418 protein-coding genes, 5 tRNA genes and 9 pseudogenes (1 of these 432 running past the window's edge) are annotated in these 424,058 nt (G+C 66.5%); 259 read left to right on the top strand and 173 right to left on the bottom strand.

The genetic code is table 11. From position 1 onward, the window contains the following. Positions 1-435 (bottom strand): DUF222 domain-containing protein (locus tag ACLBYA_RS04855; protein ID WP_447708211.1); only part of this gene is annotated, 435 nt, incomplete at its 3' end. A gap of 257 nt (positions 436-692) precedes the next feature. Beyond that, complete coding sequence (locus ACLBYA_RS04850) at positions 693-1,286, bottom strand: hypothetical protein (RefSeq protein WP_447708210.1); 594 nt, start codon at positions 1,284-1,286, stop codon at positions 693-695. A gap of 132 nt (positions 1,287-1,418) precedes the next feature. Here ACLBYA_RS04850 and ACLBYA_RS04845 point away from each other — a divergent pair, with 132 nt between their 5' ends. Genes ACLBYA_RS04845 through ACLBYA_RS04810 form a run of 8 tightly spaced genes read left to right on the top strand, consistent with a single transcriptional unit; the run spans position 1,419 to position 7,054 of the window. Beyond that, the gene (locus tag ACLBYA_RS04845) at positions 1,419-2,345 is read left to right on the top strand and encodes a metal ABC transporter substrate-binding protein (protein WP_447708209.1); all 927 of its coding nucleotides are present in this window, start codon (positions 1,419-1,421) and stop codon (positions 2,343-2,345) included. After that, positions 2,342-3,088, top strand: a complete 747-nt coding sequence (locus ACLBYA_RS04840) for a metal ABC transporter ATP-binding protein (protein WP_447708208.1) — start codon at positions 2,342-2,344, stop codon at positions 3,086-3,088. The genes ACLBYA_RS04845 and ACLBYA_RS04840 overlap by 4 nt, the downstream gene beginning before the upstream one ends. Continuing rightward, complete coding sequence (locus ACLBYA_RS04835; protein WP_447708207.1) at positions 3,085-4,017, top strand: metal ABC transporter permease; 933 nt, start codon at positions 3,085-3,087, stop codon at positions 4,015-4,017. The genes ACLBYA_RS04840 and ACLBYA_RS04835 overlap by 4 nt, the downstream gene beginning before the upstream one ends. Then, positions 4,014-4,916: a metal ABC transporter permease gene (locus ACLBYA_RS04830; RefSeq protein ID WP_447708206.1), complete on the top strand. Its 903-nt coding sequence runs from the start codon at positions 4,014-4,016 to the stop codon at positions 4,914-4,916. Before ACLBYA_RS04835 ends, ACLBYA_RS04830 begins: the two co-directional genes overlap by 4 nt. A gap of 11 nt (positions 4,917-4,927) precedes the next feature. After that, complete coding sequence (locus tag ACLBYA_RS04825; RefSeq protein WP_447708205.1) at positions 4,928-5,788, top strand: oxygenase MpaB family protein; 861 nt, start codon at positions 4,928-4,930, stop codon at positions 5,786-5,788. Continuing rightward, positions 5,775-6,365 (top strand): TetR/AcrR family transcriptional regulator, encoded by a 591-nt coding sequence (locus ACLBYA_RS04820; protein ID WP_447708204.1) that lies wholly within the window; start codon positions 5,775-5,777, stop codon positions 6,363-6,365. Before ACLBYA_RS04825 ends, ACLBYA_RS04820 begins: the two co-directional genes overlap by 14 nt. A gap of 38 nt (positions 6,366-6,403) precedes the next feature. After that, complete coding sequence (locus ACLBYA_RS04815; protein WP_447708203.1) at positions 6,404-6,565, top strand: hypothetical protein; 162 nt, start codon at positions 6,404-6,406, stop codon at positions 6,563-6,565. Between the two features lie 9 nt (positions 6,566-6,574). After that, a complete protein-coding gene (locus ACLBYA_RS04810; RefSeq protein WP_447708202.1) occupies positions 6,575-7,054 on the top strand; it encodes a pyridoxamine 5'-phosphate oxidase family protein in 480 nt (159 codons plus the stop codon). Here the strand turns inward: ACLBYA_RS04810 and ACLBYA_RS04805 are convergent. Both ACLBYA_RS04805 and ACLBYA_RS04800 read right to left on the bottom strand, forming a co-directional pair. Beyond that, positions 7,038-7,421 (bottom strand): nitroreductase family deazaflavin-dependent oxidoreductase, encoded by a 384-nt coding sequence (locus ACLBYA_RS04805; RefSeq protein WP_447708201.1) that lies wholly within the window; start codon positions 7,419-7,421, stop codon positions 7,038-7,040. The two genes, ACLBYA_RS04810 and ACLBYA_RS04805, sit on opposite strands and share 17 nt — an antisense overlap. Positions 7,422-7,430: 9 nt before the next feature. Further along, positions 7,431-14,966 (bottom strand): aminotransferase class III-fold pyridoxal phosphate-dependent enzyme, encoded by a 7,536-nt coding sequence (locus ACLBYA_RS04800; protein ID WP_447708200.1) that lies wholly within the window; start codon positions 14,964-14,966, stop codon positions 7,431-7,433. A gap of 219 nt (positions 14,967-15,185) precedes the next feature. Here ACLBYA_RS04800 and hemL point away from each other — a divergent pair, with 219 nt between their 5' ends. Genes hemL through ACLBYA_RS04765 form a run of 7 tightly spaced genes read left to right on the top strand, consistent with a single transcriptional unit; the run spans position 15,186 to position 22,059 of the window. Next, entirely contained in the window at positions 15,186-16,496 is a 1,311-nt protein-coding gene (gene hemL / locus ACLBYA_RS04795; protein ID WP_447708199.1) for a glutamate-1-semialdehyde 2,1-aminomutase, read from the top strand. Between the two features lie 26 nt (positions 16,497-16,522). Then, the gene (locus ACLBYA_RS04790; protein ID WP_447708238.1) at positions 16,523-17,110 is read left to right on the top strand and encodes a histidine phosphatase family protein; all 588 of its coding nucleotides are present in this window, start codon (positions 16,523-16,525) and stop codon (positions 17,108-17,110) included. Further along, positions 17,110-17,691 (top strand): TlpA disulfide reductase family protein, encoded by a 582-nt coding sequence (locus tag ACLBYA_RS04785; protein WP_447708198.1) that lies wholly within the window; start codon positions 17,110-17,112, stop codon positions 17,689-17,691. Before ACLBYA_RS04790 ends, ACLBYA_RS04785 begins: the two co-directional genes overlap by 1 nt. Continuing rightward, entirely contained in the window at positions 17,688-18,419 is a 732-nt protein-coding gene (locus tag ACLBYA_RS04780; protein WP_447708197.1) for a cytochrome c biogenesis CcdA family protein, read from the top strand. The genes ACLBYA_RS04785 and ACLBYA_RS04780 overlap by 4 nt, the downstream gene beginning before the upstream one ends. Further along, a complete protein-coding gene (gene resB, locus ACLBYA_RS04775; protein WP_447708196.1) occupies positions 18,416-19,978 on the top strand; it encodes a cytochrome c biogenesis protein ResB in 1,563 nt (520 codons plus the stop codon). The genes ACLBYA_RS04780 and resB overlap by 4 nt, the downstream gene beginning before the upstream one ends. Continuing rightward, a complete protein-coding gene (ccsB, locus tag ACLBYA_RS04770; RefSeq protein WP_447708195.1) occupies positions 19,975-20,964 on the top strand; it encodes a c-type cytochrome biogenesis protein CcsB in 990 nt (329 codons plus the stop codon). Before resB ends, ccsB begins: the two co-directional genes overlap by 4 nt. Positions 20,965-20,967: 3 nt before the next feature. Continuing rightward, complete coding sequence (locus ACLBYA_RS04765; protein WP_447708194.1) at positions 20,968-22,059, top strand: nucleotide-binding protein; 1,092 nt, start codon at positions 20,968-20,970, stop codon at positions 22,057-22,059. Between the two features lie 10 nt (positions 22,060-22,069). Here the strand turns inward: ACLBYA_RS04765 and ACLBYA_RS04760 are convergent, their stop codons facing one another. Beyond that, positions 22,070-22,228 carry a hypothetical protein gene (locus tag ACLBYA_RS04760; protein WP_447708193.1) on the bottom strand — a complete coding sequence of 53 codons (159 nt, stop codon included), beginning with the start codon at positions 22,226-22,228 and terminating at the stop codon, positions 22,070-22,072. 50 nt (positions 22,229-22,278) lie between these two features. On the opposite strand from ACLBYA_RS04760, the gene ACLBYA_RS04755 reads away from it, so the two are divergent. Further along, entirely contained in the window at positions 22,279-22,578 is a 300-nt protein-coding gene (locus tag ACLBYA_RS04755) for a DUF4229 domain-containing protein (protein ID WP_447708192.1), read from the top strand. Here ACLBYA_RS04755 and ACLBYA_RS04750 read toward each other — a convergent pair. Then, entirely contained in the window at positions 22,575-23,768 is a 1,194-nt protein-coding gene (locus ACLBYA_RS04750) for an MFS transporter (protein WP_447708191.1), read from the bottom strand. The genes ACLBYA_RS04755 and ACLBYA_RS04750 overlap by 4 nt on opposite strands. A gap of 108 nt (positions 23,769-23,876) precedes the next feature. Between ACLBYA_RS04750 and ACLBYA_RS04745 the strand changes: the two genes are divergently transcribed. Continuing rightward, complete coding sequence (locus ACLBYA_RS04745; protein WP_447708190.1) at positions 23,877-26,132, top strand: DPP IV N-terminal domain-containing protein; 2,256 nt, start codon at positions 23,877-23,879, stop codon at positions 26,130-26,132. Here ACLBYA_RS04745 and ACLBYA_RS04740 read toward each other — a convergent pair. Next, positions 26,121-26,861 (bottom strand): helix-turn-helix domain-containing protein, encoded by a 741-nt coding sequence (locus tag ACLBYA_RS04740; protein WP_447708189.1) that lies wholly within the window; start codon positions 26,859-26,861, stop codon positions 26,121-26,123. The two genes, ACLBYA_RS04745 and ACLBYA_RS04740, sit on opposite strands and share 12 nt — an antisense overlap. 69 nt (positions 26,862-26,930) lie before the next feature. On the opposite strand from ACLBYA_RS04740, the gene ACLBYA_RS04735 reads away from it, so the two are divergent. Together ACLBYA_RS04735 and ACLBYA_RS04730 are read left to right on the top strand one after the other, a co-directional pair. Next, a complete protein-coding gene (locus tag ACLBYA_RS04735) occupies positions 26,931-28,808 on the top strand; it encodes a S9 family peptidase (RefSeq protein ID WP_447708188.1) in 1,878 nt (625 codons plus the stop codon). Then, positions 28,805-29,464: a DUF3159 domain-containing protein gene (locus ACLBYA_RS04730; RefSeq protein ID WP_447708187.1), complete on the top strand. Its 660-nt coding sequence runs from the start codon at positions 28,805-28,807 to the stop codon at positions 29,462-29,464. Before ACLBYA_RS04735 ends, ACLBYA_RS04730 begins: the two co-directional genes overlap by 4 nt. Positions 29,465-29,468: 4 nt before the next feature. On the opposite strand, the gene ACLBYA_RS04725 is transcribed toward ACLBYA_RS04730, so the two are convergent. Further along, positions 29,469-30,338, bottom strand: coding sequence for a 1,4-dihydroxy-2-naphthoate polyprenyltransferase (locus ACLBYA_RS04725; RefSeq protein WP_447708186.1), 870 nt, complete (start codon positions 30,336-30,338; stop codon positions 29,469-29,471). Between the two features lie 110 nt (positions 30,339-30,448). On the opposite strand from ACLBYA_RS04725, the gene ACLBYA_RS04720 reads away from it, so the two are divergent. The 8 genes from ACLBYA_RS04720 (at position 30,449) to ACLBYA_RS04685 (ending at position 36,038) form a co-directional block, all read left to right on the top strand. Beyond that, positions 30,449-30,670, top strand: coding sequence for a hypothetical protein (locus ACLBYA_RS04720; protein WP_447708185.1), 222 nt, complete (start codon positions 30,449-30,451; stop codon positions 30,668-30,670). Then, positions 30,667-31,443 carry an S-methyl-5'-thioadenosine phosphorylase gene (locus ACLBYA_RS04715; RefSeq protein WP_447708184.1) on the top strand — a complete coding sequence of 259 codons (777 nt, stop codon included), beginning with the start codon at positions 30,667-30,669 and terminating at the stop codon, positions 31,441-31,443. The genes ACLBYA_RS04720 and ACLBYA_RS04715 overlap by 4 nt, the downstream gene beginning before the upstream one ends. Next, a complete protein-coding gene (locus ACLBYA_RS04710) occupies positions 31,440-32,471 on the top strand; it encodes an NAD-dependent epimerase/dehydratase family protein (protein ID WP_447708183.1) in 1,032 nt (343 codons plus the stop codon). Before ACLBYA_RS04715 ends, ACLBYA_RS04710 begins: the two co-directional genes overlap by 4 nt. Positions 32,472-32,536: 65 nt before the next feature. Continuing rightward, complete coding sequence (locus tag ACLBYA_RS04705; protein WP_447708182.1) at positions 32,537-33,199, top strand: glycosyltransferase family 2 protein; 663 nt, start codon at positions 32,537-32,539, stop codon at positions 33,197-33,199. After that, on the top strand, positions 33,199-33,861 hold the full coding sequence (locus tag ACLBYA_RS04700) for a TIGR04282 family arsenosugar biosynthesis glycosyltransferase (RefSeq protein ID WP_447708181.1): 663 nt from the start codon (positions 33,199-33,201) through the stop codon (positions 33,859-33,861). Before ACLBYA_RS04705 ends, ACLBYA_RS04700 begins: the two co-directional genes overlap by 1 nt. Before the next feature lies 1 nt (position 33,862). After that, positions 33,863-34,489, top strand: a complete 627-nt coding sequence (locus tag ACLBYA_RS04695; protein WP_447708180.1) for a methyltransferase domain-containing protein — start codon at positions 33,863-33,865, stop codon at positions 34,487-34,489. 5 nt (positions 34,490-34,494) lie between these two features. Then, positions 34,495-35,586 carry a molybdopterin-dependent oxidoreductase gene (locus ACLBYA_RS04690; protein ID WP_447708237.1) on the top strand — a complete coding sequence of 364 codons (1,092 nt, stop codon included), beginning with the start codon at positions 34,495-34,497 and terminating at the stop codon, positions 35,584-35,586. Further along, on the top strand, positions 35,583-36,038 hold the full coding sequence (locus ACLBYA_RS04685; protein WP_447708179.1) for a hypothetical protein: 456 nt from the start codon (positions 35,583-35,585) through the stop codon (positions 36,036-36,038). Before ACLBYA_RS04690 ends, ACLBYA_RS04685 begins: the two co-directional genes overlap by 4 nt. Here the strand turns inward: ACLBYA_RS04685 and ACLBYA_RS04680 are convergent. Continuing rightward, on the bottom strand, positions 35,964-37,319 hold the full coding sequence (locus tag ACLBYA_RS04680; RefSeq protein WP_447708178.1) for a hypothetical protein: 1,356 nt from the start codon (positions 37,317-37,319) through the stop codon (positions 35,964-35,966). The two genes, ACLBYA_RS04685 and ACLBYA_RS04680, sit on opposite strands and share 75 nt — an antisense overlap. A gap of 72 nt (positions 37,320-37,391) precedes the next feature. On the opposite strand from ACLBYA_RS04680, the gene ACLBYA_RS04675 reads away from it, so the two are divergent. Next, on the top strand, positions 37,392-38,519 hold the full coding sequence (locus ACLBYA_RS04675) for a nitronate monooxygenase (protein WP_447708177.1): 1,128 nt from the start codon (positions 37,392-37,394) through the stop codon (positions 38,517-38,519). A 10-nt stretch (positions 38,520-38,529) separates the two neighbouring features. Beyond that, positions 38,530-39,369 carry an adenylate/guanylate cyclase domain-containing protein gene (locus tag ACLBYA_RS04670; protein ID WP_447708176.1) on the top strand — a complete coding sequence of 280 codons (840 nt, stop codon included), beginning with the start codon at positions 38,530-38,532 and terminating at the stop codon, positions 39,367-39,369. On the opposite strand, the gene ACLBYA_RS04665 is transcribed toward ACLBYA_RS04670, so the two are convergent. Further along, positions 39,296-40,000: a cutinase family protein gene (locus ACLBYA_RS04665; RefSeq protein WP_447708175.1), complete on the bottom strand. Its 705-nt coding sequence runs from the start codon at positions 39,998-40,000 to the stop codon at positions 39,296-39,298. The two genes, ACLBYA_RS04670 and ACLBYA_RS04665, sit on opposite strands and share 74 nt — an antisense overlap. Before the next feature lie 205 nt (positions 40,001-40,205). Between ACLBYA_RS04665 and ACLBYA_RS04660 the strand changes: the two genes are divergently transcribed. The 4 genes and pseudogenes from ACLBYA_RS04660 to ACLBYA_RS04645 all read left to right on the top strand — a co-directional run. After that, positions 40,206-40,865, top strand: a complete 660-nt coding sequence (locus ACLBYA_RS04660) for an AzlC family ABC transporter permease (protein ID WP_447708174.1) — start codon at positions 40,206-40,208, stop codon at positions 40,863-40,865. Next, entirely contained in the window at positions 40,855-41,178 is a 324-nt protein-coding gene (locus tag ACLBYA_RS04655; protein WP_447708173.1) for a branched-chain amino acid transporter permease, read from the top strand. Before ACLBYA_RS04660 ends, ACLBYA_RS04655 begins: the two co-directional genes overlap by 11 nt. Before the next feature lie 14 nt (positions 41,179-41,192). Continuing rightward, the gene (locus ACLBYA_RS04650; RefSeq protein ID WP_447708240.1) at positions 41,193-41,354 is read left to right on the top strand and encodes a hypothetical protein; all 162 of its coding nucleotides are present in this window, start codon (positions 41,193-41,195) and stop codon (positions 41,352-41,354) included. Beyond that, positions 41,282-41,638: pseudogene (locus ACLBYA_RS04645) on the top strand (GNAT family N-acetyltransferase); the annotation flags it as partial. The gene ACLBYA_RS04650 and the pseudogene ACLBYA_RS04645, both read left to right, overlap by 73 nt. Here ACLBYA_RS04645 and ACLBYA_RS04640 read toward each other — a convergent pair. The 3 genes from ACLBYA_RS04640 to ACLBYA_RS04630 are packed head-to-tail and all read right to left on the bottom strand — an operon-like array spanning position 41,632 to position 43,707. Then, the gene (locus tag ACLBYA_RS04640; protein ID WP_447708236.1) at positions 41,632-42,258 is read right to left on the bottom strand and encodes a pyridoxamine 5'-phosphate oxidase family protein; all 627 of its coding nucleotides are present in this window, start codon (positions 42,256-42,258) and stop codon (positions 41,632-41,634) included. The pseudogene ACLBYA_RS04645 and the gene ACLBYA_RS04640 overlap by 7 nt on opposite strands. After that, positions 42,236-43,402, bottom strand: a complete 1,167-nt coding sequence (gene menE, locus ACLBYA_RS04635) for an o-succinylbenzoate--CoA ligase (protein WP_447708235.1) — start codon at positions 43,400-43,402, stop codon at positions 42,236-42,238. The genes ACLBYA_RS04640 and menE overlap by 23 nt, the downstream gene beginning before the upstream one ends. Then, positions 43,390-43,707, bottom strand: coding sequence for a DUF3349 domain-containing protein (locus tag ACLBYA_RS04630; protein WP_447708234.1), 318 nt, complete (start codon positions 43,705-43,707; stop codon positions 43,390-43,392). The genes menE and ACLBYA_RS04630 overlap by 13 nt, the downstream gene beginning before the upstream one ends. A 185-nt stretch (positions 43,708-43,892) precedes the next feature. On the opposite strand from ACLBYA_RS04630, the gene ACLBYA_RS04625 reads away from it, so the two are divergent. From ACLBYA_RS04625 to ACLBYA_RS04615, 3 genes are read left to right on the top strand one after another with little or no spacing between them, the layout of a single operon-like run. Further along, positions 43,893-45,131, top strand: a complete 1,239-nt coding sequence (locus ACLBYA_RS04625) for an anion permease (protein ID WP_447708172.1) — start codon at positions 43,893-43,895, stop codon at positions 45,129-45,131. 27 nt (positions 45,132-45,158) lie between these two features. Then, positions 45,159-45,437 carry a hypothetical protein gene (locus tag ACLBYA_RS04620; protein ID WP_447708171.1) on the top strand — a complete coding sequence of 93 codons (279 nt, stop codon included), beginning with the start codon at positions 45,159-45,161 and terminating at the stop codon, positions 45,435-45,437. Between the two features lie 11 nt (positions 45,438-45,448). Further along, the gene (locus tag ACLBYA_RS04615; RefSeq protein WP_447708170.1) at positions 45,449-45,757 is read left to right on the top strand and encodes a DUF3349 domain-containing protein; all 309 of its coding nucleotides are present in this window, start codon (positions 45,449-45,451) and stop codon (positions 45,755-45,757) included. On the opposite strand, the gene ACLBYA_RS04610 is transcribed toward ACLBYA_RS04615, so the two are convergent. Further along, a complete protein-coding gene (locus ACLBYA_RS04610) occupies positions 45,666-46,292 on the bottom strand; it encodes a TetR/AcrR family transcriptional regulator (RefSeq protein WP_447708169.1) in 627 nt (208 codons plus the stop codon). The two genes, ACLBYA_RS04615 and ACLBYA_RS04610, sit on opposite strands and share 92 nt — an antisense overlap. Positions 46,293-46,464: 172 nt before the next feature. On the opposite strand from ACLBYA_RS04610, the gene ACLBYA_RS04605 reads away from it, so the two are divergent. From ACLBYA_RS04605 to ACLBYA_RS04590, 4 genes are read left to right on the top strand one after another with little or no spacing between them, the layout of a single operon-like run. After that, complete coding sequence (locus ACLBYA_RS04605) at positions 46,465-46,893, top strand: MmpS family transport accessory protein (RefSeq protein WP_447708168.1); 429 nt, start codon at positions 46,465-46,467, stop codon at positions 46,891-46,893. Next, the gene (locus tag ACLBYA_RS04600; RefSeq protein ID WP_447708167.1) at positions 46,890-49,781 is read left to right on the top strand and encodes an MMPL/RND family transporter; all 2,892 of its coding nucleotides are present in this window, start codon (positions 46,890-46,892) and stop codon (positions 49,779-49,781) included. The genes ACLBYA_RS04605 and ACLBYA_RS04600 overlap by 4 nt, the downstream gene beginning before the upstream one ends. Beyond that, a complete protein-coding gene (locus ACLBYA_RS04595) occupies positions 49,781-50,143 on the top strand; it encodes a DUF732 domain-containing protein (protein WP_447708166.1) in 363 nt (120 codons plus the stop codon). The genes ACLBYA_RS04600 and ACLBYA_RS04595 overlap by 1 nt, the downstream gene beginning before the upstream one ends. A 10-nt stretch (positions 50,144-50,153) precedes the next feature. Further along, entirely contained in the window at positions 50,154-50,606 is a 453-nt protein-coding gene (locus tag ACLBYA_RS04590; protein WP_447708165.1) for a DUF5078 domain-containing protein, read from the top strand. An 84-nt stretch (positions 50,607-50,690) separates the two neighbouring features. Here ACLBYA_RS04590 and ACLBYA_RS04585 read toward each other — a convergent pair whose 3' ends face one another. Genes ACLBYA_RS04585 through ACLBYA_RS04575 form a run of 3 tightly spaced genes read right to left on the bottom strand, consistent with a single transcriptional unit; the run spans position 50,691 to position 53,021 of the window. Further along, positions 50,691-51,263 carry a TetR/AcrR family transcriptional regulator gene (locus ACLBYA_RS04585; RefSeq protein WP_447708164.1) on the bottom strand — a complete coding sequence of 191 codons (573 nt, stop codon included), beginning with the start codon at positions 51,261-51,263 and terminating at the stop codon, positions 50,691-50,693. Further along, the gene (locus tag ACLBYA_RS04580) at positions 51,263-51,634 is read right to left on the bottom strand and encodes a VOC family protein (RefSeq protein ID WP_447708163.1); all 372 of its coding nucleotides are present in this window, start codon (positions 51,632-51,634) and stop codon (positions 51,263-51,265) included. The genes ACLBYA_RS04585 and ACLBYA_RS04580 overlap by 1 nt, the downstream gene beginning before the upstream one ends. A 13-nt stretch (positions 51,635-51,647) precedes the next feature. Continuing rightward, the gene (locus ACLBYA_RS04575; protein WP_447708162.1) at positions 51,648-53,021 is read right to left on the bottom strand and encodes a PucR family transcriptional regulator; all 1,374 of its coding nucleotides are present in this window, start codon (positions 53,019-53,021) and stop codon (positions 51,648-51,650) included. A gap of 141 nt (positions 53,022-53,162) precedes the next feature. Here ACLBYA_RS04575 and ACLBYA_RS04570 point away from each other — a divergent pair, with 141 nt between their 5' ends. Genes ACLBYA_RS04570 through ACLBYA_RS04550 form a run of 5 tightly spaced genes read left to right on the top strand, consistent with a single transcriptional unit; the run spans position 53,163 to position 57,912 of the window. Further along, positions 53,163-54,608, top strand: a complete 1,446-nt coding sequence (locus ACLBYA_RS04570; RefSeq protein ID WP_447708161.1) for an APC family permease — start codon at positions 53,163-53,165, stop codon at positions 54,606-54,608. Further along, positions 54,605-55,306 carry an SDR family NAD(P)-dependent oxidoreductase gene (locus ACLBYA_RS04565; RefSeq protein ID WP_447708160.1) on the top strand — a complete coding sequence of 234 codons (702 nt, stop codon included), beginning with the start codon at positions 54,605-54,607 and terminating at the stop codon, positions 55,304-55,306. The genes ACLBYA_RS04570 and ACLBYA_RS04565 overlap by 4 nt, the downstream gene beginning before the upstream one ends. Then, on the top strand, positions 55,303-56,052 hold the full coding sequence (locus tag ACLBYA_RS04560) for an SDR family NAD(P)-dependent oxidoreductase (protein ID WP_447708159.1): 750 nt from the start codon (positions 55,303-55,305) through the stop codon (positions 56,050-56,052). Before ACLBYA_RS04565 ends, ACLBYA_RS04560 begins: the two co-directional genes overlap by 4 nt. Before the next feature lie 14 nt (positions 56,053-56,066). Then, on the top strand, positions 56,067-57,047 hold the full coding sequence (gene speB, locus ACLBYA_RS04555) for an agmatinase (protein WP_447708158.1): 981 nt from the start codon (positions 56,067-56,069) through the stop codon (positions 57,045-57,047). After that, positions 57,040-57,912, top strand: a complete 873-nt coding sequence (locus ACLBYA_RS04550) for a polysaccharide deacetylase family protein (protein ID WP_447708157.1) — start codon at positions 57,040-57,042, stop codon at positions 57,910-57,912. Before speB ends, ACLBYA_RS04550 begins: the two co-directional genes overlap by 8 nt. Here ACLBYA_RS04550 and ACLBYA_RS04545 read toward each other — a convergent pair whose 3' ends face one another. From ACLBYA_RS04545 to ACLBYA_RS04535, 3 genes are all read right to left on the bottom strand, one after another. Beyond that, a complete protein-coding gene (locus tag ACLBYA_RS04545) occupies positions 57,913-60,000 on the bottom strand; it encodes an FUSC family protein (RefSeq protein WP_447708156.1) in 2,088 nt (695 codons plus the stop codon). Between the two features lie 8 nt (positions 60,001-60,008). Next, positions 60,009-60,878, bottom strand: a complete 870-nt coding sequence (locus ACLBYA_RS04540; RefSeq protein ID WP_447708155.1) for an SDR family oxidoreductase — start codon at positions 60,876-60,878, stop codon at positions 60,009-60,011. Between the two features lie 88 nt (positions 60,879-60,966). Beyond that, positions 60,967-61,869 (bottom strand): 1,4-dihydroxy-2-naphthoyl-CoA synthase, encoded by a 903-nt coding sequence (locus ACLBYA_RS04535; RefSeq protein WP_447708154.1) that lies wholly within the window; start codon positions 61,867-61,869, stop codon positions 60,967-60,969. A gap of 102 nt (positions 61,870-61,971) precedes the next feature. Here ACLBYA_RS04535 and ACLBYA_RS04530 point away from each other — a divergent pair, with 102 nt between their 5' ends. Continuing rightward, a complete protein-coding gene (locus tag ACLBYA_RS04530) occupies positions 61,972-62,247 on the top strand; it encodes a hypothetical protein (RefSeq protein WP_447708153.1) in 276 nt (91 codons plus the stop codon). A 1-nt stretch (position 62,248) separates the two neighbouring features. Here ACLBYA_RS04530 and ACLBYA_RS04525 read toward each other — a convergent pair whose 3' ends face one another. The 7 genes from ACLBYA_RS04525 to ACLBYA_RS04495 form a co-directional block, all read right to left on the bottom strand. Then, positions 62,249-62,698, bottom strand: a complete 450-nt coding sequence (locus tag ACLBYA_RS04525; RefSeq protein ID WP_447708152.1) for a nitroreductase family deazaflavin-dependent oxidoreductase — start codon at positions 62,696-62,698, stop codon at positions 62,249-62,251. A gap of 9 nt (positions 62,699-62,707) precedes the next feature. After that, a complete protein-coding gene (locus ACLBYA_RS04520; protein WP_447708151.1) occupies positions 62,708-63,385 on the bottom strand; it encodes an HAD family hydrolase in 678 nt (225 codons plus the stop codon). Between the two features lie 10 nt (positions 63,386-63,395). Further along, a complete protein-coding gene (locus tag ACLBYA_RS04515; protein ID WP_447708150.1) occupies positions 63,396-64,634 on the bottom strand; it encodes a GNAT family N-acetyltransferase in 1,239 nt (412 codons plus the stop codon). 10 nt (positions 64,635-64,644) lie between these two features. Further along, entirely contained in the window at positions 64,645-65,844 is a 1,200-nt protein-coding gene (locus tag ACLBYA_RS04510; protein ID WP_447708233.1) for an RNA polymerase sigma factor, read from the bottom strand. Between the two features lie 63 nt (positions 65,845-65,907). Further along, positions 65,908-66,135 (bottom strand): hypothetical protein, encoded by a 228-nt coding sequence (locus ACLBYA_RS04505; protein ID WP_447708149.1) that lies wholly within the window; start codon positions 66,133-66,135, stop codon positions 65,908-65,910. A gap of 85 nt (positions 66,136-66,220) precedes the next feature. Next, on the bottom strand, positions 66,221-67,822 hold the full coding sequence (fadD8, locus tag ACLBYA_RS04500) for a fatty-acid--CoA ligase FadD8 (RefSeq protein ID WP_447708148.1): 1,602 nt from the start codon (positions 67,820-67,822) through the stop codon (positions 66,221-66,223). Positions 67,823-67,923: 101 nt separating this feature from the next. Continuing rightward, entirely contained in the window at positions 67,924-68,382 is a 459-nt protein-coding gene (locus tag ACLBYA_RS04495; RefSeq protein WP_447708147.1) for a YciI family protein, read from the bottom strand. Positions 68,383-68,513: 131 nt separating this feature from the next. Here ACLBYA_RS04495 and ACLBYA_RS04490 point away from each other — a divergent pair, with 131 nt between their 5' ends. The 3 genes from ACLBYA_RS04490 to ACLBYA_RS04480 are packed head-to-tail and all read left to right on the top strand — an operon-like array spanning position 68,514 to position 72,665. After that, a complete protein-coding gene (locus tag ACLBYA_RS04490) occupies positions 68,514-70,127 on the top strand; it encodes an amidohydrolase (protein WP_447708146.1) in 1,614 nt (537 codons plus the stop codon). Positions 70,128-70,156: 29 nt separating this feature from the next. Then, the gene (locus ACLBYA_RS04485; protein ID WP_447708145.1) at positions 70,157-71,719 is read left to right on the top strand and encodes a long-chain-fatty-acid--CoA ligase; all 1,563 of its coding nucleotides are present in this window, start codon (positions 70,157-70,159) and stop codon (positions 71,717-71,719) included. 1 nt (position 71,720) lies between these two features. Further along, positions 71,721-72,665 carry an o-succinylbenzoate synthase gene (locus ACLBYA_RS04480; protein WP_447708232.1) on the top strand — a complete coding sequence of 315 codons (945 nt, stop codon included), beginning with the start codon at positions 71,721-71,723 and terminating at the stop codon, positions 72,663-72,665. 107 nt (positions 72,666-72,772) lie between these two features. On the opposite strand, the gene ACLBYA_RS04475 is transcribed toward ACLBYA_RS04480, so the two are convergent. Next, the gene (locus tag ACLBYA_RS04475) at positions 72,773-73,108 is read right to left on the bottom strand and encodes a type II toxin-antitoxin system HicB family antitoxin (RefSeq protein ID WP_447708144.1); all 336 of its coding nucleotides are present in this window, start codon (positions 73,106-73,108) and stop codon (positions 72,773-72,775) included. A 90-nt stretch (positions 73,109-73,198) separates the two neighbouring features. Between ACLBYA_RS04475 and ACLBYA_RS04470 the strand changes: the two genes are divergently transcribed. Genes ACLBYA_RS04470 through ACLBYA_RS04450 form a run of 5 tightly spaced genes read left to right on the top strand, consistent with a single transcriptional unit; the run spans position 73,199 to position 77,914 of the window. Beyond that, positions 73,199-74,164: a GlxA family transcriptional regulator gene (locus ACLBYA_RS04470; protein WP_447708143.1), complete on the top strand. Its 966-nt coding sequence runs from the start codon at positions 73,199-73,201 to the stop codon at positions 74,162-74,164. A gap of 12 nt (positions 74,165-74,176) precedes the next feature. After that, positions 74,177-74,887, top strand: coding sequence for a DJ-1/PfpI family protein (locus tag ACLBYA_RS04465; RefSeq protein WP_447708142.1), 711 nt, complete (start codon positions 74,177-74,179; stop codon positions 74,885-74,887). 10 nt (positions 74,888-74,897) lie between these two features. Next, positions 74,898-75,716, top strand: coding sequence for an alpha/beta fold hydrolase (locus ACLBYA_RS04460; protein ID WP_447708141.1), 819 nt, complete (start codon positions 74,898-74,900; stop codon positions 75,714-75,716). Positions 75,717-75,725: 9 nt separating this feature from the next. Beyond that, positions 75,726-77,354 carry a 2-succinyl-5-enolpyruvyl-6-hydroxy-3-cyclohexene-1-carboxylic-acid synthase gene (gene menD, locus ACLBYA_RS04455; protein WP_447708140.1) on the top strand — a complete coding sequence of 543 codons (1,629 nt, stop codon included), beginning with the start codon at positions 75,726-75,728 and terminating at the stop codon, positions 77,352-77,354. 47 nt (positions 77,355-77,401) lie between these two features. Continuing rightward, positions 77,402-77,914 carry a DUF3592 domain-containing protein gene (locus ACLBYA_RS04450; RefSeq protein ID WP_447708231.1) on the top strand — a complete coding sequence of 171 codons (513 nt, stop codon included), beginning with the start codon at positions 77,402-77,404 and terminating at the stop codon, positions 77,912-77,914. On the opposite strand, the gene ACLBYA_RS04445 is transcribed toward ACLBYA_RS04450, so the two are convergent. Beyond that, positions 77,872-78,531 carry a DsbA family protein gene (locus tag ACLBYA_RS04445; protein ID WP_447708230.1) on the bottom strand — a complete coding sequence of 220 codons (660 nt, stop codon included), beginning with the start codon at positions 78,529-78,531 and terminating at the stop codon, positions 77,872-77,874. The two genes, ACLBYA_RS04450 and ACLBYA_RS04445, sit on opposite strands and share 43 nt — an antisense overlap. A gap of 96 nt (positions 78,532-78,627) precedes the next feature. Between ACLBYA_RS04445 and ACLBYA_RS04440 the strand changes: the two genes are divergently transcribed. Next, entirely contained in the window at positions 78,628-79,770 is a 1,143-nt protein-coding gene (locus tag ACLBYA_RS04440) for a glycosyltransferase family 4 protein (protein WP_447708139.1), read from the top strand. Between the two features lie 34 nt (positions 79,771-79,804). Here the strand turns inward: ACLBYA_RS04440 and ACLBYA_RS04435 are convergent, their stop codons facing one another. After that, entirely contained in the window at positions 79,805-80,629 is an 825-nt protein-coding gene (locus tag ACLBYA_RS04435) for an SDR family oxidoreductase (protein ID WP_447708138.1), read from the bottom strand. Between the two features lie 94 nt (positions 80,630-80,723). Between ACLBYA_RS04435 and ACLBYA_RS04430 the strand changes: the two genes are divergently transcribed. Next, positions 80,724-81,410, top strand: coding sequence for a demethylmenaquinone methyltransferase (locus ACLBYA_RS04430; RefSeq protein ID WP_447708137.1), 687 nt, complete (start codon positions 80,724-80,726; stop codon positions 81,408-81,410). Between the two features lie 83 nt (positions 81,411-81,493). After that, positions 81,494-82,429: a CobW family GTP-binding protein gene (locus ACLBYA_RS04425; protein ID WP_447708136.1), complete on the top strand. Its 936-nt coding sequence runs from the start codon at positions 81,494-81,496 to the stop codon at positions 82,427-82,429. Here the strand turns inward: ACLBYA_RS04425 and ACLBYA_RS04420 are convergent, their stop codons facing one another. Beyond that, positions 82,430-83,416, bottom strand: a complete 987-nt coding sequence (locus ACLBYA_RS04420) for a hypothetical protein (RefSeq protein WP_447708135.1) — start codon at positions 83,414-83,416, stop codon at positions 82,430-82,432. Further along, positions 83,413-84,999 (bottom strand): C39 family peptidase, encoded by a 1,587-nt coding sequence (locus ACLBYA_RS04415; protein ID WP_447708229.1) that lies wholly within the window; start codon positions 84,997-84,999, stop codon positions 83,413-83,415. Before ACLBYA_RS04415 ends, ACLBYA_RS04420 begins: the two co-directional genes overlap by 4 nt. Positions 85,000-85,210: 211 nt before the next feature. Here ACLBYA_RS04415 and ACLBYA_RS04410 point away from each other — a divergent pair, with 211 nt between their 5' ends. The 5 genes from ACLBYA_RS04410 to ACLBYA_RS04390 all read left to right on the top strand — a co-directional run bounded on the left by ACLBYA_RS04410 (position 85,211) and on the right by ACLBYA_RS04390 (position 89,841). Beyond that, entirely contained in the window at positions 85,211-86,317 is a 1,107-nt protein-coding gene (locus ACLBYA_RS04410; protein ID WP_447708134.1) for a DUF2235 domain-containing protein, read from the top strand. Continuing rightward, a complete protein-coding gene (locus tag ACLBYA_RS04405; protein WP_447708133.1) occupies positions 86,314-88,056 on the top strand; it encodes a hypothetical protein in 1,743 nt (580 codons plus the stop codon). Before ACLBYA_RS04410 ends, ACLBYA_RS04405 begins: the two co-directional genes overlap by 4 nt. Then, positions 88,053-89,378 carry a hypothetical protein gene (locus tag ACLBYA_RS04400; protein ID WP_447708132.1) on the top strand — a complete coding sequence of 442 codons (1,326 nt, stop codon included), beginning with the start codon at positions 88,053-88,055 and terminating at the stop codon, positions 89,376-89,378. The genes ACLBYA_RS04405 and ACLBYA_RS04400 overlap by 4 nt, the downstream gene beginning before the upstream one ends. A gap of 77 nt (positions 89,379-89,455) precedes the next feature. Further along, positions 89,456-89,620, top strand: coding sequence for a hypothetical protein (locus ACLBYA_RS04395; RefSeq protein ID WP_447708131.1), 165 nt, complete (start codon positions 89,456-89,458; stop codon positions 89,618-89,620). Next, positions 89,617-89,841 (top strand): hypothetical protein, encoded by a 225-nt coding sequence (locus ACLBYA_RS04390; protein WP_447708130.1) that lies wholly within the window; start codon positions 89,617-89,619, stop codon positions 89,839-89,841. The genes ACLBYA_RS04395 and ACLBYA_RS04390 overlap by 4 nt, the downstream gene beginning before the upstream one ends. An 18-nt stretch (positions 89,842-89,859) precedes the next feature. On the opposite strand, the gene ACLBYA_RS04385 is transcribed toward ACLBYA_RS04390, so the two are convergent. Continuing rightward, on the bottom strand, positions 89,860-90,384 hold the full coding sequence (locus tag ACLBYA_RS04385; protein WP_447708129.1) for a helix-turn-helix domain-containing protein: 525 nt from the start codon (positions 90,382-90,384) through the stop codon (positions 89,860-89,862). A gap of 81 nt (positions 90,385-90,465) precedes the next feature. Here ACLBYA_RS04385 and ACLBYA_RS04380 point away from each other — a divergent pair, with 81 nt between their 5' ends. Both ACLBYA_RS04380 and ACLBYA_RS04375 read left to right on the top strand, forming a co-directional pair. Next, positions 90,466-91,251: an aldolase gene (locus ACLBYA_RS04380; RefSeq protein WP_447708128.1), complete on the top strand. Its 786-nt coding sequence runs from the start codon at positions 90,466-90,468 to the stop codon at positions 91,249-91,251. A gap of 11 nt (positions 91,252-91,262) precedes the next feature. After that, positions 91,263-92,141 carry a dihydrodipicolinate synthase family protein gene (locus tag ACLBYA_RS04375; RefSeq protein WP_447708127.1) on the top strand — a complete coding sequence of 293 codons (879 nt, stop codon included), beginning with the start codon at positions 91,263-91,265 and terminating at the stop codon, positions 92,139-92,141. A 22-nt stretch (positions 92,142-92,163) separates the two neighbouring features. Here ACLBYA_RS04375 and ACLBYA_RS04370 read toward each other — a convergent pair whose 3' ends face one another. After that, positions 92,164-92,751: a TetR/AcrR family transcriptional regulator gene (locus ACLBYA_RS04370; RefSeq protein ID WP_447708126.1), complete on the bottom strand. Its 588-nt coding sequence runs from the start codon at positions 92,749-92,751 to the stop codon at positions 92,164-92,166. A gap of 74 nt (positions 92,752-92,825) precedes the next feature. Between ACLBYA_RS04370 and ACLBYA_RS04365 the strand changes: the two genes are divergently transcribed. Beyond that, complete coding sequence (locus ACLBYA_RS04365) at positions 92,826-93,842, top strand: zinc-dependent alcohol dehydrogenase (RefSeq protein ID WP_447708125.1); 1,017 nt, start codon at positions 92,826-92,828, stop codon at positions 93,840-93,842. Between the two features lie 32 nt (positions 93,843-93,874). Here ACLBYA_RS04365 and ACLBYA_RS04360 read toward each other — a convergent pair whose 3' ends face one another. Genes ACLBYA_RS04360 through ACLBYA_RS04305 form a run of 12 tightly spaced genes read right to left on the bottom strand, consistent with a single transcriptional unit; the run spans position 93,875 to position 105,477 of the window. Further along, positions 93,875-94,606: a FadR/GntR family transcriptional regulator gene (locus ACLBYA_RS04360; protein WP_447708124.1), complete on the bottom strand. Its 732-nt coding sequence runs from the start codon at positions 94,604-94,606 to the stop codon at positions 93,875-93,877. Continuing rightward, on the bottom strand, positions 94,607-94,924 hold the full coding sequence (locus tag ACLBYA_RS04355; RefSeq protein ID WP_447708123.1) for a putative quinol monooxygenase: 318 nt from the start codon (positions 94,922-94,924) through the stop codon (positions 94,607-94,609). A 3-nt stretch (positions 94,925-94,927) separates the two neighbouring features. Further along, positions 94,928-95,986, bottom strand: a complete 1,059-nt coding sequence (locus ACLBYA_RS04350; RefSeq protein WP_447708122.1) for an Ldh family oxidoreductase — start codon at positions 95,984-95,986, stop codon at positions 94,928-94,930. Then, positions 95,983-96,603, bottom strand: coding sequence for a 3-oxo-tetronate 4-phosphate decarboxylase (gene otnC, locus ACLBYA_RS04345; RefSeq protein WP_447708121.1), 621 nt, complete (start codon positions 96,601-96,603; stop codon positions 95,983-95,985). The genes ACLBYA_RS04350 and otnC overlap by 4 nt, the downstream gene beginning before the upstream one ends. Next, on the bottom strand, positions 96,600-97,850 hold the full coding sequence (otnK, locus tag ACLBYA_RS04340) for a 3-oxo-tetronate kinase (protein ID WP_447708120.1): 1,251 nt from the start codon (positions 97,848-97,850) through the stop codon (positions 96,600-96,602). Before otnK ends, otnC begins: the two co-directional genes overlap by 4 nt. Further along, on the bottom strand, positions 97,847-98,506 hold the full coding sequence (locus ACLBYA_RS04335) for a hypothetical protein (RefSeq protein WP_447708119.1): 660 nt from the start codon (positions 98,504-98,506) through the stop codon (positions 97,847-97,849). Before ACLBYA_RS04335 ends, otnK begins: the two co-directional genes overlap by 4 nt. After that, complete coding sequence (locus ACLBYA_RS04330) at positions 98,503-99,579, bottom strand: isocitrate/isopropylmalate dehydrogenase family protein (protein WP_447708118.1); 1,077 nt, start codon at positions 99,577-99,579, stop codon at positions 98,503-98,505. Before ACLBYA_RS04330 ends, ACLBYA_RS04335 begins: the two co-directional genes overlap by 4 nt. Before the next feature lie 11 nt (positions 99,580-99,590). After that, the gene (locus ACLBYA_RS04325) at positions 99,591-100,013 is read right to left on the bottom strand and encodes a cupin domain-containing protein (protein ID WP_447708117.1); all 423 of its coding nucleotides are present in this window, start codon (positions 100,011-100,013) and stop codon (positions 99,591-99,593) included. Positions 100,014-100,023: 10 nt separating this feature from the next. Next, a complete protein-coding gene (locus ACLBYA_RS04320) occupies positions 100,024-101,442 on the bottom strand; it encodes an NAD-dependent succinate-semialdehyde dehydrogenase (RefSeq protein WP_447708116.1) in 1,419 nt (472 codons plus the stop codon). Beyond that, positions 101,439-102,539 (bottom strand): ABC transporter ATP-binding protein, encoded by a 1,101-nt coding sequence (locus ACLBYA_RS04315; protein ID WP_447708115.1) that lies wholly within the window; start codon positions 102,537-102,539, stop codon positions 101,439-101,441. The genes ACLBYA_RS04320 and ACLBYA_RS04315 overlap by 4 nt, the downstream gene beginning before the upstream one ends. Beyond that, a complete protein-coding gene (locus ACLBYA_RS04310; RefSeq protein ID WP_447708114.1) occupies positions 102,532-104,310 on the bottom strand; it encodes an ABC transporter permease in 1,779 nt (592 codons plus the stop codon). The genes ACLBYA_RS04315 and ACLBYA_RS04310 overlap by 8 nt, the downstream gene beginning before the upstream one ends. A gap of 21 nt (positions 104,311-104,331) precedes the next feature. Next, positions 104,332-105,477: an ABC transporter substrate-binding protein gene (locus ACLBYA_RS04305; protein WP_447708113.1), complete on the bottom strand. Its 1,146-nt coding sequence runs from the start codon at positions 105,475-105,477 to the stop codon at positions 104,332-104,334. Positions 105,478-105,750: 273 nt separating this feature from the next. Between ACLBYA_RS04305 and ACLBYA_RS04300 the strand changes: the two genes are divergently transcribed. From ACLBYA_RS04300 to ppnP, 4 genes are read left to right on the top strand one after another with little or no spacing between them, the layout of a single operon-like run. Then, entirely contained in the window at positions 105,751-106,677 is a 927-nt protein-coding gene (locus ACLBYA_RS04300) for an FCD domain-containing protein (protein ID WP_447708112.1), read from the top strand. 42 nt (positions 106,678-106,719) lie between these two features. Further along, on the top strand, positions 106,720-109,344 hold the full coding sequence (acnA, locus tag ACLBYA_RS04295; protein ID WP_447708111.1) for an aconitate hydratase AcnA: 2,625 nt from the start codon (positions 106,720-106,722) through the stop codon (positions 109,342-109,344). Further along, positions 109,341-110,105 (top strand): fumarylacetoacetate hydrolase family protein, encoded by a 765-nt coding sequence (locus ACLBYA_RS04290; protein WP_447708110.1) that lies wholly within the window; start codon positions 109,341-109,343, stop codon positions 110,103-110,105. The genes acnA and ACLBYA_RS04290 overlap by 4 nt, the downstream gene beginning before the upstream one ends. A 14-nt stretch (positions 110,106-110,119) precedes the next feature. Then, positions 110,120-110,401: a pyrimidine/purine nucleoside phosphorylase gene (gene ppnP / locus ACLBYA_RS04285; RefSeq protein WP_447708109.1), complete on the top strand. Its 282-nt coding sequence runs from the start codon at positions 110,120-110,122 to the stop codon at positions 110,399-110,401. Here the strand turns inward: ppnP and ACLBYA_RS04280 are convergent. Beyond that, the gene (locus ACLBYA_RS04280) at positions 110,398-111,297 is read right to left on the bottom strand and encodes an oxygenase MpaB family protein (protein WP_447708108.1); all 900 of its coding nucleotides are present in this window, start codon (positions 111,295-111,297) and stop codon (positions 110,398-110,400) included. The genes ppnP and ACLBYA_RS04280 overlap by 4 nt on opposite strands. 207 nt (positions 111,298-111,504) lie before the next feature. Here ACLBYA_RS04280 and ACLBYA_RS04275 point away from each other — a divergent pair, with 207 nt between their 5' ends. After that, positions 111,505-112,722: a TetR/AcrR family transcriptional regulator gene (locus tag ACLBYA_RS04275; protein WP_447708107.1), complete on the top strand. Its 1,218-nt coding sequence runs from the start codon at positions 111,505-111,507 to the stop codon at positions 112,720-112,722. On the opposite strand, the gene menJ is transcribed toward ACLBYA_RS04275, so the two are convergent. After that, on the bottom strand, positions 112,715-113,935 hold the full coding sequence (gene menJ / locus ACLBYA_RS04270) for a menaquinone reductase (protein WP_447708106.1): 1,221 nt from the start codon (positions 113,933-113,935) through the stop codon (positions 112,715-112,717). The two genes, ACLBYA_RS04275 and menJ, sit on opposite strands and share 8 nt — an antisense overlap. 20 nt (positions 113,936-113,955) lie before the next feature. Here menJ and grcC1 point away from each other — a divergent pair, with 20 nt between their 5' ends. After that, positions 113,956-114,963, top strand: a complete 1,008-nt coding sequence (grcC1, locus tag ACLBYA_RS04265) for a nonaprenyl/(2E,6E)-farnesyl/geranylgeranyl diphosphat synthase (protein WP_447708105.1) — start codon at positions 113,956-113,958, stop codon at positions 114,961-114,963. A 65-nt stretch (positions 114,964-115,028) separates the two neighbouring features. Then, positions 115,029-115,895: a zinc metalloprotease HtpX gene (htpX, locus tag ACLBYA_RS04260; RefSeq protein WP_447708104.1), complete on the top strand. Its 867-nt coding sequence runs from the start codon at positions 115,029-115,031 to the stop codon at positions 115,893-115,895. A 37-nt stretch (positions 115,896-115,932) separates the two neighbouring features. Here the strand turns inward: htpX and ACLBYA_RS04255 are convergent, their stop codons facing one another. Further along, positions 115,933-116,793 (bottom strand): type IV toxin-antitoxin system AbiEi family antitoxin domain-containing protein, encoded by an 861-nt coding sequence (locus ACLBYA_RS04255; RefSeq protein ID WP_447708103.1) that lies wholly within the window; start codon positions 116,791-116,793, stop codon positions 115,933-115,935. A gap of 117 nt (positions 116,794-116,910) precedes the next feature. On the opposite strand from ACLBYA_RS04255, the gene ACLBYA_RS04250 reads away from it, so the two are divergent. Next, entirely contained in the window at positions 116,911-117,447 is a 537-nt protein-coding gene (locus tag ACLBYA_RS04250; protein WP_447708102.1) for a hypothetical protein, read from the top strand. Between the two features lie 36 nt (positions 117,448-117,483). Here the strand turns inward: ACLBYA_RS04250 and ACLBYA_RS04245 are convergent, their stop codons facing one another. Next, positions 117,484-118,509, bottom strand: a complete 1,026-nt coding sequence (locus ACLBYA_RS04245) for an NAD(P)H-dependent glycerol-3-phosphate dehydrogenase (RefSeq protein WP_447708101.1) — start codon at positions 118,507-118,509, stop codon at positions 117,484-117,486. A gap of 281 nt (positions 118,510-118,790) precedes the next feature. Here ACLBYA_RS04245 and ACLBYA_RS04240 point away from each other — a divergent pair, with 281 nt between their 5' ends. Genes ACLBYA_RS04240 through ACLBYA_RS04195 form a run of 10 tightly spaced genes read left to right on the top strand, consistent with a single transcriptional unit; the run spans position 118,791 to position 129,056 of the window. Continuing rightward, positions 118,791-119,669, top strand: a complete 879-nt coding sequence (locus ACLBYA_RS04240) for an MlaE family ABC transporter permease (protein WP_447708100.1) — start codon at positions 118,791-118,793, stop codon at positions 119,667-119,669. 2 nt (positions 119,670-119,671) lie between these two features. Next, positions 119,672-120,529 carry an MlaE family ABC transporter permease gene (locus tag ACLBYA_RS04235; protein WP_447708099.1) on the top strand — a complete coding sequence of 286 codons (858 nt, stop codon included), beginning with the start codon at positions 119,672-119,674 and terminating at the stop codon, positions 120,527-120,529. After that, the gene (locus ACLBYA_RS04230; RefSeq protein ID WP_447708098.1) at positions 120,530-122,101 is read left to right on the top strand and encodes an MCE family protein; all 1,572 of its coding nucleotides are present in this window, start codon (positions 120,530-120,532) and stop codon (positions 122,099-122,101) included. Then, positions 122,101-123,156 (top strand): MlaD family protein, encoded by a 1,056-nt coding sequence (locus ACLBYA_RS04225; RefSeq protein ID WP_447708228.1) that lies wholly within the window; start codon positions 122,101-122,103, stop codon positions 123,154-123,156. The genes ACLBYA_RS04230 and ACLBYA_RS04225 overlap by 1 nt, the downstream gene beginning before the upstream one ends. Continuing rightward, the gene (locus tag ACLBYA_RS04220) at positions 123,149-124,168 is read left to right on the top strand and encodes an MCE family protein (protein WP_447708097.1); all 1,020 of its coding nucleotides are present in this window, start codon (positions 123,149-123,151) and stop codon (positions 124,166-124,168) included. Before ACLBYA_RS04225 ends, ACLBYA_RS04220 begins: the two co-directional genes overlap by 8 nt. Then, positions 124,165-125,277, top strand: a complete 1,113-nt coding sequence (locus ACLBYA_RS04215) for an MCE family protein (RefSeq protein WP_447708096.1) — start codon at positions 124,165-124,167, stop codon at positions 125,275-125,277. Before ACLBYA_RS04220 ends, ACLBYA_RS04215 begins: the two co-directional genes overlap by 4 nt. Beyond that, complete coding sequence (locus ACLBYA_RS04210) at positions 125,277-126,440, top strand: MlaD family protein (RefSeq protein ID WP_447708095.1); 1,164 nt, start codon at positions 125,277-125,279, stop codon at positions 126,438-126,440. Before ACLBYA_RS04215 ends, ACLBYA_RS04210 begins: the two co-directional genes overlap by 1 nt. Continuing rightward, a complete protein-coding gene (locus ACLBYA_RS04205; RefSeq protein WP_447708094.1) occupies positions 126,437-127,687 on the top strand; it encodes an MlaD family protein in 1,251 nt (416 codons plus the stop codon). The genes ACLBYA_RS04210 and ACLBYA_RS04205 overlap by 4 nt, the downstream gene beginning before the upstream one ends. Continuing rightward, positions 127,684-128,289: an Mce protein gene (locus ACLBYA_RS04200; RefSeq protein ID WP_447708093.1), complete on the top strand. Its 606-nt coding sequence runs from the start codon at positions 127,684-127,686 to the stop codon at positions 128,287-128,289. The genes ACLBYA_RS04205 and ACLBYA_RS04200 overlap by 4 nt, the downstream gene beginning before the upstream one ends. Before the next feature lie 5 nt (positions 128,290-128,294). After that, entirely contained in the window at positions 128,295-129,056 is a 762-nt protein-coding gene (locus tag ACLBYA_RS04195; RefSeq protein WP_447708092.1) for a DUF3298 domain-containing protein, read from the top strand. A gap of 149 nt (positions 129,057-129,205) precedes the next feature. Here ACLBYA_RS04195 and ACLBYA_RS04190 read toward each other — a convergent pair whose 3' ends face one another. Further along, the gene (locus ACLBYA_RS04190; RefSeq protein ID WP_447708091.1) at positions 129,206-129,697 is read right to left on the bottom strand and encodes a YajQ family cyclic di-GMP-binding protein; all 492 of its coding nucleotides are present in this window, start codon (positions 129,695-129,697) and stop codon (positions 129,206-129,208) included. 76 nt (positions 129,698-129,773) lie between these two features. Here ACLBYA_RS04190 and ACLBYA_RS04185 point away from each other — a divergent pair. Both ACLBYA_RS04185 and ACLBYA_RS04180 read left to right on the top strand, forming a co-directional pair. After that, positions 129,774-129,856, top strand: a tRNA-Tyr gene (locus ACLBYA_RS04185). Between the two features lie 764 nt (positions 129,857-130,620). Next, entirely contained in the window at positions 130,621-132,090 is a 1,470-nt protein-coding gene (locus ACLBYA_RS04180; RefSeq protein WP_447708090.1) for a PE-PPE domain-containing protein, read from the top strand. A 51-nt stretch (positions 132,091-132,141) separates the two neighbouring features. On the opposite strand, the gene ACLBYA_RS04175 is transcribed toward ACLBYA_RS04180, so the two are convergent. The 5 genes from ACLBYA_RS04175 to ACLBYA_RS04155 form a co-directional block, all read right to left on the bottom strand. Beyond that, the gene (locus ACLBYA_RS04175) at positions 132,142-132,906 is read right to left on the bottom strand and encodes a cutinase family protein (protein ID WP_447708089.1); all 765 of its coding nucleotides are present in this window, start codon (positions 132,904-132,906) and stop codon (positions 132,142-132,144) included. Positions 132,907-133,076: 170 nt separating this feature from the next. Beyond that, positions 133,077-135,044 carry an acyltransferase family protein gene (locus tag ACLBYA_RS04170; protein WP_447708088.1) on the bottom strand — a complete coding sequence of 656 codons (1,968 nt, stop codon included), beginning with the start codon at positions 135,042-135,044 and terminating at the stop codon, positions 133,077-133,079. A gap of 88 nt (positions 135,045-135,132) precedes the next feature. Then, complete coding sequence (locus ACLBYA_RS04165) at positions 135,133-136,212, bottom strand: GGDEF domain-containing protein (protein WP_447708087.1); 1,080 nt, start codon at positions 136,210-136,212, stop codon at positions 135,133-135,135. A gap of 26 nt (positions 136,213-136,238) precedes the next feature. After that, complete coding sequence (locus tag ACLBYA_RS04160) at positions 136,239-136,712, bottom strand: TspO/MBR family protein (protein ID WP_447708086.1); 474 nt, start codon at positions 136,710-136,712, stop codon at positions 136,239-136,241. Between the two features lie 66 nt (positions 136,713-136,778). Next, a complete protein-coding gene (locus tag ACLBYA_RS04155; RefSeq protein WP_447708085.1) occupies positions 136,779-139,142 on the bottom strand; it encodes a lysylphosphatidylglycerol synthase transmembrane domain-containing protein in 2,364 nt (787 codons plus the stop codon). A 142-nt stretch (positions 139,143-139,284) separates the two neighbouring features. Between ACLBYA_RS04155 and ACLBYA_RS04150 the strand changes: the two genes are divergently transcribed. Both ACLBYA_RS04150 and stpK7 read left to right on the top strand, forming a co-directional pair. Continuing rightward, entirely contained in the window at positions 139,285-140,667 is a 1,383-nt protein-coding gene (locus ACLBYA_RS04150) for a DUF4407 domain-containing protein (protein WP_447708084.1), read from the top strand. Between the two features lie 86 nt (positions 140,668-140,753). Beyond that, positions 140,754-142,511 carry a serine/threonine protein kinase StpK7 gene (gene stpK7, locus ACLBYA_RS04145; protein ID WP_447708083.1) on the top strand — a complete coding sequence of 586 codons (1,758 nt, stop codon included), beginning with the start codon at positions 140,754-140,756 and terminating at the stop codon, positions 142,509-142,511. A gap of 60 nt (positions 142,512-142,571) precedes the next feature. Here the strand turns inward: stpK7 and ACLBYA_RS04140 are convergent, their stop codons facing one another. After that, positions 142,572-143,417 (bottom strand): NYN domain-containing protein, encoded by an 846-nt coding sequence (locus tag ACLBYA_RS04140; protein WP_447708082.1) that lies wholly within the window; start codon positions 143,415-143,417, stop codon positions 142,572-142,574. Between the two features lie 121 nt (positions 143,418-143,538). Here ACLBYA_RS04140 and ACLBYA_RS04135 point away from each other — a divergent pair, with 121 nt between their 5' ends. Both ACLBYA_RS04135 and ACLBYA_RS04130 read left to right on the top strand, forming a co-directional pair. Further along, positions 143,539-144,606, top strand: coding sequence for a fatty acid desaturase family protein (locus tag ACLBYA_RS04135; RefSeq protein WP_447708081.1), 1,068 nt, complete (start codon positions 143,539-143,541; stop codon positions 144,604-144,606). Positions 144,607-144,921: 315 nt separating this feature from the next. Next, the gene (locus ACLBYA_RS04130; RefSeq protein ID WP_447708080.1) at positions 144,922-145,071 is read left to right on the top strand and encodes a hypothetical protein; all 150 of its coding nucleotides are present in this window, start codon (positions 144,922-144,924) and stop codon (positions 145,069-145,071) included. On the opposite strand, the gene recD is transcribed toward ACLBYA_RS04130, so the two are convergent. Genes recD through recC form a run of 3 tightly spaced genes read right to left on the bottom strand, consistent with a single transcriptional unit; the run spans position 145,068 to position 153,068 of the window. Next, the gene (recD, locus tag ACLBYA_RS04125; protein ID WP_447708079.1) at positions 145,068-146,675 is read right to left on the bottom strand and encodes an exodeoxyribonuclease V subunit alpha; all 1,608 of its coding nucleotides are present in this window, start codon (positions 146,673-146,675) and stop codon (positions 145,068-145,070) included. The two genes, ACLBYA_RS04130 and recD, sit on opposite strands and share 4 nt — an antisense overlap. After that, positions 146,668-149,904 (bottom strand): UvrD-helicase domain-containing protein, encoded by a 3,237-nt coding sequence (locus tag ACLBYA_RS04120; RefSeq protein ID WP_447708078.1) that lies wholly within the window; start codon positions 149,902-149,904, stop codon positions 146,668-146,670. The genes recD and ACLBYA_RS04120 overlap by 8 nt, the downstream gene beginning before the upstream one ends. Continuing rightward, positions 149,901-153,068 (bottom strand): exodeoxyribonuclease V subunit gamma, encoded by a 3,168-nt coding sequence (gene recC, locus ACLBYA_RS04115; RefSeq protein ID WP_447708077.1) that lies wholly within the window; start codon positions 153,066-153,068, stop codon positions 149,901-149,903. Before recC ends, ACLBYA_RS04120 begins: the two co-directional genes overlap by 4 nt. Positions 153,069-153,236: 168 nt before the next feature. Between recC and ACLBYA_RS04110 the strand changes: the two genes are divergently transcribed. Continuing rightward, complete coding sequence (locus ACLBYA_RS04110; RefSeq protein WP_447708076.1) at positions 153,237-153,521, top strand: hypothetical protein; 285 nt, start codon at positions 153,237-153,239, stop codon at positions 153,519-153,521. Positions 153,522-153,599: 78 nt separating this feature from the next. Here the strand turns inward: ACLBYA_RS04110 and ACLBYA_RS04105 are convergent, their stop codons facing one another. The 5 genes from ACLBYA_RS04105 to ACLBYA_RS04085 all read right to left on the bottom strand — a co-directional run bounded on the left by ACLBYA_RS04105 (position 153,600) and on the right by ACLBYA_RS04085 (position 158,200). Beyond that, positions 153,600-154,313, bottom strand: coding sequence for a crotonase/enoyl-CoA hydratase family protein (locus tag ACLBYA_RS04105; protein WP_447708075.1), 714 nt, complete (start codon positions 154,311-154,313; stop codon positions 153,600-153,602). A gap of 11 nt (positions 154,314-154,324) precedes the next feature. Beyond that, positions 154,325-155,158 carry a hypothetical protein gene (locus tag ACLBYA_RS04100; RefSeq protein ID WP_447708074.1) on the bottom strand — a complete coding sequence of 278 codons (834 nt, stop codon included), beginning with the start codon at positions 155,156-155,158 and terminating at the stop codon, positions 154,325-154,327. A 69-nt stretch (positions 155,159-155,227) separates the two neighbouring features. Beyond that, complete coding sequence (locus ACLBYA_RS04095; protein WP_447708073.1) at positions 155,228-156,094, bottom strand: phospholipase effector Tle1 domain-containing protein; 867 nt, start codon at positions 156,092-156,094, stop codon at positions 155,228-155,230. Positions 156,095-156,287: 193 nt separating this feature from the next. After that, positions 156,288-157,379 (bottom strand): DUF4352 domain-containing protein, encoded by a 1,092-nt coding sequence (locus ACLBYA_RS04090; RefSeq protein WP_447708072.1) that lies wholly within the window; start codon positions 157,377-157,379, stop codon positions 156,288-156,290. A 101-nt stretch (positions 157,380-157,480) separates the two neighbouring features. Further along, positions 157,481-158,200 (bottom strand): MBL fold metallo-hydrolase, encoded by a 720-nt coding sequence (locus ACLBYA_RS04085; RefSeq protein ID WP_447708071.1) that lies wholly within the window; start codon positions 158,198-158,200, stop codon positions 157,481-157,483. A 129-nt stretch (positions 158,201-158,329) separates the two neighbouring features. Here ACLBYA_RS04085 and ACLBYA_RS04080 point away from each other — a divergent pair, with 129 nt between their 5' ends. The 15 genes from ACLBYA_RS04080 (at position 158,330) to ACLBYA_RS04010 (ending at position 168,464) form a co-directional block, all read left to right on the top strand. Beyond that, positions 158,330-158,779: an RrF2 family transcriptional regulator gene (locus tag ACLBYA_RS04080; protein ID WP_447708070.1), complete on the top strand. Its 450-nt coding sequence runs from the start codon at positions 158,330-158,332 to the stop codon at positions 158,777-158,779. Continuing rightward, a complete protein-coding gene (locus ACLBYA_RS04075; protein ID WP_447708069.1) occupies positions 158,776-159,912 on the top strand; it encodes a globin domain-containing protein in 1,137 nt (378 codons plus the stop codon). The genes ACLBYA_RS04080 and ACLBYA_RS04075 overlap by 4 nt, the downstream gene beginning before the upstream one ends. A 201-nt stretch (positions 159,913-160,113) precedes the next feature. Then, positions 160,114-160,956: a hypothetical protein gene (locus ACLBYA_RS04070; RefSeq protein ID WP_447708068.1), complete on the top strand. Its 843-nt coding sequence runs from the start codon at positions 160,114-160,116 to the stop codon at positions 160,954-160,956. Positions 160,957-161,187: 231 nt separating this feature from the next. Beyond that, positions 161,188-161,260 (top strand) — tRNA-Thr (locus ACLBYA_RS04065). A gap of 38 nt (positions 161,261-161,298) precedes the next feature. Further along, positions 161,299-161,372: transfer RNA gene (locus tag ACLBYA_RS04060), tRNA-Met, on the top strand. 29 nt (positions 161,373-161,401) lie between these two features. Beyond that, complete coding sequence (gene rpmG / locus ACLBYA_RS04055; RefSeq protein ID WP_023985310.1) at positions 161,402-161,569, top strand: 50S ribosomal protein L33; 168 nt, start codon at positions 161,402-161,404, stop codon at positions 161,567-161,569. 9 nt (positions 161,570-161,578) lie between these two features. Next, complete coding sequence (gene hadA, locus ACLBYA_RS04050; RefSeq protein WP_447708067.1) at positions 161,579-162,055, top strand: (3R)-hydroxyacyl-ACP dehydratase subunit HadA; 477 nt, start codon at positions 161,579-161,581, stop codon at positions 162,053-162,055. Further along, complete coding sequence (hadB, locus tag ACLBYA_RS04045) at positions 162,042-162,470, top strand: (3R)-hydroxyacyl-ACP dehydratase subunit HadB (RefSeq protein ID WP_447708066.1); 429 nt, start codon at positions 162,042-162,044, stop codon at positions 162,468-162,470. Before hadA ends, hadB begins: the two co-directional genes overlap by 14 nt. 3 nt (positions 162,471-162,473) lie before the next feature. Then, positions 162,474-162,986 (top strand): (3R)-hydroxyacyl-ACP dehydratase subunit HadC, encoded by a 513-nt coding sequence (gene hadC / locus ACLBYA_RS04040; protein WP_447708065.1) that lies wholly within the window; start codon positions 162,474-162,476, stop codon positions 162,984-162,986. A gap of 151 nt (positions 162,987-163,137) precedes the next feature. Continuing rightward, positions 163,138-163,210, top strand: a tRNA-Trp gene (locus tag ACLBYA_RS04035). 69 nt (positions 163,211-163,279) lie between these two features. Beyond that, positions 163,280-163,741, top strand: coding sequence for a preprotein translocase subunit SecE (gene secE / locus ACLBYA_RS04030; RefSeq protein ID WP_447708064.1), 462 nt, complete (start codon positions 163,280-163,282; stop codon positions 163,739-163,741). A gap of 29 nt (positions 163,742-163,770) precedes the next feature. Further along, positions 163,771-164,544 (top strand): transcription termination/antitermination protein NusG, encoded by a 774-nt coding sequence (gene nusG / locus ACLBYA_RS04025; RefSeq protein WP_447708063.1) that lies wholly within the window; start codon positions 163,771-163,773, stop codon positions 164,542-164,544. Positions 164,545-164,595: 51 nt separating this feature from the next. Continuing rightward, positions 164,596-165,024 carry a 50S ribosomal protein L11 gene (gene rplK, locus ACLBYA_RS04020; protein ID WP_447708062.1) on the top strand — a complete coding sequence of 143 codons (429 nt, stop codon included), beginning with the start codon at positions 164,596-164,598 and terminating at the stop codon, positions 165,022-165,024. 75 nt (positions 165,025-165,099) lie between these two features. Further along, positions 165,100-165,816 (top strand): 50S ribosomal protein L1, encoded by a 717-nt coding sequence (rplA, locus tag ACLBYA_RS04015; RefSeq protein ID WP_447708061.1) that lies wholly within the window; start codon positions 165,100-165,102, stop codon positions 165,814-165,816. 617 nt (positions 165,817-166,433) lie between these two features. After that, positions 166,434-168,464 carry a cellulase family glycosylhydrolase gene (locus tag ACLBYA_RS04010; RefSeq protein WP_447708060.1) on the top strand — a complete coding sequence of 677 codons (2,031 nt, stop codon included), beginning with the start codon at positions 166,434-166,436 and terminating at the stop codon, positions 168,462-168,464. Positions 168,465-168,694: 230 nt separating this feature from the next. On the opposite strand, the gene ACLBYA_RS04005 is transcribed toward ACLBYA_RS04010, so the two are convergent. The 3 genes from ACLBYA_RS04005 to ACLBYA_RS03995 all read right to left on the bottom strand — a co-directional run bounded on the left by ACLBYA_RS04005 (position 168,695) and on the right by ACLBYA_RS03995 (position 170,381). Then, positions 168,695-169,255 carry an endonuclease/exonuclease/phosphatase family protein gene (locus ACLBYA_RS04005; RefSeq protein ID WP_447708227.1) on the bottom strand — a complete coding sequence of 187 codons (561 nt, stop codon included), beginning with the start codon at positions 169,253-169,255 and terminating at the stop codon, positions 168,695-168,697. Positions 169,256-169,290: 35 nt separating this feature from the next. Further along, the gene (locus ACLBYA_RS04000) at positions 169,291-169,632 is read right to left on the bottom strand and encodes a hypothetical protein (RefSeq protein WP_447708059.1); all 342 of its coding nucleotides are present in this window, start codon (positions 169,630-169,632) and stop codon (positions 169,291-169,293) included. A gap of 83 nt (positions 169,633-169,715) precedes the next feature. Continuing rightward, positions 169,716-170,381 (bottom strand): arsenate reductase/protein-tyrosine-phosphatase family protein, encoded by a 666-nt coding sequence (locus ACLBYA_RS03995; RefSeq protein WP_447708226.1) that lies wholly within the window; start codon positions 170,379-170,381, stop codon positions 169,716-169,718. A gap of 47 nt (positions 170,382-170,428) precedes the next feature. Here ACLBYA_RS03995 and ACLBYA_RS03990 point away from each other — a divergent pair. Beyond that, positions 170,429-170,575: pseudogene (locus tag ACLBYA_RS03990) on the top strand (ATP-binding protein); the annotation flags it as partial. Between the two features lie 47 nt (positions 170,576-170,622). Here the strand turns inward: ACLBYA_RS03990 and ACLBYA_RS03985 are convergent. Beyond that, complete coding sequence (locus tag ACLBYA_RS03985; RefSeq protein WP_447708058.1) at positions 170,623-171,594, bottom strand: endonuclease/exonuclease/phosphatase family protein; 972 nt, start codon at positions 171,592-171,594, stop codon at positions 170,623-170,625. A gap of 47 nt (positions 171,595-171,641) precedes the next feature. Further along, the gene (locus ACLBYA_RS03980) at positions 171,642-172,151 is read right to left on the bottom strand and encodes an arsenate reductase/protein-tyrosine-phosphatase family protein (protein ID WP_447708057.1); all 510 of its coding nucleotides are present in this window, start codon (positions 172,149-172,151) and stop codon (positions 171,642-171,644) included. A 904-nt stretch (positions 172,152-173,055) separates the two neighbouring features. Between ACLBYA_RS03980 and ACLBYA_RS03975 the strand changes: the two genes are divergently transcribed. The 6 genes and pseudogenes from ACLBYA_RS03975 to ACLBYA_RS03950 all read left to right on the top strand — a co-directional run bounded on the left by ACLBYA_RS03975 (position 173,056) and on the right by ACLBYA_RS03950 (position 180,210). After that, positions 173,056-174,588 carry a sugar transferase gene (locus tag ACLBYA_RS03975; RefSeq protein WP_447708056.1) on the top strand — a complete coding sequence of 511 codons (1,533 nt, stop codon included), beginning with the start codon at positions 173,056-173,058 and terminating at the stop codon, positions 174,586-174,588. Between the two features lie 182 nt (positions 174,589-174,770). Beyond that, positions 174,771-176,045 (top strand): glycosyltransferase family 4 protein, encoded by a 1,275-nt coding sequence (locus tag ACLBYA_RS03970; protein WP_447708055.1) that lies wholly within the window; start codon positions 174,771-174,773, stop codon positions 176,043-176,045. 54 nt (positions 176,046-176,099) lie between these two features. Continuing rightward, entirely contained in the window at positions 176,100-176,759 is a 660-nt protein-coding gene (locus ACLBYA_RS03965) for a hypothetical protein (RefSeq protein WP_447708054.1), read from the top strand. Positions 176,760-176,920: 161 nt separating this feature from the next. Further along, positions 176,921-177,199, top strand: a pseudogene (locus tag ACLBYA_RS03960) (transposase); the annotation flags it as partial. Positions 177,200-177,279: 80 nt separating this feature from the next. Beyond that, a pseudogene (locus ACLBYA_RS03955) lies at positions 177,280-178,340 on the top strand (IS3 family transposase); the annotation flags it as partial. 76 nt (positions 178,341-178,416) lie between these two features. Next, complete coding sequence (locus ACLBYA_RS03950) at positions 178,417-180,210, top strand: IS481 family transposase (RefSeq protein WP_447708053.1); 1,794 nt, start codon at positions 178,417-178,419, stop codon at positions 180,208-180,210. 70 nt (positions 180,211-180,280) lie between these two features. On the opposite strand, the gene ACLBYA_RS03945 is transcribed toward ACLBYA_RS03950, so the two are convergent. From ACLBYA_RS03945 to ACLBYA_RS03930, 4 genes are all read right to left on the bottom strand, one after another. Further along, positions 180,281-180,502, bottom strand: a complete 222-nt coding sequence (locus tag ACLBYA_RS03945; protein WP_447708052.1) for a transposase — start codon at positions 180,500-180,502, stop codon at positions 180,281-180,283. Between the two features lie 118 nt (positions 180,503-180,620). Beyond that, positions 180,621-181,430, bottom strand: coding sequence for a hypothetical protein (locus ACLBYA_RS03940; protein WP_447708051.1), 810 nt, complete (start codon positions 181,428-181,430; stop codon positions 180,621-180,623). Between the two features lie 190 nt (positions 181,431-181,620). Further along, positions 181,621-182,562 (bottom strand): methyltransferase domain-containing protein, encoded by a 942-nt coding sequence (locus ACLBYA_RS03935; protein WP_447708050.1) that lies wholly within the window; start codon positions 182,560-182,562, stop codon positions 181,621-181,623. Then, a complete protein-coding gene (locus ACLBYA_RS03930; RefSeq protein ID WP_447708049.1) occupies positions 182,559-182,945 on the bottom strand; it encodes an acyltransferase in 387 nt (128 codons plus the stop codon). The genes ACLBYA_RS03935 and ACLBYA_RS03930 overlap by 4 nt, the downstream gene beginning before the upstream one ends. An 865-nt stretch (positions 182,946-183,810) precedes the next feature. Between ACLBYA_RS03930 and ACLBYA_RS03925 the strand changes: the two genes are divergently transcribed. Genes ACLBYA_RS03925 through ACLBYA_RS03915 form a run of 3 tightly spaced genes read left to right on the top strand, consistent with a single transcriptional unit; the run spans position 183,811 to position 187,516 of the window. Beyond that, positions 183,811-185,205 carry a hypothetical protein gene (locus ACLBYA_RS03925; RefSeq protein ID WP_447708048.1) on the top strand — a complete coding sequence of 465 codons (1,395 nt, stop codon included), beginning with the start codon at positions 183,811-183,813 and terminating at the stop codon, positions 185,203-185,205. Further along, positions 185,202-186,650: a hypothetical protein gene (locus ACLBYA_RS03920; protein ID WP_447708047.1), complete on the top strand. Its 1,449-nt coding sequence runs from the start codon at positions 185,202-185,204 to the stop codon at positions 186,648-186,650. The genes ACLBYA_RS03925 and ACLBYA_RS03920 overlap by 4 nt, the downstream gene beginning before the upstream one ends. A gap of 2 nt (positions 186,651-186,652) precedes the next feature. Continuing rightward, positions 186,653-187,516: a glycosyltransferase family 2 protein gene (locus tag ACLBYA_RS03915; protein ID WP_447708046.1), complete on the top strand. Its 864-nt coding sequence runs from the start codon at positions 186,653-186,655 to the stop codon at positions 187,514-187,516. A 55-nt stretch (positions 187,517-187,571) separates the two neighbouring features. On the opposite strand, the gene ACLBYA_RS03910 is transcribed toward ACLBYA_RS03915, so the two are convergent. The 3 genes from ACLBYA_RS03910 to ACLBYA_RS03900 form a co-directional block, all read right to left on the bottom strand. Next, positions 187,572-188,339 (bottom strand): class I SAM-dependent methyltransferase, encoded by a 768-nt coding sequence (locus ACLBYA_RS03910; RefSeq protein WP_447708045.1) that lies wholly within the window; start codon positions 188,337-188,339, stop codon positions 187,572-187,574. A 203-nt stretch (positions 188,340-188,542) separates the two neighbouring features. Beyond that, positions 188,543-190,288 (bottom strand): hypothetical protein, encoded by a 1,746-nt coding sequence (locus ACLBYA_RS03905; RefSeq protein WP_447708044.1) that lies wholly within the window; start codon positions 190,286-190,288, stop codon positions 188,543-188,545. Between the two features lie 284 nt (positions 190,289-190,572). Then, complete coding sequence (locus ACLBYA_RS03900; protein WP_447708043.1) at positions 190,573-191,115, bottom strand: putative colanic acid biosynthesis acetyltransferase; 543 nt, start codon at positions 191,113-191,115, stop codon at positions 190,573-190,575. A gap of 293 nt (positions 191,116-191,408) precedes the next feature. On the opposite strand from ACLBYA_RS03900, the gene ACLBYA_RS03895 reads away from it, so the two are divergent. Both ACLBYA_RS03895 and ACLBYA_RS03890 read left to right on the top strand, forming a co-directional pair. Then, on the top strand, positions 191,409-192,512 hold the full coding sequence (locus ACLBYA_RS03895) for a glycosyltransferase (RefSeq protein WP_447708042.1): 1,104 nt from the start codon (positions 191,409-191,411) through the stop codon (positions 192,510-192,512). Between the two features lie 211 nt (positions 192,513-192,723). Then, positions 192,724-193,836, top strand: a complete 1,113-nt coding sequence (locus ACLBYA_RS03890; RefSeq protein WP_447708041.1) for a glycosyltransferase — start codon at positions 192,724-192,726, stop codon at positions 193,834-193,836. A gap of 21 nt (positions 193,837-193,857) precedes the next feature. Here ACLBYA_RS03890 and ACLBYA_RS03885 read toward each other — a convergent pair whose 3' ends face one another. The 10 genes and pseudogenes from ACLBYA_RS03885 to ACLBYA_RS03840 form a co-directional block, all read right to left on the bottom strand. Then, positions 193,858-194,628 (bottom strand): SGNH/GDSL hydrolase family protein, encoded by a 771-nt coding sequence (locus ACLBYA_RS03885; protein WP_447708225.1) that lies wholly within the window; start codon positions 194,626-194,628, stop codon positions 193,858-193,860. A 61-nt stretch (positions 194,629-194,689) separates the two neighbouring features. Then, a complete protein-coding gene (locus tag ACLBYA_RS03880; protein WP_447708040.1) occupies positions 194,690-195,667 on the bottom strand; it encodes a GDP-L-fucose synthase family protein in 978 nt (325 codons plus the stop codon). After that, complete coding sequence (gmd, locus tag ACLBYA_RS03875) at positions 195,664-196,719, bottom strand: GDP-mannose 4,6-dehydratase (protein ID WP_447708039.1); 1,056 nt, start codon at positions 196,717-196,719, stop codon at positions 195,664-195,666. Before gmd ends, ACLBYA_RS03880 begins: the two co-directional genes overlap by 4 nt. A gap of 107 nt (positions 196,720-196,826) precedes the next feature. Further along, the gene (locus tag ACLBYA_RS03870; RefSeq protein WP_447708038.1) at positions 196,827-198,305 is read right to left on the bottom strand and encodes a polysaccharide biosynthesis tyrosine autokinase; all 1,479 of its coding nucleotides are present in this window, start codon (positions 198,303-198,305) and stop codon (positions 196,827-196,829) included. Positions 198,306-198,393: 88 nt separating this feature from the next. Then, positions 198,394-200,061 carry a DUF4012 domain-containing protein gene (locus ACLBYA_RS03865; RefSeq protein ID WP_447708224.1) on the bottom strand — a complete coding sequence of 556 codons (1,668 nt, stop codon included), beginning with the start codon at positions 200,059-200,061 and terminating at the stop codon, positions 198,394-198,396. Positions 200,062-200,325: 264 nt separating this feature from the next. Then, a complete protein-coding gene (locus ACLBYA_RS03860) occupies positions 200,326-200,694 on the bottom strand; it encodes a hypothetical protein (protein ID WP_447708037.1) in 369 nt (122 codons plus the stop codon). Positions 200,695-201,186: 492 nt separating this feature from the next. Next, entirely contained in the window at positions 201,187-202,137 is a 951-nt protein-coding gene (locus tag ACLBYA_RS03855; protein WP_447708036.1) for an endonuclease/exonuclease/phosphatase family protein, read from the bottom strand. A gap of 41 nt (positions 202,138-202,178) precedes the next feature. Beyond that, positions 202,179-203,063, bottom strand: a complete 885-nt coding sequence (locus ACLBYA_RS03850; protein ID WP_447708223.1) for a cyclopropane mycolic acid synthase family methyltransferase — start codon at positions 203,061-203,063, stop codon at positions 202,179-202,181. Between the two features lie 240 nt (positions 203,064-203,303). Then, positions 203,304-204,174 (bottom strand): annotated as a pseudogene (locus tag ACLBYA_RS03845) (cyclopropane mycolic acid synthase family methyltransferase). Positions 204,175-204,270: 96 nt separating this feature from the next. Continuing rightward, complete coding sequence (locus tag ACLBYA_RS03840) at positions 204,271-205,167, bottom strand: alpha/beta fold hydrolase (protein WP_447708035.1); 897 nt, start codon at positions 205,165-205,167, stop codon at positions 204,271-204,273. Positions 205,168-205,215: 48 nt separating this feature from the next. On the opposite strand from ACLBYA_RS03840, the gene ACLBYA_RS03835 reads away from it, so the two are divergent. Continuing rightward, positions 205,216-205,386, top strand: a complete 171-nt coding sequence (locus ACLBYA_RS03835; RefSeq protein WP_447708034.1) for a hypothetical protein — start codon at positions 205,216-205,218, stop codon at positions 205,384-205,386. A gap of 136 nt (positions 205,387-205,522) precedes the next feature. Here ACLBYA_RS03835 and ACLBYA_RS03830 read toward each other — a convergent pair whose 3' ends face one another. Next, positions 205,523-206,866, bottom strand: a complete 1,344-nt coding sequence (locus ACLBYA_RS03830; RefSeq protein ID WP_447708033.1) for an ABC1 kinase family protein — start codon at positions 206,864-206,866, stop codon at positions 205,523-205,525. Positions 206,867-206,911: 45 nt separating this feature from the next. After that, a complete protein-coding gene (locus tag ACLBYA_RS03825; protein ID WP_447708032.1) occupies positions 206,912-207,901 on the bottom strand; it encodes an oxygenase MpaB family protein in 990 nt (329 codons plus the stop codon). A 77-nt stretch (positions 207,902-207,978) separates the two neighbouring features. Between ACLBYA_RS03825 and ACLBYA_RS03820 the strand changes: the two genes are divergently transcribed. Next, the gene (locus ACLBYA_RS03820; protein WP_447708031.1) at positions 207,979-208,563 is read left to right on the top strand and encodes a TetR/AcrR family transcriptional regulator; all 585 of its coding nucleotides are present in this window, start codon (positions 207,979-207,981) and stop codon (positions 208,561-208,563) included. Positions 208,564-208,665: 102 nt separating this feature from the next. Here ACLBYA_RS03820 and ACLBYA_RS03815 read toward each other — a convergent pair whose 3' ends face one another. Together ACLBYA_RS03815 and ACLBYA_RS03810 are read right to left on the bottom strand one after the other, a co-directional pair. After that, a complete protein-coding gene (locus ACLBYA_RS03815) occupies positions 208,666-209,268 on the bottom strand; it encodes a DinB family protein (protein ID WP_447708030.1) in 603 nt (200 codons plus the stop codon). Position 209,269: 1 nt separating this feature from the next. Beyond that, positions 209,270-209,785 (bottom strand): DinB family protein, encoded by a 516-nt coding sequence (locus tag ACLBYA_RS03810; RefSeq protein WP_447708029.1) that lies wholly within the window; start codon positions 209,783-209,785, stop codon positions 209,270-209,272. Between the two features lie 62 nt (positions 209,786-209,847). On the opposite strand from ACLBYA_RS03810, the gene ACLBYA_RS03805 reads away from it, so the two are divergent. From ACLBYA_RS03805 to ACLBYA_RS03760, 10 genes are all read left to right on the top strand, one after another. Next, entirely contained in the window at positions 209,848-210,798 is a 951-nt protein-coding gene (locus tag ACLBYA_RS03805) for a helix-turn-helix transcriptional regulator (protein WP_447708028.1), read from the top strand. 102 nt (positions 210,799-210,900) lie between these two features. Beyond that, positions 210,901-215,004, top strand: a complete 4,104-nt coding sequence (locus ACLBYA_RS03800; RefSeq protein ID WP_447708027.1) for a glycoside hydrolase family 38 N-terminal domain-containing protein — start codon at positions 210,901-210,903, stop codon at positions 215,002-215,004. Next, the gene (locus ACLBYA_RS03795) at positions 215,001-215,567 is read left to right on the top strand and encodes a DUF7158 domain-containing protein (RefSeq protein ID WP_447708026.1); all 567 of its coding nucleotides are present in this window, start codon (positions 215,001-215,003) and stop codon (positions 215,565-215,567) included. Before ACLBYA_RS03800 ends, ACLBYA_RS03795 begins: the two co-directional genes overlap by 4 nt. Further along, complete coding sequence (locus ACLBYA_RS03790; protein ID WP_447708025.1) at positions 215,567-216,457, top strand: ROK family protein; 891 nt, start codon at positions 215,567-215,569, stop codon at positions 216,455-216,457. The genes ACLBYA_RS03795 and ACLBYA_RS03790 overlap by 1 nt, the downstream gene beginning before the upstream one ends. 488 nt (positions 216,458-216,945) lie before the next feature. Continuing rightward, a complete protein-coding gene (gene rplJ / locus ACLBYA_RS03785; protein ID WP_447708024.1) occupies positions 216,946-217,476 on the top strand; it encodes a 50S ribosomal protein L10 in 531 nt (176 codons plus the stop codon). Between the two features lie 36 nt (positions 217,477-217,512). Beyond that, on the top strand, positions 217,513-217,899 hold the full coding sequence (gene rplL / locus ACLBYA_RS03780) for a 50S ribosomal protein L7/L12 (protein WP_447708023.1): 387 nt from the start codon (positions 217,513-217,515) through the stop codon (positions 217,897-217,899). A gap of 170 nt (positions 217,900-218,069) precedes the next feature. Beyond that, a complete protein-coding gene (locus ACLBYA_RS03775; RefSeq protein ID WP_447708022.1) occupies positions 218,070-219,140 on the top strand; it encodes an ABC transporter ATP-binding protein in 1,071 nt (356 codons plus the stop codon). A gap of 148 nt (positions 219,141-219,288) precedes the next feature. Beyond that, a complete protein-coding gene (locus ACLBYA_RS03770) occupies positions 219,289-221,010 on the top strand; it encodes a hypothetical protein (RefSeq protein WP_447708021.1) in 1,722 nt (573 codons plus the stop codon). A 220-nt stretch (positions 221,011-221,230) separates the two neighbouring features. Then, on the top strand, positions 221,231-224,734 hold the full coding sequence (gene rpoB / locus ACLBYA_RS03765) for a DNA-directed RNA polymerase subunit beta (protein WP_447708222.1): 3,504 nt from the start codon (positions 221,231-221,233) through the stop codon (positions 224,732-224,734). A 39-nt stretch (positions 224,735-224,773) separates the two neighbouring features. Next, complete coding sequence (locus ACLBYA_RS03760) at positions 224,774-228,727, top strand: DNA-directed RNA polymerase subunit beta' (protein WP_447708020.1); 3,954 nt, start codon at positions 224,774-224,776, stop codon at positions 228,725-228,727. Positions 228,728-228,768: 41 nt separating this feature from the next. On the opposite strand, the gene ACLBYA_RS03755 is transcribed toward ACLBYA_RS03760, so the two are convergent. Next, positions 228,769-229,344, bottom strand: a complete 576-nt coding sequence (locus ACLBYA_RS03755; RefSeq protein ID WP_447708019.1) for a maleylpyruvate isomerase family mycothiol-dependent enzyme — start codon at positions 229,342-229,344, stop codon at positions 228,769-228,771. An 81-nt stretch (positions 229,345-229,425) separates the two neighbouring features. After that, positions 229,426-230,265 carry a hypothetical protein gene (locus tag ACLBYA_RS03750; RefSeq protein ID WP_447708018.1) on the bottom strand — a complete coding sequence of 280 codons (840 nt, stop codon included), beginning with the start codon at positions 230,263-230,265 and terminating at the stop codon, positions 229,426-229,428. Between the two features lie 156 nt (positions 230,266-230,421). On the opposite strand from ACLBYA_RS03750, the gene ACLBYA_RS03745 reads away from it, so the two are divergent. Genes ACLBYA_RS03745 through ACLBYA_RS03735 form a run of 3 tightly spaced genes read left to right on the top strand, consistent with a single transcriptional unit; the run spans position 230,422 to position 233,364 of the window. Continuing rightward, positions 230,422-231,396: a calcium/sodium antiporter gene (locus tag ACLBYA_RS03745; RefSeq protein WP_447708017.1), complete on the top strand. Its 975-nt coding sequence runs from the start codon at positions 230,422-230,424 to the stop codon at positions 231,394-231,396. Positions 231,397-231,456: 60 nt separating this feature from the next. Continuing rightward, positions 231,457-232,206 (top strand): deoxyribonuclease IV, encoded by a 750-nt coding sequence (locus ACLBYA_RS03740; protein ID WP_447708016.1) that lies wholly within the window; start codon positions 231,457-231,459, stop codon positions 232,204-232,206. Positions 232,207-232,266: 60 nt separating this feature from the next. Further along, positions 232,267-233,364, top strand: coding sequence for a phosphatase PAP2 family protein (locus tag ACLBYA_RS03735; RefSeq protein WP_447708015.1), 1,098 nt, complete (start codon positions 232,267-232,269; stop codon positions 233,362-233,364). Here the strand turns inward: ACLBYA_RS03735 and ACLBYA_RS03730 are convergent. The 3 genes from ACLBYA_RS03730 to ACLBYA_RS03720 form a co-directional block, all read right to left on the bottom strand. Beyond that, entirely contained in the window at positions 233,292-234,587 is a 1,296-nt protein-coding gene (locus tag ACLBYA_RS03730; protein WP_447708014.1) for a flavin monoamine oxidase family protein, read from the bottom strand. The genes ACLBYA_RS03735 and ACLBYA_RS03730 overlap by 73 nt on opposite strands. A gap of 76 nt (positions 234,588-234,663) precedes the next feature. After that, a complete protein-coding gene (locus ACLBYA_RS03725) occupies positions 234,664-235,260 on the bottom strand; it encodes a TetR/AcrR family transcriptional regulator (protein ID WP_447708013.1) in 597 nt (198 codons plus the stop codon). Between the two features lies 1 nt (position 235,261). Next, positions 235,262-235,612: a cupin domain-containing protein gene (locus ACLBYA_RS03720; RefSeq protein ID WP_447708012.1), complete on the bottom strand. Its 351-nt coding sequence runs from the start codon at positions 235,610-235,612 to the stop codon at positions 235,262-235,264. 48 nt (positions 235,613-235,660) lie between these two features. Here ACLBYA_RS03720 and ACLBYA_RS03715 point away from each other — a divergent pair, with 48 nt between their 5' ends. The 3 genes from ACLBYA_RS03715 (at position 235,661) to ACLBYA_RS03705 (ending at position 238,881) form a co-directional block, all read left to right on the top strand. Beyond that, positions 235,661-237,310, top strand: coding sequence for an acyl-CoA dehydrogenase family protein (locus ACLBYA_RS03715; protein WP_447708011.1), 1,650 nt, complete (start codon positions 235,661-235,663; stop codon positions 237,308-237,310). Between the two features lie 101 nt (positions 237,311-237,411). Further along, positions 237,412-238,122: a PaaX family transcriptional regulator C-terminal domain-containing protein gene (locus tag ACLBYA_RS03710; RefSeq protein ID WP_447708010.1), complete on the top strand. Its 711-nt coding sequence runs from the start codon at positions 237,412-237,414 to the stop codon at positions 238,120-238,122. After that, on the top strand, positions 238,123-238,881 hold the full coding sequence (locus ACLBYA_RS03705) for a crotonase/enoyl-CoA hydratase family protein (protein WP_447708009.1): 759 nt from the start codon (positions 238,123-238,125) through the stop codon (positions 238,879-238,881). 5 nt (positions 238,882-238,886) lie between these two features. Here the strand turns inward: ACLBYA_RS03705 and ACLBYA_RS03700 are convergent, their stop codons facing one another. The 3 genes from ACLBYA_RS03700 to ACLBYA_RS03690 are packed head-to-tail and all read right to left on the bottom strand — an operon-like array spanning position 238,887 to position 240,364. Continuing rightward, the gene (locus tag ACLBYA_RS03700; protein WP_447708008.1) at positions 238,887-239,285 is read right to left on the bottom strand and encodes a DUF3060 domain-containing protein; all 399 of its coding nucleotides are present in this window, start codon (positions 239,283-239,285) and stop codon (positions 238,887-238,889) included. A gap of 32 nt (positions 239,286-239,317) precedes the next feature. After that, positions 239,318-239,929: a M15 family metallopeptidase gene (locus ACLBYA_RS03695; RefSeq protein ID WP_447708007.1), complete on the bottom strand. Its 612-nt coding sequence runs from the start codon at positions 239,927-239,929 to the stop codon at positions 239,318-239,320. 57 nt (positions 239,930-239,986) lie between these two features. After that, positions 239,987-240,364 (bottom strand): DUF3060 domain-containing protein, encoded by a 378-nt coding sequence (locus ACLBYA_RS03690; protein ID WP_447708006.1) that lies wholly within the window; start codon positions 240,362-240,364, stop codon positions 239,987-239,989. 98 nt (positions 240,365-240,462) lie between these two features. Here ACLBYA_RS03690 and ACLBYA_RS03685 point away from each other — a divergent pair, with 98 nt between their 5' ends. From ACLBYA_RS03685 to tuf, 7 genes are all read left to right on the top strand, one after another. Further along, positions 240,463-240,996 carry a DUF3558 family protein gene (locus tag ACLBYA_RS03685; RefSeq protein ID WP_447708005.1) on the top strand — a complete coding sequence of 178 codons (534 nt, stop codon included), beginning with the start codon at positions 240,463-240,465 and terminating at the stop codon, positions 240,994-240,996. Between the two features lies 1 nt (position 240,997). Next, positions 240,998-241,519: a DUF3558 domain-containing protein gene (locus ACLBYA_RS03680; protein WP_447708004.1), complete on the top strand. Its 522-nt coding sequence runs from the start codon at positions 240,998-241,000 to the stop codon at positions 241,517-241,519. A 53-nt stretch (positions 241,520-241,572) separates the two neighbouring features. Then, entirely contained in the window at positions 241,573-242,139 is a 567-nt protein-coding gene (locus tag ACLBYA_RS03675) for a TetR/AcrR family transcriptional regulator (RefSeq protein ID WP_447708003.1), read from the top strand. 321 nt (positions 242,140-242,460) lie between these two features. Further along, entirely contained in the window at positions 242,461-242,835 is a 375-nt protein-coding gene (gene rpsL, locus ACLBYA_RS03670; RefSeq protein ID WP_003929602.1) for a 30S ribosomal protein S12, read from the top strand. Beyond that, the gene (rpsG, locus tag ACLBYA_RS03665; protein WP_057166992.1) at positions 242,835-243,305 is read left to right on the top strand and encodes a 30S ribosomal protein S7; all 471 of its coding nucleotides are present in this window, start codon (positions 242,835-242,837) and stop codon (positions 243,303-243,305) included. Before rpsL ends, rpsG begins: the two co-directional genes overlap by 1 nt. Positions 243,306-243,369: 64 nt before the next feature. After that, positions 243,370-245,472 (top strand): elongation factor G, encoded by a 2,103-nt coding sequence (gene fusA / locus ACLBYA_RS03660; protein WP_447708002.1) that lies wholly within the window; start codon positions 243,370-243,372, stop codon positions 245,470-245,472. Between the two features lie 169 nt (positions 245,473-245,641). Beyond that, a complete protein-coding gene (gene tuf / locus ACLBYA_RS03655) occupies positions 245,642-246,832 on the top strand; it encodes an elongation factor Tu (protein WP_447708001.1) in 1,191 nt (396 codons plus the stop codon). A gap of 91 nt (positions 246,833-246,923) precedes the next feature. On the opposite strand, the gene ACLBYA_RS03650 is transcribed toward tuf, so the two are convergent. Further along, positions 246,924-247,583 carry a LuxR C-terminal-related transcriptional regulator gene (locus ACLBYA_RS03650; protein ID WP_447708000.1) on the bottom strand — a complete coding sequence of 220 codons (660 nt, stop codon included), beginning with the start codon at positions 247,581-247,583 and terminating at the stop codon, positions 246,924-246,926. A 167-nt stretch (positions 247,584-247,750) separates the two neighbouring features. Beyond that, positions 247,751-249,991, bottom strand: coding sequence for a sensor histidine kinase (locus ACLBYA_RS03645; protein ID WP_447707999.1), 2,241 nt, complete (start codon positions 249,989-249,991; stop codon positions 247,751-247,753). 197 nt (positions 249,992-250,188) lie between these two features. Between ACLBYA_RS03645 and ACLBYA_RS03640 the strand changes: the two genes are divergently transcribed. Together ACLBYA_RS03640 and ACLBYA_RS03635 are read left to right on the top strand one after the other, a co-directional pair. After that, positions 250,189-251,007, top strand: a complete 819-nt coding sequence (locus tag ACLBYA_RS03640; protein WP_447707998.1) for an SHOCT domain-containing protein — start codon at positions 250,189-250,191, stop codon at positions 251,005-251,007. Positions 251,008-251,085: 78 nt separating this feature from the next. Beyond that, positions 251,086-251,940 (top strand): mycofactocin-coupled SDR family oxidoreductase, encoded by an 855-nt coding sequence (locus tag ACLBYA_RS03635; protein ID WP_447707997.1) that lies wholly within the window; start codon positions 251,086-251,088, stop codon positions 251,938-251,940. Here ACLBYA_RS03635 and rocD read toward each other — a convergent pair. Next, positions 251,937-253,154 carry an ornithine--oxo-acid transaminase gene (gene rocD, locus ACLBYA_RS03630; RefSeq protein ID WP_447707996.1) on the bottom strand — a complete coding sequence of 406 codons (1,218 nt, stop codon included), beginning with the start codon at positions 253,152-253,154 and terminating at the stop codon, positions 251,937-251,939. The two genes, ACLBYA_RS03635 and rocD, sit on opposite strands and share 4 nt — an antisense overlap. 61 nt (positions 253,155-253,215) lie before the next feature. After that, positions 253,216-254,064, bottom strand: coding sequence for a dimethylargininase (gene ddaH / locus ACLBYA_RS03625; RefSeq protein ID WP_447707995.1), 849 nt, complete (start codon positions 254,062-254,064; stop codon positions 253,216-253,218). 121 nt (positions 254,065-254,185) lie between these two features. Between ddaH and ACLBYA_RS03620 the strand changes: the two genes are divergently transcribed. Both ACLBYA_RS03620 and ACLBYA_RS03615 read left to right on the top strand, forming a co-directional pair. Then, positions 254,186-254,623 carry an Lrp/AsnC family transcriptional regulator gene (locus ACLBYA_RS03620; protein ID WP_447707994.1) on the top strand — a complete coding sequence of 146 codons (438 nt, stop codon included), beginning with the start codon at positions 254,186-254,188 and terminating at the stop codon, positions 254,621-254,623. 46 nt (positions 254,624-254,669) lie between these two features. Next, positions 254,670-255,848 (top strand): NAD(P)/FAD-dependent oxidoreductase, encoded by a 1,179-nt coding sequence (locus tag ACLBYA_RS03615; RefSeq protein ID WP_447707993.1) that lies wholly within the window; start codon positions 254,670-254,672, stop codon positions 255,846-255,848. Positions 255,849-255,899: 51 nt separating this feature from the next. Here the strand turns inward: ACLBYA_RS03615 and ACLBYA_RS03610 are convergent, their stop codons facing one another. The 3 genes from ACLBYA_RS03610 to mftR all read right to left on the bottom strand — a co-directional run bounded on the left by ACLBYA_RS03610 (position 255,900) and on the right by mftR (position 258,405). Then, positions 255,900-257,210, bottom strand: coding sequence for a VOC family protein (locus ACLBYA_RS03610; protein WP_447707992.1), 1,311 nt, complete (start codon positions 257,208-257,210; stop codon positions 255,900-255,902). Then, complete coding sequence (locus ACLBYA_RS03605; protein WP_447707991.1) at positions 257,207-257,731, bottom strand: RNA polymerase sigma factor; 525 nt, start codon at positions 257,729-257,731, stop codon at positions 257,207-257,209. Before ACLBYA_RS03605 ends, ACLBYA_RS03610 begins: the two co-directional genes overlap by 4 nt. A gap of 98 nt (positions 257,732-257,829) precedes the next feature. After that, positions 257,830-258,405 carry a mycofactocin system transcriptional regulator gene (mftR, locus tag ACLBYA_RS03600; RefSeq protein ID WP_447707990.1) on the bottom strand — a complete coding sequence of 192 codons (576 nt, stop codon included), beginning with the start codon at positions 258,403-258,405 and terminating at the stop codon, positions 257,830-257,832. A 103-nt stretch (positions 258,406-258,508) separates the two neighbouring features. Here mftR and mftA point away from each other — a divergent pair, with 103 nt between their 5' ends. The 7 genes from mftA (at position 258,509) to mftG (ending at position 264,982) form a co-directional block, all read left to right on the top strand. Beyond that, complete coding sequence (mftA, locus tag ACLBYA_RS03595; protein ID WP_447707989.1) at positions 258,509-258,604, top strand: mycofactocin precursor MftA; 96 nt, start codon at positions 258,509-258,511, stop codon at positions 258,602-258,604. Positions 258,605-258,606: 2 nt separating this feature from the next. Then, positions 258,607-258,906: a mycofactocin biosynthesis chaperone MftB gene (gene mftB / locus ACLBYA_RS03590; protein WP_447707988.1), complete on the top strand. Its 300-nt coding sequence runs from the start codon at positions 258,607-258,609 to the stop codon at positions 258,904-258,906. Next, positions 258,903-260,144, top strand: coding sequence for a mycofactocin radical SAM maturase (mftC, locus tag ACLBYA_RS03585; protein ID WP_447707987.1), 1,242 nt, complete (start codon positions 258,903-258,905; stop codon positions 260,142-260,144). Before mftB ends, mftC begins: the two co-directional genes overlap by 4 nt. A 6-nt stretch (positions 260,145-260,150) precedes the next feature. Further along, positions 260,151-261,335: a pre-mycofactocin synthase MftD gene (gene mftD, locus ACLBYA_RS03580; RefSeq protein WP_447707986.1), complete on the top strand. Its 1,185-nt coding sequence runs from the start codon at positions 260,151-260,153 to the stop codon at positions 261,333-261,335. A gap of 120 nt (positions 261,336-261,455) precedes the next feature. Further along, entirely contained in the window at positions 261,456-262,199 is a 744-nt protein-coding gene (gene mftE, locus ACLBYA_RS03575) for a mycofactocin biosynthesis peptidyl-dipeptidase MftE (RefSeq protein ID WP_447707985.1), read from the top strand. Further along, positions 262,196-263,608 (top strand): mycofactocin biosynthesis glycosyltransferase MftF, encoded by a 1,413-nt coding sequence (gene mftF / locus ACLBYA_RS03570; protein WP_447707984.1) that lies wholly within the window; start codon positions 262,196-262,198, stop codon positions 263,606-263,608. Before mftE ends, mftF begins: the two co-directional genes overlap by 4 nt. Before the next feature lie 6 nt (positions 263,609-263,614). Further along, a complete protein-coding gene (gene mftG / locus ACLBYA_RS03565) occupies positions 263,615-264,982 on the top strand; it encodes a mycofactocin dehydrogenase MftG (protein WP_447707983.1) in 1,368 nt (455 codons plus the stop codon). Positions 264,983-264,985: 3 nt separating this feature from the next. Here the strand turns inward: mftG and ACLBYA_RS03560 are convergent, their stop codons facing one another. Beyond that, positions 264,986-266,554 (bottom strand): MFS transporter, encoded by a 1,569-nt coding sequence (locus tag ACLBYA_RS03560; protein WP_447707982.1) that lies wholly within the window; start codon positions 266,552-266,554, stop codon positions 264,986-264,988. Positions 266,555-266,645: 91 nt separating this feature from the next. Here ACLBYA_RS03560 and ACLBYA_RS03555 point away from each other — a divergent pair, with 91 nt between their 5' ends. Beyond that, positions 266,646-267,284, top strand: a complete 639-nt coding sequence (locus tag ACLBYA_RS03555; protein ID WP_447707981.1) for a TetR/AcrR family transcriptional regulator — start codon at positions 266,646-266,648, stop codon at positions 267,282-267,284. On the opposite strand, the gene ACLBYA_RS03550 is transcribed toward ACLBYA_RS03555, so the two are convergent. Then, a complete protein-coding gene (locus tag ACLBYA_RS03550; RefSeq protein WP_447707980.1) occupies positions 267,250-268,515 on the bottom strand; it encodes a cytochrome P450 in 1,266 nt (421 codons plus the stop codon). The genes ACLBYA_RS03555 and ACLBYA_RS03550 overlap by 35 nt on opposite strands. A gap of 102 nt (positions 268,516-268,617) precedes the next feature. Here ACLBYA_RS03550 and ACLBYA_RS03545 point away from each other — a divergent pair, with 102 nt between their 5' ends. Together ACLBYA_RS03545 and ACLBYA_RS03540 are read left to right on the top strand one after the other, a co-directional pair. After that, entirely contained in the window at positions 268,618-270,201 is a 1,584-nt protein-coding gene (locus ACLBYA_RS03545; RefSeq protein WP_447707979.1) for a carboxylesterase/lipase family protein, read from the top strand. Between the two features lie 46 nt (positions 270,202-270,247). Beyond that, positions 270,248-270,337: pseudogene (locus ACLBYA_RS03540) on the top strand (DUF4440 domain-containing protein); the annotation flags it as partial. On the opposite strand, the gene ACLBYA_RS03535 reads toward ACLBYA_RS03540, so the two are convergent. Then, positions 270,328-270,807, bottom strand: a complete 480-nt coding sequence (locus ACLBYA_RS03535; RefSeq protein WP_447708221.1) for a hotdog fold domain-containing protein — start codon at positions 270,805-270,807, stop codon at positions 270,328-270,330. The pseudogene ACLBYA_RS03540 and the gene ACLBYA_RS03535 overlap by 10 nt on opposite strands. Positions 270,808-271,249: 442 nt before the next feature. Between ACLBYA_RS03535 and rpsJ the strand changes: the two genes are divergently transcribed. The 17 genes from rpsJ to ACLBYA_RS03450 all read left to right on the top strand — a co-directional run bounded on the left by rpsJ (position 271,250) and on the right by ACLBYA_RS03450 (position 285,145). Next, positions 271,250-271,555: a 30S ribosomal protein S10 gene (gene rpsJ, locus ACLBYA_RS03530; RefSeq protein ID WP_003883485.1), complete on the top strand. Its 306-nt coding sequence runs from the start codon at positions 271,250-271,252 to the stop codon at positions 271,553-271,555. 14 nt (positions 271,556-271,569) lie between these two features. Next, on the top strand, positions 271,570-272,223 hold the full coding sequence (gene rplC / locus ACLBYA_RS03525; protein WP_447707978.1) for a 50S ribosomal protein L3: 654 nt from the start codon (positions 271,570-271,572) through the stop codon (positions 272,221-272,223). After that, complete coding sequence (gene rplD / locus ACLBYA_RS03520) at positions 272,223-272,873, top strand: 50S ribosomal protein L4 (protein WP_447707977.1); 651 nt, start codon at positions 272,223-272,225, stop codon at positions 272,871-272,873. Before rplC ends, rplD begins: the two co-directional genes overlap by 1 nt. Next, the gene (gene rplW, locus ACLBYA_RS03515; protein WP_024453869.1) at positions 272,873-273,175 is read left to right on the top strand and encodes a 50S ribosomal protein L23; all 303 of its coding nucleotides are present in this window, start codon (positions 272,873-272,875) and stop codon (positions 273,173-273,175) included. Before rplD ends, rplW begins: the two co-directional genes overlap by 1 nt. A 25-nt stretch (positions 273,176-273,200) precedes the next feature. Continuing rightward, entirely contained in the window at positions 273,201-274,037 is an 837-nt protein-coding gene (rplB, locus tag ACLBYA_RS03510) for a 50S ribosomal protein L2 (RefSeq protein WP_335327573.1), read from the top strand. A gap of 12 nt (positions 274,038-274,049) precedes the next feature. After that, entirely contained in the window at positions 274,050-274,331 is a 282-nt protein-coding gene (gene rpsS / locus ACLBYA_RS03505; RefSeq protein WP_083055548.1) for a 30S ribosomal protein S19, read from the top strand. Then, on the top strand, positions 274,331-274,792 hold the full coding sequence (gene rplV, locus ACLBYA_RS03500) for a 50S ribosomal protein L22 (RefSeq protein WP_447707976.1): 462 nt from the start codon (positions 274,331-274,333) through the stop codon (positions 274,790-274,792). Before rpsS ends, rplV begins: the two co-directional genes overlap by 1 nt. Then, positions 274,792-275,613, top strand: coding sequence for a 30S ribosomal protein S3 (gene rpsC, locus ACLBYA_RS03495; protein ID WP_447707975.1), 822 nt, complete (start codon positions 274,792-274,794; stop codon positions 275,611-275,613). The genes rplV and rpsC overlap by 1 nt, the downstream gene beginning before the upstream one ends. A gap of 2 nt (positions 275,614-275,615) precedes the next feature. Continuing rightward, positions 275,616-276,032: a 50S ribosomal protein L16 gene (gene rplP / locus ACLBYA_RS03490; protein ID WP_447707974.1), complete on the top strand. Its 417-nt coding sequence runs from the start codon at positions 275,616-275,618 to the stop codon at positions 276,030-276,032. Further along, positions 276,032-276,265 carry a 50S ribosomal protein L29 gene (gene rpmC / locus ACLBYA_RS03485; RefSeq protein ID WP_023985334.1) on the top strand — a complete coding sequence of 78 codons (234 nt, stop codon included), beginning with the start codon at positions 276,032-276,034 and terminating at the stop codon, positions 276,263-276,265. The genes rplP and rpmC overlap by 1 nt, the downstream gene beginning before the upstream one ends. 2 nt (positions 276,266-276,267) lie before the next feature. After that, positions 276,268-276,564: a 30S ribosomal protein S17 gene (gene rpsQ, locus ACLBYA_RS03480; protein WP_019514053.1), complete on the top strand. Its 297-nt coding sequence runs from the start codon at positions 276,268-276,270 to the stop codon at positions 276,562-276,564. A 210-nt stretch (positions 276,565-276,774) separates the two neighbouring features. Next, on the top strand, positions 276,775-278,292 hold the full coding sequence (locus ACLBYA_RS03475) for a hypothetical protein (RefSeq protein WP_447707973.1): 1,518 nt from the start codon (positions 276,775-276,777) through the stop codon (positions 278,290-278,292). Between the two features lie 107 nt (positions 278,293-278,399). Further along, positions 278,400-280,349 (top strand): hypothetical protein, encoded by a 1,950-nt coding sequence (locus ACLBYA_RS03470; protein ID WP_447707972.1) that lies wholly within the window; start codon positions 278,400-278,402, stop codon positions 280,347-280,349. A 9-nt stretch (positions 280,350-280,358) separates the two neighbouring features. Next, the gene (locus tag ACLBYA_RS03465) at positions 280,359-281,852 is read left to right on the top strand and encodes a glycosyltransferase (RefSeq protein WP_447707971.1); all 1,494 of its coding nucleotides are present in this window, start codon (positions 280,359-280,361) and stop codon (positions 281,850-281,852) included. Continuing rightward, positions 281,849-283,513, top strand: a complete 1,665-nt coding sequence (locus tag ACLBYA_RS03460) for a phospholipid carrier-dependent glycosyltransferase (protein WP_447707970.1) — start codon at positions 281,849-281,851, stop codon at positions 283,511-283,513. The genes ACLBYA_RS03465 and ACLBYA_RS03460 overlap by 4 nt, the downstream gene beginning before the upstream one ends. Before the next feature lie 94 nt (positions 283,514-283,607). Next, positions 283,608-284,300: a hypothetical protein gene (locus ACLBYA_RS03455; protein ID WP_447707969.1), complete on the top strand. Its 693-nt coding sequence runs from the start codon at positions 283,608-283,610 to the stop codon at positions 284,298-284,300. 35 nt (positions 284,301-284,335) lie between these two features. Beyond that, positions 284,336-285,145 (top strand): formylglycine-generating enzyme family protein, encoded by an 810-nt coding sequence (locus ACLBYA_RS03450; RefSeq protein WP_447708220.1) that lies wholly within the window; start codon positions 284,336-284,338, stop codon positions 285,143-285,145. 2 nt (positions 285,146-285,147) lie between these two features. Here the strand turns inward: ACLBYA_RS03450 and ACLBYA_RS03445 are convergent, their stop codons facing one another. Both ACLBYA_RS03445 and ACLBYA_RS03440 read right to left on the bottom strand, forming a co-directional pair. Beyond that, on the bottom strand, positions 285,148-285,837 hold the full coding sequence (locus tag ACLBYA_RS03445) for a YoaK family protein (protein WP_447707968.1): 690 nt from the start codon (positions 285,835-285,837) through the stop codon (positions 285,148-285,150). Next, positions 285,837-287,372 (bottom strand): hypothetical protein, encoded by a 1,536-nt coding sequence (locus ACLBYA_RS03440; protein ID WP_447707967.1) that lies wholly within the window; start codon positions 287,370-287,372, stop codon positions 285,837-285,839. The genes ACLBYA_RS03445 and ACLBYA_RS03440 overlap by 1 nt, the downstream gene beginning before the upstream one ends. A 365-nt stretch (positions 287,373-287,737) precedes the next feature. Between ACLBYA_RS03440 and ACLBYA_RS03435 the strand changes: the two genes are divergently transcribed. Then, positions 287,738-289,126 carry an MFS transporter gene (locus ACLBYA_RS03435; protein WP_447707966.1) on the top strand — a complete coding sequence of 463 codons (1,389 nt, stop codon included), beginning with the start codon at positions 287,738-287,740 and terminating at the stop codon, positions 289,124-289,126. On the opposite strand, the gene ACLBYA_RS03430 is transcribed toward ACLBYA_RS03435, so the two are convergent. Beyond that, complete coding sequence (locus tag ACLBYA_RS03430; RefSeq protein ID WP_447707965.1) at positions 289,127-290,797, bottom strand: PucR family transcriptional regulator; 1,671 nt, start codon at positions 290,795-290,797, stop codon at positions 289,127-289,129. Positions 290,798-290,999: 202 nt separating this feature from the next. Here ACLBYA_RS03430 and ACLBYA_RS03425 point away from each other — a divergent pair, with 202 nt between their 5' ends. The 26 genes from ACLBYA_RS03425 (at position 291,000) to ACLBYA_RS03300 (ending at position 310,985) form a co-directional block, all read left to right on the top strand. Then, positions 291,000-291,452, top strand: a complete 453-nt coding sequence (locus ACLBYA_RS03425; RefSeq protein WP_447707964.1) for a GlcG/HbpS family heme-binding protein — start codon at positions 291,000-291,002, stop codon at positions 291,450-291,452. 162 nt (positions 291,453-291,614) lie between these two features. Next, a complete protein-coding gene (locus ACLBYA_RS03420; protein ID WP_447707963.1) occupies positions 291,615-292,334 on the top strand; it encodes a TenA family transcriptional regulator in 720 nt (239 codons plus the stop codon). A 63-nt stretch (positions 292,335-292,397) separates the two neighbouring features. Next, complete coding sequence (locus tag ACLBYA_RS03415; protein WP_447707962.1) at positions 292,398-292,733, top strand: Rieske (2Fe-2S) protein; 336 nt, start codon at positions 292,398-292,400, stop codon at positions 292,731-292,733. 61 nt (positions 292,734-292,794) lie between these two features. Next, positions 292,795-294,018: an NAD(P)/FAD-dependent oxidoreductase gene (locus ACLBYA_RS03410; RefSeq protein ID WP_447707961.1), complete on the top strand. Its 1,224-nt coding sequence runs from the start codon at positions 292,795-292,797 to the stop codon at positions 294,016-294,018. After that, the gene (locus ACLBYA_RS03405) at positions 294,015-295,466 is read left to right on the top strand and encodes an aldehyde dehydrogenase family protein (RefSeq protein WP_447707960.1); all 1,452 of its coding nucleotides are present in this window, start codon (positions 294,015-294,017) and stop codon (positions 295,464-295,466) included. The genes ACLBYA_RS03410 and ACLBYA_RS03405 overlap by 4 nt, the downstream gene beginning before the upstream one ends. A 1-nt stretch (position 295,467) precedes the next feature. Then, complete coding sequence (locus tag ACLBYA_RS03400; protein ID WP_447707959.1) at positions 295,468-295,851, top strand: Rieske (2Fe-2S) protein; 384 nt, start codon at positions 295,468-295,470, stop codon at positions 295,849-295,851. After that, a complete protein-coding gene (locus tag ACLBYA_RS03395) occupies positions 295,851-297,449 on the top strand; it encodes a gamma-glutamyltransferase family protein (RefSeq protein ID WP_447707958.1) in 1,599 nt (532 codons plus the stop codon). Before ACLBYA_RS03400 ends, ACLBYA_RS03395 begins: the two co-directional genes overlap by 1 nt. After that, on the top strand, positions 297,439-297,888 hold the full coding sequence (locus tag ACLBYA_RS03390; RefSeq protein ID WP_447707957.1) for a RidA family protein: 450 nt from the start codon (positions 297,439-297,441) through the stop codon (positions 297,886-297,888). The genes ACLBYA_RS03395 and ACLBYA_RS03390 overlap by 11 nt, the downstream gene beginning before the upstream one ends. Positions 297,889-298,077: 189 nt before the next feature. Further along, positions 298,078-298,446, top strand: a complete 369-nt coding sequence (rplN, locus tag ACLBYA_RS03385; protein ID WP_447707956.1) for a 50S ribosomal protein L14 — start codon at positions 298,078-298,080, stop codon at positions 298,444-298,446. After that, on the top strand, positions 298,447-298,764 hold the full coding sequence (rplX, locus tag ACLBYA_RS03380) for a 50S ribosomal protein L24 (protein ID WP_019511000.1): 318 nt from the start codon (positions 298,447-298,449) through the stop codon (positions 298,762-298,764). It begins immediately after the preceding gene. Between the two features lie 2 nt (positions 298,765-298,766). Beyond that, a complete protein-coding gene (rplE, locus tag ACLBYA_RS03375) occupies positions 298,767-299,333 on the top strand; it encodes a 50S ribosomal protein L5 (RefSeq protein ID WP_447707955.1) in 567 nt (188 codons plus the stop codon). Between the two features lie 3 nt (positions 299,334-299,336). Continuing rightward, on the top strand, positions 299,337-299,522 hold the full coding sequence (locus tag ACLBYA_RS03370) for a type Z 30S ribosomal protein S14 (RefSeq protein WP_019510998.1): 186 nt from the start codon (positions 299,337-299,339) through the stop codon (positions 299,520-299,522). Positions 299,523-299,596: 74 nt separating this feature from the next. After that, complete coding sequence (gene rpsH / locus ACLBYA_RS03365) at positions 299,597-299,995, top strand: 30S ribosomal protein S8 (RefSeq protein WP_447707954.1); 399 nt, start codon at positions 299,597-299,599, stop codon at positions 299,993-299,995. A 12-nt stretch (positions 299,996-300,007) separates the two neighbouring features. Then, a complete protein-coding gene (gene rplF, locus ACLBYA_RS03360) occupies positions 300,008-300,547 on the top strand; it encodes a 50S ribosomal protein L6 (RefSeq protein WP_447707953.1) in 540 nt (179 codons plus the stop codon). Positions 300,548-300,550: 3 nt separating this feature from the next. Further along, the gene (gene rplR, locus ACLBYA_RS03355) at positions 300,551-300,958 is read left to right on the top strand and encodes a 50S ribosomal protein L18 (RefSeq protein ID WP_447707952.1); all 408 of its coding nucleotides are present in this window, start codon (positions 300,551-300,553) and stop codon (positions 300,956-300,958) included. A gap of 25 nt (positions 300,959-300,983) precedes the next feature. After that, the gene (gene rpsE, locus ACLBYA_RS03350; protein WP_447707951.1) at positions 300,984-301,649 is read left to right on the top strand and encodes a 30S ribosomal protein S5; all 666 of its coding nucleotides are present in this window, start codon (positions 300,984-300,986) and stop codon (positions 301,647-301,649) included. Positions 301,650-301,651: 2 nt separating this feature from the next. Beyond that, entirely contained in the window at positions 301,652-301,864 is a 213-nt protein-coding gene (gene rpmD, locus ACLBYA_RS03345) for a 50S ribosomal protein L30 (RefSeq protein WP_447707950.1), read from the top strand. 4 nt (positions 301,865-301,868) lie between these two features. Continuing rightward, positions 301,869-302,312, top strand: a complete 444-nt coding sequence (gene rplO, locus ACLBYA_RS03340) for a 50S ribosomal protein L15 (protein WP_447707949.1) — start codon at positions 301,869-301,871, stop codon at positions 302,310-302,312. Positions 302,313-302,532: 220 nt separating this feature from the next. After that, positions 302,533-304,299: a signal peptide peptidase SppA gene (gene sppA / locus ACLBYA_RS03335; protein WP_447707948.1), complete on the top strand. Its 1,767-nt coding sequence runs from the start codon at positions 302,533-302,535 to the stop codon at positions 304,297-304,299. 23 nt (positions 304,300-304,322) lie between these two features. After that, complete coding sequence (locus ACLBYA_RS03330; RefSeq protein ID WP_447707947.1) at positions 304,323-304,961, top strand: helix-turn-helix transcriptional regulator; 639 nt, start codon at positions 304,323-304,325, stop codon at positions 304,959-304,961. 42 nt (positions 304,962-305,003) lie between these two features. Next, complete coding sequence (locus ACLBYA_RS03325) at positions 305,004-306,020, top strand: acyl-CoA dehydrogenase (protein WP_447707946.1); 1,017 nt, start codon at positions 305,004-305,006, stop codon at positions 306,018-306,020. After that, positions 306,013-307,356 (top strand): PIG-L family deacetylase, encoded by a 1,344-nt coding sequence (locus ACLBYA_RS03320; RefSeq protein WP_447707945.1) that lies wholly within the window; start codon positions 306,013-306,015, stop codon positions 307,354-307,356. Before ACLBYA_RS03325 ends, ACLBYA_RS03320 begins: the two co-directional genes overlap by 8 nt. Then, positions 307,353-308,060 (top strand): glycosyltransferase, encoded by a 708-nt coding sequence (locus ACLBYA_RS03315; protein ID WP_447707944.1) that lies wholly within the window; start codon positions 307,353-307,355, stop codon positions 308,058-308,060. Before ACLBYA_RS03320 ends, ACLBYA_RS03315 begins: the two co-directional genes overlap by 4 nt. After that, positions 308,060-309,121: a glycosyltransferase gene (locus ACLBYA_RS03310; protein ID WP_447707943.1), complete on the top strand. Its 1,062-nt coding sequence runs from the start codon at positions 308,060-308,062 to the stop codon at positions 309,119-309,121. Before ACLBYA_RS03315 ends, ACLBYA_RS03310 begins: the two co-directional genes overlap by 1 nt. A 33-nt stretch (positions 309,122-309,154) precedes the next feature. Further along, complete coding sequence (locus ACLBYA_RS03305; RefSeq protein WP_447707942.1) at positions 309,155-309,526, top strand: STAS domain-containing protein; 372 nt, start codon at positions 309,155-309,157, stop codon at positions 309,524-309,526. Positions 309,527-309,620: 94 nt separating this feature from the next. Beyond that, on the top strand, positions 309,621-310,985 hold the full coding sequence (locus tag ACLBYA_RS03300; RefSeq protein WP_447707941.1) for an MFS transporter: 1,365 nt from the start codon (positions 309,621-309,623) through the stop codon (positions 310,983-310,985). On the opposite strand, the gene ACLBYA_RS03295 is transcribed toward ACLBYA_RS03300, so the two are convergent. Genes ACLBYA_RS03295 through ACLBYA_RS03285 form a run of 3 tightly spaced genes read right to left on the bottom strand, consistent with a single transcriptional unit; the run spans position 310,966 to position 313,715 of the window. After that, positions 310,966-311,886: a class I SAM-dependent methyltransferase gene (locus ACLBYA_RS03295; RefSeq protein ID WP_447707940.1), complete on the bottom strand. Its 921-nt coding sequence runs from the start codon at positions 311,884-311,886 to the stop codon at positions 310,966-310,968. The genes ACLBYA_RS03300 and ACLBYA_RS03295 overlap by 20 nt on opposite strands. A 9-nt stretch (positions 311,887-311,895) precedes the next feature. Next, on the bottom strand, positions 311,896-312,789 hold the full coding sequence (locus ACLBYA_RS03290; RefSeq protein WP_447707939.1) for a class I SAM-dependent methyltransferase: 894 nt from the start codon (positions 312,787-312,789) through the stop codon (positions 311,896-311,898). A gap of 2 nt (positions 312,790-312,791) precedes the next feature. Beyond that, entirely contained in the window at positions 312,792-313,715 is a 924-nt protein-coding gene (locus ACLBYA_RS03285) for a class I SAM-dependent methyltransferase (protein WP_447707938.1), read from the bottom strand. Positions 313,716-313,993: 278 nt separating this feature from the next. On the opposite strand from ACLBYA_RS03285, the gene secY reads away from it, so the two are divergent. From secY to ACLBYA_RS03255, 6 genes are all read left to right on the top strand, one after another. After that, positions 313,994-315,322 carry a preprotein translocase subunit SecY gene (secY, locus tag ACLBYA_RS03280; protein ID WP_447707937.1) on the top strand — a complete coding sequence of 443 codons (1,329 nt, stop codon included), beginning with the start codon at positions 313,994-313,996 and terminating at the stop codon, positions 315,320-315,322. Then, a complete protein-coding gene (locus tag ACLBYA_RS03275) occupies positions 315,319-315,864 on the top strand; it encodes an adenylate kinase (protein WP_447707936.1) in 546 nt (181 codons plus the stop codon). The genes secY and ACLBYA_RS03275 overlap by 4 nt, the downstream gene beginning before the upstream one ends. Positions 315,865-315,871: 7 nt before the next feature. Beyond that, positions 315,872-316,672 (top strand): type I methionyl aminopeptidase, encoded by an 801-nt coding sequence (gene map / locus ACLBYA_RS03270; RefSeq protein ID WP_447707935.1) that lies wholly within the window; start codon positions 315,872-315,874, stop codon positions 316,670-316,672. A gap of 50 nt (positions 316,673-316,722) precedes the next feature. Next, positions 316,723-317,238 carry a sigma-70 family RNA polymerase sigma factor gene (locus ACLBYA_RS03265; RefSeq protein WP_447707934.1) on the top strand — a complete coding sequence of 172 codons (516 nt, stop codon included), beginning with the start codon at positions 316,723-316,725 and terminating at the stop codon, positions 317,236-317,238. Next, a complete protein-coding gene (locus tag ACLBYA_RS03260; protein WP_447707933.1) occupies positions 317,235-317,948 on the top strand; it encodes a zf-HC2 domain-containing protein in 714 nt (237 codons plus the stop codon). Before ACLBYA_RS03265 ends, ACLBYA_RS03260 begins: the two co-directional genes overlap by 4 nt. Before the next feature lie 119 nt (positions 317,949-318,067). After that, a complete protein-coding gene (locus ACLBYA_RS03255) occupies positions 318,068-318,571 on the top strand; it encodes a MarR family transcriptional regulator (RefSeq protein ID WP_447707932.1) in 504 nt (167 codons plus the stop codon). Here the strand turns inward: ACLBYA_RS03255 and ACLBYA_RS03250 are convergent. Then, entirely contained in the window at positions 318,521-319,801 is a 1,281-nt protein-coding gene (locus ACLBYA_RS03250) for a GAF domain-containing sensor histidine kinase (RefSeq protein WP_447707931.1), read from the bottom strand. The two genes, ACLBYA_RS03255 and ACLBYA_RS03250, sit on opposite strands and share 51 nt — an antisense overlap. Continuing rightward, positions 319,798-320,460 (bottom strand): response regulator, encoded by a 663-nt coding sequence (locus ACLBYA_RS03245; RefSeq protein ID WP_447707930.1) that lies wholly within the window; start codon positions 320,458-320,460, stop codon positions 319,798-319,800. Before ACLBYA_RS03245 ends, ACLBYA_RS03250 begins: the two co-directional genes overlap by 4 nt. Positions 320,461-320,565: 105 nt before the next feature. On the opposite strand from ACLBYA_RS03245, the gene ACLBYA_RS03240 reads away from it, so the two are divergent. Next, a complete protein-coding gene (locus ACLBYA_RS03240; protein WP_447707929.1) occupies positions 320,566-321,342 on the top strand; it encodes a haloacid dehalogenase in 777 nt (258 codons plus the stop codon). A 64-nt stretch (positions 321,343-321,406) separates the two neighbouring features. Here ACLBYA_RS03240 and mmsB read toward each other — a convergent pair whose 3' ends face one another. From mmsB to ACLBYA_RS03180, 12 genes are all read right to left on the bottom strand, one after another. After that, positions 321,407-322,294, bottom strand: coding sequence for a 3-hydroxyisobutyrate dehydrogenase (gene mmsB / locus ACLBYA_RS03235; RefSeq protein ID WP_447707928.1), 888 nt, complete (start codon positions 322,292-322,294; stop codon positions 321,407-321,409). A 16-nt stretch (positions 322,295-322,310) separates the two neighbouring features. Beyond that, positions 322,311-323,471, bottom strand: coding sequence for an acyl-CoA dehydrogenase family protein (locus ACLBYA_RS03230; protein ID WP_447707927.1), 1,161 nt, complete (start codon positions 323,469-323,471; stop codon positions 322,311-322,313). Between the two features lie 14 nt (positions 323,472-323,485). Next, the gene (locus tag ACLBYA_RS03225) at positions 323,486-325,006 is read right to left on the bottom strand and encodes a CoA-acylating methylmalonate-semialdehyde dehydrogenase (protein WP_447707926.1); all 1,521 of its coding nucleotides are present in this window, start codon (positions 325,004-325,006) and stop codon (positions 323,486-323,488) included. Positions 325,007-325,109: 103 nt separating this feature from the next. After that, a complete protein-coding gene (locus tag ACLBYA_RS03220) occupies positions 325,110-325,871 on the bottom strand; it encodes an enoyl-CoA hydratase/isomerase family protein (RefSeq protein WP_447707925.1) in 762 nt (253 codons plus the stop codon). Next, positions 325,868-326,932, bottom strand: coding sequence for an LLM class F420-dependent oxidoreductase (locus tag ACLBYA_RS03215; RefSeq protein WP_447707924.1), 1,065 nt, complete (start codon positions 326,930-326,932; stop codon positions 325,868-325,870). The genes ACLBYA_RS03220 and ACLBYA_RS03215 overlap by 4 nt, the downstream gene beginning before the upstream one ends. A gap of 17 nt (positions 326,933-326,949) precedes the next feature. Continuing rightward, the gene (locus tag ACLBYA_RS03210; protein WP_447707923.1) at positions 326,950-328,086 is read right to left on the bottom strand and encodes an acyl-CoA dehydrogenase family protein; all 1,137 of its coding nucleotides are present in this window, start codon (positions 328,084-328,086) and stop codon (positions 326,950-326,952) included. Positions 328,087-328,088: 2 nt separating this feature from the next. After that, positions 328,089-329,846, bottom strand: coding sequence for an acyclic terpene utilization AtuA family protein (locus ACLBYA_RS03205; RefSeq protein ID WP_447707922.1), 1,758 nt, complete (start codon positions 329,844-329,846; stop codon positions 328,089-328,091). After that, positions 329,843-330,637: a TIGR03084 family metal-binding protein gene (locus ACLBYA_RS03200; protein ID WP_447707921.1), complete on the bottom strand. Its 795-nt coding sequence runs from the start codon at positions 330,635-330,637 to the stop codon at positions 329,843-329,845. The genes ACLBYA_RS03205 and ACLBYA_RS03200 overlap by 4 nt, the downstream gene beginning before the upstream one ends. Further along, positions 330,637-331,395 (bottom strand): enoyl-CoA hydratase/isomerase family protein, encoded by a 759-nt coding sequence (locus ACLBYA_RS03195; protein WP_447707920.1) that lies wholly within the window; start codon positions 331,393-331,395, stop codon positions 330,637-330,639. Before ACLBYA_RS03195 ends, ACLBYA_RS03200 begins: the two co-directional genes overlap by 1 nt. After that, positions 331,392-333,410: an ATP-binding protein gene (locus tag ACLBYA_RS03190; protein ID WP_447707919.1), complete on the bottom strand. Its 2,019-nt coding sequence runs from the start codon at positions 333,408-333,410 to the stop codon at positions 331,392-331,394. The genes ACLBYA_RS03195 and ACLBYA_RS03190 overlap by 4 nt, the downstream gene beginning before the upstream one ends. Next, positions 333,407-335,005, bottom strand: coding sequence for an acyl-CoA carboxylase subunit beta (locus ACLBYA_RS03185; protein WP_447707918.1), 1,599 nt, complete (start codon positions 335,003-335,005; stop codon positions 333,407-333,409). Before ACLBYA_RS03185 ends, ACLBYA_RS03190 begins: the two co-directional genes overlap by 4 nt. 138 nt (positions 335,006-335,143) lie before the next feature. Next, entirely contained in the window at positions 335,144-336,076 is a 933-nt protein-coding gene (locus ACLBYA_RS03180) for an NAD(P)H-dependent flavin oxidoreductase (RefSeq protein ID WP_447707917.1), read from the bottom strand. Positions 336,077-336,307: 231 nt separating this feature from the next. Between ACLBYA_RS03180 and ACLBYA_RS03175 the strand changes: the two genes are divergently transcribed. From ACLBYA_RS03175 to ACLBYA_RS03165, 3 genes are all read left to right on the top strand, one after another. Then, positions 336,308-337,318 (top strand): LuxR C-terminal-related transcriptional regulator, encoded by a 1,011-nt coding sequence (locus ACLBYA_RS03175; RefSeq protein ID WP_447707916.1) that lies wholly within the window; start codon positions 336,308-336,310, stop codon positions 337,316-337,318. Continuing rightward, positions 337,315-338,484 carry a LuxR C-terminal-related transcriptional regulator gene (locus ACLBYA_RS03170; protein ID WP_447707915.1) on the top strand — a complete coding sequence of 390 codons (1,170 nt, stop codon included), beginning with the start codon at positions 337,315-337,317 and terminating at the stop codon, positions 338,482-338,484. The genes ACLBYA_RS03175 and ACLBYA_RS03170 overlap by 4 nt, the downstream gene beginning before the upstream one ends. A gap of 178 nt (positions 338,485-338,662) precedes the next feature. Then, positions 338,663-339,070: a limonene-1,2-epoxide hydrolase family protein gene (locus ACLBYA_RS03165; RefSeq protein WP_447707914.1), complete on the top strand. Its 408-nt coding sequence runs from the start codon at positions 338,663-338,665 to the stop codon at positions 339,068-339,070. A gap of 47 nt (positions 339,071-339,117) precedes the next feature. Here the strand turns inward: ACLBYA_RS03165 and ACLBYA_RS03160 are convergent, their stop codons facing one another. The 6 genes from ACLBYA_RS03160 to ACLBYA_RS03135 all read right to left on the bottom strand — a co-directional run bounded on the left by ACLBYA_RS03160 (position 339,118) and on the right by ACLBYA_RS03135 (position 344,253). Continuing rightward, the gene (locus ACLBYA_RS03160; protein ID WP_447707913.1) at positions 339,118-339,603 is read right to left on the bottom strand and encodes a flavin reductase family protein; all 486 of its coding nucleotides are present in this window, start codon (positions 339,601-339,603) and stop codon (positions 339,118-339,120) included. Further along, positions 339,600-340,046, bottom strand: coding sequence for a hypothetical protein (locus ACLBYA_RS03155; protein WP_447707912.1), 447 nt, complete (start codon positions 340,044-340,046; stop codon positions 339,600-339,602). The genes ACLBYA_RS03160 and ACLBYA_RS03155 overlap by 4 nt, the downstream gene beginning before the upstream one ends. A gap of 95 nt (positions 340,047-340,141) precedes the next feature. Next, a complete protein-coding gene (locus ACLBYA_RS03150; RefSeq protein ID WP_447707911.1) occupies positions 340,142-341,638 on the bottom strand; it encodes an aldehyde dehydrogenase family protein in 1,497 nt (498 codons plus the stop codon). 12 nt (positions 341,639-341,650) lie between these two features. After that, complete coding sequence (locus ACLBYA_RS03145) at positions 341,651-343,261, bottom strand: AMP-binding protein (protein WP_447707910.1); 1,611 nt, start codon at positions 343,259-343,261, stop codon at positions 341,651-341,653. 3 nt (positions 343,262-343,264) lie between these two features. Further along, positions 343,265-343,789, bottom strand: a complete 525-nt coding sequence (locus tag ACLBYA_RS03140; protein ID WP_447707909.1) for a ketosteroid isomerase-related protein — start codon at positions 343,787-343,789, stop codon at positions 343,265-343,267. 11 nt (positions 343,790-343,800) lie between these two features. Beyond that, complete coding sequence (locus ACLBYA_RS03135) at positions 343,801-344,253, bottom strand: ketosteroid isomerase-related protein (RefSeq protein ID WP_447707908.1); 453 nt, start codon at positions 344,251-344,253, stop codon at positions 343,801-343,803. Positions 344,254-344,513: 260 nt separating this feature from the next. Between ACLBYA_RS03135 and ACLBYA_RS03130 the strand changes: the two genes are divergently transcribed. After that, complete coding sequence (locus tag ACLBYA_RS03130; protein ID WP_447707907.1) at positions 344,514-345,755, top strand: acyl-CoA dehydrogenase family protein; 1,242 nt, start codon at positions 344,514-344,516, stop codon at positions 345,753-345,755. Here ACLBYA_RS03130 and ACLBYA_RS03125 read toward each other — a convergent pair. Beyond that, a complete protein-coding gene (locus ACLBYA_RS03125; RefSeq protein WP_447707906.1) occupies positions 345,716-346,789 on the bottom strand; it encodes a TIGR03617 family F420-dependent LLM class oxidoreductase in 1,074 nt (357 codons plus the stop codon). The genes ACLBYA_RS03130 and ACLBYA_RS03125 overlap by 40 nt on opposite strands. 155 nt (positions 346,790-346,944) lie before the next feature. Here ACLBYA_RS03125 and ACLBYA_RS03120 point away from each other — a divergent pair, with 155 nt between their 5' ends. Then, the gene (locus tag ACLBYA_RS03120) at positions 346,945-347,787 is read left to right on the top strand and encodes a hypothetical protein (RefSeq protein ID WP_447707905.1); all 843 of its coding nucleotides are present in this window, start codon (positions 346,945-346,947) and stop codon (positions 347,785-347,787) included. Between the two features lie 67 nt (positions 347,788-347,854). Here ACLBYA_RS03120 and ACLBYA_RS03115 read toward each other — a convergent pair whose 3' ends face one another. Beyond that, entirely contained in the window at positions 347,855-348,457 is a 603-nt protein-coding gene (locus tag ACLBYA_RS03115; protein WP_447707904.1) for a TetR/AcrR family transcriptional regulator, read from the bottom strand. A gap of 444 nt (positions 348,458-348,901) precedes the next feature. Here ACLBYA_RS03115 and ACLBYA_RS03110 point away from each other — a divergent pair, with 444 nt between their 5' ends. The 10 genes from ACLBYA_RS03110 (at position 348,902) to acs (ending at position 360,693) form a co-directional block, all read left to right on the top strand. Next, positions 348,902-349,672, top strand: coding sequence for an MlaE family ABC transporter permease (locus tag ACLBYA_RS03110; RefSeq protein WP_447707903.1), 771 nt, complete (start codon positions 348,902-348,904; stop codon positions 349,670-349,672). Positions 349,673-349,736: 64 nt separating this feature from the next. After that, on the top strand, positions 349,737-350,534 hold the full coding sequence (locus ACLBYA_RS03105; protein ID WP_447708219.1) for an ABC transporter permease: 798 nt from the start codon (positions 349,737-349,739) through the stop codon (positions 350,532-350,534). 3 nt (positions 350,535-350,537) lie between these two features. After that, positions 350,538-351,974 (top strand): MCE family protein, encoded by a 1,437-nt coding sequence (locus ACLBYA_RS03100; protein ID WP_447707902.1) that lies wholly within the window; start codon positions 350,538-350,540, stop codon positions 351,972-351,974. Positions 351,975-352,002: 28 nt separating this feature from the next. Beyond that, on the top strand, positions 352,003-353,031 hold the full coding sequence (locus ACLBYA_RS03095) for an MCE family protein (protein ID WP_447707901.1): 1,029 nt from the start codon (positions 352,003-352,005) through the stop codon (positions 353,029-353,031). After that, a complete protein-coding gene (locus ACLBYA_RS03090) occupies positions 353,028-354,344 on the top strand; it encodes an MCE family protein (protein WP_447708218.1) in 1,317 nt (438 codons plus the stop codon). The genes ACLBYA_RS03095 and ACLBYA_RS03090 overlap by 4 nt, the downstream gene beginning before the upstream one ends. Continuing rightward, positions 354,341-355,669, top strand: coding sequence for an MCE family protein (locus ACLBYA_RS03085; RefSeq protein WP_447707900.1), 1,329 nt, complete (start codon positions 354,341-354,343; stop codon positions 355,667-355,669). Before ACLBYA_RS03090 ends, ACLBYA_RS03085 begins: the two co-directional genes overlap by 4 nt. Then, positions 355,666-356,799, top strand: a complete 1,134-nt coding sequence (locus tag ACLBYA_RS03080) for an MCE family protein (RefSeq protein WP_447707899.1) — start codon at positions 355,666-355,668, stop codon at positions 356,797-356,799. The genes ACLBYA_RS03085 and ACLBYA_RS03080 overlap by 4 nt, the downstream gene beginning before the upstream one ends. Before the next feature lie 2 nt (positions 356,800-356,801). After that, positions 356,802-358,235 (top strand): MCE family protein, encoded by a 1,434-nt coding sequence (locus ACLBYA_RS03075; protein ID WP_447707898.1) that lies wholly within the window; start codon positions 356,802-356,804, stop codon positions 358,233-358,235. A gap of 21 nt (positions 358,236-358,256) precedes the next feature. Beyond that, positions 358,257-358,625, top strand: a complete 369-nt coding sequence (locus tag ACLBYA_RS03070) for a hypothetical protein (RefSeq protein WP_447707897.1) — start codon at positions 358,257-358,259, stop codon at positions 358,623-358,625. Between the two features lie 112 nt (positions 358,626-358,737). Further along, positions 358,738-360,693, top strand: coding sequence for an acetate--CoA ligase (gene acs / locus ACLBYA_RS03065; RefSeq protein ID WP_447707896.1), 1,956 nt, complete (start codon positions 358,738-358,740; stop codon positions 360,691-360,693). 72 nt (positions 360,694-360,765) lie between these two features. On the opposite strand, the gene ACLBYA_RS03060 is transcribed toward acs, so the two are convergent. Beyond that, on the bottom strand, positions 360,766-361,440 hold the full coding sequence (locus ACLBYA_RS03060) for a serine protease (RefSeq protein WP_447707895.1): 675 nt from the start codon (positions 361,438-361,440) through the stop codon (positions 360,766-360,768). Between the two features lie 106 nt (positions 361,441-361,546). Here ACLBYA_RS03060 and ACLBYA_RS03055 point away from each other — a divergent pair, with 106 nt between their 5' ends. Together ACLBYA_RS03055 and ACLBYA_RS03050 are read left to right on the top strand one after the other, a co-directional pair. Then, the gene (locus ACLBYA_RS03055) at positions 361,547-362,047 is read left to right on the top strand and encodes a phage holin family protein (RefSeq protein WP_447707894.1); all 501 of its coding nucleotides are present in this window, start codon (positions 361,547-361,549) and stop codon (positions 362,045-362,047) included. Between the two features lie 10 nt (positions 362,048-362,057). Beyond that, positions 362,058-362,990: an alpha/beta fold hydrolase gene (locus ACLBYA_RS03050; protein ID WP_447707893.1), complete on the top strand. Its 933-nt coding sequence runs from the start codon at positions 362,058-362,060 to the stop codon at positions 362,988-362,990. Here the strand turns inward: ACLBYA_RS03050 and marP are convergent. The 4 genes from marP to nth are packed head-to-tail and all read right to left on the bottom strand — an operon-like array spanning position 362,978 to position 366,252. After that, positions 362,978-364,168 (bottom strand): acid resistance serine protease MarP, encoded by a 1,191-nt coding sequence (marP, locus tag ACLBYA_RS03045; protein WP_447707892.1) that lies wholly within the window; start codon positions 364,166-364,168, stop codon positions 362,978-362,980. The genes ACLBYA_RS03050 and marP overlap by 13 nt on opposite strands. Further along, positions 364,165-364,929, bottom strand: coding sequence for an NUDIX hydrolase (locus ACLBYA_RS03040; RefSeq protein WP_447707891.1), 765 nt, complete (start codon positions 364,927-364,929; stop codon positions 364,165-364,167). The genes marP and ACLBYA_RS03040 overlap by 4 nt, the downstream gene beginning before the upstream one ends. Beyond that, positions 364,922-365,575, bottom strand: a complete 654-nt coding sequence (locus ACLBYA_RS03035; RefSeq protein WP_447707890.1) for a TlpA family protein disulfide reductase — start codon at positions 365,573-365,575, stop codon at positions 364,922-364,924. Before ACLBYA_RS03035 ends, ACLBYA_RS03040 begins: the two co-directional genes overlap by 8 nt. Next, complete coding sequence (nth, locus tag ACLBYA_RS03030) at positions 365,572-366,252, bottom strand: endonuclease III (RefSeq protein ID WP_447708217.1); 681 nt, start codon at positions 366,250-366,252, stop codon at positions 365,572-365,574. The genes ACLBYA_RS03035 and nth overlap by 4 nt, the downstream gene beginning before the upstream one ends. Positions 366,253-366,396: 144 nt before the next feature. On the opposite strand from nth, the pseudogene ACLBYA_RS03025 reads away from it, so the two are divergent. Further along, positions 366,397-366,478: pseudogene (locus ACLBYA_RS03025) on the top strand (hypothetical protein); the annotation flags it as partial. 273 nt (positions 366,479-366,751) lie between these two features. Then, entirely contained in the window at positions 366,752-367,426 is a 675-nt protein-coding gene (crp, locus tag ACLBYA_RS03020; RefSeq protein ID WP_019510750.1) for a cAMP-activated global transcriptional regulator CRP, read from the top strand. Positions 367,427-367,467: 41 nt separating this feature from the next. Here the strand turns inward: crp and ACLBYA_RS03015 are convergent, their stop codons facing one another. The 3 genes from ACLBYA_RS03015 to ACLBYA_RS03005 are packed head-to-tail and all read right to left on the bottom strand — an operon-like array spanning position 367,468 to position 368,882. Continuing rightward, positions 367,468-368,238 carry an MBL fold metallo-hydrolase gene (locus tag ACLBYA_RS03015; RefSeq protein ID WP_447707889.1) on the bottom strand — a complete coding sequence of 257 codons (771 nt, stop codon included), beginning with the start codon at positions 368,236-368,238 and terminating at the stop codon, positions 367,468-367,470. Positions 368,239-368,268: 30 nt separating this feature from the next. After that, positions 368,269-368,724 (bottom strand): RidA family protein, encoded by a 456-nt coding sequence (locus tag ACLBYA_RS03010; protein WP_447707888.1) that lies wholly within the window; start codon positions 368,722-368,724, stop codon positions 368,269-368,271. Next, entirely contained in the window at positions 368,721-368,882 is a 162-nt protein-coding gene (locus ACLBYA_RS03005; protein WP_447707887.1) for a hypothetical protein, read from the bottom strand. Before ACLBYA_RS03005 ends, ACLBYA_RS03010 begins: the two co-directional genes overlap by 4 nt. Positions 368,883-368,930: 48 nt before the next feature. Between ACLBYA_RS03005 and ACLBYA_RS03000 the strand changes: the two genes are divergently transcribed. Continuing rightward, positions 368,931-369,959 (top strand): ArsA-related P-loop ATPase, encoded by a 1,029-nt coding sequence (locus ACLBYA_RS03000; RefSeq protein WP_447707886.1) that lies wholly within the window; start codon positions 368,931-368,933, stop codon positions 369,957-369,959. A 2-nt stretch (positions 369,960-369,961) separates the two neighbouring features. Further along, positions 369,962-371,092 (top strand): ArsA family ATPase, encoded by a 1,131-nt coding sequence (locus ACLBYA_RS02995; RefSeq protein ID WP_447707885.1) that lies wholly within the window; start codon positions 369,962-369,964, stop codon positions 371,090-371,092. On the opposite strand, the gene ACLBYA_RS02990 is transcribed toward ACLBYA_RS02995, so the two are convergent. Next, positions 371,089-371,448, bottom strand: coding sequence for a WhiB family transcriptional regulator (locus ACLBYA_RS02990; protein ID WP_447707884.1), 360 nt, complete (start codon positions 371,446-371,448; stop codon positions 371,089-371,091). The two genes, ACLBYA_RS02995 and ACLBYA_RS02990, sit on opposite strands and share 4 nt — an antisense overlap. 221 nt (positions 371,449-371,669) lie before the next feature. Between ACLBYA_RS02990 and ponA2 the strand changes: the two genes are divergently transcribed. From ponA2 to ACLBYA_RS02905, 17 genes and pseudogenes are all read left to right on the top strand, one after another. Beyond that, positions 371,670-374,114, top strand: a complete 2,445-nt coding sequence (gene ponA2 / locus ACLBYA_RS02985) for a transglycosylase/D,D-transpeptidase PonA2 (protein ID WP_447707883.1) — start codon at positions 371,670-371,672, stop codon at positions 374,112-374,114. Between the two features lie 21 nt (positions 374,115-374,135). After that, positions 374,136-375,083 carry a metallophosphoesterase gene (locus ACLBYA_RS02980; RefSeq protein WP_447707882.1) on the top strand — a complete coding sequence of 316 codons (948 nt, stop codon included), beginning with the start codon at positions 374,136-374,138 and terminating at the stop codon, positions 375,081-375,083. Continuing rightward, positions 375,080-376,156: a PLP-dependent cysteine synthase family protein gene (locus ACLBYA_RS02975; protein WP_447707881.1), complete on the top strand. Its 1,077-nt coding sequence runs from the start codon at positions 375,080-375,082 to the stop codon at positions 376,154-376,156. Before ACLBYA_RS02980 ends, ACLBYA_RS02975 begins: the two co-directional genes overlap by 4 nt. Before the next feature lie 207 nt (positions 376,157-376,363). Next, positions 376,364-377,476, top strand: a complete 1,113-nt coding sequence (locus tag ACLBYA_RS02970; protein WP_447707880.1) for a sensor histidine kinase — start codon at positions 376,364-376,366, stop codon at positions 377,474-377,476. After that, a complete protein-coding gene (locus tag ACLBYA_RS02965) occupies positions 377,473-378,135 on the top strand; it encodes a response regulator transcription factor (RefSeq protein WP_447707879.1) in 663 nt (220 codons plus the stop codon). Before ACLBYA_RS02970 ends, ACLBYA_RS02965 begins: the two co-directional genes overlap by 4 nt. Before the next feature lie 91 nt (positions 378,136-378,226). Next, positions 378,227-378,490, top strand: coding sequence for a hypothetical protein (locus ACLBYA_RS02960; protein WP_447707878.1), 264 nt, complete (start codon positions 378,227-378,229; stop codon positions 378,488-378,490). A 62-nt stretch (positions 378,491-378,552) separates the two neighbouring features. Continuing rightward, positions 378,553-378,626 (top strand) — tRNA-Pro (locus ACLBYA_RS02955). A gap of 84 nt (positions 378,627-378,710) precedes the next feature. Next, positions 378,711-379,598, top strand: coding sequence for a serine/threonine-protein kinase (locus tag ACLBYA_RS02950; RefSeq protein ID WP_447707877.1), 888 nt, complete (start codon positions 378,711-378,713; stop codon positions 379,596-379,598). A gap of 102 nt (positions 379,599-379,700) precedes the next feature. Further along, positions 379,701-381,179, top strand: a complete 1,479-nt coding sequence (locus ACLBYA_RS02945) for an amino acid permease (protein WP_447707876.1) — start codon at positions 379,701-379,703, stop codon at positions 381,177-381,179. Between the two features lie 78 nt (positions 381,180-381,257). After that, complete coding sequence (locus ACLBYA_RS02940) at positions 381,258-382,733, top strand: aldehyde dehydrogenase family protein (RefSeq protein ID WP_447707875.1); 1,476 nt, start codon at positions 381,258-381,260, stop codon at positions 382,731-382,733. Between the two features lie 7 nt (positions 382,734-382,740). Further along, positions 382,741-383,385 (top strand): annotated as a pseudogene (locus tag ACLBYA_RS02935) (acyl-CoA thioesterase); the annotation flags it as partial. A 57-nt stretch (positions 383,386-383,442) separates the two neighbouring features. Further along, positions 383,443-383,649, top strand: coding sequence for a three-helix bundle dimerization domain-containing protein (locus tag ACLBYA_RS02930; RefSeq protein ID WP_447707874.1), 207 nt, complete (start codon positions 383,443-383,445; stop codon positions 383,647-383,649). Between the two features lie 22 nt (positions 383,650-383,671). Further along, positions 383,672-384,715: a hypothetical protein gene (locus ACLBYA_RS02925; RefSeq protein ID WP_447707873.1), complete on the top strand. Its 1,044-nt coding sequence runs from the start codon at positions 383,672-383,674 to the stop codon at positions 384,713-384,715. Positions 384,716-384,717: 2 nt separating this feature from the next. After that, positions 384,718-385,317, top strand: a complete 600-nt coding sequence (locus ACLBYA_RS02920) for a DUF4129 domain-containing protein (protein ID WP_447707872.1) — start codon at positions 384,718-384,720, stop codon at positions 385,315-385,317. Next, a complete protein-coding gene (locus tag ACLBYA_RS02915; protein WP_447707871.1) occupies positions 385,314-386,426 on the top strand; it encodes a DUF4350 domain-containing protein in 1,113 nt (370 codons plus the stop codon). Before ACLBYA_RS02920 ends, ACLBYA_RS02915 begins: the two co-directional genes overlap by 4 nt. Beyond that, positions 386,423-387,376, top strand: a complete 954-nt coding sequence (locus ACLBYA_RS02910; RefSeq protein ID WP_447707870.1) for an AAA family ATPase — start codon at positions 386,423-386,425, stop codon at positions 387,374-387,376. Before ACLBYA_RS02915 ends, ACLBYA_RS02910 begins: the two co-directional genes overlap by 4 nt. Continuing rightward, positions 387,376-388,698, top strand: a complete 1,323-nt coding sequence (locus ACLBYA_RS02905; RefSeq protein WP_447707869.1) for a DUF58 domain-containing protein — start codon at positions 387,376-387,378, stop codon at positions 388,696-388,698. The genes ACLBYA_RS02910 and ACLBYA_RS02905 overlap by 1 nt, the downstream gene beginning before the upstream one ends. Positions 388,699-388,701: 3 nt before the next feature. On the opposite strand, the gene ACLBYA_RS02900 is transcribed toward ACLBYA_RS02905, so the two are convergent. After that, on the bottom strand, positions 388,702-389,694 hold the full coding sequence (locus tag ACLBYA_RS02900; RefSeq protein ID WP_447707868.1) for a stage II sporulation protein M: 993 nt from the start codon (positions 389,692-389,694) through the stop codon (positions 388,702-388,704). A 28-nt stretch (positions 389,695-389,722) separates the two neighbouring features. Between ACLBYA_RS02900 and ACLBYA_RS02895 the strand changes: the two genes are divergently transcribed. Genes ACLBYA_RS02895 through lfrA form a run of 3 tightly spaced genes read left to right on the top strand, consistent with a single transcriptional unit; the run spans position 389,723 to position 392,735 of the window. Then, positions 389,723-390,550, top strand: coding sequence for an RDD family protein (locus ACLBYA_RS02895; protein ID WP_447707867.1), 828 nt, complete (start codon positions 389,723-389,725; stop codon positions 390,548-390,550). A 51-nt stretch (positions 390,551-390,601) separates the two neighbouring features. Further along, positions 390,602-391,171 (top strand): TetR/AcrR family transcriptional regulator, encoded by a 570-nt coding sequence (locus tag ACLBYA_RS02890; RefSeq protein ID WP_447707866.1) that lies wholly within the window; start codon positions 390,602-390,604, stop codon positions 391,169-391,171. 10 nt (positions 391,172-391,181) lie between these two features. Beyond that, positions 391,182-392,735: an efflux MFS transporter LfrA gene (lfrA, locus tag ACLBYA_RS02885; protein WP_447707865.1), complete on the top strand. Its 1,554-nt coding sequence runs from the start codon at positions 391,182-391,184 to the stop codon at positions 392,733-392,735. On the opposite strand, the gene ACLBYA_RS02880 is transcribed toward lfrA, so the two are convergent. Next, positions 392,683-393,129, bottom strand: coding sequence for an anthrone oxygenase family protein (locus ACLBYA_RS02880; RefSeq protein WP_447707864.1), 447 nt, complete (start codon positions 393,127-393,129; stop codon positions 392,683-392,685). The genes lfrA and ACLBYA_RS02880 overlap by 53 nt on opposite strands. Before the next feature lie 189 nt (positions 393,130-393,318). Here ACLBYA_RS02880 and ACLBYA_RS02875 point away from each other — a divergent pair, with 189 nt between their 5' ends. The 4 genes and pseudogenes from ACLBYA_RS02875 to ACLBYA_RS02860 all read left to right on the top strand — a co-directional run bounded on the left by ACLBYA_RS02875 (position 393,319) and on the right by ACLBYA_RS02860 (position 396,213). After that, entirely contained in the window at positions 393,319-393,585 is a 267-nt protein-coding gene (locus tag ACLBYA_RS02875; protein WP_447707863.1) for a hypothetical protein, read from the top strand. Positions 393,586-393,670: 85 nt separating this feature from the next. Continuing rightward, a pseudogene (locus ACLBYA_RS02870) lies at positions 393,671-394,723 on the top strand (integrase core domain-containing protein). A 279-nt stretch (positions 394,724-395,002) separates the two neighbouring features. Then, a complete protein-coding gene (locus ACLBYA_RS02865) occupies positions 395,003-395,599 on the top strand; it encodes a hypothetical protein (protein WP_447707862.1) in 597 nt (198 codons plus the stop codon). Positions 395,600-395,700: 101 nt separating this feature from the next. Next, positions 395,701-396,213: a hypothetical protein gene (locus ACLBYA_RS02860; protein ID WP_447707861.1), complete on the top strand. Its 513-nt coding sequence runs from the start codon at positions 395,701-395,703 to the stop codon at positions 396,211-396,213. A gap of 41 nt (positions 396,214-396,254) precedes the next feature. Here ACLBYA_RS02860 and ACLBYA_RS02855 read toward each other — a convergent pair whose 3' ends face one another. From ACLBYA_RS02855 to ACLBYA_RS02825, 7 genes are all read right to left on the bottom strand, one after another. Further along, a complete protein-coding gene (locus tag ACLBYA_RS02855; RefSeq protein ID WP_447707860.1) occupies positions 396,255-397,124 on the bottom strand; it encodes a DUF2510 domain-containing protein in 870 nt (289 codons plus the stop codon). A 176-nt stretch (positions 397,125-397,300) separates the two neighbouring features. Next, the gene (locus ACLBYA_RS02850) at positions 397,301-398,239 is read right to left on the bottom strand and encodes an ImmA/IrrE family metallo-endopeptidase (protein ID WP_447707859.1); all 939 of its coding nucleotides are present in this window, start codon (positions 398,237-398,239) and stop codon (positions 397,301-397,303) included. Further along, positions 398,240-398,587, bottom strand: coding sequence for a hypothetical protein (locus tag ACLBYA_RS02845; protein ID WP_447707858.1), 348 nt, complete (start codon positions 398,585-398,587; stop codon positions 398,240-398,242). It abuts the gene before it with no gap. Continuing rightward, entirely contained in the window at positions 398,580-398,816 is a 237-nt protein-coding gene (locus ACLBYA_RS02840; RefSeq protein WP_447708216.1) for a colicin E3/pyocin S6 family cytotoxin, read from the bottom strand. Before ACLBYA_RS02840 ends, ACLBYA_RS02845 begins: the two co-directional genes overlap by 8 nt. 149 nt (positions 398,817-398,965) lie before the next feature. Then, positions 398,966-399,232 carry a hypothetical protein gene (locus ACLBYA_RS02835; protein WP_447707857.1) on the bottom strand — a complete coding sequence of 89 codons (267 nt, stop codon included), beginning with the start codon at positions 399,230-399,232 and terminating at the stop codon, positions 398,966-398,968. A gap of 109 nt (positions 399,233-399,341) precedes the next feature. Beyond that, entirely contained in the window at positions 399,342-399,530 is a 189-nt protein-coding gene (locus tag ACLBYA_RS02830; protein ID WP_447708239.1) for a hypothetical protein, read from the bottom strand. Between the two features lie 211 nt (positions 399,531-399,741). Continuing rightward, positions 399,742-401,067, bottom strand: coding sequence for a carotenoid oxygenase family protein (locus ACLBYA_RS02825; RefSeq protein ID WP_447707856.1), 1,326 nt, complete (start codon positions 401,065-401,067; stop codon positions 399,742-399,744). A gap of 66 nt (positions 401,068-401,133) precedes the next feature. Between ACLBYA_RS02825 and ACLBYA_RS02820 the strand changes: the two genes are divergently transcribed. From ACLBYA_RS02820 to ACLBYA_RS02795, 6 genes are all read left to right on the top strand, one after another. After that, positions 401,134-401,667 carry a PadR family transcriptional regulator gene (locus tag ACLBYA_RS02820; protein WP_447707855.1) on the top strand — a complete coding sequence of 178 codons (534 nt, stop codon included), beginning with the start codon at positions 401,134-401,136 and terminating at the stop codon, positions 401,665-401,667. A 65-nt stretch (positions 401,668-401,732) separates the two neighbouring features. Continuing rightward, positions 401,733-402,389: a PadR family transcriptional regulator gene (locus ACLBYA_RS02815; RefSeq protein ID WP_447707854.1), complete on the top strand. Its 657-nt coding sequence runs from the start codon at positions 401,733-401,735 to the stop codon at positions 402,387-402,389. Positions 402,390-402,409: 20 nt separating this feature from the next. Further along, positions 402,410-403,087, top strand: a complete 678-nt coding sequence (locus tag ACLBYA_RS02810; RefSeq protein WP_447707853.1) for a hypothetical protein — start codon at positions 402,410-402,412, stop codon at positions 403,085-403,087. Positions 403,088-403,109: 22 nt separating this feature from the next. Then, a complete protein-coding gene (locus tag ACLBYA_RS02805) occupies positions 403,110-403,670 on the top strand; it encodes a methyltransferase type 11 (protein WP_447708215.1) in 561 nt (186 codons plus the stop codon). A 10-nt stretch (positions 403,671-403,680) separates the two neighbouring features. Then, complete coding sequence (locus ACLBYA_RS02800) at positions 403,681-405,174, top strand: glutamate--cysteine ligase (protein ID WP_447707852.1); 1,494 nt, start codon at positions 403,681-403,683, stop codon at positions 405,172-405,174. Between the two features lie 20 nt (positions 405,175-405,194). Continuing rightward, entirely contained in the window at positions 405,195-405,746 is a 552-nt protein-coding gene (locus tag ACLBYA_RS02795; protein ID WP_447707851.1) for a class I SAM-dependent methyltransferase, read from the top strand. On the opposite strand, the gene mftD (ACLBYA_RS02790) is transcribed toward ACLBYA_RS02795, so the two are convergent. Both mftD (ACLBYA_RS02790) and ACLBYA_RS02785 read right to left on the bottom strand, forming a co-directional pair. After that, positions 405,730-406,890 carry a pre-mycofactocin synthase MftD gene (mftD, locus tag ACLBYA_RS02790; RefSeq protein WP_447707850.1) on the bottom strand — a complete coding sequence of 387 codons (1,161 nt, stop codon included), beginning with the start codon at positions 406,888-406,890 and terminating at the stop codon, positions 405,730-405,732. The genes ACLBYA_RS02795 and mftD (ACLBYA_RS02790) overlap by 17 nt on opposite strands. Positions 406,891-406,901: 11 nt before the next feature. Then, positions 406,902-407,069, bottom strand: coding sequence for a hypothetical protein (locus ACLBYA_RS02785; protein ID WP_447707849.1), 168 nt, complete (start codon positions 407,067-407,069; stop codon positions 406,902-406,904). A gap of 137 nt (positions 407,070-407,206) precedes the next feature. Between ACLBYA_RS02785 and mftM the strand changes: the two genes are divergently transcribed. Beyond that, positions 407,207-408,082 (top strand): mycofactocin oligosaccharide methyltransferase MftM, encoded by an 876-nt coding sequence (mftM, locus tag ACLBYA_RS02780; RefSeq protein ID WP_447707848.1) that lies wholly within the window; start codon positions 407,207-407,209, stop codon positions 408,080-408,082. Here the strand turns inward: mftM and ACLBYA_RS02775 are convergent. The 16 genes from ACLBYA_RS02775 to treS all read right to left on the bottom strand — a co-directional run. Beyond that, positions 408,079-408,357, bottom strand: coding sequence for a sigma factor (locus ACLBYA_RS02775; RefSeq protein WP_447707847.1), 279 nt, complete (start codon positions 408,355-408,357; stop codon positions 408,079-408,081). The two genes, mftM and ACLBYA_RS02775, sit on opposite strands and share 4 nt — an antisense overlap. 1 nt (position 408,358) lies before the next feature. Further along, positions 408,359-409,006 carry a two-component system response regulator MnoR gene (mnoR, locus tag ACLBYA_RS02770; RefSeq protein WP_447707846.1) on the bottom strand — a complete coding sequence of 216 codons (648 nt, stop codon included), beginning with the start codon at positions 409,004-409,006 and terminating at the stop codon, positions 408,359-408,361. Further along, complete coding sequence (locus ACLBYA_RS02765) at positions 409,003-410,325, bottom strand: MadS family sensor histidine kinase (protein WP_447707845.1); 1,323 nt, start codon at positions 410,323-410,325, stop codon at positions 409,003-409,005. The genes mnoR and ACLBYA_RS02765 overlap by 4 nt, the downstream gene beginning before the upstream one ends. Positions 410,326-410,335: 10 nt before the next feature. After that, positions 410,336-411,532 carry an iron-containing alcohol dehydrogenase gene (locus ACLBYA_RS02760; protein ID WP_447707844.1) on the bottom strand — a complete coding sequence of 399 codons (1,197 nt, stop codon included), beginning with the start codon at positions 411,530-411,532 and terminating at the stop codon, positions 410,336-410,338. Between the two features lie 81 nt (positions 411,533-411,613). Beyond that, entirely contained in the window at positions 411,614-413,107 is a 1,494-nt protein-coding gene (madC, locus tag ACLBYA_RS02755) for a MadC family VWA domain-containing protein (RefSeq protein WP_447707843.1), read from the bottom strand. After that, positions 413,104-414,063 (bottom strand): AAA family ATPase, encoded by a 960-nt coding sequence (locus ACLBYA_RS02750; RefSeq protein WP_447707842.1) that lies wholly within the window; start codon positions 414,061-414,063, stop codon positions 413,104-413,106. Before ACLBYA_RS02750 ends, madC begins: the two co-directional genes overlap by 4 nt. A gap of 56 nt (positions 414,064-414,119) precedes the next feature. Then, positions 414,120-415,391: an NDMA-dependent methanol dehydrogenase gene (gene mdo / locus ACLBYA_RS02745; RefSeq protein WP_447707841.1), complete on the bottom strand. Its 1,272-nt coding sequence runs from the start codon at positions 415,389-415,391 to the stop codon at positions 414,120-414,122. Between the two features lie 138 nt (positions 415,392-415,529). Next, a complete protein-coding gene (egtE, locus tag ACLBYA_RS02740; protein ID WP_447707840.1) occupies positions 415,530-416,609 on the bottom strand; it encodes an ergothioneine biosynthesis PLP-dependent enzyme EgtE in 1,080 nt (359 codons plus the stop codon). Continuing rightward, complete coding sequence (gene egtD, locus ACLBYA_RS02735) at positions 416,606-417,544, bottom strand: L-histidine N(alpha)-methyltransferase (RefSeq protein WP_447707839.1); 939 nt, start codon at positions 417,542-417,544, stop codon at positions 416,606-416,608. Before egtD ends, egtE begins: the two co-directional genes overlap by 4 nt. Continuing rightward, complete coding sequence (gene egtC / locus ACLBYA_RS02730; protein ID WP_447707838.1) at positions 417,544-418,230, bottom strand: ergothioneine biosynthesis protein EgtC; 687 nt, start codon at positions 418,228-418,230, stop codon at positions 417,544-417,546. Before egtC ends, egtD begins: the two co-directional genes overlap by 1 nt. Beyond that, the gene (gene egtB / locus ACLBYA_RS02725; RefSeq protein ID WP_447707837.1) at positions 418,223-419,500 is read right to left on the bottom strand and encodes an ergothioneine biosynthesis protein EgtB; all 1,278 of its coding nucleotides are present in this window, start codon (positions 419,498-419,500) and stop codon (positions 418,223-418,225) included. Before egtB ends, egtC begins: the two co-directional genes overlap by 8 nt. Then, a complete protein-coding gene (gene egtA, locus ACLBYA_RS02720; RefSeq protein WP_447707836.1) occupies positions 419,497-420,747 on the bottom strand; it encodes an ergothioneine biosynthesis glutamate--cysteine ligase EgtA in 1,251 nt (416 codons plus the stop codon). Before egtA ends, egtB begins: the two co-directional genes overlap by 4 nt. 82 nt (positions 420,748-420,829) lie before the next feature. Continuing rightward, positions 420,830-421,468, bottom strand: a complete 639-nt coding sequence (locus ACLBYA_RS02715; RefSeq protein WP_447707835.1) for a sensor domain-containing protein — start codon at positions 421,466-421,468, stop codon at positions 420,830-420,832. A 35-nt stretch (positions 421,469-421,503) separates the two neighbouring features. Next, positions 421,504-422,022: a hypothetical protein gene (locus ACLBYA_RS02710; RefSeq protein WP_447707834.1), complete on the bottom strand. Its 519-nt coding sequence runs from the start codon at positions 422,020-422,022 to the stop codon at positions 421,504-421,506. A 79-nt stretch (positions 422,023-422,101) separates the two neighbouring features. Continuing rightward, entirely contained in the window at positions 422,102-422,494 is a 393-nt protein-coding gene (locus ACLBYA_RS02705; RefSeq protein WP_447707833.1) for a hypothetical protein, read from the bottom strand. A gap of 44 nt (positions 422,495-422,538) precedes the next feature. Further along, positions 422,539-424,058, bottom strand: the 3' portion of a protein-coding gene (treS, locus tag ACLBYA_RS02700; RefSeq protein ID WP_447707832.1) for a maltose alpha-D-glucosyltransferase. 739 nt of this gene lie beyond the right edge of the window; only the last 1,520 of its 2,259 coding nucleotides appear in the window; its start codon lies beyond the right edge, outside the window; the stop codon is at positions 422,539-422,541.

The raw sequence follows: 424,058 nt of genomic DNA, 5'->3' as shown, positions 1-424,058 counted from the left end.
CTCCGATAAGGCGCCGAACTGGTGGGCGTTCTCGGCGATCCCGGTATCAATCGAGGCTAGGGCGTCGGGGTCGGTGACCAGGTGGGTGCGCCAGGTGATCGCATTGATCACTTTCGCCGACACCGCACCGTCGGCGAAGACCGCCGCGGTCTGCGGTAGCCGTTCGCGCAGGGCGACCCCGATACGCATCTGGGTGCTCGCGGCCTGCGGCCCCAGGTTGCAGGCCGCCGAGACCTGCGCCTTGGCCAACGCCCACCCATCGATGAGCTTATGCGCCGAGGTGTCGTCCTCGTCATCGCAATGCCGGGCTGTGACCTCGGCGACCAGCGCCAAACGCCACGCCGCCTCACTCGATTCGGCACGGGTTGCGGTCTGCAACGCAGCGATCAGCGCCGCATCGGAGAGCTGACCCGGATCCCCACGATCTTCGAACATGTGTGCGATTATGCCAGGGGGGTGTGACATTGATTCTGATGACGCGGACCGGGGTGAGGATGGACCTGACCGTTTGCCGCTGGTGATGACTCACCGTCTGATTGACCCCCTGCGGGGTTGTCATCCACCGCACGAGAGGGCACCACGATCGTGACATCCCACGTCGATGCCCACCTCGACGCCATTCACCTGGACGCACTCACCGATACCGCTCACGGCCGGCAGGTCGTTGCCTCACCCGAAATGCGCGCGAGTGATCAGGACACGCGCAGGAAGGCGCCCGTCGGGTCGTAGTAGACGGTCTGGCGATCGCGCTCCGGGCCGTTGACGATGTACATCTCGACCACGCCGTTGATGTTGTCCCAGGCCACGGTCACGCCGCTGGCGTCCATCTCGGCCCGGTCGCCCTGGACCCGGTTGAAGGAGTCCTCCCAGGCGCTCACCATCGTCTCGGGATCGACCAGGTCGGCGCTGAACAGTGTGGCCAGCAGGGCGTCGTACTTCTCTGCGCCGCCGTAGTCGTAGGGGCGGACGTCGGTGCGGCCGTCGGGGTAGGCGACGTACTGGTTCAGTTCGGTCGGCTTGCCGGGGTCCAGAGCATCGACGCTGAGGTTGCCACTCGGCGAGATCGATATCGACTGCACCTGGATGTCGGCCAGCTGCGCACCGGCCAATTCTTCGAGGGTCGAATTGGCGTTCTCGACCGTCTCGATGGTCAGTGTGGTGGGTGCCGGTGCGGTTGATTCGGTGGCCGAGGGCGCCGCCTGAGGTTCGGTTGACTGGCTGCCACACCCGACGAGCAACCCGCCGGCCAACAATGCGCTTGCGAAGGTCTTCAGTGTCTTCTGCACAGAACCACACCTTAGATCCGTCGTTTTTGCGTTCGCAACTATGCGGTGTCCCAGAGTCGATGTAGTACGCTTTCCGAAAAGTTCGACAGCCCGAACTTTTATGTTCAATAATCCTGAGCCATGGAGTCGTCGATGCGGATGTGCAGACTCGCCGCCGCGTTGGTCGTCGGCCTGGTCCTGGCGGGATGCGCATCCATCGACCGGGACCACGGCGCCCTGACGGTCTACGCGACCACCGGATATCTCGCCGACGCGGTCGCCAACATCGCTCCCGAAGCCCGGGTCACCACGATGGTCGGCCCGGGTGGGGATCCGCACACCTATCAACCGTCGACGCGGGATATCGAGACCATCCTGAACGCCGATGTCGTGCTCTGGAACGGACTGCACCTGGAGGCGCAGATGATCGACCAGTTGGGCAGCCTCGGCGACCGTCAGCTCGCGGTGGGCGATCAACTGCCCGACGACATGCTGCTGGCCTGGCCCGAGACCGACGACGAGGGCAACCCGCTGCACGACCCGCACATCTGGAACAGCCCCGAAGCCTGGACGCGGGTCGTCGGCTACGTCGCCGACAAACTCGGCGAGATCGACCCGGACAATGCCGAGACCTACCGCAGAAACGCCGACAGTTATCGGACAAGGATCGAGGCGACCGCCGATGAGGCCGCCGCCTTGCTCGCGGCCGTACCGCAACCGCGCATCCTGATCACCGGTCACGACGCCTTCAACTATTTCGGCCACACCTATGACCTGACCGTTCGCGCAACGGATTTCGTGTCGACCGAGGCCGCGTTGAGTGCCGAGCAACTCTCCGATCTGGCCGACCTGATCGCCGCTCACCGGGTGCCGGTGATCTTCCAGGACAACCAGGCCAACCCGCAGGCGATCACCAGCTTGAAGGAGGCCGTCCGGGCCCGCGGCTGGAACGTCGAGGTCTCCGACAAGGAACTCTATGCCGACTCCCTCGGTGCCGATCCCGGTGTCGACACCTATCTGGGTGTGTTCACCCACAATGCCAGGGCCGTCGCCGACGCGTTGGCGGTGTCCCAGCGATGACCGACGAACTGGCCTGCCGCACAACAAACCTCAGTGTCGCCTACCGGCTCGATCCGGTACTGCGCGGGGTCGACTTCCGGGTGCCCACCGGGGTGGTGATGGGTGTCGTCGGGCCCAACGGTGCCGGCAAATCGACGTTGATGAAGGCGATGCTCGGACTGGTCAAACCGCTGACCGGGACGACGGAGTTCTTCGGCCGCCCGCTGAACCGGGTCCGTCGCCGAATCGGCTACATGCCGCAGTCCTCAAGTGTGGACTGGGATTTCCCGACGACCGTGCTCGACGTGGTCACGATGGGCACCTACGGCGGGCTCGGCTGGATCCGCCGGCCGGGCAGCAGCGAACGGCAACGTGCCCAGGCCGCATTGGAACAGACCGGCATGGCCGACCTGGCGGCCAGGCAGATCGGTGAGCTTTCCGGCGGTCAGCGGCAACGGGTGTTCCTGGCTCGCGCCCTGGTGCAGGCCCCCGATCTGTACTTCATGGACGAACCGTTCCAGGGTGTCGACGCCAAGAGCCAGCAGGCGATCGGCCACGTCCTGCGCTCGCTGCGTGGGCAGGGCAAGACCGTCGTCATCGTGCACCACGACCTGGCCACCGTCCGGGACTACTGCGATCACGTGACCCTGCTGAACCGGCGGATCGTCGCCAGCGGCCCGGTCGACGAGGCCTTCACACTCGCCAACGTCCGCACCGCCTACGAGGTGACCGCGGATGACGCCTTCGCGGAGTTCGCCCCGTGAGCCTGGTGGAGTTCCTCTCCAACCACACCTACCGCATGGTGTTCTTCGGAACCTCGGTGATCGGGCTGGTCGCGGGCGCGCTGGGCAGTTTTGCCTACCTGCGCAAACAGTCGCTGATCAGCGACGTGATCTCGCATGCGGCGCTACCCGGCACGCTGCTCGCGTTCCTCACGGCCACGGTGGTTTTCGGCGCCGACGGACGCAACATGCTCGGGCTCATCGTCGGCGCGGTCGTCATCGGCACGATCGCGGTGCTGTTCGCCAATGCCGTCGCCCGTACCTCCAAGATCCGGATCGACACCGCGATGGCGGTGTCACTCACGATCTTCTTCGGCACCGGCATGCTGCTGATGCGGGTCGTGACCAACAGTTCGTTGCCCGGCAAGGGTGGCATCCAGGACTATCTGTTCGGCAACGCCTCGGTGATCACCATGACCGACCTGACCACCAGCATCGCCGTCGGTGGGCTCGCACTAGTGTTGATGACGGTGTTCTGGAAGGAATTTGCGCTGCGCACATTCGATCCCGACCATTCCACGGTGCTCGGGTTCGGTGCGCGCGGTATCGACACCCTGATGTTCACCACCATCGTCATCGCCACGGTGATCGGGGTGAAGGCCGTCGGGTTGGTGCTCATGGTCGCGTTCGTCGTGACGCCGCCGGCGGCGGCCCGGCAGTGGACCCGCACGCTGCCCGGAATGGTCGGACTGTCGGCACTTTTCGGTGCGGTGGGCAGTGGGGTCGGCGCGTATCTGTCCATCATCGGCGGCAAGATTCCCACCGGGCCGCTGATCGTGCTGACCCTGTTCGCGATCTTTGTCATCTCGCTGCTCCTCTCGCCGCGGCGCAGCGTGATCACCCGGGTGATCGGCCGGACGCGGGCCCGGGCTGCGCTGAAGCGCGAACTCACGGCCGAAGGCGCACAATGAATTTTGTCCTCGGCACCACCCTGCTGGCGGTCGTGACGGCAGTGGCCTGCGCGCTGCCCGGCGCGTTTGTGGTGTTACGCCGCAACTCCATGCTGGTCGATGCCATCAGCCATGCCGTGCTGCCCGGGATCGTCGTCGGCTACTTCTTCACCCACGATCTCGACTCGCCGCTGCTGATCGTCGGGGCCGCCGTTGCCGGGGTGATCGTCGTGCTGGGCAGCGAATGGCTGACTCGCACCGGCCTGCTCACCGGCGACTCACCGCAGGGGCTGATCTTCCCGGCACTGTTCAGCGCCGGTGTCATCCTGGTGACGCTCAACTTTGCCAACGTGCACCTGGACACCCATGCCGTACTGGTCGGAGATCTGAACCTCGCTGCCTTCCAACAACTTTCTGTCAAAGGCACGTCGATCGGCCCGTCGTACCTGTACGTCATGCTGGCCGTGTTCGCCGTCAACATCGTGTTCCTGGCCGTCTGCTACCCCAAGCTCAAGGTGACGACGTTCGATCCGCAGTTCGCCGACAGCCTCGGCATCCGGTCGGCGGCGCTGAACACCGGCTTCATGTTCCTGGTCTCGGTGACCGTGACCGCCGCGTTCAACGCCGCCGGCGCCATCCTGGTCATCGCGCTGATGATCGTCCCGCCCGCCACCGCGTACCTGCTCAGCACCCGACTGTCGGTCATGCTGGCGCTCACCGCACTGTTCGCCGCCGGGGGAGCGGTGGCCGGATTCTGGATCGCCTACTACGCCGACGCCGCCACCAGTGCGGGGATGGCGGTGTTCTACGGGCTGACCTTCGTGGCGGTGTTGACCGGCACCGTCCTCGCCCGCAAGCGCAGGCACCGGGTGGGAGTGAGCCCCGACACACCCGATTGGAACAAAGTTCAAAATCTGTAACACTGTTCCGCATGACCGAATTGGCCGAGAACGCTCCTGAGGCGCTCGACGATGCCCTGCCGCTGGGGCCCGACTCGCTGGTGTGGAAGTACTTCGGGGACAACCGCATGTACCTCATCGGCCCCCGACCTGCGGTACTGCAGAACATGCTCGCCGAACTCGGCCAGGGCGTGCTGGATCACTCCACGTTCTTCTCCGATACCGCCGAACGCCTCAAGCGGACCATCCCGCCGATCTTCAAGACGGTCTACGGCTCCGGGCAGCAGAACGCCGGCACCCAGGTCCGCGACTTCCATCACCACGTCAAGGGCGATATGCCTGGTGGCGGGCGCTACCACGCGCTCGACCCGGAGACCTACTACTGGGCGCACGCCACCTTCGTCGAGCAGATCATCTACTTCGCCGACACCTTCGTGAAGCGGCTCACCGATGCCGAACGTGAGCAGATCTATCTGGAGTCCAAGACCTGGTACCGCCGCTACGGTGTCAGCGACCGGCCGATGCCCGCGACCTACGCCGAGTTCGAGCAGTACTGGGACCGGATGATGAATGAGGTTGCGGTACCGCACAAGTCGGCTCGATACGGCGTGGGTTATGTCACCAAGGGCTTCCCCTGCCCGAAGGGTGTCAACCCCACCGTGTGGACGATGATCGCGACAGTCTTCGACCCGGCGGCCGCCTTCATCACCGCAGGCGGTCTCCCGCCGCGCGCCCGCGACCTGCTCGGCATCCCGTGGACCGACAGGCAGGAGCGCAACTACCAGCGGTTCGCCGCGTTCTGGCGCACTCGGCCGGTCAACTGGGTCTGGGACCGGCTGCCGATGTCGGTGCGCTACAGCAAGTTCGCGCAAGCCGGCTATGCCAGGGGCTGACGCCGGAGAGGCAATTCTCGACGCTGCGCTCGTCGAGTTGGAGCGGCATGGCTTCCGCAAGGTCGCCCTCGACGACGTGGCGCGCCGGGCCGGGGTCAGCCGCACCACCATCTACCGGCGCTTCGCCAACCGTGACGAACTCGTCGGCGCGGTCATCGAGCGTGAAAATGTGGCCCTGTTCGCCGATATCGCGGCGGAGCTCAAACAGGCCAAACCGCAATCGAATTACTATGTCGAGGCGTTCACGCTGTCGATCCTGCGGTTCCGGCGCCACCGGGTGCTCAACCAGATGGTCCTCGACGACCCGGCGTTGGCGCAGGAACTGCTGCACCGCCATTACGGTGCGGCCGTCGAGCGGATGGCTACCGCGCTACGGGTGATCTTCCCGGACGGGTTCGCCGAGCGGATCGGCGCGCCCGCGGTCAACGACCTGGCCGACACCATCCTGCGCTACGCGGCCATGGTGCTGCTGTTACCGAGCGTGCAGCCGCTGCAGACTGCCGAGGACGTCCGGATATTCGCGACCAGGCACTTCCTGCCCAGCCTGCCCGCGGCGGTGCGCAAAGTCTCCGCCTGAGTGTTTGGTGGGTCACATATTCGGGCAGCCCGTGTCCCATGAGCAAAGACACCACCGACGACCAGATCACCGGCGACTATGACGAGCCCCGGCCCACCGCCGTCCTGCCCGGTAGCAACGGCACCGTGACCGGGACCGCGGTCAACGACTGGCTGGATGACGACGGAAATCCGATCTACGGCCAGGACAAGGCCAAATAGACTGGCGGGGTGACCGCACTCGAGCAGACCGCCCCCGCCTTCGTCGAGATGGCGCACTCCATCGTGTGGGCCTCGGTGGCCACCGTGGACGCTGACAGCAAGCCCCGCAGTCGGGTGCTGCACCCGATCTGGGAATGGGACGGCACCGATCTGTTGGGCTGGGTCGCAACCGTGCCGTCACCGGTCAAGAAGCAACATCTGGCCGTCCACCCGTATGTCTCGGTGAACTACTGGGCGCCCAACCATGACACCTGCGCCGCGGATTGCCTGGTGGAGTGGTACTTCGACAACGAGACCCGTACAGCGGTGTGGAACAAGTTCATCGACGCCCCCGAACCGTTGGGTTACAACCCGACCATAATCCCGGGCTGGGACTCACCGACCTCGCCGGCGTTCGCCGCACTGCGCCTGACGCCGTACCGGCTGCGTGTACAGCCCGGCGCCATCATGACCAAAGCCGAAGGGACAGTGCTCAGCTGGAGCGCGTGAGCAGTAGCGCCGACTGGACCGGCAGGACGCGCAACACGCGCCGCCACGGACCGCGCAGCACCGCCAGCGCCTCAGCGAGGGGGACCACCCGCGGGTTGTCCACCAGCAGGCTGCGACCGTCTATCACCACCCTGCCGGTGCCCGCCGCCTGCAGATTGCGCACCCAGTCGGTATCGGTGCCGTAGGGCAGCAACACCGCGACCCCGTCGGTGGTGGGGAAGGCCGTCACCGGTGTGCGGTACTCCTTACCGCTGCGCCGCCCGACATGGTCCACCGCCGACCACAGCGGCACATATCCGACCAGTGGTTCCACCACGGGATTGACGAATCTGCGGTTGAATTCGGCACGCCGGCGGGCTAGCAGCATGGCCAGATCCTATGGTGTGGCCGTCAGTTGCTCCATCGTTTCACTCGGGTCGGTGCACGCCTTGCTCAGCACCTCGACGAACGAGGTCAGGAACTCCGTGATCAGTTCCTCGCTGTACAGCGCGGTCCGGTAGCTGGCCTCCAGCATCATCGAACTGCCGTCGTCCACCACGTTGATGAACAGCTCGAAGGTCTCGGCCTGACGCACCAGCGTCTCGTACTCGACCGTCAGCCCGGTGTGCGCGATGTCGTCATCGCGGACGTCGATGTTGAACACCACGCTGACCAGTGGCGGACGGTTGCCGTCCCGGGGCAGTTCCAGGTTCTCCTGCAGCGTGCCGATGCTGACACCCTGATGGTCGTAGGCGTCCAGTAGGGCGCCACGGGTACCGGCCAGCACATCGGTGAACACATCGGCCCCGGTGACCTGCAACCGCAGCGGCAGCAGATTTACACAGTGTCCGACGAGCTTGCCCTGATCGTGGAAGGACTGCCCGGCCGCGGCCAACCCGATCACCAGATCGTCTTGGCCGGTGCGCTGTTGCAGCAGCCCGGCGAACCCGGTCAGCATGGTCGCGACCAGGCTGGCACCGTGCGCGCTGCCGACAGTGCGCAACCGGGACAGCAGGTCGCTGTCCAACGCCAGATCCACCCGGGCCGCGCTCAGGTCGTCATCGGCACCGGTCAGGTCCGGCGGCAGCTGCGGCGGTGCGGGGACCTCCGCCAGCTGCTTGAGCCAATAGTCCTGGTGCAGACGACCTTCCAGCGATCCCATGAAGTGCTGCTCGATCGCGCTGTAGTCGGCATACCGCGGCGCCGGCGCCAGCTCGACCGGCCTGCCCTCGACATGGGCCGAGTACAGCGTCGCGAGCTCGCTGAGCACCACCGCCCCCGACCAGCCGTCGCAGACGGCATGGTGGGCGACGAACAGCAGATGATGCTGATCGGCGGTGACCTTCACCAGCCTGAACCGCGCCAACGGTCCGTTGCGCAGGTCGAACTTGGCGCTCATCTCGTGGTCGCGCAGCTGTGTCAGCGTGGCGGCCCGCTGCTCGGTATCCAGACCCGACAGGTCATGTACCGGCAGATCCAGTGTCAGCGTCGGATCGATCAGCATCTGCCGCCCGTCCCGGGAGAACCGGGCCCGCAACGATTCGTGCCGATCCAACAGGGTCTGCAACGCACCCGACAGCGCCTCGCTGTCCAGCGGCCCGGCCAGGCTCAGGTCCAGGCCCTCGTTGTAGGCGACGCTGTTGTTGCCGACGAACCGTGCCGCCAGCCACACCTCGCGCTGAGATTCGGTGGACGGCAACGAGATCGTGCCGTCCTCGCCGACCGTCGCGCCGTACAGTTCGGCGGTCGGTGTGACGTCGTCAAGGAACCCGCCGGCCTTCATCTGTTCGATGGCGTAGGCGAATCCGTCGACGATGGCATCGAATTCGGCCTCGCCGTGCGCCGTCGTGATGTAGTTGGGCCGCCCGTCCCAGGCATTGATCCCGGCTTCGCGCAGGAAGTAGTAGAACAGTTCGCCGAATGCCAGCGTCTGCTTCCACTTCGGCTTCATCAGCGAGCCGAACCTGCCGATACGCATGGGCAGCCCGGTGGACTTGAACAGCGCGTGCAGGCGGTCGACCAGATCCTCGGCCGCCCGGCTGACCTGTTCCTGCAGACCGGGGTTGGCCTGCATGTGCTGCAACGTGGCAAGCACGACGGCCATGGTCAGCGGGTGCCGCACGAAGGTGCCGGCGAAGTAGGTGACACCGACCTCGGGCATCGAGTCGTCACCGTACTGCCAGGCACCGCCGTCGAGGGCATCCATGAATCGTGCCGAGCCGGCCAGGGCGCCCACGGGCATGCCGCCGCCGAAGATCTTGCCGTAGCAGGCAAGGTCGGGTTGCACACCCCACAGCCCCATCGCGCCGGCCCAGTGCACCCGGAACCCGCAGATGACCTCGTCCATGATGAGCGCGGTACCGCTCTCGTCGCAGATGCGGCGCACCTCGCGGATATAGTCGGCCGGCTGCAGGTCGGGGTTACCGGACTGGACGGGCTCGATGACGATGGCCGCCAACTCGTTTGCGCGTTTGCGCAGGATCTCCAGCGACTTCTCGCTGCCGTACTCCAGCATCAGGACGTTGGCCACGCTCTCGGCCGGAACGCCGGGTGTCGCCGGGATGGTCCGCCCGCTCGGGGTGCCGCGGACCAGTACCTCGTCGTTGATGCCGTGATAGTCACCATCGTGCTGCACGATCAGGTTGCGGCCGGTCACGGTGCGCGCCAGCCGGATCGCGGCGAGCACCGCCTCGGACCCGGTGTTGCAGAAGGTGACCCGGTCATGGCCGGTCATCTCGGTGAACAGCCGGGCCGACTCGCCGACGATGGGGCTCTGCGGGCCGATGATGATGTCGGTGTCGATCTGGCGGTGCACCGCGTCGACCACAAAATCGGGCCGGTGCCCGAAGAAGCTCGACCCATACCCGTTGGTCAGGTCGACGTAGGAATTGCCGTCGATATCGGTGAAGCGCGGGCCCTGGGAGCTGGCCGATACCAACGGATAGACAAGGTCCTTCCACAACGGGCGGAACCCGGAGACGGCGCGCGGATCGGCAAGGTAGCTGCGGTGCTCATCGGCATAGGCGCGGCTGGAGCCGGTCCGCTCGATGTACCGGGCGATGAGCGCATCGAGGGCCTGGCGCTGCTTCGGGGTCAGCTCCTCGTCGCCGGTTGTCTTGATTTTGGCGCCCTGTCGCAGCGTCATCGCGACCGGCTCATCGCTGCGTTCCGCGCTGAGCTGCTCGTCGAGGTGGGCAGCGAGGGTGGCTGCCGTCGAGAACTCCTCCAACAGCTGGCGGAATCTCAGCGAGGTGCCCATTCGGGCGTTCAGCGCGGAAGTGATCTGGGTGAGCAGCAGCGAGTCGAAGCCCAGTTCCAGGAAGCTGCCGTGCTCATCGCCCGGCTCGAATTCCACCCCGGCCACGTCGAGGAACAGTTCGCGCACCGCGTCGAGGGTCGATGCGGGCTCGGTGACCTCCTCGGCTTCCGGCGTTGTCGCGTCCGCGCCGCGGACGGCCGAGGACGCCACCGGAATGGCGGCTTCGCCCGGGTTGAGCCAGTGCCGGGTGCGGATGAAGGGATGGCCGGGCAGGCTGATCCGGGTGCGTGTTTCGCCGGCCGTGAAGCGGCGTTCGTCGAGTTCGATGCCGGCGACGAACAGTCGGGCGACGGCGGTACCGAGGTACTCGGCATCGTCGGCGTCGGTGACCGCGGCATGCGGAAGCGACGCGATCGCCACGGCACCGGTGATCTGCCGTGCGCTGGTCGTGAGGTTCTGTCCCGGGCCGCATTCCAGCAGCACCGCGCCTGGCGTCGTGACGAGGTGTTGCACCGCCGGGCCGAACCGGACCGCTTCGCGCAACTGCTGGGCCCAGTACTGTGGATTCTGCGCCTGCTCGGCCGTGATCGGCAGCCCGGTCACGCTGGAGTAGAACGGGATCGACGGCGCGTTGAGCGGGTACCGACCGACGGCGTGGGCGAACTGTGCCAGGACGGGGTCCATCATCGCCGAATGGAAGGCGTGGCTGGTGTGCAGCGGTGTCGTTCCGATGCCGTCGGCCTCCAGACGCGCGCGCGCCGCGTCGAGCGCATCGTGCGGACCCGAAAGTATGGTCACCTGCGGCGAATTGACCCCGGCCACCGAGACGCCGTCGCCGATATACGGCAGCACACCGTCCTCGGAGATCCGCGCGGCCAGCATGCCGCCGGAGGGCATGGACCCCATCAGGCGTCCACGTTCGGCGATGATGGCCAGCGCGTGATCCAGGCTGAAGACGCCGGACAGCGTCGCGGCGACGAGTTCGCCGACGCTGTGCCCGATCATCGTCTCCGGCGCCAGGCCCCAACTCATCCAGAGTTTCGCCGTCGCGTAGCTGACCGCGAAGATCGCCGGCTGCGCGAGGTGGGTGTTGCGCAGGGCCTCGGCCGCCGACTCGCTGTCGCCAGCGGGGTACAGCAGCTCCCGTAGGTCGACACCGATCTCGGCCAGGAGGATGTCGGCGCACTGGTTCACCGCACTGCGGAACACCGGTTCGGTGTCATACAGGCGACGCCCCATGCCGGGGTGCTGCGGGCCCTGTCCTGGGAAGGTGAACACCAGATGTGGATCGGCGATCGGGTTGCTGCCGGTGACGACGTGTGCGGGCGCGCGCAGACGTTCGGCGGCCTGCTCGGGTGTGCTCGCGATGACCGCGGCGCGGTGGTTGTGCCGGTTGCGGCCGACGGTGAGGGTATGTGCGACGTCGGCCAGTGACATCTCGGCGCGCAGCGCGTCGGCGAGCTCGTACTGTTGGATCGCCAACGCCGACTCGGTCTTGGCGGACAGGCGCAGCAGCTGCCATCCCCGCCGGGCCGGGGTGGAGGCCGGTGCCGGCCCCTGTTCGAAGATGGCGTGGAAGTTGGTGCCGCCGAAGCCGAATGAGGACAGCGCGCCCAGCCGCGGCCCGTCACTGGCCCACGACGTTCGCGCGGCGTTGACGACGAACGGGGTGTGCTCGAACTGGCACTCCGGGTTGGGGGTGTCACAGTGCAGGCTGGCCGGCCGTTCACCGTCACGCACCATCAGGGCGAGCTTGATCGCGCCGATGGCGGCGGCACCCGCATCGAGATGCCCGATATTGCTCTTCACACTGCCGATCGCGCAGTAGCCGACGTCGGGGGTGTCCTCACGCCAGGCCGCCGTGATGGCCGATACCTCGATCGGGTCGCCGACGGGGGTACCCGTTCCATGCGCTTCCAGGGTGCCGATATCGCGGGCGCTGACGCCGGCGCGGTCCAGGGCGGTCCGGATCACCGATCGCTGGCCGGGGACACCGGGTGCGGTGAAACTCGCCTTGGCCGCACCGTCATTGGACAGCGCGGTCCCGCGGATGACGGCGTGGATGGTGTGCCCGTCGGCGATCGCATCGTCGAGGCGGCGCAGCACCAGGCAGGCGCCACCGGCGGTCAGCACCATGCCGCTGGCGGCCGCGTCGAACGGGCGTATCCGGCCGTCGGCGCTGAGCGCCCCGCCGGGCACATGCTCGTGACCGTGCTGGTACTGCCAGGGCAGCGCGGCGCCGCCGGCGAGCGCGACGTCGCAGTCGTCATTGAGCAGTGCCTGGCAGGCCAGATGCAGTGCCACGCCGCTGGAGGAGCAGGCGGTCTGAACCGTCAGCGCGGGCCCGGTGAAGCCGAGCTTGTAGGCGATGCGCGTCGCGACGTAGTCCTTGTCGTTGCCGAGAAGGGTGTAGTCCAAGCCGAATTCGTGCGCCTGGTCGTGCGGAAGGACGTTGCGCGTGAGGTAACTGTTGGCGGCGACGCCGGCGTAGATACCGGCGCGCAGTCCGCCCGGTGCCGTGGCGATCGCGGCGTCGTCGAACGCCGCGACGGCCAGTTCCAGCAGCAGGCGCTGCTGCGGATCGATCCGCTCGGCCTCGAACGGCGTGTAGCCGAAGTACGCGTGGTCGAATGCGTCGGCGTGCTCGATCCAGCCGGAGATGGGCACATAGTCCGGGTGGCCCGCCACGGCGTCGGGGACACCGGCGGCGGCGAGTTCCTCCGGCGACAGGATCCGTAGCGAGTCGACACCGTCGAGCAGGTTCTGCCAGAAGGCCGCCACATTTGCGGCACCCGGTACCCGAGCGGACATGCCGACGATGGCCAGATGATCGGTGGTTCGCGCGGGCCGCGGCGCGGTCCGGGCGGCAGTGGTCGCCGGGGCCGGTGCGCTGCTGACGCCGGTCCAGTCCGCCACCTCGCCTGGGTGATTGGTCTGCAGGGTTCGGGCCAGTCCGCCGATGGTGGGTGCCTCGAACAGTCGCGACACGAAGACGGTGACGCCGAGCTCAGTACTCAGCCGCGCCACCAGACGCGTCGCCATCAGCGAACTGCCGCCCGCCTCGAAGAACGGGTCGTCGGCGCCGGAGCCGCTGAAGCCGAGAATCTGGTCCCAGATCTGCGCCACCTTGAGTTCGACCGGACCGGTCGGCGGCCGGTAGCCGACCGCCAGCGGTGGGCGCTGCATCGGCGGCTGCGGAAGGGCGAGGCGGTCGACCTTGCCGGTCGGGGTCGCCGGGAGTTCGGTCAGCTCCACCCAGATCGACGGGACCATGTACTCGGGCAGTTTCTCGGCGGCGAACTCGATCCAGGTCGGTTCGTGCCGGCGCACGACCGGATTCTCAGGGCCCGCCTGCGCGCTCGCCGAACGGTCTACCAAGTAGGCGACGAGTGTGGTCTCGCCCCCCACCGCGTGGGGGAGCACCGCAACTCCGACGATGGCCGGGTGCTGTTTCAGGGTGGCTTCCACCTCGTCGATCTCGACCCGGAAACCGCGCACCTTCACCTGGCGATCGGCACGGCCACAGAACTCGAGAACACCGTCGTTCCAGCGGACCAGGTCGCCCGTGCGGTAGGTGCGCACACCGTCGGCCGTGGTGCCGAAGCGTTCGGCGGTGCGTTCCGGCGCGCGGTGGTAGCCGTCGGCGACACAGGGCCCTTCGATGATCAGCTCGCCGATGTCGTCGCCCGCGTTGCCGTCCTGAGGCTCCAGCCGGATGGTCACCCCGGGCAGGGGCACTCCGATAGGCGGGGTGTCCGGCCAGGCCGCCGCCGGACCGGTGAGGTCGTGCACGGTGACGACGTGCGTCTCGCACGGGCCGTAGTGGTTGCCCAGGACCGCCTGCGGGTTCTGCGTGAAGAAGGTGCGCACCGCGGGTGTCACGTGCAGTTGCTCACCGGCGACGATGACCTCGCGCAGGTTCGGTGTCGCCACCGTCGTCACCTGGCAGAACGGGTCCAGCGCCGCAGTAGGCAGGAACAGCCGCTCGACGCCGCGCGCCACGACGAGCTCGGCGAGCCGGCTGAAATTCTGGCGGGTGTCCGCGTCCACGAGCACCAGCTCGCCGCCGGCGAGGAAGGTCGACAGAATCTCCTGGAACGCGACGTCGAAGTACAGCGGGGCGTACTGGCAGGTGACCCGGGGGCCCTGGCTTGCCTGCCAGGTCATCAGGTGAGCCAATCCGCGAAGCGGCATGGCCACGGCCTTGGGGGTGCCCGTCGATCCCGACGTGAACAACAGATAGGCCAGCTCGTCCCCGGAAAGCTCGGTGTCCGGTGCGGTGTCGGTGGACGCCGTCGCGATCGCGGCCAGGTCGATCTGCGCGAGGCCGGCCACCAGCTGCCGGCCGGTCTCCGTCGCGACCACGGCGAGCGCCGGTTGTGCAACCTCGCGCATCTGGCCCAGGCGCTGGGCCGGCAGATCGGTCCCGAACGGCATCGGCGTCGCGCCGATGCGCCACAAGGCCAGCACCAGGGTGATGGTTTCGCGGGTGCGGGTGTCCTCCACCGCCACCACATCGCCGGTGCGGATGTCCCGTGCCGACAGCAGCCCGGCCCACTGTCCCGACCGGTGCCACAGGTCTGCGTAGGAGGTCGCGACATCGCCCTGCCGGACGGCGATGGCCTCGCCGTGGGACTCGAATGCGTCAGCGAGCTGGTGCACGAGGATGGTCATCACACGTCTCCACGAGCATCTCGGGGCGACGTTTGGGTCGCAGATCGGGTGGTGGTTAGCTGGCAGGCCGTTGTCACTTTCCTAGTAAAGCAGATCGGCGACTATTTACCAGATAAAGTGCTATGTCTCACGCCATGCGACGGTTGCTGGAATGTGAACTGTGGATTCCCACTACACCCTGTAGTTGACGAGCTTGCTCCGACTGGGACACTGGTGGCCATGAGCAGCACCGTGTCGTCCGTGTCGGCGTCCGCTGCGTTGTTCGCCGACGCGTCCGCGGTGATCCCCGGTGGGGTCAACTCGCCGGTGCGTGCCTTCAGCGCCGTCGGCGGCACGCCGCGCTTCATCACCAAGGCCGGCGGCTACTGGCTGACCGACGCCGACGGCAACCGCTATATCGACCTGGTGTGCTCGTGGGGCCCGATGATCCTCGGCCACGCACACCCCGAGGTCGTGGCGGCCGTCCAGCGCGTCGCCGCCGACGGGCTGTCCTTCGGTGCCCCGACCCCGGCCGAGACCGAGCTGGCCCGCGAGATCATCGACCGGGTCGCCCCGGTGGAGCGCATCCGGTTCGTCAACTCGGGCACCGAGGCCACCATGAGCGCCATCCGGCTGGCCCGCGGCTTCACCGGCCGGCCCAAGATCGTCAAATTCTCCGGCTGCTATCACGGCCACAGTGATGCACTGCTGGCCGATGCCGGCTCCGGCGTCGCAACCCTGGGACTGCCGTCTTCGCCCGGTGTCACCGGCGCGGCCGCCGCCGACACCATCGTGCTGCCCTACAACGATGTTGCCGCCGTCGAGGATGTCTTCGCCGCCCATGGCGAGGACATCGCCTGTGTCATCACCGAGGCGTGCCCGGGCAATATGGGCACCGTCGCCCCGCAGCCGGGTTTCAATGCGGCACTGCGCCGTATCACCGCGGCCCATGAGGCGCTGCTCATCTCCGATGAGGTGATGACAGGCTTCCGGGTCAGCCGGTCGGGTTGGTACGGCCTCGATCCGGTGGACGCCGACATCTTCACCTTCGGCAAGGTGATGAGCGGTGGACTGCCCGCCGCCGCGTTCGGCGGTCGCGCCGAGGTCATGGAGCGCCTGGCCCCGCTCGGGCCGGTCTATCAGGCGGGCACGCTGTCCGGGAACCCGGTGGCGATGGCCGCCGGCCTGGCCACCCTGCGGGCCGCCGACGACACCGTCTACCGCACGCTGGACGCCAATGCCGATCGGCTCGGCGCGCTCATCACCGGCGCGCTCACCGAAGCGTCGGTGGCACACCATATTTCGCGCGCGGGCAACTTCCTCACGGTCTTCTTCGGTGAGCGCCAACCCGCGGATTTCGCCTCCGCGAAGGCCACCGAGACCTGGCGCTACCCTGCCTTCTTCCACGCCCTGCTCGACGCCGGCATCTACCCGCCGTGCAGTGCCTTCGAGACCTGGTTCGTCTCGACCGCGCTCGACGACACCGCGTTCGAGAAGATCGCCGACGCCCTGCCGCACGCGGCAGCAGCGGCCGCCGGTGCCAAACAGTGACACCGGTCAGGACCACCGTGCACGTCATGCGGCACGGTGAGGTGCACAACCCGGAAAAGGTGCTCTACGGCCGGTTGCCCGGCTACAACCTGTCCGACCGGGGCCGGCTGCAGGCCCAGGCCGCCGCGGACTGGCTGGCGTCCCGCGACATCAGCCATGTGGTGGCCTCGCCGCTGGAACGGGCCCAGCAGACCGCCGCGCCGATCGCCGCCGTGCACGGCCTGGACATCGATACCGACACCGATCTGATCGAGTCCTGGAACGATTTCGAGGGCAAGCGGGTGGCCCCGGGCGACGGCGCCCTGCGCGACCCGCGCAACTGGCCGCGGTTGCGTAACCCGAGCAAACCGTCCTGGGGTGAACCCTATGACGAGATCGCCCCGCGGATGATCGCCGCACTGCACCGCGCGCGCGTGAAAGCACAAGGGCACGAGGCTGTTTGCGTCAGCCACCAGTTGCCGGTCGAGACGCTGCGCCGGGCGATGACCGGTCGCCGGCTGGCCCACCTTCCGCTGCCGCACAGCCGGCTGTGCAATCTCTCGTCGATCACCTCGTTCACCTTCGACGACGACCGCCTGATCCGGTGGGGATATACGGAGCCCTGGGGAATCTAGTGAAGTGGTTTGCCGCACTCCTGGTGGCAGCGTCGTTGATCACGGGCTGTTCCACCGGTGATGACGCCGTTGCCCAGGGCGGCACCTTCGAATTCGTCGCCCCCGGCGGCAAGACTGACATCTTCTACGATCCACCCGAAACACGCGGCACCCCAGGAAAACTCGCCGGCCCGGATCTGATGGATCCGGAAAAGGCACTGGCGCTCTCGGATTTCGCGGGCAAGGTCGTGGTGATCAACATCTGGGGGCAGTGGTGCGGGCCGTGCCGCTCGGAGATGCCACACCTGCAGCAGGTGTACGACGCCACCCGTGATCTGGGTGTGCAGTTCCTCGGGATCGATGTGCGCGACAACAACCGCACCGCCGCAGTCGATTTCATCACCGACCGCAACATCACCTTCCCGTCGATCTATGACCCGTCGATGCGCACCATGATCGCGTTCGGCGGCAAGTACCCGACGACGGTCATCCCGTCCACGCTGGTGCTGGACCGCCGGCACCGGGTGGCGGCGGTGTTCCTGCGTGAGTTGCTGGCCGAAGATCTGCAGCCGGTCGTCGAGCGGTTGGCTGGCGAGAGTTGACCGACCTGATCACGACGGGCCCGCTGCTGTTGGCAGTCGGGCTGGCCGTGCTGGCCGGTCTCGTCTCATTCGCCTCGCCGTGTGTGGTGCCCTTGGTGCCGGGTTATCTGTCCTATCTGGCCGCCATCTCGGGCGGGCCGAGCCGGTGGCGGGTCGCCGGAGCGGCCGGTCTGTTCGTGGCCGGGTTCACCGTGGTGTTCCTGCTGGGCAGTGTGGCGGTGCTCGGCATGACCACCGCGCTGATCACCAATCAGGAACTGCTGCAACGCATCGGCGGTGTCGTCACCATCGCGATGGGGCTGGTGTTCATCGGACTCGTACCGGCCCTGCAGCGTGACACCCGGTTCGCACCGCGCCAGCTGTCCACCCTCGGTGGGGCACCGCTGCTGGGGGCGGTGTTCGCCTTGGGCTGGACCCCGTGCCTGGGCCCGACGCTGACCGCGGTCATCGCGGTGTCCTCGGCCACCGAGGGGTCGGCGGTCGCCCGCGGGATCACCCTGGTGATCGCCTACTGCCTGGGCCTGGGATTGCCGTTCATCCTGCTGGCCTTCGGGTCGGCGCGCGCGGTGCGCGGACTCGGCTGGCTGCGGGAGCACACCCGCGGTATCCAGGTCTTCGGCGGGGTGTTGATGATCGGCGTCGGGATCGCGCTGGTGACCGGATTGTGGGGCGATTTCGTGGCCTGGGTACGCGATGCCTTTGTCAGTGACGTGAGGCTGCCGATATGAGAGTTCTGCAGCCGGTCTGGGCGCTGATCCGTAACACCTGGCGCACGCTGACCTCGATGGGCACCGCACTGGTGCTGCTGTTCCTGCTCGCCATCGCCGCCATCCCGGGCGCGATGCTGCCGCAGCGCAGCCTGAACGCGGGCAAGGTCGACGAATACCTGGCCGAGCACCCGACCGTCGGTCCCTGGCTGGACCGGCTGCAGGCATTCGACGTCTTCTCCAGCTTCTGGTTCACCTCGATCTACGTGCTGCTGTTCATCTCGCTGGTGGGTTGCCTGACCCCGCGAATGGTCGAACACGTCAAGAGCCTGCGGGCGGTCCCGGTGCCCGCACCGCGCAACCTCGGCCGGCTGCCCAAACACCATGCGGCGCAGCTCGACGGGACCGTCGACCAGCTGTCCAGCACCGTCGACCAGCGCTTGAAGGGCTGGCGGCGCACCACCCGAAAAGCGGACGAGATCACTGAAATTTCAGCGGAGAAGGGCTATCTGCGCGAGTTCGGCAATATCGTCTTCCACTTCTCACTGCTGGGTCTGCTGGTCGCCATCGCCGCGGGCAAGCTGTTCGGCTACGAGGGCAATGTCATCGTGATCGCCAACGGTGGACCCGGATTCTGCTCGGCGTCCCCGGCCGCCTTCGACTCGTTCCGGGCCGGCAACACCGTCGACGGCACCTCGCTGTACCCGATCTGCGTGAAGGTCAACGACTTCGAGGCCGATTACCTGCCCAGCGGTCAGGCCGTCAGCTTCGCGGCCAATATCGAGTACCAGGACGGCGACGACCTGACCAACGATGTCTGGAACCAATACCACCTACGGGTCAATCATCCGCTGCGGGTCGGCGGTGACCGGATCTACCTGCAGGGCCACGGTTACGCCCCGACGTTCACGGTCACCTTCCCGGACGGTCAGACCCGCACCAACACCGTGCAGTTCCGGCCTGACGATCCGATGACCCTGCTGTCCTCGGGTGTGGTGCGCATCGACCCGCCGGCAGGCACCTACCCCGATCCCGACGAGCGCCGCAAACAGCAGATCGCGATCCAGGGTCTGTTCGCGCCCACCGAATTCCTGCACGGCACGCTGCTGTCGTCGAGCTTCCCGGCGCTGAACAAGCCGGCGGTCGCCGTCGACATCTACCGCGGCGACGCCGGCCTGGACACCGGGCGCCCGCAGTCGATCTTCGATCTGGACCCGCGGTTGATCGGACAGGGCCGGCTCAACAAGGAGGCCCGGGTCAACCTGACCGTCGGCCAGGAGACCCGGCTGGCCGACGGTACCACGGTGCGCTTCGACGGCGCGGTGCCGTTCATCAACATGCAGGTGTCCCACGATCCGGCACAGGTGTGGGTGCTGGTGTTCTCGATGACGATGATGGCCGGGTTGATCGTGTCCCTGGTCGTGCGGCGCCGCCGCGTCTGGGTTCGGATAACCCCCGCCGCGGCAGGTACCGTGAGCGTCGAGCTGGGGGGATTGGCCCGCACCGACAACTCCGGTTGGGGTGACGAGTTCGAGCGGCTGACCGACCGGCTGCTGGGTGACGAAGGAAAGAAACCGTGAACGGCAACACAGAGATCGATCTGGATCTGGCCCGGTACTCGGACTGGGCGTTCACCTCATCGGTGGTGGTGCTGACGTTCGCGCTGCTGCTGCTCGCGGTGGAGCTGGCCTACGCACGCAGCCGCAAGGTGGAGGCGCGCGAGCTGGTCGGGGCCGCCGGCGGGCCGGCCATCAACGTGGGCGCGACCAGTGACACCCCGGGCCGGGTCATCGAGGCACCGACGCGCACGGCCGACGAACGTATCGGCCGCACCGGCGTCGCACTGAGTTATGCCGGCATCGTCCTGTTGGCGGCGTGCATCGTGCTGCGTGGGTTGTCCACCGCGCGGGTGCCATGGGGCAACATGTACGAGTTCATCAATCTGACCTGCTTCTCCGGTCTGGTCGCCGCCGCGGTGGTGCTGCGCAAACCGCAGTACCGGGTGCTGTGGGTGTTCGTGCTGGCGCCGACGCTGATCCTGCTGACGGTGTCGGGCAAGTGGCTCTACACCCATGCCGCCCCGGTGATGCCGGCGCTGCAGTCGTACTGGCTGCCCATCCACGTCTCGGTCGTGAGCCTGGGGTCGGGGGTGTTCCTGGTCGCCGGTGTCGCCAGTCTGCTGTTCCTGCTCAAGATGTCGCGTTTCGCCGAACTCGACAACGGGCTCGGCCGGGTTGTCGAGAAGTTGCCCGACGCTCAGCTGCTCGACCGGATCGCCTACCGCACCACCATCTTCGCCTTCCCGGTCTTCGGGTTCGGCGTCATCTTCGGTGCCATCTGGGCCGAGGAGGCGTGGGGTCGCTACTGGGGCTGGGACCCCAAGGAGACGGTGTCGTTCATCGCCTGGGTGGTCTACGCGGCCTACCTGCACGCCCGCTCGACCGCGGGCTGGCGCGACAAGAAGGCGGCCTGGATCAACGTGGTCGGCTTCATCGCGATGGTGTTCAACCTGTTCTTCATCAACCTGGTGACCGTCGGACTGCACTCCTACGCCGGGGTGGGCTGAGCCGTGGCGGCGCTGGGCGAGCAACCGAGTTTTCGGGAGCAGGATCGTTTTCGGGATCCCGCCCAAGAATTGCCGCCCGAATGGACGGCGCCGACGCCGCCGCGCGGATTCCCGGCCCAGCCACAAGCTGCTCAGGATCTGCCTCCGCAGACCAGCCCGGTCCCGCTGCCGCCGCCGTACCTGGACCTGTCGACGGTCGCCCTGCTCGGTGCGCCCAAGCAGGCGCCCAGCAGCGGTTGGCGGCGCTGGCTGTACCTGAGCTCGTTCAAGCTCGTCAACCTCGGTGAGAGCCCGAAGGTCAACAGTCAGATATCGCTGTTGGAGGAGGCCTCCCGGCCGCTGCGCGGCTGCTACCGGATCGCGGTGCTCTCACTCAAGGGCGGTGTCGGCAAGACCACCATCACCGCGACGCTGGGTGCCACCTTCGCCGCCACCCGCGGTGATCGTGTCATCGCGGTCGACGCCAACCCCGACCGCGGCACGCTGAGCCAGAAGGTTCCGCTGGAGACGCCGGCGACAGTGCGTCACCTGCTGCGCGATGCCGAGGGTATCGCCAGTTACAGCGACGTCCGACGCTATACGTCGCAGGGCCCGAGCCGACTGGAAGTGCTGGCATCCGAATCGGATCCGGCCGTCTCGGAAGCGTTCAGCTCACAGGACTACGACCGGACCGTGGAACTACTCGAGCGGTATTACAGCCTGGTGCTGACCGACTGCGGGACCGGCATGCTGCATTCGGCCATGGCGTCGGTGTTGTCCCGCGCCGACGTCCTGATCGTCGTCAGTTCCGGTTCGGTGGACGGTGCGCGGTCGGCATCGGCGACGTTGGATTGGCTGGACGCGCACGGCCATCAGGATCTGGTGCGCAATGCGGTTGCAGTGGTCAACGCGGTGCGCCCACGATCGGGCAAGGTCGACCTACAGAAGGTCGTGGACCATTTCTCGCGCCGCTGCCGGGCGGTGCTGTCGGTGCCGTTCGACCCGCACTTGGAAGAGGGTGCCGAGATCAGTCTGGACCGCTTGCGGCCGCCCACCCGGGACGCGCTGTTGCGATTGGCCGCGGTGGTGGCCGCCGGTTTCCCCGCCTCGGCCTAGCTGGAAGAACCTAGCCGCGCGGGTTGTCGGGATTGATCCGGCGCAGGAAGTCGGGGTCGTCATCGGGCCCGATCACCCGGGGCCGGGGACGATTCGCGGATGCACGCACCAGGCGCCATGTCACTAGGGCAAGCCCGGCCACGATCAGAGCCAGGAGTAAGTACTGCAACGAAAACCTCCTTACTCCGAATATACGCGTCCCGTGGGTAGGCTCGGTCCGTGTCTGATTCTCGGCCGGGTACCCGGATGCTGCGTGACGTCGGTGCCTATCTGCTGGCGAGACTCGCGCTGGCGGGAGTATTGACCGTTCTGATCATGGGGGTCGGCCACCTCGTCGGTGTGGACGAGTTCCCGTTGGTGGTGGCGGTGCTGTTCGCCCTCGTGCTCGCTCTGCCGCTGGGTATCTGGTTGTTCGCACCGCTGCGTCGGCGCGCCACGGCGAGCATGGCGATGTTCGACGAGCAGCGCCGCCTTGACAAGGAGACGTTGCAGGCGCGGCTGCGCGGCGAGGACAGCTAGACACCGACCGGTCGGCGCGATACCGCTGCCGCGAGGACCACCACCGACAGCCACACGGCGAACAGAGCGAGCCCGGCCGCGACCGGCGAGCCCCACTGGGCCACCACACCCGCCAGTCCGACTCCGGTCGGCACGGCCACCTGCAGACAGGCGTTCTGCAAGCTCAGCACCCGGCCCCGGATTCCGTCCGGGATGCGTTGGGCCTGCAGCACACCCAGCACCGCTCCCAACACCGAGTTGCCGAGACCGAACAGTGCGGCGCCCGCGAACACCCAGCCCGGACCGACGAGTGTCGCGAGCAGCAGGAACCCCGCCGTCGTGCCGGTCAGCGCGCCGATCAGCCAGCGTCGCCGTGACATCCGCGCGCTGACGGCGGCGAAGACCGTGGTGCCGATCAGCATGCCGACGGCCAGCGCGGTCAGCACGAAACCCAGCAGATCGGGTCGGGACAACTCGCTGAAGTACAGCGGTAACACCAGGCCCTGCAGCCCGCCGAGCGCGACCGCCAGGCCCACCGTGAGGGTGACGGTGCTGATCAGGTATCGGCTGCCGCGCAGGGCGGCGGCGCCGGCGGTCAGTCGACCCAGCAGCGAATCATGATCGGCCCCATCATCTTCCGCAACGCCGAGGCGGCCAGGCAGGGTCGCGGTGACCAGTGCCGCCGCCGCGGACGTCGCCGCCGTCACGAAAAGCACCGTGCTGCCGTCGAACAACGTCAACAGCGTGCCCGCCGCGGCAGGCCCGATCACCAGCGCCGCGGACGTCATCGACTGGCGCAGACCGATCAGCCGTTCCAACGGCACCCCGGAATGACGGGCCACCGCAGGCACCATCACCTGCCGGGCCGTCATACCGGGGACGTCGCCGAACGACCCGAGGATGGCCAGCGCCACCAGCCAGCCGATGGTCAGTCCGGTCGTCAGGTCCACCAGCGGGATCGCCGCGACCGCGGCGGCCGACACCAGATCCGAGATGATCGAACAGGTGCGCCGGTTCACCCGGTCGATCAGCACTCCGGCGCACAGGCCGACCAGCAGCGCGGGGACCGCGGTCGCCGTCGACACCGCCCCGACGCTGAGCGGGCTGCCGGTGGTCTGCAGCACGATCAACGGCAGTGCCACGGCCAGGATTCCGTTGCCGAGGAAGCTCAGGAAGTGGGAACCCAGATAGGCGACGGCGATGAGCGGCATCACTCCACCAGACGCTGTGCCGCTGCGGCACGGTCAACCTGTTGGGGCGAGCGGAGCGACGGGATATGTCTTGACTGTGCCGCTACGTCCGGGTGTTGCATGGTGGGTGTGACGACACAGCTGACCGATTCCGATTACGCGCGCGCCGAGCAGCTGCTCGCCCCCTACCGGGCCCGCAAGGTGCCCGGCAGTTCGTTGGCGCCGCAGTGGTTCGCCGACGGCACCCGGTTCTGGTATCAGATCGGCACGCGTTACGTCGTGGTCGACCCCGCGGCGAAGACCCGCCGCCCGGCGTTTGATCACGACGGGCTGGCCGCCGCGCTGTCGCAGGCCGCCGGTCACGCGGTGACCGGTGCCGACCTGCCGATCGTGGGCGTGAAGATCCGCGTCGATGACACGGTGTTGTTCAGCGCATTCGGCACACGCTGGCGGTGGGCCGACGGCGTCTGCGTCGAATCCGACACCCCGGCAACGGTTCCGGGGGAGGTGCCGTCGCCGGATGAGCAGTGGATCGCCTTCCGCCAGGACGGCGATATCTGGGTCCGCTCCGCCGACGGCAAGCAGGAGTTCGCGCTCACCGAGGATGCCGAACCGGATTTCGGCTACGGCGGCTTGCCCGACACCACCGGTGCCAAGGCGCTGATGCGCATCCTCGGCCTGCCCGCCCCGTTCTTCTTCCACTGGTCGCCCGATTCCACCCGAATTCTGGTGCAGCGCATCGATCAGCGGGGGCTACCCGAACTCGTGCTGGTGGAATCGAGTCCGGCTGACGGTGGCCGGCCGGTGGAACACCGCACCCGCTACACCATGCCCGGCGAAGACGCCGTGGCGACGATGACCTGGAATGTGCTCGATATCGCCGAGCACACGATCGTCCGGCAGCAGAGTGAGCCGACGGTGATCATGCACAACGTCGCGCTCGTTTATGCCTGGTGGAAGGGTACGGCCGGGGCGAGCGAAGCGACGGGAAGAATGTACGTTTATTTCCTGCACCACTCCCGTGATGCCCGGACGCTGGAACTGCGTCGGCTGGACCCGTCGACCGGTGACGTGACCACCCTGATCAGCGAAAGCGGCGAGACCCGCGTCGACCCGACCGTCCTGCTCGGCGACCCACAGATGGTGCGGGTGCTCGATACCGGCGAGATCTTGTGGTGGTCCCAGCGCGACGGCTGGGGGCACCTGTACCTCTACTCGCCCGACGGTGAAAACGTCACCCAGATCACCAGCGGGCCGTGGCTGGTGCGCAGCCTGCTGTGGGTCGACGAAAACACCCGGCAGGTGTACTTCGTGGCGAATGGCCTGGTCGACGGTGATCCCTACATCCGGCAGATCTGCCGGATCGGGTTGGACGGCAACGGGTTCACCCGACTCACCGACGACGAACTGGACCACGATGCCGTCAGCCCACCCGAGGGTGGCTACCTGGTGGACCGGGCCTCGTCGCCGAGCCTGCCGCCGCGCTCGGCGGTGCTCGACGGGGACGGCGCGGTGCTGGTGGACCTCGAGACCCCGGACACCGAGGCGCTGCAGGCGCTGGGCTGGCAGCCGCCGGAACGTTTCCGCGCGACCGCCGCGGACGGTAAGACGCCCATCTACGGCCTGCTCTGGCGTCCGCACGGCCTCGACCCGGACCACAGATACCCGATCGTCGAACACACCTACCCGGGCCCGCAGATCTACCGTGCCGGCCCGATGTTCGACCCGCCACACCAGGGCGAGCCGGAGGCCTACGCCGCGCTCGGGTTCGCGGTGGTGGCCATCGACGGGCGCGGAACCGCCGGGCGCAGCAAGGTATTTCATGATCACTCCTACGGCGATCTCGGCAACGCCGGTGCGCTGGACGACCATATCGCCGCAATCCGCGAACTGGGCCACCGGTATCCGTGGCTGGACACCACCCGGGTCGGCATCACCGGACAGTCCGCCGGCGCGTTCGCCGCGGCGCGGGCGGTGTTGCGCTACCCCGAGTTCTACTCGGTGGCCGTGGCGACCTCGGGCAACCACGACAACAACGTCAACCTGGCGATGTGGGCCGAGCACTACCACGGCGATCTCGGCGCCGAGGACCGGGCGGCGATCTCGAACACGACATTGGCCGCCAACCTCACCGGCAAGCTGCTGCTCATCCACGGCGAACTCGATGACAACGCGCACCCGTACATGACGATGCGGCTGGCCGATGCACTCGTCAAGGCGGACAAGGATTTCGACCTGATCATGATCCCGGGTGCCGAACACGCCCTGCTCGGCGCCCAGCACTACTTTCTGCGGCGGACCTGGGATTATTTCGTGCGGCATCTGCACGGTAGCGAGCCGCCGGCCTACCGGCTGGCGCCGCTACCACTGCCCTCACTCGGCTGAGCGGCGCACGATCTCGCCGGCCCGGCGCAGTACATCGAGCTGCGCCGGGTTGTACAGGTCGGACATGGCCAGGTCGATCGCCCGGTCCGCGAACGGCTTCCCGCGCGGTGCGTCGGCACGCGAGGACCCCAGATCGGGATGGGCATCGCGCACCGACTTGATGTACGGCGCCAACCGGTCGGCGAGGTCACTGCGGGTGGCCTCGTCGGCGTCGGCGGGCAGATTGTCGAGTTCGGCGGCCGCGGGGTCCTCGGTGGTCTCGCGGATCATGTCGGCGTAGACCCGCATACCGCGCGGCCCGAGCACCCGGCTCATCACGACCACCAGGGAGCGGTCGGCCTCGGTCATGCTCGCCGCGGTGTCGGCCGACACGAAATCGGGCGGCAGATCGGTGGGTGCCGCCGTGTCCAGCAGCTCGCGGAGTTCGTCGCGGGCGCGCTGTAACCGGTTGATGGTCTCGGAGAGCTCGGTCTCCAGCGCACGCAGCGCCTGCTCCGGATGGTCGTCGGTATCGCCCATCGCCGCGATCTGGGGTAGCGAGAACCCCAGATCCACCAGGCGTTTGATGCGCACCAACCGGACCAGATGCGCGACGCCGTACTGCTTGTAGCCGTTGGATCGGCGTTCCGGCTCGTCGAGCAGGCCGACCTGGTGATAGTGCCGTACCGCCCGCAGGCTGGTACCGGCGAGTTCGGCGATTTCCCGGGTGCTCCACGCCACGGGTCTCATCTTGCCAACTTCGTCCTGCAGACACGGCGCACTTGACTGTGCCGTTACGTCCGAGTGTCCGATGTAGTCATGACCGCATCCGAGCCCATCTCCGTCGACGACTTGTTCGCCCCGCCCGTCCGGTCGCAGGCCACCATCTCCCCGGACGGCACCCGGATCGCCTACCTGGCACCGTGGCGGGACCGCCTCAACATCTGGATCCAGGAATTGGACACCGATGTCGACGGCGATGCCGAACCGCGGCGGGTGACCGCCGATGAGACCCGCAGCATCTACAACTACGGCTGGAGCGGCGACGGCCGCTGGCTGCTGTACCTGCAGGACAGCGGCGGGGACGAGCAGTGGCACGTCTTCCGGGTCGACCCAGGCGATCCGGACGCCGCGGCAGTGGACCTGACCCCGTTTCCCGGTGCCATGTCGGCCTACGAGCTGGTCGCCGATCCGGCCGTCGCGATCGTCTACTCCAACAAGCGCGACCCACTGAAGATGGATGTCTACGAGTTGGACATCGCCGCCGGCGAGCTGACGCTGCTGGCCGAGAATCCGGGCAAGATCAACGGGTGGCGCGCCAGCCGCAACGGCGAATTGTTCGCCACCGCACTGACATCCGACGGTGATGTCGAACTGTTGCAGTGGGAACCACGGGCCCAGACGCTGCGTTCGATCGTCACGTTCGACGGCCGGGACCACACCATGGGGCTCTTCCCGATCGCCGTCACCCCGGACGGCACCGGCATCTGGATCGGCTCCAACGACGGCACCGACCGGACCCGCATCGTGCGCGTCGACGCGGTGACCGGCGAGCAGACGCACGTCGACAGCCATCCGACCTACGATGTCGATGCGCGCGCGGCCATCTTCTCCACCGTCCCGTCGCCGCTGATCCTCGACCAACGCACCGGTGAACTGCTCGGTGTCCGGTATCTGTTCGAGCGACAGGTGATCCAGGCCGTGGACTCGCGATTCGCCGCCGTGCTGGCCAATCTGGAGAAGCTGTCCGAGGGTGATCTGGAGGCCATCAGCTCCGATGTCAGCGGCCGGTACTGGGTCGTCGACTTCACCCACGACCGCGAACCGGGACTGACGTATCTGTACGACCACCAGGCCGGGGAGAGCCGGTTGCTCTTCGGGTCGCACCCGCACCTGGATCCCGCCGTGCTGGCACCGACCGAACCGGTCACCATCCGGTCGCGCGACGGGCTGGATCTGCACGGCTACCTGAGCCTGCCGCGCGGTGTCGAACCGCGGAATCTACCGCTGGTGCTGGCGGTGCACGGCGGGCCGTGGACCCGGGACACCTGGGGATTCTCGCCGCCGATCCAGCTGCTCACCAGTCGCGGATATGCGGTGCTACAGGTCAACTTCCGTGGCTCGGCCGGTTTCGGTAAGGCCTTCACCAAGGCGGCGGTCGGCGAGTTCGCCGGCAAGATGCACGATGATCTGATCGACGGGGTCAACTGGGCCGTCGAGCGCGGCTACGCCGACCCGGACCGGGTCGCCATCTTCGGCGGCTCCTACGGCGGGTACGCCACGCTGGTGGGGGTGACGTTCACGCCGGACGTGTTCGCCGCGGCCATCGACTATGTCGGCATCTCGGACCTGAGCAATTTCATGCGCACATTGCCCGAGATCGCGCGACCGCACCTGGCCAACAACTGGCATCTGTTCGTCGGCAATCCCGAGGACCCGGACCAGTTGGCCGACATGCTGGCCCGCTCGCCGATCACCAAGGTCGACCAGATCCGCACACCGCTGCTGGTCATCCAGGGCGCCAACGATGTTCGGGTGGTGCAGGCCGAATCCGACAATCTGGTGGCCGCGCTGCGCGACCGCGGCGTCGAGGTCGAGTACATGGTCAAGGAGGACGAGGGGCACGGGTTCGTCAACCCCAACAACGTCAAGGACATGTTCCGCGCCGTGGAACGGTTCCTGGGGGAGCACCTGTGACCGATCAGCGGGAGCCGACACTGTTGGAGCGCATGGGCGGTGTATCCGGGCTGGTGTACGCCAGCATCCCGACGTTCGCGTACGTCATCGTCAACGCGATCGCGGATCTGACGGCGGCGGTGCTGGTCGCCATCGCGGTCAGCATCGGACTGATCGTGGTGCGACGGATGCGCGGCGAGCCGATCCAGCCGGCGGTCTCCGGGCTGCTCGGTGTCGCGCTGGCGGCGGGCATCGCCTACTTCACCGGGTCGGCGGACAACTACTTCCTGCCCGGGATCTGGATCAGCCTGATTGCGGCGTGCGCATTCGGCATCTCGGTACTGATGCGACGCCCGTTGGTCGGGGTGATCTGGAATCTGTTGCGTAACAGCGGTCCCGACCCGAACTGGCGCGCCAACAAGGCGGTGGTACGCGGATTCGACATTGCGACAGTGGGTTTCGTGGTGCTGTTCGCGGCCCGGTTCGTCGTGCAGCAGTGGCTCTACGACGGCGGCCACACCGGCTGGCTGGCCTTCGCGCGCATCGCGATGGGATATCCGCTGCTCGGGCTGGCGCTGCTGGGTGTGTTCTGGGCGGTGCGCCGGGCCAATCGGCTGAAGCCCGCGCCGCTGCCGCCCACCACGTTGGTGCGGCAGGAGGACGTCAAGAAGGCTTGACGCCCTATCCCAGGCCCAGCGCCAGCGCCACCGCGATCGACCAGACCAGCATGGTCAGGCCGGTGAACTGCAGCACCGGGATCAGCGCCGCACCGCCGAGCCCGCCGCGCACCGGGGCCACCGCCTTCAAAGCCAGTGGCAGTGCCAGCAGGCCGACCGCGCACCAGGGTGTGGCGAGCATCAGCACAAAGGTCAGCACGACGGCCAGCGCCACCAACGCCTGGAACAGCAGCCGGGTGCGGGCATCGCCCAGGCGGACGGCCAGCGTGATCTTGCCGGAGTCTGCATCGGTCGGGATGTCGCGCAGGTTGTTGGCCACCAGCACCGCCGAGGACAGCGACCCGATTCCGACCGCGAGCGCCAGGCCCACCCAGTCCACCCGCAGCGCCTGGGTGTACTGCGTGCCCAGCACCGCGACCAGGCCGAAGAACACGAATACCGCGACCTCGCCGAGACCGCGGTACCCGTACGGCTTCTTGCCGCCGGTGTACAGCCAGGCCCCTCCGATGCAGACCGCGCCGACGGCGACCAGCCACGGCGCGCTGACGGCGGCCAACACCAGCCCGGCCAGCGCGCCGATCAGCAGGCTGACGATCGCGGCGGTCAGCACCGCGCGCGGACTGGCGGCCTTCGAGCCGACCAGCCGCATCGGACCGCTGCGCACGTCATCGGTGCCGCGGATACCGTCGGAGTAGTCGTTGGCGTAGTTCACCCCGATGATCAGGGCCAGCGACACCGCGAGCGCCAGCAGCGCCTTCCACCAGACCGCGGAGCCCAACCAGGCCGCCGCGCCGGTGCCGGCGATGACGGGTGCCACGGCATTGGGCAGAGTGCGGGGACGGGCGCCGGAGATCCACTGCGCGAGACTGGCCACGCGGGCCATCGTTGCACGTCCTGGGGCGAGCGCAGCGACGGGGGATGGCCCTGAACAGCGGTGACGCGGCGCACCTTGTCACATCGTGACCTCGGCATGAGACTGATCGCATGACGGAGCGACTCAGCAAGAGTGAAATCGCCAAGGACGCCCTGCAGGAGGGCGTGGAATCAGTGGCCTCGACGGTGGGTGAGGTCGCGACGATCATCACCACCGCCGTCAAGGACGTCGCCAACGCCATCGGGGGCCTGGCCACCGATGCCTTCGCCATCGGGGATGCGGCCCGCCAAGCCGCCGAACGCGCCGAAATGGACGGTCAGCGCGACGCGTGATCGGCGTCATCGGCGGTAGCGGCTTCTATACATTTTTCGGAGACGACGCGCGGTCGGTCGGCCTGGACACCCCGTACGGTCCGCCGAGCGCGGCCATCACGGTGGGCACGGTGGCCGGGCACGAGGTGGCGTTCCTGCCGCGGCACGGACTGCACCACGAGTTCTCCCCGCACACGGTGCCTTACCGGGCGAACATGTGGGCACTGCGCTCGCTCGGGGTGCGGCGGATCTTCGCGCCGTGCGCGGTGGGCAGCCTGACCCCCGAACTGGGGCCGGGTGCCATGGTGGTCCCGGACCAGCTCGTCGACCGCACCAGCGGCCGGACCGACACGTACTTCGATTCGGGGGGTATCCACGTCGGCTTCGCCGACCCGTACTGCCCGGCGTTGCGCACCGCGGCGGTCGATCTGCCCGGGACGGTCGACGGCGGCGCCATGGTCGTGGTGCAGGGCCCGCGGTTCTCCACCCGCGCCGAGAGCCAGTGGTACGCCCGGCAGGGTTTCACGCTGATCAACATGACCGGCTATCCGGAGGCGGTACTCGCCCGCGAGCTCGAAATGTGTTATGCCGCAATTGCCCTGGTGACCGATCTGGACGCCGGTGTCGAGGCGGGGGCGGGAGTGCGGGCGGTCGACGTGTTCGCCGAGTTCGAGCGCAACATCGCCGGGTTCAAGCAACTTGTGCACGAGGCCATAGCAGCTGTCACTCCCGAACGCACCTGCACGCACTGCCTGGCCCATGACGGCGTGAACCTGCCGTTCGAACTTCCGTGAGGGTGCTGCTGACCGGCGCCGCCGGATTCATCGGCAGCCGGATCTGGGCGACGCTGACACAGGCCGGGCACGAGGTGGTGGCGGTGGACGCCATGCTGGATGCCGCGCACAGTGACGGTGCCACGCCGCCACCGGACTGTCGGCAGCTCGACATCCGCGACGGTGCCGCCGTGGCCGGTGTGCTCGAGGGGATCGACGTGGTCTGTCACCAGGCCGCGGTGGTGGGTGCCGGGGTGAACGCCGCCGACGCACCGTCCTACGGCAGCCACAACGACTACGGCACCACCGTGCTGCTGGCCGAGATGTTCGCCGCGGGGTGCTCGCGGCTGGTACTGGCCTCATCGATGGTGGTGTACGGGCAGGGCGGGTACGACTGTCCCGAGCACGGACAGGTCGACCCACTGCCGCGGTCGCGCGCCGACCTCGACGTCGGCGTGTTCGACCATCGCTGCCCGATCGGCGGTGAGCCGCTGCGCTGGCGGCTGGTGGATGAGGATGCCCCGCTGCGACCGCGCAGCCTGTACGCGGCCAGTAAGACCGCCCAGGAGCATTACACGGTGGCCTTCAACGACTCGGTGGGTGGCTCGGTCGTCGCGCTGCGCTATCACAACGTCTACGGCCCCGGCATGCCCCGCGACACACCGTATTCCGGCGTTGCCGCGATCTTCCGCTCCCAGTTGGAGGCCGGTGGGGTGCCGCAGGTGTTCGAGGATGGCGGGCAGATGCGCGATTTTGTGCACGTCGACGACATCGCCGCGGCCAACCTCGCGGCCGTCGAGTCCGACCTACAAGGGTTCCACCCGTTCAACGTGTGCTCGGGTCGGCCCGTCTCGATTATGGAGGTGGCCTCCGAACTGGCCACCGCCCGCGGCGCCGCCGCACCCGAGGTCACCGGGCGCTACCGCTCCGGCGATGTCCGCCATATCGTGGCCGACCCGGCCCGCGCGGCTGACGTGCTGGGCTTTCGGGCCGCGGTCGACCCGCGGGACGGTTTGCGGGAGTTCGCCTTCGCGCCGTTGCGTGACTGACGTTCCGGTGCCCCGCCCGAGTTTGCCCGTGGCGGCCGGGCGCATCGACGCCTAGCGTCGGTGCCATGGCCGGACCCGACGAACCCCTTGTCACCATGGTGCTGCCCTGCCTCAACGAGGCGCAGTCGTTGCCTGCTGTGTTGGCGGCCACACCGAGTGGGTATACGACGCTGGTGGTCGACAACAACAGCACAGATGGCACCGCGGAGGTGGCCCGCGCGCACGGTGCGACGGTGGTCACCGAGACCCGCCCCGGATACGGTTCGGCGGTGCACGCCGGGGTGGTCGCGGCGACGACGCCCATCGTTGCGGTCCTGGACGGGGATGGTTCGCTGAATCCTCAGGATCTGCCCGGTCTGGTCGCCGAACTCGATCGCGGCGCGGATATGGCGATCGGTCGCCGCCGCGCCACACCCGGACTGAGCTGGCCCTGGCATGCGCGCCTCGGCACGGCCGCGGTGTGCTGGCGGCTGCGGCAGCGCTACGGCCTGCCGGTGCACGATATCGCCCCCATGCGGGTGGTCCGCAGGGACGCGCTGCTGGGTCTTGGGGTCACCGACCGGCGCTCCGGGTATCCGCTGGAACTGCTGGTCCGGGCGGCGCAGGCGAACTGGAGGGTGACCGAAACAGATGTGCCCTACGGCCCGCGCACCGGCGGCAAGTCCAAGGTGAGCGGCTCGATGCGGGGCAGTGCCGTTGCCGCACTGGACTTCTGGCGGGCGATCTGATGTGGCCCGGCACGGTGTTGGTGGTGGCCAAGGCGCCGGTCCCCGGACTGGCCAAGACCCGGCTGGCTGCCGATCTGGGTGACCAGGTGGCCGCCGATATCGCCGCCGCCGCACTGTTGGACACCCTGGATGCGGTCGCCCGGACTCCGGTGCGGCGACGTGTGGTGGCCATGACCGGTGACCTGGCGCAGGCCTGCCGGTCCGATGAGATCGCCGACCGATTGGCCGATTTCACCGTGATTCCCCAGCGCGGTGACGGATTCGCCGAGCGCCTGGTGCACGCCCATCACGATGCCGGCGCCGACGGGTCGCCGGTGATACAGATCGGGATGGACACCCCGCAGGTCAGCCCGGAACTTCTCGGTGAATGTGCCCACGGACTGCAGCAGGCCGATGCCGTTCTCGGGATGGCAGCGGACGGGGGCTGGTGGGTACTGGGGGTACGCAATGCCGCGATGGCGGACTGCCTGCGTGACGTGCCGATGTCGCAGCCGGACACCGGCGCTGTAACGCTTGCGGCCCTTCGACACACTGGCATCAATGTGAGACTCGTATCCGAACTGACAGATGTGGACACGACAGCCGATATCGACGCTGTGCGGGCGGCCTGCCCGCCGACCGGTCGCTTCGCCGTGACCACCACCCGCCCGGTCGGGGCCTGAGATGCACGGTCAACTCTACGATCAGGCCCTCGACGGCGAACGATGTTGGATCCGACATGAGGACGGTGGGCTCAAGGCGCTGCCGGTGGACAGCTGGCTCGTCGACACGGCGGACCCGGTGTTCGACCGCGCCATCGTGGACCTGTGCTCCGGGCCCACCATCGATCTGGGCTGCGGCCCGGGACGGCTGCTGGTGGGTTTGGTGGAGCGGGGTCTGCCCGCACTCGGCGTCGACAAGTCCGCGGTGGCCGTCGAATTGGCGCGCAGCAGCGGGGCACCCGCGGTGTGCGGCGATCTGTTCGAACCTTTGCCCGGCAGCGGACGCTGGCAGACCGCGCTGCTGGCCGACGGCAACGTCGGGCTCGGCGGCGACCCATGGCGGGTGTTGCGGCGCGCCGGCGAACTGCTGCAGAGCGGCGGCGAATGCCTGGTCGAATTCGACACGGCGATAAGCGGAGTCGTATCGCAATGGGTGCGGTTGGAGTCCACCCTCAAGATCGGTCCGTGGTTCAAATGGGCATCGGTGGGGCTGGACTGCGCGGCGCGTATCGCCGCGGACGTCGGATTGACCCTGCGGACCGTGCACCCCATCGGTGATCGGGTGATCGCGAGCCTGGTGGTCCGGTGACCACACTGCGCGGCACCGCGGTGACCGCCAGAGTTGGTGTTGCACTGGGAATCGCCATCACCGTCTGCTTCCTCACCGGTCTGCTCAGTCACTTCATCCAGCATCCGCAGCCGTGGTTCTTCTGGCCCACCCGGCCGGTGTGGCTGTACCGGCTCACCCAAGGTCTGCACGTCGCCAGCGGTATCGCCGCGATACCGCTGGTGGTGGTGAAGCTGTGGTCGGTGTGGCCGAAACTGTTCGAACGGCCCGTCATCGGTGGGCCGGTGCGGATGCTGGAGCGCGCATCGATCCTGGTGTTGGTCGCGTCGATACTCTTCGAACTGACCACCGGACTGCTGAACATCGCGCAGTGGTACGCCTTCAAATTTTATTTCCCGACAGCACATTACGCGATGGCCTATGTCGCGGCGGGTGCCGTGCTGGTGCACCTCGGGGTGAAGCTGCCGGCGATCCGCCGGGCGCTCGGCGAACCTGCCGACGATATCGCCGCCGGAGGGATCACCGGGCCGAGTCGGCGGACCGTGTTGCGCGGCACCTGGCTGGCGGTCGCGGTGGCCACCGTGGCGACGGTGGGGCAGACGGTACCGCTGCTGCGGCGGGTCTCGGTGCTGGCACCGCGCACCGGCGAAGGCCCCCAGGGTGTTCCGGTGAACCGGAGTGCGGCCGCCGCGGGTGTTCTCAAGAGTGCGCGGGCTCCGGAGTACCGGCTCACGGTGGTCAACGGATCAACACAGCGTGCCTTCTCGATCGCCGAGTTGCAGGCGATGCCGCAGACCACCCACCGGCTGCCGATCGCCTGCGTCGAGGGTTGGAGCGCCGATGCCGAGTGGACCGGGATCGTGCTGGCCGATCTTCTCGCCGCAGTATCGGATTCGCCGGATACCGATGTGCGGATGATCTCCCTGGAGCCGGCGGGCCCGTACTCGCGGACGGTGCTGACCGCCCGCCACGCTCGCGATTCGGCGACGTTGATCGCGCTGCGCCTGAACGGTCAGACGCTCGATATCGATCACGGTTACCCGTGCCGGCTGATCGCCCCGAGCAGACCCGGTGTGCTGCAGACCAAATGGCTCTCGCGGATCGAGGTGGCGACGTGACCGCCGTCCGGATCCTGCTGGGGGTCCTCGGTGTCGTCATCGCCGGTTACGGTGTTGTCCTGCTCGTCGACTTCCCGCCGGTGATCATCGCCCGCATCCTGGTCTGGGCGGTCGTCGCGGCCGTCGTGCACGACCTGGTGTTCGCACCGCTGTGTGCGGCACTGGGTTTGGCCGGCCGACGGCTGATACCGGCGCGCTGGCAGTCGCCCGTGGCGGTGGCGGGCCTGTGCAGCGTGGTGCTGATCCTGCTGGCCATCCCCGTGTACAGCAGCCCGGGTCTTCGCCCGGACAACCCGACGGTGCTCGACCGCAACTACCCACTCGGGCTGGCGGTGGCGCTGGCGATCGTCTGGCTGTGTGTGCCGATCGCGCGGTTGCTACCAGTTCGTCAGGATCAGGTGGTTGATGGCCAGCGCGCCGATGACGTTGAGCGCCAACCACCATCGATGTGACCGTGCGGGCAGCAGCGCCGCCCCGGCCGCCAGCCACACCGTGAAGGGCAGCCAGATCCGTTCGGTCTCGGCCTTGCTCAGCATGCTCAGATCGGCTGCCACGATGGCCAGCAGCGCGCCGGCCACCACCACGTGGACACCCGCGCGTCGGCGCAGTGCGGCGATATCGAGAACACGGCCCAACCCGGCCACACCGGCCAACCCGATGGCACAGATCGTGGACGCGAAGTTGGCCCAGCCCCAGTACTGGAACGGCCGGTCGTTGGCGATGCCCTGCCAATAGCGTTCCTGCACCAGCACATAACCGTCGAACCACCAGAACCCGGCCGCGTAGAACACCGCCACCACCGCCAGCGCCCCGACTATGCCGGCAATCAGCACCCGGATCGCGGCGCGCCACTGCGTGGCGGTGATCAGCACCGCCACCGCGGGCACCGCCATCAGCCCCAGCCCGTAGTTCAGGAAGATGCCCCAGCCGAGCACCAACCCGGCCGCCACACCGAGCCAGATTTGTCGTCGAGCCGGACCGTGCAGCGCGAGTGCCAGCAGCGTGATGCCCCAGGCCGCGACCCCGGCGAAGTACCCGTCGGCTGAGACCGCGATCCAGATGGCGGTCGGGGCCACCGCCACGAACGGTGCGGCCGCCCGGGCGATCGACTCGTCGGCCACGGCGCGGAAGGTGATGACGATGGCGGCGGCGGCACTCGATCCGGCCAGCAGGCACAGCAACCCGGCCCACGCGCCACCGCCCAGGCCGATACGGTCCATCCATACGAAGGTCAACAACGCGCCCGGGGGATGCCCGGACACGTGGGTGATCCAGGAGTCCGGCTGGTAGTCCAGGATCCGGCCGGCGAACGTCCGCAGCGCCTCGGGAATGTCGGTGATGCTCGGCACCTGGCGCAGATACTCGTGGCGTGCGGTCAACCGTCCCGCGAAGCCGCGCTCCCAGCCGTCGATCATCGCCAGCGAGAACGCCCACAGCGCCGAGGTGCCCCAGGTCGCCCACACCAGCGCAGGCCAGCGTAACCGGGTCGCCAACGTGGGGCCCCACAGCACCGCGGCGGCGGCGATCAGGACGGCTGGGATCGTGCCCCACCCGACGTGGGCGTCCCACCATCCGAACAACGGCGCGGTCTGCGCGAAGTCGCGGATGCGTTCCGGTGTGCTGTTGATCAGCGGGGTGACGATGCCGAGGTTGAGGTGCGGGACCACGAAGGCCGCGACCAGCAACGTCATGCCGACGGTCAGCGCCACTGATTCCCGTCGGCCCATGCGCATGGCCTCCACACTATGGGTGGCCCGCTCGGGACCCGCTTCACAGAAAACTTGACAGGTGTTAATAATGGGCGGATGACTACCTCATCGGCGGCATTCTGCGCGCGTTATGGCATCGACTTCCCGCTGTTCGCGTTCAGCCACTGCCGCGATGTGGTGGCCGCGGTGACCAATGCCGGCGGGTTCGGCGTCCTCGGCGGTGCGGCGTACTCGCCCGAGCGACTCGACCAGGAACTCACCTGGATCGACGAGCACGTCAACGGCAAGCCGTATGGCATCGACATCATCGTGCCCGCCAAATTCGAGGGCAAGGGCGAGAAGCTGTCCGGTGACGACCTGGCCTCGCGCATCCCGGAGAGCTACCGGGAGTTCGTCAACAAGCTGCTCGCCGACCACGGGATCGAACCCGACACCAAGGTCCGCACCGGTAAGCCGGTGCTCTCCGGCGGCAACGGCGAGGAACTGCTCGAGGTCGCCATGAGCCACCCGATCAAGATGATGGCCAACGCCCTGGGCGTGCCGCCGGATTACATGATCGAGGCCGGGCGCGAGCGCGGGATCCCGGTCGCCGCACTGGTCGGCGCCAAGGAGCACGCCGTCAAGCAGGTGGCCGCCGGGGTGGACCTGATCGTCGCGCAGGGCACCGAGGCCGGCGGGCACTGCGGTGAGGTGTCCACCCTGGTCGTCGTGCCCGAGGTCATCGATGCCATCGACGATGCGGTGCCGGTGCTGGCCGCCGGCGGCATCGTCACCGGCCGACAGATGGCCGCCACTGTTGCGTTGGGTGCGGCCGGCGCGTGGACCGGTTCGGTGTGGCTGACGACGGAGGAGGCCGAGACCGAGCCGCACACCGTCACCAAGATGCTGGCCGCCGGCTCACGCGACACGGTGCGCTCGGCCGGGCGCACCGGAAAACCGTCGCGCCAGCTGCGGTCGGACTGGACCGATGCGTGGGCGCCCAATCCGGGTGGGCAGCAACCGCTTCCGTTGCCGCTGCAGAACATGCTCTCCGAACCGGTGCTGCGCCGCATCGACGCGCTCGCCGATCAGGGTCACGAGGGCGCGCGGGCGCTGTCGACCTATTTTGTCGGCCAGGGTGTCGGGCTGATGACCAAGGTCAAGCCCGCCCGCGATGTGGTGCTGGAGTTCATCGAGGACTACCTGGCCGCCACCGAACGGCTGAGCAACTCACTTCCTGACTGATAATGCAGGGGTGTCGGCCACCGAACTCGTCCTGCTGGGGATCGTCGGACTGCTGACCGCGGGGCTGATCACCTTCCTGGTGCTGTTCCTCGTGAGCCGTCGTCGGTTGGGCAGTGCGCGCCGTGAGCTCGCACGGATCCAGGCCGAGCAGGAGGACCGCCGGCGCCGGCGCCGGGTCGGGCTGGCCCCGCTGGCGATCAAGACGGTGTTCCAGACCGCCGACATGCTCATCAACAAGGGCTTGGGCGCCACCGTGCGCAACTCCATCGAGGATCTGGCCGGCTGGGCTCAGGTGGAGCGACCCGATCTGGCGCGGCTGACCGCCGACGGCCGCGTCGTCATCGTGTTCTCCGATATCGAGGGGTCCACCGAGGCCAACGAGACGATGGGGGACCGGGCCTGGGTGCGGCTGCTGGGCAGGCACAACAAGCTGGTCGAATCCCGCGTCGTGCGCCACGGCGGGCATGTGGTCAAGAACCAGGGTGACGGTTTCATGATCGCCTTCGCCGACCCGGAGAACGCGGTGCGCTGCAGTACCGAGGTGCAGTCCGCGCTGGGTGCCGACGAATCACGCTGGCAGGGAATCCGGGTGCGCATCGGGGTACACATGGGGACCTCGGTACGCCGCGGGGAGGATCTGTTCGGCCTGGACGTGGCGATGGCCGCCCGGGTGGCCGGTCAGGCCGACGGTGGCGAGATCCTGGTCAGCGCGCCGGTGGCCGCCGCGATCGAGGATCTCGACGATCTCGAGCTCGGCTCACCGCGGGAGGCCGAACTCAAGGGGTTGCGCGGGACGCACGTGTTGTATCCGGTGCATCCGCGGTTGGAGTTGCCGGCTTCGGCGCCTTGATCAACTTGGCTGTCCACTCCGCGCCCAGCTTCACCAGCCCGGATTCCTGATAGCGGACATGGGAGTCCCAGTCACGGCCCAGTGAGCACACCGGGTCGGCGGGCGCGCACAGATCGGCGGTGCGGGGTCCGAATGTCGTGCTCATCCGGGTCAGCGGATTGCCGAGGCGGGCCGACGGATTGCCGAACACGACCAGTGAGGTGATGTGCGGCACCACGGCGGCCGGCAGCGGGTTGGTGTAACCCAGTCCGGCGATCGGTGCGGTCGCGACGACGTCGACGACGGCGGCGCCCTGGGAGTATCCGCCCAGCACGATCTTGGTGTCCGGGCAGCGGGCCGCGGTGGCCTGCACCCGCTTGCTCATATCGTTGGCGCCGATGGCGGCCTTCATGAAATCCCAGGTGGCCGGGTACTTCACCGCGTAGGTGGTGATCGAGGTGTTCTTGAGCATGGGCTTGAGGGTGTCGACGAACGCCTTGCCGATCTTGCCGATGCCGGCGGGCTCGTCGGTGCCGCGGGCGAAGATGACCTCGACATCCGAGCATTCGGGCGCCGCGGCGGCGGTCGGCGCGGTCAGCAGGGTGAGAGCGATTGCCGAGGCGGCCAGCATGGCTGATCGTCGCGTGGGCATTCCTTCTCCTCGGCATCTGCGGGGCTGCAGGCTGAACCCCATCAGTACCCAATTATTCACGAAAATCACTCTATTAACATCCGTGACAGTTTCGATACCGCAACGACACGCCCAGATTGCGGTTATCGGGGCGGGGTTCGAGTGCGGGCCGCGACAACCGCAATCTCGCGACCGAGCGGCCCGCGGCGGCTGACACACTGACCGGATGTCTGTGCTGCGGCTGACCGCGCCCATCGGGCTGGCGTTCCTCCCGCTGGGCATGGCGCTGGGCTTTCTGGTGGTGCACGCCGGGCTGGCCTGGTGGTGGGCGCCGGTGTTCGCGGCCGTCATCTACGCCGGATCGCTGGAGTTCCTGATGGTCGGCCTCACCGCGGCCGGCGCACCGGTGGCCGCGGTGGCTTTGACGACCCTGATCGTCAACTCCCGGCACGTGTTCTATGCGCTGTCCTTCCCCCTGCACCGGGTGCGCGGGCGGCTCGGCCGCGCCTACAGCACCTACGTACTTTCCGATGAGGCCTTCGCCGTCGGTGTCAGCCCGGACGCCGCGTCCTGGACCTCGCGGCAGATCCTGGCCATGCAGTGCGGGCTGCACGCCACCTGGACCGTTTCGGCCGCCGCCGGTGGACTGCTCGGGGCCGCGCTGCCCATCGAGCGCCTCGCCGGTCTGGAATTCGCGCTCACCGCCCTGTTCATCGTGCTGGCCATCGAGGCCTACCGGCAGCATCCGGACCGGATCACTGCACTGCTTGCGGCGGCCTGCGCGGTCGGCGCCTGGCTGCTGGCACCGGGCCAACTGCTGCTGTGGGCGTTCGCGGCCTTCACCGCGCTACTGCTGATCCGGATGCGGGTGTCCGGTGCCCGATAACGGTCGTATCGCGCTGCTGGTCGGCGTCGCGGCCGCCGTCACCTGGGCGCTGCGGGTGCTGCCGTTCGCGGTGCTCGCGCCCATGCGGCACAGTGCTGTCGTCAAGTATCTGAGCCTGCATATGCCGCTGGGAGTGATGGTGATGCTGGCGCTCTACACCATCCGTGATGTTCCCGAAGCTGAAGGGCGACAACAACTCTGGCTAGTCATCGCGGTGCTGGTGACGTTGGGTCTGCAGGTCTGGCGCCGCCACGCGCTGCTGTCCATCTTTGCGGGCACCGTTGTTTATGTGGCGCTGATGTCGGCGTGGTGACAGAGTGTGCCGCCGTGAGCACCCTGTTCTGCGGTATCGAGCTGGCCCGACGTATCGAACACGCCGAGGCGGCCGATGCCGAACGCGGGGCGCCGACGGTGGTGGAACTGGGCAACCTGGCCGACCCGCAGATCCTATCGAGCGCGCGGAACACGATTTCGCCGATGCGGGGGTGAAACCCTATGTCGCGCTGCGGGGTAACCAGATCGCGGGCGGCGGCAGTATGCGGGTCGCCTCCGGTGTCGCGCAGCTGACCGGGGCGGCGACCGCGCCCGCGCACCGACGCCGCGGGGTGCAGACCGCGCTGCTGGAGACTCGGCTGCGCGACGCGGTGGCCACCGGTGCCGATATCGCCGTCGTCACGACCTCACCGGGATCAAAGTCCCAGCAGAACGTGCAGCTGCAGGGCTTTCACCTGCTCTACACCCGGGCGATCATGGTCCGCGACCCCGGTCAGTAGAGCTGCTTGCGGTAATTCTCCTCGCTGTAATAGGCCTCCAGCTCCTCCAGGGTCTCCTCGGCCTTGAACGACTTGGCAAGCTTCGCGGTGCTCGGCACCGAATCCGGGGTCCACGTCTCGGGCTTCCAGGCATCCGAACGCAGGAAGGCCTTGGAGCAGTGGAAGAACACCTCCTCGACGCTGACCTCCAGCGCCAGGATCGGCCGCTTGCCCTTCACCTCGAGGATGTCGAAATAGTCTGCGTCGGAGACGATTCGGGCCCGGCCGTTGACCCGGACCGTGTCACCGCGGCCCGGGATCACAAAGATGGTTCCCACCTGCGGATTCTGCAGCACGTTGAGGTACCCGTCGACACGTTTGTTGCCGGGACGCTCCGGGATGGCGATGGTGGTGTCGTCGATGATGTGGACGAAGCCCGGTGGGTCACCCTTGGGTGACACGTCGACGCGGCCGTCGGAGTCGGTGGTCGCCACGAAACACAGCGGCGAGTTGGCGATCCACAGCTGGTGGACGTCCGCGAGTCGCGCCGCCACCTTGTTGGCGACTGCAGGGTGGGGTTGCCCGACGATGGCGCGGAGTTCGTCGACCGTCGTCACTTCAGTTGCGCTCACCCTGTCCATCATGCACGCCGAACCGTTCGATCAGGGCGCGCCGATCCAGCTTCCCGATGCCTTTGCGCGGAAGCGCCGCCACGATGTGCACTTCCCGTGGGCCGGCGGTGGCCGCCAGTGTCGCGGCGACGTGCGCGCGCAACTCGGCCACGCTCGGGGCGTCGTGGCCCGGCGCGACGACGATCGCCGCGACGACCCGCTGGCCCAATCGCTGGTCGGGCACCCCGAACACGGCGCACTCGGCGACGGCCGGATGGGTGGCCAGCGCGTTCTCGACCAGCTGCGGCAACACGGTCAGTCCGCCGGTGCTGACGGCGTCGTCGACGCGGCCCAGGATGCTCAAGGTTCCCGAGTCGTCCAGCGCGCCAAGGTCATCGGTGCGGTACGAGCCCGGTTCGGCGAACGGGTCCGGCGATACCGGGTTGCGGTAACCGGCGGCCACCATCGGACCGCCGAGCACGACGCGGCCCTCGTCGAGGCGGACGGTCACCCCGTCCAGCGGTTTGCCGTCGTAGACGCAGCCGCCCGCGGTCTCGCTCATGCCGTAGGTACGGACCACCGGAACCCCTGCGGCGGCGGCCTTTTCCCGGATTGCGGCGGGTAGCGGGCCACCGCCGATCAGCACGGCATCCAGTCCGGCCAGTGCGGCGGTGGCGTGCGGGTCGGCCAGTGCCTTGTCCAGCTGGTTGGCCACCAGCGAGGTGTACCGGCGGCCGCTGCCCATCCTGGTAATGGCCGCAACCAGCTCGGGCGGTTCGAAACCGGCAGCCAGTGCGACCGGCGTGGTCCCGGCGACGATGCTGCGCACCAGCACCTGCAGACCGGCCACGTGATAGCCGGGTAACGCCAGCAGCCAGCTGCCCTCGCCGCCGAGTCGGCGATGGGTGGCGGTGGCGCTCGCGGTCAGCGCACGTGCGGAAAGCATTGCGCCCTTGGGGGTTCCGGTGGTGCCGGAGGTGGACACCACCACTGCGATCTCGTCGGCGATCGGCTCGCCGGCGCGCAGTGCGTCGAGGATCAGCTGTCGCTGTCGTGAATCCTCGGCGGGGACGGGCAGCAGCGCCGCCGCGCCACGTAGCGCGGCGTCAAGGTCCGGCAGGACAGCCAACGCCGCGGCGCCGGTGCCGACGGGTAGTGCGGTCAGGACGGCGATGTGGGGTCCTCCGGTTCGGGTTCGCGCGGATCGTCGAGTGGCCAGCCCGTGGCGGCCAGCCGGGCCCGCACCCGCTCGATGTCCTCGGCGCGCGGCAGTTCGGCGGTGATCTGAGTGATGAGTACGCCGATGTCGACATGATCGAACTCGCCACGATCCATCAGATCCTGCGCGACGGTCTTGACCTCGTCGTTGGTCAGCCGGCGGGTGAGCAGCGCCAGCAGCGGCACCTGATCGGGCCCGGGGACACCGTCGGGGTACCCCGCGGTGAGCCAGGCGGCGATCCGCGCCAGGAATCCGTTCACGTAGTCGAAGCCTGCCAGATGACCGGCGGGTCCGCCGCGGATGCCACCGTGGTCGAACGAGGCGCGGCGGACAGATGAACGTTTGGTGAACAAGCTTGCATGGATAGCTGAAGTCGCAGGTCGCGACCGCTCGGCAACTTGCCCGTAATTACCCGAAACGCTGAGAGATGTCTCAGGATTGGGGCATGAGCGCAGAGCTGATCATCCTGGTGCTGCTGATTGCCACAGCACTGGCATTCGACTTCACCAACGGGTTCCACGACACCGGGAACGCGATGGCGACCTCGATCGCGACCGGCGCGCTTAAGCCGAAGACCGCGGTGCTGTTGGCCGGTGTGCTGAACCTGGTCGGCGCCTTCCTGTCGGTGGAGGTCGCCGTGACCGTCACCACCTCCGTGCTCAAGGTGCAGGACTCCAAATCCGGGGCGCTGCTACCGGGTATCGATGCCTCGACCGGGTTGACCATCATCTTCGCCGGCCTGATCGGCGGCATCCTGTGGAACCTGCTCACCTGGTTGTTCGGCATCCCGTCGAGCTCGTCGCACGCCTTGTTCGGCGGCCTGATCGGGGCGGGCCTGGCCGCGCTGGGACTGGCCGGGGTGAACTGGTCCGGGGTCACCCAGAAGGTGCTGATTCCTGCGGTCGCCGCCCCGGTGATCGCCTGCCTGGTCGCCGCCTGCGGCACCTGGATGGTCTACGCCATCACCAAGCGGGTCGCCGAGAAGCGTCGCAAGGACGGCTTCCGCTGGGGCCAGATCGCGACGGCCTCGCTGGTCGCCCTGTCGCACGGCACCAACGATGCGCAGAAGACGATGGGTGTCATCGCGCTGGCGCTGATCACCACCGGGCACCTGACCGGGGACGTCAAGGAGCAGGGCCTGCCGTTCTGGATCATCTTCAGTTGCGCGGTGGCGATCGGCCTGGGCACCTACCTCGGTGGCTGGCGGGTCATCCGGACCTTGGGCAAGGGTCTGGTGGAGATCGATTCCCCGCAGGGCTTTGCGGCCGAAGCCTCCTCGGCCGCAATCATTCTGAGTTCCAGTGCCGCAGGTATGGCACTGTCCACCACACATGTGGCCACCGGCTCGATCCTGGGCAGCGGTGTCGGCAAGCCGGGTGCCGAGGTGCGTTGGGCGGTCGCCGGCCGGATGGCAGTGGCCTGGCTGATCACCCTGCCCGCCGCCGGGCTTGTCGGCGCGCTGTCGTACTGGCTCTCCGACGGTGTGAAGTCGGTGACCGGTTCGGCACTGGCCGGTGACGGCCTGATCTTCCTGATCCTGGTCGGCCTGTCCTTCTACATGTGGTGGCGTGCCCAGCAGCAGAAGGTCGACCACAACAATGTCAACGCCGATTGGGATTCCTCGACCAACTCGGTCGTCCCGGCCGAGATGCGCGACGCCACCTTGCCCACTGCTTCGGTTTGATCCCGGTACTAGTCAAAGGAATTGATGATGGTTTACCTGGAGAGCATCCTCAAGGTGCTGGGCATCGGACTGCTGCTCGGTGCGGGACTGCCCGCGGTGTTCGCGCTCGGCCTGGTCGCCTACTCGCGAGGTGCCGGTGGTGACGGTGAGACCGCGACCGCGCCCAACCCGGCGCTGAAGTACCTGGGGATCGCGATGTTCGTGTTCGTCGGCTGGGTCATCCTGACCGCGGTCATGTGGATCACCCGCGCCACGATCATCCACCACACCGGTATCGACCTGTTCCCCTTCCTCCCCAAGAAGTGAGCTGACGACTGATGACGGAAAGCAAGAGTGTCCTGGACAACGTGCTGGGCTGGCTGCATCAGGGCTATCCGGAGGGCGTGCCGCAGACCGACTACTTCGCGCTGCTGGCGCTGCTGAAGCGCTCGCTGTCCGAGGACGAGGTGATGGCTGCGGCGAAGGCCGTGCTGCGATCGAGCGACGGTGACAATCCGGTGACCGAGGCCGAGATCAGCGGTGCCATCGCAGCCATCATCGACAAAGAGCCGAATCCCGAAGAGCTGCATCAGGTTGCGGCCCGGCTGGCCTCGGTGGGCTGGCCGTTGGCGGCACCGGTTCGCTGACGCACTGCAGGAATCGCCGGCGCAGGATCTTCCGTAGATCCGCGTCGGCGATATCGCGTAATGCCGGAGCTGTGGTGCAGAAATACAGCCCGGTGACGGCTACCGACATCGACACCCGGGACGTGTCGTCGGGGTCGGGCCCCAGCAGCAGCGCATAGAACCGCTCCGTCAGCGCCGCCATTTCGGCATGTTCGGCGATCAACTGATCCACGACCGGGTCGCGGCGAAACAGGCAGGTGGCCCGCCGCTGCTGGATCGCCAGGTCGACCAGGCCGGTGACCGCGGCATCCCGGCGTGCCTGCGCCGGTAGCGGATCGACGCGCTCGACCAGCGCACTGATGCCATCGAAGAGTGGCCGCAACAACGCCAGGACGAGGTCGTCCTTGGAACGGAACTGGTAGTAGACCGCGCCCTTGGCGACCCCCATCCGATCGGCGATCATCTGCAGTGACGTGCCTTGCACGCCGTGTTCGGCGAATAATTCGACGGCCGCGCCGATGACCCGGTCGCGGGCCGTACAGCCGTGAGCTGCCATTCGGCCCCATTTCCTCAGTGTGCTGTGTGACTCACTCATGTATAAACATGTGATGGGCCACACTTAGCCGTTCGGCTTGTTTGAAGTAGACCAATTGTATAACTTAAGTGCGTCCGATGGGTGAGGGGTGTCATTGGGCGGTTCTTTGCACAGCGCTGCGGAAGGTCGGGAAATGCAACTGCTGAAGCGGGCCTGGTTGCCACTGGTGATCGTCGTGGTGGTGGGCATCGCGGGGTTCACTGTCGCCCGGGTGCGCGGGATCTTCGCTTCGGACCCACCGCTGGTGACGCCGGTCGAGTTCGCGAACGACCCGGACCCGTTCGATCCCAAAGTGGTGAAATACGAAATCTTTGGCCCGGAAGGGGCGGCAGTGGACGTGAACTATGTGGACCTGGAGGGGGAACCGCAACGCGTCGACGGCGCCATCCTGCCGTGGTCGATCACCCTGCAGACGACGGAAGCTTCCGCGTCGGCCAATATCGTCGCGCAGGGCAAGACGAGTTTCCTGGGCTGCCGGGTCGTCGTCGATGACGAGGTACGCGATGAGCGCACCGTCTCGGGTACCAATGTCCAGACCTTCTGCATCGTGAAGTCCGCATGAGCCGCCACGACGCCCCCACCGGGCCCATCGCGATCAGTCCGGCGCCGCACGAGACAGCGCATTTCGGCAAGATCGCCCGAGCCATTCGCACGCTGTCCGTACCCTTCATCCTGCTCTGGGTCGCCGTTGCGGTACTTCTGAACGTTTTGGTACCGCAGTTGGAAGCTGTCGGCGAGATGCGTTCGGTCTCGATGAGTCCGGACGAGGCGCCTGCGGTCATCGCCACCGAGTATGTCGGCCAGAAGTTCCAGGAGTACGAGTCCAACAGCGCGGTGATGATCGTGCTGGAGGGCCAGGACAAGCTCGGCGACGATTCACGGCGTTATTACTCCGAGCTGATCGCCAAACTCGAGGCCGATACCAAGCATGTCGAACACGTGCAGGACCTGTGGAGTGATCCGCTCACCGCGACAGGTGTGCAGAGCGGTGACGGCAAGGCCGTCTACGTCCAGGCGAACCTTTCGGGTAACCAGGGCGAGGCGCTCTCACTGGAGTCCATCGAGGCCGTCAAGAACATAGTCGAGAGCATCCCTGCGCCCGCGGGTGTCGAGGTGTTCGTCACGGGTTCTGCGGCGATGACGGCCGAGCAGACCGAGGCCAGCCACGGCAGCGTGCGGCTGATCGAGGCGCTGACCTTCGTCGTCATCATCACGATGTTGCTCATCATCTTCCGCTCCTTCATGACCATGGTGCTGATGATCGTGATGGTGGTCGTGAGCCTCCTCACCGTCCGAGGGGCGGTGGCCGCGCTCGGTTATTACGAGATCATCGGGCTCTCCACCTTTGCGACCGGCCTGCTGGTCACATTGGCGATCGCCATATCGGTCGATTACGCGATCTTCCTCATTGGCCGATATCAGGAGGCCATCAGCGCCGGTGAGAGCCGAGAACAGGCCTACTACACCATGTTCGGCGGTACCGCCCACGTGATCGTCGGCTCCGGCCTGACCATCGCCGGTGCGACGTTCTGCCTGAGCTTCACCCGGCTGCCTTACTTCCAGACCCTCGGCGTGCCCCTGGCCGTCGGAATGCTGGTGCTGATCGTGACGGCCATGACGTTCGGTCCCGCCATCATCACCGTCGGTGCACGTTTCCTGGATCCCAAGCGCGCCAACCGTGTTCGTGGGTGGCGCAAGGTGGGCGCCGCGGTGGTCCGATGGCCCGGTGCCATCCTGGTTACCTCCATCGCCGTCGCGCTGATCGGCCTGCTGGCATTGCCCGGCTACAAGACCAGCTATAACGACCGGCTGTACCTGCCGGACGACATCAGCTCCAACCAGGGCTACGCCGCGGCGGAACGGCATTTCTCGCCGGCCCGGCTCAACCCCGAGATCATGATGATCGAGAGTGACCGGGATCTGCGGAATCCGGCCGACTTCCTGGTGATCGAGAAGATCGCCAAGGCGATGTTCCAGGTCGACGGTATCGGTCGGGTGCAGACCATCACCCGGCCCGACGGTGCGCCGATGGAGAACACCACCATTCCGTACGCGATCAGCCAGAACAGCACCTTGCAGCGACTGAACGAGAAGTACAACCAGGACCGCACCGCCGATATGACAAAGCAGGTCGCGGAAATGCAGAAGACCATCGACAACATGGATCGGATGCAGAACATCACCGAGGAGATGGCCGACACCACGGCCAACATGGTCGCCTCGATGGATGTGACGATCGCCGACCTTGAGGTCATGCGCGACCAGATCGCGAACTTCGACGATTTCTTCCGGCCGTTCCGCAACTACCTGTACTGGGAACCGCACTGCTACAACATCCCGATCTGCTGGTCGCTCCGGTCGGTCTTCGATGTGCTTGACGGCATCGACATCATGACGACGAACATGAATGATCTCATGCCGCAGATGCACCGGCTCAACGAGTTGATGCCGCAGATGATCGCGATCATGCCGGAGATGAAGGCGACCATGGTGAGCATGCAGCAGATGATGCTCACCATGCAGCAGACCCAGGCAGGTATGCAGGAACAGCAGCGCATCATGAGTGAGACCTCGACCGAGATGGGCAAGGCCTTCAACGATGCGATGAACGACGACTCGTTCTATCTGCCCGCCGAGGCCTTCGACAACCCGGACTTCGCCAAGGGGTTGGAGCAGTTCCTCTCGCCCGACGGGCATGCGGTGCGCTTCATCATCAACCACGAGGGTGATCCGATGTCCGCTGACGGCATCGAGCGGATCGAACCGCTCAAGGCGGCGGCGAAGAACGCCATCAAGGGCACCCCGCTGGAGGGGTCGACGATCTACCTGGGTGGCACCGCGGCCACCTTCAAGGACATGGCCGACGGCACCAAGTACGACCTGCTGATCGCCGGGATCGCCGCGATCGGGCTGATTTTCCTGATCATGCTGATCCTGACCCGGGCGATCGTGGCCGCCGCCGTGATCGTCGGCACCGTGGTGCTCTCACTCGGTGCGTCATTCGGTGTGTCGGTGCTGTTGTGGCAGCACCTGCTGGGCATCGAGTTGCACTGGATGGTGTTGCCGATGGCGGTGATCATCTTGTTGGCCGTCGGCGCGGACTACAACCTGCTGGTGGTGTCGCGGCTCAAGGAGGAGATACACGCTGGATTGAACACCGGCATGATCCGCGCGATGGGCGGTAGTGGATCGACGGTCACCGCGGCCGGAATGGTCTTCGCCTTCACCATGATGGTCATGGCGGTCAGTGATCTGACCATCATGGGTCAGGTGGGTACCACGATCGGCCTGGGTCTGCTGTTCGACACCCTGGTGATCCGGTCGTTCATGACGCCCTCGATCGCAGCCCTGATGGGCAAGTGGTTCTGGTGGCCCCAGCATGTCCGGTTGCGGCCCAAGCCGCAGCCGTGGCCACCGATTCAACGTCGACCCCAGGATGCATTGGTGTGATGAAGATTTCAGAGTTCAACAAGATCTCAGCGGTCAAGTCGGTCCTGGCCGCCGGCGCGGTGGTGGTGGCCTTCGCGGCCGCCCCGGCGGCCCATGCCGACCGTGACGAGGCCTTCGCCGAGCAGTTGCACGGCTATGGCATCTACGGGCAGAAGGATTTCAACGCCTGGATCGCCAAGATCATGTGCAAGCGGTTGGACAATGGTCTCGACAAGGACGCCTTCGCCTCGGCGAAGTTCGTGCACGATCAGTTGAAGCTCAGATCGACCACCGAACAGGCCTGGCAGTTCGTCGGCGGGGCGATCCCGCTGTACTGCCCCCATCAGACGGTCGCGCTCCAGCAGGCCGCCGGACAACGCTAGAGGAGTGGACATGGGACGCAACAGCTTTCTGCGTACCGCGCTGGCAACCGCGATCGCCGCGACGACGCTGGCCTCGACCCCGGGCACCGCCGCCGCTGATGCCACCGACGAGTACCCGATCCCCAGCAACATGCTCAAGACCACCTGCACCGTCGACCAGTACATGGCCGCGGTGCGTGACACCAACCCGGTGTACTACGAGCGCTACATGACTGATTACAAGAACAAGTCGCCCGAGGTGCAGACCTGGGCGCGCGATCGGATCACCTGGTTCTTCTCGATGGATTACGCGGGCCGGCGGGCCTATTCGGAGGAGACCGCCACCAACGCGTTCTACGAGACGCTGGCCTGGAACTGGCCGAACTGGGCCAAGTTGTTCTTCAACAACAAGGGTGTCGTGGCACACGGCACCAAGGTGTGCGCCACCTATCCGCCGGTCGACCCGAGCGTCTGGACCTGGTAGTCGTTCCGTTCCCGCCCAACCGTACAAACGGGCCAGAAAGTGCGAGTGAATCCGGTCAGAACGTCGATCTCGGCGCCGGGGGATCTACTCGAAATGCGAACCGGTGCGCAGTAATTGCTGCGCGGCGGCCAGCAGCGTGCGGTGCAGTTCCTCGTCGCTGACATCCTCGAGGGTCTTGTCGGTGACGGCGGAGTAGATCCCATTGGTCACCATCGAGATGATCACCCGACCGGCAGGCCCGTGCCCGCCGCCGAGCAGCAGGTCGGTGAAACGGTCGACGGTGCCCGACAGGTCGGCCCGTGACTTGATCAGACTCTCCAGCACCGGATCACCGGTCAGCACCGCGGCCAGCCGGCGGTGGCGCACGCTGAACTCGACAAAACCGCTGATGGTGATCTCGCGGCGGGTGGTCGGGTCGGCGACGGCCTCGGCGATCGTCACCACCCGCGCCATATCGTCGAACATCGGTTGTGCCGCGGCCACCACGATGTCTTCCTTTGAATGGAACTGGTAATAGACCGAGGCCTTGCCCACGCCGATGCTGTCGGCAATCATCTGCAGCGTCGTGCCGCTGACACCGTGCTCACCGAACAGCGTCAGCGCGGCCTCCAACACCCGCGCCCGGGCGGTGCCGCGTCCCAGAACCGATTTGGCCATCAGTCTCGGGTATCCCGCCGCAAGGGGTGGGAATCAGGAACCTGGACGAAGATCAGCGTGACACCGTCGGGGTCGATCACATGCATCTCGTGCAGGCCCCAGGGTTCCTCGGTGGCGGCCCGGCCGATCGGCACGCCCCGGGCGGCCAACTCGGCCTGACAGGCATACACATCGCGCACCTGCAGCCAGAGTGACCCGCCGGCGGCCGGCTCGCCGTGACCGGCGAGTTCGATGAGCGACTGCCCCGCATAGAACACCGTGCCGCCACCGTATTCGCGGGCGATCGCCAAGCCGATCAGGTCGCGGTAGAACTCGACCGAGGCCGGGTAGTCGGCCGGCCGTATCAGCACCCGGCTGGCCAGGATCTCCATACGAATGTGTTTATCACGCGTTGCGGTCCGCGGCCCGCAGTCCGATCGTGAACGCGGCCTGATCGTCGAAATTCAACGGGTTCCGCCCGGTGATCTGGGCAATCCTGGCCAGCCGGTGCCGCACCGTGTTGGTGTGCAGGAACAACTCACGGGCGGTGTCGATCAGTGAACCGTTGGCGGCCAAAAACACTCGCAGCGTCCGGACGTGCTGCGTGCCACGGTCACGGTCGAGCGCCTCGAGCGGGTCGATCAGCTGGTTCTTGAACGGTGCCAGCCGGCTCGTCGGCAGGCCCTCCAGCAGGCTGCCGAAGGTGCTCAGCTGGTCCGGGCCGATGCTGCCGCCACGCTGGCGGGCCAGATCGAGGGCGATCCGGGCCTGGCTGATCGAGGCGCCGAGCTCGGTCAACGGTGCCGCCGCGGCGTGCCCGGACGGCAGCGACAGATCGGCGGCCATCTCGGCCATCCGGTCGCCGCCATCGCTCAACACCAGACAGACCTCGGGCGCGTCGGCGACCAGGGCGTCGGGTAACGCCATCGACAGCAGCGCCCCGGCCCCGGCCGGCCACGCCGAGCAGTCGACATCACCGCCGGCCAAGCCCGGCCAGTCCAGTAGCTGATTCAACGCATCGGGCAGCAGCATCCGCCGTTCCACCAGTGACAGCAGCTGCCCGACCCGTTCCCGCGCCAGCGCCGCCTCGATATCGCGCTCACCCTGGGATGCGGACAGGAAACGGGCGATGATCTCCAGCACCGCTGGTTCCGGTGGATCCCCGCGGCCCACCCACACCAGGGTCCCGACCCCGTCGACTGACATCGAGACCCCGTCGCGGGACTCGCCGTGCGGCTCCAGCAGGAAATAGCAGCCCAGAACTCCGCCGGCGCGATCCAACAACTGGCGTGCCGACTCGCGTCGCCGCTGCGAGGAGAGTAATTCGGGGACAAGGGCATTGGCGGCCCGCGCGGTGGCGACGGCGCCGCCGAACCGGAAGTCGGCGATATAGCGGCTGACGGTCGCGAACGGCACCGCCGGTGGCGCGATCAGCAGCGGCAGATCCGCGCGGGCGCACGCCTGTACGAGTGCCGGCGGTGCGGTGTCGTGCACATCGCCGATGCCGAAGCAGACGCCGGCCACCCCGGCCCGGTGCAGGGCCTCGATGAATGCCGCGCAGTCTTGCGGGGATTGCAGGCTGATCCCGACTGTGCACACCAGTTCTCCACCGCGCAGATATCGCGAAGGATCCCGCAGTTCGGTGGTGTGCGACCAGCTGATCGGCCGGTCCAGAGGGGTGGCGGCACCCTCATCGAGTTGGAGTCCGAGTCCGGACCGTTCCAGCAGGTCACGGAAGGTCGGGGCGGTGCCGTCCGCATCGTCGGTCGGCTCCCTCATGGGTCGATCGTAACGTCGTTGTCATCTCTTGGGGTATTGATGTTGTGCGATCCTCCAATGCCCGGATCTGCCGGTGGTGGGTTCGCAGCGTCTTCGCGGTGAACCATGGCGGTCGCGCCGGACGAGGGTGATAGTTCGTCCATGTCCGAACCTCAGGTACTGCGTCGCGAGTTCTCGCTCTGGTCGGCCTTCGCGTTCGCCTTCGCATTCATCTCGCCGATCGTGGCGTTGTACGGCATCTTCGGCTTGGCGTTGTCGGCCGCGGGCCCCAGCTTCTGGTGGGGATTCGGGCTGGTGTTCGCCGGCCAGTTCCTGGTGGCGCTGGTGTTCGCGATGCTGGTGTCGCGATGGCCGCTGGAAGGCTCCATCTATCAGTGGTCGCGCCGACTGCTGGGCACCACCTACGGCTGGTTCGCCGGCTGGGCCTATATGTGGACACTGGTCATCGCGATGGCGACGGTGGCGCTCGGCGCAGCCGGGTTCACCGCCAACATCTTCGGTGTCGAGGAACCATCGGGCACCACCCTGGCGCTCATCGCGCTGGTGATCCTGCTCGCCGGGACGGCGGTGAACCTCGCAGGCCGGCAGGCACTGAAGATCTTCATGATCGGCAGCATCATCGCCGAAGTCATCGGGTCGGTGGTGCTGGGCACCTGGCTGCTGCTGTTCCACCGGCAGAACTCGCTGTCGGTGCTGTTCTCCGGTGGCGGTCCCGATGTCGACATGTGGTCCTATATGAGCGGGCCGTTCCTGCTGGCGGTGGCCTTCATCGGCTGGTCCTTCGTCGGGTTCGAGAGTGCCGGGTCGATCGCCGAGGAGGTGCACGAGCCGCGTCGGTACCTGCCCAAGGCGGTGCTGTTCTCACTGGCCTTCATCTTCATCGTGGTGGCGTACTCCAGCCTGGCGATCATCCTGGCGATCCCCGACCTGGACGCCGTCGCCGAAGGTGCGGTAGGTGATCCTGTGTACGAAACACTCACCGTCGCTTTGGGTCACGGCATCGCGCGGCCGGTCGAGGTGATGTTCGTGATCGGCTTCCTGGCCAGCTTCCTGGCGCTGCAGACCTCGGCTTCGCGGGTCATCTGGGCCTATGCGCGCGACGGTGCGCTACCCGCCGCGAACGTGCTGTCGCAGCTGCGTGGACCGGCCCGGATCCCGGTGGTGGCGATCCTGGTCACCACGGTCGTCGGTGCAGCGCTGTTCTTGCTGAGCATCGTCGCCGGCGATATCTACTCGCTGATGGTCAACTTCACCGCGGGCGGTTTCTACCTGGCATTCCTGTTCCCGCTCCTCGGGTTCCTGGTGGTGTTGGTGCGTCGCGCCTGGACCCCGGCGACGTTCTCACTGGGTCGGGCCACGCTTCCCGTGGCGGTGGTCGCCGCAGTGTGGGCGGTGCTGCAGTTCCTCAATATCGCCTGGCCGCGTGTGGCTTTCGAGCAGCGATACCTGGACTGGTCGGTGTGGATCGGCATCGCCGTGCTGCTGGTGCTCGGCAGCGCGATCCTGGCCACGGTGCGGTCCCGTATCGTCGAGGCTTCGGTGATCGAGGAAGCGGAATCACGTGACGAACTCGCAGGGCGCCCATGACTGACGCCCGACCTGTCGCGGTCGTGACCGGTGCCGCCAGCGGTATCGGCGCGGCCGCGGCGGCCGCGCTGCGTCGACGGGGCTACCGCGTCGGTGCGCTGGATCTCTCCGGTGACGCCGACGCCGATGTCGCTGTGGCGGTGGATGTCTCCGATCACGTGGCGATGGCCGCCGCGGTCGCCGAGATCCGCGACCGGCTCGGTCCGGTAGCAGCATTGGTGACCTCGGCCGGCTGTTACGAGATGGCGCTCATCGGGCAGATCGATGCGGCAGCGTGGCAGCGGATGCTGCGGGTACACCTGGGCGGGTTGTTCAACGCCACACGGGCCTGCCTGCCCGACATGCTCGCCGCCGGATCCGGTGCAGTGGTCGCGGTGGCCAGCGAACTCGCCGTCGGCGGCGGCGATCAGGAAAGCCATTACGTGGCGGCCAAGGGCGCGATCATCGGCCTGGTGCGCAGCCTGGCCGCCGAGGTTGCCGGGGCCGGCGTGCGGGTCAACGCCGTCGCACCCGGGCCGACCGACACCCCGCTGCTCAGTGATGATTCACCCTGGCGGGCAGCGGAATACCTGGACACGTTGCCGCTGCGCCGGCTGGCCACCCCGACCGAGGTGGCGCGCTGCGTGGAATACCTGATCTGTGATGCCACCTTCAGCGTCGGCGATGTGGTGAACGTCAACTCGGGAGCGGTGATATGAGCAGGGTGGCCCTGGTGACCGGGGCGGCGCAGGGCATGGGTGCCGCCCACGCACGCCGGCTGGCCGCCGACGGGATGACAGTCGCGGTCAACGATATTCGTGCCGGTGCGGCCCTGGACGCACTGGCGGCCGAGGTCGGTGGGTTCGCCGTCCCCGGTGATGTGTCGGACCCGCAGAATTGTGTCCGGATCGCGGACACGGTGGCCGAGCGGGCAGGTCGGCTCGATGTGCTGGTGGCCAACCACGCCTATATGACGATGGCACTGCTGCTGGAGCATGAGGAATCCGACTGGTGGCGGGTGGTGGACACCAACCTCGGCGGCACCTTTCACCTGGTGCGAGCGGTGTTGCCGCACATGCGCGCTCGAGGCGAGGGCCGGATCGTGGTGATCGCCAGTGAATGGGGTGTCACCGGCTGGCCCGAGGCCACCGCCTACTCGGCCGCCAAGGCCGGGCTGATCGCACTGGTGAAGGGGCTGGGCCGGGAACTGGCCCCGGAGAACATCATCGTCAACGCCGTGGCACCGGGTGTCACCGACACACCGCAACTTCAGGTCGACGCCGACGCCGCCGGGGTCGACCTGGCGACCATGCACGGCCGCTACGCGGAGTCGATCCCGTTGGGCCGCATCGGCCGTGCCGACGAGATCGCCGCCGCGGTGGCCCTCTTGGCCGATTTCGAGGTGGCGGCCATCGTTGGGCAGGTGATCTCCTGCAACGGCGGATCCACCAGGAGCAGAGCATGACACAAGGAGCACCGTTGACAAGCCAGCCCGCCCAGCAGTACGTGCGCTCGGCATCCGGAAACGTCGGACAACTCAATGCGCAGCAGGTGCCGCGGTATGCAGGGTTGGCCACCTTCGCCCGATTGCCGCAGCTGCACGAGGTGGATCGTTATGACATCGCGGTGGTCGGGGTACCGTTCGACAGTGGTGTGACCTACCGGCCCGGAGCCCGCTTCGGGCCCGCCGCGATCCGCGAGGTGTCCCGACTGCTCAAGCCGTACAACCCGGCGCTGGACGTCAGCCCGTTCGCGCAGGCGCAGGTCGTCGATGCCGGCGATATCGCGGCCAACCCATTCGATATCGAGGCCGCGGTCGATCAGGTGCGCGAAGGCATTTCGGCCCTGCTGGGCACGCCGGCGCAGCGGGTGATGATCCTCGGCGGCGACCACACCATCGCATTGCCCGCGCTGCAGGCACTGAACCGGGTGCACGGCCCGGTCGCGCTGGTGCATTTCGACGCGCACCTGGATACCTGGGATACCTACTTCGGTGCGCCGTGCACACACGGCACTCCGTTCCGCCGGGCGGCCGAACAGGGGCTGCTGGTCAAGGATCACTCCGCACACGTCGGGATCCGGGGCTCGCTGTACGACCGGGCGGACCTGCTCGACGACGCCTCGCTGGGCTTCACCATCGTGCACTGTCGCGATATCGACCGCATCGGGATCGACGGTGTCATCCAACGGATCACCGACCGGGTGGGTGAGCACCCCGTGTATGTGTCGGTGGATATCGACGTGCTGGACCCGGCATTCGCGCCGGGCACCGGCACCCCCGAGATCGGCGGGATGACCAGTCGGGAACTGGTCGCGGTGTTGCGGGCCATGCGCGGGTTGAACATCGTCGGCGCCGATGTGGTCGAGGTGGCGCCCGCCTACGACAGTGGCGAGGTGACAGCGGTGGCCGCGGCGAACATCGGCTACGAGCTCATCACGTTGATGGCCGACCATGTCTGAATTCTCCCGGGGCGAGCGAAGCGACGGGAAATTCCACTGGCCGGTAGGAAAAGTCGCGGCGGCCGCCTTCACCTTCGACGTGGACGCCGAATCCGCGGTGTTGTGGGGCAACGAGGGGGTGGCCGCCCGGATGAGCGTGATGAGCCATCAAGCCTACGGTCCGCTGGTGGGTATCCCGCGAATCCTGGATCTGCTGGACCGCCACCAGATTCCGTCTACCTTCTTCGTGCCCGGGCACACCGCACATCGTTATCCCGCGGCGGTGCGCGCGATCGTGGCTGCCGGTCATGAGATCGCCCACCACGGCTATCTGCACGAGCAGCCCACCGCGTTGACCCTGGACGAGGAGATCGAGGCGATCGGCCGTGGCCTGGAGGCGCTCGCCGAGGTCGCCGGGGTGCGTCCGGTGGGTTACCGCGCACCGATGTGGGATCTGTCCTGGCACACACCGGAACTGCTGGCCGATCGTGGCTTTCTGTACGACTCCAGCCTGATGGACGCCGATCTCCCGTACGAGTTGGCGGTGGGAGAGCGCTCCCTGGTCGAGATCCCGATCCAGTGGGCGCTCGACGACTGGGAGCAGTACTGCTACCTGCCCGACATCTACAGCGGGGTGATCGAGAGTCCGCGCAAGGCCCGGGAACTGTGGCAGCTGGAGTTCGACGCGCTACGCGACATCGGTGCCTGCTGGGTGCTGACCAATCACCCGTTCCTGACCGGTCGGGCTTCGCGCGCAGCCGAACTCGGCGATCTGATACGTCATGTCGCCGAGCACACCGATGTGTGGACCACCAGCCTGGGTGCCATCGCCGAGCACGTCCGTTCACTCGGCCTGCCACCGCGCAGCATCACCCGGCCGAATTGATCAGCCACTGGGATAGAGCAATTCCAGCTCACCCAGATGCGCGGCCACCGTCAGCAGCGGTAGGGCGGCGGACACCGCCAATCCGGTGTCCCCGGCCTCGGCACGCAACGCGAGTACAAAATCGTCGCTGATCGGCGGTCCCGGCCGACCTTCCGCGCACACCCGATCGGCGTGCTCCTCGAGAAGGCGTCGAGCCTGGGCGTAGGAACCGAACGGGGGCGGCACCACATCGGCCACCAGCTCGGCCGCGGCCCGCAGTCGTATCGTCTGGTTGGCCGCCCGGACCATCGGGGCGCGCACATCGGTCTGCCCGCTGTTCTCCGAAAGATATTGCCGTAGCGCATCATCGAGCACCCGGCTGGCCTCCAGCGCGCTGCGGCTCAGGGAAAACACCTTGTCGTCGGTAGCCTCGGTCGATCCGCGGGTGACGCGGCGCACCGCCGCCGTCAGCAGGGCGGCCCCCTCGGCGCGGGCATGATCCACTGCACGGGCCACCGAGGCCGAGGCGCCGCGCGGCCACAGCAGCACCGACACCGTGACACCGACCAGTGCGCCGATGACGACGTCCTCGACCCGGATCAGCCCAACTGCCCAACCCGACGGCTGGATCAGGTTGAAGATGATCAGCACCATCATGGTGAACGCGGCCTGGCCGGCGATGAACGATGCCACCTCGGGGACAAACGCCGAGCCGAACGCCACCACCGGCAGCAGCACCCACATGACCGCCGGCTGGACACCGACCAGTTCGATCACGGCGACACCCAGCCCGAACCCCAGCACGGTGCCGGCCACCGCCCGCAACACCCGGGTCCCGGTGGTCAACGCGCTGCTGCGCAACACCGACAGCGCACCCAGCACCACCCAGAATCCGTGCTCGACCGGGAACAGATGGGTGACCGCTACGGCCAGCGCCAGGCCCAGTCCGGTGCGCAGGCTGTTGCGCAGCACCACCGCGCGGGTGGCCAGAAAGCCCTTGGTGATGGCCGCGACGGCGGTCGTCTCGGGCATCACCCAGTCCGCGGCACCGGTCTCGGGGAGTCTGCGTCCCAGCACCCGGGCCCACACCGGGCGGGCGTCGGCCAGCGCGGCATTGCGGATGATGCGCCCGGTGACCCCGACGGTCGCCGAGAACGTGCGCCGGCCCAGCAATGTCCGGCCCATCGTCACGGCGGTGGCATCGTCGGGCACACCCAGAATCAGTCCGATGTCTTCGCGATAGCTGCCCTGGGCCACTGCCCGCAGATCGGCCAGCGCCATGTTCAGATCGGCGCCGCGGGCGGCCCGCCGCCGCGGATCGGAGATGTTGAGCACCGCCGCGGAGTCCCGCAACACCGCGGTGATCGGCGGTTTCAGGCCGCCGAGCAGCGCGCCGGTCCGGTCGGTGATCCGATCGGACAGCCAGCCGAGGTCGTCGACGACCCGGACCAGGGCGCGGCTGCCTGCGGTCAGCGCGACCGGGCGGAAATCCGCGTTGACGAAGTTGTCCCACAACGCGTTCATGGCGCGGGTGACGTCCTTTTTGGACGCGGTCCCGTCCAGGCAGTCGGCCAACCTGCTGCACACCCGCGCGGCGTGCCGGCGCAGATCGTCGTGATGGCGCGGTGGCAGCAGGAACAGGGCCGCCGGCACGCAGACGGCCAGCGCTATCAGCCAGCCCTGCAGCCGTTCGTCGATCGGCCCGGGCGGGGTACAGGCCGGCAGCACAAATGTCAGCAGGGTGGCGCGTTGCCCGGCGGCCACCGTCTCGCTGAGCACCCCGGCGAACATCACCGTGACACCGAGGACGAACATCAGCCCGACGGACAGCCATCGGTAGGGCGCGACCAGGGTGCCGACACTGATCAACACCGCACCGTTGAGGCCCAGCCCGGCGTAGGCCAGCGCGCGGGCGGCCCGGTTGCCGGGGAAGTCGGTGATGATCAGCAGTGCCACCGACCCGAAGATGGCGAACATCGGGGCCTGGCTGCCGCCGGCGACCAGGAAGCTGACCGCCGCCGCGATCGGCAGCACGATGGCGGCCCTGGCGGCGCGCCGCAGCGCGTCGAACTCGGGGTCCCGCTGCCGGATCCGGTCCAGGGTCAGCATCTTCCGACTCAGGAGGATTCGACGACGCCGCGTTTCATGATGACTCCCAGCAGGCCGGGTGCGACGCTGTCGATTGCCTTGGCGGTCACCGCCATTCGCGGCGCGATCCGTACCGGCCGGGTGCGCGCCGCGGTCACCATCCAGTCCGCGGCCTCCTCGGCGGACAGCCCGGGCATCGCGACGAACGCCTTGGTCGGTTCGATCATCGGCGTCTTCACCAGCGGGTAGTACAGCGTCGTCGAGTGCACACCCTTGCCCGACCATTCCGTCTCGGCCACCCGGCTGATCGCCGTCAGCGCGGCCTTGGAGGCCTGATAGGCCCCGAACAGTGGCGAGGATTCGTTCATCACGCCCCAGGTGGACACGTTGATGACGTGTCCGTCGCCGCGCTCGACCATGCCCGGGACCAGCGCACGCATCAGCCGCAGCGGCGCGTAATAGTTCAGCGTCATGGTGCGTTCCAGATCGTGCCAGCGATCCAGCGAGTCGAGCAGCGGCCGGCGGATGGACCGGCCGGCGTTGTTGATCAGGATGTCGACACCGCCGTGGCTGTCGAGCACCTTGGCGCTCAGCGCGTCGACTGCATCGAGATCGGACAGGTCCGCGGTGATCGCCTCGGCCATCCCACCGTCGGCCCGGATGGTGTCGGTGACGGTGTCGAGCAGGTCGGACCGGCGGGCCACCACGATGACCGAGGCGCCGAGGCGGGCCAGTTTCACCGCCGACGCCTCGCCGATACCCGAGGAGGCCCCGGTGATCAGGATGCGTTTACCGCGCAGCTCGACCTCGGGGCCGCGACTCAGGTATTCGGTCAAGGGCGGACGCATGCTGGTCAGCAGCACCGCGTCCGAGATCCGGCGCAATGGGTTCTTGCTCACTGCGACAGTCTAGGGACTGCGATTTCGGTGGGGTTCCGTGCGCACACCGCAGTGCGCCCACCGCACGTATCCTCACCGAAATCACACGTCAGAAGTAGCGCGGGAAGCCGCTCCAGTCGGGATCGCGCTTCTCCAGGAAGGCATCCCGGCCCTCCACGGCCTCATCGGTCATGTACGCCAGACGTGTTGCCTCACCGGCGTACACCTGCTGGCCGACCAGCCCGTCGTCGATCAGGTTGAATCCGAACTTCAGCATCCGGATGGCCTGCGGGGACTTCCCGTTGATCTCGGCGGCCCACTGCAGGCCGACGTTCTCCAACTCGGCATGGTCGACGACCTCGTTGACCGCACCCATCTGATACATCGTCTCCGCGTCATAGGCGCGGCCCAGGAAGAAGATCTCGCGGGCGAACTTCTGCCCGGTCTGGCGGGCCAGGTAGGCACTGCCGAACCCGCCGTCGAAGCTGCCCACATCGGCATCGGTCTGCTTGAAGCGGGCATGTTCGCGGCTGGCCAGCGTCAGATCGCAGGTGACGTGCAGGCTGTGGCCACCGCCGGCGGCCCACCCATTGACCAGGCAGATGACCACCTTGGGCATGAATCGGATGAGGCGCTGCACCTCCAGGATGTGCAGTCTTCCGGCCCTTGCGGCGTCAACAGTGTCGCCGGTCTCTCCGCTTGCGTACTGGTAACCGGTGCGGCCACGGATGCGCTGATCCCCACCCGAGCAGAACGCCCAGCCGCCGTCCTTGGCCGACGGGCCGTTGCCGGTCAGCAGGATCACCCCGACATCGGGGGACATCCGGGCGTGATCGAGCACGCGGTACAGCTCGTCGACGGTATGCGGGCGGAACGCGTTTCGCACCTCGGGCCGGTCGAACGCGACCCGCACGGTCGGCCGCGGCACACCGTCCACCACGTGCCGGTGATAGGTGATATCGGTCAGCTCGAAGCCGGCGACCGGCTGCCAGAGCGCAGGGTCGAATGTCATTCCTCGACTGTATTCAGCTGGTTTCGCCGCGCCGGGTGCGGGGTACAAAGCGCGCGACGAAGTGCATGGGGCGCGATTGGGCGCCATGACAAGGAGGACACGATGAAGCGTTCGGCAGTGGCGGTACTGGCGGGTTGTGCGGTGGGCGCGATGCTGGTCGGCTGCTCACCGTCGGTCACGGGTGGCGACACCGCGTGCAAGGACTTCGTCGGAGCCGACGAGGCCACCCAGAACGAGGCTGTCGGCAAGATGCTGAAGGACGAGAAGGGTGCCGACGCGCAGCAGCTGGAGATCAGTGGCACCCGGCTGGCGGTGCAGACCTGGTGTCAGACGTTGGGTACCCCGGATTCCAAGATCAAGGAGGCCCCGCACCTGTAGATCAGGCGGGGTCGAAACGGAACACCGGGATGCGCCCGGCCAGGGCCTCGAATTCGTCGGGGTTCGGGCCGGTGACCAGGCCGGCGTTCTTGATGAAGCTCACTCCGGTCGGGACCAGCTCCGGGAACCGGCGTAACAGCGGGCGGGCCTCATCGGCGGGCATCTCCACCATCCGCACCGGTTGGGCGCGGCGGCCCTGATGCAGGGTTGCCGTGCCTGCCGCGCGCACATTGGCCACCCAGTCCGCACCGGGTAGCCCGCCCACGACATAGCGGGCGCCGTCGACGGTCATCGGGGTGATCGGGGTGGTGCGCGGTTTGCCTGATCTACGGCCGACGACGGTCAGCACCACCGGGCCCTTGTCGCCGCCGATACCGAGCCGCGACAGCCCGATGATCACCTTGTTGACGTACTTCAGCCACCACGGTGGCCGTACCCGCTTTTCAGCCATGTCCCGAGGTTAGACCGCAAGCCCGTGTGCCTTCAGGGCGGCGATCAGCCCGTCCGGGCGCTGCTCGGTGGGCAGCGGATCCACCAGGGCGAACGCACAACCCAACGCGCGCGCACCGCCATCGGCCTCCTCGCTGTCACCGACCATCAACGCCTCGCCCGGATCCACACCCAGCCGGGACAGTGCGGTCTCGAAGATGGCCGCATCCGGCTTGATGACACCGATCTCGAAGCTCAGCACGACCTCGTCGGCCACCGCGCCGGCCGCTACCAGGGCGGGGCGCAGGTCGAAGGCGATATTGGACACTACGGCCGTCTTGATACCCGCGGCGCGCAGACCGTCCAATACCGTCACTGCATCGGGATAGGGCGTCCACGACGCCGGGTCGATCAGCCGGTTGTACAGCTTCTCGGCGTGCGGGTCGGTCAGACCGGACTCACGCAGCACATGCCGGTAGGCCTCGCGGTGCAGCGCCGGTTCCAGATCACGATGCGCCCAGGCATGCCACTGCTCATCCGACATCCCCGGCGGGCGACCGGTCGGGGCCGTCATCCGACGCATCAGCTCTGCCTGCACATGGCCGTCGACCTCCTTCTCGTCGACCATGATGCCGTCGAACCAGCTGTCGTCCTCCTCGAGTCGGAACAATGTGCCGGAGTAGTCGAACAGCACTGCGCGAATGGTCATTGCGGCCTTTCTAGAAGTGGTCGGGGATGGCGGGGACGATGGGCCAGCTGAATGCGACGGCGGTCCGGTGCGCCGCGCCCGGGGTCAGCTCGGTGACCAGCCCCGCCGTCACCAGCTGCGCCAGGCTGGTCCCGCCCAGGTAGATCGCCCCCAGGTCGCGTGCCGAGATCGTGATATCGGCTGGGGCATCGGTTCTTTGGCACTCGGCGCCGTCGGTGTCACCGCGCAGCCGGTAGCTGCCGGTGTTCCAGTCGCAGAACTCGTCGGTGACCTCGAAAACCACATCGACGGGCGTGGCGTAGCTGCGTGCGGCGAGCGCACGGTCCACCTCGACCAGCCGCACGAAGATGCCATCGGTGACCTCGCATTCCAGTGCCCGGCCATCGGCCAGCAGGTGCCGCACCGGTTCGTCGACCGAGGCGCCGTCGAACTTGATGCTGCGGACCAGGTCGATATCGATCAGGAAGCGCCACAACCGGGCGTAGGCACGGGGATTGGTGGCGACGGCCTCCTCGACGTGGATCTCCCCGTTGGGCCCGGCGGCATTCCAGGACGATTTGGGTCGAAAGATCGCGAATCCACTTGCCGTACCGTCACTTTCGCGGTGCAGCGCGAAGCGGATACTGCCGCTGCACTTGCGGCGTTCGTCATTGTCCAGAATGTTGTAGTCCCACCAGCTGCGCGGCCGGTTCATCTGGCCGGGCAGTGTGCTGAACGAGGCGTCGTAGATCGCCGGGCCCTCGGCGAGCAGGGTGGCGGCGTCGATCTCGTCGACGGTGCCGTCGCCCAGGTTCACCTCGGGCCGGAAATCCAGGTCGCGCACCTGCCCGGACAACACGGCGTTCTGGCTGGCCATCCCGTAGCCGAAGCGGCCGTAGATGCGGGCCTCGGAGGCGAACAGCATGGCCACCGGTTCGGTGCCGCGGGCCCGGATGGTGTCGAGTTGGTGCCGCATCATCTGGGTCAGCAGACCGCGACGGCGATGGCCGGGGGCGACCGTCACCGCGGTGACGGCCGGCACGTCGACGACGGCACCGCCGGGCAGGGCGACCGTTTTGCGATAGTCACCGGCGGTGGCGACCCACCGGTTGCCGTCGTGGAATCCGAACAGTCGGTCCAGATCGGAGAACTTGCGGGCTGCGGTGATCTCGTCGTCTTGGCGGTCCTGCAGGAACACCGAGTAGAGCGCGGTGCTCCAGGCTTCGTAGTCGGCGTCGTCGCGTACGGCGCGCAGGATCAGGTCGGACACATACCCATGTCTACCCTGAGGCGGCATCCGGATGCGCGGCCTTTTTCAGCAGCACCTGCCGCTCCTGCTCATTGCCGGTCAGCGCCGCCGCGGCGGTGAACTCGGCGGCGGCCTCGGTGTGCCGGCCCAACCGGGACAGCAGTTCCCCGCGCACGCTGGGCCGCAGGTGCGATTCGGGTAGGCCGTCGATACCGTCCACGAGGGGCAGCGCCGCGGCCGGCCCGTCGGCCATCGCCACCGCGACGGCCCGGTTGAGCTCCACGACCGGTGACGGCGCGATCTGCAACAGCGCGTCGTACAGGGCGATGATGCGCCGCCAGTCGGTGTCGGCGGCGGTCGGGGCAACGGCGTGACACTCGGCCAGCGCGGCCTGCAGGGCATACGGTCCCCAGCCGCGTTGTGTCCTGGCCTGCGCACCCCGCTCCAGGGCGGCGACCCCGCGCCGGATCTGGGCGCGGTCCCAGCGGGTGCGGTCCTGATCCTCCAGCAGGACCGGGCGCCCGTCGGTGTCGGTGCGGGCGGCGAAGCGTGCGGACTGGAACTCCATCAGCGCCACCAGCGCGTGCACCTCGGATTCCTCCGGTGTCAACGCCGCCAGCACGCGGCCCAGCCGCAGCGCCTCGGTGCACAGCTCGTCGCGGATCCAGCGCTGCCCGGCCGAGGCCGAGTACCCCTCGTTGTAGATCAGGTAGATCACCGACAGCACGGCCGCGAGCCGGGGGCCGAACTCGGCCCGCTCGGGAACCTCGAAGGCCATGCCCGACAACGACTTCTTGGCCCGGGTGATGCGCGCGGCGACGGTCGCCTTCGAGGTCAGGAATGCCCGGGCGATCTCCTCGGTGCGCAGCCCGCCGACCACCCGCAGGGTCAGCGCGATCTGGGACTCGCGCGACAGCGTGGGGTGCGCGGCGATGAACACCAGGCGCAGCACGTCATCGTCGATGCGGTCGGGGTCCCACGGCTGGTCCAGGTGGTCGCCGAGATCGCGGGCCAGCACCGCGTATTTGGTGTCCAGGTTGTCCTGGCGGCGCCAGTGGTCGATGGCGCGGCGCTTGGCGACGGTGGTCAGCCAGGCGCCCGGGTTGCGCGGTACCCCGGATCGCGGCCACTGCGTCAGCGCCTCGAGCAGTGCCTCCTGCGCCAGATCCTCGGCCAGGCCGATGTCGCCGAAGGCGCGGGTGAGCGTCGCGACGATCTTGGCCGCTTCCATCCGCCAGACGGCGTCGACGGTGTCGCGCAGCTCGGAGTCCGGCACCGAATCACGCTAGCGCGGTCAGCTCTCGGGTTGCTCCTGCGCGTCGGCGCGGAAGAAGAACATGCTGGCCACGAAGCTGGTCAGCGACAGCAGACCCATGCCGAACGTCAGCCCGATCTGCTCAAGGCCGAAGGCGCCGATGGTGATCGCGAACCCGATGATGGCCAGGATGCTCAGGAACAGGGCGCCGGTGCTGAGAGCCTCGCCTGCGGGGGTGCGGGCGGCGACTGCGGTGCGGTCGTCCATCAGGGCGGGTCCTATCTCGGGATGCCTACGTTGTCAGCGCATCTGTACCCCGACGCGGGCCCGTTAAACCCTCGCGGCAGGGTAGTCAGCCCACCGAACGGCCGGCACCCGCCCAGAACTGCGCGCGCACAGCCTTCTTGTCCGGCTTTCCCAGCGCAGTGACCGGCACCGAGTCGACGACGATCACCTGCTTGGGCGACTGCACCGACCCCTTGCGCTCCTTGACCGCATCCTGGATCTCGGTGGTCATCACCGCGACCGCGGCCTCGTCGGTCGCGGCGTCGGGGCGCAGCACCACCACCGCGGTCACCGCCTCGCCCCACTTCTCGTCGGGGGTGCCGATCACGCACACCTGCGCCACCGAAGGATGTTCGGCCACAACGTCTTCCACTTCACGTGGGAACACGTTGAACCCGCCGGTGACGATCATGTCCTTGGTACGGTCGACGATGAAGTAGAAACCGTCCTCGTCCTCGCGGGCCAGGTCGCCGGTGTGCATCCAGCCGTCGCGGAAGGTGTCGGCGGTGGCCTCGGGCAGGTTCCAGTACCCGCCGGACAGCAGCGGTCCTGCCACGCAGATCTCACCGACCTCACCCTGGGGTACCGGTTGGCCGTCCTCGCCGAGCAGTGCCACCTTGGCGAACAGTGTCGGCCGCCCACAGGAGGTCAGCCGCTTCTCGTCGTGTTCCTTCTTGGACAGGTAGGTGATGACCATCGGTGCCTCGGACTGGCCGTAGTACTGCGCGAAGATCGGCCCGAACCGGCGGATGGCCTCGGCCAGGCGCACCGGGTTCATCGCCGAGGCGCCGTAGTAGACGGTCTCCAGCGAGGACAGGTCGCGGGTGCGGCTGTCCGGGTGATCCATCAGCGCGTAGATCATCGACGGCACCAGCATGGTGGCGGTGATCTTCTGCTCCTCGATGACGCGCAGCACCTCGGCCGGGTCGAACTTGGTCAGCACGATCAGCTCGCCGCCCTTGACGATGACGGGGGTGAAGAACGCCGCACCGGCGTGCGACAGCGGGGTGCACATCAGGAAGCGGGGATTCTCCGGCCACTCCCATTCGGCCAGCTGCACGGTGGTCATCGTGGTGATGGATCCGGTGGTGCCCATGACGCCCTTGGGCTTACCGGTGGTGCCCCCTGTGTAGGTGAGTCCACCGATATGGTCGGCCGGCAGATCCGCGGCGACCAGCGGCTTGGGCGGGTACTTGGCCGCCTCCGCGCTGAGGTCTGTGGCCACACCCGCCAAGGCCTCGGGAACCGGTCCGATGGTGAGCACCTGCCGCAGCGACGGCACCTTCTCCAGCAGGCCCAGCGCGCGCTCGACGAACATCGGGTTGGGGTCGATGATCAATGAGGTCACCTCGGCGTCGGACAGCACATAGGCGTGGTCGTCCAGAGAGCCGAGAGGGTGTAGTGCGGTGCGGCGGTAGCCCTGGGTCTGCCCGGCGCCGATGATCATCAGCACCTCGGGCCGGTTCAACGACAGCAGCCCGACCGCCGCGCCGGTGCCGGCGCCGAGCGCCTCGAAGGCCTGAATGTACTGGCTGATCCGGTCTGCGAGCTCGCCGCCGGTCAGCGTGGTGTCCCCGAGGAACAGCACGGGACGGTCCTTGTGCCGCTTCAGTGCGCCGACGGTGAGGTGGCCGGAGTGCAGGAAATGGCGGAGCTGCTCGTCACTCATACCTTCAGATTAGAACGTGTTACAGATTTTGTTTCAAGGTCGGGTGTCGGACTCGGCCCGCCGGGTGGCGCGGACCCATCCGGATCCGCGCCATCGGCTGATCAGCGTCCGGCGGCCACCCGCGCGGCCGCCGCCGCCTTCTCGGCCAGGTCGGCCTTCCACTGGATCTCCTTCTGGATCCACGGGTTGTCCGGGTCGAACTCCTCGGTCTCGCTGACCCGGCGCACCTCGAGCTTCACGCCCGGGCCCAGCGGGCACTTCAGCGCCCACTGCTTGGCCTCGGCCGGCGACGACGTCTCGATGATCCAGAACCCGTTGAACAGTTCCTTGGCCTCGGCGTACGGGCCGTCGGTCACCACCGGCGGATCAGCGGCGAAATCGACGACGAATCCCTCCTCGGGCTCGGTGAGACCTTCACCGGCGAGCATGACACCGGCCTTGATGAGCTCCTCGTTGTAGCGGCCCATCGACTCGATGATCTCGTCGAAGTCCATTCCCGCCATGGCGGCCTCGGCGGCGGCAGGATCGGCAACCCGCATGATCAGCATGTAGCGCGACATCGTGTTTCTCCTTCGGTCAGGGGCGCGTATTTCGTGCCCTCATGCTTACGTCGAACGGACGCTCATGAGAATCGACACCCGCCGAGATCTTTTTTCATCGAAAGTTCCGGGCCGGGCGATAACCTTGCGCCATGCCGGGACCCGCCGACCTTGTGATCACCGGAACCATCCTCACCGTCGATGACAGTCTTCCCACCGCACGCAACCTCGCGGTCGCCGACGGCCGGATCGTCGCCGTCGACCTGGCCGAGGCTGAATTGGGTGACTGGATCGGGCCGGACACCACGGTGCTGTCGGTGGGCGGCGGCTGTGTGCTGCCCGGTTTTGTTGAGGCGCATGGTCATCCGCTGATGGAGGCGATCGCACTGTCGGATCGGATGGTCGACATCCGGCCGGTGACGCTGCCACGTGCCGAGGACGTGGTGGCCGCGGTACACGCCGAGGTGGCGCGGCGCGGTGCCGACGGCGCCTACCTCAACGGCTGGGATCCGCTGCTGCAGACCGGGTTGCCGGAGCCGACGCTGCAATGGCTCGACAGCGTGGCCGATACCCCGCTGGTCATCCTGCACAACTCCGGGCACAAGGCGTTCTTCAACTCCGCGGCCGCCGCCGCCGTCGGGCTGAGCCGCGACACCCCCGATCCCAAGGGTGCAAAGTACGGCCGCGACGCGGACGGGAATCTCGACGGCACCGCCGAGGAATCCGCCGCGGTGTTCCCGCTGATCGGCGGTGCGGTGTCGGTGGGTGACTACCCGGCGATGCTGCTGGCCGAATGCGACAAGCTCAATCGCGCCGGCCTGACCACCTGCTCGGAGATGGCGTTCGATCCGATGTTCCGGCCGATGCTCACGGCCCTGCACGATCAATTGACCATCCGGCTGCGCACCTACGAGATGTCCACCGCCGCGCTGCATACCGACGCGCAACCGTTCGACGGTGACGATCTGGTGCGCCAGGTCGGCATCAAGATCTGGGTGGACGGGTCGCCGTGGATCGGCAACATCGACCTCACCTTCCCCTATCTGGACACCGACGCCACCCGCAGCATCGGGGTGGTGCCCGGCTCGTGCGGGCACGCCAACTACACGAAGGAACAGCTGGCCGAGATCGTCGGCACCTTCTACCCGCAAGGCTGGCAGATGGCCTGCCACGTGCAGGGCGACCACGGTGTGGACACCATCCTCGACGTCTACGAAGAGGCCCTTCGTGCCCACCCGCGCGACGATCACCGGCTACGCCTCGAGCATGTCGGCGCCATCACCGATGCGCAGCTGGCCCGCGCCCACGCGCTCGGGGTGACCTGCAGCCTGTTCGTCGACCAGCTGCACTACTGGGGTGACGTCATCGTCGACGGTCTGTTCGGTCCGCAACACGGGGAGCGCTGGATGCCCTGTGGGTCAGCCGCGGCCACCGGAATGCGCATCTCGCTGCACAACGATCCGCCGGTCACCCCGGAGGAGCCGTTGCGCAATATCAGCGTGGCCGCCACCCGGAAGGCGCCGAGCGGACGGGTGCTGGCACCGGAGCAGCGGCTGACGGTGGAACAGGCGATCCGCGCGCAGACCCTGGATGCCGCTTACCAGTTGTTCGCCGATGACCGGATCGGGTCCATCGAAATCGGCAAGTACGCCGATCTCGTTGTGCTGTCGGCCGATCCGCGGACTGTCGACCCCGATGCGGTCGCCGACCTGACCGTCACGCACACCTTCCTGGCGGGCCGCCAGGTTCATCCGAAACCCGCCTGAGTTGATAGGTGTCATGGCAGGCTGTGTCCATGTCTGAGCTGGCGGAGCCACAGTTTCTCGATGAGCGCGTCGCGCACTGGGCGTCGGTAAAACCCGATGACGAGGCCGTCACCTATCTGAGCCGCACCTGGACCTGGTCGCAGTTCGACGACCGGGTCCGCCGGGCGGCCGGTGCGCTGCGCGCACGCGGTGTCGGCCGCGGCGACGTGGTCGGCTTCCTGGACAAGAACCACGCCGCGTGTGTCGAGGTGACGCTGGCGGCGGCCTCGCTGGGGGCGGCGACCACGATCATCAACTTTCGGCTGGCCGCCGACGAGATCGACTATGTGGTCAACGATTCCGCCGCCAAGGTGCTGTTCGTCGGCACCGAGTTCCTGCCCACTGTGGCATCGATCCGGGACCGGTTGCCCGGCGTCACCGAGATCATCGAGGTCGAGCCCGAAGGTGATGACGAGTATGAAGCCGTCCTCGCCGCGGCCGATCCCGTGCATCGCTCACCGGATGCGCATACCGATGACACCGTGGTGGTGATGTACTCCTCGGGCACCACCGGCCGGCCCAAGGGCGTCACGATCAGCCACGCGAACCTGATCGCGCACACCGTCAATGCCTTCGACCAGTGGCCTTTTCAACCGGGTGACAAGAACCTGGTGTCGATGCCGCTGTTCCATGTCGGCGGCACGTCCTATATGCAGTTCGGACTGTTCTACGGCGCGCCGAGCTATATGACCCGTGATATCGAGGGTGGTGCGCTGGCGGCGGGCATCCTGGCCGGAGCCAACCGGACCTTCCTGGTGCCCGCGGTGCTGGCGTCCGTGCTGCAGATCGGGCCCGAAGCGGTCGAACTGTTCGGCGCGCTGAAGATCTTCTGCTACGGCGCGTCACCGATGCCGCTGCCACTGCTGCGGGAGGCGCTCAAGGCCTGGCCGGACACGGATTTTGTGCAGGTGTACGGGCTGACCGAGGTGTGCGGGGTGGTAACGCGGTTGGGTCCCGACGATCACCGCGGTGACGATCAGCAGCGACTGATCAGCGCGGGCACACCGATCAACGGTGTCGAGATCCGGATCGTCGACCCCGACTCGCTGCAGGATGTGCCGACTGGTAAGCAGGGCGAAATCTGGTTCCGTACAAAGCAGTTGATGAAGGGCTACCTGAACAAGCCGGAGGCCACCGCCGAGGCGATCACCGCCGACGGCTGGTTCCGCACGGGTGACATCGGCAGGCTCGATGACGGCGGCTACCTGTTTGTCGAGGACCGGATCAAGGACATGATCATCACCGGCGGTGAGAACGTGTACTCGATCGAGGTCGAACGGATTCTGGCCGAGCACCCGGCCGTCGTCGAGGTCGCGGTCTTCGGGGTGCCCGACGAGAAGTGGGGTGAGGCGGTCAAAGCCGTTGTGGCACTGCAGGATGACGGTGTCGGCGAGAGCGACCTGATCGCCTGGGCGCGTGAGCACCTGGCCGCCTACAAATGCCCGAAGTCCGTCGATGTCGTCGACGCGCTGCCGCGTAACCCGACCGGCAAGATCCTGAAGAAGGATCTGCGGCAACCACATTGGGAGGGTCGCGATCGCGCCACCATCTGAGCTGCCGGCCCTCGACGATCTGCTGGACCGGCTGCATGTCGTCGCGCTGCCGATGCGGGTGCGCTTCCGCGGTATCACCGTGCGGGAGGTGGCGCTGTTCGACGGCCCGGCCGGCTGGGGCGAGTTCGGGGCCTTCACCGAATACGGGGCGAGCGAGGCCGTGCACTGGCTGGCCGCCGCGGTCGAGTCGGCCTATCGCGCGGCTCCCGCGCCGCAGCGCACGCTGATCCCGGTCAACGCCACGGTGCCTGCCGTCGAACCGGCCCGGGTGCCCGAGGTGTTGGCCCGGTTCCCGGGCGCGCAGACCGCGAAGGTGAAGGTCGCCGAACCGGGGCAGACGTTGGCCGACGATGTCGCGCGCGTCGAGGCGGTGCGAGCGCTGGTGCCGACGGTGCGGGTGGATGCCAATGGCGGTTGGTCGGTGCCGGCCGCGGTCGAGGCGGCCGCTGCACTCGGTGAACTGGAGTACATCGAACAGCCATGCGCCACCGTCGAGGAACTCGCGGCGCTGCGTCGGCAGGTTTCGGTGCCGATCGCCGCCGACGAGTCGATCCGGAAGGCGGCCGACCCGTTCCGGGTGGTCGCGCTGGGGGCGGCCGATATCGCGGTGGTCAAGGTCGCGCCGCTCGGTGGGGTGGCGCCGTTGCTGGTCGTCGCGGCGCGGATCGGGATTCCGGTGGTGGTGTCGAGCGCGCTGGACACCGCGGTCGGCATGTCACGTGGGCTGCTGGCAGCCGGGTGTCTGCCGGAGTTGCCGCATGCCTGCGGGCTGGGGACCGGCGGGTTGTTCGTCGAGGACGTGGTGGACGCGACGCCCCCCGTCGATGGATGCCTTCCGGTGGGGCCGGTGGTGCCGGACCCGGATCGGTTGGTGTGTTTGGCGGCCCCGGCGGATCGCCGGCAGTGGTGGATCGAGCGGGTGCGGGAGTGCCACGCGCTGCTGTGATGCCGGCAGATTTTGGAGCGACAATGCCCCCGTAGAAGCGGTACTACCGGCGGTATTACTTCTGTAGGGGTATTGCGGCCAGAAATTCTGCGGCGGCGCGCACACTCTCAGAAATCCGCGACAGGGCGGTTCGTCAGCTTGTGCAGGACCCACTGATTCAACGACACCCCTTGCTCAACCGCCTCGACGGCCAGGCTGGCGTGCAATGACGTCGGCATCCGCACCATGAACTTCCCGCTGTACTGCCGGTCGGTCAGTGGCTCGGGCAGCGGCCAGTCGTCGGCCAGTGATGTTCTGACCTCCTCGATGACGGCGGATTCGGTGTTGGCGATCGCCTCGGCGGCCGTCGGCCCGCGTCGCCATATCGTGGGGAATTCCAGGCAGCGGCCGAGGTAGGAGTCGTCATCGGGGGACCACTCGGCACGATAGGTGTATTGCGGCATGCGCCCAGCATCGACACCACCACCGACATGTCCTGATCTGTGGGGTCCATGGCATAGACGCCATCATCAAATCCGGTCACGATGAAACCCGTGACGCGATCGGTGGTGATCCTCGGATTCGGCGGTGTGCAGGCGCTGGACATCGCCGGGCCGTTCGACGTGTTCACCGGCGCCAACCTGCAGCTGGTCGCGATGGGGTGTCCGGAGCGCTACGACATCGCGCTGGTGTCGCTCGACGGCGCGCCTGTCAGCACCATGACGGGCCTGGAATTTGTCGCGGTGCCCCTCCCTGATCCGACCACGGAGATCGACACGGTGATCATCCCGGGCGGTTTCGGCACCGAAGCGGTGCGCAAGGACGCCGCGACCGTCGAATGGATCCGCACGGTGGCCGCGACCGCCCGGCGGGTCGTCACAGTCTGCTCGGGCGCGTTCCTGGCCGCCGAGGCCGGTTTGCTCGACGGCTGCCGGGCCACCACCCACTGGGCGGCCGCCGGGCATCTGGCCGACCAGTACCCCGATGTGACGGTCGATCCCGAACCCATCTTCGTGCGCAGCTCCGAAAAGGTGTGGACCGCGGCCGGGGTCACCGCGGGCATCGACCTGGCCCTGCATCTCGTCGAGGAGGACCACGGCACCGAGATCGCGCAGACCGTCGCCCGCTGGTTGGTCCTCTACCTGCGCCGCCCCGGCGGGCAGACCCAGTTCGCCGCCCCGGTGTGGGCGCCGCGGGCCAAACGCGCACCCATCCGTGCGGTGCAGGAGTCCATTGAGACCGAACCCGGTGCGGCGCACAGCATCACCGAACTGGCGCGCCGCGCCGCGATGAGCCCGCGGCACTTCACCCGGGTGTTCACCGATGAGGTCGGCGAGGCACCCGGCAGCTACGTGGAACGTATCCGGACCGAGGCGGTCCGGCGTCAGCTCGAGGAGACCGACGACACCGTCTCCGTCATCGCCGCCCGGTGCGGCTTCGGCACCGCGGAAACCATGCGCCGCAACTTCGTTCGACGCGTCGGCATCTCGCCCGACCAATACCGCAAGACCTTCGTATAAAAGGAGAAGAGAATGCAGATCGCCATCGTGCTCTACCCCGGGTTCACTGCCCTGGACTTCATCGGACCCTACGAGTCACTGCGCTGGCTTCCCGATGCCGAGGTCCGCTTCGTCTGGCATCAGCCCGGACCCATCGCCGCGGACTCCGCAGTGCTGATGGTCGGGGCCACCCACTCCTTCGACGAGACACCCTCACCCGACGTCATCCTCATTCCGGGCGGTTTCAGCACCATGGAGCATGCCCGCGACACCGCGCTGCTGGACTGGGTGCGCCGGGCGAACCGCACTGCCACCTGGACCACCTCGGTGTGTTCGGGTTCACTCATCCTGGCCGCCGCCGGCGTGCTGGACGGTAAACGGGCCACCTCGCACTGGGCGGCCCTGCCGGTGCTCAAGACGTTCGGGGTGACCCCGGTCGGCGACGAGAGGGTGGTGCACCAGGGTGACGTGGTGACCGCCGCGGGCGTGTCGGCAGGTATCGATCTCGGGCTCTGGCTGGCCGGCCAGATCGCCGGTGACGCCAAGGCCAAGGCCATCCAGCTGTCCATGGAGTACGACCCGCAGCCGCCGTTCGATTCGGGGCACATGTCCAAGGCCTCGGCCGCCACCAAGGCGACTGCCACCGCGCTGATGGGCCGTGAGATGTTGAAACCCGCTGCGCTCAAGGCCAGCACCCAGCTGCTCTGGGACCAGGCGATCAAGCGGGTGCGCGCCCGCAAGTAACCTCGATCGGATGAACCTCGCGTATGTCGACAAAGGAGGCACCGGCGACCCGGTGTTGTTCATCGCGGGCCGCGGCGGCGCCGGCCGCACGTGGCATCTGCATCAGGTCCCGGCGTTCCAGCGGGCCGGTTACCGCGTCATCACCTTCGACAACCGTGGCGTGGGCGCCACCGAGAATGCCAGCGGATTCACCACCGAGCAGGTGGTGGCCGACACCGCCAGCCTGATCACCAAGGTGGTCGGCGGACCGGTCCGTGTCGTCGGGGTCTCGATGGGCTCGTTCATCGCGCAGGAGCTGATGGTGTCCCGTCCCGAGCTGGTCAGCCAGGCCGTGCTGATGGCCACCCGCGGCCGCCACGACAAGGCCCGCGACATCTTCAACAAGGCCGAACGCGACTTTCACGACGCCGGGGTCACCCTGCCACCCAGCTATGACGCCAAGATCCGGCTGATGGAGAACTTCTCCCCGAAGACCCTCAACGACGACCGTGCCGTGCAGGACTGGGCCGAGATGTTCACAATGTGGCCCACCAAGTACACACCGGGCCTGAAAAGTCAGCTCGCCGTCTCGCCCGAGGGCAACCGGCTACCCGCTTACCAGCACATCAAGAACCCGGTCCTGGTGATCGGGTTCGGTGACGATGTGCTGATGGCACCGCACCTGAGCCGCGAGGTCGCCGACACCATCCCGGGTGCCCGGTACCGGGAGATTCCCGACGCCGGCCACCTGGGCTTCATCGAGCACCCCGAGGTCGTCAACGAGGCCATCCTGGAGTTCTTCGCCGAGGTGCCGCAGGCAGGCAAGCGACTCCCGCTGGCCGGGCAATAGGCTGGCGGGGTGAACCCCTCGACGACCCAGGCCCGCATCGTCGTCGACGAGCTGATTCGCGGCGGCGTCCGCGATGTGGTCCTGTGCCCGGGGTCGCGGAACGCACCGTTGGCGTTCGCACTGCACGACGCCGACCGTGCCGACCGCATCCGGCTGCACGTCCGCATCGACGAGCGCACCGCCGGCTATCTGGCGATCGGGTTGGCGGTCTCGGGGCAGGCCCCGGTGCCGATCGCGATGACCTCGGGCACCGCCGTGGCCAACCTGGGCCCGGCGGTGGTCGAGGCCAACTACGCGCGCGTCCCGCTGATCGTGCTGAGCGCCAACCGGCCCTACGAGCTGCTGGGCACCGGCGCCAACCAGACCATGGAGCAGCTCGGCTACTTCGGTAACCAGGTGCGGGCGAGTATCAGCCTCGGGTTGGCCGAGGCCCATGCCGACATGGCCGCGCTGAACGCCCAGTGGCGCTCGGCGACCTGCCGGGTTCTGGTGGCCGCCAAGGGATCTCGCAGTGCCAATGCCGGGCCGGTGCAGTTCGACATCCCGCTGCGCGAGCCGTTGGTGCCCGACCGCGACGACCGTGCCGAGACCCCCGCCGGCCGGCCCGACGGCCGCTCCTGGACGCACACCCCGCCGGTCAGCTTCGACCAGCCGCTGGACATCGACCTGACCCCTGACACCGTCGTCATCGCCGGCCACGGCGCCGGCAGCCACCCGAATCTGGCCGGGCTGCCCACTGTCGCCGAGCCGACCGCCCCGGCCGCGCAGAACCCGCTGCACCCGCTGGCGCTGCCGATGCTGCGGCCCCAGCAGGTCATCATGCTGGGCCGGCCGACCCTGCACCGCACGGTGTCCAATCTGCTGGCCGACCCCTCGGTCCCGGTGTTCGCGCTGACCACCGGCCCCCGCTGGCCGGACGTGTCGGGTAACTCGCAGGCCACCGGCACCCGGGCAGTTACCGCAGGCACCCCCGACCCGTCCTGGCTGCAGCGCACCACCGACCTGAACACGCGCACCTGCGCCGCGGTGCGCGCCCAGCTCGACGCACATCCGCACACCACCGGCATGCATGTCGCGGCTGCGGTGGCCGACGGCCTGCGCGACGGTGATCAGCTGGTGCTCGGTGCCTCCAACCCGGTCCGCGATATCGCGCTGGTCGGTTTCAACCGGCCCGGTGTCAAGGTGCGCTCCAACCGCGGGGTGGCCGGGATCGACGGCACCCTGTCGACGGCCATCGGCGCGGCATTGGCACATGAGCGCTCTGGTGGCGCCACGGTCGCCCTGGTCGGCGATCTGACCTTCGTGCACGACAGCTCCGGTCTGCTGGTCGGACCCACCGAGCCGACACCGCGCAATCTGACCGTCGTGGTGTCCAACGACAACGGCGGTGGCATCTTCGAACTGCTGGAGCAGGGGGACCCGCGGTTCTCCGATGTCTCCTCGCGTATCTTCGGCACCCCGCACGATGTCGACATCGCCGCGCTGTGCCGGGCCTATCACGTGCCCACCCAGCAGGTCGAGGCCGAGTCGCTGGCCGATGTGCTGCAGAAACCGTTCGACGGGATGCGGGTGCTGGAGATCAAGGCCGACCGGTCCTCGCTGCGCGCACTGCACGCCGCCATCCGGGCGGCGCTCTAGTGAAGTGGCCGCCGGCGCTGATCAGGCTGTGGCACCGGCTGCCACGAATGTTCGGTGATGGCACCGAAACTCGGCAGCAGCGTGTCATCCGCAGGGTCCGGGTGGGCATTTTGTTGATGGCAGCGCTGGCGTCGTTCCAGTCGGTGCTGCTGGTGCTCGGCGCGTGGGAGAACGACCGGCGCATCGAGAGCGATATGGGGGTGGCCGCCGCCGAGGTGCTCGACGCCGGGCCACGCCGGTCGACCATCGAGTTCGTCACTCCCGACCGGGTGACCTACCGGCCCGAACTCGGTGTGCTGTATCCGTCCGAATTGGACACCGGGATGCGCATCTACGTCGAATACGACCGCAGCGACCCTGATTTGGTGCGGGTCCAGGACCGCAACGCCGCGCTGGCCATCATCCCGGCCGCGTCCATCGCGGTGCTGGGCTGGCTCATCGCCGGTGCCGCGCTGCTGGTCGTCGCCGTCGTCGCCCGCCGGATGGACGACGAGCGGCAGGGTCAGTCGGCCGGAGGTCAGGCTGACGACATCAACCTGTCGAGCCAGTCCTCGTCGTAGATGTCCAGCTTCTCGTCGTTGGTCAAGTCGTAAACCGTTGGTGTACCGGTGTTCACCGGATCGACCAGGTACAGCAGGTCGTAGTTCATCGCATCCATCTCGACGGCGTCCACCGCGCCCTCGCCGTCTTCGATGCGTTGGGCCACGTCGTCGGGTAACCCGGCGGCACGGGCTTTTTCGGCCATCTCCTCATCGCTGGGCCCGCGCCCGGACGGATCTTGGTCGGCCCACAATGCCTCGACGAACGACTGGAACGGCACCGCGGGGGTATCACCCTCGGAGGCGGCGACGAACAGGGCGTTGCTGACGCGTTCGGAGTAGTGGAAGTCGTCGGTCTCCAGGAACGTCATCGGCCGGTAGGTGACGGCCAGGTGTCCCATGCCGATGTGATGACGCAGGTCCTCGCCGAAATCGCGTTGCAGGTCCGCGCAGTGTGAGCATTGGGGTTCGGCGAAGATCTCGATGCGCACCGGGGCATCGGCGAACCCGGCGGTCAACCCGTAGCCATCGTCGCTGAGCTGCGTCATCGGCTTGTTCGGGTCGGATTGTGCGCTGCCCTCGATCTGCTTGGTGCAGCCGGTGACCAGCAGCGTCAAACCGGTGAGCACAGCCAACATTCGATGCACGCAGACCACCGTACCGCTGTCGTGGTGTTCGCATGACATACGCCCGCTGGCAACCGTTTGGACAACCGCCACTGAGACAGTCGTGGCGTGCGCGTTGCAATCGTTGCCGAAAGCTTCCTGCCGAACGTCAACGGCGTCACCAACTCGGTGCTCCGGGTGATCGAGTATCTCCGCCGCACCGGGCACGAGGTGCTGGTCATCGCCCCGGACACCCCGCGCGGTGAAGCTCCCGCCGATCGGGTGCACGACGGTGTCCGGGTACATCGGGTGCCGTCGCACATGTTCCCCAAGGTCACCTCGCTGCCGCTGGGTGTGCCGCGGCCCCGGATCGTCGGTGTGCTGCGCGGATTCGATCCCGACGTGGTGCATCTGGCCTCGCCGGCGCTGCTCGGCTGGGGCGGGGTGCACGCCGCCCGCCATCTCGGGGTGCCGACGGTCGCGGTGTTCCAGACCGATGTCGCCGGGTTCGCCGAGAGCTACGGTGTCGGCGTGCTGTCGCGGGCGTCGTGGGCCTGGACCCGCCGCCTGCACAGCAAGGCCGACCGCACCCTGGCGCCGTCGACGTCTGCGATGGAAAGTCTGGCAGCCCATGGTGTTCCGCGCCTGCACAAGTGGGGGCGCGGGGTGGACATCACCGGTTTCGTGCCGTCGGCACGGGATGAGTCGCTGCGGGCACGGTGGTCGCCGTCGGGCACGCCGGTGATCGGGTTCGTCGGCCGGTTGGCCCCGGAGAAGCACGTCGAACGGCTGGCGGTACTGGCCGCCCGCGATGACCTGCAGGTGGTCGTCGTCGGTGACGGAGTGGACCGCCGCAAGCTCGAATCACTGATGCCCACAGCGGTTTTCACCGGTGAACTGCGCGGCCCGGCGCTGGCCGCGGCCTACGCCAGCATGGATGTGTTCGTCCATCCCGGAGAACACGAGACCTTCTGCCAGACCGTGCAGGAGGCCATGGCCTCCGGTGTGCCGGTGATCGCACCGAACGCCGGTGGCCCGCGCGATACCGTCACACCGATGCACACCGGCCTGCTGCTCAACGTCGACGAGTTCACCGACCGGCTGTCCGGTTCGGTGGATCACCTGATCGCCGAACGCGCCCGCTACTCGGCCGCCGCCCGGCGCAGTGTGCTGACCCGCACCTGGCCGGCGGTCTGCGACCAGCTGCTGGGCCATTACGAGGCTGTCATGCAGTCGCGAGCGACCGTGTCTGCACGGCGACGCGCCGGGTAGCGTCGCAGTCTGCGGTCGCTCGCGGGTCGAAGAATTAGCCCTGGGCTTCGACCGCCACCGGCTGCCATTCCCGCCACGTCGCCAACCGCTGCGCGTAATCGGCCTCGGCCAGCTGCAGCGGGATCTCGCCGAAGAACACCCGCAGCGGCGGCTGCTCGGCGTCCACGATCTTGAGGACCGCGGCGGCCGACGCCTGCGGGTTGCCGGACTTGGCGGTGCGCTTGGCGCGCGCCTCGGCGGCCTGTTGATGCGCCTCGGCGTAATCGGGCAGCTGGGTGGCGTGCCGGGCCGACGACCCCGCCCAGTCGGTGTCGAAGCCACCCGGCTCGATCAGCGTCACGTGGATGTTGAAGCCCGCGACCTCCTGGGCCAGCGACTGGGAGAAACCTTCAAGCGCCCACTTCGACGCGTGGTAGATCCCGACGTTCTGGAACGCGGTGATCCCGCCGATCGAGGACACCTGGATGATGTGCCCGCTGCGCTGGGCGCGCAGGAACGGCAGCGCGGCCTGGGTGACCCACAGCGCGCCGAACACGTTGGTTTCGATCTGGTCGCGGGCGTCGGCCTCGGAGAGCTCCTCGATGAACCCGAACTGCCCGTACCCGGCGTTGTTGACGACGACGTCGAGGCGGCCGAAGTGCGCGTGGGCCGCCGCGACGGCGGCGAAGTCGGCCTCCCGGTCGGTGACGTCGAGCTGCAGCGGCAGCAGCGCCTCGCCGTACTTGGTGACCAGGTCATCCAGGGTCGCGGTGTCACGGGCGGTGGCGGCTACCTTGTCGCCCCGCTCCAGGGCGGCGTTCGTCCATTCCCGGCCGAAGCCGCGGGATGCGCCGGTGATGAACCAGATTTTCTCAGCCATATGACGTGCCTCTCGTGTGCTGTTCTGCAGGTACCAACGTCACCAGATGCGGCCCATTCCGGGAACCCCGAGACTCACAGGTAGTTTTAATCCGGTGAGCAGGGCGTCGCTGGATAAGGATCCGCATGAGGTGGCGTCGATGTTCGACGCTGTGGCTCGCCGCTACGACATCACCAACACGGTGATGTCGCTGGGCCAGGACCGGTTCTGGCGGCGAGAGACCCGCTCGGCGCTGGGCATCGGCCCGGGTGACAAGGTGTTGGACCTGGCCGCGGGGACGGCGGTGTCGACGGTTGAACTGGCCACCTCGGGGGCGTGGTGTGTGGCCGCGGACTTCTCGGTCGGCATGCTGGCCGCCGGGGCGTCGCGCGATGTCCCCAAGGTGGGCGCGGACGCCACCCGGCTGCCGTTCGCCGACGACTCCTTCGACGCGGTGACCATCAGCTTCGGGCTGCGCAATGTCGTCGACCATGTCGGCGGGTTGCGTGAGATGGCGCGGGTGACCCGCCCGGGCGGTCGGCTGGTGGTGTGTGAGTTCTCGACACCCACCAACAAGCTGTTCGCCACCGCGTACAAGGAGTACCTGATGCAGGCGCTGCCGCAGATGGCCCGCGCAGTGTCGAGCAATCCGGACGCGTACGTCTACCTGGCCGAGTCGATCCGGGCGTGGCCGACGCAGCCCGAACTTGCCGCGCAGATCACCGAGGCCGGCTGGGACGCCGTGCGCTGGCGCAACCTCACCGGGGGGATCGTCGCGCTGCATGCCGCCGTGAAGCCTTGAGTGAAGGCGATGGCGAGTGAGCATCGCAGCGAGGTACGAGCGAGGAGCGGAGCGAGCCGGAGCCGAGCTATGAGATTTGAGTTATGAGTACGCCCGTTCTGGCCATCGCCGGTTTCCTGGGGGCCGGTAAGACCACGCTGCTCAACCACCTGCTGCGCAACAGCCGCGGGGTGCGAATCGGGGCTCTGGTCAACGACTTCGGCGCGGTGAACATCGATGCCATGCTGGTGGCCGGACAGGTCGACGCCATGGCTTCGCTGTCCAACGGCTGCATCTGCTGCGCGGTGGACGCGTCGGAGGCCGCCGAGATGCTGGGCAAGCTGGCGTCGGTACGGCCGGCGCTGGACCTGATCGTGGTCGAGGCCAGCGGGGTCGCCGAACCGCCGGTGCTGGCGCGCACCATCGCCACCGCCGAGGACGACCGCTTCCACTACGCGGGGCTGGTGCTGGTGGTCGATGCGGTGCAACCGGCCGAGTTGGGTCACGGGGTGGCGGTGGCCGATCTGGTGGTGCTCAACAAGATCGGTGATGCCGACGGTGATGACGTGCTCGCCAACATCCGGGAGATCAACCCGCGGGTCCCGGTGCTGCCCACGGATTTCGCCCGGATCGACCCGGAGTTGTTGATCGACCCGCCCCGAGCCCGGAAGCCGCATGCACAGCTGTCCTTCGATGAACTGCTGCATGATCACCACGGCCACGAGCACCCCGAGTATCAGAGCGTCGAGTTCGGCTCCGAGGACACCGTGAACCCGCGCCGGTTCATCTCGTGGTTGCAGGATCGCCCCGAAGGGCTGTACCGGGTAAAGGGCTTCGTGGATTTCGGGGCCAATGGACGGTTCCTGGTCCAGCTGGTGGGCAGCTCGCTGCGGTTGACCCGTAAGCGGGGCCGCGGCACCGAGCTGGTCCTCATCGGCACTGGGATGGACGGCGCGGCGCTGACGGCCGCACTGCAGGACTGCACTCGTGAACCGGCCGACGAGAACGCGATGCTCGGGGTGCTCAAGTACGTGGTGTAGTCACGCGGCGGTGCGCGCCGCGACCCGGCCGCTCACCGCATTCACATGGCCCACCGCATGCGCCACGTGGTTGACACCGGGCACCGCGTCGGTGGTGTCGTAGCTGATATGCGGTCCGGTCCCGGCTGCGACGAATTGGAGCGCCAGCACCGCCGCCTCGATGGCGTCGAACACGTTGAGGCCTTGAGTATCCGCCTTCGGAAGGGCGGGAATCGTCGCGCTGCTGAGTAGCTGCCCGGCCAACAAGGCCGACGGCCCCAACGCGGCCAGACCGCCGAGCCCGGCAAGCGGTCCTCCGAGCTCGACGAGCAGTTGCACCACGCCGCGGGCGATGGCCTCGACCATCGGCACCGGTGTCGGCGCGAGGCCGATCTCGACGCCCATCGAGTAGAACGTGCGGATGATCCGGCCTGCCCCGTTGAGTGGTGTGGCGGTGTACAGGTCGATCCCGACAGCTCCGTTGGCCGGGCCGTTGGCCAGGTAACACCAGCGCGGGTCGGGGTTCTCGATGCGGTCGGGGCTGATGCCGGCGCCGCCGGGGTCGGCCGCACCGGCGCTGGTCGTCCCGGCCGGACGCATCGGATCGCCGAAGCTGAAACCGCCGATGAAATCGTCCGACCGGTGCGCCAACTGCCCGCCGGGAAGCAACTCCTGATAGACCTCGCCCGCGCATTGTGCGCCCTGGCTGTAGGCGCCCAGCCCGAAGGTCTGATCGGTGTGCAGATTGATCCAGTCGATCGCCCACTGCTTTCCCGTCGCGACGCTCTGGCGGTAGGACGGCGCCATCGGGTCGGGGCTGTCGACCGGACCGAACGACCACGGCGCCTGCACCGGCACCTCGAAGACCAGCTCGGGATCGGCGTTCTGCACCACCCACGAGCTGTACCCGGTGCCCGGTGGCGCCCAGGTTCCCGAAAAGGTCAACCAGGCGTGCCGAACTCGGCGGACGCCGCCGATGTCGGCCAGCACGTCACCGAAATCGGTCATCGCGAAGGACGTTTCGCGGGTGCCTTCTTCGCTGGTGCCTTGGCGGCCGGCCGCTTGCGTGGTGTGCGTGGGGCGTGGCCGTTGGTACGTGGCGTGACCGGCTCGAGGAACGCGCTCGTGGGCAGTTCGTTTGCCGTGCGCCACTGGATCGCGAACTCCATCAACTCGAGCAGGACGTCGCCGGAGTCGCGCACCACGCCGTCGGAAAACTCGTGGCGCCAGGCGATCTGCTCGTTGATCGGCACGATCTGCTCGAATGCGTCGGTATGCCCGGCGTGCTCGGTACCGTCGGGTTGCCGGCGGTTCCACGGGCCGCGATCCGGGTCGTTGACGATCTCGTTGAACTCGCGGGGGTGCCGTGAGAAGGCGAACCGCCACGTGAACGGCCAGCCGTTGGCCGCGGTGCCCGCGGTCACGTTCTTGATCTCCTGTGCATCGGCCATGGTGATATCTCCTGTCGAGGTCGTCAAAGTCGTTAGTGCAGTCCCTATTTCACGGCAGCGCTGCCAGCGCAGCTTGCGGTCCTCAAGGCCATTGAGGCCGCCGTTGATCCCTCGGGTAACCCGATCGATGTCGTTGGCATCGGCCAGCGAGTTGAGCTCGGGCCGGGCGACCGTCCAGTACCAGACCGCACCGAGGAAGCTGTATTCGTCTGTTGCCAGCTGTTCCGGTTCGTCGACGAAGAAGGACCGGGTGGGCACCAGGCCCTTGGCGTGCGCCCACTCCGACAGCTTGGTGTAGTTGTGCCGGCCGGTGACCTGGATCGGGCCGCGGCCCTTGTATCGCCGGCCGTCGCCGGGGTGGATGTTGCCCAGGTCGGTGCGTCCCTCGTAGCCGCTGCCGTCGGCGATCTCCTCCATGTATTTCAACCCACCGGATTCGTGTCCGATCTGGGCCAGCCACATGGCGATCCGGTCGGGTGTGGTGCATTGGGACTGCTGTAGCGCCTGACCGACGGCCGGTAGCAGTTCGCGATAACGATCGAAGGACACCGTGCCGCCCATCGCCCTCATCAGAGTCTCGGCGACCAGATCCTGCGGCGCCTGGGGAGCGGACGGATTGACGTCGACATCGGCGTAGCAGTAGCCCTTCGGCGGGATCAGCGTCGCGGCCTGCTCGAAGCTGATCCAGTAGTTGAAGGGCCGGAAGCCGCTGTCGGCGATCCACAGCGCACGTTGGCCAGGGGTGTCGTCGTACCCCATGCAGGCCACGTAGTGATATTTCGTCCCGCCCCGGTACTCCGGCGAAGCGCTCCCTTTCACACCACGCGGGTAGTTCGACGGCGGAGCCACCCAGTTCATCACCACGCCGAATCCGCTGTCGATCGAGTCCACGACGTCACGCCACAGCTTCTCTTTCTGGCCGGCGCTCGGTGGATCGTCGGGCATGTCGACCGACGTGTACCTGGCCTCGGCGATCTTCGTGTCCAGGACCCGCTCGATCAGTCCGATGAAGTCAGTTCCCGCTGTGGTGGTGCCCATTTCGCGCGCCAGATCGCGTTCAGTGGCGGTGACGCCGCGGGAGTTCAGGACGATCTGGGTGGATGCAGGCCCGCACCAGAACGGCGTCTCCTGAACGACGATGGTGCGCTCGTAGGCAAGATCTTCTCGGTCACCGCAACCCCCTGTGGCAGATTTCTGTCCGATTGCATCGAGTGTCGGCAACCCGGGCTACACCGGCTTGAGTAGCGCGGTACTCGATTTCGACGGGTACGCAAATTAAGTACCGTATTACTCGATTCGCCACGCGCACCGATTCCTACCGTGGCTCCATCGACTCGTCGAAGGAGCAGCGATGAAGAACATCGTGATCTGTCTGGATGGCACCTCCAATGAGGTCAAGGCGCAGGGCGTCACCAATATCTTCAAGATCGTCGAGTTGTTGGAACTGAGCGACCCGACTCGACAGCAGGTGTTCTACGACCCGGGCGTCGGCACGCTGCCCGCCGCCGGTGCTTGGAGCGCGGTCGGTCGAAAGCTCTCGGTGCTCGGTGGACTCGCACTGGGACATGGGATTCGGCAGAACATCGCCGAGGCCTACAGCTACCTGATGCGCACCTGGGAGCCCGGTGACGAGATCTACATCTTCGGCTTCAGTCGGGGCGCGTTCACCGCGCGGGCACTCTGCGGTCTGTTGAAGTCGGTGGGACTGTTGCGACCGGGGTCGGAGAATCTGGTGCCATATGCCATACGCGTGTATGCCCGCAACCCCGGCGATTCCGATCTGTCCGGCCCCGAGGGATGGCCGCGCATCAACCGCTTTGCCGATGCGCTGGCGCTACCGACTCCCGGCGAGACCGTCGCCTGCCCGGTCCACTATCTCGGGCTATTCGACACGGTGAAGGCCACCAGTTTCATCGGACCGGACTTCAAATGGCCGTGGACGCGGCAACTGGTGAATGCCCGAACCGTACGACATGCGGTCTCGATCGACGAGACGCGTCGGCCCTTCAAGCCATACCTACTCAAGTTCCCCCCTGTCGGACAACGATTTCCGGACATGGAAGAGGTGTGGTTCGCCGGCGTGCATTCCGATGTCGGAGGTGGTTTCCCCGACAACCCGCAGCTGGGTGACATCGCCATGCGCTGGGTGCTCGACGGTGCGGCCGCCGCCGGCCTGCGTATCCGCGAACAGGAATACGCGGCGCGGTTCACGATGTCCGAGAGCGATGCACACGCCGCGATCAGCCGGATGGAGTGGCGTGGCCGCCTGGCAGGCACGCCGCCCATCGGCCGGCGTCGCCGACTCCCACCCGGGGCGGTGGTGCACGGAAGCGTCGCGCTCCGCTGTGAGGCAGACCCTGACTATGGTTCGAATCTCCCCGCAGACGTGGTGTTCCTGGACCGCACCGACTGGGTTGGCGAACCGGGCGGTCCGTTCGCCGGGGTGATCTCATGGTGAGCCCGGACTTTTGCAGTGTCACCATCGTCGTGCAGGATCCGAACGTCGAACGAGACGGCAAGGTCTTGACCGCCGAGGTGCAGCTGCCCAGAGAGGACCTTGTCGACGGTCCGATGGGATCGGCGCTCTACGTGGTGGATTACGATGCCACGGCCCGCCGGATGTACCGGTCGGCCTCGGCGGAACACGGTCCGCCGCGCTGGCAGAAGCGTGACGACATACTGAACGATCCGGCATTTCATGCCTGGAACGTGTACGCAATCGTCACCAGAACTCTGCGGCGTTTCGAGTCCGCGCTGGGCCGGCGCGTGCGGTGGGGAATCCGCGGGCACCAGCTCAAGGTGGTGCCACATGCATTCGAGGATGCGAATGCGTTCTATTCTCCTGAGGCCGAGGCGCTGCTGTTCGGCTACATCCGTCGCGGGCCCAGCGCCGCGAACACCTACCTGTGCCTGTCCCACGATGTCGTGGCCCATGAGACGACACACGCGCTGCTGGACGGGTTACGCGGCAGCTTCATCTCGCCATCATCACCGGATCAGGCGGCGTTTCACGAGGCCTTCGCCGACATCGTCGCGCTGCTGTCGGTGTTCTCCTTGAAGGAGGCGGTCGAGTACCTTGTCGATCCGGACAACGACCGTGCCTTCATCGACAAATCGGTGTTCGATCCCAAGCGGCTCGCCGAGACGGATCTGTTCGGGCTCGGCGAGAATCTGAGCCACGTCAACGCCCTTCGTCGTTCGGTCGACATCGATCCGGACACCCGATTGCTGGATCGACCCGAGTTCCACGAGGTGCACCGGCGAGGTGAGGTGCTCGTCGGCGCCGTCATGCGCACGTTGTTGGTGTCTTGGGAAAGACGAATGGAGGAGCTGTTTCCCGGCAACGACACCCGGATTCCGCGCAAGATCCTGGTCGAGCAGGGCGCCGATATCGCCGATCTGCTGCTGACCATGACCGTCCGGGCCATCGACTACACACCGCCCATCCACGTCACCTTCGCCGATTTCCTGCGTGCGATGTTGACGGCCGACCGCGAGGTTCGTAATGACGACACCCGCTACCAGCTGCGGGCCACGCTGCGCGAGCAGATGGCCGCGTACGGCATCGTCGGTACTTCTCAGGACGACGACGGATGTTGGCTGCCGCCGGACACGGCAACTGATCTTGAACGTAGCGGGGTGCACTTCTCCGCGCTGCAGACCGATGACACCGAGATGTTCCGGCATGTCTGGAGCAACCGTGACAACCTGCATCTGAATCCGCAGGCGTTCACCAGGATCACCAGTGTGCGGCCGTGTGTCCGGAGCACCCCTGACGACGGGTTCCAGGTTCGCGAAACCGTCGTCGAGTGCACGCAGTACCTCAAGATCGCTGCCGGGGAACTGCCCGCCTACGGGTTGGCACCGTTGCCGAAGCTCGACCCCGACACCCAGATCGAGCTGCGTGGGGGCTCGACGTTGATCCTCGACGAGTACGGCGACCTCAAGTTCGAGATCTCCGACAAACTGCCCAGCCCGCTCGCAGTCGACCCGAGCCCGACGCCCGACCGACAACGGCGCATTCGGCGGTGGGATGCCCGGATCACCTACTTGTATCAGGCCAGAAGTCTCACCGATGGACCACGCAGCGTGCACGCGTTGGCGGCGAGACACCGTGACCGCAACGCTGCCGAAAGTCCGGCGGCCGCTGCCGCCGAACTGGTCCGGCGCGCACGAGGAGCTTTGGAGGAGTGGTGACGCACAACATCAAGAGGGCCGGAATCCGGGCGTACAACGTGGGCTTCGGCGACTGTGTGCTGCTGTGGATCGACTACGACGATGCCATGCGGCGTGCGATCCTGATCGACTTCGGATCCACCGAGCTGCCCGGCGATTCTCCCAAGGATCACATGGACCGCGTCGCCGAAGACATCCGCGATGTCGTACTGGGGCGCAGCGCCAATGACGACAAGTCGATCACGGGCGGGCTGCTGCAGATGGTGGTGGCCACCCATCGCCACGCCGACCACATCAGCGGATTCGGGCGTGAGACGGCGGGCCGGATCATCAGGGAGCTCATGCCGTGTCGCGTGGTGCAGCCCTGGACCGAGGATCCGAGGCTGCCCACCGATGCCAAGGCGCCGGTGACGCATCGGCAGTTGGTCGGCACCATGGGGGACATGCAGCTTTTTGCTGCCGGTATCACCGCGGCATCATCGAAGATGGATGCGTTGCATCGCTTTCCCGATGGGGTCGGTGCCCGTTTGCAGTTCCTCGGTGAGAAGAACATCTCCAACCGGAAGGCCGTCGACTGCCTGCAGACGATGGCCGGCGACGACCGTGGCCGGTATGTGAAATACGGCGACGAACTCACCGACGACGACTTGTTACCCGAGGTCACCATCAAGGTTCTCGGGCCGCCCACGTTGGACGTCGCGCCGTCGTTGGCGCGACAATCTCAGATCAACAGGGAGTTCTGGCATCTGGCGTCCAACTGGTCCCAGGCGGCTCAGGCCGGTGATGCTGCCTGCGAAGAGTTGCCGTCGCTGTTCGACACGACTGTCGACGGTGTGCCGCAGGCCGCGCGTTGGCTGACGCCGCGAATCGACCGTGCGCACGCCGACAACATGCTGTCCTTGCTGCGGACAATGGATTCCTCGCTGAACAACACCAGCGTCATCCTGCAGATACGGATCGGTGAGTCGTTGCTGGTGTTCCCCGGCGACGCCCAGATCGAGAATTGGAGCTGGGTGCTCTTCGACGTCGACCGCGTGGAGGCCGATCAGGTGCTCCATGATCTGGCGCATACCAACATCTACAAGGTCGGGCACCACGGCAGTCTGAATGCCACTCCGAAGACGTTGTGGGACAAATTCGTTCATCGCGGTATCGGGGATGCTGTCGAGAGCCGACGCCTGGTCACGCTCTTGTCGACGCTGGACGGCCGCCACGGCAGTCGAGAGGACAACACCGAGGTGCCCCGGCAATCGCTGGTGCGTGCGCTCAAGGCGGAGTCGAACCTGTTCAGCACCGAGTTGCACAAGACGCCATGGTGGACCGATATCGAGGTGCCTGTCTAGTCCGGCAGCGGTGCCGCGCCAAACGACTACGGATTCTCAAGGACGCCTCAGAGCTGCCCAGCTGCGAGCGTAGAGCCATGGACACAAATCTGAACATCACCGTCACCGGCCTGATCGGGCGGCAACTCGTACCACTGCTGACCGCCGTCGGTCATCATGTGGTCGCCGCGTCCCGCGCGACGGGCGTCGACCTGCTCAGTGGGGACGGACTGGCGGGGCGCTGGCGGGCGCCGACGCCGTGATCGACGTCGCCAACTCTGCCACCCCCGAGGACTCGGCGCAGGCATTCTTCGAGCAGGCCTCGTCGAACCTGGCCGCCGCCGTGCGTGCGGCGGGGGTGGGGCACTACATCGTCCTGTCCATCGTCGGCGCGGACGCGATGGCTCCGCACGCGGGGTACCTGCGCGGCAGGATCTCCCTGGCTTCAGCCGAGCTGTCGTTGACCGGGTTTCGGCTGGACTGAGGTAGCTCGCCGCGAAACCTATCGCCGACCCGGGGCGCTGTAGGCCACCACCACGACCTCGGCGGTGTCGTCGCCGATCTGCCGTAATTTGTGTGCAGCCGAGGCGTCGAAGTAGGCGCAGTCGCCGGTGTCGAGAGCCACGATCCGGCCGTCATGGTTCAACTCCACCGCGCCGCGGTGCACGAAGACGAATTCCTGACCCGGATGGGCCGGATGCGGGTGCGCGGCGAACTGCCGGCCCGGGCGTACCACGAATGGTGACATGGCCTTGCCCAGCATGCCTGCGGCGATGGCGTGGTGACGATCTGAGCCGTGGTCCGTGGCGCGTTCGACAGTCAGGGTCCCGGCTTCGGCGTCGTCGGAGAACAGCTGTGCCACGTCGACGTCGAGTGCGCGGGAGATCTTCAGCGCCGCAGCGATCGACGGAACACTCTGGCCGCGTTCCACCTTGGACAGGTAACTCTTGGTCAGTCCTGTCGACGCCGACACCTCGTCCAGCGTCATTCCGCGCTGCTGCCGTACCGCACGTAGCAAGCCACTCACGGAACTGAGGTTACCGCATTGACGATATGACACAAAGTGTCCTATGGTTGCCTCAGTGTCATCATGAGAGGAGAATCGAAGATGACCGGCACCCTGCAGGATTCCAAGGCTGACCTGATGCGCCGCGCGCAGGACGGCCTCGACCGTAATATTGCCGAGTCCGCCCTGACCGCCCGCGAGAAGGTGGCCCTCACCTGCCGCGCGCTTTTCGACGCCGGACACGACTCGGGTCTGGCCGGCCAGATCACCGCCCGCGCCGAACGGCCCGGCACCTACTACACCCAGCGCCTCGGTCTGGGGTTCGACGAGATCACCGCGGCCAATCTGCTCCTCGTCGACGAGGACCTGAACGTCCTCGACGGCGACGGTATGGCCAACCCCGCCAACCGCTTTCACTCCTGGATCTACCGCGCTCGTCCGGATGTGAACTGCATCGTGCACACCCACCCGTTCCACGTGGCCGCGCTGTCGATGCTCGAGGTGCCCCTGATGGTCTCGCAGATGGATATCGCGCCACTGTACGACGACTGCGCCTTCCTGCCCGATTGGCCCGGCGTGCCCGTGGGCAACGAGGAGGGCGAGATCATCTCGGCGGCACTCGGCGACAAGAAGGCGATCCTGCTCGCCCATCACGGCCATGTGACCGCCGGCGCCAGCATCGAAGAGGCTTGCTCGTTGGCCATGCTGATCGAACGCGGCGCGAAGCTCCAGTTGGCGGCCATGGCGGCGGGAACCATTGCACCGCTGCCTGATCGGCTTGCGCGGGAGGCGCACGACTGGACGCTGACCCCCAAACGCAGCCAGGCGAACTTTGCCTACTACGCCCGCAGGGCGCTTGCTGCCCACCCTGACACCCTCAGCCACTGAAAGGCAGACACATGAGCAAAATCGAAGGCATCATCGCCTACCCCATCACTCCGTTCACCGCCGGCGGCAGCGCCATCGACACGCCGAAGCTGGCCGGACTCGTCGAACATCTGGTCGCCACCGGGGCTCATGCCATCGCGCCACTCGGCAGCACCGGGGAATCGGCGTATCTCACCGAAGCCGAGTTCGACACGGTTGTCGACACGACCGTGAACGTCGTCGCCGGTCGTGTCCCGGTCATCGTCGGCGCGTCGGATCTCACCACCGCCAACACGATTCGCCGCGCCCAACATGCACAGCAGTCCGGCGCCGACGCCTTGATGATCCTGCCGGTGTCCTACTGGAAGCTCACCGATCGCGAGATCGCGCAGCATTACGCCAGTGTCGCCGCCGCTGTGGACTTGCCGATCATGGTCTACAACAACCCGGCCACCAGTGGCGTCGACATGAGTCCCGAACTGCTGGTGCAGATGTTCGCCGATATCGAGAATGTGCGGATGGTCAAGGAATCCACCGGCGACCTGGGTCGTATGCAGCGCATCAAGGCGCTCTCCGGTGGCGAGTTGCCGTTCTACAACGGCAGCAACCCATTGGTGCTCGACGCACTGACCGAAGGTGCCTCCGGCTGGTGCACCGCGGCACCGAACCTGCGGCCGCAACCGTGCCTGGACCTGTACGCGGCGGTACGAGCCGGTGAACTGGATCGCGCGCAGCAGATCTACGACGACCTCGCCCCGCTGCTGCGGTTCATCGTTGCCGGTGGTCTACCCACCACGGTGAAGGCCGGGTTGGATCTGCTCGGCACCGATGTCGGCGATCCGCGGGCTCCGCTGTTGCCGCTGGATGCAGATGGTCGCTCCGAGCTCAAGGCGATGCTGGCAGCGGTGTAGAGGTAGACGCTCTGAGGCGGTCTCAGCGGTCAGATCGCGGCAGCGCCTGTGAGACAAGCCGAGTCAATACTGCAGTGACTTCGTCGAGTGGATCGATGCTGCGCTGCGCGCGGCAAATCGCAACAGTGCCCTCGACTGCCGCGATCGCCAGGGTGGCCAACTGTTTGGCGGATTCCGGCTGCACCCCGGATTGGGTCAACGAGTCGACCAGCAGATCTGACCAGCGGGAGAAAGCGGCGGCCGCGGCGGTGCGCGGGGCGGAATGCTCGTGGGGCAGATCTTCCACCGAGACGGCGAGCACCGGGCATCCGGCATGAAAGTCGCTGTCGACAACCACCTTTCGCCACATCAACAGGAAGGCGCGCAGGCCTTCGACCGGTCCTGCCTCCAGTTCGTCGGCAAGTGCGCGGGCGGTGAGATCGTCAGCCCACTGCACCGCCGCGGTCGCGATGTCGTACTTCCCGCCGGGGAAGTAATGGTAGGTGGACCCGAGTGGCGCCTCGGTGTGCTTGGCGAGTTCGCGGACACTCGCAGCATTCAGCCCGCGCCGGCTGATCAGGTCGGCCGCTCCGGCGACCAGACGTTGGCGTCCTCGACGATCGGCGGCCATCACGACTCCTTGCTATAGCGATCGTTATAGCTTACTCTCGCCGTGTCTATAACGATCGTTATAAGGAGGTTGTCGTGAGAAGCCTGATGTTCGTCGAACCCGGCAGGTTGCGCTTCGACGATGTGGCCGACCCGGTCATCGTGGAACCCACCGACGCGCTGGTGTGCCCACTCGCCGCCACGACCTGCGACCTGGACCACCACGTCATCGCGGACAAGACCCCGTTCTCGGGCGTCGGGCCGTTCGCGCTCGGCCATGAATGTGTCGGCACCGTCGTCGCGGTCGGTTCCGCCTGCGCACAGGTCGCCGTCGGTGACATCGTCGGGGTGGCCTGGCATATCGCTTGCGGTACGTGTGTGCAGTGTCGACTTGGGCACCCCGCCCGCTGCCTCGAACTCGGTGAAGCACAGTACGGCCTGCCCATCAACGGCTTATGGGGTGGCACCTTCTCCGAACTGATCCGGGTGCCCTTTGCCGACTACAACCTTGCGTCCCTGCCGGCGGGCATCGATCCGGTGCATCTCGCCTCCATCGGTGACAACCTCGCTCTCGGTTGGGAATCCGTGATGCCGACGATCACGGGTATCGCCGATCCGCAGGTCGCCGTCTTCGGCGGCGCGGGTTCGATAGGGCTCTATTGCGTCGACGTCGCCGTGCACTGCGCCGGCGGGCGCACGGTGTACTACGACGACGATCCCGTTCGCATGGCGGTCGCGGAACGACTCGGCGCAGAGGTCGCCGATATCAATGGCAAGCGAGAGAAGAACTTCCACCTTGCGGTCGATGCCTCTGCCGATCCCGACCGGCTGCGTAAGGCGCTGACCTCGGTGATGCCCGAAGGCTACGTCAACAGCGTGGGCATCTATTTTGCCGATGTGGCGCTGCCGATGCTGCAGCTGTATCTGCGCGGTGTGCACTTCCACAACGGGAAGGGTCACGCGCGGCCGAACATGACGCCGGTGCTCGAGGCGGTGGCCGCCGGAGTGTTGCACCCAGAACTGGTCACCAGCGGGATCTACGCCTGGGACGAGTTGCCTGACGTGCTCACCTCGGAGCGCGCCGGGCACAAACCGATCTTCGTGCTGGACTGAACCTGGACAGCGGGCAACGGTGGCGCTGGATCTCAGGCCGGCGGCTGCTGATTGTGTGCGGCGATCGCCGCATTGAGTCGACAGGAGGCACCGTCCATGTGGGAACGCATGGCTTCGGTGGCACCGACGGCGTCCCGCGCGGCGATCGCATCGAAGATGGGAACGTGCTCCAGATAGGACGGCTCGCGTGATTCCGCGGCCTCCACCACGCTGCGGATCCACACGTTGAGCAGAGACGCGATGCTGGACAACATGTTCGACAGCACGCTGTTGCCGGTTGCCTCGGCGATGCTCAGGTGGAATGCCACATCCGCGTCGACGAACACGTCGTTGTCGGCGGCGTCGCGCATGCCGTCGAGGTGCGATCTGATGATGACCAGATCCGAGTCGCTGCGCCGCTCGGCGGCCAACCGGGCGGTCACCGGCTCGAGGTGCTGACGGGTCTCCACCAGGTCGCTGGTGCGCTGCTCGCCGACCAGCAGACCCCACTCGACCACTCGGGGGAGCAGGCTTGAGTCCGGCGCCCGCACATAGGTGCCGTCACCTTGCCGCACCTCCAGCAGGCCGAGCAAGCCCAGTGACTTCAGTGCCTCCCGGACGACGAAACGACCGACGCCGAAGGACTCGGCTAGCTGTCGCTCGGACGGCATCCGGGTGCCCGGGGTGATCTGTCCGGAGAAGACAGCGTCGAGCAGTGCCCGGGCCACCTCCGATGACGGCGGTTCCCGAGGAGCCTGCACAATCCGCGCAAATTGGTCGCCCACTCAACCACTGTAGCTGGTGCCGAGCCGGACCGGCCGCGCAAACGTGTTGTGGTGGCTGCCCTGGACCACGTATTTCGCGGCGGCCTCCTGCCACCTGGCGTAATGCGGTGCGCCACGATGCCCGATGCGGAAGGCGTCCTCGTCGGCATAGATCTCGTAGAGATAGAACCGGGTCGGGGTCTGGTCGTCCTGGTGTACATCGAAGGTCAGGCAGCCCGGCTCGTCCCGCAACGAGGCCGCGGCGTTGGTTGTGATCGCGTCGACGAACTCATCGATGGTTTCGGCGTGCACGTTGAGTGTGACGAACAGTGTGAACATGTTCTACCGCCCGTCCAGGCCGTTGACACCGGCGTCGGCGGCCAGATTGTTGATCTCGGCGATGGTGGCTTCGGGCAGCGTGATGTGTCCGTCGGCCCGCTCGACGGCGCGGTTCTCCAGCTCACCGGGCACCAGGATCTCCTGGCCAGGTGCGGCGGGGCAGTGCTTCACGGTCGCGATCAGATCCTCCATCCGGGTCCCGAACTCCGCGACCGGCATGATCGCGGCGATGTTGATCGCGATGACGAGGTGGCCACAGCCGCTGCGCCGGTCGGGTACATAGGGACCGACGATGTCGGTGGCCGACGAACTGCCCGTCAGCACCCCGGACAGCACGTCCATCATGAACGAGATCGCGTAGCCCTTGTGCCCTGCCATCGGCAGGATGACCCCGTCGATCGCCGCCTGCGGGTCGGTGGTCGGCAGCCCGGATGTGTCGATCGCCCAGCCCTCGGGTATCCGCGTGCCCTTTTCCTTTGCGGCGTATATCTTTCCGCGTGCAACACCGGTGTTGGCGATATCCAGCACGACGGTGCCGTGCTCACCGCCGGGTACCGCGATGGACCACGGGTTGGCACCGATCATCTTCTGGGTGCCGCCCCATGGCGCCATCGCCGGGCTGCCGTTGGTGGTCAGAATGCCGACGCAGCCGCGGTCGGCCAGCAGTCGGGTCCAGTAGGCGGCCGTCCCGAAGTGGTTGCTGTTGCGCACCGCCACGACGCCGACACCGAACTTCTGCGCCGACTCGGCTGCGATGTCGATTGCATGCTTGGTGACGACCTGGCCGATGCCCTCGCACCCGTCCAGCACGGTGACCGCACCGAAGGTGTTCAGATACCGGGTCTCGGTGACCGCCGTCATCGCGCCGGCACGCACCCGGGCGACATACCAGGGCAGACGTAACATCCCGTGTGACGGGTGGCCCCACATATCGGAGGTCACCAGCGATTCGGCGACCAGGACGGCATCGGCGTGAGGCACACCATGTGCGCCGAGAATCGCTGCGCCACAGGCAGCGACATCCTGGGCGGAAAACTGGCGGGCTTCGACCTGGACAGTCATCGGTACAACTCCTCTAGTCGTCGGACTTCGTCATCGGCGACCGGCGCTACGGCCTGGCCGCGTAACAGCAGGGACAGTTTGGCGGTCTCTTCGATCTCCTCCAGCGCATCGGCGGCCGCGGCCAGGTCGATGCCGGACACCACGGGGCCGTGATTGGCCAGCAGTATCGCATGATGGGTGGCGGCGGTGAGTTCGGCCAGTGCGCCCAGGGTTTCGTCGCCCGGCGCGTGGTACGGCAGCAGCGGTAGCCGGCCGACCCGCATGGCGTAATAGGCCGTCAACGGTGGCAACACATTCGTGGTGTCTGCGTTGTGCAGGCACGACACGGCCACCGAATAGGTGCTGTGGGTGTGTACTACAGCGCGCGCCGTCGGTCGGGCCCGATACACGGCCAGGTGTAGGAAGGCTTCCTTGGTCGGATTCGGACCCGAGAGACGGCGGCCGTCGAAGTCCAACCGGGACAGCTGATCACGCTTCAGTCTGTCCAGCGCAACCCCGGTCGGAGTCATCAGGACTGTTCCATCGCAGTCGACGGCGCTGAGATTTCCGGTGCGCCCGAAGGTCAAACCGCGCCGGAAGAAGGACGCGCCCAGATCCACGATGTCATCGGCTATCACGACAACACCTCACATGTGGCGGCGCGCACCAGCAGGTCCTCGCTGCCGAAGTTCCCGGATTTGAGTAGCAGTGAGACAGCGTGATCGCTTGTGCTGCACCACGGCACGCCGGGATCGGCCTCAGCGTCGACGACCACCGACCGGATGCCGAGCGCATCCACCACGGCGCCGGAGGTCTCACCGCCGGCGACGACGATGCGCCGCGCCCCGGCGTCGACGGCCGTCCTGGCCAGCACACCCATGGTGGACTCCAGCTCGTCGGCCACGATCGGATCGGCCGGGCCTCGATCATGCGACGGAGCCGACGAGTACATCAGTACCGGCTTGTCGCCGAGATGCTCGAGCAGCCACTCGCGTGCCGGGCCCAGCAGCTCGGTCGGGGACGCGACGGTGCGCGGATCGAGCCGGTACGAGTCGAACCGGTCTCTGGCATAGGCGACCTGGCCCAGAGTGGTCTGCGAGCAGCTGCCCGCGAACACCACCGTCGGCGCGTCGGGTGCGGACAGTTGCCGCGGGTCGGCGTGGTCGGCTGTGTGCTCGACGAGCACTTTGCCCAGTGCCCCGGCCAGGCCGGCACCGCCGGTGATGACGGGAGATCCTTCGATTGCCCGTGCGATGGTGTCGAGGTCACCTTCGTCCAGTGCATCCACCACTACGTAGCGGCTGTCGCTCTGCCGCGCCAGCGCCTCGGACACCGCTTCGGGTCCGAGCTGGATGTCCTGCCATCGCACCGCTCCGACGCGATGTGGGGTCTGGGCAGTCAGCAGGTTGACCACGCTGGACTCGGTCATCGGGGTCAGCGGATGGTGACGCATCGACGACTCCGAGAGCAGCTCGTCGTTGACGAAAAGCCGGCCTTGGTACACGGTCCGACCGTGCTCGGGGGTGGCCGGGCAGACGACGGCGGTACCGCTGTCGGCGGCGTCGATGAGGGCGTCGGCAACCGGCCCGATGTTCCCCGCCGGGGTCGAGTCGAAGGTGGAGCAGTACTTGAAATACACGGTCTGCACGCCGACCGAGCCGACCAGCCAGTGTCGGGCGGCCACTGACATCTTCACCGCGGCCTCCGCATCCAGGGCGCGGGTCTTCAGCGCGACGACGACGGCATCGCAGTCGGCGAGGACCTGATCGTCGGCAGGGGCGCCGAACAACAGCACGGTGCGCAGTCCCTGCCGCCGCAGGGCCGCTGCCACATCCGTGCCGCCGGTGTAATCGTCGGCGATGCAGCCGATCGTGGGCGTGCTCATGACCCGGCCAATCGTTGCGCCACCGCGCGGGCGGCGTACCGGGGCGGGCTGACGACGGCGGTCCCGGTCTTGGCCGCCAGTTCGTCGGTCACCGGGCTCAACGAATACTGCGCGATGCACAGTAGGTCGAAATCGCCGCCCGCGGAGTCGACTCCGGCGGCCAGCGCGGCCATCAGACGCACCTGATCACCGGCCGAGGCCGCCTCGGCGGCACCGGCGCAGAACACCGGCACCACCTCGACCGTGTCATTCAGCGCCTCGCGCAGCCGGGACGTGCTGTCGGCGGTGGCAGCCTGCAAGGACGCCAGTACGGCAACTCGGCGCGGCGCGCGGGCGGCGATCTCTGCCATCATGTCGGCATCCGAGCTGAAAACCGGCACCGTGAAGAGCCGTTCGGCCACGGGTTGGGTGTCTCCGTACATCGAGCACACCATGAGCACCGCCTCGGCACCGCCGTCCACAGCGTGTCTGACCAGGTTGAGCATCCGGTCCCGAAGCCGCGGGGTCATATCGCCGGCGGTATCGGCGTCGGAGCCGAGACGGTCGTCGACCAGGTTCCACACCCGCACGTCGGGAAGTTCGGTGCGCAGTGCCGCGGCGGTCGGTGCCATCGACGCGGTCGTGGTGTGCACGACCGCGATCAGGGGACCGCTCACTGTCCGGAGATGAACTGTGCCACAGCGGCGCCGAACTCCTTGGTGCCGGTGCTGCCGCCCATGTCCGGGGTCATCGTTCCGGCCTTGACGGTCGCCTCGACGGCGCCCTCGACCAGTTCGGCCGCCTTGAGCAGGGTGGCGTCGTCGTGCCGGGCGCCCAACCACTGCAGCAGCATCCCCGAGGACAGGATCATCGCGATCGGGTTGGCGATGTTGCGTCCGGCGATATCGGGTGCCGAACCGTGCGCGGCCTGCGCCATCGCCTTGTCCAGCGACGCGTTGATCGACGGGGCGATACCCAGCGACCCGGCCAGCTCGCCGGCCAGGTCGGACAGGATGTCGCCGAACATGTTCTCGGTGACGATGACATCGAACACGTTGGCGCGGCGAACAAGATGCACTGTCATGGCATCGATGTGGTAGTCGTCGACCTCGACGTCGGGGTAGTCGGCGGCAATCTCGCGGCACACGTCACGGAACAGACCGGTGGTCAGCCGCAAGACGTTGGCCTTGTGCACGATGGTCAGCTTGCGTCGGCGAGCCTGGGCGAGGTCGAAGGCGACCTTGGCGATCTTCTCCACGGCGGAGCGGGTGATGATGCCCATCGCGATCGCGGTGTTCTCGTCGGGCATGTACTCACCGGTGCCCGCGAAAGTGTTGCGATCGGCGTAGAAGCCCTGAGTGTTCTCCCGCACGATCACCAGATCCGTGCCCGGGACCACGGCTTTGGCGCCTTCGAAGGACTTGGCCGGCCGGATGTTTCCGAACAGTCCGAAGTGCTTGCGTAGCGTGCCACTCGGGTTCAGCTGCGATTTGAACGGTTCGGGGTAGGAGGCACTGTCGTGCGGCCCGAGCACCCAGGCGTCCATGCCGGCAAGTGCCTGCAGGGTTTCGTCCGGGGTGTGGCTGTTGTGCGTGTCGATCGCGGTGCGGCCGAGCGGCAACGTGACCCAGTCTGCCTTGGGGGCACCGGCCGCGGCCAAGGCGGCGTCGACGACCTCGACTGAGGCCGGCACGATCTCAGGCCCGATGCCGTCGCCCTCCAGCAGTCCCAGGCGCAATGTGTCGGTCATGACGTTTCCTTTCAGTTGACGGCGGTGCCGTGTTCTTGGTCGATGCGGGTGGTGACGCCGGTGGCTACGATGGTGCGGTCGGCGTCGATGGATGCGTAGGTCCAGAAGATGTGCAGTTCCTCGGTGTCGGAGGCATTCTGGAAGAAGTGCGGGATCCCGGCCGGGATGAATGAGGTATCGCCGGTGTTGACCGGATACAGCTCGCCGTCGATGTGCGCAACGGCGGAACCACGCAGGATCAGTACCGATTCATCACAGTTGTGGAAGTGCTCGGGAATGGCGGTGCCCGCGGCGAACATGGTGATGCCGTTGAGGAAATCCTTCGCGCCTACCCGCTGGCTGACCATCGGTATGGTGCGGGCGCCGCCTCCGCGTTCACGCGGCGTGATCTCGGACGGACGCAGTATCGAGGCCGCTCGGCGGGTGTTGGTCATTTTCTGGCTCCTACTCTGAGGCGGGCGCGTCGGCGGCGGGTTTGTCCATGGCCCACCAGGTGCGGACGTTGACGAATTCCCGGATACCCGGTGCGGCGAGTTCGCGACCGTAGCCACTGCGTTTGGTGCCACCGAACGGCATACGCGCATCTGAGGCCACGATCGCATTGATGAAGCAGGCACCGGAGGTGATGCGCCGCCCGACCGCCACGGCCGCGTCGACATCACCGCTCCACACACTGGCCCCCAGACCGAACGGGGTGTCATTGGCAACGGCGACGGCCTCGTCCGCATCGGCTACCACGATGATGGTCGCGACCGGACCGAAGACCTCTTCGCCGTACACCGACATTCCCGGCCGGACACCACCCAGAATCGTTGGTGGGTAGAAGAATCCGTTGCTCTCGGGGTCATAGGTACCGCCGGCCAGCAGGCTGGCGCCCTGGTCGACGGCCGTCTGCACCTGTGTGGCGACTCCGTCTCGCAGGTCGCGGCGAGCCATCGGGCCGATATCGGTGGCCACGTCCTCGGGATCGCCGACCCGCAGCTGCGCAGTTTCCGCCACCACCAGTGCGGTGAACTCCTCGGCGACCGACGCTTCGACGATGAACCGCTTGGGCGATATGCAACTCTGGCCGGCGTTGAGGAAGCGGCCCTTGACGGCCAGATGCGCCACTCGCGGCAGGTCCGCGTCGGCCAGCACGATGAACGGATCAGACCCGCCGAGCTCGAGTACCGACTTCTTGATCTCGCGTCCGGCAAGTGCTCCGACGGCGCTGCCGGCGCGCTCGCTGCCGGTGATCGTCACGGCGCCGATTCGCGGATCGCTGATCAGTTTCTCGGTGACGGCGGGGACGTCGGACTCGGCAACGACCAGCGCGGTGAACAGCCCATCGGGCAACCCGGCGTCCGACAGGATCTCCTGGCATGTCAGTGCCGCGCCGGTGGTGTTCGGTGAATGCTTCAGCAGCGCAGCATTTCCCGCCATCAATGCCGGCGCGGCGAACCGGAAAACCTGCCACAACGGGAAGTTCCAGGGCATCACGGCCAGCACGACACCGACGGGCTCATAGGACACCCAGGCGCGATCCGCGGAGGTCTGGTAGACCTCATCGGCCAGGTAGCCCGCGGCGTTGTCGGCGTAGTACTCCAGTCCCGTCGCGCATTTGTGCACCTCGGCGATCGCCTCGGCCAGCGGTTTGCCCATCTCGCGGGTGACCAGCAACGCCAGTTCGGTGCTGCGCTCTCGCAGCAGCCGGGCGGCGTGACGCAGGATCTCGGCACGTGCCCCGAAACCGACCTGTGCCCAGTCCTCCTGGGCCAGGTTCGCGGAGTCCACGACGTAGTCGATCTCGGTGTCGCTCATCACCGGGTAGGTGGAGAGCACGGTACCGGTCGACGGGTTGACGGTGGTGATCACATCGGTCATGCCGGCACGGCCTGCTTCTGCGGGTACAGGAAGATGTTCTCCGGGTCGATCACCAGGTCCACCTCGCCCTGATGCCCGGGCTTGAGGCAGTCGGCGTGCACCGTCGAGGTACCCACCGACAGCAGGTACTCGTACTTGGAGCCGACATACTGGACGCTGTCCACGCTGGCGCGGACCACGTTGAGGCCGTCGGCCGGTACGTGTCCGGCACCGGCGATGCTGACCCGCTCCGGGCGCACCGCGACCGACACCGCATCGCCGGAGTGCACATCCATCCGGCCGGTGGCGTGCACGATCTGCCCGGTGGCCTCCAGCTGTACCTTGGCGTCGTTGCCGCCGGCCTCGACGACCTTGCCGTCCAGGAAGTTGCAGTTGCCGACGAAGCTGGCGACCTCGCGTGCGGCGGGCTGTTCGTAAATCTCAGTGGGAGAGGCGATCTGGACCATCTCTCCCTTGGCCATCACCGCGATCCGGTCGCTCATGGCCAGGGCTTCCTCCTGGTCGTGGGTGACGTAGATGGTGGTGATGCCGACCTCGGACTGCAGCGCCTTGAGCCACGCGCGGGCCTGCTCGCGCAGCTTGGCGTCCAGATTGGACAGCGGCTCGTCGAGCAGCAGCAGCCGGGGCGAATAGACCAGTGCGCGGGCCAGAGCGACACGCTGCTGCTGGCCGCCGGACATCTCGTGCGGGTAGCGTCCGCGCAGGTGCAGCAGGTCGACCTTCTCCAGAGCGTCGTCGATGAGTTCGTTGCGCCGTGCCTTGGCCACCTTGCGCAGCTTGAGCGGCAGGTCCAGATTGTCGGCGATGGTCATGTGCGGCCACAGCGCGTAGGACTGGAACACCATGCCCAGGTTGCGGCTTTCCGGGAGTACGAACGTGTTGTCCTTGCCGCTGAAGAACACCGTGTCGTCGAGCTCGATGGTGCCCTCGTCCGGTGATTCCAGGCCGGCGATGCAGGCCAGCGTCGTGGACTTGCCGCAGCCGCTGGGGCCCAGCAGGGTGAAGAACTCCCCGTCGTGCACGTCGAAGTTGATATCGCGCAGGACCTGGTTTGCGTTGAACGTCTTGTTGACGTTCCTTACTCGTAGATTAGGCATTGGAGGTCGAACCTTTCAGGAGGCGGGTGGCGATCGAGACGAAGACGATGGTGATAAGGATCTGGATGGTGGCCAGGGCCGCAACGGATCCCGCGTTGCCCTCGGCCCACAGCTGCAGCGCGGTGGTGCCGATGACGTTGGTCTGGGAATTGGCCAGGAACACCGCCGGGGAGTACTCCTTGATCATCGTGACGAACACGAGGATGAAGGCACCCGCGAACGCGGGCAGGATCAGCTTGCCCAGCACCTTGGTGAAGGTGCGGAACCAGTCGGCGCCGGTGACCCGGGCGGCGTTGTCGAGCTCCTCGCCGATCTGCATGAGCAGCGGCGAGATGTTGCCGTAGGCGGTGGGCAGCGCCCGCAGACCGAACGCGATGACCAGGATCCAGATGGTGCCCGACAGCAGCCCGGACAGCCAGCCCGGTGAGTAGGCCAGCGCCCAGAAGAAGCCGATGCCGACGATCAGGCCGGGCATCGCCTGCGGTGCCAGGGCCAGGTACTCGACGAGCTTGTTGCCCTTCATCTTCGAACGCCGTGCCACCAGCACCGCGAGGATGGCCAGGACGCTGATCACCACTGCGCCCACGACGGCGATGACGATGCTGTTGACGATCGACATGTAGTACGACGTGTAGCTGAAGATCGGCCGGTAGTTCTCGAAGGTCATGGTCGAGAAGGGCGATTTCAGCGGGGTCAGGACCAGGGTGAAGGACCGGAAGACCAAGGCGCCCAGCGGAAGCAGTGCACCGACGATCAGGTACACGGCGATGAAGATCACCGAAACCCACTTGATCCAGCCGAGATCGAACTGGCGCGGCCGGGTCGCCTTGCCGCGCACCGAGACGAAGCGCTGCGAGTTCTTCAGCAGTTTGGACTGCATGGCCACCAGGCCGACGGTCACCAGCAGGATCAGCACCGATGCCGCGCCCAGCACGCCGTAGTCCGGATCGATCGACTGCAGTCCGTTGGTGTACAGGAAGGTGGAGAACACCGAGATATCGGCGGGCATACCGAACAGCAGTGGTACCGAGAGTGTTTCGATGGACATCGAGATGATCAGCACCGAGCTGTAGACGATCGGTGGGCGCAGCATGGGCACCACCACCGACCACAGGATGCGCAGCGGGCCGGCCCCGCAGACCCGCGCGGCGGACTCCAGTGAGTTGTCGGACTGATTGAGTGCGCCGACGCAGAAGGTGAAGGCGATGGGTGCCAGCGCGACCGCTTCGGTGAGCGCCATACCCGGGATCGAGTACAGGTTCCACGGCACGAAACCCAGCAGTTCGCGGGCCTGCACGCTGACGAAACCGCCGGGGCCGTACAGGATGATCCAGCCGAAGCCGAGCAGCAGCGAGGAGATGTAGAACGGCCATTTCATCGAACCGGCGATGAGCCGGCCCAGCGGCAGTTTGGTGCGGGTGACGACGATGGCCATCGGCACCGCGAACAACTGGGCCAGCAGCACGGTCAACCCGGCGAACAGGACGGTGTTGAGAATGACATCACCGAAGCCGGCCTCGGTGAACAGTCGCGAGTAGTTGTCCAGGGTGAGCAGGCCGCCGACCTCATAGAGTGGGCGGTCGACGATCGACTGGTAGATGGTCGGGACCACCGGGGCCAGCACGAACAACGCCAGGATGGCGAGCACGGCGTACTGGATCAGGGTGTCGCGGCCCATGTTCCGGAATCTGCGGTAGCGCGGGCTGCCGAGTTCGCCGGGGGTGGGCCGGACGAACGGCGACGAGATCTCAGGGGGTGTGGCAAGGCTCATGATGTGTGTGCTCTCTTCGGATCAGCCGGCTTGTAGGGATTGCCAGCGCTCGGAGAAGGCATCGATCTCCTCGTCGGTGGCCTTGGTGTACGGAACGAAGATCGTGTTCTCGATACCGACGGACTCCACGACCTCCGAGTAGGTGGCCACGCCGTCCTCGGCGCGCGAGACACCGTCGCGGTACGCGGTGAGACCGCCTTCAGAGACGGCACTCTGACCGGTCTCGGACATGACGAAGTCCAGGAAGAGTTTGGCGGTGGCCTCGTGCGGGGCGCCGTCGGCGATACCGATGCCGCGCCGTAGCAGCGGGGTGCCGTCGTCGGGGAACACGGCCTTGATCAGCCCGCCGGTGCGCACCTCGGCGGTGAGGGCGGGGGAGCCCATGAAGAAGCCGACGGTGTACTCACCGGAGGTGACCTTCTCGACCATGCCGCCGGTGGAGGTCTCGTTCTTGGAGAACGGCAGGATGGTGGCCAGCTCTGCCCACGCCACATCGGGGTTGTTCTCGACGAACGCGCGGGTGACGGTGAATCCGAAGGCTCCCTTGGGGTTTCGTACCGCGATCTGTCCGTTGTAGTCCTCGGGATGCTTGGTGACCTTGGCCGCCAGATCGGCGATGCCGGTCGGCGCCTCCTCTGCGGTCAGCAACGCGGTGTTGTAGACCATCGAGATCGGATCCACCGACAGTGTGTAGACATTCGGCATGGGCTGCGCGAAGTCCGGGAGATTCGGCAGTTCGGGCGAGGCGTAGTCGACCAATGTGCCGGGGCGGTCGGCGAAGTCGGCCCAGGCGTCGGCGGCGTTGCTCACCACGATATCGGCGGAGTCCTGGCCGATCGCCTGTTCGGAGAGCACCCGCTGGAACACCTCGTCGGAGTCCAGGTTGGTGGCATTGATGCTGCCGACCCACGGAAACTCCTCCTGGAAGGCGTCGATGATCGGCGCCCAGCTCTGCTGGTCGGTGTTCGAGTAGATCGTCAGCTCGCCGCCCTCGGCCTTGGACGCGTCGATCAGGGCCGAATAGTCCGCGGGGTAGTAGTCGGGCAGCTCGGGCTGGACGTCGGAATAGTCGCCGGCGGCCGCGCATGAGGTGAGCGCGAACGCCGCGACAGCAGCGACCAGCGCAGTGGCCGCTCGGGCGCGGTGACGCGGGGAAGTGATGGACACGATCTTCGATGACCTTCCTGCTGTGGGACCGCCGATGTGAACTGGCTCACGGTCGGGGTGTCGTTAGGAGTGTGCGCCCAAATTGGTCGCCCTGTCAACCGGTTGACCTTTTGGGGGCTAGTTATTTGTACTTATTCGACTAGAAATACAATATGGTCGCCATCACATTCAAAGTCAACAGCGGCTCCGAACACGGTGGTTTTGCCTTCACAACAAGGCCTGCGCCGCTTGTACGATCGGCGCTCGGAGTCCAAACCGGATCGTGGAGGTGTCATGGCTGCCAGTGGCAGTGCGGCGAGTGGGCTGCTCTCGACCAGGGTCTCGCCGACCGCGATGGCCACCCGCGTCGTCGACCTGATCCGTGCGAATGGGTTGGAGGTCGGCGCGCACCTCACCGAGCAGTGGGTCGCCGACGAGTTGAACATCTCCCGGACCCCGGCCCGTCGCGCGCTGGCGTATCTCACCGAGATCGGCTTGGTCGAACGAACGCCGCGACGTGGATTCCATCTGGTGATGCCGGCCGCGGAACTCGCCCGTGCCACGGTGCACACCGAAGATGATGCCGACGAGCAGCTGTATTTCCGGATCATCGACGACCATCTCGGCGGACGGTTCGTCGAGTCGTTCACGACCACCGATCTCTGCCAGCGATACGCGCTGACCAACCGTCAGGCCAGCCTGGTCCTGGCCCGGATGGAGTCCGAGGACCTGATCCGGCGGCGTGCCGCCCGAGGCTGGGAATTCGTCCGCACGCTGTCCACCAATGAGGCGCATGACCAGAGCTATCGATTCCGCTTGATCATCGAACCGGCGGGCATCCGCGAACCGACTTTCGCGATCGATACACAGGGTTTCGCGTTGCATCGCGAACAGCAGGAATCATTGGTGCGCGGTAACGCCGTCCTGCTCTCGCGCAGCGAACTGTTCAGGTACAACGCGACATTCCACGAGATGGTGGCGGAGTGCTCAGGTAACGCCTACCTTGCCGACGCCGTTCGCCGGATCAACCGCATGCGTCGCATGATCGAGTACAACCACCAGGCCGACCGCGCCCGCATCGTCTCGCAGGCACGCGAACATCTACAGCTGCTCGACCTGCTCGAACGCGGTGACAACGAGGCCGCTGCGGTGTTCATGTTCAACCACCTCGACGTGGTCCGTGAGATCAAGACCGGTATTCCACACGATCCGCACGGCTGATCGATTGTTGTACTTCTTGGCGAATTAGTACAAACTGGTGTCATGGACACCGCAGTCGCCCTCGGTTCGGCCGCAGAGCTGGTGGTCGGCGACCGCCGGTATCACTACTTCCCGCTCGACTCGATCCTGTCCCCGGACGAACTCGCCGCTACTCCATATGCGCTCCGGATCCTCATCGAGAACATCGCCAGGCGCTCGCCCGATGCATTACCGACTGTCCTGGCGCGGCTGCGCGGGGCCGTCGCGGCGTGTGAAGCGCCGTTGCTGCCCAACCGAATCATGTTGCACGACACCACGTGCCTGCCGGCGCTGGCGGACTTCGCCGGCATGCGTGATGTCGTGGCCGACCTCGGCGGCGACCCTGCGGCGCTGCAGCCCGCCATTCCGGTCGACCTGACCGTCGACCATTCGGTGATCGCCGAGCACTACGGTCGACCCGACGCGGTCGAGCTCAACCTGGCCATCGACTTCCGCCGCAACGGGGAGCGGTACCGGTTCGTCAAGTGGGCCGAGAACACCCTCGATCAGTTCGGGGTGATCCCGCCGGGGACCGGGATCATCCATCAGGTCAACATGGAATCGCTGGCCACCGCTGTGTGGGTGGACACCGCGACCGAACCCGCGACGCTGCACCCGGACACCCTGGTGGCCACCGACAGCCACACCCCGATGATCAACTCGATCGGAATCCTGGGCTGGGGCGTCGGCGGGCTACAGGGGCAGGCAGCGATGCTCGGCGAGCCCGTGACGATCGGCTATCCCAGCGTGGTCGGTGTGGAATTGACCGGCCGGCTGCGTCCCGGGGTCACCGGAACAGATCTGGCGCTGACGTTGACCCAGATGCTGCGCGCGCACGGGGTGATCGACAAGTTCGTCGAGTTCCACGGGCCCGGCGCCCGCGGACTGGGCTGGGCCGACCGTGCCGCGGTATCCAACATGGCACCGGAATACGGGGCCACCGTCGCGCTGTTCCCGTCCGACGAGGAGACCATGCGCTTCCTTGCCGCGACCGGGCGGACGGTCGAACACCGCGAACTCGTCCGAACCTACCTGCATGCGAATCATCTTTTCTGCGAGTCCGATTCGCCGACCCCGCGTTATGACGAGCAGCTGTTCCTGGATCTCGAGACCGTGCAGACCACGCTTGCCGGGCCCACCATGCCGCACCAGCGGGTGCCGCTGTCGGACGTTACCGAATCGTTCCGGGCCGTTGCCGGCGCCGTCGAGGCGGCGAACGGGGGCTTCGGTGAACCGGTGCCCGCCGGCGCGGTGGCCGTCGCGGCCATCACCAGCTGTACCAACACCGCTAACCCGGCACTGATGATCGCAGCCGGACTGATCGCCCGCAACGCCGCCCGGCGCGGGTTGACCGTCAAGCCGTGGGTCAAGACCACACTGTCACCAGGCTCCCGCGTTGTCACCGAATACCTCACCGCCGCAGGGCTGCTCGATGACCTGGCGAAGCTGGGTTTCACCACCGTCGGATATGGCTGCATGACCTGCATCGGCAATTCCGGACCATTGCACCCGGCCCTGGAGACATTGGTCGAACAGGGTTTCACACCCGCGGCGGTGCTGTCGGGTAACCGTAATTTCCCCGGCCGGGTGCATCCGCGCCTGCAATACGGCTATCTCGCCTCGCCACCACTGGTGGTCGCGTACGCGCTGGCCGGCAGTGTGCTGCACGACTTCGAGACCGAACCGGTCGGGCACGATCACGCCGGCGCCGCGGTGTACCTGGCTGACCTGTGGCCCACCGATGTCGAGACCGCGCAGTGCGCGGCGCAGTACCTGCGACCGGAGATGTTCGCCGAGAACACCGACGCCATCCGGCACGGCACACAGGCCTGGCGTGAACTCGATGGCCAACAGGAGCTGAGGTACCGCTGGGATCCGGCCAGCACCTACATTCGTCGCCCGTCCTACCTGGAGAACATCGGTCCGGTGGCGCCCGAGGTACCGTCGGTGCTCGCCACCAGGACGCTGCTGCGGCTGGGTGACAACGTCACCACCGACCACATCTCACCGGCCGGTGCCATCCCGCGGGACAGTGCCGCGGCCGAGTATCTGCACAACGGCGGGGTCCAACCTCGCGACTACAACCAATACTCCACTCGCAGAAGCAACTTCGAGGTGATGGTGCGCGGCGCGTTCACCAACGCCGACGTCCGAAACCGGCTGCTGCCGCCCGGAGTCGGTGGAAAAGGCGCGTGGGCCCACACCGCCGACCGTTCGCAGGTGCTGCCGGTCTACCAGGCCGCCGCCACCTACGGCGATACCCCGATGGTGATCGTCGCGGGAGACAACTACGGCGCCGGTTCCAGCCGGGACTGGGCTGCCAAGGCGCCCGCACTGCTCGGCGTGCGCGCCATCATCGCCGGATCCTACGAGCGCATTCATCGCAGCAACATCATCGGGATGGGCATCTACCCGTTGCAGTTCGACCCGGCTCGCCCCATTCCCGACCTCGACGGCACCGAGACGCTCAATCTGTGCGGTCTGGACCGCATCACGGTGGGGCTCAACGACATCGCGCTGAACATCGTCGGCGAGGACGGGACCGTGGTGTCGCGGCCGCTGCGGCTGCGGGTCGACACCGTCAACGAGATCGAGTACCTGCGCCACGGCGGGACACTGCCCTACGTCATCCGAAAGCTGTTGTCATGAGATACGGACGGGTGCGCGTCGAGGGCGCCGAACGATGGTGTGTTGTCGGCGCGGACACGGTGCAGGTGCTGGACGGCAGCCCGTTCGGCGAGCACGCCGTCGACCGGGAGTACGCCCGCACCGAGGTGAGGCTGCTGGCACCCGTGGCTCCCTCGAAGATCTTCTGCCTGGGTCGTAACTACGCCGCCCACCGCGCCGAGATGGGCTATACCCACGACGGCAGTCCGTCGGTGTTCATGAAGGGACCGACCACGATCATCGGGCCGGACGACAGCGTCGTGCTACCGCCGACGAGCCTCAGCACGCACGTCGAACACGAGGCGGAACTGGCCTTTGTGATCGGCCGGACCGCGCGCAATGTGCGCGCCGACGAGGCCGACGATCACATCTTCGGTTATACCTGCGCCAACGATGTCAGCGCGCGGGACCTGCAGCGCAGCGACCCGCAACTGACCCGCGGCAAGGGCTTCGACACGTTCTGCCCGGTCGGGCCGTGGATCGAGACCGATGTCGAGTCGATCGCCGGAATCAGACTGCGCTGCAGCGTCAATGGCGAGCTGCGTCAGGACGGATCGACAGCGGACATGACGTATGACATCCCCTTCATCGTCGAATACCTGTCGGGTTTCGCGACCCTGCTGCCGGGCGACCTCGTGCTCACCGGCTCACCGGGTGGCAGTGCCGCGCTGCGCGACGGGGATCGCGTCGACATCGAGATCGAGGGCATCGGGACGCTGACCCATGGCGTCACCGCCGGCTGAGTTAGTCTTCGCCCATGTTCAAAGTCAACGAGTACTTCGACGGTTCTGTCGCATCGATCGCATTCGCGACCGCCGAGGGGCCCGCGACCGTCGGCGTCATGGCGGTGGGGGAGTACGAGTTCGGCACCTCGCAGCTGGAGATCATGAACGTCGTCAGCGGAGCGCTGACGGTCCGGCTGCCCGGCGCAGGCGAATGGGAAACCTTCGCCGCCGGAACACAGTTCACGGTCCCGGCCGACAGCAAGTTCATGGTGCGCGCCGAGGTCGAGACCGCCTATCTCTGCGAATACCGCTAGATCAGGGCCTTCTTGTTGCGTACCCGGCGCCGCACATCACCCAGCAGGATGTGACTGCCGCCGTGCCGGATGAACCGCGGGATGAAGCGGTTCACGAATGCCACGAACACGAACAGGTTCTCGAACCGGCGTTGGTCGACATCCGACCAGGCCAGACCCATGGCATCGCGGAACACCGGCGCGAGTGACCCGATGGTGAGGAAGCGCAGCAGTGGGGCGAAGGTCACCCGCAGCGGCCAGTTGATCATCTTCAGGTCGATCAGCGCCGTCAGGTACTCGCGGATGTGATCGTCGATGACCACCTGCCCGCAGGCGGTGTTCCAGTACTCGCCGAATGCCACCCGGGTAGCCGGCCACTGGTCCGCGGTGACCTGCAGAGTCGTCCCGAGCGGTTGTGCGGACAGATAGAACTGCTCGGCCTGCTCGGGTGACATCGCGCCGTGCAGAAGCTGGTAGGTGTCCTCGAACCCGACGAACAGACAGGCCGCCACCCAGAGTTGCAGTTCCCGGTTGAAGGCGTTGTAGCGGACCGGGCTGCTCTCGGTGGACTGCACCTGCCGATGCGCCACGTCGACCGCGGCGCGATAGGCCGCACGGTCCTCGTCGCTGCCCAGGATGGCCACGGCCAGGTACTGCGTGGTGGTCCGGGCGCGCTTCCACGGATGCTCCATCAGGCTGCCTGATTTGACCCGGCTCTCGGCCACGCCGTAACCGACCTCGGGCCGGGCCAGTTGCATCACGACGTTGGCGGCCGCTCCGGCGAAAGACCAGAAGTCGACCGCGTCGCTGATGGCGACCTCGCCGTGATCCCAGCGCGAGGTGCGCTGCGTGATGGTGATCCGGGTGTCGGCATCCGTCAGCTGCGGCCCCGGCTCGGGCTCGTGGTGCACAGACATCGCAGACCTCCCCTGTCCCATCAGCAGCCTGGCACAGCGATTGACGCCGACGCAAGCCCCTATGTGAATGACAATTCCTTGATGGCTGTCAGGGCCGGGTGGTCTGAATCACTCGGCTGCAATCTGACTCGACAGGCATCGATGCTGCGCGTGAAGGGTCATTCGTCATCCTGCCGAGCCTCTGGCGAATGCGTTACCGTTGGGGACATGTCAACCGTCGGTCGCCCCGTGCCGCCCACCGTGCGGCGCCGCCCACGCGACCGTAAGGCCCAGATCGTCAAGGCGTCGGCGGACGCCTTCAGCGCGCTCGGTTATCACGCGGTCAGCATGGAGGACATCGCGTCCCGGGTCGGCATCTCCGCCGCGGCGCTGTACCGGCATTCGCCCGGCAAGTACGAACTGTTCCGCGACGCCGTCGTCGGTCTCGGGCAGCAGTTGGTCGACGGCACCGAGATCGCAGAACCCGAGGCCGATCCCGCGGCACTGCTCGACGACCTCGTCGACGCGCTCGTCGACACAGCCATCGCCAACCGCAGCTCCGGCGGGCTGTACCGATGGGAGGGCCGCTACCTCAATGCGCCCGATCAGGCGATCCTCAACGGCCAGATCGAACTGGTCAACCGTCGGTTGCAGCAGCCACTGACCCAGCTGCGTCCCCAGCTGACCTCGCGCGAGCGGTGGACGCTGTCCTCGGCGGCGCTCAGTGTGATCGGCAGCGTCACCGATCACCGGGCCGGGTTGCCGCTGAGCGATATGCGCACCCTGCTGGCCGGCCTGGCGCACGCCGTGCTGTGGGCCGAACTGCCCGCGCAGGTCGACGACGGCGAACCGAAGCCGTTGCTGCAGAGCGGATCCGGGGTCGGCGGCAAGTACGAGATCCTGCTGCACGAATCGCTGCTGCTGTTTCACCGCAAGGGATTTCGCGAAACCAGCATGGAAGACATCGCCGCCGCGGTCGGCATGCAACCGTCCGGTATCTACCGGTTCTTCCCGGGCAAGGCCGATATCCTGGCGGCCTCCTACCGGCGCAGCGCCGACCGGGTGTCCGGCGACATCTCCACGGTCCTTGCGGTGGAAGCGGATCCGGATCGGGCGCTGGCCAAACTGATCGATCTGTACGTCGACCGCTCGTTCCGCGACCCCGAACTGGCCTACGTGTACTACACCGAACGCGGCAATGTGCCCGAGGCCGACCGCATGGTGCTGCGCAACATCCAGCGCGCCACCGTCGACGAATGGGCCCGCCTGCTCTCGGAGGCGCGCCCCGAATTCAGCCACGCCCAAGCGAGATTCGCCGTGCATGCGGCCTTCGGTCTGGTGGTCGATCTGGGCCGGCTGGTGCACTACGAGAACACCGAGCACTCCCGCGCCTGCGTCCGGACGATGATGGCGCTGACGCTGCTGGGCCGCGAACCGGTCAGCTGAACGGCGTGCGCTCGTCGAGCCGGCGCGACACCCGGCCCGCCGAACGCCATGCCCGCGCGATCCAGTCCTCGTCCTCGTCGGTGACCAGGTTGCCCATCATCCGTACCGCCACCTGCATCAGGAAATGCGAACGCAGCGCCACCGGCCCCACCGCGGGCAGGAAGCGGGGCAGTGTCAGCAGCAGCGCCAGCCGTCGTGCCGCGGAGAATCCGCGGGCGTAATGCTCGGTGAGCACCGCAGGCCAGGCCGCCGACAGGTCCCCGGAGCCGAGCAGTTCGGCGGCCAGCCGACCGGTCTCCAGGCCGTAGTCGATGCCCTCGCCGTTGAGCGGGTTGACGCAGGCCGCGGCGTCGCCGATCAGCATCCAGTTCGGCCCTGCGACCCCGCTGACCGCGCCGCCCATCGGCAGCAGCGCGGACAGACCGGCCCGTGGTTCGCCCTCGAAGCCCCACTCGTCGCGGCGCAGGTCGGTGTAGTACGACATCAGCGGGCGCAGCGCCGCGTCGGCGGGACGCTTGGCCGTCGCCAGTGCGCCCACCCCGATGTTCACCTCGCCGTTGCCGAGCGGGAAGATCCAGCCGTAGCCGGGCAGCACGTCGCCCTCCGGTGACCGCAGTTCCAGGTGCGAGGTGATCCACGGCTCGTCGGCCCGCGGTGTCTTGATATAGCCGCGAATCGCGGTGCCGTACACGGTGTCGCGGTGCCAGGTGCGGCCCAATGTCCGGCCCAGCGTGGAGCGTGCCCCGTCGGCGACGATCAGCTCGCCGACGGTGATCTCGGAACCGTCGTCCAGGATCAGCTCCGACACCCGGCCCGACGAGTCATGGCGGACGTCAACGGCTTTCGTGCCGAGTAGCATTTTGGCGCCGTCATCGGCGGCGACCATCCGGATTCGGTCGTCGAGCTCGGTGCGTGGCACCGCGCTGCTGACGGCGGGGAAGGACGGACCCGGCCAGCGCACCTCGACATCGGCGCCGAACCCCGACATCCGCAGTCCGTGGTGGCTGATGCGACCGCCCAGCCAGTCGCCCAGACCCAGCCGGCGCAGCTCGGCGATGGCGCGCGGGGTCAGTCCGTCACCGCAGGCCTTGTCGCGGGGAAACTGCGCCGAATCGATCATCAGGACGTCGCGACCTGCCCGAACAGCCCAGGCGGCCGCCGATGCACCGGCGGGCCCGGCGCCTACAACAACCACATCTGCTGGACTCGGCACCCTCCCAGTATGTTGGAACGATGAGGACACCGGCGAGCGTGGTGGCGGGCGTGGATTTCGGGGATGCCGAGTTCGCGGCGCGGGTGCGTGACGGCGTGGAACGTGTCGAAGACCTGATGTCCACCGAATTGGGCAAGGCGGATGTGCTGATGGCCGAGGCCGTCCAGCATCTGTTCCAGGCCGGTGGCAAGCGGTTCCGGCCGCTGTTCACGGTGCTGTCGGGCTCGTTGGGGCCACGGCCCGAGGACCCCGAGGTCATCATCGCCGGGGCGGTCATCGAGCTGGTGCACCTGGCGACGCTCTACCACGATGATGTGATGGACGAGGCCCAGGTCCGCCGTGGCGCGGACAGCGCCAACGCGCGCTGGGGCAACAACATCGCGATCCTGGCCGGCGACTACCTGTTCGCCACCGCCTCCCGACTGGTGTCGCGGCTGGGACCCGACGCGGTGCGCGTGATTGCCGACACATTCGCCCAGCTGGTGACCGGTCAGATGCGCGAGACCCGCGGTGCGGCCGGGGGCACCGACGAGATCGAGCACTATCTGAAGGTGGTGTACGAGAAGACGGCCTGTCTGATCGAGGCCTCGGGCCGGTTCGGGGCGACGTTCTCCGGTGCCGACACCGAGCAGATCGAGCGGCTGTCCCGGCTCGGCGGCATCGTCGGGACGGTGTTCCAGATTTCTGACGACATCATCGACATCGACAGCGATCCCGACGAGTCGGGCAAGCTTCCCGGCACCGACCTGCGCGAAGGCGTGCACACCCTGCCGGTGCTGTACGCGCTGCGCGAGGCCGGCGAGGACTCCGACCGGCTGCGCGTGCTGCTGGCCAAGCCGCTGGAAGACGATGCCGAGGTCGCCGAGGCACTGACCCTGCTGCGTCGCTCACCGGGGATGGCCAAGGCCAAGGAGACGGTGCGCGAGTACGCGCTGCGGGCCCGCGACGAACTGGCCAACCTGCCCGACGGTCCCGGCCGCGCGGCGCTGGCCACCCTGGTGGATTACACGGTCAACCGGCACGGCTAGTGCGGAACCCGCGGGGGCCGGTCGAACGTTAGCCAAGCGAAGACTTCTGTTGAGGAGGACCGCTGATGACCTGGCATCCCCATGCCAACCGATTGAAGACGTTCGTGCTGCTGGTCGGCATGTCCGCGCTCATCGTCTTCATCGGCTCCCTGTTCCAGAGCCGCTCGATCCTGATGCTGGCGGTGCTGTTCGCCGTCGGCATGAACGCCTACGTCTACTTCAACAGCGACAAGATGGCGCTGCGGGCCATGCACGCCCAGCCGGTCAACGAGATGCAGGCCCCGGCGATGTACCGCATCGTCCGCGAGCTGGCGACCACCGCGCGCCAGCCCATGCCACGGCTCTACATCAGCGACACTGCTGCACCCAACGCATTCGCCACCGGCCGCAACCCGCGTAACGCCGCGGTGTGCTGCACCACCGGCATCCTGCAGATTCTCGACGAACGCGAGCTGCGTGCGGTGCTGGGCCACGAGCTGTCGCACGTCTACAACCGCGACATCCTGATCTCCTGTGTGGCCGGTGCGCTGGCGTCGGTGATCACCGCGTTGGCCAATGTCGCGATGTTCGCCGGGATGTTCGGCGGGAACCGTGAGGGCGGTGTGAATCCCTTTGCCATGCTGTTGGTTTCGCTGCTCGGCCCGATCGCTGCCACCGTCGTCAAGCTGGCGGTGTCGCGGTCGCGCGAGTACCAGGCCGACCAGTCCGGTGCCGAGCTGACCGGTGATCCGCTGGCACTGGCCAGTGCACTGCGCAAGATCGCGTACGGGGTGCAGGCGGCGCCGCTGCCGCCTGAGCCGCAGTTGGCCGATCAGGCGCACCTGATGATCGCCAACCCGTTCCGGGCGGGGGAGAAGATCGGCAAGCTGTTCTCCACCCACCCGCCGATCGAGGATCGGATCCGTCGCCTGGAGCAGATGGCCCGCGGCTAGTTGCGATTTCGGCGCGTTTTCGTACGCTGCGCGTACGTCAGCGCGCCGAAATCGCGGTGTGGATCACGGAGATGACGCGTTCGGGATACTCGACGAGGTCCAGCCAGGTGAACCGCAGTACCGTCCAGCCGTTGAGGACGAGATAGTTTTGCCGCCGGCGGTCGTTCGCGAACTTTTCCGGATCACTGTGAAAGGCCCAGCCGTCGACCTCGATGGCCACCGTGATGCCCCGAAAAGCGACGTCGACCTTGTACGGGCCGACCGGAAGGTTGGCCACCCATCCGGTGATGCCGTGCTCCTCGAGCAGCTTGATCAGCAGCCGTTCTGCCTCGGATTGTGCGCCGCTCTCGGCGGCCCGGAGCAAGCGTCGCGCTGCCGGTGACCCGTACCTGCCCTTGTTCCGCATATGTGCCTGCCACAGCTCGGGCAACGTGCCGTCGCCTTGAAGCGCGGTGTCCATGATCTTCGGGCCGCCGCCGCGGCGGGCAGCGGCTTCCACTGCCGTCAGGGCGAGCGTGGTGACGCGCACGCCGCGGGACTCGATGACATCCCGTGAGTCCAGATCGCGCCTGCGCACTCGGCATCCCGTTCGGCGGCGCCCGTGGCTGTTGCGCGGAATGGTGATCTCTATTTGAGCCGGTGCGAACCGGGTCAACCCGTGCCACCACGCGGCCGCCAGTCCACTTGCGGTCGCGTGCTCCCCGTAACCCCACACCGCAGCTCGGACCCGGGCCGCATCCGTGAAGGGCCGGTCATCGACGAAATAGACGCCTGGCGCACAACGCATCCAATGCCCCGACCGAGCTCGACGGCGCACTGAGGCCGAACTCAGGCCGATGCGCGCGGCCTGCCGGAGGGTGATGACGCCGTCGTGCCGCCGAAGGTGATCGTCCAACATGAAAGATTCGACGCAGCGCACCCGCGATCGGTTCCGTCCTCTGCGATTTCGGCGCGTGTACGTACGCTCACCGTACGAAAACGCGCCGAAATCGCGAGACGAGATAGGGTAATGCCCATGCGTACACGAGGTTTGCTGCTTGCGGTGGCGGCCGCTGTTGCCCTGGGTACCCCCGCGGTGGCCGCGGCCGAACCGCCGGCGCCGCCGCCCCCACCGCCACCGCCGAACATCGGCGGCTACGAGCCGGTGCGGCCCTCGGAGTTCGCGGTCAACGACGGCAGTCTGTACGCCTTCACCGCCGGCGCAGGAATCACCTGTGTCATGAGCCGCAACAACGGCAACTACGGCTGCAGCGGAGCGTTCCCGGGCGCGCCCGGCGGTGCCAACGTGGTATCCGGCGGACAGGTCGGTGCACCGGTCTTCGCCAATGCCGCCAACCCGATGTTCGTCGGCGACAAGCCCGCCCAGGCGCTGCCGGCCAACTCGCGCATCAGCTTCCAGCACGTCACCTGCGGCACCGACGGGGCGATGGTCACCTGCCAGAACTCGTTCGATCAGTCCGGCTTCGTGGTCAGCCCCGGCGGCAGCTGGATCGTCAACCCGAGCAACCCGCTGCTGGACCGGCCCGAGGGACGCAACCCGTATTTCAACTGAGCGCTCCGCGCTCGGCCTCGACTGTGCCGCCGGGGCTCAGAACCCCGACCCGTGCACCTCGTGGCCTGGGTTCTCGACCATCAGCCCGCGGTAGGCGTCCTCGACCGTGCGGCCGTGGTTGATCACCCCGTCGACCTCTCGGGCGATCGGCATGTTCAGTCCGTACTTCTCGGCGAACTCCATGATCACCGAGGCCGCCTTCACGCCCTCGGCGACCTGGTTCATGGCCGCGATGATCTCCTCGACGGTCTTGCCCGACCCGAGCTGTTCACCGACGTGCCGGTTGCGGCTGCGTTGTGAGGTGCAGGTGACGATCAGATCGCCCATGCCGGCCAGTCCGCCGAAGGTGTCGCGGTGCCCGCCCATCGCGACACCCAGCTTGGACATCTCGGATACCGCCCGGGCCATCACCATGGCGCGGGTGTTCTCGCCGATCCCCAGCGAGTAACCCATCCCGACGGCGATGGCGTAGACGTTCTTCAACGCCCCGGCCATCTCGACGCCGACGACGTCGTCGGTGGTGTAGGTGCGGAACCGTCGGGTCCGGAACAGCCCGGCCAGGTTCGACGCCAGATGCTGATCGGGCATGGCCAGCACCGCCGCGGCGGCATAACCCTCGGCCACCTCGCGGGCGATGTTGGGTCCGGCCAGGATGCCGGCCGGATGCCCGGGCAGAACCTCGTCGACGATCTGGCTCATCCGCATGTTGGTGCCCTGCTCGAGGCCCTTCACCAACGACACCACCGGCACCCACGGCCGCAGCTCGCGGGCCAGCTCGATCAGCACGCCGCGGAACCCGTGCGACGGCACGCCCATCACGATGACGTCGGCACACTGGGCCGCCTCGGAGAAATCGGTGGTAGCCGCCAATCCGTCGGGCAGCACGCACTCGTCGCCGAGATACCGCGAGTTGCGGTGGTTGTCGTTGATGTCCTTGGCGGTGTCCTCAGAACGCACCCACTGCAGGGTCGGCCCGCGCCGCGCACAGATCGAGGCGACGGTGGTTCCCCAGGACCCGCCGCCGAGGACGACGACGTTCGGTTCGCGTTGTGCAGGTGCCATCGGCTCAGCGTATTGCGGTGACGGTCCGCTCAGCAGGCAGTTGGGCAACTGTATCCGTCGCGGTCGCTGGCCCGGCGTAGCTAAGTTAATGCCGATGTGCAACTAGGCGACAGGATCCGTAGCCGACTGCGCTGGCCCATACGGCGCGCTTATCCCAGATTTGCTGAGAGTGCTACGCTGCTCGCGCGAAATATGTGAATGAAAATTCTCCGAAACGTTGACGACAAACGAGCGCCGGCTATACCGTGCCAACCACCGCGAGTGATCGGCCAGTAGGTGGCATGACGCGGTACCGGGAGGGATCGACTTTGGCTGAGCGCGTGTCCGGTTCGGGCAACGGCCTCGACGAGGTCGGGAACTGGGCCGACGGGTACGTCAAGCGCCATCCGATCGCATCGCTGCAGACGGTCGGAGACCAGTTCGTCCTCGGCGTCCGCACCATCCAGCATCTGTTCGTCGATCTGTTCACCGGGCAGTTCCAGTGGCAGCAGTTCATCCGGCAGGGCGCGTTCATGGCGGGCACCGCCGTGGTGCCGACCGTGCTGGTGGCGTTGCCCATCGGAGTGACGCTGTCCATCCAGTTCGCGCTGCTGGCCGGACAGGTCGGCGCCACCTCGTTGGCCGGTGCCGCCAGCGGGCTCGCGGTCATCCGGCAGGCGGCGTCCCTCACCGCGGCGATCCTGATGGCCGCCGCGGTGGGCTCGGCGATCACCGCCGATCTCGGCTCGCGCACCATGCGGGAGGAGACCGACGCCATGGAGGTCATGGGCGTCTCGGTGATCCGACGTCTGGTGGTGCCGCGCTTCGCCGCGGCGGTGATGATCGGTGTCGCGCTCACCGGTGTGGTCTGCTTCGTCGGCTTCCTGGCCAGCTTCCTGTTCAACGTCTACTTCCAGAATGGCGCGCCCGGCAGCTTCGTGGCGACGTTCGCGTCCTTCGCCACCACCGGCGACATGGTCGTCGCCCTGGTGAAGGCGGTCATCTTCGGCGCCATCGTCGCGGTGGTGTCCTGCCAGAAGGGGTTGTCCACCAAAGGCGGACCCACCGGCGTGGCGAACTCGGTGAACGCCGCCGTGGTCGAGTCGATCCTGTTGCTGATGATCGTCAACGTCGCGATCAGCCAGCTCTACATCATGATGTTCCCGCGGGTGGGGCTGTAGACGTGGCGGCGACGACGTTCGTCCCCAAGCTGCTGGCTCCGGGAGCGCAACTCGGGCATCGGCTTTCGGTGCCGTTGGCGCGGCTGGGGCACATGGTGGTGTTCTCCGTGCGCGCCGTCGCGGCCGTGCCGCTGGTATTGCGCCAGTACCGCAAGGAATTCGTCCGGCTGCTCTCCGACGTCACCTGGGGCAACGGGTCCCTGGTGGTCGGCGGTGGCACCGTCGGGGTGGCGATCGTGCTCGGTGTGACCGTCGGGGCCCTGGTCGGCATCGAGGGCTACAACTTCCTGGACCTGCTCGGCCTGGGCCCGGCCACCGGCATCATCTCCTCGCTGGTGAACACCCGCGAATTGGCGCCCATCGCACTGTCATTGGCGTTCGCCACCCAAGCCGGCTGCCGGTTCACCGCGCAACTCGGCGCCATGCGCATCGCCGAGGAGATCGACGCCCTCAACGCCATCGCCATCCGCCCCATCCCATACCTGGTTACCACCCGGCTGATGGCCGCGGTGGTTGCGACGGTGCCGCTGTACGTGGCCTGTCTGGCGGTCAGTTACCTGACGACGCAGATCGTGGTGATGCTGATCAGCGGCGGCTCCAATGGCTCCTATATGCACTATTTCGCGCTCATGCTGTCCGGGCAGGACATCATCTACTCGTTGGTCAAGGCCGTCATCTTCGTGCTGATCGCGTCGGCGGTGCAGTGCTACTACGGTTTCTACGCCTCGGGCGGCCCGGTCGGCGTCGGCGTCGCGGCCGGACATGCCATGCGGGCCGGCATCACCGTCGTGATCATCGTCAACATGCTGCTGACCATGGCGCTGTGGACCGTCGACTCCGGAGCGAGGTTCGGCGGCTAGATGGCACAGACCCTGGAGATCGACGGCACCGGACCCACCGATCGGCACTTGCTGTTCTACGGCATCGCGGTCGCACTGGTCGGTGCGCTGGTCGCCGGACTGCTGCTGATCAAATCGACCGGCCGACTGGACTCCTATGTGCGGGTGGTCGCTGCCCTGCAGAACGTCGGTGACGGACTGCCGCAACGGTCCGACGTCAAGTACCACGGACTGCTGGTCGGCATGGTCGAGGCGGTTACCCCGGCCACCCACGGGCGGCCCAACTTCGTCGATATCAACCTCGACCCCAGCTACGCCGGATCCATCCCGGCGACGGTCACCGCACGCGTGGTGCCCAGCAACGTCTTTGCGGTGTCCTCGGTGCAGCTGGTGGACAACGGGCCGGGTCCGGCCATCGCCGCCGGCGCCGAGATCGGTGAGGACACCGAGCTGCCGACGGTGCTGTTCCAGACCACCATCTCCAAACTGCGCGACATCCTGGCCGCCACCGGCCGCGGTCGTGAGGACACGACAGTCGGTGTGCTGGCCGCGGTGAACGCCGCCACCGAGAACCGGCGCGCCGAATTGCTGGGCAGTGGAGCACAACTCAACCGGCTGATCGACCAGCTCGACGCCATCGTTGCCACTGAACCGGACGGCACCACCGTCTCGGCCCTGATGGACGCCGCCCGCGGCCTGCAGCAGACCGCGCCGGAACTCGTCGACTCGCTGCACCAGGCCGTGCAGCCGATGCAGACGCTTGTCGAACAACGTTCCCAGCTCACCGCGTTGGTCAACGGCGGCATCCACACGGTGGGCACCACCCACACCGCACTGAACAACCACACCGACCGACTCGTCGGCATCACCTCCGATCTGACCCCGGTGCTCGGGCAGCTGGCCGACACCTCGCAGCACTGGGTGCCGGCCTTCGTCAAGCTGAATGAGCTGTCGGACAGGTTCTTCGAGCACGCCTGGATCGGCGACCACGATTTCGGCAATATGCGGATCAACCTGTCGTTCACGCCGAGCTACACCTACACCCGGGCCGACTGCCCCCAGTACGCCGGTCTCAAGGGTCCCAGCTGCTACACCGCGCCGCTGGTGCCGACCCGGCCCGAACTACCGGATGTGTTGCTGCCGCAGAACTATCAGCCGCCCGCCGATCTCGCCCCGCCCGCCGGGACCGTCGTCGGACCGAACGGCAACCTGGTCGCGGTCGGCCCGCCGCTGGTGAACCCGAATCCCAGCCTCGCCGACCCGAATCCGCCGCTGCCGCCCGGGATGCTGCCGTCGCCGCCGGTGCCGGGGACGGCGAACCCGGCGCTGATCCCGGTGCCACCGCCACCGGTGCTGCAGTCACCGCTGGCCCCGGTAGCGCCGCGCCCCGGTGCCGCGGAGGCCGCCCCGGCCTCGTTCGGCGCCCATGCTGGATCCGCCGCCTTCGGCGGCAATGTCGGACCGGTCGGCAGCGCGCAGGAGCGCGATGTACTCAGCGCGGCGGTCGGCCAACCTGCCAGTACCGCGACACAACTGCTGCTCGGCCCGGTGGCGCGCGGCACCACGATATCGGTGGCGGAGAGACCGGCGTGATCAAGTACCGCGGCGCATTGATCGGATTGTCACTGTTCATGGTGGTGGCGGTGACGCTGACCTGGCTGGTGTACGTCACACTGCGCCGTGATGTGGCCGGGCAGACGGTGCCCTACGCCGCGGTGTTCACCGATGTCTTCGGCCTGCGTGAGGGCGACGACGTCCGGATGGCGGGGGTACGGGTAGGGCGGGTCGAGAAGATCGAACTCGACGGCGCCAACGCCAAGGTGTCCTTCGTGGTGCAGGACGATCAGCAGGTGCTCGCCAACACGGTCGCCTCGGTGACCTACCAGAACATCGTCGGACAGCGGTATCTCGGTCTGTCACTGGGCAATATCGGCGGCACCGAGCGGTTGCCGGCGGGCAGTGTCATCCCGGTCGACCGCACCGACCCGTCCTTTGATGTCGGCACCCTGCTCAACGGGTACGAGCCGTTGTTCAGCGTGCTCAACCCGCGTGATGCCGACAACCTCACCAAGGGTGTCATCGCCTCCCTGCAGGGTGACGACGCCTCGATCGTCGCCCTGGTGGATCAGACTGCCCGCCTCACCGAGTCGTTCGCGGGTCAGGACTCCGAACTCGGCGCGGTCATCACCGACCTCAACACGGTGGCCACCAATCTGGCCCAGCACAACGGCGATCTGGACCACGTCATCGCCCAGACCCGCACCATGGTCAGCACCTTCGACGCGCGCCGGCCGGAGCTCGTCGAATCGATGGGCTCCATCTCCCGCGTGGTGCAGCAACTCTCCGGCATCGCCGACGATGTTTATCCGTCGGTGAATTCGTTGGTGACACGCCAGCCCGGCTTCGCCGAACACCTGGTGTCCATCGAGCCTCAGTTGGCGTTCGCTGGCGCGAATCTGCCGTTGCTGCTCAAGGGTTTTGCGCGGATCACCAATGAGGGCGCGTACGCGAACACCTACGCCTGTGACCTGAACGCGCTGGGATTCTTTCCCGGCCTCAACGATGTGACACCGATCATCGTGGACGCGGCGACCCCCGGAAACAAGGCGTCCTACAGCCCCCGATGCAGGAACATGGCCGATGGCTAGACAGAAGATCGAGAGTTACAGCCGGCTATGGCTCGGCGTCATGGCGGTGGCCGTGGTGTCGGTGCTGATCGGCGCGATGCTGCTGATCAAGGTCGCCGATATCGGCTACACCCAGTACACCGCCCGGTTCCTGCAGGCCGCCGCACTCAAGGAGGGCAACCCCGTCACGGTGGCCGGTATCCCGGTGGGTGAGGTCAAGAGCATGAAGCTCGCCGGCGACCACGTCGAGGTGAAGTTCAAGGTGCGCAACGATGTCGGCCTCGGTACGGACTCCCGGGCCACCATCAAGATCACCACAATCCTCGGGTCGCGCTACCTGGCCCTGCAGCCGGCAGGGGACGGGTCGTTGCCGGACAAGACCTTTGAGCTGTCGCACACCGAGGTGCCCTATGACCTGCAGGAAGCGCTGGCCGATGTCACCACCACCTACGAGCAGGTCGACTCGGACAAGTTCGCCCAGACGTTGAGTGTGCTCGGCAAGCAGATGGAGGGCCTGCCCGCGGTGGTGCCCCAGGCGTTGGCCAACACCCAGACGCTTGCCGACATCATCGCCGGCCGGCGCGATCAGCTCGGCACGCTGCTGCAGACCACCGAGACGGTGACCAACACGCTGCGCGCCCAACAGTCCACGGTCGGCAATCTGGTCGACCAGGGCAACGCGCTCGTGGGTGAGTTCGTGCTGCGCCGCGCCTCATTCCAGGCCATGCTTGCCGCGTTGACATCGCTGGTCGAGACGTTGAGCGGCGTCGTCATCGACGACCGCGCGGAGTTGGAGGAGACGCTCGTCAACGTCCGGCAGTTGTCGGACATGCTGGGCCAGCACGACGATCTGGTGCGCAGCATCCTGCAATCCGGTCCGGTCGCCCTGCGTGGGCTCGCCAACGCCACCGGCAACGGCAACGCCGCCGATATCAATGTCGCCAACGGTCTGCTGATCGATTCGTGGATGTGCGCCATCAGCGGCCGCGCCGAACAGTTCGGCATGATCCAGTACTTCCAGGACTGCAAATGACACGGACCAGGATGCTCGTCTTCGGTGCACTGGCGACCGCATTGGTGGTGCTGGCCGGTGCCATCGGCTGGTCGGTGGTGCGCGACCGGATCAACACCATCAACCTGATCGCGCAATTCGACAGCGCCGCCGGCCTTTATGTCGGCAACACCGTCGCGGTGCTAGGCATGCCGGTGGGGGAGGTCACCGCGATCAACCCGAAGGCCGGGTACGTCGAGGTCGAGTTCACCGTCGACAAGGACGTCGCGGTGCCCGCTGATGTCCAGGCGGTCACCGTGTCGAACTCGATCCTCACCGACCGGCAGATCGAACTCACCCCGCCCTACCGCGGCGGCGACACATTGCGCAACAACGCGACCATCGGATTGAACCGCACCAAGACCCCGGTCGAATTCGCCCGTGTGCTCGACGTGTTGGACAAGCTGTCGGCCTCGCTGCGTGGCGACGGTCAGGGCAACGGGCCGCTGGCCGATGTGGTGAACGCCAGCGCCGCGATCGCCGACGGTAACGGACAGCAAATGAAGGACGCTCTGGGTGCGTTGTCGGAAGCATTGCGGCTCAGCGCGAATCGCGGCGAGGTGACCGGTGGTCAACTCACCACCATCATCCGCAACCTGAGCTCGCTGATGCAGGCCGCCGCCGACAACGATGCGACACTGCGCGATTTCGGCTCCAATGTGCGTCAGCTCAGTCAGATCCTGGCCGACGAGAACTTCGGCAGCGGCACCACCGGCAAGAACATCAACGAGGTCCTCACCCAGGTGGGTGATGTGCTGGCCAAGCATCGCGACGATATCAAGGCGCTGGTCGCCAACGGGGATATCGCGATGACCACGCTCACCGAACACGAGCGCGACCTCGCCGAGTTCCTGGACCTCACCCCGATGACGCTGGACAACCTCTACAACATCGTCGACCGCAACAGCGGATCGGCGCGTGCGCACGTCCTGGTCGACAAGGTGCTGTTCGACACCCAGACGGTCAAGGAGATGTGCAACATGATGGGTCTGCGCCAATTAGGTTGCAGTACCGGCACACTGCAGGACTTCGGACCTGATTTCGGGCTGTCCTACATGCTCGACGGCATGACGGCGATGGGGCAGCGCTGATGGGGTTCCGGGTCAAGTGTGTGGCACCGCTGGTGCTGTCGGCCTGGCTGGCCACGGGCTGCGCCACCGAAGGGCTGGCCAGCCTGCCGCTGCCCGCGCCGGGCGGCAACGGGGACGGCTACACCATCACCGCGGTGTTCTCCAACGCGCTGAACCTGCCCGCCAACGCCAAGGTGAAACTGGCCGGCGCCGATATCGGCGAGATGGAATCCATGGAGGCCCACAACTACACCGCAGTCACCCGACTGCGGATCATGAACGGGGTGCGGTTGCCACAGGGCAGTACCGCCGAATTACGTTCCGCGACACCGCTGGGTGATGTGTTCGTGTCGATCCGGCCGGCCGCCGATACTGCATCGAGTACCTCGCTGCTGCGCGACGGCGACACCATCGGCATCGAATCCACCCAGGCCGCGGCCACCGTCGAATCGCTGTTGAGTTCGGCGGCGATCCTGGTCAACGGCGGTGCGGTGCGCAACTTCACCAATATCATCAACGGCCTGGGCAAGGCCACCGGCGATCAGGGTGAGGCGTTCGGCACGCTGATCGCCAAGACCAACCGGACCCTGGGCACCCTCAATGCGCGTTCGGAGCAGTTGTCGGAGGCGGTATCCGAAACCTCCCGGCTGGTCGGCTCGATCGCGGCCAAGAACGACGCGGTCGGGGAGTTGATGGCCGCCGCCGGACCGGCCACCGAGGCACTGGCCGAACACACCACCCAGATCGCCGATCTCGTCGTCCAGCTCGGCGACACCACCGATCAACTGCGCAAGTTCCCGTCGATCGCGGGCACCGATACCAGCGGCCGCAGCATCATCGCCGATATGGACACGGTGGCCGGCGCCTGGAACGACGTGGCGCTGCACCCGGATGCGACCCTTTACGCCCTCAACAAGATCATGCCGCCGTTCGTCAAATCGACGGCCAGCAACGCGATCTCGACGCGGGCAAGTATCGACCGCCTGGTGCTCGGCTCGATCCCCGATATCGGGTTCGCCGGCGATCCGGGCTTCCACGGGCCGAAGCGGTATGACTGGCACAAACTGGTCGGCAGCCTGCAGTACACCCTGCTGCGCCTGCAGGAGCGGGTGGTCGGGCGTGGACCCGCGGGGCCTCAGCTGCCGGTCATCCCGGCGCCGGCGCCGGGGGAGCCGCCACGATGATCAACCAGCTCGCCAACACCGCGGTGGCGGTCGTCAAGGCCGGGCACCGCAAGAAGGCCTGGCTGTCGGCGCTGGCCCTGGTCGGGGTGCTGGTGGTGGCCACCGCGTACCTGCTCGTCGGTGCGTTGCGGGTGCAGCCGTTCGCCTCGGAATACCGCGTCACCGTGGAACTTCCGGAATCCGCCGGCCTGCTACCCAACCAGGACGTCACCCTGCGCGGTGTACCGATCGGCCGCGTCGAACGCCTCGACATCACCACCGGCGGGGTCAACGCGATCGTCAACATAGACTCCCCGGTACCGATTCCGGCCTCGGCCGATGTCAAGGTGTCCGGGCTGTCACCGGCCGGCGAGCAGTACATCGACTTTGCCGCCGAGTCCGATGCCGGACCGTTCCTGCAGGACGGCAGTGTGGTCGCGCTGGGACATGCCACCGTGCCGGTGAGCCTGGCGCAGCTACTCGCCGATGCCGACGGTGCGCTGGCCCAGGTGGATGTCGGCAAGCTCGACACGATCCGCCGCGAGTTGAGCATGAGCGACGCCGGTCCCGGCAAGCTCAAGGACATCATCGACGGCGGGACGTTCCTGCTCTCGACGCTGGATTCGGTGCTGCCGGAAACGACGAGCCTGCTCCGCAGCAGCCGGGTGGTGCTGCAGATGGCGGCCGACAAGAGCGCGGGCATCGCGGTGGCGTCGGACAATCTGAGCGCGACTTTCGCGGGCGTGAGCGGCATGCAGGACGGGTTCCGCCGGTTCACCGATGAGGCTCCGGGCGCATTGAATTCGGTCGACAACCTGTTCACCGACAACTCCGACACCATGGTGCAACTGCTGGGTGATCTGACCACCACCTCGGAGCTGTTGTATCTGCGGGTGCCCGCGCTCAATGCACTGTTCCCGACGTATCGCACCTCGGTCCTCGATGCGCTGGGCAGCATCATGCACGACAACGGGCTGTGGGTCACCGGCGATATCTACCCGCGCTATTCGTGTGATTACGGCACGCCGCGTCGTCCGCCGTCGAACGCCGACTATCCCGAGCCATACATGTACACCTACTGCCGCGACGACCATCCCGGCCTGTTGGTCCGCGGCGCGAAGAACGCACCACGGCCGGCCGGTGACGACACCGCCGGGCCGCCCCCGGGAGCGGACCTGGGCCGCACCACCGATCCGACCCCCAAGGGCCGGTACACCATTCCGACGCCCTACGGCGGTCCGGTCCTGCCGATCGAGCCACCGCGATGAGCACAGCAGAGGAGAACACCGTGAGCACGTCCACCGACGTCGAGGAAGAACTGGTCGAATCCGACGAGACCACCGACGAGACCCCCGAAGCCGAGGTCGACACCGAGGCCGTCGAACCCGCACCACGTCGCCGGCGGCTCCTGGTCGGTGTTGTCGCGGTGGTACTGGTTGCGCTGCTGGGCCTTTCGGGATTCCTGGGATGGCAGCTGTGGCAGTCGCGACAGGTCGCCGCGGCCGGGCAGCAGGCCCGCGATGCGGCGGTGTCGTATGCGCAGGTGCTCACCAGCATCGACTCGAACAAGGTCGACGAGAACTTCGACCAGGTGCTGGCCGGGGCCACCGGCGAGTTCAAGGACATGTACTCCGAGTCCAGTATGCAGTTGCGGCAGTTGCTGATCGACAACAAGGCCTCCGCACACGGTGTCGTCATCGACTCCGCGGTCCAGTCGGCGACGAAGGACACGGTGGTGGTGCTGTTGTTCGTCGACCAGTCGGTGTCCAACGCTCAGGTGCCCGACCCGCGTATCGACCGCAGCCGCATCAAGATGACGATGCAGAAGGTCGACGGGCAGTGGCGTGCCGCCAAGGTCGAATTGCCCTGAGCATCATGAGATTCCTGATCGGCTTCCTGGCCGCTGGGCTGCTGACGGCTCCCGGCGCGGTGGCGTCACCGTCGTTCTGTGCCGAGCTGGGCGGTGCACAGGCCGGGCCGTACTGCCAGCTGTCGGTGCAGTCGGACCGTAAGGCGGTGCGGGATATCAAGGTTGCCGTCCCGGACCTGATCGACGACCCGGTGGCCGGCCCGGTGCTGCGCGACTACCTGCGCACACTGGTGGGGAACTGGGCGCGGGTGGGCCGCGGCATGGCGGCAGACAGCTACGGCGAGGCCAACTTCGAGGTGCTGCGACGCGGTGACGTGATGTCGGTGGTCTTCCGTGAGACGTATCACGCAGACGGACCGGACTTCAACAATGCCTACCGCACCTTCACCTTCGGTGGCGGTCGGCAGCTGCAGCTGGCCGATCTGGTCACCCCGGGTGTCAACCCGCTGACCGCGATCGAGCCGCTGGCCCGACCGTTCGTCGTGCAGGCGCTCGATGCCGCCCCGCCCGTGCATCAGCCCGGGTCCTATCCGTTCGTGGCCGACCGGTGGACACCGGACAAGGTGTACTCCGGTGGATACAAGGCCTGGGCGCTGAGCGGCGACGAGCTGATCCTGTACATGCCGGACTACCCGGTGAGCCATGACACCCCGGTGGACTTCACGCCCGGTGTCATGCAGTGGTCGATGGATGGTGGCACCGTGCAGGCGCGCATCCCGCTGGCGGCGTTGGCGCCGGTGCTGCGGCCGGAGTACGGCGGGGTCTAGCTGCGCGCCGGCTCTGTACGGCGAGTATCCGATGAGTGCCTATGACGAGACCGACGTGAGGGTCGCGGATTCCGGGCGGTATCGCTGGATCGGCAACCCTCACGTCGATCTCGGCGTAGCACTCTGTGGGTAGTGCCGGCCCGAGCTCGTCAGCGGTAGTTGACGAACTGCAGCGCCACCGGCAGGTCGGCGCCGCGCAACAGCGCCTGCACCGCCTGAAGGTCGTCACGCTTCTTCGAGCTGACCCGGATCTCCTCGCCCTGGATCTGCGCCTTGACGCCCTTGGGGCCTTTGTCGCGGATCAGCTTGGTGATCTTCTTGGCGTTCTCGCTGTCGATGCCCTGCTTGATGCTGCCGATGACCTTGTACGTCTTGCCGGACGGCTGGGCTTCGCCGGCTTCGAACGCCTTCATGGAGATGTCGCGGCGGATCAATTTTTCCTTGAAGACGTCGACGGCGGCCTTCACGCGCTCCTCGGTGGAGGACACCAAAATGATGCCTTCCTCACCCTGCCACTCGATGGTGGTGTCGGTGCCGCGGAAGTCGAATCGGGTGGTCAGCTCCTTGGCTGCCTGGTTGAGCGCGTTGTCGACCTCCTGGCGATCGGCCTTGCTCACGATGTCGAAGCTTGAATCCGCCACTGGACCCCTCCTCTTGCTACATGCGGTTTTCGTCTTCAGTACATCCTCTTGTACTCTGCTACTCGCACCAAATCCCGGCAGGTTGCCCGAGCGGCCAATGGGAGCGGACTGTAAATCCGTCGGCTAACGCCTACACAGGTTCGAATCCTGTACCTGCCACGCTGTTCAGGCCCCCTTTCGAGGGGGCCTGATGCGTTTGCGGACCTACCGCATTCGGCGCAGCGCCTCGGCGCGCAGGGCCTCCATGCGGTCGGTGAAGTCTAGGAGTGCGCCAGCATCGCTTTACCGAATTCGTTGAGCACTTGTTCGTCGGTCAGCGACCGCACGGAGTTCTCGGAATCCGTCTGATGATCGCCGGCCACACCGGTGGCTGTAGCCACCGACGGCAAACCGCAACTCTGGCAAATTCTGCCCACCCCGGCCCGCACCCTCGTCCGCCGTTCGGTTGAACCTTGAAGTCGTTGCGCAATCAAGCAGCTGACCGTAGCAAACCGCGGCGTAGCCCTTGGGTGCGATGCGGTGGCGCCGGTAACACCAGGCATCGCCTGTTCGCGGCCGGGAACGCCGATGGTCGGCCACTCACCCATAATTTGCTCCGGCGATAATTATGAATCGCTGCCATCGGCTGATGGCGGAGCTACGGGTTTGCTGAATGGTTTCAAGACAACTGCTGCGCACGGCCGGGTATCGGCCGGTAGCTGTCCACGGTACACCGACAGCGGCGCGTTATCCGGCTACCTCGCGACGCTCCGAGGCCGTGTCAAGCCCCGTTGATCTTGACGAGAAGTCAAGCCGCACATGACGTATGGTCACAAACGGTGTCGACGCCAGGTCGCATCTGTGGCGAAGAAATCTGAATCATCGCGCCGGCCGGGGGGCCTTCGGTTCGCTCCGCGTCCGGACGAGCCCGCAAAGGAGCCAACATGAGCGGACGTCACCGGGTAAAGAAGCGCAATCGGGTCGCCAAGGCCGTGGCGGTGCCTGCCGCCGCAGCCCTGCTGGCCGGCGGGATCGTCGATCATTCGATGCCGGCGCCCCAGGAACCCGCGGTCATCCACCAGCAGCAGCACCGGGTTATCTCCAACCGGGCCATCGAGCTGGCGGCCCTGGCCCTGTTCGCGGTTCCGGGTGCCGGTGTGCAGTTCCCGCCGGGCGCGCTGGCCGAGCAGGACAGCGGTGTCTGGCTGCGCATCGCGGACCTCACAGTGCTCAACGATCCCGACCGCTATCCGGGCACCGTCACCGCGGCCTCGGTCGACGCCGGTGCCACCTGGCTCACCGAACTGCTGTTGGCCCGTGACCCGTCCACCACCGTCAGCGCCATCAACACCGGTTCCTACGGTGGCCGCGTCGCCGCCGAGGCGCTCAACCGCCTTGCTGATACCGGCTACGACATGTCCAGCGTGTTCGGCGTCTTCTACGGTGACTCCAACACCCCGGGCACCGGCATCTTCTCCCGGTACGGGCCGGACGAGCCGACCTTCGGCTCCGATGTCCTCGGCGGCGCCATTGCGCTTCCGGACGGGACCTATCTGCGGATCAACCGCGAGTACGACCCGATCGCGTACTTCCCGAAGTACCTGCTGAACCCGATGAGCTGGATCCAGCTGGCGGCCGGCTTCATCTTCGAGCACTCGCGGTTGCAGGATTTCGACTTCGAGGATCCCGAGAACATCGTCACCGTCGACGGCAACGTCGTCACCGTGCGGGTCAACAGCCCGGTGATGCCGCTGCTGATGCCGCTCAAGGTGCTCGGCTTCCCGACTCGGATCATCGACGCGTTCCAGGCCATCCTGCAACCGATGGTCGAGAGCACCGGCATGTACGAGACGGGCAAGGTGGGCTTCCTGCCGTCGCCCCAGAAGATCTTCGAACAGCTGCAGGCCGTCGCAGCGGGCTTCGAGAAGGCGAGCCAGATCCTGGCCGGGACCTATGTCGCGCCCGAACCGCCGGAGCAGCCGGTCGTCACGCTGCCCGACACCACCACCGAGCTCATCGATGCGATGGAGGATCGCGACGAGCAGCTCAACGGTGTTCTCGCCGGCACACCGCGGTACGCCGCGTCGCGGCCGCAGCAGCGGATGCTGACGGTGAGCACCGAAGAGGACCGGGACGACGAGATCGTCGACGACAAGGGCGATTCCAAGAAGGACGCCATCGACGAGAAGAAGTCGGACGACGAAGAACTGAAGGACGAACTGGGCGCCGACGAAGCCGAGAAGGACGCGGACGACAAGTCCGCGGACGAAAAGGGTGACGCCGAGGAGTCCGACAAGACCGAACCGGCTGCCCCAAAGGACGATGAGCAGCAGGCCGCGGACACCAAGCCGGACAAGCCGGCGGACAACGACAAGTCCGCTGACAACAAGGACGTCGGCGGCGATACCGAATAGCCACACACAGATCGGGCCCCCTCGAATGAGGGGGCCCGACTCGTGCCGGTGTCAGCCGGCGTGTGCGGCGGCCTGGATGACGGGCGCGGCGGGGGCGGGGATACCCAGCCGGCTGGCCACGAAATCGGCTGCCTGGTCCGCCATTCCGTTGACCTTGTAGGAGCTGTGAGCCGAGCGGTCCAGACCGCCGGGGTAGCAGATCGGGTCACCGACGGCGCACAGCTGCAGGGTCTTACCGGCGTACAGGTCGCCGATGGCGATCGGGGGAGCGCTGCGGTCGGCCAGGTTCAGGAACCAGGGGCTTGGGGTGCCGAACAGGACCACGGCCGACACATGCGGGGCCACATCGGCGGGCATCGGGCCGGTCAGTCCGGCGGGCAGGACGAACCCGGCGGGCACGCTGCTGCTGGTGCTGTAACCGGCCACCGCGGCGCCCTGCGAGTAACCGCCCAGCACGATCTTGGTATCCGGGCACTGAGCCGCGATGGCCTGAATCCGGTTGGTGGCGTCGGCAATACCGTCGACGGCCCGGCCGAAGTCCAGCGACGCCGGGTAGTTCACCCCGTACACGCCTACCGGCTGGCCCACGCGTGCGTTCAGGGCGTTGACGAAGGTCTGCCCCGTCGCGCCGACCCCGGGACCCTCGAAGGTGCCGCGGGCGAACACCACTTCGACCGGCGCACAGGAATCGTCGGCGGCGTTGGCGGTGGCCGCCGACCCGGCAAACAGTCCCGCGGCGACCGCGAAGACCGCCATGGCGGCGAAGACTGCCGACCGGACCGCGTTTAATGCCCTGCTCTGTGGCGATGCGCTCATGAGATTTCCCCGTTCTGGAATCTGCTGTGCCATCGCTGTGAGTAGAGGTGGCAGTTACCTGCTACAAGCGGGCGCAGCGGGCAGGGATTCCGGTCGGGTGCAGTGATCCATCTCACTCACGGGGGTGGAATGGTGGGCGCCGAAATCGGGGTTCTAAAGGCCCCGAAAACTCACCACCAGCCGGTCGCCCCACCGATCTGCCGACCCAACTCGTCGGCCATGGTGCGCACATAACTCGCCGACAGGTGGTGCGCATCGTGGTAGATCAGCACGTTGCCCTCGGCGGCCCGACAGATGGTCGGCCGGCACACCGCATCGGACAGATCCAGTAGATAGAGCAGCGGATAGGCCGCGTCGTAGTCCAGGGTGGGGTTGCGATCGGCCAATGCCTCCGATCGCGGCACCCCGCAGGTGTCGGCATCGTCGCCGTCGGCCAGGCAGTCGACGGGGGAGAAGAACCGGCCGTCGCGCAGCATCCACGGGGTATCCCGGATGCCGAGCATGCCGATACCGTTGGCCGACAACTCATCCCAGACGCCCAGATAATAGTCGGGCACATAGTCGCCGTCACCGTCGAGGATCGGCCGGGTGGTGGTGAAGAAGACAAAATCCGGGCGGTCCTCGACGATTTGCGCCAGCGCATTGTCCGACCAGGTGCGGCACGACGGATACGGCGTGAACGGCCCGGCGATGATCGGCACCTCCGCCGTCGTCAGCGGGCAGCCCATCTTCATGTACGTCGTCACCTTGAACCCGTGCTGGCGACCGAGCGCATGCAGTGCGGTCAGCCAGTGCTCGGAATGCGAGCCGCCGGCCAACGCGATGGTGCGCGACGCGGTGGGATCTCCGTAGGTGCAGGAGACGACCTCTTCACCGCCGAAGTCGGCTAGGCAGTGGTCGACCGTCGAGGCCGGCACGTCATCGGAGGCCTCCAGGCCCGTCGGTCGCATCGGCAGCTTGGACACCCGCGGGTTCGCCAGGATCGCCAGCGCCCCCGGGTAGTCACGGATCGGCAGGGTGGCCAACTCGGTGCCGCTGTCGCGGACCTGCTCGACGTGCTCGCGCCAACCGGTCGCCGAGGTCGCCAACGCCAGCACCAGACCCGCCGTCACCGCGACGGTCAGCACCGGTGCCCACGTGCCCGACGGGATCCGCACCCAGCGCCACGTCAGCCACGCCAACCCGATCGATGCGCCCACGATCGCGGCGGCCTCGCCGACGCCGACGGTGTCGTCGTTGGTCTGCGCCAGCCAGAAGATCAGCAGCGGCCAGTGCCACAGATACACCGCATAGGCCGACCCGACCACGCCCGCGCTCGGTTCACCGGCCGGCCCGCTTGCCACCACCAGCACCGTCGCCAGCACCGGCACCAGGGCCCACGGTCCGGGGTACTCGGCGACCCCGTCCACCAGCACCCCGGACACCACGATCGCCGCAACCCCGACAACCACGGCCACCCGCCGCAGCCACACCGGCCACGTCCGGCGGCCGACGACAAACGCGGCGAGCACCCCGGCCAGCACCTCCCATGCGCGGGTCAGGCTGCTGTAGTACGCGACGGTCTGATCCTGCGAGTTCTGCATGAAGGCCCACACCGCCGAGGCCACCGCGACGGCCGCCAGCACCACTACCAATACCCCGCGGCGCCGGATCGACCAGGCCAGCAGGACCACCGCGAGCAACACCTGACCGGCCACCGACAGCGCCCAAAGCTGCTGCAGCGGGGTGACGGTCTGACCGGCCTGCACATAATCGGCGGCGGTCGTGGCCAGATGCCAGTTCTGATAGAAGCCGAGGCTGGGCAGCATCTGTTCGGCGAACGATTCCCACCGGGTCTGCGGCTGTACCAGGATCGTCAGCCCGGTCGCGACCGCCAGAAGCAACACCAGCGCCGGCGCCATCCGCCGCACCCAATGCCAGGCCTCGCCCCACACCGACCCTTCACAGCGAAGGATGCGGGCGCCGAAGAAGTAGCCGGCCAACACCAGCAGCACGTCGACACCGCCGGACACCCGGCCCAACCACAGATGGCCGATGACGACGAGGGTGACCGCGATGACGACCAAGGCGCCGAGATCGCGTCGGGTCTGGCGCCCGACGGGCGCAACGGGAACCGGGGTGAGCTGTGTCGTCTGCAAGGTCGGAAGTCCTGGCTTGTCGCCGAACCGACCTCGCCGGACGTGCGTGTTGCCGCACAGAGCATAACGGGGCGGGCAGTCCGACGCCTCAGCGTGCGATGGCCACCCGGTCGCCACCGTCACGCTTGGCGCTGTACATCGCGGTGTCGGCACTCTGCAGCAGCCGGTCGAACTCCTCGATACTGTGCACCGCCCCGCAGGCCGCGCCGATGCTGGCGGTCACCGCGGGCGGACCGACCGCGGCGACGGCCGCGATCAGGCGGTCACCGGCCTCGGCCGCGTCGTCGAGCGGCAGCAGGTCGACGACGACGAACTCCTCACCCCCGCTGCGCGCGGCGAACGCGGGACGCCGCAACGCAGCACGCACCCGGTTGGCGGTCTGCACCAGCACGTCATCGCCTGCGGCATGGCCGTGCAGGTCGTTGATGCTCTTGAACTTGTCCAGGTCGATGACGAACACACACATCGACTCGTGCTGGTTCGCGTGGATCATTCGCATGACCTGTTCGCGCAACCCGCGGCGGTTGGCCAGGTTGGTCAACGGGTCGACGAGCGCCTCCACCGAACTGTTGCGAATGAGCCAGAACCCGAATTGGGCGAACGGCAGGATGAACACCGTCACAAGAAACGACAGCACCGATTTGCTGATGGCCAGCGGCACGGCATCCGGATAGTCGGAGATCCCCAGCCGCACCGCCAAGCAGACAATGGCCACGATGGTGATCATCAGGTGCACCGCGGTCGCGCGGGCGCCGTGGAAGAACATGATGTAGATGCCGGTCACCGCGAACAGCGGTGTGGTGGTCAGCCCGACCAGTGGGTCGGCGCGGGCGAAGCCGATGACGGCGATCCCGATGTCGATCGCCAGGAAGATGCCGATCGACCGGCTCGGCGACGGCCACGGGAAGAAGAGCCAATAGATCGGCCACAGAAACGCCGCGACCGCCACCGAAAGCACCGCCGCACGGGACAGCGTCTCGGGTGGCGACAACTCGGTGAACAACACAGCCAGCAGCGCCAGTCCCATGCCGACACCCACGGTGGCGATCACCGCGCGCAGTGGCGTCATGAAACCCCGGGCCCGTAGGAAGTTCAGTACCCAGGAGTGGTCGACGTCGTCGTTCCACCACAGGCGGAACTGCTGCCAATAATGTGGCGCCGGGGCCATTCGCCCGACTTTAGAGCCGACCCACGTCAGCGCCGATTCAAAACCCAGATATGGGTGGACAGCGCGGTGGCAAACGCGCACCAGGCCGGATACAGCGCCAGCGGTGCGGCCTTCACACCACGCACCGCCGTTGCCCGCCGGGTCAGGTCGGCGCTGCTGACCGTGAGCGCGCCCGCCGCCAAAGCCGAGGCACCCAGCTTGCGCTGATTGAAGAACAACCACGACCAGCTGCCGTTGAGAATCAGGTTGATCACCAGCGACGTGATGTAGGTGCGGCGCACCTCGGGCGGGGAGTCATCGAGGGTCTGCGCCGAGACGGTGGCGATATCGGCGTACAGCGATGTCCACGCGATCGGGAAGGCCGCCGACGGTGGTTGGTAGGGCGGCTTGCGCAGTTTCGCGTACCAGTCGGATTCGACGGCGGGTTTGCTGGCCAGGCTGCCGCCCACCGCGGTCGCGGCGACGGCCAGTGCGGTCGGGGCAAGCGTGCGAATCTGCAAGGAACACTCCAGGCTCGAAATGAATCGGTACCTGCATGTACCCGCGGGCCATGGCTCACAAACTCGTCAGATCATGCCCTTGCGGGTCAGCCACCCCATGATTCGCCAGCCGACGAACACCGGCAGCCAGCAGGTCAGCACCCGGTACAGCAGCACCGAGGGCACCGCGATCGCGGCGGGCACCCCGAACGCGGCCAGGCCACCGATCAGCGCGGCCTCCACGGCACCGACACCGCCGGGCGTCGGCGCCGCCGAGGCCAGCGTGCCGCCGATCATCGTCACCACCGTCACCGTCACGAACGAGGTGTCGCCGCCGAAGGCCTCGATGCTGGCCCACAGCGCCAACGCCGACCCGAGCGTGGTGCCCGCCGCGCCGAGCACGATCAGCCCGAGCCGCTTCGGTTCCCGGGACAGCTCCCACAGATCGTTCTTGACCTCCTGCAGCCGCGGACGCACGGCGGTGGCCAGCCAACGCCGCAACTGCGGCACCACCAGGAACACCCCGACCAGACCCAGCGCCACACCGGCGACCAGATAGAGCACGGTCGCGCTCGGCACGAAATGCGACAGGTTGGCCGACGCCCCGGCGATGGTGGTGAACAGAATCAGCAAGATGATGTGCACCATCACCTGCACGCTCTGCTGCAGCGCGACGGCGGCGGTGGCGCGCATGGTGGACAACCCACCCTTCTGCAGCACCCGGGTGCTCAGCGCCAGACCACCCACACCGGCCGGGGTGGTGGTGGCGGCGAAGGTGTTGGCCACCTGCATCACCGCCAGGTGCCGGAACGCGACCAGCCCGTCGGCGCACGCCCACAGCGCGCCGGCCGCGCCCAGATACCGCAGCGCCGAGACCAACAACCCCAGCAGCGCCCACCACCAGTTGGCGTTGCCGAGCTCATCGAAGAACGCAGGCACCGTGCTGATGAACGGGTAGGCGACGTAGACCAACGCCACCCACAGCACCAACTGGATGACCTGGGTCCGGGTGAACCGGGTGATGGTCTCGGTGCGAATGCTGTCGGCCCCGGTCTGGATCATCACCTGATCGCGGGCTGCGGCGATGACGGCCTTCGGATCGTCGACCGAATCGCGGATCCGGGCCGGCACGGCGGTCTTGGTGAGCCGCCGCGATGCGGTGAGCACGGTGTCGCGACCGAAGGTGTCGATGGCGGCGGCCACGGCGGCTTCCGGGTCGTACATCGCCGAGGTGGTCACCAGCAGCTGGGCGATATCGGATTGCAGCTGGGCGTCGGTGGCCCCGTACTCGGCATTGGTGAATCCGCCGAACTGCACCCGCCCGTCGTGCACGGTGATCTCGCCGCAGCACAGGTCGCCGTGCGAGATCTGGCTCTGGTGCAGCTCGTGCAGCGCGGCCCACACCGCGCCGACGGGAGCGGCTGCCGCGCTGAGCGGCACCCCGCGGGCGGGCTTGCGGGCGTACAGCGTCCAGCCGCGGTCCAGCGCGCTGACCGAGACCGATGACACGTTCGACAGGCCGAGGGTGTCGACGGCGATCGCCATCAGCGCGCGGTGTTCGATGGTGCGTCGCATCGAGGCGTGCAGCGGTGCGGTCTCGTCGGCCCGCAGCCGCAGCTTGCGCCACAGCTGGCTCAGCGCGCCGCCGCTGCGCTGGTTGGGTCCGTACAACTCGACGACGGCGGTGCTGTCCGGGCCCGTCGCCGCGAGCACCAGCGGACCCTCGCCGGGCGGGCGGATGACGGCCAGCGCCGACACGATGAACCCGCGCCGGGTCAGCGCGCGCACCGCGCCGTCGAGCGGGACCTCCAGCGCCGGGGTGCCGACCACCCACACCACCAGGGCGCCGACGAACCACCCCACGGACAGACCGAGCAGCGACCGGGCCGGCACCACGGCACTGACCGCGAGGTGGATGGGGACGAACGCCAGCAGCAGCACCCACCAGTAACGGCGCAGCCGGCGCGACAACCACGGACCGGACACCGTCAGCACCGCGGCCAGTAGCGCGATCCAGCGGGGGTCGTCGAGGAACTGGGACAGCTGGGTGTCGAGCCGGTCGCGCAGGTCGAAATGCCACTGCGGGGCCGCGATACCACGGCCGGTGATGGACAGCGCGAGCACCGCGATCAACCCGGCCGCGCCGTAGGCGGCCAGCAGCATCCAGTGCCTGCCGATGACCAGCTGCACCAGGATGACGAACGGCAGCGCCAGGATCGCCACGCCGTAGGCCAGGTACACCAGATTGGACTGGGTCGGGGTGAGCACGCCGATGATCTCGGAGATCGACCGCTCCAGCGACACCCACTCGTTGCGGGTGATCAGCGAGCTGGTGATGACCACGGCCAGAAACGCCGCCGACAGCACCACCCGAAGGATCTCGTTGGTGCGTTTGGTCAGCGGTTGCAGCAGGCTGCCGGTGACGCTGATGTCCCGACCGTCGACTCGCACGGGGACCAACGTAACCGGGCCGGGCGGGGTTCCGTGTGAAGCGTGACGTTCGGCGCTATGGGAGAATCCCCGGTATCCGCGGCCGGCGTGAGTGATTCCGCCTGGCGCACACCACCGAGCGAGAGACTGTGGGGGCCTCTATATGCGTGGCGAACGACTGGGTGAACCGCTGATCGGGGCGGTGGCGGGGCTGGTGGCCGGCCTGGCACTGGCCGGGTCGACGGGCTGGCCATGGTTCGCCGTGCCGGCCGCCGCCGTGGCTGTCGGCGGGCTGTTCTGGGCCGTCGTGTGGGCGACTACACAGGGCACCAGCGGACTGGCCGGCCGGGTGGGTGTCGGCGTCGCGGCCGGGCTGCTGCTCGGTGAGCTCGCCGCACTGGTGGTGTTCAGCGGGCAAATCGATGATCAACTGACCGCGCAGGCCTCGCCGCGCACCGCACTGGCCGCCGCCGCACTGGATCAGGCCCGGGCGTCGCGGGCCGGTTTGGACGAGGCCGTCGCAGATGCCAACCGGCAGCGCGACGAGGCACTCGTGGTCGCCCGCTGCGAATTCAATCCGTCGCCGGACTGCCCGCAGGTCCGGATCACCGGGGTGCCCGGCACCGGGCCGGAGGCGCGCACCGCCAACGAATTCCTCGATGACGCGCAGCGCCGCCTCGACACCGCGATCGCCGAACGCGACAGCCGGGCGGCCGGTTTCGACACCGAGGTGGCCGTACGTGAACAGGTGCTGACCCAGTCCCGTGAAGACGCGTTGGCCGGTGGGCTGGGCGCGCGCTGGCAGGCGATGAACACCTACACCGTGGACCATCCCGGGTCCCTGGTGCTGCGGGTGCTGGTCGACGGCTTCTTCATCGCGCTGACACTGCTGCCGCTGGGCATGCGGCGCTGGCGCGGCGCGACGACGCAGGAGGCTCAGTCGGCGGCCGATACCGCGATCGCGGTGAAGCGCGCCGAGGTGCGGGCACAGGTCGACCAGATGTGGGCCGAGCAGGAGTTGAACAGCGCGCGGATGGCGATCGCCGCGCAGAACGAGATCGACGCCGAGCGGCAGCGCCGCCGGGTCGCCGAGGCGCTGGAGCACCAGCCCGAGGTGGTGGTGGCGCAGCGGGTCGAGTCGGCCGCGTTGCCTGCCGCACCGGAGACGTCCAAAGAGCTTGAACCGCATCGGGGTGCGGGCGTGCCGCTCATCCCCGATGTCACCAAGGCCGCGGTGCGGTTCATCCGGCCGTTCGTGCCGCCGGTCGTAGGCAGCGCCGTCGACGGGGTCGCTAGGGCTGTGACCAAGCCACTGCGACAGGTGTTCACCGAGACCGAGGAATTCCACTTCACCCTGAAACGCACCCACAAGGTGACCGTCGAAACCGAGGGTGGTCCCGAGTCACGCGCGGTGACGACGGAACGCGAGTGGGTCGATGTGTCCGGCCCGCGGATCGAGTCGCGGCGGGCCGAGGTGCATGAGGAATCCGACGGTTACCGGGAGCTTTCCGGCCCCGACGGGCCGCGTCAGCTGCCGCCCGGCTAACTGTCTTGTCATGACATTTTTGCCATCTGTGATGTAACTTCGATCGACACATCGACGCCCGGGGGCCAGCGCCGAGAGGAAAACAGGTGGACTCGACACCTTTCGGCCATTATCAGCTGCAGGAGCTGATCGGCCGGGGCGGTATGGGCGAGGTTTACCGGGCCTACGACACCAGGACCGACCGCGTGGTCGCGCTGAAGGTGCTGCCGCCGCAGCTGGCCCAGGACACGGTGTTCCAACAACGCTTCCGACGGGAATCGCAGGCCGCCGCGGGCGTGAGCGATCCGCACGTGGTGCCCATCCACGGGTTCGGTGAGATCGACGGCCGGCTGTACCTGGACATGCGGCTGATCGACGGTCGCACGCTGGGGGCATTGCTGTCCGACACCAGCAAACCGCTGGAACCGGAGTTCGCGGTGCGGATCGTCGAACAGATCTCCTCGGCGCTGGACGCCGCGCATCAGCAGGGGCTGATCCACCGGGACGTCAAACCGTCCAACATCCTGCTGACCAAGTCGAACTTCGCCTATCTGATCGATTTCGGGTTGGCCCGCACCGCAGGCGAATCCGGGATGACGACGGCGGGCAGCACCCTGGGCACGCTGGCCTACATGGCGCCCGAGCGGTTCGACGGCGGGTTCGCCGACGCCCGGGCCGACACCTATGCGCTGACCTGTGTCCTCTACGAATGCCTGACCGGGGCGCGGCCGTACCCGGCCGACAGCCTGGAACAGCAGATCGCCGGGCACATGGTCGCGCCGACGCCCAAACCGTCGGAGTCCAACCCGCGGCTGGCCGCCTTCGACGAGGTGATCGCCAAGGGGATGGCCAAGAAACCGGCCGCCCGCTATCAGTCCGGGGCCGAGTTGGCCGCCGCGGCGGCACGCGCATTGCGGGCGCCGGTGCGCGGCAGCGGGTCGGGACGGCACAACGCCCGACGCGCGGCGCCGGGTCCGCGTCGGCTCCCGCAGCGCGCGCTGGTGGTGGCCGGGGTGCTGGTGCTGATCGGCGCCGGTGCGGTCGGCGCCTGGAAATGGTGGGATTCGCGTTCGGTGGTGGAGTGGCCCGAGGGGGCGGTGCCGGCGATCGCGGCGGCGGTACCGGCGGAAGTGCGAGAAGCCGGGAAACTGGTCGTCGGCGTCAATGTGCCCTACGCGCCCAACGAGTTCACCAACTCCGACGGCGACATCGTCGGGTTCGACGTCGACCTGATGGATGCCCTGACCCGCACCATGGGCCTGACCGCGGAGTACCGCGAGCACGATTTCGACGCCATCATCCCGGCCGTGCGGGACGGCGGTCTGGATGTCGGGATGTCCTCGTTCACCGACACATTGGAGCGCCAGCAGCTCGTCGACTTCGTCACCTACTTCGAGGCGGGCACGCTGTGGGCGCAGCAGGGCGGGGCCGATATCGACCCGAGTGCGGCATGCGGACTGCGAGTCGGTGTGGCGCACAGCGTGTTACAGGAGACCGTCGAGTTGCCGGCCAAGAGCGACGAGTGTGTGGCCGCCGGGCTGGCGCCGATCGAGAAGGTGGTCTTCACCCGGCAGGACGATGTGACCGCGGCGCTGATCGCCGGTGAGATCGATGCGATGGCGGCCGATTCACCGGTCACCGGGTTCGCGATCAAGCTCAGCGGCGGGGCGCTGGTGCCCGCCGGTGAGGTGTTCGACTCCGCGCCCTACGGCTGGCCGGTGGCCAAGGGGTCACCGCTGGCACAGCCGCTGCTGGCGGCGTTGGAGCACCTCATCGAGTCCGGGGAGTACCGGACCATCGCCACCATGTGGGGCGTCGAGCGCGGGATGATCGCCGAGCCGGTGATCAACGGCGCCGACCGCTGACTTCCCCCCTTGCGATTTCGGCGCGTTCGCGTACGCCCAGCATACGAAAGCGCGCCGAAATCACGACTCGCGCAGGCGCACCATCCGGGTGGTCGAGCTCTCGTCCAACTCGACGACGTCGGTCCGCGACCGCAGGAAATCGCTGAAAGACCGGAAGCCCAACGATTTCTCGCTGAACGAGGGATCCATCCGCTTCATCTGCGCCTTGACCGCCGAGTTGTGCAGCCAGTCGACATCGTCGCGCTCCAGACCGATGTGCAGCGCCCGGGCGAGCAGCGCGGTCGCCGCGGCCTGTGGGTCGGGCTCGTCGGATTTCTTGGCGCGCCGGGTGGACTTGGCCGGCGGATCCGGTGGCTCGAAGACCGGAACGCCGGGCAGCGCGTCGTAGACGACGAAGTCGTCGCACGCAGATGCCAGTGCCCTGCTCGATGAGCCGGCCACCCCGATGCCGACGACATAGCGGCCCAGCCGTTTACAGCGCTGTGCCAACGCGATGTAGTCCGAATCGCCCGCCACGATCACCACATGGGTCAGATCGGGCAGGCGGAACATGTCTTCGACGGCATCCACGGCCAATCGGATGTCGGCGCCGTTCTTGCCGTACGCCGCGGCCGGGAACAGCTGGACCAGATCCACCGCCCGGCCCACCAGTTGCTGGCGGTACCCCGCGTTGACCTCTGCCGACCAGTCCGCGTACGCGCGGGTGAGGACAAGTGTGCCGAAGGACGACGCGAAGTCCAGGATCGCGCCGACGTCGACGGTGGCGCGATCGAGCAGCGCGGGATCCAGGCCTTTGGTCTTGTCACGCTGGAACGAGTTACGTCCGTTCACCTGGTCGTAGCGGGAGATGACGATGTTGTCGAAGTCCAGGTAGACCGCGACACGGGTGGCGGCGGTGTCCGTCATCACTTCAGTTTGTCCTATCGGGATTCGGCGTGGCACAGAAGTGCGGTGGGGCCTAGGCTGGTGACCGCACCACAGTGGTCCGGGGGCTTCCCGCCGCATACAGACGGACCGGGAACTTTGGGTGGCATTACGCGATATCGCGGCATACGCGAACCTGAGCGACGCTGACGTCGAAGCGATCGGCGCCGAACTCGACCGCATCCGCACCGAGGTGGAGGACAGCCTCGGAGCCGGGGATGCGGCCTACATTCGTCGCGCCATCGCCTTCCAGCGGGTGTTGGATGTGTCGGCCCGGCTGCTGATCGTGGGGACCCGGTCCCGGGCCGGTTGGTTCATCGGCACGTGTGCGCTGGCCTACGCGAAATCCGTGGAGAACATGGAGATCGGTCACAACGTCTCGCACGGCCAATGGGACTGGATGAACGATCCCGAGATCCATTCCACGACGTGGGAATGGGACATGGTGGCGCCGTCGGCGCAGTGGAGGTACTCGCACAACTACCGCCACCACGTCTTCAGCAATGTGCTCGGGGTGGACGACGATCTGGGCTTCGGTGTCCTGCGGGTCACCCGTGACCAACCGTGGAAACCCGAGCACCTGCTGCAGCCGCTGCGAAACCTGTTGCTGGCGGTCATCTTCGAGTGGGGGATCGCCCGGCACGGCTACCATTCGGACCGGGAGCGAGCCGAGAGTGCGGAGGCCGAGAGTGCCGTCACCCGGGTGATGCTGCGCAAGATCGCCAAACAGGTGGGCAAGGATTACGTCCTTCTGCCCGCGTTGAGCGGCCGGCGATGGCGCCGCACCCTGGGCGCGAACGCCGTCGCCAACCTGCTGCGCAACCTGTGGACCTACGTGGTGATCTTCTGCGGACATTTCCCCGACGGCGTGCAGCAGTTCGAACCGTCCGCCCTGGAAAACGAGACGCGGGCGCATTGGTACCTGCGGCAGATGCTGGGCGCGGCGAACTTCCGGGCCGGCCCGGTGCTGGCATTCTCCAGCGGCAACCTCTGCTATCAGATCGAGCACCACCTGTTCCCGGACCTGCCGAGTAATCGGTACGCGCAGATCAGTCGGCAGGTGCGCCAGCTGTGCGAGAAGTACGGGATCGCGTACACCACCGGGTCGCTGCCGGGTCAGTATCTGCAGACGCTGCGGACCAACTTCCGGCTCGCGCTGCCCGGCTCGTGATTTCGGCGCGTTCACGTACGGGTGGCGTACGCGAACGCGCCGAAATCGCAAAGGGACGTGTCCACCGATCGGACGAACCTGCAACCCCATCCGCTGGGGCCGGGCCCGCGGAATGGTCGTTCACATAAGCTCGAGCGAACCTTAGCTCGACTTACAAGGCCAGCTTGCGACCAGTGCTACGGCGGGCTAACAAAACTTCGGTTCCGTGTGCACAAACGCGCGTAAGCGAATGACGCCAAAACGATGCCACCGTGAGTGTGATTCAGCGCACCCGTTGCGCTACATTGTGATTGCAGTCATACGAAAGAGGTGGGCATGAGCGGGATTCTGCTGGGCGTAATCATGGTTTTGCTCGGTGCCGGCGCGGTTGGCGCCGTCGTGGCCGCCGCCATTCTCGGCTACGGCACGTTGGCCTTGTCCATCGGCATCGTCTCCAGCGCCGCGTTCGCGGCCAAGACCGTCTAGTTACGCAGGCGTCGACCCAGGCCGGTCGCTCGGACGGCCTGGCGGGATATCGCCGCGTGTACCTCGGCCTCCGAGCCCACCACCCGCACGCGGGACTTCGCCCGCGTCACCGCGGTGTAGAACAGCTCCCGCGTCAGCAGGCGCGAATCCTCGCCCGGTAGCAGCACGGTCACCTCATCGGCCTGGCTGCCCTGCGATTTGTGGATCGTCATCGCATGCATGGTCTCGACCTCGGCCAGTCGGCCAGGGACGAAGGTCTGTGCCCCGACCGCCACCCGCAACCCGTCCGGTGTCGCCACCGTCACCCCGGTATCGCCGTTGTACAGCTTGAGGCCATAGTCGTTGGCGGTCACCAGAATTGGCCGACCGGCATACCAGGTGGCCCACAGCGGGTCGCCGGTCGCCTCGGTCAGCCAACGCTGCACCTGACGATTCCAGTGCGTCACCCCGAACGGGCCGTGCCGGTGCGCACACAGCAGCCGATGCTCGTCCAAGGTCTGCAGTGCGGTGCCCTTGTCGCCGAGGACGCATGCCTGACGCAGTCGTAACGCCTGCGGTAGCAGCACATCTCGCAGGCCCGCGGTCGACGGCAGCCATTCGATATGGTGACCGCCGGCGGCCAGCACCGCCAACGCGGTATCGGCATCGCCGGTGCGCACCGCGGCCGCCAGCGTCCCGATCTCCGCACCGAACCGGTGTGATGTCGTCAACGACGCCACCCGGTCCGCGCCGAGCCCGTCGACCAGATCGGCGAGCACCGCCCCGGCCTCCACCGAGGCCAGCTGATCCGGATCGCCCACCAACAGCAGCCGGGTCTCCGGGCGCACCGCCTCCAGCAGCCGCGCCATCATCGTCAGCGACACCATCGACGTCTCGTCGACGACGATGACGTCATGAGGCAACCGGTTCCCGCGATGGTGCCGGAACCGCGACGACGTGTCCGGTCGGGAACCCAACAACCGGTGCAGGGTGGTCGCCTGCAGGCCCGTCAGCCGGGACCGGTCCTCGCCGCCGAGTTCGTTCACCTCGATCTGCACCGCCTCCTGCAGTCGGGCGGCGGCCTTTCCGGTCGGCGCGGCCAGCGCGATCCGGGGTGCCGGCCGGCCCGCCAGGGTCGCCTGCTCGGCCAGCAGCGCCAGCAGTCGGGCGACCGTCGTCGTCTTCCCGGTACCCGGCCCGCCGGTCAGCACCGTGAGCCCCTGCGTCAGCGCCATCTGCGCCGCGGCGCGCTGCTCGGCCCAGTCATCGGGGAACAGCCGCAACACATCCGGCGCCGCGCCGGGCGGTCGGGCGGACACCAGGGCCAGTACATCGGTGCAGACCTGCTCCTCTTCCAGCCAGTACCGGTCCAGGTAGAGCAGATCACCCAGCAGCCGCAATACCGGGGGCGCGCCAGTCAACGGGCTGGCGGCCACCGCGGCCAGCCACTCGTCGGCGACCAGGTCGACCTCGGCCGCCGCGGCCCGCAGGTCCACGCACACCGAGCCACCGCGCAGCGCCCGCACCGCGAGCTGCACAGCCAGCGTCACCTCCGGTGAGGCTTCCTGAGCCAGCGCCGTCAGACGTTGTGCCACATGGATATCGGCGGGTTCGAACTCAAGCATCAAGCACCCCCGACAGTGCGACCACCAGCGCCGCCGGCGGATTCCAGCTGAACACCCCCGCGGGATGCCCGTCCTGGGTCGGGGTGTCCGCGCCGCACATCCCGCGCACGAACAGATACAGCACCCCACCCAGGTGGACGTCCGGGTCGTAGCCCGGCAGCCGCCAGCTCAGATACCGGTGCAGCACAACGCTGTACAGCAGCGCTTGCAGCGGATAGTCCGAATGCAGCATCGCCTCGGCGAGCCGCTCCGGGCCGTAGTCGGCCGCGGTCAACGGTGCGTCCCCGGCCCCCAGCCAGTTCGTCTTGTAATCCACCACCAGGAACCGGCCGTCGACCCGCAGCACCGCGTCGATCGACCCGGACAGGTAACCGTGCAGGGGTTGGTTGGCCAGCGCGCCGGAGGACAACCGATCGACGTAGCCGGCCATCGGGTCGTCGGGCCGCAGATGCTCGGCCAGCAGCGCACCCAGGTCGGACAGCCGGGCGAACCCGCCGACGGTACCGTCACCGCCGGCCAACGGAAACTCGAAATCCAGCTCCCGCAACCGATCCGGCAGACCGATCCGGCGCAACGTCCACCCGGACGCCAACGGGCCCAGGTCGGTATCGTGCAGCGGTACCAGCGCGGCCGCCAACTCGTCGGCGGCCACCGTCACCGGCCACCGGGCGGCGTGCCGTTCGACATGCTCGCGCAGTTCGGCGGTCAGGTCCGAGGCAAACGGGTCGGCGGTCTCCAGCACCGCGTGCACCAACGAACCGAACGCAGCGCCGGTGGGCAGGTCGGCCATCGGCGAGGGCACGTCGGCGCCGGTGGCCGGTGCCACCAGTGGGATATCGGTCACCTCGTCGTCGAGTTCGACGATCTCGGGCTCGCTGGACACCGGGGCCTCCTCGGCGGCCCGCAACAGACCCGAGTAGGACGTGCGCCGCCAGGACAGGTCGATGGACCGCTGGAACCTTCGCACCGCGAGTTCACCTGTCGCCGATTCGATTTCGGGCGACAAGACGGATTCGACGATCGACTCCTCGAGCACCGGACCCCCGGCATCGGCCCAGGCCTGCAGCCGGGCGCGGGCATCGGCATCGGTGATCTTGGCCGGCGAACACACCGCGGGCACCTCGTCCTCGCCGGGCGCGCGTCCCCGCATCAACCGCGACAACCCACCGTTGGGTTCATCCCAGGACGGTGCCCACCAGGCCACCACCTGCGAGCAGGCCCGGGTCATCGCGACATAGGTCAGCCGGCTGTCGTTGGCCGCCGCCTCGGCCTTACCGGCCCGCAGCACCTCGGGCCCGGCACTGCCGACGTGCAGGCAGCGGATATCGTCCTTGTGGTAGAGCACCGGATTCGGGTCGGGCGCATAACGATTGAACGCGAACGGCAGGTACACCACCGGGTACTGCAGGCCCTTGGACACCCATACCGTCATGATCTGGACCGCGGCCGCGTCACTGTCGAGTCGACGGTTGCGCTCGGCGGACCCACCGTCCTCACCGGCCTGGGTGCGCAGCCAGTCCCGCAGGGCCGGCAGCCCGAAGCCCTCGCGGTGTGCGGTGTCCTGCAGCAGTTGGGTGATATGCGCCAGGTCGGTCATCAACCGCTCGCCGCCCTGCCAGGACAGCACCTCACGGCCCATGCCGGCCAGTTGAGCAGCCTCGAACACCGCCGCCACCCCGCGCTCGCGGGCGTGACCGGCCCAGCTGCGCAGCTCCTCGGCGATCCGGTCGGTCAGCGCATCTCCGCCCGCGGCAAGGGTTTCGGCGGTCTCCCGGAAGAACAGCGTCGCGGCCGCCGCGCGTACCAGCCCGGACCGGTGCGGCTGATCGAAGGCCTCCAGCAGACACAGCCAGTCCTCGGCGGCACGGGAGGCGAACACGTTGGAGTCGCCGGTGTACACCGCCGGAATTTCCGCCTCGGCCAGTGCGGCATCGCAGGCGCGGGCGTCGCGGTGGGTCTCGACGATGACGGCGATATCGCGGGCCTGCAGTGGCCGGCCGTCGAAGGTGGCGCCACTGGCCAACAGTCGACCGATATCGGCGGCCAGGTCGGCGCCGATATGGCCGCGCAACTTGTCCATGGAGATGGTGCGGGTGCCCTTGCCGGTGCGAGTCACCACCCGCAGCCGGAACGGGTCGTTGTGCGGAGCGCCCGCCAGCCGGTGGCCCGTGTGGTGGGCGTCGACATCGTGCACCACGATCTGCGGCCCGCCGAGCTGCGCACCACCGAGCACCACCTGCAGCCGGTCGACCAGGACGGCATCGCTGCGCCAGTTGGTGCCCAGGGTCTGCTTGTCGCCGGCGGTGGCCGCCGCGCGCAGATAGGTGTCGATATCGCCGCCGCGGAACCCGTAGATGGCCTGCTTCGGGTCGCCGATCAAGATGAGGGTGGACCGTCCCGCGAAGGCGCGCTCCAGTACCTGCCACTGCACCGGGTCGGTGTCCTGGAACTCGTCGACCATCACCACCGGCCAGCGCTGCGGCATCCGGACCCGCGCGGCCGAGTCGGGATCGGCCAGTGCTTCGGCCAGCCGGGTCAGCAGATCGTCGTAACCCAGAATGCCGTTGCGCCGCTTGCGGATCTCCAACTCCGCGAGGACATCTCGGGCGAAGCCGAGTTGGACGGCGTTCTCCGAATCCGGGTCCGGGTTGATCGGGCGCAGCTGTGCGGCGGGATTGCGAACCACCTGCTTGGCCAGCCGCTGCGCGTCGCGGTAGCCGAAGTTCGGTGCGTCGGTCTCGGCGCCGAACCGGGCCAGGTACAGGTCGTCGACGATCTCGGACACCAGCTCGTCGAGGTTCTCCACCAGGGTCAGCCCGCTGTCGCTGTCGCCGGCCACCCCGAGGGATTTCAGCACGATGCTGCAGAACTGGTGGGTGGTCGCGATGGTGGCGGCATCGAATCCGGCCAGCGCGTCGCGCAGCCGTTGGTTGCGTGCCCGCTGGTCGGCGCCGATCAGGTGGCGCAGCAGCTCGTTGGTGGCCTTGGCCGGGTCCTCGAACGCCGCGATCGCTTCGACGATCTGGCCGCGGACCCGTTCGCGCAGTTCCTGGCTCGCGGCCCGGCCGAAGGTGATGAGCAGCATCTGGTCCAGGCCGGCACGGTCTTCGGCGACCATCCGCGTCACCAGCCCGGCCAGAGCGAAAGTCTTCCCTGTGCCGGCACTGGCCTCCAACACGGTGGTGCTGGCCGGCGCGGGCAGCGGGCCGATCAGATCGAAGGTTTTCACGGCGCCGCCTCTTCGGCTTCCAGCAGCGGCAGCCACAGGCGTTGCGCGTAGTCGTCCAGACCGACCAGGGCATCCAGATCCGGGTCGCGGCCCCACACTCGCACGATCGCCGGGTCGTCACGATCGTTGCGCCATCGGTAGGTCACGCGCTGCTGCGGATCCTCACCGGCCTTGCGGGCCTCCGCCCAGGCATACGAGGTCTTGATCGGCAGCGGTAGTGGGCGGCGCCGGCCCTCGTCATACATCGAAACAAGGTCGTGCAGCAGCGCTTTGGCATCACTCGGGGCGCCGAGCCCCGATACCCGCGGGGTGGTGTGCCGTGGCGGGCGGCCGATGCAGACTGCGGACCAGCGGGTTCCGTGCGCGGCGGTGAGGGCAAGCAGCGGAATCCAGGAGGCCAGCAGATGCTGCCCGCCGAGCTTGGAATACGTGACGCTGACCAGTCGGCTGCCGAACACCGAGGACACCGTGCCGGTCAACCGCCGTCCCGCGCCGAGGTCGACGGCCACGTCGAAGGCTGCACCGTCGGTGCCGCGGTGGCGCAGCGCCTCGGCCGCCAGCAGCGCGGCCTGATCACGCAGCTCGTTGGCGCGCCGCCAGCCCAACTTGCCCGCAGGCAGTGTGCCGCGCCGCCATTCGGCCTGCTGTGCGTCCTGCGGTGTCATACCGCGCATGATGTCGCCGAGCATCCGTTCGCCGACGGTCCATTCCTGCAGCGCGTCGATCTCGACGGGCATGACATCGGAGACACCGTCGACATCCCAGGGCAGCGTGTAGTCGAGGGCGCGGAAGAAACCCTTCACCGGATTCTTGAAAAAGGCGATCAGATCGGCCAACGACACGTCGGCTGGTGGCTGCTCGGCCAGCGGCCCGGACACGAACAGCGGCTGGGCGGCCCGCGGGCCGGTCATCGCCTTCGCGGTGTCGAGCACCGTGCGGTCGAAGGTGAACGGGGTGTTCGGGACCAGCACGCCGGGCTGGACGTTCTGGATGTCGAAGGGCTGCAAGGGGTGACGGGTTATCGGGTCGTCGAGTCCGGTGGCGGCGGTGGCGCGCACGGTGTCCAGCAGCTCGGCGATGGGCACGGCCGGTGGCCGGGGCTGGCCGGTGTATTCGTTGGCCCCGGTGTAGGTGATGACCAGGGTCTGGGTGGCCGCACCGATCGCGTCGAGCAGCAGTTGACGGTCCTCGGAGCGGATATCGCGTTCCCCGGTGCGGGGTTCGCGGGCCAGGATGTCGTCGCCGTCGACGACACCCTGGCGGGGGAATACGCCGTCGTCGAGGCCGACCAGGCAGACCACCCGGTGCGGCACCGAGCGCATCGGCACCATGGTGCAGACCGTCAGGGTGCCCGTGCGGAAGTTGGCGCGGGTCGGGCGGCCGGCCAGCTGGCGTTCCAGTAGGGATCGGATATCGCTGAGCCGCAACACTGTTGAGCTATCGGACTGGTCCAGGATATCGGCGAAGACGCGCTGTACCTGGGCCGCCGGCCAGTCCTGTTCATCGCAGGCCAGCGCGTCGACGGAGGTTTCGAGGGTGTGCAGCCAGTCGGTCAGCGGGCGGGTGCCGCTCATGGCGTGCACCGCGGTGCTGAGTTGCTCGACGAATTCGGCGAACCGGCCGGCGAGTTCGACGCGGTTGCTGCTCACATCGTCCAGCGGCAGCGTGGTGCCCAGCCAGGCGTGTGAGTCGTCGGACATCGCCACACCGGCCAGGATCCGGTCGATCCCGAATCGCCAGGTGTTGTGCAGGAATTCGAGTCCGTAGGGCTTGCGGTGCTCCTGGTCGAAACCCCAGCGGATATTGGCCTCGCGCACCCACGCGGTGACGGCGTCCAGATCGTCGTCGGTGAACCCGAAGCGGGCGCGGACGGGCCCGGTGCCGGCCAGGTTGAGTACCTCGCTGGCGCCGGCGCGGCCGCCGGCCAGGGTGAGCAGTTGTTCGGCGACGGCGAGCAGCGGGTTGGTCTGCACCAGGGCGCGGTCGGCGAGGCGGACCCGCAGCCGGTGGGCGGGGTGGGCGTTGTGCACGACATCACCGAGGCCGAACCCGGCGCTGATCAGTGGGGCATAGGTCTCGATGTCCGGACACATCACCAGGATGTCGCGTGGTTCCAGCGTCGGGTCGTCGGCGAGCAGGCCGAGTAGCACCTCGCGTAGCACGTCGATCTGCCGGGCCGGGCCGTGACAGGCATGGACCTGCACCGAGCGGTCTTCTTTACGGTGCGTGCGGCCCTCGGGGCGGACGGCGTCGGCGGCGATGTCGGCCTGCAGCCAGCCCAGCATGGTGTCGGGATGGCTTGTGGTGGGCAGGTATTCGTCGGTGGCCGGGGTGGGCAGTGCGCGTTGCAGCTCGCGCAGGTCGCGGCCGAGGGTGGCGAGCAGTGGGTGATTGACGGCGCGGTGGTCGGTGTCGTCGCGCCGGGGCAGGGCGCCGTCACGGCCGGCGAGTGATCGCCACAGCGGGTCGCTGGGGTGGGGGAGCCACAGGTGCAGGTCGTGGTGGGTAGCGAGGGCCTCGAGGAGTTCGATCTCGGTGGCAGGTACCCGGGTATGCCCGAACAGCGAGATGCGCGGCGGCAGGTCCGAGGGTGAATCACGCAGCTGAGCAAGGGTTTCGGCGTGCCGGATGTGCGGTGGGTCGGCATCGATGCGCTCGGTGAGCCTGTCCCACAGCGGTTTCTGCCAGGCCAGATCATCAGGCAGGTCGGCCCAGTCGGTGAGCAGCTGTGGGCGTTGGCGGGCATAGGAGGCGTACAAGCCGGCGATGCGACGGGCCACGGCGTAGCGGCGGCCCTGGCGCAGCTCGTATTCCTCACCGTCGGTGAAGTGCCCGAGGTGGGTGGCCAGGGTGGCGCACCAGGGTTCGTCGAGGCTTTCGTCGATGACGGCGAGCAGCGGCCACACCATGGCGTCGGCGGCCCACGGGTTGGCGGTATCGGTGCCGGTGAGTTCGGCGATCAGCGAGTGCGGGTTGCGGAACTCGACGCCCGCGCAGACACCGAGCCGGTTGGACAGGCGCTGGCTGAGCCAGCGTTCGATGCCCTTGGCCGGGACGAGGACGAGTTCGGTGGCGAACGGGTCGGGCAGGGGCCGGCCCAGCAGGTTTGCCAGGCCGTCGGCGAGCGCATCGGTGCGCTCCGCGCGGTGGGTGTGCAGGGCCATCGGTGGCCAGCGTAACGGGCGGGGCTGACACGACGACATGACAATTCGAGAGACGGAGAACGAGTTGCCCGCGCGGGTCTACGCTGCGGGATGAGATCGGTGCGTGCCTTGGCACGATGACAGAGGGGGTTCGCCATGAAGAGGACGTTGGCAGTCGCTGGTGCCGCAGTGGTTGCGTTGTCGGTGGCGGGAATGCCGACGGCTGTGGCCGAGGGAAGCTGGACGATGCCGGATCTGTCGGGCATGAGCCTGCCCGAGGCACAGGCCGCGTACGACGCGGCGATCAAGGACACCGGCGGCCCATGGCTCGATGTCATCAATCAGTACGGACGGGGTTTCTCGGTGCGGGCCCCGAAGCTGTACGAGGTGTGCAAGCAGGCGCCCGACGCCGGCGATCCGATTGATCTGACGACGTACACGGCCGTGGCGGTGAACCGAAGCGGTGAGTGCTGAGCCTGTCGTCCCGCGAGCGACCGTGTTGGTACAGCGACACGCCGTCGCCACTGCCACTTTGCGGTCGCTCGCGGGCAACTAGCTCAGCGACATCTTGAATTCGGCTGCCAGACCGTCGATCCCGGCCTGAATGGCCTCGATGCCCGACGCACGCGCCTTCAGCTTGCTGGCCACATGCGCCTTCAGATGAAGCGTCGACGCATACTCGGCCGCCACCTCCTGAGCCCGGGCCAACACCGCGTCACGTTCGACGATCTCGTCCAACCAACCCGCCGCCACGGCCGCGTCACCGGAGAACACCGCGGCCACCGACACAGCACGGGAGAACGCCGGCGGCGTCAACCGCATCCGCATGATCTCCAGCGCCGCGACCGGCAGCGTCATCCCGATCGCCACCTCGTTGGCCTGGCAGCGTGAGCGCTCCGAACCCACCCGGTGATCACCGGTCAGCAGCAGGAACGACCCCATCGCGATCGCAGGCCCGGTCGCGGCGATCACCACCGGCGCCGGGAACCGCAGCACCCGGGTCGCCAGCTCGAATCCACCGCTGAGCATCGCGTGCCCGGCCGCCACGTCGCCGCCGGCGAACACGCTCAGGTCGAACCCGCCGCTGAGCACCCGCTCGTTGCCGGCCAACACCACGGCCTTGACGGTCCCGGCGGCGATATCGGTCTCGGCCTGGTCCAGCGCGGCCCCGATGGCGGCCTGCATCGCCGTTGACAGCGCGTTGACCTTGCCGTCGTCGAGGGTCACCGTCGCGACGGCATCGTGCACTGCGTAAGTGGCGGTCATAGCCGGCGATGTTACGGAGCGCGGTGCCGAATTCCGATGGCGGGGCTGGAGTGGTGCCGCCCGCTGGGCTGCTCCTCGGCGACCTGCTCGCCGATCCACGGGAAGTCCAACTTCGTCGTCTCATCGGACTGCCGGGTGCGCCAGCGGTCCTGCGTCTCGCGCACCGCGCGGTTCATCCGGTCGATCTCGGCGCGGAACACCTCCGGCCGGGTCTCCTTGGACGCATAGTGGAAGTAGGTCAGCACGCTGCGCAGCAGCTCCAGCTTCTGCTTCTCCCGCTTGGCCAGATCATGCGTGGTCATCAGCTCCAACCGTTGCACCGGCTGCAACGTCGCCCAGTCCAGCACCACCGCTGATTCGAACCGGCGCTTACCCGCGGTGTAGCGCACCGTCCCCTCGAACCGGGACTCGATCTGCCCGCCGAACTCCTCGCGGCTGATCGCCGAATCCCACACCGTTCGCCACTCTTGCCCGGGTGCGAGTTGGGTGAGTTCGCTGGGAAGTCGAAGTTCGGACACTTCGGGCAGTCGGTCGGGGTATCTGTCCTCGTACCGGCCGACGGTCAGCGGGGTACTGAACTCCAACGTCACGGCATGCGCCGCGGACTGCCCGAAGTTGCGCACCACCAGCTCGATGACATGCCAGTCCGACGGATGCGGTTCCATGAACACCACCACATGCGGCCGCAGCTCATCACTCTTGAGCTCACGATTCCGCTTCAGCGCCCGCGCGGTGAACAGCAGAGCGCACAGCCCGAGTGCCAGCCCGGCCCACGCCGCGATCGCCAACCACCCCGCCGACCCCAGGCCGGCCAGTTCGGCCCACCGATCCCTGAACCACTCCACGGCGACCCCATGTCATTGAACGAATAGAGACTTCGCCGATGATCGCACAAAGACAGGGCCGTGGCGTTGCTAGGACGCGGTGGCGAGCACCTTTGGCGGCGTCGCCGCGACAGGTTCGGAGGCCAACAACCGCTCACCGCGGTCGAGCCAATCCACGTCGGCCCATTCGACCAATGCCGGCAACCGCCGCCAGTACCGCGGATGCGAACGGACATGCAAAGCCACGCTGGCATGCACGACGGCATCACCGGGTAGCCGTCGCAATCCGACAGTCAACGCCGAACTCTCCCGCTCGACCTGTCCCGACCACGTGGTGTCGAGCCGCAGACCGGCCGTCGCGGCGCCGTCGAGCATCCATTCCAGTGTCAGCGCGCCGGTGAGGATGTCGCGGCGGTTCCCGCGGAACCACACCTCGTCGATGCCGGGGACGCGCTGCAGTGTCGGCCCGCCGTCGATCGCCACGGCATGACGTCCGGAGACGACCTCGATCGGCCCGGCGGCGCCGCGGATGCGGGCGCTGTCCCACAACCCCAGGAACCGCACCGGCACGGCGATGTCGTCGTCCTCCACCAGGCCGGCGGCCACCCCGGTGACATCACTCCAGTCCTGGGCGGTCCGGCAGGTGCGCGGCAACGCGTAGGTCGCCAGCATGTAGTCGCGCAGTTCACCGTCGAGCACACCGATGGTGCTCAGCAGCCGCGTCAACGCCTGTGCGCACGCGGCCCCGCTGCCCGCGCCGAAGACGTAGACCTCATCGCCGGGAGCCCAGTGCTCGACCAGAAAGGTATAGGCCGCGCTGACCGCGGCGCGGGCGTCCTCGGGCCGTCGACTCGTGTGCTGATGCCAACCGATCTGCCCGGTGGGGTCGACCCGACGGAACAACGCCGTGGCGTTGCTTTCGCCCGCATGGTCAAAGCACAGCACGATCTTCGTCACGGCAACCCCCCGGTATGCATCTGAATCGAAATCTAGCGAACTATTCTGCCAATCACACTTGGCGTAACCAAGGCGGAATCTCGCTTAGGCGACCCGGCTATCGACGAAATTCGGCGCTAGAAGGCTATCGTGCCACGGAATCGGTTGTCTGTCCGCCATGTGGCGTACACATGTCGGAAACCAAGCAACTCGATCAGGTCAGATTGATGGTGGCGCCCTGGCTACCGAGGTCGCCGAAGACCTGAATCGACTCCGGCGTGCTGCCCGCGGGCACGTCGAACGCGATGGTCACGTCGACCGGTTCGCCCGGGTACAGCACCGCCGAGATGCCCCCGAGGTAGAACGTGCCCTCGGTATCGGCGTTGAACGGTTGCCCGCCTGCGGTGAGTACCTGCTGGTCGGACAGGAAGGTGGCCGGTGAGTCGCCGTTGTTGACCAGGTTCAGCTTGACGACGACGAACTGGCCGGCCGCCGTCTTGGTCAGGAATTCGTTGTCCACGGCCGACACGGTCGGGGTGATCTCGACGCCGTTCTGGGTGATCGTGACGTCACCGTCGACGGCCGAGCCGGCGGCCGGCGCCGCAGTGCTGCCGGGGGCGGCGGAATCCGTTGTCGCGGCCGTCGGCTCACCGGCCTCACTGGTCTCGACGGTCACGCCTGTCCCGTCTGCGGTGGTGGCACCGGTGCCCGGGTCGGCGAACGCAAACGCCCACACCAGGACACCGATCAACACGGCCAGCAGAGCCCCGACCCCGATCAGGTAACCCTTGAGCGGGCTGCCGGCTGCCGGTGACTCGGCGACCGGGGGCGGAGGGGCGGCGAACGACGCCGGGGGCGGCGGCAGCGTCGGGACCACCGCGGTGGGCTGCTCGGGGGCGGTCGCCTCGGGAAGCTGCACGACGGCCGTCGGCTGTTCGGGCAGTTGCACGACGGTGGTGGTCTGCTCGGAGACATCAGGGGAGACATCAGGGGAGGCATCGGCCTCGGCGACCGGCTCCTGGGCTTCGACAACCTCGGCCACTGGTTCGTCGACGATCGGTTCCTCGGCTTCGATAACCTCGACGACCGGTTCCTCGACGACGGGCTCGGCCTTACCGGCGTCCTCCCAGGACGGCATGGCCATATCGTCCTCGGGCCAGGGTGGCAGTTCGATCGGCCAGGCCGAGGTCTCGGCTAGGTCATCTTCGGGGCCATGTGCCTGCCACTCGGAACCATCCCAATAGCGTTGACCGCCGGATCCCTCCGGATCCGGATACCAGCCGGCCGTGGTCGGCGGTGTCGTCATGCCGGGCTTCCTCCCTAAGCGCGCGCCGTCAGGCGCTGTGAGCTCGCACAATAGTCCAGCCAGCAATCCGGTGCGCGACTATCGCCGGCCGGGCGGTCATGTCAGCCGCCCATCAGCATTCGCCACTGATCCAGATTGCTGGCCCGATAGACATAGTTGGACTGCTTCACGACTTCCAGCGGCGCGCTCGGGTCGGCCGAATACCAGTGACCGGGGAACACCGTCGGATCACCGGGCAGCTTGGCCAACGACTGCAAGCTGCGGAACATGTCATCGACGTTGCCGCCCGGGAAATCGGTGCGGCCACAGCCCTCCAGGAACAGGGTGTCGCCGGCGACCAGGCGGCCGTCGAGCAGGAAGCACTGGCTGCCCGGCGTATGGCCCGGGGTATGCAGCAGCTCGATGTCGATATCGCCGACGCTGACGGTGTCGCCGTGCTGGTGGGTGGTCAGCTCGCTCATCGCGATTCCGGTGACGTTCGAAACCCATTCCGCTTCAAGGGCATTGACGTGCACCGGCACGTTCACCCGGTCCAGCAGCTCGGCCACCCCGGCGAGCGTGAAACCCATCATGGTGCCGCCGACATGGTCGGGATGGTGGTGGCTGACCAGCACACCGGACAGTCGCATCCCGTCGGCCTCCAGCGTGTCGACGAGGTCGCCGGCGGCATAGGCCGGATCGACCAGCACTGCGTCACCGGTCTCGCGATCGCCGATCAGGTAGGCGAAGTTGCGCATCTGCTGGGCGATCGGGTCGGCGGCCGCGAAATCGCGACCCGACAGCAGTTGGCGGAAGTACAGGCGATCTGCGTCAGTTGCCATGCGCAACACCTTATGGGTAAGCGCCTTACCGGCTGAAATCGCAGGTCCAAAAACCGCACGTCAACGTGTATTTAAGGCCACTGCCCGGATATCTGGTATTTGCGATGCAGGATTTGTAGCGTCGGCGTCATGCAACTCACCCGGTTCACCGACCTGGGGCTGCGCACGATGATGCTGCTGGCCGCGGGGGATGCCGCCGACCGCCGCATCACCACCCGCACGATCGCCGTCGGTGCCGACGCGTCCGAGCATCACGTCGCCAAGGCGGTCGCCCGACTGGTCGACCTCGGCATGGTCAACGCCCGACGTGGCCGGGTCGGCGGACTCTCGCTCACCGCCGAAGGCCGGACGGTGTCGCTGGGCTGGCTGGTGCGTCGGCTGGAGGGGGACGCCGAGGTCATCGACTGCGATGGCGGGGCGCGGCCCTGCCCGTTGATCGCCGGGTGCCGGTTGCGCCGCGTGCTGGCCGACGCCAAAGAGGCTTTCTACCGCGAACTCGACAACCACACCCTCGAAGACCTGACCGGCGGCGCCCTGCTCCCGGTCGTAGCACTGCCACTGGAGAGGACCGCCCCATGACCGTCATTGTCGCCCCTGATGAGCTGCTGCCCGCCGAGGCCGAGGTCATCTCGGCAACGCTGCCGCTGGTCGGAGCCAATATCGATGCGATCACCCGGTCCTTCTATACGCGACTGTTCGAGGCGCACCCGGCGCTGCTGCGCAATCTGTTCAACCGGGGCAATCAGGCCCAGGGTGCACAGCAGCGCGCGCTGGCCGCGTCGATTGCCACCTTCGCCGCACATCTGGTGAACCCGGACCTGCCGCATCCGGCCGAACTGCTGTCGCGGATCGGACACAAGCACACCTCGCTCGGGGTGACCGCGGACCTGTACCCGGTGGTGCACGAGCATCTGTTCGCCGCGATCGTCGAGGTGCTCGGTGCCGACACCGTCACCGCCGACGTCGCCCAGGCGTGGGACCGGGTCTACTGGATCATGGCCAACACGCTGATCGACATGGAGCAGGGCCTCTACGACGAGGCCGGGGTGGCCGCCGGTGACGTCTACCGGCGGGCCCGGGTGCTCGCGCGCGCCGACGATCCCTCCGGTGTGGTGCTGGTGACCGTCGGTTTGGATGTGGAATTCGAAGCGGGACAATATGTCTCGGTCGGCGTGACGCTGCCCGACGGGGCTCGCCAGCTGCGTCAGTACAGCCTGGTCAACAAACCCGGCAGCGGTGAGCTGACGTTCGCGGTCAAGCCGGCCGGTGAGGTGTCGGAGTGGATCCGCGACAACCTGCGCGCGGGGGATCTGATCGACGTCACGGTCCCGTTCGGTGATCTGCCGGTGCCCGTCGCCGGCGTCCCGCTGGTGCTCATCTCCGCCGGGATCGGCATCACCCCGATGATCGGCATCCTGGAGGCGCTGCCCTCGGATGCGCAGGTCACCGTTCTGCACGCCGACCGCAGCGAGCAGACCCACCCGCTGCGGGAACGTCAGCGTCAACTGGTCGACGGCCTGCCGAACGCTTCCCTGCAGGTTTGGTACGAGGACCTGATGTCGCTGGACGGGGTCGACCTGCCCGCGGACGCCGAGGTGTACCTGTGTGGCAACGACGGGTTCGTCCGCGCGGTGCGAGACCAGTTGGTGGCGCGCGGGGTGACCCGGGTGCACAGCGAGTTGTTCAGCCCGAATGACTGGCTGTTGTCGTAGTCGGATCTACGTGACGTCAGTCAAAGCGAGTCAGGCGGGGCTTTGGCGGAAGTGAGGTACGCCGCGGACGCCTGGATGCGTACGTGACATCAGTCAAAGCGAGCCTCCGGTTCGTGCGACTGAAGCCACGCATCCCTGAGTTATCCACAGGCCCCCGGACCGGGCGTTGGTTCTGTCGGTTGACAGTGCCAGCATCCGGTCATGGGGGTCTTTGTGGGCAGCGAGGCGTTGGCGGCGGGCGCGGTGACGCGCAGCACGCTGCGTACCCGATATCGACGGATGTGGCCCGACATCTACGGTCCACCGAACCCGGGAATCCGGGATCGGGCGCGCGGCGCGTACCTGTGGTCGAAGCGCCGCGGTGTCATCACTGGTGTCGCGGCCTCCGCGCTGCATGGCGCGAAGTGGGTCGACGACACCGTCCCGGTCGAGATGCTGTGGAGCAACACCCACCCGCCGAACGGGCTGATCGTGCGCAATGAGGCCTATGTGCCCGATGAGGTCATCGGCCGGGCGGGCATCGCGGTCACGACACCGGCGCGCACCATCTTCGATCTCGGCAGGCACCTTGAGCGTGACAAGGCAGTCGCCCGGATCGATGCGGTGCTGGCGAGTGGACGTGTCACGGTTGACGAGGTGCTGCCGTTGATCGTCCGGTATCCGCGAGCGCGCAATCTGGCCGAGCTGAAGGTCGCGCTGGCGTTGGCCGACGCAGGTGCGGAGTCGCCACAGGAGACACGGATACGGCTGCTGCTGACCGACGCGGGTATGCGCCCGGAAGCGACGCAGATCGTGGTGCGCGATGGCCGGCGACGCATCGTCGCGAAGGTCGACATGGGCTGGCGGGATCTCAAGATCGCCGTGCAGTACGACGGTGCGCACCACCAGGCTGACCGCGAGACCTACGTCCGTGACCAGGACGTCACTCGCAACCTGATGGCGCTGGGGTGGATCGTCATCCGGGTCATCGCCGAGGACTCCAGGGCCGACGTGGTCGGTCGCGTCGCCGCAGCATTGTGCAGCCGAGGGTGGCGAGCAGCCTGACATGAGTTCAGTCGAAACCGGCCGAACCGGGCTCTGGCGGAAGTGAGGTACGCCGCTGGCGTGGCCCGACGTACGTCAGTTCAGTCGAAACCGGCCGAGCCCGACTTCGGCTGAACTCGGGCGCCCCAACGGCCCTTAGACTCGGCCACATCGCCCAAAACCGGCCCCAGACCAGCCGTTTTGTCTCCAAGACCAGCGGGAATGTACCCTCTTTAAGGCCCTCGGGCCAACGCCCCCTTAGCTCAGTCGGCAGAGCGTTTCCATGGTAAGGAAAAGGTCAACGGTTCGATTCCGTTAGGGGGCTCGGTGGACGTCCGGGCGGATTCCGCCCGCGTCGATCGGGGCGGTGTAGCTCAGCTGGTTAGAGCGCACGACTCATAATCGTGAGGTCGGGAGATCGAGCCTCCCCACCGCTACAGACAAGACAGAACGAGGAGCGAGAGACGTGGCGTCGAGTACCGATGTCCGGCCGAAGATCACTTTGGCCTGCGAGGTGTGCAAGCACCGTAACTACATCACCAAGAAGAACCGCCGGAACGACCCGGATCGCCTGGAGATCAAGAAGTTCTGCCCGAACTGCGGTCACCACCAGCCCCACAAAGAGTCGCGTTAGCCCCTGGTTGTGACTCTGTCGGAGAAGCTCGTCGGGAGGCATTACCGCTATCCCGACGCCTACGAGGTAGGCCGCGAGAAGATCCGCGAACACGCCGTCGCCGTCAAGAACGACGACGCGTGCTTTCACGATGAGACTGTCGCCGCCGGGTTGGGCCACCAGAGCTTGCCGGCGCCGCTGACGTTCATCTGCATCTTCGGCTATACGGCCCAACTGGCCTTCTTCGACGACGCGAACATCGGCGTCAAGGACGCCCAGATCGTCCAGGTCGATCAGGCGCTCAAGTTCGTCAAGCCGATCTTCGCCGGCGACCGGTTGTACTGCGACGTCTACGTGGACAGCGTGCGCCAGGCGCACGGTACCGACATCATCGTCACCAAGAACATCATCACCAACGAACTTGGTGAGGTTGTGCAGGAGGCCTACACGACCCTCGCGGGTCGGTCGGGCGACGGAGAAGAGGGCTTTTCAAATGGCATTGCGTGAGTTCAGTTCGGTGAGCGTCGGGGACACCCTTCCCGAGAAGGTGATCCCGCTGACCCGTCAGGATCTGGTGAACTACGCGGGCGTGTCCGGTGACCTGAACCCGATCCACTGGGATGACGAGATCGCCAAGCAGGTCGGTCTGGACACCGCGATCGCGCACGGCATGCTGACCATGGGTCTGGGTGGCGGGTACGTCACCAGCTGGGTCGGCGATCCGGCCGCGGTCACCGAGTACAACGTGCGGTTCACCGCCGTGGTCCCGGTCCCCAACGACGGCGTCGGCGCCGAGATCGTCTTCACCGGCCGGGTGAAGTCCGTCGAGCCGGAGACCAAGTCCGTGACGATCGCGCTGGCGGCGACGACCGGCGGGAAGAAGATCTTCGGGCGCGCCATCGCGACCGCGAAGTTGGCCTGATCCGTGGCCCTCAAAGCAGACATCCAGGGGATGGTCTACAAGTACCCCGAGGTTTTCATCGTCGGCCGCGAGCAGGTCAAGATGTTCGCCAAGGCGGTCAAGTCCGAGCACCCGGCCTCATTGTTCGAGGAGGCCGCCGCCGAGCTCGGCCACGACAATCTGGTCGCCGGTCCGACGTTCGTGTCGATCCTCGCGAACCTGGTGCAGCAGGACTTCTTCCGCAATGTCGACGTCGGCATGGAGACCATGCAGATCATCCAGGTCGACCAGCGATTCGTGTATCACCAGCCGATCAAGGTCGGTGATCATCTGAACGCCGAGCTGGAGGTCATGTCGGTCGACAACCGGTTCAACGCCGACATCGTCGTGACGCGCAACATCCTGCACGACGAGAACGGCGCGGTGGTCATGGAGGCGTACACCACGCTGATGGGTCACGAGGGTGACAACTCGGTGTCGGTGAAGTACGACCGGGAATCCGGCCAGGTGATTCGGTCGGCGGCAGGCGCGGATTAGTTTTCGGGCGGAGCGCAGCGACAGGGGATTAGTAAGTAGCACTTGGGCCGTTGTACACTCGGTCCTCGGGGTTTTCCCACTACAGCGCGCTGTCCGTCGGTTCGGAAATCGGCCGATCGGAGAGCGCGCAACTGTGTGAGGCCCTGAACGAAGGGGCGTAGCTCAATTGGCAGAGCAGCGGTCTCCAAAACCGCAGGTTGCAGGTTCAAGTCCTGTCGCCCCTGCTCAACTGAATACTCGACAAGTGTGGACACTGGAAGGTGACCACACGTAATCCAGACGAAAGGCATGCGGTGAGCGACGACAAGCCGGCACTGGGGCCTTCAGCAGACGAAGGGCCCGAGGGCGGCGAGAAGGTCGGCCCGGCTGCCGCCGCAGCCCGCCCGCTGCGTCCCTCCGGAAAGCGGACGCGACGCTCGGCCGTGGGCGTCATCGACGAGGACGAGGACACCGCCGGTGACACGGCGGCCACGGATACCGACACCGCGGACGACGCCGACTCCGACGAGAAGGCGACCAAGCGCACCAAGGCGGTCAAGCCCGCCAAGGCCGAGGGCTCGCGGGTCAATCCGTTCGCCTTCGTCTGGAACTACCTGAAGCAGGTCGTCGCCGAACTGCGGAAGGTCATCTGGCCGAACCGTAAGCAGATGGTCACCTATACGACCGTGGTCCTGGTGTTCCTGGCGTTCATGGTGACGCTGATCGGATTGGCCGATCTCGGGCTCGTGAAGCTCGTGGGAATTATCTTCGGCTGACCCGGAAGTATGAGAGAGGACTGACAACCGTGACTAGCTTCGACGGCGACGATACGTTCGACGCCGATACGACCGAGGGTGAAGCCACCGTCGACGTGATCGACGAAACCGCCGCATCTCCGGAGGCCGATGAGGCTCCCGCGGCTGAGGCTCCCGAGGCCGAGGCTGTCGACGAGGACGTCGATCCGGCGACGGCGCTGAAGAAGGACCTGCGCACCCGCCCGGGCAACTGGTACGTCATCCACTCGTACGCCGGTTACGAGAACAAGGTGAAGGCCAACCTCGAGACCCGCGTACAGAACTTGGACGTCGGCGACTACATCTTCCAGGTCGAGGTGCCCACCGAAGAGGTCACCGAGATCAAGAACGGCCAGCGCAAGCAGGTCAACCGCAAGGTGCTGCCGGGCTACATCCTGGTCCGGATGGATCTGACCGACGAGTCGTGGAGCGCGGTGCGCAACACCCCGGGTGTCACCGGGTTCGTGGGTGCGACGTCCAAGCCGTCGCCGCTGACACTCGACGATGTGGTGAAGTTCCTGCTGCCGCCGGCCGCGGCCAAGAAGGCCACCGCCAAGACCACCGCCGCTGCGGCGGCGTCCAGCGAGGCGACGCTGGAACGTCCGGAGATCCTGGTCGACTTCGAGGTCGGCGAGTCGGTCACCGTCATGGACGGCCCGTTCGCGACGCTGCCCGCGTCGATCAGCGAGGTCAACGCCGAGCAGCAGAAGCTCAAGGTGTTGGTGTCGATCTTCGGTCGCGAGACGCCGGTCGAGCTGACGTTCACGCAGGTCGCCAAGATTTAGTTTTCGGGTCCGGATATCGGCCGGGCCCAAGAGAGAAGGAAAAACCAGAGCATGGCCCCGAAGAAGAAGGTCACCGGGCTCATCAAGCTCCAGATCCAGGCCGGGCAGGCCAACCCTGCCCCGCCCGTGGGTCCGGCGCTCGGTCAGCACGGCGTCAACATCATGGAATTCTGCAAGGCGTACAACGCCGCGACGGAGTCCCAGCGCGGCAACGTCATCCCGGTGGAGATCACGGTTTACGAAGACCGCAGCTTCACCTTCGCGCTGAAGACCCCGCCGGCCGCCAAGCTGCTGCTCAAGGCAGCGGGCATCCAGAAGGGTTCCGGCACCCCGCACACCACCAAGGTCGCGGAGATCAGCTGGGATCAGGTGCGTGAGATCGCCGAGACCAAGAAGGAAGATCTCAACGCCAACGACATCGACGCCGCGGCGAAGATCATCGCCGGCACCGCCCGCTCCATGGGCATCACGGTCAAGTAGTTCGACCAACCACAAGCAATTCGTGGGAGGGCCCGCTTCGGCCCGCCAACCACACACTCTGAACTGGAGACACCAATGAGCAAGAGCAGCAAGGCCTATCGCGAGGCCGCCGAAAAGGTGGACCGCGACAATCTCTACACCCCGTTGCAGGCCGCCCGCCTGGCCAAGGACACGTCGTCGAAGAAGCAGGATGCGACCGTTGAGGTGGCGATCCGGCTGGGCGTCGATCCGCGCAAGGCGGACCAGATGGTGCGTGGCACCGTCAACCTGCCGCACGGGACCGGTAAGACCGCGCGCGTCGCGGTGTTCGCCGTGGGTGAGAAGGCCGAGCAGGCTACCGCTGCCGGCGCCGATATCGTCGGCAGCGATGACCTGATCGAGAAGATCCAGGGCGGGTTCCTGGACTTCGACGCCGCCATCGCGACGCCCGATCAGATGGCCAAGGTCGGTCGGATCGCCCGCGTGCTGGGCCCGCGTGGCCTGATGCCCAACCCGAAGACCGGCACCGTCACCGCCGATGTGGCCAAGGCTGTGCAGGACATCAAGGGCGGCAAGATCAACTTCCGCGTCGACAAGCAGTCCAACCTGCACTTCGTCATCGGCAAGGCGTCCTTCGACGCCGAGAAGCTGGCCGAGAACTACGGTGCGGCGCTCGACGAGGTGCTGCGCGCCAAGCCGTCGTCGTCGAAGGGCCGGTACCTGAAGAAGGTCACCGTCTCGACCACCACCGGCCCGGGCATCCCGGTCGATCCGTCGGTCACCCGCAACTTCACCGCGGACGAGCAGGCGTAGTCCTGATCTGACCGTGTCACCGGAGGATCAGGTGTAGTCCTGACCTGAAGCAACCCGAAACCCCGCGCATCGTCGCGGGGTTTCGGCGTTTCCACGCAAGTTAGCCAAGAGGATTCTCAGGTGAGGGCGTACATAGGTCATGTTCCCTGTGCGAGCGACGTACCACATATTGTGCTGGCCTGGCGGTGGACCGGATATTCGCTGAATCTGCACCGGTGGTCCGGTGCGCGGGGCCGGTGGCTGTCCGCGATGCAGATGGTGTGCCACCGGGCTCGGCCGGCCGTATGCGCAAAGGTTTGCCGAATATCGGGGCCTCCACCAATTCAGTTCAATTGACAAACTCGTCAATAGTTTTCTGAGAATGCATGCGAATGCGGAATCATGCGCGCCTCTGCGAGTCGATAAACTTGGCCAGTGCAATTTGCTGAATAATTGTGTAGCTTCCAATCAGATGCAGGATAAATCGATGAACTAGCACGTCAAATGTGGGGATCATCATGGGTATCTCAGGTTTTCCGATGTCTGTACATGTCGCAATTAAGATTGCTGTGGCATTTATTGCTGCGGCTTTATTTGCTGCAATGGCGGTTCCTCGGACAATCCCTACAACGAGGCATGTGTCGTACGAAGTGGCGCACGTTGCGCAAATTCCGGAGGAACCGAACACCATCGGTATTGCCGATTCGGAGCTCTACCTGCAGGGCACCTTGGAGCAGATCAACGCGCGGCTGGATCTCATGGAGTCACTGGGCGTGACGAACGTGCGCATCATGGTGCCGTGGGCAGGTGTGCAACCCCTGCATCCGGACACTCCGTTCGGCCTGGGAGCGCCGCGGTGGGGTCAGTTGGACGCCGTGGTCAACGCCGCTGCCGAGCGCGGCATGGGCATCCTCGGGGTGCTCAACTCGACACCGATATGGGCGACCAACGGCACACCGATCAACGGGATGCCGGCCGATATCAACCGGTTCGCGAACTTCGCGAAGGCGGTCGCGTTGCGCTACGGCGACAAGATCTCGGCGTATGAGGTGTGGAACGAGCCCAACGCGGCGCAATACCTGAGCCCGCTGTCGCCGGAGGCGTACACCGAGATGCTCAAGGTCACCTACACCGCGCTGAAGGAGGCGCAAGCCCAAATCGGTTCAGAGATCACCGTTGTCGGCGGGGTGATCGGCGCTGGGTTGACGTGGGGTGACTACACCATGAACCCGGTTGATTTCGTGCGACGCATGTATGCGGCCGGTGCACACGGCTACTTCGATGCGATGTCTTTCCATCCGTACAACTACGAGTGGAAGTTCTCTCAGGGCGACAGTCTGCCGTGGCGTGAAGGCATGCCGTTGTATCAGCTGAACCGGATCCGCGAGATGATGGATGCCCATCTTGAGGATGGCCAGGAACAGCTCAAGATCTGGATCTCGGAGTACGGGGTGCCGACGAACCGTGTTTCGGAGGAAACGCAGGCGGCTTTCATCCGCGACCTCATCGAGTACTGGCAGACCGCCGAGGGTGCCGGACCGATTTTCATCTACACCAGCCAGGACCGGGTGGACCTTACGGGTAATGACGATGAGGCGCACCTGGGTATCTTCCGGCCGGATGGGTCGTTGAAACCGGCCGCCGAGGTCGTCAAGGAGCTGATCGAATACTTCTCCGATCCGACCAATCCAGGGCCCGGTCCGGGTCCGGGAACGCCGGCTTTCCCGTCGAATCCGATTGCGGCGCTGCTGCAGTCGTTGCAGCAGGCGGTGAGCAGCCTGCTCAACTTCGTGCCGACTCTGTTCAATGCGGTGGGAGTGTTGATCTCCAACCTGATCGGCGGGATCTTCGGCGGCAGTTCGCAGCCGGCATCGGCGCGGACCGTTCGGACCGCGGGGGCCGACCTTGCCGTACGAGCACTAGACGCCGATGGGGCCGAGGATGGGCGGGCCGCGGGCAATGATGACGGCACGGCTGCCACGGCGGATGCCGACGCCCAAGGCGGTGTCCGGTCGGTGACCACGGTTCGCAAGGCCGGTCAGGATGCCGCGGGCGAGGAAAGCGCCGACGAGGACGGTACGCAGGACGCCGTCGAGGACAGTGACGAGAAGGGCGCTGATCAAGTCTCCGAAGAGGATTCGGCCCACCAGGCCGATGGCGAGGGGGCCGAGGCGGAAGACGGTGCCGCCGGTGACACGGCCGAAGCGCCCGAGTCGACCGACGAATCATCGGAGGAATCGACTGACACGCAGTCGGAGTCGGCGACGGAGTCCACGGATGACAGCACGTCGAAGGAAGATGCGTCCACGGACGACACCTCCACGGAAGACGCCGCGTCAAAGGACTCCGACGAGGATGATCGCTCATCCGACGATGCCGACGGGGAGAAGACCGTGAAGTCGGACACCGCAGCAGACGAATCCGCGGAGGCCGACGAATCGGGGACCGGGAACTCGGGCAGTAGCGGTGTGCGCTCACCCAATGAGCAGAAGCGGGATGCGCCGCGCAGTGTGCGCAACGGTGCCGGCGCTGACTCCAAGGCTGACCGTCGGGCGGGCCTGCGAGGTGAGAAGCCCACTGCGGCAGCGGGTTCAGCCAGTTCGGGTGTGCGCGGCGAGGAGCGGCGCACCGAACGTAAGCAGGCAGTCGGGCACTCCGGAGCCCGGTGAGCGACGCGCCGCGTGCCATGGGGTCTCGGCGAACCCACAGGAACTGGGCCGCCCGAGCAACTACTATCTGGCCCGTGAGTGGCAGAACCTGTCGATGCGGGCATCAGCGCTCCGCGCACCAGCACTATCGCCCCGGAAGCGACTGTGCGCTGTGTGCGCCGGGGGAGTGTGAGCGCTTCCGGCAGAGCGGGTTCGTGGGCGCGGTGCTCGGCGTATTGCGCAGGTCACCCTCAGGGCGCTGACGGGTCCGTTGGGATCGCGATGGTGGCCACCAGTGCGCGATGGTCGCTGCCGGGGACGGTGACGGTGTGGATCGAGGTGGCCGTCGCATTGCGGGTCAGCACGTGGTCGATGGCGATCAACGACGGGATGAAGCGGTTGGGGGAGTAGCTCGGTGTGAAACCGACTCCGGTCTGGCGGGCGGCGTCCTGATAGCCGATGCGGAGCAGGTCGCGGAACTGACGCATGTCGATGGTGCTGTTGAAATCGCCGGCGATGATGACTGCGGCCGACCCGGCTTTCTGGGCGTAGTCGATGAACTCCGCCTTGGCCGCCGTGATGCTGGTCTCCCAGCCGTCGAAGGTGTTTCTGCCGCCGGCTATCGGGGACATCAGGTGGACGCTGGAGATCAACGGGTCATGTTGAAGCCCGGGGATGCGCACTCTGGCGGTCATGAAGTGGTTGCCGTATTTTGATGGCGGCAGCCGGGATAGTGGGTATCGGCTCCACAGTCCGATCCCGCCGGATTCGGGGCGCGGCACCAGTTCCGAGTAGGGGAAGGCCCGGTCGATGCCGGCCTGATCGAGCGCATTGGCCGCCTCGCTGGTCAGTTCGGAGACATCACGATATCGGCGCTGCTTTCTGCCAGTGCTGTGAGGAAAGCGGCATCCGCGTGGCCATGACGCAGATTCGATTCGAGCACGTGGAGCTCGAGGTGCGTGCCGATATCAGTGCCGGATCTGCCGCCCCAGGGGAGTTGCATGGCCAGCGAGACGGTCAGTACGACGGCAGTGAGAACGGCGAGTAGCGGGCGGCGGCCCAAGGCGAGTGTGATCAGCGCCAGCAGGAGCAGTGGTGCGACGTACGGTTGGCTGGCCGCGACCAGTAGCGCGGGCAGATTCGGCAGCGGAAGGGTCCGTACTACCAGCGCAACGGTGGCGTAAATCACCACGGCGCAGGCTATTGAGACAATCGCGGATACCGCGCGGGACCACGGCGGGCCGCGTCGACGGTCCCGGGTGCGCCGTGCCATCAGCCGCGGCAAAGGTCGATGATCGGCGGTAGCAGATCGGCGATCTGCCTGCCGACGGCGGCGAAAACCTCTGGGCTCTGGCCGATGGGATCGGCGATATCTATCGTCCGATCGGGCTCCAGATGGGGTCGCAGATTAGCGAGATCTGCAACCGTGTGCGCACCAAGGTCGGTGACCAACAGGGATGCTTCGATCAGTGTGAAGGTGCGATTCAGCCTGTGCGGGGCGAGATCGAGGCCCGCGTCCCGGTGCTCACGAGTCATGGTCAGGATCAGATCCGAATTAGACGCAATCTTCCCGGTCAGTTGCCTGGCAGCAAATTCCGCTGGGTTTCCGCCTAAGTCGCGTAGCACCTGCTCGGCATGTGGATGGACCGGATGCCCGATCACGGCACGAGTCCCGGCACTAGTCGCGATGAGGTCCGGGGCTCCCTGAGCGATGCTGTAAGTCGTGGACAGTCGCTCTGCGATGGGTGACCGGCAGATGTTTCCGGTGCACACGAAGAGGATGTGCAGGGTGTACTCGTTGACTCGGCTCAACTTTTGGAGCCTATTATCGGCGACTGACTGCCCCAACTCCCGAGCGATCTGCTTACCCGTCTCGTGCGCGATCCGCACCGCACCCTCACAGAATGCCCGGTCGTACTTCTTCCGTTTCTCTGGCATCTCAATCCCTATTGTTGATGCCTCCACGGTCTCGGGGGAAGGTCACAGAGACCGCCGGCCGGGCGCGCTCCATGCTGGCCACCCGCCGCAAAGCAGCCGGCTTCCCCACCGGCAAAACCTTCGAGGCGTAGGACCCGGGCGCGTCCTCGATCCCGCTGCCGACCCAGCAGGCGCTGCAAACCCTACGGGCAGTGCACCTGTCCGCCCATGGGCAGTTTCAGATGACCGTTGACACGGCCGGTCATCTTGCGGGCGGGTCGCGGGGAACCGCGACCGTGGCGAGCAACGCCCGGTGGTCGGTTCCCGGGATCCGCACGGTGCTGATGGCGGTCGCTCGCGCATTGCGGGTCAGCACATGGTCGATGGCCAGCACCGGCGGAATCCAACGATGCGGGGAGTAGGTGGGCAGGAATCCCGCACCGGTCTGCTCGACGGCATCCTGATAGCCGATGTCGAGTAAGTCCCGGAACTGGCGCATGTCGACGGTACTGTTGAAATCGCCGGCGACGATCACGGCGCCCGGGCCGGCCAGCCCGGTGTAGTCGACGAGTCCCTGGTGCGTGGCCTCGACGCTGTCATGCCAGCCGTCGAAGGTGTTCCCGCCGGCCGCGATCGGGGACATGAGGTGGACGCTGGCGACTACGGGGTCGTGGCGGACGCCGGGAACGCGGATCTGAGCCGCCACGTGCGCATTGCCATGGTTCGAATCATGCACAGACTCGAAGGGGAACCGGCTCCACAGGCCGATCCCGGCGGCACCCGGCATGGGGATCAGCGCCGCATACGGGAAGTCGTCGGCCAGGCCGGCCTGAAGCCGTTCGGCGGCAGCTGCCGTCAACTCGGACACTGTGATGACATCGGCGGAGCCGGTCGCGATGTCGACGAAGGCATCGGTACTGACCTGGCCGAGGCGCAGGTTGGACGACAGCACACGAATGCTGGTGTGCGGCTCGTTGGGCAGCTGTTGCCGACCGTAATACCAGGGCGCCTGCGCAGCGATCACCAGAATCAGAATAAGAGCCGCTGCGCACGTCAGCAGCCAGCGGCGGCCGATCAGCAGGACCATCAGCGCCGCCGCGGCGGGTATCACAACGTACGGAAAGCTGACCGCCACCACCAGCCCGAGAAGGTCGAATAGTGGCAGGGTGCGGACCGCCAGGGCGATCACGGTGTAAATGAGTGCTGCTTTGGCCAGCACGGTGAGCCAAGACACTGTCCGCGATCGTGCCGGGCCGCGCAGTTGGGACCGGGCCAACGGCCTCATCGAGGCCGGCAGAGTTCGAGCACAGGTGGCAGCAACGCGGCAATGTGCGCTCCGACGGCGTCGAAAACCTCGGGGCCGTGTCCGATGGGGTCGGCGATATCGAGCGTGGCGTCGGCACCGAGGTGTGGCCGTAAATTTGCGAGGTCGCCAATTTCACGGGCGCCCAACTGTCCTACCAATAGCGCTGCCTCCGACAACGTGAAGGTGCGGTTCAGCTTCTGGGGCGCGTGTTCCAAGACCGTGTCGCGATGCGCACGAGTCATGGTCAGCACAAGGTCGGCGGTCGCCGCGATCTTCGGGGTCAGCTGTCTGGCAGCAAAATTCGTCGCGTCGCCGCCAAGGGTCAGCAGAACACGCTCGGCTTCGGGGTGGATCGGATGGCCGATGACGGCGCGGGTGCCGGCACTTGATGTAGTCAGAGTCAGACCGGCGATGTGTTGGGTGGCCGCCCATGCGGCCGTGAGGCGTTCTGCGCTGGGTGACCGGCAGATGTTGCCGGTGCACACGAATAGCAGATGCAGCGTTTCGCTCCTTGTTCTGGCTGCCGGAACCTAGGGGCCTCGATAGCTATGGCAAACGGTGTCGGATTCAGTATCGGCGTTGAACTGATGGGGTCGCCACCCGGGAACGTGCGAGACGTTTGAGGCGTCGTGTGTAGCAAATGGTTGCTAAGCGATGTCGCGCGGACTGGTGGTGCAGCTACCGGCGGGTACAGCAACCCGCCGCCAACCGCTCGGATCCGTGGCGGGACCGGGTCCCGCTGTCTTGGCGAATCGAGATGATCTTGACAGTTCGCCACGACTGTCGATCGGTACTGGAAAAGTTTGCCGCAGATTGTCTCTATGAGTTAGCTATGAAGGCTCACTGCGGCGTTGACGGCTCGGCCGGGTTGCGCGGCGAACGACGAACTGCACCCGAGTTGCTTTCGTCAGCAACGATTCGAGTGGTTGTTCCATTCCGGCGCTCCAGATCTTTTTGTCCGTCAGTGATGGCAAGTCGCCCGTTCGGCGTACTTGAGCCAAAGTATCGGCCTAGCTGGGGTTTCAGACGGTCAGAGTAGTCGTCGCCGTCCAATTCGCGTGAATTCTGGGAAAAATCTGAGATCCAGCTGTAAATCAGGAGTCCTAGCCACTAACATCGCTGCTCAGGGTAATCCGCGCGCCGACTTGTGACCACAAGCCGCGACAGGGGCGGCCGGACGGGTTAATCTAGGCGCCAGTTCCGATCTGGCAAATGCGGAGCGAGTTACGTGGGGGGAAGTATGCAGATGGGGTTAGTGCGCAAGTGCTCATCTGGGGGTCGAAGCAGGGGAGCTTCGGTCGCCGGAACCGCAGTAACTGTGGCGCAGGTCACAGATTTGCCGACTGACGTGGTCGTAAATAATCTGTCGTGCATGACAGGCGGAAATCTGTGACAGTCACCGATCCCGTGCCGAGTGCCGCTGTGAGGTCGGCCGACAACGTCGAACGCGGCACTTCGAACCGCGCCGGTGCCGTTGAAGAGGTGGCTGAGCGGTTGGTGGGCGGGCCACTGCCGAATTCGCAGACGATCCAACGACGTGACACGCCTGCGCCGGCGACGTCGTCACGCACCCCCAGCACGTTCGCGATGCGCCGGCTTAGCCGGGTACGTGCCTGGATGGTCGTTCCCGCGGTTGACTTCCTGATGATGATGGCGCCGATGTTGTGGCGGCCTCCACAACCAACGACGATTTTCACGTTCGCCATTCTGGGAACGCTCTTGCTCAGTGGTGGCGCGCGGTACGTCGCGCCTCTGCATCAGAGCGTGATGGATGAGCTCCCGTCGATCATCACGCGACTGTTGGCTGCAGTAGCGGCAGTGTCGGCTATCGTCCTGTATCTGCACTCCAAGACGAATGTGCTGGTTTTCTTCGAAACCGCCTGCCAAGCCGTCGCTCTCGTGATCGTGGGGCGTCTGCTGACCAGTCGAATGGTGGCCTCGGCCCGTAAGCGCGGGATCGCCAAGCACCACACAGTGTTGATCGGCGGCGGCGTGACCGCAACCGAGCTGGCCAAAACCCTGAAAGAGCATCGCGAATACGGGCTTGTCCCAGTGGGGTTCGTCGATGACGCTCCGGGTGCCCCAGCCTCTCAGATACTGCCGCAGCTCGGCCGGCTCGCCGACCTGGACATGGCGCTGATCACCACCGGTGCTGACACGATCTTGGTCGCCGACGGCGACTTCGAAGAGCGTTCTCTGATCGATGTGGTGCGTACCGAGGTGGGTTTGACCGCGGAATTACTGGTCGTACCTCGCCTGCATCATTTCCATACGCTGACCGGGCAGGCCGATCACATCGGCTCGATTCCGATCATGCGGATTCGCAATCCCAATCTGCGGGGACCGGCGCGAATTATCAAACGGGTCTTCGACGTTGTCTCGTCGGGCGCGGCGCTGATTCTGTTGTCGCCGGTGCTTGCCGTAGCGGCATTAGCGGTGCGTCTGGAGGGCGGGCCTGGTGTCATTTTCCGCCAGGTGCGGGTGGGGCGTGACGGCAGGCCGTTCGAGGTGCTGAAGTTCCGGTCGATGAAGCCGGCGACCGAGAGTGAGTCGCAGACCCAGTGGAACGTCGCTGCCGACAATAGGGTTGGACCGGTGGGCAAGTTCCTGCGCAAGACCTCGATTGACGAACTGCCACAGCTGTGGAACATCTTCCGCGGCGATATGACGGTGGTGGGCCCGCGGCCGGAGCGGCCGCACTTTGTAGAGCAGTTCTCAACCCAGTTCGACCGGTACGCGCATCGGCACCGAGTTCAGGTGGGGCTCACGGGCTTTGCTCAGGTGAGCGGGCTCAAGGGAGATACGTCGATTGCCGATCGCTGCCGGTATGACAACTTCTATATCGAGAACTGGTCGTTGTGGCTCGATATCAAGATCATTATCCGGACTTTCCGTGCAGTGGTGTTGTATCGCGAAAAGTAGCCAGCCGATCGAATGCGTATATCTTCCCTGTTGTAGTGCTCGTCGTGTCCGATAGCCGCTACGGTGAGGTAGCTGAGTGGCTCGACCAGTTATCTCGTGGTGCAATGTATTTGCTGATTGGGCGATATGCCCGATGCGGGTTCGGTTCGGCCACATCATCAAGAAACTGGTAGTGACATCGGATGCCTGGACTTCAAATCTCGATTCTCAGCATGCACTACCCGCCTGAGGTCACCGGTAACGCCCCATACGTGGGGGCGTTGGCAGCTGGCCTTTGTGCTCTGGGCAAAACCGTCACGGCACATGTAGCGCATCCTCACTATCCTGAGTGGACGATCCGTGCTGGCTACGGGCAGTGGAGATGCCTCGAGAGTATCGACGGCGTTACGGTGCGTAGGTGTCGGCATTTCATCCCGAGACCTCCTCGCGGATTGCGAAGACTGCTCTCGGAGATCAGCTTTGGTCTGCGTTTGGCATTCGACAAGCTGGCTAGGGCAGAGGTCGTTGTTGCTGTCTCGCCTGCGCTGTTTGCCACTGCTGTAGCTGCGTTGCGATTGAGGGCTACCCCGCCGCGATCACGGCCAGGTCTCGTCGTGTGGATGCAGGATATTTATACACTTGGGATGTCGGAGACCAAAGAGGGGCGGGGCATTTCGTCACATGTAACGAAGTGTGTAGAGCGATTTGTGCTGCGTTCCGCCGACCGGGTCATAGTGATTCATCCGAGGTTTGAACAGTATATTGCCAGTCATCTCGGGGTGAGCCGTGAACGCATTGTGGTGATCCGGAACTGGACGCATCTCAAGCCGTCGCCGGAGATCTCGAAGCAAGCAGGGCGGAGCGCGTTGGGATGGGCGAATGATGTTGCGCTGGCGGTGCACACGGGCAATATGGGCGCAAAGCAAGGGCTTGAGAATGTTGTAGAGGCGGCGAGGCTGGCCGACCAACGCCAAGCTCGGATCCGGTTTGTGCTTGTTGGCGACGGCGGCGAGCGGGCGCGGCTTGAGACGCTCGCGCAAGGGATTGAACGAATCGAGTTCATAGATCCGCTTGAAGACAACGACTATCGGTTCGCGCTCGCAGCAGCAGATGTTCTGTTAGTCAATGAACTGCCGGGTGTGGCGAATATGGCAGTGCCAAGCAAACTCACGTCATACTTCCACGCTGGGCGACCTATAGTTGCCGCGACCGACCCGAGAGGCATTACAGCCAGCGAGATCGAGGTGGCTAAAGCTGGCGTAGTAGTGCCAGCGGGGGACTCGACGGCACTACTAGAAGCGGCGCTGAATCTGTCGCAGGACACTGAACGCGGTCTAGAGTGCGGCGCCGCAGGCAAAAAGTACTGCAGGGAGTCACTAGCTGCGGATGCTGCCATCTCCTCGTTTGAGCGGGTGATCGAGGAAGTCGCACATGCACGACTCGTGGTGACAAGTCGCTGGAACACGGCGCGGAACTGAGCTATGCGAAGCGGTGTAGTGGCTCAGGGCAGCGTGTATGACACAGTTACGAGCGTGAGAAGCCGTTTGGCTCTAGCTGTTGCACTGGTGGTTACCCTCGTAGCATGTAGTGCGGAACAGACTGAGTTGCCGTTCATCGATACATTCAACCGAACAAACACCGACCTTGGGCTTGGCGAAGGCTGGGACCTCCGTGGTCCTTACGAGGAGACGTTTCCTCTTCCGTCGGCGGCTGATGGGTTTATAAAGGGCGGCAGATATTCGTACGCAGGAAACAGCGTGGTCTATGCGGCGCGACAGTTCCAAGGCACCGTCCGAAGGATGGGTATTGAGGGGCGCTGGAGGTACGTCGGTGACGGGGCGGAAACTACAATGGCGATGGCCATTACACCGAATGAGCAGTTGATCACCGATATGGTTCACTTTACGGCGACTCGCGCTAGCTGGGACCTTACGCTACGGCGCGGCGGCGGAGAGTTCGAACCTGTTCTGAACGGGCGTTTTTCGCCCGCTTTGGAGCTTGGCCGTGAGTACCAGTTTGAGTTTGAAGCGAACAATGACTCTGTGACTGTACGAGTCCCGGGCTTGACGGTGTCGAAGGACGTTTCCACAAATGGCTTAACTGGCGATCGTGCCTTCTGGGAGCAGTACCCGAACAGCTCTCCCGCCGGCACAGTGTTCGATGCCGACTCTGTCTGGGCCGGCGGGCAATAGCGTCGGTGCGCTACTCGACCCTGACTTCAGCTACGAGCCTTCGACACAATTGATGCAGGCATGCACATCCGTGAGCGCGTGGGAGCGTGCAATCTGTAGGTTTATCGTGCCGGAGGCTGCTGCCCACGTCTTTAGGACACGCCTAGTACTGCGTAAAGCAAGTGCCGACACCGTTTCTTGCCGAGTTCCGTGCCGACGTCATCGCGCTGGCCCGCAAGGGTGAGGCGCCGCGGCGCCAGATCGCGAAGGACTTCGGCATCTCGGAGGCCTGCCTGCATCGCTGGCTCAAGATCGCCGACCGTGATGATGGCCGCGGCCAGCCCGCGTTACCGGCCAATGCTGACGACATGGCCGCGCAGCTACGCGAAGCACACAAACGGATCAAACTCCTCGAGCAAGAGGCCGAGGTGATGCGCCGCGCGGTCGGCTACCTGTCTCGGTGAGGTGAGCCCCCTGTAGTGGTCCAGTCGTTGTGGGACTCTGTTGCCCGAGTGTCCGGGCAGGAAGAATCACCAACGACATGGCATCGAACAAGCGCCGGCGGCATACGCCGGATCAGATCATCCGCAAGCTCACCGAGGGCAACAAGCTCCTCGCCTCGGGCCAGGAGCTGGCCGAGGTGTGCCGGCATCTGGAGATCGCCGAATCGACGTGGCATCGCTGGGTGGCCCAGTACGGCGGCATGAAGGCCAACGACGCCAAGCGGCTCAAGGAGCTCGAGGCCGAGAACGCGCGCCTGAAGAAGCTGGTGGCCAATCAGGCCCTCGACATCGACATGCTCAAGGAGATCGGGGCGGGAAACTTCTGACCCCGAACCGCAAACGCCGCGCAGCGACCATGCTGCGTGAGCGGTTCGGGGTGTCGCAGCGCCGCGCCTGCACGGTGGTCGGTCTGCACCGCTCCTGAGGCCATCACCGGTCACCACCGAGGAGGGCGAGCTGCGGGCCTGGCTGCGCCGGTTCTCGGTCGACCGGCCTCGCTGGGGGTGGCGCCGCGCTGCCAAGATGGCCCGCCGCGCGGGTTGGCAGGCCAACAACATGCGCATCCGCCGGCTCTGGCGCGAAGAGGGCCTGCGGGTCCCGCAGCGCCGCCGCAAGAAGCGGCTGACCGGCATCGGGGTGGCCGTGGGGGCGATGTCACCGATCCGTCCGAATGTCATCTGGGCGATGGACTTCCAGTTCGACACCACCGCCGACGGCCGCACCATCAAGATGCTCAACGTCATCGACGAATTCACCCGGGAAGCCCTGGCCATCGCAGTCGACCGATCCATCAACGCCGACGGTGTCGTCGCCGTGCTCGATCGGCTGGCCCTCATCCACGGGGCACCGCACTATGTGCGCTTCGATAACGGCCCCGAGTTCGTGGCATACGCCGTCAGAGATTGGTGTCGATTCCACAGTGCCGGTTCACTTTTCATCGATCCCGGCTCGCCGTGGCAGAACGCCTTCATCGAATCATTCAACGGCCGGCTCCGCGATGAACTACTCAACTCGTGGCGCTTCGATTCGCTGCTGGAGGCTAGGGTGATCATCGAGGACTGGGGCCGCGATTACAACGCTAACCGGCCCCATGACCTGTATGGGTTCAGGACATCTTTGACCGTTCGTCATCGGGACATCGTTGACGGGCAACCCGCGCCTGCCACGGTGTCGTCGTGGTCAATCCAAACGTTCCTGAGACTGATTCCGATGTTGCCGCGCGTGTCACGGTCGAGATCCGTCTGCGCGCTGTCACTGAAGTCAAAGACGGGGCGCCCGTTGGTGAGGTGGCCCAGCGGTTCGGCGTGACACGTCAGACTGTCGCGGCATGGCGTAAACGCTATGAGGCCGGCGGCCTGGACGGTTTGGCCGATCAGTCGCGTCGCCCGCATTGCAGCCTGGGCCGGATCTCTCCCGATGTTGAAGCGTTGATCTGCGAAATGCGCCGCCACCATCGACGCTGGGGAGCCCGGCGCATCGCCTACGAATTGACGCTGGAGATTGGCGAACAAGCCCCGTCGCGATCCACGACTCACCGCGTCCTGGTGCGCAATGGTTTGGTTAATGGCCAAGAGCAGCAACATAAACGAGTCTACAGACGGTGGGCACGCGAAGCACCGATGCACCTGTGGCAGCTCGACATCGTCGGCGGGGTGTTCCTAGTCAACGGGCGCGAGCACAAGATGCTCACCGCCATCGACGACCATTCACGCTTCGTCGTGGCTGCCACCGTTTTGCCGGTGCCGTCTGGTCCCGCGGTGTGCGATGCTTTCTTGGCCGCCATCGCCCGTTGGGGTGCACCGTTCGAGGTGCTCACCGACAACGGCAAGCAGTTCACCGGCAAGTTCACCAGGCCATTACCGGTCGAGGTCCTCTTCGAACGGATCTGCCGCGACAACGGCATCACCACCCGATTGACCAAACGCCACTCTCCCACGACCACCGGCAAGATCGAACGCTTCCACAAGACGCTGCGACGCGAACTTCTCGACGAGACAGGCGCATTCGAGTCGATCAAAGCCGCCCAGGCAGCCATCGACGAATGGGTCCACGCCTACAACACCGTGCGGCCCCACCAATCGCTGGACATGGCTACGCCAGCGAGTTTGTTCCGCAGCCGACTCGCCGATCCAGAACTTCACCCAGCCGTTGAGATCGGCCGCCCCGATGAGCCGGCGAGCCCCATTCGGCGGATAGCACCGCCGAACGTCGCCAGTGGGCCGCTGCCGATCGAAATGGAGGCACGGGTGCCACCGTCGGGCGTCGTGGTGATCGCGGGCCTGCAGCAGCTCTGGGTCGGAAAGAACTACGCCGGGCTAACGGTGACGCTGTGGATCCACCTAACCAGCATCCACATCCTGCTCGCCGACGAGGTCATCAAGACCGTCCCGTCGCGAGTAACCAACGCCGACCTGGAACGGCTGTCACTGCGCGGAGTTCGAGTCGGACGACCTGACCCCGCCGGGTCCACGCCACCCGACAGTCGCTCCAGTGGAGGATCGAGGGCGGTCGAAATCGAGCGCACCGCCGACCGTGACGGCATCGTTGTCGTCCGCGGTCGAGAGCTGGCGTTGGGCACCGGTGTCGCCGGAACTCGGGTGACGCTGCGATTCGACGTCGGCCTCATCCACGCCTCAGCGGGCAACATGCTACTTAAGACGCTCTCAAACCCGTTCTTTGTCAACGAGATGCGAGACATCAGAGGCGCCCGGCCGGCGACTACAGCGCTGCCCTCACCGCCACCAGCCGGCCCGCAGAGCGTCCAGCGGCGAGTCCCCAAAGACGGAGTCGTGATGGTCGCTGGACAGCGCCTTCGAGTGGGACGAACACACGCCGGCATGATCGTTACCGTCGTGGTCGAAGACCATCACTTTCGCGTCCTCGACGGCTTCAAAGAGCTGTCACTGCACGCGCGGACGTCGACCAAACCCATCCGCAACTTCAACGCTCACCGCCCCCGGAAGCGGTAACCATGTCCCGATGACGATCCGTTACCCATGTCCTGAGACCACACAGTCACCCACTCAGCCCACGGCGAACTCACCCCTGCCGAGTTTGCCCTACACTGGGCCACGACCCACCAACCGAAAGTCGCATAGCGACTGGACCACCAAACGGGTCCCCCTCAAGTTCCTGTTTTCGCCAGCCGTAGATGGTCTGGTCGCTGATATTCAGATCCGCTGCGATCTGCGCGATCGGATGGCCAGCGGCCACCAGGTCGAGCACCTTGCGACGGAACTCTTCGGGATAACGCTTGGGCACGGACACGGCTCCTTTGTGGACGTCGTGACCAGAAGTCAAGCAAACCGACTCCGTGCAACCCAGGGCACATCAGCGAGTCAACTGAACCCGGGGCAGTCCCTTCTTCGCCCTGCTGCGGCTAATTGTCGGTCGACACGGTCAGGGGCTGGCCCTCCACGGTCGCCCATACCGTGTCGACGTCAAGTACGTTGCCTGCTGGCGTGCCGTTTGGGTACTGCTCCCAGAAGGCGCGGTCTCCGACCAAGCCCGCAGTAGGCACATCCTTGCTTTCTTCTGTTCCAGGGACGCGCACAGTAATGCGTGCATCTGTTGCTTCGATTTCAAATCGATAGTCGCGATCGAGTTCAAGAATAGGGGTAAAGCGTCCGCCTAGCACGGGCTCGAATGAACCGGCACCACGACGGAGTGTGACCTTCCAACTTGATCGGTTCACCACAAAGTGCACCATATCTGCGACCACCAAGTCGTTGGCCGTGATGCCCATCGCAAGCGTGGTTTCGGTACCGGTCCCGACACTTCGCCACCGCGCTTCGGCACCGATGCTGCGGACGGGGCCGTCGAACTGCCTGACGGCGTATACCATGCTGCCGCCGGTATAGGTGAAGTTACCGTCTGCGATGTAACCGTCGGATGCGGCTGGCAGTGGGAAACTGTTGGCGTCTGGGTCTATTCGTGGATCGCGTCCGCGCATATCCCAACCTTCGCCGAGACCGTAGGTCGTATTAGGGCGATCGAAATAGTCGAAGAAGGTTGCCGCGATTGGCTCCGGAGGGAGAACGTCGTTCTGAGGGGTCGGTTCAACCGGCTGCTCCGTGTTCTGAAGCGTTGAAGTTGTGGGCGGTACATACTTCGACTCATAGGCGGGAGGCTCATGACTGCACGAAACGAGCACCATCGGCGCCATGAGGAGGGCCAAGCAGCGATTCATGGTTGTCACTGTGTCATAACGTGACTCTTGTTTGGCGCGAGCATCGGTGTTTTCAAGGCTTCCGCTGTAGAGATCCGTTCGCGGACAAGATACTTGCGCTCTAGCTTCGCTCGATCAGACCTAGATGCGCTAAGTGTGCAGCCGTGGGCACGCCGCTTACACCAGGCAAACATTCGTGCCATGCGTTGTCCTAGCGCTTCACAAATTTCATCGTGAGGCAGTCACGCTCACGTATGAATAGTTCGAGTACTCTAAGGATGCACATCAGGGCCAGCCTTGCAGGCTGGCTGTCTACGAGTCCGCGTCGTTTTTCGACACGAGTATCGCCGCGATAAAGCGCCGCTTTCAAGTTAAGCCGGAACCATGATTCAGGCGTGCTGCTCCACGAGTCTGTCGCTACCAATCCGAACTCATCCGCTAACTTGGTCAGAGAGTGCCGCGTGTAGTGCACTAGATGGAATGGAGCAAACCAGCCACTTACCCAACGTTCGCCGAAGATTCGTCGCCAACCGCTGGATGCATTGGGAAGCGCTAGGTACAGGGTGCCACCTGGCTTCAGAACCCGGCTGAGTTCCCGCATGAAGCGCCGGGGGGCTCGGAGATGCTCGAAGACCTGCATCAGGTACACGACATCGAATTCACCGTCAGGGAATGGGATCTCATCGAAACTATCGACACGGCGCATCTCTAAACCGGCCGCGGTGCACGCGGCGATCATGACTTCAGAGATCTCCGCGCCAACGATTTCGACGCCACGCGCGTGGAAGTACGATAGGTAGGTTCCCCCGCCACTCCCGTAGTCAAGAACCTTACCGCCGTCGGGAACGGTGACGAAGTCGCGGGGGTCGACGTCGCCGGACAGTTTATGAAACGCCCTGCGCAGAGCGGGCTTCGTGCTACCGATGCCCGTTTCTAGGACTACTTCGCTCTCGGTGGTGTAGGCGTCGTAATAGTCAGTGAGCTCCGCGTCCGTGGGCATTGGATCGAGGAACAGTGCGGAACATCTGTCGCAATGGACGATCTCCCATTTGCCCCGCAGGCCTTTTCGCCGGTCCGTAAGTATGGTCGTAGCGGCACCGGTGAACGCCAGCTCGCAAACTGGACATACACAGTTTCGCAGGGATGTGCTCACGGCCGTCGCCTCACTACGAGAGTTTGGTTGTCTTGGTGAACAATCGACCCTGGCGGAATATTACCCGTTACCACCGCTCCGGCACCGATCACCGAGCCTGTGCCGATTGTCGCTCCAGGCAGAATAACGGCATTTGCGCCCACCCACACATCGTCACCTATCACGACGGACTGTTCTTTCCAGGGCTGGTAGCGGATAGGGATATGGCGATCCGCGATGCCGTGATTGGCAGCTACCACGAACACCCCGGGGCCGAGGATTGTGTAGTGGCCAATCTTGATACTGGCGTCGTACCCAGCAATGAGGGCTGAGAATGTCGATACCTTTACGTGGTCGCCAAGCTCGATGTTGGAACCGTTGACTAGCCAGGTTGCGCGGTCCACTACACAACCACGACCGACCCGCATCTTCCGTCTAGGATCGGCGTGAAGCCGGTCCAAGTCGATCGAAAGGTGTATGAGGTTTGCGACGGTCCGGATAACTGTTGCGGGAAGCCTGACAGTGGCCTTCGCAAGCCGCCACCAGAAGAAGATCCTCTCGCGTCGGTGGAGGTCCGCCGCGACGACTGCGTCCGCCGAGCCAGAATCTACTCGCCAGCGGTCTAACCCGAGTTGGTCGAACCTCTGGCGTTGATGGAACGCCTTCGCAGCCGACCGAATCACACGGCGCTCCTGGATACGCCCACACGAGTTGATCGTGCGAACTCCGTGCGACTAGTCGAAGTTAGACGAGCGGTGGCACCGCGGAAACTGGCCAATCTAGACAACCCTCCCTGCTGGTGGTGGTCCGCCAGCATATCTCCACTTGAGGCTCTCGGTTTGGATGAGGATACGTCGCAATGCTCGCCCGGCAACCGATCTGCGTGAGGTCCGCTTGCTCAGCAACCTCCCTTCATGCGCGCCACTTCCCGGTCGTTCGTTTCGCGGCTTCTCGCACCGGTGCCGGCGCAGTGGACGCTTGATGCGCAGCAGTAGTTGGAGGCTGTCGCTAGAGTGCTACAGATCGGCCGTGCCAATGTGCATCTATCGGCTTCGGTGTGGATGATGCGGTGTGGTGCAGCAACGGAATGGAGGCATCCGCAGAGGTGGTTGACGTGACTAGCCGTATTGCTCCACGCGGATGTTGCCTGAGCGCGGGGCACGCTGCTTCGAAAGATCTCGCGTATCGCGCGTCGGCAACGTTGGCATCGGACTAGCGATGGCATTGCTTGCTGTTGTCGTGCTCGCGGTAGTGCTAGTTTTCGGATTCGTGAGTGCGCCGAAGGACCTACATAACCGACGGCCCATTTTCTCCTCCTACACCGTCGTACTCCTGTGCGTGGCCCTATATTTGCTGATGCCAGCGATACTTATCTTCGCAGCGGGCGAATACACTTGGGCCAGTAGATACTACTCAGACGGCGTATTTGCTAACACTGTGTGGCTGAGCGCCTTCGGTCTAGTAGCTTTTGTCTACGGAAATCTGCTTTTTAGAAATAGGCGATTGGTAAAGGCCTCAGGTGACTTTGTCGTCGAGGCGCGCGCTGACGATAATGTTCGACCGATCAACGGTCTACTGCTAACACTGCTCGGCCTGGGAATAGTACTTAAGATTGCGCTGATAATTTATTCGGGCGGTATGACCGAAGCGGTCCTTAGGCTGTCGGGCTTCGCCCGAGAATTTTCTGGGGTTGCAACACTCGATTCCGGTGCAATTCAGCTCCGAACAATTTCGGGAATTGCAGACGGGGCAGCTACATGGGGTGTAATCCAAGCAATCCGGGGTCGGCACCGCCAACGGCTATGGTTCGCGATTTTGTTCCTAACTCTGGGCTTGACGTACATAATGATCGGCAAGAGGTTGGTTTTCTTGCTTCCATTGCTCTGCCTTGCGGTAGCTGTCCACGCATACCGCCGGCCACTCACAACGAAGCTGCTGCCAGTAGTATTCGCTGTGGCAGTCGGTATCGGGTTCCTCTCATTGATAACGCGGATTTTCCTTCCGGCATCTGTAGCAGGTTACGGTATCAACCTAAATAACGTGGGGTACGCTGAAGGTTCGGTGTTCCAGTTCTATCTGTACTCTCTCGAATTCTCCTCGGTAGAAATGATTTCAGTAGCAATGCTGTCACGGGCCGAAATATTAAGTCTCTTCGGGGGCGCTTGGGACGCACTCATCACGACCAACATAGAGCCCTTTTTTTACTCAGTGCCGCGCGCAATCTGGCCTGGGAAACCAACCTTTTTTTACGACCTGTCGTACGGAATTAGTGCGGCCCTCGGGGACTCTTCTTTTGATGCACCCACGGTGGGATATGCGTCAACTCTGATCGGTACTGCCTACCTCCTGGGCGGCGTAATCGGCGTAGGCTTGGCGATGTTTGGATTGGGTGCGTTGACCGCGCGGATTGATACACAGTTGATGCGGCGGTGGTCGGGTGCCTCTGTCATCCTGTATGCGCTTGCGCTCGTGGTTGTTTTTAATCTCTTCCGGCAAGGCACTGTAGGCTGGACCTTTATTGTCACAATCGTCCAGCAGTACGGTGCTTTGGCAGCACTGTTGATTCTTTCATTAGCCTCAAGGCGCAAGAAGAGTCCAGTATCAAAGGATGGAACCGTAAATCAGCGGGACTCGACGTCATATTTTGACCAACGCGAACAATGAAAGATCCTCATAGTTACCAGCGTCGTACATCTGTTCTCGTAATCGCTTCGGCCATTACCACGGCATTAGCTCTGTTCGGCGTCTTTCGCTTCACCGCCGATATCCTCTCCGTCAGCTGGATCGGCGTGTGGTCGCTCATTCAGGGGCTCCTGCTCGTAGCACGCATTAGTGACTCAGGAGCTGGCGTAAACATTACTAGGGTCATTGCAGTTCGAGTCAAGAACAACGAACAAATCGACCTTCGAAACCTGTCGGTCGCGGCTCTTGTTGTCGCTAGCTTTCCATCAGTTGTTCTTGCGATAATTATCACGCCGATCATCGGGCTTTATGTAGCTTCTCGCTTCGGCGGCGAACTCGACCGTTCTGCGATCTGGACCCTTGTGTGGATTGCATTGCTGAATGCCATCTTTTCGGCGATCGCAAATATACTCCTCGCAATTTGTGAGGGTATGTTTGAACTAAATTACAAGAGTATTGTCACCATTTCGTCGAATTTATCTGGCCTTGTGGTAGCTGTTCCATTGATTTCATCGCTTGGCCCAGTCGGTATCGGCTGCGTGTACCTAGTAATGTCCCTTGTGCAGTTGGGGTTGTCCGCGTCGCGTGTAAGGCAACTATCGAGGTGCGAGCCCCTTTCTGACCGGTGTCGAATATTTGCTCACATTCGAGTGATCTGGGCCGAGAATCTGAATTTGTCGGCGATTGCGTTGATCCGACTGTCCTTCGAACCCGCAACCAAACTAATGCTCAGCTTTTTCGCTCCCTTAGTTCTAATTGCCCAATTTGAATTGGCGCTACGTGTTACGACTCAAACTCGAGTTATCATTCAGTCGGGACTGCAGCCTCTGCTTGCTGTGGGCGCACGTAATAAGGGTGATACGGATTCGGAGTTACTTGCCATTTTCGACCGCAATGATCGCCTGCTTATCCTATTAGCCCTGGGCGGCGTCTTTGCGCAAATATTTGCCGCCCCGTCTATTCAATGGTTGGGGCTTGGGTACTCTGGATCGACATTTGTCATACTCTTCTCGCTGCTGGCTGTAGGAAATGCGCTGAATATCGTCGGGCTATCTGGCTACTACTGGCAATTGACTGGTGGTCAGTTGATACGCCTACTAAGAATCCAAGGAGTGATGGCCGCTATCAATATAACGCTCGGCGCGATCGCGACTGGTCTAAACTTTGCTATTGGTGTTATCGCAGCATATGCCGCGGCATTTGCATTCGGCGGCATGGCGAGTAGAGCGTACCTACCCGCCGTAACTAAGTCTCGAATGCTCTTGGCTCCTCTAGTTTTTGTCAGCAGCGGTGCGATCGCAACTGCGCTTGTAGTTTATGTGCGGCCGGGCGGCCTTATTGGCATAGTGGGATATCTAGGTGCAGCGATGCTCTTCGGTGGACTTACCGTCTACCTCCTATATCGGACAAGTCGGAGGACTCGTTGAACGTGATGCGCATCGCAGTGTTGGTAACTGTATTTAACAGGGCAGACACGACCGTGGCAGGTCTCAACCGATTCGCAGAGTTAATTCGGCCAATTGCGTCTGAGTTCGAATTCAGGATCTTCATGGTTGACGATGGATCGACGGATGGCACGAGCGCCCGAGTGGCGAGTTTGCCTTTGGATATAGTTATCACTCAAGGATCAGGATCGTTGTTTTGGAATCGTGGTATGTCGCTCGCGTATCGCACCGCGCAGTCTTCCGATTACGATGCCGATGCCTACTTTCTTTTCAACGACGACATCATGTTGGGGGCTAATTTCACAGGGTTTCTTCGCGCATTTCGCGACCTCGATAACGGTATCCTTGTGGGCGCATTCCTCGATCCTGCAACTGCATCAGTGACCTATTCTGGATTTGTTTCTAAAGGACGCTTGCGTCCCTTCTCGTTTCATCGGCCAGCGATTGGCAAGGGATATAACCCAGTGGACACATTCAACGGAAATCTGGTTGCGATTCCAGCGACTGTTTTTGACGAGCTAGGCGGTCTCGATACCAGGTATACGCATGCACTTGGGGACATTGATCTCGGGCTGCGGGCGAAGCGTATCGGCGTCCAATCGTACGTTTACGGAGATCCGGTCGGTGAATGTGCAAAAGGCCGAACACTCGACGAGCGGATTAGGGCAGCGCAACTGGCCGATCGGTGGAAGTTGCTTTTTGGGTTCCCCAATGGTGTGGGTCCGTATATGCGTTTCGTCCGGGTGCACGGAGAGTCAATGATGTTACCCCTCTATCTGGTCCATACCGTGCTCCAGCGCTTAAGAAAGCTGTTTTGGCGACGAGTGGTTCAGAAGCGGGGGAGTTAGGAAAGCAAGTCTCTAGTAATTGCTTTTGGGTTCTACGTATAGCCAGCGGTAGGGCCTAGACGTTGTGGAAGTGGGCGCCTGTTGCGTTGTAGCGCTCATGAGTTCGATTGTTGCGTCCGGCCAGAAGAGTTTCGTGATACGTGAATTGGGCGCGCGCCGCTCTCGGCATAATGCGCAATGCGGTTTGCTTCACTGCCCACCGCGCCCTCGATTGCAGTCCGGACCTGTGGAACTGCGCGACGGCGGACGAGGGGTTGGTGGTGAACTGTTCGAGTACATGGAACTGGCAGGTCTGAATCAGCTGCCGGATGGTTGTGCGGTTGTACTTATTGATATGTCCGACCGGATTCCAGTCGTAGTCGTCGGGCAGCCCGCGGTTCAGTTCCAGTGGTACTTCGGCGATTAACAGAGGTGCGATGCGGTGAGCTTCCTTGACGAGCTCTCTGGGATGTTCCAGATGCTCGATTACGTGGGACATTAAGACGACATCCGCTGAGTCGTCACCGACCGGTACGGGTATGCTAGCGACCTCGAATTTGGTGTTCGGCAACGTTCGAGAAGATGCGATTTGGATGCCTGAAGTGGATATATCAAATCCGCGATATGAAGCGAAGAAATCAAGTTCATAGAGTCGGGCTGCAATCGCGCCGTCTCCGCAGCCGATCTCGACTACTTTGGGTTGCGGTTGCGGTTGCGGTTGCGAGCGCCAGGCCCGAACGATGTTGTCGGTCTTATCGATTGCCCCTAGGCGTCGCCACTCCGAATCGAGCCCGGGTGTGTAGAAATCCGTGTAGTGGCTCCTGAGATGATCGGATGCCGGCATGGATAGCTCCCAACGTGCTGGCTGACCAAGCTGTGGATCTAGTTGACCAGCTGTGGATTTAGCCAGATGCTACCAACTGGCTCAGTCGTGTAGGAGCGGTCTTCTCGACTTCTCCTGTTACGGGATTTTGAGCGAGACTAAGCAAACCCATGTGTCTGCAGCAATCGACCTCAAAGCAGCGACTAATGCGGTGAAACTGTCTGCTAGCGAAGGCTGATCGCTTGAGCGATGGGGCCAGCCACGCGCACAGTCGTGCCGTCGGGAGTCTCTATAAGTGCAAAATTTCCCAACAGCTGCGCGTCTCCCTCGATAAGAAACGGTCCTACGGTGACATGAAATGCAGCAGCACGGATGTGGTCGAAAGTCGGTTCCATAAGCAGGATGTTGGATTCACCGACAAGCTGGGCAACGCGTGATGCGGTGGTGATTGTGCAGTGGTCAAGATTGATAGACCCGGAGATCAAGCTGAAGCTGCGAATGAGTGAGTGGAGCGTTGAGTGCCTGCCTCCGCGAAAGGTGACAGCAGAGATGGCGCCTTTGTTGATACGAACACCGTAACCGTTCGCCGTGTATTCCCCGTTGCACTCGACAGCAGTGATTGACGAGATTTCACCGCCGTTGACGAAGAAGGTGCCATCAGACCCTGGATCTACCCATTGGCCTTCTTGCACAAGGAGATTCCCGACCATTCCCGAAGTGATCGCGAACAAGCTGCCGGCACCGTGGTGGCGAGGACGATTGACGGTCAGCTGCTCGACGACCGCAGAGTCGGCCGTTACAGAAATCGCTTGCTTTAGCTCTGTACCTGACCAGTCGCAATCGTCCAGCACTAGCTCTTTGATGGTGGCTCGGGACGTACCCCAGAGGCTCACCGATACGTTGCCGGCACTATTGGGCGAGTGTCGGATACGAGCAGTGATCTTCGACGCCGCTGGAGATACGAGGTAGAGGTCGGAGAACTGTGGGCCCGCTACGTCCACGTCGATTGATCCGAGGTCCAAGGTGCCGTACTGGCCACCGATGAGGGCATCGCCGTACCCGCCGTAGCCGTCGCCGACCCACACCGCATGATCGGTGACGTTCCCCTGTATTCCACCATGAACTGTCAGTCCATCGATCCGACGCCCGGCCCCTGCGAGTACCTTCAAAGCCTGCATAGCCCCTCGGGGCCGGAGCTCGCCGATCGATACATCCAGGATGTCGCCGCCCACATCTGCGTACTCGGCGTAATCCCCACATGTGAACGCGAGCATGTCGTCCTGCGTATTGCCCGCGACGTGGGGAATCGAGCCGCTGCTCGCCGGCCCGGTGATATGAACCCCATCGCTTGTCGTTTGGGCGTCGTGGAGCGCAAGCCGGAACCCACGAATATCACCTGCGGCGATCGCATATTTCCCTGGCCCTGTCGATGTGTATTTATCTATCTCGACATCGAGGTTGTCTACATGGCGAAACAAAAGCCCGTGCTTGTTATTTCCAGATCCGCCATTGCCGCCGCGGCTCCAAAGTCCGCCGTGTATTGATATGTTTTGATCACGGATGTAAGCGCGTCCAGTTCCATTAGTGACTGTGGCCGTCGCAGGCTCGCTGAGAATGATTTCCGCACTGCTCGGAACGGATAGAATTACTCCTGTAAGAGGCCCGTTGCCGTTCCCGCCTGCTCCGTCTACGACTAGTGTCCGCCCGATATCGGAGGGCGCGAAAACTGCCGACAAAGCCCTGATGGACGTGGACCCAGCGGTGGTAGCGAGGTCAATGATTGTTCTCTGTGGCGTGACTGCATTGGCATTCATTAAAATGTTGCAGTTCGAATTTTCTATCAAGGTGATTGTGGCATCGCGCGCATCGAGTACCCGGTTCGAAGGAACTATCAACGGCGCGTCGACCGTCACGTCGCCGGTGAGTCGATGTATGCCATTCGCGGTTGGCGCAGCAAGCCATGCATTCAACTGTGTGACGTTGGTTCTACGGTTAGCGATGAGGACCGCAGCAGCAGATCCTATTGCTGTGTGCGCAGCGAGGCCAAGCGCTGTTAGAGCGGGGAGCAGGTCACGTCGAGAGATGTGGGACGTCTGACTGTTCTTCCTACTCACCCTTGAACCGACTCCTGAATACATTGTCAATCTAGCCGGAGCGACGAGCTTTACTGGGTAGAAAAGCCCATCGGCGATCCGAAGGTGTAAGGGCAATGGTCCTTCTTAGCAGACTGAGGTGCCGCATGGGATGACTGTCGTTAGCGCTGTGCCGCGACGACAGTATGGCCTGGCTGTACCGACCGAGTGACCAACGTGGTGGCGCCGATCGTTGCACCGTCACCGATCTGGACGCCTCGCAGCACGGTCGCTCGTGCGGCCACCCACACCGAATCCCCAATCGTTATGGGTGCATTGTCGAACTCGAATGTAGGGCTTCGGCGATCGTGGCTGCCGGTGCACAGAAGTACATCTTGTGACACGCAAGTGTTCGAGCCAATGGTGACTTTTTCGAGGTTGAGGATCCACGTGCCTTCCCCTACCCACGTGTGATCGCCGATTTCGAGCTTCCACGGCCAGTGGATCTTTACATCGTGTCGAAGGAGCACGCCCCGTCCGATCTGGGCGCCGAAAAGTCGTAGAAGTGCTATCCGCAACCGGTTAGGCAACCACCAGTGCATGACGACGTTCCGGGATGCTATAAGCCACAGGACTTGAGTTGCGAAACCGCGCCCCTTGTCGTATCCCGAGCCTGAGAACTCGCGGAGGTTGAAGTGGTTCTGGCGTATCTCGGGAAGCTGCATGTGCTCTCAACTATCAACTAGATGTTTGCAGTGATCTTCACGGGGCGATCCCAAGATACCGGTTGGAGGGAGCCATGGCCACATCTGAAAGGTTGGCGGAGCTGGAGGACCTGGCAGTGCCACTCGGCTGTCCGTAGATCAGTGTTGCCATCACATCAGGACGGCTTCCGTTAACTATCTGCGGCGCAATGATACTGAACGAAGTAACCTGGCACCGGCCGAGTGTGCAGAAATGAGTGGCAAGTGACTTTAGACAACGCAGTGACAAGGGCGTATCGGTGAGACGACGCGGAGTGGCGATCGTCCAACAGTACGTGCCGACCTACCGATTGGCCTTCTTCGAAGGCTTGGTTGAGCGACTCGGTGATCGCGGGATCGATTGTTTTGTGGTGGCCGGCAGGCCCTTCGGTTCGCAGGCGGCACGCGGTGATGAGGCAGGTGGCGAGCCCTGGTTGAAATTGGCTGAACCCAAAAGGCTGAGGGTGGGGCATCGGACGATCTCGTTCTACGGAACATCAAAGCATTGGCGACATTGCGACGCCGTGATCTTTGAGCTTAGAGGAACCTCGATCGACCTGAATATGGATATCGCGAAGAAGAAGATTACCGGTCGCCGGCTGGGAGTGTGGGGCCACGTTAGACCGTATACGCAGCCCGGGCACCCACTCGACCTCGCCGCTGAACGCCATCAGATGTTTCATAGCGATCGGGTCTTCGCGTATACCCCTTCGGGTGCGGACTTCGCGGTTGCAGCTGGGGTCCATCCGTCGCTTGTGACCTGTGTGATGAACTCCGCTGATGTTTCCCGCCTCGTTGAGGGTATGCGAAACCTTCGTACCGATGAGGTTCGCGACTTTGAACGAAGTAACAATTTGTTGCGTGGCAAGGTATTCGGATACTTGGGCGGCATCGACGAATCGAAGAGGATCGATTTCTTGACACGTACGCTCGACGTCCTCTGGGAGCGCGATCGCGAGGTGAAGCTCGTCGTGGGCGGGAGTGGAGATCAGGCATCTTTGCTCTCTCCAGCCGCTGCGCGAGGCCAGGTTGTGATGCTGGGCTACGCAGGCCCCAAGGAGAAGGCATTGTTGGCTGCCAGCTGTGAAGGGCTGATCAACCCTGGTCGGATCGGACTAGTTGCGGTGGAATGCTTGGCAGTGGGGCTTCCCATTTTCACAACCAGTTGGCCATTTCATGCGCCGGAGTATGAGTACCTGAAGCAAGGAAAGGACGTATTCGTAGCTGAAGACTCTGTTGATGCTTTCGCGTCACTGGTTCTCGCTCGGCGGCGCCCTGCAGCCGAGGCGACTCACCGCCGGTATGAGGCTCACCAGTACCCTTCGCTCGACGAGATGATTGGTAACTTCGCAGACGGTGTGGAAGTGCTTGTCAAGTAACAGGACTGACCTACGCAGAAACCTTTGGAATAGCGGCGGGTGTGTAATGGCGACGGTTATTCGTCACCGGCAGGTAGTGGGACGTTGGACACAAGCCAGCTGCGAACCTGAACGTCAAGTCCGCGGAAGAAACCGATTGTCAGGCCTGTAGCTTAGTTGGTCCGCTCAGTGCCAACGTCACTGCAGCCTGTTTCGCGAAAGGCGATGCCCGATGAGGATTCTGTCTGTCGTCACTCTCGTCAGCCCGATGGGGGAGTACGGAGGCCCTCTACGAGTGGCCGTGAATCAGTGTGCAGCGTTACAAGAACGAGGACATGACGTTCAGTTGGCCGGAGCGTTTCGCGGGTATCGGCACGCGCCGACCTCGGTCGAGGGTGTTCCCGCGAGGCTGTTCCGAGCCGTGAATATCATCCCCTGGACAGGGTTTGCGGGCCTCTCATCGCCGTCGCTTTGGGCTTGGGTTGCTCGAACGGCCCACCAGTTCGATGTCGTTCACATTCATGCGGCACGTGATCTTGTCACTCTACCCACAGCGTGGTTGGTCGCTCAACGGGGTGTTCGTTATGTCGTTCAGGCGCACGGCATGATTGACGAGTCGGACCGTGCCTTAGCTATACCACTCGATGCGATCCTCACTAGGACGGTGCTGAGGCGGGCGCACCGAGTCCTGTACTTGACAGATGTTGAGCGTGGAGATCTCGCGAACGTCGCACGCCATGACTCCATCGAGTTGGCTGAACTACCCAATGGGGTGCCAGATTCGACATTGAAGCCTGACAACTCAGGAGAGGTCGAGGTGCTTTACTTAGCGCGACTGGCCAAACGGAAACGGCCGTTGGCAATTGTGCGGGCCGCGGAGTCGTTGTTCTCTGAGTTTCCTGATGCACGCTTCGCGATTGTCGGCCCTGACGAGGGCGAAGGCCGAGCGGTATCCCTCGCAGTTCAGTCAGCCCAGCGTAGGGGAGTTAGGGTCTCATGGGAAGGCGGCGTGGCCCCGGGAGATGCTGTTTGCCGCTTAGCCCGGTCCGCAATATATGTATTGCCGGCGGTCGACGAGCCGTATCCCATGTCTGTGCTCGAAGCGATGTCAATTGGTTTGCCGGTGATTATCACGGAATCTTGCGGTCTCGCTTCATTCGTGAACGAATCCGGAAGCGGCTTAGTAGTTGGGGCCGACGAGGAATCACTTGTGGAAGCGATCCGAACGTTGCTGGCCAATCCGACTCTGGCGAGTCAGCTCGGCGCTGCAGGCCGTGAAGCGGTAAGGGGTCGGCTCAGCATGAACTCGATCGCAGCGCGACTCGAGTCGGTTTATGCGGGTTAATCCGAACAGGCAGAAAGTTGACTAGGCGCTGAGCTGCGCCGCAATGAGCGGCCCAATCTTATTGGCTAAGTATTGGTTGCCAGCTTCATTGGGGTGAACGCCGTCCTCCTTCGTAAGATTGTCTTCGCTTAACCATCCCAGTTCAACGGGATCAACATATGTTCCACTCGCCGCTTCAGTCTCGTGCCTGAGTGTCTCGCTTACGCGCCCGATGGCGGCTGGCGGATCGCCAGGAAATATTGGTCCAATCACGAGAAGTTCTGCGGAAGGAGCGATCTCGCGTGCTCGTGCGAATGTGTCCCTAACCACCAGCTCCAGCACCGGTGGACTCGTATAGCGATCGTTTCGTCCTCCGATGAACACGATGAGCGCGTCGTTAGGAGACACCAACCTGTCGACCCGCTGTAGGTAGATAGTCTTCGCGGAGGCGCCGCAGTTGGTGTAGCCCGTCCCGCCTTCCGCACCAACTGTCGCTGTGATTTTGGGGCCGCGTCGGTCGAACTCTTGCCATATCAAGTCGGGGAATGGCACTGGGGGCGTGGACAGGTAGGAATCGCCAATTACGGTCACCCGCTGGGTTCCGGGCCTGGTTGCAGGAGCTGCCGGCAGGGTTGAGGGATCAGAGCATTCGGAATCCTGACCCTCTGTACCGTCCGTCGAATGTGTCGAAGTGGCAGGTGGCGTGTAGGTAGATGTGTAATTGTCCGGAGGGCGTTGGCAACCCGTCACAACTAGGGCGACAGCTGCGACGGTGGCCCAAAGTCTCACTGCGCGAAGTCGAGAAGAGTTCATGAGTGAGGGCTTGGGTTCATGCATGGCGAGCATTGCGCACGAGACCTCGATGACCTTAGTTTCACGCGTTCCGTAAGGAGTCGGCGTGCTTTCGATACCAGGCTAATGTCCGTTCGAGACCTTCTCGGAGGGTGATCTTTGACTTCCAACCTGCGTTCGTCAGCCTCGTCACGTCGAGAAGCTTCTGCGGTGTGCCGTCGGGCTTGGTTGTATCCCAGAGAGTTTCGCCGCTGAAGCCCACTACCGATGCGACGGCCTCAGCTATCTCTCGGATCGTCACGTCTGTGCCCGTTCCAACGTTGACTTGATCCGGTCCGTCGTAGTGTTCTAGAAGGTGCAAGCATGCATCAGCCATATCATCAGAGTGTAAGAACTCTCTCCGAGGCGACCCGGTTCCCCAGTTTGTAACCGATGGTGCATAATTCGCTACGGCTTCGTCGTAGCGACGGATTAGCGCGGGCAGGACGTGTGAGCCTGTTGGTGAAAAGTTGTCATTCGGACCGTACAGATTGGTCGGCATCGCTGATATCCAAGGGAGCCCGTACTGCCTTCTAATAGCCTGGACGTGGAGAATTCCAGCGATCTTCGCTATCGCATATGCGTCGTTCGTTGACTCCAAGTGACCCGTGAGCAGGTACTCTTCACGGATTGGCTGCTGAGCGAACTTTGGATAGATACATGACGATCCAAGGAACAACAGGCGTTCCACTTCGACTTCACGAGCAGCGTCTAGCACGTTTACCTGGATACGGATGTTTTCGCTGAGGAAGTCGACAGGGTAAGTGCTGTTTGCTAAGATGCCGCCGACCTTCGCTGCCGCGAGTACGACATAGCGTGGCCGAACTTCGTGGAAGAACTTGAACACCTGCTCGCGGCATGTTAGATCGAGCTCCGTCGAGGTCTTGCTAAGGATCCTTTCGAATCCCGCGCTCTGAAGACGCCGGACTATCGCGGAGCCGACCAATCCGCGGTGGCCGGCAACATAGAATCTCGACTCTCTATCGAGTTCGCTAGCGGAGTAACTGATTTGACCGTTCACGCTAGTCTCGTCCCGGTGACGTCTATGGTCCCCCAATCGGCCAGTCGGACTCGGTCGATCCAAGGCCTACCAGCGTGGGCAAGGGCCTCGATGTCAGCATCGACCATCAGCCGTGCTAACTGGCGACCGTCCACCGACGGCACCCAGTCTAACTTCGTGTTTGCACGAGTGGGGTCCCCAATTAGTGCGTCGACCTCTGTAGGGCGTAGGTAGCGGTCATCGAAGCGAACGTATTTATCCCAATCGAGATCGGCGTGTGCAAAGGCGATCTCGAGAAACTCTCGGACGGTGATCCCGATACCGGTCGCTAGTACGTAGTCGTCGGCATGGTCTGCTTGGAGCATCCGCCACATTCCTTCGACATACTCAGGCGCGTATCCCCAATCGCGGATGGCATCTAGGTTGCCCATGTACAAACAGTCTTGTACGCCAGCCTTGATTGCCGCTACTGCGCGAGTAATCTTCCTCGTGACAAACGTCTCACCGCGGCGTGGTGACTCGTGATTGAAAAGGATGCCGTTGACGGCGAAAAGCCCGTAGGCCTCTCGGTAATTCCTCGTGATCCAGTAGCTATACAGCTTTGCGGCCGCATACGGAGATCGTGGGTAGAAGGGGGTGTGTTCATTCTGTGGAGGAGGCGTAGCTCCGTACAACTCGGACGACGACGCCTGATAGAACCGGGTGTCTATGCCGGAAAGACGAACTGCTTCAAGCATCCTGATGGTGCCTGTACCAGTGGTATCCGCAGTGTGCTCTGGCTCGTCGAACGACACACGTACATGCGACTGTGCTGCGAGATTGTACACCTCGTCCGGATCTATCTGTGCAAGCAACGTCACCAACCGTGCGCCATCGCTGAGGTCTCCGTAGTGGAGGAAGAGCTTTGCGTCTGGGGAGTGAGGGTCGACGTATAGGTGGTCGATCCGCGAAGTGTTGAACGTTGATGCACGGCGGATTAGGCCGTGCACCTCGTAGCCCTTGCTCAGCAACAACTCTGCGAGGTAGGACCCATCTTGGCCGGTAATACCTGTGATGAGAGCGCGTTTGGTCATCGGTACCTTCAAGAGGTGGCAGCCACGCCGTCGTGCGGCAGTAGCATTGGTTATTGTCGGAGATTAGTCGTGAAGACGGCACTGCGCTATTTGGAGCAAGTTTAGTGTCAGTCCGCACTCCGCCGTCGTCGACTGCCGGACTGAACTACGCCGTCAGACGGATCGACGTTGCGAATAGCCTTCGGCCCATCTGCTTTGGGGGCATCACCAGAACCGCGCTGTTCGCCCTCGCCGCCGTAGTAACCGTATCCGTAGACGTAACTGTAAGAGGATATTCCTCGCGACGGCAACATTGTGAAAACAGAGCCTAGAAGGGGAGCGTCGACGTCCCTGAGATTGCCTACAGCGTGAGAAAGTTGGTCGCGTCTAGTTTGGCCGTATCTTGCCATTACCAGTACTCCATCGGCGCACGCGGCCAGAATCGCAGCATCGGTAACGGCGAGAAGCGGTGTCGTATCTACGATCACGTAGTCAAACTGCTCACGGAGTGCCGCGAGCAGGTGCTTAGCCGACTGCGATCCAAGCAACTCACTCGGATTGGGTGGTACAGCACCTGACGTCAGAACCGTTAAGCCCGGAAAACGTGTCTTCTGTAGCGCTTGGTCCAGAGTGGTTTGCCCGCTAAGGACCGTGCTTACGCCTACGGCTCCCACCAAACCTAGGTACTTGTGGAGCATGGGCCGCCGCAGGTCGCCGTCGACCAAGACTACATTTTGCTCGGCTTCGGCGAGGGCTAATGCGATATTGATGGCTGTGGTTGACTTGCCCTCGGTCGGCATCGAGCTTGTTACCACTATCACCCGCGGCGGGCTATCGACGGACAGGAACTGCAAGTTTGTCCGGAGTTTCCGGAACGCTTCAGAGATGCCGGAATTGTCGGTGTCGAATGAGATTGCTGGCTGCTTTCGGCGTTCCTTGTCCAAGGGGATGATCCCCACGATGCCGGCATGGGTAATCTCCTCGAGCTGCTCCCGGGTCTTCACCGTGTTGTCGAGGAGATCTCGGAGAACGGCGGCCCCGATTCCAAGCGCAATGCCTAAGAGTAGGCCGATCGCAATGTTCCTACCGGTCTGGGGAACTATGGGACGCTCTGGCATCGATGCACGTTGTTCGACGACGACACGAGCATCGGGTCTAGTGCCACCCTCTGGTGTCTCGAGTTCGCGAACAAGGTTTACGAATTCATCTGACAGCGCGTTGGCTATATCTCGTGCGCGTACTGGAGACTCATCGAGCACAGAGACGTTGATTAGGACTGTGTCGAGTTTGGCGCTTGCGCTGATCTTCTGCTGTAGCGTCTCAGCGCTCATATCGAGTTCGAGCTTGTCGACTGTCCGTTGCGCGAGCGTTCTTCCCTTGATGAGCTCGGCGTAGGACACCACGCGCTCTTGCGAGAAGCGGTTGCCTTGGTAGGTTTCGGACAATGACGAACCTGCCGACGTAGATACAAACAGCCGTGTAGACGCTTGGTAGAGCGGCGTAGTGATAAGGGAATAGACCGTTGCCGCCAACACCGCCACGATCGTCACCGTGCACACGGTTATCCACCGAGATCGGAGCATCTTCAAAATATCGTTGAGATTCAATGCTGCCCCTTCGCCGGTGGTGGCCGTCGATACTTCTGCTGAGTTTTCATTCGTGTTGTTGTCTATTGGGTTGTGCGCGTTCGGCGAATCACGAACACGCGGGAACCGATACTACGGGAGCCACTTTGTCGACCAACGGTTGAATCGGAACTTCGGGTGCGCCGCCGACAGTTGGTTCGGACAGCCTGAAGGTAAGCTCACCAGCCTTCCCCGGAGGGATTGCAACCTGCACCTCGAATGTAGGGTGACCTCTCTCTGCGCCGGTAAAGGCCTGTGTCCGTTGCCCGTTGGAGAGCGCGCTTTCCAACGTGGAATCCTGTGTCCCGATAAGGCGGACCGACGTAACCATGGTGCCTGGAGGCACGTCGATCGGTAGGTCGGGATTGAGTCCTCCGGCGCTAGCCACGTAGTCGGGCAGCGGCCCGGGCGGTGCCGAGTTCTTCAGCCGAATGGTGACGGTCGAGTTCCTGGTGTCGTTTTCGCATTCATCTGCCACGTACTCGATTTCGCGCTCCAGGTAGTAATCCATCTTGTTGCCACCCAGATTGTTGATCACCACTTCGGCATACGGTGCCGGTTCGTCGGGAATGATGTGTGCCAGTGGTGTCTGTTCCAACAACGCCTGCTCTGCCGGAGCCGCGCTCCACACGGATATCCGGCGCTCGCTGACCGCATGGCCGAGCGCCTCAAGCAATCCCCGGGGGGAGCCAGTGGTGGTGGTGACGCTCTTGACCACCTCGCTGGCAATTTCCTGTAGGTACTGCTTACGGGCCGAATGATCGGTGGGAAACCGTGCGTACACGGTGGATTCGGTCAGCTCGACCACATTGTCGGCAGTCACCTGCTCGCCATCGGGCATGGTGATCGGCCCCACCGCACCCAGGATGTCACTGAGGGCAAACGGATCCAGCGCGATCACGCCGTCCACATTCGTCCCGGTCTGTTGCGCCCACATAGACTTCCAGATCTGCGCGGCATATGGAAAGTGGGAGCTCAGGTTGCTGTTGCGGAAGTCGCCGAACGGGTTGGCATAGCCGTAATTCTGCTGAAACTCCGCACCCAAATCGATGGGGGTGAACGGCTTATCCAGCTCGGTGTTGGTACCGAGCGTATCGACGGTGGCGACACCGTTGTCGAACCGCAGCACCCCGAACCCGCCCAGCAGGCCGCCGGTGCCGCGCGCCTCGGCATTGGTCTGAAACGCCATGAAGTACGATCGCGGTCCGTCGGCACCCATCATCGGGGGGACCAGGCGCGCTGCCAGCGCCGTGTTCTCCAACAGTCCGGTGATCTCGGCGGTCTGCGCTTGAAGCTGGGTCCGCGCGTCGGCGAGCTGCGCGACGAATCTCGGTGTGACGATCGCCTGCGCGTCGCTGTTGAGCCGCGCTGCCGCCTCGGACAATTCCCGAAGCTTGGGTTCTTCGCTGCGCAGCAGCTGCACGTCGACGCGGCTGCCGGCGATCAGTCGGTCCGGTGCCAATGCAGCCCCGGCCGTCGCGGCGGGCTTGAGCACATCGGTGGCCAGTCCTAGTACTACCTGTGAGATCTGCTGTCCGGTCGCAAAAGGGCTGCCCAGCCACGGCAGTGCCGAGGCGATGCTCCACGGCAGTGAGTGGGTGGCGTCGTTGGCTTGCTGCGCGTGGTATTCGGTGTGATCGGCAAAACGTGATGCGTCGCCTGAGTTGCCTTGCAGGAGTGCGTCTTTGGCTTGTTGCGCGTTGGAGCGTGCCTGTTCGAGTTCTGAGCGGGCGTCCATACCGTTCTTGGCCAGCCACCCGATGAAAGTAGCGACCACCACGACGGCGAGCAGACCGCCAACGAGGATCGAGCGCCGATGCCGTCGCAGCGAGGCACCGAGTCGGTCGCCTACGCCGTCATCGTCGTCTCGTGCTGCGGAACGGTCGTCATCGTCCTTCGGAATGTTTCTCGGCACTCAGTGGCTTCCAGATAGGTTCGGCGCGGATCCGCCGAAGCGGGTCCGCGCCGAATACGTCAGGTTCGGAGCAACTAGCAGCAACTACTAGTTGCAGCCGCGGCCGACTGAGAACGTGGTGGTGCCGTACGGGCCGACCTTGACGGAGGCACCGAATACACAGGCCTCGAAGTTCAGGTTCTGGGTAAACCAGCTATAGGCCGGCTTCAAGAAACCCGGCACGAGGCTCAGCGGGGTGAAAGTGAACACCGGATTGGTCGGCGAGTTCGGGTTAGCCGGGCCGAACCACCAGAACTGGTTTTGGAAGATGTTGTTCGGCGACGATGCGGTGGCGCTCACGGCGGCCGAACTGAAGTCCAGGCACGGGTTGGCGGCGGTTCCGCAGTCGTCGTCGGCGTCCAGGGTGGAGCCAATTCCCACGGCGGGCAGCGGTGCCGGCGGGGCGGCCTGTGCCACCGTCACCGGTGAGAGCGTAGCTGCGGCAGCCAGGGCGGCGGATGCCACTCCCAAGCCGACCTTGCGGCGAATTCCTGACATGTGGTCCCCCTACGTATCGGCGTGAAGTTGCGCAAAGCTTCGCAGACTGTGTGGTGCCTGTCAACTTATCGCCGCAGTTCGCGGCATGTCTTGCGCCGTGTGTACCGGTCGCGCGACATGTTCACGCCGCCGTAACTCCCGGCGGTGAACATTCTGATTGCAAAGGCCCGCTAAGTGTTGATCGTGACCCCTGGTTTGCCAGATGTGAACAATCGATCCAACTTTGCTGAATCACTTTTTGTGCGGTGTGCGCATCGTAGGTAACTGCGACAACACGCGGATGCGGTGTTGACGGGCTCTGCCATGGGATTTGGCGTGCGTGAGGCTGTAAATAGTTATGCGTGAGCGCGCGAGCGGCTAAGGCCGCCGCCTTAGCGGACGGGAACCTGAGCGAGGGGCCCGGCCGCGAAGTTATTGACGTTGCTGTAAATGTTGTTGCGGGTGCAACGTAATCGTGGCGACCAACGCCTTATGGTCTGACCCCGGCAGTGGGATCGCCGAGACACTGCCGGCAGTCGCCGCTCGGGTCAGGATGTGGTCGACGGCGAGGAACGCCGGAACCGGACCCTCTCCGGGATATGTGCGCAGCAGCCCCGCGCCTGCCTGCTGTCCGGCGTCGCGATATCCATCACGTAACAGCATCCGGAACTCTCGGACATCCTGCGTGGCATTGAAGTCGCCTCCGACAATCACCGGGCAGTCGGCCGGCAACCGGCGCAGCGCCGCGGGCAGGCGGGTGATCTCGGAGCGCCAGGTGGCAAAGGCCGACCGCGGTGGCGGCATATGGGTGGACACTGCCAGAACCTCGGTGCCGTGCTCCGGCGATTGAATGCGCGCGGCCAGGAAGCCGCGGCTGAAACTGTCGTCGGCCTCGGAGGCGGTGATGGGGTAGCGGCTCCACAGTCCGACACCCGCGGCGCGGTCGCGGGGGCGCAGGGCGTAGTGCGGGAAATCCTGCCCCAGCGCCGCGGTCAGCGTTCGGGCCAGTTCCGGTGTCAGTTCCTGCACCGCCAGGACGTCTGCGTCAGCTCGGGCCAGCGCGGCCACCGCGTGTGGGTCGGCCCGGCCCAGATACAGATTGGCCGAGACGAATCGCAGCGTCGTACCGGTGGCCGCCGATCTGCTGCCGAGATAGCGGGGGAGACTCACGGCGAGCACCGCCACGGTCAGGCCCGCGGCCACCGACGCCAGCGTCCAGTGCCGCGATACGGCGAACCCCAGCATCGCCAACGGCGCGCCCGACATCACGTAGGGCGACAATGCCGCGGTGGCAACGACAGGCCGATCGACGGCAGGCAGAAAACGCGCGAGCAGCGCGCACACCGCCACCAACACCAGGAATAACCCCAGCAGCTTCAGCACCCGCCGCCACCCACTGAAAAGCTCTGCGGCTCAACGAATTATCAGGGCTTGGCGTACGTCACCAGGCTGACGTCGAGCGCCTCGTCGACGTAGTAGTACTGGCAACCGGTCAGATAGCGCATGTAGTCGTCGTAGTGCTCCTGCCCGGCCACAGCGATGGCCTGGTCCTTGTTGTGCTCCAGACGCGCGGCCCAGATGCCGAGTGTCTTGATGTAGTGATTACGCAGCGACAACACCTCGGGAACGGTGAAGCCGACTTTCTCGCCATGCTCCACCAGCATCTTGGTGCTGGGGATTCGGCCGCCAGGGAAGATCACCTCGGCCATGAACTTGGCGAACCGCGCCAGCTCGAAGGTCAGCTTCTTGCCACGCGCGCGCAGATCGTCGGGGTGGTAGCCGCAGCTGCTCTGGATCGTCATCCGGCCGCCGGCGGGCAGGCTGTCGAAGGCGGTCTTGAAGAAGGCGTCGAAGCGGTCGAACCCGAAATGCTCGATCGCCTCGATGGACACGATGGCATCGACCTTGCCGGAAAACTGCTCCCAGCCCTGCAGCCGGACGTCGAAGGTGCGCTCGGAGTCGATACTGCCGAGCAGCTGATTGCAGTAGGCCTGCTGGTTTCTGCTCAGCGTCAGGCCGATGACGTTGACGTCGTACTTCTCCATGGCGCGCTGCAGTGTCAGGCCCCAACCGCAGCCGACCTCCAGCACGGTCATGCCGGGCTTGAGATCCAGTCGGTCCAGGTGCTGGTCGACGTTGGCGATCTGCGCCTCGGACAGCGTCGCCTTGGGGCCGGTGAAGTAGGCGCAGCTGTACTTGCGCGTCGGGTCCTGGAAGATGCCGAAGAAGTCGTCGGACAGGTCGTAATGGGCCTGGATGTCCTCGAAGTGCGGTTCCATCTCCGCAGTGGTGGTCGACTTGTCCGACATTGTGGCCTTGCCCCTCTCGGTGGGCTGCGATCGCGCCGCCCACCACGTCTTGGTGCCCACTTGCGCTGGCACCCTACTCGCCACGCATCCGGTACTCCGGGAGCCTGCAGCGTGTCATCCAATACTGTGCGGATCGGCGCCGGCGGCGACGATCGTTTGTGGTGTCGACTCTATCGCCCTCCGGTCGCGTCACCGATCCGCCACCGGCGTCCGCGCCCGTTCGTGCGCGTCGTGGCTCCGTTACTTCGACATTGTGAACTGGTTTACGTCGATATAGCCGTCCCGGAAACCATTCGCGCAGCCGGTCAGATACTTCATATACCGCTCGTAGACCTCTACGGACTGGATCGCGACCGCCTCCTCGTGACGCGCTTCCAGCGCTTCGGCCCACAGGTCCAGCGTCCGCGCGTAGTGGAACCGCAGGGATTGGATGCGCGTCACCGCGAAACCGGCGGGGGTGGCGTGTTCTTCGACCTTCTCGATCGACGGCAGTCGTCCGCCGGGGAAGATCTCGGTGAGGATGAACTTGACGAAGCGCGCGACCTCAAAGGTCAGCGGGATACCCTCGGCGGTCAGCTGGTCGAACTTCTTGCCGCAGATGGTGTGCAGCAGCATCACACCGTCTGCCGGCAGCACCGAGTAGGCCATCTCGAAGAACGCGTCGTAGCGCTCGAACCCGAAATGCTCGAACGCGCCGATGGACACGATGCGGTCCACCGGCTCGTCGAACTCCTCCCAACCCTCGAGCAGGATGCGCTTGCTCCGCAGCGAGTCGGATCGGGCGAATTCGCCCTCCACGTAAGTCTTCTGGTTCTCGCTGAGCGTCAGCCCGATGACGTTGACGTCGTAGCGTTCCAAGGCGCGCTGCATCGTGGCGCCCCACCCGCACCCGATGTCGAGCAGCGTCATCCCCGGCTTGCAACCCCAGCTTGCCGAGCGACAGGTCGATCTTCGCGAGCTGTGCCTGCTCCAGCGTCATATCGTCGCGCTCGAAGTACGCGCAGCTGTAGGTCCTGGTCGGGTCCAGCCAGAGCGCGAAGAACTCGTCGGACAGGTCGTAATGCGCCTGTACATCGGAGAAGTGTGGTTTGAGCTTCTTGCGTCCGGTCATCTGTGCCCCTACGGCGCGACCTACTGCATGCCCGGGGTTCAATCGCGACCCGGCTTGTGCGGCGACTCTACGCCGCGAGCCTGGGAACGGCCCGACTCAGACCGAGAAATTCGTCTTGAGTTCGCCGATGATGTCATCCCACAGCGGTTCAGGCAGCTCATGACCCATGCCGTTGAACAGCACCAACCTTGCTCCGGGGATCGCCCGGGCGATGGCGCGGCCACCGGAGGGGCGCATCAGCTTGTCGGCCTTGCCGTGGATGACCACCGTCGGCGCGGTGATCTGCCGGTCATATGCGCGCAGGCTGCCGCTGCCGAGGATGGCGGCGAACTGCCTGCCGACCCCGGCTGGATAGTAGGAGCGGTCGTAGAACTCCGCCGCGTCGGCGCGCATCCGTTCCTCGGGCACCGGGTAGCCCGGGCTGCCGATGATCTTCGATACCCGTACACCGTTGGCGATGATGCCGTCGCGGGTGGTGTCGGCCGGTTTGGTCAGCAGTGCCAGCAACTGCTTGGGTGCCGGCGGCGGGAGCAGGGCCTGGTTGTTACTGGAGAAGATGACCCCGAGCGACCGGGTGCGGGCGGAATGCCGAGCGGCGAACACCTGCGCGATCATCCCGCCCATCGAACCGCCGACGATATGCGATTTGTCGATGCCCAGGTGGTCCAGCAGTGCGGCGGCATCGTCGGCCATGTCCTCGAGGGTGTAGCCGGCCGGGCTCTTGGCGCCGATGAACGAGCGCGCCATCCGGGTGGGCAGCGCCGCGCCGCTGCGGGTGTGCGGTAGCTTGGAGGACAATCCGACGTCGCGGTTGTCGAATCGGATGACGCGCAGCCCCTGGTCCACCAGCTTTTCGCAGAAACCCTTGCGCCACAGCAGAAGTTGAGCGCCCAGGCCCATGATCAGCAGCACCGGCGGATCGCCCGGGTTGCCCATGTCCTCGTAGACGATGTCCAACTCACCCGAACGTGCGGATCCGGTGCGGATCTCCATGTCTGACCTCCAGTTCACTGCCACTTCCTAGGTTATATATTCGCCTGCATGCCGGGCGATCTCACCGCTGTGCGCCTGCGGGCGCGTCAGTATCTCGAAGACCGGTTCGGCGCTGTCCGTGTCAATGCAGACGGCGACGTCTCGTTGCGGCAGGAATCCGACAAGGTTGTCTGCGATCTCCAATCTCACTTCGTCGGAACAGCTTTCAGTGCGGACTGAACGCCCGTCTACCTGACGTCAGCCAAGATGGCGATCCGCGAACTTGTCTGCACCGGGGGAGGGGATTATTGAAAATCCGCTACCTGGTGTGAGCCAGGTTGCACCTCAGCCCAACCAGACTGACTCCTGGTAGCTGCTAGGGATCCAGATCGGAGCTGTGTTCGCGGCTGACCTCGACCATGAAGTTCGCGAAGTAGCCCGTCAACTGTGGGTCGCTCATCATCTGCCAGTGCGGGGCCAGCAACTTCATGTAACGCTCGACATAGAGGAACTGCTTGCCGATCAGCACCAGCTCGCGCGGCAGCTTGACGTCATAGGCGTCGGCCAGGGTGGACAGCTGCTTACCGATTTCGGCGTAGCTCATGTCGCCCAGCGAGGACATGGTCAGCGGGGTGGCGAACTTCTCCAGGTCCTTGGCCGCCTGTGCCTCCGGTTTCACGGTGCCGACCGCTCCCATCAGCACCACGATCTTGCCCGCGGCCGCATGGTCCTTCTTGACCAGCAGCGCGTAGACCAACTCACGCAGCAGCCAGCGGGTCCGCGGATCGATGCGGCCCATGATGCCGAAATCGAAGAACACGATCTTGCCGGCGTCGTCGACGTACAGGTTGCCGGCGTGCAGGTCACCGTGGAACAGGCCGTGGCGCAGCCCGCCCTCGAACACACTGAACAGCAGCGCCTTGACCAGCTGTTCACCGTCGAATCCCTGTTTGCGGATGGCCGCGACATCGTCGATGCGGGTGCCCTGGATGCGTTCCATGGTGAGCACCCGCTCGCTGGTCAGGTCCCAGTAGACCTGCGCGACGCGGATGTTCTCGCCCAGCGGGGACGCGTGCATGTGCGCCACCCAGGCGTCCATGGACTGTGCCTCCAGCCGGAAGTCCAGTTCCTCGGCCAGGTTGTCGGCGAAATCGGCGACCACGTCCTGGGCGCTCAGGCGCTGGCCGAGCTTGGCGAACTCGACCAGCTTGGCGCCACGCTTGAGGATCTGCAGATCGGCGGCGACCCGGCGGCGGATGCCCGGGCGCTGGATCTTGACGACGACCTCCTCGCCGCTGTGCAGCGTCGCGTAATGCACCTGGGCGATCGAGGCCGACGCGAACGGTTTCTCGTCGAAGGACTTGAACAGGTTCTGTGGTTCGTCGCCCAGTTCTTCCTTGAACAGCTTGTGCACGGCCTGCGCGTCGGCGGGCGGCACCCGGTCCAGTAGCCCGCGGAACTCGCGGCTCAGGTGCTCGCCGAACGCGCCGGGGGAGGAGGCGATGATCTGCCCGAACTTCACGTACGTGGGGCCCAGGTCGGCGAAGGTCTGCGGGATCTGCCTGATGACCTTCTGCTGCAGCGAACCCTTGCCAAGCAGCTTGCCCGCCACGCGGGCGCCGGTGCGGCCGACCTGCCAGCCCGTGGCGCCGACGCGGGCGGCCTCCACCGGCAACGGCACCCGATCGAGTCGGGCTCCCTCTCGGTGTTGCGAACTCATCTGGTCAGTGTCTCAAAACCCGCGGTACCGCCAAAATGCGCTGCCTCACGCGAAGGCATGTTCGATTTCGTCGCGACTGAGCTCCGGATCGCTGCCGAGCACGTACTGGGGCTCGGTATGTGGTGATGTGGTGCCGTTCGCGGTGCGCTCCTGTGCCTGTTTGAACTCGATACCGGTCCCGGCTGCGGTGTGCAGGCCGTTGATGATCGACCAGACCACGGCGCGGCGGGCGGCGCGTTCGATCGGGTTCGGATCGGTATGGCCGATGAGCTGCTTGGCCCACTTGGGCATGGTGTCGCGGATGGCCCAGTCCACCGCGCTCTGGGGCATCGGCAGATTCGGGCCGGTGGCCATCGCGGCGCCGTGGGTCAGCGCGAGCCGGGGCAGATAGGAGTGCAGGCAGTCCAGCGTCTCTTGTTTGGTAGTCGGTAGGTCGGTGCCGCCGAGCGCATGGCCGACCCGGATGAACTCGCCGTAGTAGCGGTCGAGTTTCTTGCCGCGTAACGGATTCGGGTGATAGAGCTCGTGCGCGGTGGCCAGTCCCCACACCACGGTGGCGTAGTTCCAGCGCAGCCATTCGGGGTCGTCGGCGTCATAAGTGGCGCCGTCGGGGCGGGTGCCCTTGATGGTGTGGTGCATGGCGCGCACGGTCTTGGACACCCGCTCGGCGGTCTCGGTGTTGCCGTAGGCGGTGCCGATGAAAAACGCGATGGAATGGCCGAGTCGGGTCGCCGCACCCTTGGGGTCGATGACGGGTTTTGCGACACCCTGGTCGTCGCGCTGCACCAGGCGGGAATGGTGCATGCCCATCCAGTAGATGGACGGGTCCAGACGTTCGATGTACGCCGCGCACTGCAGGCCGAAGATCAGCGCCTCGGTATGTGAGTGCACGTGCCAGACCGCGCTGCCGGGGCCGAACCAGCCGGGATCACCCGCCGGGCCGGCGAACTCCAGGCCCTTGAAGTAGTGCTTGCGGATATCTCGGTCGAACTTGCGCTGCAGCATCTGCTCGAGCGCCTGGTGCGGCATGTCCACGGGCGCGCCCCTTTCTGGTCACGGCTGTAACCAGACTACATTTTGGATACGACCGTGACCAGATTTAGTCTTGTTCGATGACTCGGTGGGCGGGTGTCGCACTGACCGACCGGCGTGTGGAGCGTCGGGCGTTGTTGGTGGACGCCGCGTTCACACTGTTCGGTGCCGGCGGTGAGGCCGCGTTGTCGGTGCGCTCGGTGTGCCGCGAGTGCGGGCTGAACACCCGTTACTTCTACGAGAGCTTCGCCGGCGTCGGGGAACTGCTGGGTGCCCTGTTCGACCGAGTGGCCGGTGAGCTGGGGGAGTTCGTGGACGCGGCGCTGGTCGGTGCCGGTGACTCGGTCACCGCGCGGACGCGGGCCGGTGTCGCCGCGGTGCTCGGTTTCAGCTCGACGGACCCGCGCCGGGGTCGGGTGCTGTTCACCGATGCCCGTGCCAACCCGGTGCTGACGTCACGCAGGGCCGCGCTGCAGGATCAGCTGCTGGCCGCGGTGTTGGCCGAGGGGGCGCGGCTGCATCCGGGGTCGGATCCGGTGGCCACCCGGGTCGGTGCGGCGATGTACACCGGCGCGATGGCCGAGTTGGCCCAACAGTGGCTGTCCGGGGCGCTGGGCGAGGACCTGGACGTCGTCGTGGACTACGCGCTGGCCTTCTTCCGCTGACGCAGGCTTTCGTACCCCTTTTTGCGACCCCCCACTTTTGCGCGAAACTCGCGTACCCGAGGGCCCGGATCACCCCGGGTACGCGAGTTTCGGCAGACGTAATCAGGCGACCGGCTCCTTACCCCACGGGGTCAGCCACGGGGTCGGCTCCCAGTCCTCCAGCCCGGCCAGCAGTTCGTAGAGCGTCGCGCCGTCGATGCTCTCCCGGATGATGTCGCCCTGGCCGGCATGCCGGGCCAGTTCCTCGATCATGTGGAAGATCACCCAGCGCACCGACCACGCCCCGATATCCTTCGGGAACCACGGAACACCCGGCGGAACCGGCACGGCCGCACCGAGATCCGACTCCTCGATCAGCCGGATGGTCTCGGCGTTCTGCTCGTCGAAGGCCGCCAAGATATCGGCCAGCGTTTCGTCGGGACGCATCACGAACTCGTCCCCGTAATCGGCGGCCTGCTCCTCCATGGGCCGGGTGTCGCTCTCGGTCAGCTCCGGCGCCGCAGCCACCCGCTCCATCCAGCCGGCCTGGCACAGCGTGACGTGCTTGATCAGCCCGCCGATGGACAGTGTGCTCACCGACGGCGCGGACCGGGCCTGCTCATCGGTGAGCCCAAAGGCGATCGCCTTGAACGCGTACTGCTGGGCGGCGACGTACTCCTTGAGTCCGGCGCGTTCGTCGGCGATGGGAGGGGGCATTGCGGGCATGTCAGTTCTCCTTCATGTGGGTGTAGAGGTCTCGTATCAAAGAGATTTCGGCGCCATGGTGGATGACTTCGCGGTTGATGTGCAGTACCAGGACGGACATCGGGTGCTCGGCATACGGTCCCTCGGCGGGGCCGCACGGTCTGTCCAGATCCGCATCGGACAGACCGCGCACTCCGGCGGTCCAACGGTCCTTTTCCTCGTCGAGCTGCTTGAGCGCGGTCGCCGCGTCGGTGGCGTACGGCCAGGTCTCATAGGAGGCCGCCGGCCCACCGAAGTGCGAGTGGCTGCGCATAGCCAGCACGCCGATGATCACGTGCGCCAGCCGCCATGCGATCGTGGTGAACGGCTCGGGCTGCGGCGGGGGATAGCTGAAATCGACCCCGCCATCGGGATGGACCGTCCAGCAGTCAGGCACCGGCTGCCAGAAGTACTCGTCATCGGACAGTCCCTGTAGGCGCGGCCGCAGCTGGTGTTCCCAGTGGAAATCCAGCTGGTCGGCCAGGAGTTCGGTGTTCATGGCTGAAGCTTGACACCCATATAGGACAGTTTCGGTCCTATGAATTGGGCAAGATGGTGGACATGAGTACCGCACGGGTTCTGCAGCTGCTCGGCCTGCTGCAATCGCGCCGGGTGTGGACCTCCGAGGAGCTGGCCGAACGCCTCGAGGTCACGACCCGCAGTGTCCGCCGCGATGTGGACCGACTACGAGAGCTGGGCTATCCGGTGCACGCCAGCAAGGGCCACGGTGGCGGCTACCAGCTGGGTGCCGGGGCGGCGCTGCCACCGCTGCTGCTCGACCCCGATGAGGCCGTCGCGATGGCCGTCTGCCTGCGGCTGGCCGCCGGCGGCAGTGTGGCCGGGGTGGGGGAGTCGGCGCTGCGGGCGCTGTCCAAGCTCGACCAGGTGATGCCGGCACGGTTGCGGTCCCAGGTCGCCGCCGTCCACGACACGACGGTGACGCTGACCCCGACCAACCGCGACGTCCCGGTCGACCCCGAGGTGCTGATGACCCTGGCCCGCGCCTGTCGCGACCACGAACACGTCACCAGCGGATACACCGATATCCGCGGCAACGCCACCGCGCGCCGGTTGGAGCCGTATCAGCTGGTCACCACCGGCCGACGCTGGTACCTGCTGTGTTTCGACCGCGACAAACAGGATTGGCGCAGCCTGCGGCTGGACAGGATGTCGCAGGTGCGCGCTCAAGGCAGCACGTTTGTGCCTCGCCCGGCCCCGGACGCCGCTGAGTATGTGCAGCGTGCCATCACCAGTTCGCCGTACCGTTACGTGGCGCGGGTGCGTTACTTCGCCGCCAAGGAGGTTGTGGCGCAGACGTTCTCGTCGGCCTCGGTGCAGATCGAAGAGGACGGTCCGGGCGCCTGCATCATGACCACCGGCGCCGACGACGCACAGGTCATGGCGCTGTACCTGGCCATGCCGGGCTGTGACTTCGAGGTGCTGGAACCGGCCGAGGTGGCCGAGGCAGTGCGCACCGCGGCCGAGCGGCTGCAGCGCGCGGCCGCGCGCTGAGGCGGCGAAACCCGAGTACCCGGGGTGATTGCGCCGCCGCCGCGAACCCGGGTACGCGGGTTTCGGCGGACACTGGGGCAGGTGCGAACGTAGGGTGCCTCCATGCGCGTGACGGCAGCGGAGTCGACGGAGCTGTTCGTCGGGCCACCGGATGCCCCGTTGCAACTGGTCCGCGCCCACTACAAGGGATGCGCGGTGCCGACACCCGTGCGGGTGAGCGGATACGGCATCCACGGTGAGGCCGTCGCCCAGCCCGGCGAGGACTTCGTCGAGATCCCGGTGTACGTCGAGGACGGTGTGCCGGGCCAGCGCCGGGAGGCGCGCATCGGTGACACCACGTTCGGGTTCGTCGTCGCCGAACCCGGCTGGACGATGTACATGATCAGCCACTTCCACTACGACCCGGTGTGGTGGAACACCCAGGCCGCCTACACCAGCGTCTGGAGCGAGGATCCGCCCGGCGCCTGTCGGCAGACCAACGGATTCGACCTCGTCACCGCACACCTGGAGATGGCGCGCCGGGTGCCCGAGTATAAGTTCGTGCTCGCCGAGGTCGACTACTTGAAACCGTTCTGGGACACCCACCCCGAGGAGCGCGACGACCTGCGCAGGCTGATCGCACAGGGGCGCGTCGAGATCATGGGCGGCACCTACAACGAGCCCAACACCAACCTCACCAGCCCCGAGACCGCGATCCGGAACTTCGTGGCGGGCGTCGGCTTTCAACGAGACATCCTGGGCGGTGACCCCGCCACCGCATGGCAGCTCGACGTCTTCGGACACGACCCGCAATTCCCGGGTATGGCCGCCGACGCCGGGCTGACCTCGAGCTCGTGGGCGCGGGGCCCACATCACCAGTGGGGCCCGATGGCCGATCACGGGGACCCCGAACGCATGCAGTTCGCCAGCGAGTTCTCCTGGACCGCTCCGTCCGGACGCGGGCTGTTGACCCACTACATGCCGGCGCACTATGCCGGTGGCTGGTGGATGGACTCCGCGCCGACGCTCGCGCAGGCGCAGGCGCAGACCTATGAGCTGTTCGCCGGGCTCAAGAAGGTCGCATTGACCCGTAACGTGCTGCTGCCGGTGGGCACCGACTACACGCCGCCGAACAAGTGGGTCACCGAGATCCACCGCGACTGGAACGCCCGCTACACCTGGCCGCGGTTCGTCTGCGCACTGCCGCGCGAGTTCTTCGCCGCCGTGCGGGCCGAGCTCACCGCGGGAGGGCGCCGGGCATCGGTACAGACCCGGGACATGAACCCGATCTACACCGGCAAGGACGTCTCCTACATCGACACCAAACAGGCCAACCGGGCCGCCGAGAACGCGGTGCTGCAGGCCGAGCGGTTCGCGGTGTTCGCCGGCATCCTGGGTCGCGCCAGCTATCCGCAGGCCGCGCTGGCCAAGGCGTGGGTGCAGCTGGCCTACGGGGCCCACCACGACGCCATCACCGGATCGGAATCCGATCAGGTGTACCTGGACCTGCTGACCGGCTGGCGCGACGCCTGGGAGATCGGCCGGGGCACCCGCGACAATGCCCTGCGCCTGCTCAGCGGTGCCGTCGCCGCACCCGTCGTGGTGTGGAACCCGTTGGCGCACAGTCGTACCGATATCGTGACCGCGCACCTCGACGAGCAGTTCAGCGGGGTGGTGCGGGACCTGGACGGCAACAGCTTGCCGACGCTGATCGAGGATCACACCGTGACCTGGCTGGCCCGCGAGGTGGGCTCGTTGGGCTGGCAGGGCTACCGATGGGATGACAGTGGGCGCGGCTCCCGCTGGGAACCGCACGACGGGGTCAGCATCGGCTCCGACCGGTATGCGCTGACCGTCGACCCCGACCGGGGTGGTGCGGTGGTGTCACTGACCGCCGATGGCCGCGAGCTCATCGCCGACGGACGGGTCGGCAACGAACTCGCCGTCTACGACGAGTACCCGGCACACCCGAAAGCCGGTGAGGGCCCCTGGCATCTGCTGCCCCGCGGGCCGGTGACCTGCTCGTCGGAACATTCGGCGGCGGTACAGGTCTGGCGTTGCCCGCTGGGGGAGCGGGTGGTGGTCAGCGGGCATATCGACGATGTGCTGAGTTACACCCAGACCATCACCCTGTGGTATGGCGTGCCGCGGGTCGAATGTCGCACCGTCATCGATGAATTCACCGGCTCCGACAAACTGTTGCGGCTGCGCTGGCCGTGCCCGGTGCCCGGTGCCATGCCGGTCAGCGAGGTCGGCGACGCGGTGATCGGCCGGGGTTTCGGCCTGTTCCACGCCGGTGACACGGCCGTCGACTCCGCGCAGTACCCCTGCACCCTGGACAATCCGGCCTACGGCTGGTTCGGGCTGTCGTCCACCTTGCGGATCCGCATCGACGCCGGGGTGCGGGCGGTGTCGGTTGCCGAGGTGGTGACACCCGACGAGGACTTCGACGCCACCGACCTGATGGTCGCGCTGGTGCGCGCGGGTGTCACCGCAACCTGTAGCGCGGCCGCCCGGCCGCGCTACGGCGACCTGTCGGTGGACTCCAACCTGCCCGACGCGCGCATCGTGCTCGGCGGTCCCGACGAAAATGCCTTTACTGCAGAGGTTTTGGAGAGCTCGCCGGAACACCGAGCCGAGTTGGAGCGCCAGCTGGCAGGTACCGGCGCGGCCCGGGTATGGGTGCCTGCGACGGCGCCGCTGAGCCAGGAATGGGTGCCCGGTGCAGATCTGCGCGGCGCCCGCGCGCTGCCGGTGCTCATTGTCGTCGGCGGGTTCGCGGCCCTGGTCGAGGATCTCGCCGACGCCGAGGTCACCGTGCACCAGCAGGCGCCGGCCGGGTTGGAGATCTTCGAACCGGCGACGGTCGCGTTGCTCAACCGGGGGGTGCCCGGCTTCGCCGTCGAACCGGACGGCACGCTGCACACCTCGCTGATGCGGTCGTGCACCGGATGGCCCTCGGGCACCTGGATCGACCCACCGCGGCGCACCGCGCCCGACGGCTCGAACTTCGGTCTGCAGCACTGGACGCATATCTTCGACTATGCGTTGGTAGCCGGGCCGGGGGATTGGCGCGATTGCGAGATTCCGCTGTGCAGCAGTGAATTCGGACATCCTTTGCTGGCGATCGTCAACCGGCGGGCCGGTATGGACACCCTGCCCGGCCGCGGTGCGCTGCTCGACGTGGACGCCGCCGGGGTGCAACTCGGTGCATTGAAGGCCGCGGGCAATCCGATGGCCGCCGGCAGCGTCGCGGCCGTGGACCCCGCTGCGGTGGCGCTTCGTCTGGTCGAAACCCATGGCAGGCAAACGTCGTTCGTGGTCCGATCCGGCCTGTGCGCGGTGTCCGACGTGACCGACGCCGACCTGCTGGAGAACAGCACCGACGTCGCGGGTGACACTCTGCACGGCTACCAGATCGCGACCCTGCTGGCGCACCTGGACGCGGTGCAGATCCTGAACGCCGACAATGCCATGCTGGGTCCGGAAGCGGAAGTGGCGCAACCGGTCTACGCGCGGTACTGGCTGCACAACCGCGGGCCTGCCCCGCTGGGCGGGCTGCCCGCCGTCGCGCACCTGCACCCGCACCAGACGCGGGCCGAGCCCGGATCGGCGATGACGTTGCGGCTGACCGCCGCCAGTGACTGCACCGATGCCGCGCTGCGCGGCCGGGTGCGGCTGATCGCCCCAGCGGATTGGACGATCGACCCCGGCGAGGTGGCCTTCGTCCTGCCTCCGGGCGAGTACTTGGACGCCGACGTCAGCGTCGCCGTGCCCGCGACCGCTGCCCCGGGACTGTACCCGGTGCGGGTGGAACTCGCGTTGACCGGCGGCCGCGGGTTGCCGGCGTCCTGGCGGCAGGTGGTCGAGGACGTCTGCACCGTCACCGTGGGCGAACCCGCGGGCGTGCAACTGCTGCGCCTGATCGCCGGTCCGTCGGCGGTGCAGGTGCACCGCGGCCGGCATGGTCGGCTCAGTGTCACCGTCGGCACCGACGCGCACGCCGACCTGACCGTCGAGGCGCACCTGATCAGCCCGTGGGGGACCTGGGAGTGGCTGGGCCCTGCCGTCACCGGCGTCGATCTGCCGGCGGGCGGCATGGTGACGTTGAACTTCGACGTGACGCCGCCGCCGTGGTTGGCGCCCGGGCGTTGGTGGGCGCTGGTCCGGGTGGCCGCGGCCGGCCGGTTGGTCTACTCGCCGGCGGTATCGGTGGAGGTCACGTGATCGCGGCGCGGGTGGCCGGTGTCGCGATCTCGGTCGCCGCGGTCGACGAGCGGGAAAGAGTTCTGCGCGAAGGTAATTCGGCTGCCGCGCTGCCCAGGGCCGGTACCAGCGAGGGGCGTCAGCTGCGGCGCTGGCTGACCCAGCTGCTGGTGGCCGAAACCGTCGCCGCCCTGGAGCCCGCCGGCGATCGCATCGTGCCGACACTGGCCGAGGTGCTCCCGGACATGACCGCCCGGCTGGAGATCGGCAGCGTGGCCGCCGCCGTGCTGAGCACCCCGGCGGGGCGGGCCGCCTACGCGACGGTCACCGCGACTGTGGACGTCACCGACATCGAGATCGCCGACTACCACCGGCGCAACCCGGGCCGGTTCGCATCGCGACGCAACGATCGGCTGACCCTGGACGAGGCGTACTTGTCGATCGCCGAACATCTGCGGGCGGCGGCCCGGCGGCGGGCGTTCCGGCAGTGGCTCGACGCCCGGTGCGCCGAGCTCGTCGTCCTGGAACCCGGATACGAGCATCCCGGCGATCCCCGCCAACCCGACAACACCCACCGCCACTGATGACGGTCCTCGCACTCGATATCGGCGGCACCAAGATCGCCGCCGCGTTGGCCGATGGCGTGACCCTGACCCACCGGGCGCAGGTGCCGACACCGCAGACCTCGGCCGAGGATGCCTGGCAGGCGACGGCGCGGCTGATCACCGAGACCCTGGCCGCCGGCACCGCCGATGCGGTCGGTATCTCCTCGGCGGGCCCGGTGGATTTGGGTGCGGGCACCATCAGCCCGGTGAATATCGCGGTGTGGCGCGGGTTTCCGATCGTGGCGCGGGTCGCGGAACTGACCGGGCTGCCGGTGCGTCTCGGTGGGGACGGACTGTGTATGGCGGTCGCCGAGCACCGCTTCGGTGCGGGCCGCGGCGCGCAGTTCGTGCTCGGCATGGTGGTGTCGACCGGGATCGGCGGGGGGCTGGTGCTCGACGGTGCCCCGTACGACGGGCGCACCGGTAACGCGGGGCACGTCGGGCACACGGTGATCGAGCTCGACGGGCAGCACTGTCCGTGCGGGGGCCGTGGATGCGTGGAGACGGTGGCTTCCGGACCTTCGATGACGCGCTGGGCGCGCGAACAGGGTTGGGCCGGTGCGGATGCAAAGGAACTCGCGGTGGCGGCGGGTGCCGGCGATCCGGTCGCGGTCGCGGCATTGCGCCGTGGCACGACGGCGCTGGCGGCGATGATCGCGTCGACCGCGGCGGTCTGCGATCTCGATCTGGTGGTCATCGGCGGCGGCGTCGCGAAGGCAGGCCCGACGCTGTTCGATCCGTTGCGGGCGGCGCTGGCCGATTACGCGGGCTTGGCGTTCCTGGCCGACCTGCGGGTGGTGTCGGCCGAGTTGGGTTCCGACGCAGGCTTGGTGGGTGCGGGGGTGCTCGCTTCTGCCACGTGGACGTGAACGTGTCTCCCGGAAGCTGGCCTGCTCTTGGGAATGGGACATTGGCGCGGGCCGCGCTGCTGGGCCTGGTGTACCTCCTGCTCATCCCCGCGGCTGGGCATGTGTGACGTGAGTTCAGTCGGAGCCGCTGTAAAGCCGGTTCGGCGGAAGCCAGGTACGCCAAATGTGCACGGGACGTACACCAGTTCAGTCAAGACCAGCATCTGGCGGAGCCGACTGAACTGACGGCCGAATACTGGCGGAAGCCAACTCGTTTTGGCCGATCCGGGCCCGGCAGGCTATCCTTTTCCAGTTCCACCGAAGACCGTCGGTCACCGAGCAATCGGTTGAAGGTCCGGGATTTCCCGGCGGCCCACGCAGGAGGACGAGGTTACGACCTGCGGATTGAAAGTCCGTAGCTTGCGCGCCCCGACCTGTCTGCGTCGGGGCGTTTGTGATTTCTGGACCCTCATGCGGTGGACATCCCATCCACACACGAGGAGGCAAGCATGGCCAAAGCTGAAAAGGCCACCGCGGTCGCCGACATCGCCGAGAAGTTCAAGGAGGCGACGGCCACCGTCGTCACCGAGTATCGCGGCCTGAAGGTGTCCAACCTTGCCGAGCTGCGTAGGTCGCTGGGTTCTGACGTGACCTACACCGTCGCCAAGAACACCTTGGTGAAGCGTGCGGCAACCGAAGCCGGTATCGAGGGTCTGGACGACCTGTTCACCGGTCCGACCGCCATCGCTTTCATCAACGGCGAGCCTGTCGACGCCGCCAAGGCGATCAAGAAATTCGCCAAGGACAACAAGGCCCTGATCGTCAAGGGCGGCTACATGGACGGAAAGGCTCTTTCCGTCGATGAGGTCAACCGCATCGCCGATCTCGAGTCGCGCGAGGTCCTGCTGTCCAAGCTGGCCGGCGCCCTGAAGGCCAAGCAGTCCCAGGCCGCGGCGCTGTTCGTGGCGCCCGCGTCCCAGGTCGCCCGCCTGGCCGCAGCTCTGCAAGAGAAGAAGGCCGCCGAAGACTCGGCCGCCTGACCAAACCACCACCACCCATAGAGATAAGGAATCACCATGGCAAAGCTTTCCACCGACGAACTGCTCGACGCGTTCAAGGAAATGACCCTGCTGGAGCTCTCTGAGTTCGTGAAGCAGTTCGAGGAGACCTTCGACGTCACCGCCGCCGCTCCGGTCGCCGTTGCCGCCGCCGGTGCCGCTCCGGCCGCCGCCGAGGCCGCCGAGGAGCAGTCCGAGTTCGACGTCATCCTCGAGGGTGCCGGCGACAAGAAGATCGGCGTCATCAAGGTCGTCCGCGAGATCGTCTCCGGCCTGGGCCTGAAGGAAGCCAAGGATCTGGTTGACGGCGCTCCCAAGCCGCTGCTGGAGAAGGTCAACAAGGAGGCCGCCGACGACGCCAAGGCCAAGCTCGAGGCCGCCGGCGCCACGGTCACCGTCAAGTAGTTCACACGCACTTGTGGGCCGGGTCGATCTTCGACCCGGCCCACAGTCGTCTCTGGGGGTGCGCAGTGCTGCGGTTCGTCGTTGCTGAAAAACCAGGTAGGTTACAGTGACTCAAGCCACAGGCGCCGTCGCACGTGGCATGGGTGGGCTGCAACGCGGAAGGAACCTATATGGGCGTCCAAATCGACGTGACGAATCTGAGCAAATCGTTCGGGTCCTCGAAGATCTGGGAAGACGTCACGATGTCGATTCCCGCCGGTGAGGTCAGCGTTCTGCTGGGCCCCTCGGGTACGGGTAAGTCGGTGTTCTTGAAGTCGCTGATCGGTCTGCTGCGACCGGAGCGTGGCTCGATCGTGATCGATGGCACCAACATTCTGGAGTGCTCGGCCAAGGAGCTCTACGAGATCCGCACGCTGTTCGGTGTGCTGTTCCAGGATGGCGCGCTGTTCGGCTCGATGAACATCTACGACAACACCGCCTTCCCGCTGCGCGAGCACACCAAGAAGAGCGAATCCGAGATCCGCAACATCGTCATGGAGAAGCTCGAGCTGGTCGGTATGCCCAACGATGGGCACAAGTTCCCCGGTGAGATCTCCGGCGGTATGCGCAAGCGCGCCGGCCTGGCCCGGGCCCTGGTGCTGGACCCGCAGATCATCCTGTGTGACGAGCCGGACTCGGGTCTGGACCCGGTCCGTACCGCCTACCTGAGCCAGCTGCTGATCGACATCAACGCCCAGATCGACGCGACGGTGCTGATCGTGACGCACAACATCAACATCGCCCGCACGGTGCCCGACAACATCGGCATGTTGTTCCGCAAGCAGCTGGTGATGTTTGGTCCGCGTGAGGTGCTGCTGACCTCGGAGGAGCCGGTGGTCAAGCAGTTCCTCAACGGTCGGCGGATCGGTCCGATCGGTATGTCGGAGGAGAAGGACGAGGCCACCGCGGCCGCTGAGGCGGCGATGCTGGAGCAGGGCCAGCATGACGGCGGTGTCGAGGAGATCGAGGGCGTGCCCCCACAGCTGTCGGCGACCCCGGGTATGCCCGAGCGTAAGGGTGTGGCCCGTCGGCAGGCCCGGGTGCGCGAGATCCTGCACACGCTGCCCCCGGCCGCGCAGGAAGCCATCCGCGATGATCTGGAGGGTACGCACAAGTACGCGGTGCACGAGCCGGGTCACGTGTCCCGCCAGCACCACGAGGACGACGCACCCACGCAGTCGATCCCCGTCACCAAGGAGTAGGACTTCGGTACGAAAGAACCGCCCGGGCCTGTGCCCGGGCGGTTCTTCGTCGGTGCCGTTCGAAATGTCGGGCCGACATTGTGTTTGGCGCAATGTGACACATTGCGCACTTATGCGCGTTAGCGTTCCCGGCGGGGGGAGGTCGGGAATGGGCAATCTGTGGGTGCGGTGGGCCGGGCTGCTGACCGGTGGGGCAGGCATGGCGACGCTGGTGTTGGCCGTCGGGGTCGGGTTGGCGCACGCCGAACCTGGCGCGGATACCGGCACAGGCTCTTCGTCGACGAGTAGTGAAAGCGATTCCGACAGTTCGGAATCCGATACCAAGGACGGCAGCGGCGCTGGGTCCGACGATGACGGCCCGGACCCGACGGACGCACCCGGGGACGATGAGCCCTCGACCACGGAGCCGGATCATGAGCAGCCTGCCGCCGACCCGGAGGAGTCGGAGACGCCCGACATCGACCCGCCCGGCCTCGTCTCGGACAAGCCGGGCAGCAGTGCCAAGAAGCGGTCCGCTGACAAACCCGACACCGTCACCGAGAAGGTGGAGCCACGGGTGACCACGCCTGCGCAGGAGCCCGCGGCGGTGCAACGGACCGTAACCGAGCGTCCCGTTGCCCGCACGGCCGCACGGGTCGTCGGAGCAGCCACCGTGACCACCGTGACCGAGCCGTTGGCGCAGCCGGAACCGACGGCCGCGGTGGCCACAGCGGCGCGGCCGAACCTGATCAACCTCGTCGGGACGTTCTTCTTCAACATCTTCGACTCGGTGGTGAAGTTCTTCGAGGGACCGCCGATGGTGCCGCCCGGCCGGGCCGTACGGGTCGCGCGTACCCCGCTGGAACTCGATTGCGGGAACGGATACACTGTCGATGCGGATTGGTACTTCCCGACCGAGAGCACCCCCGACAAGATCATCTACTTCCAGCACGGCGCGTTCGGACGCGCGGGGTTGTACAACATCACCGCCTCCGACCTGGCCGTGCGCAACAACGCCATCGTCGTCGCGCCGTCGATCACGTCGAACTTTTTCGCCTGCGACGGATGCACCGTCGGGGCCGACCAGGGGCACGCGGCGGTGGCCGATCTGTTCATCGGGGACCGGGCGGCGCTGACCGCCAGTGCGCTCGCGGCCGGCTGGAGCGCGCCGTTGCCGCGGCGCTTCGTCATCGCCGGACACTCCGGGGGAGGTCAGCTGGCCGGCGGGGCGGCGGGCTATTACGCGGTCCGCGCGCCCGCCGACCGGGTGCACGACCTGGCCGGTGTGCTGTTGCTGGACGCCTCGGCGCTGGGCGGCGCGATCGAACGCGGTGTCGCACGGATCCCGGCCGATATCCCCGTTTATCACATCTCGGCTGCATCGGGTCCGCTGAACACCTTCGGTGACCTCAACCCGGTGCTGGCCCAGTTGCGGCCCGGGTTCGTCGGGGTGCAACTGATCGGTGGGACACATTCGGACGCCTGGCGTACCACCAACGGACTCGCCCAGTTCGTGGTGGGCGTCGCGACCGGGTTCGCCAAGCCGCGCAATGTCGACGCGGTGCAGACCCTGGCGCAGGCGTGGATCTCCGACTGGTTCGACGGCACCCACACCGAGGAGTCCTACGGGGATCGCGGCGGGATGATCGCGATCGGGGCGGCCAGGGCGTACGTGGCGCCGGGGCCGCCGCCGTCCGCGTTCGATCGGCTGATGCAGCGGCTGATGCGGGTGACCCTGGTCCTCGGCGAGTTCAACGGCAACTGCGCGGCCGATCCCGCCACCGAACCCTCGCAGATCAGAAACTCCACAGCCGACACGGCCCTATCTCTTGACGGACGAGGCCAAACGGGCCAGTCTGTTGGGCAGCAATGTATGTATGGGCCGAGATAGTTCCAGTTCGCCAGCCAGCGATGGGTCGTTCCTACATGCGGTGGTTGAGGAATACGCCGTCTTGCGCTATCGTTGGACGTTGCGCTGGCTGCATCCTGCCCACCCTTCACTGCACCTGACATCGTGACCTAGCCTGAGCCCTGCTCAGCGATCTAGACGCGTGCCATGGCTCCGGAGGTAATCCGGGCTCGAGAAGCCAGCCGAACCGATGCAGATATAGCTGGAAGGGTGCATCTTGGCAGTCTCGAGCCAGAGCAAGTCAGATTCCACTAATAGCTCCGTTCCGGGAGCGCCCAATCGAATTTCCTTCGCCAAGCTCCGTGAGCCTCTCGAGGTTCCGGGGCTGCTTGACGTTCAGACCGACTCATTCGAGTGGCTGGTCGGTTCGGACAAGTGGCGCACCAAGGCAGTCGACCGCGGCGATGTGAACCCGGTCGGCGGCCTTGAGGAAGTACTTGCCGAACTGTCCCCGATCGAGGACTTCTCCGGCTCGATGTCGCTGAGCTTCTCGGACCCGCGCTTCGACGAGGTCAAGGCCCCGGTCGACGAGTGCAAAGACAAGGACATGACGTACGCGGCCCCGCTGTTCGTCACGGCCGAGTTCATCAACAACAACACCGGTGAGATCAAGAGCCAGACGGTCTTCATGGGTGACTTCCCGATGATGACCGAGAAGGGCACCTTCATCATCAACGGCACCGAGCGTGTCGTGGTGTCGCAGTTGGTCCGTTCGCCGGGCGTGTACTTCGACTCGTCGATCGACAAGGCCACCGAGAAGGACCTGCACAGCGTCAAGGTCATCCCGGGCCGCGGTGCGTGGCTGGAGTTCGACGTCGACAAGCGCGACACCGTCGGTGTGCGTATCGACCGCAAGCGTCGCCAGCCGGTCACCGTGCTGCTGAAGGCACTCGGCTGGACCAACGAGCAGATCACCGAGCGGTTCGGCTTCTCCGAGATCATGATGAGCACGCTGGAGAAGGACAACACCGCCGGCACCGATGAGGCGCTGCTGGACATCTACCGCAAGCTGCGCCCGGGCGAGCCGCCGACCAAGGAGTCCGCGCAGACCCTGCTGGAGAACCTGTTCTTCAAGGACAAGCGCTACGACCTCGCTCGCGTGGGCCGTTACAAGGTCAACAAGAAGCTGGGTCTGAACGCCGGCGCGCCGATCACCAATTCGACGCTGACCGAAGAGGACGTCGTCGCCACCATCGAGTACCTGGTGCGGCTGCACCAGGGCGACAAGATGATGACCGCGCCCGGTGGTGTCGAGGTGCCCGTCGAGGTCGACGACATCGACCACTTCGGCAACCGTCGTCTGCGCACCGTCGGTGAGCTGATCCAGAACCAGATCCGGGTCGGCCTGTCGCGTATGGAGCGTGTCGTGCGTGAGCGCATGACCACCCAGGACGTCGAGGCGATCACCCCGCAGACCCTGATCAACATCCGTCCCGTCGTGGCGGCGATCAAGGAATTCTTCGGGACCAGCCAGCTGTCGCAGTTCATGGACCAGAACAACCCGCTGTCGGGTCTGACCCACAAGCGCCGCCTGTCGGCGCTGGGCCCCGGTGGTCTGTCCCGTGAGCGCGCCGGCCTCGAGGTTCGCGACGTGCACTCCAGCCACTACGGCCGGATGTGCCCGATCGAGACCCCGGAAGGCCCGAACATCGGCCTGATCGGTTCGCTGTCGGTGTACGCCCGGGTCAACCCGTTCGGCTTCATCGAGACCCCGTACCGCAAGGTTGTCGATGGTCAGGTCACCGACCAGATCGATTACCTGACCGCCGACGAGGAGGACCGCCACATCGTGGCGCAGGCCAACTCGCCGGTCGACGGCAGCGGCCGCTTCGTCGAAGAGAAGATCCTGGTCCGTCGTAAGGGCGGTGAGGTCGAGTTCGTCGCCGCCACCGACGTCGACTACATGGATGTCTCGCCGCGCCAGATGGTGTCCGTCGCGACGGCGATGATCCCGTTCCTGGAGCACGACGACGCCAACCGTGCCCTGATGGGTGCCAACATGCAGCGCCAGGCCGTTCCGCTGGTGCGCAGCGAGGCCCCGCTGGTCGGTACCGGTATGGAGCTGCGCGCCGCGATCGATGCCGGTGACGTGGTCGTCGCCGACAAGACCGGTGTCATCGAAGAGGTCTCGGCCGACTACATCACCGTGATGGCCGATGACGGCAGCCGCCAGACCTACCGGATGCGCAAGTTCGCCCGGTCCAACCACGGCACCTGCGCCAATCAGCGCCCGATCGTGGACACCGGACAGCGTGTCGAGGCCGGCCAGGTCCTCGCCGACGGCCCCTGCACCGAGAACGGTGAGATGGCCCTCGGTAAGAACCTGCTGGTCGCCATCATGCCGTGGGAAGGCCACAACTACGAGGACGCGATCATCCTCTCCAGCCGCCTGGTGGAAGAGGACGTGCTCACCTCGATTCACATCGAAGAGCACGAGATCGATGCCCGCGACACCAAGCTGGGCGCCGAGGAGATCACCCGGGACATCCCGAACGTCTCCGATGAGGTGCTGGCCGATCTCGACGAGCGCGGCATCATCCGCATCGGTGCGGAGGTCCGCGACGGCGACATCCTGGTCGGCAAGGTCACCCCGAAGGGCGAGACCGAGCTGACCCCCGAGGAGCGCCTGCTGCGCGCCATCTTCGGTGAGAAGGCCCGCGAGGTCCGCGATACGTCGCTCAAGGTGCCCCACGGTGAGTCCGGCAAGGTCATCGGCATCCGCGTGTTCAGCCGCGAGGATGACGACGAGCTGCCCGCCGGTGTCAACGAGCTGGTCCGGGTCTACGTGGCCCAGAAGCGCAAGATCTCCGACGGTGACAAGCTCGCCGGACGCCACGGCAACAAGGGCGTCATCGGCAAGATCCTGCCGATCGAGGACATGCCGTTCATGCCGGACGGCACCCCGGTGGACATCATCCTGAACACCCACGGTGTGCCCCGTCGTATGAACATCGGCCAGATCCTGGAAACCCACCTCGGGTGGGTCGCCAAGGCCGGCTGGCACATAGACGACAGCGCGGGTGTACCTCAATGGGCGGCCAACCTGCCCGAGGGCATGCAGTCCGCACCGCGCGACTCCATCGTCGCCACCCCGGTGTTCGACGGTGCGCAGGAGGGCGAGTTGTCGGGTCTGCTGGGCGCGACGCTGCCCAACCGTGACGGCGAGGTCATGGTCAACGCCGACGGTAAGGCCGAGCTGTTCGACGGCCGCAGTGGTGAACCGTTCCCGTACCCGGTGACGGTCGGCTACATGTACATCCTGAAGCTGCACCACCTGGTCGACGACAAGATCCACGCCCGTTCGACCGGTCCGTACTCGATGATCACCCAGCAGCCGCTCGGTGGTAAGGCGCAGTTCGGTGGTCAGCGATTCGGCGAGATGGAGTGCTGGGCCATGCAGGCCTACGGTGCGGCGTACACGCTGCAGGAGCTGCTCACCATCAAGTCCGACGACACGGTGGGTCGCGTCAAGGTGTACGAAGCCATCGTCAAGGGCGAGAACATCCCCGAACCCGGTATCCCGGAGTCGTTCAAGGTGCTTCTCAAGGAGCTGCAGTCGCTCTGCCTGAATGTCGAGGTGCTGTCTTCGGACGGCGCGGCGATCGAAATGCGTGACGGTGACGACGAGGACCTGGAGCGCGCTGCCGCGAACCTGGGAATCAACCTGTCCCGCAACGAATCCGCCTCTGTCGAAGATCTCGCCTAAGTAATTGGCTACAAATCCCGAAAGGGGAAAGGGAGTTACGTGCTAGACGTCAACTTCTTCGATGAACTCCGCATCGGTCTCGCGACCGCGGACGACATCCGCAACTGGTCCTTCGGCGAGGTCAAGAAGCCGGAGACCATCAACTACCGCACGCTCAAGCCGGAAAAGGACGGCCTGTTCTGCGAGAAGATCTTCGGACCGACTCGCGACTGGGAGTGCTACTGCGGCAAGTACAAGCGCGTGCGCTTCAAGGGCATCATCTGTGAGCGCTGCGGTGTCGAGGTGACCCGCGCCAAGGTGCGCCGGGAGCGGATGGGCCACATCGAGCTGGCCGCACCCGTCACGCACATCTGGTACTTCAAGGGCGTTCCGTCGCGCCTGGGCTACCTGCTGGACCTGGCTCCGAAGGATCTGGAAAAGATCATCTACTTCGCGGCCTACGTCATCGTGGCCGTCGACACCGAGATGCGGCACAACGAGCTGTCCACGCTCGAAGCCGAGATGGTCGTCGAGAAGAAGGCCGTCGAGGATCAGCGTGACGCCGACCTGGAGGCCCGGGCCCAGAAGCTCGAAGCCGATATGGCCGAGCTGGAGCGCGACGGCGCCAAGTCCGACGTGCGCCGCAAGGTGCGCGACGGTGGCGAGCGTGAGATGCGCCAGCTGCGTGACCGGGCCCAGCGTGAGCTGGACCGGCTCGACGAGATCTGGACCACCTTCACCAAGCTGGCCGTCAAGCAGCTCATCGTCGACGAGGTGCTCTACCGCGAGCTCGTCGACCGCTACGGCGAGTACTTCACCGGTGCCATGGGTGCCGAGTCGATCAAGAAGCTCATCGAGGTCTTCGACATCGACGCCGAGGCCGAGATCCTGCGCGACACCATCAAGAACGGCAAGGGCCAGAAGAAGCTGCGTGCGCTCAAGCGACTGAAGGTCGTCGCGGCGTTCCAGCAGAATCGGAACTCGCCGATGGGCATGGTCCTCGACGCCGTTCCGGTGATCCCGCCGGAGCTGCGCCCAATGGTTCAGCTCGACGGTGGCCGCTTCGCGACCTCCGACCTGAACGACCTGTACCGCCGCGTCATCAACCGCAACAACCGGCTCAAGCGACTGATCGATCTGGGTGCGCCCGAGATCATCGTCAACAACGAGAAGCGCATGCTTCAGGAGTCGGTCGACGCGCTGTTCGACAACGGCCGTCGTGGCCGGCCCGTCACCGGGCCGGGCAACCGTCCGCTCAAGTCGCTGTCCGATCTGCTCAAGGGCAAGCAGGGCCGGTTCCGTCAGAACCTGCTCGGTAAGCGCGTGGATTACTCCGGTCGCTCCGTTATTGTCGTGGGCCCGCAGCTCAAGCTGCACCAGTGCGGTCTGCCCAAGCTGATGGCTCTGGAGCTGTTCAAGCCGTTCGTGATGAAGCGTCTGGTCGACCTGAACCACGCGCAGAACATCAAGAGCGCCAAGCGCATGGTCGAGCGTCAGCGTCCCCAGGTGTGGGATGTCCTCGAAGAGGTCATCGCCGAGCACCCGGTGCTGCTGAACCGCGCACCGACCCTGCACCGCCTGGGTATCCAGGCCTTCGAGCCGCAGCTGGTCGAGGGCAAGGCCATCCAGCTGCACCCGCTGGTGTGTGAGGCGTTCAACGCCGACTTCGACGGTGACCAGATGGCCGTGCACCTTCCGCTGTCCGCGGAGGCGCAGGCCGAGGCACGCATCCTGATGCTGTCCTCGAACAACATCCTGTCGCCCGCGTCGGGTCGCCCGCTGGCCATGCCGCGTCTGGACATGGTGACCGGTCTGTACTTCCTGACCACCGAGATTGCCGGTGACACGGGCGAGTACACCGCGGCCGCCACGGACACCCCGGAGACGGGTGTGTACAGCAGCCCGGCCGAGGCCATCATGGCGATGGACCGCGGTGCGCTGTCCGTGCGCGCGAAGATCAAGGTGCGGCTGACCAATCGTCGGCCGTCCGCCGAGGTCGAGGCACAGCTGTTCCCCGAGGGCTGGAACCACGGGGACGCCTGGATCGCCGACACCACGCTGGGCCGGGTGCTGTTCAACGAGCTGCTGCCCAAGGGCTACCCGTTCGTGAACGCGCAGATGTTCAAGAAGGCCCAGGCCGCGATCATCAACGACCTGGCCGAGCGGTACCCGATGATCGTCGTCGCGCAGACCGTGGACAAGCTCAAGGACGCCGGCTTCCACTGGGCGACCCGTTCGGGTGTGACGGTCTCGATGGCCGACGTGCTCGTGCCGCCGCAGAAGCAGGACATCCTGGAGCGCTACGAGGGTGAAGCCGACGCGATCGAGAAGCAGTACCAGCGCGGCAAGCTCAACCACGACGAGCGCAACGGCGAGCTGGTGAAGATCTGGCAGCAGGCCACCGAAGAGGTCGGTAAGGCGCTGGAGGAGTACTACCCCGAGGACAACCCGATCATCACGATCGTGAAGTCCGGCGCGACGGGCAACCTGACCCAGACCCGCACCCTGGCGGGCATGAAGGGTCTGGTGACCAACCCGAAGGGTGAGTACATCCCGCGTCCGATCAAGTCCTCCTTCCGTGAGGGCCTGACCGTGCTGGAGTACTTCATCAACACCCACGGTGCCCGTAAGGGTCTGGCCGACACCGCGCTGCGTACCGCCGACTCGGGTTACCTGACCCGTCGTCTGGTGGACGTGTCGCAGGACGTCATCGTGCGTGAGACCGACTGTGAGACCGAACGCGGTATCAACGTCACCCTCGCCGAGAAGATGGAAGACGGCTCGCTGGTCCGCGATCAGCACATCGAGACGTCGACCTACGCCCGCACCCTGGCCACCGATGCGGTGGACAGCAACGGCAACGTCGTCGTCGCCCGCGGCCACGATCTCGGCGATCCCGCGATCGACGCGCTGCTGGCCGCCGGCATCACCGAGGTGAAGGTCCGCTCCGTGCTGACCTGCACCACCGGTACCGGCGTCTGCGCCATGTGCTACGGCCGCTCGATGGCCACCGGCAAACTCGTCGACATCGGCGAGGCCGTCGGTATCGTCGCCGCGCAGTCGATTGGTGAGCCCGGTACGCAGCTGACCATGCGTACCTTCCACCAGGGTGGTGTCACCGGTGGCGCCGACATCGTCGGTGGTCTGCCGCGTGTCCAGGAACTGTTCGAGGCCCGCGTGCCGAAGAACCGTGCCCCGATCGCCGATGTCACCGGCCGGGTGCAGCTGGAGGAGACCGACAAGTTCTACAAGATCACCATCGTTCCCGACGATGGTGGCGAGGAAGTCGTCTACGACAAGCTGACCCGTCGCCAGCGCCTGAAGGTGTTCAAGCACGACGACGGCTCCGAGCGTCTGCTCACCGACGGTGACCACGTCGAGGTCGGCCAGCAGCTGATGGAAGGTGCTGCCGATCCGCACGAGGTGCTGCGTGTGCAGGGCCCGCGCGAGGTGCAGATCCACCTGGTCAAGGAGGTCCAGGAGGTCTACCGCGCCCAGGGTGTGTCGATCCACGACAAGCACATCGAGGTCATCGTCCGGCAGATGCTGCGTCGCGTCACGATCATCGATTCGGGCTCGACGGAGTTCCTGCCCGGCTCGCTGACCGAGCGTGCCGAGTTCGAGTCGGAGAACCGTCGCGTCGTGGCCGAGGGCGGCGAGCCCGCGGCCGGACGTCCGGTGCTGATGGGTATCACCAAGGCGTCGCTGGCCACCGATTCGTGGCTGTCGGCGGCGTCGTTCCAGGAGACCACGCGCGTGCTGACCGATGCGGCGATCAACTGCCGCAGCGACAAGCTGCAGGGTCTGAAGGAGAACGTGATCATCGGCAAGCTGATCCCGGCCGGTACCGGTATCCCGCGTTACCGCGATATCCGGGTGCAGCCCACCGAAGAGGCCAGAGCAGCCGCTTATACGATCCCGTCCTACGAGGATCAGTACTACAGCCCGGACTTCGGTCAGAGCACCGGTGCCGCGGTCCCGCTGGACGACTACGGCTACAGCGACTACCGCTAGCTAGTCATGGAGAAGCCCCCAGGTTCGCCTGGGGGCTTCTTCTATGTCAGGGCGCGGCGACCTGATACGGCCATCAGTAATTCGATTGCGGTGGACTGTATTTCGCGGCCTCGACCGATGGTCAAGTCGCTATCGGTGGCGTGCAGCCTGAGACCGTCGACGAGTTCCTTGGCGCCGCCGAACTTCGTCGAGGTGCGGACCTGCTGTCGGATTGCCCGTTCGACGGCGTCGGCCGGATAGTCGCGGGTGAGGCCGAGCGGGCAGCGGATGTCCTCGCCGTGCACGATCTCCTCGACGATGCGGGTATCGATCGGGGCCAGCGGCGTCGTGGTCCGATGCGTCGCCCGCTTGAGCCGGGCCAGCGTCTGCGCCGGCGCGGCTTTGACGCGGGTGATGCCGCGCTCGTTCTGCCGGTCGAAGTCGAAGTCCGCCCGGACCATGTCCCTGGCGAAGCCGAGTCGGGTGGATTCGGCGACGTCGACCAGATGCGCGACGACATCGTGCACGGTCCAGCTTTGGCAAAGTGACGGTGTCTCCCATTGTTCTGGGCGCAGTTGTTCCAGGTCCTCGATCAGCGCCCGGCGTTCCGCGTGTACCAGCGGCCAGATGTCGTTCATGGGTGTTCTGACCCGCCCGGCCCGGCATTCTCATCGAGTGTGAATCGTCGTCGCTGCATCCGCCGTTCCGGCGCAGAGGATTCACACTCGACGGCGCCAGGCGTCGCCCAATCGGACCAGAACACTGTCCTCGGTGTCGGCCGCGGTGATTCGGATGATGGTCCAGCCGAGCTGCACCAGTTGCTCCAGTCGCCGGATATCGCGTTCGTAGGTCACTGGGTCGCTCTGATGATGTCTGCCTTGGTATTCCAGGCCGATCAAGCGGTCCGGCCACCCGACATCGATACAGGCGAACTCGTAGTTGAACTTGTCGCGAACCCAGATCTGGGTCTTCGGGCGAGGATAGCCGGCCTGTATCACGAGCAGTCGCAACCAGGTCTCGCGAGGGGATTCCGCGCCGGCGTCGACGAGGTCCAATGCTTTACGTGCCGTCGGGATGCCACGTCGACCCGGGTGTTCGGCGATCAACTTCTCAACCTCGACCATATCGAGTCTGGTCCTGTTGGCCAGAGCATCGATCGCGGCCACTGCACGATTCAGGGGATAGCGGCGGGCCAGGTCGAAAGCAGTGCGCGCGGGCGTACACACCCGCATTCCGCGGATCACGACGATCTCGTCATCCGCAATACAGTCCGCCCAGGTGTGAATGCCCCGCGGCGGCTTGCGGTTGGGATGGATCAACTCCGCAGGCTGCCGGGCCTCGACCCACTTGGCGCGGTGTAGCGCTGCCGCGGAGTTGCCCGCGATGACAGCGCGGCGCTTGGACCACAGCCATGCGGCCTCGGCCCGCAGTGCCGCGGTGAGCTCGACATCCCGGTGCAGATGCACGTTCGGGTAGATGGCGTGGTGTCGGGCACGCAACGCATATCCGGTGAGCTTCCCGGCGGCGACCGCTTCGCTGCCGATAAACGGTCTTCCCATGCGAGAAGTCTCAGGCCGCAGAGAGTGTGAGAACTCTGAGAGTTTCGGAATGTGGAGTGTGAAACCTCGTCGCTACATCCGCCATTCCGGCGCAGAGGATTCACACTCGACGAGGTTCGTTAGGGTGGTCGCGCTGACGACGTAGGAGACAACTGCATGTGGATCGACGCGGGCTGGTTCGTCATCGGCCTGGCCGCGCTGGTGTTCGGGGCCGAGATCATGGTCCGCGGCGGTGCCGAAGTCGCTGCGCGGCTCGGCATCAGCCCGATGATCATCGGGCTGACCGTGGTGTCGATCGGCACGAGTCTGCCCGAACTCGCGGTCGGTGTGGTGGCCGCCCAGGAGGGCAGCGGCGCGCTGGCCGTCGGCAACATCGCCGGCACGAACGTCGTGAACCTGCTGCTGATCCTGGGCCTGAGCGCGCTCATCCTGCCGTTGGCCATGACGACCCGGACCCTGCGCTTCGAGCTGCCGGTGATGGCGGGCGCAGCCGTGTTGATGCTGGTGCTCGCGCTGGACGGCACGCTGTCGCGGGTCGACGGCCTCATCCTGGTGAGCTGTGCGGTGGCCTACACCGTGGCACTGATCCGGATGACGCGACGGGAATCACATGCCGTGGTGGGGGAGTACGTCGAGGCCTACACACCCGACGAGGAACCCCGCGCCCGCCGCCCGCCGGCCGTGTACGTGCTGCTGATGCTCGCCGGTATCGCGATCGTGGTGGTCGGTGCCGAGTGGTTGGTCAACGGGGCCGTCGGGATGGCCCGCGCGTTCGGTGTCTCGGATGCGCTGATCGGGCTGACGGTCGTCGCCATCGGGACATCGGCGCCCGAGCTGGTGACGACGGTCGTCTCGACGCTGCGCGGTGACCGCGATATCGCGATCGGCAATCTGCTCGGCAGCAGCATCTACAACGTGCTGTTGATCCTTGGGGTCACCTGCATGGTCGCCGCCGACGGGCTGTCGATGCCGGCCAGCCTGGTGCGCATCGACATCCCGGTGATGGTCGCGGTCGCGCTGGCCTGTATCCCGATCTTCCTCACCGGCCGTCGCGTCAGCCGGGGTGAGGGCGCGGCGATGGTCGCGGCCTACCTCGGTTACCTGGCGTTCCTGCTCATCACCCAGTCCTGACCCGTGCCTGATCCCCGTCGCTTCGCTCGCCGCGTCGGACCCCGCGCCTAGACTGGCCGGGTGCTCATCGGATCGCATGTGAACCCCGACGACCCTCTGGCCGCGGCCGCCGCCGAGAACGCGGATGTGGTGCAGTTCTTCCTCGGCAACCCGCAGAGTTGGAAGAAGCCCGCCCCGCGGGAGGACGCCGACACGCTGAAGGCCTCGGCCGTCCCGCTGTACGTGCACGCCCCCTACCTGATCAACGTCGCCTCGGCGAACAACCGGGTGCGCATCCCGTCGCGCAAGATCCTGCAGGACACCTGCGACGCGGCCAGCCAGATCGGCGCCGCCGCCGTCATCGTGCACGGCGGGCACGCCGACGACAACGACATGGAGGCCGGGTTCGAGCGTTGGGTGAAGGCACTCGATGCGCTGAACACCGACATCCCGGTCTACCTGGAGAACACCGCGGGCGGCGATCATGCGATGGCCCGGCATTTCGACACCATCGCCCGGCTGTGGGATCACATCGGCGACAAGGGAATCGGCTTCTGCCTGGACACCTGCCACGCCTGGGCGGCCGGTGAGGCACTGATCGACGCGGTCGACCGGATCAAGGCCATCACCGGGCGCATCGACCTGGTGCACTGCAACGACTCCCGCGATGCCGCGGGCTCCGGTGCGGACCGGCATGCCAACTTCGGCACCGGCCAGATCGACCCCGACCTGCTGGTCGCGGTGGTCAAGGCCGCCGATGCGCCGGTGATCTGCGAGACCTCCGAGGACGGCCGCAAGGACGACATCGCGTTCCTGCGCGACAACGTCTGACGCCACACCGTGATCTCGGCAAACGGCGGGTGACACCCAGGTGAACTAGGCTCACCGCTCATGGCGACGATTGACGAGGAACAGTCGATCGCGCCCGACTACGTGGCCGGTCCCGGCCGGCGTGCGCAAAAGCTGCGCTACCTGCGCTACGCCGCGATCACCATCTGGGCGGCCGTCATCGTGTACCGCACCGTCACAGACGGTTTCGCCTTCAACCGCGAACTGGTGCTGGTCTACATCGCCACCGGGCTGATGGCGGCCAGCATCGGCCAGGGCCGCCGGATGTTCTATGTGCTGCGCGACTGGCTGCCGTTTGCGCTGCTGCTGATCGCCTACGACCTCAGCCGGGGGGCTGCCGACCTGGTCGGGCGGCCGACGCTGTGGCACTGGCAGGCCGATGCCGACCGCTGGTTGTTCTTCGGCACGATGCCGACGGTCTGGCTGCAGGAACGGCTGAAGTTGCCGGAGCCGCCGCTGTGGGAGGTGGCCATCAGCACGGTCTACATGTCGTTCTTCATCCTCCCGTATGTGATCGCCGGTGTGTTGTGGCTGCGCAATCGCGAGGAGTGGAAACACTTCGTCAAGCTGTTCGTCGGGCTGAACTTCGCCGGTCTGGTGATCTACGCGCTCGTTCCGGCGGCACCGCCGTGGGCGGCCGCCCGGTGCACCGCGGCCGACGTCGCCGGCGGGCCGTCGGGCCCGGCCTGCATGTTCGGTTCGGCCCGCGAGGTGCCCGACGGCGGGGTGCTCGGCGCCATGCAGACCAATCTGGAGGGCGCCAACGACTGGATCGAACGGATCGTCGCGCGCGGTTGGCGGGCACTGGACCTGCACACCGCGACGGCCCTGCTGGATCAGGGCCAGGCCAGCGTGAACCTGGTCGCGGCGATCCCGTCGCTGCATGCGGGGATGTCCGCCGCGCTGGCGGCGTTCCTGTGGAACCGACTGGGCAGCCGGTGGCGGCCGGTGCTGGTGGCCTATCCGCTGGTGATGGCGTTCACCCTGGTCTACACCGCCGAGCATTACGTCATCGACATCCTGCTCGGTTGGGCGCTGGCCGCGGCGGTGGTCTACGGGCTGCGTGTCTACGAGACCCGCAGGGCCGCGAGCACCTCGCGGGCCGCTCTGTTGCCGGACTCGATCGCACCGTCCAGATAACCGGGATGCCCGGTCGCCGTCTCGGATCCGGCCCAGTGCAGATGCCCGATGGGTGCGGACGGTAGCGGCAGGAATCCGTCGGTCGTGCCGGGGACCGGCAGCGCCATGTAGCCGCCGCCGACGTAGTCGTCGAGGTGCCACGACTTGTCATGCCAGTCAACGGGTTCGAGCACGTCGGCACCGAGGTGTGCGACGAGCGGCGCCAAGATGGTGCGGCGCCTGGCCTGCTCGTCGAGATCGTCCAGGGCCCGCGCGGCCTGCCCGCCCACCAGTACGCACAGGTGCCCGGGCCCGCCCGGGGCGGTGGTGTCGAAGACGGCGCGGCCCGGTGCGTCGAGGACGAGGAACTCACCACCGTGCCGCGGTCGCCAGAACGGCTGCTCGTACACCGCGATGGCCTTGTACACCGAACCCATGAAGGTGTTCTGCTGTAGGGCCTGACGTTGGGGAAGTGGCGGCTGATGGCTGATCGGCCGGGGCATCGGCGGTGCGGTGGTGACGATGACCTTGACGGCGCGCAGCGATTCGGTACCGGTCTGGACGGTGACGCCGTCGTCGTCGCGCAGGATGGCGTCGACCCGGGCGCCGGTGCGGACCCGGGGCCCGAGGTCGGCGGCGAGCCGGTCGATCAGGGTCCCGACACCCTCGACGATCAGGCTGTCCTGGGCGCCGCCCTTGGTGGCGAGCATGGTCTGCAGCCCGCCCTGGCTGCGAATCATCGCCGTCGCCAACTTGATCGAGACCTGGTCCGGGTCTGCGGTCCAGGAGATTGCGGCGACGAGGTCGAGCAGTCGGCGTGCGGTGGCGTTGGGCACCTTGCCGACCAGCCAGTCCAGCGTGACGTGGTTGAGCTTGCCCTTCGTGCCGATGCGGGTGAGCGCGCTCATGGCGGCCAGCGCGGTGAAGGCCAGCAGCATCGGCGGCGAGGCAACCTGCAGGCGACGGGGTCCGTCGATGATGGTCGGCAGGGCGCCGGTGTGCATCGGGTAGCGGGTCGCGCCGAGTTCGTCGACCAGGGCGGCTAGTCGGTGGTGGTCGTGGCCGATCCACTGCCCGCCGAGGTCGACGCGGGAGCCCAGGATGGTGGTCGCGCTCATCGCCCGGCCACCGATCCGGTCGGCGGCCTCCAGGACGAGGACGCCGACACCCGCGCGGTGCAGATCGCGGGCGGCGATGAGGCCGGACATCCCGGCTCCGATCACGATGACGTCGGCGTCGGGCATGCTCCTCCTGTGTTCCAGTCAGTCGTATGACTGACTTTGACGGTAGCGAAGGTGCGGCCTGGTTGGCAAGGCGATGTCAGACCTGCGCGAGGGTGATGGCCATCTCGGCCAAGGTGTCGAGATCGGCGCGGGCGCGGGTGTTGTCGGGATCGCAGGCGTATTGCATGGTCAGCCCGTCGACGCCCGCCAGGATGATCCGGGCCAGCCGGTCATACGGAACCGCGCTCACCTCACCGGCATTGGTGGCCGCCGTCTCGCACCACTGCGCGATCGCCTCGGCGTAGCGCTGGTTCTGCCACTTCGCCAGATGCTCCAGACCGGGCTGGCGCAGCGCGTAGTTCGTCAGCTCGAACTGCATCAGTTGCAGATTGATCTGCTCGGCGACCAGTTCGGACCAGAAGACCGTCAGGCCCTGCCGGATGGCGTGCGCCAGTCCGGAGTCGACGTCGACGCCCGCGGTCAGCACCGTGGCAATCTCCTCGATGACGTCCTCGATGACCGCGCGCAGCAGCAGTTCCTTGGACGGGAACACGTACTGCAAGGTGCCCAGCGGCACCTCGGCTTCGGCGGCGACGGCCCGCAGTGCGGTGGCCGCCACACCTTGGCGCGACATCACCCGGCGGGCCGCGGCCACGAACTGCTTGCTGCGTACGGACGCCTCGACGTAGGGCATCTCAGGTCAGATAGATCTTGCGCAGGGTCTCGGTGACCGTCCAGGTGGTTTGCGCGCCGGCGGCCAGGCGGCCGACGTCCCCCGCCTTGAGGTGCAACGTGGCCGAGCCGTCGGCGAATTCGACGGTCGCCGCGCCGGACAGCACGACGAAGACCTCGTCGGCCTCGACATCGGTCATGGTGCCCACCGACATCTCCCACACGCCGATCTCCAGTCCGCCGAACTCGGTCAGCGCCGAGGCCGCGGTGCTCGGATCGCCCGTGACGGACTGTTCGGCGGGCACCGGCTCGTGGGTGAGGTCGAGGTCGGTGGCGTGAACGACGGTGTTGGGGTGCACCGCACGAGTATGCATGGTGTTACGAATCTTGTGCAGCTGTCGAAAAACTGTAACAGTTGACGCATGGCCACTCATATCGTCACCAACCAGGTCCCGCCGCTGCGCGAGCACAACCCCGCCACCTCGCCGGTGCTGATGGAAGCGCTCGTCCGCGAGGGTGGCGGCTGGGGCGTCGATGAGGTCACCGAACTCGGTGCGCTCAGTGGATCGGACCGGGCGCAGCGCTGGGGCGAGCTGGCCGACCGGCACCGACCGGAACTGCACACCCACGACCGGTACGGCCACCGTGTCGACGAGGTCGAATACGATCCCGCCTACCACGAACTGATGAACGTGGCCGTCGGTCACGGGCTGCACGCCGCGCCGTGGGCCGATGACCGGCTCGGGTCCCATGTGGTGCGCGCGGCCAAGACATCGGTGTGGACACCCGAACCCGGACACATCTGTCCCATCTCGATGACGTACGCCGTGGTGCCCGCCCTGCGGTTCAACCCCGAACTGGCCGCCGTATACGAGCCGCTGCTGGCCAGTCGGGTGTACGACCCGGAGCTGTCGGTGCCGGCGGGCAAGGCCGGGATCACCGCGGGCATGTCGATGACCGAGAAGCAGGGCGGCTCCGATGTGCGGGCCGGTACCACCGAGGCCGTGCCCAACGCCGACGGCAGTTACACACTGACCGGGCACAAGTGGTTCACCTCGGCACCGATGAGTGATGTGTTCCTCGTCCTCGCCCAGGCTGCCGGCGGGGGCGAGCGAAGCGGCGGGGGTTCAGGTGGACTCAGCTGTTTCTTCCTGCCCCGGGTGTTGCCCGACGGCACCCGGAACCGGATGCACCTGCAGCGCCTGAAGGACAAGCTCGGCAATCACGCCAACGCCTCCAGCGAGGTCGAATACGACGCCGCCACCGCCTGGCTGGTCGGCGAAGAGGGCAAGGGCGTCAAGACCATCATCGAGATGGTCAACCTGACCCGGCTGGACTGCACGCTGGGCAGTGCCACCAGCATGCGCAGCGGCCTGACCCGCGCGGTGCACCATGCGCAGTATCGAAAGGCGTTCGGCGCGTATCTGATCGACCAACCGCTGATGCGCAATGTGATCGCCGACCTGGCGGTCGAGGCCGAGGCCGCCACCATGCTGGCGATGCGGATGGCCGGTGCCACCGATGCCGCGGTGCGGGGCGACGAACAGGCCTCGCTGTTGCGGCGGATCGGGCTGGCCGCAGCCAAGTACTGGGTGTGCAAACGCGCCACACCGCATGCCGCCGAGGCGATGGAGTGCCTGGGCGGCAACGGGTACGTCGAAGAGTCCGGCATGCCGCGGCTGTACCGGGAGGCCCCGCTGATGGGCATCTGGGAGGGGTCGGGCAACGTCAGCGTGCTGGATACCTTGCGCGCCATGGCAACCCGGCCGGAATGTGTCGAGGTGCTGTTCGAGGAACTGGCGCCGGCCTCCGAACCGCGGCTGGACGCCCACGTGGCGGCGCTGAAGACCTCGCTGGGGGATTTCGCCGACATCGAATACCGGGCCCGCAAGATCACCGAGGACATCGCGTTGGCGCTACAGGGTGCGCTGTTGGTGCGGCACGGTCACCCCGCCGTCGCCGAGGCTTTCCTGGCCAGCCGCCTCGGTGGGCAGTGGGGCGGCGCGTTCGGGACGCTGCCGACGGGGTTGGATCTGTCGCCGATCATCGAGCGCGCCCTGGTCAAGGGATGACCGTGCCTCCACCTTCTTCCCGCGAGCAGACGCAAATGGTCGCAAAAACCACCCATTTGGTGACCATTTGCGTCTGCTCGCCGGGATAAGGTGAGGCTGAGATGAGGCTGACGGCCCGGTCCGTGGTGCTCAGCGTCCTGCTGGGTGCGCACCCGGCGTGGGCGTCAGCAGCCGAATTGGTGACGCTGACATCCGATTTCGGCATCAGGGAGGCCACCCTGCGGGTCGCGCTGACCCGGATGGTCGGCACCGGCGACCTGGTGCGCTCCGCCGACGGCTACCGACTCTCGGACCGGCTGCTGGCGCGGCAGCGCCGTCAGGACGCCGCCATCGAACCGCGGGAACGACGCTGGGACGGGGAGTGGACGACACTGCTGATCACCAGCGTCGGCGCCGATGCCCGAACCCGGGCCGACCTGCGTAACACGTTGGTGCAGAACCGGTTCGGTGAACTGCGCGACGGGGTGTGGCTGCGTCCCGACAATCTCGAGGTGCAACTCGCCGACGATGTGCGGGACCGGATGCGGGTGCTGCGCAGCCGCGACGCCGACCCGGCGCAGCTGGCCGGTCAGCTCTGGGACCTACCGGGCTGGGCGCGGGACGGCCGGGCTCTGCTGGCCGAGATGGCCGAGGCCGCCGATGTCCCGGCACGGTTTGTGGTGGCGGCCGCGATCGTGCGGCATCTGCTGACCGACCCGGTGCTGCCGGCCGAACTGCTGCCGCGCAATTGGCCGGGGGAGCGGCTGCGGGTGGCCTACCGGGACTTCGCCGCCGAACTGGTCGCGCGGCGCGACAATCGAGTGGAGGCTTGAATGTCGGTTCGAGTGGAACGCAACGGCCCGGTGACAACCGTGATCATGAACCGGCCGCAGGCCCGTAATGCCGTCGACGGGACGACCGCCGCCGAGTTGTACGCGGCCTTCGAGGAGTTCGACGCCGACCCCGACACGTCCGTCGCGGTGCTCTGGGGTGACGGCGGAACCTTCTGTGCGGGAGCCGATCTCAAGGCGATGGGCACACCGGCGAGCAATCGGGTGCAGGCTCATGGCCCGGGCCCGATGGGTCCGACCCGGATGGTGCTGTCGAAGCCGGTGATCGCCGCGGTCAGCGGCCACGCCGTCGCGGGTGGACTGGAACTGGCGCTGTGGTGCGACCTGCGCGTCGTCGAGGCCGACGCGGTGTTCGGGGTGTTCTGCCGACGTTGGGGTGTGCCGTTGATCGACGGCGGCACGGTGCGGCTGCCCCGGCTGATCGGTCACAGCCGGGCGATGGACCTGATCCTCACCGGCCGGGCCGTCGACGCCGCCGAGGCAGCCCAGATCGGGCTGGCCAATCGTGTGGTGCCGACGGGTCAGGCCCGGGCCGCCGCCGAGGAACTGGCCGCCCAACTCGCCGCGCTGCCGCAGAACTGTCTGCGTGCCGACCGGATGTCGGCGTTGCGGCAGTGGGGGGAAAGCGAAGAGGCGGCAATCGCTTTCGAGTTCGGCAGCCTGGAGCGCTCGGCCGGTGAGCTACTGGCCGGGGCCAAACGGTTCGGCGACGGTGCGGGTCGGCACGGTGCCCAGGCCTGAAGCGGTCAGCCCTTGCTGACCTTGTTGCCGCTGCCGAGATCCTCGACCTTCGGGTCGCCCCCGGCATAGGTGACGGTGTTGTCCAGGCCGACGACGGTGATCTCGGTCTCGACGTTCTCCAGGGTGATCTTGTTGTCGGCGCCGCCGACGTTGACGGTGGAGCACGACCCCTTCACAGTCAGGGTGTTGTTGGACCCGCCGATGTTGAGCGCCTTGCCCTGCGCGCAGTCGATATCGGCGGTGGTGCCGACCGACCCGTAGTTGATGGTGTTGCCGATCTCGACCTGTGCACCCGATGTCCCGGCCGTCACGGTGGGTGCCTCACCGTCGGTGCCGGGGCCGCAGCCGGCCAGCGTGAGCGCGAGCAGTGCCGCGGCCGATATCCCGACGATCTGAGTGCGCATGCTTCCTCGATTCGTTGGCTGAGTGGTCCAGCCTAGACAACCGGCACGTTGATGATGGGCCGCGGCTGGTCAGCGCCGGGACCGTCGAAATGCCACCACTCCCCGGAGTACACCGACAGGCCGCCGGCGGCCATCGCCTCGCGCAGCACGGCGCGATTGTGTTGCGCCGCCGGGCTGACACCGTCGGTGGCATAGGCCCCGGCGTCGGGGGTGAAGGAGTCGAAATCGGTGCCCATATCCGACAACCCGGTCACGCCGTAGGTGGTGACGTCCACCGACCGGCCGGACTCGTGGCTCTTGGAGTAGTCCGCGGGCCGGGCCACCCAGGCCGGGTTGCTCACCACCTCGAACATCGCGACCTGCACATCATGCGGGCGGTAGCAGTCCCAGAACACCAACCGCAATCCCTGCGCGCGCAGCTGCGCGGCGGCCACGGCCAGCCCCTGCGCCAGCGACTGGTGGATCAGGCAGCGTGCGCCGGCGGGATACAGCGGCACCCCGGTGAAGTTGTTCGCGGTCGTATAGCGCAGATCGATCAGCGCGTCGGGCACCGCCGAGCGCACGTCGATGAATCCCACGGCACGCGCCGCCGCCGACACCGGAGCAGGTTCGGCGTCGGCCACCGTCATCACCTCGGGATTCATTGCGACACCGGCCAATCCGCCCAGCAGGGCGAACAGAGCAAGTATTCGGCGCACAGGTCAGGCGGGGGCCCAGTTGATGCGGTTGGTCATACCGAGCTCGCGGCCGCGGTCGATCAGCGCGGGTGCCCCGTTGTGATAGATCACCGTCTGGTCGAACCCGTACACCGTGATGTCGTTGATGACATTGTCGGCGATCACCACGTTCGACGAACCCTGCAGCGTGACCGCCCAGCAGGTGCCCTTGGCGTTGATGGTGTTGCCGGTGCCGTTGACCAGCAGGGTCGCGTTGTTGCAGTCCAGCGTCTGCACGACGCCCTGCCCGGTGATGTGGGTGTCGCCGTTCTTGGCCTGCGCGGGCGCCACGGCGACCAGCGACATGGCCACGGCGAGGACACCCGCCGTCGCGCACCGGCTTCGGACACTGAGGCTCGCCATGGCTCAACACAGTACGGTGCGGTCCGGCCGACGTGGCGGCTGTTGCGGATTTGCGGTCCGGTCGCCTGGACCGTCGGCGCTCGGTAGCGTATCCACCCATGTTCGGACGTGCCGTGTGCTCGACCGTCGCTGTGGCGGTCGCCGCGGCGACCGTGGTCGGCTGCACCCAGCACGTCTCCGGTACCGCCGCACCGGCGCGTACCACCGCCGCCGACGACGACCGCAGCTACGGGTACGTCGACAACCGCTGCGGCCTGCTCACCGACACCTCCGTGCAGCAGACGCTCGGCGCCGACGAGGTGGTGCGGCCCTACAGCGGTGCGGTCTGCCAGTACGTGCTCGTCCGGCAGCGCGACACCATCGACGTGACGTTCGTGTGGTTCGGCACCGGATCGCTGAGCCGCGAACGCGCCGTGGCCGTCGAGCGGGGCGCCGAGGTCCGCGATACCGAGGTCGAACGCCGGCAGGCATTCGTGGCGCGGCGCGACACCATCGGCAGCGGGTGCACTGCCGCGGCGGCCGCCGGTGGCGGGGTGCTGAGTTGGTGGGTGCAGGCCCGCGGCGACTTCGACACCGATCCCTGCCCCGATGCCGAGAAGTTGTTGTCGGCGACGCTGCGATCGGATCTGTGACATGCGGGCCGCTGTACTGATCACCGCCGTCGCCGCCGTGCTGACGGTGTCGGGGTGCGCGGGCGAGCGCACCGAGCAGGCTAGCGCCCCGGCGTCCGCGGGCACCGGGGCCGGGTTCGCGGGCAAGGACTGCAACGGCATCACCGACGCCGACGTCGCCCGGGTCGTCGGGTCCTCGGCGTTCACCGCAGCCGTCGTCAACGACATCGGCTGCTTCTGGCAGGAGAAATCCCTGATCGGCACGTTCGGCGCCGGGATGGGTATCTCGACTTGGTGGTACCGCGGCAGCGAGTTGGGTACCGAGCGGATTCTGGAGGAGCGGGCCGGGCGCACCGTCACCGAGTTGTCGGTGAACGACAACAAGGGGTTCAAGGCCTTCGACACCAATGCCTGCAGCATCTATGTGGCCAAGGGTGACGATGTCATCACCTGGTCGATCCAGACCATGAACCCGTCGACACTGCCGCCGCTGTGTTCGATCGTCGATCAACTGGCGGAGCTGAGTCAGGACCGGGTGAACTAGAGTCATTCGTCAACCCTCGCGACAGACGCATGGGAACACCGGAGGGGGAGCGAATGGCAGCGCGGGCGACCAAGCTGAGCCGCGACGCCATCGTCAACGCTGCGCTGGCCTTCCTGGACCGCGAGGGCTGGGATGCGCTGACCATCAATGCGCTGGCCACCCAACTCGGCACCAAGGGGCCCTCCCTGTACAACCATGTGCAGAGCCTGGAAGACCTACGCCGAACAGTGCGGATGCGGGTGATCCAGGACATCATCGGCATGCTCAACGCGGTCGGGGACGGACGCACCCGCGACGACGCGGTGGTCACCATGGCCAGCGCCTACCGCAGTTATGCCCATCACCATCCGGGCCGGTACTCGGCGTTCACCCGGATGCCGCTGGGTGGTGACGACCCCGAATACACCGCCGCCGCGCGCGAGGCGGCGGGCCCGGTGCTGGCCGCGTTGGCCTCCTACGGACTGGCCGGCGATAACGCGTTCTATGCGGCGCTGGAATTCTGGTCGGCGCTGCATGGTTTTGTCCTGTTGGAGATGACCGGGGTGATGGACGACCTGGACACCGATGCGATGTTCACCGACATGGTGTTGCGCCTCGCGGCGGGCATGGAGCGCCGGTAGTCTGCACACAGGCTCTTGGCGCCCGTACGGTCTGACCTGCACGAAGGCTGTTGTCGGCGGGTTTGGTTCGGCGCGCCCACCCCTGGTATTGTGGAGCCTCGTGCCTGGCTGTCAGGGGCGCATGCGACCGCTCTGCGGACCGTATCCCTGCAGGTCGGGCGAATTCGTGTGTCTTCGTGTGTTCCAGATGCATCGAGCGAGAGTTACGGTGCGCGGCGCGTGCGACACGCCCGAGTGCGGGGGACGCGAACGGGTGAAAACTGCAGTACAGAGAACTTCCAGAACGCTTTAGAACAAGAGAGCAACACAGAAAGCCGGTACATGCCAACCATCAACCAGCTGGTCCGTAAGGGCCGCCGCGACAAGATCGCCAAGGTCAAGACCGCGGCCCTCAAGGGCAGCCCGCAGCGCCGTGGCGTGTGCACCCGCGTGTACACGACCACCCCGAAGAAGCCGAACTCGGCACTTCGCAAGGTCGCTCGCGTTCGCCTGACCAGCGCGGTCGAGGTGACGGCCTACATCCCCGGTGAGGGCCACAACCTGCAGGAGCACTCGATGGTGCTGGTCCGCGGCGGTCGTGTGAAGGACCTCCCGGGTGTGCGCTACAAGATCATCCGCGGCTCGCTGGACACCCAGGGTGTCAAGAACCGCAAGCAAGCACGCAGCCGTTACGGCGCCAAGAAGGAGAAGAGCTGATGCCGCGCAAGGGCCCCGCGCCGAAGCGTCCGTTGGTCAACGACCCCGTCTACGGGTCGCAGCTGGTCACCCAGCTGGTCAACAAGGTGCTGTTGGACGGTAAGAAGTCGCTCGCCGAGCGCATCGTCTACGGTGCTCTCGAGCAGGCTCGGGACAAGACCGGCACCGATCCCGTCGTCACCCTCAAGCGCGCGCTGGACAACGTCAAGCCCGCCCTCGAGGTGCGCAGCCGCCGTGTCGGTGGCGCCACCTACCAGGTGCCCGTCGAGGTCCGCCCGGAGCGCTCGACCACGCTGGCGCTGCGCTGGCTGGTCAGCTTCTCCAAGGCTCGCCGGGAGAAGACGATGGTCGAGCGTCTCGCCAACGAGATCCTGGACGCCAGCAATGGCCTCGGCGCCGCAGTGAAGCGTCGCGAGGACACGCACAAGATGGCCGAAGCGAACCGGGCCTTCGCGCACTACCGCTGGTGATTTCCACCCTGCGGGGCAACACACCGGATAGCAATCGAGCAAGCGAAAGAGTGGGAATCTAGCCGTGGCACAGGACGTGCTGACCGACCTCACGAAGGTCCGCAACATCGGCATCATGGCGCACATCGACGCCGGCAAGACGACGACGACCGAGCGCATCCTCTTCTACACCGGTATCTCGTACAAGATCGGTGAGGTGCACGACGGCGCCGCCACGATGGACTGGATGGAGCAGGAGCAGGAGCGGGGTATCACCATCACCTCGGCTGCCACCACCTGCTTCTGGAACGACAACCAGATCAACATCATCGACACCCCCGGCCACGTCGACTTCACCGTCGAGGTGGAGCGTTCGCTGCGCGTGCTCGACGGTGCTGTTGCCGTGTTCGACGGCAAGGAAGGTGTCGAGCCGCAGTCCGAGCAGGTCTGGCGTCAGGCCGACAAGTACGACGTCCCGCGTATCTGCTTCGTCAACAAGATGGACAAGCTGGGCGCTGACTTCTACTTCTCCGTTCAGACGATGAAGGACCGCCTCGGCGCCAACGTCATCCCGATCCAGCTGCCGATCGGCTCCGAAGGTGACTTCGAGGGCGTCGTCGACCTGGTCGAGATGAAGGCCAAGGTGTGGCGCGGCGAGACCAAGCTCGGTGAGACCTACGAGACCATCGACATCCCGGCCGACCTGCAGGAAAAGGCCGAGGAATACCGCACCGCCATGATCGAGGCCGTCGCCGAGACCGACGACGACCTGATGGAGAAGTACCTGGGCGGCGAAGAGCTGACGATCGAGGAGATCAAGGGTGGGCTGCGCAAGCTGACCATCTCGTCGGCGGCCTACCCGGTGCTGTGCGGTTCGGCGTTCAAGAACAAGGGCGTGCAGCCCATGCTCGACGCCGTCATCGACTACCTGCCGAACCCGCTGGACGTCGCGGCCGCCGAAGGCCATGTCCCGAACAAGGAAGACGAGATCATCTCTCGTAAGCCTTCCGCGGACGAGCCGTTCTCGGGCCTGGCGTTCAAGGTTGCCACGCACCCGTTCTTCGGCAAGCTGACCTACGTCCGGGTGTACTCGGGCAAGGTCGACTCCGGTGCTCAGGTGATCAACTCGACCAAGGGCAAGAAGGAGCGGCTGGGCAAGCTGTTCCAGATGCACTCCAACAAGGAGAACCCGGTCGAGACGGCTTCCGCCGGTCACATCTACGCGGTCATCGGCCTCAAGGACACCACCACCGGTGACACCCTGAGCGATCCGAACAACCAGATCGTGCTGGAGTCGATGACCTTCCCGGATCCGGTCATCGAGGTCGCCATCGAGCCCAAGACCAAGAGCGACCAGGAGAAGCTGGGCACGGCCATCCAGAAGCTGGCCGAGGAAGATCCCACCTTCAAGGTGCACCTGGATCAGGACACCGGCCAGACCGTCATCGGCGGTATGGGCGAGCTGCACCTGGACATCCTGGTGGACCGCATGCGTCGCGAGTTCAAGGTCGAGGCCAACGTCGGCAAGCCGCAGGTGGCCTACCGCGAGACGATCAAGCGCGGCGTGCAGAACGTCGATTACACCCACAAGAAGCAGACGGGTGGCTCGGGCCAGTTCGCGAAGGTCATCATCAACCTCGAGCCGTTCATCGGCGAGGACGGGGCGACCTACGAATTCGAGAACAAGGTCACCGGTGGCCGCATCCCGCGCGAGTACATCCCGTCGGTGGATGCCGGTGCGCAGGACGCCATGCAGTACGGCGTGCTCGCCGGCTACCCGCTGGTGAACGTGAAGGTCACGCTGCTCGACGGCGCCTACCACGACGTCGACTCGTCGGAAATGGCCTTCAAGGTGGCCGGTTCCCAGGCATTCAAGAAGGCGGCCGGACAGGCGCAGCCGGTGATCCTGGAGCCGATCATGGCCGTCGAGGTCACCACGCCCGAGGATTACATGGGCGACGTGATCGGCGACCTGAACTCCCGCCGTGGTCAGATCCAGGCCATGGAGGAGCGCAGCGGTGCGCGCGTCGTCAAGGCGCAGGTGCCGCTGTCGGAGATGTTCGGCTATGTCGGCGACCTCCGGTCGAAGACCCAGGGCCGGGCCAACTACTCCATGGTGTTCGACTCGTACGCTGAAGTTCCGGCGAACGTGTCGAAGGAGATCATCGCGAAGGCAACCGGGGAGTGAGAATCGAGAGTTGCCGGCGTGCCGGCAAGGCTTGAGCTCGGAGCGATCCGGGTGCCGAGCAGACAGCCACGCGAAGGCGACGGGCGAATAGCTCTGCTGTTCTTGCAGCACAACTGAATACATCAAAACTGCTTTAGTAAGAGCACCAACAAGTCCAGGAGGACAAGAAGTGGCGAAGGCGAAGTTCGAGCGGACGAAGCCGCACGTCAACATCGGGACCATCGGTCACGTTGACCACGGCAAGACCACGTTGACTGCAGCAATCACCAAGGTTCTGCACGACAAGTACCCCGATTTGAACGAGTCGCGCGCATTCGACCAGATCGACAATGCGCCCGAAGAGCGTGCCCGTGGTATCACGATCAACATCTCCCACGTGGAGTACCAGACCGACAAGCGCCACTACGCCCACGTGGACGCCCCCGGTCACGCCGACTACATCAAGAACATGATCACCGGTGCGGCGCAGATGGACGGCGCCATCCTGGTGGTGGCCGCCACCGACGGCCCGATGCCGCAGACCCGCGAGCACGTGCTGCTGGGTCGCCAGGTCGGTGTTCCCTACATCCTGGTCGCACTGAACAAGTCCGACATGGTCGATGACGAAGAGCTCCTGGAGCTCGTCGAGCTCGAGGTCCGCGAACTGCTGGCCGCGCAGGACTTCGACGAGGATGCTCCGGTCATCCGCGTCTCGGCGCTCAAGGCGCTCGAGGGTGACCCGAAGTGGGTCAAGTCGGTCGAGGACCTCATGGAGGCCGTCGACGAGTCGATCCCGGATCCCGTTCGCGAGACCGACAAGCCGTTCCTGATGCCCGTCGAGGACGTCTTCACCATCACCGGTCGTGGCACCGTGGTGACCGGTCGCGTCGAGCGTGGCGTGATCAACGTCAACGAGGACGTCGAGATCGTCGGCATCCGCCCGACCACCACCAAGACCACCGTCACCGGTGTCGAGATGTTCCGCAAGCTGCTGGATCAGGGCCAGGCCGGCGACAACGTCGGTCTGCTGGTTCGTGGCATCAAGCGCGAAGACGTCGAGCGTGGCCAGGTCGTCGTGAAGCCGGGCACCACCACCCCGCACACCGAGTTCGACGGCAGCGTCTACATCCTGTCCAAGGACGAGGGTGGCCGCCACACGCCGTTCTTCAACAACTACCGTCCGCAGTTCTACTTCCGTACCACGGACGTGACGGGCGTTGTGACCCTGCCCGAGGGCACCGAGATGGTGATGCCCGGTGACAACACCGACATCTCCGTCAAGCTGATCCAGCCGGTCGCCATGGACGAGGGCCTGCGGTTCGCCATCCGTGAGGGTGGACGCACCGTCGGCGCCGGCCGCGTCACCAAGATCACCAAGTGATCTAGCGTTACCAAACAGAGCGGCGCTCACCCGAAAGGGTGAGCGCCGCTTCGCTTTTGGTGCTCGCGGTTTCGGCGGGCCTTCGCCGGACCTACAGATCCTCGATGCTCAGGATTCCGTCCTGCACGGCCCGGGCGATCAGCGCGGCCTTGGTCGGGGCCGGCCGACCGACGGCGGCGTACTTGGCCCGGGCCCGCTGCAGGTGGGTGCGCACCGTCGAGGGTTCGATGAACAACCGCTTGGCGACGAACTCCTTGTTCTCGGTCTGGAACCAGGCGATCAGCACCTCGCGCTCCCGGGTGCTCAGCCCGGGCCTGCCCACGGTGCGGTCGTTGAACAGCGCCTTGGCCATCCGCGGCCCGACATAGGGGGTGTTGGCCCGGGCGGCATAGATGGCGTCGAACAGGTGCTGCTTGTCCTCGCCCTTGGCCAGGAAGCAGGTGGCGCCGGCGTCCAGGCTGCTCAGGATGACCTCGTCGGTCGACATATGCGAGTAGACGATGACCCGGTGCCCGGCCTCGCAGACCTCGCGCAGCGTGTCGAATTCGGGCTGGAAGCGGTCGTACTGCAGATCGAACATGACCACTTCGATATCCCCGCCACCCTTGGGGTGATCGGCCAGGAACGCCTTGGGATGCGGATAGTCGGCGACCAGCTCGATCGGAGGGTTCTGGTCGGCAAACCACGCGCGGACACCGGCATGGATCACGTCGTGGTCGTCGATCAACACCACCGACACGGCGTCCGTCATGTTCCCCGCCCCGCGACTCACCGTCTTAATCATGCATTTCGCCTGAAAGTGAGTGAACCATCATCTGGTCATCGCCCCGTTCCAGTATTGAAGGACTGTACTACCCAGCCCCGATTCGTGTAGATCAACTAAGACTCAGGGCTAACTTAATTGTCGCTGTGGCAGATTTAGGCGATATCGGCACAATCATCCGCGGATACGTCCGCGGGGGACAGTCGGTGGTGAACGCTGACCCAGATGGTGTCCCCGATCTCGGTGACCTCGATACGCGGTGACTGCGCATCGCCGGGCTGCGACGCGATCCCACTGCCGCCGTCATCGCAGATGATGCTGGCGACGACCTCGCCGGGCACCACCGAGATGCCCAGCCGGGCGTTGTCGCGGGCGCCGGCCAGCGTCGTCTCGATGGGTTCGAGGAGTTGGCGGCGCACGTCGGGATCGAGCCGGGGCAGATCGTTGTCGGCGTTGAGCGACACCACGACACCGCGCAGGTCGGCATCCTCGATGGCCGACCGTAGCTCGGCGATCAGCGGGTGGCCGAAGGTCCGGGCCTGGAAGATGTAGAGCCGCAGCCGGCGCGATTCGATGCGGGCCCGCCACTGGATGTCGGCATCGATCGTGCCGGTGCTCAGCGTCTGCAACAACGGGAACACCCCGCGGATCAAGCGGGACGTGCGCCGCACATAGTCGTCGTGCAGCGCCTCGGAGATGCGGCGCTGGGCGTCCTTGGCCCACCGTTCCCGCACTTCCTCGGCGGCGGTCGAATTGGCCTCGCGCAGCAGCACCGGAAAGGCGAGCAGGAACATCTGTACGACTGTCACGCCCGCGGTGTACAACGCCAGGTTGTAGGCCGTTGCCATGGTCGGTTCCTGGACGAAGTTCATCACCGAGGTGCCAATCCAGAATCCGATGATCACCCCGGCCGCGGCCGGCAGCGACATCCGCAGCAGATACGGCAGCACACACAGCGTGGTCGCAAGCAGCGTCCACTGTGCGGGCCCGCCCCGCAGCTCCTCGGGCAGCAACTGGGCCTGGACGAACACCACACCGGCCATCACGATCAAGGCCGGCACCGTCAGATTCGGGCCGCGGCCCAGGATCCGCGGTATGCCGGCCACCACGACCAGGGCGGCGACCGCACCGAGACCGAACTGTGCGACCGCGTGGCCGGAGTTGGCCGCCGCGTACGGGACCGCAACCGTCAACTGCAGCAGCGCGAACAACACGATGCCCATGCCGAACCGGAACAGGATCCGCTCGGTCAGCTGGTCCACGTCGTCGTCGGACGGTCCCTCGGGTGTGGTGCGCAGCGGCTGCTGCCAGTTGATGGTCACGACGGTGCCCTTGCCGGGGGTGGACCGCACCGAGGCGGTGCCCTTGGCGCGACGCATGCGGCCCATGATCGATTCGGCGACACCGTGCCCGAGGGTGGTGTTCACCGGGTCGAAGCCGATGCCGTCATCGGTGACGGTGACCCGTTTGGGGGCGATGTCGATGACGATCGACTTGGCGCGGGCGTGCCGCTCGGCATTGTTCAAGGACTCCCGCACCACCGCCACCACGGCATTGGCCGTGCGGCCGTCGAGCACCAGCCGCGTCAACCCGGTGAGCTGGACCGGTGTCGGTACGTGGGCGATCTCGGCGGCGATCGCGGCGACGATGTCGAACGCCGCATCCGGGTCCGGTGCCGACGGCTCGCCGGACAACAGGGCCAGGTCCCGGCGGGCCTGTGCGGCAATACGTTCCGGTGAGATCTCGGCGCCCTCACCGACAAGGTGCAGGGTGGAGGCGGCGGTGTCGTGCACCAGGGCCATGTGCTCGAGTTCGTGGTCACGTACGGCGGCGGCGATGGCATCACGCAGTTCGGCGTCGTGGTTGTCGGCCCGGGTCTGATCGACGCGCCGCGCCACCTCCAGTGCGGTTGCGATGAGTGCGGTGGTGATCGGCCACTCGATGAGCAGCATGTAGTAGAGCATCGGCACGGAGGCGACCTGATCCCAGCCGACGACCTGCGCGCAGCCGATCGCATACGCGGCGGTGATGGCCACGGCCGCGGGCAGGCTGAACCTCGGCGGTTGCGCGACGGCCACGACGATCACCGCGGTGCCGGCGATGACCTGCGGCACCGAATTCGTATACAGCAGTTGAGGTTCCGTGACAAAAATCGGGACCGCGGCGGCCACCGCCAGGACGTAGCAGAGGTCCAGGATCTGGAACAGCGTCGCCCGGGACCGGGTCAGCAGCCGGTAGGCCGCCCAGCCGAACAACAGCAGCAGCGCGACGAATCCGAAATCGGTCTCCGGGGTGTTCGGCAGCAGAATCGCACTTCCGGCGGCGACGGCCGTGACACTGTTGAGCAGCACGACGGAGATGTCCTGAGCGCTGGTGATCACCTGCTGCTCGGACACATGAACCGCTGGGTTCTGGCCGCGCTCAAGCACAAGACAGTATGTACCAAACCGGCGGTGGCAATGTCAGTCACTTGGCGGACATTGCCACCGGACCCGGGGTGTCGGCGGCGTGTCGACTCGACACCCGTCCAGTGGGGCATCGACGGTCGGCAAAGGCCGTTATTCTGTGCCGGTCGAGGTGGGAGGCGTGACAGATGCTGTGGCGTTACGTAAAGGCGCAGGCCTGGGTGCTGCTGTGCGGCGGCCTGGTGGGCCCGATCTTTCTTGCTGTGTACTTCGCCACAGGTCAGAGCGATCTGATGAAGTGGATGTTCTGGGCGGGGCTGCTGATCACCGCCGTCGACGTGTTGGCGGCACTGGGCCTGACCAGTTACGGGGCGAATGCGCAGGCCAAGACCGCGGCGCTGGAGGCGCATGGGGTGTTGGGGCTGGCGCAGATCACCGGGATGGCCGAGACCAACACCCGGATCAACGATCGCCCGCTGGTGCGGCTCAACCTGCACATCTCCGGTCCGGGGTTCGCGCCGTTCGCCGCCGATGACCAGGTGATCGCCAGCGTCGACCGGTTGGCCATGCTGACCGCGCGCCGGCTCGTGGTGTTGGTCGATCCGGCCACCAGCAAGTTCCAGATCGACTGGAACCGCTCGGGCCTGATCAACGGCCTGATGCCCGCGACGTTCTCGATCGCCGAGGACAACCAGACCTACGATCTGTCCGGCCAGGTCGAGCCGCTGATGGAGATCCTGCAGATCCTCAAGGCGAACGGGATCGGCATGAACAGCATGATCGACCTGCGCAACAACCCGTCCGCGCGGGCTCAGGTGCAGGCCGTGGTGCGCCGGGCCGCCGCCGGGGCGACCCCGTCGGCCCCGGCCCCGGTTGTCGGGGTGCCGCCGGCGCCGACCGTCAACACCGCACAGCGGTTACAGGAACTGGAGACGCTGCGGGCAACCGGGGCCATCTCCGATGACGAGTACACAGCCAAGCGGCAGCAGATCATCGCCGAGTTGTGAGCGGGCGCGGTTTCTAGAACACGTTCCAGTTGGGCTGCTAGCCTGGCCCGGTGCGGGGGTTCGAGAAAGGAACCGGCCATGGCGGCGGCAGATAAACCACTTGATGGCCGGGTGGCCTTCGTGACGGGTGCGGCCCGCGGGCAGGGACGCGCGCATGCCGTCCGGCTCGCCGCCGACGGCGCCGATATCGTCGCCTCCGATATCTGTGCGCCGGTGTCGAGTTGGGTCACCTATCCGGCCGCCACCGCCGAGGATCTCGCCGAGACGGTGCGTGCCGTCGAGGCAACCGGACGCAAGGTGCTGGCACGCGCCGTCGACATCCGCGACCTGGACGCCCAGCAGCAACTGGTGGCCGATGGACAAGAGCAGTTCGGTCGCCTCGACATCGTGGTCGCCAATGCCGGCGTCCTCAGCTGGGGCCGGCTGTGGGAGCTCACCCCGGAGCAGTGGGACACCGTCATCGACGTCAACCTCAACGGCACCTGGCGGACGATCCGGGCCACCGTGCCCGCGATGATCGAGGCGGGCAACGGCGGATCGATCGTCATCGTCAGCTCCTCGGCCGGGGTGAAGGCCACCCCGGGCAACGGGCACTACGCCGCGTCCAAGCACGGGCTGACGGCATTGACCAACTCACTGGCCCTGGAGGTCGGCGAATTCGGCATCCGGGTGAACTCGATCCACCCGTACTCGATCGACACCCCGATGATCGAACCCGAGGCGATGGGCGCGTTGTTCGCCGAGCATCCCAGCTTCCTGCACAGCTTCGCCCCGATGCCGTATCACCGCGTCACCGATGGCAAGAGTGAGGGACTGGCCGCCTTCATGGCGCCCGAGGAGGTCGCCGATGTGGTGGCCTGGTTGGCCAGCGACGCGTCCTCGACGCTGTCCGGCAGTCAGATCGCCGTGGACCGCGGTGTGATGAAGTACTAGGCCCGGCCCGAGGTCAGGATCTCGGCGAATCGGTCCATCGCCCAGTCGATCTCGTCGGGTGTGATGACCAGCGGGGGAGCGAAGCGCAGGGTCTGGCCGTGGGTGTCCTTGACCAGTACGCCGCGCTGCGCCAGCCGCAGGCTGACCTGCTTGCCGGTGCCCAGGGCGGCATCGATGTCGACCCCGGCCCACAGTCCCTTTCCGCGGGTGGCGGTGATCCCCGGCAGCTCGCGCAATCGGGTGTGTAGGTGCGCGCCGAGTTCGGTTGCCCGGGACTGGAACTCACCGGTCGCCAGGATGCCGACGACGGTGGACCCGACGGCGGCGGCCAACGGATTGCCGCCGAACGTGGAGCCGTGCTCACCGGGGTGCAGCACGCCCAGGATGTCGCGGTCGGCGACGACGGCCGACAGCGGAATCACGCCGCCGCCCAACGCCTTGCCGAGCAGGTAGACATCGGGCACCACACCCCAGTGCTCACAGGCGAAGGTGCGGCCGGTGCGAGCCAGTCCGGACTGGATCTCGTCGGCGATCATCAGCACGCCGTTGTCGGTGCACAGTCGGCGGACCCGCGGCAGGAAATCGTCGGGCGGGACGATGATGCCGGCTTCGCCCTGGATGGGCTCCAGCAGGACCGCGACGGTGTTTTCGTCGATGGCGGCTGCGAGCGCGTCGGCGTCACCGAACGGGACGGCGCGAAAGCCCGGGGTGAACGGGCCGAACCCGCCGCGGGCGACCGGGTCGTCGGAGAAGCTGACGATGGTGGTGGTGCGCCCGTGGAAGTTGTTCTGCGCCACGATGATATTGGCCTGATCGGTCGGCACACCCTTGACATCGGTGCCCCATTTGCGGGCCACCTTGATGGCGCTCTCGACGGCCTCGGCGCCGCTGTTCATCGGCAGCACCATGTCCTTGCCGCACAGCTGCGCCAGGGCGGCACAGAACGGGCCGAGCCGGTCGGAGTGGAAGGCCCGGCTGACCAGCGTGACGGTATCGAGCTGGGCGTGCGCGGCGGCGATGATCGCCGGGTGGCGGTGCCCGAAGTTCACTGCCGAGTAGGCGGCCAGGCAATCCAGGTAGCGCCGGCCCTCGACGTCGGTGATCCAGGCGCCCTCCGCGGAGGCCGCCACCACCGGCAGCGGGGAGTAGTTGTGCGCGGCGTAGCGGTTGTCGAGCTCGATGGCCTCCTCGGTGAGGTGCGCCGTGGTGATCACGAGTGCTCCTCGCAAGCTCGGAGAACTCGTTCCGGGCTCATGGTTCGCTCGCTGCGCTCGCTCACGGATGCACTTCCAGCGTGCAGCATTTGACCGAACCGCCGCCCTTGAGCAGCTCGGACAGATCCACACCGATCGGGGAGAACCCGGCTGCGGCCAACTGATCGGCAAAGCCGGTGGCGGCCGCCGGCAGCACCACGTGGTGGCCGTCGGAGACCGCGTTGAGGCCCAGCACAAAGGCGTCCGCGGTGTTCACCGTGAGTGCGCTCGGGAAATGCTTGCGCAGCAGGGCAAGTGCGGTATCGCTGAACGCCGGTGGGTAGTAGGCGATGACGGGTTCCGGGCCGTCGGTGAGCACGGTCAGTGCGGTGTCGAGGTGGTAGAACCGCGGGTCGATCAGTTCCAGGCTGAGCACCGGCATGCCGGTGATCGCGGCGATCTCGTCATGCGCGCGGCGATCGGTGCGGAAGCCGAACCCGGCCAGCACCGTCGCGTCCGCAACCAGCAGGTCGCCCTGCCCCTCGTTGTGGTGGCGGGTGCGGTGGGGCCGCAGGCCGGCGGCGGACATCCAGGCGGCGTAGGCATCGGCCTCGGGGGCACGTTCGGGGAAGGTGAAGTTGGCGACGATGGCGTGGCCGCCGACGACCAGACCGCCGTTGGCGGCGTACACCATGTCGGGCAGGCCGACGACCGGGTCGACGAGTTCGACGGTGTGGCCCAGGTCGGTGTAGGTGCGGTGCAGGGTCTCCCACTGCGTGACCGCGCGATCGACGTCGACTTCGACGGTCGGATCCATCCACGGGTTGATGGCGTACTCGACCGCGAAATGGCTCGGCGCGGTCATCACGAATCGGCGGGTGCGGGACTTTCGCAGGGGTGTCGGGGCGGCGGTGAGATCGGAAACCGTCATGATCATGACGATATTCGCGCTGCTGAGCGCAATCAATCGCCGAGTATTGCGTCTTAGATATCGATTTGTTGTTTAGAGGACGTATTCTTGGCGATCTGTTGTGTAGAGGAGACGATTTTTCGTGGACGAGACCGACGAACGCATCCTGGCCGAGCTGACCGACCATGCCCGGGCCACCTTTGCCGAGATCGGCGAGCGGGTGAATCTGTCGGCTCCGGCGGTGAAACGCCGCGTGGACCGGATGTTGGAGCGCGGGGTCATCCGCGGGTTCACCGCGGTGGTCGACCGGCAGGCGCTGGGGTGGACCACCGAGGCCTATGTGCAGGTGTACTGCCACGGCACCATCGCGCCCAGCGAGCTGCGCCGGGCCTGGGTCGACATCCCGGAGGTGGTCAGCGCGGCCACCGTCACCGGGACCGCCGATGCGATCCTGCATGTCCTGGCCCGCGATATGCGGCATCTGGAGGATGCGTTGGAACGCATCCGGGCCAGTGCCGATATCGAGCGCAGCGAGAGCATCGTCGTGTTGTCCAACATCATCGAGCGCAGCCGCTCCTGACGGGGTGACAAGCCGAAGTGGCAGCAGGTGGTGTAAGAAGACCCACGTGACAAACAACGGTGGAATCGTCATTGTCGGTGGTGGGTTGGCGGCGGCTCGGACTGCCGAGCAGTTGCGCCGCGCGGAGTACTCCGGACCGATCACGATCGTCAGCGACGAGGAGCACCTGCCCTACGACCGGCCCCCGCTGTCCAAAGAGGTGCTGCGTAACGCCGACCACGATGTGGTGCTCAAACCGCAGGAGTTCTACGACGAGGGCAACATCACGCTGCGGCTGGGGTCCGGTGTGCAGTCGGTGGACACCGCGGCGCGGTCGGTGACGCTGGCCGATGGCTCGACGCTCGGATACGACGAGCTCGTCATCGCGACCGGTCTTGAGCCCAAACGCATCCCGTCGTTCCCCGATCTCGAGGGTATCCGGGTGTTGCGGTCACTGGGCGAGAGCGCCGAACTGCGTGCCCATGCCGCGACGGCCCGACGCGCGGTCATCATCGGCGCCGGTTTCATCGGCTGTGAGGTGGCCGCGAGCCTGCGTCAGCTCGGTGTCGACGTGGTGATCGTCGAGCCGCAGCCCACCCCGCTGGCCTCGGTGCTCGGTGAGCAGATCGGCGCGTTGGTCACCCGGTTGCACGAGGCCGAGGGTGTGCAGGTGCGCTGTGGGGTCGGCGTCGATTCGGTGGCCGGCGACGGCAAGGTCGAGAAGGTGGTGCTGTCCGACGGCACCGAGCTCGACGCCGACGTCGTGGTGGTCGGTATCGGTTCGCGGCCGGTCACCGGATTCCTGGACGGCAGCGGTGTCACGGTGGACAACGGTGTGGTGTGCGATTCGGTCGGGCGCACCAATGTCGAACATGTCTGGGCCATCGGTGATGTGGCGTCCTGGCGTACCGAGGCGGGGCATCAGGAACGGGTGGAGCACTGGAGCAATGTCGCCGAGCAGGCGCGAGTGCTGGTGCCGTCGATCCTCGGCCAGGAGCCCGGTGCCCCGGCGATCTCGGTGCCGTACTTCTGGAGCGATCAGTACGACGTCAAGATCCAGTGCCTGGGCGAGCCGGCTGCCGATGACACCGTGCATCTGGTCTCCGATGACGGCCGCAAGTTTCTGGCGTTCTATGAGCGTGACGGTGTGGTCACCGCGGTGGTCGGCGGCGGCATGCCGGCCAAGGTGATGAAGGCCCGCGGCAAGATTGCCGCGGGCGCTCCGATCACGGATCTGATTTCCTGACGATTCGGCGCGGAAACGTACGCTGGCCGTACGTTTCCGCGCCGAAATCGCTCAGAACTCGCCCAGGTAGAACCGGGCCCCCTGGTCGTCGGTGCACAGCGCGGACTTGCCGTAGGACTGCACCGAGGGCTCCTCGATGACGGTGCCGCCCGCCGCACGGACCCGGGCCACTGCGGCGTCGATGTCCGCGACGGTCCACATGGGCACCGTCGCGGGCGCGGAGCTACCGCCGGCCAGGCCGGCCATCGGTTGCGAATTCTGCACCGCCCAACCGTCTTCCACCCGGCCGGTCTCGAACGTCCAGAACAGGAACCGGCTGTAGAAGCTGCGGAACGCCGCCGAATCCCGGGTGTAGTAGGTGATGTAGGACAGTTCGCCCGGCCCGGTGCCGTTGAGTGCCGGCCGCGGTGTGCCCGGGGTGGGCCGGAAGACCGCGAAGTCGACACCGGAGGGGTCGACGGCGTCCAGCACCGTGCCGAAGTCGAACTCGGTCTCCTGCCCGGGTGTGCCGCCGCCCTCGATGATCGACTGCCGCGCCGCGGCCAGATCGTCGACGGCGTAGCAGCAGAACATGGTGTGTCGACCCGGCACCCCGTAGATGCCGGTCGGCAGTGCGGTATTGGTCACCTGGTTGGTGCGGCGGTCGAGGGTCCAGCCCAGTACCTGTGCGTAGAAGGCGGCGGCGCGCTCGACATCGTCGGTCCACACCGAGACGTAGCCGACGTCGCCGTGCTGGATCGGCACCGCCGCACCGGTGACCGGTCCGGACAGCATCCAGCGGTGCCCGAACGGATCGATGATGGCGGCCGTGCGTGCGCCGTAGTTCTCGTACGGTTCGCGCTGCACGGTGGCGCCGCCGTCCTTGGCCCGCGCGAGCACGGCGTCGGTATCGGCCACCGGCAACATCAGGCTGACCGAAACCTCCTGCGGTGCAGGCGCCTTGAGGCCGATCTCGGGATACTCGTCGGCGAGGTAGAGCATGCCGCCGCCGATCTCGAGCTCGGCGTGGCCGATGCGGCCGTCGTCCATGACGTACGGGTCGCCGACCTGGATCGCGCCCAGGGTCTCTACGTACCAGGCCAAGGCCGCACGGGCGTCGGCCACCGCGAGATAGGGCAACGCGGCCGGCCGGGGGACCGTCGACGCCGCGGCGGGCCGCGCAATGGATGTGGCGACGGGCGTCGGTGAATTCAGTTCTGCGATGGCGGTATCGGTGCCACTCATCTCGACTCCTTCGGTGTTGTCGGGCAGGGTGAGGGCCGATTCCAGACGGGCGCGCAGTCGGGCGGCGAACGCCGGATCGGGAGCCACCGGAAGCTCGTTCCCGCGCAGGACGGTCAACGGATCGCGATTGTTGTTCACGGGTTCCCTCCTTCCGGTGTGGGGTAGTGCGATCGGAACGCCCGCCGCGCCCGCACCAGCAGAGCCTCGGTGGCGCCCACGGTGCGGCCGATCAGCTCCGCACATTCGGGCACCGTGCAGTCGTCGAGATAGCGCAGCGCCAGCACGGTGCGGTGCTGCTCGGGCAGATGCGCCAGCACCGATTCGGCGACGATGCGGTCCAGTTCGGCGTCCCAATGGTCGGTCGGGTCGATCGGTTCGGGTAGTTCTGCCACCGGCACGCTGAACCTGTCATGCCTGCGGCGGTAGTGATCGGCGAGTTTGTGCCGGGCCACCCCGATCAGCCACGGCACCGTGATCGGCGGCGGTACAGCCTTGCGGGCGGCGTCCATGGCCGCCAGGAAGGTGTCCGACGTCAGATCCTCGGCGGTCGCCCGGTCCCCGCAGCGGCGGGTGAAGTACCCGTACACCACGGGTAACGCCTCGTCGTAGAGCTCCAGGAGCTCATGAGGCGCGTCGCGGATGCCCGATTCGACGCTCACACCCTTATCGTCGCCGTCCGGGCCTCAACTCCGACACCCCAATTTTCTTGCGATTTGTGGAGTCTTAGCCATAACCAGTCCGGGTAAGACTCCACAAATCACAGGGTGTGCAGGCCGGCGCCGACGACATCGAAGCTGTCGGCCAGGGCCTGTTCGAGTGAAATGGTCTCGTCGGCCAGCCATTGGCCGTAGGCGGTCAGGGCCACGCCCAGCAGCGTCCACGCGGTGGTCTGCGGTACCAGTCCGCCGGGCACCTCACCACGACGCCGCGCCACATACTCGGCCACGACGGCCCGCCAGCCGGCGTACATGGTCATCGAATGTGCTTGCAGCGCATCGGTTCCGAGGATCAGGTGCATCCGCTGGCGGTGGCGCTCCTCGTCGTCGAAGCGATTGAACGCCAGCAGGGCGGTGCGCAGGGCTGCCGCGATATCGCCACGTTGGTCACCCTCGGCGAGCAGTTCACGCATCAGGTTCAGGTGCGAGTCGAAATCGCCCCAGGGGATCGCGTTCTTGGACGGGTAGTACCGGAACAGCGTGCGCCGGGCGATGCCGGCGGCCTTGGCGACATCGTCGACGCTGACCTCGTCGAACCCGCGGGTGGTGAACAGGTCGAGTGCGACGTCGGTGATGTGGTCCTGGGTGGTGGACGGACGCCGGCCGACACGCGACATCAAATCACCCTTCCATTTGTGCACTCGATGCCATATTCTTGCGACCCAGGTCACAATTGTCGAGGACCTGCACCGAAGAAAAGCCCAGAAAGGTGTGTACCAAATGGACCAGAACCAGAACGTCGAAACCGAGACCCAGCTCGTCACCGAGTCGCTTGTCGAAGAGGTGTCGATCGACGGTATGTGCGGGGTTTACTGATCGTGAGCGCACCCACTGCTGATGCAGTGGCGTTCGACCCCGATCGCGGCTGGCGGCTGCACCACCAGGTGGCGGTGCGGCCGGAGCCGTTCGGGGCGCTGCTGTACCACTTCGGTACCCGCAAACTGTCTTTTCTGAAGAACCGGACGATCGTCGCGGTGGTCAATTCGTTGGATGACCATGCCGATATCCGATCCGCTTGTCGCGCCGCCGGTATCGCCGATGACGCGCAAGGCCCGTATCTACATGCGCTGAGTGTGTTGGTGAAGTCCCACATGCTCGTCGCCAAGGAGACTTCATGACCGTCCTTGATACCGCGCCAGCGCGGGGCGGGCTGCGCCCGCAGGTCGTCCCGATCAAATCCGAGCCCGTGAAGGTTCCCAAGCTCGTCGAGCAGTTCGAACACGGGTTGGACGCCCCGATCTGCCTGACCTGGGAGCTGACCTATGCCTGCAACCTGTCGTGTGTGCACTGCCTGTCCTCGTCGGGTAAGCGTGACCCGCGTGAGCTGAGCACCGAGCAGTGCAAGGCGATCATCGATGAGCTGGAACGTATGCAGGTGTTCTATGTGAACATCGGCGGCGGGGAACCGACTGTGCGGTCGGACTTCTGGGAGCTGGTGGATTACGCCACCGAGCACCATGTGGGGGTCAAGTTCTCCACCAACGGGGTGCGCATCAACGAAGAGGTGGCCGCCAAGCTGGCGGCTAGCGATTACGTGGATGTGCAGATCTCGCTGGACGGGGCGACCGCCGAGGTCAACGACGAGGTCCGCGGTCCGGGTTCGTTCGCGATGGCGATCCGCGCGCTGGAGAACCTCAAGAACGCCGGGTTCAAGGACGCCAAGATCTCGGTGGTGGTGACCCGCCACAATGTGGATCAGCTCGACGAGTTCAAGGCACTGGCCGACACCTACGGTGCGACGTTGCGGATCACCCGGCTGCGCCCGTCGGGTCGTGGTGCCGATGTGTGGGACGAGCTGCATCCGACCCCGACCCAGCAGGTGCAGCTCTATGACTGGTTGGTCGCGCGCGGCGAGAACGTGCTCACCGGTGACTCGTTCTTCCACCTGTCGGGGCTCGGTGAGCCGGGCGCGTTGGCGGGGTTGAACCTGTGCGGCGCGGGTCGGGTGGTGTGTCTGATCGACCCGATCGGTGATGTGTATGCCTGCCCGTTCGCCATCCACGACAAGTTCCTGGCCGGAAACATTCTGACCAGTAATGGTTTTCAAGACGTCTGGCAGAACTCGGCGCTGTTCAACGAGTTGCGCGAACCGCAGTCGGCCGGCGCGTGCGCCAGCTGCAACCATTTTGATGCCTGCCGCGGTGGTTGTATGGCCGCGAAGTTCTTCACCGGTCTGCCGATGGACGGGCCCGACCCCGAGTGCGTGCAGGGTTACGGCGAACCGGCGTTGGCCGCCGAACGGAACAAGCCCAAGTCCAGTCAGGACCATTCCCGCGCCGGCGGGAGAAAAGGTCCCGTCCCATTGAAGTTGTTGACTGTCCCGCCCAAGAAGTTCTGTAACGAAAGTCCTGTGTAGAAGATCATGGCTCGTGATACCTGGTTCGAAACCGTCGCCATCGCCCAGCAGCGTGCGAAGAAACGGCTACCCAAGTCCGCCTACTCCTCGCTGATCTCTGCCAGCGAGAAGGGGGTCTCGGTCTCTGACAATGTCGAGGCCTTCTCCGAGTTGGGTTTCGCCCCGCACGTCATCGGCGCGACCGAGAAGCGTGAGATGGCGACAACGGTGATGGGCCAGGACATCTCGATGCCGGTGGTGATCTCGCCGACCGGGGTGCAGGCCGTGGACCCCGACGGCGAGGTCGCGGTGGCCCGCGCGGCCGCGGCGCGCGGTACCGCGATGGGGTTGTCGTCGTTTGCGAGCAAACCCATGGAAGAGGTGACCGCGGTCAACGACAAGATCTTCTTCCAGATCTACTGGCTGGGTAGCCGCGACGACATCCTGGCCCGGATGGAGCGGGCTCGGGCGGCCGGCGCCAAGGGGTTGATCCTGACCACCGACTGGAGCTTCAGTCACGGCCGGGACTGGGGCAGCCCGAAGATCCCTGAGCAGATGGATCTCAAGACGATGATCAAGATGTCGCCCGAGGTCATCACCAAGCCGCGCTGGTTCTACAGCTTCGCCAAGCACCTGCGTCCGCCGGATCTGCGGGTGCCCAACCAGGGCCGTCCCGGTGAGCCCGGCCCGACCTTCTTCGAGGCGTACGGGCAGTGGATGGGTACTCCGCCGCCGACCTGGGAGGATGTCGCCTGGCTGCGCGAGCAGTGGGGTGGTCCGTTCCTTCTCAAGGGCATGGTCCGCGTCGATGATGCCAAACGTGCTGTTGATGCCGGGGTTTCGGCGATCACGGTGTCCAACCATGGCGGCAACAACCTGGATTCCACCCCGGCGGCGATCCGGTGCCTGCCGGCCATCGCCGATGCTGTCGGTGATCAGGTCGAGGTGTTGCTCGACGGCGGCATCCGGCGCGGCAGCGATGTCGTCAAGGCCGTGGCCCTCGGCGCGCGGGCCGTGCTGATCGGGCGGGCCTACCTATGGGGCCTGGCCGCCAACGGCCAGGCCGGTGTGGAGAACGTCCTGGACATCCTGTCCGGCGGGATCGACTCCGCACTGCGCGGGCTGGGCAAGTCCTCCATCCACGACCTCACCCCCGAAGACATCCTCATCCCGGACGGCTTCACCCGCACCCTCGGCGTGCCGCGGACCTGACACCCGCCGCCATGTTGGGGCGGGCGTTACTCACGTGACGGACGTGGCCCGGTGTCCGCCGACCGAGCGACACAGGCGAATTCATTTGGATCGCATGCGCCAACAATCGGCGCACACCAGGTGAATTCGGCCTACCATCGGCGGGTGGCTTTACCCGTCGAGCTCGGTGAACAGACGTCGAGCGGACCGCTCGGTAGCGCGCCCGACGAGACACCGACGCTGATCGTCCCGCTCGGGTCCATCGAGCAACACGGACCGCACCTGCCCTTGGATACCGATACCCGCATCGCCACCGCGGTCGCACGTCGGCTGGCCGCCGAACTCGGTGACGGCTGGCTGCTGGCGCCGGCACTGAGCTACGGAGCCAGCGGCGAACACGAGGGTTTCGCCGGGACGATCTCCATCGGTACGACCGTGCTACAGCTACTGCTGATCGAGTTCGGCCGCTCGGCGTGCAACTGGGCTGACCGGGTTGTCTTCGTCAACGGTCACGGTGGCAATGTCGAGGCATTGGCCGGAGCCGTCGCATTGTTGCGGACCGAAGGGCGCAACGTCGGGTGGTGCTCGTGCACGGTCGCCGGCGCGGACGCCCACGCGGGACATACCGAAACATCTGTATTGCTACATATTTCACCGGAGGCCGTCCGCTCCGGCGCCGTGGTTGCGGGTAACAGCGCACCGCTGCCCGAGCTTATGCCCGCGATGCGGGCCGGCGGGGTTGCCGCGGTCAGCGCGGTCGGTGTGCTGGGTGATGCGACCACGGCCACGGTGGCCGACGGGGCGCGGTACTTTGCCGCTATGGTCGACGGGTGCGCCCGCAAACTGCGGGCATGGACCCCGAACGGACAGGGGATGCTGACATGACCGGGCCGCGGCTCCCGGACGGATTCGCCGTCCAGGTCGACCGCCGAGTCAAGGTGCTCGGCGAGGGTTCGGCGTTGCTGGGTGGGTCGCCGACGCGGCTGCTGCGGCTGGCGCCGGTGGCCCAGACCTTGCTCGACGACGGCCGCCTGGAGGTCCACGATGCGGTGTCGGCGCAGCTGGCCCGCACCCTGCTCGATGCCACGGTGGCCCATCCGCGGCCCGCGACCGGCCCCTCGTATCACGATGTCACCGTGGTGATTCCGGTGCGTAACAATATCTTAGGGGTCAGCCGACTGGTCCGTTCGCTGCGCGATATGCAGGTGGTGGTGGTCGACGACGGATCGGCCGTCCCCGTCTCGGAGGTCGACTTCGACGGTGCGCACTGCGCGGTGCGGGTGGTGCGGCACGAGCGTAATCGCGGCCCGGCGGCCGCCCGCAACACCGGCCTGAAGGCCTGTGACACCGACTTCGTGGCGTTCCTGGACTCCGATGTGGTGCCGCGGCGGGGTTGGTTGGAGGCGTTGCTCGGGCATTTCTGCGATCCGGCCGTGGCGCTGGTGGCGCCGCGCATCGTGAGCCTGTGCGAACCGGACAACCTGGTCGCCCGCTACGAGGCCGTGCGGTCCTCCTTGGACCTCGGTATGCGGGAGGCGCCGGTGGTGCCGTTCGGGCCGGTGTCCTATGTGCCGAGCGCGGCCATCATCTGCCGGCGCAGCGCGCTGTTGGACGTCGGCGGGTTCGACGAGACGCTGAAGTCGGGTGAGGACGTCGACCTGTGCTGGCGGTTCGTCGAAGCCGGTGCCCGGTTGCGCTACGAACCGATCGCGCTGGTCGGCCACGACCACCGCACCCAGCTGCGGGAATGGTTTGCGCGCAAGGCCTTCTACGGCCAGTCCGCCGCGCCGCTGTCGGTCCGGCATCCCGGTAAGACGGCGCCGATGGTGGTGTCCCGGTGGATGCTGCTGCTCTGGACATTGGCGGCGACCGGGTCGAGTTTCGGCTACTTCGCCGCGGCCGTCATCGCGGTGCTGTTCGGACGTCGGGTGGCCAACTCGCTGGAGTCGGTGGACACCGAGCCTCGTGAGGTCGCCACCATGACCGCGCACGGACTGTGGGGTGCCGCCATGCAGGTGTCCTCGGCGATCTGTCGGCACTACTGGCCGGTGGCGCTGCTGGCCGGATTGCTGTTCCGCCGTTGCCGGCGGGTGGTGCTCGCGGCCGCCGTGCTCGACGGCCTGGTCGACTGGTCGACCAGGCACAACAGCATCCCGCGCGACACCCAGCGGGTCGGCCTGTTCAGCTACCTGCTGCTCAAGCGGCTCGACGATATCGCCTACGGGCTGGGGCTGTGGACCGGTGTGGTCCGGGAGCGGCACCTCGGCGCGCTGAAGCCGCAGATCCGTACCTGAGCCGGCGTGCGGATCGTCATCGTCGGCGCGGGCAGCGCTGGTTCGGTTCTGGCCGAGCGCCTTTCACGCGAGCCGGACCGGCATGTGACGGTCCTGGAGGCCGGTCCACCGGCGGCCGATGCTCGGTTACGTGACGCGCACCGGCTGCCGATCGGCGCCGACAGCCCGGTTGCGGCCCGCTTCCCGGCCACCCTGACCGACGACCCGCCGCGGCAGGTCAGCCTGGTCCGCGGCCAGGTGGTCGGCGGGTCCGGCGCCATCAACGGGGGCTACTTCTGCCGCGGCCGCGCCGCGGATTTCGACGGGTGGGCAGTGCCGGGTTGGACCTGGGACGATGTGCTGCCGCACTTCCGGGCGATCGAGACCGACCTGGATTTCGACGGGCCGTTACACGGCGGGACGGGTCCCATCCCGGTGCGCCGGACTGCTGAATTCAGCGCCGGGACACGGCAGTTCGTCGACTCGGTGCTGGCACACGGTTACGAGTGGATCGAGGACCTCAACGGGCCACCGGCCGATGAGGGTATCGGTGCCCTCCCGCTGAACGTCACCGACGGTGAGCGGGCCGGGCCCGGATCGCGGATGCTGACCCCGGCGTTGGGTCGGCCCAATCTCGAGCTGCGCACCGGCACCCGCGCGCGGTCCGTCCGATTCGCCGGCCGCCGGGCGACCGGTGTCGACGTGATCGGCCCGGACGGTGCCACGACGCTACCGGCCGACCGCATCGTGCTGTGCGCCGGAGCGATCGCCACCGCCCAACTTTTGATGGTGTCCGGCTGTGGCCCCGCCGATGTGCTGGACCGCGCCGGTATCCCGGTGCTGGCCGACCTACCGGTGGGAACAGCGTTCATCGACCACCCGGAATGGCTGCTGCCCACGGCGTGGCCGGCAACCGCAGGACGGACGCCGCTGGAGGCCGCACTATCGGTCGAAGACTGCGAAATACGGCTTTACACAAAGGGTTTTGCGGAGATGGTGGGAGAGGTGCCGTCGGATCCACCGCATCTCGGTGTCGCCCTGATGCGCCCCCGGGCGCGCGGTCGGCTGACGGTGATCTCGGCCGATCCCGGTGTCGCGCCGGTGATCGAGCATCACTACGACACGGTCGACGGGGATGTCGCGGCATTGCGTGCCGGCGCCGAGCTGGCCAGGGACATCGCCGGAATCAAAGCTAGCGAAGCGAACTGGTCCACCACCCAGCATCTGTGCGGCACCGCCCCGCTCGGAGCGGTGCTCGACCCGCAGTGCCGGGTGCTCGGTGTCGACGGGCTGTGGGTGGCCGACGGCTCGATCCTGCCGAACATCACCTCGCGCGGGCCACACGCCACCATCGCCATGATCGGCCACCGGGCGGCCGAATTTCTCAGTGCCTGAAGCCTATCGTCGCCGAAGCGGTCGTAGCTGCCGCCCGTCGCGACCCGGTGCCCACAGCCCGATGACGATGGCGCTCACCCCGACGATGATCGCAAGCCCCAGCAGCGATGTACTCATCGCCTCGACGAATGCCGCCCGGCTGACCTCGGCGAGTGCGGCGCCCTGCGGGCCGACGGTCGCGGCCACCTCGAGCGCCTGACCGAGTGAGCCGAGCGCGGCCGCCCGCGCCGGCTCCGGTAGCCCGGCCGGCAGCAGCGGAGCAAGGTGGTCGGTGTACTGGGCAGCCAGCAACGAGCCGGCCAGCGCGATGCCAAGGGCGGCGCCGACCTCGCGGGTGGTGTCGTTGACCGCCGAGGCGACCCCCTGATTGTCGTCGGGTGCGGTGTTCATGATCGCCGAAGTTGTTGGCGCGGTGAGTAGTCCGATACCGATGCTCATGACCAGCAGTGGCCACACCACTGCGCTGTAGCCGTCGTCGACGTTGATGCGACTCAGCAGCAGGAAGCCCACCGCGATCAACGCCAACCCGGTGAACACCACCAGGCGCAACCCGGCCCGCGGCAGGTACCAGAACGATGTCGCCGACAGCGCCAGCACCGGCCCCATCAGCGGGGTCAGCGCGAATGCCGTCCCGATCGGGCTGTAGCCGAGGATCAACTGCATGTGCTGCATGACGACGTAGAAGAAGCCGAACATGGCCAGGAAGAACACGGTGATGGCGGCCGCGCCGGTCGCAAACGTCGGATTCGCGAACAGTCGGACGTCCAGCAGCGGATGCGGCCGCCGCAGCTCGATGGCGCCGAAGGCCAGGCACAGCACGGCGCCCACCCCGATACAGCTGATGACAAGGGTGTCGGACCACCCGCGTGCGGGCGCCTCCAGGATGCCGAAGACCAGCACCGCCACGCCGCCGCCGATCACCACCGCACCGACCCAGTCCAGTGGTTTGGCGACGGCCTCCCGTGATGTCGCGATGGTCAGCGTCAGCACGAACAGCAGCACACCCGCGGCGGTGAATGCCCAGAAGATCGACTGCCAGGAGAAGAAGTGCAGCAGCCCGCCCGAGCCGAGCATGCCGACGATGGCCCCGCACCCCGCCGTTCCCGCCCAGATGCCGACGGCCTTGTTGCGCTGGTCTTTTGGGTACGCGGCGGTGAGCAGGGACAGCGTCGCGGGCATCACGAACGCGGCACCGGCACCCGCGGCTGCGCGCGCGACGATCAGGTGGATCGGGTCCGACCAGATGGCCGGTGCCACCGAGGCCAATGTGAACACCGCCAGTCCCAGCAGCAGTGCGCCACGTCGCCCGTAGCGATCGCCCAGTGCGCCGGCGGGCAGCAGCAGGCACGCCAGCGCCAGGGTGTAACTGTCGACGATCCAGGTGAGTTCGGCCTGGGTGGCCGAAGTGGCCTTGGCCAGATCGGGCAGGGCGGTGTTCAATGCGACCATCGACGAGATGACCAGCAACACGCCCAGGCACGCAATGAGCAGTGTCCAGACCCGCGCTCTGGCCGACAAAGCGGCCAGCGCCGGGTCGGTGGGTCGATCGGAGTCTGCGAGCGTGTCGACCATGGGGAGCCCTTCGACGTGCGCGTCATTTTCAAGACCATCAGTCTTGTTTCGAGGCTAACAGTCGTATTCTCGATGTGGAGGTGAGTTGGTCATGACGACGGGAACCGACCCCCGGCCGGCAAGATCGCGTGCCCGGTTATTGGAGGCGGCGACGGGACTACTGCGCACCGGCGGACCCAGTGCGGTCACCGTCGATGCCGTCATCCGGGCCTCCAAGGTGGCCCGCGCCACCCTTTACCGGCATTTCCCCAGCGGTAACGACCTACTGGCGGCGGCCTTTCACGCGTTGATCCCGCCGGCCCCGGCACCGCCCACCGACGGCACATTGCGGGAGCGGCTGGAGGCCGTCGTGGTGGCCCAGGGCGAACTGATCGCCGAGGCGCCGGTGACCGTCGCGGCGATGTCCTGGCTGTCGCTGGGTGCCGAGATGACGTCGTTGCCGTTCGAGGGGGAGAGCGTGCAGGTGCAGACGCTGCGCGAGCGGGTGGCCCAGCAGTACGCGGCACCGCTGGAGGAGGTGTTGTCCAGCCCGGAGTCCATCGCCGAACTCGGCGAGGTCGATCGGACGCTGGCCGCGGCCCTGCTGCTCGGGCCGATCGTGCTCGGAAAACTCAGCACCCTGCCCGATTTCGACTACCCGACGGTCGCGCGCGCCGCGGTGAACGGATTCCTGGCCACCTGTGCACGCGGCGAGATCAACGCACCGAGTACCGGATCGGTAGGTGCTTGAGTCCGCCGACGAACGTCGTCGCCGACAGTTCGGGTTCGCCGGCCAACTCGATCGACTCCAGACGCGGGATCAGCTCGGTGAACAGGCTGTTCATCTCCATCCGCGCCAGCGCGGCGCCCAGGCAGAAGTGCACGCCGTAACCGAACGCGACGTGCTTGTTGTTCTGCCTGCCGACGTCGAAGCGGAACGGCTCATCGAACACGTCCTCGTCGCGGTTGCCCGAAGCGTAAGCGAGGTAAACGGATTCACCCTCGGCGATGCGTACCCCGCGCACCTCGGTATCGGCGGTGGCGGTGCGCATGAACTCCTTGACCGGGGTGGTCCACCGGATCATCTCTTCCACCGCGGTACCCATCAGCGACGGGTCCTGTCGCAGCCGCTCCAACTGATCGGGGTTCTCGATCAGGGCCAGCAGCCCCCCGGAGATGGCGTCCTTGGTGGTGTCGTGGCCCGCGCTGGCGACGATCACGTAATAGGACGCGGTGTCGACATCGGAGAGCGGTTCGCCGTCGATGCGGCCGTTGGCGATCGCGGAGGCCAGATCCTCGGTCGGGTTGGCCCGGCGCGAGGCGGTCAACGTGGAGAAGTAGGCGAAGAAGTCCAGCAGTACCGCCAGTTGATCCTCCAGGGACCCGCCGTCACGCTTGTACTCGTCATCGTCACCGCCGAACATCTCCTGGGTGAGCATGTGCATACGCTCGTAGTCCTCCTCGGGCAGGCCGAGCAGCGACATGATGACGTAGAGCGGGAAGTGCACCGCGATCTCGGTGACAAAATCACACTCCGGGCCGATATCGCGCAGCTTGTCCACATACCGTTTGGCCAACTCGTCGACGCGGACCTTCAGATCGCGCATTGCCTTGGGGCGGAACCAATCTGAGCCGATGGCGCGGACCTTGCGATGGTGCGGGTCGTCCATGTGGATCAGGGTGCGCAGCCCCATCCCGGCTTCCAGTTGCTGTTTGGCCAGATCATCGGCGGCGGCGGTGGCCAGCAGTGGGCGCGGTTCGCTGATGAACAGGTTGTTCTCCCGTTCGATGGCCATGATGTCGGCGTGCTTGGTGATCGCCCAGAACGGGCGGTAGCGCCGTGACTCGACCCGGACGACCGGTTCGTGGGCACGCAGGTACGCCATTGCCTCGTGCAGTCGGGCGTCGTCGGCATAGGCCTTCGGCTCGACAAAAACTCCTGCGTACTCGCTGGCCCGGTCATCCTTGGTCGGAGTGCTCATCAAGTGGCTCCTTCGTTTTTGACGGGTGTCAAGTCATAGTCTAGGGGGCCACCGCGACCCGCACGCCAGGAATGCCGGAATCGTCGTCAGTACCCTCGGGGCGTGCTCTCCCCGCTGCGACTCGTCCGGATCGTGCTGGCGTCGTTGACCGTTGTGGCGGTCGTCGCCGGATGCACCCGCGGTGATTCGGGTGCCGCGGCGTCGCTGCCGCCCGACCCGTCGGTGGTGCAGACCGTCGACGGCCTGGTGCAGGGTGTCGCCACACTGGACAAGCGGAATTTCGCCGGCATTCCGTACGCCGCACCACCGGTGGGTCCGCTGCGATGGCAGCCGCCGCAACCGGTGACGCCCTGGACGGGGGTGCGCGATGCGACCAAGGTCGGCCCACGCTGCATTCAGGACGAGGGCACCGATCTGGAGATGGGCAGGCAGACCGACGAGGACTGCCTCACCCTGAACGTCTGGACGCCGCCGCCGTCGGACGAGAAACGCGCGGTGATGGTCTGGATTCACGGCGGTGCGTTCATCAACGGCAACGGCGGGATGTACGACTCGCGCTGGCTGGTCGACCGCGGCGACATCGTCGTCGTCACGCTCAACTACCGCCTCGGCGCCCTCGGCTTTCTCGCGGATCCGGCGCTCGGCCCGGCCGGTGAGGTCGGCAACTACGGGCTGCTGGATCAGCAGGCGGCGTTGCGCTGGGTGCACGACAACATCGCGGCATTCGGCGGAGATCCGGACAAGGTGACCATCGCGGGTGAGTCGGCCGGCGGGATGTCGGTGTGCGACCACATGGTCGCCCCCGGATCGGCCGGATTGTTCCGCGCCGCGATCATCCAGAGCGGGCCGTGCCAGGCGCAGCTGGCGCTACCGGACTCCGAGCGGATCAGCCAGGACTACGCCCGCGAAGTCGGCTGCGCCGACCGCGCCACGGCCGCTGCCTGTCTACGCGCGCTGCCGGACCACAAACTGCGAAAACCGGTGTGGTACGGCCGAATCGGTGAGGACACCCTCAGCGGCCCGGTGTACGGCACGCCCGTGCTGCCCGAGGATCCGATGGTGGCGTTTCGGGAGGGCCGGGCGGCCGACGTGCCCGTACTGATAGGAAGCAACCGCGACGAGTTCACGCTTTTTGTGGCATTGCAATATCTGCGCGGCGCCCGCAAGTACGAGCCGGCCGAGTATCCCGACCTGCTCGCCGATACCTTCGGGCCACAGGCCGCCGCCGTCGGCGCGCGGTATCCGCTGGACCGCTACCGCGGGAGCGCGCCGCTGGCGTACTCGGCGGCGGTCACCGACGGAGTGTTCGCCTGCGTGGCCGATCAGATGTCCGATGAACTGGCCAGGACCACCGACTTGTATGCCTACGAGTTCAACGATCCGCGACCGCCGACCCCCGAGCCGATGGCCACGCTGCCGTTTCCGGTCGGCGCCAGCCACTCGCTGGAATTGCGCTATCTGTTCGACGTGGGCGGCGCGCCACCGCTGAACCCGGCACAACAGCAACTGTCGAACCAGATGATCGACTACTGGACGCAGTTCGTGAAGACCGGATCGCCGGAGGGGGACTGGCCGCAGTTCGACGCCGGAAGGGTGATGTCGCTGCAGCCCGACGGCAGTCGGGTGACCGACGATTTCGCCGCGGTGCACCAGTGTGATTTCTGGGCAGGGCTGGAGGGTCGATAGTGGAGTTCGCGCAGGAGTGGGTGCAGGCCTGGAACCGCCACGACGTGGAGGGTCGAGTCTGGTGATCAACTACCGCAACGAGGTGCTGATCTTCGACGGTGACCTGGTCCGCGAAGGCCACGGCACCTATCTCTGAGCGGCCGGCGTCACCCAGGTGGTGATCTCGGCGTGCACCACCTCGGTACCGTCGCGGTCGGTGATGCTGACCGGCACCACGATCTCGGTGCCCTCGGTGATGGCCGCGAAGTCCGGCGGCGTGAACTCGGCGCGGGCGCGCAGCGATGTGGTGGCCTTGGCCAGGTAGGCCACCGTCATGCCCTTCGGGATCCAGCGGTGCGTGGTCGGCACGGTGGCCTCCATGGCCATCCCCATCGCCACCTCGGCGGCATTGCACGAGGCGATCGCGTGCACCGTGTGTAGGTGGTTGTAGACGTAGAACCACTTCGGGACGTCGACCTCGGCCAGGCCCGGTTCCATCCGGCGGATGTGGGGCAGGACCGAGGCGAAATACGGCACCCGCACCATTGCGGCTGCGGAGAACAGGCGGCTGCCCAGCGGTTTCGTCGACAGCTGCTGCCACGCGCGATAGGTGGGACTCGTCATGATCAGCTACCTTACTCGCCGGTAAGATAGCTTCGAGGAAGCCCACGGGGCGCGCGCAGACATAAAACTGTCGTAAACGGCCCGAAAGGTGCAGTTTTGCGTCTTCTCGGCGGTCGGCAGGCTGGTTGATCAGGGATTTGGCTGACGCCGCGATCTGAGGCATACTGTTCGGGTTGCCTTGAGCCGGGTTCGCCCGGGCGAGGCATCCGACCGGCGCCCTGGCGGGCGCACCCGGTCCCAAATCGATCGCGACAAATTTGGACGCGGACGATTATGCGCGAAGGCGACACGCCCGAGTGCGGGGGTCGGTGAACCAGAGACAGGTAAACAGCGGCGGCACAGCCAAACGTGTCGCACCGGGATGACCCGGGGCGGCGCGTGTGAACACGGAAGTGTTTCCACGTCACAGACGTGGGAGCCGATTAGTAGTGAAGGTAGGAGAAGCGTGGCGGGACAGAAGATCCGCATCAGGCTCAAGGCCTACGACCATGAGGCGATCGACGCCTCGGCGCGCAAGATCGTCGAGACTGTCACCCGTACGGGCGCCAGCGTGGTTGGCCCGGTGCCGCTGCCGACCGAAAAGAACGTGTACTGCGTCATTCGGTCTCCCCATAAGTACAAGGACTCGCGGGAGCATTTCGAGATGCGTACCCACAAGCGCCTTATCGACATCCTCGACCCGACGCCGAAGACCGTTGACGCCCTGATGCGCATCGATCTGCCGGCCAGCGTCGACGTCAACATCCAGTAGGAGACCCGAGAAAAATGGCTAGAAAAGGCATTTTGGGCACCAAGCTGGGCATGACGCAGGTGTTCGACGAGAACAACAAAGTCGTCCCCGTGACGGTCGTCAAGGCCGGCCCCAATGTGGTGACCCGCATCCGTACCCCCGAGCTCGACGGCTACAGCGCCGTGCAGCTCGCCTACGGCGAGATCAGCCCGCGCAAGGTGAACAAGCCGGTCACCGGTCAGTTCGCCGCCGCCGGTGTGAACCCGCGTCGCCACCTCGCCGAGCTGCGGCTCGACGATGCGGCCGCGGCCGCCGACTACGAGGTCGGCCAGGAGCTGACCGCCGAGATCTTCGCCGACGGCGCGTACGTCGACGTGACCGGCACCAGTAAGGGCAAGGGCTTCGCCGGCACCATGAAGCGGCACGGCTTCTCCGGCCAGGGTGCCGCGCACGGCGCCCAGGCGGTGCACCGTCGCCCCGGCTCGATCGGTGGCTGCGCCACCCCGGGCCGCGTCTTCAAGGGCACCCGCATGTCGGGCCGCATGGGTAGTGACCGTGTCACCACCCAGAACCTGAAAGTGCACAAGGTCGACGCCGAGAACGGCGTCCTGCTGATCAAGGGTGCCGTCCCCGGACGCAATGGTGGACTCGTCGTGGTCCGCACCGCGATCAAACGAGGTGAGAAGTAATGACTCTCAAGATTGACGTCCACACCCCGGACGGCAAGAAGGACGGCTCCGTCGAGCTGCCCGCCGCGCTCTTCGATGCGCCGGCCAATATCGCGCTGCTGCACCAGGTTGTGAACGCGCAGCTGGCCGCCAAGCGGCAGGGCACGCACTCGGCCAAGACGCGCGCCGAGGTGTCCGGTGGTGGCAAGAAGCCGTACCGCCAGAAGGGCACCGGCCGGGCTCGTCAGGGCTCGACCCGCGCGCCGCAGTTCACCGGTGGTGGCGCGGTGCACGCGCCCAAGCCGCGTGACTACAGCCAGCGCACTCCGAAGAAGATGATCGCCGCCGCCACCCGCGGGGCGCTCTCGGACCGGGCGCGCAACGATCGCATCCACGCGATCACCGAGCTGGTTGCCGGCCAGACCCCGTCGACCAAGTCGGCGAAGTCGTTCCTGGCCAGCCTCACCACCAACAAGCAGGTCCTGGTCGTCATCGGGCGTGCCGATGAGGTCAGCGCCAAGAGCGTGCGGAATCTGCCTGGCGTGCATGTCATCTCGCCGGACCAGCTGAACGCGTACGACGTGCTGCACGCCGATGACGTGGTGTTCTCGGTCGAGGCCCTGAACGCCTACATCAGCGCGAACACGAAGAAAGAGGAGGTGTCGGCCTGATGGCTACCGTGACTGATCCTCGCGACATCATCCTGGCCCCGGTCATCTCGGAGAAGTCCTACGGACTGATCGAGGACAACGTGTACACGTTTGTGGTGCACCCGGATTCGAACAAGACGCAGATCAAGATCGCCATCGAGAAGATCTTCTCCGTCAAGGTCGATTCGGTGAACACCGCCAACCGGCAGGGCAAGCGCAAGCGCACCCGCACCGGTTACGGCCAGCGCAAGAGCACCAAGCGCGCGATCGTGACCCTGGCGCCGGGCAGCAAGCCCATCGACCTCTTCGGAGCGCCGGCCTAGAGCCGGCAGGGAGATTTAGAGAATCATGGCAATTCGCAAGTACAAGCCGACGACCCCGGGTCGTCGCGGTTCGAGCGTCTCCGATTTCGCCGAGATCACTCGTTCGACTCCGGAGAAGTCGCTGATCCGTCCGCTGCACAGCACGGGTGGACGTAACGCGCACGGCCGCATCACCACTCGTCACAAGGGTGGCGGCCACAAGCGCGCCTACCGGTTGATCGACTTCCGTCGCCACGACAAGGACGGCGTCAACGCCAAGGTCGCGCACATCGAGTACGACCCCAACCGCACCGCGAACATCGCGCTGCTGCACTACTTGGACGGCGAGAAGCGCTACATCATCGCCCCCAAGGACCTGAAGCAGGGCGACGTCATCGAGCAGGGGCCGAACGCCGATATCAAGCCCGGCAACAACCTGCCGCTGCGCAACATCCCGGCCGGTACCGTCATCCACGCCGTGGAACTGCGGCCCGGTGGCGGCGCCAAGCTGGCCCGCTCCGCCGGTGTCAGCATCCAGTTGCTCGGTAAGGAAGGCACCTACGCCTCGCTGCGTATGCCGTCCGGTGAGATCCGTCGCGTCGACGTGCGCTGCCGCGCCACCGTCGGCGAGGTCGGCAACGCCGAGCAGGCCAACATCAACTGGGGTAAGGCCGGCCGTATGCGGTGGAAGGGCAAGCGCCCGACCGTCCGTGGTGTCGTGATGAACCCGGTCGACCACCCGCACGGCGGTGGTGAGGGTAAGACCTCCGGTGGCCGTCACCCGGTCAGCCCGTGGGGTAAGCCCGAGGGCCGCACTCGCAAGCCGAACAAGGCGAGCGACAAGCTCATCGTCCGTCGCCGGCGCACCGGCAAGAAGCGCTAGGAGTAAATAGCGATGCCACGCAGCCTCAAGAAGGGCCCGTTCGTCGACGACCATCTGCTCAAGAAGGTCGACGCGCAGAACGAGAAGAACAGCAAGCAGGTCATCAAGACCTGGTCGCGCCGGTCCACCATCCTCCCGGACTTCATCGGGCACACCTTCGCCGTCCACGACGGTCGCAAGCACGTGCCGGTGTTCGTGTCCGAGTCGATGGTCGGGCACAAGCTGGGCGAGTTCGCCCCCACCCGCACGTTCAAGGGTCACATCAAGGATGACCGGAAGGCGAAGCGCCGGTAATGACTACGACGATTGAATACCCGTCCGCGACGGCGGTTGCCCGCTTCGTGCGGACCTCGCCGACCAAGGTGCGCCGGGTCATCGACCTGGTGCGCGGCAAGTCCGTGGCCGAGGCGCTGGACATCCTGCGGTGGGCACCGCAGGAGGCCAGCGAGCCCGTCGCCAAGGTGATCGCCAGTGCTGCGGCCAACGCGCAGAACAACAACGGCCTGGACCCGTCGACGCTGGTGGTTGCGACCATCACCGCCGACGAGGGCCCGACCGCCAAGCGCATCCGTCCGCGCGCCCAGGGGCGTGCGTTCCGGATCCGCAAGCGCACCAGCCACATCACCGTGATCGTGGAGAGCCGTCCGCCCAAGCAGAGGAGTGGCGCGTCGGCTTCGACCGCGCGTACCCGTCGCGCACAGGGCAGTAAGGCTGCTGCTGCGAAGGCCACCGATTCGAAGGAGGGCTCGGAGTAGTGGGCCAGAAAATCAACCCGCACGGCTTCCGCCTCGGTATCACCACCGACTGGAAGTCCCGGTGGTACGCCGACAAGCAGTACGCGGACTACGTCAAGGAAGACGTCGCCATCCGCAAGCTGTTGGCCACGGGCCTCGAGCGCGCCGGCATCGCCGACGTCGAGATCGAGCGCACCCGTGACCGGGTCCGCGTCGACATCCACACCGCGCGTCCGGGCATCGTCATCGGTCGCCGTGGCACCGAGGCCGACCGCATCCGCACCGACCTGGAGAAGCTGACCGGCAAGCAGGTCCAGCTGAACATCCTTGAGGTCAAGCAGCCTGAGGCCGTTGCCCAGTTGGTCGCCCAGGGTGTCGCCGAGCAGCTGAGCAACCGTGTGGCCTTCCGCCGCGCGATGCGCAAGGCGATCCAGTCGGCCATGCGCCAGCCCAACGTCAAGGGCATCCGGGTGCAGTGCTCGGGCCGTCTCGGCGGCGCCGAGATGAGCCGTTCGGAGTTCTACCGCGAAGGTCGGGTGCCGCTGCACACGCTGCGTGCCGATATCGACTACGGCCTGTACGAGGCGAAGACCACCTTCGGCCGCATCGGCGTGAAGGTCTGGATCTACAAGGGCGACATCGTCGGTGGCAAGCGTGAGCTGTCCGCCGCCGCGCCGGCCGCCGACCGTCCGCGTCGTGAACGTCCGTCGGGCACCCGTCCGCGCCGCAGTGGTGCCTCGGGCACCACGGCAACGAGCACCGAAGCCGGCCGGGCCGCCACCGATGACACCGCGGGAACCCCGGCAGCAGCTGAGGCTCCCGCAGAGACTACGGAGAGCTAAACATGCTGATTCCCCGCAGGGTCAAGCACCGCAAGCAGCACCACCCCCAACAGCGCGGTATCGCCAGTGGCGGCACCTCGGTCAGCTTCGGCGACTGGGGCATCCAGGCTCTGGAGCACGCCTACATCACCAACCGGCAGATCGAGTCCGCTCGTATCGCCATCAACCGGCACATCAAGCGTGGCGGCAAGGTGTGGATCAACATCTTCCCGGACCGCCCGCTGACCAAGAAGCCCGCCGAGACCCGCATGGGTTCCGGTAAGGGTTCGCCGGAATGGTGGGTCGCCAACGTCAAGCCCGGTCGCGTGTTGTTCGAGATCAGCTTCCCGGACGAGAAGATCGCCCGGGAGGCGCTGACCCGCGCGATCCACAAGTTGCCGATCAAGGCACGCATTATCAGTCGAGAGGAGCAGTTCTGATGGCAGTGGGAGTTTCGCCTGGCGAACTGCGTGAGCTCACCGAAGAGGAGCTCACCACTCGGCTGCGCGAGTCGAAGGAAGAGCTGTTCAACCTGCGCTTCCAGATGGCCACCGGCCAGCTGACAAACAACCGTCGGCTGCGCGTGGTGCGCCAGGAAATCGCACGGGTCTACACCGTGCTGCGTGAACGTGAACTGGGTCTGGCCTCCGGACCCGTTGGTGAGGATTCGTAGAAATGGCAGACACAAAAGGCCCCAACCACACGCCGGCCACCGAGACGCCGCGTGGCCGTCGCAAGACCGCCATCGGCTATGTGGTCAGCGACAAGATGGAAAAGACCATCGTCGTGGAGTTGGAATCGCGTAAGAGCCACCCGCTCTACGGCAAGATCATCCGGACCACGAGCAAGGTCAAGGCCCACGACGAGAACGGTGACGCCGGCATCGGCGACCGCGTCTCGCTGATGGAGACCCGCCCGTTGTCGGCCACCAAGCGCTGGCGTCTGGTCGAGGTGCTCGAAAAGGCCAAGTAAGGTCGAAAAAGATAGCTGAGACCACGTTTCAGCAAATCGACCTGCGAACCCCCGGCCGCGAAAGCGGTTCCGGGGGTTCGTGCGTTTGATCACGTTTGCGTTTGCAAACTCAAGGATTGGCGTTTGCTCGACGCCTGCGTGCCCTACCATCGCCGTCATGCGGGTGGGGACAAAACGGGTGGTGGCCCGCGCGGTGGGGGTGATCCGGTGATGGCCACCGCAACCGAAACGGCCCCGCCCAAACCGTCGAAACCGGCTGCCGCGCTGGCCTGGTACCTGGAGATCAGCCCGGTCTACCGGGTGATCGTTCGCTGGCTGTTGATCGCCGGGTTGACTCTCTTCGCGTTCTGGGACAGCTTCGCCAGCCTGGTGAACACCACCCGGCAGGGTGGTATCGGCGGCTACGTCTGGACGGTGCCGATCGTGTCGGTCCTGGTGGCGGTGAGCGTGGCGCGGCGGAACCGCAACGAGTTGCCTATCCACGACCGCCAGACCGACATCATCGTCGGGATCATGGGCCTCGGGATGGCACTGCTGATCCAGGGTGCGCTGCTGGATCGTTACGCTCTGTACTTCCACGTTCTGCGACTCGACCTGTTGGCGTGCTGGCTCTTCTTGGTCAGTTGTTGTGTCGTGTTGTTCGGCCTCCGACCCGTCATTCGCTTCGCGTGGGTCTGGGCCGTTCTTTCGATGGTCTTCTCCCTGCCGTACTACCTCACCGTCGTGCTGCTGGGGGGAGGGAAGTTCGCCGCCGGCGCCGCCACGCTGCTGGTTGCCGCGCTTGGCACCGGTATCGCAGTGGGACGCAATGCACGTCGCGGGTTATCGGGCTTGCTCGGAGCCTGGGTGGTGGGCTTCGCCGTGCTTCTGACTGTCTGGTTGGTACTCCCGGACGCGCCCATATTGGTGTACCAACAGGTTCCAGCGATTGCGGCGGTCTGCTTGGTGGGTATGACCATGTATCTGAGGGATCGTCGCGGATCGCCGAAGCGATTGCTGGATCGTCGGATCGAACCACTTGCTGCCAAAGAGGTTTGGTGGGGAGTGCCGTTGGTGACGGTGTCTGCGATCGCGCTGTCGCTGTGCCCATTGCCTACTGAGACCACTACCGCACCCATCAGTCGGACCAGTCCCGGTGCGCTGGTGCAGGGCCTGCCGCTGGTGCCACCGGTCGGTTGGACCGTCATCGAGCAGCGCGAGTATCCACAGGTTCGTCGCCTATACGGGAACGACGCTGTGTTGGTGCGCCAGTACATGCTTGCTGAGTCCGGTGATCTGGACTGGGACAAGCTTTCACGGCCGCGTACCGTCGTCGTTGACAGCATCGTCAGTACGCGGCCGTTTTCGTTCGGAACCTATCCGTCGAGGATTCTGTACGGGCTGACCAGCGCGCGGCTCAGTGAAGCCAGGTACCTCGACCTGGATATGGGGGTACAGGGACTCTTACGATCAGTTGTCGACGACGAGCTGCTGGTCACCTGGAACTCGGTGCAATTCGCCTGGGGTGATTCGGATCTGGCGCAGCGCGTCACGGTGTTCGCCGTGGACAACCATGAGGCCACCGCGCCGTTCCCGACCCCGTCGACCAGTGTGGGTTCCAGTATCCGGACGCTCGTCACGTTGTTGTTCCGCGGCAACGCCGTTCTCGACGAGCGCACCCCGGTGTTCAAGGACCAGGAACTCCTTCGTACCTTCACTCGCGGCCTCGTCGCCGCCCAGTTCCGCTGATACGGCAGCATGTTCGTCGGATCCGATGAGGATGACAAGTTGAAAATTCACGTAACGATTTGGACGAAGGTGGTCGTCGGCGGACGGCGGCGCTTAGGCTCTGACAGGTGACCGCGCGCATATTTCCGCTGCTTGCCGCCGTGTTGGTCGTCGGGGGGACCGCGCTGCCCGGTGTCGCATCGGCCGAACCCGAAGCCGATACCTCCCTGGCGAATTCGCCATCTTTGAGCCTTCGTGCACTGGGCGGGGAATCCACAATCGCGCTCTACGGTGTCGAAGGCCTGCAGACAGTGTCCATTCCGGTGCAGCCAGGACTGCTGCCCACGGAATTGGACGCCACGGCATTGTTACCGGTCAACGCCCTCGGCGGCACCATCGAGGTGAGTCAGGACGACCGCATCATCTCGCGGGTTCCGCTGCCCGCGGACCAGACCAGATTCAGCATTCCGTTGGTCGGCGCCCGAGTCGTCGACAATGCCGTCACAGTTTTGCTGCGCAGCTACCTCTCGCTGCCCGACGGCTACTGCGTGTTCGATGCCACCAACCCGTTGCGGCTCACCGATACCGAGGTGCGCTACGCCGGACAGGAATTGGCGCCGAACACGATCGCGGACTTCCTGCCACCGGTGCTACGCAAGTTGACGGTGTTCGTGCCAGCGGATCCGTCACCGGCCGAGGCCGATGCGGCGGTGCGCCTGTCGACGGCAACGGTGGCCCGGTACGGCACCCAGCGCACCGAGGTCGACATCGTCTCCGACGACGGCGGCGCGGTGCCCGCTCCGCAGCCGCTGGAGCGTCAGATCATCGTGCGCGAGGGCGACGACCCGGGTCTGCGCCTGGAGGGGCCCAACAGCGTCCCCGCCCTGCGCATCTCGGGCCCGGCCGGCGACCTGAGCAATCAGGCCCGACTGCTGTCGAGCGATCTGTCCCGGCTGGCGGTGCAGTCGGCCGCCGTCGTCGGGCCGCTGTCGACATCGGCACAGTTACCCACCGATGTCACCAGCATCCGCCTGCTCGGGCAGCCCGGTGTGAACGCGACCGCGCTGGTGAACCCGCGGGTCACCATCCCGCTGGATCAGACCCGGTTCGGCCGGTCGGTGCAGGGGGTGCGCGTGCACCTACAGGGCTCCTACACGCCGCTGCCCGAGAACATCGGTGGCCAGGTGGTCATCAGCGTGGGCGGGGAGGTGCTCGATCGCTGGGCCGCGGAGCCGAGCGGCAGCATCGACCGCTGGGTCGACGTCCCGGACCGGCTGCTGGACCGGTACACCAATCTGGATGTGGCGGTGAACGCGGCGGGCAATACCGGCCGGTGCGGCGAGTTCCAGCCCATCACCTTGACCATCGACGGGGAGAGCCCGGTCCAGAGCACCCTGGCCGATCCGCCGGTGCCGCTGGGATTCCAGGCATTGCCGCAGGCGCTGATGCCGCGAATCGAGGTCGGGATCGGTGATCCGACCGCGGTGGCCTTCGACGACCTGCGCCGCGCGGTGCTGATCCTGACCGGCCTGCAACGGCTCAGCGGACGGCCGTTCGACACTGCGGTGGTGCCGACCGCCGACGCGATCGGCTCGACCAATCCCGCGATCGTGGTGAGCGCCGACGGCTGGAACGACGACCGCGTCCAACTGCCGGTCGACGTCGACGCCTCGGGTGTGATCACCGTCGAGAATGCTGATGGCACAGGGGCTTCCACCACATTGGCGCTCGACCCGATGATCGGGTTCGGATCGCTGCAGACGTTCTATGACGGTGGCCGCACGCTGCTGGTGGCCACCTCGACCAATTCGCCCGGTGAGTTGGACCGACTGCTGCTGTGGCTCGACGGTGATGTGGCGCGTTGGTCGGGCATGCGGGGTAACGCGCTGATCGCGGTGCCGGGGCGTGATGTCATCGCGCTGACGACACTGGAGGCGCAGGCGCCGGCCGCCTCAGCGACGGCCGATCGCAAGATCCTGTACCTGGCGATCAGCGGGGCGGCGCTGCTCGTGGCGCTGGTGGGCGCCGCGGTGTTGGTGCAGCGCACACGGCGATCCGAGCCGTCGGCGACCGGTTAAGCGTCGACCATGAGACTCCGGGCGATCTTCGATGCGCACACCGTCACCGAGGAGGATCGGCAGTACGCGCTGGACATGGCGATCAACGGCCTGCGCGACGATGACCCGAAGGCGTCGGCGTCGAAACCGTTGGTGGGCTGGCAGAAACCCGTGCTGCTCGGCCTGCTGGCCGTCGTCGTCGCACTCGCCATCTGGCGCCCCATGCAGACCGCGGTGCTGCTGATCGGGCTGTGCACGGCCGCGTATCTGCTGACGCTGGCCGACCGGGTGTTGATCTTCCGCCGCGGTCTGGCCTCGCGGCCGATCACCATTCCCGACGATGTGGCCCGCGCCATCCCCGATGACGAGCTGCCGCGCTACACCATCCTGGTGCCGGCCTACAACGAGCCCGAGGTGGTCGCCGACCTGATCGGCGCGATGGACGCCCTGGCGTACCCGCGCGACAAACTTCAGGTGCTGCTGCTGCTGGAGCAGGACGATCAGGTGACCATCGATGCTGCCGAGAAGTGCGGTGAATCCGACGTCATCACCATCCTGCTGGTGCCGCCGGCCGAACCGCGGACCAAACCGAAGGCGTGCAACTACGGTCTGCACTTCTCGACCGGCGATATCGTCACCATCTTCGATGCCGAAGATCTGCCCGAACCGCTGCAGCTGCGCCGCGTGGTCGCCGCCTTCCGCGACCTGCCCGACGATGTGGCGTGTGTGCAGGCGAAACTGGTGTACCACAACGGACATCAGAATCTGTTGACGGCGTGGTTCACCGCCGAGTACGGGCTGTGGTTCGGCTTCCTGCTGCCCGGCATGATGGTCAGCACCTCGCCGATTCCGTTGGGCGGCACGTCGAATCACCTGCGCCGTGACATGCTGGTGGACATCGGCGCCTGGGATCCGTTCAACGTCACCGAGGATGCCGACCTGGGTCTGCGGATCGCCGCGCACGGACTGCACACCGCCGTCATCGACTCCTACACGCTGGAGGAGGCCAACAGCGATCCGATCAACTGGGTGCGGCAGCGATCCCGTTGGTACAAGGGCTATCTGCAGACCTGGTTGGTGCACATCCGGCGACCGTTCAAGCTGTATCGCACGTTGGGGACCCGAAGCTTCGTGCGCTTCACCCTGGTGCTGGCGGGCACCCCGATCATCGCGGTGCTCAACCTGTTGTTCTGGTTCATCACCGTGCTGTGGTTCCTCGGACAGCCCGCGGTGGTGGGCAGCATCTTCCCGCCGATCATCTACTTCCCGGCGCTCATCGCGATGATCATCGGCAACTTCACCGTCATGTACATGAACATGATCGCGCTGCGTGAGGACGACCGTGCCGACCTGCTGCACGCGGCGTTGAGCGTGCCGCTGTTCTGGTTGATGATGAGCATCGCCGCCGCCAAGGGTTGCTATCAGATGATCCGGCAGCCCTCGTTCTGGGAGAAGACCTTCCACGGTCTGGCCGAGAAGCCCGACGAGAAGACCGCGCACGAACAGGCGGTCGGCGCGACGTGACCAACCGCAGGCTGAAGTTCGGCATCTTCTTCGTGACCCTGGCGGTCTACCTCGGGGTCGGCTACTGGTTGCAGGTCCGGCACGGCTTCCTCATGGGCGACACACTGTCGCGGGTGGCGGCCACCCAGGCCGTGCTGTTCAGTCGCGACCCGCACCTGGCCGCGATCGGCTTCATCTTCACCCCGGTGGCGGCGATGGTGCAGATCCCGGCGATCCTGGGCAGCGACATCTGGCCGGACCTGGCCGGGCGGGCGTTCTCGGGCACCCTGATGTCGAGCGCATTCATGGCCGGCGCCGCGGTCCAGATCTTCAGTATGGGTGCCGATCGTGGTCTGCCGCGGACGTATTCGCTGGCCATCACGGTGCTGTTCGCCTTCAACCCGATGATCGTGTTCTACGGCTCCAACGGGATGAGCGAGGCACCGTTCATCTTCTTCACGACCTGGGCCGTGCGCCGGCTCATCATGTGGATGGTCGACGACGACGTGCACCACCTGGTCACCGCGGGTGGTGTGGCGATGGGGTTGGCCTACCTGACCCGCTATGACGCCGCGGCGGCCGTGGCCGCCGCCGGTTTCGTGGTGTTCACCACCACCTGGCTGCGCGCCAGGAAGCCACCGCGGTTCCGGCGAGCCCTGATGGACATGCTGATCGTCAGCGGACCCGGCGCGGCGGCCTTCCTGGGATGGGCGGCGGCGGGTTGGTTGATCACCGGAGAAGCCTTCGCGCAGTTCACCTCCCAATACGGCAACACCGCCATCCTGGAGCAGTCCGGGCAGACCGCCCCCAACTTCGCCGACGGCGTGAGCTTCGCGGCGACCTGCGTCATGCTGCTGGCGCCGACCCTGCTGCCGCTCGCGCTGTGGGCGGTGATGCAGCGCTGGGGCCGGCCGAACTGGCAGCTGCTGATCGTGCCGATCACGCTGTTCGGTGCGGTGCTGGCATTCCAGGCCCTCAGCTATGCGCAGGGCTCGACCTTCCCGTTCCTGCGGTTCTTCATCATCGCCATCCCGATGGCGGCGACACTGGCACTGCTCGGCGTGCCCGACGGCGCGCTGGCCCGCGCGAAACGGCGCGGCCGCTACGCGCCGCCGGTCGTGGTGCCGGACCCGCGACGACGGTCGCCGGCGGGATACGTGGCCGTGGCGGCGACGCTGGCCATCGGTATCCCGGTGACGCTGATCGGGATGGGGCAACCGGATTACGCGCCACAGGAGTACGGCCTGGGCGCGGTGCTGCGGCCCGATCCCGACAACGTGACCGAACAGAAGGCGATCGAGCACCGTATCGCCCGCACGTTCAGCACCGAACGGCGGATCGCCGAGCATCTCGATTCCTTGAACCTGCCCGACAGCGCGGTGATCACCGACACCGTCTACGGGTTCGGTGTGCTGACCGCGACCAGTCGACCGAAGATGTTCGTGATCCCGTCCGACCCCGACTTCACCGAGCTGCTCAACGAGCCGGCGGCCCGGGGCATCAAATATCTGCTCGCGGTGCCGCCCATCGGCCGAGGCACCTCGGATGCGCTGAATCTGCGCTATCCGACGCTGTACGAGACCGGGGCCGAGGTGGCCACCTTGGAACTGGAGATCCCCAACGACGGCGACGGCCAACCGGATTGGCGACTGTACCGGGTCAACGAGCCGACGCAGAGCTGAATTCGGGTCGGCGTCCGGTGCGCCGGACTAAGGTGGTGGTCGACATCTCGGGTGTCCCGCACCGGGACCTCGCACAGGCATTCGCGAAGGATTGATGAGACAGCTTCGGGTGGTGTGTGCGGTGGCGGCGCTGTCCGCTGCCGTCCTGCTCGGTGGGTGTACGCGGGCCAGCGACGGGACGCCGACCGCCGATACCGTCGGCGCCGCCCCGGCGACCACCACCGGGTCGGCGGCGACGCCGGGCACCGGTATCGGGCATCCGGACTTCGGCATCGTCGAGACCAGCACGCCGGTCCCCACCGGGGAGGTCACCTGTTCGCCGGAGCAGCGCCCGGCGGTCGGCATGATGGCCCAGATCGCCGACAGTGTGGCACCGGTGCTGACCATTGCCGTCCCGCCGGGCTGGTCGATGCAGGGCGGCACGGGCGATATCGGCGCACAGTTGACCGGTCCGAACGGGATGACCGCGACGGTGACGATCGTGCCCACCAGCCTGGACCCGCAGCAGGCATTCGCAGAGTATGCCGAGGAACTGACCGGGGATGCCGCGGTCAGCTCGCTGAACGTGCTGCCGGCCCCGCTGTGCGGCTACAGCGGACAGAAGATGACCGGCGCCCGGTCCGACACCCCCGCCGACGCCGTCGAATTCGTCGACCGGGTGGCGCACATACCCACCGCAAGTCGCACCTACCTGGTGTCGGTGCACACCGCTGCACCCTCGCTCACCGGTGAATTCGATACGGCCGCACAACAATTGACCGGTGATTTCGAGGTCAGGATTCCGTGACAGAGCTCGTCGCACTGCCCGGCGGATCATTCGCGATGGGATCGGCACACTTCTACCCGGAGGAGGCACCGGTCCGCACTGTGCACGTCGCACCCTTCGCCATCGAACGCCATCCCGTCACCACCGCCCAGTTCGGGGCCTTCGTCGCCGAGACCGGGTACCGCACCGTCGCCGAACGTCCGATGGACCCGGCGTTGTATCCCGGTGTGGCACCGGCGGATCTGCAGCCCGGCGCCATGGTGTTCCGGCCCACCCCGGGACCGGTCAATCTGCATGACTGGCGGCAGTGGTGGGACTGGGCGCCCGGGGCGAACTGGCGACACCCGTTCGGCCCGGACCGGGACGAGGCCGCGCCCGACCATCCCGTTGTAACGGTCTGCTACGCCGACGCATCGGCATACGCGCAGTGGGCAGGGCGGCGCCTGCCATCCGAAGCGGAGTGGGAGTACGCGGCCCGCGCCGGCGCGGACACCACCTATCCGTGGGGCGAACAGGTGACACCGGATGGCGAGTTGATGGCCAACACCTGGCAGGGGCGGTTCCCCTACAGCAATGACGGCGCCGCCGGCTGGACGGGGACCTCACCGGTCGGGACCTTCCCGCCCAACGCCTTCGGGCTTTTCGACATGATCGGCAATGTCTGGGAGTGGACGTCGAGCGAGTTCACCGGGCGGGTGGCCAACCCGTGCTGCCTGCCGGCCGACGATCCCGGTGTCAGCCAGGCGCTCAAGGGCGGATCACATCTGTGCGCACCGGAGTACTGCCACCGGTACCGCCCGGCCGCGCGGTCCCCGCAGTCCCGCGACACCGCCACCACCCACATCGGGTTCCGCTGTGCGCAGTGACCTCACACGGCGACCAACTCGCGGCGTGGTGACAGCCAACGGTGGCCGGCCAGCGCCACCGCCGCGGTCAGCACCGTCGACAAGGCGAACGGCACCGCCACGTGCAGCCGCAGCAGCAGCGCACCGACCACCGCCCCGGCGAAAATCATGAAGATGGCGCCGAATCGGCGGTTCCACAGGATCCCGCCACCGCGCCGTGTCCAGGTCTCCCCGGCCAGCGAGGCCAGTGTCGAGGTCACCACGACGGTGGTCATATCGGCCACCGCCACCGCGCGGGCCACCATGGCCTGGGAGCCCATCACCGCGGCCGTCGTCGCCGCCATCACGATCTGCATGACCGAACCGGAGTGATCACCCACCGCCACGGCCAGCACCGTCAGGACGGCCAGCGTCACCGCACCCAGTGCCAGCAGCACGGTGACCCGGTGCCGCCACCCCTTCTCGCCGGTGCGCAGTACCAGACCCGCCACGAAGGCCGCCGCGGTGAACGCCGCCAGGGCGATGGCGGGTCCGAGCACCGGCAGGTCGTCCGCACCGGCCACGCCCATTCCCAGGATCACGATGTTGCCGGTCATGTTGCCGGTGAAAACCCGGTCCAGGGCCAGGAATCCGACGGCATCGACGACCCCGGTGACGAAGGTGAGCGTGATGGTCGCGGCCAGGGCGATGCGCGCGGTATCCGGTCTGGCCATCAGAAGACGAGGATGGCGAAGACCGTGGACAGCACCAGGCCCGACATCACCGGGACGAAACACTTGCGGGCCAGGGTGAGCACCGGGACGCGGGCGAACCCGGCGACGGCGATCAGCGAGGACCAGGCCACCAGCGTGCCGCCGCCGGACCAGATGTTGCCCATCTGGCCGATCGCGGCCAGGGTGGCCGGATCCATCCCGGCGGCGGGGCCCAGCGCGCCGGCCAGCGACCCGGTGAGCGGCAGCCCGCTGAAGCCCGAACCGTCAAGACCGGCAACGATTCCCACCAGCAGCACACCGAATCCCAGGACGAACGGGCTGGGGGTGACATGGGACATGGCGGAGCTGATCAGATCGAACAGGAAGGCCGGGCCGGTGGCGTCGGCGCCCATGCCGAGCACCCGTGCCGAGAAGTCGCCGCTGCCGATGAAGAAGAAGCCGGCGATCGGCAGCACGACACCCATGGCCTTGAACGCGAACACCAGCCCGTCGATGATGTGCCGTGACGAACTCTCCAGGAAATCCCGTTTGTCGTTGGTCAGGCAGGCGGCGAACAGCAGCAGCGCCGCGATACCGCCCACGATGCCGGCGGCGTCGCCACCCTGCAACGGCGGCACCATCTCGGTGAACTTGCCCAACAGCAGGTAGCCGATGAAGGCGAAGTACGCGGCGGGGACCAGGATCGCGAAGGTCTTGGCGGCCGCCGTCCGTGGCGGTTCGACGACCTCGACAGCATCGGTACGGGTCAGCGTCGCGGTGCCGCCGGGGCCGGTCGGAACCGGTTCGCGTGATGCGGTTGCGCCACCGGATTCCGGATCGGCCTCGGGCTTACCATCGGTGACACCGAGCTTGTCGGCCTTGTTCTCCCAGGCCAGCAGCAGATCCTGGGACGGCTTCTGCCAGGTGCGGCGCTGCATGACATAGGTGATCAGCAGTGCCACCACACCCACGATGAGCGAGAGCACCAGCGCCTTGTCGGCCACGCTGTCGGGGTCCACCCCCGCCGAGGTGGCGGAGATGCCCGGTGCGACCTTGATGATGTAGTCCGAGGACAGCGCCATGCCCTGACCGCAGATCGCGATCACCATGCCGACCGACAGCGGGCTCAGCCCGGCCCGGATGGCCACCGGGATCAGCACTGCGCCGACCAGCGGCACTGCGGGTGTGGGCCAGAAGAACAGCGAGATCACGTACGTCACGATCGCCAGCACGATGAAACTGCTTGTGCCGGCCCGCATCACCCGTCGGAACGGGGTCACCATCAGCCGGTCGGCGCCCATCTCACGCAGTGCCCCGAGCATGGCGGTGATCAGCGCGATGATCAGGAAGATGTTGAACAGCTCCTGGGCCGCCACCAGACTGGCATTGAAGATCGAGGCCAGCCCGGTCACGATGCTGCCCGAAAAGACCCATGCCGTAAGCAGAGTCGCGACCACCGACGGCACCAGGATGTTCTTGCGCAGCGCCATGGTGAGCAGGATGACGACGATCCCGGCGAGATAGATCCAATGGGCTGCGCTGAGTTGTATGTCCATCGAGAGTCTTTTCACTCACAACTGCTCATGGGCTGTGCAGTTTGATGGGGGGAATGCTCGACCCGTCACCCGGATGGGTCAACGCACAGAGTGCACAACGGTGTGCGCTTGGACCTGTGCAATGTGTTCCGACCTTGTCATCTTGGTGTCGCGGTGTTTCGACGGCGTAAAAATCGCCATCGTGGTGCGCGTTTCGATGCTGTGCGGCGATGATCGGGTGCCGCACGCAATGTGCACCTTATCCGCGTTGACCCGCATTCAGTGGGCACTTTGGCTCGACCGGGCGGTGCATCGCGGTGGCCGGAGGTGAGAGGCTGACAGCGCGGGATGCGCCCGACACCGATCGACCCAGGAACTTCGTTGCCATGACCGACACCGACAGCCGCACCCCCGCCGGACCGACGGTCCCCGACGGGGGAGGTACGCCGCTGGCGCTCGCCGCGCTGTTGTCCGGAACCCTGGTCGGCACGGTGAGCAACAACGTCGTCAACGTGCCGATGCCCGCCATCCTCGCCGATTTCGACGCGCCCCTGGGCAGTGGCGTCTTCGTGGTGGTCGGTTTCCTGCTCACCTTCACCGCGACGATGCCGCTGGTCGGCTGGATCGGGGACCGGTTCGGCCGGCGTCGGGTGTACTGCACGTCGATGGTGGCCACCGCGGTGTGCGCGATCGGCGCGGCGACCGCGCCGTCGCTGGAGTTGCTGATCGCCTGGCGCTGCCTGGGCGGTGCCGCCGCCTCCGCGCTGGGGCCGGCCGTGCTGGGCCTGTTGACCTGGCTGTTCTCCGGAAATCGACGAGGCAGGGCGGTCGGCCTGTGGGCGTCGGTGAACGGGATCGGGCAGGCCATCGGACCGACGATGGGTGGGTTCATCGCCGACGGCTGGGGTTGGCGGTGGGTGTTCGTGCCGTTGGTCCCGGTGGCGCTGGCCGGCCTGATCGGCACGCTGCTGCACATCCCTCGGCATCCCGGAACCCGGATGCGGTTCGACGCGGTCGGCGCCACCGCCCTGACCCTGGGCGCCGGTCTGTTGATCCTGGGGGTCGCGCTCATTCCGCAGCAGGGGCTCTCGGTGCCGGTGGCCGGCGCCGTGCTGCTCGCCGTGGCCATCCTGGTCTTCTTCGTCTGGCACTGCCTGCGGGTGCCCGAACCCTTCGTCGATGTGCGACTGGTGGCCGAGGCACGGTTCGTGCGCAGCACACTGGGCGCGTTCGCCTTCATGTTCAGCATGGGGGCGACCCTGCTCGCGGTGCCGCTGTACCTGGTGGGCACCGGCCGGACCGGGTCGCTGGCCGGCTCGGTGCTGCTGGCCATCCCGGCCTCCATGGTGATCCTGGGGCCACTGGTCGGGCGTTATCTGGACCGGTTCGGGGCGCGCCGGGTGCTGCGCGTCGGGCTGTCGTTGCTGATCGTCGGGCAGGCGCTGCTGGCCGCCGCGGTCGGCGCGCATCTGGTCGACCGGCCCTACGGGCTCAGCGCGCTGATCGCGATCCTGGTGTTGATCGGAGTCGGGACGGCGTTCGTACAGACACCCGCGACCACCGGGGCCACCCGGTCACCGGCCGGCGCGCAGGGCACCGGGCTCGGGTTGTTCAACCTGGTGCGGTTCGGCGGGTCGGCGATGGGTGCGGCGTGGGTCGCGATCGCGCTGGGATTCGGTGAGACGGTCGGCTTCACCCTGGCGTTCGCCATGGTCTCGGCGATCGCGGTGCTCGGCCTGTTGGGCTCGTTCCTGGGGCCCGATCCGACGAACTGATCAGCGGAAGCTGGATTCCCGGTCGACGGCGGCGTGGACCTCGGTGAGCATGTCGAGGCGGATCGCCAGCCATACGGTGAACTGATTGTCGGGCAGCCGGATGTCCAGACCGAGGGCCCGCGACACCCGGTCCAGCTTGGTCAGCATGGTGTTGCGGTGCACGTTCAGCGCCCGCGCAGTGGCGTTCACATTGCCACCGTTGGCCAGATAACCGGTGAGGAACTCGCGCAGGTCGGGACTGGCGCGCAACGGCCCGAGGATGTCGTGGACCAGGGCGCGGCTCTGCTCGGTCTCGGCGACCTCGGCCAACACCGTGAAACTGCGCAGATCCTGATACGACACCGCACCGGTGACACCGAGGCGGCGGGCGATGCCGAGCGCGATCCGGGCCTCGCGGTAGCTGACGGAGACGGCCTGGGCACCGGCCACCGGCCTGCTGTAGGACACCGCGATCGGGGCGCCACGACGGCTCGCCAGCTCGCACGCCATCGCCTCGGCGTAGTGCACCATCTCCTGCCTGCGGGCGCCGTCATCCTGGCCGTGCAGCGAGCGCACCACCACCAGGACGTCACCGAGGACCGTGACATAGGAGCGCACCGCCGGATTCGGGGCCACATTGGCGGCGTAGCGGGCCAGCCGCACCATGCTGGCAGCCGGATTGTCCACGCCCTGCGGAATCGCGCCGGGGGCGACGAAAACACCGAACTGCGAATCGATGTCGATATCGTGGTACTCGGCCCGCGCCCGCATATCGTGCTCGCTGGAGAAGTGACCGTGCACCAGCGCCTGGACAAAATCCCCGCGGGCGCGTTCCTCGGCCTCGTCGACGCTGTGTTGGCGCAGCATCTCTGATCCGATGATCGCGGTCGCCTGTTCGGTGACGATGATGTGCCGAGCCAGATCGTGCGCGCCGGGCTGCGATGCCGGCACCAGCACCACCACCCAGCCCTCGAACGCCTTGCCGAGCCGGATGGCCGTCGAGATGGCCGTCCAGGTGCTGCCGTGCGGATCGGTGAGCTGCTCGACGCGGGTGTCGTGGTGCGCCGACAGCCGCGCCGCCGTCGGCAGATCGACCGTCAACCGCGGCACCATATCGGCGATGAGCACCCCGGCGGCCTCGGCGGCCAGCCCGTTGTGGGCCACGATCTGCCCGCGGGCATCGAGGGCGACGGCGGGGTTACGGGCCAGGTTGGACACCTCGCGGATCAGCAGCGCCAGCCCGGCACCACGGTGGAACAGCCCGGCCAGCGAGGCGTGCACATGCGTTGCGTACCGCATGACGTGCACTTCCTGGCTGAGCGAGCGCTCGGCGAGCAACCGGTTCAGGGCGGTGAAACCGACCGGGAAGGCCATCTCCACGACCACCAGCCCGCCGGGTAACGCGGCGGGGAAGTCGGCGGGTACCGCGCCGTCGACCACCAGGGTGGTGGCGCCGCGCGCGGCCAGTGCGGCGAGTGCACCGGCACTGCCCAGCAGCGCCTCCGGGCGTGCGTAGACCGCGACACCGTCGAGCGCCTCGTGCCGCGACAGCACCTCGGAAAGCGGTAGCACCCAATGTAACTCGCGGTCGGTGTGGTCCTTGCCCGCGATGACGCGGGCACCGGACATCAGCGACTCGTCGAGCAATCCGGCGACGGTCATCCGGTCACCGTGCGGGTGCGTTGAATCCATGTCCCTCACCTGTCTGTCGTGCCGCAGATCTGCGGCACGAGTTCACGATCACACCGGCGACCGCCCTCACCCTATGTGCAGTTTGACCCTGATGTTGCCCTGTTTGCAGACATTGTGACCAAGGCGCCCGCGGATGCGCCCCGGTAGACATTCACCAGGCGCACCGCCAGTCATCGCCGATCAACCACAGGAGCCAGCAGCCATGCACCAGATCTACCGGATCACCCTCGACGACGCCCTGCCCCTGCTCGCCGCCGGCCGCGCGAAGGCCGAGGAGATCGGCGTCAAGCAGACCTTGTGCATCTGTGATGACGGCGGCAACGTGCTTGCCCTGCACCGACTTCCCGGTGCGCGGCTGACCGGTGTCGACATCTCGATCGCCAAGGCGTTCACCGCGGCCGGTCACGAGCGTGCCACCCATCTGTTCAACGAGGCGCCCGACGGGCCGGCCCTGCCTGGTAACGAGGCCTTCGGGATCAGCCACATGCTGCCCGGCAAGTTCGCGGTCTTCGTCGGCGGATTCCCGCTGGTGTTCAACGGCCAGATCGTCGGCGGGGTCGGTATCAGCGGTGGCAACGGTGCACAGGACAAGGCTGTCGGCGCCGCCATCCTGGCCGAGTTCGAAGCACTGACCGCGGCGGTCGCCGCGCGCTGACCTGCGCTGTGCACCTTGACCGGTCGCAACGTCAGATGCCGGTGATGTTGTCCCTGTCGCACACATAAACCCCTGGATAACGTCGTTGCTGCAGAGAGATATTCGCAGCGATGCGTCGTCCTGCAGCCCCCGAACAACCAAGGATCGAAAGGATCGACAACCATGACCGAACTGCTGGGCCGGGACGAGTTCCGTGCCGCACTCGAAGACGCCATCAAGGGCCGCGAGGCCAAGAACGCGTCGTTCTCCAAGGCGTGGGCCGAAGGTCAGCTGGAGCGCCACCACTTCGCCCGGTGGGCCGAGAACCACTTCCACTACGTGGGCCCGTTCGCCGACTACCTGGCCAACATCTACGCCAACACGCCGGACCAGTACACCGGCGCAAAGGATTTCACGCTGCAGAACATGTACGAGGAGGAGCTGGCCGACATCCGGCACACCGACCTGCTGATCAAGTTCGGCGAGGCCTGCGGGACCACCAAGGAGCGCATCGAGGACCCGAACAACATGAACGCCATCACCCGCGGCCTGCAGTCGTGGTGCTACGCGGTATCGCAGCGTGAGCACTTCGTGGTGGCCACCGCCGCGCTGGTGGTGGGGTTGGAGTCTCAGGTGCCCAGCATCTACACCAAGCAGATCGTGCCGCTGCGTGAGGTGTACAAGTTCACCGAGGACGAGATCGAGTTCTTCGATCTGCACATCACCTCCGACGTCGTGCACGGTGAGCGCGGCTACCAGATCGTGCTCGACCACGCCGATACCCCGCAGCTGCAGGAGCGCTGCCTGCAGATGGTGCGCTGGGGTGCCGAGATGCGCTTCTCCTACACCAAGGGCCTCTACGACACCTACGTCGCGCCCGAACTCGAGCCGGCCGGCGTCTGAGTGACTTCGGCGCGCTCACGTCCGCCGGGCGAGCGTGAGCGCGCCGAAATCGCAGGAAAGGGAATGCAGATGTGGATCGCGGTGGCCACCACCAAGGAGCTGGGCAGGCGGCGCAAGTTGCGCGTCGAGATCGACGGCCTCGCCATAGCGCTGTTCCAGACCGAGGGCCGGGTCTACGCCTTCGCCGATCTCTGTGTGCACCAGGACCGTTCACTGTTCAAGGGCACCCTGCTGCACGGCAAGGTGATCTGTCCCGGTCATCAGTGGCAGTTCGATCTGGAGACCGGCTATGAGGCCGACCAGGACCTGTGCCAACCCACCTACCCGGTGCGTGTCGATGACGACGGCACCGTCTATGTCTCGACCGCCGTACGGCAGCAGGAGGTCAGCGCGTCATGAGCGAAGCTTGCGAGCGAATCATTGGACACTCATGCGACATCCGAGCTTGCGAGGAAGTCGCATGACTCCCACCCACGTCCTGATCGGCGCGGGCCAGACCTCCGCGGTGGCCGCCCGCAATCTGCGCAGGCACGGGTTCGACGGCCGCATCGTGCTCGTCGGTGACGAACCGTACGCGCCGTATCAGCGCCCGCCGCTGTCCAAGGAGTTCCTCACCGGCGCCGAGGGAGAGGATTCGCTGTGGATCCTGCCCGAGAAGTGGCGCGAGGCCAATGATGTCGAACTGCTGACCGGGGTTAGCGTCACCCGCGTCGATACCGGCACGCGCACAGTCGAATTCGAGGGCCATAACCCGATCGTCGCCGACAACGTGCTGTTCGCCACCGGTGGCAGCCCGCGCCGGCTGACGGTCCCCGGCCCGCGCCCCGACCTGGTGCATTACCTGCGCACTCTCGACGATGCCAAACGCCTGGCAGCCGTTCTGCACCCCGGTGGCCGGCTGGCCATCATCGGCGCCGGCTTCGTCGGACTGGAATTGGCCGCCACCGCGTCGGCGACCGGTGTGGCCGTCACGGTGCTGGAGACCACGCCGGTGCCGCTGGCCCGCTCCATCGGTGCCGAGATGGGTGCGTTGGTCAGCCAGTGGCACCGCGCCAACGGAATCGACATCCGCACCGGCGCCGCGGTCACCGATGTGCGGACCACCGCCGACGCCGTGTTGATCGGCGACGAGCAGTTCGACGCGCTGGTGATCGGCATCGGCATCACCCCGAACACCGACGTGGCCACCGCTTCGGGGCTGGCGACCGATGACGGCATCCTCGTCGATGCCGCCGGTCGCACCGCCGTGCCGAACATCTACGCGGCAGGCGACGTCGCCCGCCGTTTCTCGGATCGGGCCGGGCGCCACATCCGGGTCGAGCATTTCGACAATGCCAGTCGGCAGGGTGTCGCAGTGGCCGGAGCGATGCTGGGCCGCAACGCAATCAACGACGACCCGCACTGGTTCTGGTCGGATCAGTTCGGTCGCAACATCCAGTGCCTGGGCACCGTGGCCGGCACCCCGGTGATCCGCGGCGACCGCGACGCACTGGATTTCACGGCGTTCTTCTTCGACGGTTCGACACTGTGCGGGGCATTCAGCATCGAACGCGGCGAGGACATCTCGGTGGCCCGTGAGCTGCTGGGCCGCGATGTCGACGCGCGGGTGCTCGGTGACGAGGACGTCGATCTGTGGGACCTGGCCTACGACGACATCGACGACAGCGAAGAGGTATCGGCATGATCGAAGGACACAACTTCATCGGCGGGCAGTGGGTGCCGGCATTGTCCGGAGCCACCTTCACCCGGGCCAATCCCGCCGACCCGACCGATGTCATCGGCACCTTCCCGGACTCGGACGCCGAGGACGTGCGCCGGGCCGTCGACGCACTGGAGCAGGCGGCGCCCGCCTGGGCGGCCACCGCACCCGAACGCCGGGCCGCCATCCTGGAAGCCGCTGCCGCACAGCTGGAATCGCGCAGCGCCGAGCTGATCGGTGAACTCGTCCGCGAAGAGGGCAAGACGCTGACCGAGGCCACCATGGAGGTCAGCCGCACCCCGATGAACCTGCGGTTCTATGCCGCCGAGGCCAACCGGTCCGGTGGGGTGACGCTGCCGGCGGCAGGGTCGACCCTGGTGTACACGCTGCGCGAACCCATCGGCATCGTCGGGGCGATCACCCCGTGGAACTTCCCGCTCAACATCCCGTCCCGCAAGCTGGGTCCCGCACTCGCGGTGGGCAATCCGGTGCTGTTCAAACCGTCCGAGATCACCCCGTTGATGGGGCAGCGCCTCGTCGAGGCGCTGCTGGCCGGTGGTCTGCCACCCGAGGTCATCGCCCTCGTACAGGGCGGAGGCGCGGCGGGTGCGGCGGTGGCCGCCGACGACCGGGTCGGCGCCGTCACCTTCACCGGGTCCACCCCGGTCGGCCGGTCGATCCACGCCCAGATCGGGCCGCACCGCCGGGTGCAGCTGGAAATGGGTGGTAAGAACCCGGTGCTGGTGGCACCGGACGCCGACCCGGAGGCGGCCGCCGCGCTGATCGCCAAGGGCGCGTTCGGGTTGTCCGGGCAGGCCTGCACCGGCACCAGTCGGGTGATCGTCACCGACACCAACCACGATGCGGTGGTCGAGGCGCTGGTGGCCCGCGCAGAGGCGATCAAGGTCGGCCCGGGCGGCGAGCCCGGTATCGACATGGGTGCGCTGGCCAGCGCCGCGCAGTACGACAAGTTCGCCGCGTATGTCGCGGCCGGCATCGCCGACGGCGCCATCCTGCGCTGTGGGGGAGAGGCCGTCACCCCGGGTGGACAACCCGGCGGATTCTTCGTCCGCCCCGCGGTGTTCACCGAGGCCACCGCCGGTATGCGCATCGTCGACGAGGAGGTCTTCGGTCCTCTGGTCGCGGTGCAGCGCGCCACCGATACCGACCATGCGATGGACCTGGCCAATGCCGGGGAGTTCGGGCTGTCGGCGGCCATCGTCACCAACGACCTGACCGTGGCCCAGCAGTTCTCCCGGCGCTCCCGGACCGGCCTGGTGAAGATCAACCAGCCCACCACCGGGATGGCGATGAATGCGCCGTTCGGCGGCTACAAGGCCTCATCGACCGCTACCTTCAAGGAACAGGCGGGTCCGTCGATGATGGAGTTCTACCTCAATGAGAAGACCGTCTACCTGAACCCGGGATTGTGAAATGACTGAGCAGATGCAGGAAACGACAACGGAATTCGTCCGGGTGGCCCGCTCGGGTCAGGTGCCCGAGGGGATCGTGCGGCGGTTCTACGCGGGTGAACACGAGTTCGCGGTCGCCCGGCTGCGCGGCAAGGCGTATGCCACCTCCAACTACTGCACGCACCTGGACTGCCTGCTGTCCTCGGGCAAGCTGCGCGACGACGGTATCGGATGCTCCTGCCACGGGAGCGCTTTCGACCTGGAGACCGGTGAGCCCATCAGCCCACCTGCCACCGAACCCATCAAGACCTTCCCGTGCCAGGAACGCGACGGCGAGATCTTCGTCGGCGTGGTACCCGGGGAGACGCCGGCCGGACCGACCCGCCGGGCCCGCCGGAGCAGCTGATGAACCCCGCCCGACGCCCACCCACGCTGTCGACCGGGGCCATGGTCAGTGCCAGCCATCCGGCCGTCAGCCTCGCCGGTGCGCGGGTGCTGGCCGACGGCGGCAACGCCATCGACGCCACCCTGGCGATGGCCGCGATGAGCTGGCTGACCCTGCCCGGGCAGTGCGGTATCGGCGGTGACGCCTTCGCCGTGGTCCGCGAACCAGACGGCCGGGTCTGGACCGTCAACGGCTCCGGTTTCGGTCCCGACGGCGGCACACCGGATTTCTATGCCGCATTGGGACTCTCGGCGCTGCCGATGGACGGCCCGCTCGCCGTCGCGGTGCCCGGCGCCCCCGCCGCGCTGGCCGTCCTGCACCGCGCGGGGGCCACCAGATCACTGCCCGCCCTGTGGGAACCCTCAGCCCGAGTCGCCGAGAACGGGCTGCCGGCCTCGGCGAAGACCGCCGAGGACGTCGCCACCGCGCTTGCCCCGATCACCGCGGATCCTGGGCTGGCGGCGGTCTACACCGAGGCCGGCGGCCCGGTGTGCATCGGAAACGCCTTGCGGCACCCACAATTGGCGGCCACCATTCGTGCGCTGGCCCACGATCCGGGGTCGTTCTACACCGGTGCGTTCGCCCACCGCGCCGTCGAGGCGCTGCGCGCCGGTGGCGCTCCGTTCAGCGGTGACGAGTGGTCCGCCGGTGCACAACTGGTCGCCGAGCCGGCACTGACCGGGCACTACACCGGTGCCTTGGTGCATCAGACCCCGCTGCCCACCCCCGGCTGGATGGTGCTGCAGCAGGCCGCACTGTGCGACGGGGTGGTGGGTTTCGACGGCTGGCTCTCCGCGGCCGCCATCGATCGACTGGCCCGCGCGGCGCGGCTGTCGTTTGCCGACCGATTTGCCTTGTGCGGCAGCGACAACACGGGTGCCGACTACGTGCTGACCGCCGAACGCCTGGTTTGTCAGCGTCGCGATCTCGATGAACGCACCGAGGCGCGCAGCCGGATCAGTGTCGGCGCGGGGGACACCACCTCGACCGTCGCCGTCGACGCCGACGGCCGCGCAGTCAGCTTCATCCACTCACTGGCCTTCACCTTCGGCGCCAAGTTCACCGTCCCCGGTACCGGGGTGGTGCTCAACAACCGGCTGGGCCGCGGTGCCTACCTGATCCCGGGACACCCCAACGAGGTCGCACCGCGTCGCAAACCGCTGCACACCCTCAACGCCTGGGTCGTCACCGATGAGCGCGGTGGGTTGCTGCACGTCGGCAACACCCCCGGCGGCGACGGACAGGTGCAGTGGAACATGCAGCTGCTCTCGCACGTCCTGGACCACGGCCTCGATCCGGCCGAAGCCGTCGCCGCGCCACGATTCACGGTCTTCCCGGGATCGGATGCCGATGTCATCGGCGCCCCTGACGAACTGCGGGTCGAGCCGGGGATTCCCGCGACGGTGCGTGACGAGCTCACCGCGATGGGGCACCGGGTTGTGGTGCAACCGCCGTGGGGGGCGGGCGGCAGCGCCCAGGTGATCTCGGTCGACGAGCGCGGCGTGCTCAGCGGGGCCGCCGACCCCCGCCAGGAGGGAATCGCGCTCGGTGTCGATTGAGCGCTCCGCGCAGGTGTCGCCCGACCGGAGCGCGCCCGCACCACAGGGCGACTATGTGCCGGCGGTGCTGCACAACGGACTGATCCACACCGCCGGGATGACGCCGCGTGCCGACGGGGTGCTGCTCTACAGCGGTGTCGTCGGCACCGACCTCACCATCGACGAGGCCCGCGCCGCGGCCGCTCGCGCCGCCACCAATGCGCTGGCCGCGGCGCGCTCGGTGCTCCCGCCGGGCGCCGGCCTGCGGGCGCTGAAGATGACCGTGTTCATCGCCTGCACCCCAGCATTCACCCAGCTCAGCGCCGTCGCCGACGGCGCGTCCGCGGTGCTGGCCGCCGAACTCGGCCCCGCCGCGCTCCCGGCGCGCAGTGCGATCGGGGTGGCCGCGTTACCCTCGGGAGCGCCCGTCGAGGTGGAACTGACCGCCGCCGTCAGCTGACCGGTCCGGGCTCGCTGAACAGCGATTTGGTGCATTGCACGTGCTCACCTAGTATGTAGGGGTTGCCTCGGGCAGACCTCGGCTGGTTTGTGCAGTTTTCATCTCAGCCCTGCGTGCCCTGAAGTGACAAAGACCGCGTACGTCCAGGTCGGTATCTGGCGTGCATACAAAACCAGGTCAGGAGATCGAGTGATTCAGCAGGAATCGCGGCTGAAGGTCGCCGACAACACGGGTGCCAAGGAGATCTTGTGCATCCGCGTTCTCGGTGGCTCGTCGCGGCGCTATGCCGGCATCGGCGACATCATCGTGGCGACCGTCAAGGACGCCATCCCGGGCGGCAACGTCAAGCGCGGCGATGTGGTCAAGGCCGTCATCGTGCGCACCGTCAAGGAACGCCGTCGCGCCGACGGCAGTTACATCAAGTTCGATGAGAACGCCGCGGTCATCATCAAGAACGACAACGACCCGCGTGGCACCCGCATCTTCGGCCCGGTCGGGCGCGAGCTGCGCGAGAAGAAGTTCATGAAGATCGTTTCGCTTGCCCCGGAGGTGTTGTAAATGAAGGTGCACAAGGGCGACACCGTGCTCGTCATCTCCGGTAAGGACAAGGGCGCCAAGGGCAAGGTCATCGAGGCCTACCCGACCCGCGAGAAGGTCCTCGTCGAGGGTGTCAACCGGATCAAGAAGCACACCGCGCAGTCGCAGAACGAGCGCGGCGCCTCTTCCGGCGGCATCGTCACGCAGGAAGCCCCGATCCACGTCTCGAACGTCATGGTCATCGATTCCGATGGCAACCCGACCCGCATCGGCTACCGCGTCGACGAGGAGTCCGGCAAGAAGGTTCGCGTCTCCAAGCGCAACGGCAAGGACATCTGAGAATGACCACAGTTGAGAACAAGGTGCAGCCGCGACTGAAGGCGCGCTACCGCGAGGAAATCAAGGACGCGCTCAACAGCGAGTTCAACTACGCCAACGTGATGCAGATCCCCGGCGTGGTCAAGGTCGTCGTGAACATGGGTGTCGGTGACGCCGCCCGCGACGCCAAGCTGATCAACGGTGCGGTCAACGACCTCGCCCTGATCACCGGCCAGAAGCCCGAGATCCGCAAGGCCCGCAAGTCCATCGCCCAGTTCAAGCTGCGCGAGGGTATGCCGATCGGCGCCCGGGTGACCCTGCGCGGCGACCGGATGTGGGAGTTCCTCGATCGTCTCGTCTCGATCGCCCTCCCGCGTATCCGCGACTTCCGCGGCCTGAGCCCCAAGCAGTTCGACGGCAGCGGCAACTACACCTTCGGGCTTGCCGAGCAGTCGGTGTTCCACGAGATCGACGTGGACTCCATCGACCGCCCGCGCGGCATGGACATCACCGTCGTCACCTCGGCGACGAACGACGACGAAGGCCGTGCGCTGCTGCGCGCTCTGGGCTTCCCGTTCAAGGAGAACTGAGCAATGGCAAAGAAGGCTCTGGTCAACAAGGCCAACAAGAAGCCGAAGTTCGCAGTGCGCGCTTACACCCGGTGCAACCGGTGCGGTCGCCCGCATGCCGTGTTCCGCAAGTTCGGCCTGTGCCGGATCTGCTTGCGCGAAATGGCGCACGCGGGCGAACTGCCCGGTGTGCAGAAGTCCAGCTGGTAACCAGCATTCATTACTGATTAACACGGCAGGCCACGAATCCGTGGAACCGCCGCGAGGAAGGTGAACCGGCTGTCATGACGATGACCGATCCCATCGCAGACTTCTTGACGCGTCTGCGTAACGCCAATTCGGCGTATCACGACGAGGTGACACTGCCCCACTCGAAGATCAAGGCGAACATCGCCGAGATCCTCAAGAGCGAGGGCTACATCTCCGATTACCGCACCGAGGATGCACGCGTGGGCAAGGCCCTCGTGGTGTCGCTCAAGTACGGCCCCAGCCGTGAGCGCAGCATCGCCGGCCTGCGTCGGGTCAGCAAGCCCGGTCTACGGGTCTACGCAAAATCCACCAATCTGCCGCGGGTGCTCGGCGGCCTGGGCGTGGCGATCATCTCCACGTCCTCGGGCCTGCTCACCGACCGCCAGGCAGCTCGATCGGGCGTGGGCGGCGAAGTCCTCGCGTACGTCTGGTAGGGGGACAACAACATGTCGCGTATTGGAAAGCAGCCGGTGGCAGTGCCCGCCGGTGTCGACGTCACCATCGACGGCCAGAACGTCTCGGTGAAGGGGCCCAAGGGCACCCTGACCCTGGACATCGCCGAGCCGATTCAGGTGTCGCGCAACGACGATGGCGCCATTGTGGTGGCCCGTCCGGACGACGAGCGGCGCAGCCGTTCGCTGCACGGCCTGTCGCGCACCCTGGTGGCTAATCTGGTCACCGGTGTCACCGAGGGCTACACCCGCAAGATGGAGATCTTCGGCGTCGGCTACCGCGTCGCACTCAAGGGTTCCAACCTGGAGTTCGCGCTGGGCTACAGCCACCCGGTCCTCATCGAGGCCCCCGAGGGCATCACGTTCGCGGTCGAGACACCCACCAAGTTCTCGATCACGGGTATCGACAAGCAGAAGGTCGGCCAGATCGCCGCGGTCATCCGCCGCCTGCGCCGCCCCGACCCGTACAAGGGCAAGGGCGTGCGTTACGAGGGTGAGCAGATCCGCCGCAAGGTCGGAAAGACAGGTAAGTAACCCATGGCTACCACGAAGACCGAAGCCGCCATCCGTAAGCCGGTGGGGCAGAACATCTCCGAGACCCGTCGGACCGCTCGCCTGCGTCGTCACGCGCGTCTGCGCAAGAAGGTCGAAGGCACTGCAGAGACCCCGCGTCTGATGGTCAACCGTTCGTCGCGGCACATCCACGTGCAGCTGATCGACGATCTCGCCGGCGTCACCGTCGCCGCGGCCTCGTCCATCGAGCCCGACGTGCGTGCCGTCGACGGTGACAAGAAGGCCCAGAGCGTGAAGGTCGGTCAGCTGATCGCCGAGCGCGCCAAGGCCGCCGGTATCGACACGATCGTCTTCGATCGTGGTGGGTACACCTACGGTGGCCGGATCGCCGCGCTGGCGGACGCCGCGCGCGAAGGCGGGCTGAAATTCTGATGACTGACAACGAGAGGACTGCATGATGGCCGACCAGGCTGGCGCCGGTTCGGCGCAGGACAATCGCGGTGGCCGCGGGGATCGTGGCGGCCGTGGCCGTGACGACCGTGGCGGCCGTGGCCGCGGCGACGACCGCGGTGAGAAGAGCAACCACATCGAGCGCGTCGTCACCATCAACCGCGTCTCCAAGGTGGTCAAGGGTGGCCGTCGCTTCAGCTTCACCGCCCTGGTCATCGTCGGCGACGGCAACGGCATGGTCGGCGTCGGCTACGGCAAGGCCAAGGAAGTTCCGGCCGCCATCGCCAAGGGTGTCGAAGAGGCTCGCAAGAACTTCTTCCGCGTGCCGCTGATCGGTAGCACCATCGTGCATCCGGTTCAGGGTGAGGCCGCGGCCGGTGTCGTGATGCTGCGCCCCGCCAGCCCGGGTACCGGCGTCATCGCCGGTGGTGCCTGCCGCGCCGTGCTCGAATGTGCGGGTGTGCACGATGTGCTCGCCAAGTCGCTGGGCAGTGACAACGCGATCAACGTGGTGCACGCCACCGTTGCCGCGCTCAAGATGATCCAGCGACCGGAAGAGGTTGCGGCCCGTCGTGGGCTCGCCCTCGAGGACGTGGCGCCGGCCGGCATGCTCAAGGCCCGGCGCGAGAGCGAAGCGCTGGCTGCTGCAGCCGCGCGTGAGGGATCGGCATAACCATGGCAGAAGTCAAGATCACCCAGGTGCGCGGAACCATCGGCGCACGCTGGAAGCAGCGCGAAAGCCTGCGGACCCTCGGGCTGCGGAAGATCCGCCAGTCCGTGGTTCGTGAGGACAACGCCCAGACGCGCGGTCTGATCAAGACCGTGCATCACCTGGTCACGGTTGAGTCGGTCGGCGATGAGCGTTCACGCGAAGAGCAGAAGGGCTAGGACGATGAGTGTTATCAAGCTTCACGATCTGAAGCCGGCTCCGGGCAGCAAGACCGCCAAGACCCGCGTCGGTCGCGGTGAGGGCTCCAAGGGCAAGACCGCCGGTCGCGGTACCAAGGGCACCAAGGCCCGCAAGAACGTCCCCGCGACGTTCGAGGGTGGCCAGATGCCGATCCACATGCGGCTGCCGAAGCTCAAGGGCTTCCGCAACCGCTTCCGGGTCGCCTATGAGGTGGTCAACGTCGGCGATATCGCCAAGGCGTTCCCCGAGGGTGGCACCATCGGTGTCGCCGAGCTGGTGGCCAAGGGCCTGGTTCGCAAGAACACCCTGGTGAAGGTGCTCGGCGACGGCAAGCTGTCCGTCAAGGTCGACGTCACCGCCAACAAGTTCAGCGGCTCCGCGCGGGAGGCCATCACGGCCGCCGGCGGTTCGGCCACCGAACTGTAGTTCTATCCGTCAGAAGGCCCCTGCTTCGGCAGGGGCCTTTTGCGTTGTGCGTGGGTTCAGCCGAAGCGGTTGGGTGCGGGTTTCGGCTGACGTGAGGTACGTCTGCCCGGTGCCGGAGCGTGCGTGGGTTCCGCCGAAACAGTCGAGTGGGCACGCCGACTGAAACCTCGTTCTCGTTCGGCGAAAACCCTGGGACCAGACCCGCCGGTAGGCTCGGAAGATGTTCGGATTGCTGCCCAACCTGCCCGGCCCGGATGACCTTCGCAACGTGTTCCGCAAGGTCGACACCGCCCGTCACAACGGCGTTCCGCGCGGCTGTGTGCTGGAACTCGATCTGCAGGTCGCCCCGCCGGAGTCGGTCGGATTCGATCCGTTGATGCTGATCAACCTCGGTGGTAAGCCGCTGACACTGCGCCAGGCCGTCGCGGCGATCCACCGGGCCGCCACCGACGACCGGGTGGCCGGCCTGATCGCGCGGGTTCAGTTGTCCGCCGCACCACCGGGACCGATCCAGGAACTGCGCGAGGCGATCACCGCATTCGGTACCGACAAGCCGACGCTGGCCTGGGCCGAGACCTATCCGGGCACCCTGTCCTACTACCTGGCCTCGGCGTTCCGCGAGGTGTGGATGCAGCCGTCGGGCACCGTCGGGTTGATCGGATTCGCCACCAGCGCACTGTTCCTGCGCGATGCGCTGGGCAAGGCCGGCATCGAGGCGCAGTTCGTCGCCCGCGGCGAATACAAGTCGGCAGCAAACCTTTTCACCCAGGACAGTTACACCGATGCGCACCGCGAGGCGGACAGCGCGATGATCGGCAGCCTGCACCGGCAGGTCCTGACGGCCGTCGCGCAGGCCCGCGGGTTGGAGCCGTCCGCGGTGGACGAGTTGGCCGACAAGGCGCCGCTGCTGCGTGACGACGCCGTCGCCGGTGGCCTGATCGACCGGATCGGATTCCGCGACGAGGCCTACGCCCGGATCAGCGAATTGGCCGGTGCCGCAGCACAAGCCGACAGTGAGGACGGCGCGCCGCGGCTGTACCTGTCCCGTTACGCGCGGGCAACCGCGGCCAAGCCGGCCCCGCCGATGCCAGGACGCACCAAACCGACGATCGCGGTGGTGACGCTGCACGGTCCGATCGTCAGCGGCCGCGGTGGGCCGCAGGTACTGCCGTTCGGTAACTCCAACGCCGGTGGCGACACCATCGCCGCCGCCCTGCGCGAGGCCGCCGCGGATGACGAGGTGTCCGCGATCGTGCTGCGGGTCGACAGCCCCGGTGGCTCGGTGACCGGGTCGGAGACCATCTGGCGGGAGGTGGTGCGCGCCCGCGAGGTCGGCAAGATCGTGGTGGCCTCGATGGGATCGGTCGCCGCCTCCGGCGGCTACTACGTGTCGATGGCGGCCGACGAGATCGTCGCCAACCCCGGCACCATCACCGGATCCATCGGTGTGGTGACCGGCAAACTGGTCTCCCGCGAGCTCAAGGACAAGCTCGGTATCGGCTCGGATGCGGTGCGCACCAACACCAATGCCGATGCGTGGTCGGCGAACGCGCCGTTCACCCCCGAGCAGCACGCCCAGGTCGAAGCCGAGGCCGACCTGTTCTACGCCGACTTCGTCGAGCGGGTTGCCCAGGGTCGCAACATGACTGTCGCCGATGTCGACGCAGTCGCCCGCGGCCGGGTGTGGACCGGTGCCGACGCCGCCGAGCGCGGTCTGGTGGACACCCTCGGCGGGCTGCGCACGGCCATCAACCGCGCCAAGGTGCGGGCCGGTCTGGACGTCGACGAGCAGGTGCGGGTGCGAAGCTATCCCGGCGGTTCGATGTTGGACATGTTGCGGCCCAAGCCGTCCTCGCAACCGGCGGCCGCGTCGCTGCCGCAGGCGATGGCCGCCCTGCTCGGGCAGTCGGTGGCCGGCGTGCTCGAGCAGACACACAAGTCGCTGACCGGGGCGCAGGCGATGTGGCTGGGAGAGTATCGGTTCTAAGGTAGGCCGACTAGGGTGACCCGGTGAGCAGCACGCCCGTGACCGTGGCCATCATCAACGATTACGAACTGATCGTGGCCGGCCTGGCTGTGCTGCTCAAACCCTATGCGGACCGGGTGCGCATCGTCGAACTCGATTCGCGTACCGAGGTGGCCAGCCCCGTGGACATAGCCATCTGGGACACGTTCGCCGCGGCACAGGGCGACCGGACCGATGTCAGCGACCTGGTGGGACACGCACACATCGGCCGTATCGTGGTGTACTCCTGGAATATCGACCAGCTGCTGATCGACCGGTCGATGGCCGGCGGGGTCAGTGGGTATCTCGCCAAATCGTTGCCGATCGATCGGGTGGTCGACTGTCTGGAGCGCATCCACGCCGGCGAGACGGTGGTCGAGCGTGGTGACGGCAGCATGACCATGCGGGTGCCCTGGCCTGGCCAGGATGCCGGCCTGTCGGCGCGCGAGGCCGAGGTGCTCGCCCTGATCACCCAGGGCCGGACCAACAACGAGATCGCCGAACGCTGTTACCTGTCCATCAACACCGTGAAGTCGATCGTGCGGTCGCTGTACCGCAAGCTGGGCGTGACCCGGCGCGCCCAGGCCGTCGCCTGGGGTATCGCGCACGACTTCGAACCCGAGGTGGCACGAATTCACCCTTAGGGGTGTAGTCGGGCGACTCGGGTTGCCCGTTGAATCGGATCAGTGCGCAATCTGATCGACGAACAACTCCGCGAACGCCTGCCGGTGCCGGCGGACGGGACCGTCGACGTCACCGGCGCGCTGGGCATCGCACGAGAGTTGACGGGCCGCAGGCCCGGTGCCGGACGCACCCTCGAATACCTCCAGGCGCTCGCGACTCTGGGGGTGGTGGATGCCGCGTTGGCCCGCGTCGTCGAACCGCACCTCGACGCACTGGCCATCCTCGATCAGGCCGGGCTCGGCGCCACCATCGCCGCGATCGGGGCCGACGAACATTCCACCTGGGGTGTGTACGCGGCCCATTCGGCCGATCACCACCTGCGGGCCGAACAGTGCTCCGACGGGTGGCGGCTCTCGGGTACCAAACCGTGGTGTTCGCTGGCCGATCGGCTGTCGCACGCGGTCATCATCGCCGAGGTGCCCGGTCGCGGCCAGCAGGCGTTCGCCGTCCGCCTCGACGACCGACATGTCCGGGTGCTGCCCACCGCATGGGTGTCACGGGGCCTGTCATGCATACCGAGCGGGCCGATCGCCGTGCACTCGCTGCCGGCGGTGCCGGTCGGCGACCCCGGCTGGTACGTCGCTCGGCCGGGATTCGGTTGGGGCGGAATCGGTGTCGCCGCAGTCTGGTATGGAATCGCGCTGGCATTCCGGGAGCGGATGCTGGCCCACGCGGGCTCCCGTGGCGCCGAACCGATCCTGCTGGCGCAACTGGGCACCATCGACGAGCACCAGTTCGCGGCAGAAACCACGCTGGAACACGCCGCCGCGGCCATCGACGCGGGCTGTCAGGATCCGCTGCTGCTCGCGCAGCGGGTCCGCGCGGTGGTGGCCAGGGCAGCCGAGATCACCATGCACACCACGAACTCCGCGCTCGGTCCCGGGCCGCTGGTGGCCGACGAGGATTACGCGCGACGCGTCGCCGACCTGACGGTGTACCTGCGCCAGCATCACGGGCAGCGGGATCTGGCGTTCCTGGGTCAGCTGGTGGCCGCGGTCCCCGGGCGCAGCCATGTCTGAGGCACGGACCTTCAGCCACCGCGATGACGGCACCCCGGAGCCGGTCTGGCTGCTCGACACCGGGTGGGACCAGGTCGCGCGGCTGGACCTGGACACCGTGCTGACCCGATATCCGCGGGTGGTGCTGCTCGCGCCGCACCCCGACGACGAAACACTGTCACTCGGTGCAACTCTGGCGGACCTGGCCACCCGGGGCGCCCAGGTGACCATCGTCTTCGCCACCCACGGATCGACTCCGCGGCGCCGGGAGGGGCAACGCGCCGCCGCGGTGCTCGGCGGGCACATCTCGACGGTGTGGTGGGATCTGCCCGACGGCTCGCTGGCCGGCGCGCAAGACGAAATGGTCGGCCGCCTGACCGACCTGATCGACGACCGTACCGTGCTGTTCGCGCCCGTCGAGTGTGACGGGCACACCGATCACGAGGCGGCGGCACGGGTAGCCGAGGCAGCGGCCCGCACCATGTCGGCACTTCTGTTGCTGTATCCGATCTGGTTGTGGCACTGGGCTACTCCCGCTGATATCGACTGGTCTCGAGTACGGCTGCTGGCGCCGACATTGTCCGGGTTGCACACCAAGACCACGGCCATCGAGTGCTACACCAGTCAACTCGCGGCCGGTGACGACGCCCCGATCCTGGGGCCCGGCGTGCTGCGCCGGGCACACCGCGTGTTCGAGACATTGCTGGTGCCGGCGTCACCAGATCTGGCGGCCCGCGCGTCAGGCATGGTGGCCTCGGATCGGCACCGTGCCGATATCGCCGGCCCCTTCGACGCCATGCTCGACAGCGAGGGCGAGGATCCCTGGCATCTCGACGATTTTGCCTATGAGCGCCGTCGGTTGGGATTGGTGCTCGCCTGTCTGGGCCGCGAGCGCTACCAGCGGGTTCTTGAGGTGGGGTGCGCCACCGGGCAACTCTCCGAGGAACTGACCGGCCGGGCCGACACCGTGGTCGCGCTCGACGCCAGCGCGCGTGCCCTGGCGGTCGCACGCAGCAGAACCGATGCCGTGCAATGGATCTGCGGCAGCGCGCCGGCCGACCTGCCCGACGGAGACTTCGACGTCGTCATCCTCTCCGAGGTCGGCTACTTCCTGGACGGTCCCGAGCTGACGGCGACGCTGCGCGCCGCGCGCCGGCACATCGCCGCGCGCGGCGAGATCGTGCTGGCGCACTGGCGCGGTGCCACCTCGGGCATCCCGCTGGACGGCGCCGCCGTGCATCGGCAGGCCGCCACGCAACTGGACCTACCGTTGCGCGCGCGGTACGAGGATGTCGACCTGGTCGTCGAGGTATGGGGCGAACCGGTCTCGGTGTACCGGGAGTACCGCGGCGCATGACAGTCACCATTCGTCATGTCGAGGTCGTAATCCCCGCACGTGACGAGGAAGAACACATCCATGCGTGCCTGGGCAGCCTGCGCGACAGCGCCGCGTTGCTGCGTACCGAGAACACGGGAGTCACCTGCGGTGTCACCGTGGTCTTGGACCGCTGCAGTGACAGCACCGGTGCCATCGCGGCCGCGGCTGGGGCGCATGTCGTGCATTGCGACGCCGGCAATGTCGGTTCGGCGCGCCGGGTGGGAACCGCGGATGCCATCAGACGGGCGCGGCTGGCCGGAGTCGAGGAGGCCGCCCTCTGGATCGCGAACACCGACGCCGACACCCGGGTGCCGGCGACCTGGTTGCATACCCAGCTCGCACTGGCCGACTCGGGAACCGATGCGGTGATCGGCACGGTGATCCCGGGTGATGTCACGCCGGAGGTGTACCGGTTATGGCTGCAGAACTACGAACTCACCGAGGGGCACCGCCACGTGCACGGTGCCAACCTCGGAGTCCGGGCCTCGGTATACGCCGGTGCGGGGGGCTTTTGCGAGTCCGAACTCGGCGAGGATGTCGATCTGGTGCAGCGGATCCGCGCGTTCTCGACACGGTGGATCGCCACCCACGAGACCAGTGTGCTCACCTCCGGTCGCACGGTCTCGCGGGTGGTGGGCGGCTTCGCCAGTCATCTGGCCGGACTGGGTGTCGAGGCGACCTGATGCGGATTGCCGTGATCGGGCCGTCGCGACATGCGGTCTCCCCGCCGTACGCCGGTGGACAGGAACGGTTCACCGCGGACCTGGTGCGTGGTCTGGGGCAGCGCGGCCACCACATCGAACTGTGGGCGCGTGCGGGCAGCGATTGTGTCGGTGCCGACGACCTGCACGTGATGGCCGAGACCCCGGAACTCTCCGAGGTCGCCTCGGGTGACCCGAACATGCCAGAACCTGCGTTTCTGGACGATCAGGTGGCCTATCTGGGCGTCGTACGGGATCTGTTGTGCCGCAGTGATATCGATGCGGTGCTCAACGAGAGTCTGCATCAGCTCCCGCTGGCGCTGAGTTCCGCGTTGCGGATACCGATGGTGACCACCTTGCACACACCGCCCTTCCCGTGGATGGAGATCGGTGCCTGGCTGGCGGACTCGGCGACCTATCTGGTCGCGGTCAGCGCCGCGCTGCGCAGGCAGTGGACCACGTTGGGATCGGTGCATGTGATCCACAACGGTGTCGATCCCGCCCGCTTCCCCGTGGGACCGGGTGGACCGGATCTGGCCTGGGTCGGCCGGCTCACGCCGGAGAAGGGCGCCGATATCGCCATCGCGGCAGCCACGTTCGCGCGGCGGCGGTTGCGGCTGGCCGGACCGATCGCCGATGCCGACTGGTTCGCCCACAGCATCCGTCCACGGCTGACGGCTGATATCGAGTATGTGGGGTCGCTACACGACGAGGAGTTGGCCGACCTCTACGGACAGAGCGCGGCGACGCTGGTGACACCGCGCTGGGAGGAACCGTTCTGCCTCGTCGCGGCCGAATCCCAGATGTGCGGGACACCGGTGCTCGGGCTGCGGCGCGGTGGCCTGGCCGAGGTCGTCTACCCGCCCGGGGGAGTGCTGGTGGCCCCCGGCGACGGTGAATCCCGGCGACTGGCCGCCGCGATGGACGAGGTGACCACGCAGGACCGCGCGGCCGTCGCGACAGCGGCCCGCGACCGACTGAGTTATGACGACACCGTCGACGGTTATGAGCAACTGCTTGCACTGGCCAGGCGGTCGAGATGAGAGAAGGTGGCACGCCGTGGTTGAGGAGACACCGTGATTGACGAGGCATCCGCGGGGCGGGTGAGATGTACGGTCGCCGAGCGACGGATCGGGGAGGTGACGGTGCTGGCGGTGGCCGGCACCGTCGACACCCTGACCGCGCCGGTACTCGAGGATGCGATCACCCGCACGGGCGGATCGCGCGCCCTGGTGGTCGACCTGACGGATGTGGATTTCTTGTCGTCGGTCGGAATGGGCGTGCTGGCGGCGGCGCACGCCGATCTGATGCCGTCCGTGCGATTCGCCGTCGTCGCCGACGGCCCGGCCACGAGTCGGCCGCTGACCCTGATCGGACTGACCGATCTGATCCGTGTTGTCCCAGCTCTCGCCGATGCGCTCCGGTTTGTCGCCGATGGGCATGTTTGAGTCAGTGGCACATCGGGCACGCCCCAAGGGGCGCGGCGACTGTGTCGTGCGCACTGCCGGGTAGGCAGTCCAGACACGGGAGCAACGAGAAGCAGTGAGCAGTACCGCAACAACCAGCACGTCTCCGGCGACGGTCCGAAGGGCTGTCGCAGCCTCGGCGATCGGCAATGCCACCGAATGGTTCGACTACGGCATCTACGCCTTCGGGGTCAGCTACATCTCGGTGGCGATCTTCCCCGGCGACACCCAGAGTGCGACGCTGCTGGCGTTGATGACGTTCGCGGTGTCCTTTCTGGTCCGCCCGCTGGGCGGGTTCGTGTGGGGGCCGCTGGGCGATCGGATCGGTCGTAAACAGGTGCTGGCACTGACCATTCTGCTGATGGCCGGGGCGACCCTCGGTGTCGGCTTGGTGCCATCCTATGCCGCGATCGGGATCTGGGCGCCGATCTTGTTGGTGGCGTTGCGGATGGTGCAGGGCTTCTCGACCGGCGGCGAATACGGTGGCGCGGCAACGTTCATGGCTGAGTACGCGCCGTCGCGGCGCCGCGGATTCTTCGGCAGCTATCTGGAATTCGGCACCCTGGCCGGTTTCTCGTTGGGTGCCATCCTGATGCTGACCTGCTCGCTGGTGCTCACCGACGATCAGATGCATTCCTGGGGTTGGCGATTGCCGTTCCTGGTGGCCGCTCCGCTGGGGCTGATCGGGGTCTATCTGCGCTCCCGCCTCGAGGAGACCCCGGTGTTTCAGGAGCTGCACGAATCCGACGACACCGAGGACACCACGTCCACCCAGTTCAAGACGCTGATCACCGACTACTGGCGGCCGATCCTGCGACTCGGCGGCCTGGTGGTCGCCCTGAACGTCGTCAACTACACGTTGTTGAGTTATATGCCAACGTATCTGGAGGGAACCATCGGGCTGGACTCCAGTCACGCCCTGGTGGTGCCGATCATCGGCATGCTCACCATGATGGTCTTCCTACCGTTCGCAGGTATGCTCTCCGACCGGTTCGGCCGCAAGCCGTTGTGGTGGTTCTCGGTGATCGGCCTGTTCGTTGCCGGGGTGCCGATGTTCATGCTGATGGGAACCGGAATAGCCGGTGCCATCATCGGTTTCGCAGTGCTGGGCCTGCTGTATGTGCCGCAGCTGGCCACCATCTCGGCGACCTTCCCGGCGATGTTCCCGACCCAGGTTCGGTTCGCCGGTTTTGCCATCGCCTACAACGTGTCGACATCGCTGTTCGGCGGCACGGCGCCGGCGGTGAACGAGTGGCTGATCGGGGCCACCGGCAGCAATCTGGTACCGGCCTTCTACATGATGGCGGCGTGTGTGGTCGGCGCGGTGGCGCTGATCGGCATGCCAGAGACGGCCAGGTGCCCCATCGGCGGCACCGAGACCCCCGGCACCCCGGAGGCGCCGGCACCGCTGGAGTACGAGGTCAGCGCAGCCGGCCGCTGATGTAGACGATCTCGCCGAGCACGTCGCGGTCACCGAAATCGGGTCTGTCCAGGCCGTACCGGGCGAACAGGTCTGATCGCGCCACCCCGGACATGTCCCAGCCCTTGGCGCCCAGATAGTCTGCGGCAGAAGTGCGTTCACCGTGATAGACCAGTGACGGCATGTCCATCTCCAACCCCAGCTTGCTGAACGTGTCCGCGGCGGCACGGGCCTTCTCCGGATCAAAATCCTTCATGCCTGGCACGAATTCGGTGGCCAGTGTGCTGCCCGGTGCGCTGAGGGCGTGGATGTTGTCGAACAACCGGTCCTGGGCGTCCTGGGGCAGATAGATCAACAGCCCCTCGGCGCACCACGCCGTCGGCTGATCGGTATCGAGACCGGCGGCATGCATCGCGGCGGGCCAGTCCTCGCGCAGGTCGATCGGCACCGTGCGGCGCTGCGCGGTCGGTGCCGCCCCGAGATCGGCCAGGGTACGGGTCTTGAACTCGATGACCTCGGGTTGGTCGACCTCGTAGACCACGGTGCCGTCGGCCCACGGCAGGCGGTAGGCGCGGGCGTCCAGACCGGCCGCCAGGATGACCGCCTGGCGTACCCCCTGCTCGCCTGCCGTCACGAAGTAGTCGTCGAAGAACTTTGTCCGCACCGCCATCTCGTCGATGTTCGACTTCACCTGGGCGGCACCCTCGGGTGCCAGCTTCTCGATGGCCGCGATGTCCATCGTGCCGTCGACCATCATGGTGAACGCCGGGATACCGACCGCCCGCACCAACGGTGCGGCGAACGGGTCGTCGAACAGTGGGTGCTCACCGGCGGTGGCGATGGCACGCCCGGCGGCCACCATGGTCGCTGTCGCCCCCACGCTGGAGGCCAGGTCCCAGCTGTCGCCGTCAACACGTGCCATGGCGGGTCCTCATTTCAGGTGTGCGGTGAGGTAGCCGGAGTCGCCGACCATCGCGGCCAATCGGTCGTCGGGCCGCTCGAAGCCGTTGGCGGCGTAGGCCTGTGCGTTGGGCAGCACCGTGGTCTGCCAGCCCGCCGCCGTCAGGTGATCGGCGGCCGGCGTGCGCGGACCGTTGTAGAACAGGGCATTCAGGTCGATATCGCTGCCGTACCGGCGGCCGCGTTCGGTCAGCTCCTTGGCCCAATCGCCGGTCAGCGCCCGGGTGTCCATATGTTCGGTTGCCAGTGCACTGCCGGGAGCGCTCAGCGTGGTGATGCTGTCCAGCAGCCGGTCCTGGGCCTCGGGCGGCAGATAGATCAGCAGGCCCTCGGCGATCCAGGCCGTCGGCTTGGCCGGATCGAAGCCCGCCGCCCGCAGCGCGGCAGGCCAGTCGTCGCGCAGGTCGATTCCCACCGTGCGTCGGTCCACGGTCAGTTCGGCACCGGCATCGGTGAGCACCCGGGTCTTGAACTCGATGACGGCGGGCTGGTCGATCTCGAACACCACGGTGGCGGCCGGCCAGTCGAGCCGGTAGGCGCGGGTGTCCAGCCCGGAGGCCAGGATGACGGCCTGCCGGACGTGGGATGCCGTCGTGAAGAAATCGTCGAAGAACCGCGTGCGCACCGCGATGTGCTCACGCATCTGGTCCATCCCGAACAGCGGGTCGGCCTGATCGCCGAGCCCGCCGTTGGCCACCTTCACGAAGTGGGGGAGCCCGACGGCCTCGACGAGCAGCGCGGCGTACGGATCGTCGATCAGCGGGTCGGGTCCACGGCTGGCCAGCGCGCGGGATGCGGCCACCGATGTCGCGGTGGCGCCGACACTGGACGCCAGATCCCAGGTGTCACCCTCGGTCCGTGCCATCGTCAGCCTTTCGGTTTGATCGCGGTGATGTACACAGGCTGACCGAATTGCAGGTCGTCGTCCAGGGCCGGCAGCCCGTAGCGCTCCAGCAGCCCGTTGGTGGGCACCCCGGAGGTCTCCCAGCCCAGCTCGATGAGGTGGGTGGTGGCATCGGTGCGGTCGCCGAGGTAGATGAGCTCGCTGAAGTCCAGATCGAACCCGTGATCGGCCCATTGATCGCGGACGGCCTGCATGCGCTCACGCGCTTCGTCCTGATCCAGGTCGGCCATGTTGGGGACGGCCTCGGCGGCCAACCGGCTGCCCGGAGCGCTGTTCTCGGTGATCACCTCGAGCAGGCGGTCCTGCGCCTCCGGCGGCAGGTAGCCGAACAGTCCCTCGGCGATCCAGGCTGTCGGCTTGGCCGGATCGAAGCCGGCCGCCCGCAGCGCGGCAACCCAGTCGTCACGCAGATCCACGGCCACCGTGCGGCGGTCGGCGGTCGGCGCGGCACCCAGGTCGGTCAGGGTCTGCGACTTGAACGCGATCACCTCGGGCTGGTCCACCTCGAACACCACGGTGCCGGCCGGCCAGGCCAGTCGGTAGGCGCGCGCGTCCAGGCCGGCGGCCAGGATGACGGCCTGCCGGACACCCGCGCCGGCGGCGTCGCTGTAGAAGTCGTCGAAGAACCGGGTGCGGGCCGCCATGCCGTTGGCGAAGCGCGCGATGTTCATCTGCGGGTCGTCGCCGAGTTCGGTCTCGGTGATCTCGCCGTCGACCAATTTGGTGAAGAAGTCCACGCCGACCGCACGAACCAGCGGTGCGGCGAACGGATCGTCGATCACCGGGTTGGGGGCTGCGCTGGCCATCGCCCGGGCCGCGGCCACCATCGTGGCGGTGGCGCCCACGCTGGACGCCAGGTCCCAGGTGTCTCCGTCGGTGCGTGCCATGAGCTCGACTCCCTTGCAAAATTAATTAGCTGATGTAACGAACAACTCCGACTGTACGCGCCGAATTTGAGGAGGCCCTGAGTGCTGCCCGGGTGGCCAGGTGCGGCCCGCCGATAAGGGCAGTGCTGGTGGCAGCTGTTACTCTCGTAGACTGTTTGACGCGCGACTCTGCAGGTTGTGAACCTGCTGGTAGGTGGCGCGAGACTTTAACCAGACGCTGGTAGGAACCAGCCCCATCGGCACGCCGCGTAAATGAAGCCGGCTGCGCAGGAGGAAGAGTGCTTTCGGCTTTCATCTCGTCGCTGCGGACTGCCGACCTTCGGAAGAAGATTCTCTTCACCCTCGGGTTGGTCGTGCTGTACCGCGTCGGCGCGGCCGTCCCGTCGCCCGGGGTCAACTATCCGAACGTCCAGCAGTGCATCGACCAGGTCAGCGGTGGTGATTCGGCGCAGATCTACTCGCTGATCAACCTGTTCTCCGGTGGCGCGCTGCTGCAGCTGTCGATCTTCGCCGTCGGCGTCATGCCGTACATCACGGCGAGCATCATCGTGCAGCTGCTGACCGTCGTCATCCCGCGTTTCGAGCAGCTCCGCAAGGAGGGGCAGGCGGGTCAGGCCAAGATGACGCAGTACACGCGTTATCTGTCGATCGCCCTCGCGATCCTGCAGGCCACCAGCATCGTGGCGATGGCTGCCAACGGCGCCCTGCTGCAGGGCTGCTCGCTGGAGATCATCGACGACTCGTCCATCTGGGGCCTGGTCGTCATCGTGCTGGTCATGACCGCCGGCGCCGCCCTGGTGATGTGGATGGGCGAGCTGGTCACCGAGCGCGGTATCGGCAACGGCATGTCGCTGCTGATCTTCGCCGGTATCGCCGCCCGCATCCCGTCCGAGGGCAAGATGATCCTGGACGCCCGCGGCGGCCTGGTCTTCACCTTCGTCTGCATCGGCGCCCTGGCCATTCTGGTCGGCGTGGTGTTCGTCGAGCAGGGTCAGCGCCGGATCCCCGTCCAGTACGCCAAGCGAATGGTGGGCCGACGCATGTATGGCGGCACGTCGACCTACCTGCCGCTGAAGGTCAACCAGGCGGGCGTGATCCCGGTGATCTTCGCCTCCTCGCTGATATACATCCCGCAGCTGATCACCCAGCTCATCGACAGCGGCCGCGCCAATCCGGGCACCGGGTGGTGGAGTTCGTTCGTCGCCAACCATCTGTCCAACCCGACCAGCATCACGCACATCGCCGTCTACTTCGGTCTGATCGTCTTCTTCACGTACTTCTACGTGTCGATCACGTTCAACCCCGAAGAGCGTGCCGATGAGATGAAGAAGTTCGGTGGGTTCATCCCCGGCATCCGCCCGGGTAAGCCGACCGCCGACTATCTCAAGTACGTGTTGAGCCGGATCACCCTGCCGGGCTCGATCTACCTCGGTGCAATCGCTGTCCTCCCGAATGTGTTCCTGCAGGCCGGCAGCGGTGGTGCCACCCTGCAGAACCTGCCGTTCGGTGGTGTCGCGGTGCTGATCATGATCGGCGTCGGCCTGGACACCGTGAAGCAGATCGAAAGCCAGTTGATGCAGCGCAACTATGAAGGGTTCCTCAAGTGAGAATTGTTTTGCTCGGACCGCCCGGCGCCGGTAAAGGAACCCAGGCGGAGAAGCTGGCCGCTCAGCTCGGCATCCCGCAGATCTCCACCGGGGACCTGTTCCGCCACAACATCAGCAACGGCACGCCGTTGGGCATCGAGGCCAAGAAGTACCTGGACGCCGGTGACCTGGTGCCCGCGACCCTGACCAATGCCCTGGTCGACGATCGCATCGACCACGACGACGCGGCCGCCGGATTCATCCTCGACGGCTTCCCGCGTTCGGTCGAACAGGCCGAGGCGCTCAAGGAGATGCTGGCCAAGCGCGGTCTGCAGCTCGACGCCGTCGTCGAGTTCCGGGTCCCCGAGGACGAACTGGTAGAGCGGCTCAAGGGCCGCGGCCGCGCCGACGACACCGAGGACGTCATCCGCAACCGCTTCAAGGTCTACCGCGACGAGACCGCGCCGCTGCTCGACTACTACGCCGACGAACTCAAGACCGTCGACGCCGTCGGCTCGCTGGACGAGGTGTTCGCCCGGGCGCTGGCCGCGCTCGGCAAGTAACGCCGCCATGATTTCGGTGCCTGGCCTGCGTCGTAAGGTCGTTCCGCAACGCAGTCCGGGTGAACTGGATGCGATGGCCGCCGCCGGCGCGCTGGTGGCCGCCGCGCTCCAGGCGGTCCGGCAGGCCGCCGCTCCCGGTGTCAGCACCGGCGATCTGGATCGGATCGCCGAATCCGTCATCCGGGACGGCGGTGGCGTCCCGTCGTTCCTGGGCTACCACGGCTTCCCGGCCACCGTCTGCGCCTCGGTCAACGACCGGGTGGTGCACGGTATCCCGTCGGACTCCGAGGTGCTGGCCGCCGGTGACCTGGTGTCCATCGACTGCGGTGCCATCCTCGACGACTGGCACGGCGACTCGGCCGTCACCTTCGGGGTGGGCGCCCTGATCGAGGCCGACGAGTTGCTCTCGGCCGCCACCCGGTTCTCCATGGAGGCGGGTATCGCGGCGATGGTGCCGGGCAACCGGCTGACCGATGTGAGCCACGCGATCGAGACCGGCACCCACGCCGCCGAGGCCCGCGACGACCGCAAGTACGGCATCGTCGCCGGTTACGGCGGGCACGCCATCGGCCGCGAGATGCACATGGACCCGTTCCTGCCGAACGAGGGCTCACCCGGCCGTGGCCCCTACCTGGAGGTCGGGTCGGTGCTGGCGATCGAACCGATGCTGACCCTGGGCACCACCAACACCAAGGTCCTCGACGACGACTGGACGGTCGTCACCACCGACGGATCCCGGGCAGCGCACTGGGAGCACACCGTCGCGGTGACCGCCGACGGTCCGCGCATTCTCACCTTGTTGGCCTAACGTCTGAACCGGGTCACCACCCACGTCGTATCACCAGACGGAGGTTGGGAGTGGACGATCCGGAGGCCGCGATGATGCGGGCACTGTACGACGAGCACGCGGGACCGCTGTGGCGTTATGCGCTGAGGTTGACCGGCGATGCTGCGCGTGCCGAGGACGTCGTACAGGAGACCCTGGTGCGCGCCTGGAACCATCCGGAGGTCCTGGCCGATCCGGACCGTTCCGTGCGCCCGTGGCTGTTCACCGTCGCGCGTAATCTCGTGATCGACGAGCGACGCAGTGCGCGTGCCCGCCATGAGACCGGCACCCCCGATCTGGAATTGGTCGCCGAGCGCGCCGGCCCGGATGAAGTGGACACCGCGTTGGACCGATTACTCATCAGCACCGCACTGGCCGAACTCTCCGAGGACCACCGCGCGGTGATTCGGCGGGCCTACTACCAGGGCTGGAGCACCGCCCAGATTGCCGCGGACCTCGGCATCGCCGAAGGCACCGTGAAATCGCGATTGCACTATGCGGTACGTGCACTGAGACTCAACCTGCAGGAGATGGGGGTGACCCGATGACCGATTTCCCGGCACCCCGCTCGGGCGCCCACGATCGGTACGCCACCTGGGACGCCAGCTATGTGTTGGGTGCGTTGTCCCCGGCCGAACGCCGCGAGTTCGAGACCCATCTGCAGGGCTGCGAGCACTGCAGGGCCGCGGTCGGTGAGCTGACCGGCATGCCCGCGCTGCTGGGCATGCTGGACCTGGCCGATCTGGACTCGATGGAGCGCGAACCGGAGCTTCCGCCCACACTGCGCGGTGACGTGCTCGCCCGGGTCCGGGTACGTCAGCGCCGTGGTCGCTGGCTGACCACCGCCGCTCTCGGATTGGCCGCCGCCCTGCTGGCCATCGGGCTGGTGGCGGTGATCCGACCGGAGATCCTTGGTCTGCAGCAGGATTCGCCACCGGCCGTGGCCATGCTGGAGATGGGCAAGGTCTCCGAGACGCCGATCAACGCCAGCATCGCACTCTCAAACTACAGCTGGGGCACCCGTATCGACATGGCGTGCAGCTATGGCGACTGGGGACGCCGCGACGCCCCGCCCCAGAATCTGGGCATGGTGGTGATCGGCCGGGACGGCAGCCGCACCCAGATCGCCACCTGGCTGGGACTTTCCGGTGCGACCGCACTGCCCAGCGGGAACACCCCGATGCGGCAGAGCGAAATCGCCTCCGTGCAACTGGTTTCGGCCGATGACGGAAAGGTGCTGCTGGAAAGGCAGTTGTAGCCATGCGGATTCCTCGCGAGCTGAGGGTACCTCCCGCTTGCGGGGGAACATGAAACTGCAATTCTTGGCTGGAAATTGACAGTTTTGCGTCTGCTCGCCGGGAGACGGTATGAAAAGGGATGCCCTCACACCCGGCCGACCATGACCCGATCGCGCTGGCCCGCGACAACTGGGAGCGGGCCGGCTGGGCCGATGTCGCCGGTGGCATGGTGGCCGTCACCTCGGTGATGCGCGCCCACCAAATCCTGCTGGCCCGGGTGGAGACCGCGCTACGGCCCTACGACCTGAGTTTCTCCCGATTCGAACTGCTGCGGCTGCTGGCCTTCACCCGGCACGGCGAGTTGCCCATCACCAAGGCCTCGGACCGCTTGCAGGTGCACGTCACCAGCGTCACGCACGCGATCCGCCGGTTGGAGAGCGACGGTCTGGTGGAACGTCTTCCGCATCCGACCGACGGCCGCACCACGTTGGTCCGGCTGACCGATCTGGGGCGCTCGACGGTCGAGGACGCCACCGAGACCCTGAACAAGGATGTGTTCGCCGATATCGGCATCACCGAGGAGCAGTCGCGCTCACTGGCCACCGCGATCGAGACGTTGCGCCGCCATTCCGGGGACTTCTGAGCGCTCGGCGGCATTCGGCAGCGGGATCGTCGCGGTGACCGTGGTCCCGGCACCGGGCCGCGACCGGATGTGCAGTCGGCCGCCGACGATCTCGGCGCGCTCGGCCATCGACAGCAGTCCGTAACCGCCCATGTCGTCACCGCCGAGCGGGTGTTCGAGGGTGTCGAAACCGATTCCGTCATCGGCGATTTCGAGACACGCCGTATCGTCGCGCAGGCTGAACGCCAATCGGGCCCGGCCGGCCCTGGCGTGTTTGACGACGTTCTGCAGACACTCCTGGGCGATCCGGTACAGCGCCAGCTCGATGTGATCGGGGAGGCGTTGGTCGGCGAGCTCCACCTCGAGTTCGAGCTGCGGGATGGACCGGGCCAGGCTGGCCAGCCCACCGGCCAGCCCGAGATCGTCGAGCACCGGTGGTCGCAGCCCGCCGATCGCCGCCCGGGCCTCGGCCAGTGTCAGGTCCACCAGTTCGCGGGCCTTGCCGAGCTGCTCACCGGCCAGTGCCGGGCTGTCGGCGACGGCGCGGCTGGCCGCATCCAGCCAGTAGGACAGGGTGACCAACCGCTGCGAGATGCCGTCGTGGATATCACCGGCCAGCCGCCGTCGTTCCAGTTCCTGGGCCTCGATGACCTGCTCGACGAAATTCTCGTGCGCCCGTTCGCGGGCCACCAGCTGGCGGTGCAGCCGGGCCTGGTGCAGCGCGCCTGCGATCAGTCGCCCGATCACCAGCAGCAGTTCGACATCGCGGGCGGTGAATTCGCGGCGTGCCACGGTGTGCACGTTCAGCACGCCGACCAGTCCACCGGGATCGGTCTGCATCGGCACCGACACCATCGAGGTGAAATCGGACCCGCGCAGCGATTCGAAGGGCAGGTAGCGCGGGTCGGATTCCTTGTCGTGCCCGATCACCACGGGTTCGCGGTTGCTGGCCACCCAGCCGGAGATGCCCTGGCCCAGGGGTAGCCGGATTTTGCCGACCTCGCTGTCGAACGGCGGGGTGGCACCGGTCAAGGTCAATGATCGTTCGGTGTCGTCGAGCACGTGCACGAAGCAGACGTCGGTCGCGGTGGCGTCGGTGATCATCTGGGCCGCGGCCGCGGCGAGCGGTTCGACACCCGGCCCGCGGGAGGTGGCCTCGATCAACCCGCGCAGCAGCGCCAGTTCCCGGTCGGCGGTCAGCACCGTGCGGCGGGTGGGAGCGGAGCGACTCGGGGAGATGTTGAGGTTCATTGATAGATGCCCTCGCGCAGGGCGGTGGCCACCGCGCCGGTGCGGTCGCTGACCCCGAGCTTGCGGTAGATGGAGCTCAGGTGGGTTTTGACGGTCTCGTCGCCGATCACCAGTTTGGTGGCAATACCACGGTTGGACAGCCCGCTGACCACATGCGACAAGATCTCGCTCTCGCGCTGGGTCAGCCCTTGCCTGGCACCGGGCCAGAACTCGTCGCGTTGCAGCCGGGCTGCCGTGTCCGCGGCGCGGGCCGCCATCCCCGGATCGATCGCGGTCTGGCCTTGGTGGGCCAGTTCCAGCTGGCGGACCAGCTCGTCGCTGCGGATGCTCTTGAGCAGGTACCCGGCCGCCCCGACCCGCAGCGCCTGGAACAGGTACTGCTCGTCCTCGTAGACCGACAGCATCACCACCCGGCGGTCCGGGTCGCGTTCGCGCAGGGCCAGGCACAGGTCGAGCCCGGACAGGCCCTGCATGCGGACATCACACAGCACGATGTCGGGATCGAGGTCGGCGACGACGTCGAGCGCGCGTTCGGCGCCCACGGCCTGGCCCACCACCTCGACCCGGTCGGTGAAGGCGGTGAGCATGACCTTGAGGCCTTCGATGACCATCTCGTGGTCATCGACCAGCACAAGGCGCATCGGGTCCGGCGGCGCCATGGGTCAACGATAGAGCCGCGAACGCCCGGGGACGTCGAACTTGGCCTCGGAGATCCCCCACCCGGGGGACGCGCCCGACATGTGATCTGCGCCACTGTAGCGGACATGCAAGGGGAGACATCCACGGGGACGTTCTGGTTTCGCCACACCGATCCGCTGCGGGCGGTGATCTTCGATCTCGACGCCATGGCCGACCTGCGGTTCGACGGCTATCGCGCGGTGTTCAACGCGGCATTTGCCGCCCTGAACCTGTCGCTGGAGTGGAGCGTGGAGCGGTACCGGCAGCTGCTGGCACTGCCCGACGAACGGCTCCGGGTCGCCGCGGAGCTGCGCAAACGCTGTGTCGGCACCGAGTGCGATGTGCTGGTCAACCTCCTGGTCGACGAGATCTGCGCGACCAAGGACATGATGTTCGACGAGATGATCCTGGACGCCGGACTGGCGCCGCGCGCCGGTCTGGGCGACCTGGTCACCGACTGTTTCGTCGCGCATGTCCCGGTCAGTGTGGTGACCGACGGGCGCCGCCGGTGGGCACAGCCGCTGGTGGCTCAGCTGGTCGGTGCGGGCCTGGTGGAGAACGTGGTGACCGCCGACGATATCGGTGTCCCGCCGCGCGGGACGGCGCTGTTCGGCCACGCGCTGGCCGAGTTGGGGGTTGCACCCCAGGACGCGCTCGCGGTCGTCGGCTCGGCCGCCGGGTTGCGGGACGCGAACGCAGCCGGGCTGGCGACCGTGTTCATCGACGGCGACGGTGCCGGGGGCCCGCGACCCGCGGTCGCGGTCCGCACGGACTACAGCGGCGCCGAGGACGCGCTGCGACTGGCCCGATGTCGGCGCCTGCACGAGCAGTGGTGGGCCGAGCACACCCCGAGCGCCGCGTGAGGACGCGATTTGCGCACATTCGGTAACGCTCACGGTTACCGAATGTGCGTAAATCGCGGGGTGATCAGCCGTTGCGCAGCGCCTCGATGACGGCGCTGAAGTCCAATGCGGCGTGCTCCTTGTTGAACTCCTCGTAGATCTGCGCGGCGTGGGTGCCCAGCGGGGCCGAAGACCCCGTCGAATCGACCGCGGCCATCGCCAGACCCAGATCCTTGTTCATCAGCGCGGTCGCGAAGCCCGGCTTGAACTCGTTGTTGGCCGGCGAGGTGGGCACCGGGCCGGGCACCGGGCAATTGACGCTGACCGACCAGCAGTTTCCGGTCGCCCCGGTGATCACGTCGAACAGCGACTGCTTGTCCAGGCCCAGCTTCTCGGCCAGCACGAAGGCCTCGCCGATGGCGATCTGCTGCACCGCGAGGACCATGTTGTTGCACACTTTGGCGGCCTGTCCGGCACCGGCGCTGCCACAGTGGATGACCTTGCCCGCCATCGGATCCAGCACCGGCTCGGCCTTCTCGAAGGCATCGTCCTCACCGCCGACCATGAACGCCAGGGTGCCGGCGGCAGCACCCTTGATGCCGCCGGACACCGGTGCGTCGAGCTGGGCGAACCCACCCTCGAGGGCCTGGCGGTGGATCTCGCGGGCATCGTCGACCGAGATCGTCGAGGTGTCGATGAACAGCGCACCGGCCTTGGCCGCGGGCAGCACCTCGGCATAACAGCTCTTGACAATGGCGCCGTTGGGCAGCGAGGTGATCACCACATCGGCCTCGGCGACCGCGGCCGCGCCGGTGTCGAAGGTCTTGACCCCCTTGGCCGCTGCGGCATCACGCAGGTCGGCGACCAGGTCGAAGCCGTGCACGGTGTACCCACCGGCCACCAGGTTGGCGGCCATCGGGCCACCCATGTTGCCCAGCCCCAGAAAAGCGACGGTGTTTGTCTCTGAGCTCATTCTCCTGCGACCTTCCTTATCCGGCGGCCCGCGCCCGGGCAGCTTCCGCCCGGCCGATGACCACTCGCATGATTTCGTTGGTGCCCTCCAGGATTCGGTGCACCCGCAGGTCCCGGACGATCTTCTCCAGCCCGTACTCCTTGAGATAGCCGTATCCGCCGTGCAACTGCAGTGCGGAGTCGGCGACATCGAAGCAGGAGTCGGTGACGTAGCGCTTGGCCATGGCGCACAGCTCGACCTTGTCCGGGGATCCGGCATCGAGGGCGGATGCGGCCCGCCACAACATGATCCGCGAGGTCTCCAGCGCGGTCGCCATATCGGCAAGGGTGAATCGGATGGTGGGCTCGTCGATGAGCGATCCACCGAACGCCACCCGGTCGCGCACGTAGCCGGCCGCCTTCTCGTGGGCGGTGCGAGCACCGCCGAGTGAACAGGCGGCGATGTTGATGCGGCCGCCGTTGAGCCCGTTCATGGCGATCCCGAACCCGGTGCCCGCGCCTTCGGGCCCACCGAGCAGTGCGTCCGCCGGTACCCGCACCTGCTCCAGGATGACCTGCGCGGTGGGCTGGGTGTTCCAGCCCATCTTGGCCTCGTTGGCGCCGAAACTCAGCCCCGGCGTGCCCTTTTCGACCAGGAACGCGGAGATACCCTTCGGGCCTTCTGCGCCGGTGCGCGCCATCACCAGGTAGACGTCGGAGACGCCGGCCCCGGAGATGAACTGTTTGACACCGTCGAGCACCCAGTCGTCGCCGTCACGAACCGCCTTGGTGCGCAACGCCGAGGCATCCGATCCGGCGCCCGGTTCGGTGAGGCAGTAGCTGGCGATGGCCTCCATGGAGGCCAACTTGGGCACCCAGGTCTTGCGCTGCTCCCGGTTGCCGTAGGTGTCGACCATCCAGGCGCACATGTTGTGGATCGAGATGAACGAGGCCAGTGCCGGGTCGGCGGCGGCCAGTTCCTCGAAGATGCGAACGGCATCGATGCGGCGCAGGCCACTGCCGCCGACATCCTCACCGCAGTAGATCGCCGCCATGCCCAATTCGGCGGCCTCGCGCAGCACCTCGGTGGGGAAGTGCTTGGTCTCATCCCATTCCAGGGCATGGGGCGCAAGGCGTTTGGCGGCGAACGCGGCAGCCGTTTCGGTGATGACGCGGTCGTCGTCAGTCATATCGAACATCGACATGGTCAGCGTTACTGCATCGTGGGGATGACGAACTCGGCGCCGTCCTTGATACCCGAGGGCCAGCGCTCGGTGACGGTCTTGACCTTGGTGTAGAACTGGATCGAGGCCGGTCCGTGCTGGTTGAGATCGCCGAAGCCGGAGCGCTTCCAGCCCCCGAAGGTGTGGTAGGCCACCGGAACCGGGATCGGCACATTGACGCCGACCATGCCGACCTGCACGCGGGAGACGAAGTCGCGGGCGGCGTCACCGTCGCGGGTGAAGATCGCGACACCGTTGCCGTACTCGTGCTTGGTGGGCAGGCTCAGCGCCTCTTCGTAGTCGTGTGCGCGGACGATGCACAGCACCGGGCCGAAGATCTCGTCGGTGTAGATGGACATGTCGGTGGTGACGTGATCGAACAGGGTGGGGCCGATGAAGTAGCCCTTCGACAGGTCCTGATCGTCGAAGGTCAGTTCATCGGTGGCACGCTCACGGCCGTCGACCACTATCTCGGCACCGGCGGCCACACCCTGGCCGATGTAGTCGCGCACCCGCTCCAGGGCGGCACCGGTGACCAGCGGGCCGTAGTCGGCCTTGGGGTCCAGGCTGTGGCCGACCCGGAGTTGCTTGACACGTTCGACCAGCTTGTTGCGCAGGCGATTTGCGGTCTCCTCGCCGACCGGCACCGCGACGCTGATCGCCATGCAGCGCTCGCCGGCACTGCCGTAACCGGCACCGATGAGCGCATCGACGGCCTGGTCGAGATCGGCGTCGGGCATGATGATCATGTGGTTCTTGGCGCCACCGAAGCATTGGCTGCGCTTGCCGTGCGCGGCCGCGGTCGAGTAGATGTACTGCGCGATATCCGAGGAACCGACGAAGCCGACGGCCTGGATGTCGGGGTGGGTGAGGATGGCGTCGACGGCCTCTTTGTCACCCTGGACGACCTGGAAGACGCCGGCGGGCAGCCCGGCCTCAAGGAACAGCTCGGCCAACCGGACCGGTACCGACGGGTCACGCTCGGAGGGCTTGAGGATGAAGGCGTTACCGCAGGCCAGCGCGGGGCCGGCCTTCCACAGCGGGATCATCGCCGGGAAGTTGAACGGGGTGATACCGGCGACCACGCCAAGCGGCTGGCGGATGGAGTAGACGTCGATACCGCCGCCGGCGCCCTCGGTGAACTCTCCCTTGAGTAGCTGCGGGATGCCGATGGCGAACTCGATGACCTCGACACCGCGCTGGATGTCGCCCTTGGCGTCGGGAACGGTCTTGCCGTGCTCGATCGAGAGCAGTTCGGCCAGTTCGTCCACGTTGTCGTTGACCAACTGGACGAACTTCATCATCACGCGTGCCCGACGCTGCGGGTTCCAGGCGGCCCATTCCTTCTGGGCCTGCACGGCCGAGGACACCGCGGTGTCGACATCGCTCTTGCTGGCCAGCAGAACCTGGGCCTGGACCTCGCCGGTGCTGGGGTTGAGCACGTCGGCGGTGCGGGTGGAGGCAAGGTCGCTGCGCTTGCCGTCGATGAAGTGCTGAATTTTCTTGGTCATGACATCCGTCCAAAGTGTGCGGGGCCCGGTGTGATCCGAGATACTTGGATATCCTAGTAAACCGGGATGCGGGGTGGCAAGGGTGTTGCGGCGCCGGTCCCGTTCAGCTGCGGGTTCGGGCGTCACCGGCGAACTCGGCCAGCGCGCGGGCATTGTCCGGGGAGCCGAGCAGTCGTCGCAGCCAGGCGTCCTCCAGTTCGAGCGCGGCACGGATGCCCGCTTGGCGCGGCGCGTTGAGTGTCTCCTTGACCGCCAGCAGGCTGGGCAGCGGTCGCGACGCCAGCAACTCGGCATGCTGCAGTGTCTCGGCCAGCAGCTCGTCCGGTTCGCAGATGCGCCATGCCAAGCCCATCGCGTGGGCCTCCTGCGCGCTGATCCACTCGGAGGACATCAACACCCACGCTGCATTCTGTCGACCGATCAATGCGGGGAGCTGATATGACGACGCGGCCTCAGGGGCCAGGCCGAGGGCGGTGAACGGGCATTTCAGTCGCGCGGTGCTGGACATGAAGACCAGGTCGGCAAACCCGAGGATGGTGGTGCCGATGCCCAAGCCGATGCCGTTCACCGCGCAGATGAGGGGTTTCGGGAAATCGGCCAGGGTGTTCATGAGTCCGTCGAAGCCGAACTCACCGGGTGCGAATCCTGCGCCCCTAGCCCGGTTCTGGAGCTCGAGCAGGTCGTTGCCGGCGCTGAACGCCCGGCCGGTGCCGGTCAGTACGACCACCGAGACGGTGTCGTCGGCGGCCGCCTCCTGCAGGGCAACCGTGGCCGCGTCGTAGAGGGCCTCGTTGAAGGCGTTAAGTGCCTCGGGGCGGTGTAGCGCCAGGGTGCGTACGCGGTGACCCTCGGTGATGTCGATCATGTCGTCGTTCCCAGTCTGCTGAGTTGGTGTATCTGTTCGGTACTGCGTGCGTTGAGCACCATGCTGGTGACGCCGGAGGCCTCCCATGCCGCGATCTGCTCGCGGATGTGGTCGAGATCGCCGACGATGGCGGAGTCGTCGACCAGCGCGTCCGGAATGCACTCGGCGGCAGCATCTTTACGCCCGGATCGGAACAACGCGGTGATCTCGTCGACCACCGGTCCGTACCCGGCGCGGCGGTACAGGTCGGCGTGAAAGCGGCGGTACAGGTCGGCGTGAAAGTTGGTGTCCTCGGCCCCCATGCCGCCGAGGTACAGCGCCAGTTTGGGTTTCATCGCCGTGAGTGCGGCGCTCCGGTTCTCGGTGACGACGATGTTGGCGGTCGCGCAGATCTCGAAGTCCGCGCGGGAGCGTCGTGCCCCGGGGCGCGCGAAACCCTCATCCAGCCAGGCGTTGTAGGTATCGGACATCCGGGGTGTGTAGAAGATCGGCAGCCAGCCGTCGCAGATCTCGGCGGCCAGCGCAACGTTCTTCGGTCCCTCGGCGCCCAGCATGATCGGAATATCGGCGCGCAGCGGGTGGGTGATCGAGTTGAGCGACTTACCCAATCCCGTTGTGCCCTCGATGTTCAGTGGCAGCGGGTAGTGCGGTCCGGGGCTGGTGACCGGTGCGTCGCGGGCCCAGACCTGGCGGACGATGTCGACGTATTCACGGGTGCGCGCCAGCGGTTTCGGGAAGCTCTGGCCGTACCAGCCCTCAACGACCTGCGGCCCGGACACACCCAGCCCCAGAATGTGCCGTCCGCCGCTGAGATGATCGAGGGTCAACGAGGCCATCGCGGCGGCCGTGGGGCTGCGTGCCGACAGTTGTGCCACCGATGTGCCCAGCCGTATCCGTGTGGTGCGGCTACCCCACCAGGCCAGTGGGGTGAATGCGTCCGAACCCCAGGCCTCGGCGGTGAACACCGCATCGAAGCCGCCATCTTCGGCTGCGGCGACCAACTCGCCGTGATTGTCGGGTGGTTGCGCACCCCAATAGCCGAGCTGCAGAGACAGTTTCATGATCCTGGATTCCGATCTCAGTACGAGCGAGGCAGATCGAGGCTGTGTTGCGCGATGTAGTTGAGGATCATCTCGCGACTGACGGGTGCGATCTGGAGCAGCCGGGCCAGCCCCCACTGGGGCAGCAGGCCGTACTCCGCGGAGATCCCGTTGCCGCCGTGCACCTGGATGGCACGGTCGACGGCGGCCTCGGCGGCTTCGGCGGCAGTGTATTTCGCGACGTTGGAGGCCTCCCCGGCGGGCAGGCCCTGGTCGAAGAGCCAGGCGGCCCGGGCAGTGGCCAGCGCGGCCAGGTCGATCTCGATACGGGCCTTGGCCAACGGGTGCGAGATCGCCTGGTAGGAACCGATCGGCGGACCCCACACGGTGCGGCTGCGCGCGTAGTCCGCGCTCTTGTCGATGGCGTGCCGTCCGATGCCGACACAGACGGCCGCGCCGGTGATCCGTTCGGGGTTCAGCCCGTCGAACACCTGCCGGAAGCCCTCGTGTTCGGTACCCAGCAGGTTGGCCGCCGGCACCCGGACATTGTCGAAGTGCAGGGTGAACTGCTTCTCGGGCAGATTGATGCCCACCGGCAGCCGTTGTGCGATCAGCCCGGGCGCATCGGTGGGCACCAGGAACAGCGACAGCCGCTCCGGAGCGGTGCGTGCGACGACGATCAGCGCACCGGCCTCGTCCACCCCGGAGATGTAGTACTTGGTGCCGTTGAGCAGATAGTCACCCTGGTCGCGGGTGGCGGAGGTCGCGATGTGCCGGGTGTTGGAACCCGCATTCGGTTCGGTGATCGCGAAGACCACCTTGGTCTCGCCGCCGGCCATCGCCGGCAACCATTCCCGCTGCTGCTCGATGCTGCCGTACCGGGCCAGCAGCTCCCCGGAGATCGCGCTGGACACCAGCATCAGCAGCAGCGGGCAGCCCGCGGCCGCGGTCTCCTCGCACACGATGGCCAGCTCGGCCATGCCGGCACCGCCACCGCCGAACTCCTCGGGGAAATTGATGCCGATGAACCCGTGCCTGGCCAACTCGACCCACAGCTCATGGGTGGGTTCGTGCGCCTCCGCACGTTCGGCGAAGTATCCCGAACCGTACTTCGCGGTCACCGCGGCGACGGCGGTGCGCAGATCCTTGTGCTCGGTGGATTGCTCGAAGTCCATGACTAGACCAACGTGTCCGGGATGTCGGTGTGCAGGATACGCACGTACTCACCGAACGACTTGGCCTGCGCGTCGGGCCGGGTGCAGGATGCCACCCCTTCGCCGAGGAAGCCCACCACGACGAAGTTCAGTGCCCGCAGGTTGTCGAAGACGTAGCGGCGCACCGTGAAACCGGCCACCTCGGGGACCAGTTCGGTGAAGCGTTCGACGGTCAGGTGGGATTGCAGCCAGCGCCAGCGCTCGTCGGTATCGGTCCAGACACCGATGTTGGCGTTGCCGCCCTTGTCGCCGGAACGGGCCGCCACCACCGAGCCGAGCGGGCGTCTGGTGACCGGGCCCAGGTCCACCGGCGGCTCGTCGGACGGTGTCGGGACGGCCATGGACGCCAGCGGCGCGGCGTCCGGGTGCACGATGATCTCCCGGGAGCCGTCGGCATGCACCACGACGTGTTCGACGGCCGACGCGGGCACCAGAGTCGGCCAGTAGATGCCGAATTCGGTGGCCGCCGACGGCGGCGTGGTGGTGTAGAAACCCGCGTAGCCGGCGACGTAGAGCTCGATCACGGCGTTGGAGAACGCCCGGTCGACCTTGCCGCGGTCGCGATCCTTGACCGACACCCGCAGATGTGCGGTGGCCTCGGCCATGCTGGCCGGGTCTTCCTTGTCGTAGCGCAACAGCTCGATGTCCAGGGCATCGAATCGGTCTCGGCCACCGAGGATCTCGAGCAGCTGATCGGTCGCCCAGTCGGCCTTCTCCTGGATGTCCAGACCGGTGATGGCCATGGTCATGGTGTTGCGGTAGCCGCCGATGTAGTTCATGGCGACCTTGAGTGTGTCCGGCGGGGCCGACCCGGTGGTGCCCGCGACCAGTACCCGGTCCGGGGCCTCCTGGGTGACCGACATGGTGTCGAAATGGGCCACCACATCGGGGTTGGCATACGCCGGCCCGGCCACCTCGTAGAGCAGCTGCGCGGTGACGGTACCCGGGGAGACCACACCACCGGTGTTCGCGGTCTTGGTGATGACGAAGCTGCCGTCACCGTTCAACTCGACGATCGGGGAGCCCGGGTAGCGACGGTCGATCACCTCGCCCAGCTGCGAGTAGTTGCCGCCGCAGGCCTGCGGTCCGCATTCGACGATGTGGCCTGCGGCCACCGCACCCGCCAGCGCGTCGTAGTCGGTGCGGTGCCAGTCGTGCCACCACGCACCGACGCCGACGACCAGCGCGGCATCGGTGACCCGGCCGGTGACCACGACATCGGCACCGCGCGACAGCGCCGAGGCGATACCCCAGCCACCCAGGTAGGCGTTCGCCGACACCGGCTGTACTGCGGCGCTTTTGAGCTCGACACCGGTATCCAGGTGGGTGAACGGCACCCCGGAAGCCAACAGTGCGGGCACCTCGGCCAGGATGTCGTCACCTTCGACGTACGCGACCTCGAGCGTCACACCTGCCTCGGCGGCGATGGCGCGGACCCGGTCGGCGCAACCGGCCGGGTTGAGCCCGCCGGCGTTGACGACAACCTTGATCCCGCGTGTTGCGCAGTCGGTGACGACCTGGGCGAACTGGGTGAGGAACGTGTGCGCGTATCCGGCCTCGGGGTTCTTCTTCTTGGCCTTCCACAGGATGAGCATGGTGAGCTCGGCGAGGTAATCACCGGTGATGACGTCGATTTCGGCGTTGTCGATCAGCTCGCGCATGGCGGCGAGCCGGTCGCCGTAGAACGCCGACGCGTTGCCGATGCGTACCGGGGGCTTCATGCCTGCACCTTCGAGGGCAGGCGGCGGCTGGGCGCCCCGGCGAACGCCTGGGCGATGTCCAGCCAACCGGTCGCCACCTCACCGACCACCGTGAGGCCGGTCTCCGACCAGTGCCGGCGCTGGGTGACCACCAGCACAAAATCCTCGGCCGTTCCGCTGATCCGGTTCTCGGCACCGGCCGGTCCCCAGGTCCACAGTTCACCGGTCGGGGAGGTCAGTGCCACATGGACGGGGGCCTCGGGGACCTCCAGTCCGTGATGCAGGTGGGAGAACGCGAAGGTGACCACACCGAGGTGGGCGATGCTGCGCAGCCCGCCACTGGCGGCCGGGCAGACCGCGATGGTGTCGTAGACGTCGCGACCGTGCGCCCAGGTTTCCATCAGGCGAGCGGTTGCCGACGAGGCGACACTCATATCGGGTCCGAACCAGGGCACCCGGCGCTTGGGATCTTCGTCGGAGAAGGCGGCCAGCAGGTCGCGCCGAATGTCGGCGAACCAATCCAGCAGGTCCGCGGGAGCCATGGTGCGGTACTGCACGGCAAGGCGATCCGGGAAATCCATTCCTGCGGCCATCAACTCGTCGGCGGTGGTACGCAGGCCGGTCGGGTCGGTCAGGGCCAGCAACGCGGCGCCGTCGAAGTAGGCCAGATGCGACACCTGGTCCTGGATGCTCCAGGACTGCGCGGGAGTGGCTGCCTGCCACCTCTCGGCGGGCAGTTTCGAGAGGTGGGCCAACAGCTGGTCGGAATCGGTCCGCAGGTCCGCCAGCAGGGCGGGGAAGTCCAGTGCCATCATGCTCCTTGCCACAGCGGCTTGCGCTTGTCCCGGAACGCCGCCATGCCCTCTTGCGCGTCTGCACTCAGATATACGGGTTCCCAGAGTGTTTCGGCACGATCGAAGGCCTCGCTGAGCGGGTGTTCGGCGGTCAGTGCCACCGTCTTCTTACCGGCGGCCACCGACAGCGGTGCGTTCGCGGCGATCTGTTCGGCGAAGGCCTGGGTGACCGCACGCAACTCCGCCGGTTCGGCGAGCCGGTTGACGAAACCGATCTCATAGGCCCGTTGTGCGGACAGCGGGGCGCCGGTGAGGGTGAGCTCCATCGCGACACGTCGCGGGATCATCAGCGGTAGCGGTGCTGCCCACGGTGATCCGCGGCCGACCTTGACCTCGGTGATGCCGAACTGGGCGGTGGTGGCGGCGATACACAGATCGCAGGTCTGGGCCAGCAGGAACCCGCCGGCGAAGGCCACCCCGTTGACCGCGGCGATGGTGGGTTTGTCCACGGTGATGTTGCGCCCGAACTGGGGGACGAAATCGACGGGCGGAACGGTCAATTGGTTGGCCGACATCTCCTTGAGGTCACCGCCGGCGCAGAAGGCCTTGTCGCCGGCGCCGGTCAGCACCAGGACCTTGGCCGCGTCGTCGCCGTTGAACCGGCGCACCCCGGCGAACAGGCCGTCCCGAACCGCCTTGTTGAGGCTGTTGCGGGCCTCCGGGCGATCGATGGTCAGCCAGGCGATGCCGTTGTGTACCTCGTAGCTCACGGTCATGAGCCGGCTCCGTCTTCGCTGTCCTGCACCACCGCCAGCACCTGACCGGACTCGACCTGTTCACCGGCGGACACCGATATCGAGGCCACCACGCCGTCGGCGGGTGCCCGCACGGTGTGCTCCATCTTCATGGCCTCCAGCACCACGATGGGCGTGCCTGCGGTGACCGCGGTGCCCTCGATGACCTCGATGCGCACCACCGCGCCGGGCATCGGGGCCAGCAGCGAACCGGCCTCCTGGGCGGCGCTCGGGTCCGGAAAGCGCTCGACCTCGTCGAGTGCACTGGATCCCAGTGAGCTGTCCACGTAATGCGTTGTGCCGGTGTGGTTCACGTGATATTGGCGACGAACACCGTCGATCACCGCGTCGACCAGGGTGGAACTGGAACCCAGGATGTGCAGTGCCGGTTTCCAGTCGCCGACCTCGGCGGTGAACCGGCCACGCAGGAACTTGTAGCTGACGTCGATGGTGTCCTCGCCGACGGTGAAGCTCGCGGTCTGCGGTTGACTGGACAGCGTGCGCCAGCCCGAGGGCAGCCCGGGCAGGATGGCCGTTTCCTGGCGCCGCCCGGCCTGCGCCGCGATGGCCGCCACCACTGCGTGGGTGCGGTCGGCGGTGCCGGTGGACCGGATCAGGCTGACCGGCAGGTGGCGATCCAGATAGCCGGTGTCGATGGCCCCGGCGCGGAACTCGGGTTCACGCAGGATGCCGATCAGCAGGTCGCGGTTGGTGCGGACCCCGTGGATGCGGGTCTCCAGCAGTGCCCGGGCCACCCGGGCGCACGCCTCGTCGCGGGTGCGGCCGTAGCCGATGACCTTGGCCAGCATCGGGTCGTAGAAGGTGCTGACCGTCGAGCCGGAGGTGAAGCCGGCGTCGATGCGCACCCCGGCGAGATCGGGGAACTCGAGGGTCGACAGGGTGCCCGAGACGGGGATGAACCCGGCGGCAACGTCTTCGGCGTACAGCCGGACCTCGACGGCGTGCCCGTTGGGCGTCGTGTCGCGCAGCTCGGCGGGCAGTTCGGCCCCGGCGGCCACCTGCAGCTGGGCGGCGACCAGGTCGACGCCGGTGACCAGTTCGGTGACCGGGTGTTCGACCTGCAGTCGGGTGTTGACCTCCAGGAAGTAGAACGCCCCGTCGGGGGCCATCACGAATTCGACGGTGCCGGCACCCTCGTAGGCGAGTGCCTGTCCGGCGGCCACGGCCGCCCGTCCGAGTTCGCCGCGCAGCGCCTCGTCGACGACGGTGGAGGGCGCTTCTTCGATGATCTTCTGGTAGCGACGCTGGATCGAGCATTCGCGTTCGCCCAGGTGCACCACGGTGCCGTGGCTGTCACCGAAGATCTGTACCTCGATGTGGCGCGGGGATTCGACGAACTTCTCCAGGAAGACGGTGCCGTCACCGAATGCCGAGGCCGCCTCACGGCGGGCGCCGGAGACCGCTTCGGCCAGACCGCTGACATCGCGCACGATGCGCATGCCCCGCCCGCCGCCGCCGAAAGCGGCTTTCACCAGGATCGGGAAGCCGATCTCGGTGGCGGCCCGGTCCAGCAGAACGGGATCGACACCGTCGGTCTCCGCAGCCACGGTGACGCCGGGCAGCACCGGCACACCGGCGGCCGACATCATCTCCTTGGCCGCGATCTTCGAGCCCATCGCCGCGATGGCCTCCGGGCTGGGGCCGACGAAGATGATGCCGGCGGCCGCGCAGGACCGTGCGAAATCAGCGTTCTCGGAAAGGAATCCGTAGCCGGGATGGATGGCGTCGGCGCCGGTGTCGATGGCGGCGCGCAGCACCAGATCGGCCCGCAGATAGGTGTCCGCGGGTGCGGTACCGGGCAGGTGAACCGATTCGTCGGCCTCGGTGACGTAGGGCGCGAACCGGTCGGCATCCGAGTACAGCGCGACGGTGGCGATGTCCATCTCGCGTGCGGTGCGGATGACCCGCGATGCGATCTCACCGCGGTTGGCGATGAGCAGCTTCCTGATGGGCAGAGTGTCTGTCACGTTCCTCACATCCTGAATACGCCGAAACCGCGGCGGCCGGAGACGACATTGGAATGTGCTGCGGAAAGGGCCATTCCGAGCACCGAGCGGGTATCGCGAGGGTCGATGACGCCGTCGTCGTAGATGCGCGCGGAGACGAAGAAGGAGTGCGATTCCTTCTCGATCTGTTCTTCGATCTGCGCGGTGCGCACGGCGTCGGCCTCATGGTCGAATTCGCGCCCGGCAGCCTCGGCGGCCGCCTTGCCGACGATGGACAGCACGCCGGCCAACTGGGCGGCACCCATCACGGCGAGCTTGGCGTTCACCCAGCTGAACATGAAGCGGGGATCGTAGGCGCGACCGGACATGCCGTAATTGCCGGCGCCGAAGGAGCCGCCCATGTTGATGGTGATGTGCGGGACGGTGCTGTTGGTGACGGCGTTGATCATCTTGGCGCCGTCCTTGATGATGCCGCCCTGCTCGTATTCGGCGCCGACCATGAAGCCGGTGACGCTCTGCAGGAAGATCAACGGCGTGTCGGTCTGGTTGGCCAACAGGATGAACTCGGTGGCCTTCTTGGACTCCTCGCTGAACAGCACACCGCGGGTGTTGGTCAGGATACCGACCGGGAAGCCGTGGATGGTGGCCCAACCGGTGGCCAGGCTGGTGCCGTAGCGCGGCTTGTACTCGGAGAACCGGGAGCCGTCGACGATGCGCGCGATGACCTCGCGGGGGTCGAACGGCACCCGCGAGTCACCGGAGGCGATGCCGAGCAGTTCCTCACTGTCGTAGAGCGGTTCGTCGGCGGGCTGGGTCGGACCGGGGCCCAGCTTGCGCCAGTTGAGGTGCGCGACGATATCGCGGCCGATGCGGATGGCATCGACCTCGTCGACCGCGAAGTAGTCGCCGAGACCCGATACCCGGGTGTGCATGTCCGCACCGCCGAGTGATTCGTCGTCGGCGTCCTCACCGGTGGCCATCTTCACCAGCGGCGGACCGCCCAGGAACACCTTGGCGCCCTTGTCCACCAACACGGCGTAATCGCACATGCCCGGTACGTAGGCGCCACCCGCGGTGGAGTTGCCGAAGACGAGGGAGATGGTGGGGATGCCCATCGAGGAGAGTTCGGTCAGGTCGCGGAAGATGCGGCCGGCGTGCACGAACAGCTCCGACTGGGTGGGCAGATCGGCGCCGCCGGATTCCACGAGATACATCACCGGGAGCCGATTGACGCGGGCGATCTCCAACGCGCGCAGGTTCTTTCGTAGCGTGTACGGGTTCATCGTGCCGCCCCGGACGGTGGGGTCGTGCGCGATGATCATGCACTCGACACCGCTGATGACGCCCACACCGGTGACGATCGCGGCGCCGACATTGAATTCGGTGCCCCAGGCCGCCAGCGGTGAGAGCTCCATGAAGGGTGCGTCACGGTCGATGAGCAGTTCGATCCGCTCGCGGGCGAGAAGTTTGCCGCGCGCATGGTGGCGCTGCACGTAGCGGTCACCGCCACCGGCGGCGACGAGCGCCAACTGGTCGTTGAGGGCAGCGACGGCGGCAGACTGAATCTCGTGGTTGCCGAGGAACGTCGAGGAGGTGGTGTCAACCTCCGAAGTCAGGGCTGGCATCGATATCCTTTGAGGTGAAAAGTGAATGCCCATACACTAATTGTGTAAGTGCGGATTCCAAGGGGTAGGCCGACAAACACCTCCAACTGGTGACGGGAGGGATACGTACGGAGGACGGAGCCCAGTGCCGCTGCGAAGCTAGCCATCGATCACTAATTCACGTAGTGAGTTCCGCGCAGCGTGGTACTGCGCGACGAGGTCCGCGACCAGATCTGCCACATCGGTGATCGCGGCGATGCCGGACACGCTGTGCCCGGCACTCCAGGCCGTGCGGTTGTCCAACAGCTGATCCTGGGAGAACCCCGCCAACTCGGCGCCGACCTGCTGCTCCTCGAGCCAGCAGGCCAGCAGGCTGGCCGGGATGCCGCCCACCCGGTCGGACAGCCGGACGTCGTCGAGCGTGGACTGCACCAGCGCGTGCCGGTAGCCGTCGGACGCGGCGCTCTGATGGGTGGCGATGAAACGGGTGCCCAGATAGGTCAGATCGACGCCGAGCGCCTGGGCGGCCAGGATCGCGGTGCCGTCGCTGATGCCGCCGGCCAATACGACCGGCCCCTCATACCGTTCGCGTACCGCGCGCACGAACGCGAACGGGTTGGCCCAGCCGGTCTGGCCGCCGGCGCCCGCGGTCAGCAGGATCAACCCGTCGGCGCCGGCGTCGAGTGCCCGCCAGGCATGCTGCAGGCTGGCGACATCGGCATAGACCGCGGTGCCCACTGCGTGCAGTTTCGCCACGGCGGGGGCCGGCGATCCCACGCTGGTGATCACCAATTCGGGCCGGTGCTCGAGCAGGCAGTCCAGGTCGGCGTCCAGCCTGGTGTTGGAGCGGTGCACGACCAGGTTGGGTGCCATCGGCGCGGTAGGTGAATCCGCGGACGCCAACTCGGTGGCGATCGTGTGCAACCAGGTGTGCAGATCCGCGGTGCTCGGCGCGTTGTGGGTGGGAAAGGCGCCGATCACGCCCGCCCGGCAGGCGGCAGTGACCAGTTCGGGCCCCGACACGCTGGTCATCGGGGCGGCAATGGCGGGCAGGGTCAAGCGGCCGGGCCACAGGGCTTTTCTGGGCTGCACGATCCACCTCACGAGGTATGGGGGGAGTTAGTGAATTCATAATAACTAAAGGCTGACCGACCCTGTCAATTCCGGGCGTCGCGGCTCTGACATGCATCGCATGTCAGAAGCGGTGGAATCGATCGCATGGAGGTTTGACAAAGTGATACGCGTCACCAAAGATGGGTGGTGTAAGTAAATTGCGAACCGCATCGGCTCGCTCCAGAGAGGGGCACGCGCATCGGTACCGAGTTGACAGCGCCGGCTCCGCTCGCCGCGGACTTGGACGCGATCGCGGCGGAGCTGGAACGGATGGGTGTCGAACATCGACGGGCCTCGGTGTTCAGCGGTGATCGCATCTCGGATGCGTTGTCGGGACTGCTCGAGGCGCTGGCCCGGGTGCGCAGCGCGAACACGCCCGAGGAGGTGCTCGACATCGCGCCGTGGGAGCTCTGCGCGGTGGGTCTGTTCGACCGGGTGCTGATGTCGACGGTGCGTGGGTCGACGTGGTGCCCCGAACAACTGCTGCGGGCGGACGGCGGCAGGCCCGCCACGGTGTCCCGACAACGGCTCGGGGAGTTGCGCATTCCGTTGGCGTCACCGTTGGTCGAGGCCGAGGTGGTGCGTCGGAGGTTGCCCGCGCTCGTGCAGGACGCCCAGAACGAACCGCGCACCTATCGGCCGCTCATCGAGAGCACCGGGAGCCGGGAATACGTGGTGGCGCCCGTGCTGGCCTCCGCCTCCGTCGTCGGGCTGTTGCACGCCGACGTGATGGCTGGCGACCGTGCGTTGAGCGCGCTGGACCGTGATCTGCTCCGGGTGTTCGCCGAGGGGGTGGGGTTGGCGTATGAGCGGGCGGGATTGCTGCAGCGCCTTGAAGAACAGCGCAGGCAGGTCGCGCAGGCCTGTGCGGCGGCCGTTGATCTGGCCGAGGCCGTGCCGGCGACCACGGGCCTGGAGAGCCGGATGGCGGTGTCGGCCGTGGGCGGTTTCCGCGACGCGGTCCCGGCGCCCCGGGATCGCGGCGGCGAGCCGCGAGAGTCCTCCAGATTGTCCCGGCTGACCGGACGCGAGCGTGAGGTACTGGCGCTACTGGCCAGTGGCGCCACCAATGCGCAACTGGCCGATCAACTGACCGTGGCCGAGAGCACCGTCAAATCACATGTCAAACACATCCTGCACAAGTTGGGTGCGGGTAATCGTGCGGCGGCGATCGCCTGTTACCTACGGGAGAACCGAAGCGAAGAACGGCGGCCGCGATGAGTGTGCTGATGGCCGGGGAGACCACGCGTTCTGCCGGCGGCGGGCGACCCAAGACCGAATGGTGGTCCAAGGAGTGTGAACTCCTGCAGCGGTTGATCCTGCTGCGAGAGAAGGCCGCCGCCGTGCTGTGCAGGCCCGACCTGCCGCAGATCGGCACCGACGCCTCGGTGCGCAGCGGCGAGTTGATAGCCGAACTCTCGCACGCCTGTGTGGACGGATTGCATCGCACGCCCAGCACCGAAACCGCGACCACACAGGACCTTTGCGACCTGGTGCTGGGATCGCAGGGCCTGGCCCTGGACTGGTACCTGTTCGAGACGGCCATGCGCAGCCAGCGGTTGGCGGACTGTGCCACCGGGCTGGCCAGGCTGCGGTCGATGCCGAGTTCGGCGGCGCTGATCGACAGCGCCTGTGACGAACTGGTGTTGCGGTGTGGATTTCATCGAGCCGTGCTGTCCACCGTGGGCAACGGTGGCTGGAAGCCGCTGATCCTGCTCGACCGGTCCGAACCGTCGGCCCGGTCGTGGTTCAGTGACTGGATCAACCAGACCGTACCGCTGACCTCGACCACTCCAGAGGCGCTGGCGCTGCGCCGACGGCGGCCGGCCCTGATTCACGACACCGCCGATGCGCCGGTGTATCGGCCGTTGATCGTGCAGGCCGGGCAGTCGCTGTCCTATGTGGTGGCCCCGCTGGTGCACGGTAACGACGTGATCGGCTTCCTGCACACCGACCACCATCCGCGGCCGCGCCGGGTCGACGAGGGTGACCGGGATGTGTTGTGGGCCTTCGCCGACGGGTTCAGCCATATCTACGAGCGCACCGTGCTGATGGAGCAGTTGCGCGAACAGCGGGACGGCATCAGGGAACTGTTCTTCGGCGCCGTGGACCGCCTCGACGAACTGTGTGAATCGGGTATGGACATGACCCGATCCCATGAGGAACAGCCGGAGGTGACCATTCCGGGCGGCCCCGGCCAGGTGGAACTGACCGAAAGGGAGACCGAGGTCTTCGAGCTGATGGTCACCGGAGCCAGCAACCACGAGATCGCCGATCGGTTGGTGATCACCGAGGGCACAGTGAAATCCCACGTCAAGCACATCCTGCGCAAGTACGGCGCGGTCAATCGCGCACAGGCCATCGCCTGGGCGCTACGGGCGTACTGAAGGCTCGCGCAATCTGTTGCGCGCCAAGACGAAACCCTCCCGCGGGGGAGTGATTTCACCATTGCGGAGGACTCTGGGCCGCTGGGCCGGGCTTACTGTGCTGGTGTGAGCAACGTCTCCTCGCGACGGCTCGCCACCACACGAGGTTCGCTCGAACTGCGGTATCCACGAATCGGGAGTGTCACCCATTAATCACATCGCCACCGTGCAGAACTTCTTTGGACGCTGGAACACCAGCTATGCCGAGATGTGCGCCGCATTCCGGGAAACCTTCGCCGCGGACGCACCCTGGCTCGCGGCCCCGGGGGTTCCGGAGACGCGCGGCGCGGCCGAGGCAATTGCCCTGCTCGAACAGTTCCGGGCCGGTTTCCACCTCGACACCGTGAAGGTGGTCTTCACTCGGATCGCCCAGGCGGGGAATGTGGTCTGGACAGAGCGGGTGGATGACATCATCGACGCGGACGGCAATGTCATCGTGTCGATTCCGGTGGCGGGAGTGCTCGAGCTCGATTCTGACGGGAAGATCGCCAGCTATCGCGACTACTGGGACATGCAGGAACTGAACTCGAAGGCGGTCGCCGGCTGAGGTGCGGCCGGCGACCGCACCACCAGTCGGCTGCTCGCCGCGGGCGCCTACACCGTGGCGATACCGGCGAACGACCCGTCGTGGTAGAGCAGCGGCGCGGTGGCGGGAGTAGCGCAGTGCACCCGGGTGACCTCGGCGATGACCAGTGTCGAATCGCCGGCCGGGATCAGCTCGCGCAGTGTGGTGCGCAGCCAGGTCGGCGTATCCCGCAACAGCGGTTCTCCGGATTCTGCTGTCGTCCACAGGGATTCGTCAGCGAACCGCTGTTCGGCGCTGCGCGAGAAGCGTCGGGCCACGTCCAGTTGGTGGGCGCCGATGAGGTGCACGATCACGCTGTCGGCGGCGTGCACCGCGGCCAGGCTCGACGAGGTGTGGGTGATGTTGAACGATACCAGCGGTGGGTCCAGCGACAGCGAGGCGAACGATGTCGCGGTGAATCCCACCGGACCGGTGGCCGAGTTGAGGGTGATGACGGCGACGCCCGCCGGGTGGCGCCGCAATGCGGCGCGGTATTCGTCGGCGGTGACGGTCATGCCGCGGTCATCGTGCGTAGTTCGGGCAGCACCGCGTCGCGGATCAGATCGGGCACGCCGTCGTCGAGCGGTTGGAGCACCGCTCCGTCCGCGAGGCCCAGGGCGTGGATATCGGCGATCAACCCCGCCAGACCGATCGGCGTACCGACATAGAGCAGGGTCCGGCCATCATGACCGCCCCGGCGGGCCAGTGCTGCCCGCGCCGCGGCCGCGTCGTGGGCGATCATGACGTCGATATCGACGACGATCCCGGCAGTGGGGGAGTGGGCCCGGATGGCCGCCACCTGACTCGACAGGCTGCGCAGATCCGCCGCCCGCACCCGGATCGGGTCTGCCGGACTGTTCGGTCGAACCCGGCCGGCGTCGTTGAACTGCCGGACTCCGCCGGCGTCGACGACGCCGAGCAACAACTGCCGGTGTGGCGCAATGTCTGTGTCCGTCATGGCATTCCTCGAAAATTGAGTGGTGGTGGGTCCCGCACGCCCGGGATGGCGGGAGATGATGTACCGGGCGTGCGGGAAGTTGTCGGTGAGTTCGCTCAGGCCGGGTCGATCACGATGGCGAAGGCCTTGTTCTCGATCCCACCGGAGCGGTCCACCGCGATGAACTTCTCCTCGACGTACTCGTCGATGGCGTCGGGGCCGCCCTCGCGGCCCAGACCGCTCTCCTTGTACCCACCGAACGGGTACGCCGGGTGGATGATGTGCCAATTGTTGACCCACACCATGCCGGCCTCGATCCGGCGGGCCAGGCCGGTGGCCCGTGCCTCACTGCCCCAAACTCCGGCGGACAGACCGTAATTGGAATCGTTGGCGATGGCGACGGCCTCGTCGTCGGTGTCATAGGTGAGCACCACCAGCACCGGGCCGAACACCTCTTCGCGGGCGATCCGCATGTCATTGGTGACGTCGACGACGATGGTCGGCTCGATCCAGTTGCCCTTGTCGAAGCCCGCACCCGCCGGCGACGCTCCGCCGAGCGCCACGGTGGCGCCCTGCTCCGTCGCAATCCGGAAGTAGTCCAGGACCCGGTCGCGCTGTCCCGCCGAGATGATCGGCCCGACATGGGTGGCCGGGTCGAGCGGGTCGCCGACGCGCAGGGTGGCGGCCCGCGCGACCAGCTTGGAGATGATCTCGTCACGCCGGGTGGCGGGGATCAGCAGCCGGGTGCCCGCCTCGCAGGCCTGGCCGTTGTTGGCCATGCATGCGTACAGGGCGCCGTCGACCGCCATATCGATATCGGCGTCGTCGAGGATGATGTTGGCGCCCTTGCCGCCGAGCTCGAGTGTCACCCGCCGGACGGTGTCCGCCGACTGGCGCAGGATGGACTTGCCCACGGCCGTGGATCCGGTGAAGGCGACCTTGCGGACGTCCGCGTGGCCGGCCAGGTGTGCACCGACCGGCTCGCCGTCGCCGGTGATCACGTTGAGTACCCCGGGCGGCAGGCCCACGGCGTCGAACTCCCGTGCCAGCTCCAGCGCCAGCAGGGGGGCATGCTCATCCGGTTTGAGAACCACCGAGTTCCCGGCCACCAGTGCCGGCGCGATCTTCCACACCGTGGTCAGCAGCGGGATGTTCCACGGCACGATCGCCGCGACCACGCCGAGCGGCTCGCGGACGACGATGCCGTCCGCGGCCACCGGTTCGATTGCCGGGCCAGGGGTTTCCCACTCGTACTGTTTGGCGATGGCGGCCAGGTACTGCAACTGACCGACCGACAGGCCGACGTGCAGCGCACCCGTGATACGGATGGTCGCCCCGTTCTCGCGGGTCTGCAGGGCGGCCAGCTCATCGGCACGGGCGGCCAACCGGCCGGCCACCGCCTCGATCAGCGTCGCGCGTTCGGCAGGGGCGATGGAGCGCCAGACACCTTCGGCGAAGGCGGCTTTGGCGGCGGCCACCGCGGCATCGACATGTCCGGTGTCGCCCTTGGCGACGGTGGCAACCAGTTCTTCGGTTGCCGGACTGCGGATCTCGTAGGAGTCCTCGGTGTCGACCCACTTGCCGTCGATGTACATCGGGTAATGCGGTGTCATGTCAATCCTCTCTCAGCCGACCTGGCGGGTTCGGCCGAGCCAATACGGTTTACGGATGGCCTTCTTGTCGACCTTGCCCGCCGGGTTCAACGGCAGCGCATCGGTGAATAGAACGGACTTGGGTGCACAGACGCTGCCGAGCTTGGCCTTGACGTGGCTGATGAGCTCGTACTCCAGCTCGGACCCGGTGATCTCCCCCGCGCGGGTGACCACCACGGCCAGCACCGCCTCGCCCCACTTCTCGTGCGGGATACCGATGACCGCCGACTGGGATACCGCCGGATGGGTGGCCAGCGCGTCCTCCACCTGCCGAGGGAACACGTTGAAACCACCGCTGACGACCAGATCCTTCTTACGGTCGACGATGTAGAGGTAACCGTCTTCGTCGAGGTGCCCGATATCGCCGGTGTGCACCCAGCCGTCCCGCAGCGCCTCGCTGTTGCGGGACGGGTCGAGGTAGCCCAGCATCTGGCCGAGCTGGCGCGAGCAGATCTCGCCGACCTCGCCGACGCCCAGCACCTTGTCTTCGTCGTCCTGGATGGTGACCTCGACCTGGAACATCGGGCGGCCTGCCGCGGCAAGTCGCTGTCCCCAGGCTTCGGCCGATTCGCCGGCGCCCTGTACGTGCTCGTCCTTGCGCAGGCACGCAACGTATCCCGGCTCGGTGCCGGCATAGGTCTGGATGAAGATCGGTCCGAAGATCTCCAGGGCCTGACGGAGCCGCTCCGGGGCGATCGGCGATCCCGCGTAGACCAGTGTCTGCAGCGTGCTCAGATCAAAGTCCCGGCGCTTGGGATGATCGATCAGCAGATAGATGATCGTCGGCACCACCGCGGCCGCGGTCACCCTGTACCTCTCGAAATTGGTGAGCAGGCTTTCGATCTCCAGTCCCGGCAACATGACATTGGTGCCGCCGCGCACGAAGGTCGGTAGCACGAAGATCTGGGTGAAGTGCGTCAGCGGAGCTCCGTGGGCGAACACCTCGCCGAATCGGGTGTCGCCGATCTCCAGGCCCGCCGAGATGGCGTAGTAGCTCCAGGTGAAATGCGAGTTCACCACGCCCTTGGGATCACCGGTGCTGCCCGAGGTGAACAGGACATAGGCCTCGTCGTGTTCGTCGATGTCGACCACGGGGCGATCGATCGGCTGCCCGTTGGTGAGCTCCGTGAAGTCCAGTGCATCCACCTCGGCCTGCGCCGCGCTGCCCACCCGGATCACGGTCTGCAGCTTGGGCAGCTGGTCCCGGAACGACGCGACGACCGGCTCGAATGAGGCGTGATAGATCAGGGTGGTGGCATCGGTCTGGGCCAGGTTCGACTGCAATCCATCGGCCGCCGCGCGGGTCGGCATCTGTACCAGCACCGCGCCGGCGGCCCAGATGGCCTGCTGAATCGGGATGAACTCCAGGCAGTTCGGCATCAGTAGGCCGACCCGGTCGCCCTTCTGCACGCCGGCGGCGATGAGTGCATGGGCAATCTGGTTGCGCCACACACCGAGTTCACGATAGGTGATGCGGGCGCCGGAACTCGCGTCCTCGATGGCGATCCGGTCCGCGTAGTAGCTGCAGGCGCGGTCCAGGACATCGGGCAGGACGCCCCAGGCGCCGGTTTTGTCGTGTTCCACCACTTATCCAGCCAACGATGCGGGATCGAAGCCCTCGACCCAGTATTCGGGGGTGATGATGGGCAGACCCAGTTCCTGGAGCACTGGAGTGTCGTTCCAGTAGGTGGTCTCGCGGGCGATCTTGCCCTCGCCGTCGAGCTGATGCCAGGTGATCACCCGGGTGCTCAGGGTTCGGCCCTCGGTGGGCACACCCCGGAACGTGGTCAAGCCTTCGCCGGTCCAGTCCCACAGGATCACCACTGCGGGATGACCACCCACGCCGGCCAACTGGAACGCCTCGGTGGCCACGATGGTGTGCTTGCCGGCGCCGTTGGTGGTGTCGGTGTTGGCGAATGGAGCCAGCCGCGGCTCGAGCTCGGCCTTGGTGATGGCGGTGTCCAGGACATGGTCGGCATCGCCGTGATCGTCGTAGACCAGGTCGTCGGCGTAGAGCGCCACCGCGGCGGCGGTATCGGTGGTCAACGCGGCAGCCCAGCGTGCGGCGTGGTCCTTGGCCAGGGAGGTGTTCAGAGTCGTGTTCAAAGTCATTGTGGTTCCTTTCAGACCAGCGCCGGCAGCTTGGCGACGGCGCTCGGGTCGACGGGCAGGCCGAGTTCGCTCACCGCGCTGGAGACATCCCAGAAGCTCGCTTCGCGCTTGATGAGGCCGTTCTCGTCGTAGATGTGGAAGGTGATACCGCGCGCCCCGGGCACCAGCCCGTTGGTGGGCACACCGACGAACGCGGCGGCGGTGGGAGCCTGCCAGGTCCACCGATAGATGGCTGCCTTCTCGTCGCCCACGACTTCGTCGATACGGAAGTTGTTGATACCGATGCCGTTGTTGGTGTCGGCGTTGGCATACGGGGCGAACACCCGCAGCAGTTCCTCGCGTGAGGTGATCGACTGGCCCAGAATCGGATCCTCGAACAGGAAGCCGTCGGCATAGAGCGCGACGACGGCTTCGGGGCTTTCGCGGAACGCCTTCAACCACTTGACGGCGAATGTGTGGCTCATCGGATGGTCCTCCTCGCAGTGTGATGCACGACATCACCGACGCTATTGAGCGGCTTCGGCCGAGACGACTACCGGCGGGAGGAAACGGACTGTCCGTCGGGGGGACATCGGGGCGATGGCCGCAGTCTGTCGGGTATCGCGTCGTCCGGCGGTCTACCCCGATGCCGGACCGAGTTCCCCCCTGTGAGGGGTGTGGGGTCAAGGGTCCGGGATGCAGCATCGGATGGCAGCAGACAAGCACGTACGACAGGGAGCGCCAAATGCTGAATCAAGACATGACCGACGAGGAATTCGAACCGTACTTCGCCAAGGCGCAGGAGGTCTCGAAGTTCTTCCAGGAGATCGGGCCGAAGTACGACCAGGAGAACACCTTCGCCTACCCCTCGATCGAGGTGTTCAAGAAGTCGGGTCTGGGCGCACTGCCCATCCCGAAGGAGTACGGCGGCGCAGGCGGCAACATCCTGCACGTCTCCAAGGTTGTTTCCGAGCTGTCGCGCGGTGATTCGGCGATCACGCTGGCTTACAACATGCACTACATCATGGTCGGTATCGCCGGTAGCCTGATGAACGAGCAGCAGGCCAAGTACTGGCTGGGCAGAATTGCCGACGGCGAGTTGATATTCGGGCCGTTCTCCGAGCAGCGTGCCGGCTTCTCGGGCCTGGCCGATATGCAGGCGATCCCGCAGCCCGGCGGTGGCTGGAAGCTCTACGGTAAGAAGACTTGGGGCACCTTGTGCGAGGCCGCCGACATCATCACCACCAATGCCACCGAGACCGATGCCGAGGGCAACCTGCCCGAGACATTCGACGAGCGGGTCGCCGCCGAGAAGCTGTTCGTCGGCGATTTCAAGGTCGATGAAAACGGCGTTGGTGACGGCATCCGCATCGAGAAGACCTGGAATGCCCTGGGCATGCACGCCACCGGTACCCAGACCATCGTGTTCGACGGCTACTTCGTGCCCGAGGACGGTTTCGTCTCGCACTGGCGGTCGGGGGCCTTCGGCACGCTGGAATGGGCATCGTTGATGTTCGCCAGCATCTACCTGGGCATGCAGCAGCGCATCCTCGAGGAGTCGGTGGCATCGCTGTCCAAGAAGCACCTGGGTGCCACCTTCGGCGCCATCGTGGCGGCCGACACCGAGGTCAAGAACGTCGGGCACATCATCGACGGCATCGGCGACATGGCATCGCGGTACGAGTGGTCCCGGCGGGTGCTCTACCAGACCTGCAACGAACTCATCGCCGGCAAGGACAAGGACTGGGCACCGGAACTGCGCTTTCCGTACCTCGGTCTGGCCAAGACGTTTGTCGCCGACAACGTGCTGCACATGTCGCGGCACGCGATGAGCATGGCCGGCGGATCGTCGTTCCGGAAGGGCAGCATCTTCGAGCGCCTGTACCGGGATTCCGCGGCCTCGATGTTCCAGCCGCTCAACGCCGACCAGACCCGCACCTACGTCGGTCAGTTCCTGCTGGAGAAGGCCGCCGCAGAGCGTTCCTGACCCACGCTTCGTATCCCCTCGACGACGCCGGCCCGCGCCGCGTCGTCGAGGGGATACGGCGTTGACAGGGTGAAACGATCGATCAGCCCGCCGAACCGGGCCACCAGTTCGCGGCCCGCCGCCATGGGTTCACCGACGACGGCTAGGGTGTCCAGCACCGTGTCATCGATCAGGGCGGTCATGGTGTCCCATTCGCCGGCCTTCGAGAGACGATGCAACTCGACGTGCAGATCGCCGAGCCCGTGCAGGTCCAACACGGCGCGGTAGGCCGGGGTCGAACCGTAGAAGGCGATCTGCCGGCGAACGCTCTCGACGGCGCCGGTCAACGCCTCCGCAGTACCCCCGGTGGCGACCAAACCGGGGTAGCACACCGTGAACTGCGCGCGCCGACGGTCCGACGTCGCCAGCCCGGCTTCGACGATCGGTAGGGTGACCTCGCGCAGATAGCGGGCGCTGGTGAAGCTGTGCAGGATCAGCCCGTCGGCGGACTCCGCGGCCACCGACGTCATCTTCGGGCCCACTGCGGCGAGCAGGATCGGCGGCGGTCCGTAGGGGTGCGGTTCGGGTGCGAACATCGGCGTCATCAGGGTGTGCTGATAGTGCTCGCCGCGAAAATCGAGCTTCGCACCGGTCGACCAGCTGTGCCAGATCGCCTGCAGCGCAGCGATGTACTCGCGCATGCGCCCGACCGGGTCGGACCACGGCATCGAGAAGCGTCGCTCGATATGGGGACGGATCTGCGAGCCCAGACCGAGGACGAAGCGGCCCCCGCTGAGCGATTGCAGATCGTTGGCCACGGCGGCGGTGGTCATCGGGCTGCGGGCGAAGGCGACGGCGACCGCCGTACCGAGCTGTAGTCCGGTCGACTGCGCGGCGGCAATGGCCAACGGCAGGAATGGATCCCGATTGACCTCGGTGGACCAGGCGCCGTCGAATCCCAGCCGCCGGGCCGAGGCGACCTGTGAAATCAGTTCGGCCACCGCACCGCCGGTCGTGCCGTCCGGTCCGCCCCCGATATTGCAATCGACATACATGCCGTTCAGCTTGGCAGGCGGGGAAGGTCGTCCAGGCGATGTCTACCCCCGATGAGGTATGGGATTACCCCCCAGAGATGTGTGTGATCCGCGACACGGTGGATACCGTCCCGGGGAGGAGTTTCGAGCATTGTCAGAGGTTTGAGGAGGACGCGATGGGCCGCACACCGATCGAGGTGATGCAGCACGATCTGGATCTGCTGTGGCAGAACATATTCACCTGGCTCAGTTGGGGCATCGTTGCCGTGATGCTCGTCATCGCGATCCAGATGGGGCGCAGGCAACGCACACCCTTCTACGTGATCGCGATCCTCGCGGCCGGTGTTGCCGCGTACGCGGAGCCGCTCTACGACGTGGCGTTCGATCTCTGGTTCTACGACGCCCAGAACGGGGAGCCGGGTGCGGGCTACATGCACTTCTCCGCTTTCGGTGTCGTGCAGCCGATCTGGACCCACAGCGGCTACATCATCCTGTACGCGATGGCTTGCCTGTATGCCGGCCGGCGGATCTACGAGGGCCGTCTCGGCCGGCGTGGCCTGTTCGCCGTGTGGGGCGCGGAAGTGGCCGCATCGTGTCTGTTCGAGGTGATCGGCACCGGCACCAACGTCTACACCTACTACGGGCCCTACGTGCTGCGCATCTGGAACTATCCGGTGGTGATCGGCGTCCTGGAGGGCACGCAGGTGGTGCTGTTCACCGTGGTGGCGGTGCTGGTCTGGCGCACGGTGTCGACCGCATGGGGGCTGCTGAGCCTGTTCGTGGTCTTCCCGATGACCTTCTTCGCGGCCAACTTCGGTATCGGCTGGCCGGTCATCATCGCCATGCACCTGGACCGGCCGGCACCCACCGGCGCGCTGATCTGGGCGGCGACGATCCTCACCATCGGGATATGCGCCTTCGTGGTGTACGGGCTGAGCCGGTTCCTGCCGACGGCGCCGGTCGGTGCCACCGGCCGGCCACTGCGCGTCGATGCGGACCGCCCCGTCACCGTCGCTTGAGCATTGCCCCTCGGTCCTCCACGGCCTCGCGCCGTGGGGGACCGAGTGCATTCTGCGGTCGCCGCGCTCAGTCCGCCCTGACGCCGAGAATCGAGCGGGCAGCGTCGGTGAGCAGGGTCCGCAGCCGATCCTCGGCCAGCCCGCTGTTGTGGAACAGCGGGGACTGCACTGCCCCGATGGCGGCGTGCACGATGGTGCGGGCGTCGGTGTCGGTCAGGTCCGGCCGGAGCTCGTCGACGAGGTGTACCCACTCCTCCAGATACAGACGCTGTTTGCGGCGAAGTCGGCGCTGGTCGTCCTCGGGTAGATTGTTGATCTCGTTGTAGTACACCTGCGCCAGGTGAAGGTCGCCGACCACGAACTCGATCTGGCCGGCTATCAGGCGTTTGAGGGCATCGGCAAGATCGGTGGTGGTCTCCAGTATCCGCCGTTCGTCGTCGAGCAGGTTGTCGATGACGCGGTCGAACAGCGCGACCAGGATGGCCGATTTGCTGTCGAAATGGCGATAGACCCCGGATCCGGTGATACCCGCGGCGGCCCCGATATCGGCGATCGAGACGCCATGAAAGCCCCTGCGGCCGACGAGATCCGCGGCGGCAGCCAGGATCCGGTTCTTTCGCTCCGGATCCCGCGTCCGGACGTGGCCCGCGACGTCATCCGTTGTGTCCATGACGATGGGACGACCTCCTAGTGTGTCGGGATTCATTATGCATCGACATCGAACTGGGCGTTTGATCTTCAAAAGGTGAATCAGGGTGGCGCGACAGTGTCGGTGCGACGTGGGTCACGTGGTTACCCCGTTAGGGGGACGCATCTCATCCCAGATGGAGCCGTTGCTGTGGTGACGTTTGCCATAGATTCCGCTCATGCTTGTGGACCAGGCCGGTGCGGCCGTGCTGACTCCGGTGCGCCGGGGCCGTACACCCGGCCGGTCGAGCGTCGTTATGTCCTTGTTCGACAAAGGCATAACGTCGTTTGCTGTCGGTCATGTCGAAGGCCGGTGGCAGAGGAACGCCGGGTCGAGGTGGGCGGTGGTCGGGCCGGCGTGTAGCGACGAGCCCCTTTGCCGTTTGCCGGTCGTCGGGGTAGCGCGAGCGCTCCCGGGGTGGTGGAGATGACTGCCCTCGGACTCGTCTCCAAACCGGTCGGCGCGCTGGGTGGTTTCTTCGCCATGTCGCTGGACACCCTGGTGGCAGTGTTCACCACTCCGTTCGCGTGGCGTGAATACCTGTTCCAGACCTGGTTCGTGGCCCGCGTGTCGTTGCTGCCCGCGCTGATGCTGACCATTCCCTACACGGTGCTGTTGGTGTTCACCTTCAACATCCTGCTGATCGAATTCGGGGCCGCGGACTTCTCCGGGACCGGAGCGGCCATCGGCACCGTCAGCCAGATCGGGCCGATCGTCACGGTGCTGGTGGTGGCCGGAGCCGGCGCCACCGCCATGTGCGCCGATCTGGGTGCCCGCACCATCCGTGACGAGCTCGATGCGATGCGTGTGATGGGTATCGATCCGATCCAGGCGCTGGTGGTTCCGCGGGTGCTGGCGGCCACGACGGTGGCCCTGGCCCTGGCGGCGACGGTCATCATGGTCGGGCTGGCGGGCGGCTTCGTGTTCGCGGTCTTCGTCCAGCATGTTCCGCCCGGCGCTTTCGTCGCCGGCCTCACCGTGCTGACCGCCGGTGCTGATGTGTTGCTCGCGCTGACCAAGGCCGGGCTGTTCGGGATGGCTGCCGGCCTGATCGCCTGCTACAAGGGCATCTCGGTGGGCGGTGGCCCGGCCGGTGTCGGCAACGCCGTCAACGAGACCGTGGTCTTCACCTTCATGACGCTGTTCGCGATCAACATCGTCGCCACGGCCGTCGGTATCAAAGTCACCATCACGTGAGGCGTGCGCTGTGAGCAGTACTGTCCAACAACGATATCCGCGGGTGGGGCGACTACTGGCCAAGATGGCCGAGTCCTGGAACCAGCTGGGTGTGCAGACTCAGTTCTACGCCCGGACGCTGGCGTCCATCGGTGACGCGGTATTGAACTACCGCACCGAGTTGATCCGGTTGATCGCGACGATGGGGCTAGGTTCGGGGGCTCTGGCGGTGGTCGGCGGGACCGTGGTCATCGTCGGGTTTCTGACGATGACCACCGGCGCGCTGGTTGCGGTGCAGGGTTACAACCAGTTCGCTTCGGTCGGCGTCGAGGCGTTGACGGGATTCGCGTCGGCATTCTTCAACGTCCGGCTCATCGCGCCCGGCACCACGGCAGTCGCCCTGTCGGCGACCATCGGCGCCGGTGCGACGGCGCAGATCGGCGCGATGCGCATCAACGAGGAGATCGACGCCCTCGAGGTCATCGGCATCCGCAGCGTGAGCTACCTCGCGTCGACACGGGTCGTCGCCGGGGTGATCGTGGTGATCCCGCTGTACTGCGTCGCGGTCATCATGTCCTTCCTGGCTTCCCGGGTCGGCACCACCGCCATCTACGGCCAGGGATCGGGTGTGTACGACCACTACTTCAACACATTCCTCAACACCACCGACCTCATCTGGTCGTTCTTCCAGTCCATCGCCATCACGGTGGTGATCATGCTGGTCCACACCTATTACGGATTCACCGCCGCAGGCGGCCCCGCCGGTGTGGGCGACGCGGTCGGGCGAGCGGTGCGCTCGTCGTTGGTGGTCGCGGCCGTCGTCGTGGTGATGATCTCGCTGGCCGTCTACGGCCAGTCCGGCAATTTCCACCTGGCGGGCTGAACCATGGCATCCTCCTCCGCAGACCGGAGCCTGCGCCCCGCATGGTGGGCGCTGATCCTGGTGGTCGCCGTCGCCGTGTTCTTCTTCACCACCTCGGTGCTGTTCGCCGGGACATTCCGGTCCTTCGTCCCGGTGACGGTGACCTCGGATCGGTCGGGCCTGGTGATGGAGACCGGCGCCAAGGTGAAGATGAACGGCGTGCAGGTCGGCCGGGTCGGAGCCATCACCGGTGGCGCCCAGCCTGTTTCGTTGCATCTGGAGATCGAGCCGGATCAGGCCCGACTCATCCCCGCCAATGTCGAGGCACAGATCACGGCGACCACCGCGTTCGGCGCCAAGTACGTGGACCTGATCTTTCCCAGCGATCCCAGCGCGCAGCATCTGGCGGCCGGCGCGGTGCTGACGTCGCGCAACGTCAGCACCGAGGTGAACACGGTGTTCCAGAATCTGGTCGACGTGCTCAAGATGGTGGACCCGGCCAAGCTCAACTCGATCCTGGCCGCGCTCGCCGAGGGGTTCCGCGGACAGGGTGAACGGATGGGTGAGGCCATCACCGGGTTCAACGAGGTACTGGCCGAGATCAACCCGCGCACAGACACCATGGCACGTGACTGGCAGGCCCTCGGTGAGCTGAGCGAGACCTACGGAGCGGCAGCCGGGGACATCCTGACCGTGCTGGAGGCCGGCAGCACCACCGGTGCCACCCTGACGGCGCATCGATCGGAGCTGGATTCGTTGCTGCTCAACCTGATCGGCTTCGGTCGGGCCGGTGTCGATCTGATCGCACCGAACCAGCAGAACCTGATCGAGGCGGTCAACGTGCTGAAGCCGACCACCGATCTGCTGATGAAGTACGAACCCTCCTACACCTGTCTGCTCAACGGATCGACCTGGCTGCTGGACAACGGGCATCGGGATGCGTTCGGCGGCAACGGGCGTACCGCGGTGTTCGACATCGGGATCCTGCTCGGCAACGACCCGTACTCCTACCCGAACCACCTGCCCGTCGTGGGCGCCAAGGGCGGACCCGGCGGCCGACCCGGCTGCGGGTCGCTGCCGGATGCCTCGAAGAACTTCCCCGTGCGGGGTCTGGTGACCGACACCGGCTGGGGTAGGGGAGTCGATGTCCGGCCCAACCCGGGCATCGGATTCCCCGGCTGGGCCAACTACTTCCCGGTCACCCGTGGTGTGCCGGAGCCACCCAGCATCCGCAACCTGTTCGGCGGCCCGGCGGTCGGGCCGGTGCCCTATCCGGGTGCCCCGGCCTATGGTGCCGATCTGTACGCCGATGACGGAACACCGCTGTGGCCGGGGTTGCCGCCGGCCCCGCCGCCGTCGGGTCAGCCGCCGCCGGCACCGGATGCGCTGCCTCCGGGTGCAGAGCCGTTCGTGCCGCCGGTGCCCGGCGTCATGACCCCGACCCCACTGCCACCGCCATGACCGGGCACGCTTCGACGGGAATCGTTCTGTGAGAAAAGAAGTCATCGCCACGCTGATACGGGTCGGTGCATTCCTGATGGTCTGTGCCCTCGGCGTCTTCGCCCTGCTGGCGATCTTCGCCAACCTCCGGTTCGGGGAGGGCAAGAATTACCGGGCCGAGTTCGCCGATATCAGCGGGCTCAAGTCCGGTGACTTCGTCCGCATCGCGGGTGTCGAGGTCGGCCAGGTGGGTGATATCTCGATCAGTCCAGATGCCGTCGTCGTGGTGAACTTCGCCGCCGAGGACTCGGTGGTGCTCACCGAGGGCAGTAGGGCGGTGATCCGCTACGACAACCTGATCGGCGGCCGCTACCTGGAATTGACCGAAGGCGCCGGCGGCACCGCGGCACTGCCCGACGACGCGACGATTCCGCTGGACCGCACCGCACCGGCGCTGGATCTCGACGAGCTGATCGGTGGCTTCCGCCCGCTGTTCAGGGCGCTCGATCCCGAGCAGGTCAATCAGCTCAGCGGCCAGCTCATCCAGGTCTTCCAGGGACAGGGTGCCACGATCAGCTCGTTCCTCACCCAGACCGCCGCGCTGACCGGCACCCTGGCCGACCGCGACGAGCTCATCGGTCAGGTCATCGGAAACCTCGACTCGGTCCTGGGTTCCCTTGGTGGACAGAGCGATCAGTTCGACAAGGCCGTCACCTCACTCTCGGAGCTGGTTGCCGGTCTGGCCGACCGCAGATCCGATATCACCGGGGCCGTCGCCTATGCCGACGCGGCGGCCGGTTCGATCGCGGACCTGCTGACCGAGGCCCGGCCACCCCTGCACAACGTCGTCACCCAGACCGACCGGGTGGCCGGCCTGATCGTCGCCGACCACGAATATCTGGACAACCTGCTCAACACGCTCCCGGACAAGTACCGGCTGCTGGCCAGGCAGGGGATGTACGGCGACTACTTCAGCTTCTACCTGTGCGATCTCGTTCTGAAGCTGAACGGAAAAGGTGGACAACCCGTCTACACCAAGGTTGCGGGGCAGACGACAGGGCGGTGCGCGCCACGATGAAGAGCTTCTCCGAACGTAACCCCGTGACCGTCGGGGCGGTGGGGGTGGCCGTCCTCGCCGGGATCGCGGTTGCGGCGCTGAACTACGACCGATTGCCACTGCTGAACTCCACCACGACCCACACCGCCATCTTCGCCGACGCGGGCGGCCTGGGATCGGGCTCCAGCGTGCGGGTTTCGGGATTCGCGGTGGGCAAGGTCACCGATGTCCGTCTCGACGGGCCGCAGGTTCTGGTGACGTTCACCGTGGACAGCGACATCAGACTCGGAGCCGGCACCGAGGCGGCCATCAAGGTGAAGAGCCTGTTGGGCACCAAGGTGCTCGAGGTGACCCCGCGCGGTGACGGTCAGCTCGACGATGTCATTCCGCTGGCCCGCACCACCTCGCCCTATCAGCTGCCCGATGCGCTGGGCGATCTGGCCACCACCATCAGCGGACTGCAGACCGATCAGCTCTCCGATGCACTGAGCACGGTCGCGCAGACCTTCGCCGACACCCCGCCGGACGTCCGGATCGCCGTGCAGGGCGTCGCGCAGCTGTCGGACACCATCAACCGGCGTGATGTGCAGCTGCGCAACCTGCTGTCCAATGCGCGGAAGGTGACCGCGGTGCTGGCCGACCGGACCGATCAGGTGGTGCAACTGGTCACCGACACGAACGCGTTGCTGGCCGAACTGCGTACCCAGAGCGATGCGCTGGGCGCCATCTCAGGTGAGATCAGCAGGGTCACACAGCAATTGCAGGGTTTCATCGCCGACAACCGCGAACAGTTCCGACCGATGCTGGACAAGTTCAACGGCGCCCTGACCGTCATCGACAACCGCAAGGACCGGGTGCAGCAGGCGATCAAGCTGCTCAACGCCTACGTCCTGTCGTTGGGTGAGTCGGTGGCATCGGGCCCATTCTTCAAGGCCTACATCCCGAACCTGCTGCCCGGACAGTTCGTGCAGCCCTTCGTTGATGCCGCCTTCTCCGACCTGGGCCTGGACCCGAACACGCTGCTGCCGTCGCAGCGCACCGATCCGCCGGTCGGCCAGCCCGGCACACCGGCATTGCCGGTGCCTTACCCGCGCACCGGCCAGGGCGGCGAACCGCGGCTGAACCTGCCGGACGCCATCACCGGCAATCCCGGTGATCCGCGCTACCCCTATCGGGAGCCGCTGCCGGCCCCGCCGCCGGGTGGTCCGCCGCCCGGCCCGCCCGCACCGGCCCCGCCGGGCCTGGAATCGGTGGCCGAACCCACGCCGAAGCCCGTGTACGTGCCGGCACCCGGTGAAGTGGTATCCGATCCCGTTCCGGGGGAGCAGCAATGATCATTTCGAAGATCAAGACCAGTTCGAAGACGAAGATCACAGCACGGGGGGCACTGGCCGCCGGCCTGGTGATCATGATCGTCGCCGCGCTGGTGGTGGTGCTGCGGGTCACCGGCGTGACCGCCAAGACGGTGGTGACCGCGTACTTCGAGAACAGCAACGGTATCTTCGCCGGCGACGACGTCCTGGTGCTGGGCGTGCCGGTGGGCCGGATCGAGAGCATCGAACCGCAGCCACAGACCGTGCGGATCACCTTCTGGTTCGACCCCGAGGTCAAGGTGCCCGCCGATGTGAAGGCGGCGATCATCTCGCCGCAGCTGGTGACCGGACGGGCGATCCAGTTGACTCCTGCCTACACCGGCGGCCCGGTTCTGGAACCCGGTGCCGTGATCCCGCAGGACCGCACGGCCATCCCGGTCTCCTGGGACGACTTCCGGGTCGAGCTGGAGAAGCTCACCGATACCCTGCAGCCCGATCAGCCCGGCGGGGTGAGCGCATTGGGTGCGTTCATCAACACCGCGGCGGAGAATCTGCGCGGCGAGGGCGGCAACATCCGGGACGCCCTGATCAAGTTGTCGCAGACCATCTCCACCCTCGGTGACCACAAGGACGACATCTTCTCGACACTGTCGAACCTGTCGACCCTGGTGGGCGCGCTGCACGACACCACCGACGTGCTGGGCCAGTTGAATCGCAATCTGGCGGGGGCCACTGCGCTGCTGGCCGATGACCCCGACGAGGTCGGTCAGGCGACGGTGGATCTGCGTGCTGCCGCCGCCGAGGTGAAAACCTTCGTGGCAGAGAACCGGGAGGCGCTGGGCACCACTTCCGATGTGGCCGCGTCGATCACCACCGCACTGGTGGGCAGCCTCGACGACATCAAACAGACCCTGCACATCGCCCCGACGACGCTGGCCAATTTCAACAACATCTACGAACCGGCCAACGGTTCACTCACCGGTGCGCTGGCCGTCAACAACTTCGCCGATCCCATCGGATTCATCTGTGGTGCAGTGGAAGCCGCATCCCGGATGGGAGCGCAGAATTCGGCGAAGCTCTGCGCGCAGTACCTGGCGCCGATCGTGAAGAACCGGCAGTTCAACTTTCCGCCGCTCGGGTTCAACCCGTTCGTCGGCACCCAGGCCCGGCCGAACGAGATCACCTACAGCGAGGATTGGATGCGCCCGGACTACATCCCGCCCGCGGCAGAGCCGCAGGCCCCGGCGCAGCCCGACCCGTTGGCGGCCGAAGTCCCCGAGGGTGTGCCCACCGACCCGGGTGCGGGACTGCCGGGATTGATGGTGCACGGGGCGGGGACCCCGTGAGGCCGGGCCGCAGATGCGCCGCGCTGATTCTCACCGCCGCTGCGGCGGTCGGGGTGAGCGGATGTGAATGGCGTGGGCTGAACTCGCTGCCGCTGCCGGGTACCGAGGGCAAGACCGACGGGTCGTTCGTCGTGCAGGCTCAGATGCCGGATGTGACCAACCTGCAACCCAATTCCCGTGTCCGGGTCGGCGATGTCACGGTCGGCACCGTGACCAAGGTCGAACGGCAGGGCTGGCACGCGTTGCTGACGATGCGCCTCAACGGTGAAGTGAACCTACCGGCCAATGCCACCGCCACCATCGGCCAGACCAGCCTGCTCGGATCGCTGCACATCGAGCTGGCGGCGCCGGTGGACGGAGCGCCGCGGGGCCGACTGCACGACGGTTCGCTGATCGAACTGGCGAACTCGGCGGCCTATCCCACGACCGAGCAGACGCTGGCGGCCATCTCGATGGTGCTCAACGGCGGCGGAGTCGGGCAGCTGCAGGACATCACCACGGCGTTCAGCACCGCGCTGCGCGGGCGCGAGCAGGACCTGCGGAGCCTGATCACTCAGTTGGACACCTTCATGGCCAATACCAACGGGCAGACCGAGGTGATCATCGCGGCCACCGAGAAGCTCAACGCGGTGGCGGCGAAGTTCGCCGACCGTAAACCGGTTCTGGACGAGGCGATGCGCACCATTCCCGACGCGCTCGAGCTGCTCAAGGAGCAACGCGGCAACATCGTCGAGGCGTTGGATCAGTTGGGCCGACTCAGCGCGCTGGCCGCCGATTCCGCCATGCAGACCAAGGACGCCCTGGTCGCCGAGCTCAAGAATGTCGGCCCGGTGCTGGAGTCACTGGCCGACGCCGGGCCCAACATGACCCGCTCGCTGTCGATGTTGACCACCTACCCGTTCCCCAACGAGACACTGGAGAACTGGATGCGCGGCGACTACGCGAACATGACCGCGATCGTCGACCTGACGCTCAGTCGCATCGATGCCGGTATCTTCACCGGCACCCGCTGGGAGGGCGACCTGACGGAACTGGAGATGCAATGGGGCCGCACCATCGGACAGTTCCCCAGCCCCTACACCGCGGGTAACCCGCTGGCCATCCCCTACAACTGGAACCAGGGGAGATAGCCGTGCATCTACACAGGCGCAACAAGATTCAGCTGGTCATCTTCACCGTCATCGCGCTGGTGTTCGGCGCGATCATGGTGTTCGGCTACATGAAGCTGCCGGCCAAACTGTTCGATGTCGGGCAGTACACGGTCACCTTGGAGCTCGCCAAGGCCGGCGGTCTGTACCCGACCGCCAACGTCACCTATCGGGGCACCGAGGTCGGCCGGGTGGAATCGGTGGCGCTGCGCCCGGGTGGCGGTGTGGAGGCCGTGATGTCGCTGCGCTCCGGGATCGACATCCCCTCGGATCTGCAGGCCGGGGTGCACAGCCAGTCGGCCATCGGTGAGCAGTACGTGGAGCTGCTGCCGCGCAACGACACCTCATCGCCGTTGCGCGAAGGGGACGTCATCGGAGTCGAGAACACCTTCATCCCACCGGATATCAACAGTCTGCTCGGTGCTGCGAGCGCCGGACTGCAGGCGATTCCCGGTGACAACCTCAAGACCACCATCGACGAGGCCTACCTGGCCGTCGGTGGCCTCGGGCCCGAAATCTCGCGGTTGGTGCGGGGTTCGACGGAGCTGGCGATCGCAGCCCGGGAGAATCTCGGTCCGTTGACCACCCTGATCGACCAGTGGCAGCCTGTCGTCGCCACCCAGACCGACAACGGCGATTCGATTCAGGCCTGGGCGTCGAACCTGGCCACCGTCACCACGCAGCTCAAGGAGCAGGATGCGGCGGTGGAGGGACTGCTCACCGATGGTGGCCCGGCCGCCGACGAGGTGCGGGCGCTGATCGAGCGGCTGCAGCCGACACTGCCCGTACTGCTGGCCAACCTCGTGAGTACCGGGCAGGTGGCGCTGACCTACCAGGACAGCATCGAGCAACTGCTGGTGTTGCTACCTCAGGGCATCGCCTCGCTACAGGGGATCAACCTGGCGAATCTGGGCACCGACCAGGACTACAAGGGTGTCTATCTGAGCTTCAACACCAACATCAACCTCCCGCCGGTATGTACCACCGGGTTCCTTCCGGCCCAGCAGCGCCGGGTGCCGACCTTCGAGGACTATCCGAACCGGCCCGAGGGTGACCTGTACTGCCGCACACCACAGGACGCCGCATTCAACGTTCGTGGCGCCCGTAATCTGCCGTGCGAGACGGTGCCGGGCAAACGGGCACCGACGGTGAAGCTGTGTGAGAGCGACGAGGTCTACGTCCCGCTCAACGACGGTTACAACTGGAAGGGTGACCCGAACGCGACGCTGTCGGGACAGGCCATCCCGCAGCTGCCGCCGGAGACACCGTCGCCACCGCTGGCGGTGGCCCAATACGACCCGGCCACCGGGGTTTACGTCGGACCTGACGGCAAGGTCTACGCCCAGAGCGACCTCGCCCAGAACGGTTCCGCGGAACGGACCTGGCAGTCGATGCTGACGCCACCGGGCGTCAACTGAGTTCCGGGGCAACCGAAGACGATGGATCACATCGACGAGATCGAGTTCGCGCACCGGCTCCTCGACGTGTCGCGGGGCTTCTTGGACGAGAGTTCGGGTGCCACCTTCGCGCTGAGAATCGGGGCCGGCCAACAACGACGGGTGATACACGAACTGCTCGCCGCGCTGGTGGGCAGCGATACGGCGCTGCACCCTGCGCTCGCCGGCGCACTGTGGGCGTGGATGAACAGGCTGGTGGGCACCGGCGCCGAGGCCGAGGTGCGCGGGGTGGCCACCCGGATCAGGTTGAGCGGCGGGCACGGGCACATCGGGTCGACACCGTGGGCAGGCGGCGATGCCAACCCAGTTCGAGGGAGACAACTCATCTCTTTGGAGGGTGCCGGGGCGTGACGACTGCGCCATGCTGGATGTCGTATGACCCGACATATGCTGTTCTGCAGTGATATTCGGGGCAAGTCCGGCACGCACCGAAAGAGACCGTCGAGGATATGAGAACCACACCGTGACCGTCGGCGTTCCGTCCGGCTATCCCCCGCCCGCCGAGTTCGTGGCCAATGCCAATGCGACGGCGGCTCTCTACGACGCGGCCGAGGCCGACCGGTTGGCGTTCTGGGCCACCCAGGCCAACCGGCTGTCCTGGGACACCCCGTTCGGGGAGGTGCTGGACTGGTCTGCGGCGCCGTTCGCGAAGTGGTTTGTCGGCGGCAGGCTCAACGTCGCCTACAACTGTGTGGATCGCCACGTCGAGGCCGGCAACGGCGACCGGGTGGCCATCCACTGGGAAGGTGAGCCGGTCGGGGATGCCCGCGACATCACCTACGCCGAACTCAAGGACGAGGTGTCCCGGGCGGCCAACACCCTGACCGAACTCGGGCTGAGCGCCGGTGACCGGGTCGCCATCTACATGCCGATGATCCCCGAGGCCATCATCGCGATGCTGGCGTGTGCCCGCCTGGGAGCCATGCACTCGGTGGTGTTCGCCGGCTTCTCCGCCAGCGCCTTGAAGGCCCGGATCGAGGACGCCGCAGCCAAACTCGTCATCACCTCCGACGGCCAGTTCCGCCGCGGCAAGGCCGCCCCCCTCAAGGCCGGTGTCGACGAAGCACTCGACGGACTCGGTGCCGACAGTCCCGTCGAACACGTGCTGGTGGTGCGCCGCACCGGAATCGACACCGCGATGACCGAGGGCCGTGACCTGTGGTGGGACCAGACGGTGGAAAAGGCACACACCACTCACATTCCGGTGGCCTTCGATTCCGAGCAGCCGCTGTTCCTGCTCTACACCTCGGGCACCACCGGCAAGCCCAAGGGCATCGTGCACACCTCCGGTGGCTACCTGACCCAGGCCTCCTACACCCATTACAATGTCTTCGATCTCAAGCCCGAGACCGATGTGTACTGGTGCACCGCCGATATCGGCTGGGTCACCGGGCACACCTACATCGTGTACGGGCCGCTGTCCAACGGCGCCACCCAGGTGGTCTACGAGGGCACCCCGGCCTCCCCCGATGAGCACCGGCATTTCCAGGTCATCGAAAAGTACGGGGTCACCATCTACTACACCGCGCCGACGGTGGTTCGCACCTTCATGAAGTGGGGCCGCGAACTGGCCTTCGAACACGACCTGTCCAGCATCCGGCTGCTCGGCTCGGTCGGCGAACCGATCAACCCCGAAGCCTGGCGCTGGTACCGGCTGGTGTTCGGCGCCGACGCCACCCCGATCGTGGACACCTGGTGGCAGACCGAAACCGGCGCGGTGATGATCTCCCCACTGCCCGGGGTCACACACTGCAAACCCGGCTCGGCGATGACCGCGCTGCCCGGCATCTCGGCCAAGATCGTCGACGATGACGGTAACGACCTCGCACCCGCCCGCGACGGCGCCGAACCCGTCACCGGATATCTGGTGCTGGACAAGCCGTGGCCGTCGATGCTGCGCGGCATCTGGGGTGACGACGAACGTTTCAAGGAAACCTACTGGTCCCGGTTCGCCGAGCAGGGCTGGTACTTCGCCGGTGACGGCGCCCGCTACGGCAGCGACGGCGAAATCTGGGTGCTGGGACGCATCGACGACGTCATGAACGTCTCCGGGCACCGCATCTCCACCGCCGAAGTCGAATCCGCCCTCGTCGGACACGCCGGGGTCGCCGAGGCCGCCGTCGTCGGCGCCACCGATGAGCAGACCGGCCAGGGCATCTGCGCCTTCGTCATCCTCAAGAGCCACGCCGCCCAGATCAGCCACGAACAGATGGTCGACGAACTACGCGCCGAAGTCTCCAAAGAAATCTCCCCCATCGCCAAACCCCGCGAAATCCACGTCGTCCCCGAACTGCCCAAGACCCGCAGCGGCAAGATCATGCGCCGACTGCTGCGCGATGTGGCCGAAGGCCGCGAACTCGGCGACACCTCAACCCTGGTCGACCCCAGCGTCTTCGAAGCGATCCGCGCCAGTAAGTAACCGAAGGCTCGGCGGGCTGGGGGCACCTCCCGCTTGCGGGGGAGAGCGCAGCGACCCGGGGAACAGCTCAGCTCAGGCGACCGGTACGAAGCCGGCGCCTGGCCGATTCTTGGTTGCGATATCGGCGAGCACCGTCGTCATCGACACGGTGACCGCCGGGGTGTGCAGCGGGATGTACTGCAGCGTGCACGTCGGCAGGTCCTCGCTGAAGGCACCGTGGATCATGCCGACCAGCCGACTGTTGACGGTGACCGGTGCCCCCGAGTCGCCGGGCTGCCCACACACCTGATTGAGGATGGTGCCCGGATCCTGGCCGGGCCCCCAGGTGACCCCGCAGGAATAGCCGGTGGTGCGGCCGAGCTTGCAGGCCACCTCACCGAAGGCCGGATCGGGGCCGAGCCCGAAGATGGAGAATCCGTCGACCGTGTTGACCGGTGCCACACGCTGCGGGTCGAATTCGATGACGGCGTAGTCCAGGCCGTCGTTACCGGCCACCATCACCCCGAGCGTGCCCGCCGTCGGGACGCCCTCCGCGGCCACCACGGCCCCCGGTCCACCGCAGTGCGCCGAGGTGAATCCGATCAGCTTGCCTGCGGAATCGTTACCGATCGCGGTGAGCGTGCAGAACGCATGTCCGTCGATCACGATGCCCGAACCGCCACCCAATGGGACCTTGCCGTCGGCGTGCGCCACCGGGCTCGCGCACACTGCAAGCGGGGCCAACACCGCGAGCGAAGCGATTCGCATCATGGACTGCCAGCGGTGTCTCAACGTCTCCCCGTTCATTTGTCTGCCCGCCATTCTATGTCGGCCGCACAGCCGCGCTGAGTCTCGACATGGCAACATAGCCAGCATGAGCACCAGCGACCGCAAGAACGGCGTGCCGGCCACTGTGACTTCGATTCCGCTCGTCGATCCGCACGCCCCCAAGGCTGACCCGTCGATCGGGAATCTGGTCAAGGATGCGACCGCGCAGGTCTCGACGCTGGTCCGGGCCGAGGTCGAGCTGGCCAAGGCCGAGATCACCCGCGACGTCAAGAAGGGGCTGACCGGCAGCCTGTTCTTCATCGCGGCCCTCGTGGTGCTGTTCTATTCGACGTTCTTCCTGTTCTTCTTCATCGCCGAGCTGCTGGACACCTGGCTGTGGCGGTGGGCGGCGTTCCTGATCGTCTTCGGCATCATGGTGCTGGTCACCATAGGGCTGGCATTACTCGGCTATCTCAAGGTGCGACGCATCCGGGGTCCGCAGCAGACCATCGAGTCGGTGAAGGAAACCAAGGAGGCACTGACGCCGGGCCACGACCGTGCACCCGAGCTGCCGCGCCCCGCGGCCGCCGACCCGTCGGGCTGGTAGCCCCAGCCCCATGCAGCCCCGGCCGGACCCGTCGGTGGTGCGCATCGACGGGCCGTGGCGGCATCTGCAGGTTCACGCCAACGGCATTCGCTTCCATGTTGTCGAGGCCGGTGACCCGAACGGGCCCCTGGTCATCCTGCTGCACGGTTTCGGCTCGTTCTGGTGGTCGTGGCGACACCAGCTCCGGGCACCGAGTGACGCACGGGTGGTCGCGGTCGATCTGCGTGGCTACGGCGACAGCGACAAACCACCCCGCGGCTACGACGGCTGGACGCTGGCCGGTGATACCGCCGGGCTGGTGCGCGCGCTGGGCCACAATTCGGCCACGCTGATCGGGCATGCCGACGGCGGCCTGGTGTGCTGGGCGAGCGCACTGCTGCACCCGCGGGCGGTCGACGCCGTGGCACTGGTCAGCTCGCCGCATCCGGTTGCACTGCGCGCCTCGGTACTGGGCAACTCCGCACAACGCCGGGCACTGCTGCCGTGGCTGCTGCGCTATCAGCTGCCGATCTGGCCGGAACGCCGGCTGACCCGGCACAACGCCGTCGAACTCGAACGGGTGGTGCGGGCCCGCGCCGGTGACCACTGGGTGGCCTCGGAGGATTTCGCCGCCACGATGCGACATCTGCGCACCGCGATCCAGATCCCGGGTGCGGCGCACTCGACGCTGGAGTATCAGCGCTGGGCCGTGCGCAGTCAGGCGCGTGCCGAGGGGCGCCGCTTCATGCATTCGATGTCGCGGCCGGTCACCATCCCGCTGTTGCATCTGCACGGGTCGGCCGACCCGTACGTGCTGGCCGACCCGGTACGCCGGTCGGTACCGTTCGCACCGGGCGGACGGTACGAAACCATCGCCGACGCAGGGCATTTCGCCCACGAAGAGGCACCCGGCCCGGTAAACGCGGCGCTGCAGCGCTTTCTCGGCGAGGTCTACCCGGGCTGACCGATGCACACCCCGGTGGGCACCGGGGCGGTGTTGCCGATCTGCATCCGCTGCGGCAGCACCTCTTCGGCGGTCAGCACGAATCCGGTGTCGGCATCGTCGACCGCGGCGCCGAACACCACGCCGAGCACCTTGCCGTCCTTGTCGACCATCGGACCGCCCGAATTACCTTGTTTGACAGTGCCTCTGATCGTGTAGACGGTGCGGTTGACGGTGGTCGAGTTGTAGATGTCGGGACCGTTGAGCTCGATGGTCTCGCGCACCCGCGCCGGGGTGGCGGTGAAGTCGCCGCCGCCGGGATAGCCCATCACGATGGCATCGGTGGTCGGCTCGGCCTCGGGGTCGTGGAAAACCAAGGGCACCGACGGCAGTTCGGGTACCGCGAGGATGGAGATGTCCATATTCGGGTCGTAGGACACCACGGTCGCGTCATAGGACTGCCCATTGACCTCGACGGTGACGGTCTCGGCGCCGGCGACCACGTGCGCGTTGGACATCACCCGGTTCGGAGCGATGACGAAGCCGCTGCCCTCCAACACCTTCTGACAGCTGGGCGCGACACCGCGGATCTTGACCACGCTGCCCCGGGTGGCCTCGACGACCGGGGAGGCCGCCAGCGCCACGTCGGGGGCGTCGACCGCGACCACCGGGGTGCGACTGAACGGTTCCAGCACCGCGGGCAGGCCCGAGGTGTCCAGCAGCGCGGCCAACCGGGCCGGCACCCGCTTGAGCCACTCCGGTGCCAGATTGTCGACCTCGCTGAGCACCTTGGAGCCGCGCACCGCACCGGCCAGCGTCGGCTGACTGGTCAGCGGCGAGGCCAGCAACCAGGCTGCGATCAGCACGGTCAACAGCTGCAGACCCGACCCGATCAGAGAGTCGACGAAGCGCAGACCGGTGTTGCGCAGTGCCCCACGCACCGCCCGGCCCAGCACCACACCGGCGATCTCGCCGATCACCACCAACGCCAGGATGAGGAACAGCGTGGCGAACAGCTTGGTGCGCGGCCCGTCGATGTTGCCGACCAGGTGCGGTGCCAACAGCACACCGGCCACCGCGCCCAGGACGACACCGACGAAGGACAGCAGCGAGCCCAGCGCGCCGGAACGCCAACCGGAGACCGCGGCCACGAAGGCGACGGCGAGGATCCCGAGATCGAGCCACTGTGACGGAGTCATTGTTGGGCTTCACCGTACTGGCTGGACGGGCCGACCAGCGCCATTGCCTGCTCCAGTTCGCGCACGTCGCCGGTGTCCCATGGTTGTGCCCAGCCCGCGACGTCGAGCAGCGCCGAGATCACCTGCCCGGTGAATCCCCACACCAACATCTGGTTGAGCAGGAACGCCGGTCCGGCGAAGCGGCTGGTGTTGGCCTGCCGGTACACCATCAACCGGTTCTCCGGATTGATGAACGCGCGCAGCGGCACCCGCGCCACGATGGCTGCCTCCGCCGGGTCCACGACACCGACCGGGCCCGGATCCGGGGAGTACGCCAGCACCGGCACGACGTGAAAACCGGTCGGCGGGATGAACATCCGGTCCAGGACCGCCAGCGGGGTCAGCCGGTCGGTGTCCACCCCGGTCTCCTCGCGCGCTTCGCGTAGCGCGGTCGAGACCGGACCGTCGTCCTCGGGATCGGACACTCCACCGGGGAACGCGGCCTGGCCGGAGTGGTTGCGCAGCGAGGACGCGCGGACGGTGACCAGCAGGTCGGTCTCCGGCGGTGGCGCGCCCGGTTCGCCCTCGGCGGGGCCGGAGAACAGCACCAGGACGGCGGCATCGCGCTTGGTGCCCGCCCGGGTGGCATCGGCATTGGCGGCGCTGATGGCGGCCAGGACGTCGGCCGGGACCCGGGTGCGGTAGGCGGTGGGCACCGCGGCGACATTGTCGACCAGCGGGCGCAGCCAGGTCGGCGCAGCCTCGGGAGCGACGTTATCCAACCGGCACTCCTATCAACGGGTTCACCGCCGCGGCAATCTCATCGGCATCGGTGAACGGTCGCGGCAGGATCTCGGCCACGCTACCGTCCGCACGCAGCACCACCGTCGCAGGCATCACGTTGGGCACCTTCAGCGCCGCGGCGATCAGCCGACGGCCGTCCTGCAGGGTGGGCAGGCGCACCCCCAGCTCGGCCAGCCGCAGCAGCCCCGCGCTCTCGTTCTCGTCTTGATGCACCGTCAGCACGGTGATCTGAGAACCCATCCGGCGCTGGTATTCGACGAGTGCAGGCAGTTCGTCGGCACATGGGCCGCACCAATAGGCCCACAGGTTGAGCAGCACCGGCCTGCCCGCAACGGCGGCGGCTACATCGACCGAAGTGCCGTCACCCGCACACTCGAGGGTGATGCCCTGCAGCGACTGCGGACCACCGCTCGCGGGTGCCGGGCACGGCGGCAGGTCGGCACGGGCCCGCGGTCCTTCCAGCGCCTCCGGGGTGTCGGCAGGCCGGTGGTCGCGCGCCGCCGGCGTCTGCGGGCCGGTATCGACGGGCCCGGCCGGATCGACACCGATCTCCCGCCACAACGCATATCCCAGCGCGACGAACACGATCAGGACCGCGACGGTCCAGCGGGCCGCGCGGGTCACAGTCCGGCCAGCGCCAGCAGATGCTCGGTTTCGGGCCCCTTCACCAGAGCGGCGGCGGTCGCCTTGTCGGTCGGGCCGGCACCGTAGGACGGACAGTCCTTGGCCAGCACGCACACCCCGCACGCGGGCCGGCGAGCGTGGCACACACGCCGCCCGTGGAAGATCACCCGGTGGCTCAGCAGGGTCCACTCCCGCCGCTCGATGAGCTCCCCGACGATGTGCTCGACCTTCACCGGGTCCTCTTCGTCGGTCCACTGCCAGCGTCGCACCAACCGGCCGAAGTGGGTGTCCACCGTGATGCCCGGGACGCCGAAGGCGTTGCCCAGCACCACATTGGCGGTCTTGCGGCCGATCCCGGGCAGGGTGACCAGGTCTTTCAACGTGTTGGGTACCTCGCCGTCGAAGCGGGCCTCCAGCTCGGTCCCCAGGTTGATCAGCGAGTTGGTCTTGTTCCGGTAGAAGCCGGTCGGGCGGATCATCTCCTCCAGCTCGGTGCGGTCGGCCTGGGCGTAATCCAGTGCGGTGCGGTAGCGCGCGAACAACGCCGGGGTGGTGAGGTTGACGCGTTTGTCGGTGCACTGCGCGGACAGGATGGTGGCCACCGTCAGTTCCAGCGGGTTGGTGAAGTCCAGTTCGCAGTACACGTGCGGGAACGCCACCGCCAGCGTCCGATTCATCCGGCGTGCGCGCCGGACCAGGCCCAGCTGGGTCTCCGTGCGGGCTTTCACCCGAATCAGCGTACTGAGGTGGTCGAACAGCCCGGTGCCGACCGGTGGCAAACCGTGATCACGCTGAGATGTTCGGCGTGTTTACTCATCCGTGTGTCGTGGTTGCTGGTCGCGTTCATCCCTGGGTTGCTCATGTTGGCGACCTTCGGGCTGGAGCGACTGGAAGCCGGCCTGGATCCGGACCGCTCGACCGAGGGCCGCAAGGACGCCAAGCCCGCCCCGCGCACGGTCCGGACCGTCGATTCGCGCGATGTCGAATTCGCCGGGCTGCCGACCCGCCCGGTGACGCCCGCCCGGGGCAATCCGCAGTTTCGGGCGACCCGCCAGGCCAATCGTGTGTAGCGTTGGCACGTCGTCGGCATGCCAACCACTAGACTGAATTCGCCAACGAGCTGGGCGGTTGGCCTGTGCGTGTCATGTAAATGAATTTGAGCTTAAGAGGGGCAACGTGGACGAGATCCTGGCCAGGGCCGGAATCTTCCAAGGAGTAGAACCCACCGCGGTTGCTGCGCTGACCAAACAGCTGCAGCCCGTCGACTTTCCGCGTGGACACACGGTGTTCGCCGAGGGCGAGCCCGGTGACCGGCTCTACATCATCACGTCCGGCAAGGTGAAGATCGGCCGGCGCTCCCCCGACGGCCGGGAGAACCTGCTGACGATCATGGGACCGTCGGACATGTTCGGTGAGCTCTCCATCTTCGACCCGGGTCCGCGTACCTCCAGCGCCACCACCATCACCGAGGTGCGCGCGGTGTCCATGGACCGCGAAGCGCTGCGCGCCTGGATCGCCGACCGCCCCGAGATCGCCGAGCAGCTGCTGCGCGTGTTGGCCCGTCGTCTGCGGCGCACCAACAACAACCTCGCCGACCTGATCTTCACCGACGTCCCCGGTCGTGTCGCCAAGCAGCTGCTGCAGCTGGCTCAGCGCTTCGGCACCCAGGAAGGTGGCGCGCTGCGCGTCACGCACGACCTGACCCAGGAAGAGATCGCCCAGCTGGTCGGCGCCTCCCGCGAGACCGTGAACAAGGCCCTGGCCGACTTCGCCCACCGCGGCTGGATCCGGCTGGAGGGTAAGAGCGTGCTGATCAGCGACTCCGAGCGACTGGCACGCCGCGCCCGCTAGCTTGCGTGAGCAGACGTAAAAGTGTCTGCTCACGGGGGGGTTCAGGCCCGCAGGTAATCCAGCTGGGCCTGGGTCGACTTCTCTGCCGCGGGCCACAGCTTCTTGTCGACGTCGGTGTAGACATGTTCGACGATCTGCCGGGCCGTGGCGTCCTCACCCAGTTCGCGCAACGCCGCGCGCACCTGATCGAGTCGCTGCTCGCGGTGGGCCAGGTACTCGGTCGCGATCTGCGAGAGATCGGCCAGATCCGGCCCGTGCCCGGGCAGCACCCGGCGCTGGCCCAGACCTTGCAGCCGACGCAGCGACTCCAGATAGGCCGCCAAGCTGCCGTCCTCGTCATCGATGACCGTGGTTCCGCGGCCGAGCACCGTGTCCGCGGTCAGCACAGCGTCATCAACCAGGAACGACAGCGAGTCGGCGGTATGGCCCGGGGTGGCCAGCACCTTGATCCGCAGCCCGGCGGCGTCGATCACCTCACCGTCGGTCAGTGGCCCGCCGAGGCCGCGCAGGAATCCGCTGCCCACCGCGCGCACCACGGCACCCGTCCGGTCGACGAGTTTGTCGATACCGTCGGTGTGGTCGCCGTGTTTGTGGCTGATCAGGACCAGACCGATCTTGCCGAGCGCAGCGATCCGGTCGATGTGCGCCTCGTCGTCGGGTCCCGGGTCGACGATGACCATCTCGTCGCTGTCCGGTCCGCGCAGCACCCAGGTGTTGGTGCCGTCGAGCGTCATGATGCCCGGGTTGTCGCACAGCAGCACCGAGGCTGTCGGGGTGACCGGCCTCAGCTCGCCGTACGCGGGGTGCTCCATCTAGGAAACCTCCGAATCACCTTCGGTCGCTTACGCGACCTCGACGATGATCTCCACCTCGACCGGCGCGTTCCGGGGCAGCTCAGACACCCCGACCGCGGAACGGGCGTGCGCACCGGCGTCACCGAAGACTTCGCCGAACAGTTCCGAGGCACCGTTGATGACGCCGGGCTGCCCGTCGAAGCCGGGGGCCGACGCGACAAAACCGACGGCCTTGACCACCCGGACCACCGAGTCGATGCCCACCAGCGCATGGACCGCAGCCAGCGCGTTCAGCCCGCACTGGCGGGCCAGTGCCTTTGCGTCCTCGGCGCTCACCTCGGCGCCGACCTTGCCGGTCGCCAGGAGGCTGCCTTGATGGATCGGCAGCTGGCCGGCGGTGTAGACCAGGTTTCCGGTGCGCACCGCGGGGACGTACGCCGCCAGCGGGGCCACGACCTCGGGCAGCTCGATACCCAACTCGGCGAGCTTGGTCGAGTGGCTCACTTCGGGCGCTTCAGGTAGGCGACGTGCTGCTCACCGGTCGGACCGGGCAGCACCGAGACCAGCTCCCAGCCGTCGGCACCCCACTGATCCAGGATCTGTTTGGTCGCGTGCGTCAGCAACGGGACGGTGGCGTACTCCCAACGGCTCACATCAGTCATGAGCCAGAGCTTATCCGCCGACGGCGGCGGCATGGTTAGCATGCAGGCGTGGAACACACATCCAACGACCGCAAGCCGGTCGGCTGGCCGTCGCGGCTCACCAAGGCCCGGCTGCACTTCGTCACCGGTAAGGGTGGCACCGGCAAGTCGACGATCGCCGCCGCGCTGGCACTGACGCTGGCCGCCGGCGGACGCAAGGTCCTGTTGGTGGAAGTCGAAGGCCGCCAAGGCATCGCGCAGCTCTTCGACGTGCCGCCACTGCCCTACAAAGAGGTGAAGATCGCCACCGCCGACGGTGGCGGTCAAGTGAACGCACTGGCCATCGACACCGAGGCCGCGTTCCTGGAGTACCTGGACATGTTCTACAACCTCGGCATCGCCGGTCGCGCCATGCGCCGCATCGGCGCCGTCGAGTTCGCCACCACCATCGCCCCCGGCCTGCGTGATGTGCTGCTCACCGGCAAGATCAAGGAGATCGTGGTCCGGTCCGACAAGCCGGCCAAGAGTGGACAGACCGCCTACGACGCCATCGTCGTCGATGCTCCCCCGACCGGGCGCATCTCCCGCTTCCTCGACGTCACCAAGGCGGTGTCCGAGCTCGCCAAGGGCGGCCCGGTGCACTCGCAGGCCGACGGCGTGGTGAAGATCCTGCACTCGGACCTCACCGCGATCCATCTGGTGACACTGCTGGAGGCGCTGCCCATTCAGGAGACCATCGAGGCCATCACCGAACTCCGCGATCTGGACCTGCCGATCGGCAGCGTCATCGTCAACCGCAACATCCCGTCGTACCTGCCCGAGGAGGACCTGACCAAGGCCGCCGAGGGCGACATCGACGCCGACGCCGTGCGAGCCGGCCTGGAGGCCACGGGAATCACCTTGTCAGACAACGACTTCGCCGGCCTTCTGACGGAGTCCATCCAGCACGCTACCCGGATCGCCGCCCGCACCGAGAGCGCGGACCTGCTCCAGGATCTCGACGTGCCCCGACTGGACCTGCCCGCCATCGCCGACGGTGTCGACCTCGGCAGCCTCTACGAACTGGCCGAAGCCCTTGCGGCCCAAGGAGTGCGGTAACCATGAGCGCCACCCCTCCCGCCCTCGATCTGGGCACCATCCTGGCCGATACCAGCAATCGGGTAATCGTCTGCTGCGGCGCCGGCGGCGTCGGTAAGACCACCACCGCCGCGGCGATGGCGCTGCGCGCCGCCGAACGCGGCCGCACCGTGGTGGTGCTGACCATCGACCCGGCCAAGCGACTGGCACAGGCCCTGGGCATCGAGAGCCTGGGCAACAACCCGCAACGGGTCCCGTTGGCACCGGAGGTGACCGGCGAACTGCACGCGATGATGCTGGACATGCGCCGGACCTTCGACGAGATGGTGGTGCAGTACTCCGGACCCGGTGTCGCCGACTCCATCCTGGAGAACCAGTTCTACCAAACCGTCGCGACCTCGCTGGCCGGCACGCAGGAGTACATGGCCATGGAGAAGCTCGGCCAGCTGCTGGCCGAGGACAAATGGGATCTGGTGGTCGTCGACACCCCGCCGTCGCGAAATGCGCTGGACTTCCTGGACGCCCCGAAACGGTTGGGCAGCTTCATGGACAGCCGGTTATGGCGGATGCTGCTGGCACCCGGCCGCGGCATCGGGCGCATCGTGACCGGCGCGGTGGGGCTGGCCATGAAGGGCATGTCGACCGTGCTCGGATCCCAGATGCTCTCCGACGCAGCCGGTTTCGTCCAGTCGCTGGACGCGACTTTCGGCGGCTTCCGGGAGAAGGCGGACCGCACCTACGAACTGCTCAAGCGCCGCGGCACCCAGTTCGTGGTGGTGTCGGCCGCCGAGCCCGATGCACTTCGCGAGGCTTCCTTCTTCGTCGACCGGTTGTCGCAGGAGAACATGCCGCTGGCCGGGCTGATCCTCAACCGCACCCATCCGACACTGTGCAACCTCGCCGGCGAGAAGGCCGAAGAGGCGGCCGATCAGCTGGACGCCGCGAGTGAGGGTGGCCTGCCCGCAGCCGTGCTGCGCATCCACGCGGCACGGGCGGCGACGGCCAAGCGCGAAGTCCGGTTGCTGTCGCGGTTCACCGGCGCCAACCCACATGTGGCGATCGTCGGTGTGCCGTCGCTGCCGTTCGATGTGTCCGATCTCGAGGCGCTGCGCGCCATCGGCGATCAACTCACCGGCGTCGCCGAAAGCGCCTAGACGGCGCTCCGGTGCTTGCGCTGGGCGGCAAAGAAGTCCGCCCAGGAGACGACTTCGGGATGCTGCTTGAGCAGGGCGCGCCGCTGACGCTCGGTCATACCGCCCCAGACGCCGAATTCGACCCTGTTGTCCAGAGCGTCGGCACCGCACTCAGCAATCACCGGGCAGTGCCGGCAGATCACCGCTGCCTTTCGCTGGGCCGCGCCGCGGACGAACAGCTCGTCCGGGTCGGCCTGACGGCAGCGGGCCTGCGAAACCCACGCGATGCGGGCCTCGGCCTCGGCTCCCGGGACGGCCGGCGGGGTATGCAAACCAACGTTCCTGTGTGTGGCAGACGATGTAACCGACACCTGCATTCCCCTTCGCTCCGGATCCCCTGTTAAGCCTGTGTAATCTGCGCCACATTGCGTCAGGAGTGTTACCTGAATCGCATTGTGTGTTCAAGCTAGGTGGTAAGAGGGCTTTTACGCAACAGTCAGATCACACTTTTTTGGGACAACCGTGCAGTCCGTCGGCAGCCGGGACCTTTTGAGCCGCCCAGGGGCCCCGATTGGACCCGCTGGCTAGTCTGTATCTCATGTCCGAGCAGCCCCAGCGCCGTCCCCCGATCGCGGTGACGGTCATCAAACTGATGTGGTGCTGCCTGCTGGCCGCGGTGATCACCGCCGGTCTGATGTTCCCCGTCGTCGGGGGAATCGGCCTGATGTCCAACCGGGCCTCCGATGTGGTTGCCAACGGTTCGGCCCAACTGGTCGAGGGCGACATTCCCGCGGTCTCCACCATGACCGACGCGGCGGGCAATCCGATCGCCTGGCTCTACACCCAGCGCCGCTTCGAGGTACCCACCGAGCAGATCGCCAACACCATGAAGCTGGCGATCGTCTCCATCGAGGACAAGCGGTTCGCCGAACACAATGGGGTGGACTGGCAGGGCACCCTGACCGGCCTGTCGGGGTATCTGTCCGGCAACCTGGACACCCGCGGCGGCTCGACCATCGAGCAGCAGTACGTGAAGAACTACCAGCTGCTGGTCGTCGCGCAGACCGATGCCGAGAAGCGGGCGGCCATCGAGACCACCCCGGCCCGCAAGCTGCGTGAGATCCGGATGGCGCTGACGCTGGACAAGACGTTGACCAAGCCGGAGATCCTGACCCGGTACCTGAACCTGGTCTCCTTCGGTAACGGCGCCTTCGGCATCCAGGACGCCGCGCAGACCTATTTCGGCATCAACGCCTCGGAACTGAACTGGCAGCAGGCCGCCCTGCTGGCCGGCATGGTGCAGTCGACCAGCGTGCTCAACCCTTACACCAACCCCGAAGGGGCCCTGGCCCGTCGGAACGTGGTGCTGGACACCATGATCGAGAACGTCCCGGCCGAAGCCGAGGCGTTGCGCGCGGCGCGGGCCGAACCGCTCGGGGTGCTGCCGGCGCCCAACGAGCTGCCCCGCGGCTGCATCGCCGCCGGGGACCGCGCCTTCTTCTGCGACTACGCCCTGGAGTACCTGGCCCGCGCCGGACTGAGCAAGGACCAGGTCGCCAAGGGCGGGTACCTGATCAAGACGACGCTGGACCCGAACGTCCAGGCCACCGTCAAGAACGCGATCAACCAGTTCGCCCCGGCCGATGCGCCGGGCGTGGCGAGCGTGATGAGCGTCATCCGCCCCGGTAAGGAAGCCCATCCGGTGCTCGCGATGGCCAGCAACCGCACCTACGGGCTCAACACCGACGCCGGCGAAACCATGCAGCCGCAGCCCTTCTCGCTGGCCGGCAACGGGGCCGGATCGGTGTTCAAGATCTTCACCGTCGCCGCCGCGATGGAGATGGGGATGGGCATCGACAGCCAGTTGCCGGTGCCGCCCGCCTTCCAGGCCAAAGGCCTGGGCAGCAGTAATACGCCCGGCTGCCCACCCGCCACCTGGTGTGTCAAGAACGCCGGTGGCTACAGCGGGTCGATGAACGTCACCCAGGCACTGGCCACCTCACCGAACACCGCATTCGCGAAGCTGATCTCACAGGTCGGCGTGCCGAAGGCCGTCGACATGTCCGTGCGACTGGGACTGCGCTCTTACGCGCTGCCGGGCACCGCGCGCGACTACGACCCGGAGAGCAACGAGAGCCTGGCCGATTTTGTGAAGCGGCAGAACATCGGCTCCTTCACCCTGGGCCCCATCGAGGTCAACGGCCTGGAACTGTCGAACGTCGCCGCCACCATCGCCTCCGGCGGCGTGTGGTGTCCACCCAACCCGATCGACAAGGTCTTCGACCGGCACGGCACCGAGGTCGCCGTCACCACCGAGACCTGCGAGCAGGTGGTTCCCGAGGGACTGGCGAACACGCTTGCCAACGCGCTCGGCGAGGACGATCGCGGTTCGGGTACCGCGGCCGGGGCGGCCGGTTCGGCGGGCTGGAGCCTGCCGATGTCGGGCAAGACCGGCACCACCGAATCCAACCGGTCCTCGGCCTTCCTCGGGTTCACCAGCGACTTCGCCGGCGCGAACTACATCTACGACGACTCCACCCAGCCCAGCGAGCTGTGCTCGTTCCCGCTGCGCCAGTGCGGTTACGGTAACCTGTTCGGCGGTAACGAGCCGGCCCGTACCTGGTTCACCGCGATGAAGCCGCTCACCCCGGACACCGTGGTGCTGCCGCCCACCGATCCGCGGTATGTCGAGGGCGGCCCGGGTTCGCGGGTGCCCAGCGTCGCCGGGATGGACGTCAGCACTGCCAGGGATCGCCTGCGTGCCGCCGGTTTCCAGGTCGCCGACCAGACCACCGAGGTCAACAGTGGCTCCCCGCGAGGTGCCGTGACGGGGACCTCGCCCACGGGCCAGACCATTCCCGGGTCGATCATCACGATCCTGACCAGCAACGGGATTCCGCCCGCCCCGCCGCCACCGCCGATCGGCATCCCGGGACTGCCGCCGATGGTCGGCTCCACGGTGGTGCAGATCCCCGGCCTGCCCCCGATCACCGTGCCGGTGCTCGGGCCACCTCCTCCCCCCGCACCACCTCCGCCGCCGTGATCTGGTGAGTAAACTGCTGCCATGTCGCACCTGAAGAACACCGCCGCGATCGCCGCGGGCACGTTGGCTGCGGGCATCGGTTACGCGTCGCTGATCGAGCGCAACGCGTTCGCGCTGCGGGAGTTCACCATGCCGGTGCTGTCCCCGGGTTCGACGCCGCTGCGGGTGCTGCACCTGTCCGACCTGCACATGCTGCCGCGCCAGCGCCGTAAGCAGGCCTGGCTGCGGGAGCTGGCATCGCTGCAGCCCGACTTCGTGGTGAACACCGGTGACAACCTTTCGCACCAGAAGGCGGTGCCGGCGGTGGTGCAGGCGCTCGGCGATCTGCTCTCGGTGCCTGGGTTGTTCGTCTTCGGCAGCAACGACTACTTCGCACCGAAGCCCAAGAACCCGACGAACTACCTGTTCAACAAGAAGCGCCGCATCCACGGTGACCCGCTGCCCTGGCAGGACCTGCGGGCGGCGTTCACCGAGCGGGGCTGGCTGGACATGACACATGTACGCCGCGAGTTCGATGTCGCCGGGTTGCGCATCGCCGCCGCCGGGGTGGACGACCCGCACCTCAAACGGGACCGCTACGACACGATCGCCGGGCCGGCCAGCCCGACCGCGAATCTGACCCTCGGCGTGACGCACTCGCCGGAACCGTGGGTGCTGGACCGGTTCGCCGCCGACGGCTATCAGCTGGTGATGGCCGGGCACACCCACGGCGGGCAGTTGTGCCTACCGTTCTACGGCGCGCTGGCCACCAACTGCGAACTCGACCGGACCCGCGCCAAGGGGCCGTCGCAGTGGGGCGCGGATATGAAGCTGCACGTGTCGGCCGGCATCGGCACCTCGCCGTACGCACCGGTGCGGTTCTGCTGCCGCCCGGAGGCCACGCTGCTGACGCTGGTCGCCGCACCCACCAAGGGTCCGGTGCTGGGAACCCGTGCCGGGCAAGCACATCCGACCGTATCGGCACGGTGAGCACGCGGGACTGGGTCGACAACGCCGTCCGGTTGATCGAGGCCGACGCCCGTCGCAGCGCCGACACCCATCTGCTGCGCTATCCGCTGCCCGCAGCGTGGTCGGACCGCCATGACGTCGCGCTGTATCTCAAGGACGAGTCGACCCACATCACCGGCAGCCTCAAGCACCGGTTGGCACGCTCACTGTTCCTCTACGCCCTGTGCAACGGGTGGATCGACGAGGACACCACGGTGATCGAGGCGTCCTCGGGGTCGACCGCGGTATCCGAGGCGTACTTCGCGGCGCTGCTGGGGCTGCCGTTCATCGCGGTGATGCCGTCCTCGACCAGCGCCGCCAAGGTGGCGCTCATCGAATCGCAGGGCGGCCGTTGTCATTTCGTGGACAGCTCGGCGCAGGTGTACGCCGAGGCGGAGCGGCTGGCCGACGAGACCGGCGGGCACTACATCGATCAGTTCACCAATGCCGAGCGGGCCACCGACTGGCGCGGCAACAACAACATCGCCGAGTCGATCTTCGAGCAGCTCGGCGAGGAGTCCCATCCGATCCCGGACTGGATCGTGGTGGGCGCGGGCACCGGGGGCACCAGCGCGACGATCGGCCGCTATCTGCGCTACCGCCGCTACGCCACCCGGCTGTGTGTGGTCGATCCGGAGAACTCGGCGTTCTACCCTGCCTACGCCCAGGGGTCGGCGCTGGTGCAGACCGGGATGTCGTCGCGCATCGAGGGCATCGGGCGACCGCGGGTGGAACCGTCGTTCCTGCCGGGTGTGGTGGACCGAATGGTAGTCGTCCCCGACTCCGCCTCGGTAGCCGCCGCCCAGCATGTCAGCCGGGTGCTGGGCCGCCGGGTCGGTCCGTCCACCGGGACCAATATCTGGGGTGCGTTCGGGCTACTGGCCGAGATGGTCGGCCAGGGCCGCAGCGGGTCGGTGGTGACACTGATCGCCGACAGCGGTGACCGCTATGCCGACACCTACTTCGACAACGAGTGGCTGGCCAGCCAGGGGCTGAACCCGTCCACATCGGCCGCGGTGCTCGCCGAGTTCGAATCCTCGGGCAGCTGGGCCTGATCCTCGCCCTCGGCGGTGCCGACGACCGGCCCACGTCCGGACACGAACAGCCACAACGCCGCCAGGACGAAGAACCCGATGTAGATCGTCGCTCCCAAGCCAGTCATGCTCTGAACAACGCCGCCGACGGCCCGGATGCTTCCCGATCCGCCGATATACGCCGCGACGCGGACGCCAACCGTCCGGGATCGGGCTACCGTGCGTCCCATGGGCACCGAGATCCGCACTCTGGCGGTGTGGCTGCCCGCGCTGCTGGTGGCGCTCATCCAGGTGGGCGCCAGCCTCGGGATGCGGCTGCGCCTTCACCTGGTGGCGGCCGTTCCACTGAACGCCCTCGCGGTGGCGCTGTTGCTGGCCGGCCCGATGCTGTTACTGGCCCGGCGCAGGTATCCGCTGGCGGTGTTGGCCGGTGTTCTCGCGGTCGCGCTCGGTTACCTGGCGGCCGGGTTCCGGCCCGGTCCGGTGTTCCTGTCGGTGATCGTCGCGTTCGTCTCCGCCGCGGCGCGCGGGCCGCGTTGGCACACCTATCCGCTGCCGGTACTCGGCTGGATCCTGCTGGTGACGCTGCGCTCGCCACCGGCCGAGGCCGCCGGTGCCGTCGGCGCCTGGCTGCTGGTGCTGTTGGCCATCGCCGAGGGCATCCGAGCACGGCGGTCCACGATGGAGGCCCGGGATCAGCGGCAGGCGGCGATATCCCGCGATGCCGCCTCCCAGGCGCGACTGGCCATCGCCCGGGAACTGCACGATGTGCTCGCGCACAGCCTGTCCATGATCAATGTCCAGTCCGCGGTGGCACTGGAATTGCTGGACACCCAGCCCGAACGGGCGGCACCGGCACTTGCGGCCATCAAAGATGCCAGCCGGCAGGCGATCTCGGATATGCACGCGATGGTCGAGGCGCTGCGCACCGGGGAGGCGCAGCCGACTGCGCCGATCCCCGGGGTCGGTGACCTCGACGGGCTGGTCGATGCCGCCCGGGCCACCGGGCTGGCCGTACACACCGCCGTGCGGGGCAACCCCCGCACGCTGCCATCGGTGATCGACGGGGCCGCGGCACGCATCGTGCAGGAGTCCCTGACGAATGTGGTGCGGCATTCGTCGGCGTCGGCGGCGACCGTGACGGTCACCTACGGCGCCGGGCAGCTGGAAGTGGCGGTCGACGATGACGGTGCCCCGGTACGGACCGCGATCACCGGCGGCAGCGGGATCGCCGGGATGCAGGAGCGGGCGAAGGCGCTCGGCGGTTCCGCCTCCGCGCAGACCGCGCCGGAAGGCGGGTACCGGGTGCGGGCCATCCTGCCGCTACCGGAGCCGTCATGATCCGGGTGCTGGTCGCCGACGATCAGGCGTTGGTGCGGGCCGGCTTCGCGGCATTGCTGGATGCCCAGGCCGATATCGAGGTTGTCGGCCAGGCACAGACCGGTGTGGAAGCACTGGAATCGACCCGGGTGCACCGGCCCGATGTGGTGCTGATGGACATCCGGATGCCCGAGCTGGACGGGCTGGCCGCGACCCGTGCGATCGTGGGCGATCCGAACCTGGCCGCGGTGCGGGTGGTGGTGCTGACCACCTTCGAACTCGACGAGTACGTCTTCGAGGCGATGCGGGCCGGCGCCAGCGGCTTCCTGGTCAAGCACACCGAGCCCAGTGAGCTGGTGCGGGCGGTGCGGGTGGTCGCCGACGGTGAGGCACTGCTGTCGCCGTCGGTCACCCGCCGATTGCTCACCGAATTCGCCGCACGGGCCAAGGTCCCGGCCGCGGTGTCGCTCCCCGACCTGACCACCCGTGAGCGCGAGGTGATGGCTCTGGTGGCCGAGGGGCTGACCAATGCCGAGATCGGCGAGCGGTTGTTCATGAGCCCGGCCACCGCGCGAACCCACGTCAGCCGCATCCTCACCAAGCTAGGCGCCCGTGACCGCACCCAGTTGGTGGTGCTGGCCTATGAGAGCGGGCTGGTGCGCCCGGGGTGGCAGAGTTGACGGCCGCCGCTGAGAACTACGCCGCCAGGCGTACCCGATCCGACGACCGGGGACCGATGGCACGCGCCGTGTTCGGCGGCAGGCTGACGTGATGAACCTCTATCAACTGAGCCCCGACACCGTCACCCTGCTGGCCGAGGAGGGCCGCCGATTCGGCCACCTGGCGTTTCATCCCGGCTTTCTGATCGCCCGGCTGGTGTTCCTCATTCTGCTCGTGACCGCGGTGGTGCTGCTGCTGCGCTGGGGGCGCGGTCTCAAGGGCGAACGGACCCTGCGCGATGTCTACGCCCGCGGGGAGGTGGACGAGACGGGGTACCGCGAGCGGCTCGCTGTGCTGCGCGCCACCCGCAGATAGGCCTTCCGAGCAGGCGTTTGGCTTCGCGGTACCCCGGTGCGATACGCTGTCGTGGCTTCACGCGGGGTGTGGCGCAGCTTGGTAGCGTGCTTCGTTCGGGACGAAGAGGTCGTGGGTTCGAATCCCGCCACCCCGACTCGCGGGAGTAAGGCCCTGGACGGGTGACCGGCCGGGGCCTTCTTGCTGTGCGGCCCGGGCCGAGCCCACATACTCTTTCCCTGTGTTCGACACCGGTGACGCCGTGGCCGGGTACACCGTCGAGGCCCTGCTCGGCCGCGGCGCCAGTGCCGATGTCTACCGTGCGCACGGGCGGCCCGGCACGGTGGCGCTGAAGGTGCTGCACACCGACCCGACGGCCGGGCCACGCACCCGCGAGCGGTTCGCGCGTGAGTTCACCCTGGCCTCGATGCTGCACCATCGGCACATCGTCGCGGTCTACGAACAGGGCGAGATCGACGGTGCGCCGCCGACGCTGTGGATGGCGATGCAGTACATCGACGGCACCGATTCCTCGATCCTGGTACCGCAACCGCACGAGGAACCCGACCTACCGACCGTCGTGCGGACCGCCCGGCAGTTGGCCGACGCGTTGGACTATGCGCACTCCCACGATGTGCTGCATCGAGATGTCAAGCCCGCGAACGTATTGCTGAGCGCCGACCGGGACTGCGCCTACCTGTCCGATTTCGGGATCGGCCAGCTGATCGACGATGCCTCCCCGTTACCGCGCAACGGCCGTGTGCGAGGTTCCATCGCGTACGCCTCCCCCGAACTGCTCAGCGGCGAACAGCTGAGTCCGGCAACCGATCTCTACGCGCTGGCCGCCACCGTGACCGAATGGCTGACCGGCCTGCCACCGTATCCGCGCGGCACCGCGTTCGCCATCACATATGCCCATCTACACAATCCGCCCCCATCGCTGAGCCGGCGCCGGCCATGGCTGCCCAGCGGACTGGACTCGGTCTTCGCCAAAGCCTTGGCCAAAGACCCTGCTACACGCTACGACTCGTGTACCGAACTGGTCGACATCGTGGCGCATGCGCTGCGTGATATCCCGGTGCCGACCACCGCCACTGCTATCCGACGATGGCCGTGGCAGCGAAACTGAATGTTTACACAGGTAACGTTTCTTCACCCATGCAGCGGGCATACGCTCAGTCTCTGCGCCCAACGGTGAGCGTGCAATCCTCGACGCACTTAGGGGGCGGGCATGTCAACCGATGCCACATACGACAATTCGTCGCTGTCACATGAAGAGGAGGGCTATCACAAGTCTCTGAAACCCCGGCAGATCCAGATGATCGCCATCGGCGGGGCGATCGGTACGGGGCTGTTCATGGGCGCGGGCAGTCGCCTGCACGACGCCGGCCCTGGCCTGTTCCTGGTGTACGCGTTCTGCGGCGTCTTCGTCTTCTTCATCATGCGCGCACTCGGCGAATTGGTACTCCACCGGCCGTCTTCCGGGTCCTTCGTCTCCTATGCACGCGAATTCTTCGGCGAGAAAACCGCTTACGTCACCGGCTGGCTGTACTTCTTCAACTGGGCCGCCACCGCCATCGTCGATGTCACCGCGGTGGCGCTCTACGTGCACTTCTGGGGCATGTTCGAGGCTGTCCCGCAGTGGCTGATCGCGTTGATCGCGTTGGCCATCGTGATGACCATGAACATCATCTCGGTGAAACTCTTCGGCGAGATGGAGTTCTGGGCATCCATCATCAAGGTCGCCGCCCTGGTGACCTTTCTGGTGGTCGGTATCGTGTTCCTGGCAGGACGGTTCGAGATCGAGGGTCAGTCAACGGGATTCAGCGTCATCTCCGACAACGGCGGGCTATTGCCCACCGGCATGTTCTCCCTGGTGATCGTCACCTCCGGCGTCATCTTCGCCTACGCCGCAGTCGAACTCGTCGGTATCGCCGCGGGTGAGACGGCCGAACCGGCCAAGGTGATGCCGCGCGCCATCAACTCGGTCATCCTGCGCATCGCGGTGTTCTACGTCGGCTCGCTGATCCTGCTGGCGCTGCTGTTGCCCTACACCACCTATCAGGCCGGCGAGAGTCCGTTCGTGACGTTCTTCTCCAAAATCGGCGTGCCGGCCGCGGGCGGCATCATGAACCTGGTGGTACTGACGGCGGCGATGTCCAGCCTCAACGCAGGCCTGTACTCGACGGGCCGCATCCTGCGGTCGATGGCGATGAACGGGAGCGCCCCGCAGTTCACCGGCGTGATGAACCGAAACGGGGTGCCGTTCGGCGGGATCGCGCTGACCGGTGCGCTCACCCTGCTCGGCGTGGTGCTCAACCTGTTCGTCCCAGAGGAGGCGTTCAACATCGCACTGGATCTGTCGGCGTTGGGCATCATCTCCACCTGGGCGATGATCGTGGCCTGCCAGATCCAGCTGTGGCGGTGGGAGAAGAAGGGAATTCTGCAGCGGCCCAAGTTCCGACTGCCGGGCACGCCGTACACCAGTTACGCGACGCTGATCTTCCTGGCCGCAGTCACCGCGCTGATGTGTTACGAGAACTACTGGAACCTGATCGCCATTCTGGTGATCGGTCCGATGCTGGTCGCCGGTTGGTACGCCGTCCGCGGCAAGGTCATGGCGATGGCCCAGCAGCGCATGGGCTACACCGGCGACTACCCGGTGATCCCGCAGCCGCCGATCCCCGAGCGCGGCCACAGCGACGACTGACACGTGCCGCTATTGACCCCGTCAGCCCGAGAGTGCTAAGCAGATGCTCAGCATTTTCGGGCGACGAAGGGGCCACCGATGACATCCACGATCTCCGACAAGGCACTGCAGTCTGTGCTGGACGACCTGCGCAACCGCCCCGGCACCGGGGAGCTCATTCCTGTCATCGACCCCGCCACCGAGGAGCAGATCACCGAGTTCCGCGACTGCGGCGTCGAGGCGGTCAACGAGGCGGTCGCCAAGGCGAAGGCCGCCCACCTGTCCGGGGTGTGGACCGACATCCCGGCCCGCCAGCGCGCCAAGGTGTTGTGGCGGCTTGGCGATCTGATCGATGAGCACGCCGAGGAGTTCGCGCAGCTCGAGTCGTTGGATGCCGGCATGCCCCCGTTCCAGGCCGGGATGATCGTCTCAACCTGCGCCGAGTTCTTCCGCTACTACGCCGGCTGGTGCACCAAGATCAACGGCAACAGCTACCAGGTGCAGATGGAGGGTGGTGTCAACAGCAACTACTCCGATCTGCACGCCTACACCTCCAAGGAGCCCTACGGCGTCGTCGGCCTGATCTACCCGTGGAACGGCCCGCTGTTCAACGCCTGCGCCAAGATCGCCCCCGCCCTGGCGGCCGGTTGCAGCATCGTGGTCAAGCCCGCCGAGGAGACCCCGCTGTCGGCGGTGCTGCTGGAGCGCCTGATCCGCGAGGCCGGCGTCCCCGACGGGGTCGCCAACTTCGTGATCGGCTATGGCGCCACCGCCGGCGCCGCGATCACCGCGCATCCGGATGTCGAGAAGGTCGCCTTCACCGGCTCGACCGAGGTCGGGAAGCAGATCATGCGGGACTCGGCCGACAACCTGAAGAAGGTCACCCTGGAGCTCGGCGGCAAGTCCCCGGTGCTGATCTACGAGGACGCCGATCTGGACATGGCCATCATGATGGCCTCGATGGGCATCTTCGTGCACTCCGGCCAGGGGTGTGTGTGCGGTTCGCGAGTCTTCGTGCAGCGCAGCGTTTATGACCGCGTGGTGGCCGGCATCTCGATGCTCGGCGAGAACCTCGTGCTGGGCGGACCCAAGGACGAGGGCGCGATGATCAGCCCGCTGGTCAGCCAGAAGCAGCTCGACCGGGTGCTCGGCTACGTCGAGCAGGGCAAGACCGAGGGCGAGATCGTCTCCGGCGGCTACCGACTCGATCGCAAGGGCTACTTCGTCAAACCCACCGTCATCACCGGCGTCGACCCGGCCACCAGCCGGCTCTACAAGGAGGAGATCTTCGGCCCGGTGGTCACGATCCTGCCGTTCGACGAGGACGACGAGGCCATCGCGATGGCCAACGACACCAGCTACGGCCTGGCCGGCACCGTGTGGACCAGCAACCTGGGCCGCGCGCACCGCCTGGCCAAGAAGCTGCAGGCCGGCATGATCGGGCTGAACTGTCAGCTGACCTTCGACCACAACGTGCCGTTCGGCGGCTACAAGCAGTCCGGGCTGGGCAAGGAATTCGGCTACGAGGGCATCGACGCCTATATGAAGACGAAGAGCATCTGGGCACAGCTGTAGCCTCCCGACCGTCGACCCGGCCAAGCACCCGCAATCCCTGCACGCCTATTTCGTGCGCGGCGGACAGTACGGAATCGACGTGCAGCTGCAGGTTGAGCGAACTCACGACGGCCGTTCCTTCGACACCCGCCGGGTGACCGCGCGCCAGCACGGCAAGGTCATCGGAGGAGATGATCTGCTCCTTCCAACTCGACGAGGACGGAGCCGACCGGCATCCGCCGCGCGAACCCAGCGTGACGATCGAAGACGCCGTCGCCAAGACACCCGATCCGGACACGGCGGATCGGTTCGAGCTGCGCTGCCATCCCGCGGACGACTCCCCGTTCGCGGTGCCACCGTTCTGGATCCGCACCCGCGATCAGATCGAGGATGACCCGCTGATCAGGGCCTGCGCCCTGACCTACATGTCCGACCTCGGCCCGGTACCGGCTGCCCGACCGCCGGGGCCCCGATCGCCGAGGACATCGGCTTCGCGGCCAGCCTGGACCACTCGATCTGGTGCCACCGGCCCTTCACCCCCGACCGGTGGCACCGCTACGAGGTCGACTCGCTGGGCAACAGCGACTCCCGCGGACTGGTCGTCGGCGGGTTCTACGACACGCACGGATCGCTGATCGCCATCACCAGTCAGCAGGCACTCCGGCGGCTGTGACGAAGGCCGCCCGCAGCAAACTTGACCCGCCCGTCGACTGTCAACAATGATGGCCCCGTGCTGAAGCTGCCTGAAAGTGAACAGATCGCGGCCGTCGAGGATCGTCTGGTGAAACGATTCACGGACGTCCCGGCCGCCGAGATCCACACCACCGTGGCCGCGGCCCATCAGCACTTCATCCAGAGCACCGTCCGCGATTACGTCGCACTGCTCGTCGAGCGCCGCGCCCTGACGGATCTGAAAGCAGCCCAGCACCCCCGCTGATCGGCCCGCCTACGATGGGGTCATGACGGGATATGCGGGCGGGTATCACCCGTATTTTCCCCCCACGGCCGGTTTCCCTCTCCAACCCGGGATCATCCCGCTGCGCCCACTGACCCTGTCCGACATCTTCAACGGGGCGTTCGGCTACATCCGGGCCAACCCGAAGACCACCCTGGGTCTGACCACCATCGTGGTCCTGGCCACTCAGGTACTCGCCCTGCTCCTGCAGATCGGGCCGTTGGCGGCGGCCGACGCACTCGATCCGTTGCCGTCGGATGCCGCCTATGCCGAGCTGGACGCCGATGTCGCCGGTTTGGTGGGTTCGCTGGTGGGCAGCCTCACCGGCGCCCTGGCCACCTGGATCTCGGCCATTCTGCTCAGCGGCCTGTTGACCGTGATCGTAGGACGCGCGGTGTTCGGGTCTGCCATCACCATCGGTGCGGCGTGGCAGCGGCTGCGCGGTCGGCTCTGGGCGCTGCTCGGGGTCGCCGTACTGGAAACCGGCGCCGCCCTGCTGCTGGTGGGGGCCGTCACCGCCACCATCGTCGTCCTCGCCGTCGCCGTCAACGGCTGGGCGGCGTTTTTCATCGGCGTGCCCTTGTCGTTGGTCGCGATCACCGCGCTGGTGTACGTCTACACCAAGATCAGCTTCGCGCCCACCCTCGTCGTACTGGAGCGCCTGCCCATCATCGTGGCCATCGAGCGGTCGTTCGCCCTGGTACGCAATGACTTCTGGCGGGTGTTCGGTATCCGCCTGCTGGCCATGGTGGTCGCCGGCATGATCGCCGGCGCCGTGTCGGTCCCGTTCAGCCTGGGCGGACAGTTCCTGATCATGGCCGCCGGTTCGGCCGCGGCCACCGTCGGCGGACTGGTGCTCGTCACCGTCGGCGCCGCCATCGGCCAGATCCTCACCGCGCCGTTCACCGCCGGGGTGATCGTGTTGCAGTACACCGATCGACGCATCCGCGCCGAGGCCTTCGACCTGGTGCTGCAGACCGGCGCCGGGTTCGCCCCGTCCGCGCCGCAGGATTCCACCGACCATCTCTGGCTGACCCGCCAGCGGTAGACGTGACCGGGCTGAACATCGACGGCGACGCCGCGCACGACGCCGCCCAAAGCGAGCTCACCAAGCCGATCTATCCCAGACCCTCGTTGACCGACCGTCTGCTGGGCTGGCTCGACGAGCTGATCTACAAGGCCTTCACCCACGGCGATTGGCTGCCCGGCGGGTGGATCACGCTGGCCTTGTTGGTGACGCTGACGCTGGTCGCCATCACAATCGCGGTACGGGTGGCACGGCGCACCATGCGCACTCGGCGGAACCCCGAAGCGGCTCTGCTCACCGAGCGGGTCCGCACCGCCACCGAACACCGCGCCGTAGCCGAACAGGCTGCCGCCCAGGGTGATTGGACGCACGCGATTCAGCACCGGCTGCGGGCCGTCGCTCGCGAGCTGGAGCAGACCGCCACACTGGATCCGGTCCCGGGCCGCACGGCCACCGAACTCGCCCGCGCCGCCGGGGCCGCACTGCCCGGCCTCGACGACGAGTTCCGCACCGCGGCAGACACCTTCAACGGCGTGACCTACGGTGCCCGCCCCGGTACCGAATCCGGCTACCGCCAGATCACCGAACTGGACCGCCGGTTGCACGGGGCAGGTGCGCGATGACCGCGCAGCGTTGGCGCACAGCGCGGATGGTCGGTTTCGCGCTGGCACTCATCGTGGCGGTATCGGCACTGAGCGCCTACTGGACCGCGCCACGCCACGGCGGGCTGCTGGAGGCCGGGTCCACCGCCCCGGATGGGGCGCACGCGCTGACCACCTTGTTGCAGGAGCACGGTGTCGAGGTGGTGGTGGCCGACACCGTCGACGAGGTTGCCGCCGCGGCCCGCCCCGACACCCAGATCGCGGTGGCCCAGACCTTCTTCCTGCTCGACGAAGCCGCGCTGCACCGGTTGGCAGCGGTGCCCGGGGACCGCCTGCTCATCGCGCCGGCCTCGGCCACCCGGGAGCGGCTGGCACCGGGAATCGATCTCGACGGCAGCGTGCAGTTCGGTGGCCGCCCCGACTGCGCGCTGCGGGAGGCCGTGTCCGCCGGCGATGTGCAGTTCGGGGTGAGCGACGGCTACGCCCGCGCCGACGACCTGCCGGTGACCCGCTGCTACGGCGGCGCGCTGGTGCGCTACGACGATGCCGGCCGCACCATCACCGTCGTCGGCAGCGGCGATTTCATGACAAACGCCGGACTGCTCGGCCAGGGCAGCGCCGCGCTCGCGATGAACCTGACCGGCACCCATGACCGGGTCATCTGGTACGCCCCTCAGCAACTCGAGGGTGAAACCACCGCCGACGGCTCGCTTTTCGACCTGATGCCCGCGCAGATCGGCTGGATGGTGCTGCAGTTGGTGGTGGCGGTACTGCTGGTGGCGTGGTGGCAGGGCCGACGCCTCGGGCAGCTGGTGGCCGAGCGGTTACCCGTCGTGGTGCGGGCCTCGGAAACCGTCGAGGGTCGCGCCCGGCTGTACCGCTCCCACCGTGCCCGTGACCGCGCCGCCGACGCCCTGCGGACCGCGACCCTGGCGCGGCTGCAGCCACGGCTGGGGCTCAGCCACCGGGCGCCGCCGCACGCGGTCACCCAGGCTGTCGCCCAGCGCATCGGTGGCGATCCGAATGCACTGTCCCACATTCTTTTCGGTCCGGCGCCGGAAACCGATGACGCACTGCTCGCACTGGCCCATCAACTCGACGACATCGAAAGGCAGGTCACACAGTCGTGACTCAACCCGACACCGCACGGGAGGCGCTGCTCGCCCTCCGTAACGAGATCTCCAAGGCCGTGGTCGGCCAGGACGCGGTGGTCAGCGGTCTGGTGATCGCACTGCTGTGCCGCGGCCACGTGCTTCTCGAGGGTGTTCCCGGCGTAGCGAAGACCCTGTTGGTGCGCAGCCTGGCCGCGACCCTGCAGCTGGATTTCAAACGTGTGCAGTTCACCCCGGACCTGATGCCCGGTGATGTCACCGGATCGCTGGTGTACGACGCGCGCACCGCGGAGTTCGAGTTCCGCGCCGGCCCGGTGTTCACCCACCTGCTGTTGGCCGACGAGATCAACCGCACCCCACCGAAGACCCAGGCCGCACTGCTGGAGGCCATGGAGGAGCGGCAGGTCACCGTCGACGGTGAACCGCGCGCCCTACCCGACCCGTTCATCGTGGCCGCCACCCAGAACCCGATCGAGTACGAGGGCACCTACCAGTTGCCCGAGGCACAGCTGGACCGGTTCCTGCTCAAGCTCAATGTGCCGTTGCCGCCACGCGATCAGGAGATCGCGATCCTGCACCGGCACGCAACGGGTTTCGACCCGCGCGACCTGTCGGCACTGCGTCCGGTGGCCGGGCCCGCCGATCTGGCCGCCGGCCGTGACGCCGTGCGCCAGGTACTGGTGGCCCCGGAGATCCTCGGCTATATCGTCGATATCGTCGGCGCCACCCGGCATTCCCCGGCGCTGCAACTCGGGGTGTCCCCGCGCGGCGCCACCGCCCTGTTGGCCACCGCCCGGTCCTGGGCCTGGTTGTCCGGGCGCAACTACGTCACTCCCGACGATGTCAAGGCGATGGCCCGCCCGACCCTGCGGCACCGGGTGGCACTGCGTCCGGAGGCCGAGCTCGAGGGTGCCGACGCCGACGGTGTGCTCGACGGCATCCTCACCGCGGTCCCGGTACCTCGCTAGTGGTCCTCACCGGCCGGGCCGGCCTGCTGGCGCTGATCGGCGTGCTGCCGATCGGCATCTCTCCTTGGCCGGCAACAACATTCGCGATCGTCGCGCTGGCTATCGGCACGCTGCTGATCATCGATGTCGTGCTGGCTTCCGGCGCCGGAGATCTGGAACTGCACCGCAGCGGTGACACCACGGCACGGCTGGGACAGCGCCTGCAGGTCGCACTCGACATCCACCAGCGCGGGCCGCGACAGTTGCGCGGTGCGGTGCGCGATGCCTGGCCGCCCAGCGCCCGGGCCACCCCACGTTCGCAGCCGCTGGATCTCCCACCCGGCGGCCGGGTCCGGATCGTCACCGAACTCAGCCCGGTACGCCGCGGCGATCTGGCGGCGGCCGGGGTCACCGTGCGATCCATCGGACCGCTCGGACTGGCCGGCCGGCAGCGCACCCAGCAGGCCGAGTGGCAGGTGCGGGTGCTGCCACCGTTCCTGTCCCGCAAGCATCTTCCGTCGCGGCTGGCCAAGTTACGCGAGCTCGACGGGATGGTGCCGGTGTTGATCCGGGGGCAGGGCACCGAGTTCGATTCGCTGCGTGAGTACGTGGTCGGCGACGATGTCCGCTCCATCGACTGGCGAGCCACCGCGCGGCGGGCCGATGTGGTGGTGCGCACCTGGCGCCCGGAGCGGGACCGCCGGGTGGTGATCGTGTTGGACACCGGCCGGACATCGGCGGGCCGGATCGGGGTCGATCCCACCTCCGCGGACCCGGCCGGCTGGCCGCGGCTGGACTGGTCCATGGACGCCGCCCTGCTGCTGGCTGCGCTGGCGTCCCGCGCCGGCGACCACGTGGATTTCCTTGCCCACGACCGGGTTACCCGCGCCGGACTGTTCGGTACCTCGCGCCGGGAGCTGCTGGCCCAATTGGTGGCCGCGATGGCGCCCCTGCAGCCCGCGTTGCTCGAATCGGATGCCGCGGCCATGGTCGCGGCCATCGGCCGCCGGGTCCGACGTCGGGCGCTGGTGGTGCTGCTGACCGACCTGAACGCGGCGGCCCTCGAGGAAGGTCTACTGACGGTGTTGGCACAGTTGTCGACCCGCCACCAGGTCATGATGGCCGCGGTGTCCGATCCGCGGGTCGACGCGATGGCCGCCGGCCGGGCCGATGCCGCCCAGGTGTATGACGCCGCGGCGGCCGAACGTGCCCGGAACGACCGCCGCAATATCGCGGCCCGACTGCGCGGGCACGGGGTGGACGTCATCGACGCACCGCCCGACGATCTGGCCCCGGCACTCGCCGACCGCTATCTGGCACTCAAGGCCACGGGCCGGCTCTGAGCGCTATCCGGTCGGTACGACGTCGGGCGCGTCCTCGACGTCACCGGTCTCGGCGGCGCGTGCGGCCTTGCGCCCGAAGTGGACGACGTAGGCCAGGAAGGCGATCTCGGCGGCGACCCCGATGGCGATCCGGGCCCAGGTAGGCAGCGGCGACGGCGTCACCAGCGCCTCGATCACACCGGAGATCAGCAGCACGACGACCAGACCACCGGCCACCGAGACGACGGCCCGACCACGTTCGGCCAACACCTGCCCACGCGGCCGGTCTCCCGGCGCGATCACCGACCAGCCCAGCCGCATGCCTGCGGCGGCGGCCAGGAACACCGCGGTGAGCTCCAGCAGTCCGTGCGGGGTCAGCAGTCCGAGGAACAGGTCGCCCTTGCCTGCCCCGAACATCAGGCCGCCGGCCACCCCGACGTTGGCGGCGTTCTGCAGTAACACCCAGGGGATGGGCAGACCCAGCAGGATCGCGAACGCGATGCACTGCGCCGCTACCCACGCGTTGTTGACCCAGACCCGCAGGCCGAACGAGCCGGCCGGATTCTCGCTGTAGTAGGACTCGAAATCGTGGTTGATCATCTGTTCGAGCTCGGCCGGGGTGCCCAGGGTGGCGCGCACCTCGGGGCTGCCGGCCACCCAGAATCCGATGACCACCGCGACGATCAGGAACGCCAGCGCCGAACCCAGCCACCACCGCCGGCAGTCGTGGGCGACCACCGGAAACGACACCGTCCAGAACCGGATGAACTCCCGCCACAGCGGTGCCCGGGCACCGGTGACCGCGGAGCGGGCCTGGGCCACCAGCCCGGACAACCTGCCGACGAGGACCGCGTCACCGGATGCGCTGCGCACCATCGACAGATGGGTGGACACCCGCTGGTACAGGTCGACCAGTTCGTCGATCTCGGCACCGGTCAGACTGCGGCGGCGCTTGAGCAATTGCTCCAGCCGATTCCACGCCGGGCTGTGGGCCAGAACGAACGCGTCCACATCCACGTCCGCGATCCTAGTAGCGTCAGAGGGCATGGTCTTCCAGCCAGAACCGGTCGTGACGGGCGATGCCGTGACGCTCGATGTGTCGATCGCACAATTGCCGGTGCGCGCCGCCGCGGCGTTGATCGACATCATGGTGATGGGCTTCGGCTACACCATCCTGGTCATCCTGTGGGCGTTGACACTGTCCGATTTCGACCCGGCGCTGTCGGCGGCGGTGCTGATCATCTTCATGGTGCTGGTGCTCGTCGGCTACCCGGTGATCTTCGAGATGGCCTCGGGCGGCCGCTCCCTGGGCAAGATGGCGCTCGGGCTGCGGGTGGTCTCCGATGACGGCGGTCCGGAACGGTTGCGTCAGGCGGTGTTTCGCGCGTTGTCCAGTGTGATCGAGATCTGGACGCTGACCGGCGGCCCCGCGGTGATCTGCAGCATGATCTCACCGAAGGGCAAACGGATCGGTGATGTGTTCGCGGGCACCATGGTGATCAGCGAGCGTGCCCCACGACTGAACCCGCCCCCGCCGATGCCGGCCGGGCTTGCCTGGTGGGCGGCGACCCTGCAGTTGTCGGGGCTGGGTCCCGATCAGGCGAACATGGCCCGCCAGTTCCTGTCCCGCGCGACGCAGCTGGAACCGCAGTTGCGTACCGAGATGGCGCAGCGTGTCACCGGGGAGGTGCTCGCCCGGGTGTCACCGCCACCACCGCCGGGCGCCCCGCCGGAGCAGGTGCTCGCCGCCGTGCTGGCCGAACGCCATCACCGCGAGCTGGCGCGGCTGAATGTGACCGCACAGCCCTACCCGGCTGCTGTCCCGGTCCCACCGCCACCACCTCCCACCAGCGGGTTCTGTCCACCCAGCTGATATTGAGACATGGATGTCCCATTTTGGGAGATTCGTGCTATCTTTAGCGTCATGAGTGTCCACGACATCGCCGAATCCGGTGCGCGCCATCGCACCCGGCGCGCGATCGTCGAGGCCGCGATCACCGTAATGTCGGACAATCCGACGGCTCCGCTGAGCGATATCGCCGAAGCCGCCGGTGTCGGCCGCAGCACGCTGCACCGGTATTTCCCGGAGCGTTTCGATCTGCTGCGGGCGGTCGCGTTGGAGGTACACGCCGCCAGCAACGCGGCCATCGAGGCCGCTGACCCGACCTGCGGGCCGACCATCACGGCGCTGCGGCGCGTGGTGGAGAGCCAGCTCGACCTCGGGCCGATCATGCAGTACGTCTACACCGACCCGCTGATCCAGTCCGACCGCGAACTCGCCGCGTTCCTCGATACCGGTGACGAGGTGATCGCCGAGATCCTCTCCCGCGCAACGGCCGACCGTCCTGCCTATCCGCCCGGCTGGTCGCGCCGGGTGTTCTGGGCGCTGTTGCTGGCCGGATATTCCGCGGTCCGCGACGACGGGACACCACGACAACAGGTCGTCGACGCCATCATGAACAGCCTCACCGAAGGCACCATCTCTTCCCGATAAGGAACACCTCGTGACCACCCACTCCGATGCGACGGCATCGGTGACTCCCCCCGCAGCCACGCCGCGCCGTGCCTGGTTGGCACTCGCCGTACTCACCCTGCCGGTGATGTTGATCGCGATCGACAACACCGTGCTGGCCTTCGCGCTGCCCGCGATCGCGGAGGACTTCCGACCGCCCGCCGCCACCCAGTTGTGGATCGTCGACGTGTACTCCCTGGTACTGGCCGCTCTGCTGGTCGCGATGGGCAGCATCGGCGACCGGATCGGCCGGCGCCGGCTGCTGCTGATCGGCGGAGCGGGCTTCGCGGTGGTCTCCGCGGCGGCGGCGTTCGCCCCCAGCGCCGAGATGCTGGTGCTGGCCCGGGCCGTGCTGGGCTTCTTCGGCGCCATGCTGATGCCGTCCACACTGTCGCTGATCCGCAACATCTTCACCGAGGCCTCCGCACGACGGTTGGCGATCGCGATCTGGGCCTCGTGTTTCACCGCCGGCTCGACTCTCGGGCCGATCGTCGGCGGCGCGCTGCTGGAGCATTTCCATTGGGGCTCGGTGTTTCTGATCGCCGTGCCGATCCTGCTGCCGTTGCTGATCCTGGCACCGAAGCTGGTCCCGGAATCCAAGGACCCGAACCCGGGCCCGCTGGACCTGATCAGCGTGGGGCTGAGCTTCGTCGCGATGCTGCCGTTCGTGTGGGCCATCAAGACCGTCGCCCACGACGGTCCGTCACTTCCGGTGGTGGCAGCCTTCGTCGTCGGTATCGGCGCGGGCGTGCTGTTCGTCCGGCGTCAGACCCGCAGCGCGACACCGATGCTCGATATGGCGTTGTTCCGGTCGGGTCCGTTCACGTCCTCGATCCTGGCCAACTTCCTGTCCATCGTCGGCCTCATCGGGTTCATCTTCTTCGTGTCCCAGCATCTGCAGCTGGTGCTCGGCCTGAGCCCGCTGGTGGCGGGTCTGGTGACACTGCCCGGTGCGGTGTTGTCGATGATCGCCGGTATCTCGGTGGTCAAGGCGGCCAAACACTTCTCGGCGCAGGCGCTCATCGTCTTCGGGCTGCTGTTCGTGGCGGCGGGCTTCATCCTGATCCTGCTGTTCCGCCACGACCTGTCGGTGACGGCGGTCATCGTGTCGTTCCTGGTGCTCGAACTCGGCGTCGGGGTGTCGCAGACCATCTCCAACGACACCATCGTGGCCTCGGTGCCCGCAGCCAAAGCCGGTGCGGCATCGGCGGTTTCCGAGACCGCCTACGAACTGGGCGCGGTGGTGGGCGCGGCCACCCTTGGCACCATCTTCACCGCGTTCTACCGGAACAATGTGGAGGTCCCGGCCGGGCTGACACCGGCTCAGGCCGGCGACGCCGCCGAAAGCATCGGCGGCGCCACCTCGGTGGCCGGGGAACTGCCCCCGGCGACGGCCGAGAAGCTGTTGGAGTCCGCGCACACCGCTTTCGATTCAGGCATCGCGCCGACGGCATCCATTGCCGCGGTGCTCGCCCTGACCGCGGCGGTGGTCGTCATCGCGGCATTCCGGCGATCATCAGAACCGCTCCACCCAGCAGACCACTGACCGTGCGGACGTGGTTCCACGCGGTCCACGGCCCCAGGTAGGACTGCCAGTCCAATCCGGCCTCCAACCGGTTGTTGAGTGGGACGTTGAAACCGATGGTGACCACGATCGGGATGAGCGCCAACACCGCCCCGGCGATGAGCACCGGGTCACGTTGGGTCACCGCGATGACGCCGAGGACCAGAGCCAACACACCGGTGCCCAAGAACAGAATCAGAAAGGGTGCGTTGGCCTGAGCCTCAGCGTTGATCCCGCGCATGGATGCCCGAGCGTGGGCGGCGTCACCGCGGTCCAGGCCACGCATGACGAACGTCGAGAACGCGTAGAACAGACCACCGACGGCAGCACTGGCGACCGCCGTCACGATGGTCAGGACGAGCACGGGGTTGGTCATGAAACAAAAGTCTCGGTTCTGCGCCATTTGATGGACTGTGGTCGTCGTTTGTCGAGCGTAGGCCGCCAAGCCGAACCGTCCCCCTCGTCAATAGCAGGTAGGCCGCCCGATTAGCACGCTAAACGTTTTATGGCTATTTAAATGGTCGTTTCCTGTTCGAGATCACAACGATGGAGTATCGTCGGGGCAATGACTACACCAACTCGCGAGGGAATCAGCGATGCCGAGCACATCGCGAACCTCATCACCGGAATCCGGCGCAACCGCGCCACCATCAACCGCCGCCGCGCCGCCGTCACTCAAGCCGTGGAGCATCAGAAGCACTACATCCGGGAATTGCTCTCGATGGGTGTCCCGCCCAAGAGGGCGGCCCGGGAGAGCGGCTTGACCCTCGGGCGGATCTCTCAGATCCGTAACGAAGGTGGACCCAGCACCAGCATGTTCGATTTTGTTTAGCCTTGGTGACGTGTTCCCGCTGAATGAGTCCAACCAGTTTTAGAGTCCTATGGCCCGATGTCGGGCCAGAAGGGACGATGAACACATGGCTGGCCGGAAGCGGAATTCCGCGGAGGACATCGTGCGCAAGTTGCGCCGGGCAGATGAGCTGGCTGCCGAGGGCAAGACCGGCGAGGAGATCGCTGCCGAGCTGCAGGTCTCGCCGGCCACGCTGTACAACTGGCGGCGCACCTACGGCGGCATGGACACCGACGCCGCCAAGGAGCTCAAGGAGCTGCGCGAGCAGAACGCCCGATTGAAGCGGCTGCTGGCCGAAGCCGAACTCGAAAAGGACGCGTTGCGGGAGGTCGCGAAGGGAAAATTCTGAGCCCAGCTGCCAAGCGCCGCGCCGTCGACATGCTCAAGGACACCTTGGACATGTCGGAACGGCTGGCGTGCAAGGCCGTTGGGCTGGCCCGCTCCACCTACCGCCGCCTGCCGCTCGGGCGGACCCCTGAGGATCCGGATGCCGAGATGCGGGCCTGGTTGCGCTCCTACGCCACCAAACACCCGTGCCATGGGTTCCGGCGTGCCTGGGCGACGTTGCACTTCGACGAGCGCCGTGAGGTCAACAAGAAGAAGATCCACCGGCTGTGGCGGGAGGAGGGCTCGACTTCCAGTTCGACTCCACCATCGACGGCAAGGCCATCAAGATCGCCTCGATGATCGATGAACACACTCGGGTTTCGCTGCTGCATGTGGTGGAGCGCTCGATCACCGGCGAGCGGCTGGTGTTCGAGCTAGAGAAAGCCTTCGCCGCTGCCGGCGGCCGGCGAAGGTGCTACGGATGGACAACGGTCCGGAGATGGTTTCTCGAGCGCTGCAACGGTTCTGCGAGAACAAGACCGGCATGGTGTACATCCCGCCGGGCTGCCCGTGGGACAACGGCTACATCGAATCGTTCAACAACCGCCTGCGGAAGGAGTGCCTCAACCGCAATTACTGGAACACCCTGTTCGAAGCCCGCGTGGTCATCGGCGACTTCAAGCACGAGCACAACCACCGACACCGCCACTCGGCGCTGGGCTACCTGACGCCGGCCGAGTACGCTGCAGCCTGCAGGTGCACCCACACCCCGGTGGCCTGCAGCATCAACTGAGAACGGATCACACCAACCCGACTCGAGAACCGGGTGGACTCAGTATCGGGGACTCGCCATTGGAGAAGGCCGGAGAGTCGGCAACCCAATCGCAATTCCCGTGGTAAGAGCGCCCAACTGCGCCGAATAGCATTCAGCTGGAGGAGCCTTGGTGACGTGCTTTGCCACGGAGCGACGACTCGGCTGTCTGTTCTATGTACTGCGCTCCACCGCGACGACGATCCGTGCAACCTCTGAGCGACCAGGCCCGCCGCGGCTTGTGCCGTATCTTTCCGCACCATGGCTCAGTGGCTGAAGGACTACGCACCAATTCTCGCCACACTCGGAGCGTTACTGGGGGTGATCGTCACGGTCGGCGGCGCCAGTCGGACTTACCGGCAAGGGCTGATCGAGAAACGTCGAGATCACCAACGCGAGCTATTGGGAGACCTCATAGCCAACGTTCAGCAGTGGTGCGGACTGCTGGATGTGGTCTATCCGGCCATGACGAAAATGTCGACCAACGACATGATGGAGTTCGCCGACACTGACACCGGCCGACGCCAAGGCCAATTGGCGCAGGCGCTCCAGGTGACCCTCATCAAATGTCTGTGCGAGATCAGCGACAGCCGAATCCACCCTGTTCTGCTTCAACTTGAGGACCAACGCCGAACACTAACTGACGGTGATGAGGTCGCTCCGATGTTCAATCCCCGAATGGGCGATAAAGAACGGCTCGACGCGCTACTCGTCATGCTCGGGCGAATCCGCGGAATCAAGAATACCTCTGACAACATCCTGGTCGAAGCCATCAAGGCGCTTCCTGTCGAGTTCGAAGACACAACCTTCCAGCGCCGATTTCGACGTTGGCTCGCCGAATCGATGTTCGTCACCTGACTAAAAGGGCGGCCAGTACCTCCGTGAGCTTGGCCGCATCGCTCCCTTGTTGAGTTCCGTACGGGCACAAACTGATCTCCGCCGGTGTATACGATTATTCGATGGACGCAAGCGCGGTTATTGCTATTGCGGGTCTGACCACTGCGCTACTCGGCACCCTTACAGTGCCGTTGCTTCAGAGCTTCTTCACCAACAAACGTGAGAACGCGCTGCGCCTCGACGAGCGCCAGCACTCGGCCTACATCGACGCAGTCACATACGCTCAGATAGTCGCGCAGCGGCTGGAGGACCTGTCCGAGGATCCGTTGACTAGAAGCCACCGAGCCCTGCGCCCAACACCGGACGAAGTACTGATCCGCGCCAAACTTGACCTTGTTGCACCCACGGCCGTGACGCAGGCGTTTGACGAGCTCACTCGGTCCTGGGAGATCCTCAGCTGGAATTTGAACGAAGAAGGGCCGTCGGCGGTGTATGGCGACGAGGTCGTCTTTCACGTAGCGCACGACAGTCCCGATGTTATTCGTGTCGTCACGGCGATCAACCGGTTGAAGCAGGAGCTACGCCCAAAGAAGCTGGGCGAGCTACCCGTTCAGTCGCCGCGAGCTTTGGAGTAATGACCGGGGCCAACGAAATAGCCGGGGGCAACACCGAACGCCTAGCTGATGTAGACGATCAGCGGGTCGCCCTGCGGGTTAGTTCCCGTGCAGCGTTGCGACGTCGGCCACGCGTCCGTGTCCGCCGGGGCGCAGCGCATCGTGTAGAGCCTGCCCGTGACTGGGCTATAGGCCGTGACGATCAAACCGGGTTGGCCGTACCAGGATCTGCGGACGTTGTCCGCGAACGCACAGCTGGTTTCGGCTGAGGCGACGCCGGACAGGCCAGACGGGCACAGTCTGAAACTCTCGAGTTCACCCGGGCTCAAGACTGGCGGCGGGGGTGGCGGTAGTCGTGCTGCCGGCGGCGGCGCGGACGGTGAGGGCCGAGCTTCCTCTGCGAACGCGAACGCTCCGGGCGGGGTTTCCCACAGCACGTTCTCGTCGTCGGCCGTGACGTCGACTGGAACGTCATGCTCGGTGTCGTCCGAAGTCTTCACGGTCGCGATGCCCTTGTATTCGTTGCCGGACTTGTGAACCAACAGCACCTCAACGACGGTCAGGCCCTTCAGGTCCGGGTCATCGTCCAGGCTCCGCTGCATCGCCCTCTCGACCTCGCCTGCGACCGCTGCCGTCGGGGCCGGTGTCGGGGTTGCCGCGGTTGTAGTGGTCGGTGTGGCCATCGGCGTCGCTTGCGGGGTATCCGATGATGTCCGTGTCATGACGAATGCCGCTGAGCCAACAGCAATCGCGGCCGTAGCGGCGAGGCCGACCCACACCGGCCAGTTGCGCCGGGGCTTCTCCACTGGGGACGGGGATTCTGGGAACTCCTGCGGCTCTGGCTGGATCGCGCCATCCCATTGAGCGCCATCCCAGTAGCGGGCACCTTGGCCGCCGAGCGGGTCGGGATACCAGCCGGGGGGATTTGTCATGCTACTACTGCTGCCGCAACTACGGCGCCGCCCCGGCCGCGTTGCTGAGCGACTCGCGAGTTATTCATCTCTGCTGCTCACCCCCGAATTATCGTCAGTGACGTTAGTTTCTGCCCGTCGTCACCGCAACACCGAAGATCCGGCCAGGCGTCCAAACCGTTGTGGCAGCCAGTGGCTCATCCCCAGACCTTAAACTGGCTTGCGCCCTGCACCGATTTCCAGACCAGCCACTCCTGGAAGTCTGGGTTTTCAGCCAGTGTGGAGTCTCCGTTCAGCCGGAGCCGGTGAAGCAGGTAGCCGAAAGCCACCTCTGTTTCAAACAATCCACCGAGCACTCCGATCGTTGCCGAGACGCTCGAATCGATCGACTTGGTGTTGCGGCCACCACCGCCGCCGCTGGCCCAAGCTCGGTCGAGAGATGCGTATGCTGACGACTTGTCCTCCGGCACATCGGGCATTGCGGGCAAGTCGAACAATCGCCACCATCGGATGGTCTGTTGATGCACCTCCACCGCACCCGACGCGAACGCCGTCCGATCGGCCTCGGCCCGATCCATGGACTGGCCGAACAGATGCGCAAGTATCAGGGGTTGGTTATTCATCTGGAGGGCCCAACCAACCGTCAAAATACGCTCCAGCGCGATCAAACTTGCCGTGGCGCTCGCCTGCGCAAGCCCCACGTCCGACAGCACAGGCGTTAGGTCGCCACGATGGTCGCGCACCAACCGTCGCAGCCAGTTTCGCGGCAGAAGCAACTCGGCCGCGAACTCATCGGCCTCTCGCTCAGCTGAACTTCTCCGAGCTGCACTGCCAGCTGCAGCCGGCATCACGCATTGTGCTGTCCCGATATGCCACGGCAACACAGCGTGCCCGAGTTCATGCGCAATGGTGAATCTTGTGCGGAGGTCGTCGACTGCACCCCGGTAGAAAATCCGTGGCCGCGCACCCGCGCAGTTGACGGTGATTCCGTCGACCGCGGCGTTCGGCCACTCGGCCCGCTCCATGTCGGCGAAACTATCGACAACCTCAATCAAATCGACCGGGATGCTGGCACCAGTCCGGTCGCGGACGAGGGCCGCAGCCCGTTGAGCTGGGGTCCAGAAGTGTGCTGGCACCTACCGACAGAACGGCTCGATGCGACCGCGCTGGATCAGCCAATCGAGAACATCCTTCGCGTCCTCCGGCGACACCGATCGCGCAGCTAGCGCGTACGAATCTCGTTCGGACAAGATGAGCTCGACGGGCTGACGGCAGTGATGGGCGGCGATTATGGCGCCGAGAGCTTGGGGCTTCTCCACCCACAGCTTTCCTTCGTCCGGGGTGAAGCCGAGGAACTCGTCGAGGCTGGGCGCATTTCCACTGAAATCAGTCGTATGCCAATGCTCGACCCAGTCATCGATGTCTGTGCTCAAGGCGCGACCAGCCAGGCAGGCGTCTACAAAAGTCGTCGCATAGCTAGACATCGATCTTCCTCCCTTTCACCGCATCGCCAATCTTCTCACCAGTTACAACGTCTAGGACACCCAGATGGTTACCCCGTTTGTTGTAGACCTCCACATGTCCGTGCCTTCGATCGTAGGTGTAGATCCGCTGGTCACTGGTATCCCGCCACCGCGATTCGCCTCTCCACGGGAGCTCGGCCTGCTCAGACAGGAAGTCGGGCGGATTCCGAGGGACGTAGTGGCCCTGCACGTCCGGCAAATGATCCTCGCAGCCTTGGTTGCCTGATCGGAAAGGGCGATGTTACTGGCCCGACCCGACAAGGAGTGCTGCGCATGCACATTAAGTCCTAAGCCGGCCCATCCTCGGGACCTGGCCCGCCGGCCACCTGCGCGGTGAACTCACGCAGCGCCTCCTGTCCGCCGGGTGTGGTCGTCGACCAACTCGTCGATCCACTCCGGTGCGCGCCCCGCTCGAAGCTGGGCAATCCACACCCGGTAGCAGCGGTCGAGCGCCACCATGAGTCGGGTCAGCCGGCCCTCATCGCGAGCCTGCTCGAGGATTGCGCTCAGGCCCTCCTGCAGATGCACACCGTCCGTCGCGGCGCGGTGTGTCATGAAAGCCGCTGCGCGCTGGCAGTCCTCGGTTGAGAGGTCGCCATCGCTCATCGAAGTGTTCCTCCGCTTCTGAAATCAGCAACCGTGGCGCTCGTCTCCAACAGTTGCCGCCGACCTACGGGCGAAGTGTATTGAGCCCCTCGGTCAGTCGCGGTGCTAATCACCGCGGCTGCCTGGCGGACTGCTGGTTTCCCTGCGACGTCTGCACGTCACGCCTTGCGCCATCCATGTCGCGGGTCTGCGGGTTGTTGACGGTGACGTTGTTCGTCTGGCTGTTGTCGACGTTGCCGCCCTGGCCGCTTTGGCCGCCCTGGGCTGCCTGCTGTGCCGCCGCCTGCTCGGGCGTCATCGGCCCCGGCGGCTCGGAGGGCGGGTGCGACGTTGTGACGGTGCAACGCGCCCTCGGTCACGCCTCCGCGACCGAGACCCTCAACACGTACAGCCACCTATGGCCAGACGCCGACGACCGCACCCGAGGCGGCCGCCTGACTGCTCGATGAGGCTCGCGCCGCGGCTGCTGCGGACGCACTGCGGACGGAAGGTCAGAAAACCGCCGCTGACTAGGCGTGTATCCAGTTCCCATGAAATCCGAAAGGCACCCGCTGCGGCAGCGCGATGGTTGCCACCGGGTCGCCGGCGAAATCCGAGGCATCCAGGATGACGAGATCGCTGCCGTCGCGGACGGGGTTGTAGACGTAGCTGATGTACCAGCCGTTGCTCTCGTCGGCCGGCCCCGGCCCGGGCACGAAGACGGCCTCACCCGAGACACCGGCCCCGAACGAATGTGTCACCGCCGCACCGGTGGTCAGGTCGTGCCGAACCAGCTCGGTCCGTCCGACCGACACCGCGTAGCGGGCGGGCAATCCGGCCAACCTGTCATCGATGCGGGGAAACTCGACGGCCGTGTCATCGAGCTGGCGCTCGGTAACCACACCGCGACCCAGATCGATGCGCCATTCCCACATCACCGCCTGCTCGGCGAATCCACCGTCGTGGCGCCACAACTCGGGGTACCGGGCGGCCTGCAGCACAATCGAATTCGCATCGGCCAATCCAGTTTCGAAGGCATTGGCCACGTGGAACACGTAACACGGGTCGATCTCGAACCACCGGATCTCACCGAACGGGTCGTCGCGACGGAGTACGCCGAGTCGCGCACCGTAGTCATCGTTCCAGCGGTAGGGCATATCGCCGTCACCCTTGACCGCGACGTTCAGGTCGAACACCACGGGCAGGTCCATGAAGATGATGTGCCCGGCGGTCATCGCGAAGTCGTGCATCATGGTGAGCGCCTCGACGTCCACCGGCCGATCGATGATCAACTCACCGACCGCGTCGACGCGGTGATAGGTGACATGCGGGGCGAAGATGCTGCCGTACCCGAAGAAGTGCATCTCGCCGGTGGTCGGGCAGATCTTGGGGTGCGCCGTCATCGCGTCGGTGAGCTTGCCGCCGAAGTCGTAGGCGCCCAACGTCTCCAGCTCATTGCTCACCTCATACGGGAATGAGGATTCCACCAGCGCGAGTGTCTTGCCTGCGTGGTTCACCACGTGGGTGTTGGCCACCGCGGCGCGCAGATTGCGCGAGCCGTCGGCGTTGTACAGCGGGAAGTCCTTGACGAAGCTGTCGGTGCGCACCCACCGGTTGCGGTACCACTTGGCCGCCCCGCCCTCGATGCGGACACCGTGGATCATGCCGTCGCCGGTGAACCAGTGGGCGGTCGCCTGCCGCGGGTTGGGACCGTTGCGCAGGTACCAGCCGTCGAGCTCGGGCGGAATCGTGCCGGTGACGGGCAGGTCGTATTCGGTCAGTTCGTCGGCGACGGGCGCGTAGTTCCCACGCCGGAAGAAGTCGCCGGTATCGGGCAGGGCTGAGGCTGCGGTCATGACACCACCCTCACATTCCACAACTGACATGTCAATAGTGGAACGTAAGAAATGTAGGATCCGACCATGAGTTTGCGGATGGCGGCCCTGGGCCTACTGACCCAACAGCCCGGTAGCGGATACGACCTGCTCAAGCGATTCGAGGTGTCGATGGCCAACGTCTGGCCGGCCACCCAGAGCCAGCTGTACGGCGAGCTCAATCGGCTGGCCGACCACGGCCTCATCGAGGTCGCCGAGGTGGGTCCGCGCGGGCGCAAGGTCTACCGCGTCACCGAAGCCGGTCGCGACGAGCTGCTGCGCTGGGCCACCAGCCCGCAGGACGATCCGCCGTTGCGCAGCACGGAACTGCTGCGCATCTTCCTGCTCGGCGAACTGCCCCGCGCCGAGGCCGTCGAGTACGTCCGGGCGCTGGCCGAACATGCCGAATCCGAGCTGGCCCGCCTCACCACCCTGCGCGACACCGTCGCCTGCGCCGACGATGACGAGAGCTTCTACGGCCGGGCGGCACTGCAGTACGGACTGCGTATCGAAGCGATGCGCGCGGAGTGGGCGCGCTGGCTGGAAACGGCCATCACCGAAAGAAACGTTGCATCACGATAGTTTCCGATATATCGTCAACGTATCGAAGACGCATTCGCGCTTCACTACGAGACAAGGAAACATCCATGAACACCCCTTTCACACCCCCCAACCCCGCTTTCGGTTTCGGCCCCGGCTTCGGCGACCGCCGTCAGGCTCGTCGCGACTTCCGCGATCACCTGCGTGACCACGCCCGCGCCCAGGCCGGCGGTCCGCAGGGTCCGTTCGGACCGGGCTTCGGCTTCGGTCCGTCCTTCGGATTCGGGCCCGGTCCGCGTGGCGGCCACCGTGGCCGAGGCCGCGGTCGGGGCCGGCGCGGTGACGTCCGCGCCGCGATCCTCGTGCTGCTCACCGAACGGCCCATGCACGGCTACGAGATGACCCAGGAGATCGCCACCCGCAGCAATGACCTGTGGAAGCCCAGCCCCGGCTCGGTCTACCCCACGCTGCAGCTGCTGGTCGATGAGGGCCTGATCGCGCCGACCGAGACCGCCGGCAGCAAGAAGACCTTCGAGCTGACCGATGAGGGTCGCACCGCCGCCGAGAAGATCGAGACCCCGCCGTGGGAGGAGATCGCCGACGAGGCCGACCCCAACGCGGTGAACCTGCGCGCGGCGCTGGGCCAGCTCTTCGGAGCGGTCGCACAGTCCGCGCATGCCGCCAGCGAGGAGCAGCAGCAACGCATCCTCGACATCGTCAACAACGCCCGGCGCGAGGTCTACCAGATCCTCGGCGAGGAGTGACTCGCTAGCATCGGGTCACGATGAACACCGACACTCTCGTCACCTACCTGGTGCCCGTCGTCGTGGCGATCCTCACCGCGGCCGGTGGCCTCATCGGGCTGAATTTCCGCGATGCGGACGCCTACGAACGGCGACGCGGGGTGTGGTTGGGGATGTTGGTGATCGCCACCGGCATCGTGACCATGGCGGCGATGAACACCGCATCCGGTGTCGGCAAACCGATCGCCGCGGCCGGGCTGACCGTATCGGCCTGCGCCGCGGCGATCGGCACCCACTTCCTGTGGCTCCGCGTCGTTCCCGATTCCGAACCCCGCACCGTGCGATTGGCCCGGATCGCGATCGGACTGGCCGTCGCCGTCATCATCGCCTCGGTGGCGCTGACCTACGCCGCGGGCAGCGGCTGTCGGCAGGCCGAACCGCTGATGAGCACCTCGATCGCTCAATCCGGTTACATCCTGCCGGGATTCGCCGGGCAGGGGCCCACGCCGGGCGAGTACGCGGAGTGGGCGTCACAGGTTCGGGCGGAGGCCGACAAGGTCACCGGCGGCAGTATCGCCCCACGCGCGCAACGACTCGCGGAACTCGCCGACCAGATCGCGGCGGCCGCCCGCGACGGCGACACCGGCGGGCACGCTGTGCTGGGCGCCGAATACTACGAGGTTCTGAAATCGCTTCTCTTCGAATGTTATCCGCGGTAGTACCGTGACCTCGATCGAGCGGATGCCGCGCGGCGGACCGGACGCATCCTGCCTGGACCGACTACTGAGCACCGACCGGCGGCCGCGGGCCGTCCGGTGGTACGGCACCGCCGAGCAGTTTGCGCATCTCGCGCTCGCCGAGGTCGCCGATGTCCCCGATCCGGGGATCCTGGTGCTCGGCACCGATCAGGACGACCTGATCACCGCGCTGCGGGTCTCGCATCCGACGGCTCAGGTATCACTCGACGAGGCGGACGGCCCCTTCGCGCTCGCGGTGCTCGCACTGTCGCTGCATCAACTGGCCCCGCCCGAGGCGGCAGACCTGCTCGGAGAAGCGACCCGAGTGGCCGACAAGCTGCTGATCATCGACATCCCCCGGCCACCGGCACCGCTGCACCTGTTGGCCCTCGCGCCGCTGTTACCGCTCGCGGTGCTCGTCGGGCCCGTCGCCGACGGCATCATCGGTTCCCTGCGCAGTTACAGTCCGTCCGCCCTGCGCGCGCTGGCCGATCACGCCGGTGCCGACGTCGATGTACGCAGCAGTCTGTTCGGACCGCAGATCGCGGTGGCCTCCCGACGCTAGGCTGCCCATCGTGGGCGAAGAGGTTTCCCGCACGGAGTTCAGCCGCGCGCAGCGTCGCGAATACCGGCGCAAGGTCCAGCTGTGCCTGGACGTGTTCGAGACGATGCTGTCGCAATCGAGCTTCGAGTTCGACCGGCCGCTCACCGGTATGGAGATCGAGTGCAATCTGGTCGACGACGCCTACCAGCCCGCACTGCGTAACCGGGAGGTGCTGGCGGCCATCGCCGATCCGGCGTACCAGACCGAACTGGGCGCTTACAACATCGAATTCAATGTGCCGCCGCGCCCGCTGCCCGGGCAGTCGGCCCTGGACCTGGAGACCGAGGTCCGGGCCAGTCTGAATGCGGCCGAGGCCAAGGCCACCGCCGACGGCGCGCACATCGTGATGATCGGCATCCTGCCGACGCTGCTGCCCGAGCATCTTCAGGACGGCTGGATGAGTGAATCGACGCGGTATCAGGCGCTCAACGATTCGATCTTCACCGCCCGCGGGGAGGATATCGACATCGATATCACCGGACCGGAGCGGCTGTGCCTGCAGTCAGCCGATATCGCACCCGAATCGGCTTGTACCAGTATGCAATTGCACCTACAGGTATCACCCGCCGATTTCGCACAGAACTGGAACGCCGCGCAGGTGCTGGCGGGACCGCAATTGGCACTCGGCGCCAACTCGCCGTACTTCTTCGGCCACGAACTATGGGCCGAAACCCGCATCGAACTGTTCGGGCAAGCCACCGACACCCGCGCCGACGAACTGAAAACCCAGGGTGTGCGACCCCGGGTGTGGTTCGGAGAGCGTTGGATCACCTCGATTTTCGACCTGTTCGAGGAGAACGTGCGGTACTTCCCCGCGCTGCTGCCCGAGCTGTCCGATGAGGATCCGGTGGCCGAGCTGGCGGCGGGACGCACCCCGCAGCTCGCCGAGCTGCGGCTGCACAACGGGACCATCTACCGCTGGAACCGGCCGGTCTACGACATCGTCGGTGAAGGAGCCGATGCGAAGCCCCACCTGCGGGTGGAGAACCGGGTGTTGCCCGCGGGCCCGACCGTCATCGACATGCTGGCCAATTCGGCGTTCTACTACGGGATGTTGCGGGCGCTCACCGACGAGGACCGTCCGATCTGGACCAAGATGAGTTTTTCTGCGGCACAACATAACTTCTTCGCCGCCGCGCGACACGGCATGGATTCCCGGCTGTACTGGCCCGGGCTGGGCGAGGTCACGGCCGACGAACTGGTGCTACGCGAACTGCTCCCGTTGGCCGATGAGGGATTACGCCGCTGGGGTGTGGCCGGCGATGTCCGCGACCGCTACCTGGGTGTGATCGAAGGCCGTGCGAAGACGGCCCGCAACGGTGCGACCTGGCAGACCGTGACGGTACATGCGCTACAGGAACGTGGCCTGGCCCGGCCGGCGGCCCTGGCCGAGATGCTGCGCCTGTACTGCGAATCCATGCACAGCAACGCACCGGTCCATACGTGGGAGACACCCACTCCGTAAGCACGCGTACCTTGGATGGCATGACCTCCGTCCGGGTGAGCCCGGGGCCACCGCCATGGGACATCGGCGAACCGCAGCCAGAATTCGCAGGGTTGATCGCCGCAGGGAAGATCCGCAGTGACGTACTGGACGCTGGCTGTGGAAGTGCCGAATTGTCGTTGACGTTGGCCGCCATGGGGTACACGGTGGTCGGCCTGGATATTTCGCCGACCGTCATCGCATCGGCGAATTATGCTGCGCAAGCACGTAATCTACGCACCGCGTCCTTTGCTCAGGCCGATATCACGTCTTTTGCCGGGTACGACGGCCGCTTCAACACCATCCTCGACTCGGCATTGCTGCATTCCCTGCCGGAGCATGGCCGCGACGGCTACCTACGCGCCGCGCGCCGGGCCGCCGCGCCGGGAGCGACACTCTATGTGCTGACACCCGACGACCTGGCCGAAGATGCACTGTTCCGCACGGTGTCGGCGCATTGGACGGTCGAGGAGATCCGCCCGGCCGTCATCCACGCAAACCTGTCATCCGACCGGACCGCGCTGCCCGCGTACCTGCTCACAGCGCGCGGGTGAACCCCGCCGGGATCACCAGGTCGGTCGGACTCAGATCCTGCACCGATGAGTGCCCCAGTCCCAGCAGCGCGGAGTCGATACCGCCGCGGATGATGTCGAGCACGTTCTCCACGCCACTCTGGCCGCCCGCCGCCAGTCCCCACAGGTAGGCGCGGCCCAGCATCACCGCCCGGGCGCCCAGCGCCACGGCCTTGACCACATCGCCACCGCGCCGGACGCCGCCGTCGAGCACCACCTCGACATCACCGCCGACCGCGTCGGTGATCGCGGGCAGCGCTCGGATCGCGGCCGGGGTGCCGTCCAGGTTGTTGCCGCCGTGGTTGGACACCGAGATCGCGGTGACGCCGACGTCGACGGCACGGCGCGCGTCGTCGACCCGCATGACACCCTTGAGCATGAAGGGGCCACCCCACTGCTCGCGCAGCCAGGCGATGTCCGCCCATGTCGGCAGCGGTGTCTGCATCCATTCGCCGTAGGCGCCGAAGAAGGTGGGGGCCGCCCCGCCACGCTCGGCGAGGTTCGGTGCCGTCAGATCGGGGATGCGCCCGGCCCGGGCGAAATCGAGCAGCCAGCGGGGCCGCCGGATGCCCTCGGGGGCGAAACGCATCATCGCCTTCAGGTCCATTTTCTCGGGGATCTTCGGGCTCCCCCAGTCCCGACCGTGTGAGAACGACCAGTCCGTGGTGACGATCAGCCCGACGGCCCCGGCCGCCCGGGCGCGTTCCATCCGCGCCAGGAGCTGGTCCCGGCTGCCGGTCCAGTACATCTGGAAGAAGGTCTGCGGGTTCGCCGCGGTCACCTCCTCGACCGACTTGCCCGCGAACGACGACAGGCTCATCACGGTGCCACGGGCGGCCGCCGCCCGGGCCACAGCGACCTCACCCTCGGGATGCACCGCTTGCACACCGGTCGGCGAGATGAACACCGGCATCGAGATCTGTTGTCCCATAACCGTGGTGGACAGATCACGCTTGTTCGACTGGCCGGCCACATGGGGCGCGAAACCCAGCTCTGCGAACGCGCCGGTGTTGTCGGAGACCGTGGTGCCCTTCTCCGAACCCGCGACCAGCGCGCTGTAAACACTCTTCGGTAGCCGTTTCGCGGCGCGGCGCTGGGCCTCGGCCACTGTTTCGAACCAGGTCATCTCGTCACTCCTTACAGCAGTTCGCCCACCAGGTCGGCGTCGACAACACGCTTGGGCCATCGGCGGTGCGACGACAGATCGAGAATCGGATCCCCGGCAGGAACACCATCAGCACGGGTGACCATCTGGTCACCGGCCACGGTCTTGACTCCATCGAATTGCTCCAGCCTGCGGTCCATCTCAGAACTCCCGCGTTGTGATGTACACCACTGACGCTAGGGCACGTCGTCGGCAGGCAACACTGGCCGATCGGGCAGTCAATTCCACCCGTTCGGCCTGCGCGCTCACGACAGGTAGTTCAATAGCGTTGTCCAACATGACAGTTACCGTGCTCGGACCGGCCCAGGTCGATCCGCTGGCGCCCGCACCGACGGACTCGTGGAGCGGCGACGGAGTGCGGGTTCGGCGACGCCGCGGACCGCATCGCCCCCACACCGGCCGGTACTGCACACCCCGGTTCTGCGTGCACCGCGCCGGCGGCACGCTGACGGTGGAACACGATCTGTCCCCCGATGAGCTCTCCGACGGTCTGGCCCAGCTGCTCACCGAGGAGCTCGGACCGAGCGGAATGTTGTACGGACAACCGGATTTCGAGTCGGTGTTCACCGGGGTCGTGCGCTCGACGGTGCCGGGCGGACTGGCCGCCTGGGTGCGCTTCTACCGCAACTCGGTGCACGCCCTGGAGACCGGCCGGGCGGCGTTCGCACCGATCCACGAGCGGGCCGGCGAACTGGTCACCGGCAATCGACTGCTCGACCTCGGGTCCTGCTTCGGCTTCTTCCCACTTAGGATGCGGCGCTTGGGGTATCGGGTGGTGGCCACCGATCTCAGTGCCCCGACGATGGGTCTGCTGGACCGGGTGAGCACCGTGCTGGATCGCCCGGTGCAGACCCTGGTGTGCAACGCCGCGCGCGTGCCGCTACCCGAACACACGGCCGACACGGTGACCGCGCTGCACCTGTTGGAGCACCTGGACCCCGACGCCGGGGTCGCGGTGCTGGACGAGGCGGTGCGGCTGGCGCGCCGCCGCGTCATCGTCGCGGTGCCCTACGAGGATGAGCCGCAGGCCTGCTACGGTCACGTCCGCAGCTTCGACACCGCCGCGCTGCAGCAGTTGGCCGCCCGGCATCCGGGATTGCGCGCCACCATCTTCGAGCATCACGGCGGCTGGCTGGTGCTGGATCGCGGCTAGAGTGACAACGCCCGGTCGATCCAGCGCCGGGCGAACCCGTCGAACGGGTAGCCCGACGCCGGGTCGTAATGCCGGACCGCGAACTGCAGCCCCACCTCACCGGTCTGGACGAGGTCCAGAAACGCGACGCCGTGGCCGGCCCGGGCCTTCGCCGCCTCGATGACCAACCGTCGATGGCCATCGGCGTTGTTCAGGTACTCGCGCACCCAGTCCGCCGAGACCACCAGGTCGGCGGCGGCGATCGCCTGCCGCAGTTCGCCGTCGGTGTCGGACATCTCAGATCAACCCCCGCTTGCTCGCGGCGTACACCGCCTCGGCGCGCCGGCTGACTTCCAGCTTGCGCATGATGTTGGAGACGTGGAACTTGGCGGTGGTGGCCGAGATGAACAGTGTCTCACCGATCTTGGCATTGGACAGGCCGGCCGCCAGCAGCCGCAGCACCTCGATCTCACGGTCCGTGAGCTGTTCCCGCGGCTCGGTGCGGCCGCTGAGCGAGCGCACCACGGCGGCCGCGCTACGTGAGTCGAAGGCGCTGTCACCGGCCGAGATGGCCCGGATGGCCCGGACCAGTTCGGTCGTGTCGACATCCTTGACGACGTAGCCGCGGGCGCCGGCATGCACGGCGCGCACCACCAGATCCTCGTCCAGGAAGGTGGTCAGCACCAGCAGACCCAGATCCGGGTGGGCGGCGGACAGCTTGCTGCACAGCGACAATCCCTCAAAATCCGAACCCGCCGAGAGCTTCAGATCCAGCAGCACCACATCGGGATGCACCGCAGCCACCATCGCCTCGGCCTCGGGTTCGCTGGAGGCCTCCCCGACGACGACCAGATCGTCCTCGCGTTCCAGCAGCGACCGTAACCCTTGCCGCAGGATGGCGTGGTCGTCGACCAGCGCCAGCCGGATCACCCGTGTGAGCGTCATCGAAGGCTCCCTTTCCTGGGTATGGTGGCGACCACACGGACTCCGCCGATGCGCGAGCGTTGCACCGCAAAGGTTCCGCCGTGGTCCCGGCAGCGCGCGAGCATGTTGGCCAGGCCGCGGTGATGACCGTCCACGTCGGCGGCATCGGCCATTCGCAGCATCAGCCGCAGTTTCTCCGGATCGCCGGTGCCGTCATCAGATATCGACAGCGCCACCGCGTCGGGTCGGTACCGCAACCGCACGATGGCGCGGCCGGCCGCACCGTGCATGGCGGTGTTGAACAGTGCCTCACCGGCCACCCGCAGCAGCGCGTGCTCGACGCCACTGGGCAGTTCGGACACCGCGCCCTCGACCTTGAGGGTGACCCGCAGATCCTCGGGCATGTGCACGGTGGCCAGCTGTTCGAGCAGTTCGGGCAGGGTGGACCGCCCGGCGTCCTCGGGATGGTTGAGGGCATAGATCGCCGAGCGCAGCTGCTCGGTCGCCGACCTGGTCAATGTCTTGGCGATATCGAGCCGTTCCACCAGATCCTCACCGCCACCGCGTGATCCGATCTCGCTGCGGCAGACCTCGATCTGCATACCGGCCGACAGCACCGTCTGGGTCACACTGTCGTGCAGCTCGCGGGCGATCCGGTGCCGCTCGTTGTCGAGCACCTGATGCCGTTGCGCCGCACCGAGTTCGCGCTGGGTGGCCAGCAGCTCGGCGTTGCGGGCCTCCGACTGTGCCAGCAGCGCCTGGGACCGTTGGAACAGTTCGCAGTTGTGCAGCGCGACGGCCGTCTGGCTGGACAGGATCCGCATCACGGTCTCGTCGGTGCCGTCGAGGGTGCGATGCGTCGGTGTCCACGCCGCGAAGGCGCCGATGGCCCCACCGTCGAGTTCGATGGGCACGTGGGCATGGTGCGGCTCGATGACCGGCAGCCGGAACTGTGCGAGCCGACCCCGCAGAATGTCGTTGAGCCGGTTGAGGACCGCGTCCGGGAGGTGCGGTACCGGATGCTTGGCCCCGGACAACCCCTCGAACGAGTAGGCATACCCCTCGGCGTCCAGGATCAGGTGCCGCGGCCGAGCTTCGGGCAGCGCCCCGTCGGCCAACGCCAGCACCACCCAGTCCGCTCCGAGGTGCACCCGGGCGGCCTCGGCCGCCGCGCGGACCAGGTTCTCCGGACCGTTGACGGTCTGTACCAACGCACGCGAGATGGCGTCCAGCGCCGCGATGACCCGTTCGGTGCGCTGAGCGGCCACCCGGAATTCCGGATAGAAGGTCGGCTTTCCGGAGCGAACACCGGTGAGCCGCTCCAGATCTGGCGCTCTCACGGGTTCACCCTCATAGCGCCGCCCGGAACAGTGCCCGCAACTGGGCCTCGTCGGCCGCCCGTGGGTTGGTGGTGATGCAGGCATCGGCCATCGCATTGCGAGCCAGCACCGGGACGTCCTCGTCACGCACACCGAGCTCCGACAACCCCCGTGGCACGCCGACCTGGTGGGCCAGCTCCTGCAACCGATCAGCCAGGGCCAGCGCAGATTCCAGTTCGGGTGCGCGTTTGTCCGCGATGCCCAGGCAGGCGGCGATGGTGGCGAACGGGCCCGGATCGGCCTCGGCATTGAACCGCACCACATGCGGTAGCAACACACCGTTGATGACGCCGTGCGGCAGATCCAGCAGCCCGCCGACCTGATGGCTCATCGCGTGGGCGGCACCGAGAATGGCGTTGGTGAACGCCAGCCCGGCCTCCAGCGCGGCCTGCGCCATGAGCACCCGGGCGCTCATCTCGTTCGGCTTCTCGATGGTGGTGACCAGGTTTTCGGTGACCATCACCACCGAGCGGAGGGCGTGGTGGTCGGTCAACTGGTTGTGCCCCAACGACACGAAGGCCTCGATGCCGTGGGTCAGAGCGTCCAAACCGGTGGCGGCGTTGAGCCATTCGGGCATCGTGGTGAGCAACCGCGGGTCGATGACGGTGATATCCGGGACCAGGGCGCGACCCAGGATGGTGACCTTGGTGTTGCGGGTGGTGTCGGTGACGATGCAGAACTGCGAGACGTCGGCCCCGGTGCCGGAGGTGGACGGCAGCACCACCAGCGGCGGCATCGGCATGGTCGCCTTGTCCACACCGGCATAGTCCAGGATGTCGCCGCCGTTCGCCGAGAGGATCGCGATGCCCTTGGCGGCGTCGATCACCGACCCACCGCCCAGCGCGATGAGCACATCGCAGCCGCGAGACCGGTAGAACTCGTGGCCCGCCGCGATCTCGTGGTCCTTGGGGTTCGGGGTGAGCGCACTCCAGACGTGGGCCTGCACCCCCTGGTCGCGCAGATGCCCGACCAGTTCCTCCACCCAGCCGGCTTCGATCAGTCCCGGATCGGTGACCAGCAGCGGCCGCACCCCGCCGAGGCGCAGTGCCGCGTGTGCGCCCTCGGCCATCGAGTCGAGGCCGAAGACGATCTCCGGAGCGTGGAACTTCAGCAGTCGGGTGGGCACCCGGTCCGCTGTTGTCGCCGCGCTCTGCTGTGTGATCTGCATAACACACCCAGCCTACGTGGCCGATCGGCCGCAACCAATGTGCAGGCGGGCAGGGTCCTACCTACCCGATCGGGTAGGTAGCTAGGAAAGAGCATGCGCCAGTTCGCCGGCCCGGGCGGTCAGCTGCTCGGCATCGCTGGCCACCACCACGTGGTCACAGACCTGGGCATAGTCGGGCATCGCACAGGTGGCCTGCCGCCAGTAGCGCTGCGGTTCCGGGGTCACCCAGGCCAGCCGGTGCACGCGTCGGCGCAGGGCGCGCAACTGGTCCACACCCGGTGGCAACCCACCGCTGCGCCCGTCGCCGACGATCAGCACGGCGGTCCGCGAGTCCAGGGCATCCGCCTGTCCGCGCAGCATCTCGTCGAACACCTGCCCGTAGTCGCTGCTGGCCTGCAGGTCCAACTGCCCCTCGGCCAGCACCGCGGCCAGCGCGTCATCGCCGCCGGAGCGCAGCAGGATCTCGGTGACGTCGACGGGGCGGTCCACAAAGGCCATCACCCGGCAGCGATGGGCGCGGCGGTGCATCGTCTGGGCCAGTCGCAGGGTGAATGCGGTGACCGGACGCACCGACAGCGACACATCGGCGATGACCAGCAGCCGCACCCGGGCCGGCAGCGGGGTCTTGGTCATCAGGTGGAACGGCACGCCGTTGGTGCGCATGCTGGCCCGGACAGTGCGGCGCATATCGAGGCGGCCCCGTCCGCGTTCGCGGGGTCGGGGTCGCGGCGCGCCCCGCATCCGGCGCAGCACCTCGTGACAGGCCAGGTCGATATCGGCGGCCAGACCGACCTCGGCGGTCCCGTCGGGTTCGCCGGATTCGGCGATCAGGCCGTGCCGCTGCGCCAGTGCCGCAACAAATCCCTGCACGGCCAGCGTCAGCTGCTGCAGCTGTTCGGCGGTCAACGGCTCGCCGGCCTCGCCCCCGTAGGTGTTCGCCGGGTCATAGGCATCCAGCCAGGCCAGGATGGAATCGGGATCGTCGAAGCTCAGCGAGCCCGCGACCACCGGGGTCACCGAGTCGGCCAGATCGCCGGCCATCACCGAGGCCGCGCGGTCCACCTCGACGGTGTAGCGCACACCGCGGCGGCCGCCGTCGGCCTCCGCCGATACCGACAGCTGATCGTCTGATCCGGTGACGCTGAAATCGTCATCGTCCTTGTGCGGGTTGAAACCCTTGTCGGCCTCCGGGGTGTCGAAGTGGTCACCAACCTCGGCGGCGCGCTCGTTGTACTCGGCATACCGAGCAACTTCCAGATCCTCGTCGATATCGAGTTGGTCGGGCAGGCCCGAGCCGGTATGCGCACGGCTTGGGCCCGCCCCCGGATTGTGGTGTTCGGCCGACGACGTGCCGAACATGGCGTCGAAGGCGCGGTCGAAACCGCGTTGCTCCCGCCCGTATTTCGCGCAGGTGGCCCGCAGCGCGGCACGCAGCGCCGTGGTGTCGGCGGCGCCCAGCAGGCCCAGCACCCGCCGGACCTCGATCACCTCGGCCGGCGAGGTCGCCACCCCGGCGTGACGCAGCAGCTGACCGAACGCCGCCGCGATCGCGTCCAGCAGCTGCGTGTTGGTCATGTCCGACCGCCCCTGCCGCGGAAGGCCGAGGTGGTGGTGTTGGCCGGTCGGCTCGCCACGGTGACCCGCTCCGGCGGCGCTTCCCTGGTTTTGATCGACGGCTCATTGTTCAAGTGCCGCAGGGCGATATCGCGGTCACTGGTGAACTTGACCAGAGCCGACAACAGCACCTCATGGCCGGTTCCCTGTCCCAGCAGCGCGGCGGCGCGGGCACCGTCGATCACCTCGGAGATCGACGGGCTCTTGCGCAGCGGAAGCTCGCGCAGGGTGCGGGCCAGTTCGACCACATCGGCGACCACCGCCGGCTCGACCTGCGGGGCCCGGACGCCGACGATCTCGCGTTCCCGTTGCGGCGTAGGGAATCCCAGGTGGTAGTGCAGGCAGCGGCGCTTCAGTGCGGCGGAAAGCTCACGGGTGTCGTTGGAGGTCAACACCACCCACGGCACCGAGCGGGCGACGAAGGTGCCGATCTCGGGGATGGTGACCTGACGCTCGGCGAGCACCTCCAGCAGCAGGGCCTCCATGGCCTCCTCGGTGCGGTCGACCTCGTCGATCAACAGCACCACCGGCTGTTCGGAGAGCACCGCCTCCAGCAGCGGTCGCACCAACAGGAAGTCCTCGCCGTAAACGTCACCACCATTGCCCATCTGGACGTGCAGAAGTTGCTTGGCGTAGTCCCACTCGTAGAGCACCCGGTTGTCGTCGAGGCCCTCATAACACTGCAACCGGATGAGTCGACGACCGCCTGCCTGCGCCAGCGCCTTGGCCAGTTCGGTCTTGCCGACACCGGCCGGCCCTTCGAGCAGCAGCGGCCGGTCCAGCGCGGTGGCCAGGTGCACCACCGTGGCCAGATCCTCGTCGACGACGTAATCCTGATCGCGCAGGGCGTCGGCGAGTTCGGTTGCGGTGGCGAACGTTATCGGGTCGTCGCGGGTGGGTAGCGATGCGGTGGTCACGGCAGCCTCCGGGTGAGGTGGCACGGCAGGCAGGGGTTCCTGCCGTGCCACCGAGATCAGTAGGTCGAGTTGATGGCGTGTCCGACGACCGGGATCATCGAGTCGACGGTGACCTCGCGCGGGTTGCCCGGGGTGCACCAGTCGTCCTGGATGTGCTCGGAGATCGCCAGCACGGTCTTGTCGTCACCCTTGATCACTTCACCGCGACCGGAGTACTTGCCGGTGTTCATGCGGTTCTTGTCGTAGGAGTCGGTGCGGACCTGGCTGAAGTTGTCCGGGATGCCGACGTCCTGGGACAGCCGGATGGCGGCCTCGACCGCGGCGTCGGCGGCCTGCACCGTGGTCATGTTACGGGTGTCGACGCCCATGGCGGTGGCCAGCTGCGCGTACCGCTCGTAACGCGAGGGCAGGTTGTACTCCCACACCCGGGGCAGCGCGATCGCGTTGTTCAGGCCGTGGTGGCTGTCGAAGAACGCGCTGACCGCGTGGCTGATCGAGTGCACAATGCCCAGGCCGCCGGAGTTGAATGCCTGCCCGGCGATGTACTGGGCGTTCATCATGCCTTCGCGGGCCTTGAGGTTACGCGGCTCGAAGACGGCCTCGCGCAGGTTCTTGGCGACGAGTTCCACTGAGTAGAGCGCGTTTCCGAGCGACGGCGCGAAGTCCAGCCGCGACACGAACGGCTCACTGCCGTGGGCCAGCACGTCGAAGCCGCAGTAGGCGGTGAAGTGCTGTGGGCAGGTGTAGTAGAGCAGCGGGTCGTCGATGGCCAGCGTGACGATGGTCGCCTCGTCGAAGCCGACCCACTTGTGCGGGTGGTCCATATCCGAGGTGTCGGTGATGACGTAGGCCCAGGACGTCTCCGAACCCGTTCCCGCCGTGGTGGATACGGCGATGTGCGGTGGGTTCTCCTTGTTGGTGGACTTGGCGAAGCCCTCGAACTCGTTGATGTTGCGGCCGTCGTGGGCGATGACGACGCGGGCGCCCTTGGCGGCGTCATGGCTGGAGCCGCCGCCGATGGAGATGATGCTGTCGCACTTCTCCTGCTGGTAGAGCGCGGCGGCCTCCATGACGTTGTAGTCCTTGGGGTTGGACTCCACCTTGTCGTAGAGCACGACCTCGACGCCTTGGTACTCGATCTTGCCGGTGAGTTCCTCGATGATGCCCGATCCGCGCAGACCGGTGGTCATCAGCAGGGTGCGCTTGAAGCCCAGGTTCTTGGCCTCCACACCGATGATGTCGTGGGCGCCCACGCCCATCAGGGCGCGGGGGAAGGGGTGGAACTCCTTGATGGGAAAGTCCCAAATCTGGTTCAGCTCAATGGCCATCGGACGACTCCTCGCGGTATCGGACGGGCGTGTTCACCCGGTAGATCCCACCGTGGCCCGGCGTGGCCCGCGTCACAATGTTTCGTCGCGATTACCGGCCATCTGTCATCCCGAAACTGCCCGATCGGGTAGGCCGCGTCAGTTCACCGTCATCAGCGCCGCGGCGAACTGCTCCAGTTCCTCGGCAGTGCCGTCGACATGTGGGGACACCCGCAGCACCGCGGTGTCCATCTCGTTCGGCGCGCGGACCACCTCGCAGGCGGTGGTGATGATGCCGTGCTCGGCGATCAGCTTCGCCCGCACCACGCTCGGCTGCACACCGTCGGTGGGTCGCAGCGTGGTGATCGCCGTCGGCTCGTTCACCGGTTCGATCACCTGCCAGCCCGCGACGGCGTCCAGCACCGTCCGGGTCAGTGCGCCGACCTCGGCCAGCCGCGCCCGCACCGCCGCCGGGCCGGCGGCCAGGTGTTCGCCCAGTGCCAGCGCATAACCCAGCCGGGCACCGATATTGGCCTCGTGGAATTCCAGCGGTGCCCACCGGGGCACCAGCCGCGCGTGCAGGTCGGGACGCACGGCCAGCGCACCCACCCCACGCGGGCCGGCCATCCACTTACGCGACGAGGTGTAGAGCACGTCGGGTGATACCGCGCAGTCGACGTGCCCGAGCCCCTGCGCCGCGTCGACCACCAGCGGCAGATCCAGCTCCCGACAGACGGCGGCGAGTTCGGCCAGCGGCTGCACGACACCACGATGGCTGCCCAAAACGGTCAGATGCACCAGCGATGGCAGATCGGCGCGCAGTACCTCAGCGGCCTCGTCGACCAGCAGCCGGCCCAGCTGGTCGGCGGGCAGCGGGCGCACCTGGAATCCGTTGGCCGCCATGATGGCCAGGTTCGGTCCGTACTCCCCCGGCGGGCAGGCCAGGGTGCGTTCCCCCGGCCAGGCGCCGAGCAGGGTGTCCAGCGCGTGGCCGGAACCTGTGGTGAAGATGACCTCGGCGTCCGGCATCCCGGCCAGTGCACGCAGCGCGGACCGGCCGGCCGCCAGGGCGGGTTCGGCGGCCTCGGCTGCGACGTATCCGCCGACCTCGGCCTCGTGTCGGGCGTGGGTGGTGGCGGTCTCGATCACCGCGTTGCTCTGCCGCGAGCAGGCCGCGCTGTCCAGATGCACACCGGCAACCGGGACCCGGGCGTCGCGCCAGTCGTCGGCGAGGCTCATTTGACCGCCAGCGACAGCCCGAAATCGCCCGCGGGATCGGTCCACCAGTGGGTGCGGCGCAGCCCGGCGGCCTCCAGTTCCTCGGCGACGCCGGCGGGCCGGAACTTGCTCGACACCTCGGTCAGCATCTCCTCGCCCGCCTCGAACTCCACGGTCATGTCCAGCGCCGGAATGCGGACCTGTTGGGCGGCAATGGAACGCAGCCACATCTCGATGCGCTCCTCGTCCGGATTCCATTTCGCGACATGAGCGAAGGAATCCAGGTCGAAATCGGCCCCCAGCTCCCGGTTCACCACCGCGAGCACGTTGCGGTTGAAGGCCGCGGTGACCCCGGCACTGTCGTCGTAGGCGCGCACCAGCCGGTCGACATCCTTGACCAGATCGGTGCCGAGCAACAGCGAATCACCGGGCTGCATCGTCTGCGCCACGGCGGCAACGAATTCCGCGCGGGGGCCCGGTGTCAGGTTGCCGATGGTCGAGCCCAGGAACACCACCATGCGCCGGCCGACCTTGGGGATCACGGGCAGGTCGTGCTCGAAATCTCCACGCACCGTCTCGATCTCGAGTTCGGGATACTCGGAGCGCAACGCACGCTCGGCATCACCGAGCACGCTGGCGTCCACATCGAAGGGGATGAACCGACGCAGTGCGCCGCTGTCGCGGAATGCGTCGAGCAGCAGCCGGGTCTTCTCGGAGGTGCCGCTGCCGAGTTCGACCAGCGTGTCCGCACCGGATGCGGCTGCGATCTCGGCTGCGTGTTCGTGCAGGATCTTCGCCTCGGTGCGGGTCGGGTAGTACTCCGGCAACCGGGTGATCTGGTCGAACAGATCACTGCCCACCGCGTCGTAGAACCACTTGGGCGGCAGTGTCTTCGGCGACTGACGCAACCCCTCCGAGACATCGCGCCGCAGCGAGCTTTCCAGGTGGGTTGTCATCACGATCCTTCCAGTGGGGTGAGGGTGACGCCCGCACCGGATACCTCGACGAGGTGCCGATCGGGGACGTCACGCCAGGACGGGTCATCGTCATAGGGTTCGCTGGCCAGCACGACGCCGTCGGTGCGTTCGGTCACGAACAGGGTGTCGCCCCAGGTGGTGGCGAGCAGTCGGGAACCGTTGCCGGCCAGGATGTTCAGCCGAGCATTCGGATCGGCCGCGCCGACCTCGGCGACCGTCGGCCCGAGATCATCGAGACCGCGGTCGAAGATGTGCGCGGCCAACACAGCGCTGTCCACCGTGGATTCGGCGTCGCGCGTCGCGGGTAATACCGAGCGGTCGACGACACCGTTGTGGGACAGCAGCCAGTCGCCGTCGGTGAACGGCGCCGAGGCCGACGACTCGATCGGCATCCCGACCGTCGCCGAGCGGACCGCGGCGATGATGCAGCCACTGCGCAGCACGGGTGCCACCGAGGCGAACGCGGTGTCACCCCACAGCGGTTTGTCGCTGCGCCAACGGCGTACCCCCTGGTCGAAGAATCCGACGCCCCAGCCGTCGGCGTTCATGGTGCCGTGTTTCTGATAGCGGGGTGAATAGGATTGCACCAGAAGGGCACTGGCCGGTTCGAGCACCAGGGACGAGACGGTGACCGGCTCCCCCAGCCACCCGAGGTGTCTACACATCCCAGGCCAGCCGTACCCCGGCAAAGATCTGCCGCCGGATCGGGTGGTCCCAGTTCCGGAAGCTGGGGCGCAGGATATCGGCGCCGACCGCCCAGGAACCGCCGCGCAGCACCCGGTAGTCGCCGGTCCCGGGGCCCTCGAAGAACGGCTCGGAATAGCGGTCGTAGATCATCGGGGCGAAACCGGGCCAGGGCCGCAGCGGTGAGGAGGTCCACTCCCACACGTCGCCTAGCATCTGCTCGACACCATAGGCCGAGGCCCCCGCGGGGTAGGCACCCACCGGGGCCGGCCGCAGCGCGTCACCGCCGAGGTTGACCAGTGATACATCGGGTTGTGCTGCGCCCCAGGGGAATCGGCGCCGAGCACCGATCGCCGGGTCCCAGGCGCAGGCCTTCTCCCATTCGATCTCGGTGGGCAGGCGGGCACCGGCCCAGGCCGCGAACGCTTCGGCCTCGAAGTAGGTGACATGCTGCACCGGTTCGTCGCCCGGGATGTCTTCGCGGTGCCCGAACCGGCTGCGGGTGCCGTCGGCGTGCCAGAACTGCGGTGCCACCAGACCGGACTGCTCCCAGTGCGCCCATCCCGGCTCGGACCACCACCGTTGCGTGCGGTAGCCACCGTCGTCGATGAACTCTTGCCACTGCTCGTTGGTGACCGGAACCCGCCCTATCCGGAAGGCGGCGATATCCACGGTGTGCGCTGGGCGTTCATTGTCGAGCGCGAACGGTTCCTCGGACGCGTTGACGCCCAGCGTGAACGGGCCCGCGTCGATCAGCACCGATGTCCCGGCGACCTCCGGTCGACCCGGGGGCAGCGCGACACCCGGGCTCAGCAACGCAGGCCCGGATCGCAGATTGAGTGCCTGCAGCATGGTCTCGTCGTGTTGGTTCTCGTGCGAGACGATCAACCCGAACCCGAATAGGTCGGTGCTGTGCTCCAACACGTCGAGCACCCGGTTGCGCACGTCGCGGCAGTACACCCGCGCATCCGTCGGCGGCAGCAACGGCAGGTCGACGCGACTGGCTCGGGAATGCACAAACGCGTCGTACAGCTGCTCGACGGCGGGTTCCAGCATGCCGGGGGCATCGGGGCGAGCACCGCGCAGCAGGAAGAACTCCTCCTGCTGCCCGATGTGGGCGAGATCCCAGACCAGCGGACTCATCAGCGGGTCGTACTGGCGCAGCAGTTCGGCGTCGTCGAAATCGACGAGGGCCAGGGTGCGCTCACGCGCCCGGGTCAGCTCGGCAGCCAGCAACTCCGGTGTGCTCACGTATCACCTTCCGCCAGTTGGGTTATGGCCGCCGGGATGCCGTGGGTGACGACCAGATCGGAGAAATCGTCGGCCGGGCTGCGGCCGGCTTCGACGTTACCGAGCAAGCGGGCCATCGGGTCGACCAGTTCGTCGAGCGCATGTTCGGCCGCTGCGGTGACACAGCGCAGCGCCGCGGTACGCAGGTCCGGATCGTCGAGTCCGACCCGTGCCGCCAGATCCCACGCCCCCGCCACCGAACGTGTGGCCGCCCGGGCGACCTCGGCTGCCTGCGGGTTGTCCAGCAGGGTGGCCAATGTGAAGGCGACCGCGGGCCACACATTGTCAGGGACGCTGTCCAGGTAGCGGATCTCCAACCAGCGACGCGGACGCACCGGCGGGAACAGGGTGGTCAGGTGGTAGTCGAGGTCCTCGTCGGTGGGTGAGCGACCGTCGAGCGCCACCCGTCCGTCGGCCCAGTCGGCGTAGGACACGAAGGCCGTCATCGGCACGGCATCCGGGGTGCGCACCAGCATCACCGGTGCGCGCAGCGCATAGTGCGCCCAATCGGCGGCCGGATCGTCACCCCGGTCGCCGAGCACCGGGCCGCACCGTGCCGAGTCCAGCTGCCCCCACACCCGCTGCCGGGTGCTGCGCCAGCCGGTGAATCTGCCGTGCAGCAATGGAGAATTCGCCGACAGCGCGATCATCACCGGCCCCAGCGCATGGGCCAGCCGGACCCGGTCCGCCCAGCCGTCGCGCGGGCCGGCCTCGACGTTGAGCTGCACTGACGCGGTGGAGGTCATCATCGCGGCGCCGGCGGCGCCGGTTCCGGTGGCGGCGAAGAACTGTTCCATGGCCTGGTAGCGCGGCCCGGGGTTGACTCGTTCTGCCGGGCGCAGCGGATCAGCTCCGAGCAGCACCAACCCCAGACCGTGGTCGGCAAAATGGCGGTGCAGGACCGCCCGGTCGGCCGCCATCGCGGTGATGGCCGCCGCGGCGCCGGCCGCGGGCGGCCCGGACAGTTCGACGGCGCCACCGGGTTCGACGGTGATGGCGCTGCCGCCGGGCAGCGTGCGGATGCCGGCGATGACCTCGCTGAGTTCGGACCAGCCGGGCCGACGCATCGGGTCGGCGATATCGAAGCAGTGCGCCTCGATCTCCAGGCCGACCTTGCCGACCGGACCGTCACGCAGGCAGTTGGCCGCGATGGCCGCGGCCGCCTGCCCGGATGCACAATCCACATCCCCTGTGGCGGTGGTGGGCATGCCAGACCCCTCCCCGGTTAGGACCCTTTGTGTGTCAATCTTCCAGAAGGGTCTGACATATTCCCAAGGATTTTGCGCGGCCTTATTGCCCCAGCGTGTTCTGCATTGCCCCGGCCAGCACGTTGACTGCCGGCCCGCCGTTGCCGGGCTGACAGACTTTCGCCTGTAGCAGAACGTTTTCCCGCAGTCGGGTCTGCGTGAAGCATCGACGGTCTGTACCCGCCTCCTGTTTGACCCAAACGGAATCGGTCGGGGTCGCCGCGCCCCCGGAGAACGTCCACACCTGTGTCACGAAGTTCTCCAGATGCATCGCCGTGGTCTGACCCTCACACCCCACGGTGCGATCGGTGACCCGCTGGTAGGCGCGGGTGGCCGCGTCGTTGGTGGCGAACACCCCGACGGCCTGTTTCACCAGGCGGGTGGAATCGCCTGCCGAGGTCTGTGCCACGGCGCCGTTGAACGATGCCAGGTCGGGATCGGCGTAGACGTCGGGCAGACCGATGTCGGCCCAGTTGTTGCACACCGGGTTGTCGACGTAGAAGGCCTGGCCGGGGTTGGCGAACTGGGCTTCCCAGTTCAGCGGTGCGCCGACGATATTGCTCACCGAACCCTTGGGCAGTACTGCGTAGTTGACGACACCGGGATCCGAGGGCAGAGCCCAGGCCGGCCCGGCGAGGCCCAGCGCCAACCCCATCCCGGCCGCTGCAGCTGTCAGGCGCATGGCACCGATCATGCCAGCGTCAGAACTGTGTCTGCTCAGAACACAGTCCGGGTGCAGTAGGTCCGGGCGGGCTTGGGATACGGCCAGGCGTAGGCGCCGGCGGCGGCCGGGCAGGCCGACTGGTCGCGCACGTCGAGTCGCTGGGTGACCTGGACCAGCACCCCTTCGCCACGGTCGCGGCAGTCGGCCTTCTCGACCAACCCGATCGGCATCTCCATCAGATAACACTGGTTGGCCAGCAGGTTGGGCACCAGGCACAGCCGCGCCGTCGACGGGTCGGCGTATTCGCTGGGCAGGTGCTGGTACTCGGCGGTCGGACATTCGCCGTCGGCGTCGGTCGTCGCGCCGACGGTGTAGCTCGGGTCGGCGGTGCAGGGCGCCTCACTGGCCCGAGCCGGCGACGGCATCTGTTCGGCGTCGATCTGTACGCAGTCACCGACGGCGAACACCGTCGATGCCGCGACATCGGGTTCCGGCCCGGTACAGCCGACCAGCGCGGCGGCTACCACGAACACGCCGAGAATCGCCGCAAGGCGTGGAGTTCGGCGTGTCATGGTTAGCGACACTCTCACGAGTGAGCCGCATGTGCCAAGAGTTACGGATGTTTCTTAGATTCTTACGGACGCGGGATTCTCACGGTCGCGGGATGGAGGTGGGCCCGGGCAGCTGATTGCCCGGGCCGGGGCTCTGGGTTCCGGGACCCTGGCCGGCCGGACCCTGACCACCGGGACCACCTTCGCCGGGGAACAGGAAGTGCGGCGGCCCCATCGGGGGTGGTCCGCCACGGTGGAACATCATCGGTTCATGGCGCGGGCCGCCGCCGTGGTGACGGTCGCCGTCGGAACTCTTACCGAGGATGAACCCGGAGAAGAAGATCACCGCGACGACGAACACCGTTCCCGCGACGATTCCGACCCAGGCGGCGACCTGAGTGAGCCGACTCGGGCGCGCCGGCGGCGGTGGTGGTGGCGGTGCCGTGGTGACCACGGGGGTGGTGGGCTGCTCGTTCTCGGCTGCGTCGGTCATGATTCATGATGCCGACGCGTGCCAATGTGTCCGCTGGTTAGAGGTTATGAATCAGCTGTGAACGGCTTCTCCACGAGCAGGCTCATACCGTGGTGGGCGGGCATATCGACCGCGAAGCTGTGCAGATCGTCGACGTGGGCGATCTCGCGGCCGCTGAACATGTCCGTCACCACCGCCTGCGGTGGCAGGAACTCCGAGCGCACGGTGCCGGCGATCTCCTCGTTGGCGAAGTTGAGCACCGTCAGCTGCATCTGATGTGGGTCGTCGAGCTGATGCACCATCACGAGCATGCCGCGGTGGGACACCTCGGGGATGTCGATCTGCCGGCTGGTGGCGATCCCGAAGTGCGTCCGCACCCGCAGGATGGCCTGCAACTGACGCAGGAAGCTGGTCTCGTCGGCGAGCTGATCCGGGATCGATCCGTACAGGCTGGCGCCGCGCGGCATCCCCTCACTGGAATGTGTGGCGCCGGGATTGACCCCCATCAGGTCGTGGGCGGCTCGGTGGATCCAGCGGGTGTCGCCGCCGCGCAGCAACTCGCGGACCTGGTCTGCGGGCAGCGTGAGCATGCCGCACAGATCCCAGCCCGACAGCGCAAAAACTCCCGGCTGCAGGGCGTTGAACATCGCCAACAACAGATGCGCCCGACGGATGCGGTCGCGACCCACCCCGTCGCTTCGCTCGCCCCCGATATCTGTGATGTCGGCGAGGTCGGTGACACCGAGCGTCGCGGCGATCACCGTCGCGGTGGTGCAGGCGATGCCGTTGGTGGTGAACACCAGGTTGTAGGGCGCGCCCGGGCCGGTGAGCGCCTCGGTGAGGTCACCACGGATGGTCTGCCCGAGTTCCTCGCCGGTGACCTCGTGGCCCTTGTAGGTGTAGATGTCGTCGCGGTGCCCGGCCGACCAGTGCACCAATTCGTAGGTCAGCTCGTCATGGTTCTGCAGGGCGTGCACCAGGGAGGCCGGGTCGATATCGGTTTCCAGGGTGGTGCGCAGTGTCAGCCGCAGGAACTCGGTGTCGGCGGTGGCCAGCGCGTGCTGATAGGCGGGGCGGTTGATGAAGTCATACGACAGATCTGAACCGGCGACGCTGTTGTCGCGGATGTCGTCGATGGTCAGGTTGAGTTCCTGGAAGGTGAACCCACCGAGCTTGCGCACCATGCTGCCGATGAACTGGTTGGCCGCCTGCGACAGCGGATGCCCCTCGGACCAGCCGACGTCGTCCTCCGCGGACTTCTCCGCGCCCAGAAAGCCGTTGGCGTCCAACCGGAGTCCGCCGGTGCCCAGATCGGACAGCGAGTGCAGGGCATCGCCGATCACCAGCCGCATCGCGGCAAAGCTGGGGTCCAGCCAGTTCAGCGACGGCTGACCGTCCTTGAAGTAGTGCAGATACACCCAGCGCCGTTCCACACCGTCGACCCCGACGATCGGACGGGTCACGCTCCAGTTCGTCTCCTTGATGCCTTCGGCATAGAAGATGACGCGCTGCAGTTTGCCGATGATGTAGCCGGCCTTGTCCAGCCAGTCCTCGGCGGCCGAATCGACGTTGACCGAGTCCTCCC

The organism is Mycobacterium sp. C31M, assembly GCF_053345865.1.
This window is presented reverse-complemented; position numbering and strand designations above follow the sequence as displayed.

What these genes read in the sequence shown, in the direction of transcription:
- ACLBYA_RS04845 (WP_447708209.1), top strand. Translation starts at nt 1,419, where the DNA reads ATGCGGATGTGCAGACTCGCCGCCGCGTTGGTCGTCGGCCTGGTCCTG.
- ACLBYA_RS04840 (WP_447708208.1), top strand. Translation starts at nt 2,342, where the DNA reads ATGACCGACGAACTGGCCTGCCGCACAACAAACCTCAGTGTCGCCTAC.
- ACLBYA_RS04830 (WP_447708206.1), top strand. Translation starts at nt 4,014, where the DNA reads ATGAATTTTGTCCTCGGCACCACCCTGCTGGCGGTCGTGACGGCAGTG.
- ACLBYA_RS04825 (WP_447708205.1), top strand. Translation starts at nt 4,928, where the DNA reads ATGACCGAATTGGCCGAGAACGCTCCTGAGGCGCTCGACGATGCCCTG.
- ACLBYA_RS04820 (WP_447708204.1), top strand. Translation starts at nt 5,775, where the DNA reads ATGCCAGGGGCTGACGCCGGAGAGGCAATTCTCGACGCTGCGCTCGTC.
- ACLBYA_RS04815 (WP_447708203.1), top strand. Translation starts at nt 6,404, where the DNA reads ATGAGCAAAGACACCACCGACGACCAGATCACCGGCGACTATGACGAG.
- ACLBYA_RS04805 (WP_447708201.1), bottom strand. Translation starts at nt 7,421, where the DNA reads ATGCTGCTAGCCCGCCGGCGTGCCGAATTCAACCGCAGATTCGTCAAT.
- ACLBYA_RS04800 (WP_447708200.1), bottom strand. Translation starts at nt 14,966, where the DNA reads ATGACCATCCTCGTGCACCAGCTCGCTGACGCATTCGAGTCCCACGGC.
- hemL (WP_447708199.1), top strand. Translation starts at nt 15,186, where the DNA reads ATGAGCAGCACCGTGTCGTCCGTGTCGGCGTCCGCTGCGTTGTTCGCC.
- ACLBYA_RS04790 (WP_447708238.1), top strand. Translation starts at nt 16,523, where the DNA reads ATGCGGCACGGTGAGGTGCACAACCCGGAAAAGGTGCTCTACGGCCGG.
- resB (WP_447708196.1), top strand. Translation starts at nt 18,416, where the DNA reads ATGAGAGTTCTGCAGCCGGTCTGGGCGCTGATCCGTAACACCTGGCGC.
- ACLBYA_RS04750 (WP_447708191.1), bottom strand. Translation starts at nt 23,768, where the DNA reads ATGCCGCTCATCGCCGTCGCCTATCTGGGTTCCCACTTCCTGAGCTTC.
- ACLBYA_RS04740 (WP_447708189.1), bottom strand. Translation starts at nt 26,861, where the DNA reads ATGAGACCCGTGGCGTGGAGCACCCGGGAAATCGCCGAACTCGCCGGT.
- ACLBYA_RS04735 (WP_447708188.1), top strand. Translation starts at nt 26,931, where the DNA reads ATGACCGCATCCGAGCCCATCTCCGTCGACGACTTGTTCGCCCCGCCC.
- ACLBYA_RS04720 (WP_447708185.1), top strand. Translation starts at nt 30,449, where the DNA reads ATGACGGAGCGACTCAGCAAGAGTGAAATCGCCAAGGACGCCCTGCAG.
- ACLBYA_RS04705 (WP_447708182.1), top strand. Translation starts at nt 32,537, where the DNA reads ATGGCCGGACCCGACGAACCCCTTGTCACCATGGTGCTGCCCTGCCTC.
- ACLBYA_RS04700 (WP_447708181.1), top strand. Translation starts at nt 33,199, where the DNA reads ATGTGGCCCGGCACGGTGTTGGTGGTGGCCAAGGCGCCGGTCCCCGGA.
- ACLBYA_RS04695 (WP_447708180.1), top strand. Translation starts at nt 33,863, where the DNA reads ATGCACGGTCAACTCTACGATCAGGCCCTCGACGGCGAACGATGTTGG.
- ACLBYA_RS04680 (WP_447708178.1), bottom strand. Translation starts at nt 37,319, where the DNA reads ATGCGCATGGGCCGACGGGAATCAGTGGCGCTGACCGTCGGCATGACG.
- ACLBYA_RS04675 (WP_447708177.1), top strand. Translation starts at nt 37,392, where the DNA reads ATGACTACCTCATCGGCGGCATTCTGCGCGCGTTATGGCATCGACTTC.
- ACLBYA_RS04665 (WP_447708175.1), bottom strand. Translation starts at nt 40,000, where the DNA reads ATGCCCACGCGACGATCAGCCATGCTGGCCGCCTCGGCAATCGCTCTC.
- ACLBYA_RS04660 (WP_447708174.1), top strand. Translation starts at nt 40,206, where the DNA reads ATGTCTGTGCTGCGGCTGACCGCGCCCATCGGGCTGGCGTTCCTCCCG.
- ACLBYA_RS04640 (WP_447708236.1), bottom strand. Translation starts at nt 42,258, where the DNA reads ATGGACAGGGTGAGCGCAACTGAAGTGACGACGGTCGACGAACTCCGC.
- ACLBYA_RS04625 (WP_447708172.1), top strand. Translation starts at nt 43,893, where the DNA reads ATGAGCGCAGAGCTGATCATCCTGGTGCTGCTGATTGCCACAGCACTG.
- ACLBYA_RS04620 (WP_447708171.1), top strand. Translation starts at nt 45,159, where the DNA reads ATGGTTTACCTGGAGAGCATCCTCAAGGTGCTGGGCATCGGACTGCTG.
- ACLBYA_RS04615 (WP_447708170.1), top strand. Translation starts at nt 45,449, where the DNA reads ATGACGGAAAGCAAGAGTGTCCTGGACAACGTGCTGGGCTGGCTGCAT.
- ACLBYA_RS04610 (WP_447708169.1), bottom strand. Translation starts at nt 46,292, where the DNA reads ATGGCAGCTCACGGCTGTACGGCCCGCGACCGGGTCATCGGCGCGGCC.
- ACLBYA_RS04605 (WP_447708168.1), top strand. Translation starts at nt 46,465, where the DNA reads ATGCAACTGCTGAAGCGGGCCTGGTTGCCACTGGTGATCGTCGTGGTG.
- ACLBYA_RS04600 (WP_447708167.1), top strand. Translation starts at nt 46,890, where the DNA reads ATGAGCCGCCACGACGCCCCCACCGGGCCCATCGCGATCAGTCCGGCG.
- ACLBYA_RS04595 (WP_447708166.1), top strand. Translation starts at nt 49,781, where the DNA reads ATGAAGATTTCAGAGTTCAACAAGATCTCAGCGGTCAAGTCGGTCCTG.
- ACLBYA_RS04590 (WP_447708165.1), top strand. Translation starts at nt 50,154, where the DNA reads ATGGGACGCAACAGCTTTCTGCGTACCGCGCTGGCAACCGCGATCGCC.
- ACLBYA_RS04585 (WP_447708164.1), bottom strand. Translation starts at nt 51,263, where the DNA reads ATGGCCAAATCGGTTCTGGGACGCGGCACCGCCCGGGCGCGGGTGTTG.
- ACLBYA_RS04580 (WP_447708163.1), bottom strand. Translation starts at nt 51,634, where the DNA reads ATGGAGATCCTGGCCAGCCGGGTGCTGATACGGCCGGCCGACTACCCG.
- ACLBYA_RS04575 (WP_447708162.1), bottom strand. Translation starts at nt 53,021, where the DNA reads ATGAGGGAGCCGACCGACGATGCGGACGGCACCGCCCCGACCTTCCGT.
- ACLBYA_RS04570 (WP_447708161.1), top strand. Translation starts at nt 53,163, where the DNA reads ATGTCCGAACCTCAGGTACTGCGTCGCGAGTTCTCGCTCTGGTCGGCC.
- ACLBYA_RS04565 (WP_447708160.1), top strand. Translation starts at nt 54,605, where the DNA reads ATGACTGACGCCCGACCTGTCGCGGTCGTGACCGGTGCCGCCAGCGGT.
- ACLBYA_RS04560 (WP_447708159.1), top strand. Translation starts at nt 55,303, where the DNA reads ATGAGCAGGGTGGCCCTGGTGACCGGGGCGGCGCAGGGCATGGGTGCC.
- ACLBYA_RS04550 (WP_447708157.1), top strand. Translation starts at nt 57,040, where the DNA reads ATGTCTGAATTCTCCCGGGGCGAGCGAAGCGACGGGAAATTCCACTGG.
- ACLBYA_RS04545 (WP_447708156.1), bottom strand. Translation starts at nt 60,000, where the DNA reads ATGCTGACCCTGGACCGGATCCGGCAGCGGGACCCCGAGTTCGACGCG.
- ACLBYA_RS04535 (WP_447708154.1), bottom strand. Translation starts at nt 61,869, where the DNA reads ATGACATTCGACCCTGCGCTCTGGCAGCCGGTCGCCGGCTTCGAGCTG.
- ACLBYA_RS04530 (WP_447708153.1), top strand. Translation starts at nt 61,972, where the DNA reads ATGAAGCGTTCGGCAGTGGCGGTACTGGCGGGTTGTGCGGTGGGCGCG.
- ACLBYA_RS04525 (WP_447708152.1), bottom strand. Translation starts at nt 62,698, where the DNA reads ATGGCTGAAAAGCGGGTACGGCCACCGTGGTGGCTGAAGTACGTCAAC.
- ACLBYA_RS04520 (WP_447708151.1), bottom strand. Translation starts at nt 63,385, where the DNA reads ATGACCATTCGCGCAGTGCTGTTCGACTACTCCGGCACATTGTTCCGA.
- ACLBYA_RS04510 (WP_447708233.1), bottom strand. Translation starts at nt 65,844, where the DNA reads ATGGAAGCGGCCAAGATCGTCGCGACGCTCACCCGCGCCTTCGGCGAC.
- ACLBYA_RS04505 (WP_447708149.1), bottom strand. Translation starts at nt 66,135, where the DNA reads ATGGACGACCGCACCGCAGTCGCCGCCCGCACCCCCGCAGGCGAGGCT.
- fadD8 (WP_447708148.1), bottom strand. Translation starts at nt 67,822, where the DNA reads ATGAGTGACGAGCAGCTCCGCCATTTCCTGCACTCCGGCCACCTCACC.
- ACLBYA_RS04495 (WP_447708147.1), bottom strand. Translation starts at nt 68,382, where the DNA reads ATGTCGCGCTACATGCTGATCATGCGGGTTGCCGATCCTGCCGCCGCC.
- ACLBYA_RS04490 (WP_447708146.1), top strand. Translation starts at nt 68,514, where the DNA reads ATGCCGGGACCCGCCGACCTTGTGATCACCGGAACCATCCTCACCGTC.
- ACLBYA_RS04485 (WP_447708145.1), top strand. Translation starts at nt 70,157, where the DNA reads ATGTCTGAGCTGGCGGAGCCACAGTTTCTCGATGAGCGCGTCGCGCAC.
- ACLBYA_RS04475 (WP_447708144.1), bottom strand. Translation starts at nt 73,108, where the DNA reads ATGCCGCAATACACCTATCGTGCCGAGTGGTCCCCCGATGACGACTCC.
- ACLBYA_RS04465 (WP_447708142.1), top strand. Translation starts at nt 74,177, where the DNA reads ATGCAGATCGCCATCGTGCTCTACCCCGGGTTCACTGCCCTGGACTTC.
- ACLBYA_RS04460 (WP_447708141.1), top strand. Translation starts at nt 74,898, where the DNA reads ATGAACCTCGCGTATGTCGACAAAGGAGGCACCGGCGACCCGGTGTTG.
- ACLBYA_RS04450 (WP_447708231.1), top strand. Translation starts at nt 77,402, where the DNA reads ATGTTCGGTGATGGCACCGAAACTCGGCAGCAGCGTGTCATCCGCAGG.
- ACLBYA_RS04445 (WP_447708230.1), bottom strand. Translation starts at nt 78,531, where the DNA reads ATGTTGGCTGTGCTCACCGGTTTGACGCTGCTGGTCACCGGCTGCACC.
- ACLBYA_RS04435 (WP_447708138.1), bottom strand. Translation starts at nt 80,629, where the DNA reads ATGGCTGAGAAAATCTGGTTCATCACCGGCGCATCCCGCGGCTTCGGC.
- ACLBYA_RS04425 (WP_447708136.1), top strand. Translation starts at nt 81,494, where the DNA reads ATGAGTACGCCCGTTCTGGCCATCGCCGGTTTCCTGGGGGCCGGTAAG.
- ACLBYA_RS04420 (WP_447708135.1), bottom strand. Translation starts at nt 83,416, where the DNA reads ATGACCGATTTCGGTGACGTGCTGGCCGACATCGGCGGCGTCCGCCGA.
- ACLBYA_RS04410 (WP_447708134.1), top strand. Translation starts at nt 85,211, where the DNA reads ATGAAGAACATCGTGATCTGTCTGGATGGCACCTCCAATGAGGTCAAG.
- ACLBYA_RS04395 (WP_447708131.1), top strand. Translation starts at nt 89,456, where the DNA reads ATGGACACAAATCTGAACATCACCGTCACCGGCCTGATCGGGCGGCAA.
- ACLBYA_RS04380 (WP_447708128.1), top strand. Translation starts at nt 90,466, where the DNA reads ATGACCGGCACCCTGCAGGATTCCAAGGCTGACCTGATGCGCCGCGCG.
- ACLBYA_RS04375 (WP_447708127.1), top strand. Translation starts at nt 91,263, where the DNA reads ATGAGCAAAATCGAAGGCATCATCGCCTACCCCATCACTCCGTTCACC.
- ACLBYA_RS04370 (WP_447708126.1), bottom strand. Translation starts at nt 92,751, where the DNA reads ATGGCCGCCGATCGTCGAGGACGCCAACGTCTGGTCGCCGGAGCGGCC.
- ACLBYA_RS04355 (WP_447708123.1), bottom strand. Translation starts at nt 94,924, where the DNA reads ATGTTCACACTGTTCGTCACACTCAACGTGCACGCCGAAACCATCGAT.
- ACLBYA_RS04350 (WP_447708122.1), bottom strand. Translation starts at nt 95,986, where the DNA reads ATGACTGTCCAGGTCGAAGCCCGCCAGTTTTCCGCCCAGGATGTCGCT.
- otnK (WP_447708120.1), bottom strand. Translation starts at nt 97,850, where the DNA reads ATGAGCACGCCCACGATCGGCTGCATCGCCGACGATTACACCGGCGGC.
- ACLBYA_RS04330 (WP_447708118.1), bottom strand. Translation starts at nt 99,579, where the DNA reads ATGACCGACACATTGCGCCTGGGACTGCTGGAGGGCGACGGCATCGGG.
- ACLBYA_RS04325 (WP_447708117.1), bottom strand. Translation starts at nt 100,013, where the DNA reads ATGACCAACACCCGCCGAGCGGCCTCGATACTGCGTCCGTCCGAGATC.
- ACLBYA_RS04320 (WP_447708116.1), bottom strand. Translation starts at nt 101,442, where the DNA reads ATGACCGATGTGATCACCACCGTCAACCCGTCGACCGGTACCGTGCTC.
- ACLBYA_RS04315 (WP_447708115.1), bottom strand. Translation starts at nt 102,539, where the DNA reads ATGCCTAATCTACGAGTAAGGAACGTCAACAAGACGTTCAACGCAAAC.
- ACLBYA_RS04310 (WP_447708114.1), bottom strand. Translation starts at nt 104,310, where the DNA reads ATGAGCCTTGCCACACCCCCTGAGATCTCGTCGCCGTTCGTCCGGCCC.
- ACLBYA_RS04300 (WP_447708112.1), top strand. Translation starts at nt 105,751, where the DNA reads ATGGCTGCCAGTGGCAGTGCGGCGAGTGGGCTGCTCTCGACCAGGGTC.
- acnA (WP_447708111.1), top strand. Translation starts at nt 106,720, where the DNA reads ATGGACACCGCAGTCGCCCTCGGTTCGGCCGCAGAGCTGGTGGTCGGC.
- ACLBYA_RS04290 (WP_447708110.1), top strand. Translation starts at nt 109,341, where the DNA reads ATGAGATACGGACGGGTGCGCGTCGAGGGCGCCGAACGATGGTGTGTT.
- ppnP (WP_447708109.1), top strand. Translation starts at nt 110,120, where the DNA reads ATGTTCAAAGTCAACGAGTACTTCGACGGTTCTGTCGCATCGATCGCA.
- ACLBYA_RS04280 (WP_447708108.1), bottom strand. Translation starts at nt 111,297, where the DNA reads ATGTCTGTGCACCACGAGCCCGAGCCGGGGCCGCAGCTGACGGATGCC.
- ACLBYA_RS04275 (WP_447708107.1), top strand. Translation starts at nt 111,505, where the DNA reads ATGTCAACCGTCGGTCGCCCCGTGCCGCCCACCGTGCGGCGCCGCCCA.
- grcC1 (WP_447708105.1), top strand. Translation starts at nt 113,956, where the DNA reads ATGAGGACACCGGCGAGCGTGGTGGCGGGCGTGGATTTCGGGGATGCC.
- htpX (WP_447708104.1), top strand. Translation starts at nt 115,029, where the DNA reads ATGACCTGGCATCCCCATGCCAACCGATTGAAGACGTTCGTGCTGCTG.
- ACLBYA_RS04255 (WP_447708103.1), bottom strand. Translation starts at nt 116,793, where the DNA reads ATGTTGGACGATCACCTTCGGCGGCACGACGGCGTCATCACCCTCCGG.
- ACLBYA_RS04250 (WP_447708102.1), top strand. Translation starts at nt 116,911, where the DNA reads ATGCGTACACGAGGTTTGCTGCTTGCGGTGGCGGCCGCTGTTGCCCTG.
- ACLBYA_RS04245 (WP_447708101.1), bottom strand. Translation starts at nt 118,509, where the DNA reads ATGGCACCTGCACAACGCGAACCGAACGTCGTCGTCCTCGGCGGCGGG.
- ACLBYA_RS04240 (WP_447708100.1), top strand. Translation starts at nt 118,791, where the DNA reads ATGACGCGGTACCGGGAGGGATCGACTTTGGCTGAGCGCGTGTCCGGT.
- ACLBYA_RS04230 (WP_447708098.1), top strand. Translation starts at nt 120,530, where the DNA reads ATGGCACAGACCCTGGAGATCGACGGCACCGGACCCACCGATCGGCAC.
- ACLBYA_RS04220 (WP_447708097.1), top strand. Translation starts at nt 123,149, where the DNA reads ATGGCTAGACAGAAGATCGAGAGTTACAGCCGGCTATGGCTCGGCGTC.
- ACLBYA_RS04215 (WP_447708096.1), top strand. Translation starts at nt 124,165, where the DNA reads ATGACACGGACCAGGATGCTCGTCTTCGGTGCACTGGCGACCGCATTG.
- ACLBYA_RS04210 (WP_447708095.1), top strand. Translation starts at nt 125,277, where the DNA reads ATGGGGTTCCGGGTCAAGTGTGTGGCACCGCTGGTGCTGTCGGCCTGG.
- ACLBYA_RS04205 (WP_447708094.1), top strand. Translation starts at nt 126,437, where the DNA reads ATGATCAACCAGCTCGCCAACACCGCGGTGGCGGTCGTCAAGGCCGGG.
- ACLBYA_RS04200 (WP_447708093.1), top strand. Translation starts at nt 127,684, where the DNA reads ATGAGCACAGCAGAGGAGAACACCGTGAGCACGTCCACCGACGTCGAG.
- ACLBYA_RS04195 (WP_447708092.1), top strand. Translation starts at nt 128,295, where the DNA reads ATGAGATTCCTGATCGGCTTCCTGGCCGCTGGGCTGCTGACGGCTCCC.
- ACLBYA_RS04180 (WP_447708090.1), top strand. Translation starts at nt 130,621, where the DNA reads ATGAGCGGACGTCACCGGGTAAAGAAGCGCAATCGGGTCGCCAAGGCC.
- ACLBYA_RS04175 (WP_447708089.1), bottom strand. Translation starts at nt 132,906, where the DNA reads ATGAGCGCATCGCCACAGAGCAGGGCATTAAACGCGGTCCGGTCGGCA.
- ACLBYA_RS04165 (WP_447708087.1), bottom strand. Translation starts at nt 136,212, where the DNA reads ATGGCCCCGGCGCCACATTATTGGCAGCAGTTCCGCCTGTGGTGGAAC.
- ACLBYA_RS04150 (WP_447708084.1), top strand. Translation starts at nt 139,285, where the DNA reads ATGCGTGGCGAACGACTGGGTGAACCGCTGATCGGGGCGGTGGCGGGG.
- ACLBYA_RS04140 (WP_447708082.1), bottom strand. Translation starts at nt 143,417, where the DNA reads ATGACGGACACCGCCGCCACCCGTGTCGCGGTCTACCTGGACTTCGAC.
- ACLBYA_RS04130 (WP_447708080.1), top strand. Translation starts at nt 144,922, where the DNA reads ATGAGCGGGATTCTGCTGGGCGTAATCATGGTTTTGCTCGGTGCCGGC.
- recD (WP_447708079.1), bottom strand. Translation starts at nt 146,675, where the DNA reads ATGCTTGAGTTCGAACCCGCCGATATCCATGTGGCACAACGTCTGACG.
- recC (WP_447708077.1), bottom strand. Translation starts at nt 153,068, where the DNA reads ATGGCCCTGCACACCCACCGCGCGGAGCGCACCGATGCGCTCGCCGAC.
- ACLBYA_RS04105 (WP_447708075.1), bottom strand. Translation starts at nt 154,313, where the DNA reads ATGACCGCCACTTACGCAGTGCACGATGCCGTCGCGACGGTGACCCTC.
- ACLBYA_RS04090 (WP_447708072.1), bottom strand. Translation starts at nt 157,379, where the DNA reads ATGACGACACCGCCGACCACGGCCGGCTGGTATCCGGATCCGGAGGGA.
- ACLBYA_RS04085 (WP_447708071.1), bottom strand. Translation starts at nt 158,200, where the DNA reads ATGGCAACTGACGCAGATCGCCTGTACTTCCGCCAACTGCTGTCGGGT.
- ACLBYA_RS04080 (WP_447708070.1), top strand. Translation starts at nt 158,330, where the DNA reads ATGCAACTCACCCGGTTCACCGACCTGGGGCTGCGCACGATGATGCTG.
- ACLBYA_RS04075 (WP_447708069.1), top strand. Translation starts at nt 158,776, where the DNA reads ATGACCGTCATTGTCGCCCCTGATGAGCTGCTGCCCGCCGAGGCCGAG.
- ACLBYA_RS04070 (WP_447708068.1), top strand. Translation starts at nt 160,114, where the DNA reads ATGGGGGTCTTTGTGGGCAGCGAGGCGTTGGCGGCGGGCGCGGTGACG.
- hadB (WP_447708066.1), top strand. Translation starts at nt 162,042, where the DNA reads ATGGCATTGCGTGAGTTCAGTTCGGTGAGCGTCGGGGACACCCTTCCC.
- rplK (WP_447708062.1), top strand. Translation starts at nt 164,596, where the DNA reads ATGGCCCCGAAGAAGAAGGTCACCGGGCTCATCAAGCTCCAGATCCAG.
- rplA (WP_447708061.1), top strand. Translation starts at nt 165,100, where the DNA reads ATGAGCAAGAGCAGCAAGGCCTATCGCGAGGCCGCCGAAAAGGTGGAC.
- ACLBYA_RS03995 (WP_447708226.1), bottom strand. Translation starts at nt 170,381, where the DNA reads ATGCCAGAGAAACGGAAGAAGTACGACCGGGCATTCTGTGAGGGTGCG.
- ACLBYA_RS03970 (WP_447708055.1), top strand. Translation starts at nt 174,771, where the DNA reads ATGCCTGGACTTCAAATCTCGATTCTCAGCATGCACTACCCGCCTGAG.
- ACLBYA_RS03940 (WP_447708051.1), bottom strand. Translation starts at nt 181,430, where the DNA reads ATGAATCGCTGCTTGGCCCTCCTCATGGCGCCGATGGTGCTCGTTTCG.
- ACLBYA_RS03920 (WP_447708047.1), top strand. Translation starts at nt 185,202, where the DNA reads ATGAAAGATCCTCATAGTTACCAGCGTCGTACATCTGTTCTCGTAATC.
- ACLBYA_RS03910 (WP_447708045.1), bottom strand. Translation starts at nt 188,339, where the DNA reads ATGCCGGCATCCGATCATCTCAGGAGCCACTACACGGATTTCTACACA.
- ACLBYA_RS03900 (WP_447708043.1), bottom strand. Translation starts at nt 191,115, where the DNA reads ATGCAGCTTCCCGAGATACGCCAGAACCACTTCAACCTCCGCGAGTTC.
- ACLBYA_RS03890 (WP_447708041.1), top strand. Translation starts at nt 192,724, where the DNA reads ATGAGGATTCTGTCTGTCGTCACTCTCGTCAGCCCGATGGGGGAGTAC.
- ACLBYA_RS03885 (WP_447708225.1), bottom strand. Translation starts at nt 194,628, where the DNA reads ATGAACTCTTCTCGACTTCGCGCAGTGAGACTTTGGGCCACCGTCGCA.
- gmd (WP_447708039.1), bottom strand. Translation starts at nt 196,719, where the DNA reads ATGACCAAACGCGCTCTCATCACAGGTATTACCGGCCAAGATGGGTCC.
- ACLBYA_RS03865 (WP_447708224.1), bottom strand. Translation starts at nt 200,061, where the DNA reads ATGGACGCCCGCTCAGAACTCGAACAGGCACGCTCCAACGCGCAACAA.
- ACLBYA_RS03850 (WP_447708223.1), bottom strand. Translation starts at nt 203,063, where the DNA reads ATGTCGGACAAGTCGACCACCACTGCGGAGATGGAACCGCACTTCGAG.
- ACLBYA_RS03840 (WP_447708035.1), bottom strand. Translation starts at nt 205,167, where the DNA reads ATGGAGATCCGCACCGGATCCGCACGTTCGGGTGAGTTGGACATCGTC.
- ACLBYA_RS03835 (WP_447708034.1), top strand. Translation starts at nt 205,216, where the DNA reads ATGCCGGGCGATCTCACCGCTGTGCGCCTGCGGGCGCGTCAGTATCTC.
- ACLBYA_RS03830 (WP_447708033.1), bottom strand. Translation starts at nt 206,866, where the DNA reads ATGAGTTCGCAACACCGAGAGGGAGCCCGACTCGATCGGGTGCCGTTG.
- ACLBYA_RS03820 (WP_447708031.1), top strand. Translation starts at nt 207,979, where the DNA reads ATGACTCGGTGGGCGGGTGTCGCACTGACCGACCGGCGTGTGGAGCGT.
- ACLBYA_RS03815 (WP_447708030.1), bottom strand. Translation starts at nt 209,268, where the DNA reads ATGCCCGCAATGCCCCCTCCCATCGCCGACGAACGCGCCGGACTCAAG.
- ACLBYA_RS03810 (WP_447708029.1), bottom strand. Translation starts at nt 209,785, where the DNA reads ATGAACACCGAACTCCTGGCCGACCAGCTGGATTTCCACTGGGAACAC.
- ACLBYA_RS03805 (WP_447708028.1), top strand. Translation starts at nt 209,848, where the DNA reads ATGAGTACCGCACGGGTTCTGCAGCTGCTCGGCCTGCTGCAATCGCGC.
- ACLBYA_RS03800 (WP_447708027.1), top strand. Translation starts at nt 210,901, where the DNA reads ATGCGCGTGACGGCAGCGGAGTCGACGGAGCTGTTCGTCGGGCCACCG.
- ACLBYA_RS03790 (WP_447708025.1), top strand. Translation starts at nt 215,567, where the DNA reads ATGACGGTCCTCGCACTCGATATCGGCGGCACCAAGATCGCCGCCGCG.
- rplJ (WP_447708024.1), top strand. Translation starts at nt 216,946, where the DNA reads ATGGCCAAAGCTGAAAAGGCCACCGCGGTCGCCGACATCGCCGAGAAG.
- rplL (WP_447708023.1), top strand. Translation starts at nt 217,513, where the DNA reads ATGGCAAAGCTTTCCACCGACGAACTGCTCGACGCGTTCAAGGAAATG.
- ACLBYA_RS03775 (WP_447708022.1), top strand. Translation starts at nt 218,070, where the DNA reads ATGGGCGTCCAAATCGACGTGACGAATCTGAGCAAATCGTTCGGGTCC.
- ACLBYA_RS03770 (WP_447708021.1), top strand. Translation starts at nt 219,289, where the DNA reads ATGGGCAATCTGTGGGTGCGGTGGGCCGGGCTGCTGACCGGTGGGGCA.
- ACLBYA_RS03755 (WP_447708019.1), bottom strand. Translation starts at nt 229,344, where the DNA reads ATGAACGACATCTGGCCGCTGGTACACGCGGAACGCCGGGCGCTGATC.
- ACLBYA_RS03750 (WP_447708018.1), bottom strand. Translation starts at nt 230,265, where the DNA reads ATGGGAAGACCGTTTATCGGCAGCGAAGCGGTCGCCGCCGGGAAGCTC.
- ACLBYA_RS03745 (WP_447708017.1), top strand. Translation starts at nt 230,422, where the DNA reads ATGTGGATCGACGCGGGCTGGTTCGTCATCGGCCTGGCCGCGCTGGTG.
- ACLBYA_RS03735 (WP_447708015.1), top strand. Translation starts at nt 232,267, where the DNA reads ATGGCGACGATTGACGAGGAACAGTCGATCGCGCCCGACTACGTGGCC.
- ACLBYA_RS03730 (WP_447708014.1), bottom strand. Translation starts at nt 234,587, where the DNA reads ATGCCCGACGCCGACGTCATCGTGATCGGAGCCGGGATGTCCGGCCTC.
- ACLBYA_RS03725 (WP_447708013.1), bottom strand. Translation starts at nt 235,260, where the DNA reads ATGCCCTACGTCGAGGCGTCCGTACGCAGCAAGCAGTTCGTGGCCGCG.
- ACLBYA_RS03720 (WP_447708012.1), bottom strand. Translation starts at nt 235,612, where the DNA reads ATGCATACTCGTGCGGTGCACCCCAACACCGTCGTTCACGCCACCGAC.
- ACLBYA_RS03715 (WP_447708011.1), top strand. Translation starts at nt 235,661, where the DNA reads ATGGCCACTCATATCGTCACCAACCAGGTCCCGCCGCTGCGCGAGCAC.
- ACLBYA_RS03710 (WP_447708010.1), top strand. Translation starts at nt 237,412, where the DNA reads ATGAGGCTGACGGCCCGGTCCGTGGTGCTCAGCGTCCTGCTGGGTGCG.
- ACLBYA_RS03705 (WP_447708009.1), top strand. Translation starts at nt 238,123, where the DNA reads ATGTCGGTTCGAGTGGAACGCAACGGCCCGGTGACAACCGTGATCATG.
- ACLBYA_RS03700 (WP_447708008.1), bottom strand. Translation starts at nt 239,285, where the DNA reads ATGCGCACTCAGATCGTCGGGATATCGGCCGCGGCACTGCTCGCGCTC.
- ACLBYA_RS03695 (WP_447708007.1), bottom strand. Translation starts at nt 239,929, where the DNA reads ATGAATCCCGAGGTGATGACGGTGGCCGACGCCGAACCTGCTCCGGTG.
- ACLBYA_RS03690 (WP_447708006.1), bottom strand. Translation starts at nt 240,364, where the DNA reads ATGGCGAGCCTCAGTGTCCGAAGCCGGTGCGCGACGGCGGGTGTCCTC.
- ACLBYA_RS03685 (WP_447708005.1), top strand. Translation starts at nt 240,463, where the DNA reads ATGTTCGGACGTGCCGTGTGCTCGACCGTCGCTGTGGCGGTCGCCGCG.
- ACLBYA_RS03680 (WP_447708004.1), top strand. Translation starts at nt 240,998, where the DNA reads ATGCGGGCCGCTGTACTGATCACCGCCGTCGCCGCCGTGCTGACGGTG.
- ACLBYA_RS03675 (WP_447708003.1), top strand. Translation starts at nt 241,573, where the DNA reads ATGGCAGCGCGGGCGACCAAGCTGAGCCGCGACGCCATCGTCAACGCT.
- rpsL (WP_003929602.1), top strand. Translation starts at nt 242,461, where the DNA reads ATGCCAACCATCAACCAGCTGGTCCGTAAGGGCCGCCGCGACAAGATC.
- rpsG (WP_057166992.1), top strand. Translation starts at nt 242,835, where the DNA reads ATGCCGCGCAAGGGCCCCGCGCCGAAGCGTCCGTTGGTCAACGACCCC.
- ACLBYA_RS03650 (WP_447708000.1), bottom strand. Translation starts at nt 247,583, where the DNA reads ATGACGGACGCCGTGTCGGTGGTGTTGATCGACGACCACGACGTGATC.
- ACLBYA_RS03640 (WP_447707998.1), top strand. Translation starts at nt 250,189, where the DNA reads ATGCTGTGGCGTTACGTAAAGGCGCAGGCCTGGGTGCTGCTGTGCGGC.
- ACLBYA_RS03635 (WP_447707997.1), top strand. Translation starts at nt 251,086, where the DNA reads ATGGCGGCGGCAGATAAACCACTTGATGGCCGGGTGGCCTTCGTGACG.
- ddaH (WP_447707995.1), bottom strand. Translation starts at nt 254,064, where the DNA reads ATGACGGTTTCCGATCTCACCGCCGCCCCGACACCCCTGCGAAAGTCC.
- mftR (WP_447707990.1), bottom strand. Translation starts at nt 258,405, where the DNA reads ATGTCGCGTGTCGGCCGGCGTCCGTCCACCACCCAGGACCACATCACC.
- mftA (WP_447707989.1), top strand. Translation starts at nt 258,509, where the DNA reads ATGGACCAGAACCAGAACGTCGAAACCGAGACCCAGCTCGTCACCGAG.
- mftC (WP_447707987.1), top strand. Translation starts at nt 258,903, where the DNA reads ATGACCGTCCTTGATACCGCGCCAGCGCGGGGCGGGCTGCGCCCGCAG.
- mftD (WP_447707986.1), top strand. Translation starts at nt 260,151, where the DNA reads ATGGCTCGTGATACCTGGTTCGAAACCGTCGCCATCGCCCAGCAGCGT.
- mftF (WP_447707984.1), top strand. Translation starts at nt 262,196, where the DNA reads ATGACCGGGCCGCGGCTCCCGGACGGATTCGCCGTCCAGGTCGACCGC.
- ACLBYA_RS03560 (WP_447707982.1), bottom strand. Translation starts at nt 266,554, where the DNA reads ATGGTCGACACGCTCGCAGACTCCGATCGACCCACCGACCCGGCGCTG.
- ACLBYA_RS03555 (WP_447707981.1), top strand. Translation starts at nt 266,646, where the DNA reads ATGACGACGGGAACCGACCCCCGGCCGGCAAGATCGCGTGCCCGGTTA.
- ACLBYA_RS03550 (WP_447707980.1), bottom strand. Translation starts at nt 268,515, where the DNA reads ATGAGCACTCCGACCAAGGATGACCGGGCCAGCGAGTACGCAGGAGTT.
- rplC (WP_447707978.1), top strand. Translation starts at nt 271,570, where the DNA reads ATGGCTAGAAAAGGCATTTTGGGCACCAAGCTGGGCATGACGCAGGTG.
- rplD (WP_447707977.1), top strand. Translation starts at nt 272,223, where the DNA reads ATGACTCTCAAGATTGACGTCCACACCCCGGACGGCAAGAAGGACGGC.
- rplW (WP_024453869.1), top strand. Translation starts at nt 272,873, where the DNA reads ATGGCTACCGTGACTGATCCTCGCGACATCATCCTGGCCCCGGTCATC.
- rplB (WP_335327573.1), top strand. Translation starts at nt 273,201, where the DNA reads ATGGCAATTCGCAAGTACAAGCCGACGACCCCGGGTCGTCGCGGTTCG.
- rpsS (WP_083055548.1), top strand. Translation starts at nt 274,050, where the DNA reads ATGCCACGCAGCCTCAAGAAGGGCCCGTTCGTCGACGACCATCTGCTC.
- rplV (WP_447707976.1), top strand. Translation starts at nt 274,331, where the DNA reads ATGACTACGACGATTGAATACCCGTCCGCGACGGCGGTTGCCCGCTTC.
- rplP (WP_447707974.1), top strand. Translation starts at nt 275,616, where the DNA reads ATGCTGATTCCCCGCAGGGTCAAGCACCGCAAGCAGCACCACCCCCAA.
- rpmC (WP_023985334.1), top strand. Translation starts at nt 276,032, where the DNA reads ATGGCAGTGGGAGTTTCGCCTGGCGAACTGCGTGAGCTCACCGAAGAG.
- rpsQ (WP_019514053.1), top strand. Translation starts at nt 276,268, where the DNA reads ATGGCAGACACAAAAGGCCCCAACCACACGCCGGCCACCGAGACGCCG.
- ACLBYA_RS03475 (WP_447707973.1), top strand. Translation starts at nt 276,775, where the DNA reads ATGGCCACCGCAACCGAAACGGCCCCGCCCAAACCGTCGAAACCGGCT.
- ACLBYA_RS03465 (WP_447707971.1), top strand. Translation starts at nt 280,359, where the DNA reads ATGAGACTCCGGGCGATCTTCGATGCGCACACCGTCACCGAGGAGGAT.
- ACLBYA_RS03455 (WP_447707969.1), top strand. Translation starts at nt 283,608, where the DNA reads ATGAGACAGCTTCGGGTGGTGTGTGCGGTGGCGGCGCTGTCCGCTGCC.
- ACLBYA_RS03450 (WP_447708220.1), top strand. Translation starts at nt 284,336, where the DNA reads ATGGGATCGGCACACTTCTACCCGGAGGAGGCACCGGTCCGCACTGTG.
- ACLBYA_RS03445 (WP_447707968.1), bottom strand. Translation starts at nt 285,837, where the DNA reads ATGGCCAGACCGGATACCGCGCGCATCGCCCTGGCCGCGACCATCACG.
- ACLBYA_RS03440 (WP_447707967.1), bottom strand. Translation starts at nt 287,372, where the DNA reads ATGGACATACAACTCAGCGCAGCCCATTGGATCTATCTCGCCGGGATC.
- ACLBYA_RS03435 (WP_447707966.1), top strand. Translation starts at nt 287,738, where the DNA reads ATGACCGACACCGACAGCCGCACCCCCGCCGGACCGACGGTCCCCGAC.
- ACLBYA_RS03430 (WP_447707965.1), bottom strand. Translation starts at nt 290,797, where the DNA reads ATGGATTCAACGCACCCGCACGGTGACCGGATGACCGTCGCCGGATTG.
- ACLBYA_RS03425 (WP_447707964.1), top strand. Translation starts at nt 291,000, where the DNA reads ATGCACCAGATCTACCGGATCACCCTCGACGACGCCCTGCCCCTGCTC.
- ACLBYA_RS03420 (WP_447707963.1), top strand. Translation starts at nt 291,615, where the DNA reads ATGACCGAACTGCTGGGCCGGGACGAGTTCCGTGCCGCACTCGAAGAC.
- ACLBYA_RS03415 (WP_447707962.1), top strand. Translation starts at nt 292,398, where the DNA reads ATGCAGATGTGGATCGCGGTGGCCACCACCAAGGAGCTGGGCAGGCGG.
- ACLBYA_RS03410 (WP_447707961.1), top strand. Translation starts at nt 292,795, where the DNA reads ATGACTCCCACCCACGTCCTGATCGGCGCGGGCCAGACCTCCGCGGTG.
- ACLBYA_RS03405 (WP_447707960.1), top strand. Translation starts at nt 294,015, where the DNA reads ATGATCGAAGGACACAACTTCATCGGCGGGCAGTGGGTGCCGGCATTG.
- ACLBYA_RS03400 (WP_447707959.1), top strand. Translation starts at nt 295,468, where the DNA reads ATGACTGAGCAGATGCAGGAAACGACAACGGAATTCGTCCGGGTGGCC.
- ACLBYA_RS03395 (WP_447707958.1), top strand. Translation starts at nt 295,851, where the DNA reads ATGAACCCCGCCCGACGCCCACCCACGCTGTCGACCGGGGCCATGGTC.
- rplX (WP_019511000.1), top strand. Translation starts at nt 298,447, where the DNA reads ATGAAGGTGCACAAGGGCGACACCGTGCTCGTCATCTCCGGTAAGGAC.
- rplE (WP_447707955.1), top strand. Translation starts at nt 298,767, where the DNA reads ATGACCACAGTTGAGAACAAGGTGCAGCCGCGACTGAAGGCGCGCTAC.
- ACLBYA_RS03370 (WP_019510998.1), top strand. Translation starts at nt 299,337, where the DNA reads ATGGCAAAGAAGGCTCTGGTCAACAAGGCCAACAAGAAGCCGAAGTTC.
- rpsH (WP_447707954.1), top strand. Translation starts at nt 299,597, where the DNA reads ATGACGATGACCGATCCCATCGCAGACTTCTTGACGCGTCTGCGTAAC.
- rplF (WP_447707953.1), top strand. Translation starts at nt 300,008, where the DNA reads ATGTCGCGTATTGGAAAGCAGCCGGTGGCAGTGCCCGCCGGTGTCGAC.
- rplR (WP_447707952.1), top strand. Translation starts at nt 300,551, where the DNA reads ATGGCTACCACGAAGACCGAAGCCGCCATCCGTAAGCCGGTGGGGCAG.
- rpsE (WP_447707951.1), top strand. Translation starts at nt 300,984, where the DNA reads ATGGCCGACCAGGCTGGCGCCGGTTCGGCGCAGGACAATCGCGGTGGC.
- rpmD (WP_447707950.1), top strand. Translation starts at nt 301,652, where the DNA reads ATGGCAGAAGTCAAGATCACCCAGGTGCGCGGAACCATCGGCGCACGC.
- rplO (WP_447707949.1), top strand. Translation starts at nt 301,869, where the DNA reads ATGAGTGTTATCAAGCTTCACGATCTGAAGCCGGCTCCGGGCAGCAAG.
- sppA (WP_447707948.1), top strand. Translation starts at nt 302,533, where the DNA reads ATGTTCGGATTGCTGCCCAACCTGCCCGGCCCGGATGACCTTCGCAAC.
- ACLBYA_RS03320 (WP_447707945.1), top strand. Translation starts at nt 306,013, where the DNA reads ATGTCTGAGGCACGGACCTTCAGCCACCGCGATGACGGCACCCCGGAG.
- ACLBYA_RS03315 (WP_447707944.1), top strand. Translation starts at nt 307,353, where the DNA reads ATGACAGTCACCATTCGTCATGTCGAGGTCGTAATCCCCGCACGTGAC.
- ACLBYA_RS03310 (WP_447707943.1), top strand. Translation starts at nt 308,060, where the DNA reads ATGCGGATTGCCGTGATCGGGCCGTCGCGACATGCGGTCTCCCCGCCG.
- ACLBYA_RS03295 (WP_447707940.1), bottom strand. Translation starts at nt 311,886, where the DNA reads ATGGCACGTGTTGACGGCGACAGCTGGGACCTGGCCTCCAGCGTGGGG.
- ACLBYA_RS03290 (WP_447707939.1), bottom strand. Translation starts at nt 312,789, where the DNA reads ATGGCACGGACCGAGGGTGACACCTGGGATCTGGCGTCCAGTGTCGGC.
- ACLBYA_RS03285 (WP_447707938.1), bottom strand. Translation starts at nt 313,715, where the DNA reads ATGGCACGCACCGACGGAGACACCTGGGACCTGGCGTCCAGCGTGGGC.
- map (WP_447707935.1), top strand. Translation starts at nt 315,872, where the DNA reads ATGATTTCGGTGCCTGGCCTGCGTCGTAAGGTCGTTCCGCAACGCAGT.
- ACLBYA_RS03260 (WP_447707933.1), top strand. Translation starts at nt 317,235, where the DNA reads ATGACCGATTTCCCGGCACCCCGCTCGGGCGCCCACGATCGGTACGCC.
- ACLBYA_RS03255 (WP_447707932.1), top strand. Translation starts at nt 318,068, where the DNA reads ATGCCCTCACACCCGGCCGACCATGACCCGATCGCGCTGGCCCGCGAC.
- ACLBYA_RS03250 (WP_447707931.1), bottom strand. Translation starts at nt 319,801, where the DNA reads ATGAACCTCAACATCTCCCCGAGTCGCTCCGCTCCCACCCGCCGCACG.
- ACLBYA_RS03245 (WP_447707930.1), bottom strand. Translation starts at nt 320,460, where the DNA reads ATGGCGCCGCCGGACCCGATGCGCCTTGTGCTGGTCGATGACCACGAG.
- ACLBYA_RS03240 (WP_447707929.1), top strand. Translation starts at nt 320,566, where the DNA reads ATGCAAGGGGAGACATCCACGGGGACGTTCTGGTTTCGCCACACCGAT.
- mmsB (WP_447707928.1), bottom strand. Translation starts at nt 322,294, where the DNA reads ATGAGCTCAGAGACAAACACCGTCGCTTTTCTGGGGCTGGGCAACATG.
- ACLBYA_RS03230 (WP_447707927.1), bottom strand. Translation starts at nt 323,471, where the DNA reads ATGTTCGATATGACTGACGACGACCGCGTCATCACCGAAACGGCTGCC.
- ACLBYA_RS03225 (WP_447707926.1), bottom strand. Translation starts at nt 325,006, where the DNA reads ATGACCAAGAAAATTCAGCACTTCATCGACGGCAAGCGCAGCGACCTT.
- ACLBYA_RS03220 (WP_447707925.1), bottom strand. Translation starts at nt 325,871, where the DNA reads ATGATCGACATCACCGAGGGTCACCGCGTACGCACCCTGGCGCTACAC.
- ACLBYA_RS03215 (WP_447707924.1), bottom strand. Translation starts at nt 326,932, where the DNA reads ATGAAACTGTCTCTGCAGCTCGGCTATTGGGGTGCGCAACCACCCGAC.
- ACLBYA_RS03210 (WP_447707923.1), bottom strand. Translation starts at nt 328,086, where the DNA reads ATGGACTTCGAGCAATCCACCGAGCACAAGGATCTGCGCACCGCCGTC.
- ACLBYA_RS03205 (WP_447707922.1), bottom strand. Translation starts at nt 329,846, where the DNA reads ATGAAGCCCCCGGTACGCATCGGCAACGCGTCGGCGTTCTACGGCGAC.
- ACLBYA_RS03200 (WP_447707921.1), bottom strand. Translation starts at nt 330,637, where the DNA reads ATGGCACTGGACTTCCCCGCCCTGCTGGCGGACCTGCGGACCGATTCC.
- ACLBYA_RS03195 (WP_447707920.1), bottom strand. Translation starts at nt 331,395, where the DNA reads ATGACCGTGAGCTACGAGGTACACAACGGCATCGCCTGGCTGACCATC.
- ACLBYA_RS03185 (WP_447707918.1), bottom strand. Translation starts at nt 335,005, where the DNA reads ATGCCAGCCCTGACTTCGGAGGTTGACACCACCTCCTCGACGTTCCTC.
- ACLBYA_RS03170 (WP_447707915.1), top strand. Translation starts at nt 337,315, where the DNA reads ATGAGTGTGCTGATGGCCGGGGAGACCACGCGTTCTGCCGGCGGCGGG.
- ACLBYA_RS03160 (WP_447707913.1), bottom strand. Translation starts at nt 339,603, where the DNA reads ATGACCGTCACCGCCGACGAATACCGCGCCGCATTGCGGCGCCACCCG.
- ACLBYA_RS03155 (WP_447707912.1), bottom strand. Translation starts at nt 340,046, where the DNA reads ATGACGGACACAGACATTGCGCCACACCGGCAGTTGTTGCTCGGCGTC.
- ACLBYA_RS03150 (WP_447707911.1), bottom strand. Translation starts at nt 341,638, where the DNA reads ATGACACCGCATTACCCGATGTACATCGACGGCAAGTGGGTCGACACC.
- ACLBYA_RS03140 (WP_447707909.1), bottom strand. Translation starts at nt 343,789, where the DNA reads ATGACTTTGAACACGACTCTGAACACCTCCCTGGCCAAGGACCACGCC.
- ACLBYA_RS03135 (WP_447707908.1), bottom strand. Translation starts at nt 344,253, where the DNA reads ATGAGCCACACATTCGCCGTCAAGTGGTTGAAGGCGTTCCGCGAAAGC.
- ACLBYA_RS03130 (WP_447707907.1), top strand. Translation starts at nt 344,514, where the DNA reads ATGCTGAATCAAGACATGACCGACGAGGAATTCGAACCGTACTTCGCC.
- ACLBYA_RS03125 (WP_447707906.1), bottom strand. Translation starts at nt 346,789, where the DNA reads ATGTATGTCGATTGCAATATCGGGGGCGGACCGGACGGCACGACCGGC.
- ACLBYA_RS03120 (WP_447707905.1), top strand. Translation starts at nt 346,945, where the DNA reads ATGGGCCGCACACCGATCGAGGTGATGCAGCACGATCTGGATCTGCTG.
- ACLBYA_RS03115 (WP_447707904.1), bottom strand. Translation starts at nt 348,457, where the DNA reads ATGGACACAACGGATGACGTCGCGGGCCACGTCCGGACGCGGGATCCG.
- ACLBYA_RS03110 (WP_447707903.1), top strand. Translation starts at nt 348,902, where the DNA reads ATGACTGCCCTCGGACTCGTCTCCAAACCGGTCGGCGCGCTGGGTGGT.
- ACLBYA_RS03105 (WP_447708219.1), top strand. Translation starts at nt 349,737, where the DNA reads ATGGCCGAGTCCTGGAACCAGCTGGGTGTGCAGACTCAGTTCTACGCC.
- ACLBYA_RS03100 (WP_447707902.1), top strand. Translation starts at nt 350,538, where the DNA reads ATGGCATCCTCCTCCGCAGACCGGAGCCTGCGCCCCGCATGGTGGGCG.
- ACLBYA_RS03090 (WP_447708218.1), top strand. Translation starts at nt 353,028, where the DNA reads ATGAAGAGCTTCTCCGAACGTAACCCCGTGACCGTCGGGGCGGTGGGG.
- ACLBYA_RS03085 (WP_447707900.1), top strand. Translation starts at nt 354,341, where the DNA reads ATGATCATTTCGAAGATCAAGACCAGTTCGAAGACGAAGATCACAGCA.
- ACLBYA_RS03070 (WP_447707897.1), top strand. Translation starts at nt 358,257, where the DNA reads ATGGATCACATCGACGAGATCGAGTTCGCGCACCGGCTCCTCGACGTG.
- ACLBYA_RS03060 (WP_447707895.1), bottom strand. Translation starts at nt 361,440, where the DNA reads ATGCGAATCGCTTCGCTCGCGGTGTTGGCCCCGCTTGCAGTGTGCGCG.
- ACLBYA_RS03055 (WP_447707894.1), top strand. Translation starts at nt 361,547, where the DNA reads ATGAGCACCAGCGACCGCAAGAACGGCGTGCCGGCCACTGTGACTTCG.
- ACLBYA_RS03050 (WP_447707893.1), top strand. Translation starts at nt 362,058, where the DNA reads ATGCAGCCCCGGCCGGACCCGTCGGTGGTGCGCATCGACGGGCCGTGG.
- marP (WP_447707892.1), bottom strand. Translation starts at nt 364,168, where the DNA reads ATGACTCCGTCACAGTGGCTCGATCTCGGGATCCTCGCCGTCGCCTTC.
- nth (WP_447708217.1), bottom strand. Translation starts at nt 366,252, where the DNA reads ATGAATCGGACGCTGGCGGTGGCGTTCCCGCACGTGTACTGCGAACTG.
- ACLBYA_RS03015 (WP_447707889.1), bottom strand. Translation starts at nt 368,238, where the DNA reads ATGGAGCACCCCGCGTACGGCGAGCTGAGGCCGGTCACCCCGACAGCC.
- ACLBYA_RS03005 (WP_447707887.1), bottom strand. Translation starts at nt 368,882, where the DNA reads ATGACTGATGTGAGCCGTTGGGAGTACGCCACCGTCCCGTTGCTGACG.
- ACLBYA_RS02995 (WP_447707885.1), top strand. Translation starts at nt 369,962, where the DNA reads ATGAGCGCCACCCCTCCCGCCCTCGATCTGGGCACCATCCTGGCCGAT.
- ACLBYA_RS02990 (WP_447707884.1), bottom strand. Translation starts at nt 371,448, where the DNA reads ATGCAGGTGTCGGTTACATCGTCTGCCACACACAGGAACGTTGGTTTG.
- ponA2 (WP_447707883.1), top strand. Translation starts at nt 371,670, where the DNA reads ATGTCCGAGCAGCCCCAGCGCCGTCCCCCGATCGCGGTGACGGTCATC.
- ACLBYA_RS02980 (WP_447707882.1), top strand. Translation starts at nt 374,136, where the DNA reads ATGTCGCACCTGAAGAACACCGCCGCGATCGCCGCGGGCACGTTGGCT.
- ACLBYA_RS02970 (WP_447707880.1), top strand. Translation starts at nt 376,364, where the DNA reads ATGGGCACCGAGATCCGCACTCTGGCGGTGTGGCTGCCCGCGCTGCTG.
- ACLBYA_RS02965 (WP_447707879.1), top strand. Translation starts at nt 377,473, where the DNA reads ATGATCCGGGTGCTGGTCGCCGACGATCAGGCGTTGGTGCGGGCCGGC.
- ACLBYA_RS02960 (WP_447707878.1), top strand. Translation starts at nt 378,227, where the DNA reads ATGAACCTCTATCAACTGAGCCCCGACACCGTCACCCTGCTGGCCGAG.
- ACLBYA_RS02945 (WP_447707876.1), top strand. Translation starts at nt 379,701, where the DNA reads ATGTCAACCGATGCCACATACGACAATTCGTCGCTGTCACATGAAGAG.
- ACLBYA_RS02940 (WP_447707875.1), top strand. Translation starts at nt 381,258, where the DNA reads ATGACATCCACGATCTCCGACAAGGCACTGCAGTCTGTGCTGGACGAC.
- ACLBYA_RS02925 (WP_447707873.1), top strand. Translation starts at nt 383,672, where the DNA reads ATGACGGGATATGCGGGCGGGTATCACCCGTATTTTCCCCCCACGGCC.
- ACLBYA_RS02915 (WP_447707871.1), top strand. Translation starts at nt 385,314, where the DNA reads ATGACCGCGCAGCGTTGGCGCACAGCGCGGATGGTCGGTTTCGCGCTG.
- ACLBYA_RS02895 (WP_447707867.1), top strand. Translation starts at nt 389,723, where the DNA reads ATGGTCTTCCAGCCAGAACCGGTCGTGACGGGCGATGCCGTGACGCTC.
- ACLBYA_RS02890 (WP_447707866.1), top strand. Translation starts at nt 390,602, where the DNA reads ATGAGTGTCCACGACATCGCCGAATCCGGTGCGCGCCATCGCACCCGG.
- ACLBYA_RS02880 (WP_447707864.1), bottom strand. Translation starts at nt 393,129, where the DNA reads ATGACCAACCCCGTGCTCGTCCTGACCATCGTGACGGCGGTCGCCAGT.
- ACLBYA_RS02875 (WP_447707863.1), top strand. Translation starts at nt 393,319, where the DNA reads ATGACTACACCAACTCGCGAGGGAATCAGCGATGCCGAGCACATCGCG.
- ACLBYA_RS02865 (WP_447707862.1), top strand. Translation starts at nt 395,003, where the DNA reads ATGGCTCAGTGGCTGAAGGACTACGCACCAATTCTCGCCACACTCGGA.
- ACLBYA_RS02860 (WP_447707861.1), top strand. Translation starts at nt 395,701, where the DNA reads ATGGACGCAAGCGCGGTTATTGCTATTGCGGGTCTGACCACTGCGCTA.
- ACLBYA_RS02855 (WP_447707860.1), bottom strand. Translation starts at nt 397,124, where the DNA reads ATGACAAATCCCCCCGGCTGGTATCCCGACCCGCTCGGCGGCCAAGGT.
- ACLBYA_RS02845 (WP_447707858.1), bottom strand. Translation starts at nt 398,587, where the DNA reads ATGTCTAGCTATGCGACGACTTTTGTAGACGCCTGCCTGGCTGGTCGC.
- ACLBYA_RS02835 (WP_447707857.1), bottom strand. Translation starts at nt 399,232, where the DNA reads ATGAGCGATGGCGACCTCTCAACCGAGGACTGCCAGCGCGCAGCGGCT.
- ACLBYA_RS02830 (WP_447708239.1), bottom strand. Translation starts at nt 399,530, where the DNA reads ATGACGCCCGAGCAGGCGGCGGCACAGCAGGCAGCCCAGGGCGGCCAA.
- ACLBYA_RS02825 (WP_447707856.1), bottom strand. Translation starts at nt 401,067, where the DNA reads ATGACCGCAGCCTCAGCCCTGCCCGATACCGGCGACTTCTTCCGGCGT.
- ACLBYA_RS02820 (WP_447707855.1), top strand. Translation starts at nt 401,134, where the DNA reads ATGAGTTTGCGGATGGCGGCCCTGGGCCTACTGACCCAACAGCCCGGT.
- ACLBYA_RS02815 (WP_447707854.1), top strand. Translation starts at nt 401,733, where the DNA reads ATGAACACCCCTTTCACACCCCCCAACCCCGCTTTCGGTTTCGGCCCC.
- ACLBYA_RS02810 (WP_447707853.1), top strand. Translation starts at nt 402,410, where the DNA reads ATGAACACCGACACTCTCGTCACCTACCTGGTGCCCGTCGTCGTGGCG.
- ACLBYA_RS02805 (WP_447708215.1), top strand. Translation starts at nt 403,110, where the DNA reads ATGCCGCGCGGCGGACCGGACGCATCCTGCCTGGACCGACTACTGAGC.
- ACLBYA_RS02795 (WP_447707851.1), top strand. Translation starts at nt 405,195, where the DNA reads ATGACCTCCGTCCGGGTGAGCCCGGGGCCACCGCCATGGGACATCGGC.
- mftD (WP_447707850.1), bottom strand. Translation starts at nt 406,890, where the DNA reads ATGACCTGGTTCGAAACAGTGGCCGAGGCCCAGCGCCGCGCCGCGAAA.
- ACLBYA_RS02785 (WP_447707849.1), bottom strand. Translation starts at nt 407,069, where the DNA reads ATGGACCGCAGGCTGGAGCAATTCGATGGAGTCAAGACCGTGGCCGGT.
- mftM (WP_447707848.1), top strand. Translation starts at nt 407,207, where the DNA reads ATGACAGTTACCGTGCTCGGACCGGCCCAGGTCGATCCGCTGGCGCCC.
- ACLBYA_RS02775 (WP_447707847.1), bottom strand. Translation starts at nt 408,357, where the DNA reads ATGTCCGACACCGACGGCGAACTGCGGCAGGCGATCGCCGCCGCCGAC.
- mnoR (WP_447707846.1), bottom strand. Translation starts at nt 409,006, where the DNA reads ATGACGCTCACACGGGTGATCCGGCTGGCGCTGGTCGACGACCACGCC.
- ACLBYA_RS02760 (WP_447707844.1), bottom strand. Translation starts at nt 411,532, where the DNA reads ATGCAGATCACACAGCAGAGCGCGGCGACAACAGCGGACCGGGTGCCC.
- madC (WP_447707843.1), bottom strand. Translation starts at nt 413,107, where the DNA reads ATGACCAACACGCAGCTGCTGGACGCGATCGCGGCGGCGTTCGGTCAG.
- mdo (WP_447707841.1), bottom strand. Translation starts at nt 415,391, where the DNA reads ATGGCCATTGAGCTGAACCAGATTTGGGACTTTCCCATCAAGGAGTTC.
- egtE (WP_447707840.1), bottom strand. Translation starts at nt 416,609, where the DNA reads ATGAGCCTCGCCGACGACTGGCGCGACGCCCGGGTCCCGGTTGCCGGT.
- egtD (WP_447707839.1), bottom strand. Translation starts at nt 417,544, where the DNA reads ATGACAACCCACCTGGAAAGCTCGCTGCGGCGCGATGTCTCGGAGGGG.
- egtC (WP_447707838.1), bottom strand. Translation starts at nt 418,230, where the DNA reads ATGTGTAGACACCTCGGGTGGCTGGGGGAGCCGGTCACCGTCTCGTCC.
- egtA (WP_447707836.1), bottom strand. Translation starts at nt 420,747, where the DNA reads ATGCCCACCACCGCCACAGGGGATGTGGATTGTGCATCCGGGCAGGCG.
- ACLBYA_RS02715 (WP_447707835.1), bottom strand. Translation starts at nt 421,468, where the DNA reads ATGCGCCTGACAGCTGCAGCGGCCGGGATGGGGTTGGCGCTGGGCCTC.
- ACLBYA_RS02710 (WP_447707834.1), bottom strand. Translation starts at nt 422,022, where the DNA reads ATGACACGCCGAACTCCACGCCTTGCGGCGATTCTCGGCGTGTTCGTG.
- ACLBYA_RS02705 (WP_447707833.1), bottom strand. Translation starts at nt 422,494, where the DNA reads ATGACCGACGCAGCCGAGAACGAGCAGCCCACCACCCCCGTGGTCACC.